Source organism: Vibrio cyclitrophicus, from assembly GCA_023206055.1.
GTDB classification, from domain to species: Bacteria; Pseudomonadota; Gammaproteobacteria; order Enterobacterales; family Vibrionaceae; genus Vibrio; species Vibrio cyclitrophicus_A.
The window spans coordinates 1,038,083-1,499,455 of record CP065367.1 but is presented as its reverse complement, the minus strand read 5'-3'; the positions used below and the strand labels follow the sequence as shown (position 1 = coordinate 1,499,455).

At 44.2% G+C, this 461,373-nt stretch carries 392 protein-coding genes and 8 pseudogenes (2 of these 400 only partly in view); 197 read left to right on the top strand and 203 right to left on the bottom strand.

All coding sequences use genetic code 11. The annotated features are described in order from the left end of the window. From secD to ITG09_22190, 11 genes and pseudogenes are all read right to left on the bottom strand, one after another. A protein-coding gene (gene secD / locus ITG09_22240) for a protein translocase subunit SecD (protein ID UPR54100.1) crosses the window boundary here: on the bottom strand, positions 1-1,383 show its 5' portion. 417 nt of this gene lie to the left of the window's left edge; 1,383 of the gene's 1,800 nt are visible here — the first part of the coding sequence; the start codon lies at positions 1,381-1,383; its stop codon lies off the left edge, out of view. A gap of 331 nt (positions 1,384-1,714) precedes the next feature. Beyond that, complete coding sequence (locus ITG09_22235; protein ID UPR55237.1) at positions 1,715-2,197, bottom strand: hypothetical protein; 483 nt, start codon at positions 2,195-2,197, stop codon at positions 1,715-1,717. Positions 2,198-2,415: 218 nt separating this feature from the next. Then, positions 2,416-5,190, bottom strand: coding sequence for an insulinase family protein (locus tag ITG09_22230; protein ID UPR54099.1), 2,775 nt, complete (start codon positions 5,188-5,190; stop codon positions 2,416-2,418). 382 nt (positions 5,191-5,572) lie between these two features. Further along, positions 5,573-8,335 (bottom strand): annotated as a pseudogene (locus tag ITG09_22225) (insulinase family protein). A gap of 175 nt (positions 8,336-8,510) precedes the next feature. Continuing rightward, positions 8,511-9,353, bottom strand: a complete 843-nt coding sequence (locus ITG09_22220) for a response regulator transcription factor (protein UPR54098.1) — start codon at positions 9,351-9,353, stop codon at positions 8,511-8,513. An 85-nt stretch (positions 9,354-9,438) separates the two neighbouring features. Further along, positions 9,439-10,497 (bottom strand): histidine kinase, encoded by a 1,059-nt coding sequence (locus ITG09_22215; GenBank protein UPR54097.1) that lies wholly within the window; start codon positions 10,495-10,497, stop codon positions 9,439-9,441. Beyond that, positions 10,497-11,789, bottom strand: coding sequence for a hypothetical protein (locus ITG09_22210; GenBank protein UPR54096.1), 1,293 nt, complete (start codon positions 11,787-11,789; stop codon positions 10,497-10,499). The genes ITG09_22215 and ITG09_22210 overlap by 1 nt, the downstream gene beginning before the upstream one ends. A gap of 9 nt (positions 11,790-11,798) precedes the next feature. Then, complete coding sequence (locus ITG09_22205; GenBank protein ID UPR54095.1) at positions 11,799-12,584, bottom strand: outer membrane lipoprotein-sorting protein; 786 nt, start codon at positions 12,582-12,584, stop codon at positions 11,799-11,801. Beyond that, the gene (locus ITG09_22200) at positions 12,577-13,875 is read right to left on the bottom strand and encodes an ABC transporter permease (protein UPR54094.1); all 1,299 of its coding nucleotides are present in this window, start codon (positions 13,873-13,875) and stop codon (positions 12,577-12,579) included. Before ITG09_22200 ends, ITG09_22205 begins: the two co-directional genes overlap by 8 nt. Then, a complete protein-coding gene (locus ITG09_22195) occupies positions 13,863-14,561 on the bottom strand; it encodes an ABC transporter ATP-binding protein (protein UPR54093.1) in 699 nt (232 codons plus the stop codon). The genes ITG09_22200 and ITG09_22195 overlap by 13 nt, the downstream gene beginning before the upstream one ends. A gap of 70 nt (positions 14,562-14,631) precedes the next feature. Continuing rightward, positions 14,632-15,306, bottom strand: coding sequence for a hypothetical protein (locus ITG09_22190; protein ID UPR54092.1), 675 nt, complete (start codon positions 15,304-15,306; stop codon positions 14,632-14,634). A gap of 365 nt (positions 15,307-15,671) precedes the next feature. Between ITG09_22190 and ITG09_22185 the strand changes: the two genes are divergently transcribed. Next, the gene (locus ITG09_22185) at positions 15,672-16,577 is read left to right on the top strand and encodes a LysR family transcriptional regulator (protein ID UPR54091.1); all 906 of its coding nucleotides are present in this window, start codon (positions 15,672-15,674) and stop codon (positions 16,575-16,577) included. A gap of 67 nt (positions 16,578-16,644) precedes the next feature. Here ITG09_22185 and ITG09_22180 read toward each other — a convergent pair whose 3' ends face one another. From ITG09_22180 to ITG09_22140, 9 genes are all read right to left on the bottom strand, one after another. Next, positions 16,645-17,457, bottom strand: a complete 813-nt coding sequence (locus ITG09_22180) for a phosphodiesterase (GenBank protein UPR54090.1) — start codon at positions 17,455-17,457, stop codon at positions 16,645-16,647. 2 nt (positions 17,458-17,459) lie between these two features. Then, positions 17,460-18,089 (bottom strand): HAD family hydrolase, encoded by a 630-nt coding sequence (locus tag ITG09_22175; protein ID UPR54089.1) that lies wholly within the window; start codon positions 18,087-18,089, stop codon positions 17,460-17,462. A gap of 60 nt (positions 18,090-18,149) precedes the next feature. Next, complete coding sequence (locus tag ITG09_22170) at positions 18,150-19,388, bottom strand: ABC transporter substrate-binding protein (GenBank protein ID UPR54088.1); 1,239 nt, start codon at positions 19,386-19,388, stop codon at positions 18,150-18,152. A gap of 123 nt (positions 19,389-19,511) precedes the next feature. After that, a complete protein-coding gene (locus ITG09_22165; GenBank protein ID UPR54087.1) occupies positions 19,512-20,339 on the bottom strand; it encodes a carbohydrate ABC transporter permease in 828 nt (275 codons plus the stop codon). Continuing rightward, on the bottom strand, positions 20,339-21,268 hold the full coding sequence (locus ITG09_22160) for a sugar ABC transporter permease (GenBank protein UPR54086.1): 930 nt from the start codon (positions 21,266-21,268) through the stop codon (positions 20,339-20,341). The genes ITG09_22165 and ITG09_22160 overlap by 1 nt, the downstream gene beginning before the upstream one ends. A gap of 1 nt (position 21,269) precedes the next feature. Then, a complete protein-coding gene (locus ITG09_22155; GenBank protein ID UPR54085.1) occupies positions 21,270-22,415 on the bottom strand; it encodes an ABC transporter ATP-binding protein in 1,146 nt (381 codons plus the stop codon). 26 nt (positions 22,416-22,441) lie between these two features. Beyond that, positions 22,442-23,257 (bottom strand): phosphonoacetaldehyde hydrolase, encoded by an 816-nt coding sequence (locus ITG09_22150; protein ID UPR54084.1) that lies wholly within the window; start codon positions 23,255-23,257, stop codon positions 22,442-22,444. A gap of 14 nt (positions 23,258-23,271) precedes the next feature. Continuing rightward, the gene (locus tag ITG09_22145; GenBank protein UPR54083.1) at positions 23,272-24,372 is read right to left on the bottom strand and encodes a phosphonoacetaldehyde reductase; all 1,101 of its coding nucleotides are present in this window, start codon (positions 24,370-24,372) and stop codon (positions 23,272-23,274) included. Between the two features lie 697 nt (positions 24,373-25,069). Then, the gene (locus tag ITG09_22140) at positions 25,070-26,047 is read right to left on the bottom strand and encodes a DUF1254 domain-containing protein (GenBank protein UPR54082.1); all 978 of its coding nucleotides are present in this window, start codon (positions 26,045-26,047) and stop codon (positions 25,070-25,072) included. A gap of 116 nt (positions 26,048-26,163) precedes the next feature. Here ITG09_22140 and ITG09_22135 point away from each other — a divergent pair, with 116 nt between their 5' ends. Beyond that, positions 26,164-27,045 carry a LysR family transcriptional regulator gene (locus ITG09_22135; GenBank protein ID UPR54081.1) on the top strand — a complete coding sequence of 294 codons (882 nt, stop codon included), beginning with the start codon at positions 26,164-26,166 and terminating at the stop codon, positions 27,043-27,045. A 58-nt stretch (positions 27,046-27,103) separates the two neighbouring features. Here the strand turns inward: ITG09_22135 and ITG09_22130 are convergent, their stop codons facing one another. After that, the gene (locus ITG09_22130; protein UPR54080.1) at positions 27,104-27,958 is read right to left on the bottom strand and encodes a LysR family transcriptional regulator; all 855 of its coding nucleotides are present in this window, start codon (positions 27,956-27,958) and stop codon (positions 27,104-27,106) included. A gap of 94 nt (positions 27,959-28,052) precedes the next feature. Here ITG09_22130 and ITG09_22125 point away from each other — a divergent pair, with 94 nt between their 5' ends. Continuing rightward, on the top strand, positions 28,053-28,223 hold the full coding sequence (locus ITG09_22125; protein UPR54079.1) for a hypothetical protein: 171 nt from the start codon (positions 28,053-28,055) through the stop codon (positions 28,221-28,223). Positions 28,224-28,441: 218 nt separating this feature from the next. Here the strand turns inward: ITG09_22125 and ITG09_22120 are convergent, their stop codons facing one another. Together ITG09_22120 and ITG09_22115 are read right to left on the bottom strand one after the other, a co-directional pair. Continuing rightward, complete coding sequence (locus tag ITG09_22120; protein UPR54078.1) at positions 28,442-29,317, bottom strand: NAD(P)-dependent oxidoreductase; 876 nt, start codon at positions 29,315-29,317, stop codon at positions 28,442-28,444. A 12-nt stretch (positions 29,318-29,329) separates the two neighbouring features. After that, positions 29,330-30,232 carry a LysR family transcriptional regulator gene (locus ITG09_22115; protein ID UPR54077.1) on the bottom strand — a complete coding sequence of 301 codons (903 nt, stop codon included), beginning with the start codon at positions 30,230-30,232 and terminating at the stop codon, positions 29,330-29,332. 85 nt (positions 30,233-30,317) lie between these two features. On the opposite strand from ITG09_22115, the gene ITG09_22110 reads away from it, so the two are divergent. Beyond that, positions 30,318-30,584 (top strand): DUF2798 domain-containing protein, encoded by a 267-nt coding sequence (locus ITG09_22110; protein UPR54076.1) that lies wholly within the window; start codon positions 30,318-30,320, stop codon positions 30,582-30,584. Between the two features lie 277 nt (positions 30,585-30,861). On the opposite strand, the gene ITG09_22105 is transcribed toward ITG09_22110, so the two are convergent. From ITG09_22105 to ITG09_22090, 4 genes are all read right to left on the bottom strand, one after another. Then, a complete protein-coding gene (locus ITG09_22105) occupies positions 30,862-31,578 on the bottom strand; it encodes a YebC/PmpR family DNA-binding transcriptional regulator (GenBank protein UPR54075.1) in 717 nt (238 codons plus the stop codon). Between the two features lie 96 nt (positions 31,579-31,674). Further along, positions 31,675-31,884 carry a DUF3283 family protein gene (locus ITG09_22100; GenBank protein UPR54074.1) on the bottom strand — a complete coding sequence of 70 codons (210 nt, stop codon included), beginning with the start codon at positions 31,882-31,884 and terminating at the stop codon, positions 31,675-31,677. Positions 31,885-32,133: 249 nt separating this feature from the next. Next, on the bottom strand, positions 32,134-32,472 hold the full coding sequence (locus ITG09_22095; GenBank protein ID UPR54073.1) for a 4a-hydroxytetrahydrobiopterin dehydratase: 339 nt from the start codon (positions 32,470-32,472) through the stop codon (positions 32,134-32,136). After that, complete coding sequence (locus ITG09_22090) at positions 32,462-33,256, bottom strand: phenylalanine 4-monooxygenase (GenBank protein UPR54072.1); 795 nt, start codon at positions 33,254-33,256, stop codon at positions 32,462-32,464. Before ITG09_22090 ends, ITG09_22095 begins: the two co-directional genes overlap by 11 nt. Before the next feature lie 199 nt (positions 33,257-33,455). On the opposite strand from ITG09_22090, the gene ITG09_22085 reads away from it, so the two are divergent. Then, positions 33,456-35,462, top strand: coding sequence for an acetoacetate--CoA ligase (locus ITG09_22085; protein UPR54071.1), 2,007 nt, complete (start codon positions 33,456-33,458; stop codon positions 35,460-35,462). A 462-nt stretch (positions 35,463-35,924) separates the two neighbouring features. Here the strand turns inward: ITG09_22085 and ITG09_22080 are convergent, their stop codons facing one another. After that, positions 35,925-36,842 (bottom strand): LysR family transcriptional regulator, encoded by a 918-nt coding sequence (locus ITG09_22080; GenBank protein UPR54070.1) that lies wholly within the window; start codon positions 36,840-36,842, stop codon positions 35,925-35,927. 117 nt (positions 36,843-36,959) lie between these two features. Between ITG09_22080 and ITG09_22075 the strand changes: the two genes are divergently transcribed. Genes ITG09_22075 through ITG09_22065 form a run of 3 tightly spaced genes read left to right on the top strand, consistent with a single transcriptional unit; the run spans position 36,960 to position 38,903 of the window. Next, positions 36,960-37,901, top strand: coding sequence for an NADP-dependent oxidoreductase (locus ITG09_22075; protein ID UPR54069.1), 942 nt, complete (start codon positions 36,960-36,962; stop codon positions 37,899-37,901). Between the two features lie 51 nt (positions 37,902-37,952). Next, positions 37,953-38,579, top strand: coding sequence for an antibiotic biosynthesis monooxygenase (locus ITG09_22070; protein ID UPR54068.1), 627 nt, complete (start codon positions 37,953-37,955; stop codon positions 38,577-38,579). Positions 38,580-38,591: 12 nt separating this feature from the next. After that, entirely contained in the window at positions 38,592-38,903 is a 312-nt protein-coding gene (locus ITG09_22065; GenBank protein ID UPR54067.1) for a DUF1330 domain-containing protein, read from the top strand. Positions 38,904-39,168: 265 nt separating this feature from the next. Here ITG09_22065 and ITG09_22060 read toward each other — a convergent pair whose 3' ends face one another. From ITG09_22060 to ITG09_22035, 6 genes are all read right to left on the bottom strand, one after another. After that, positions 39,169-39,855, bottom strand: coding sequence for an SGNH/GDSL hydrolase family protein (locus ITG09_22060; GenBank protein UPR55236.1), 687 nt, complete (start codon positions 39,853-39,855; stop codon positions 39,169-39,171). 84 nt (positions 39,856-39,939) lie between these two features. After that, positions 39,940-40,644 carry a maleylacetoacetate isomerase gene (gene maiA / locus ITG09_22055; GenBank protein UPR54066.1) on the bottom strand — a complete coding sequence of 235 codons (705 nt, stop codon included), beginning with the start codon at positions 40,642-40,644 and terminating at the stop codon, positions 39,940-39,942. A 21-nt stretch (positions 40,645-40,665) separates the two neighbouring features. Beyond that, positions 40,666-41,703, bottom strand: coding sequence for a fumarylacetoacetate hydrolase family protein (locus ITG09_22050; GenBank protein ID UPR54065.1), 1,038 nt, complete (start codon positions 41,701-41,703; stop codon positions 40,666-40,668). A gap of 12 nt (positions 41,704-41,715) precedes the next feature. Further along, positions 41,716-42,846: a homogentisate 1,2-dioxygenase gene (locus ITG09_22045; GenBank protein ID UPR54064.1), complete on the bottom strand. Its 1,131-nt coding sequence runs from the start codon at positions 42,844-42,846 to the stop codon at positions 41,716-41,718. Beyond that, the gene (gene hppD / locus ITG09_22040) at positions 42,839-43,912 is read right to left on the bottom strand and encodes a 4-hydroxyphenylpyruvate dioxygenase (protein ID UPR54063.1); all 1,074 of its coding nucleotides are present in this window, start codon (positions 43,910-43,912) and stop codon (positions 42,839-42,841) included. The genes ITG09_22045 and hppD overlap by 8 nt, the downstream gene beginning before the upstream one ends. Before the next feature lie 351 nt (positions 43,913-44,263). Next, entirely contained in the window at positions 44,264-46,303 is a 2,040-nt protein-coding gene (locus ITG09_22035) for a DUF3466 family protein (protein ID UPR54062.1), read from the bottom strand. Between the two features lie 301 nt (positions 46,304-46,604). On the opposite strand from ITG09_22035, the gene ITG09_22030 reads away from it, so the two are divergent. The 3 genes from ITG09_22030 to ITG09_22020 all read left to right on the top strand — a co-directional run bounded on the left by ITG09_22030 (position 46,605) and on the right by ITG09_22020 (position 49,169). Further along, positions 46,605-46,850, top strand: a complete 246-nt coding sequence (locus ITG09_22030; GenBank protein UPR54061.1) for a hypothetical protein — start codon at positions 46,605-46,607, stop codon at positions 46,848-46,850. 286 nt (positions 46,851-47,136) lie between these two features. Next, complete coding sequence (locus ITG09_22025) at positions 47,137-48,507, top strand: HAMP domain-containing protein (protein ID UPR55235.1); 1,371 nt, start codon at positions 47,137-47,139, stop codon at positions 48,505-48,507. Further along, entirely contained in the window at positions 48,504-49,169 is a 666-nt protein-coding gene (locus tag ITG09_22020; protein ID UPR54060.1) for a response regulator, read from the top strand. The genes ITG09_22025 and ITG09_22020 overlap by 4 nt, the downstream gene beginning before the upstream one ends. Positions 49,170-49,244: 75 nt before the next feature. Here the strand turns inward: ITG09_22020 and ITG09_22015 are convergent, their stop codons facing one another. The 6 genes from ITG09_22015 to ITG09_21990 all read right to left on the bottom strand — a co-directional run bounded on the left by ITG09_22015 (position 49,245) and on the right by ITG09_21990 (position 54,622). After that, complete coding sequence (locus ITG09_22015; GenBank protein ID UPR54059.1) at positions 49,245-49,904, bottom strand: HAD family hydrolase; 660 nt, start codon at positions 49,902-49,904, stop codon at positions 49,245-49,247. Between the two features lies 1 nt (position 49,905). Then, positions 49,906-50,925 (bottom strand): ABC transporter ATP-binding protein, encoded by a 1,020-nt coding sequence (locus ITG09_22010; GenBank protein UPR54058.1) that lies wholly within the window; start codon positions 50,923-50,925, stop codon positions 49,906-49,908. Then, complete coding sequence (locus tag ITG09_22005; GenBank protein ID UPR54057.1) at positions 50,925-51,710, bottom strand: ABC transporter permease; 786 nt, start codon at positions 51,708-51,710, stop codon at positions 50,925-50,927. Before ITG09_22005 ends, ITG09_22010 begins: the two co-directional genes overlap by 1 nt. Then, positions 51,710-52,603 (bottom strand): ABC transporter permease subunit, encoded by an 894-nt coding sequence (locus ITG09_22000; GenBank protein ID UPR54056.1) that lies wholly within the window; start codon positions 52,601-52,603, stop codon positions 51,710-51,712. Before ITG09_22000 ends, ITG09_22005 begins: the two co-directional genes overlap by 1 nt. After that, positions 52,600-53,478, bottom strand: a complete 879-nt coding sequence (locus ITG09_21995) for an alkaline phosphatase family protein (protein UPR54055.1) — start codon at positions 53,476-53,478, stop codon at positions 52,600-52,602. The genes ITG09_22000 and ITG09_21995 overlap by 4 nt, the downstream gene beginning before the upstream one ends. Before the next feature lie 61 nt (positions 53,479-53,539). Then, positions 53,540-54,622, bottom strand: a complete 1,083-nt coding sequence (locus ITG09_21990; GenBank protein UPR54054.1) for an extracellular solute-binding protein — start codon at positions 54,620-54,622, stop codon at positions 53,540-53,542. 211 nt (positions 54,623-54,833) lie between these two features. On the opposite strand from ITG09_21990, the gene ITG09_21985 reads away from it, so the two are divergent. Then, positions 54,834-55,562: a UTRA domain-containing protein gene (locus tag ITG09_21985; protein UPR54053.1), complete on the top strand. Its 729-nt coding sequence runs from the start codon at positions 54,834-54,836 to the stop codon at positions 55,560-55,562. 108 nt (positions 55,563-55,670) lie between these two features. Here ITG09_21985 and ITG09_21980 read toward each other — a convergent pair whose 3' ends face one another. The 4 genes from ITG09_21980 to ITG09_21965 all read right to left on the bottom strand — a co-directional run bounded on the left by ITG09_21980 (position 55,671) and on the right by ITG09_21965 (position 58,918). Next, positions 55,671-56,417, bottom strand: a complete 747-nt coding sequence (locus tag ITG09_21980; GenBank protein ID UPR55234.1) for an amino acid ABC transporter ATP-binding protein — start codon at positions 56,415-56,417, stop codon at positions 55,671-55,673. A 100-nt stretch (positions 56,418-56,517) separates the two neighbouring features. Next, positions 56,518-57,183 carry an ABC transporter permease subunit gene (locus ITG09_21975; GenBank protein ID UPR54052.1) on the bottom strand — a complete coding sequence of 222 codons (666 nt, stop codon included), beginning with the start codon at positions 57,181-57,183 and terminating at the stop codon, positions 56,518-56,520. Positions 57,184-57,295: 112 nt separating this feature from the next. Further along, the gene (locus tag ITG09_21970; GenBank protein UPR54051.1) at positions 57,296-57,937 is read right to left on the bottom strand and encodes an amino acid ABC transporter permease; all 642 of its coding nucleotides are present in this window, start codon (positions 57,935-57,937) and stop codon (positions 57,296-57,298) included. A gap of 132 nt (positions 57,938-58,069) precedes the next feature. After that, the gene (locus tag ITG09_21965; protein UPR55233.1) at positions 58,070-58,918 is read right to left on the bottom strand and encodes a transporter substrate-binding domain-containing protein; all 849 of its coding nucleotides are present in this window, start codon (positions 58,916-58,918) and stop codon (positions 58,070-58,072) included. Positions 58,919-59,174: 256 nt separating this feature from the next. Between ITG09_21965 and ITG09_21960 the strand changes: the two genes are divergently transcribed. Further along, positions 59,175-60,689: a PLP-dependent aminotransferase family protein gene (locus tag ITG09_21960; protein UPR54050.1), complete on the top strand. Its 1,515-nt coding sequence runs from the start codon at positions 59,175-59,177 to the stop codon at positions 60,687-60,689. Positions 60,690-60,876: 187 nt separating this feature from the next. On the opposite strand, the gene ITG09_21955 is transcribed toward ITG09_21960, so the two are convergent. Then, the gene (locus tag ITG09_21955) at positions 60,877-62,193 is read right to left on the bottom strand and encodes an aspartate aminotransferase family protein (protein ID UPR54049.1); all 1,317 of its coding nucleotides are present in this window, start codon (positions 62,191-62,193) and stop codon (positions 60,877-60,879) included. A gap of 362 nt (positions 62,194-62,555) precedes the next feature. Here ITG09_21955 and ITG09_21950 point away from each other — a divergent pair, with 362 nt between their 5' ends. Beyond that, on the top strand, positions 62,556-63,251 hold the full coding sequence (locus tag ITG09_21950; protein UPR54048.1) for a sulfite exporter TauE/SafE family protein: 696 nt from the start codon (positions 62,556-62,558) through the stop codon (positions 63,249-63,251). 12 nt (positions 63,252-63,263) lie between these two features. Next, on the top strand, positions 63,264-64,016 hold the full coding sequence (locus ITG09_21945; GenBank protein UPR54047.1) for an SDR family NAD(P)-dependent oxidoreductase: 753 nt from the start codon (positions 63,264-63,266) through the stop codon (positions 64,014-64,016). A 173-nt stretch (positions 64,017-64,189) separates the two neighbouring features. Here the strand turns inward: ITG09_21945 and ITG09_21940 are convergent, their stop codons facing one another. After that, positions 64,190-66,622, bottom strand: a complete 2,433-nt coding sequence (locus ITG09_21940; protein UPR54046.1) for a response regulator — start codon at positions 66,620-66,622, stop codon at positions 64,190-64,192. A gap of 88 nt (positions 66,623-66,710) precedes the next feature. On the opposite strand from ITG09_21940, the gene ITG09_21935 reads away from it, so the two are divergent. Beyond that, on the top strand, positions 66,711-67,469 hold the full coding sequence (locus ITG09_21935) for a transporter substrate-binding domain-containing protein (GenBank protein ID UPR54045.1): 759 nt from the start codon (positions 66,711-66,713) through the stop codon (positions 67,467-67,469). 194 nt (positions 67,470-67,663) lie between these two features. Here the strand turns inward: ITG09_21935 and ITG09_21930 are convergent, their stop codons facing one another. Further along, positions 67,664-68,224 carry an NADAR family protein gene (locus tag ITG09_21930; protein UPR54044.1) on the bottom strand — a complete coding sequence of 187 codons (561 nt, stop codon included), beginning with the start codon at positions 68,222-68,224 and terminating at the stop codon, positions 67,664-67,666. A 190-nt stretch (positions 68,225-68,414) separates the two neighbouring features. Next, positions 68,415-68,609, bottom strand: a complete 195-nt coding sequence (locus tag ITG09_21925) for a hypothetical protein (GenBank protein ID UPR54043.1) — start codon at positions 68,607-68,609, stop codon at positions 68,415-68,417. Between the two features lie 362 nt (positions 68,610-68,971). Here ITG09_21925 and ITG09_21920 point away from each other — a divergent pair, with 362 nt between their 5' ends. Genes ITG09_21920 through ITG09_21910 form a run of 3 tightly spaced genes read left to right on the top strand, consistent with a single transcriptional unit; the run spans position 68,972 to position 71,211 of the window. Continuing rightward, positions 68,972-69,796 carry an ABC transporter ATP-binding protein gene (locus ITG09_21920; GenBank protein ID UPR54042.1) on the top strand — a complete coding sequence of 275 codons (825 nt, stop codon included), beginning with the start codon at positions 68,972-68,974 and terminating at the stop codon, positions 69,794-69,796. Positions 69,797-69,805: 9 nt separating this feature from the next. Then, the gene (locus tag ITG09_21915) at positions 69,806-70,732 is read left to right on the top strand and encodes an ABC transporter ATP-binding protein (GenBank protein ID UPR54041.1); all 927 of its coding nucleotides are present in this window, start codon (positions 69,806-69,808) and stop codon (positions 70,730-70,732) included. Next, entirely contained in the window at positions 70,729-71,211 is a 483-nt protein-coding gene (locus ITG09_21910) for a transcriptional regulator (protein UPR54040.1), read from the top strand. Before ITG09_21915 ends, ITG09_21910 begins: the two co-directional genes overlap by 4 nt. Before the next feature lie 379 nt (positions 71,212-71,590). On the opposite strand, the gene ITG09_21905 is transcribed toward ITG09_21910, so the two are convergent. Further along, complete coding sequence (locus ITG09_21905; protein UPR54039.1) at positions 71,591-73,570, bottom strand: DUF3346 domain-containing protein; 1,980 nt, start codon at positions 73,568-73,570, stop codon at positions 71,591-71,593. A 1,258-nt stretch (positions 73,571-74,828) separates the two neighbouring features. On the opposite strand from ITG09_21905, the gene ITG09_21900 reads away from it, so the two are divergent. The 4 genes from ITG09_21900 (at position 74,829) to ITG09_21885 (ending at position 81,297) form a co-directional block, all read left to right on the top strand. After that, entirely contained in the window at positions 74,829-76,046 is a 1,218-nt protein-coding gene (locus tag ITG09_21900; GenBank protein ID UPR54038.1) for an AAA family ATPase, read from the top strand. Positions 76,047-76,051: 5 nt separating this feature from the next. Next, entirely contained in the window at positions 76,052-77,026 is a 975-nt protein-coding gene (locus tag ITG09_21895; GenBank protein ID UPR54037.1) for a ParB/RepB/Spo0J family partition protein, read from the top strand. 92 nt (positions 77,027-77,118) lie between these two features. Further along, positions 77,119-79,218, top strand: coding sequence for a tRNA(Met) cytidine acetyltransferase (locus ITG09_21890; GenBank protein ID UPR54036.1), 2,100 nt, complete (start codon positions 77,119-77,121; stop codon positions 79,216-79,218). A gap of 408 nt (positions 79,219-79,626) precedes the next feature. Beyond that, a complete protein-coding gene (locus tag ITG09_21885) occupies positions 79,627-81,297 on the top strand; it encodes a DUF342 domain-containing protein (protein ID UPR54035.1) in 1,671 nt (556 codons plus the stop codon). Positions 81,298-81,383: 86 nt separating this feature from the next. Here the strand turns inward: ITG09_21885 and ITG09_21880 are convergent. From ITG09_21880 to ITG09_21850, 7 genes are all read right to left on the bottom strand, one after another. Next, positions 81,384-82,588 (bottom strand): IS3 family transposase gene (locus tag ITG09_21880; protein ID UPR54034.1). Its coding sequence is split into 2 segments (ribosomal slippage): positions 81,384-82,201 and positions 82,201-82,588, totalling 1,206 coding nucleotides; the frame shifts between segments, so codons are not numbered across the junction. 130 nt (positions 82,589-82,718) lie between these two features. Then, on the bottom strand, positions 82,719-84,833 hold the full coding sequence (locus tag ITG09_21875) for a type I secretion system permease/ATPase (GenBank protein UPR54033.1): 2,115 nt from the start codon (positions 84,831-84,833) through the stop codon (positions 82,719-82,721). An 18-nt stretch (positions 84,834-84,851) separates the two neighbouring features. After that, positions 84,852-86,762, bottom strand: a complete 1,911-nt coding sequence (locus tag ITG09_21870) for an EAL domain-containing protein (GenBank protein UPR54032.1) — start codon at positions 86,760-86,762, stop codon at positions 84,852-84,854. 5 nt (positions 86,763-86,767) lie between these two features. Then, positions 86,768-87,436 carry a transglutaminase-like cysteine peptidase gene (locus ITG09_21865; GenBank protein ID UPR54031.1) on the bottom strand — a complete coding sequence of 223 codons (669 nt, stop codon included), beginning with the start codon at positions 87,434-87,436 and terminating at the stop codon, positions 86,768-86,770. Positions 87,437-87,495: 59 nt separating this feature from the next. Beyond that, on the bottom strand, positions 87,496-88,887 hold the full coding sequence (locus ITG09_21860) for an HlyD family type I secretion periplasmic adaptor subunit (GenBank protein ID UPR54030.1): 1,392 nt from the start codon (positions 88,885-88,887) through the stop codon (positions 87,496-87,498). 112 nt (positions 88,888-88,999) lie between these two features. Beyond that, positions 89,000-90,295 carry a sigma-54-dependent Fis family transcriptional regulator gene (locus ITG09_21855; protein ID UPR55232.1) on the bottom strand — a complete coding sequence of 432 codons (1,296 nt, stop codon included), beginning with the start codon at positions 90,293-90,295 and terminating at the stop codon, positions 89,000-89,002. Between the two features lie 68 nt (positions 90,296-90,363). After that, entirely contained in the window at positions 90,364-92,286 is a 1,923-nt protein-coding gene (locus tag ITG09_21850) for a sensor histidine kinase (protein UPR54029.1), read from the bottom strand. Between the two features lie 167 nt (positions 92,287-92,453). On the opposite strand from ITG09_21850, the gene pdxH reads away from it, so the two are divergent. After that, positions 92,454-93,089, top strand: a complete 636-nt coding sequence (gene pdxH, locus ITG09_21845) for a pyridoxamine 5'-phosphate oxidase (protein UPR54028.1) — start codon at positions 92,454-92,456, stop codon at positions 93,087-93,089. Positions 93,090-93,191: 102 nt separating this feature from the next. Here the strand turns inward: pdxH and ITG09_21840 are convergent, their stop codons facing one another. Further along, a complete protein-coding gene (locus ITG09_21840; GenBank protein ID UPR54027.1) occupies positions 93,192-93,911 on the bottom strand; it encodes a helix-turn-helix transcriptional regulator in 720 nt (239 codons plus the stop codon). A 737-nt stretch (positions 93,912-94,648) separates the two neighbouring features. Between ITG09_21840 and ITG09_21835 the strand changes: the two genes are divergently transcribed. The 4 genes from ITG09_21835 (at position 94,649) to putP (ending at position 101,169) form a co-directional block, all read left to right on the top strand. After that, on the top strand, positions 94,649-95,473 hold the full coding sequence (locus ITG09_21835) for an AraC family transcriptional regulator (protein ID UPR54026.1): 825 nt from the start codon (positions 94,649-94,651) through the stop codon (positions 95,471-95,473). A 181-nt stretch (positions 95,474-95,654) separates the two neighbouring features. Continuing rightward, the gene (putA, locus tag ITG09_21830) at positions 95,655-98,792 is read left to right on the top strand and encodes a bifunctional proline dehydrogenase/L-glutamate gamma-semialdehyde dehydrogenase PutA (GenBank protein UPR54025.1); all 3,138 of its coding nucleotides are present in this window, start codon (positions 95,655-95,657) and stop codon (positions 98,790-98,792) included. Between the two features lie 11 nt (positions 98,793-98,803). After that, positions 98,804-99,508, top strand: coding sequence for a 1-pyrroline-5-carboxylate dehydrogenase (locus tag ITG09_21825; GenBank protein ID UPR54024.1), 705 nt, complete (start codon positions 98,804-98,806; stop codon positions 99,506-99,508). Positions 99,509-99,642: 134 nt separating this feature from the next. Next, entirely contained in the window at positions 99,643-101,169 is a 1,527-nt protein-coding gene (gene putP, locus ITG09_21820) for a sodium/proline symporter PutP (protein UPR54023.1), read from the top strand. Between the two features lie 82 nt (positions 101,170-101,251). On the opposite strand, the gene ITG09_21815 is transcribed toward putP, so the two are convergent. Next, entirely contained in the window at positions 101,252-101,773 is a 522-nt protein-coding gene (locus ITG09_21815; GenBank protein ID UPR54022.1) for a MerR family transcriptional regulator, read from the bottom strand. A 224-nt stretch (positions 101,774-101,997) separates the two neighbouring features. Between ITG09_21815 and ITG09_21810 the strand changes: the two genes are divergently transcribed. Both ITG09_21810 and ITG09_21805 read left to right on the top strand, forming a co-directional pair. Next, positions 101,998-102,888 (top strand): helix-turn-helix domain-containing protein, encoded by an 891-nt coding sequence (locus ITG09_21810; protein ID UPR54021.1) that lies wholly within the window; start codon positions 101,998-102,000, stop codon positions 102,886-102,888. 120 nt (positions 102,889-103,008) lie between these two features. After that, on the top strand, positions 103,009-103,872 hold the full coding sequence (locus ITG09_21805) for a hypothetical protein (protein ID UPR54020.1): 864 nt from the start codon (positions 103,009-103,011) through the stop codon (positions 103,870-103,872). A gap of 615 nt (positions 103,873-104,487) precedes the next feature. On the opposite strand, the gene ITG09_21800 is transcribed toward ITG09_21805, so the two are convergent. Then, a complete protein-coding gene (locus ITG09_21800; GenBank protein UPR54019.1) occupies positions 104,488-104,658 on the bottom strand; it encodes a hypothetical protein in 171 nt (56 codons plus the stop codon). A 278-nt stretch (positions 104,659-104,936) separates the two neighbouring features. Here ITG09_21800 and ITG09_21795 point away from each other — a divergent pair, with 278 nt between their 5' ends. Continuing rightward, positions 104,937-105,425 carry an Lrp/AsnC ligand binding domain-containing protein gene (locus ITG09_21795; protein UPR54018.1) on the top strand — a complete coding sequence of 163 codons (489 nt, stop codon included), beginning with the start codon at positions 104,937-104,939 and terminating at the stop codon, positions 105,423-105,425. Between the two features lie 117 nt (positions 105,426-105,542). Here ITG09_21795 and ITG09_21790 read toward each other — a convergent pair whose 3' ends face one another. Together ITG09_21790 and ITG09_21785 are read right to left on the bottom strand one after the other, a co-directional pair. Next, positions 105,543-106,250, bottom strand: coding sequence for a DUF445 domain-containing protein (locus ITG09_21790; protein UPR54017.1), 708 nt, complete (start codon positions 106,248-106,250; stop codon positions 105,543-105,545). Between the two features lie 286 nt (positions 106,251-106,536). Beyond that, positions 106,537-108,387 (bottom strand): ABC transporter ATP-binding protein, encoded by a 1,851-nt coding sequence (locus ITG09_21785; protein UPR54016.1) that lies wholly within the window; start codon positions 108,385-108,387, stop codon positions 106,537-106,539. Between the two features lie 529 nt (positions 108,388-108,916). Between ITG09_21785 and ITG09_21780 the strand changes: the two genes are divergently transcribed. After that, positions 108,917-109,891 (top strand): amidinotransferase, encoded by a 975-nt coding sequence (locus ITG09_21780; GenBank protein ID UPR54015.1) that lies wholly within the window; start codon positions 108,917-108,919, stop codon positions 109,889-109,891. A 177-nt stretch (positions 109,892-110,068) separates the two neighbouring features. Here ITG09_21780 and ITG09_21775 read toward each other — a convergent pair whose 3' ends face one another. From ITG09_21775 to ITG09_21755, 5 genes are all read right to left on the bottom strand, one after another. Next, the gene (locus ITG09_21775) at positions 110,069-110,701 is read right to left on the bottom strand and encodes an acetyltransferase (GenBank protein ID UPR54014.1); all 633 of its coding nucleotides are present in this window, start codon (positions 110,699-110,701) and stop codon (positions 110,069-110,071) included. A 133-nt stretch (positions 110,702-110,834) separates the two neighbouring features. Further along, positions 110,835-111,674, bottom strand: a complete 840-nt coding sequence (locus ITG09_21770) for an AraC family transcriptional regulator (GenBank protein ID UPR54013.1) — start codon at positions 111,672-111,674, stop codon at positions 110,835-110,837. A gap of 187 nt (positions 111,675-111,861) precedes the next feature. Then, the gene (locus ITG09_21765) at positions 111,862-112,689 is read right to left on the bottom strand and encodes a GNAT family N-acetyltransferase (GenBank protein ID UPR54012.1); all 828 of its coding nucleotides are present in this window, start codon (positions 112,687-112,689) and stop codon (positions 111,862-111,864) included. Between the two features lie 204 nt (positions 112,690-112,893). Then, entirely contained in the window at positions 112,894-114,516 is a 1,623-nt protein-coding gene (locus ITG09_21760; protein UPR54011.1) for a phosphoethanolamine--lipid A transferase, read from the bottom strand. Between the two features lie 233 nt (positions 114,517-114,749). After that, complete coding sequence (locus tag ITG09_21755; protein UPR54010.1) at positions 114,750-115,334, bottom strand: porin family protein; 585 nt, start codon at positions 115,332-115,334, stop codon at positions 114,750-114,752. A gap of 192 nt (positions 115,335-115,526) precedes the next feature. Between ITG09_21755 and ITG09_21750 the strand changes: the two genes are divergently transcribed. After that, positions 115,527-116,066, top strand: coding sequence for a hydrolase (locus tag ITG09_21750; GenBank protein ID UPR54009.1), 540 nt, complete (start codon positions 115,527-115,529; stop codon positions 116,064-116,066). Between the two features lie 67 nt (positions 116,067-116,133). Beyond that, positions 116,134-116,676, top strand: a complete 543-nt coding sequence (locus ITG09_21745) for an AAA family ATPase (protein UPR54008.1) — start codon at positions 116,134-116,136, stop codon at positions 116,674-116,676. Between the two features lie 122 nt (positions 116,677-116,798). Here ITG09_21745 and ITG09_21740 read toward each other — a convergent pair whose 3' ends face one another. Together ITG09_21740 and ITG09_21735 are read right to left on the bottom strand one after the other, a co-directional pair. Then, positions 116,799-117,662 (bottom strand): MurR/RpiR family transcriptional regulator, encoded by an 864-nt coding sequence (locus ITG09_21740; protein ID UPR54007.1) that lies wholly within the window; start codon positions 117,660-117,662, stop codon positions 116,799-116,801. Between the two features lie 117 nt (positions 117,663-117,779). Continuing rightward, positions 117,780-119,054: an amino acid deaminase gene (locus tag ITG09_21735; GenBank protein ID UPR54006.1), complete on the bottom strand. Its 1,275-nt coding sequence runs from the start codon at positions 119,052-119,054 to the stop codon at positions 117,780-117,782. Positions 119,055-119,230: 176 nt separating this feature from the next. On the opposite strand from ITG09_21735, the gene ITG09_21730 reads away from it, so the two are divergent. The 6 genes and pseudogenes from ITG09_21730 to ITG09_21705 all read left to right on the top strand — a co-directional run bounded on the left by ITG09_21730 (position 119,231) and on the right by ITG09_21705 (position 127,198). Then, a complete protein-coding gene (locus tag ITG09_21730) occupies positions 119,231-120,664 on the top strand; it encodes a D-aminoacylase (GenBank protein UPR54005.1) in 1,434 nt (477 codons plus the stop codon). Between the two features lie 121 nt (positions 120,665-120,785). After that, positions 120,786-121,178 (top strand): RidA family protein, encoded by a 393-nt coding sequence (locus ITG09_21725; GenBank protein UPR54004.1) that lies wholly within the window; start codon positions 120,786-120,788, stop codon positions 121,176-121,178. 205 nt (positions 121,179-121,383) lie between these two features. Further along, the gene (locus ITG09_21720) at positions 121,384-122,898 is read left to right on the top strand and encodes a sodium:solute symporter family protein (GenBank protein UPR54003.1); all 1,515 of its coding nucleotides are present in this window, start codon (positions 121,384-121,386) and stop codon (positions 122,896-122,898) included. Positions 122,899-122,990: 92 nt separating this feature from the next. Further along, positions 122,991-123,959, top strand: a pseudogene (locus tag ITG09_21715) (sugar kinase). 19 nt (positions 123,960-123,978) lie between these two features. Beyond that, positions 123,979-124,608, top strand: a complete 630-nt coding sequence (locus ITG09_21710) for a bifunctional 4-hydroxy-2-oxoglutarate aldolase/2-dehydro-3-deoxy-phosphogluconate aldolase (GenBank protein UPR54002.1) — start codon at positions 123,979-123,981, stop codon at positions 124,606-124,608. A gap of 139 nt (positions 124,609-124,747) precedes the next feature. Further along, a complete protein-coding gene (locus ITG09_21705) occupies positions 124,748-127,198 on the top strand; it encodes a beta-N-acetylhexosaminidase (GenBank protein UPR54001.1) in 2,451 nt (816 codons plus the stop codon). Between the two features lie 121 nt (positions 127,199-127,319). On the opposite strand, the gene ITG09_21700 is transcribed toward ITG09_21705, so the two are convergent. Beyond that, a complete protein-coding gene (locus ITG09_21700) occupies positions 127,320-129,383 on the bottom strand; it encodes a sensor histidine kinase (GenBank protein UPR54000.1) in 2,064 nt (687 codons plus the stop codon). A 208-nt stretch (positions 129,384-129,591) separates the two neighbouring features. Between ITG09_21700 and ITG09_21695 the strand changes: the two genes are divergently transcribed. The 4 genes from ITG09_21695 to lhgO all read left to right on the top strand — a co-directional run bounded on the left by ITG09_21695 (position 129,592) and on the right by lhgO (position 135,898). Next, positions 129,592-130,935, top strand: a complete 1,344-nt coding sequence (locus tag ITG09_21695) for a sigma-54-dependent Fis family transcriptional regulator (protein UPR53999.1) — start codon at positions 129,592-129,594, stop codon at positions 130,933-130,935. 318 nt (positions 130,936-131,253) lie between these two features. Further along, the gene (locus ITG09_21690) at positions 131,254-132,267 is read left to right on the top strand and encodes a TAXI family TRAP transporter solute-binding subunit (protein UPR53998.1); all 1,014 of its coding nucleotides are present in this window, start codon (positions 131,254-131,256) and stop codon (positions 132,265-132,267) included. A 213-nt stretch (positions 132,268-132,480) separates the two neighbouring features. Then, a complete protein-coding gene (locus ITG09_21685; protein UPR53997.1) occupies positions 132,481-134,658 on the top strand; it encodes a TRAP transporter permease in 2,178 nt (725 codons plus the stop codon). Positions 134,659-134,683: 25 nt separating this feature from the next. Beyond that, positions 134,684-135,898 (top strand): L-2-hydroxyglutarate oxidase, encoded by a 1,215-nt coding sequence (gene lhgO, locus ITG09_21680; protein UPR53996.1) that lies wholly within the window; start codon positions 134,684-134,686, stop codon positions 135,896-135,898. A 173-nt stretch (positions 135,899-136,071) separates the two neighbouring features. Here lhgO and ITG09_21675 read toward each other — a convergent pair whose 3' ends face one another. The 5 genes from ITG09_21675 to ITG09_21655 all read right to left on the bottom strand — a co-directional run bounded on the left by ITG09_21675 (position 136,072) and on the right by ITG09_21655 (position 143,161). Beyond that, entirely contained in the window at positions 136,072-137,628 is a 1,557-nt protein-coding gene (locus ITG09_21675; GenBank protein UPR53995.1) for a M20/M25/M40 family metallo-hydrolase, read from the bottom strand. 143 nt (positions 137,629-137,771) lie between these two features. Continuing rightward, complete coding sequence (locus tag ITG09_21670) at positions 137,772-140,141, bottom strand: M4 family metallopeptidase (protein ID UPR53994.1); 2,370 nt, start codon at positions 140,139-140,141, stop codon at positions 137,772-137,774. A 548-nt stretch (positions 140,142-140,689) separates the two neighbouring features. Continuing rightward, entirely contained in the window at positions 140,690-140,965 is a 276-nt protein-coding gene (locus tag ITG09_21665) for a hypothetical protein (GenBank protein UPR53993.1), read from the bottom strand. A gap of 135 nt (positions 140,966-141,100) precedes the next feature. Then, positions 141,101-142,420 carry a HAMP domain-containing protein gene (locus ITG09_21660; protein UPR53992.1) on the bottom strand — a complete coding sequence of 440 codons (1,320 nt, stop codon included), beginning with the start codon at positions 142,418-142,420 and terminating at the stop codon, positions 141,101-141,103. A 36-nt stretch (positions 142,421-142,456) separates the two neighbouring features. Beyond that, positions 142,457-143,161, bottom strand: coding sequence for a response regulator (locus ITG09_21655; GenBank protein ID UPR53991.1), 705 nt, complete (start codon positions 143,159-143,161; stop codon positions 142,457-142,459). A 288-nt stretch (positions 143,162-143,449) separates the two neighbouring features. Between ITG09_21655 and ITG09_21650 the strand changes: the two genes are divergently transcribed. The 18 genes from ITG09_21650 (at position 143,450) to ITG09_21565 (ending at position 163,045) form a co-directional block, all read left to right on the top strand. Next, positions 143,450-144,559, top strand: a complete 1,110-nt coding sequence (locus ITG09_21650) for an alpha/beta hydrolase (protein ID UPR53990.1) — start codon at positions 143,450-143,452, stop codon at positions 144,557-144,559. Between the two features lie 291 nt (positions 144,560-144,850). After that, positions 144,851-146,494, top strand: a complete 1,644-nt coding sequence (locus ITG09_21645; protein ID UPR55231.1) for an LruC domain-containing protein — start codon at positions 144,851-144,853, stop codon at positions 146,492-146,494. 9 nt (positions 146,495-146,503) lie between these two features. Further along, positions 146,504-147,010, top strand: a complete 507-nt coding sequence (locus ITG09_21640) for a hypothetical protein (GenBank protein UPR53989.1) — start codon at positions 146,504-146,506, stop codon at positions 147,008-147,010. Between the two features lie 428 nt (positions 147,011-147,438). Further along, the gene (gene betI / locus ITG09_21635; GenBank protein ID UPR53988.1) at positions 147,439-148,041 is read left to right on the top strand and encodes a transcriptional regulator BetI; all 603 of its coding nucleotides are present in this window, start codon (positions 147,439-147,441) and stop codon (positions 148,039-148,041) included. Between the two features lie 96 nt (positions 148,042-148,137). Beyond that, positions 148,138-149,598, top strand: coding sequence for a betaine-aldehyde dehydrogenase (gene betB / locus ITG09_21630; GenBank protein UPR53987.1), 1,461 nt, complete (start codon positions 148,138-148,140; stop codon positions 149,596-149,598). A 72-nt stretch (positions 149,599-149,670) separates the two neighbouring features. Next, positions 149,671-151,383 (top strand): choline dehydrogenase, encoded by a 1,713-nt coding sequence (betA, locus tag ITG09_21625; protein UPR53986.1) that lies wholly within the window; start codon positions 149,671-149,673, stop codon positions 151,381-151,383. Between the two features lie 119 nt (positions 151,384-151,502). Then, entirely contained in the window at positions 151,503-152,480 is a 978-nt protein-coding gene (locus ITG09_21620) for a choline ABC transporter substrate-binding protein (GenBank protein ID UPR53985.1), read from the top strand. Between the two features lie 95 nt (positions 152,481-152,575). Next, the gene (choW, locus tag ITG09_21615; protein UPR53984.1) at positions 152,576-153,418 is read left to right on the top strand and encodes a choline ABC transporter permease subunit; all 843 of its coding nucleotides are present in this window, start codon (positions 152,576-152,578) and stop codon (positions 153,416-153,418) included. Between the two features lie 2 nt (positions 153,419-153,420). Then, positions 153,421-154,632 (top strand): choline ABC transporter ATP-binding protein, encoded by a 1,212-nt coding sequence (gene choV / locus ITG09_21610; GenBank protein ID UPR53983.1) that lies wholly within the window; start codon positions 153,421-153,423, stop codon positions 154,630-154,632. Between the two features lie 363 nt (positions 154,633-154,995). Continuing rightward, on the top strand, positions 154,996-155,478 hold the full coding sequence (locus ITG09_21605) for a MarR family transcriptional regulator (GenBank protein UPR53982.1): 483 nt from the start codon (positions 154,996-154,998) through the stop codon (positions 155,476-155,478). Between the two features lie 368 nt (positions 155,479-155,846). After that, positions 155,847-156,215, top strand: a complete 369-nt coding sequence (locus tag ITG09_21600; protein UPR53981.1) for a sel1 repeat family protein — start codon at positions 155,847-155,849, stop codon at positions 156,213-156,215. Positions 156,216-156,554: 339 nt separating this feature from the next. Next, positions 156,555-157,211, top strand: a complete 657-nt coding sequence (gene qnrS, locus ITG09_21595; protein UPR53980.1) for a QnrS family quinolone resistance pentapeptide repeat protein — start codon at positions 156,555-156,557, stop codon at positions 157,209-157,211. Between the two features lie 543 nt (positions 157,212-157,754). After that, on the top strand, positions 157,755-158,198 hold the full coding sequence (locus tag ITG09_21590) for a PTS sugar transporter subunit IIA (GenBank protein ID UPR53979.1): 444 nt from the start codon (positions 157,755-157,757) through the stop codon (positions 158,196-158,198). A gap of 29 nt (positions 158,199-158,227) precedes the next feature. Continuing rightward, positions 158,228-159,640 (top strand): PTS mannitol transporter subunit IICB, encoded by a 1,413-nt coding sequence (locus ITG09_21585; GenBank protein ID UPR53978.1) that lies wholly within the window; start codon positions 158,228-158,230, stop codon positions 159,638-159,640. A 47-nt stretch (positions 159,641-159,687) separates the two neighbouring features. Further along, on the top strand, positions 159,688-160,959 hold the full coding sequence (locus ITG09_21580) for a zinc-binding dehydrogenase (GenBank protein UPR53977.1): 1,272 nt from the start codon (positions 159,688-159,690) through the stop codon (positions 160,957-160,959). A gap of 57 nt (positions 160,960-161,016) precedes the next feature. After that, complete coding sequence (locus ITG09_21575) at positions 161,017-161,535, top strand: transcriptional regulator (GenBank protein UPR55230.1); 519 nt, start codon at positions 161,017-161,019, stop codon at positions 161,533-161,535. 8 nt (positions 161,536-161,543) lie between these two features. Then, a complete protein-coding gene (locus tag ITG09_21570; protein UPR53976.1) occupies positions 161,544-162,278 on the top strand; it encodes a nucleoside/nucleotide kinase family protein in 735 nt (244 codons plus the stop codon). A gap of 20 nt (positions 162,279-162,298) precedes the next feature. After that, positions 162,299-163,045: a phosphatase gene (locus ITG09_21565; GenBank protein UPR53975.1), complete on the top strand. Its 747-nt coding sequence runs from the start codon at positions 162,299-162,301 to the stop codon at positions 163,043-163,045. Positions 163,046-163,185: 140 nt separating this feature from the next. Here ITG09_21565 and ITG09_21560 read toward each other — a convergent pair whose 3' ends face one another. Continuing rightward, a complete protein-coding gene (locus tag ITG09_21560; protein UPR53974.1) occupies positions 163,186-163,401 on the bottom strand; it encodes a hypothetical protein in 216 nt (71 codons plus the stop codon). A gap of 447 nt (positions 163,402-163,848) precedes the next feature. Here ITG09_21560 and ITG09_21555 point away from each other — a divergent pair, with 447 nt between their 5' ends. From ITG09_21555 to ITG09_21545, 3 genes are all read left to right on the top strand, one after another. Beyond that, on the top strand, positions 163,849-164,109 hold the full coding sequence (locus ITG09_21555; protein UPR53973.1) for a DUF5062 family protein: 261 nt from the start codon (positions 163,849-163,851) through the stop codon (positions 164,107-164,109). Positions 164,110-164,477: 368 nt separating this feature from the next. Then, positions 164,478-164,633, top strand: a complete 156-nt coding sequence (locus ITG09_21550) for a hypothetical protein (GenBank protein UPR53972.1) — start codon at positions 164,478-164,480, stop codon at positions 164,631-164,633. Positions 164,634-164,642: 9 nt separating this feature from the next. After that, on the top strand, positions 164,643-165,194 hold the full coding sequence (locus tag ITG09_21545; GenBank protein UPR53971.1) for a disulfide bond formation protein B: 552 nt from the start codon (positions 164,643-164,645) through the stop codon (positions 165,192-165,194). 203 nt (positions 165,195-165,397) lie between these two features. Here the strand turns inward: ITG09_21545 and ITG09_21540 are convergent, their stop codons facing one another. Then, positions 165,398-166,750, bottom strand: coding sequence for an alpha-glucosidase/alpha-galactosidase (locus ITG09_21540; GenBank protein ID UPR53970.1), 1,353 nt, complete (start codon positions 166,748-166,750; stop codon positions 165,398-165,400). Positions 166,751-167,078: 328 nt separating this feature from the next. Between ITG09_21540 and melR the strand changes: the two genes are divergently transcribed. Continuing rightward, positions 167,079-168,083, top strand: a complete 1,005-nt coding sequence (gene melR, locus ITG09_21535; GenBank protein ID UPR53969.1) for a transcriptional regulator MelR — start codon at positions 167,079-167,081, stop codon at positions 168,081-168,083. 152 nt (positions 168,084-168,235) lie between these two features. Here the strand turns inward: melR and ygjK are convergent. The 3 genes and pseudogenes from ygjK to ITG09_21520 all read right to left on the bottom strand — a co-directional run bounded on the left by ygjK (position 168,236) and on the right by ITG09_21520 (position 173,755). Further along, positions 168,236-170,926 (bottom strand): annotated as a pseudogene (gene ygjK / locus ITG09_21530) (alpha-glucosidase). A 179-nt stretch (positions 170,927-171,105) separates the two neighbouring features. Continuing rightward, positions 171,106-171,873 carry a transcriptional regulator gene (locus ITG09_21525; GenBank protein ID UPR53968.1) on the bottom strand — a complete coding sequence of 256 codons (768 nt, stop codon included), beginning with the start codon at positions 171,871-171,873 and terminating at the stop codon, positions 171,106-171,108. 637 nt (positions 171,874-172,510) lie between these two features. After that, entirely contained in the window at positions 172,511-173,755 is a 1,245-nt protein-coding gene (locus ITG09_21520; GenBank protein UPR53967.1) for a membrane dipeptidase, read from the bottom strand. Between the two features lie 317 nt (positions 173,756-174,072). Between ITG09_21520 and ITG09_21515 the strand changes: the two genes are divergently transcribed. From ITG09_21515 to ITG09_21505, 3 genes are all read left to right on the top strand, one after another. Then, a complete protein-coding gene (locus ITG09_21515; GenBank protein ID UPR53966.1) occupies positions 174,073-175,020 on the top strand; it encodes an AraC family transcriptional regulator in 948 nt (315 codons plus the stop codon). Between the two features lie 222 nt (positions 175,021-175,242). Further along, complete coding sequence (locus ITG09_21510) at positions 175,243-175,866, top strand: HAD family phosphatase (protein ID UPR53965.1); 624 nt, start codon at positions 175,243-175,245, stop codon at positions 175,864-175,866. A gap of 39 nt (positions 175,867-175,905) precedes the next feature. Beyond that, on the top strand, positions 175,906-176,745 hold the full coding sequence (locus tag ITG09_21505) for a hypothetical protein (GenBank protein ID UPR53964.1): 840 nt from the start codon (positions 175,906-175,908) through the stop codon (positions 176,743-176,745). Positions 176,746-176,819: 74 nt separating this feature from the next. On the opposite strand, the gene ITG09_21500 is transcribed toward ITG09_21505, so the two are convergent. Beyond that, the gene (locus ITG09_21500) at positions 176,820-177,395 is read right to left on the bottom strand and encodes a sugar O-acetyltransferase (GenBank protein UPR53963.1); all 576 of its coding nucleotides are present in this window, start codon (positions 177,393-177,395) and stop codon (positions 176,820-176,822) included. Positions 177,396-177,548: 153 nt separating this feature from the next. After that, complete coding sequence (locus tag ITG09_21495) at positions 177,549-178,547, bottom strand: adenosine deaminase (protein ID UPR53962.1); 999 nt, start codon at positions 178,545-178,547, stop codon at positions 177,549-177,551. 126 nt (positions 178,548-178,673) lie between these two features. Between ITG09_21495 and ITG09_21490 the strand changes: the two genes are divergently transcribed. After that, positions 178,674-179,621 (top strand): LysR family transcriptional regulator, encoded by a 948-nt coding sequence (locus ITG09_21490; protein ID UPR53961.1) that lies wholly within the window; start codon positions 178,674-178,676, stop codon positions 179,619-179,621. A gap of 117 nt (positions 179,622-179,738) precedes the next feature. Then, positions 179,739-181,193 (top strand): glutathione synthase, encoded by a 1,455-nt coding sequence (locus tag ITG09_21485; GenBank protein UPR53960.1) that lies wholly within the window; start codon positions 179,739-179,741, stop codon positions 181,191-181,193. Between the two features lie 68 nt (positions 181,194-181,261). On the opposite strand, the gene ITG09_21480 is transcribed toward ITG09_21485, so the two are convergent. Beyond that, the gene (locus ITG09_21480; protein UPR53959.1) at positions 181,262-182,056 is read right to left on the bottom strand and encodes a helix-turn-helix transcriptional regulator; all 795 of its coding nucleotides are present in this window, start codon (positions 182,054-182,056) and stop codon (positions 181,262-181,264) included. A gap of 97 nt (positions 182,057-182,153) precedes the next feature. Here ITG09_21480 and ITG09_21475 point away from each other — a divergent pair, with 97 nt between their 5' ends. The 4 genes from ITG09_21475 (at position 182,154) to ITG09_21460 (ending at position 186,411) form a co-directional block, all read left to right on the top strand. Next, positions 182,154-183,275, top strand: a complete 1,122-nt coding sequence (locus ITG09_21475; GenBank protein ID UPR53958.1) for a multidrug effflux MFS transporter — start codon at positions 182,154-182,156, stop codon at positions 183,273-183,275. Positions 183,276-183,476: 201 nt separating this feature from the next. After that, on the top strand, positions 183,477-183,995 hold the full coding sequence (locus ITG09_21470; GenBank protein ID UPR53957.1) for a TetR/AcrR family transcriptional regulator: 519 nt from the start codon (positions 183,477-183,479) through the stop codon (positions 183,993-183,995). Beyond that, positions 183,992-185,047: an alcohol dehydrogenase family protein gene (locus tag ITG09_21465; GenBank protein UPR53956.1), complete on the top strand. Its 1,056-nt coding sequence runs from the start codon at positions 183,992-183,994 to the stop codon at positions 185,045-185,047. The genes ITG09_21470 and ITG09_21465 overlap by 4 nt, the downstream gene beginning before the upstream one ends. A gap of 233 nt (positions 185,048-185,280) precedes the next feature. Further along, a complete protein-coding gene (locus ITG09_21460) occupies positions 185,281-186,411 on the top strand; it encodes an HDOD domain-containing protein (GenBank protein ID UPR53955.1) in 1,131 nt (376 codons plus the stop codon). Between the two features lie 102 nt (positions 186,412-186,513). Here ITG09_21460 and ITG09_21455 read toward each other — a convergent pair whose 3' ends face one another. From ITG09_21455 to ITG09_21435, 5 genes are all read right to left on the bottom strand, one after another. Next, positions 186,514-186,912, bottom strand: coding sequence for a DUF1090 domain-containing protein (locus tag ITG09_21455; protein ID UPR53954.1), 399 nt, complete (start codon positions 186,910-186,912; stop codon positions 186,514-186,516). A 162-nt stretch (positions 186,913-187,074) separates the two neighbouring features. Further along, entirely contained in the window at positions 187,075-188,601 is a 1,527-nt protein-coding gene (locus tag ITG09_21450) for an SgrR family transcriptional regulator (GenBank protein UPR53953.1), read from the bottom strand. 10 nt (positions 188,602-188,611) lie between these two features. Further along, positions 188,612-189,622 (bottom strand): Gfo/Idh/MocA family oxidoreductase, encoded by a 1,011-nt coding sequence (locus tag ITG09_21445; protein UPR53952.1) that lies wholly within the window; start codon positions 189,620-189,622, stop codon positions 188,612-188,614. Positions 189,623-189,736: 114 nt separating this feature from the next. Further along, positions 189,737-190,636: a homocysteine S-methyltransferase family protein gene (locus tag ITG09_21440; GenBank protein ID UPR53951.1), complete on the bottom strand. Its 900-nt coding sequence runs from the start codon at positions 190,634-190,636 to the stop codon at positions 189,737-189,739. Positions 190,637-190,744: 108 nt separating this feature from the next. Next, positions 190,745-191,701 (bottom strand): integron integrase, encoded by a 957-nt coding sequence (locus tag ITG09_21435; GenBank protein UPR53950.1) that lies wholly within the window; start codon positions 191,699-191,701, stop codon positions 190,745-190,747. Between the two features lie 905 nt (positions 191,702-192,606). On the opposite strand from ITG09_21435, the gene ITG09_21430 reads away from it, so the two are divergent. From ITG09_21430 to ITG09_21380, 11 genes are all read left to right on the top strand, one after another. Further along, positions 192,607-193,680, top strand: coding sequence for a DUF4935 domain-containing protein (locus ITG09_21430; GenBank protein ID UPR53949.1), 1,074 nt, complete (start codon positions 192,607-192,609; stop codon positions 193,678-193,680). A gap of 122 nt (positions 193,681-193,802) precedes the next feature. Beyond that, positions 193,803-194,306, top strand: a complete 504-nt coding sequence (locus ITG09_21425) for a hypothetical protein (GenBank protein UPR53948.1) — start codon at positions 193,803-193,805, stop codon at positions 194,304-194,306. Positions 194,307-194,450: 144 nt separating this feature from the next. After that, positions 194,451-195,524 (top strand): DUF4935 domain-containing protein, encoded by a 1,074-nt coding sequence (locus tag ITG09_21420; GenBank protein UPR53947.1) that lies wholly within the window; start codon positions 194,451-194,453, stop codon positions 195,522-195,524. Between the two features lie 125 nt (positions 195,525-195,649). Next, the gene (locus ITG09_21415) at positions 195,650-196,180 is read left to right on the top strand and encodes a GNAT family N-acetyltransferase (GenBank protein UPR53946.1); all 531 of its coding nucleotides are present in this window, start codon (positions 195,650-195,652) and stop codon (positions 196,178-196,180) included. Between the two features lie 142 nt (positions 196,181-196,322). Then, positions 196,323-196,826: a hypothetical protein gene (locus ITG09_21410; GenBank protein ID UPR53945.1), complete on the top strand. Its 504-nt coding sequence runs from the start codon at positions 196,323-196,325 to the stop codon at positions 196,824-196,826. A 207-nt stretch (positions 196,827-197,033) separates the two neighbouring features. After that, positions 197,034-197,492, top strand: coding sequence for a hypothetical protein (locus ITG09_21405; protein ID UPR53944.1), 459 nt, complete (start codon positions 197,034-197,036; stop codon positions 197,490-197,492). A gap of 76 nt (positions 197,493-197,568) precedes the next feature. Further along, positions 197,569-197,850, top strand: coding sequence for a hypothetical protein (locus ITG09_21400; protein ID UPR53943.1), 282 nt, complete (start codon positions 197,569-197,571; stop codon positions 197,848-197,850). 422 nt (positions 197,851-198,272) lie between these two features. Continuing rightward, positions 198,273-198,779: a YgjV family protein gene (locus tag ITG09_21395; GenBank protein UPR53942.1), complete on the top strand. Its 507-nt coding sequence runs from the start codon at positions 198,273-198,275 to the stop codon at positions 198,777-198,779. Positions 198,780-198,863: 84 nt separating this feature from the next. Further along, positions 198,864-198,941 carry a DUF3265 domain-containing protein gene (locus ITG09_21390; protein ID UPR55229.1) on the top strand — a complete coding sequence of 26 codons (78 nt, stop codon included), beginning with the start codon at positions 198,864-198,866 and terminating at the stop codon, positions 198,939-198,941. Positions 198,942-199,023: 82 nt separating this feature from the next. Beyond that, complete coding sequence (locus tag ITG09_21385; GenBank protein ID UPR53941.1) at positions 199,024-199,278, top strand: type II toxin-antitoxin system Phd/YefM family antitoxin; 255 nt, start codon at positions 199,024-199,026, stop codon at positions 199,276-199,278. Then, positions 199,269-199,583: a type II toxin-antitoxin system RelE/ParE family toxin gene (locus ITG09_21380; GenBank protein ID UPR53940.1), complete on the top strand. Its 315-nt coding sequence runs from the start codon at positions 199,269-199,271 to the stop codon at positions 199,581-199,583. Before ITG09_21385 ends, ITG09_21380 begins: the two co-directional genes overlap by 10 nt. A gap of 87 nt (positions 199,584-199,670) precedes the next feature. On the opposite strand, the gene ITG09_21375 is transcribed toward ITG09_21380, so the two are convergent. Both ITG09_21375 and ITG09_21370 read right to left on the bottom strand, forming a co-directional pair. Then, positions 199,671-200,009, bottom strand: coding sequence for a type II toxin-antitoxin system RelE/ParE family toxin (locus ITG09_21375; GenBank protein UPR53939.1), 339 nt, complete (start codon positions 200,007-200,009; stop codon positions 199,671-199,673). Further along, positions 200,009-200,232: pseudogene (locus tag ITG09_21370) on the bottom strand (damage-inducible protein J). The gene ITG09_21375 and the pseudogene ITG09_21370 overlap by 1 nt, the downstream one beginning before the upstream one ends. Before the next feature lie 241 nt (positions 200,233-200,473). Between ITG09_21370 and ITG09_21365 the strand changes: the two are divergent. The 3 genes from ITG09_21365 (at position 200,474) to ITG09_21355 (ending at position 203,661) form a co-directional block, all read left to right on the top strand. Further along, complete coding sequence (locus tag ITG09_21365; protein ID UPR53938.1) at positions 200,474-201,175, top strand: lipoate--protein ligase; 702 nt, start codon at positions 200,474-200,476, stop codon at positions 201,173-201,175. 144 nt (positions 201,176-201,319) lie between these two features. Further along, positions 201,320-202,327, top strand: coding sequence for a substrate-binding domain-containing protein (locus ITG09_21360; protein UPR53937.1), 1,008 nt, complete (start codon positions 201,320-201,322; stop codon positions 202,325-202,327). Between the two features lie 96 nt (positions 202,328-202,423). After that, a protein-coding gene (locus tag ITG09_21355) for an IS3 family transposase (GenBank protein UPR53936.1) occupies positions 202,424-203,661 on the top strand; the annotation gives its coding sequence in 2 pieces (ribosomal slippage) (positions 202,424-202,796 and positions 202,796-203,661; 1,239 coding nt in all). 54 nt (positions 203,662-203,715) lie between these two features. On the opposite strand, the gene ITG09_21350 is transcribed toward ITG09_21355, so the two are convergent. After that, the gene (locus ITG09_21350; protein UPR53935.1) at positions 203,716-205,512 is read right to left on the bottom strand and encodes a phosphogluconate dehydratase; all 1,797 of its coding nucleotides are present in this window, start codon (positions 205,510-205,512) and stop codon (positions 203,716-203,718) included. Further along, positions 205,509-206,030 carry a gluconokinase gene (locus ITG09_21345; GenBank protein UPR53934.1) on the bottom strand — a complete coding sequence of 174 codons (522 nt, stop codon included), beginning with the start codon at positions 206,028-206,030 and terminating at the stop codon, positions 205,509-205,511. Before ITG09_21345 ends, ITG09_21350 begins: the two co-directional genes overlap by 4 nt. A 242-nt stretch (positions 206,031-206,272) precedes the next feature. On the opposite strand from ITG09_21345, the gene ascF reads away from it, so the two are divergent. After that, positions 206,273-207,751 (top strand): PTS cellobiose/arbutin/salicin transporter subunit IIBC, encoded by a 1,479-nt coding sequence (gene ascF / locus ITG09_21340; protein UPR53933.1) that lies wholly within the window; start codon positions 206,273-206,275, stop codon positions 207,749-207,751. Positions 207,752-207,822: 71 nt separating this feature from the next. Continuing rightward, positions 207,823-209,253 carry a 6-phospho-beta-glucosidase gene (ascB, locus tag ITG09_21335; protein UPR53932.1) on the top strand — a complete coding sequence of 477 codons (1,431 nt, stop codon included), beginning with the start codon at positions 207,823-207,825 and terminating at the stop codon, positions 209,251-209,253. 138 nt (positions 209,254-209,391) lie between these two features. On the opposite strand, the gene ITG09_21330 is transcribed toward ascB, so the two are convergent. The 3 genes from ITG09_21330 to ITG09_21320 all read right to left on the bottom strand — a co-directional run bounded on the left by ITG09_21330 (position 209,392) and on the right by ITG09_21320 (position 212,367). Then, the gene (locus ITG09_21330) at positions 209,392-210,267 is read right to left on the bottom strand and encodes a radical SAM protein (GenBank protein UPR53931.1); all 876 of its coding nucleotides are present in this window, start codon (positions 210,265-210,267) and stop codon (positions 209,392-209,394) included. Between the two features lie 212 nt (positions 210,268-210,479). Continuing rightward, the gene (locus ITG09_21325) at positions 210,480-211,349 is read right to left on the bottom strand and encodes an SDR family NAD(P)-dependent oxidoreductase (protein ID UPR53930.1); all 870 of its coding nucleotides are present in this window, start codon (positions 211,347-211,349) and stop codon (positions 210,480-210,482) included. A gap of 172 nt (positions 211,350-211,521) precedes the next feature. Next, on the bottom strand, positions 211,522-212,367 hold the full coding sequence (locus ITG09_21320; GenBank protein UPR53929.1) for an enoyl-CoA hydratase/isomerase family protein: 846 nt from the start codon (positions 212,365-212,367) through the stop codon (positions 211,522-211,524). 330 nt (positions 212,368-212,697) lie between these two features. On the opposite strand from ITG09_21320, the gene ITG09_21315 reads away from it, so the two are divergent. Both ITG09_21315 and ITG09_21310 read left to right on the top strand, forming a co-directional pair. Beyond that, positions 212,698-214,071, top strand: a complete 1,374-nt coding sequence (locus ITG09_21315) for an MATE family efflux transporter (GenBank protein ID UPR53928.1) — start codon at positions 212,698-212,700, stop codon at positions 214,069-214,071. A 9-nt stretch (positions 214,072-214,080) separates the two neighbouring features. Then, positions 214,081-214,992, top strand: coding sequence for a LysR family transcriptional regulator (locus tag ITG09_21310; protein UPR53927.1), 912 nt, complete (start codon positions 214,081-214,083; stop codon positions 214,990-214,992). Between the two features lie 198 nt (positions 214,993-215,190). Here the strand turns inward: ITG09_21310 and ITG09_21305 are convergent, their stop codons facing one another. Continuing rightward, the gene (locus ITG09_21305; GenBank protein UPR53926.1) at positions 215,191-217,263 is read right to left on the bottom strand and encodes an MBL fold metallo-hydrolase; all 2,073 of its coding nucleotides are present in this window, start codon (positions 217,261-217,263) and stop codon (positions 215,191-215,193) included. 189 nt (positions 217,264-217,452) lie between these two features. Between ITG09_21305 and ITG09_21300 the strand changes: the two genes are divergently transcribed. Then, on the top strand, positions 217,453-218,355 hold the full coding sequence (locus ITG09_21300; protein ID UPR53925.1) for a LysR family transcriptional regulator: 903 nt from the start codon (positions 217,453-217,455) through the stop codon (positions 218,353-218,355). A gap of 111 nt (positions 218,356-218,466) precedes the next feature. Here the strand turns inward: ITG09_21300 and ITG09_21295 are convergent, their stop codons facing one another. Further along, positions 218,467-219,366 (bottom strand): DMT family transporter, encoded by a 900-nt coding sequence (locus ITG09_21295; protein ID UPR53924.1) that lies wholly within the window; start codon positions 219,364-219,366, stop codon positions 218,467-218,469. Positions 219,367-219,562: 196 nt separating this feature from the next. Between ITG09_21295 and ITG09_21290 the strand changes: the two genes are divergently transcribed. Both ITG09_21290 and ITG09_21285 read left to right on the top strand, forming a co-directional pair. Continuing rightward, on the top strand, positions 219,563-219,952 hold the full coding sequence (locus tag ITG09_21290) for a VOC family protein (GenBank protein UPR53923.1): 390 nt from the start codon (positions 219,563-219,565) through the stop codon (positions 219,950-219,952). 51 nt (positions 219,953-220,003) lie between these two features. Further along, positions 220,004-220,531 carry a hypothetical protein gene (locus ITG09_21285; GenBank protein UPR53922.1) on the top strand — a complete coding sequence of 176 codons (528 nt, stop codon included), beginning with the start codon at positions 220,004-220,006 and terminating at the stop codon, positions 220,529-220,531. Positions 220,532-220,597: 66 nt separating this feature from the next. Here the strand turns inward: ITG09_21285 and ITG09_21280 are convergent, their stop codons facing one another. Further along, the gene (locus ITG09_21280) at positions 220,598-221,512 is read right to left on the bottom strand and encodes a DMT family transporter (GenBank protein UPR53921.1); all 915 of its coding nucleotides are present in this window, start codon (positions 221,510-221,512) and stop codon (positions 220,598-220,600) included. Positions 221,513-221,748: 236 nt separating this feature from the next. Here ITG09_21280 and ITG09_21275 point away from each other — a divergent pair, with 236 nt between their 5' ends. The 3 genes from ITG09_21275 (at position 221,749) to ITG09_21265 (ending at position 225,050) form a co-directional block, all read left to right on the top strand. Further along, positions 221,749-223,188 (top strand): 6-phospho-beta-glucosidase, encoded by a 1,440-nt coding sequence (locus tag ITG09_21275; GenBank protein ID UPR53920.1) that lies wholly within the window; start codon positions 221,749-221,751, stop codon positions 223,186-223,188. Between the two features lie 99 nt (positions 223,189-223,287). After that, entirely contained in the window at positions 223,288-224,286 is a 999-nt protein-coding gene (locus ITG09_21270; GenBank protein UPR53919.1) for a LacI family DNA-binding transcriptional regulator, read from the top strand. A gap of 203 nt (positions 224,287-224,489) precedes the next feature. Further along, complete coding sequence (locus ITG09_21265; GenBank protein ID UPR53918.1) at positions 224,490-225,050, top strand: sugar O-acetyltransferase; 561 nt, start codon at positions 224,490-224,492, stop codon at positions 225,048-225,050. A gap of 67 nt (positions 225,051-225,117) precedes the next feature. On the opposite strand, the gene ITG09_21260 is transcribed toward ITG09_21265, so the two are convergent. Next, positions 225,118-226,305 (bottom strand): MFS transporter, encoded by a 1,188-nt coding sequence (locus ITG09_21260; protein ID UPR53917.1) that lies wholly within the window; start codon positions 226,303-226,305, stop codon positions 225,118-225,120. A gap of 281 nt (positions 226,306-226,586) precedes the next feature. Here ITG09_21260 and ITG09_21255 point away from each other — a divergent pair, with 281 nt between their 5' ends. Continuing rightward, positions 226,587-227,468, top strand: a complete 882-nt coding sequence (locus tag ITG09_21255; GenBank protein UPR53916.1) for a LysR family transcriptional regulator — start codon at positions 226,587-226,589, stop codon at positions 227,466-227,468. Between the two features lie 46 nt (positions 227,469-227,514). Here the strand turns inward: ITG09_21255 and ITG09_21250 are convergent, their stop codons facing one another. The 3 genes from ITG09_21250 to ITG09_21240 form a co-directional block, all read right to left on the bottom strand. Continuing rightward, positions 227,515-228,381, bottom strand: a complete 867-nt coding sequence (locus ITG09_21250; GenBank protein ID UPR53915.1) for a LysR family transcriptional regulator — start codon at positions 228,379-228,381, stop codon at positions 227,515-227,517. 211 nt (positions 228,382-228,592) lie between these two features. After that, the gene (locus tag ITG09_21245) at positions 228,593-229,777 is read right to left on the bottom strand and encodes a GGDEF domain-containing protein (GenBank protein ID UPR53914.1); all 1,185 of its coding nucleotides are present in this window, start codon (positions 229,775-229,777) and stop codon (positions 228,593-228,595) included. A gap of 48 nt (positions 229,778-229,825) precedes the next feature. Further along, positions 229,826-230,581 carry a helix-turn-helix transcriptional regulator gene (locus ITG09_21240; protein ID UPR53913.1) on the bottom strand — a complete coding sequence of 252 codons (756 nt, stop codon included), beginning with the start codon at positions 230,579-230,581 and terminating at the stop codon, positions 229,826-229,828. Positions 230,582-230,960: 379 nt separating this feature from the next. On the opposite strand from ITG09_21240, the pseudogene ITG09_21235 reads away from it, so the two are divergent. Next, positions 230,961-231,294: pseudogene (locus ITG09_21235) on the top strand (transposase). 71 nt (positions 231,295-231,365) lie between these two features. On the opposite strand, the gene ITG09_21230 reads toward ITG09_21235, so the two are convergent. Beyond that, the gene (locus ITG09_21230; protein ID UPR53912.1) at positions 231,366-232,223 is read right to left on the bottom strand and encodes a LysR family transcriptional regulator; all 858 of its coding nucleotides are present in this window, start codon (positions 232,221-232,223) and stop codon (positions 231,366-231,368) included. A 392-nt stretch (positions 232,224-232,615) separates the two neighbouring features. Here ITG09_21230 and ITG09_21225 point away from each other — a divergent pair, with 392 nt between their 5' ends. The 14 genes from ITG09_21225 to ITG09_21160 are packed head-to-tail and all read left to right on the top strand — an operon-like array spanning position 232,616 to position 244,477. Next, positions 232,616-232,840, top strand: a complete 225-nt coding sequence (locus ITG09_21225) for a Flp family type IVb pilin (protein ID UPR53911.1) — start codon at positions 232,616-232,618, stop codon at positions 232,838-232,840. A 10-nt stretch (positions 232,841-232,850) separates the two neighbouring features. Continuing rightward, on the top strand, positions 232,851-233,321 hold the full coding sequence (locus ITG09_21220) for a prepilin peptidase (protein ID UPR53910.1): 471 nt from the start codon (positions 232,851-232,853) through the stop codon (positions 233,319-233,321). A 49-nt stretch (positions 233,322-233,370) separates the two neighbouring features. Then, positions 233,371-234,213, top strand: coding sequence for a Flp pilus assembly protein CpaB (gene cpaB, locus ITG09_21215; protein UPR53909.1), 843 nt, complete (start codon positions 233,371-233,373; stop codon positions 234,211-234,213). Between the two features lie 2 nt (positions 234,214-234,215). Continuing rightward, entirely contained in the window at positions 234,216-235,580 is a 1,365-nt protein-coding gene (locus ITG09_21210; protein UPR53908.1) for a pilus assembly protein N-terminal domain-containing protein, read from the top strand. Next, the gene (locus ITG09_21205; GenBank protein UPR53907.1) at positions 235,577-236,062 is read left to right on the top strand and encodes a hypothetical protein; all 486 of its coding nucleotides are present in this window, start codon (positions 235,577-235,579) and stop codon (positions 236,060-236,062) included. Before ITG09_21210 ends, ITG09_21205 begins: the two co-directional genes overlap by 4 nt. After that, positions 236,062-237,306: a chromosome partitioning protein ParA gene (locus ITG09_21200; GenBank protein ID UPR53906.1), complete on the top strand. Its 1,245-nt coding sequence runs from the start codon at positions 236,062-236,064 to the stop codon at positions 237,304-237,306. The genes ITG09_21205 and ITG09_21200 overlap by 1 nt, the downstream gene beginning before the upstream one ends. Continuing rightward, a complete protein-coding gene (locus ITG09_21195) occupies positions 237,303-238,577 on the top strand; it encodes a CpaF family protein (protein ID UPR53905.1) in 1,275 nt (424 codons plus the stop codon). The genes ITG09_21200 and ITG09_21195 overlap by 4 nt, the downstream gene beginning before the upstream one ends. A gap of 2 nt (positions 238,578-238,579) precedes the next feature. Beyond that, entirely contained in the window at positions 238,580-239,485 is a 906-nt protein-coding gene (locus ITG09_21190) for a type II secretion system F family protein (protein UPR55228.1), read from the top strand. Beyond that, on the top strand, positions 239,482-240,333 hold the full coding sequence (locus tag ITG09_21185; protein ID UPR53904.1) for a type II secretion system F family protein: 852 nt from the start codon (positions 239,482-239,484) through the stop codon (positions 240,331-240,333). Before ITG09_21190 ends, ITG09_21185 begins: the two co-directional genes overlap by 4 nt. Next, positions 240,333-241,046 carry a tetratricopeptide repeat protein gene (locus ITG09_21180; GenBank protein ID UPR53903.1) on the top strand — a complete coding sequence of 238 codons (714 nt, stop codon included), beginning with the start codon at positions 240,333-240,335 and terminating at the stop codon, positions 241,044-241,046. The genes ITG09_21185 and ITG09_21180 overlap by 1 nt, the downstream gene beginning before the upstream one ends. A gap of 3 nt (positions 241,047-241,049) precedes the next feature. Then, positions 241,050-241,571: a pilus assembly protein gene (locus ITG09_21175; GenBank protein ID UPR53902.1), complete on the top strand. Its 522-nt coding sequence runs from the start codon at positions 241,050-241,052 to the stop codon at positions 241,569-241,571. After that, positions 241,543-242,142, top strand: a complete 600-nt coding sequence (locus ITG09_21170; protein UPR53901.1) for a membrane associated secretion system protein — start codon at positions 241,543-241,545, stop codon at positions 242,140-242,142. Before ITG09_21175 ends, ITG09_21170 begins: the two co-directional genes overlap by 29 nt. Then, positions 242,142-243,848 (top strand): pilus assembly protein TadG, encoded by a 1,707-nt coding sequence (locus tag ITG09_21165; GenBank protein ID UPR53900.1) that lies wholly within the window; start codon positions 242,142-242,144, stop codon positions 243,846-243,848. The genes ITG09_21170 and ITG09_21165 overlap by 1 nt, the downstream gene beginning before the upstream one ends. Before the next feature lie 8 nt (positions 243,849-243,856). Then, a complete protein-coding gene (locus tag ITG09_21160) occupies positions 243,857-244,477 on the top strand; it encodes an OmpA family protein (GenBank protein UPR53899.1) in 621 nt (206 codons plus the stop codon). Between the two features lie 235 nt (positions 244,478-244,712). Here ITG09_21160 and ITG09_21155 read toward each other — a convergent pair whose 3' ends face one another. The 3 genes from ITG09_21155 to ITG09_21145 all read right to left on the bottom strand — a co-directional run bounded on the left by ITG09_21155 (position 244,713) and on the right by ITG09_21145 (position 246,413). Next, complete coding sequence (locus tag ITG09_21155) at positions 244,713-245,003, bottom strand: antibiotic biosynthesis monooxygenase (GenBank protein ID UPR53898.1); 291 nt, start codon at positions 245,001-245,003, stop codon at positions 244,713-244,715. A gap of 206 nt (positions 245,004-245,209) precedes the next feature. Further along, positions 245,210-245,707 carry a hypothetical protein gene (locus tag ITG09_21150; GenBank protein ID UPR53897.1) on the bottom strand — a complete coding sequence of 166 codons (498 nt, stop codon included), beginning with the start codon at positions 245,705-245,707 and terminating at the stop codon, positions 245,210-245,212. Between the two features lie 139 nt (positions 245,708-245,846). Beyond that, entirely contained in the window at positions 245,847-246,413 is a 567-nt protein-coding gene (locus ITG09_21145) for a dihydrofolate reductase (GenBank protein UPR53896.1), read from the bottom strand. Between the two features lie 60 nt (positions 246,414-246,473). On the opposite strand from ITG09_21145, the gene ITG09_21140 reads away from it, so the two are divergent. Beyond that, entirely contained in the window at positions 246,474-247,043 is a 570-nt protein-coding gene (locus tag ITG09_21140; GenBank protein ID UPR53895.1) for a TetR/AcrR family transcriptional regulator, read from the top strand. 195 nt (positions 247,044-247,238) lie between these two features. After that, positions 247,239-248,771 (top strand): phospholipase D family protein, encoded by a 1,533-nt coding sequence (locus ITG09_21135; protein UPR53894.1) that lies wholly within the window; start codon positions 247,239-247,241, stop codon positions 248,769-248,771. Positions 248,772-248,861: 90 nt separating this feature from the next. On the opposite strand, the gene nfsA is transcribed toward ITG09_21135, so the two are convergent. After that, on the bottom strand, positions 248,862-249,584 hold the full coding sequence (gene nfsA, locus ITG09_21130; protein UPR53893.1) for an oxygen-insensitive NADPH nitroreductase: 723 nt from the start codon (positions 249,582-249,584) through the stop codon (positions 248,862-248,864). Positions 249,585-249,865: 281 nt separating this feature from the next. Here nfsA and ITG09_21125 point away from each other — a divergent pair, with 281 nt between their 5' ends. From ITG09_21125 to ITG09_21105, 5 genes are all read left to right on the top strand, one after another. After that, a complete protein-coding gene (locus ITG09_21125; protein ID UPR53892.1) occupies positions 249,866-251,110 on the top strand; it encodes an NADH:flavin oxidoreductase/NADH oxidase family protein in 1,245 nt (414 codons plus the stop codon). 243 nt (positions 251,111-251,353) lie between these two features. After that, a complete protein-coding gene (locus ITG09_21120; GenBank protein ID UPR53891.1) occupies positions 251,354-252,337 on the top strand; it encodes a haloacid dehalogenase-like hydrolase in 984 nt (327 codons plus the stop codon). Between the two features lie 158 nt (positions 252,338-252,495). Continuing rightward, complete coding sequence (locus tag ITG09_21115) at positions 252,496-253,191, top strand: aspartate/glutamate racemase family protein (GenBank protein ID UPR53890.1); 696 nt, start codon at positions 252,496-252,498, stop codon at positions 253,189-253,191. A 613-nt stretch (positions 253,192-253,804) separates the two neighbouring features. Next, positions 253,805-254,041: a YdcH family protein gene (locus ITG09_21110; protein ID UPR53889.1), complete on the top strand. Its 237-nt coding sequence runs from the start codon at positions 253,805-253,807 to the stop codon at positions 254,039-254,041. 192 nt (positions 254,042-254,233) lie between these two features. Beyond that, positions 254,234-255,130: a LysR family transcriptional regulator gene (locus ITG09_21105; GenBank protein ID UPR53888.1), complete on the top strand. Its 897-nt coding sequence runs from the start codon at positions 254,234-254,236 to the stop codon at positions 255,128-255,130. Between the two features lie 103 nt (positions 255,131-255,233). Here the strand turns inward: ITG09_21105 and ITG09_21100 are convergent, their stop codons facing one another. The 6 genes from ITG09_21100 to ITG09_21075 all read right to left on the bottom strand — a co-directional run bounded on the left by ITG09_21100 (position 255,234) and on the right by ITG09_21075 (position 262,567). Continuing rightward, on the bottom strand, positions 255,234-256,043 hold the full coding sequence (locus ITG09_21100) for an SDR family NAD(P)-dependent oxidoreductase (GenBank protein ID UPR53887.1): 810 nt from the start codon (positions 256,041-256,043) through the stop codon (positions 255,234-255,236). Between the two features lie 255 nt (positions 256,044-256,298). After that, the gene (gene glpD, locus ITG09_21095; protein ID UPR53886.1) at positions 256,299-257,858 is read right to left on the bottom strand and encodes a glycerol-3-phosphate dehydrogenase; all 1,560 of its coding nucleotides are present in this window, start codon (positions 257,856-257,858) and stop codon (positions 256,299-256,301) included. 329 nt (positions 257,859-258,187) lie between these two features. Further along, positions 258,188-258,979 (bottom strand): DeoR/GlpR family transcriptional regulator, encoded by a 792-nt coding sequence (locus ITG09_21090; protein UPR53885.1) that lies wholly within the window; start codon positions 258,977-258,979, stop codon positions 258,188-258,190. Positions 258,980-259,254: 275 nt separating this feature from the next. After that, positions 259,255-260,775, bottom strand: coding sequence for a glycerol kinase GlpK (glpK, locus tag ITG09_21085; protein UPR53884.1), 1,521 nt, complete (start codon positions 260,773-260,775; stop codon positions 259,255-259,257). Positions 260,776-260,834: 59 nt separating this feature from the next. Further along, positions 260,835-261,689: an aquaporin gene (locus tag ITG09_21080; protein UPR53883.1), complete on the bottom strand. Its 855-nt coding sequence runs from the start codon at positions 261,687-261,689 to the stop codon at positions 260,835-260,837. 446 nt (positions 261,690-262,135) lie between these two features. Next, complete coding sequence (locus tag ITG09_21075; protein UPR53882.1) at positions 262,136-262,567, bottom strand: PACE efflux transporter; 432 nt, start codon at positions 262,565-262,567, stop codon at positions 262,136-262,138. A gap of 128 nt (positions 262,568-262,695) precedes the next feature. Here ITG09_21075 and ITG09_21070 point away from each other — a divergent pair, with 128 nt between their 5' ends. After that, complete coding sequence (locus ITG09_21070) at positions 262,696-263,583, top strand: LysR family transcriptional regulator (GenBank protein ID UPR53881.1); 888 nt, start codon at positions 262,696-262,698, stop codon at positions 263,581-263,583. Positions 263,584-263,688: 105 nt separating this feature from the next. Here the strand turns inward: ITG09_21070 and arsB are convergent, their stop codons facing one another. From arsB to ITG09_21045, 5 genes are all read right to left on the bottom strand, one after another. Then, positions 263,689-264,744, bottom strand: coding sequence for an ACR3 family arsenite efflux transporter (gene arsB / locus ITG09_21065; GenBank protein ID UPR53880.1), 1,056 nt, complete (start codon positions 264,742-264,744; stop codon positions 263,689-263,691). Positions 264,745-264,849: 105 nt separating this feature from the next. After that, positions 264,850-265,191 carry a winged helix-turn-helix transcriptional regulator gene (locus ITG09_21060; GenBank protein ID UPR53879.1) on the bottom strand — a complete coding sequence of 114 codons (342 nt, stop codon included), beginning with the start codon at positions 265,189-265,191 and terminating at the stop codon, positions 264,850-264,852. A gap of 195 nt (positions 265,192-265,386) precedes the next feature. Next, positions 265,387-265,818 (bottom strand): glycine zipper family protein, encoded by a 432-nt coding sequence (locus ITG09_21055; GenBank protein ID UPR53878.1) that lies wholly within the window; start codon positions 265,816-265,818, stop codon positions 265,387-265,389. Between the two features lie 7 nt (positions 265,819-265,825). Continuing rightward, complete coding sequence (locus tag ITG09_21050; GenBank protein ID UPR53877.1) at positions 265,826-266,488, bottom strand: START domain-containing protein; 663 nt, start codon at positions 266,486-266,488, stop codon at positions 265,826-265,828. Beyond that, positions 266,485-267,648: a glycosyltransferase gene (locus tag ITG09_21045; protein UPR53876.1), complete on the bottom strand. Its 1,164-nt coding sequence runs from the start codon at positions 267,646-267,648 to the stop codon at positions 266,485-266,487. Before ITG09_21045 ends, ITG09_21050 begins: the two co-directional genes overlap by 4 nt. A 277-nt stretch (positions 267,649-267,925) precedes the next feature. Here ITG09_21045 and ITG09_21040 point away from each other — a divergent pair, with 277 nt between their 5' ends. The 3 genes from ITG09_21040 (at position 267,926) to ITG09_21030 (ending at position 270,779) form a co-directional block, all read left to right on the top strand. Then, positions 267,926-268,723 carry an HAD family hydrolase gene (locus ITG09_21040; protein ID UPR53875.1) on the top strand — a complete coding sequence of 266 codons (798 nt, stop codon included), beginning with the start codon at positions 267,926-267,928 and terminating at the stop codon, positions 268,721-268,723. 180 nt (positions 268,724-268,903) lie between these two features. Further along, the gene (locus ITG09_21035) at positions 268,904-269,551 is read left to right on the top strand and encodes a DsbA family oxidoreductase (protein UPR53874.1); all 648 of its coding nucleotides are present in this window, start codon (positions 268,904-268,906) and stop codon (positions 269,549-269,551) included. A gap of 34 nt (positions 269,552-269,585) precedes the next feature. Next, positions 269,586-270,779 (top strand): YcaQ family DNA glycosylase, encoded by a 1,194-nt coding sequence (locus tag ITG09_21030; GenBank protein ID UPR53873.1) that lies wholly within the window; start codon positions 269,586-269,588, stop codon positions 270,777-270,779. A gap of 63 nt (positions 270,780-270,842) precedes the next feature. On the opposite strand, the gene ITG09_21025 is transcribed toward ITG09_21030, so the two are convergent. After that, complete coding sequence (locus tag ITG09_21025) at positions 270,843-271,700, bottom strand: LysR family transcriptional regulator (GenBank protein ID UPR53872.1); 858 nt, start codon at positions 271,698-271,700, stop codon at positions 270,843-270,845. Positions 271,701-271,806: 106 nt separating this feature from the next. Here ITG09_21025 and ITG09_21020 point away from each other — a divergent pair, with 106 nt between their 5' ends. The 5 genes and pseudogenes from ITG09_21020 to ITG09_21000 all read left to right on the top strand — a co-directional run bounded on the left by ITG09_21020 (position 271,807) and on the right by ITG09_21000 (position 276,670). Then, positions 271,807-272,130, top strand: coding sequence for an antibiotic biosynthesis monooxygenase (locus ITG09_21020; GenBank protein UPR53871.1), 324 nt, complete (start codon positions 271,807-271,809; stop codon positions 272,128-272,130). Between the two features lie 3 nt (positions 272,131-272,133). Beyond that, a complete protein-coding gene (locus ITG09_21015; GenBank protein ID UPR53870.1) occupies positions 272,134-273,108 on the top strand; it encodes a Gfo/Idh/MocA family oxidoreductase in 975 nt (324 codons plus the stop codon). A gap of 199 nt (positions 273,109-273,307) precedes the next feature. After that, positions 273,308-273,646 carry a Fis family transcriptional regulator gene (locus ITG09_21010; GenBank protein UPR53869.1) on the top strand — a complete coding sequence of 113 codons (339 nt, stop codon included), beginning with the start codon at positions 273,308-273,310 and terminating at the stop codon, positions 273,644-273,646. A gap of 50 nt (positions 273,647-273,696) precedes the next feature. After that, positions 273,697-273,882, top strand: a pseudogene (locus ITG09_21005) (hypothetical protein). 556 nt (positions 273,883-274,438) lie between these two features. Next, complete coding sequence (locus ITG09_21000) at positions 274,439-276,670, top strand: hypothetical protein (GenBank protein UPR53868.1); 2,232 nt, start codon at positions 274,439-274,441, stop codon at positions 276,668-276,670. A gap of 13 nt (positions 276,671-276,683) precedes the next feature. On the opposite strand, the gene ITG09_20995 is transcribed toward ITG09_21000, so the two are convergent. From ITG09_20995 to ulaR, 4 genes are all read right to left on the bottom strand, one after another. Further along, positions 276,684-277,145 (bottom strand): hypothetical protein, encoded by a 462-nt coding sequence (locus ITG09_20995; GenBank protein ID UPR53867.1) that lies wholly within the window; start codon positions 277,143-277,145, stop codon positions 276,684-276,686. A gap of 204 nt (positions 277,146-277,349) precedes the next feature. After that, positions 277,350-277,592, bottom strand: coding sequence for a hypothetical protein (locus ITG09_20990; protein UPR53866.1), 243 nt, complete (start codon positions 277,590-277,592; stop codon positions 277,350-277,352). Positions 277,593-277,660: 68 nt separating this feature from the next. Continuing rightward, positions 277,661-278,728, bottom strand: a complete 1,068-nt coding sequence (gene ulaG, locus ITG09_20985; protein UPR53865.1) for an L-ascorbate 6-phosphate lactonase — start codon at positions 278,726-278,728, stop codon at positions 277,661-277,663. Positions 278,729-278,847: 119 nt separating this feature from the next. Beyond that, positions 278,848-279,603, bottom strand: a complete 756-nt coding sequence (gene ulaR / locus ITG09_20980) for an HTH-type transcriptional regulator UlaR (GenBank protein UPR53864.1) — start codon at positions 279,601-279,603, stop codon at positions 278,848-278,850. Between the two features lie 340 nt (positions 279,604-279,943). Here ulaR and ITG09_20975 point away from each other — a divergent pair, with 340 nt between their 5' ends. The 6 genes from ITG09_20975 to ITG09_20950 all read left to right on the top strand — a co-directional run bounded on the left by ITG09_20975 (position 279,944) and on the right by ITG09_20950 (position 285,498). Further along, on the top strand, positions 279,944-281,782 hold the full coding sequence (locus ITG09_20975) for a PTS ascorbate-specific subunit IIBC (protein ID UPR53863.1): 1,839 nt from the start codon (positions 279,944-279,946) through the stop codon (positions 281,780-281,782). A gap of 64 nt (positions 281,783-281,846) precedes the next feature. Next, a complete protein-coding gene (locus tag ITG09_20970) occupies positions 281,847-282,314 on the top strand; it encodes a PTS sugar transporter subunit IIA (GenBank protein UPR53862.1) in 468 nt (155 codons plus the stop codon). 10 nt (positions 282,315-282,324) lie between these two features. After that, a complete protein-coding gene (locus tag ITG09_20965) occupies positions 282,325-283,023 on the top strand; it encodes an L-ribulose-5-phosphate 4-epimerase (GenBank protein ID UPR53861.1) in 699 nt (232 codons plus the stop codon). Positions 283,024-283,134: 111 nt separating this feature from the next. Continuing rightward, entirely contained in the window at positions 283,135-283,956 is an 822-nt protein-coding gene (locus ITG09_20960; protein UPR53860.1) for a pyridoxal phosphatase, read from the top strand. A gap of 4 nt (positions 283,957-283,960) precedes the next feature. Then, entirely contained in the window at positions 283,961-284,608 is a 648-nt protein-coding gene (locus ITG09_20955) for a 3-keto-L-gulonate-6-phosphate decarboxylase UlaD (protein ID UPR53859.1), read from the top strand. Positions 284,609-284,616: 8 nt separating this feature from the next. Continuing rightward, positions 284,617-285,498 carry an L-ribulose-5-phosphate 3-epimerase gene (locus ITG09_20950; GenBank protein UPR53858.1) on the top strand — a complete coding sequence of 294 codons (882 nt, stop codon included), beginning with the start codon at positions 284,617-284,619 and terminating at the stop codon, positions 285,496-285,498. A 166-nt stretch (positions 285,499-285,664) separates the two neighbouring features. Here the strand turns inward: ITG09_20950 and ITG09_20945 are convergent, their stop codons facing one another. Beyond that, the gene (locus ITG09_20945) at positions 285,665-285,874 is read right to left on the bottom strand and encodes a hypothetical protein (GenBank protein ID UPR53857.1); all 210 of its coding nucleotides are present in this window, start codon (positions 285,872-285,874) and stop codon (positions 285,665-285,667) included. 246 nt (positions 285,875-286,120) lie between these two features. Between ITG09_20945 and ITG09_20940 the strand changes: the two genes are divergently transcribed. From ITG09_20940 to ITG09_20930, 3 genes are all read left to right on the top strand, one after another. Beyond that, positions 286,121-286,720 (top strand): beta-phosphoglucomutase family hydrolase, encoded by a 600-nt coding sequence (locus ITG09_20940; protein ID UPR53856.1) that lies wholly within the window; start codon positions 286,121-286,123, stop codon positions 286,718-286,720. A 36-nt stretch (positions 286,721-286,756) separates the two neighbouring features. Further along, positions 286,757-287,428 carry a ribulose-phosphate 3-epimerase gene (locus tag ITG09_20935; GenBank protein ID UPR53855.1) on the top strand — a complete coding sequence of 224 codons (672 nt, stop codon included), beginning with the start codon at positions 286,757-286,759 and terminating at the stop codon, positions 287,426-287,428. A 249-nt stretch (positions 287,429-287,677) separates the two neighbouring features. Then, complete coding sequence (locus ITG09_20930) at positions 287,678-287,815, top strand: hypothetical protein (protein UPR53854.1); 138 nt, start codon at positions 287,678-287,680, stop codon at positions 287,813-287,815. A 199-nt stretch (positions 287,816-288,014) separates the two neighbouring features. On the opposite strand, the gene ITG09_20925 is transcribed toward ITG09_20930, so the two are convergent. The 13 genes from ITG09_20925 to yiaK form a co-directional block, all read right to left on the bottom strand. Beyond that, positions 288,015-289,214, bottom strand: coding sequence for an MFS transporter (locus tag ITG09_20925; GenBank protein ID UPR53853.1), 1,200 nt, complete (start codon positions 289,212-289,214; stop codon positions 288,015-288,017). Positions 289,215-289,303: 89 nt separating this feature from the next. After that, complete coding sequence (locus ITG09_20920; protein UPR53852.1) at positions 289,304-289,627, bottom strand: hypothetical protein; 324 nt, start codon at positions 289,625-289,627, stop codon at positions 289,304-289,306. 10 nt (positions 289,628-289,637) lie between these two features. Continuing rightward, positions 289,638-290,507, bottom strand: a complete 870-nt coding sequence (locus ITG09_20915; protein ID UPR53851.1) for an L-ribulose-5-phosphate 3-epimerase — start codon at positions 290,505-290,507, stop codon at positions 289,638-289,640. Positions 290,508-290,516: 9 nt separating this feature from the next. After that, entirely contained in the window at positions 290,517-291,275 is a 759-nt protein-coding gene (locus ITG09_20910) for an IclR family transcriptional regulator (GenBank protein ID UPR53850.1), read from the bottom strand. 7 nt (positions 291,276-291,282) lie between these two features. After that, positions 291,283-291,927 (bottom strand): 3-keto-L-gulonate-6-phosphate decarboxylase UlaD, encoded by a 645-nt coding sequence (locus ITG09_20905; GenBank protein UPR53849.1) that lies wholly within the window; start codon positions 291,925-291,927, stop codon positions 291,283-291,285. After that, positions 291,920-293,413: a carbohydrate kinase gene (locus ITG09_20900; protein ID UPR53848.1), complete on the bottom strand. Its 1,494-nt coding sequence runs from the start codon at positions 293,411-293,413 to the stop codon at positions 291,920-291,922. The genes ITG09_20905 and ITG09_20900 overlap by 8 nt, the downstream gene beginning before the upstream one ends. After that, complete coding sequence (locus ITG09_20895) at positions 293,413-293,901, bottom strand: YhcH/YjgK/YiaL family protein (GenBank protein UPR53847.1); 489 nt, start codon at positions 293,899-293,901, stop codon at positions 293,413-293,415. Before ITG09_20895 ends, ITG09_20900 begins: the two co-directional genes overlap by 1 nt. Before the next feature lie 43 nt (positions 293,902-293,944). Beyond that, on the bottom strand, positions 293,945-294,802 hold the full coding sequence (locus ITG09_20890) for a Cof-type HAD-IIB family hydrolase (GenBank protein ID UPR53846.1): 858 nt from the start codon (positions 294,800-294,802) through the stop codon (positions 293,945-293,947). A gap of 10 nt (positions 294,803-294,812) precedes the next feature. Continuing rightward, entirely contained in the window at positions 294,813-295,523 is a 711-nt protein-coding gene (locus tag ITG09_20885) for an L-ribulose-5-phosphate 4-epimerase (protein ID UPR53845.1), read from the bottom strand. Between the two features lie 94 nt (positions 295,524-295,617). Then, complete coding sequence (locus tag ITG09_20880; protein UPR53844.1) at positions 295,618-296,592, bottom strand: DctP family TRAP transporter solute-binding subunit; 975 nt, start codon at positions 296,590-296,592, stop codon at positions 295,618-295,620. 21 nt (positions 296,593-296,613) lie between these two features. Then, the gene (locus ITG09_20875) at positions 296,614-297,894 is read right to left on the bottom strand and encodes a TRAP transporter large permease subunit (GenBank protein ID UPR53843.1); all 1,281 of its coding nucleotides are present in this window, start codon (positions 297,892-297,894) and stop codon (positions 296,614-296,616) included. Beyond that, positions 297,894-298,382, bottom strand: a complete 489-nt coding sequence (locus ITG09_20870; GenBank protein UPR53842.1) for a TRAP transporter small permease — start codon at positions 298,380-298,382, stop codon at positions 297,894-297,896. Before ITG09_20870 ends, ITG09_20875 begins: the two co-directional genes overlap by 1 nt. Positions 298,383-298,406: 24 nt before the next feature. Then, positions 298,407-299,408 carry a 3-dehydro-L-gulonate 2-dehydrogenase gene (gene yiaK / locus ITG09_20865; protein UPR53841.1) on the bottom strand — a complete coding sequence of 334 codons (1,002 nt, stop codon included), beginning with the start codon at positions 299,406-299,408 and terminating at the stop codon, positions 298,407-298,409. A 426-nt stretch (positions 299,409-299,834) separates the two neighbouring features. Between yiaK and ITG09_20860 the strand changes: the two genes are divergently transcribed. From ITG09_20860 to ITG09_20850, 3 genes are all read left to right on the top strand, one after another. Continuing rightward, positions 299,835-301,007, top strand: coding sequence for a glycerate kinase (locus tag ITG09_20860; GenBank protein ID UPR53840.1), 1,173 nt, complete (start codon positions 299,835-299,837; stop codon positions 301,005-301,007). A gap of 288 nt (positions 301,008-301,295) precedes the next feature. After that, positions 301,296-302,747, top strand: coding sequence for a catalase (locus ITG09_20855; protein ID UPR53839.1), 1,452 nt, complete (start codon positions 301,296-301,298; stop codon positions 302,745-302,747). 217 nt (positions 302,748-302,964) lie between these two features. Then, on the top strand, positions 302,965-303,837 hold the full coding sequence (locus ITG09_20850; protein UPR53838.1) for a patatin family protein: 873 nt from the start codon (positions 302,965-302,967) through the stop codon (positions 303,835-303,837). Between the two features lie 120 nt (positions 303,838-303,957). Here the strand turns inward: ITG09_20850 and ITG09_20845 are convergent, their stop codons facing one another. The 3 genes from ITG09_20845 to ITG09_20835 all read right to left on the bottom strand — a co-directional run bounded on the left by ITG09_20845 (position 303,958) and on the right by ITG09_20835 (position 306,371). After that, positions 303,958-304,950 (bottom strand): 2-hydroxyacid dehydrogenase, encoded by a 993-nt coding sequence (locus ITG09_20845; GenBank protein UPR53837.1) that lies wholly within the window; start codon positions 304,948-304,950, stop codon positions 303,958-303,960. 222 nt (positions 304,951-305,172) lie between these two features. Then, the gene (locus ITG09_20840) at positions 305,173-305,505 is read right to left on the bottom strand and encodes a DUF1971 domain-containing protein (GenBank protein UPR53836.1); all 333 of its coding nucleotides are present in this window, start codon (positions 305,503-305,505) and stop codon (positions 305,173-305,175) included. 62 nt (positions 305,506-305,567) lie between these two features. Next, complete coding sequence (locus ITG09_20835; GenBank protein UPR53835.1) at positions 305,568-306,371, bottom strand: ferredoxin--NADP reductase; 804 nt, start codon at positions 306,369-306,371, stop codon at positions 305,568-305,570. A 339-nt stretch (positions 306,372-306,710) separates the two neighbouring features. Between ITG09_20835 and ITG09_20830 the strand changes: the two genes are divergently transcribed. After that, the gene (locus ITG09_20830) at positions 306,711-307,655 is read left to right on the top strand and encodes an acyltransferase (GenBank protein UPR53834.1); all 945 of its coding nucleotides are present in this window, start codon (positions 306,711-306,713) and stop codon (positions 307,653-307,655) included. 112 nt (positions 307,656-307,767) lie between these two features. On the opposite strand, the gene ITG09_20825 is transcribed toward ITG09_20830, so the two are convergent. From ITG09_20825 to glgX, 3 genes and pseudogenes are all read right to left on the bottom strand, one after another. After that, positions 307,768-308,490 carry a tRNA (adenine(22)-N(1))-methyltransferase TrmK gene (locus ITG09_20825; GenBank protein ID UPR53833.1) on the bottom strand — a complete coding sequence of 241 codons (723 nt, stop codon included), beginning with the start codon at positions 308,488-308,490 and terminating at the stop codon, positions 307,768-307,770. 151 nt (positions 308,491-308,641) lie between these two features. Then, a pseudogene (locus ITG09_20820) lies at positions 308,642-310,391 on the bottom strand (diguanylate cyclase). A gap of 230 nt (positions 310,392-310,621) precedes the next feature. After that, positions 310,622-312,616, bottom strand: a complete 1,995-nt coding sequence (gene glgX, locus ITG09_20815) for a glycogen debranching protein GlgX (GenBank protein UPR53832.1) — start codon at positions 312,614-312,616, stop codon at positions 310,622-310,624. 434 nt (positions 312,617-313,050) lie between these two features. Between glgX and lamB the strand changes: the two genes are divergently transcribed. Beyond that, entirely contained in the window at positions 313,051-314,274 is a 1,224-nt protein-coding gene (gene lamB, locus ITG09_20810) for a maltoporin LamB (protein ID UPR53831.1), read from the top strand. Positions 314,275-314,437: 163 nt separating this feature from the next. Further along, positions 314,438-315,268, top strand: coding sequence for a transcriptional regulator (locus tag ITG09_20805; GenBank protein ID UPR53830.1), 831 nt, complete (start codon positions 314,438-314,440; stop codon positions 315,266-315,268). A gap of 576 nt (positions 315,269-315,844) precedes the next feature. Here the strand turns inward: ITG09_20805 and pulA are convergent. Both pulA and ITG09_20795 read right to left on the bottom strand, forming a co-directional pair. Beyond that, positions 315,845-319,483 carry a pullulanase-type alpha-1,6-glucosidase gene (pulA, locus tag ITG09_20800; protein UPR55227.1) on the bottom strand — a complete coding sequence of 1,213 codons (3,639 nt, stop codon included), beginning with the start codon at positions 319,481-319,483 and terminating at the stop codon, positions 315,845-315,847. A gap of 403 nt (positions 319,484-319,886) precedes the next feature. Beyond that, positions 319,887-321,659 carry an alpha-amylase gene (locus ITG09_20795; GenBank protein UPR53829.1) on the bottom strand — a complete coding sequence of 591 codons (1,773 nt, stop codon included), beginning with the start codon at positions 321,657-321,659 and terminating at the stop codon, positions 319,887-319,889. A gap of 157 nt (positions 321,660-321,816) precedes the next feature. Between ITG09_20795 and ITG09_20790 the strand changes: the two genes are divergently transcribed. Next, positions 321,817-322,206: a DUF1294 domain-containing protein gene (locus tag ITG09_20790; protein ID UPR53828.1), complete on the top strand. Its 390-nt coding sequence runs from the start codon at positions 321,817-321,819 to the stop codon at positions 322,204-322,206. 56 nt (positions 322,207-322,262) lie between these two features. Here the strand turns inward: ITG09_20790 and ITG09_20785 are convergent, their stop codons facing one another. Beyond that, positions 322,263-322,847 carry a LysE family translocator gene (locus ITG09_20785; protein ID UPR53827.1) on the bottom strand — a complete coding sequence of 195 codons (585 nt, stop codon included), beginning with the start codon at positions 322,845-322,847 and terminating at the stop codon, positions 322,263-322,265. A 141-nt stretch (positions 322,848-322,988) separates the two neighbouring features. On the opposite strand from ITG09_20785, the gene ITG09_20780 reads away from it, so the two are divergent. After that, positions 322,989-323,429 (top strand): Lrp/AsnC family transcriptional regulator, encoded by a 441-nt coding sequence (locus ITG09_20780; protein ID UPR53826.1) that lies wholly within the window; start codon positions 322,989-322,991, stop codon positions 323,427-323,429. Between the two features lie 26 nt (positions 323,430-323,455). After that, complete coding sequence (locus ITG09_20775) at positions 323,456-324,385, top strand: LysR family transcriptional regulator (protein ID UPR53825.1); 930 nt, start codon at positions 323,456-323,458, stop codon at positions 324,383-324,385. A 140-nt stretch (positions 324,386-324,525) separates the two neighbouring features. Here the strand turns inward: ITG09_20775 and ITG09_20770 are convergent, their stop codons facing one another. The 5 genes from ITG09_20770 to ITG09_20750 all read right to left on the bottom strand — a co-directional run bounded on the left by ITG09_20770 (position 324,526) and on the right by ITG09_20750 (position 331,748). Continuing rightward, positions 324,526-325,587, bottom strand: a complete 1,062-nt coding sequence (locus ITG09_20770; GenBank protein UPR53824.1) for a c-type cytochrome — start codon at positions 325,585-325,587, stop codon at positions 324,526-324,528. A 9-nt stretch (positions 325,588-325,596) separates the two neighbouring features. Then, a complete protein-coding gene (locus ITG09_20765) occupies positions 325,597-326,238 on the bottom strand; it encodes a c-type cytochrome (protein ID UPR53823.1) in 642 nt (213 codons plus the stop codon). A 412-nt stretch (positions 326,239-326,650) separates the two neighbouring features. Next, entirely contained in the window at positions 326,651-329,743 is a 3,093-nt protein-coding gene (gene ttrA / locus ITG09_20760) for a tetrathionate reductase subunit TtrA (protein ID UPR53822.1), read from the bottom strand. 14 nt (positions 329,744-329,757) lie between these two features. Next, entirely contained in the window at positions 329,758-330,915 is a 1,158-nt protein-coding gene (gene nrfD, locus ITG09_20755) for a polysulfide reductase NrfD (protein UPR53821.1), read from the bottom strand. Continuing rightward, positions 330,912-331,748 carry a 4Fe-4S binding protein gene (locus ITG09_20750; protein ID UPR53820.1) on the bottom strand — a complete coding sequence of 279 codons (837 nt, stop codon included), beginning with the start codon at positions 331,746-331,748 and terminating at the stop codon, positions 330,912-330,914. Before ITG09_20750 ends, nrfD begins: the two co-directional genes overlap by 4 nt. 258 nt (positions 331,749-332,006) lie before the next feature. Here ITG09_20750 and ITG09_20745 point away from each other — a divergent pair, with 258 nt between their 5' ends. The 3 genes from ITG09_20745 (at position 332,007) to ITG09_20735 (ending at position 336,027) form a co-directional block, all read left to right on the top strand. Next, on the top strand, positions 332,007-333,896 hold the full coding sequence (locus ITG09_20745; protein ID UPR53819.1) for a sensor histidine kinase: 1,890 nt from the start codon (positions 332,007-332,009) through the stop codon (positions 333,894-333,896). An 11-nt stretch (positions 333,897-333,907) separates the two neighbouring features. After that, positions 333,908-334,510 (top strand): response regulator transcription factor, encoded by a 603-nt coding sequence (locus ITG09_20740; protein ID UPR53818.1) that lies wholly within the window; start codon positions 333,908-333,910, stop codon positions 334,508-334,510. A 296-nt stretch (positions 334,511-334,806) separates the two neighbouring features. After that, a complete protein-coding gene (locus ITG09_20735) occupies positions 334,807-336,027 on the top strand; it encodes a sel1 repeat family protein (protein UPR53817.1) in 1,221 nt (406 codons plus the stop codon). A 163-nt stretch (positions 336,028-336,190) separates the two neighbouring features. Here ITG09_20735 and sstT read toward each other — a convergent pair whose 3' ends face one another. From sstT to malT, 7 genes are all read right to left on the bottom strand, one after another. After that, positions 336,191-337,405, bottom strand: coding sequence for a serine/threonine transporter SstT (sstT, locus tag ITG09_20730; protein UPR53816.1), 1,215 nt, complete (start codon positions 337,403-337,405; stop codon positions 336,191-336,193). 393 nt (positions 337,406-337,798) lie between these two features. Further along, a complete protein-coding gene (gene rsgA, locus ITG09_20725) occupies positions 337,799-338,860 on the bottom strand; it encodes a ribosome small subunit-dependent GTPase A (GenBank protein ID UPR53815.1) in 1,062 nt (353 codons plus the stop codon). Between the two features lie 485 nt (positions 338,861-339,345). Further along, on the bottom strand, positions 339,346-339,804 hold the full coding sequence (locus ITG09_20720; GenBank protein UPR53814.1) for a copper chaperone PCu(A)C: 459 nt from the start codon (positions 339,802-339,804) through the stop codon (positions 339,346-339,348). 83 nt (positions 339,805-339,887) lie between these two features. Continuing rightward, on the bottom strand, positions 339,888-340,484 hold the full coding sequence (locus tag ITG09_20715; GenBank protein ID UPR53813.1) for an SCO family protein: 597 nt from the start codon (positions 340,482-340,484) through the stop codon (positions 339,888-339,890). Further along, positions 340,481-340,921 carry a hypothetical protein gene (locus tag ITG09_20710; GenBank protein ID UPR53812.1) on the bottom strand — a complete coding sequence of 147 codons (441 nt, stop codon included), beginning with the start codon at positions 340,919-340,921 and terminating at the stop codon, positions 340,481-340,483. Before ITG09_20710 ends, ITG09_20715 begins: the two co-directional genes overlap by 4 nt. A gap of 197 nt (positions 340,922-341,118) precedes the next feature. Then, positions 341,119-342,039 carry a DUF368 domain-containing protein gene (locus ITG09_20705; protein ID UPR53811.1) on the bottom strand — a complete coding sequence of 307 codons (921 nt, stop codon included), beginning with the start codon at positions 342,037-342,039 and terminating at the stop codon, positions 341,119-341,121. A gap of 580 nt (positions 342,040-342,619) precedes the next feature. Then, positions 342,620-345,328, bottom strand: a complete 2,709-nt coding sequence (gene malT, locus ITG09_20700; GenBank protein ID UPR53810.1) for an HTH-type transcriptional regulator MalT — start codon at positions 345,326-345,328, stop codon at positions 342,620-342,622. Between the two features lie 567 nt (positions 345,329-345,895). On the opposite strand from malT, the gene ITG09_20695 reads away from it, so the two are divergent. The 3 genes from ITG09_20695 to glgB all read left to right on the top strand — a co-directional run bounded on the left by ITG09_20695 (position 345,896) and on the right by glgB (position 353,074). Further along, complete coding sequence (locus ITG09_20695; GenBank protein ID UPR53809.1) at positions 345,896-348,349, top strand: glycogen/starch/alpha-glucan phosphorylase; 2,454 nt, start codon at positions 345,896-345,898, stop codon at positions 348,347-348,349. A gap of 188 nt (positions 348,350-348,537) precedes the next feature. Then, positions 348,538-350,718, top strand: a complete 2,181-nt coding sequence (gene malQ, locus ITG09_20690; protein ID UPR53808.1) for a 4-alpha-glucanotransferase — start codon at positions 348,538-348,540, stop codon at positions 350,716-350,718. A gap of 175 nt (positions 350,719-350,893) precedes the next feature. Next, positions 350,894-353,074, top strand: coding sequence for a 1,4-alpha-glucan branching protein GlgB (glgB, locus tag ITG09_20685; GenBank protein UPR53807.1), 2,181 nt, complete (start codon positions 350,894-350,896; stop codon positions 353,072-353,074). A 69-nt stretch (positions 353,075-353,143) separates the two neighbouring features. Here the strand turns inward: glgB and ITG09_20680 are convergent, their stop codons facing one another. From ITG09_20680 to ITG09_20655, 6 genes are all read right to left on the bottom strand, one after another. Then, positions 353,144-353,614: a TetR/AcrR family transcriptional regulator gene (locus tag ITG09_20680; protein UPR53806.1), complete on the bottom strand. Its 471-nt coding sequence runs from the start codon at positions 353,612-353,614 to the stop codon at positions 353,144-353,146. A gap of 216 nt (positions 353,615-353,830) precedes the next feature. Next, entirely contained in the window at positions 353,831-354,670 is an 840-nt protein-coding gene (locus ITG09_20675) for an energy-coupling factor transporter transmembrane protein EcfT (GenBank protein ID UPR53805.1), read from the bottom strand. Continuing rightward, on the bottom strand, positions 354,667-356,361 hold the full coding sequence (locus ITG09_20670) for an ABC transporter ATP-binding protein (protein UPR53804.1): 1,695 nt from the start codon (positions 356,359-356,361) through the stop codon (positions 354,667-354,669). Before ITG09_20670 ends, ITG09_20675 begins: the two co-directional genes overlap by 4 nt. A 6-nt stretch (positions 356,362-356,367) precedes the next feature. Beyond that, a complete protein-coding gene (locus tag ITG09_20665; protein ID UPR53803.1) occupies positions 356,368-356,916 on the bottom strand; it encodes an ECF-type riboflavin transporter substrate-binding protein in 549 nt (182 codons plus the stop codon). A gap of 302 nt (positions 356,917-357,218) precedes the next feature. After that, positions 357,219-358,349, bottom strand: a complete 1,131-nt coding sequence (locus ITG09_20660; protein ID UPR53802.1) for an HlyD family secretion protein — start codon at positions 358,347-358,349, stop codon at positions 357,219-357,221. Beyond that, complete coding sequence (locus tag ITG09_20655) at positions 358,349-358,744, bottom strand: DUF3302 domain-containing protein (protein ID UPR53801.1); 396 nt, start codon at positions 358,742-358,744, stop codon at positions 358,349-358,351. The genes ITG09_20660 and ITG09_20655 overlap by 1 nt, the downstream gene beginning before the upstream one ends. Before the next feature lie 250 nt (positions 358,745-358,994). On the opposite strand from ITG09_20655, the gene ITG09_20650 reads away from it, so the two are divergent. Continuing rightward, positions 358,995-359,903, top strand: coding sequence for a DMT family transporter (locus ITG09_20650; protein UPR53800.1), 909 nt, complete (start codon positions 358,995-358,997; stop codon positions 359,901-359,903). 11 nt (positions 359,904-359,914) lie between these two features. On the opposite strand, the gene ITG09_20645 is transcribed toward ITG09_20650, so the two are convergent. The 4 genes from ITG09_20645 to deoD all read right to left on the bottom strand — a co-directional run bounded on the left by ITG09_20645 (position 359,915) and on the right by deoD (position 365,413). Then, positions 359,915-361,495: a GGDEF domain-containing protein gene (locus ITG09_20645; protein ID UPR53799.1), complete on the bottom strand. Its 1,581-nt coding sequence runs from the start codon at positions 361,493-361,495 to the stop codon at positions 359,915-359,917. After that, positions 361,495-362,964, bottom strand: coding sequence for a hypothetical protein (locus tag ITG09_20640; GenBank protein UPR53798.1), 1,470 nt, complete (start codon positions 362,962-362,964; stop codon positions 361,495-361,497). Before ITG09_20640 ends, ITG09_20645 begins: the two co-directional genes overlap by 1 nt. A gap of 186 nt (positions 362,965-363,150) precedes the next feature. Then, a complete protein-coding gene (locus tag ITG09_20635; protein UPR53797.1) occupies positions 363,151-364,620 on the bottom strand; it encodes an IS1 family transposase in 1,470 nt (489 codons plus the stop codon). A gap of 82 nt (positions 364,621-364,702) precedes the next feature. Next, a complete protein-coding gene (deoD, locus tag ITG09_20630; GenBank protein ID UPR53796.1) occupies positions 364,703-365,413 on the bottom strand; it encodes a purine-nucleoside phosphorylase in 711 nt (236 codons plus the stop codon). A 346-nt stretch (positions 365,414-365,759) separates the two neighbouring features. Between deoD and ITG09_20625 the strand changes: the two genes are divergently transcribed. Continuing rightward, complete coding sequence (locus ITG09_20625; protein ID UPR53795.1) at positions 365,760-366,734, top strand: L,D-transpeptidase family protein; 975 nt, start codon at positions 365,760-365,762, stop codon at positions 366,732-366,734. A gap of 175 nt (positions 366,735-366,909) precedes the next feature. On the opposite strand, the gene ITG09_20620 is transcribed toward ITG09_20625, so the two are convergent. Continuing rightward, the gene (locus ITG09_20620; protein ID UPR53794.1) at positions 366,910-367,176 is read right to left on the bottom strand and encodes a hypothetical protein; all 267 of its coding nucleotides are present in this window, start codon (positions 367,174-367,176) and stop codon (positions 366,910-366,912) included. A 360-nt stretch (positions 367,177-367,536) separates the two neighbouring features. Between ITG09_20620 and ITG09_20615 the strand changes: the two genes are divergently transcribed. Next, the gene (locus ITG09_20615) at positions 367,537-368,868 is read left to right on the top strand and encodes a DEAD/DEAH box helicase (protein ID UPR53793.1); all 1,332 of its coding nucleotides are present in this window, start codon (positions 367,537-367,539) and stop codon (positions 368,866-368,868) included. Positions 368,869-369,021: 153 nt separating this feature from the next. Here the strand turns inward: ITG09_20615 and ITG09_20610 are convergent, their stop codons facing one another. Further along, complete coding sequence (locus tag ITG09_20610; GenBank protein ID UPR53792.1) at positions 369,022-370,272, bottom strand: SGNH/GDSL hydrolase family protein; 1,251 nt, start codon at positions 370,270-370,272, stop codon at positions 369,022-369,024. Between the two features lie 577 nt (positions 370,273-370,849). On the opposite strand from ITG09_20610, the gene ITG09_20605 reads away from it, so the two are divergent. Continuing rightward, positions 370,850-371,677, top strand: a complete 828-nt coding sequence (locus ITG09_20605; protein UPR55226.1) for a triacylglycerol lipase — start codon at positions 370,850-370,852, stop codon at positions 371,675-371,677. 39 nt (positions 371,678-371,716) lie between these two features. After that, positions 371,717-372,610, top strand: coding sequence for a lipase secretion chaperone (locus ITG09_20600; GenBank protein UPR53791.1), 894 nt, complete (start codon positions 371,717-371,719; stop codon positions 372,608-372,610). Between the two features lie 106 nt (positions 372,611-372,716). On the opposite strand, the gene ITG09_20595 is transcribed toward ITG09_20600, so the two are convergent. After that, positions 372,717-374,360, bottom strand: a complete 1,644-nt coding sequence (locus tag ITG09_20595; GenBank protein UPR53790.1) for a methyl-accepting chemotaxis protein — start codon at positions 374,358-374,360, stop codon at positions 372,717-372,719. Between the two features lie 466 nt (positions 374,361-374,826). Between ITG09_20595 and ITG09_20590 the strand changes: the two genes are divergently transcribed. The 5 genes from ITG09_20590 (at position 374,827) to ITG09_20570 (ending at position 380,889) form a co-directional block, all read left to right on the top strand. Further along, the gene (locus ITG09_20590) at positions 374,827-375,648 is read left to right on the top strand and encodes a phosphate ABC transporter substrate-binding protein (protein UPR53789.1); all 822 of its coding nucleotides are present in this window, start codon (positions 374,827-374,829) and stop codon (positions 375,646-375,648) included. A gap of 111 nt (positions 375,649-375,759) precedes the next feature. Beyond that, the gene (gene pstC / locus ITG09_20585; GenBank protein ID UPR53788.1) at positions 375,760-376,689 is read left to right on the top strand and encodes a phosphate ABC transporter permease subunit PstC; all 930 of its coding nucleotides are present in this window, start codon (positions 375,760-375,762) and stop codon (positions 376,687-376,689) included. Between the two features lie 15 nt (positions 376,690-376,704). After that, entirely contained in the window at positions 376,705-377,568 is an 864-nt protein-coding gene (gene pstA / locus ITG09_20580; protein UPR53787.1) for a phosphate ABC transporter permease PstA, read from the top strand. A 90-nt stretch (positions 377,569-377,658) separates the two neighbouring features. Beyond that, a complete protein-coding gene (locus tag ITG09_20575; protein ID UPR53786.1) occupies positions 377,659-378,408 on the top strand; it encodes a phosphate ABC transporter ATP-binding protein in 750 nt (249 codons plus the stop codon). 336 nt (positions 378,409-378,744) lie between these two features. Continuing rightward, positions 378,745-380,889 (top strand): GGDEF domain-containing protein, encoded by a 2,145-nt coding sequence (locus ITG09_20570; GenBank protein ID UPR53785.1) that lies wholly within the window; start codon positions 378,745-378,747, stop codon positions 380,887-380,889. 134 nt (positions 380,890-381,023) lie between these two features. Here the strand turns inward: ITG09_20570 and ITG09_20565 are convergent, their stop codons facing one another. Genes ITG09_20565 through ITG09_20540 form a run of 6 tightly spaced genes read right to left on the bottom strand, consistent with a single transcriptional unit; the run spans position 381,024 to position 387,948 of the window. Beyond that, the gene (locus tag ITG09_20565) at positions 381,024-382,706 is read right to left on the bottom strand and encodes a BatD family protein (protein UPR53784.1); all 1,683 of its coding nucleotides are present in this window, start codon (positions 382,704-382,706) and stop codon (positions 381,024-381,026) included. Positions 382,707-382,708: 2 nt separating this feature from the next. After that, on the bottom strand, positions 382,709-384,595 hold the full coding sequence (locus ITG09_20560) for a VWA domain-containing protein (protein UPR53783.1): 1,887 nt from the start codon (positions 384,593-384,595) through the stop codon (positions 382,709-382,711). Continuing rightward, complete coding sequence (locus ITG09_20555) at positions 384,588-385,580, bottom strand: VWA domain-containing protein (GenBank protein UPR53782.1); 993 nt, start codon at positions 385,578-385,580, stop codon at positions 384,588-384,590. Before ITG09_20555 ends, ITG09_20560 begins: the two co-directional genes overlap by 8 nt. Next, positions 385,573-386,058, bottom strand: coding sequence for a DUF4381 domain-containing protein (locus tag ITG09_20550; GenBank protein ID UPR53781.1), 486 nt, complete (start codon positions 386,056-386,058; stop codon positions 385,573-385,575). The genes ITG09_20555 and ITG09_20550 overlap by 8 nt, the downstream gene beginning before the upstream one ends. Beyond that, positions 386,055-386,981 carry a DUF58 domain-containing protein gene (locus ITG09_20545; GenBank protein ID UPR53780.1) on the bottom strand — a complete coding sequence of 309 codons (927 nt, stop codon included), beginning with the start codon at positions 386,979-386,981 and terminating at the stop codon, positions 386,055-386,057. Before ITG09_20545 ends, ITG09_20550 begins: the two co-directional genes overlap by 4 nt. Positions 386,982-386,991: 10 nt before the next feature. After that, positions 386,992-387,948: a MoxR family ATPase gene (locus tag ITG09_20540; protein ID UPR53779.1), complete on the bottom strand. Its 957-nt coding sequence runs from the start codon at positions 387,946-387,948 to the stop codon at positions 386,992-386,994. A 453-nt stretch (positions 387,949-388,401) separates the two neighbouring features. Here ITG09_20540 and ITG09_20535 point away from each other — a divergent pair, with 453 nt between their 5' ends. The 3 genes from ITG09_20535 (at position 388,402) to ITG09_20525 (ending at position 392,212) form a co-directional block, all read left to right on the top strand. After that, positions 388,402-390,318: a methyl-accepting chemotaxis protein gene (locus ITG09_20535; protein UPR53778.1), complete on the top strand. Its 1,917-nt coding sequence runs from the start codon at positions 388,402-388,404 to the stop codon at positions 390,316-390,318. A 193-nt stretch (positions 390,319-390,511) separates the two neighbouring features. Next, a complete protein-coding gene (locus ITG09_20530) occupies positions 390,512-390,712 on the top strand; it encodes a restriction endonuclease subunit S (GenBank protein UPR53777.1) in 201 nt (66 codons plus the stop codon). A gap of 177 nt (positions 390,713-390,889) precedes the next feature. Then, positions 390,890-392,212 (top strand): IS4 family transposase, encoded by a 1,323-nt coding sequence (locus ITG09_20525; GenBank protein UPR53776.1) that lies wholly within the window; start codon positions 390,890-390,892, stop codon positions 392,210-392,212. A 185-nt stretch (positions 392,213-392,397) separates the two neighbouring features. Here the strand turns inward: ITG09_20525 and malK are convergent, their stop codons facing one another. Further along, positions 392,398-393,510, bottom strand: coding sequence for a maltose/maltodextrin ABC transporter ATP-binding protein MalK (gene malK / locus ITG09_20520; GenBank protein UPR53775.1), 1,113 nt, complete (start codon positions 393,508-393,510; stop codon positions 392,398-392,400). A 666-nt stretch (positions 393,511-394,176) separates the two neighbouring features. Between malK and malE the strand changes: the two genes are divergently transcribed. The 3 genes from malE to malG all read left to right on the top strand — a co-directional run bounded on the left by malE (position 394,177) and on the right by malG (position 397,916). Beyond that, positions 394,177-395,361, top strand: a complete 1,185-nt coding sequence (gene malE / locus ITG09_20515; GenBank protein UPR53774.1) for a maltose/maltodextrin ABC transporter substrate-binding protein MalE — start codon at positions 394,177-394,179, stop codon at positions 395,359-395,361. Between the two features lie 81 nt (positions 395,362-395,442). After that, the gene (gene malF, locus ITG09_20510; protein ID UPR53773.1) at positions 395,443-397,014 is read left to right on the top strand and encodes a maltose ABC transporter permease MalF; all 1,572 of its coding nucleotides are present in this window, start codon (positions 395,443-395,445) and stop codon (positions 397,012-397,014) included. Between the two features lie 11 nt (positions 397,015-397,025). Further along, positions 397,026-397,916 (top strand): maltose ABC transporter permease MalG, encoded by an 891-nt coding sequence (malG, locus tag ITG09_20505; GenBank protein ID UPR53772.1) that lies wholly within the window; start codon positions 397,026-397,028, stop codon positions 397,914-397,916. Positions 397,917-398,493: 577 nt separating this feature from the next. On the opposite strand, the gene ITG09_20500 is transcribed toward malG, so the two are convergent. The 4 genes and pseudogenes from ITG09_20500 to ITG09_20485 form a co-directional block, all read right to left on the bottom strand. Next, entirely contained in the window at positions 398,494-398,739 is a 246-nt protein-coding gene (locus ITG09_20500; protein ID UPR53771.1) for a hypothetical protein, read from the bottom strand. Positions 398,740-399,002: 263 nt separating this feature from the next. Continuing rightward, entirely contained in the window at positions 399,003-399,506 is a 504-nt protein-coding gene (locus tag ITG09_20495; protein UPR53770.1) for an acyl-CoA thioesterase, read from the bottom strand. 410 nt (positions 399,507-399,916) lie between these two features. Then, a pseudogene (locus ITG09_20490) lies at positions 399,917-400,543 on the bottom strand (peptide ABC transporter substrate-binding protein). Positions 400,544-400,663: 120 nt separating this feature from the next. Next, entirely contained in the window at positions 400,664-401,557 is an 894-nt protein-coding gene (locus tag ITG09_20485) for a DMT family transporter (protein ID UPR53769.1), read from the bottom strand. 98 nt (positions 401,558-401,655) lie between these two features. On the opposite strand from ITG09_20485, the gene ITG09_20480 reads away from it, so the two are divergent. From ITG09_20480 to ITG09_20450, 7 genes are all read left to right on the top strand, one after another. Further along, complete coding sequence (locus ITG09_20480; protein ID UPR53768.1) at positions 401,656-402,444, top strand: helix-turn-helix transcriptional regulator; 789 nt, start codon at positions 401,656-401,658, stop codon at positions 402,442-402,444. 606 nt (positions 402,445-403,050) lie between these two features. Beyond that, complete coding sequence (locus tag ITG09_20475; GenBank protein UPR53767.1) at positions 403,051-404,184, top strand: outer membrane protein transport protein; 1,134 nt, start codon at positions 403,051-403,053, stop codon at positions 404,182-404,184. 297 nt (positions 404,185-404,481) lie between these two features. Further along, the gene (locus tag ITG09_20470; protein UPR53766.1) at positions 404,482-405,807 is read left to right on the top strand and encodes an anaerobic sulfatase maturase; all 1,326 of its coding nucleotides are present in this window, start codon (positions 404,482-404,484) and stop codon (positions 405,805-405,807) included. A 3-nt stretch (positions 405,808-405,810) separates the two neighbouring features. Then, complete coding sequence (locus ITG09_20465) at positions 405,811-406,656, top strand: LysR family transcriptional regulator (protein UPR53765.1); 846 nt, start codon at positions 405,811-405,813, stop codon at positions 406,654-406,656. 230 nt (positions 406,657-406,886) lie between these two features. Then, positions 406,887-409,241, top strand: coding sequence for an arylsulfatase (locus ITG09_20460; GenBank protein UPR53764.1), 2,355 nt, complete (start codon positions 406,887-406,889; stop codon positions 409,239-409,241). Positions 409,242-409,437: 196 nt separating this feature from the next. Further along, positions 409,438-409,749 (top strand): Mg2+ and Co2+ transporter, encoded by a 312-nt coding sequence (locus ITG09_20455; protein UPR53763.1) that lies wholly within the window; start codon positions 409,438-409,440, stop codon positions 409,747-409,749. Beyond that, positions 409,746-410,777: an efflux RND transporter periplasmic adaptor subunit gene (locus tag ITG09_20450; protein UPR53762.1), complete on the top strand. Its 1,032-nt coding sequence runs from the start codon at positions 409,746-409,748 to the stop codon at positions 410,775-410,777. Before ITG09_20455 ends, ITG09_20450 begins: the two co-directional genes overlap by 4 nt. A 76-nt stretch (positions 410,778-410,853) precedes the next feature. On the opposite strand, the gene ITG09_20445 is transcribed toward ITG09_20450, so the two are convergent. The 5 genes from ITG09_20445 to ITG09_20425 form a co-directional block, all read right to left on the bottom strand. Then, a complete protein-coding gene (locus ITG09_20445) occupies positions 410,854-412,011 on the bottom strand; it encodes a carotenoid 1,2-hydratase (GenBank protein UPR53761.1) in 1,158 nt (385 codons plus the stop codon). After that, positions 412,011-414,533, bottom strand: a complete 2,523-nt coding sequence (locus ITG09_20440) for an ABC transporter permease (GenBank protein UPR55225.1) — start codon at positions 414,531-414,533, stop codon at positions 412,011-412,013. The genes ITG09_20445 and ITG09_20440 overlap by 1 nt, the downstream gene beginning before the upstream one ends. Before the next feature lie 4 nt (positions 414,534-414,537). Next, positions 414,538-415,245: an ABC transporter ATP-binding protein gene (locus tag ITG09_20435; protein ID UPR53760.1), complete on the bottom strand. Its 708-nt coding sequence runs from the start codon at positions 415,243-415,245 to the stop codon at positions 414,538-414,540. 288 nt (positions 415,246-415,533) lie between these two features. Beyond that, positions 415,534-417,123, bottom strand: a complete 1,590-nt coding sequence (locus ITG09_20430) for an MFS transporter (GenBank protein UPR53759.1) — start codon at positions 417,121-417,123, stop codon at positions 415,534-415,536. Positions 417,124-417,254: 131 nt separating this feature from the next. After that, positions 417,255-418,067, bottom strand: a complete 813-nt coding sequence (locus tag ITG09_20425; GenBank protein UPR53758.1) for a hypothetical protein — start codon at positions 418,065-418,067, stop codon at positions 417,255-417,257. Between the two features lie 236 nt (positions 418,068-418,303). On the opposite strand from ITG09_20425, the gene ITG09_20420 reads away from it, so the two are divergent. Continuing rightward, positions 418,304-419,338: a linear amide C-N hydrolase gene (locus ITG09_20420; GenBank protein UPR53757.1), complete on the top strand. Its 1,035-nt coding sequence runs from the start codon at positions 418,304-418,306 to the stop codon at positions 419,336-419,338. A gap of 82 nt (positions 419,339-419,420) precedes the next feature. On the opposite strand, the gene ITG09_20415 is transcribed toward ITG09_20420, so the two are convergent. Further along, positions 419,421-420,323 (bottom strand): LysR family transcriptional regulator, encoded by a 903-nt coding sequence (locus ITG09_20415; GenBank protein UPR53756.1) that lies wholly within the window; start codon positions 420,321-420,323, stop codon positions 419,421-419,423. Positions 420,324-420,473: 150 nt separating this feature from the next. On the opposite strand from ITG09_20415, the gene ITG09_20410 reads away from it, so the two are divergent. Continuing rightward, positions 420,474-422,135, top strand: a complete 1,662-nt coding sequence (locus ITG09_20410; protein ID UPR53755.1) for an MFS transporter — start codon at positions 420,474-420,476, stop codon at positions 422,133-422,135. Positions 422,136-422,405: 270 nt separating this feature from the next. Here the strand turns inward: ITG09_20410 and ITG09_20405 are convergent, their stop codons facing one another. Both ITG09_20405 and ITG09_20400 read right to left on the bottom strand, forming a co-directional pair. After that, entirely contained in the window at positions 422,406-422,747 is a 342-nt protein-coding gene (locus ITG09_20405) for a hypothetical protein (GenBank protein ID UPR53754.1), read from the bottom strand. Between the two features lie 127 nt (positions 422,748-422,874). Then, positions 422,875-423,660, bottom strand: a complete 786-nt coding sequence (locus tag ITG09_20400) for a phytanoyl-CoA dioxygenase family protein (protein UPR53753.1) — start codon at positions 423,658-423,660, stop codon at positions 422,875-422,877. Between the two features lie 304 nt (positions 423,661-423,964). On the opposite strand from ITG09_20400, the gene ITG09_20395 reads away from it, so the two are divergent. Beyond that, on the top strand, positions 423,965-425,173 hold the full coding sequence (locus ITG09_20395; protein UPR53752.1) for a GGDEF domain-containing protein: 1,209 nt from the start codon (positions 423,965-423,967) through the stop codon (positions 425,171-425,173). Here ITG09_20395 and ITG09_20390 read toward each other — a convergent pair. From ITG09_20390 to kdgR, 3 genes are all read right to left on the bottom strand, one after another. Then, a complete protein-coding gene (locus tag ITG09_20390; protein UPR53751.1) occupies positions 425,142-426,023 on the bottom strand; it encodes a DMT family transporter in 882 nt (293 codons plus the stop codon). The two genes, ITG09_20395 and ITG09_20390, sit on opposite strands and share 32 nt — an antisense overlap. 123 nt (positions 426,024-426,146) lie before the next feature. After that, positions 426,147-427,478, bottom strand: a complete 1,332-nt coding sequence (locus ITG09_20385; GenBank protein ID UPR55224.1) for an MFS transporter — start codon at positions 427,476-427,478, stop codon at positions 426,147-426,149. A 288-nt stretch (positions 427,479-427,766) separates the two neighbouring features. After that, entirely contained in the window at positions 427,767-428,552 is a 786-nt protein-coding gene (gene kdgR / locus ITG09_20380; GenBank protein ID UPR53750.1) for a DNA-binding transcriptional regulator KdgR, read from the bottom strand. A 246-nt stretch (positions 428,553-428,798) separates the two neighbouring features. Here kdgR and kduD point away from each other — a divergent pair, with 246 nt between their 5' ends. From kduD to ITG09_20345, 7 genes are all read left to right on the top strand, one after another. Then, entirely contained in the window at positions 428,799-429,560 is a 762-nt protein-coding gene (gene kduD / locus ITG09_20375; protein ID UPR53749.1) for a 2-dehydro-3-deoxy-D-gluconate 5-dehydrogenase KduD, read from the top strand. Positions 429,561-429,578: 18 nt separating this feature from the next. Then, entirely contained in the window at positions 429,579-430,103 is a 525-nt protein-coding gene (locus tag ITG09_20370; GenBank protein ID UPR53748.1) for a YgjV family protein, read from the top strand. 7 nt (positions 430,104-430,110) lie between these two features. After that, positions 430,111-430,431, top strand: a complete 321-nt coding sequence (locus ITG09_20365) for a cupin domain-containing protein (GenBank protein UPR53747.1) — start codon at positions 430,111-430,113, stop codon at positions 430,429-430,431. Between the two features lie 71 nt (positions 430,432-430,502). Beyond that, positions 430,503-431,141, top strand: coding sequence for an RpiB/LacA/LacB family sugar-phosphate isomerase (locus tag ITG09_20360; protein ID UPR53746.1), 639 nt, complete (start codon positions 430,503-430,505; stop codon positions 431,139-431,141). A 406-nt stretch (positions 431,142-431,547) separates the two neighbouring features. After that, positions 431,548-433,314 carry a transporter gene (locus ITG09_20355; protein ID UPR53745.1) on the top strand — a complete coding sequence of 589 codons (1,767 nt, stop codon included), beginning with the start codon at positions 431,548-431,550 and terminating at the stop codon, positions 433,312-433,314. A 160-nt stretch (positions 433,315-433,474) separates the two neighbouring features. Next, positions 433,475-434,899, top strand: coding sequence for a glucuronate isomerase (gene uxaC / locus ITG09_20350; GenBank protein UPR53744.1), 1,425 nt, complete (start codon positions 433,475-433,477; stop codon positions 434,897-434,899). A 9-nt stretch (positions 434,900-434,908) separates the two neighbouring features. Further along, positions 434,909-436,909: a heparinase II/III family protein gene (locus tag ITG09_20345; GenBank protein UPR53743.1), complete on the top strand. Its 2,001-nt coding sequence runs from the start codon at positions 434,909-434,911 to the stop codon at positions 436,907-436,909. A 150-nt stretch (positions 436,910-437,059) separates the two neighbouring features. Here ITG09_20345 and ITG09_20340 read toward each other — a convergent pair whose 3' ends face one another. Next, entirely contained in the window at positions 437,060-437,200 is a 141-nt protein-coding gene (locus tag ITG09_20340; GenBank protein UPR53742.1) for a hypothetical protein, read from the bottom strand. Positions 437,201-437,537: 337 nt separating this feature from the next. Between ITG09_20340 and ITG09_20335 the strand changes: the two genes are divergently transcribed. Together ITG09_20335 and ITG09_20330 are read left to right on the top strand one after the other, a co-directional pair. Continuing rightward, positions 437,538-438,386 carry an HlyD family secretion protein gene (locus ITG09_20335; protein ID UPR53741.1) on the top strand — a complete coding sequence of 283 codons (849 nt, stop codon included), beginning with the start codon at positions 437,538-437,540 and terminating at the stop codon, positions 438,384-438,386. Positions 438,387-438,389: 3 nt separating this feature from the next. After that, positions 438,390-439,859 carry an FUSC family protein gene (locus ITG09_20330; protein ID UPR53740.1) on the top strand — a complete coding sequence of 490 codons (1,470 nt, stop codon included), beginning with the start codon at positions 438,390-438,392 and terminating at the stop codon, positions 439,857-439,859. A gap of 97 nt (positions 439,860-439,956) precedes the next feature. Here ITG09_20330 and ITG09_20325 read toward each other — a convergent pair whose 3' ends face one another. Together ITG09_20325 and ITG09_20320 are read right to left on the bottom strand one after the other, a co-directional pair. Next, positions 439,957-441,642 (bottom strand): alpha-keto acid decarboxylase family protein, encoded by a 1,686-nt coding sequence (locus tag ITG09_20325; protein ID UPR53739.1) that lies wholly within the window; start codon positions 441,640-441,642, stop codon positions 439,957-439,959. A 138-nt stretch (positions 441,643-441,780) separates the two neighbouring features. Further along, on the bottom strand, positions 441,781-442,662 hold the full coding sequence (locus ITG09_20320; GenBank protein ID UPR53738.1) for a LysR family transcriptional regulator: 882 nt from the start codon (positions 442,660-442,662) through the stop codon (positions 441,781-441,783). A 250-nt stretch (positions 442,663-442,912) separates the two neighbouring features. On the opposite strand from ITG09_20320, the gene ITG09_20315 reads away from it, so the two are divergent. Then, positions 442,913-443,533, top strand: coding sequence for a MarC family protein (locus ITG09_20315; protein ID UPR53737.1), 621 nt, complete (start codon positions 442,913-442,915; stop codon positions 443,531-443,533). Positions 443,534-443,906: 373 nt separating this feature from the next. Then, positions 443,907-444,989, top strand: a complete 1,083-nt coding sequence (locus tag ITG09_20310) for a porin (protein ID UPR53736.1) — start codon at positions 443,907-443,909, stop codon at positions 444,987-444,989. A 174-nt stretch (positions 444,990-445,163) separates the two neighbouring features. Here the strand turns inward: ITG09_20310 and ITG09_20305 are convergent, their stop codons facing one another. The 4 genes from ITG09_20305 to ITG09_20290 all read right to left on the bottom strand — a co-directional run bounded on the left by ITG09_20305 (position 445,164) and on the right by ITG09_20290 (position 449,851). Further along, positions 445,164-445,313 (bottom strand): hypothetical protein, encoded by a 150-nt coding sequence (locus tag ITG09_20305; GenBank protein ID UPR53735.1) that lies wholly within the window; start codon positions 445,311-445,313, stop codon positions 445,164-445,166. 223 nt (positions 445,314-445,536) lie between these two features. Beyond that, positions 445,537-445,686 carry a hypothetical protein gene (locus ITG09_20300; protein UPR53734.1) on the bottom strand — a complete coding sequence of 50 codons (150 nt, stop codon included), beginning with the start codon at positions 445,684-445,686 and terminating at the stop codon, positions 445,537-445,539. A gap of 336 nt (positions 445,687-446,022) precedes the next feature. Beyond that, positions 446,023-448,629: a hybrid sensor histidine kinase/response regulator gene (locus tag ITG09_20295; protein ID UPR53733.1), complete on the bottom strand. Its 2,607-nt coding sequence runs from the start codon at positions 448,627-448,629 to the stop codon at positions 446,023-446,025. Beyond that, positions 448,622-449,851: an acyl-homoserine-lactone synthase gene (locus ITG09_20290; protein ID UPR53732.1), complete on the bottom strand. Its 1,230-nt coding sequence runs from the start codon at positions 449,849-449,851 to the stop codon at positions 448,622-448,624. Before ITG09_20290 ends, ITG09_20295 begins: the two co-directional genes overlap by 8 nt. Before the next feature lie 668 nt (positions 449,852-450,519). Here ITG09_20290 and ITG09_20285 point away from each other — a divergent pair. Further along, entirely contained in the window at positions 450,520-450,912 is a 393-nt protein-coding gene (locus ITG09_20285; GenBank protein ID UPR53731.1) for a 2-oxoglutarate dehydrogenase, read from the top strand. Between the two features lie 91 nt (positions 450,913-451,003). Here the strand turns inward: ITG09_20285 and ITG09_20280 are convergent, their stop codons facing one another. Together ITG09_20280 and ITG09_20275 are read right to left on the bottom strand one after the other, a co-directional pair. Continuing rightward, entirely contained in the window at positions 451,004-451,582 is a 579-nt protein-coding gene (locus ITG09_20280; GenBank protein ID UPR53730.1) for a hypothetical protein, read from the bottom strand. Positions 451,583-451,813: 231 nt separating this feature from the next. Next, positions 451,814-453,412: an isocitrate lyase gene (locus ITG09_20275; protein UPR53729.1), complete on the bottom strand. Its 1,599-nt coding sequence runs from the start codon at positions 453,410-453,412 to the stop codon at positions 451,814-451,816. 130 nt (positions 453,413-453,542) lie between these two features. Here ITG09_20275 and ITG09_20270 point away from each other — a divergent pair, with 130 nt between their 5' ends. Continuing rightward, a complete protein-coding gene (locus ITG09_20270; protein ID UPR53728.1) occupies positions 453,543-454,496 on the top strand; it encodes a LysR family transcriptional regulator in 954 nt (317 codons plus the stop codon). Between the two features lie 155 nt (positions 454,497-454,651). After that, positions 454,652-456,838 carry a malate synthase G gene (locus ITG09_20265; GenBank protein UPR53727.1) on the top strand — a complete coding sequence of 729 codons (2,187 nt, stop codon included), beginning with the start codon at positions 454,652-454,654 and terminating at the stop codon, positions 456,836-456,838. A gap of 186 nt (positions 456,839-457,024) precedes the next feature. Here the strand turns inward: ITG09_20265 and ITG09_20260 are convergent, their stop codons facing one another. Together ITG09_20260 and ITG09_20255 are read right to left on the bottom strand one after the other, a co-directional pair. Further along, positions 457,025-458,452 carry an NAD-dependent succinate-semialdehyde dehydrogenase gene (locus tag ITG09_20260; GenBank protein ID UPR53726.1) on the bottom strand — a complete coding sequence of 476 codons (1,428 nt, stop codon included), beginning with the start codon at positions 458,450-458,452 and terminating at the stop codon, positions 457,025-457,027. A gap of 147 nt (positions 458,453-458,599) precedes the next feature. After that, positions 458,600-459,382, bottom strand: a complete 783-nt coding sequence (locus ITG09_20255; protein ID UPR53725.1) for an IclR family transcriptional regulator — start codon at positions 459,380-459,382, stop codon at positions 458,600-458,602. 153 nt (positions 459,383-459,535) lie between these two features. Between ITG09_20255 and pta the strand changes: the two genes are divergently transcribed. Together pta and ITG09_20245 are read left to right on the top strand one after the other, a co-directional pair. Beyond that, a complete protein-coding gene (gene pta / locus ITG09_20250; GenBank protein ID UPR53724.1) occupies positions 459,536-460,609 on the top strand; it encodes a phosphate acetyltransferase in 1,074 nt (357 codons plus the stop codon). 67 nt (positions 460,610-460,676) lie between these two features. Then, positions 460,677-461,373 carry the 5' portion of a sulfite exporter TauE/SafE family protein gene (locus ITG09_20245; GenBank protein UPR53723.1) on the top strand. It continues 71 nt past the right edge of the window, so only the first 697 of its 768 coding nucleotides appear in the window; its start codon is at positions 460,677-460,679; its stop codon lies off the right edge, out of view.

Genomic DNA, 461,373 nt, shown 5'->3' with positions numbered 1-461,373 from the left:
CCAACCAAGACGGCGGTACCATAGCGCCATAAACGTTAGAGTAAGACCAAGGCCAAGCGCCAAAGCAGCAAAGCCATTGGTTACGTTTTCTGCACCCAAAGATGGGCCAATGGTACGCTCTTCAATGATAGTAACAGGCGCGGTTAATGAACCTGCACGTAGCAGTAGAGCAAGCTCTTGTGCGTCTGCCATGCTGCCTGCACCAGTGATTCTGAAGCGGCTACCCAGTTGAGATTGAATGTTTGCAACACTGATCACTTCACTGTCTTGTTTGCTGTTGCCTGCTCTATCACGACTGTATTCGCTGTACACCGTTGCCATTGGCTTACCAATGTTATGGCGAGAAAACTCAGACATTTTCTTACCACCAGAAGAATCCAGCGTGATGTTTACTTCTGCACTGCCCATCTCACCAATACCACTGCGAGCATCGATAATATGTTCACCGCTCAGTACTGCTTTGCGAGCAACCACTACACGATTACCATCTGAATCTTTCAGAGTTTGAGTATTGCGTGTTGGGTTGTCGTACACAGAGTAGAACGCTAATGAAGCCGTAGCACCAATCACGTCTTTCGCGGCTGCAGGGTCTTGTACACCCGGCAATTCGATACGGATACGGCTTTCACCTTGGCGTTGAATCGATGCTTCAGTGATGCCTAGTTCTTCAATACGGCTGCGCATGATTTGCAGGTTTTGCTGAACCGTTAGGTTGCGTAGCGTTCTTTGCTCTTCTTCAGACTGAGTTAACGTTAGTGATTTATCTGAACGATCACGTTGCCATTGTGGGAACTCTTCACGAATCAGTTTTTGTGCTTTCTCGAAATCGGCGTCGGTACGGAAATCAAACTGAACTTGGTTATTCACCACTTTACCGCGTGCATAACGTATTTGGCTGGTGATCTCGTCGACCACAGATTGCGCTTGTGCGTGATAAACCGGTTCCATGTCCACTTCAAGCAGGAACTGCACACCACCACGTAAATCAAGACCTAGCTGAATCGGTGCAAAGCCCATATCAGTCAGCCATTTAGGTGCAGCAGGCTCCATAGCAAGCGCAACGGTAGCGTTGTCCAATAGGCGCTCATTAAGCACTTCTTTGGCTTTCGCTTGTTGCTCGGCATCTTCTAGGATAACCACTAAACGTTGGTCTTTTTGAAAGGCTGATTTGGCTTGGATGCCCTCGCTCGCAAGGTATTGAGTTACCTGAGTAGCGTCGATAGTTTGCTCAGAACGGTTACTGATCTGAACCGAAGCATTCTCGCCATACCAAGAAGGTAGAGCACTTAGAACCATGATGATGATGGTGGCGATAAGCACCACGTATTTCCACTTTGCGTAGTGGTTGATTTGTTTTCTTGGAATGCGCTTTTTCACAGTCAAGATCTCTTATTTTTACCAATCACGGTGAATAAATGATCGACACTAGCGCAGGAAAAAGGCTTGAGAACAAGGCAGGATTTTTCGATAAGTAGCTATTCTACAATCAAAAATTCTAACGCAGTTATCGAGCATTTTAACCAGCTAGGGTGTCCATTTATTTACTACGATTGGTATGTCTAATGTTTTGCGAACACGAGCGACCACTAGCGGCAACCAGAACAAGCTGATTGAACGATAGTGAGGCTAAAATTATGTGTCGCTATATTTGATTAACTGGCGAGTTCAACGGGCACAAGTGGACCATCGATACGACCAATTTGGGGTCAAACGATTAGCTAAGAAGATCTCGAAAATGGGAATATTGTATGTTGCCCTCTTTCCACCCAGAAAGCCGGGAAGACGGAGAGCTCACAATACTGGTCCAGTGCTGTTTTTGATCCAACAGAGGTGTGTTGACCAACAGAGAGGCCAGCAAAGAAGGAGGAGAAAAGTCGATAAGCAGATGATAAGAAGGCTCTAAATCGGCCCCGCTTTCTTGCTCATTGGTTAATATACGTCGGTAAGTGGTCGCTTGAAGGCTCGATTCAGTATCGTGGTAGTTGGAACTGTCACCGACAGTCGCGGCGCCCAACTGAACTTTATCGCACTCTAAATAGGCTGATGGATCATCAACCGCAGCCTGCTTACATTGTTTTTCCGAAGAAGATTGTTTATTAGCTAAAGACTGCTGTTGAGCAGAGTCGATTTGAAACGGCTTAGAAGGAAACGAATAGCCGTTAGAATTCACTAAGCCAAAGCTCAGTAAAAACAACATTAAGACTAATCGGGTACCCAGTTTAAGCAATCTAATATCCAAACAACATTCTCGTAGATCGTCAATCTACAATACAAATGAAACGCTGTCTTGATTTAAAACATTTTTTTAGAAAATGATACGATGCAACCGATTAAGCGTCATCGTTCTAAAGAAAAGAAAAAGCCAAGCAACAAGGCTTGGCTTTAAACAATGCATTCATTAAGCGATTGTATTAATTACACTTTAGGTCGCATGATATTCTTAACTTTGCGGCTATTGTCACCAAAGATGCGTTGCACTAGCGCATTCATATCTTCCGCAGTGATCGACCTCGCCACTCGCTCAACTTGAGACAAAGCTTCGATGTCGTAACCATGAAGTAGATAACGAGACACATACCACGCTTGGTCGATAGAGCTCATCTCAAGCGGTGTGAAGTCTGCTTCAAACTGTTTCACAACCGCTCGCATTTCTTCCTCAGAGACACCTTGTAGAAGGTCAGCAATCACCTTATCGATCGCCACTTCCACCTTATCAACGTTCTCTGGCGCTATCATCGCACCGATGACCCACTCATGACTCAGCTCGCCGTCTGCAGACGCTGAATACGTATAAGGCGAGTAATCTAAGCTCAACTCTTCACGAATATAAGTATCTAAACGAGTCGCCAACAATCGTTCCAGCAAGCTTTCCGTGAAGATATCTTTTGCCGTTGCGCCTTGACCGGCTTCGGTTGCTGGCTCTGAGATGACTCGTAAGACGTACTCTGCGCTGTTCACATTGTTGATGGCGAGATCAATGCGTGATTCTGATGGCTGCTTGTAAGCCACCTTAAAGTCCGGCACAGCCGCTTGTTCCAATGGAATCGAAGCTAGATATTTCTGAACTAAAGGCTTCAACACACTAGGGTCGATGTCACCCACGACCACCAATTGGTTATGTCTCATTTGACCAAACAACTGCTGATGAAGATTAGCGATGTCTTCCACAGAAACCGCTTCAACACGCTCTTTATCAACAAACAGGTGGCCACTGTCCTGACCATAGATGTTCTGGTTTATTGCGCGTTCAAACTGACCAACAGGACTGTCCAAGAAAGATTCTTGCCCCTGTGCAAACTCCTGCTTCACCGCGTCTAATTGCTCAGGGTTAATTTTAGGAGCCATGATGAAGGTATAAAGCGCAGCAAACGTGTCTTCAAGGCCGTCTTTGGTGATATTAAATTCAATACCATGACGAGTATTGCCAATGAAGGAATCAGCACGAATATTTTCACGATCCAAGTACGCTAAAAGCTCAGACCCCGTAAATTCACCAACACCGCTTCGAGCGAAAGTGGGTAACGCAACCTCGACCGCTGGGGATAAGTTTGGATCCAAAGCGGCTTTTCCGCCGAGACTCATGTACATCACACCAACATCATCACCTGCCACATAATCACGCAGGTACCACATGTCGATGCCATTGCTTAACATCCACTTTTGGATGTATGGGTCGACGGACATTTGTTCCGCAAGCACAACCTCGCCCTGCGAACTTGGCACAGCAAAAGCACTCGCTGTCGCAATCGCGAGCGGCTGTGCTCCCGTTTCGCTGTAAGTCGCTTTTAGACTATCTAGAGAGTCAATGACCGCCACTCTATCTTCAGAATCGTCCAAGCCGATAACAAGGAAGTAATCATCAGAAAGCAGGTCTTTGATGTTGTCGTTAATCGCCTCAAGGTTTAGGTTCGCAATGAAGGTTTCTAAACTAGCTTGATAGTCTTTCTGAGATTGGACGATTCGATCAGTCACAAGCGCACTGGCTTTGTAGTTCGCGTGATCAACGCTGTCCATTTTGTCCCAGTCATGCTCGATGTCATCCAGCAAGTCTTGGTAGTAGTGCTGCTCGCCAACGATATCCGTTTTCGACACGCCAAAGTCACGCAGTGATGCCAATGTAGAAAGCATCTCTTGTTGGATAACCTCGCGACCGCCTGCTGGGAAGCCAACACTGATTGAAGAATAATTCAGAGAACCCATTCGATAGTTATCGGACGCTACCCATTGCGTCGGTAGCGCGGCATCATTGAATACTGCTTCGAGTCGTTGTTGAATGATTTGTTGTGCGGTTTCATCTAACCAACGTTGATGCTGTTGAGCATGAGTTTCAACTCTATCTAAACCGCGGTTGAACGTCAGAGTGATGCTCGGCGCTTCTCTTCCTGCGTATTCAACATAATCACTTTCATTGAACGAGGTCATTTTCTGCTTTTCTGGTCTCGGGGTGTCGCCACGCTCCCAACTTGAAAACTTCTCTTCAATCAATGGAATCAAGGTTTTGATATCTACATCACCTGAAATCACTAACTCGGCGATTTGAGGTTGATACCAAGTTTGGTAGAAGTCAGCTAAGCCTTGAGGCGTTGCCTCTACAACAGACGCTTTCGAGCCCAACGCATCTTGAGATTCATACGGACCACCTTCAATCAAGTGGTCATAAAAGATCTCTCCGAATGACTTGTCATCAAGGCGAGCCATGCGAAACTCACCAAGAATCACGCCTTTCTCTTTTTCAACTTCTGAGCTTGCGATGTCTAGGCCATCACCCACATCACGCATCCACGTCAAAGCAGACTGCAACTCGATGTTATCGGGCAAATCTAGCTGGTATACCGTCTCTTCATAAGAGGTGTAGGCGTTAATATCCGCACCAAAGCTAGAACCAGCATCTTCAAACAGACGAATCACATCGTTTTGAGAGAAGTTTTTACTGCCATTGAATGCCATGTGCTCGACAAAGTGAGCATAACCTTCCTGTTGAGAAGTCTCTTGAATCGAACCTGCGTGCACGACCAAACGTACAGAGACAGACTCTTCGTGATCAGGATAAACATGATAGGTAAGACCGTTTTCCAGCTGACCTGACTTCCACGCTGGATCCGGTTGGATTAAGCTTTCGGTAGTTTTTGATGTTGAGCTACAGCCAACCAAAGTTAGGCATAATGCCGTCGCTAAATAATATGTTTTCATAACAACCTCTTAATGTCATTCATCGACAATATACAGATTGAGTTAACGATTATTATTTAATATTTAACCGGATGAATATCTTTGTGATCTGGATCTTTGTTTTATAAATTACCGTTCGATATGTAAGATCAGCTGTATTTACTGAAGTAGCACTTCAATAAGAACTTATGAAATCCATTTAAACACGCTTGCTAAATACCTTAAGTGAGCCTCTACATCCCTTTAAACAAAGCTTGCGAGGCTCGGCTAATAAGTGGTTCTACCAAACCTCATAAGATTCAGCGCAATAAAAAAGCCAAATGCTTAAACATTTGGCTTGGAAGTGAATCCATATATAAAGAGTAGAAGTGGCTTTCAAGAAAAACCACTCACCTAACTAGACCTAACCTTGTGGGCTTAACAGATTCTTCAACTGATAGCTGTTATCACCAAAAATTTCTTTCGCATACTCTGTCATGTCTTGACTAGAAATGGAGTCTGCCGTCCCCTGCAGGTCGAACAACGCCTCAAAACCATAATCATGAATCAAATAACGAGAAATAAACCAAGCTTGTTCAGTAGGCTTATATTTAAGTGGAGCAAGGTCCGCTACAAGCTGCTTAGCGGCCGTTCGAGTCTCATCTTCAGAAATCCCTTTTGCCGCTCCAGCAATGACCTTATCAATCGCCTGTTCAATTTTATCTGAGTTTTCTGGAGCCGTTAAAGAGCCGATTAACCAGTCATAACTCGGCTCACTGTCTTGTGCGACCGAGTAAACATAAGGCGCATAATCCAAACCTAACTCTTCACGAACATAAGCCGTTAAACGTTTCGACAACACGCGCTGAAGCATATCGTCCATAAACACATCTTTTGCGGTTTTATCCCGAGCTTGCTGGGAAATCACACGTAACAAATACTGACTGCTGTCTTCATTATTGACGGATATATCCATTCGTTCTTTCGAATCAGGACTATAAGCCACCTGATAATCAGGAGACACAGCGGCTTCTAATGGCAATGAAGCAACGTATTGACGCACAAGAGGCTTAATTTCAGCTGGATTAATATCAGCAACAATAACCAATGTGTTGTCTCTTAACTTTTGGAAGAGTTGATGATGAACATCTAATATATCTTGCGACGTGACAGCCTTAATATCTTCACTTTCAAGCATCATGTGACGGCTGCTTGTTTGATAGCTATTGCGATTAACCATCTGAATAAACTGGCCAACTGGAGTTTCTAAATATGCTGTACGATCTTGAGCAAATTCAGATTTCACAGCCTCAAGCTGATCACTGTCTATTTTGGGTTCGGTTACAATGGTGTGCAGCGCAGCTAAACCTTCGGCAAGCGTCTTTTTCTTGGCACTTATTTCTAAGCCATGATGAGTAAAGTTGATGAAGGGATAAATTTCAATGTCTTCGCGTCTCAAGTGAGCGGTTAACTCCGAACCACTAAATTTACCAACACCACTACGAACCGAAGCGGGCAGCGCAATCTCTACAGCAGGAAACAGCGAAGGATCCAGCGCCGCTTTTCCGCCCTCACTCGCATAGTAAACCCCAACACTATTACCAGCTTCAGAGTTACGGAGATACAAAACTTCAATACCGTTGCTTAATGTCCACTGCTTCAAATTAGGATCGTCACTCACCTGAACTTGTTTTACAATTTCGCCTTGAGACGCAGGCACACTAAACGCCGAGCTTGCAGTAACGAGTAATGGTCTGTTACCTGTCTTTTTATAGGCTTTTCTGACATCTTTTAGCTCGTTATTCATTGCCTGCAAGTCTTCTTTAGACGATAAACCTAATCCCAAAATATAAGGGCTAGAAAGTAAATCATCTAAATTATCATTTACGGCTTCCAGATCCGTACTCGCAAGAAACTCTTTCAAACTCGACTTATAATCAAGCTGTGATTGAACCGTCTGGTCAATCACCAATGCCGTCGACTTACCGTCAGCATGAGCCACTGCGTTCATTCTCTCCCAGTTAGACTTAATGTCATCAAGGTTCGCTTGGTATTGCTATATCACACTCGTAAACTCATATTCGCTCACACCATGATCACGCAATGAGGCAAGAGTAGAAATAAACTGCTGCTGGCTTTGCTCTCGACTATCGACAGGAAAGCCAACCGTAGTAATAGAATACCTTTGGTACTCTAAGAAATAGGGAATCGAAGCAACCCATTGCACTGGCAACGCAGCATCAACAAAATCTGAATTCAACCTTTGTTGGATGAGTTGCTGAGCAATATCATCTAGCCAAAGCTGATGTTGTTGCTCATGGCTGCGTGTCACTCTTTGCCCACGATCAATCACTATCCCGATGCTCGGTGGCTCGACCCCAGATCCATACGCCACAAAATCTTGAGTATTGTAATCCGCTGATGTGTTCTTCACGGGAACCAGTGTTGTGCCTCTTTGCCAGTCAGAGAAGGTTTCTTCAATCAAAGGGATCACTTCTGCCAGTGTAATATCACCAGAGACAATCACCTCGGTTAACTGAGGTTGGTACCAGGTTTGGTAATAGTTTTTTAATTCTTGAACATTCGCATTAGAAACGGATTCTTTATTGCCAATGGGATCGTTGGTTTGGTAATTCGTGCCCTCAATCATATGATCGTAGAACTTAAATGAGAGCGGTTTATCTTCAACTCGTGTGTGTCGAAATTCCCCTAATATCACACCTTTCTCTTTTTCGATTTCATCTCCAGACAGCAGTAAACCATCACCAATATCTCTAAACCAAGCCAACGCTTTATCTAGATTCTCGTTATCGGGCAGATCTAACTTATAGAGGGTTTCTTGATAGGAGGTATAAGCATTTAAGTCGGCGCCAAAACTAGCACCAGATTGCTCAAACAACTCTACTACATCATTCCCTGAAAAATTTTTGCTGCCATTAAACGCCATATGTTCAATAAAATGGGCATAACCTTTTTGTTGTTCGCTCTCTTGGAAAGAGCCGGCATGCACAAGTAAGCGTACCGATACTGGTTGTTCTCGGTCAGGGTAAACGTGATAGGTTAAGCCGTTATCTAATTCACCTGTGACCCAATATGGATCGGATTTCAATAACGTTTGTTGCTGAGGAGTAGAACTGCAACCTAGCAATGTGGAGCTCAATACGACGACTAAATAGTATGCTTTCATAACGATCTCTTTGAAGGGCTTTGCTCCAATATATCCGATCGCCAAAGTGTAATAATTCGCCATTAAATCAAACGACTAAAATTTTAGAGTCACTCGATATAAGTATGAAAGTGTTTGATTTATAAATTACATGAATTAATTATAAAGCCTATATGTATCGCCTTTTGTTCGTTTTCTACATACCTTTAAACAGGGCTTGCGAAGCGCGGCTGATCGGTAGCTTCTCGCCTGACACATACGCAGACATCTGGCCGGAGAGTCCTTTCTTCACCTTATCAATGGCGGAAACCTTCACCACCACAGAACGGTGAATCTGCCAAAACTCATCAGGATTGAGTTGGGCAATCAACTCTTTTAGCGACACTCGAAGAATAAACTCCTCTAATGCACCCTCTTGACCCTTCTTAAATATAGACACGTACTTGTCTTCGGCTTTGAAATACACCACATCATCGACGGCAATCAGGTGGATGTCTTCCCCGATATTGGCTTTGAGCCATGTGAGGTGTTTTTGCTGCGGTCGATAGGGAGGTTGCTGCGAGGTTGACTGGGATAGCTGTTGAAGCTGATTCATTAATGCCGCGATATCAGGCTGTACTGGCGCGCTACCTGATTGCATTTGGTTGCTCGACAAGCGTGTTTGAACCTTCTGACATGTGGCAAGTAAACGCTCTTCATTGATTGGTTTTAGCAAGTAATCCATCGCATTGTGCTCAAAGGCTTTAACCGCGTATTCGTCGTAAGCGGTAATGAAAACCACCAATGGCGGCGAAGCTAACTTGTTCAGTTTTTTCGCCAACGAGATACCATCGAGCTCTGGCATTCGAATATCAAGAAAGACCACATCAGGCTCAAGTTGCTGAATACCCTGCATTGCCTCTAGCCCGTTTTGTGCCTTAGCGACGATCTCTAGCTCAGGCCAAACCTCAGCCAAACTCTTGTCGAGATGGTGCCTTAACAGTGCTTCGTCGTCTGCGATAATCGCCGTGACACTTGGCTTTGATGCTGGGTTATTCATGATTATTCCTTTAAATTCACACTGTAAATCGTCTGTTTTTGTCTCTGTGCTTATTTCGTCACTGTACTTATTTACGTAACAGTGCCTAGAGTGTCAGCTCTGCGTTCTCGGATCTAGTTTCTCTGATGAGCGGTAATAAGATAGTTGATACCACGCCACCTGTAGCCTGCTCAGTAACCGTGAGGCTCGCCTTATCACCGTAAAGGGTTTCGATTCGCTGACGAATGTTACTTAACCCAACACCATGGCCACTATTCACCGAGGGCGTTTTCAGTCCAGCGCCATTATCAGACACTTCAATTTTTAGCTGCTGTGCTTGTTGGGCAATACGGATGTTCACTTGGCCACCTGCGGCTTTTGGCTCAATACCGTGTGTGAGCGCATTCTCCACCAAAGGTTGAATCAAAAATGGCGGAATCACTTGCTGATCGCTAATGTCGTGCGTTTCAATCGAGAAGGCTAAGCGCTCATCTAAGCGTATCTTTTGAATATTAAGATAAGCATCTAGCAAGTCGACCTCTTGTACGATGGTCGATTGCTCAGTGCGGCTGTTTTTAAGAGTCACACGTAACAAGTCAGTCAGCTTTTCGAGCATCAACTTGGCTTTCGCACTGTCGCTCTCAATCAACACATTGATGGTCGCCAGCGTATTAAATAGGAAATGCGGTTCGATTTGGCTTTGCAGTTGTTTAAGCTGACTGAGTACCACCACCTTATCTTGGTCGGCCTGACGGCGCTTGGCCACTTCTAATTCATTGTCGGCACGCAGCTGCTTCTCTCGTGAGTAGAAGTAGTAATAGCAAACCGAGCAGAAGATAACGCCCAACAGCACCACAGATTTAAGATCAGAGATATTGGATCCGAAATACCCGTTTAACCAATAGTGCGCATTCAAAGTACCGAAGGTCATCGCGACCACCATTGAGATGGCCACTTCAAGCCTTCTAGATGTTCTCTTAAACAACTTCACCAAAACGAAAGAGGAACCCACAGCGCTATAACCAAAGCCAAAACTGATTGCCAGGTTAACCGTTAATCCGCCGCCCCAAATCGTATGGGTTGTAATTGCAATAAGAACACAAAATAGCGTGGTGAACGCGAAGCTTTTGATCCATGAAAACCGACTGTTTGAAGAAGTGTTCATTAAAATCGTCCTTTGATATTTATAAGAATCATATGACTATCGGGTAAGTTGACGTAAGCAGAATCACTTTTACCGCCTAGAAAGCGTGCAGCAAGTTCCAATTCCAACGATGAGTCACCATTATCTAATACCTGATAGTTGAGCCACTGAGTCGCAATAAAACCACCGTCTTGTGGGGACAACATCACATCAAATGTCGGCGTGATATCTTCAAGCCAGCCATGTGTCGAATCCAAAGACCAGTGAAACATGATGTTGTGTTGAACCAAATTGGCGTGTTGATAACCTTGCGCATAAGAACCAGCCAGTGATGCAGTCATAGGATTAACCGACAAAGACTCGGCACTTTCTATGGCACTTTGCCATTCAGAATTGCTCCAAGCGCGGCTATCAAACCAGTATTCCAAGACCACATTGTGGCCAGTATCATTGGCCCATGTTAATCCGGCTAACGCTTGATAGGCCTCGCCCTGCTCTTCGAGATACACAGGTTTAAGCATGGAATCAGGCTGGCTGTAGCCAAGGCTTTGTCGCTGATAAATCATCGAACCATGAAACTCCCAAGCGAGGTTTAATACCGAAACCAAGCTCGCTCCAAGCAAGCCGTGGCGTACATCGTCGTAATAAGCGACCCACTGATACTCGTGATCACCTACAAGATTGTAACGACGTAATCCAAATCCTTGTTGCTGATTCTGCTTTTCGAATTCATTCACGTCTTGAGAAGTCCATGATGAATCGCTGTAAAGCAGTGTCCATTCGCCCGTCATATCGAACAGTGACGCCGACGCAACACCCGCGCCCTCTTCTGCGACAATACCCACAGGGTTCTGACGATACGGCTTGATGATGTCTAGCGGTCGATAACCATAACCCACGCCCCAGTCCAAACGAACCTTACCGAGCGTGACATCAAGATAGTGGTCACCGAACGCTGAATTCGACAGCTCAACACCACCTTGCCAGAACAACTCACGGACAATGAATTCAGACTCAAAGCTCGCGTCTTGTTCTTGAGGGCTGTTGCTCAAAATATCATTGGCTTTCACTGCAAACAGACCAAGCCAATTGTTATAACCAGCCTCAAGATCCAACAAACCATTGAGCGACTGACGATTATCAGACGCTAAAGGGCTGAATGGCGACTCTCTCGATTCAACGGCTTCTGCACTGAGTTGCCAATCCCACGCCAAACTCAGATCGTCCGCTTGAATCGTGTTACTCATACAAGAAAAAGCAAGCAAAGTAGCGATTGAAGGCTTTATGTGGAATCGGCAATTGAAAGCTTTCATGACAACCACCTAAAGCCCAGACACGCTATTACGCGACAAGTAAGCAGGGTTATAATACTTGTCTGCCAAGGCTTGCTCGCTCACCTCGCGGTACTCAATCACGGTTTTCTTACTTGGTTGAATCTTATCGAGCAAGGTCATCGACACTACTGTTGGTAAGCCATCTCGCACGCCTTCAGTAAACCACGCTTGCTTGGCTAGCTTTCCTGAACGCAAATACAAATCCGCTTTAACTGGAAATGCGCGATCTGCCGTTAACCACAGATCAATCGATTGATAGCTCGCGCCCTTGGTTTTCGCTAATAGCTTTAGGTGATGGGTATCAAGCTGTTCACCATTCGGAATCTCAACCTGTTGTTCGGCAACCCACTCGCCTTGATAATCCTCACTCCAAGTCAGCGTCGAGATATCGCCAACCGACGCTTCACCTAATAGTTTTTGCATTGGTGTGATACGAATTGGGCGACGAGACTTTGGCATCAACAACCAATAGTTGTCTTCAATCATCAGCATCTTTTGACCAGCCTCTACGGCTGACTTAAAGACCACCAACGACTCTCGGTTTGGCCTTGTGTAGACATTGTATTCTCGCGTTTTATCCAGTTGCTCGTCTTGATATAGCGCCACCAGAGAAACCACTTTAGAGGCTTGTGTGCTGTTCAACCGGTAACTATCCGCCTTGGCGATCATCTCAGTGACTTGTTGTGAATCGACGGCCCAGCTTGGTGTCGATGCTAGAACCAAAACCAATACAGAACCTAAAGCAGTGATAAGCGAACGAGTAAATTTATACATAAACCAGCGCCTCCGTGATTGGCTTATTCACGCCTTTACGAGCAGAGAAATAAGCAGCCAGCAAACATATCGTCAGCACACCTAACGTGGCGTAACCAACCAATTCTAATGAAAAGTAAATGTTGAGTGGGTAACCTTCGGTTCTGCCGGGGGGAGGTGGCATTTGCACATCAATCACCAGTAACAACACCGACACCAAGCCACTCACTAGCGCGCCAATCGCACTGCCAATCAGAGCCAGTAATCCCGCCTCTTTTAAGAACCCTGCGACAATTTCTGAGGGGTAGCTGCCAAGTGCCGACAAGGTGCCGATTTCACGAGTGCGCTCTGTGACTGACATAGTCATGGTGTTAAACAGCGACACGAACACCACTAATGCCATCACTGCACCCATGATGCCGAAGATCCGGTCGTAAAGATCTTTAACCTTGGTGTAAAAAAATGCACGATCTTGCCATGGGGTTATCTCGATCTCTGTACCTTGATCACTTTGGCTCGCGCTGTTTCGATCTAAAGCAGTTTGGATGCGCTGTTGAACGGTCGAGGTTTTGCTTGTTTCAAATAGGAACACCGACAAGGTGCTGACTTTATCTGAGGCCAAAAGCTCTTGAGCGGCAGTGATATGAACATACAGCTGACGCTTATCCAGCTCAGGAACCCCAGTCGAGTAGATGCCCTGCACCTTAAAATCAAAAGCATTCAAAGCGCCATCACTGGTAGTCGCGAGCAGCGTTACCCAATCACCAACCGCAACTTTGAGGTTACGAGCAAGGTCGGTTCCCAGCATCACTTGTGGTTCTTGGCTGTCGTATCTTGGTGATTTCACATCAGAGAGAGTCTGACCACTGCGCACATCAAGAAACGGTCCTTTCATATCGAACTCACGCTCATTCACGCCCGTTCCCATAAAAATGGTCGACTTACTGCCGTTAGACACCAAGCCGCTGAAGTAGACTCGCGGCTGCACACCACGCACATCACTGTCGCCAATGATGCTCTTGGTGAGCGCTTGAACATTATCTAAACCATTGCTCAGCGGCATGTCTTCATCTTGTTCAAAATAACCTGGCGTACTCAAAGTAAGGTGGCCAGTATCACGCGCAGTCGATTCACGCAGAGATTCATAAGTGTAAAGTCCGTAACCACCTGCACTGGTGAGTGCAAATACGGCTATCGCGATAATCAACACTGAAAGCAGACTACGGCGACCATTTCTTAATAGATTAAGCCACGCCAAACGCACCGAGGTTGGAAGTAAAAACGTGCTCATTCTTTGTGTTAGCTTGCCCATGAGTTCGCCTCCGTTGTTGCGGATTGTGGCGCCAGTTGACCGTCGATAAGTTCAATGACTCGGTCACAACGCTGCGCCATTCTTGGGTCGTGCGTTGCGACAATAAAGGTGGTTCCCATTTCATGGCCGAGCTCTTTCATAATGTCGATCACAAGGTTGGCAGTGTGGCTGTCTAGGCTTGCAGTCGGCTCATCGGCAATCACTAAGCTTGGGTTGTGAATCAACGCTCTGGCTATCGCGACACGTTGCTGCTGACCGCCTGAAAGGTTGTCTGGGCGGTGATGAACGTAATCTCCTAGCCCAACACGCTCTAACATCTCTTGCGCTCTGGCCTGTTGTTCTTGTTTCGAACATTGATTCAACATCAATGGATAAGCGACGTTCTCAAGCGCAGTCATTACAGGAACTAGATTGAAGCGCTGAAATACAAAACCCAACGACTGGCGACGAAAACGCGCAGCAGCGATTTGCTCTGTTGGATACGCTTTGCCATCAATATTGATTTGCCCTCGATAGTCCATATCCAACAAACCAAGAATATTCAAAAGTGTGCTTTTCCCTGAACCCGACGGCCCACATAACGCCACCATTTCACCACGTTGGATATGTCCATCGACCCCGTTTAATGCATCAACACGTTGACCGCCAGTCACATAAGCTTTGCCGATACCTTTAAATTCAATCATTCTTTTGTCCTCCGATTACCAATCCATTCTTAAGCGCTCGCTGCTGTTGTTGTTGAGCTTGAGTAAACCGTTATTTAGCTTTCGCTATTAGGGCCTTCGCTGTCATAGTTTCGATGCTGCCAGCATCGGCCGTTTCCATTTGTTCTAACCACGTTTGTGCTTGCTCGAAGTCTTCAGCACGAATCGATGCAGTAATGGCGTAACGGTAAATCCACGAGGTCGCAGCGAAATGCTGTTGCTGAAAAGCATCTTCAGCCAGAAGCGAAAGGAACAGGTCATAACCACGATCGAAATGGTTAAACATGTCGGGTAGAGAGGTGTAAGTCACCGCAGCCATAGCGCGAGTCAGGTAAGAATCTGGCAGCCCTTGAACGCGAGGTTGCTCATGAATTAGTTGGTCTTCGTCTTTCAGCAATACCAATGATTTATCGATGGTCGATAAACCCTTTTCTACATACTTCATCTTGTTCCAAGGCAAGAACGCATCACGCCCCATTAAGGTTTCTGTACTCCCTAGGTAAACCAAAGTCAGTGGTGTCGCGCCGTCTTGTTGCAGCGTGTCGTTAAGGCGTTCATAAGCCACCTCAACCAAGTCTTCATTACCTTGCGCGGCTTGGTTATAGATATCGAGCACGTCTGAACTTGGGTTAGCTAAAGCTAACGTAGGAGCGAAGGAAACAAGCCCAATCAAAAATGAACGCTTAAATAGAGAAGTAAGTGAGTAAGTCGTGTTTGCAGTAGTCATGATTTCCAATCCCTTTCAAATGTTGACGTTGAAAGGTTAACTAGAATTTGTCATGCAGTTTTATCAATGCGACGAATGGTCATTACGAGGAGTGAATGGTTTAGAGAGGGTGTGAGTGGGGAGTGGGGAGTGAAAATAAAAAAGCACCAGCAGGAAAGGACTAGATGAATTTAACAGAAAGCAATCTGACGTTTTTCATTGTCTATTTATATTGGGGGTTTTAACAACGTCTTTGAGTATCAATAATGACTTAGCTTGATATTGTTTTTACATCGTCGTCATTCCTTTGTCTTATTGTCATGCTAAAACATTTCCTTTCCCAATATCAGCAACGAGTTTCCATCAGGGAGTTTTGGATTAGTTAAATGTTAGACAAGAGAATGTCACCGATAACGTTACCACTGCTGAAAGCGTTTTATGAAGTCGGTAGGTACCGGAGTTTTAAGAAAGCTGCGGATAATTTGGGGCTTTCACAACCCACCATTATTAAGCAGGTTGGTGAGTTAGAGACGCTTTACAATGCCAAGCTATTTACACGCGGTCGAGGCAACAATCGGCTGACCGATTTAGGGTTGCAGCTAATGCCTTTGTGTCGCTCCGTTATCAACGGCGTACGCGAAATCGATGAGTTTATGCAATCTCACGGTAAATTGATTCATGGCACATTAACCATTTCTGCGGTGAGTCCTTACCACATCACTCAAGCACTCAAACACTTTGTCACCAAGTATCCAAAAATTAAAATCAAAGTTGTGTATGGCTCTAATGAGAAGGCCCTAAGTCTTCTACAAACTGGAGAAGTCGATGTCGGGTTATTCGTACATAAACAAGCTATTCCAGGTTTCCGAACGTTCTTATGTCAGGAAGATAAGCTCATTGCAATTTTGCCGAAGGACCATCCTTTGTCAGGGAAAGAGTCCTTAGAGTATTCAGATTTTAATAACCAGATTTTGTTACGTCGTGAACAGGGCTCGATGACTCGAGCTATCTTTGAACAAGCTCTTGATGAGCACAGTATACAACTTGCTGGTAACCTCGAAATTGGCAGCCGTGAAGCGATACGTGAAGGGGTCGCTCAGGGGTTAGGTGTCAGTGTTGTCACTGAGCACGAGCATATTGAAGACGCTCGAATTGTTGCAAAATCATTTAAGAACAGCCATTTAGGGATGAAGTATAGTTTTGCTGTGTCTAATGAACGTTTGGGGAGTCGCCTTGTTCAAGCCTTCTTAAAGTGTGCAGAACCGACTCTACACAACCCTCTTCATTTTTAAAACATTGATGGCCTCAACGACAGGTGTCATCGGTAGAGGCCAGCAAAGATGGATGAGGTAACAATACTTATATGTGGGCCTCGACTGGGCTGCCAATATCAAAATGCTCACTTTGGTGCATGTAGTCATGATAATGGATCAAAGTACGGTCATCTTCCATGAGCACAACACAGTATTGTGGCTCTTCAAAGCATCCTTGAATCATATTGTCTCTGTGTAGGTCGAGGCGCACCTGATGGTTCATACCACGCAGCGTTGAAAATGCGATGCCGCGCCATTGTCCGGCGATAGGACGATGGTAATGACCAAAAAACAGGTGTTTAACATTATTGTATTTGTCGAAGAGTTCTCCCAGTCGTTCACCATGTGATTTCTTTAGACTGATTACATCCATTGCAGGGATACCTGTGTCAAAGGGCGCGTGATGCATAAATATATATACGGGAGTGTTGTTCGCTTTCGCCAGTTGTTCTTCAAGCCAAGCAAAACGTGTTTCACAATAGTAGCCTGCGTGTGTGCCTTCAATAACAGTATCGAGAAGGATAAATAGCCCTTTTTCAGTGCTGATTACTTTTTGGGCAAAGCCATTTTCATCCAACTCAAAGTCGTGAAATAGCTCTGAAATCGTTGGTCTGTCGTCATGGTTTCCGATGACTAAATGATAGGGGATAGTTAACTTTTCTAGAATGGACTTGAGGTTTTGATAAGCCTCTGGATGACCTGCATGAGCCAAATCTCCGGTGATCATCAGCATTTCAGCGTCGCTGTGCTCTTGGTTGATACTCTTAATGGCCTTTTCTAAAGCGGGAATAGGGGATCGTTGATAGATTTCTTGACCAGTGTAACCCAGATGAGTGTCTGTTAAGTGAATGATTTTCATGATTAAGCCATTAATTCAGATATGTCGGATAGTTGGTGCACTATTGATGTTAATGCTGAAACGTTTTGTGCGACTGCCGTCGGTTTAGCCTGTTCTAAGTAACTCTGTGATTGCCACCCCCAAGTCACAGCAATGGATAGCGAACTGCTCTCGTGTGCGGCTTTGATATCACTAATGCAATCACCAATCATAATCGCAGGCGTTGAGTGGGTGCGTTTCAGTTCAAGGATTTTCTCACTCTTACTACCAGGTCTATCGCCCCCTAAAATATCTTCAAAATAGGAGTCTAAACCATGCCTCACTAATTGGAGACGCACTGCTTCGCTATTACTGGCACTGACGATGAATAGGCGGTGTGATTGAGATAGTTGTTGGACTACTGCGTCAATGCCGTAGAAGAACGTCGTCTTAGTACTGTTATTGGACACAAACTCACCCACGTCCCTAGCAAATTGTGGCTCATTTAGCCCGAGTTCAGAAGCAAGGGTTTCAAATGTCACTGGGTCTAAGTATCGGAACGGATTAGTTTCAATGAGTATGGGAGAGTGCTGCTTACCAACAGCATATTGGCACGCATTGCGGCACACTTCTAAGCTGTCGCAGATTACCCCATCAAAATCAAAAACAATCATATGTCTCTCTTAATTCAAAGGTCAGCCCCTAAATGCAATGAGGAACTGACCTATTGGTTTCTAGTTCAAAAGTTGATTTACTTTCTTGCTCATTTCTTCGAGTACAGCCTTAGGTTCATCACCCTGAGCTCGCGCACCAGATACTACTGTGTGAAGTTCGTCTGATATCACGTCGGTAATTTTTAAACCATTAGCACCAGGGAAAGAAACCCACGTGTCCATCAAAGGCAGCGACGATACTGCGGTACTATGATTTGGTCGCTCTTGATAAAAAGCGTCTAAAGATTGAGCTGCTATTTGGTTGGGCGGCATATAACCCGTAAAATGTGGGATCTGTTGATTTCCCTCTGGGCCAGTGATGTACTTGATGTATTTCCACGCGGCTTCTTGTTGTTTCTTATCTTTAGCAAGCATAACAACCGCATTACCACCAACTGGCAAAGTGCCACCATCACGTACTTCTGGGAATTGGACGGTCTTCAGTTCAAACTTATCGCCAATAGAGCGTTCGAACATAGCTAAGTTGGATGTCGACGTGACATAAATACCGATGTTACCCGCACCAAACGAACGTTCTGCGCTTCTGCGTTGGTAGTCTGGCATATCGGCTTTGGTGTGCATTTGAGCCAGTTGGCTGATCGCCCATTGCCCTTCCTCTCCGTCAAATGCGACTTTTCCGTCACGTAAAATATCGCCGCCCTGTGACATGACAAGAGATAACCACAGCCAGTTTCCTGTGATGTTCCAGTCGTAGTACATGCCTTTTGGGTTACCTTCGAGCTCGTTGATTTTGGCTGCGACAGAGTAAATATCTTTCCATGAATTTGGCAGTGAAGCGTCGCCCGTTGCCTGTTGTACTAAGTCCGCATTGAAGTAGACAATTGGCATCGATACGGCAAATGGTAAGCCGTAGGTTTGCCCATCAAATTTGCTTGGAGACATCATGGAGTCGTCGTAGCCATTTTGGGTTCTATCTTCATCAGTAATGAACTGATCAAGGGGAACCGCGATGTTACGTTCGTATAACGGCAACACGCGGTTGAGCCCTTGAAAACTAACGTCTGGCAACTGATTCGTGATCGCTTCACGCATGACTTTTTGCGTGGCATCTTCGTAGTTCTCATAGTTTGAGCGGAATTTAACCTTGATATCAGGATTCGCCTGCTCGAAGTCTTGTGCCAATTGCTTATGCAGACCATCAAACAGTTCGCCGTAGGGGTATTGCACAACAATGGTCGTGTCAGCCATTGCTGACGTTGATAAGGCCATTGCGGCAAATGCGATAAACTTACGTGTCATTTTATTCTCCGATACTTCAATTTTATTAGCCCTTTTCCTTCGGACTATTGGTCTAGTTGATTTGAGCATGCCCATGACCTGCGCCATTTTCGGAATGCTCAAAGGTATTTGGGTAAGGCGGATTTACTTCATTCCAGACATCGTAATTCCTTCAATAAAGCGTTTTTGTGCACATAAATAGGCGATGATCAGCGGTGCAACGATGATGGTTGCGGCTGCCATTAACGGCCCATAATTATCACCAGCTTCATCACTCTTAAAAGCGACGACCCCCAGTGGTGGAGTGTAAACATCCTGACTGTTGGCAATAATCAGAGGCCAGAAGTAATCGTTCCAGTGAGCGACGATTGAAAAGATGCCAAAAGCGATTAATGCAGGTATCGCGGTGGGTACCATGATTCGCCAAATGATCCCGAATTCACTGAATCCATCTAAACGAGCGGCTGAAATAAGGTCATCCGGAACCGAGTTAAAGAACTGACGCATTAAGAAGATGCCGAAGACTGAGATAGAAAACGGCGCGATTAAACCTTCATAACTGTTCAACCATCCGAATTTGTACATCAATAGGTACCATGGGATAGATACCGCTTGTGGTGGAATCATTAAGCAAGCAAGAATGGCGATAAACACCACTTGCTTACCTTTAAACTGCAGCTTTGACAGCGCGTATGAGGCAGGGACTGCAACAGCTATCTGACTTAAGAAAATGGCGACGGTGACAATCACGCCATTCAACATAAACTTAAGCAATGGGGTTTCTGACAGTGCTGTGCTGTAGTTTTCATAGCCCGCGAACCGTTCTGGCAGCCAACGTATTTCATTTAAGAAGATCTCACTCTCTGGCTTTATGGAAGTCAGAAACATCCAAATAAAGGGCAGCAGGAAAGCCAAAGCCAAAGCAATGAGTGTGATGTGGCGAAAGAGGCCAAATAAATCGATTCGTTTCATTAGTAGTGAACCTTCTTTTCCATAAAGCGCATTTTTACAACGGTAATCATCAGCACAATGAACAGAAAGATAACGGTGATAGCAGCCGCGTAACTGGTACGGAAAAATTGGAACCCTTCGACGTACATAAGGTGCAGTAATACTTCCGAATTTTTGCTTGGACCGCCTTGAGTGAGGACTTCGACGGTATCGAATACCTGAAAGGCTTTAATTGCAGAAATCACCAGAACGAAGAGTGTGACTGGGCCTAACATCGGCCATGTAATGAGTTTAAAGCGTGACCAACCGTTAGGAACACCATCCATTTCGGCCGCTTCATAGAGGTGCGGGGGGATGGCCATCAACCCTGACATGTACAGAACCATGTTGTAACCAAGCTGATGCCAGATACCGATAGCCGCGAGTACATAAATGACGGTGTCCTTGTCATTAAGCCAATTTTTGCCATCGATACCGAGTTGATCCAATATCATGTTGAGTAGACCGAAATCAGGCTGCAGGATGTATTCCCAAACAATCGACATTGCGATCAACGTTCCCATTACTGGTAGGAAAAATGCAGTTCGATACACACTTTTTCCACTAGGTCTTGCTTCGATTAGAATGGCGATAGCAAGGCCACCGATGACCGAAAATGGCAAAACGATAGCGACATAAAGTAGGGTGTTTTTAAGTGCTTTCCAAAATGTGTCGTCATTGATTAGTTGGACATAGTTATCAATGCCAACCCAAGAGAAGCTAGTCATTCCCAGTTGCCAATCGGTAAATGACAAAGTAATGACCGCAATGATGGGACCGATTAAGAACAACATCATGAGCAGCACTGCGGGCAGTGTCAGAAGCCAAGCACTGCGCTGCTCGCGCTTCTGTCCTAGAGTCAGCTTATTTACCTTTTGGGATGGCAGCGGTATGGCCAATTCTTGAGACATGTTATGCCGCCTCCATCATAATATTGATTTGCTGGATACGGCTGCCATCTCGATTGAAGTACATGAGGTTTTCGATATTCATCTCGAGAAAAATGGTATCGCCTTGTGCTAAGTAGGCAGCTTCTTTGGTTGAAACTTTGATGGCGATTTTGCCTTTTGCCCAGTTGGCTTCAGCAAAAATGATCTTCTCGCCCCCCATGTTTTCAATATGGGTGATAGAGGCCTGCATCTTGCCGTTAGGCACAATTTTCATGTCTTCAGAGCGCACCGCAATGGTAATGGGAGCATCACACTTGGTGGCGTTGAGTTTGACGTTATCCAGTGCTTGGCCGTCAAAGATGATTGAGCCATGATCATCCACCAGAGCTGGAATCGTATTGATCTTAGGGCTACCAATAAACTCGGCAACCTTGAGATGATTCGGGTTGTTATACATATTGGTTGGCGTATCGACCTGAATCAGTTCGCCTTCTACGAGAAGTGCGATGCGATCGGACATGGTCATTGCTTCTACTTGGTCGTGAGTGACGTACACAAAGGTTGTACCGATGTCTCTGTGAATTTGAGTTAACTCACCACGCATGTGAACACGCAGCTTTGCATCTAGGTTGGACAGAGGTTCATCCATCAAAAACGCTGAAGGCTTTCTGACCATGGCACGGCCCAATGCAACGCGCTGACACTGTCCACCGGAAAGTTCACTGGGTTTTCGGTCAAGTAGGTGCTCAATGTGCAGTTGTTCTGCAACGTCCTGAACGCGCTTATCTATCGATTGAGCGGAAGCTTTGCTCTCGTTACTCAATTTGTCGACAAACGGGAGCCGTTGCCAAAGTGGCATGCGCATTCTCAGTGGAACTTGCATGTTCTCACACACGGTTAAATGTGGGTAGAGCGCATAAGATTGGAAAACCATAGCAAGGTCGCGATCTTTAGGGCGCTTGTCCGAAATGTCGGTACCGCCGATGCGAATGTGGCCTTCAGATTGCTCTTCGAGACCTGAGATTATTCGTAAAAGCGTCGATTTCCCACTGCCTGAAGCCCCGACTAATGTTAAAAACTCACCATCCTTTATATCAAGATTGATTCCTTTTAGGATTTCCGTTTGACCAAATGATTTTTTAATATTTGAAAGATGTATATCTGCCATGGTGTCCAATCTTCGAGTTGTTAGTCTTAAGGGCGTTCGCCAGCAGCGATGCGGCGGTTTATATCGGTGATAACAGCAGGTAGGTCTGCGATCGTATCGATGACGTAGTGCGCGTTAGCATCTAGCATTTTTTTACTCGCCAGTTCGCGCGCATTGGCTTTCTGTTCGTCGGTTGCTTCTAAGAATTCGTTGAGCGTGAATCCTGCTTCGTTACCAGAGAGGGAAAGTCCGACGGTCCACATTCCAGCATTCAGCCCTTCATCTATGCCTGGCACTGAGTCATCGACTTTGATGCATCGAGCAACGCTATTCACACCGAGTTCAATGACGTTTTGGAGTGCCATCCAAGGGCCTGGTCGGCTGCCGGCACGAAGATCATCACTCGCCACGACACAATCGGGGCTATAACCATTTGCTGCTGCAGCTGGGATAAGTGCTTCCATCACTGGACGAGGGTAGCCAGAACACGATCCGACTTTGATGTTGTGCTGGGCAAGAAACGCTAATGTTTCAGTAGCACCGGGGATCAGGCTTGAATGTTCAGGTTGCTGAACTTTCTTTATTTGCAATGGCATGAAAGCATTGTAAATGGCGGTGACTTGCTCGTCTGTCATAGGTGCACCGAAACGTTTAATCCAACGTGCCGAGATTGCTTCATCGTTGCCCAACGTACGAATGTGATCCCATTTCCCCATTCCCATTGGGCCACGAGCTTCGCCTAGAGTGATTTCGAAATTGAAGGCTTTTTTAAATGCTTCAACAAAAATTGTGGTGGGAGCAAAAGAACCAAAATCAACCGTGGTTCCTGCCCAATCAAATATAACTGCTTCTACTGTTTTCATTTCATAAATCCAAGTTAATTAAAATTCGCAATAAGTTGATTAATATTTCCTGAGAAATTTCTACCCCTTTGGCCTTGTGACGCTTGCTCTACTAAACTATTCCATTGTTCTTTTGAGTATCCGTAACTGATTGGGTCTGTTTTAATATTGAGCTCGTTAAGAAATCGCTCCATTTTGTTGGCTGCTTGCCCAATGCTTGAGTCAAAAATATCTTCCAAATAGTTGATGAGCTCTTGGTCGTTGGTATCAATAGAACGAATGATTGCGGGTAGCGTAAAGCTGCATGCAATGCCATGTGCTGTGCCTTTTTCTAGTGTGATCGCATAGGACATGTTGTGGGCAATAGAGGTTTTTGTATTCGAGAAAGCGAGGCCAGCCATCAAAGCTGCTTCTTGCATTTTGGTTCTAAGTGTTAAGTTTGTAGGTTGTTTTACCAGTTCCGGCAATATAGTGATGATCGCTTTTGATGCTGTAACAGCAAAAACCGCACTGATCGGATTACGATTTTTATTCCATAAGCTTTCAAGTGCGTGAGATAGTGCATCAAGCCCAGTGCTCACAGTGATAGATACTGGAAGCTTCGCTGTAAACGGTGCATGTACAATGGTGGCTGTAGGGTATAGCCGTGGGTCGGCGAGAGAGTATTTTTTGTCATTTTCTGGGTCCCAAACGGTTCCCCAATGCGTCACTTCACTGCCTGTGCCTGCCGTTGTCGGTATGGCAATGATTTCTTGATAGGTTAATGAGTCCGTATCTACTTTACCTTTCAGGTAATCAGCGATATTGGTGAAGTCACCACTGCTGGCGGCCAATACCTTTGCGGTGTCCATGACTGAACCGCCACCAAGAGCGACAAAAACGTCGGTACTCTCTTTTTGTTTAGCTAATTGTTCACAAAGCAGACTTAAATTATCAAAGTGAGGGTTTTCAACTACACCATCAATAATATGGTTAGGCTGGTGACCAATAGCTTGAATGACTTCTTCTGTATATGTTTTAAATACATCATTGTCATAGGTGACTATTGAATAATTACGCCCATTTATTCTGGAATGTAATTCGCTTAATGCATTATCGCCGCTGATAATTTCAACTGGATTTTGAAAGTGCCACATGATTTTTATTTCTACTTCATCGCTGTATTTGATGACAATGGATATTGAAGTAGAAATATTAAAATTACGTGTAGTTAAACTAGATATAATCTAACTTAACTTAATTCCTCTTTAATTTTCTGTCATATAAATGAAGTGAGAATGAAACGAAATTGCAGTGTTTTACCGCATGTAACGTCGCTGCCACAATCTATGTATTTATTCAGTCACTTTTCTTTCAGCTTGTACGTCAACCTCATCAACATTTTCATAGAATCAAATATCACGAGTATCGACTTTCCGATGCTTCAAACTTTACAGCTATCTACACACCAAGACCTCAGCCTCAACGCAACTACGATTTGAGTCAACACATTCATAGATTTTGTCGATTAGGACTAAGTAAAACAGGTAACCCGTATCAGTTTTGTAGTGCAATTAATCGATTGAGCTTCGGTGTAGTCTGCGATCTTGACTCTATGATAAGCCCCCATGAATGAAGGTAATGTCTGTCACTAAATTAGACATTAACAACACTTCTGATAATCCGTAACTGGCTAATTTCGCAAATACGGTAACTCAAAAATAATCACTTGTGAGTTTAAAACTAACGCTTTCTCTATCGTTGATTTATAAAAAATAGCCACTAATCAGCGGCTATTTTTAATGTTCTAAATGAGACTTCGACTACTTTATTCATCAGAACCAACAACTTAAATCAACCTGCTTTCTTAATCATCGTCGCTGGGTTGTAGCCTTTCTCGCCTTTGCTCACTGGTTCGCTAGGATTGTAGTGGCGCATAAGAACATTAAATTTACCCGTGTTATTACCGTCCATAGTTGGAATGTTGTTTGGCTGACCTTCACATCCGAAACGGAGAGTGTAAGTTCCATCGCTGTTGATCACGGGGGCCATTTCACTCGAAATATTGGCCTTGTCGTTGAACATGCGTCCATCAGCGTTATATACGGTCGCCGACCAGAATGATCCTGCCTTAGGATCTTTGAAAGTCGTCTCGTAACATGCATTCGCATCGAAGTACTGACTGGTTTGATAGATGTTGTCTTCAACCATTGCACCACCCCAACCGCCAGCTGCGCCAACGTAATTCATGTAATCAGTTTGGCCGCTTTCTTTGTTACCAAACGCCTTTGATTGGTCATATCCGTCACTGAAATCGATGTTGCCAGCTTTATCCGTGGCACTGAACGACGCCATATCCCACTCTTTTACTTCAAACGGTTTCTCACTGCCTGTTTCAATTTTCAGGTTACGGCGTGCATCATCTTCAAGAGCACGGACAATGACAAATGCGTGGTCGGTTTTTGCACTGATTTTATGACGACCTGAACCGTAGATCATTGGTTGCGTCTCGTGGTTTTCGTCCACGACTTGCAATGACACATATTGGTCAGTTTCTGGAACCGTCACGTAGACATCATCGTTCGACATATCGATGACAGAAACGGAATAAAAAGTGTCTCGATTCATTCGTACAACGAACTGCTCTTCTGGAACGCTGCTCGGTACTGGCATCTCAAAGAATGTATTGATACCACCAGCTTTCTCTACTACCGCACCGAGACGCATATTGGTGTATGCCTGAGCAAAATTATCTTCCGTGACGATAGTTGGCGCGGCAATAACGCTGGTTGAGAATAAAGCGACAGCAGTAAGGGGAAATAGTGTTTTCATAGTAGCGACCTTTATATTTCAAAGTGAATGTCATTTGGAAGAGTATTATTTGCTCTGCCGATAGTGATCACTTTATACTTCCAAAATGGAAAGCGTGGAAAATAGGACTTGCCAGGATGGAAAGTATAGACTTGAACTTGCTGCGTACCTTTGTATTACTGTGTCAGTCGAATAGCCTAAAAAGGGCTGGGATGAAACTGGGGATCTCAGAGAGCGCCGTCAGCAAGCAAATGACCAAGCTAAGAGAACAATTAGGGCACCCACTTTTCGAACGCACTACGGAAGGGTTAAGACCAACACATTACAGCAAATCTATTTTGCCCAAGATTGAGCAAGCCTTGTCCTTGATGCACTCCGCCACCTCACCAATATCATTCAATCCATCTACCTATGAAGGGCCAATCAACCTTGCTTTCTTCGCCTCCACACTAGAGTTCTCAGGCGTTAGTTTGTTTAGGGAGCTCTCGAAAACGTTTCCCAAAGCGCAAATAGAGTTGAAGACTTGGGCATCAGATACAGAGCAAAAATTAGAACAGGGTGACATTACCCTAGGTGTGCACTTTCTAAATGAAGACCGTAGTACGAATATCTTCCAGAAACGCATCATGGCCGATCAACTGGTGATCGCTGTATCAAAATCATTGGGGCAATTAACATGGGAAGAGGCGTTGCAATTACCTTTTATCAAGATCCGAAGCCAAGGCTGGAATGAAGACCGTTACCGATATTTAGAAATGTTGAAAAGTAGTGGGATTGAGCCGCACATCAGTATCACGGTAGACAATTTTTCAGTGGCGAGGCAAATCCTAGAGCAGGGGGAACACGCCTGCGTATTAAGCGATAGTTGGAAGGACGCTTCGCTTAACACCATAGAGCCACCCAAAGAGCTTAGGATTGATTTAAACCTTGTATCCTGCATGCGTCTTGTCGATCGCCAAAGCCCCCTAAACCTTGCCGTTCATGACGTAATAAAAAGGGTTATGCTTCAATCTAGATAATTAAATCCTCACTGTGTTTCAACTGCTATTAACTAGGTGACTAATTTTAAGGGTCACACTACGTATAGAAGTTTTTACTCTTTTCTATGAACCATTGAATTGCTTTACCTTGCTTTTGGCTAGTGGCACGATCAACTTGCAACAACCAATCTTTTTCTTCACCTACAATTTCTAGTTTTCTTAAGTCACTGTGAAGTCTTATTACGTGATCTGGCAAAAAGCTCCAGTTATGATTGAACCGTATTAGCTCAACGACTCCCTCTAAATTATTCACGATAGAGTCAGACCGTGACAGTGGGGTGTTGTAGTGTAAATGGGAATCTTTCAATAACACTTGGTGGTAATTTTTTACGTTTTCGGATGTAACGCTTGAGCTCGATAGTAAGGGATGTGAGTGGTGAACGGCTATAGAGAATGGAATATAACCAATCGAACCAAGTTCTACATTTGTCGGATGCTCTTGTCCCCACAGCATAAAGCCAATATCTGCTTCGTTTTTTGCAACCATATCAGCGACAAAATGGTTTTCGACGACGTTTAAATTGAGCTGTGTGAAAGGGAAAAGCGTGTAGAACTCTTTTACCGCGTCGTAAAATTCAGGTGTAAGCAACAACGCATTGATAGCGATTGTTAGCTTATCTTCAATACCTGAGCTAAATGCCTGCATCATATTTTCTATTCGGTATGCATTATTCAGTAAACTCACCGAGTGAGAATAAAGGCGCTTGCCCTGTGCAGTTAATCGTGGTGTGCGGGAAGAACGATCAAAGATAATTGTGTCAGTATCAATTTCTAAGTTAGCAATTGCGGTACTGATTGCTGATTGTGCTTTTCCTAACTTTCTTGCAGCAGCAGAGAAAGAACCACATTCTACACATGTAACCAACGTTTCTAGTTGCTGAAGTGTAAACATTACAACCCATCTATATTTCAGATAATAACTAACTACATTGTATCAATTTTATAGATAACAATATCACCTCACAAGATTAGTTAATGGTGTAAACATGAATAGTGCACAACAAAAAGAACAAACGACAACTCAAAAAGAATTAGATGAATTGAGAGCGCGTTTAAATAAACACTCGGAGGCGATGCAAAAAGCATCTAAAAAGGCAGACTCTACGGATGTCATGGCAGGAGTTATTAAGACTATTGGGACTTTTGAGAAAAACTAATACTAAAAACGTATTTGTGAGGATCGGATAATCAACGGCTCAAAAAACGACATACAAGTATTTAAGGTTCTAAGATACTTCTTTTTCCAATAGAGAGTTTCAGAAGCAACGCTTTCACTGCATTCCTAAGTTCACACAAACTAAAATAGCCGCTAATCAGCGGCTATTTTAGTTATCTAAGCAAAGCTTTTACTACTTCTTCGCTGCGACTGTTTCTTCTACTTCTTCGTCTCTTCAACCACGGCTTTCATCAATACTGATGTATCCATGCGGCCTTGTCCTTCGGCAGACAGTGCCTTGTATGCGTTGTTGGTTTTTTCAGTCAATGGAAGTTGGATACCTTGACGCTCTGCTTCATCTAAGCAGAATCCTAAGTCTTTGATCATCCAATCAATTGCGAAGCCGAAATCGAACTTGTCTTGCGCCATTGTGGTGGCGCGGTTTTCCATCTGCCATGAACCTGCTGCGCCGTTTTTAAGGCAATCAACCAGAGTTGGGATGTCCAAACCTGATTTTTCAGCAAGTACCAAGCCTTCAGATAAGCCGTTCAATACACCTGCGATGCAGATCTGATTGACCATTTTCGCGCGTTGGCCTTGACCTACTTTACCCATCAGAACCGACGACTTACCGTAAGCGTCGAACACAGGTTGAAGGTCATTGAAAAGCGCTTGTTCGCCGCCACACATGATGGTTAACACGCCGTTTTCTGCGCCCGCTTGGCCACCAGACACTGGTGCATCCATGAAGCGAACACCTGCTTGCTTCGCAGCGACTTCAAGTTCTTCAGACAGGATTGCTGACGTTGTCGTGTGGTCAACAAGAATCGCGTTTGGCTTCATTGCCGCCAATGCGCCTGTTTCGCTGGTCGTCATGCTGCGTACGTCGTCATCGTTGCCAACACAGACAAGTACAACATCCGCATCTGCTACACATTCAGCTACGCTTTCTGCGGCTTTACCTTGGTGTTTATCAGCCCAGTCTAGCGCTTTACTGTGAGTGCGGTTAAATACCGTTACTTCAAAACCGGCTTTGACTAGGTGGCCTGCCATTGGAAAACCCATAACGCCTAGTCCGATAAAACTTACTTTCATTCCTTTCTCCTTTTATTTGACCAAGTCATCACTATGGAAAGATCGAACACTCTCAATCAATGCATCGATAAGCAGGGTCAAAGCCTTTGGCTGATATTTTCTTTCTTTGTACACTAAATACGCTTGGCGATCACCCCGATGATACTCAGGGAGCACTTGAATCAGATTCATCTCTGGAGATACATGGCGAAAAGGCAGTGAAGCAAGCCCCAACCCCTTCAGCGCTGCGGCGGCCACAGCATTGATGTCATTGACAATAAACTTCGGTTTAATCGTCACCATCTGCTCTAAGCGGTCAGATTTGTAGAGCGGCATATCAAAAACATCATCGACATTAATCCAGTCGTGATGCTCTAGATCACCTGGATTTTTAATCGCACTGTGGGAATCCAAATAATCTGGGCTCGCAAAGAAACCGTGTTTGGCTTTAAACAGTGGCCGAGCAATCATGCCTTCCATGTCGGAAATCTTAAACGTAATCAACAAGTCACGATCAGTTTGAGGAACCACTTGCTGCTGACTCAGAGTTAAATCAAGCTGCACATTGGGATACTCAACAAGATATTGCTCAATGGTCGAACGTAGAAAGCCACTGTAGAAGTTATGAGGCACTGCGAGCTTTATCTTACCTTGAATCGCATCGCGCTCCTCAAGCAAGCTACTGAAGCCTTGATGCAGCGATTCCATACCACTGCTCAACGCAGCAAAGGCCGCCTCGCCATCTTTAGTGGCCACCAACTCACGACCTTTCTTTTCTAAAAGTCGGATACTCAGGCGCTCTTCCAATGCGGTTAATCGACGCGACATGGTCGACACAGGTAATTGCAGACGTTTCGATGCCGAAAGCAAAGAACCCTCTTCAACCACTGCACAGAATAAGAACAGATCATCAATGTTTCCAAATATGGAATTCATACTTCTATATGTGCCTATTTTTCTCATTAATGGATAGATGTAACCTTATCTCATCAACAACAGAAAATCACGGGAGAAACATACAATGAACAATAAACAATTTTGGGTAACGGCTATTTTATCTTCCCTGACCATGGCAATGATTATGTCTGGGGTTATCTCAGGTTACAAAATGGGGTTCAGCCACGAATGGCCGCCTATTTGGCTACAAAGCTTCTTTATTGCTTGGCCTTGCGCATTAACACTCAACCTAACCGTACTGCCATTGATTCGAAAATTAGCAGCGTGGATATGTAAGCCAAGAACTAAAACGATACCTAACCCATTAATTTCACCTGAAACAACTAACTAAGTCGATCATGAGACTAGGCGGATCATGTCGCTACCCACGGAACGATGATCAAGGGAAATTCGATCAGCGGTTCCGAACAGATACTACGAACGGGTACAGTGAATAAAAACAGTAAGCAATCACAGCAGCAGACCAAAGAAAACAGCCAACACTCAGAGGCACACTTTTAAGTTCTTCTATCTCTGAATAAACGGCATAAAAAAACCGAGCACTAGGCTCGGTTTTTTGTATTCTACATTCTACTCACAAGAGCAAAGCTATCAATTATAGATTGATATTACAGCTCAGCGTTGTGATAAACCTGTTGAACGTCATCACAGTCGTCAAGCATGTCTAAGAACTTCTGGAACTTCTCAGAATCTTCTTCAGCTACTGGCGTAGTTGTTTGAGGAACGAAAGTGATTTCCTCAACGTCTAGAGTTAGCTCAGGGAACGCAGTGTGTAGTGCAGTCTTCGTTTTGAAGAACTCAGTCGTTGGAGCGAATACAGTGATAACACCGTCTTCTAGCTCAACGTCAGTCACGTCTACGTCTTCCATCATTAGCGTTTCTAGGATGATCTCGTCATCTTCGCCAGCAAACTGGAATACAGCTTGGTGAGCGAACATGTGAGAAACTGTACCTTCAACACCGATTTTCGCACCAGTCTTAACGAAACATTGGCGAACGTCTTGGAAAGTACGGTTGCCGTTGTCAGTTAGACAGTCAACGATTACGCTTGTGCCACCAGGGCCGAAACCTTCGTAACGAGCTGGTTGGAAGTCTTCACCGCCGCCGCCGTTCGCTTTATCGATCGCTTTGTCGATAACGTGAGCTGGTACTTGGTCTTTCTTAGCTTTAGCAATCAGGTGCTTAAGAGGTAAGTTCATGTCTGGGTCAGAGCTGCCGTTCTTAGCCAGTACGTAAATCTCTTTACCGTATTTAGAATAAACTTTAATTTTTGCGCCTGCAGTTTTCGCCATTGAGGCCTTGCGCACTTCAAAACTTCTTCCCATCGGGATCTTCTCTCTGATTCAATTAACGGAGCAAATTCTAGCAAATTACTGTGTCATTTCAATTCTACAGCTTTGCTGGGTAAGGTTTATCTGCGTTTATGCGACACCCATTACCCGTTTGTATTTTTCTACAGACTGATCAAACCAAGCCTTTTCTTCTGGGTCACCTAGCTTCATTGCTTCTTCAACAATGGCTTCGGGGCCACATTTCGCCTGCTTCAATTTCCATACAAGAAACGATGCCTGCTTATCCAGTTCGATTTTATTTTTCTCACTGGGTGGAAGGAGTGAAAGGTTGATAGACATTATTAGCCTTCGTCTGTAATACGCTTGGCCGAGAAATATATCATAGAGCAGCCTCATAAAACCAATACTATGAGTAACAGAAAGGCTTTATGAGGCAAGAAACCAAGCAAGTCACTGATGCAGGTCAAGCTAGTTTAAGAGAAGTGACGCCCCATGATGCGAAAGTTTCGCTTATTCAACTCATACCATGAGCCGAATAATGAGTTAATCACATCACAAAGGAGAAAGAGTACTTTCTAACCTCCAAAGCTACTCACTCACGGCGAACACATCGCAGCGTGAGGCGCAGATGAAGTCATTCTTGTGCAGGCCTTTGATTGAGTGGCTCCACCAAGTGACGGTGACTTTGCCCCACTCCAATAGGATCGAAGGGTGGTGGAACTCTTCTTCTGCCAACTCTGACACTTTATTGCTGAATGCCCATGCTTGTTTGTAGTTCTTAAACTTAAACACCTTCTCAAGCTGTGGGATACCGTCTCTTTCGATGATCAGCCAGTCTGACAACTCCAACAGTAAAGATTGTTGGTCATCTTTACTTAGGGCAATCGCATCGATACTGCAGGCTTCGCATTTTTGTTCATTCAACATGTGTAGGTTCCTTGGGTTCAAAAAGTGGTGGTAGTAACCCCGCATCGATGGCGAGATCAGCTTGCTGTAATAGGTTTTCCTGACTGATTTTGAAGAGCTCAGACAGCTCGTCGATCACGTAATATTTCGGCTGCATGATGTCGATGCGATAAGGCGTTCTTAAAACCGTTCGTAGATCGAACCGCTCGCGAACGGCCAAGTCCCCTCCCAACGCATACATAGTTTCCGCCGGAGACGAAAGAATACCACCGCCATAGATTTTCAGTTGTTGGCCTTCTTTTACTAAACCGAACTCGACCGTAAACCAATACAAACGGGCAAGATAAGCGCGCTGTTTGGATGTCGCTGCTTGGCCTAGTTTTCCATAATGCTCAGTGAATGCTGCGAAATCAGCATTAGTGAGCATGGCACAGTGACCAAAAATTTCATGAAAGAAATCAGGTTCTTGTAAATAATCGAACTCGTCTCGCGTCCTCAAAAATGTCGCCACTGGGAATTTCTTATTGGCGAGCAAATCAAAGAAACGGTCAAAATCGATTAACGCAGGAACAGGCTGAACCTGCCAACCTGTTGTTTCCTTCAGCACTTTGTTTATCTCAGGAAGCTGAGGAACTCTGTCTAATGGCAGATCCAGCAGGGTCAAACCGTGCAAATAAGCATCGCATGCGCGGTCACTAATGACGTCCAGTTGCCTTTTCACCAAGTCGTGCCAAATGGCATCTTCTTCGAGGCTCCACTCAACCCATCCCTCTTGGCTCACGGGCTTAGAATGATATTGAGTCATTACACACCTCCTTTCGAATGTCTCACTTTAAGCCTATCTTCACTCCTTATAAGCGCCAATTTGCGCGATTTTTCGAAACAGGCGATCGTGTAACATTTTATTTACACAATTCCGCCAGACGCTTATTTTGCTGAACTTTTGACTTTGTAAAACCTAAATACCAGACTGAAAACGTTAACTTTTTGTTAAAGGTAAAGGAATGCACGAAAGCAATAAGCCCATTTGGCAGCCAAGCGAGCAGCGTATAGACGATGCCAACTTAACCCGATTTATCGATAGCCTTGAACAGTCTGGGTTAAACCTGGATAGGGACGTAAAAAGCTACACCGAACTCCATCAATGGTCTGTGGATCAACCGGAATCGTTTTGGCAAAACGTATGGCAGTTTTGTGGAGTAGTCGGCTCGCAAGACTGTATTAACAAGGTAGAAAGCGAGACCATCAAAGCTCAAGGTGAGAGCCGCTGGCAGCAGCCTAAGTCGAATCGTGATGCGGTTTGGTTTCCAAATGCGCAGGTGAACTACGCCGAGAATTTGCTGCGTTTGGCCCACACCATGCCTGATGAGCTTGCGATTTGGTTTGAGAATGAGCGTGGCGAACAACAGAGCTATACATGGAAAACCCTGTGTGAAGCGGTCTCTAGCGTTCAGCAATGGCTTGTTGATAGCGGAGTTCAACAAGGTGATGTAGTTGCTGCATATACGCCCTATCTGCCACAAACTGTAATAGCGATGCTGGCAGCCACCAGCTTGGGCGCAATTTGGACATCGACTTCGCCTGATTTTGGCATCGAGAGTGTGATTGAACGATTTGGTCAAGTGAAACCCAAGGTGCTGTTCACCTGTGATGGCTATACCTTCAATGGCAAAACGTTCAATATGACGGACAAGAACCGTGAAATCATCGAGCACTTAACCGATCTAAAACAGGTGTGTCAGATCGGTTACTTGGCAAGGAATGACTCTGAAAATGATGTGCCGACCCGAAGCTGGCACAGTATCATTAATCACTATCAGCCACAGCCTGTGCGATTTGTGCGTGTCGGCTTCAATGAACCGTTGTTTGTACTCTACTCTTCCGGCACGACAGGCAAGCCTAAGTGTATTGTTCACTCGGTTGGTGGCACCACCATCAACCACCTAAAAGAGCATCAACTTCATTGCGACGTTAAGCCAAACGATCGCGTGTTCTACTACACCACATGTGGTTGGATGATGTGGAACTGGCACGTCTCTGCACTCGCCAGCGGCGCTTGTTTGGTGATCTTTGATGGCAGCCCTATTTACCCGCAACCCAATGTACTGTGGGACTTGGCACTGCGCGCCGATGTGTCGCTATTTGGTACATCTGCCAAGTATCTAGAAGCGATCGAGAAGGCAGAGCTTTCACCTATCGAAAGTCACTCTCTGCCTCACTTAAGAACACTGTGCTCGACGGGTTCTGTGCTCTACCCAGAGCAATTTGATTACGTTTACAAACACATCAAACAAGATCTGCATTTAGCGTCCATTTCTGGCGGTACGGATATTTGTGGCTGCTTTGTGTTGGGTAACCCGATCTCGCCTGTGTATCGCAGTGAGTGCCAACAGGCAGGGCTGGGAGTCGACATCAAGGTGTTCAATTCGTCTGGTGACAAGGTCAATCACGAACGTGGCGAACTCGTGTGTACAAACTCCCTACCCAACTTCCCTGTTGGTTTCTGGAATGACACCGGAGAGCGCTACCACAGCACTTACTGGGACAGGTTTGATAATGTGTGGCATCACGGTGACGAAGTCGCTCAGAGCGAACATGGTGGCTACCTGTTCTACGGGCGAGGCGATACCACTCTCAACCCTGGTGGCGTGCGAATTGGTACCGCCGAGATCTACCAGCAAGTAAACACCATTGAGGGCATCATCGATTCCATCGCCGTCGGTAAAAATGTCGACCGCAACGAACAAATATGGCTGTTCGTTCAACTGCAGCAAGGTGTGAGCTTAGATGATAACTTACTGACAGCCATCAAAAGTAAACTCAAATCCTCTTGCTCACCGAGGCATGTACCAAGCCAGATTTTTGCGATCAGTGACGTGCCAAAAACACGATCAGGTAAATTGGTGGAGTTGGCAGTGAAACAAGTGATCAATGGCAAGAGTGTAGAAAACATCGGAGCAATTGCTAACGCCGAGGTTTTGGAAGAGATAAAGCGCGCTGTTTCGCTGTAGCGCTGAGACCTAGAAGAACATGAGTTAGAAATAAAAAGTCCTCCGTGGAATTTAACGCCGCGGAGTTTTTTTGATCTTCTTATTCGCTTTATTTAGTGGGCTAGTCAGCACGAGCCTGTCATTTTCACTCAAGGTTTAAGTTGTTCCAATCGGGAATATTGGAAGATTCAAATTTAATGGCACGAAAGCTGAAGAACTTGTCGATCATAACTGACTGCTTTTCGAAGAGATGGAGGTAGAACCAATGGGGTTATATACCGTATATCATGAGAACCGACATTTAACTGCAAGAATCAGAGCTTTAATCGATCATCTTGTTGCTCGGTTTAACGACTAAGCGCTAACCAGTATTAGGAATTTAGGTGCCTCGCTTATATCTAGTTCTGGACGAATTCTGACCGGCTCATTTACATTCTAATGAGTCTCAGAAATAGTCTTAGTGTGCTCTAGGTAAGAGCCAAACTACATCAGTAAATCCCCGTATCTCACTTTATTGGTATCTACGATTTTTTTCTCAATAAAGTCTAAGAATACTTTAACTCTAACGGGTAAAACTCTGCCAGGTGGCCGTACCGCCCAAATTTTTGTGTCGTTCACAAGCTTATAATCCGGAAGGATTTGAATCACTCGACCAGATTTTAACGAAGGCCCTGCATGCCAGTAAGAAGCCATACCAACCCCCATACCAGACTCAACAAGATCACTGATCGCATCCCCTAAGTTTAAGGAGATCGGATTTGCTACAGATACCTTGTGTACTTTCCCGTCAGCACTCATAAACGCCCAATCGACAGCATGACCCAAGGGCAAACATCGATGCTTGAGTAAATCTTCTGGGCTTTCAGGTGCACCATATTTTTCAATATAGTCTGGTGAAGCAACTAGCATAATTGGATTGTCAGCCAGTCGCCTCGCTAACAGGTTACTTGAAGACAAGTTACCAATACGGAAGGCTAAGTCGTAGCCATGCTCAATTAAATCCTCGGTTTTATCATTAAAGTCAATTTCCAATTCAAGATTAGGATACAGCTCGAGTAACTCAGGGATAAAGGGAACAATGTAATGTCGACCATATGAAGCTGATACAGCCACTTTTAATCGCCCTTGAACATTGCTTTCGCTACCTTTGAAGACATTTGCCACCTCTTCAACATCGTCAACAATGCGTCTGGCATGAGGTAGAAACATTTCACCATCATGAGTCAATGTGATGGTTCTTGTTGAGCGATGGAACAGTTTTACGCCCAGCTCCGCTTCTAATTGTTGGACTCTTTGGCTGGCATTAGTCGTTGAAAGCCCAAAGTCTTCGCCAGCACGTCCAATTTTTCCTATTTCTACAACTCGTAAGAATAACGCTAAGGTTTTTAGATCAAAGTTCACTTCATCCGCCTCTCTATTAATCCCGAATTTAAGGATAGTCTTTCCTTAATTCGCTAGATGATACCAAATAATGGCACATATATAATCATTTACGAGTTCACCAACGGAGACAAACCAATGAAAGCAATTATTACTCATCAAGCAGGCGGCATTGAAAACCTACAGTTGCACGACGTAGAAAAGCCAACAATTAGAGCCAATGAAGTACTAGTAGAAACTCGAGCCATCAGCATTAATCCTGCTGATACCAAAGTGAAGTATGCAGAAGAAGCGTTACTTGATTTGTATGGCGAAGAGCGTCCTATCATTTTGGGGTGGGACATTGCAGGCACAGTGATTGAAGCTGGTGCAAACGTCACCAATTTCAAAGTGGGTGATAACGTCTTTGGTATGGTGAATTTTCCAGGAAATGGTAAAGCGTATGCGGAGTATGTTGCCTCTCCAGAATCACATCTCGCATTAATACCTGAGGGCGTTAATTTTATCGATGCAGCAGCAACCACACTTGCTGCCATGACGGCCTATCAGGCATTAAACGGTCGGGTAAACCAAGGTGATAAAGTTCTTATTCATGCGGGATCTGGCGGCGTGGGCCACTTTGCCGTTCAAATAGCCAAACAGATGGGCGCTTATGTTTATTCGACAAGTTCGGTTCGAAATAAGGATTTTGTGATGTCACTTGGTGCAGATGAGCACATCGATTACCGTGAGCAAGACTTTGAAAAAGTACTTCATGATATTGATTTAGCGTTCGACACGGTGAGTCCAGAAAACGCTGAAAAGTCGCTACAAGTGCTGCGTTCTGGTGGTCAACTCGTTTCAATTACGATTCGAGAGCCTTCAGATAACATGCAAAAAACTGCGTTTGAATCAAATTTAACGATTACTCCGCTTCTTGTTCAATCTAACGGTGAAGACGCTTCAAAGATTGCTGAAATGCTCGCCAACAACTCGATCAAACCACACGTATCTCAAATTTTCGAGTTTAAAGATTTAGCTCTGGCGCACACTGCTGTCGAAACTGGCCGAACCGTAGGTAAAGTTATCGTAACGGTTTAGTTCCCATAAGTCATTGAAGTTAAAATTAAAAATCTAACAAGGTGTAGAGTCATGATTAACCAAATTGTAAAGTTCACAGTAAAGCCAGAATACGAAGACGAATTTCAACAACAGCTATTGGAGCACCAACTGGCGAGTAGCCAAGAAGCTGGCAATGTGGAGATGCGAATCTATGTTGATAACCAAGATTCGAATCTATTTTTTGCCTACGACCGTTGGGTTAATCAGGAGGCTTTGGATTCACACTTACAGCAGGCACACACTCAAAAACTCATCAAACTGACAGAAACTGCTTTGGTTGAGCCTGCGATGGTTTTGAACCTTAGTGAAACAACCCCTGCGCCTGTGGCCTTGAAGCAAGCAGATAAAGAGGAAGAGAAATTTAATATTTTCTTCATTTTCAAACTAAAAATGGAACATCGTGAAGCGCTAATCGCCCAGTTCGAGGAGCATATTCAACACACTCGCACCGAGGCAGGTAATTTGTTGTTTGATTTGTTTACCATTAATGGCAATGACGACACGTTAGCCGTGTATGAACACTGGAGAAAAGAATCGGATGTTTGGGATATCCACTTTAATCAACCTTACTCGAAAGTGACTGGGGCATTAATGGAGAAAGCCGTGGTAGGTGATATGAACCAGTACATGAACTTTGTCACTCAAATAGCGGGTTGATTGGAGATAATAATGACGGCTTATTATGTAGTTAATTATGATATTGCGGATGAAGAACTTTATGCGCAATACAACCCTGGATTAAATCATGTCACTGCTAACACGGTTGCAAAGCATGGTGGTGAGATTTTGGTCGCAACAAGTGAAGGTCAGACACTGTCGGGGCAATGTTTACAAATGAAAGTAATCATTCAGTTCCCAAGTAGAGAAGCTGCATTAGCATGGGATAATGACATTGAATATCGTGACGCAAAACTCATACGCCTTGCTGCCACTACCAATATAGATTGCTACCTTGTAGACAAATTGGTTGTTCCGTCTTAATACCAAGAATCTTATTTAAGTACAGGTAGTGGAAGGCGTAGCAGATGAGTAAAGTTGATCGTTACTTTTAGGTGATTCGAATACTTTGTAGAAGCAGAGATTATTCGCATCACCTTAGTTCTATTGGCTTCTTAACAAGCTTTTGTCCCGCGGCGTTCAATCTAACCCTCACCATAGTTTGCCAGGACGAAAAATATCAAAGCAAAAGGATGACTAGAAATACCAACATAAGGCTTTCTAACCTCGGAAAAGCCTGCAGCTATAACTAAACAGCGGTTTCCAAGATGGTGGGGATTCGCTTTGCTAGTATCTCAGCAAACTTTTCATGCTGAGATGCTTGCCAATGTATACCTTCTTTTGGGCAAGGTTGGATTTCGGTTGCAGCATCAAAGAAATGACAACCCAGCTCTTGGGAGCGAAGTTTAAAATAGTGTCCTAGCTGCTTTGATTTAGCTTCAGCGTTCGTAAAACCCTCTTTTAATGGATTCACTTCAAGGACATGAGTAGGTGACACTAGCAAGACTTCAGCAGGCTTAGTCATAAAACCGTGTTGATAGGTTTGTATCAGTTGAACGAGTCTTGCAGCCCCTTTAGATATATCACTGGCTGTCAAATTGAAACGAGATTTGAGGTCATTGGTTCCAAGCATCAGTATAACAAGATCGGGGTGATGGCTTTCTATGCACGGTAAAAGGTAATCTAGCCCTTTTTTTCCTGCTTCATAAGGATCATCTAAAACGGTTGTTCTGCTGTTTAAACCCTCTTCAATCACGACATAATTAGGGAGTTTTGATTGAAGTAACATCGTCCAGCGCTCTGCACGGTTATATCTACGCGGTAAGTCTGGGGAACATCCCCAAGTGTTGGAATCGCCAAAACATAGAACTGATTTCATAGCCATTTTATTCGTTGATTTAAAGATATTTAATTGTATTACAAATAAAATAAAAATTGTTAGCACGACGTCAGACACACCTTAGATGCTTGTGGTATATCGTATTGCAGTCGAAATTAGCCGTAAAGTGTTGCTATACGTTTACGTAAGTACATTCGCATCCGCTTGGTTCTCTGGCATCGCCTCAATAAAAGCGGGTAACTGATTACACGCTTCGACAATTGAGTTAATCAGCGGATACGGCGACATATCAACATCAAAGCGCAGCGCGTTATAGGCTTGCGGCACTAAGCAAATATCAACAATACAAGGGGAGTCAGTGAGGCTATACACTGAATCGCCATGTGCTTTTCTGTGCTTCGCCAACTTCTCTTCTAACGCTGAAAACCCTTGGCTCATCCAATAGTGAAGCCAATCCATTTTAGCCTCTTGCCCGCATGACAATTCTCGCTCCAAATACTGCAACACGCGCAGGTTATTAAGAGGATGAATTTCCATCGCAATATCCTGAGCCATCGCCAGTGCTTGATAGCGCAGTGGTGTTTGCTCAGGAATCAGCGAGACTTCCGGGCTACTCACACATAAATAGTGCTCGTCGAGATATTGCAAAATAACTAGTGACTGATTGAGTTGAACGTCACCATCCACCAGCACCGGCACTAATTCACTGGCATTGAGAGCGCGATATTGTGGGTCATGCTGCTCGCCACCATTACGCACCAAATGCACCGATTTAGACTCGTAGTTGAGTTGCTTCAGGTTTAATCCAATACGCACTCGATAGGCAGCAGACGAGCGCCAGTAACCGTAAAGTATAATGTTCTTGTTCACGATGCTCTCGCTCATACAGAAATCCTATTACGTGGATTATACCGCTCGATACTGGCTCACTTTTTGGTCAATCGCACCAAAAATGGAGTCACCCGCTGCATCAAACATCTCAAGCTTGATCGAATCGTCAAACGACATGAATTGAGTCGACGATTTACCATCACGAATAGTCTCAATCATTCGCACTTCGGCAATACATGAATAACCCACACCGCCTTCGGCAATTGAGGTGCCGTGGTCAGTCCCTTGCTTATTAGAAACCGTGCCCGAGCCTATGATTGTGCCTGCAGACAGTGGACGAGTTTTCGCAGCATGGACGATCAGCTCAGCGAAATTGAAGGTCATATCGACGCCAGCATTCGGACAACCAAAAGGCTGGTCGTTGTAGGTCGATATCAGCGGTAAATGCACCTTGCTGCCTTTCCACTGTTCGCCAAGCTCATCGGGTGTCACCGCAACCGGAGAGAACGCCGAAGACGGTTTAGATTGGAAGAAACCAAAGCCCTTAGCGAGCTCTGCCGGAATCAAGCCACGCAGCGACACATCATTCACTAACATCAATAGGCGAATAGAATCATGCGCTTGCTTGGCACTGGCACCCATTGGTACATCTCCGGTGACAACCGCGACTTCACCCTCGAAATCGATACCCCATTCATCACTGGCAAATTCAATATTGTCACGCGGCCCAATAAACGCGTCTGAGCCACCTTGATACATGAGCGGGTCAACCCAGAAGCTTTCTGGCATTTCAGCACCACGCGCTTTGCGTACAAGCTCAACATGGTTTACATAAGCACTGCCATCCGCCCATTGATAAGCGCGTGGCAAAGGTGATTCACAATACTGAGGTGCAAAGACTTCACTGCCAGTCACATGCCCGTTATTTAACGAGGTGTATAACTCTTCTAACTGAGAAGCAACGCTGTCCCAGTTATCCAATGCTACCTGCATGGTTGGCGCCAGATGCATCGCATGGAAGATTTCAGTGGCAGGTACACACTGTTTGAGATCTTTACTCACGACCATCAATAGGCCATCACGAGTACCATTTTTCTTGGTTGCTAATTTCATCCTTGTTGCCCCTTACTTCTCTTGCCAGCTGTAGACATATTCTTTGTTCTCAACGCTATCGAGTTCATCAGAGAACTGCAGCGCGTGGCGAGTATCGATCATCACCGCGACTTCATCGGTAAACTTCTTCTTATGTGCCTGACCCGCTTTGAAAGCCTTTGGGTGAGGCCCATGCGTAAACCCAGCTGGATGGAAAGTCACCATGCCCGCTTCAATGTTATCGCGACTGAAGAAGTCACCTGCGTGATAGAACAGCACTTCGTCGTAATCATCGTTGTTGTGGTAGAACGGCACTTTCAACGCCCCAGGATCGCTCTCAATCGGGCGTGGCACAAAGGTGCACACCACAAAGCCTGCGCCAACAAACGTCGTATGCGCAGAAGGTGGCAAGTGATAGCGATGTGACATCAGCGGTCTAATATCGCGCCAATTCACTTTCACCACAGCTAAGTCGCCATGCCAGCCAATTGCATCCAATGGATTGAACGGATAAGTAATAACGCTGACTTTGTCGTGGCGTTTCACCTGAACCTGAGTCTGGTTTTCTGAATACTGAGCGCGGAATTGATCATTGATAGAAGGGATGTCGAGCACAGCAGGATCAAACACCGCGTGATTACCGACCATACCTTTCTCTGGCAGGGAGTAAGCCGCATCTGTGTTCTCAATCATCAAGATAAACATCGGCTCGCTTGGCTCTAAACGCCAGTTGGTCGAGCGCGGGATCATCACGTAATCCCCTTCACTCACCTCTAAATGGCCATAGTCGCAATAGAGATCAGCACTGCCTTGATGAATGAACAGCAGCTCATCACCGTCGGAATTACGCACCAAGAAATCCATCTTCTCGTCCATGCGCCACACACGAATTTTGCAGTCCGCATTGCGCAAAAGATGAGGCACCGCCCAAGGGGTTATCTGGCTGGCTTTTTCCACCAGCGTAAAATCAAAAGCGCGAGGACGTAAATCGCCCTCCCACTCCGACCAACCTGTTGGGGCATGTTGGTGGTGAAAATGAGCGGCAGGGCCGAAGAATCCACTTCGGCCCGCCTCTCGCTCATAAATTGCCTCTTCGGGGAAGTCGGCATGCGCTTGTTTAGAGCACACACCCTCCCGATGAGGAAACGAGATCCATTTATGCATCGTCTAATACTCCTCGACGAATCTGGTCCTCTTCAATCGATTCAAACAGCGCCTTGAAGTTACCTTCGCCAAAGCCTTCGTTGCCTTTACGCTGAATGATTTCAAAGAACACAGGCCCGATTACCGTCTGCGTGAAAATTTGTAGCAAGATGCCGTCTTTGGTCGGCGCGCCATCAATCAAAACACGCAGGTCACGCAGCAGATCAGTGTCTTCACCGTGGCCTTTCACACGATCGTCAACTTTCTCGTAGTAAGTGTCTGGAGTTGGCATAAAGTCCATGCCGCGATCACGCAGAGTCTTCACGGTTTTGTAGATGTTATCCGTTGCGAGTGCAATGTGTTGGATACCTTCGCCGTTGTATTCGCGAATAAACTCTTCGATTTGTGATTTGTCGTCGGAAGACTCATTGATAGGGATACGGATTTTGCCACACGGTGAGGTCATGGCGCGGCTCACAAGGCCTGTCAACTTGCCTTCAATGTCGAAGTAGCGAATCTCACGGAAGTTACCAAGACGTTCATAGAATCCGGACCACACATCCATATTGCCTTGCTTAACGTTGTGCGTGAGGTGGTCGATTTCATACAAACCAACATTGGCTTCGGCCATGCGCTGTTCCGCATCGTCATAGAATCGGAAGTCGACGTCGTAGATGCTCTGCTTGCCATAACGATCCACAAAATAGAGCAGGCTTTCACCGATGCCGTAAATGGCAGGAATGCTCAGCTCCATCGGCCCTATTTCTGTTTTGTACTCTTCACCACCGCCCTTAAACGCTTGTTCCATTGCAGCGGTTGCTTCGTTGACACGAAACGCCATGCCACACACCGATGGCCCATGCACCTTAGCAAACGCTTCCGCTTGGCTGTGAGGCTGCTCATTGACGATAAAGTTGATGTCACCTTGTCGATACAGCCAAGCCTCTTTTGAGCGGTGCTTGGCTATCTCAGCAAAACCAAGTGACACAAACAGCGCTTTAAGTTGCTCAATTCCCTTGTGGTCAACGGCCGTGTACTCAACAAACTCGAATCCATCCGTGCCAAGCGGGTTGTATGTATCCACCATGAACTTTCTCCTTGTACCTATTGGTTTTGTATTTATTACGTAGTTGTGTGTTTTTATCCTTGATTAAATTTGGTCCACAAGCGGAAAGATTGGAATGGATGGAAGGAAAAGGGCAATTTCGATGAAACCCTGTCAATTTGTAAAATATTTGTTACACACAAACCATCAAGACAAGAAAGTGAGTGCTATCAAGGGATTGAAAGATGGTGGTTTGATTTACAGCAGAGTAAGAGATGTTATTGCATTGTTACACGCATGGGCTTTTAAGCGAAAGGGATAACATCGATTTAGTGCCGCCTTCGATGTTATCGGAAAAAGAAGGCGACTTTTGAACTTCATCAATTTAAAGAGTTACAGACGAGATACTCTTGAACGCATAGAAAGCACGGACATCAAACTGATAAGCACCAATAACCCGGTACCCGCACCACTACGTTCAATATCTTCAGCGCTATCATCACTTCTTTCAGCAATGTCTTCACTTGTTGCTCCAGATATCGGGATAAGTTTCACAGCCACCACCCTCTCGTCACCTACTCCATCATTACAATAAGCAAAGTGCGCGGTTGAATCATAACCCATAGAAGAGGAGCTACTTTCACTCGCAAAACATTGTATTGCCGTCCCTGAGATAACCCCCGCGTCATTAATGTCGGTTGCGTCCAATATTCTAAAGTGGTTGTTGGCATCACTGTCGTCACCACCGTTAGTTAGGTCGTCTAACCACCAAGCTTGATCATTATATCTTGCACGTCTATCAGCATCGGTACCAGTGTCGTTATAAGGGAAAATGAAGCCGCGATGCCTTCTTTCATGGCCGTCTACTTCAGCGTGAGTTTCGGCGTCAACATAACCAACGATTTCATTGTAGCTGTTGATCTCACTTGCTTTTCCCTCTGCACTGTCAAAGAAAATGTCTTCACCTAAACTTGCGAAGAATGTGGCTGTTGGCGTTGTGTCATTCGCATCAGCGACAAACATACGATTGTCAGATACACGATCCGACGGATAATCGCCATCTCGTTTTGCATAACCAATAACCATCATGTTTTCATTAATGTCTGTTGCGACAGAATTACTGTGAATGTATGAATCACTCACTTCTACCGTCGCATTAGCGATAAATGTCGTCGTCCAAGCATTTTCCGAAACGCTGAAATTTGACGTGCTGCTTGGCCTAAACACAGCAGCCTGCATAAGAAAGTTATCAGAATCATCTAGCTCTGTATTGTAACCAACTAAAACAGGATAAGAGCTATATGTCCCTCTAGATGAAATCGTTGCAGCCCTCACACTCGCCTGTGCTGAAGCTTCATCATCGTTGTAAGAGTAATAGGTCGAACTGGTTTCCCAATCGGATACTGAAAAACGGTTTCCATCATCATTAGGGCCATTCGAATCGGTTATATTCCAGACAAAAGCTCGATTAGCAAAAGCAAAGTTCTGACACTCTGGATATAAAGCAGGCTCAATATCTACATCAATACAATTATCTAAATCCTCTGCATCACTGTCGGAGGTATACGGAGAATCATAATCTTTATAGCCATCACTGTAATAAAAAGTCGCAACGGACGCGCTTCCGACCACATAGCTTTCTCCTCCATAACTGAAAGAATCAAAAGCCATCGTTCTTCCCATTTGGGAGATTATATTCGCTTCGCCGTCAGCATCGCTGATCGTAATGCTGGTATCGGCTTCAGGTTGGAGAACCGTAAATTCAGTGCCTGTATCGTAGTAACCACGCTGCCTATACAACTGAATATATTGGTTGTTATAGCTGTAGTAACCACTGCTGGTGTTACCAAGAACAAAACCATTCTCGTCAACTTTAGTGATGACCTTCTCCTCTGTTCCATCAACAAAGGAATAACTATAACGGCTCACATCAGGTGAGTTACTGCCAACATCAGGGATCTCACTTAACGAGTCAGAGTCATAAAAAGCCGTGGAATTCGTCTGATAGCTCAGCTCGTAATATGCATCACGCTCATTTCTCAAGCCTCCAATACCAGCATCCTCATCGCCATACCACAACAAAGAACTCCAAGCTTCACAAGTCGCGTAGCCAAGTTCACTCGTGCAGTAGCTATAGATATCGTCATAATCCAAATCGTAGAACGTGTTATCGATACCTAAAGGGACCTCCTCTTTAAAGGAAAAACCTGGTTCTGCATTTTGAGCTTCACCTGCGAATGCGTAGTCGGTGTCACCACAACTGGTACTAAAGCAATCCGTTGTACCAAGCTCTGGTTCAACTGCGACCCCATACACCGATTCCGTTTCTACTGGTGATTCCTCTAAAACCACCCTATAAAGCGCAGCGTTACTATAAGAAGCAACCAACAACGTAGAAGAGACAACGACTGATTTTTTTACCATTGCCTTCATTCTACGGCTCCTAAAAAATAATCCATTTCAATACCAACGATAGCTTTCTGCCTTTATTGCTAAAGGCATTACATTCATGAGTTCAATAGTGGACTAGGATAAAAATAGAAAATGTGGAAACTATGTAGAAACAATGGAGGTTTAAACAACCTGACTTGATGGGCTGATGACCTGGTGCCCTATTAAAGTTAAACGCTAACTTTCATCTCCTAGATTTATCCATTTTCTCTGCTAATTTGATCGCTAACCTATTTGCGTCAAAGAAATACACTTATATTTGGTTACGAATAGGAATTAAATTATGAAAAAAATCACGACAGCATTACTTTTACTGACATCGACATTCGCGCTTCAAGCGTGTGCTGAAAGTCGTGAAGGTCCAAGAGAAATGCCAAGCTTTGAAGAAATGGATGCAAACGGTGATGGCGAATTACAATTAGAAGAGCTCAGAGGTCCACTCGCCGATGACTTTGACAAACTAGACGCAGATGGAAGCGGTGGTCTATCGGAAGAGGAAGTTCCACCGCCGCCACCAAGACGTCAATAATTGTTAGAGGGTTATCCAAAAATAGTGATAATTCAATGCGAGCTGATGGGGTATAGCACCCTGTCAGCTCGCTATTCGTTTCTAACAAAAAGACGCTTATACATGGCTTAAGATGAATAAAGAAATCAATGTCCACATTTCCCACACGATTGGTGATTAATATTGGTTTAACTCACTTTTGTCTTAATTCATTTTACTGTCCTAATTCACTTTAACGTCTGGAGAGAACGTGCGCATATCAATTTTCACTAAACTGTTTGTTTCAATACTAATGGTATGCGTGACCATGCTCTTTGTACTCACCTATTTTATTAACTCCAGTTTTCAAAGAGGGCTCCAAGATTTCACAAATAACAATGAGATTGCCCTAGCTCAAGAACTCGCCAATAACTTAAAGCAATATTACTCACCTTCCGAAAAGTGGAGGCGGCTAGAACGTGAACCACATTTAATCGCCAGTAGCATTGGTGGCCCCTCACGACCACATGCTCGTGACAGACACCCATCGCCACCACCATTAAGAGAGCCGGAAGCGTCAGGTCTTCAACCTATTTGGCAACGACTCAACATTTTAGATCAAAACGGGCGAGCTATAATTGGGCCTCCTGAAAACCTACATCACCTTGAAGATGGTCAGCATCAAGCACTAGTCGAAATAACACTAGATAATCAAGTAATTGGGTATATCTCCATCGTCCAGATGGATGAAATATCAGGGCCTTTAGCAGAAAGCTTTTTCAAACAACAAACGACGCATGTAAGCACCATCGCATCGATTACCGTGTTGCTTTCATTCCTTATCGCTTTATTTCTTGTTAGGCGATTTTTGAAACCATTGCGTGCTTTGTCGAAAGGCGCCAAATCTATCGAAAATGGCGACCTCGATTTCTACATTGAAAAAAGTGGCAATGATGAGTTATCTGATCTCATCGGAATATTTAACGGTGTAGTCGAAACACTAAGAAAACAAAAAACACTTAGAGAACAGTGGCTATCGGATATTTCACATGAACTTAGAACGCCTATCACCGTGCTAAGAAGTGAACTAGAAGCACTACAAGACGGTATCCGATCTCCTGAGCCAAAATATATCGACTCGTTACATCGACAAATCATCACACTGGGTCAACTCGTTGAGGATCTTCATCAACTCTCCCTGTATGACATCGGATTTAACCTCAATGTTAAAAACAACGTTGATATACATAAACTGATTAATTCAGTGATCGTTCAAAACTCGATCCGTTTAGAACAGAAAAGAATCACATTAACAAAGCACTATGACCATTCAGCCCCACTGTTTACCTCGTGTGATGAAAGATTACTGACACAACTGTTTGTGAATCTGTTGGAAAATAGCGCACGATACACTAGCGATAATGGGCATGTATCGATAGATGTTACCGACATTAGTGATAGTATTATTATCAACGTTGAAGACAGTGATCCAGGTGTACCTGATGCATCACTTCCGCGTTTGTTTGAGAGGCTTTACCGCGTTGATAAATCGCGCAGTCGATCAAGTGGCGGTTCTGGGCTTGGCTTATCTATCTGTAAAAATATCGTTGAAGCGCACCAAGGACACATTACTGCCGACCACTCAGAATTGGGTGGACTACGAATCATCATAGCGTTGCCAAAGGAAATAAAATCGTGATTTTAGTCGTCGAAGATGAGCCTGCATTAGCAAGTGTACTGTGTGAGTACTTAGAGCACTCTGGCCTTGAAAGTCATCATATTATTGATGGTAGTCTTGTCATCGACTGGGTAAAGCAAGCATCGCCTAAACTCATTATTCTCGACCTCATGCTACCCAATCGAGACGGGTTGGATATTTATCGAGAGCTGAGAACGTTCAGTGACATTCCAGTGGTTATGGCGACAGCCAAGGTCGAAGAGATCGATCGACTCGTTGGGCTTGAATTGGGTGCAGATGATTATATATGTAAGCCGTATAGCCCGAGAGAAGTGGTCGTGAGGGTGAAAAATATTTTGCGCCGTTCCAACAAACCCCAAGCCACGTCAGCCACGAACGAAATTGATATTGATGAATTGAGTATGACTGCCGTCCTATGTGGTATTAAGCTAAGTTTAACGCCAGCTGAGTTTCGGCTTTTGCACCTTCTCTATCAAAATGTTGGCCGCATTTATAGTCGCGATCAATTGATTGATAAAATCTACGACGATAGAAGAGTGGTCAGCGATCGCACTATCGATAGCCATATTAAAAACTTACGCAAAAAAATGGTCTCGATAAATGAAAAATGTGACTTCATCAAATCCATTTACGGGATAGGTTACAAACTAGAAATAGAATAATACGAAACAAAAAGCCGCTATAGTCAGCGGCTTGATAAATTCTAGAACGAACCTAATTCGAATATAAAACTCACGTTAATCCCAGTTGAGAATCGACCAATTCGGTTGATCAGCTAACGCTTTCAAACGCGGGCATGGGTTTACCAGATAAGAAAAATCAGCGTGTTCACACAAAGGTAAGTCGTTGATTGAATCCGTATAAAAGTGGATATCTGAGTAGTTAGTTTCTTGATTGTCTAACCACTCTTTCAAACGCGTTACTTTGCCTTCTCGGTAGCTTGGCACACCTGAGATTTGAGAAGTAAAACGGCCTTGGTTTTCAACTAAATCGATTCCGAGTGCGTTTTCGATACCAATCTTACGACCGACCGCTTCTACTAAGAAAGTGACGCTGGCTGAAATGATCAACATGTCGATGTCATCATTCTCTAGCTGCTCAATCAAAGGTTTAGACTGTTTGAACTGCTTAGGTAAAATATGCTGCTCAACACACTCTTCAACCAAAGCACTGACTTGCTCAGTTGGCATGTCAGCCAGTGGCTGCATAGCGAACGTAAGGTAATCTTCCATGTTCAGCTTACCTTCCGAGTACAAACCCATTAAGCGCTGGTCTTCTTCAATAAAGTTCGGCGCTGTAGCAATGCCCTTTTCAACCAAGAATTCATTCCAGAGCATCGCTGCATCGGCATTGATCAGCGTTTCGTCCATATCAAATACATACAAAGGTTTGAACATCTTAGGCTCTCACAGGTTGAATTTCGTTAAGGTTAAACAGGAGTTCAAGTTGGCTGCCATTTGCCAATAGTCGTTCAGAAGAACGGTTTAATAAGTCGACCGTCAGTTCACACTCATCAACGTCCACTTGGTAGCGAATCACGTTGCCCAACAGCTGATGGTTGCGAATGGTACCCATTTTCGGCGCAGAGATATGTTCGCCATATTGTCGACCTTGCTCTTTAACGTAGATAGATTCAGGTCGAATCGCCACTCTCCACTCGGTTTCAATATTAAACAGCTGCTTAGCCTTGTTCGCTTGTACCAAGTTGTAGTGTCCCATAAATCCTGCCACAAACTCATTGGCTGGTTGAGTGTAGATCTCTTCAGGTGTGCCGGCTTGGACGATCTCGCCTTTATTCATCAGGAAGATACGGTCAGACATGATCATCGCTTCTTCTTGATCGTGAGTCACAAAGATCGTGGTCAAGTCCATCTCTTTTTGGATGTCTCGGATCTGCTGGCGCAGATGTTTACGGATCTTCGCATCCAGCGCTGAAAGTGGCTCATCGAGCAATAGAATACGCGGCTTCACCACCAAGGCTCTTGCCAAAGCCACACGCTGACGCTGGCCGCCTGATAACTGATGCGGGTAGAACTTCTCTTTGCCCGTTAAGTCCACCAGCCCAATCACTTTCGCGACTTCGCGCTTAATCTCGTCAGCAGCAAGCTTTTTCATCTTCAGGCCAAACGCAATGTTGCCTTCAACCGTCATGTTCGGGAACAAAGCATAAGATTGAAACACCATACCGATGCCACGCTCTTGCGGCACTTGATGAGTGATCTCCTCACCATTCACCCAAATCTCGCCACCATCAACCGGGTTCAAACCTGCCAAGCTACGCAACAGAGTTGATTTTCCGCAGCCACTCGGGCCAAGCAACGTGATGAATTCACCCTTCTCGATGGAAAATTCAATGTCTTCAAATACCGTGTTGTCACCAAAGCGCTTGGTGAGGTTTTTCGCATTTACATAGCTCATTATTTGGTACCTTGGCTGAAACGACTTGCCAACCAAGTCAGTAAGAAAATAAACAGGAAGTACGTCATCACAAGGGCTGACGTGAAGTGACCACTGGTTTGACGCATGTTGTATAGGTAAATTTGCAGCGTCTCGTAACGTGTACCCACCAAGATGTTGGCGAACACGAACTCACCCAGTAGGAACGAGAACGACAAGAACAGCGACGCCATTAAGCCTTTCTTAAGGTTTGGCAAAATAATCAATAAGAACGCCTTGGTAGTGCTTGCGCCGAGTAGGTGAGCTGCGTCCATCAAGTCGTGCAGGTTGATTGCTTCAAAGCTGTTGGCAATCGCGCGATACATGAATGGCAGCGCGATGGTGAAGTAAGTACCAATCAAAATCCACGGCGTGCCTATCAGTGAGATTTCGCTATCGGCATACAGCTGAAGCAAGCCTACCGAAGACACCACTGGCGGCACTGCGAACGGCAATAAGATCAGGATATTCATCACCTTGTCGAGCTTCGGGAAATAGTAAAACACCACGAAAATCGCAGGCAGAACCAACACCACACTCAGTGACAACGCCGCCACACAGATAAACAGTGAACGGCCAAAGGCTTGTAAGAAGCGAGGATCCGTCAGCAGGTTAATGTACCAATCCAGAGTAAAGCCATCAGGCAAGATCGTCGCGCCCCAACGCGAAGAGATCGAGTAGATGAAGGTCGCCAAGATCGGGATCATCATGATGCCAACGATCGAATAGACCACGGTTTTATGAAAGCGAGTATTTACTGTGTTCATTACTTTCTCTTCCCTGCGTAGCTTTTGCTGATCAGCCATTGGTTAATCACGGTGATAAAGGCCAGCATCGCCATCAGAATCACCGAAATTGCAGCGGCTAGGTTTGGCTCTAGGAACAAGTCGCCCGATACCAAGCTCGCGATCCGAATCGTAATCACGTTGTAGTTGCCCGAGGTCAACGCATACACGCTCGCATAGGCGCCAATCGCATTGGCAATCAAGATGATGAAGGTGCCAAACAAGGCAGGAGATAACACAGGCAGCGCAATTTTGGTCCAGTATTGCCAGGTTTTCGCACCAAGCAGTGCTGAGGCGGCTTGCCAGTCATCACTCAAGGCATCGAACGCTGGATACAACAGCAACACCGCCAATGGGATCTGGAAGTAGATGTAAATCGCCAACAAGCCCCACTTGCCGTACAGGTCGAAATCGCCCAGCAAGCCGTACTGCTTAAGCAATAAGGTAATCGCCCCATTGGTGCCCAAGATGATGATGAAGGCAAACGACAGAGGCACACCAGAGAAGTTGCTGCTCATATTAGTGAAGGCAATCACCGCATCACGGATTTTAGAATCAACGCGGCGCAGTGAAGAGACCAACAGAGTCGCGAGCGCTAAACCAACAATGCTCGACCAAATCGACAACCACAAACTGTTGCCAAAGGCCTGCATCATGAAGGCTGAATCGAATATTTCAGAATAGTTTTCGAGAGAAAGCTCATCGTCGTAGAAGAAACTGTTGATCAGCACCCAAACCATAGGTGCAAGTTGAAACAGATAGAAAAATAGGGCGAAAGGCGCAAGCCACAAAGCGGGCTTGAAGCGTTTGAACCAAGACTTGGTTTGAGGTTTAAGCGCAGAACCGTCGCTCTGCGTGATTACAGAACTGCTCATAGGGCCAACAATTCCTGAGTGTAAGATTTATCGTGTTCAAGGCTGAGTAGCTGACACACGCTGCCGCAGATGTCGGTTTGTTTTACTAAACATTCTTGATGTGTGAACTTATCGCCGATTACGAAGAATGGTACTTCACGCTCTTCAGGCAGAATGCCACCGTGAGACAAGTCATTGTTCATGCCATGGTCACTGGTAATGATCACCTGATAGCCATCATTTACCCATTTCTCTAGGTAGTTCGACAGGTAGATATCCGCGCCACGTGCACTGTTGCGGTATTGGCGAGAATCCAGCCCGTGCTTGTGCCCTATGTCGTCAATGTTCATTGGGTGAATCAGTAAGAAGTCAGGCTGATGAGTGATACGCAGGTGCTCTGCATCCAAGAACAAGGCTTCATCTGGGTAGTGGTCCCAGTGATAAAAACAACCGTGTTGGATGTTCATGGTTTCATCGTTGGTAAAACGGTCACGCACAGCGTCAAACGGCGCGCGGTTATACAACTCGCTCACCCAGTGATAGGCCGCGGCAGCCGTCACTTTGCCCTGAGATTTAGCCAAGCTAAAGATCGACTCGTGATTCGACAAGCGCACGATTTGGTTGTTAACAATGCCACTCTCAACAGGGCGAACTCCGGTTAAAATGCATTCATACAAAGGGCGTGACATAGACGGTAGTTCACACTGCATTGGGTAAAGTGTGGCGCGCAGCTTGTTTTTTTGCGTGCCCTGCGAAGTGCTCTGTTTACTGTACGAATCGCCCTGTTTTTCATGAAGATCTTTAAGTTCTAGAAGACCGTTCAGGTAGCCCATGCAATCACGGGCTACCTGATAATTCAGTCCATCTAGAACAACAAGGATAACCTTATTGCTCATGGTCTATTCTCTATTGCTTGTTTCTATAAGCCACCCGTTACAGGTGGCATGTTAAGCGGGGTTATTGCTGGTGAATCAATACGCTTTCTTGCCATTGACGTGGCAAACGACGGGCTGACTTTTCCCATGCTGAGAAGTCAGATACTGGGTGAACGTTGCTGTATTGCTCGTTCGAGATCAGCTTGTCTTGTACTGATTGAGGTAGCGTAACGCTGCTACGGATTGGACGCGCGTAACCTTCTGCTAGGTTAATTTGGCCTTGGTCACTGAAGATGTATTCACGAGCCAACTTCGCCGCGTTCGGGTTTTTCGCGTATTTATTGATGATGGTGGTGTAACCAGAGATTACTGAGCCATCTTGTGGAATGTTTACCGTAAAGCGCTCACGGTCGATCGTGTCACGGTAGTTCAATGCGTTGAAATCCCACATGATCGCCACTTCCACTTCGCCTTTTTCAAGGTTTGCGATGCTTGGATCCGTGTAAGACAGACGGCCTTGTTTCGCTAGCTCACCAAAGAATTTAATCGCTGGTTTTAGGTTTGACTCGTCACCGCCGTTAGCAAATGCCGCCGCTAGAATCGCGTTGTTTGCTTGCGCGGCTACGCCTACATCACCGACTGTGACTTTGTAGTCACCTTCTAGTAGGTCACTCCAAGATTTTGGTGCATCTTCAACAAGGTTGTTGTTTGAAATGAACGAAATAGTACCAGTGTAAGCCAGAGCCCAGTGACCATCTTTGTCTTTCGCCCAATCTGGAATGTCATCCCAAGTCGTTGGCTTGTATGGCTGCGTTACGTCTTTCTGCACAGCGACACGTGCAAAGGCGAAACCAACGTCACCGATATCTGCGGTTGCGTTTCTTTTCTCTGCTTCAAATTTCGAGATCTCTTGTGCCGAGCTCATGTCTGTATCCTGATGCTTCAAACCGTAGTTTGCTTTCAGATCAGTCCATGTGCCTTTCCAGTTTGCCCAACTGTCTGGCATGCCCACACTGTAAACCGCACCCTCTTTTTGAGCGGCTTCAATCAGTGACTCAAGATCAGCACCCTTCGCCATCGCTGGCATTGAAAGTGTTGCCGTTATTAGCGTTGCGCCAATCAGTTTAGCTGGCGATACAGTTGAACGGCTAAGCAAAGTTTTCATTGTCTCTATCCCTCTGGACTAGGTCAGTAAGTTCGTTTTGTATGCTATCGCCGGAGTGTGACGCTTTCGCGCAACTTATTTGACAGTTCAGATGCATTTCTGTGGCAGTTACATTTCACTCATATGACAGTAAGCCTTTGTTTACTGTCACATTCCTGTTAACTCCGTGGTTTACCTTATTGAGCACACGAACTTATGGACTAGATCAGTAATGAGAACATTGGGTACAGGGCAATCAGGGACACAGCTAGGCAGGATTAAGACAAGCATTAGAGAACAGCTTCGATCAGGCATCTTCACCGAGGGGCAAAAACTGCCATCTGAAAGAGAACTCAGCGAGCTGTTTTCCACCACACGAATCACGCTCAAAGATGCGTTGGTGTCGTTAGAAACCGAAGGCCTGATATACAGAGAAGAGCGCCGAGGTTGGTATGTGTCACCCGAACGTATCCGCTACAACCCGCTGTCACGCTCTCACTTTCATCAAATGATTCGCGAACAGCATCGTATTGCTGAAACACAACTGCTGAGTACCCGTACAGAGATGGCGGCAGGCGATTACGCCAAGACATTAGAGATAGAACAGATAACCCCGATACACGTGATTGAGCGATTACGATTTATTGATGGCAGAGCGGTGCTGTTTGTTGAAAACGTCTTAAAAGCGCCGTTGTTTGAAAAAGTGCTGTCGGAAAACCTCACCATGTCACTGACAGGTATCTACCGAGAAAAATATGGCTACGAGACCCAACGCTCGCGCTTTGATGTGATTCCCACTTCTGCACCTGCCCATGTCGCTAAGGCGCTGAATTTAGCCGAAGGCCAGCCCGTTTTGAAGATCTGCCGAGTGAACTACAAACAGGACGGTGAATTAATGGATTGCGAATTGGAGTACTGGCGACCCGATTCTGTAGTGATTCATATTGATAGCATTGGGTAATGCTGTGCCTGCTTGAGAGAAGAACCCCACACATACAAAAACTCCGACTGATTAGGTCGGAGTTTTAGATTTAGCAATCAAACATTAAGGTGATGTGAATCATCTAGTTCACGAATCAAGCTTGAGGAACTGCCTAACCCTTGGTGAATCTGGGTTAGTGAAGAACTTCTCTGGGTTGGATTTCTCAATCAATATCCCCTTCTCAAGGAATACCACTTGATCCGACACCTGACGCGCGAATTCCATCTCATGAGTCACCACTACCATGGTGTAACCCTCTTGTGATAGCTTCTTCATTACCAGTAACACCTCTTCGACCAATTCAGGGTCTAGCGCCGAGGTTGGCTCATCAAACAGTAAAACATCCGGTTCCATCGCGAGTGCTCTGGCAATCGCGACACGTTGCTTTTGCCCACCCGATAACATGCTTGGGTAGTTCTCTAGTTTGTGTGACATCCCAACCTTGTCGAGTTGCTTACGAGCCATCTCCTCAGCGTCTGATTTCGCTATCTTCTTAACGTGAACGAGCGCTTCCATTACGTTTTGCAACACAGTTAGATGTGGCCACAAATTGAAGCTTTGGAAAACCATACCAAGGCGCTCTCTAAGTTTCGCCAGCTCTTTATATTTGAGAGGTTTACCCGTTTCAGAGTTGATCCCAATGCGTTCATCACCCATAAAAATCGTGCCGCGCTCTGGCTGCTCTAGCCAATTCATGCAGCGCAATAGTGTTGACTTACCCGAACCTGACGAGCCGAGAATACTCACCACATCGCCTTTTTTTATAGTCAGGTTGATGTCTCGCAGTACTTCGATTCCATCAAACTGCTTCGACAAGTTTTCAACGCTGATGATCGTCTCTCGTTCTTCCAATAGTGGCTCACACTCAATCACTTCCAAACTCACGCTCGAAGAGGGGTTAATCGGTGCTTCTGTTTCAATAATCTCTGATTGTTTAAGCATGGCTAAGCCCTCTAAGTTCAACTTTGGTTTGGATTCGTTTGGTGATGGTTTCAAGTGCAATACTCACAGCCCAGTAGAGCGCGATAGCAATGATGAACGCATTCAATGGGATAAAATATGTGGATTGAATACTGTTAGCTGCCGCCGTAATTTCAGCGACCGTAATAATGCTGAGAAATGCGGTGTCTTTTAAGCAGATGATAAGTTGGTTAGTGATCAGAGGAACCGACTTAAATAACACGTTGGGCGTGATGACTCGGGTGAAGGTTTTCAGCTTAGAAAAGCCATAAGCGTGCGCTGCTTCGATGTAACCAGGCTCTAACCCTTTACGCACACCGCGGAAAATCTCACAGAAATACGTACCATGATAGAGACTGAGCGCTATGATTCCCGCTGTCACTGCGTCCAATCGAATGCCAACCTGAGGCAAACCGTAATAGAGCAGGTAGGCTAAGATCAGAAACGGTAAGGTACGCATCATGCCGATCAAACTGTTGATGGTGTACTTAACACCGAATCTCGAGTTTTCGAGACAGTACAACAAACCAATACCTATGACGAAACTCAAGATTGAAGACGAAACAAAAAGATAAAAAGTGGTCACAAAACCAGAAGCAAACAGCTCTTTTTGTTGCCAGATAATATTCCATTCTTCCATATTTACTCCTTATATTTACCCACTCAATGACGCTTCACAAGCAGGTAAATGGTGTTGCTGACCAAGTAGTTATGACGGCCAAACTGTTGCTGCTGATAGCAGTAGCATGCACTTATTGCTGCAGATAAGTGGCTCGGTTTTCAGCCACAGCTTGCAATTTCACCAACACGCCAATAATCAACATGTAGATGGCACCCGCACACAGAATTGGCCCGAGTGGCTCATAGGTAACCGCTGCAATTCGGTTGGTGACACGGGTTAGATCCACGATACCGATCACGGCAATCGCTGGGCTGCCTTTGATTAAGAACGACATTTCATTAACCAGTGCAGGTAAGCTCATGATTACCATTTGTGGGAACATGATTCGGCGGAAGTAAGTTATGCGTCTCATACCAATGGCTTCAGCCGCTTCCATTTGCCCTTTTGAAAAGTTGAGAAAAGCATTGCGCCAAATTTCCGCATTGAATGCCGATGTGTTGAGCGTGAGTGCTAAAATGGCAGAAACGTGTTTGTCTAAATTGATGCCAAATGAGGGAAACGAAAGAAAGATAAACAGAGCCAGAGTCACCAGAGGTGTTGCTCTTGCCCAACTGACATAAATGCCCAGTATTTGATCGACAAACGGGATTTTCATCATTCGAATTAAGGCAATCGCTAGACCAATCACCACACCCAATACAATCGATACTGCCGATATCCATGCTGTAGCCCACGCGCCCTGTAGCAGCTGTTCCCAAGCGTAATAATCCATAAACGACCTCTTTAAAAAGCGACTTCTTGCAATAGGCTTTTGCGCGAATGACAAATGGGTAAAATCGCTCTGGCCCTTTTGTCATCGGCACAAACAGCGGTTAACTGTTTGTGCCAGCGCGTGCTTACTGATCTACTGGACCGCTGTTAGCTTGTGATACTGCTCTACTGAAGTGATGGCTTCCGAAGGAAGATGCTCGAACGATTCACCGAACCACTTCTTCTGCAACTCTGCCATTTTTCCTGTTTGTTCTAGGTGAATGAAAAACTCAGTGAGATAAGCCAATAGCTCAGGGCTTTCTTTTGGAACAGGCCAGCTTACGAAACCAGGGCCAGATACCGCCTCACCTTTTTTAAAGATGTTAGACTTAGATTTCACTACCTCGTTAACCGAAACCACACTGTTGATGACGTAGTCGATTCGGCCAATAGCTAAATCTGAATATGCTTCTGGGTAAGATTGATACTGAACAACTTTGCCCAAAGACTTGCCTTGTGCTTCGAGCATCACTTCTAGCTCTGGAAGTCGCTCTAGCAAAGCACTGCCCGCTTGTAAGCCCACGGTTTTGCCATCCAAATCTGCTACCGTATTAATGTCTTCCGCATCAGCTCTGGTTAAGAAGTAGTGCTGCGCTGAAGCGATAGGTGGTGTGAAGTCAAAGGCCTTCAAGCGAGCATCGGTAATGATCGCGCCAGTTAACGCCACATCATATTGACCAGCTGATACCGAAGCGAGTAGTCCTGTCCAAGGTAAGATCTCTTGTTCAATATCGAACTTCGAGTATTCACGCAGTTCATCAAGCAGATCTTTATTAATCCCAGCCGGGTTACCACGATCGATGTAGTTAAATGGCGAATAGTTATCTTCTGTCGCCACTTTCATAAAACCTTGCTTTTCGATGGCTGCAAGCTCGGATGCTTGTGCGATACCAAAACAACCCAGTACGACTGTTGCTGCCGCTGTTGAAACCCATGCCTTCATAGTCATTCCCTGTTTCATACGCTTTCCTTATCGAGATTATTTGCCTGCCTTTACTTTATGAACGGAATGCCTCGAAGACGTAGAGCCAATTTAATTTTCAGGTTGGGACAGAGCTATTTTTAGGTTAGAGCTGAGCAACTTTCCCATTAGTCATCGCCCAAAAGCCAGCCCTTAAACATCTATATAAACTCTGGCGCACTTCTTGCTGTTTTATACACATAGGATCGAGGTTTACTGAGAATAAGGACTGTATCTCATGGCGATAAATCACAATTGTTTCATCGAGTTTGATTCCAAAAGAAGCCTGCAAGAACAAGTACGTAGCTATTTGGTGACGGCGATATTGAATGGTATTTTTCCTGCGAAACAAGCGCTCCCGTCTTGTCGCAAGCTCTCTAGCCAATTAGGTGTTTCACGCAATACGGTCTCGCTGGTGTACGACAGTTTGCTCGATGATGGCTATCTCATCAGTAAGCCTCGCAGTGGTTATTACCTGTCAGAAAAGTATCAAAATCCGAGCGAAGAGATAGACGCGAACTTGGATCATTTTGAATCAACAAACAACGACAATGCACCGGATTGGAGCAAGCGAGTAAAACTGCAATTGAGCCAATACCCTCGCATCGTCAAACCGTCGCACTGGAGTTGCTATCAATACCCATTTATTTTTGGCCAGCCTTCAATCAATGACTTTCCATTAGCTCAATGGCGAGAAGCAACAAGAAAAGTGACCTCAGATCCTCATGACCACCGCTGGTTGTGCGACAAAGTTGATAAAGACGTCGATATGCTGGTGGAACAAATACGCACACGGGTACTACCACAACGAGGCATCCACGCTCAAAGTGATGAAATCCTAATTACGTTGGGCTCGCAGAATGCGCTCTACCTTCTTTCTACTTTACTAATGAATGCTCAAAGCCGAGTCGGCGTCGAAAACCCCGGCTATAAAGAAGCAAACCACATTTTTAATCTCTCAGGTGCGCAGTTACACCCTCATCAAGTGGATGAGCAGGGGTTAAAGCTCAATGAACACTCTTCGCTGTGTGACCACTTCTACGTCACTCCGAGCCATCAAGCGCCAACTGGGGTTACCATGAGTGACGAACGTCGAACTCAGTTGCTTGAGATGGCAAAGGCCAATGATGCCATCATTATCGAAGATGACTACGATGCCGAGTGCAACGTTGAGTGGAATCCCAAACCGGCACTTAAAGCCAATGATAAAGATGGCCGAGTCATTTACGTCAGCAGCTTTTCCAAACTATTGGCACCCGGCTTGAGATTAGGCTACATCGTGGCACCCGAAGAGCTGATTTATGACTTAAGAATCTTACGCCGGTTAATGTATCGACACGCACCAAGCCGTATTCAAATGGAAGTCGCGCATTTTATTGAACAAGGCTATTACGACAGTTTTGTAAGACGCTTCAGAGAGAACACGCGTCAGCGTTGGAAACTGCTCAATGATGCCGTCTTAAAGTATTTACCTGATTGCAAACGACTCGCACAAAGCGAGCAAGCCAACTCATTATGGCTACAAACACCGAGCCACATTAACAGCCAACGACTGGCTTCACGAGCCGCACAGAAAGGGATACTGATTGAAACTGGGTATTCACACTTTATGACTAATACCGAAACGGAATCGGGTTATGAATCATTGTCAGAATATGATCCCAACTCTTATTTCCGATTAGGGTTTCACGCCATCGATAAAGATCTGATCGCTCCCGGCATCAAAGAACTGTCTGAAGTAATGAAGATTTAGCATCACTTAGGGCTGTTTACCGACACTCTCCATAAGCATGAATTAAAAAGAGAATGACGTAAAAAAGAGCATCAATTGATGCTCTTTTTAGGATCGACATAACAATCTAAAAGCCAGACACTTAAACAAGAATGGGGAGTCCTTATCAAAGTGCCTTGGTTTCGTTACTGGTTATCCGATTGAAAAATTAAGATGCAAGCTCACACAAAACGTCGTCAATGATCTTAACGCCTTTCTTTATCTCGCTTGGTTGAATAACCAAAGGAGGAGCTACATGAATACGATTATTAACAATAAAGGTTAGCAGGCCTCGTTTCGTTAGCTCCGCTTTCAATTGACCCATTTTCTCATTGCTCAATGGCGTTTTACTTTCTCGATCTTCGACCAATTCAAGCGCCCAGAACATCCCTTTACCACGCACATCACCAATCATAGGATGCAGCTCTTGAAGACTAAGCAGAAGCGGCCCAAGAACGCTGTTTCCGACATTATCAGCATGCGTAACAATGCCCTCTTGCTCCATCACATCGAGCGTTGCAACGATCGAAGCCATCGCTAGAGGGTGACCAGAATACGTTAAGCCACCCATAAAGAAGTTCGACTTAAAGTACTCAACGATCGGTTCGCTGACCACCACACCACCAGCTGGAACATAACCCGAGTTAACCCCTTTCGCGAAAGTAATAAGATCCGGCACGACATTAAAGTGCTCAAACGCAAACCACTTACCCGTTCGACCAAAACCGACCATGACTTCATCAAAGATCAATTGAATGCCGTATTTAGTTGCAAGCTCACGCACACCAATAAGGTAATCTTTTGGCGGAATGAGGAAGCCCGCTGTTCCCGGAATGGTCTCTAGAATAATAGCCGCAATCGCCGTTGGCCCTTCGCATTCAATCACTCGCTCTAAATGCTGCAGGGCACGTTCACTCTCTTCTGCCTCAGTCGCCGCGTTGAACTCGCTTCGATAGAGAAATGGATTGAAGAAGTGAACGTGCCCACGGCTATACTCGTTTGGAATACGGCGAAAATCGCCCGTCGCCGCAATCGCTGTACCGGTATTTCCGTGGTAAGAGCGATAAGCAGAAAGCACCTTATCGCGTCCTGTGAACTGTCTTGCCATACGAATTGCATTTTCGTTGGCATCTGCGCCTGCGTTGGTAAAGAACACCTTCTTAAACGTGCTTGGTGCTTTAGACAAAATACGTTTAGCGGCCAAACCACGAGTGAGGTTTGCTGTCGCAGGGGCAACGGTCACCAATGAATCAGCCTGATCTTTAATCGCTTTAATCACTTGTGGATGCTGATGACCAATGTTGGTGTTAACCAGTTGGCTACTAAAATCAAGGTACTCTTTACCTTCGTAGTCCCACATTTTGCACCCTTGCCCACCAGCAATGGCGATAGGCTCAGCCGCTTCTTGAATCGACCAAGAATGAAATACGCTCTTGTCGAGGTCGATAATATCTTGGTTTACAAGCTGTTCTGTTGATACTTCCATTTCATCGTCTCCATAAACAACACTAGATTCACAACCGCTCGAGCTTGACTCGTCTTCGAGAATAAAAGACGCGAAGCACGAGATTGAAAAGGTTGCGCTATCGGATGCAATAATCTTCGTCCCAAACAGGGCGAAGCTCATAGTGTCAGTTTCAACAAAATCTTGGGCCAGTGAATCAGCTCAAATCTCGTCCCCGATCCAAACAACAGCCTGACCCAATCCAATCGTCGATCTGGCTCTATTCAAAATTCTTAGGTGTGAATAGATTGAAAGGCAGACGAGACAAGTCTCATCGAACGCTAATTAACGCAGCAGCAATATCAAAAGCAAAGAGGTGAGCAAGAGTGGAAATGGGGTTGGCGATGACAATGATTCTGTTTGCTGGAGTAATTCGAGGTTATTCCGGGTTTGGGTTTGCGATTATCGCAGCACTCTCTCTCAGCTTTATTGTTTCACCATTGCAAGCCGTAACCATCGCTATCCTGTTGGATTTTTTAAGTACCTTTCCTCTGCTCAAGCGAAGTAAAACCACCATTAATATCCGGCTTATTGCGCCGCTGTGTATAGGTATGTTGGTTGCAGTGCCTTTCTCGCTGTATTTCATTAGCGTGATATCGGAATCAGGTTTGAAGGCCTTTATCGCGATGATGTCTTTGGTCGCTGGTACGCTGATTATTTTGGACTTACGCCTCACTTGGTTACACCAACGACACGCGTTTTGGGCGGGAGCAATTTCGGGGTTTAGCATGACCACCGCCTCTTCAGGTGGGCCGCCATTAGTGACGTATTTGATGAATCTAACCATTAAAACCAGTGAACAGAGATCCACCGCGATTGTATTTTTTCTGTTGAGTTCAGCGATTTCACTGATCGGCTTCATGTGGATTGGCGCATTTAACCAAGGATCGTTCATCACAGGTTTATGGCTATTACCGGCAGCTTTGATTGGCAATGTACTGGGGCAAAAGCTTTATCTATCAGTACCGAACTTGTCGGCAAAAACAACGACCGCGCCGATTTTGATCGGCATGGCACTACTTATGTTAATTTCAAATTAGAAGGATGTATTTATGGATAAGATAGCGTTCATTACGGGGGCAACCTCAGGTTTCGGCAAAGCGGCGGCAAAACGTTTTGCAGAAGATAACTGGTCGTTAGTGTTGTCTGGCCGTCGAATCGAAAGGCTACTCGACCTAAAGGAAGAATTGACGGTGCCTGTACATGTGATTCAACTCGACGTTCGAGACGCAGACGCCGTAAAAAAAGCAGTTGATTCGCTACCCTCTGAGTTTTCGTCGATTACAGCGCTGGTTAACAATGCAGGCTTAGCCTTGGCACCGGAAGGCGCACCTGATGTGGACTTAAAAGATTGGCACACTATGATCGACACCAATGTCACTGGATTAGTCAATGTCACGCATGCTCTGCTTCCGAAGTTAATTGAAAGCGGTGCGGGCAGCTCAATCATCAACGTAGGCTCAATTGCTGGGCAATGGCCGTATCCAGGAAGCCATGTGTATGGCGCAAGCAAAGCGTTTGTAAAACAGTTTAGTTACAACCTACGTTGCGACCTACAAGGCACAGGGGTACGAGTGACTGACCTCTCCCCAGGCATCGCAGAAACGGAATTTACTCTAGTAAGAACCAAAGGCAACCAAACGGCTTCAGACAATCTTTACCAAGGCACCACACCGTTGTCAGCAGAGGATATCGCCGAGCAGATGTTTTATATCGCAACGCTGCCTGATCACATCAACATCAACCGCGTTGAAGTGATGCCGACTCGTCAAGCATGGTCGCCGTTTGCGATCGACAGAGACTAAGTTTAAACAGACAGAGACTAGGTTCAAATCTACACAAACAAAAAAGGTGGTCTTTTCAGACCACCTTTGCCATTTTATTTCACACGATACTTAAAACAAAACCAACGGCATAAAAGACGATGTCTCACTCACCTCACCACTCTTTTAAAGAAAGTAAGCTTAGAAATACTCAACTAAACTATTTTTTGCTCATGCTCCTTGCCCGATTCAGTCTCTTTCGATAAGAAACTGGCAACAATCTCTCTCAGTTTCCCTTGGTTAACAGGCTTGGGTAAAAACTCATCCATGCCTACATCGAAGCACAAATGCTTGTCTCGCTGCACGACGTTGGCCGTCAGAGCAACGATTGGAATGTGTTTTGAAGAACCCTCTTCAAGGGCTCGGATCTGCTTGGTTGCCTCGAAACCATCGAGAACTGGCATCTGACAGTCCATAAAGATCATCTCGTATTCGTTGGCCTGAAATTTCTCGACACCAATTTCACCGTTGTCGGCAATATCAACCTCAAAGCCAAGCTTCTTGAGCATCATTTTTGCGACTTGTTGGTTTACTCGAGAGTCTTCAACGACCAGTACCGTACCACTAAATTCTCCTGCAACCGCGATAGGTTTTGACTCTGCTTGAATAGGCGCTTGTTTATCAGCTTGTGTGGCGTTATCAGAGCCAGTAAGTGTTTCTTGTACAACCGCTGCAGGTTTGGTTAACGGAACGAGTTCAGTGTCTTTAAACGCGACCTCTCCCCTGTTCGGATAGGTAAAGACGGCAGTATCAGCGGCTCTCGCGAGCACCTCACTGATGGTCCATTTAAGCTGATTATCTTGATAAGGGCGTGCAATGTAGGCAACAAAACCCACTTGTTTGGCGCGAGCTTCATCTTGCTTTCTAGGATCAGCTGAGATCATCACTAACTTAGGACATTCGTTACCAAAGCGTTCAACTAAGCTTCTCGCCAGTTGAAAGCCATCAACGGACGGCATCACTTTATCTATCAGCACGAGGTCGTATGGCGATGACTTGGCCACAGACTCTGAAACCAGCTCTAACGCTTGGTTTGCCGTTTCACAGCACTCAGACTTAACGCCAAAAGATTGAAGCTGTGCAGACGTTATACGCATGTTCAGTTGGCTGTCATCCACTAGCAGAACCGAAACCTTATTGAAATCGATATTGCGTTCGTCCACTTCTAAACACGGATCAAAATCAGCAGTGAAATAGAATGTACTGCCCTTGCCTTCGACACTGGTTAGTTCAAGCTTGCTGCCCATCAATGTCACGATCTTCTCGCATATCGTGAGACCAAGCCCTGTGCCTCCGTAAATACGCGTGGTACTACCGTCCGCTTGTTGAAACTTATCGAATACCGATTTCTGTTTGTCTTCCGCAATACCGATACCACTATCGACAACCTCAAATTTGACTCTGAGCTTTTGCTCAGGCTCAATCACACCATCCAAACGAAGAGAGAGTGTGACGTGCCCATGCTCGGTAAATTTGATGGCGTTACCTACTAAGTTGTTTAGAACTTGTCTAAGTTGAGTAGCGTCGCCAATCACCATGGTTGGAATCTTAGGATCTATCGCTAATTGGAATCGAAGCCCTTTCTGTTCAGCTTTCACTCGGAAGGTCGATTCAACATCGGCCGCAATGCCCATCATTTTCATCGGCTCTTGCTGAAGCTCTAGTCGTCCCGCTTCGATCTTCGAGTAGTCGAGAATGTCATTAATTAAGTCGAGCAGCGTAAGCGAAGAGGTATTGAGCATGTTGATATACTCTTTTTGCTCTTTCGGCATGTCCATTTCAGAAAGGAGAGACGACAACCCGATAATCCCGTTCATTGGGGTACGAATTTCGTGGCTCATATTGGCAAGGAATTCACTTTTATTGCGGTTAGCAATCTCTGCAACATCTTTAGCTTTTTCCAGTTCTTGGTATTGTTGACGAATACGTTCAATGGACTGGTTATAACTGCTCTCTAGTGTCGAGATCTCATCTTTGTAATCAGAATCGGTGGGTATTAAAAAGCGCGGTTTATTATCTTCGACCTGCTGCAGATTGATCTGAGAAGACATGATCATTAAGCGTTTCACCACGAGACGATAGACGATTGTTAAACATACCAAAGACAACAAGAATATTTTGACGGCTTCAAAGGCGAGCAACAGTAACACTCGTTCTTCAAAATCATTAAGAATCATACTTAAATCAGATTGCACCGTGAGCGTCGCTAACGGGAAATCGGTGCCCCCCATCTGATGTACCATTTCCCAAGACTGGGAATAAGATCGGCCTTCAGTCTTTTGTCCTAACTCTAGAATTTTTTCATCGGGACTTTCAATCAAGAGGTAACTCACAGACGGCAAACGAAAGATGCCCTCTGCTTGAACAAAAAGCTGAGCACGGTCTTCGACCCACAAGCTGGACGTTAAACCGGACAGATAACCGGCCTTAACCTGTTCGACCTGAGAGCTGATAAAAGAAACTCGACTTTGGTACTCCACATACAACCCTAGACCTGTCACTATAACTGTAAATAAGGTGCTGATTGCGATGATTACCCCGATCAACTGTCGGGAGAGTCCAATATAGCGTTTTCCTTTTGTCACCATACAAAAATTACCATTATTGTTATCCTAGCAAACTACAATTACTCAACTAGTATAATAGTAGTCATTCATCAAATAACTAGGGAAGGTTATGAAAAAACATCTTATCTTTGCATCCATAGTCAGTTTGTTTTCAAGCAGTTATGCTTTTGCAAGCGAACCTCTTCACTACTACATTATTGCGAGCCAAGCGCAACCTTTTCAGATCGAAACTGACGGGTCATCTCACAGAGGAATCGTTTCAGATATTGTGGAAGCCGTGTTTGATGACAGCCAATATGAAATCAACTATCACACCTACCCTTTTAATCGAATGATCGACAAGCTCGATGCGAGAGAAAACCCAAACTGGGTTACCTATGGAAGCCCTAGTTGGGGAAACATCCAATCTGTGAACCTATCTGAAGACCCGATTTACAATGTAAAACACGTGTTGCTGAGTAGTGGTAAAAAGCCATTTGAGTTCAATACAATCAATGATCTAGACGGGAAAGCAGTAGTATTGCTGGTGGGGTTTGAGTATCCGAACTTGGAACCTTATATCCAACAGGGCAAGCTCAACGAGATTCGAGTAAAAGATTACACGGCTGCATTTCGAGTCCTGAACCGTGCCCCCGGTGACACCGTGTTTGTGGAAATGGAATCTCGAATCAAATACAACCTAAACGAGCAAAAACTGAATATTGATGATTACCAGATGCAAGAGTTTGGTTCTGTAATCAATAACTATCCTATCCATTTAGCGTTTGACCCTGAGATGGATCCTAAGCTGCAAAGCTTCATCAACCAACGCCTAGACCAAATGAAAGACGATGGACAACTCGACGACATCGTACAGAGTTACTTGTAACACCAGCGTAACGTCGAACTTAGCAACGGATAGCTTGTAACGAATAGCTTGGTAACACACTTTAACTATCGTTGATGCCTAACTCTCTAAAACCTAAAAGGCCGTCCTGCTAAATATTGAATAGCAGGACGGCCTTTTAAATACGTCTGTAGGGACAAGCAACCATAAATATGCCCGCTATCTGAATCGACGAGTCAATGCGACGCAATTAAATGCTGTTGCTGAGTGAGAAGCTGTTGACGCACTGCCATCAGAATCTTACCTAAATGGTTCTCGCCAGTTCCATCGCCGCCATCGCCCCAGAAATGGTCTTTATGCGAATGTTCTTTGATCATCGAATCTCCAGTGTTGGTAAGAAACAGCGCAAACTGTGGATTCTGTCTGAACTTCTCAGTCACAATAAACTGCATCACTTCAACACGAATGTCATACCAATCTTCGCGAACTTGGTCTTCATAGTCACGACTTAAAGAGAACGCTTCAGCAGGTGTACTGGCTTCCAAAATAGTATTGCGTAGCGCTTCGGAGATAAACTTCATTGCTTGGTAATAATGCTCGCTGGTTGCCCAAACTTGATCACCCACCTTGATAGGACAAGCCGCAAAATTTGACAGGTATCCATTCGGATCTTCGGGTTCGTAAAACAGCACTTCTTTAGCTTGAGCCACAGAATTAGACATAACCTTCTCCTTACCAACGACATCGCATATTTTTGCGTTAACTTTAAAATTAGTGGCGCTGAATATTACTGTCAAACAACTTGGTTCAAGAGTATGCCATGTGCGTGTTTTTCATCTACAAAGCGTAATGTCAAAAAGGGATAGGTTAAGCGGAACAGCGAGCTAAAGAAACAAAGGGCTGATTTAATCAAGATAAGAATTATGAAAAAGTATTTATAAATCAAAGGGTGGCGTTGTGCCACCCTTCTAAATGCAATGGGAATTATTAGTGAATAAGACCTAGCTCCCTCGCTTCTTCCAGACTCAAACCGCTTTCTCTAATTTCTCTTAGAGTCTCGATACGACGACGAGCTTCAGCAGACTTCATTTTCTTTTCTGGTTTGAAAGATACTTCTTCTTCAGCATCCCACTTGTTTGCAATATTTGTCATTTCATCATGGTTGATAGAATTAATGGACATGTTTTCCTCCGAAAAGCACCATGTAATGGACAGGTAATCTGTAGCAAATGCTTTTTCGCTTGTTAAGAAATTCTGTACTGAAATGTGATGATTCCGACGCTTCACAAAGCTAATTAATAAATGCCTCATTTAAACTTTGCCAAAGCCATTTTCTGCAATTACATTTAGAAGATTCCCCATAAGAAATGTGGTTTGATCCAACTCTCATTTTCCCCGCTTTCAATGCTTCTTTTCTACTGAAAATTCGTGAAATAACCCAATTTAAATTTCGAGGCACTTCATCCTTTTCGTGCTCGTCGCTTCCACTAAATCCAATGCATGTTAATGATAATGGTTATCAATATCATAATTGGGTACTTATCATGTCTGTGAAAAATTCAGATAAACCACTTCTCGAAGTGAAGAATCTATGTGTCGACTACATCACCGATGACGGTGATTTCAATGCGGTCAAATCCGTTAGTTTTAGCATAGGCCGAGGCGAGATTTTCGGCTTAGCCGGAGAATCAGGTTGTGGCAAAAGCACCATCGCATTTGCCATTAACCGCCTGCATAAGCCGCCAGCGTTCATATCCGGAGGCCAGATATTGTTTGGTGGGCAAGATCTGCTGAGCTTATCAGACAGCCACTTGAATACATTGCGCTGGAGCGAGATTGCTATGGTGTTCCAAAGCGCGATGAATTCACTCAACCCAGTATTAACCATCGAAGAGCAGTTTGCTGATGTATTACGCCACCACAAAGGCATGACCAACGAACAGGCTAAAGATCGCGCCGAGAAGCTCCTTGACCTTGTGAATATTCCACGCCACCGCCTAACAGAATACCCGCATCAGTTCAGTGGCGGCATGCGTCAGCGTTTGGTGATTGCCATTGCTCTGGCCCTCAACCCGAAGCTGATCATTATGGACGAACCAACTACGGCACTGGATGTGGTTGTGCAACGCGAGATATTGCAGCAGATACACCAACTCAGAGAGGAGTTTGGCTTCTCGATACTCTTCATTACCCATGACCTCGCACTGATGAGCCAGCTGTGTGATCGCATTGCCATCATGCGCCACGGCAAGATAGTTGAGGTCAACAAAGCCCATGAAATTCGTAACAACCCACAACACTCCTACACCCAAAAACTATGGAGTTCTTTCCCTAATATTCATGAACATGCTCACGCGACGGCGTGCTAGGAGAGCTCTATGTCACAACCTATTTTTCAAGTAAAAAACCTCGTTAAAGAGTTCACTGTTGGTGGTGGATTTGGCAAAGAAGAGATGTTTAGAGCACTGCATGGAGTGAGTTTTGACTTACATGCAGGCAAAACACTGGCACTGGTTGGCGAATCTGGCTGCGGGAAGAGCACCTGCGCACGATTGATGACCAAGGTTCACCCAGCGACAGAGGGAGAGATACTGTTCAAAGGCAGAGACATCTCTACGCTGAAAAGCCGTAAAGATATTTTGGATTATCGCAGCCGTGTTCAAATGATATTTCAAGACCCATTCGGCTCATTGAATCCCACTCATACCATTGAGCACCATTTAACACGCCCACTTAAGATCCATAAGCAGGTAGCGACTAAACAGGCTTTCACAGAGCGCCTCAAAGAGTTATTAACGCTGGTGGAGTTACCCGTCGAAACGCTCGCGAAATACCCTCACGAGCTCAGTGGAGGCCAAAGACAGCGGGTTAACCTAGCCAGAGCGCTTGCGGTTGGGGCTGAAGTCATTCTTGCCGATGAACCGACCTCGATGCTGGATGTTTCAATTCGACTTGGCGTACTCAATCTCATGCAAAAAATGAAGAAAGAGCTTGGGATAGGCTTCTTATACATTACTCACGACCTTGCTACCGCTCATTACATCGCAGAAGAGACCGCGGTGATGTACAAAGGACAGATCGTTGAATGGGGATCAACTCAGTCGATCTTAACCAATCCGCAGCACCCATATACCAAGCTGTTGATCTCTGCCGATCCCGATCTACCATTTGGCGAACTCGTAAAAAATGAGCCAAACTATTCCATAGACGCAGATCGTATTCGAGAGCAGAGCAGCGAAATACAGCATGAAATTAAGCAAGTCTCTGATAATCACTTTGTAAAACAGTGGGATAACGTTGCATGAATGAACTAGACACTTGGTTAGAGCGAATCGGAGATTGGTACAAAGACCGAAAGCATGATCAAGTGGAACGGTTGGAACCTTTGATCTTAACGCCTCCAGATGCACTCTGGGGGCCTTTGATCACGGATGAACAAAGCAAAGGCATCGCATGTTGGTTAGACGGGTGCCTGCGTATCTTTACTTTCTACCGAAATTCAGACCAAAACTCACATCATCAAGAAAAGGCGTATCAATACCTGATGTTTGCCTACAGCAAGCTGCAAGCCGTGTCATGTAACCCAAAATCAGAAGCAGGCTTGCAAGAGTGGTGCACACAACGGCTACAACATTTGTGTGTATTGGCTTTGGAGTTTACGAGCCAACAGCAAGAACCACATTGGCAAGCAGAATCAGAGAAATTGATCGAATCGCATGTACATTTTATGGCAACCCATCCCCGAAACGATGATCAAGGTAGCATTCAACATCATCTCCACTGATCAAGCCCTTCTCGATCAAACATCAAATCAGAATATCATTAAAGTTAGATCCATGGAAAGCATGATCTAGCCTTGATCATGCTTCGGCATTTAATTATTTAAGCCATTGAATTTTAATGATTCTCTGAATTTCAGGCAAAAAAAAGCGAGTCCCTTAGGAACTCGCAAAAATCTATTCAGTATGATGTAACAAAATATGAGCCAATCTATTAATCATAAGAAAGGACAAAGGTTGTCTATTCGGGATAAATGATAATCAACTAGATGCGTTATATTGTCATCGCTTTGTCAGCGTTAGGTGCGATTTTAATCAGCAACTAATGTGTTCAAAACTATTCATTCAGCGACTATAAAACAGGCTTATCGCTATCGGAAATAACTAATGGCCAATCGCCATTTCATCGAGCGCAAGGAACACATTTTCGTCAAGGTGACCTTCGTGAACCTGTTTACACACTTTGCGACGCACAGCTAAACCAGAGATCAAACGCTCAATGGATAAATGTCGATTGCTGGTGCTATCACGGTCGTTGTAAAGCTCAATCAAGCGACTCAGTGTCTCGTATGGGATAACGTCCTCCCCTACTCTCAACCAATCAAGCTTCTCAATGAGCTCTGAGCACTCTTCTTTGATAGAGGCATGTGAGTGCCCTGTCATAGCAGACAAAGCCGTTATACTGCGTTCTAGAGCCTCTGCAGAGGTATATTTAGAGAGAGTAATCATGATCTCGTCAGCGTTGATCTCAACAGAGTGTTTACGCTGCTTAACTCGACGTCCCAATTTGCCTCGTGGCGAAGGTGCTTTGCGCTGAATTGGCTCAAACTCACCGTCGATAATCTCAGACAGCTCTTCCAGCTTCTGCTTAGACACCATTTCGTTACGAAGCGGGTTCGGCAGCGTTGGTGCCATATTACGCTTGCCTGCGTTGGTGGTACGTGCTCTTGAGTAACGTAGTACTTCTTCCACATTACATTTGATATCTACCTGATAATCAGCCGTTTTGCCTTTTTCGATCAACGCGGTGATCGTTAAGTGATAACCCCAAAGATTAACTAGGAAGGTATCTTCTTGCTCCCCGACTTCACCTAGCTTTCTGAGCTCGCGGATCAGATCCATAGAGAAACGACGCCAATCGATGTTACGCGCCAATTTCTGGTTGAGCTCACTGAGCAACATGCAATCTGAATGGCGACGTGCCATGCGGCTTCTGAAGTACGAATACATCTGGAAGACCAAGGTATGTTGCTTCAGGATTTCTGGCGGAAATAGGAAGAAATAATCACGCGTCAGCAGCTCTTCGTAGAACGAAGGTTCCCAAACTAGGATGTATAGGTTCGGTTTAATGCGAATTTCGCCGTCAGAGCCCTCTGTAGGCGCTTCTTCCGATGCGGTAATGGTTCTAGCTAAGAATCGAAAACGATCACTCTTAAAGCCTTCTGGCATGTTCTCACTAAGCCAACGGCCTGTAAGCTCGTGCAGTTGGAAATCCGTGAATTCGATACGATCAATACTGTCGCGGATCGAATCACGTGCAGGGCCACTGTCTTTCTTGCCACGCAAAGACAAAATGTCCGTGATGTAGAGTGGTGTTTTGTTCGGCGTGTGTTTCGCGTCTAGATGGTAATCATCTTGGTGATGATCATGATATTGAACGGTGAGTGTGAATAACGCGAATAGCGTCATCAGATCGTCAACAGTCATAATATTTTTAGAAGATCGAGTTTCGATCACAGCACGAGTGCCAGAGATCGAAACCATGGATTTCTGGTAGCTCTTGCGAGTTCTAGGTGGCGCTAACGCTTGATCAATAATCCCCGCCCAATTGGTTGGCGAAACAATGAATTGATCCGCCTCATCTTTCATCGTCGGTGGGGTATTCAGTCCATGTTCATTCAGTAAACGCTTATTTACTTTAGTTTGAGCTAAGGCTTTAGAGCGCTTTTGCTTTTCATTTTGCTTTACGCTTTCGGTCACTAAACTGGTGGCACCCAGTACCGATATCAATTGGTTTGGGTTCACAAAGCGATGCAACATGGTTTTACCAGCAAGGCCTTCTTCAAAGCGAACGGGGATTTGTTTGAACAACCCAATATTGACGGCTGCTCTCAGCCTTTGTTGTAAGGCTGCACGAGTAACTTGACCATCAGTTGATTCAATAATCTCAGTGGTAGAAACGTACCCATCTTTGCTGCTAAACCCACGAAGTGAAATTAGGTTAAGAAGTTCAACTATGCTTTTGGTGACACCTTTGAAGTGTTGATATTGCTCTATCCATTCAACGGCTGTTTCAGATACCTCAAATAAATGACCATCTTTGTGGCTTCGTGCCTTAATTAACAATTTCTCTTCTGGTTTCATTTTTGATCCGTATCACACTAACCGTAATTTCACTATAGTTCCTGAATGATAAAGAAAGAATGATCATAAATAAAGAGAATTTATTGGCTTTTAAATAACTGATCTTTTTGATTAATATGATCTTAAATGATTAAGTGATCTAATGATCTGGACGTAAGCTTTCTTTTAAGTTGTTGAATCTAAAGTATTAAAAAAAACCAACTTGGAAAGCATGATCATAAAGGTACCGAAACTATGATCATTAAACTTGAGAAAGCATGATCACAGAACATCAGAACGATGATCATTAAGTCGTTGTAAGCATGATCATTACTGACTCGAAAGCATGATCATTATACTTATACAGCTTATCCACAGACCGGAATCAAGCATCGGTTTCTAATTCGCTTTTGACTTGTCAGTGTGGGCATATTTGGTGGCCAACCTTTCGGAACAATGATCAAGAGAGCGTACTTTTTTATCTTTCCTACCCTATAGAGTGCAAAATTTGGTCTTTATTCGCTGAAAATGGATTGCTTTGATGTATTTAGCGCTAGCGGGTGCTAATTAGGAAGCATGATCATGAAATTGTCATGTTTCTGCATTTCCATTCTGTGTCGATTGAATTTCTAACTAATGAGGCCTTATAGAGCTTGAATCCCCATTGCAAAAGCATTTGTCCGTAAGTTAGGTCTAAATTTATATGCTTCCGGAACGATATTTACTTGATCATTTTTCCGGAAGTTGATCATTTCGAACGAGCATTCATGCGGATCAATATTGATGAGTTTACACCTTGATCATGCTTCATAATATGGACTTATCAATTTTCTTACGAGTTATTTATCCCATGATCATTCTTCCGGTTGAGGCTCAGTTCTCTTTTGTTTAGTCACGTCTCATCTTCGTTTTTTTTTATCTACCAAGCTATTTTTTAGGTTTTACTCTTTGTTGGTTGAAAATCTGTCAATTTCGAATGCAAATCACACGAACCGTAATCTATGCTTGTGTTTCAATCGTTCCGAAGGTTTATCGTTGGAATTCTATTTACATTGTAAATAAGTGATGCTGTAACATTTTAAATGTAAGGCAGAAATAGAACGGTTATACATGACAAAAAAGGTCATTTTTGTGTTCGTCTTAGTCGTTGTTTCATCAAACTGTAAAAATACAGTCTATTTTATGTGATTTTACTCATAAATGTATGTTCATGTTTTTGTTGTGTTTGTTGTTAATCGCTGTACAATTTGTACTTAGTTAATCATTACGGAAACTGGCAATGAAAAGAGAACAAACGATTGATAAGCTCTATCAGCTGGCCGAACAAACTCAACAAGTTCAGGCTGACCGAATTGAGATTATTCTGGAAGAGCGAAGTGATGAGCATTTCCCTCCAATGTCTAAAGCTATGATGGAGACTCGTTCAGGCTTAACTCGTCGAAAATTGGATGAGGCAATCAACAAGCTTGAAGCGGATGGTCATCAGTTTACAAAGAACAACGCCAATCATTACTCGATTTCATTGACCGAAGCTCACATGCTGATGGACGCGGCTGAAGTGCCAAAGTTCCACCAACGTAAGCAGCATGTCGATAACAAACCATGGGTTATCAACGTACAGAACCAAAAGGGTGGTACGGGTAAATCAATGACAGCGGTTCATCTAGCGGCTTGTTTGTCTCTGAATTTAGATAAGCGCTACCGTATCTGCTTGATTGATTTGGATCCACAAGGTTCTTTGCGTCTGTTCTTAAACCCACAAATCAGTGGTGCAGAGCACGACAGCATCTATTCAGCTGTCGATATTATGTTGGACAACGTGCCTGAAGGCCAAGATGTTGACCTTGAATTCCTTCGCAAGAACGTACTATTGCCAACACAATATCCGAATCTAAAGACGATTTCGGCGTTCCCAGAAGACGCGATGTTTAACGCTGAAGCGTGGCAAAGCCTGTCTCAAGATCAGTCTCTTGATATTGTTCGTCTTCTTAAAGAGAAGCTTATCGACAAAATCGCCGATGATTTTGATGTGATTATGATTGATACCGGTCCGCACGTTGACCCGCTAGTGTGGAACGCGATGTACGCATCGAACGCACTTCTGATCCCATGTGCTGCAAAGCGTTTGGACTGGGCTTCAACGGTTAACTTCTTCCAACACTTACCAACCGTGTACGAGATGTTCCCAGATGATTGGAAAGGGCTTGAGTTTGTTCGCCTGATGCCAACCATGTTTGAAGACGATAACAAGAAGCAGGTATCAGTATTAACTGAGATGAACTACCTGTTGAATGACCAAGTAATGATGGCAACCATTCCAAGAAGCCGTGCTTTTGAAACTTGTGCAGATACTTACAGCACGGTTTTCGACCTGACGGTTAGCGACTTTGAGGGCGGTAAGAAAACCCTAGCGGTAGCTCAAGACGCGGTACAAAAAAGTGCTCTAGAATTAGAGCGAGTATTACATAGCAACTGGCCTTCACTTAATCAGGGATAACAAAAATGGCAATTAAAACATCTGACTTAAATGCAAAGCTATTTGGTAAAGCAAATAAACGCCGCGTAGCAACACCACAAGAAGCGCAAACGGCAGCAAAAGAACAGGCTCAAGTGATTGAGCTTTCTGTTGCGGGTGAAGAGCTGGTTTCATTTGAATTGGTTCGAATTCCTGCGGCTGATGTTGCAACTCGAACGGTTGTTTTTGAAGATAATGCTCGTGAGCAATCTTTCTTAAATGAACACGCTCTTTCTGATGTTCTGACTACGTTAAAAGAACGCGGTCAGCAATATCCAGCGGTCGGCCGTAAGAATAAAGACGGCAAGATTGAAGTTCTTGATGGTAGCCGTCGTCGTATGTCATGTATTTTAGCGGACAAAGAGTTCCTAATTTACGTAGCGGAAAACATTAACGGCGAACATGCTAAGTTCCTATCAGACGTTGCTAACGCTCATAAGCCACTTTCTCTTTATGAGAAGGGTAAAGAGATGCAAGCGAAACTGGATAAAGGCGAAGCTGAAGACCAGAAAGCACTAGCAAAAATGTTCCAGTGCAGTGAAGCTTTGGTGAGTGGTGCATTGAAAGCGGCCGCTTTACCACTTGAATTGCTACAAGCTTACCCAAATGTTAGCGACCTTGGTCGTCCAACCATCGTTAAGCTACACAAACAATTTGGTGGCCTTACTAGCGAGCAACAACAAACATTACTGACTAAGTGTGATGCTTCTGAAGGTTTTGTATGGCAGCGTAGTGAAGCGCAAGGTGTAACGCGTTTAACGAAAGACGTGACCGAAACTTTGGAAGGTTGGATTCTTGAAATGGCTCCTGCGCCAGCGAAGAAAGGTTCTCCAAAAGTTGAGCTTATCAAAGGTCGTGCGTCTTATAGCCGTAAAGGTTCAAACCTAGCTTTGAATCTTAAAAAAGTGGATGATGCGACGATGCAAGAAATCTTAAACTTCGTTCAATCAAAACTCGATTAAGTTTTCAAACTATCGAATGACTCTAAAGCCGCTTTATGCGGCTTTTTATTTGGCTGTGATAAACTGTGTTTAGATGAATCTGGACGCTAATTATGACGAACCCAACAAACACCTTTCTAAATACTCTTTCCCAAACTGCAGAGCATAACCAGCACCGTTACGGTGTTGCCTTTTCTGGTGATAGTGATTGGCAAGACGCCACGATTCAAAGTTTTCTTGATGTCTCTTCAGCACAAAAAATTTTCCAGATTGGTGGTTCACCTTTTCAATCGGTAATACATGTTCCGGTTAAAAAGGGACAACAACTCTTAGGTCGAGAATGCCAACTTCTTGTTTGTGATTTTAGAGAGCAGTTTGATGCCAACAGTTTTAGTGCGGCACTGGGGGCGTTAGTCGGTGGCGGTTTGTTGTTGGTTATCCCGCCCAAATCAGATAAATCTGAAGAGGGTTTGAATTCTACTTTTGGAAAACGTTGGTTAGCGTCCAACTTCGCCAAACTGTTTTCTGTTTCACAAGACGATGAACAGCTAACACAACTCTATACTCGTAATTCTTTGCCTGATGAATTAACCCAACCTACTTGTTTTGATAGATTTGAACAACAAAAGACAGCAATTGAGTTAGTTAAGAAAGTCGTCTCTGGACATCGAAAGCGTCCTTTGATTCTTAAGGCAGACAGAGGCCGTGGAAAAAGCTCGACCTTAGGTATCGCAGCAGCGGATCTTTTGGTTGAACGGCACGGGCTTAATATCATTGTTACCGCACCTTCTGTTAAAGCGGTTGAGCCGGTATTTGCTCACGCAAGGCAGCGTTTACAACCTTGTGAAGTTATCAATGCTACTCACATTTTTCATCAAGGCGGTAGCCTAAGATTTGTCGCACCAGATGATTTACTTAAATCCAAGCCAGATTGCGATTTGTTATTAGTTGATGAAGCGGCTGCAATTCCCATTCCAATGCTCAAATCCATGGTCGATATCTATCACCGTATGGTTTTTTCAACCACGGTACACGGCTACGAAGGCAGCGGACGAGGGTTCGGTATTAAGTTTGAGTCTTGGCTTTCTGAGCATCGTCCGGGGTGGAAAGGAATTAAGCTCGAACAACCGATTCGTTGGAATAACAACGATCCGCTAGAGGCTTGGTTGTTTGATTGCTTTTTACTTGGTAATGACGCATCACTCAGTGAATTGGCGGTTCGTGAACTCGATGGCTGTTCCGGTGAAGTAATCAACCAATTAAACTTGGTCGAGTTATCAAAAGTAGAATGCTTGGCTAATCCTGCGCAGCTACAACAATGTTTCTCTCTTCTTGTGGACGCGCACTATCAGACATCGCCAAATGACTTAATGCAGTTTCTCAACAATCCAGCAATCCGTTTGTATGGAGCTTGGCATAAAGACGAATGCTTAGGTTGTATGTTGGTAACGGAAGAGGGTGGTTTGGATAGCGAGTTGATTGCTCAAATTCAACTTGGGAAACGTAGGCCTCAAGGTCATCTTGCTCCTGTATTACTGGCTAACCAATTTGGCTGTACTCAGGCGGCGACCAGTCGTTGCCTTCGAGTTATGCGCATTGCTGTTTCAACGCGTCATCAAGGTTTGGGTATTGGCCGTTGGATGTTGGGGCAGTTATCAAAGCAAACTGGCCAAGCAGATTATTTAGCGACAAGCTTTGGCGCGACCAGCGAATTGATTTCTTTTTGGCGTGGTAGCGAATTCGAGGCTGTGCACATAGGCCACCAGCGCGACCAGGCAAGTGGCTGTCACTCGGTTCTGATGGTTAAGGCGCTTAATTCAAACTCTCAAAGCTGGATAAACCAAGTTCAAAATCACTTCGAGCGCAGCTACTGTTTTCTTGTTTCAGGTTCTTTGGTTTCACTTGAAACCGATATGGTGCGAGCACTGCTGCCAAAGAGTGTTCAAACGGTTAGCGAGTTTGAAGCTCAGTTAGTTAGAAATTACGTGAGCGGTGGAAACAGTTATGATGCGATTAGCTTCACTGTATTGAACTTGATTCTATTCAGTAATGATCGAGACATAGGTATTTCTGACTTACTCATCGCAAAGGTCGTGCAGCAGAAAGAATGGGGGACTTGTATCGAACAGTTTAATCTTGTTGGTCGAAAACAAGCAGAGATTCAGTTTCGTAAAGATATCGATGCTTTGCTAACAAATTTACAGTGTAAATAGACAGGCCATCATTAAAATAGACCGACCGCTACAAATTAGATTTACAGTGTAAATTAGAATCTTGGATTTACACTGTAAACTGAAGCTCCATATCGATATCTGTTTTCTCCCTGATTATCAGCTTTATCACTTCTATTATCTCTCTCCACGACAGTCTTTGATCTTTTAAAGTACTAATTTGTCCTAACATCGAATCAACATTCAATCGCACGAAATATATTGAAAAAATCATCTATGTATTTGTAAAGGCGAAGCAGATGATAAAATGTGTGAGTCTTATTTATGAGTCATGTTTGCAGAATCGAAAGTAAGTGATGTGACGCTGATTATTCTAATAATGTGATACTCAGCGCAGAATGAATTATATAGACTGAATAACAACTGAGTCATTAGGGATACTCAATTCGAATGTGGGATAACATCGTTACATTGTCGGAAGACAAGCAACAAGTAATGGCATGTCTGCCAACCGGGACTGTGGTTGATGCAAGCTTTGATAACAAGACGCTGCCACCAACCTTGGAAGCTTTGAATGCATCAAACTATTTTCTTTTCGAAGAAGAGGTTTTGCGTTTCGTTACTCTTGCTAAAGAAGGTAAGGGTGAAGCTTATGAAGGAATCTTGATTGCCGAAGTTCGAAATGCCAGTGTTGCGGTCGAACTGTCTGATGATGAGATGTTGGCGAGTCTCGTGGTCACTGGTCCACATAATGGACACCCACTGCGTGGCAGCGACATCATCCAGTGTTTATCTCAAGCTCAAATAACAAAAGGAATAAATAAGTTAGCGCTCAGAAAGGTTCTGATGATGAGTAGTAAACTTAAGCCTGGCGAAAAGTTTACTCAGCCCGTCGCTAAAGGGACACAACCAATAAAAGGTAAAGATGCTAAGTTTGCCGCTTTGGTTGAAGATATTACACGCCAAGTCTTGAAGCCTCGCAGCAAAGACGAAGGCAAGATTGATATGCGAGACTTGGGACAAACCATCACTGTTGGTCAAAATGATCACTTAATGAAACGTACTCCAGCAACCAAAGGCATCGCTGGCTTTACCGTCCAAGGCCGAATTATCCCACCGCTTCCAGGACAAGATAGTTTAATTAAGCCTGGAAAGGGCACCTACATCTCTCCTGAAGATCCAAATTTATTACTCGCCTCATACCCGGGATTGCCCATCATTAAAGACCGAACCATTGAAGTAGATGACGCCTTATGTGTAAGCAACGTTGATGTCTCAACTGGGCACGTTAAATTCAAAGGTAATGTTTTTGTCTCTGGCAACATCGAGCCGGGGATGATTGTGAAAGCGACTGGCAGTATTACGGTGGGTGGTTTTATTGAATCGGCCGAAGTGCAGGCTCAAGGTGACATTAAAGTCGCGAAAGGTATTATCGGCCACACCACCAAAGAGGGTGAGGCGAAAAGCTGTAAGGTATTCAGTAAAGGTTCAATTACTGCGAGCTACGCTCAGAATGCAGAACTGCAAACCGCCGGTGACATTCGACTTGGCGTGCATAGCATGAGTAACGACATTCGCTGTGGAAACAATCTTGTCGTAATGGATAGTTTGAAAAAGCATGGCACGCTCAGCGGTGGTGAAGCCAAAGTCGGCGGAAAAGTAGAATGCGTCTTCTTAGGTGTTGAGGGAGACACTGCAACCAAGGTACATGGTTTTGCACGCTACAATGGCTACCGACAAAAGATAGCGGAGTTGAAGGAAACTTATAAACACACTCAAGAGCAAACCATGGGTGTGATTCGCCAAGAGTTAGAATTTAAGAAGCGCCCGAAAGCAGAGAGAAGCGAAGAGCAAGCGTTGGAGATAGAACAACAACGAGAAAAGAACAACTTCGCTATTGAAAACACCAAATCACAATTAGATACGCTAGAGGCGGAGTTTGAAACCAACCTCGCCGAGTGCATTGTTGAGGCGCACGAAAAAGTGTATACCCGAGTGACGATTCAATTTGGTGATGAAACGGTGACAACCAAACGAACCCACGGCGGAAGCGTTTTCTCGTTCAACCAATATGAGATTCAGTGTTCGTTTAAGATGGAACAAGAAGACATTGCTTTGTAGTTTGTCTTGATAAGATAAAGCGATGCATGGCCTAAATGCCAAGACTGACAAATGACCCGTCCTGATATGGGTTGACACTTGATTGACTAAAACGCTCGATGTATTTCATCGGGCGTTTTGTATTTTAGAGCTGTGTGAGGCCTATATTCATTATAGATTTTTACTGATTCGGCGACCATTTTCTTTGCTTCATCTAAATCATTCGGTTTATTCAACAGATACTCCATCTTCAATATTCCGTTGATCCTCTCTGCCAACGCATTCTGATAACAGTCATAGCCATCAGTCATTGAGCAAGATACACCATACTGTCGATGCAACTCTTGGTATTCCACAGAGCAATATTGAACACCTCGATCTGAGTGATGGACAAGCTCACCTGTATTCTTCCGCTCTTTCAACGCGTTAAAAAAGGCCAGCTTGACCGTGCGAGCTTTCATATCATTACCTATGTGATAGCCCACGATTTTTCTTGAGTAAGCGTCCGTCACTAAACTGAGATAAGTACTACCACACCGCGTTGCTAGATAAGTAATATCGGCAACCCATAATTGCTCTGGTCTTTCCGGTATTAAGCCTTCTTTGATTCGATTTGGATGGCAGTAAAAGCGATGATTACTGTTGGTGGTTCGATGATAAGCCCTTCGATTCTGCACTAATAATCGATTCATTCTCAGCAGAGAGAATAAGCGGTCTCGCCCGATTTCAATATCGTTCTGAGCAAGTAAGTACTTGAGCTTACGAGTTCCTATACGAGGGTGCATCATCCTTTGCTCCTTCACAAAACCGAGTACGGATTCATCTTTCTTTGCCTGATGAATTTCTGCAACACAGCGTTTGTAGAAAGCTTGTCGTGTAATACCTATGAAGTGACAAGCTTTAGTGACGGTCAACTTTCTAACCGTTTTTTCCTTAATAACTCGGCCTTGCGCTTCTTTGAGATTCGGACTCCGAAATCTCGATCCATGACTTTTACAACCGCTTCAAAGAACTCAGCTTTGAGCTGAGTCTCTTCTAATTGCTGCTCGAGTTCTTTGATTCGTTGCTCTGGGGTTTGAGTTGAGGAAGAGTTTGACATAGTCGCTCCTAACGCTCTCGATTGTTCTATTCCTTTAGACCAATCTAGTTGACCATGTTTGCGAAGCCAAACTAAAACGGTAGAGCGACCTTGGATCCCATAACGTTCTTGAGCTTGCTTATAAGTCATTTCGCCTTTTTCAACTTGGCTTACGACTGACAATTTAAAGGCAAGAGAATAATCTCGCTGAGTACGTCTACTTGTTGTTTTCATGACACTCTCCAATTTCATGTTGGAAATGTGTCAACCATATTTAGGACGGTACAAAATAAAAAAAAAGGGGAGCTGATGCTCCCCCTTTTTGGTTTCTATGATTTTTGCTGTTTTGAGCCAGTGTTTTAAGTTAGCTCACCGCTCTTACTTTACCTTGTTTGAGGTCTGAAAGAACCTGTGCTTTAGGACCGTCGGCAATGATGCAGCCTTTCTCCATCACAATCACTCGATCGACAATGTCCAACATCGACGTTTTGTGTGTGATCAGAATTAACGTCTCGCTTGGAAGCAATTGGTTAAGCTGGTGCTTGATGTGCATCTCTGAACGGTTATCCATAGCACTGGTCGGTTCATCCATCAATAGCACTGGCGGACGGCCTAGGAAGGCTCTGGCAATGGCAATTGACTGGCGTTGACCACCAGACAGCAAAGCACCACCTTCACCCACTTGGCGTTCTAAACCTGCCGGATCTTGCTGAGTAAACGCGGTAACGCCAGCACGGTTAGCTGCATCCATCACATCACGGTCGTCCACCAAAGGGCGACCTAAAGTAATGTTGTCTCTTACCGAACCGTAGAACAGGTTACTGTCTTGCGGCACACAGCCTATATTGCGTCGTACGTCGACATGATGCAGTTGTTCCATATCGGTGTCATCAATGCGTACGTGGCCTTCTGTGGGCTTGTACAGGCCCATAATCAGGCGCTCTAGAGTCGTTTTACCTGAACCAATTCGGCCGATGATCGCCACCTTTTCACCAGGTTTAATATGCAGCGTTAAGTCTCTGATAGAAGCGACTGGTGAATCAGGGTAGTGGAACGTCACTTTATCTAGCGCGATATGACCTTGAATAATCGGACGGTGGATGTAGCGCTTACCTTCTTCCTGTTCATCCGGCATCGACATGACTTGCTCAATCAACGTCATCGATGATTTTGCTTGGTTGTAACGAGTCGAAAGTAGCGACAGCTGAACAAGAGGACCAATAGCTCGGCCACTCAACATGGTCGCAGCGATCAAGCCACCCATCGTCAGTTCACCTTCCGCAATTAAGTACACACCAAAAATGATCATACCTACGTTAGTACTTTGCTGAACAAAGCCGGCGGTGTTTTGGATGCTGTCTGTGATGCGTCGGCTTTTGATATTCCAATTCGCCATGTGAGCAACGGCTTCTTCCCAACGGAATTGGAATTGGCTTTGCGCGCTGAACAGTTTAACGGTTTCTAACCCAGCCAAACTCTCGATCAAGTTTGCGTATTTTTGAGATGCAAGGCGAGAGCCTTCTTCAATAGCACGGCGCAGTGGACCTTGGATTAATAATGCATAGATGATCAGAACGACCACGCCAGCAATGGGAACGAACACAAGGTTTCCGGCCATTAACCAAATTAGCGCTAAGAACATCAGTGCGAAGGGTAAGTCGATCAGCGAGCCAATGGTTGCAGAGGTAAAGAATTCTCGAATGGATTCGAACTCTTGCAAGTTTTTAGCGAAAGCACCGACCGAAGCTGGTTTTGCTTCCATACGAATACCTAGCACTTTACTGAACAGCTTAGAGGAAATGAGAATATCGGATTTCTTACCGGCAACGTCAATGAAGTAGCTTCGCATCAGCTTTAACAACAGATCGAAGAGGAAGACGACAAAGATACCACTCGCCAATACCCATAAGGTTTCAAATGCAAGGTTAGGGACGACTTTGTCGTAAACCAAGCGAGTGAACATGGGCGCGGCAATTGCGAATATGTTGATCAGAATGGAGGCAATCAACACATCTCGGTAAATGTTTTTAGATTCCCAAATGGTGCTCCAAAACCAATGACCTTTGCGTGTTTTTAGAACCTCTGGTGAACGTTCATCATAGCGGAACTGTTTCTTTACCAAGAAGTAGCGGCCAATAAACTGTTCTTTCAGTTCATCGACGGGAATGACAATTGGTACCATTCCGCTTTCCGCAGTGATGATCTCGGCTTCTTGTTTTTCTAAATCGATACTATTAAGAACACATGCCTCGCCTTGTTTAAGCAGTAAAACCGCAGGCAGAATAAGGTGAGGGATGCTTTCTAGGTCGGAACGGTTTTCTTTCGCCACTAACCCCGCTCGTTCAGCGGAACGAGGGAATAGGAAAGGGGTTAGCTTTCCATCGGATAGTGGTAGCCCATTGATCAACGCTTCGGGCGAGTTAGCTAACCCGTAATACCGGCTAACGTAGATCAGTGAGTTCAATAGTGGATCTTGCATGTGATATAACCCTTACAACTATTTATCAACAATGAAGCCTTGGAACACTTCTACGTAGTTATCAGACAGGATATCTAGCTGAGTCTGTGTTTCTATTCGAGACGCAATGGTGGTTACGCCTAGGTTGTGAGCGGTTCTAGAGATCGACGTTAAGGTGAATTTCTGTTTTTCGTCATCAAGGTTATGTGTGAATAGGTAATCTAGCTTCACATAACTTGGACGGTATTCGTTAATGTAATCCAACGATTGGAAGTTACGCCCATAGTTATCGACACCAAACACCGCTTCAGCGTTGCGAATAGTGTTACACAAGAGTGCTGTGTAGTGTGGAACGTTGATGAAGCAGTTTTCTGGAATCTCAAAGTGCAACTGATGAGCGATTGAAGCATTTTGTTCAAGCGTCTTACCGATCCAACGGATGAAGCTTGGTTGAGAAATACTGCTTGGTGAAATATTGATAGCGACAGGGCTGGTTACTTCTTTTGCATTAAGCTTTTCTATCATTTTCTCGATAACGTATTGGTCGAGAATGTGGCTCATTTCAAGCTGCTCTAGCGCGTATAGGTATTGGTTAGCACCGTAACGCACACCGTCTTTCTCAATCGCAGAGAACACCTCTTGGTGGTATGTTTTACCGAAGGCGTTGTTTGCAGCTTGCAAACGGAAGGTGACTAGGTCGTTGATGATCGCTTCTTCAACCAACATACGCCATTGCTGCTTACCCATTACCGCACCGTGGTCGTCAGCGGTTACGTAGCCGTAAGCAAGCTCGCGGTTCGCTTTAGCACTTGAAAGTGCGTTATCCACCAACGACATGATTTCGGTACTGGTTTTACGCGTGTTGCTGTAGGTCACACCCAGTGCAATGTGTGGGTTCGCCATACCTGTTGGGTCTGAACCTAGGCTCTGGATACAGTTCACGATGCTGCTTGCGACAAGTTTCAGTTCGCTCTCATCAATGTTTGGCATGATGAAACCGAACTCGTCACTAGAAATACGAGCGATGGTGATATCTGGTGATGAGATTGAAGCTTGCAGCTGTTCTGCCAGTTGATGAACCAAGGCATCACCTTCTTGGTAGCCTTTTTCATCGTACTCTTCACTAATAAACTCGGCTTTAAGTACCGCTAAACCACCCAAGCTCGACTCTTCTAACCATTGAGTTAACTGAGACATGTAGTAAGCACGGTTACCTAGCTGAGATACAGGGTCGATATATGCTCTTTCCCGTAACTTCTGAGCTTCTTTCGCTTGGTTCTTAAATGCCAGCTCAACTTGAGTCGACATGTGGTTGATACCATCGACAACTAAGGTCAGATCTTTTGTCTTTGGACGAGCCAGTGGTTCGCCAAACTGATTCTTGGCGATCTGATCCATCTTTGTAATGATCAACGTGAGAGGGCGTAAAGCGCGCTTAAGGATCCAAGAGATAGACACCAAACCGAGTAAGAAGATCGTGCCAAAGATACTCAGTAAGCGGATGAATGCTTGCCAAAGTTGATCGTAGGCAGGACCTGGGTGACTTACGATCTCTACTTCAGCCAGTTGCATCCAGCCACTGGTGATTACACGGCGGTCATGAACAGGCTCGAACAGGTTTAGGTTGGTAAACCACTCTGGTACTCCAGTTGGCTTTACAGGGTATGAGCGGAGAATGTCTTCACCGTTGTCGAGAAATATTAATCGCACGACGGAGTAAGAACTGCCATCAAACAGGGCGTTGATAACAGACTCCACTGCCACCTTGTCCTTTTCTTCTAGGTAAGGGGCGAGAGCCAGTCCAACAGTATTAATGGTATTACTTACCTCAGAGCGTTGCTGCTCCTCTAAGTATCCACGGGTGGTATTGAATTCGATCATAAAAACTGACGTCATCAGCAGTATGAACACTGCAACCATCCCGACCACAAGCTGTTTATATAAAGTCATTGTACCTACTCATCGTAATTGATAATGGGTTTGTTTAATTTTAGAGAGCGCTCACGTGAACGTAAGTCGTTCCATAAGCTCAATCTTGAAGATTTTCCTGCTAACTTGCCGCTGCCTGCTGCTGACTTGATCAACCAAAGGTTTTTACCGTTGAAACTGTAAATTGGTCGTAGATCTGGGCGTTTGGAACCGCGTTTAATTTCAGGTTTTAAGTTGTCCAAAATTAATGGATCTGCACTCGGTGTTGAGTAGTACGCCAACACCATGTGGAACTGGTTTAACTCAAGTGCTTTTACGTACACTAATCGTAATTTCTTATCTGGGACGCCCAGTTCAAGCAAAGAGAAGTATTTTGCGATAGTGAAGTCTTCACAATCACCGGCGTTGCTGCCTAAAAATTCCAGTGGTGTTGCCCAGTAGTCATTCTTTCCCCACAGTATGTTGTCATCGACAAAGTACATCTGGTTGAAGAACTGGTTCACCGACCTGAGCTTCTCTTTTTCACTTAATCCGTCGTATGACGTCATATTTGAGCGCCACGTTGCCACGCGCTTTCCGGCTCTATCGCCGTAGGTTTTGGTTACCGCATCTATCCACCGTTGGTCGCTCTTGTTGAGCGCCCCAGAGGTAAAAGAGGCGAGGACCAGCAGCAATAGCGAAATCCGAGACTTCATAGCCTCTGCTCTTGTCTATTTGCTGTGTATTGAAAGGCGTTATCAAACATCAAACGTCCTTACTCTTTTAGTGCGTTGTTTTGAGCGCTTAATAGTGGCTTCAACATGTACTCAAGCACGGTTCTTTTGCCCGTGATGATATCGACAGAGGCCGTCATACCTGGAATGATCGGCAGCTCTTCGTTCTGTCCAAAATTGTGCTTTTCGGTACGCACACGCACGATGTAGAAGCTGTTGCCTTCTTCATCTTGAGTGGTATCGGCACTGATGTGCTCAAGCACGCCTTCGAGACCACCGTATTTAGTGAAGTCATAGGCACTGAATTTAACGATGGCAGTCAATTCTGGGCGTAGGAAAGCGATATCTTGCGGGGCGATTTTCGCTTCGACCAATAGAGAGTCTTCAGTCGGTACAATCTCAACGATGTCCATACCCGGTTGGATAACGCCACCAACAGTATTAATGCCGAGTGTTTTAACGGTGCCGGTTACGGGAGAAACCACCACGGTACGGTTTACTCGGTCTTCAAGGCCAACGGCCGATTCGGTCATTGCAGAGAGCTTGTCTTGTGCTTGATTGAGTTTTTCTTGTTGTTCGGAACGGAAGTTCAGTGCGGCATCAATACGACTGAGCATAGATTCTTTGATGGCAGAACGTAGAAGGGGGACTTTGAGCTCGCTTGAGGTCATTTCTCGGCGAGTGTCGTTCACTTGTCTTTGCAGTTTAAGTAATTCAATTCGTGGTACCACCCCTTCATCGGCGAGGGGTTTGGTGATATCCAGTTCTTGGCGAGCAAACTGGTAGCTCTGTTTTAGGTTACGAACACGCGCTTTAATCTCAACTAGATCTTGTTGTTTCTGTTCAACTTGTTGATCAAAAACGGAAAGTTGGTTTCTTAGATTGTTGAGATCTTGACGATATTCTGCTTTTTGACGATTAACCAGTCGAGGTTGAAGTTCATAGAACTTAGGTGGAAAGGCAAGCTTGCCATAATCGAGAGTGACACTTTTCTTCCACTCCTTTTCAGAGAATTCTTCGTCGATGATGACACTGGTCAGGGAAGCGGAAAGCATTAACACGTTGGCGGTTAAGTTCGCGACTTGTTGTTCACGTTCGCGGAAGTCAGAACGGAATCGAGTGTCATCGATTAACAGTAGTTGTTGGCCTTTTTGAACGCGTTGGCCTTCTTTCACCAAGATCTCTTTCACCAAGCCACCTTCAAGGTTTTGCACCACTTGGATCTGAGAAGAAGGGATCACTTTGCCTTGGCCAACGGTAACTTTGTCGATCTCTGCCCAAGCAGACCATGCAATAGCAGCAATAAAAAACAGAACGATCACCCACAACATAATACGCGCACTGGTGGGCGTGTTGAGGAGCAGTGCCGCTGTTTTATCATCGACATACTCAAGCTCGGTCTCGTTCAATTTGCTGAAATTTTTCTGACTCATAACAGTCCTTGTTCGCTAAATAAAAGTGCAAGCCTATTGAGTGTATTCTTACTTCTGATAAATGTTAAGATTTTGTTCCTTTAAATCTTTGAATTTATATATTTTTTAAGACTCATCGATTCTTGAAATCCGTTTTATCGAGTTGGTGCTTTCTGAGTTTGTCATACAACGTTTTTCGCGACACCTGAAGCTCATGTTGTACTTCTTTTAAACGACCTTGGTGTCGATGTAGCGCCTCAATCAAGATAATTTGTTCAAAGCTATCGGTACGTTGGTTTAACGACTGTTGCTGCTCTTCAATGCTCATATCGAGTTCATTGTCGTCATTTTTCTCGTTAGTATCGCTGTCGAGCGACGGTTGCTTAATTTGAGTCAGCACTCTGAGTTCGGCATGTTGGCGAAGCTGGCGAATGTTCTCAGTCCAATGCGTTGCAATGAGTCGTTGAATCTCTTTTTCTGTAATAACGGGCGGCGGTAGCTGATAGCGACTTGCTGCGCCGCGAGCAAAGTGTTTGAACAAGGAGCCAATATCTTCTGTTCTTTGCGCCAAGGGTAATAAATTAAATCGGCGCAGTTCACCTATAATTGTAGTAGGAACTACTGTAGTTGCGACAATGATACAAGTTGTATTGGTCTTGCATGAGTTTTCACGAAGTAGAGTGGGTTTTAGAGCGGCTAACCATAGCCATTGTTGCGAAGTTAACGCTTCTGTTTCATGGATATAGATCGTTCCACCCTGATGCTTCAAGAACAGTTGCAAAACAAACTGATGGAATGTCGCTTCGTCACTGCGTGGCAAATTAAACGCTGCGACAGGGCAAAGCTCCGCGGTTTGATGACTGTGTAAATCATGGGTGTATTGTGCTGTGACCCTTTTCCCCGTCCCTAAATCACCAACAAATAATAGAAGTGGGTTGGTTTTGGTATCTAGGGTGATCAATTCTCGGCGTAATGCCTGCATCGATGGTGATTGCCCAATCAGTTTTGGGCCAACCTGATTCTGCATTGCCAACTCTTTACGCAGTAGGTTGTTCTCTTCAACCAGTGCGAGTTTATCTGCGGCTTTTTTTACGGCAGTGAGTAGGGCATCGACCACAAATGGTTTTTCCAGAAAATCGTAGGCGCCGGCTTTCATCGCAGATACCGCTGTTTGCACATCACCATGCCCAGTCAGCACGATGATTTGAAAGTTGGGATTCTGGCCCAACAACTTTTGCGTTAATTGAATGCCGTCCATTACAGGCATGTGGATATCGGTAATCACGATACCTGCTTGTGCGACGTCTATTTTTTTAAGCGCTTCAACGGCATTTGGGAAGCAGATAATATCGATGCCTTCAATGAGCATGGCTTGTTCTACGGAGTCTCGGATGGCGGGTTCATCGTCGACAAAATAGAGTTTAGGCATAGAGTGCAAAAGTCGAGTCCTTAGCAGTATGTGAGATTCGTTTTCTAATCAACGATAACAACGGCGTGTTAGCCCTTATGGTTATATAACGGGATGTTTAGCGAGAATACCATGCCTGAAGGCTCTAATTGGTTCGCTCTGATCGTGCCGTGATACGCTTCAATAATCCGTTTCGATATTGAAAGCCCTAGCCCTAAGCCTTCCGGTTTGGTGGTAAAAAATGGGTCGAATAGCTGTTCTAGTTTGTCATCGGGTATGCCAATTCCGTTATCCCAAATGACCAACTGACAAGAGTCATGATGCAGTTGCCATTCGATGCCTATCTGTGGGCTGACCTGTTGGTCTACGTTTTCCAGATTTTGTTGCTCCTGCAAGATTTTCTGTTCAAGCGCTTGCTGCTGAAGTGCCTGAGTCGCGTTGTGAATCAGGTTCACCAATACTTGCTCGAGTTCGGTTGGATGAATCGCAATGTTAATGTCGTCTGGCACTGTGCTTAGCCTTAGCGTGATGCCTCTCTTGATCATCACTGCGCTCAGAATACTGGTCGCGTTGTTAATCGATTGATGCAGGTTTGCCACGTGATGTTCTTGCTTGGTGACCTTGCGAGTGAAAACTTTAAGACGCGCGATGATGTCGGTAATGGTGTTATTGAGGCCAATCATTTTCTCCAGATTGCTTTTCACCAAATCGGTTCGTTCCATTTCAAGTAGCTTTAAGCTGTTTTCACTGTAGGTTCGAAGAGCAGCAAGCGGTTGGTTGATTTCGTGGTTAATGCTGGCTGACAGCTCTCCTAGTACCGCTAGTTTCGCAGTTTGGGTGAGCTCTTGTTCTGTCTGTTTCAACTTCAACTGGGACTCTTGGTATTGAAAGATGGTTTGCTGCAGTTGTTGATTGGATTGCTTCAAGTAGTGGGTACGTTTATCAACGGTTTGCTCCAGGTTTTGGTTGAGTCGGGTCAACGCCACTTTCGCGAGATAAGTCTGGCGCCACGACCAAGCGATGAGCATCACCAAGCTGTAAATCACAACGAAGATGGCATCGATCTGCAAGACTTTAATAAGCTCAGCTTTGGTCTCTTTTAGTGCGACCACTTGGTAATGATTGTTACTGACGGTTGCTGGGTAGAGATTGAAAGCCCCGAGTTTAAATAATTGGTTAGCTGTGAGCTCCTTTTGCACTCTATTTGGTTGAATATCGTTAGGATGCTCGGCGCTATTAACCTCTTGTTTAGAGTTGAAAGAGCGAAAGGCTTCAATGATCGAAATTTCGCTCTGACCGTATTGGCGTTGAAGTGCGATATCGGTCTGCTGTTGCTGAGTTAATGGCAACAAGGAATGATAAAGCCAAGGTGCTTGGCTTGAAAGAAACACCACTTGGTTCGAGTCGAGTACTACGATCTCAAAGTCGTCGCTAGTTATGATGTTTTCGAGGTTTTCTAAACTCACTTTAACGGTAATGACGCCAACAATGTCATTCTCAACATACAGCGGTGAAGATAAAAAATAACCTCGGACATTCGAGCGGGCGCCTAGGGCAACATATTGTGTGTTTTTGCCTTGAATGGCAGATGCAAAGTAGGGACGAAACCAGAAGTTCTCGCCTACAAAGGTGCGAGGATTTTGGTAATTACTGGAAGCGACCACAGTACCGCTCGGGTCATGAATATAGATAGTGTCGGCTTGGCTTTGATTCGACCATTCAAATAGTAATTGATTGAGCTGCTCAGCGGAGATCTTGTCTGTTTGTGGTGATGAGTCAAAATAAGAAAGCAGACGTGGGTCATGACTGAGTAAATCTGGGATCTGTTTGAATTTGTCCAATTCAGAGTCGATTTGTAGATTGGCTTTATTAGCCACTTCATCGAGTTGCTGAGTGACGATTTTTTCTTGGAATTGCACTGCCATAAAGTGGGTTGCGGTCAGCCCTGCAGCTCCCAATAACAATGAGAATAAAACAAAGGGCGTCATTAGGTTAGGCCGTATTTTAGTCACTCGGATCTCAGCTTGTAATCGGTTTGTATAAAGATTATCAATATGATGGATAGAGTACCGAGATCTTGTTAACACAGAGAACCTTCTGTGAGACAAAACCATGGCTTAGACTTGTGTTTCAAAGGATTACAGCGCAAAATCACAAAAAAATTGAAAGGAGCAACCAAATGGAACTGACAGATATTCGTCGCGAATACGCTAAGGGTGGATTGAGACGTAAAGACTTGGCCGCAGACCCGATTGAGCAATTCAATCTATGGCTAGAGCAAGCCATTGAAGCTAAGTTGACGGACCCTACTGCCATGACAGTTGCTACGGTTGATGAAAACGGTCAACCATTCCAACGCATTGTTCTGCTGAAGAATGTTGATAAAGACGGGTTAGTTTTTTACACCAACTTAGGTAGCCGTAAAGCGCACCAACTTGAGCACAACAGCAAAATCAGTTTGCACTTCCCTTGGCACCCACTTGAGCGACAAGTTCATATTACGGGCACGGCTGAAAAGCTGACCGCTATGGAAAATATGAAGTACTTCTCGTCACGTCCAAAAGAGAGCCAATTAGCCGCGATTGCAAGTAAGCAGAGTAGCCGCATCTCAGCTCGTGGGATTTTAGAAGGTAAGTATCTAGAGCTTAAACAGAAGTTTGCTAAAGGAGAGATTCCTGTGCCTTCTTTCTGGGGTGGTTTCCGTGTGCGTGTGGATAGCATTGAGTTTTGGCAGGGTGGTGAACACCGCTTGCACGACCGTTTCTTGTTCTCTCGCCAAGACAACAGCTGGGATATTGATCGCCTAGCGCCTTAGGCTGCTTGATCGCTTAGCTGCTTAATAGATCCAAAAATGCCGTTGATTAGACTTATGAAATCAACGGCATTTTTTTGTCTGCATTTTCAGTTGAACAGTCAATCAGTCACTGTGCAGAACAACAGAAATCTGTTTTTTGAGCAGAGTTTCGGGGATCACTGAGCCTAATCCTGAATCTAATGCATACTCTATTAACTGGCTCTTACTGCGTGCATCGAACTTCTGCTTCAACCTTGCGACATGTCCTTCGACGGTCTTGATTGAAATATTCAACGTCAACGCAATGTACTGAGGTTTCTTACCGAAAAGCAGTAAGAACAGCACCTCTGATTCTCTCGAAGTCAGCCGCTTTTTCAGTTTAGACACACGCGGCTCTGACCCCGCAAGCGATGCCTGATTGCCTTTTGTTCCGGTGGCCTGACAAACCCAATGACCAACCTCTAAGATCGCGGTGTCGGTAAGCTCTTGGCCATAAAAAATCGTGCCTTGCACCTTGTCGTCATCATCAAGCCAAGGGGTTTTGGTAAAGATATGGGCGTGCCAGCGTCCGTCTGGATAAGGGTGAATATCGAGGATCTTAAGGGTACTGCGTGTATCCATCACATGTTTGTCTTGAGCCCTGAAGTCTTTCGCACATTCGGTTGTTTGGCTCGGCATATCGAAATCGGTTAAGCCAGTGCAACTTTCACCCGGCATCAACCCAATTAATTGGTTGTAAGCGAGATTTGCGTATACAAAAACCGAGTCAGTATCTTTACAACCCCAGCAGCCTGGAAGTTGTTTGAACAAAGAATGATGTATGGAGTTGAGTTGATCTGGCAAAGTTTTATCTCGTAATTATAAGTATAACGATGATATCAGTTTATTATAGCGCTGCAATGGTAATTAGAGACCGAAATCGACACCAAAAATTGGGGTTGAATATTAGTTAAACGGATTACTGACGAACTGCTTCAATCACGCGGGATAGATAAACGAAAAGGGTGATAAACAGACAAAAAAAAGCCAGCCTGAAGAGGGGCTGGCCAAAGACAAGATATGCCTTGTCGACATGTAGAAGATTTTCAGTTTAATTCACGAGGGTCATGCAAATTAAACCGAGGCATCAGTTAGATACCCAGAGTGACTTACTACTCTGTCGATGAATCTACTCCTAGGAGTGCTTATGCATAAGGGGGGAATTCCCCTATAAACGCCGCTCAATGTGAGAATTGAGAACCTAGAGTAAATATTTTAAAACTTCAGCAAGTAATCGAACGCTTATAGCTCTCGCAATACTCGGAATCTTAGATAGTTCGCTGCGGTTGAAGGTGCTCCCATGACGCAGTTAAATTTCCGGATGACTGCTTATGAATCCCCCTAAACTCACCGGAACGATTGGTTTTACAATGGCCGTAGTTTGTGCACTCTTGATCATCTTTCCGGAGGCATGATCAAGAGGATCGTAATGATGATCATGCCTCTAGGGTAGGAAATAGCTCGGATGATCATTTACAAATTCATCTTATGAAGATTTCAGAGTATTATTCTTAGTATGTCGACCTGAATATTTTGCTGTCATGCCAAAACCTTTACCTTTTCCAAATCTAGACTTGTCCCCGCTAGGCCTTACTGGCCCTCGCCCTGCAGAGATCATTACACTGCCATCGCATATGGATTGTCATGAACACCACTATTCTCAGGTGGTGATAGGTTTAAAAGGTCAGGCGGAATTTGAAGTCAGTGGTAAAGGCAATCTGGTTGGGCCTGGACAGGGTTGTGTGGTTACCGCTAGCTCTGATCATGCTTTCGGTGGAGTCGTGGGTCAGTCGGATATCTTGGTGCTCAATATGCCAATGCCGAGTGATGATGACCCTTTGATGTTAGAGAAGATAAACCAACTGGCATCATCCAACATCTATTTCCAATTAGATGCGCAAATTCAAAAGCTTATTCACATGTTAGTGCAGGAGATGCAGGCGAGCCCTGATGATTTGTTATTGAGCCGCGCGTGCAATGACACGGTGGTTGCGCTGTTACAGAGACACATCTCGGCATTTGAAACCTCGATTAAAGATTCGCGTTTCGATCTAGAAGCGTTGGATCGCTATATCGAGCAACATTTAGCAAACAAAATCTCTGTGGCGCAATTGGCGGGCAGTGTGTTCTTGGGTGAAAGCCAGTTCCACATGCTCTTCAAAGATCAAATGGGCATTACCCCACACCAATATGTTTTAGGTAAGCGTATCGACCGCTCTCGACGCCTTATTGAACAAGGGAATCTTAGCCTTGGTCAGGTCGCTGAGTTGGCTGGTTTCTCCGGTCAATCTTCCTTTACTCACACCTTTTCTCGCCTTCAAGGCATGTCACCATCTCAATACAAAAAGCAAATTTCTGTTAAATAAAAAAACAAAACGGCATATTATTTTAAAGTTTCATATGTGACCTTGTGTTTGTTTTGTTAATAAAGCGAGTTTTTAGCAAAAAACTCGGAGTTTTTGACAAGTAATCCTTATATACTCTAAATACACTGCAGCCATTGTAGAGATCCCGGGCTAATTCCGGGTGTGAGATTAAGGAAAACGCATGTTTACAGCTACTGATGTGTTAAAGCCAGAATTCAACGAGCAGTCGCTTGCTGATCTTTGGACGCTTATCTCACCATTATATATGGTGGATGAAACCCAATGGCTAGAGCAACTTCTGCCGCTAGCTACCCCTTCTGAGTCAGAAAAGCAGCAAATTTCAGAGAAAACGACCTCGTTGATCGAAGCTATCCGTGCGGATAAGACTTCTATCCAGATGATCGATGCACTGTTGCTTGAATATAGCTTAGATACTCAAGAGGGCATCTTGCTGATGTGTCTGGCGGAAGCCTTGATGCGTATTCCTGATTCAGCAACGGCTGATGCACTGATTCGCGACAAACTCAGCGTTGCGGATTGGAAATCTCACCTAAAGAATTCTGACTCAGTGTTTGTTAACGCATCCACTTGGGGATTAATGCTAACAGGTAAGGTGGTTGGGCTTTCATCTAACGAGCAGAGTGCAGGTCAAGCGGTAAACCGTTTAGTGAACAAGCTTTCTGAGCCGGTGATTCGCAAAGCGATGCACCAAGCAATGAAGGTGATGGGTCACCAATTCGTTCTTGGCCGCAGCATTGCTGAAGCGCAAAAGAACGGTAAGTCTATGCGTGACAAAGGTTTTACCTACTCATACGACATGCTAGGTGAAGCCGCACTGACCACGGCAGACGCAAACAAATACTTCAAAGATTACCTAATGGCGATTGAAGCCGTAGGTCGAGACACATACGTATCTTCAAAATCGAGCCCTGCACCGTCTGTTTCTATCAAGCTTTCTGCGCTTCATCCACGTTACGAAGTAGCGAATGAAGAACGTGTATTGACGGAACTTTGCGACACGCTAGAGCAGCTATTGCGCCGAGCAGTAGAGCTCGATGTTGCGATTACGATTGATGCTGAAGAAGCGGATCGCCTTGAGCTATCTCTTAAACTATTCGAAAAACTGTACCGCACTGACCTTGTAAAAGGTTGGGGTAAATTTGGTCTGGTTATTCAAGCTTACTCAAAACGTGCGCTTCCGGTTCTAGTATGGCTAAACCGTCTAGCAAAAGAGCAGGGTGATTTAATCCCGCTTCGCTTGGTGAAAGGCGCGTACTGGGACAGCGAGATCAAATGGTCACAACAAGCTGGCTTTACTGATTACCCAGTTTACACACGCAAAGAAGCGACAGACGTAGCTTACCTTGCTTGTGCGCGTTACCTATTGAGTCCAAGTGTTCGTGGCAATATCTTCCCGCAGTTTGCGAGCCATAATGCTCACACCGTTTCTGCAATTGCAGTAATGACTGACCATAAAGACTTTGAATTCCAACGCTTACACGGCATGGGTGATTCTCTTTACAACCATGCAATGGAAGCTTACCAACAGTCGGTACGTATCTACGCACCTGTTGGAAGCCATAAAGACCTACTGCCATACCTAGTACGTCGCTTGCTAGAAAACGGTGCAAACAGCTCGTTTGTACACCGTCTGGTTGACGCGCGTTGCCCTGTGGCAGAGCTGACTCAACACCCTGTCGATATGCTTCTGGCATTCGATACATTGCACAACACTAAGATTCCTTTGCCACCGGCCGTATTCCCTGAGCGTAAAAACTCTTACGGTGTGAATATTGATATCGAGAGTGAAGCGCATCAGTTTGAAGCACAGGTAAAAACATTCCTTAATAATCAATGGACTGCTGGCCCTGTGATCAACGGTGAATCTTTTGCCGAAAGCATGATCAAGGCTGATCAGAACGTTGAGCAAGTAACCGCACCTTACGATCGTCGTATTCATGTGGGCAAGGTGGCTTTCGCTAACCTTGATCATGTTTCCGCAGCGATCACTGGCGCAGACGCAGCATTCGCTGATTGGAACGCAACTTCGGTTGAAACCAAAGCGGCTGCACTTAATAAGCTGGCTGACCTGATGGAAGACAACCTGGCTGAGCTGGTGGCGATTTGTCATCAAGAAGCGGGTAAGACAATTCACGATAGTGTTGATGAAGTACGTGAAGCGGTCGACTTCTGTCGTTACTACGCAAAACAAGCTGACAACCTACAAGGTTTCGAACTAAAAGGTTTTGACGGCCAAACACGAATCGCTTCTCGACAAGGTCGTGGCGTGTTCGTTTGTATCAGCCCTTGGAACTTCCCTCTGGCTATCTTCCTTGGCCAAATTACAGCAGCTTTGGTTGCAGGTAACACGGTTGTGGCGAAGCCTGCCGAGCAAACAAGCTTAATTGCTGCTCGTGCGGTTGAACTGATGAATGAAGCAGGCTTCCCTGCTGGCACGATTCAGTTACTACCAGGTCGTGGTGCTGAGATCGGCAGTGCGTTAACTAGCCATGATGCGATTGCAGGTGTTGCCTTTACGGGTTCAACACCAACGGCGCAACGTATCAACGTGTCACTGGCAAGTCGCAATGCTAAACCTGTTCCGTTTATCGCGGAAACGGGTGGTCAGAACGCAATGATCGTCGACAGTACCGCACTGCCTGAACAAGTGGTTCGTGATGTGATTCGTTCTGCGTTTGCTTCTGCAGGCCAACGTTGTTCTGCACTGCGTGTGCTTTACATCCAAGAAGACATTGCAGACCGCGTGGTTGGATTGATTCACGGTGCAATGGACGAACTGAGTGTTGGTATCCCACATCTTCATAAAACGGATGTTGGTCCGGTTATCGATCAAAATGCGAAACAGAAGTTGTTGGCTCACTTAGAAAACATGACTAATACCCAGAAGAAGGTGGCGCAACTTTCTTTAGGTTCTGATTGTAAACATGGTGACTTTGTTCCACCAAGTGCTTTTGAAATTGATGACATCAGCTGTTTGACAGAAGAACAGTTTGGCCCTGTGCTACACATCGTTCGCTTCAAGGCAAGTGAGTTAGCGCAAGTCGTAGACCAAATTAACCAAACCGGTTTTGGCTTAACCATGGGCATCCACAGCCGTAACGAAACAACTTACCGTTGGATAGAAAAACACGTTCGAGTGGGTAACTGCTACATCAACCGTGACCAAGTAGGCGCTGTTGTTGGTGTGCAACCATTTGGTGGTCAAGGTTTGTCAGGTACAGGTCCTAAAGCGGGTGGTCCTCACTACCTATATCGCTTTACTGATGTTCAGTTTTCTCAATCACAAGACAAGGCATAAGGAGCAGTATCATGGTTCATCAAGTGACAGGTTTTTCTGATGCTTTGCTAGCGTGGGAACAATGGAATCTTACCGACTTTGATCATAAGAGTGCTCAGGTACTTTCATTTAAATCAGAGATCGAAAGTCAATCTGCGCCTTTGGCAGCAGTCGCGACTTACCATCTAGAGCAAGCGTCTGCACTGCTTTCTGAACATCACCTTATGGCGGGTCTTACGGGCGAAACCAACGAGCTATATGCTGCAGGTCGTGGCGTGGCTTTGGTGATTGTTGATGATTGCGAAGAGAAAGTGCCAGCGCTGCAAACAGCAACGGCAATGATTACTGCTGCACTGTTGGCTGGTAACAGCGTTCAATTGTGCAGTGATGACGTGCAGTTCAACACCTTAATTGCTGACGCCGCGAAACAAGCGAATCTACCAACCAACCTAGTACAGGTTGCCTCGTATGACGCTGCTCAACAGCTGCTGTCTTGCGATGTACGAAGTGCGGGTTACGTGGGTAACTCACAAACAGCTCAAGCTATCAATTTACAACTTGCTAAGCGTGACGGTGCAATCGTCGGTTTAGTAGCTGAAACGGATCTAACGGCAATGAATGTTGCTAACGATCCACACCTATCGCTGCGCTTCATTACCGAGCGTACGCGAACTATAAATATAACAGCCGTGGGCGGTAACGCGACCTTGCTCGAACTTGGAAGCGAAGCTCACTAACCTTCAGTAATACTGGCTCTAAACACTTTTGGTTTTTTCCATCTTTGGATTTAACTCATAGTGCTTTGGAGCCTGAATACCTAACTCAATGCACTTGCTTGCCTTTACGGTGAGTGCTTTGCATTGAATTAGGCATGGAAGGCTTTCTACAAAATGAGGACTATCAAATGATAGAAAACAGTTTTGCAATAACGACGACGTTCATTGCGTATCTAATTATGATGCTGGCAATCGGTGTTATTGCTTACAAACGTACATCTAACTCAACTGACTACTTCCTAGGTGGTCGTTCGTTAGGTCCATGGCCTGCTGCACTTTCTGCTGGTGCATCAGACATGAGTGGTTGGTTGCTACTTGGCCTACCAGGTTACGCTTACGCTGCTGGCTTTGAAGCATTCTGGCTTGCTGGTGGCCTACTTGTGGGTACTTGGGCTAACTGGTTAATCAGTGCTAAGCGTCTGCGTACTTACAGTATTACAACTGAATCACTGACGTTGCCTGAGTTCCTATCTCGTCGCTTCAATGATAACTCTAAGCTGATCCAAACAATTTCTGCTTTCTTTATCCTTTTATTCTTCCTTTTCTACACAAGTTCAGGCTTGGTAGCAGGTGGTAAATTGTTTGAAACTGTATTTGGCCTAGATTACACAACAGCGGTAATTATCGGCACAGTATGTGTTGTTTCGTACACCCTGTTTGGTGGTTTCCTTGCGGTATCTTGGACTGACTTGGTTCAAGGTCTGTTGATGTCTGCTGCGCTATTGATTGTACCAATCGCAGCAATGAACGGTGGCCTTGGCCAACTGTCTACTGACCTACACAACATCAACCCAGAGCTACTAACGCTATGGAATGATGCGAAAGGTGAGCCGCTTTCTGCTATCGCGATCATCTCGCTAGCGGCATGGGGTCTAGGTTACTTCGGTCAGCCACACATCCTTGCTCGTTTTAAAGCAACACGTACCAATAAAGACCTAACAACAGCGCGTCGCATCGCGGTGGTATGGACTGCACTGTCTATGGTTGGTGCAATGCTGGTTGGTCTGGTTGGTCTTATCTACGTAACTAACTCTGGTGCGCCTAAGTTAGACGATGGTGAGAAGATCTTCATGCTTCTCGTGAACGCGATGTTCCACCCGGTAATTGCAGGTATCTTACTGGCTGCAATCCTAGCGGCAATCATGAGTACTGCGGATTCACAACTTCTTGTTTCTTCATCTGCAATGGCAGAAGATCTGTACAAGCAAGTTCTGAAGAAAGACGCAACGTCAGAAGAGATTGTTCGTGTAGGCCGCTTCGCGGTTATCCTAATCTCTCTTGTTGCACTTGTACTAGCGATGACGCCGGACAGTTCTGTTCTTGGCCTTGTATCTTACGCATGGGCTGGTTTTGGTGCTGCGTTTGGCCCAGCTATCGTATTGAGCCTGTACTGGTCTCGTATGAACCGTAACGGCGCTCTAGCGGGTATCGTGGTTGGTGGTGTGACTATCGTACTTTGGAAGCAGTTCACGGGTGGTTGGTTCGATGTTTACGAAATCGTACCTGGAATCATCTTATCGACTCTTTCTATCGTTATCGTGAGCCTAATCACTGGCGAGCCAGAAGACGAAGTTAAGAAGCAACACGCTGAGTTCGAGAAGAACCTTGTTGAGCTAGACTAATTTACATTGTAAAACAGATGTGAATTAGCAAAAAACATCAGTGAAAATAATTGCAAAAAGTAATAGAGTCACTTCGGTGGCTCTATTTTTTTGACCACTCCCGAATGCTCTTGACCTCTTCTTGGTCGATATTCAAAGACTCCAAAAACTCTTGGTGAGCGGTTGGCTCCATCTTCTCAAACTGCTTGTGCCAGTTCTTCATGTCTTCTTTATTGAACCCAGCGTTCTCCATCACACGTACCCAGCGGTCTTTTGTTAGCAGTTTCTGTTCTAACAGTTCTGGTTGTTCCAACAGCATCACAATCGCTTTTTGTTGTTGGCGAAGGTTCTGAATTTCTTTCTCTAGTGCATTGAATTGATTGACTAAGGTTTGTTCTTGTTTCACATCGTCTTTGCGATCAAGCAGCGCTGTGATCTCTTGGATAGATAAACCAAAAGAGCGGTAGGAAATGATGCTCTCCAAACGAGCCTGTTCCTTTTCACCATACCAACGGTAACCATTGTCTGAACGGCTGTGAGGCAGAAGCAACCCTGCACGTTCATAATAGAGGATGGTGGTGCGAGAGATATTGTAGGCCTTGGCAATTTGAGTGACAGTGAGCATGTTCAACCTCATTGGTCGTCTTAGATGAATAGAAACATCAAGGAGTCGCGTATTCTAATCGCGCCTAGTTAAGGTGTATAGCACGTAATTTGGTTGAGGTTGATACCATCCTCTAACTCCTGAACGCTCTCGATTCACGTTTCTGGCACTGAGAGCATATCAGTTTCTGTTGAGATACATTACAGTGATAAATGGCGATGTAGGAAGCGAAAAGGAATATCGAAGTGCCACAAGCGATCCCCAATGTTGGATTTAATCATGAAAAAACGGCACAGGCTGAGTTAGAGCTGATTCCACTGTCTCGGCTCTATTCTGATGGCAATATCAATCACGATCCTCAATTGCCACATCGTGTTAGCTTCTTCTTGATTCTGTTTATTGAGCGAGGCTCTGGTACGCACATGGTCGACTTCCAAGACTATCCTTTCAGCCAAGGGAGTGTGTTGTTCATTCAAAGAGAGCAAGTACACGCCTTTGATTTTAGTAATAAGCCGCAAGGAACGGCGGTTATTTTTACTCAAGCATTTCTCGACAGCGTTCACGCTAATATGAAGCTGCCGAACTACACACCAACCCACTTGAACAAGGCACACTCGGCATTACTGCCATTAGACGAACTTCATCAAGATCGCACGCAGAGCCTGTTGCAACAAATTACACTGGAACTGAATCAACCAGAACCCGATCCCTTGATTGTGATGTATCTGTTCTCGGCATTGGCGCTGATTCTTCATCGCCTACGACCAGAAGTGAAGCAAGATGCCTTGAGTTTGCAGCAGAACATTAAGTTTGCCCGCTACTTCGAATTGCTTCAAAACAACTACCTGCGCGTTCGTGATGCAAACTGGTACGCCAATCAAATTAGTACCACCTACAAGACACTGAATCAGGTGTGCAAGGTTGCAACAGGGCTAACAGCAAAGCAGATCATTGATTCTTTTACTGTGTTAGAGATGAAGCGCCAGTTGGTGGTGAGCAACATTACCTCACAAAAGATGGCATTGGATTTTGGGTTTGAAGACGCGAGTAATTTCGTTAAATACTTTAAAAATCATACCCAAATGACACCGAGTGAGTTTCAAAAGAAATACTCAAAGCCGTCTCTTACTGAATAGCTGCGATTGAACATGGATACGTTAAGGTTCGATATCTACCATTTTTCTGCCTAAATACACTCTGCCGTGAACTTCTCTCGTTGACTAATATAGTCTCCAAGCCAACGAGAGGACTTAATAATGAAAACAATAACCAACACATTCAAATCAACACTACTAACTGCTGGCGTACTCGCTGCTTCTGTGGTTACCGGTTCTGTGGCTGCTCAGGAGCTGTCTATTCAAGAGAAAGGTGTCGCGGTCATTTCAAGTATTGAAACGGGCGATGCAAAAGCGGTGAGCTACATCAACCCAGAGAAATACATCCAACATAATCTTGCGGTCGGCGATGGCTTAGCTGGTTTTGGTGAAGTATTGCAAATGCTGCCTGAAGGCTCTGCAAAGGCACAAGTTAAGCGCTCATTTCAAGACGGTGATTTCGTAGTAACACACACTGAATACAACTTCTTCGGCCCTAAAGTCGGCTTCGATGTATTCCGTTTTGAAGATGGACTGATTGTTGAGCACTGGGATAACTTGCAAGAGATCGCTAAGCCAAACGCAAGTGGTCGCACTCAATTCGACGGTACGACTAAAGTCGTAGATCTCGAGAAAACGGATCAAAATAAACAGCTTGTCGGTGGCTTTGTCAAAGACATCTTGATTGGCGGTGACATGTCGAAGATTAATCAGTACATCGATAACGAAGACAGCGCTTACCTTCAGCACAACCCAGGTGTGGCCGATGGTCTAAGCGGTTTGGGCGAGGCTTTAGGTGCGTTAGCAGAAGCAGGAATGCCAATGGTTTATACCGCTAACCACAAGATCTTAGGCCAAGGTAACTTTGTGCTGTCGATCAGCGAAGGCCAGTTTATGAATAACCACGTAGCATTTTATGATCTATTCCGTGTTGATAATGGCAAGATTGTGGAGCACTGGGACACTATTGAAACCATTCCTGCGCGTTCAGAGTGGAAAAATGACAACGGTAAATTTGGCTTCTAAGTTTGAGTTAAATTGAACCAGAAATGACGTTATAAAGCGGTGCTTTCATTGTGGAGGTGCCGCTTTTTTTGCGTGGAAGTTTACTGGTGGATCGAGCTGAAGAGGTGTCTTTATGGGGTTTTACAATGTAAATCGACAGCGAAGGATCTTGATCGAGAAATGAAAGATCTGCCTTGTTGATGGCGTTTGATGTCAAAAAATAAAATAGAAAAGTGGCTATTTTTTGAACTTGGCGCTCACTTTTGTCATTAGCTCGGTGAATTGTGGAACCGAATTGGACATGATGTGTCAATTGTCAGTAACCACTAAAGACCTATAGGACAAAGGTATGCCTGATCTCTATTGCAAAGGATGTAAAAAAACAACACTACATAAGTCTATAATGAAACGTTGTGAATCAGAGCCCGAGACAGCGTCTGGCCGTATGATGCAATGGACGTCAAAGCTATTTAGTGGAAACCTGTACTACGATATGGAAACTCAGCACTTCTGCCGCACGTGCAATTGCCGTTGCGAAACCGGAAGTACTGTTCCCCAAGTTGGCTTAGCCTAACTCATAGTAAGTGCTTACTAACTTGATTCAAAAAACCTCCGTGTTAGGAGGTTTTTGCGTTTCTATGCGGCTTTGAGTGCTAGCTCAGCGTCAATGGCGTCGCCATCAATCTTCACTTCCCATCCATAGTTTGAGTATTCACTTGCTAGTGCCTGAGCAACATCTTTTGATACCGTTACGTGTGTCCATGAACCAATACCGTAAGGTTTATATGCGAGTTCTTGCGTTTTCATAATAGAGTCATCCTTTCTCTTTGATAATTATATTATTCACTTTGGCCTATATGCTTTCTTTCGTTTCCGGCTCAACTTATTTGTTAATCGGGTCATTTCTATAATAATTTGTTAATAACCAGAGTTTGATTTATAAGGGTTCTTATCTATTTGTATGTATTTATATTTGGTGTGAATGTCATCCGTGTATTTAGTTTTTAAATGTGTGAGCGAGGTTTTCTTCGATTGCACTTGGTATGGAATATACTGAGCGGAATTTAGAATGTTTAAGGAATGTTATGTCTCAGCATCAACTCGATCGTATCGATAAAGAGATACTAAGAATTCTGCACATGAAAGGGCGTTTACCCGTGGTTGAGTTGGCCAAGCAGGTTAACCTAACGACATCCCCTTGCTCTGATAGACTCAAGCGATTGGAAAAAGAGGGCTACATAACGGGCTACCATGCTGAGCTGTGTTCAGAAAAGTTGGGACTCGATGTTCAAGTCTTTATCCACATTCGTCTCGATCAGACCAGCTTTTCGATTTTTGATAAGTTTGCCCAAGCCGTTGAGATGATGCCCGAGGTGGAAGAGTGTTATTCGCTGTCGGGAGACTTCGACACCATGATCAAGGTTCGAGTGAAAGACATGAAGGCATACCAAGCGTTTATGGCTACCAAGCTGGGTACTCTACCTGGTGTGATTCAGACGCGCAGTGAAGTGGTCATTGAGGAACACAAGAAGGGCTTTGGTGTTAACCCTGAGTTGTTGGCAACCTTAAAATAGGGCACGGGTTCTACTTCAAGCGTATTTGTTTAGATATAAAAAATGGAAGCTAATGAGCTTCCATTTTTTGTTGAGTGCCGAGAAAGGCAATCGGATAAAGTGGTGTTGGTAAACCGATTACAGCGTAATTGCCGCTGAGATTAAGCCAATCACACCACCGAATACACCGCCCCAAACCACAAGCCAGCCAAGGTGCTTCTTGATCATGGTTTGAACCATCTCTTTCACAAGCTTTGGTGTCAGTTCATTCAAACGTTGATCGATGATCGCTTCAATGTTCTCTTTGATTTCGTCCATCATCGCCGGAGATTCTAGCTCTTCTTTGATGGCATTCTTCACTGAGTCGCTCTTGCTGATTTCAATCACAGATTCTTGCATCTTTTCAACAAATGGCGCTTTCATTGGCTCTAGCGCTTCTGTGCCGCCAAACATTGCCAACATGCCACCAAATTGAGAGTTCTCGATAACGTGAACCAGTGAATCGAATGCAGGGTTAAAATCGATCTTCTTAATCACAGGCTCTAGGTTCAGTGATTGGCCGCCAGACATCTCGCTGCTTAGGAAGCGGTCGATGTTACTTTCAGTAAAGAATTGTTCCATCATCAATTGCTTGATGGCTGCTTTGAACTCTTCAAAGCGTGCTGGAATAACGCCTGAACCGTATAGGCCGGGTACTTTCTCGAACAACATGTGAATCGCAAGCCAGTTGGTGATGGCACCAGAAAAGGCGAATAGGCCTGCATAAAGCAAGTATTGGTTTGCTGTCGCATAGCCGCCAGCAAGCAGCGCTAACGCGATAACGTTAGTTAAGACACTTTTGTTCATGGTTGATCTCTAGAAAGAATACTGCGCGCATTTTAAGAAAAAAACGCCAAGAAAAAAACAAAAGGATCGATGAAGTTTACGTAACAGGTGGGAAATATTGCTGATCTAGGGGCATAAGAAAGGCTAGCCTCCCCCCGAAGTCTAGCCTTATTCCAGAACGCGCAAGCGAGGCGTCTTTGGTGTTAATGTCATTATATAATTACGACATAACATTCTGCTACGTGTAATTTACCGTTAATTAACAAATTGGTGTGAATTACGCCGCACTTTTAAAATAGCATAAAAATTAAGCGTTCGTTGCTTGCTCAAGATCATCCGCAATGAAGCCACCAGTCTGGTGATTCCAAAGCTGTGCGTAGATACCATTCTGGTTAATTAGCTCTTGGTGCGTACCTTCTTCGACGATATTGCCCTCATCAAGCACGATCAGGCGGTCCATCGCAGCAATGGTCGACAGACGGTGCGCAATCGCGATAACCGTTTTGCCTTCCATTAGCTCAATCAAGCTCTCTTGGATTGCCGCTTCTACCTCAGAATCGAGTGCAGACGTCGCTTCATCCAGAACCAATAGTGGCGCATTTTTCAAAAGAACACGCGAGATAGCGACACGTTGACGCTGACCACCAGAAAGCTTAACGCCACGTTCACCCACTTGAGCATCGTAACCAATGTTGCCAAATGGGTCGGTTAGGGTTTCGATAAACTCATGTGCGTGTGCCTGTTTGGTTGCGGCATACACTTCTTCATCTGATGCATCAGGACGACCGTAAAGAATGTTGTCTTTGATTGAACGGTGCAGCAGTGAGGTATCTTGGGTCACCATACCGATGTTGCTGCGCAGCGAGTCTTGCGTCACTGTTGAGATCTCTTGATCGTCAATCAGGATGCGACCGCTTTCTACATCATGGAAGCGCAGCAGCAGGTTAACCAAGGTTGACTTTCCCGCACCTGAACGGCCGACTAAGCCCACTTTTTCACCCGGCTTAATGTTGAGATTAAGGTTGTTGATCACGCCCTTGTTCTCGCCGTAGTTAAAGCTTACGTTGTCGAAGTTGATGCCGCCTTGTGGAACCTTAAGTGGCTCGGCGTCTTTCTTGTCTTCGATAGCGATTGGCTTAGACAGCGTTTTAATGCCATCAATTACAGTGCCTAGGTTTTCAAACAGACCACCGATTTCCCACATGATCCATTTCGACATGCCGTTAATACGCAGAGCCAAGCTCACTGCAATCGCAATTGCCCCCACGGTGATTGCGCTATCTAACCATAGGTAGATAGAGATACCAGCAATGCTGAACACCAATAGATAGTTAGCGAACTCTACACAGATGTTGAAGCCAGTTACCAAGCGCATTTGGCGGTGCACAGTATCAAGGAAGCCTTCCATGCCTTCTTCGGCGTATTCGGTTTCTCTTTTACTGTGTGAGAACAGTTTCACCGTCGCGATGTTGGTGTAGCTATCGACAATACGACCTGTCATTAACGAGCGCGCATCGGCTTGTTCGGAAGAAACATCTTTTAATTTAGGGACAAAGTGCAGTTGGATACCGACGTAAATGAATAGCCAAATTAACATTGGAGCCATTAAGCGCCAATCCGATTCGGCTAGCATGAATAGCATCGCCGTAAAGTAAACCGTCACGTAGACGAATACATCGACCATTTTAGTTACGGTTTCACGCACTGCGAGCGATGTTTGCATTACTTTAGTGGCAACACGTCCGGCAAAATCATCTTGATAGAACGACAAGCTCTGCTTCAAAAGATAACGGTGCGCCAACCAACGAATAGACATTGGGTAGTTGCCCAGTAAGGTTTGGTGAAGCAAGAGCGAGTAAACACTGATCAAGATCGGCATCACGACCAGTAACAGAACACCAAGCCCCATCAATGTGGATTGGTTATCTGCTAAGAAGGTTTCTGGGTTGCTGGTTGATAGCCAATCAACCAGTTGGCCCATATAACCGAACAGCGCGACTTCGATGATCGCGATGGTCATGCTCATTAGGCCGAGCAAGATTAAAGGTTTTTCAAAACCTCGAGTGTAATGGCGGCAGAATGCCAGTATTCCAGTAGGAGGTTGTATCGGCTCTCCCTTTGGAAAGGCTTCAGTAAAGCCTTCAAATTTTTTGTACATAGATTTCCCTTTACAACTAATGCATCTATTAGCAACTGCATCGTCGTGTAGCTTGTTTTTATAAATTTGGTTTGAAATTTTATAAGTGCTAATGAGTTCTTATCAGTATGACCTCATCAGATAGATTTTCGTTGTTAGTTCTTTTTAAGTGACGAAGGAAAGGTCCAAAGCGTGTCTTTCATGACGTGTATTTTAGATTGAATCGGACAGGAAAAGTTAAGCTTATTTCAAACGTAATTGATTGTTATGCAACGGTGATAATCCTAACGCTAAATGGATTAAATTGTAACCTAAACCCGCAGCAAGCTAGAGAATGAAGCTCGGATATTTATTCAGCAAATTATGTATCTCATATGCAAACTGTTGGTTCTTTCTGATGTGCTGTTATCTTGCAGTAAAAATTACCGAATAAACTGAGTTTTGCAGGAATTGTTTGGGATAAATATTCAAATCATTATTCTTTTCAGTGAATCTTGTCGTAACAAGTTGTTTACAATTCTGAGGTAAATAAAAGATAGGGACGGTTGAGATGTTAAACCTACACAAAAAATCACTTCACATTACTAATGTTCAAAACGCCAATTGCGTTGTTATGGTGCCGCCAAAAGAATTTAAATTTAATGAAGAAACGGCACAAGATAATGAGTTTCAGAACAGAGTTAATCTGACCGAAGCTGAAGTAAAATTAGAAACCATGGCCGAATTTAAGGCGATGGTCGCTTCGTTGCGTAAAGAAGGTGTGCAAGTTGTAGAGTTTGATTACCCAGAACTTGGTGTGGAAACCCCAGATGCGGTATTCCCTAATAACTGGTTTAGCACCTGTGGTGACGGCAGCTTATTTACCTTCCCTATGGCGTGTGAAAACCGTCAAAATGAAGTGAAGCCAAATGCCCTTATTGAAGCACTTGAAGCGTCTGGTCGCATTGTTAACCACAGTGAATCTCTAGAGTCTTACATCGCGCAGGGTTCTTATCTAGAGAGCACGGGCGTGATGGTTATCGACCATATCAACAAGACCATCTATGCCGCGCTTTCTCAACGTTGTGACCGTGAAGTGTTAGAAGATTACGCAAAGCGCATTGGCTATTCTCGCGTGGTCTCTTTCCAAACGGCATTACCGTCTGGCCAACCGATTTACCATACCAATGTGATGATGGCGATTGGCGATAACTTCTGCGTGATCTGTGATGAAGTGATTCCTGAATTTGAACGCCGTTTTGTGGTCAAGTCGCTTGCTAAAGATAAGCAGGTTATCTCTATCTCAATTGATCAGATGAACCGATTCTGCGGCAACATTCTGCAACTGCAGACGGTGAATGGCGATAAGGTGATTGCGATGTCTCAATCGGCTTACGATGCGTTTTCTCCAGCTCAACTCGCGCAACTTGCGACACACGGTAAGCTGCTATCATTTAACGTGAAAACGATTGAAGATATTGGTGGTGGTTCGGTGCGATGCATGTTGGGTGAGGTGTTCTTACCAACACGAGTAAATCGCTTATAACAAGCCGTGCATTTACAGTCATGAATCTTTGAATACCACTCTTATCGCAGAGTGGTATTTTTGTATTGGCCTATGTTTGAGTTGACCTATTTGAAGTAAGAAGACAGCAGTAAGAAAGCCATAGCTAGATACAAGAGTTAACGTACAAAAGCTAACGGAAAACAGCTTACGCAAAATCTATGAAGCGTTCTTGAAAGCTCTGTGCTCGATAAATTGCGCAGATAACGCAACCACTTCCTTAGAGTACACAAGCGCTGTGTGATTGAGCTTGAGGGCGCAGGTGTCTGTTGCGCCTCGCAGGCTCGCATCTTCAAGTGTAACCGTGCCATCTCCTGGGTTTCTACCCAATACAATGCGACCTACACCTGCGTCGTAGGTGCCGGTAATCACGCCAATCGGCACATCAATATCATAATCACCCAAGCCATCACTTAAGATCATCTTGCTCGAACCAAAGATAAATCCGAGGCCATGATTCGACAGCGTTTTAGCGATAGTCGCGCCATTGTGTGGAGTCCCCGCCGTAATGATGCAGGTGTCGGCAAAGTCGGGTTGGTAAAACTTAAAGTAGTGACGAATCAGCAAGCCACCGAGTGAGTGACCAAAGAAGTAGACTTCATCGTGCTCATCAAAGCGTGCATTCACGAAGCGATTGAGGCGTTTAGCAGCAGAAGGGAAGCGCAGCGAGTTGTAAGCGAACTTGTGGGTTTGAAAGCCGCGCTTTTTGAAGTTTCTATCCAGATATTGCATGATCAACGCAGGCATATATAGACCATGAATTAAAACTATATGTTTGTTTTTATTATTCATTTTTGTCCTCCGTCTGATGGTGTTTCCAGTATATGGAGTCGCAATTCCAAACTCAATAAAACTTGCGGCTAATGGGACACAACAGACAGAGTATTCACTGTAGAAATAATGTGCGTTATAGATAAAAAATGAGTTATTCCGATCTCACTCCACCATACACATCTATGGTTAAGCCACCTTCTTTGGCATAGGTGTTGGGCGTTAGGCCAATGGTTTTCTTAAGGTAGCGAATCAGGTGTGGCTGGTCGCTAAATCCAAACTGATAGGCGACATCTATCCAATCAATATCATCAAAATTTCGCTTATAAAGGTATTCGAGCATAGCTTCGAGTTTGTTCATCGACTGACACTGTTTCAACGTTAGTCCGGTCACCTTGTTGAAGCTTCTTTCTAAGGTGCGCTGCGAGCAAAACAGTTTGTCGCCAAGCTCTGCAATGGGTGTTGTACCTAGTAGTTCTAACACCTTCCGGGTGAGTTCGCTGTGCCTGTCCTTTTTACCTGTCGATAACCAAGACAGCAGCAATTCATCCAATTGCTGACAACAGGCCTCAAAGTCGGTTTGAGCGAGGTTTATTAGCGACATGGCATCGGCATTTGGGTTGCTTAATAAACTAACGAGATCGATAGGGTTAACGCGATCTAGGCTCGGGTGTGGGCAGTCTGGAATATTCAACGCGTACAAGGCTCCGACATGGAACTTGATGCCCAAATGAACAAACGGCTTTGAGTGGTCCAGTTCAATCGCTTTATGGTGTGGCAGCAGTAAATGACAGCCAACACCTTGATCGACCTGTTGCTCTATCGTGTAGTGATAAAGCTGGTCGTTTGGAGACAGAATCAAATGCGCCGAAGGGTCAGGGTTAAGCTTAGGAAATTGATGGGTTTGGGCGTCGGGCGTCTTCTCGATCAGCCAGTAGCAATCGATGTATTGGGCAACAACTGAGGATTTCGGAGACTGTAACCAATTGATCATTCGACATTCTATTTGAGGTTAGCGTTGTAATAACTATATGTGTCTATCGCTGAGGAAGATAGTCTTGTCTTTGCAATCGATAGCCACCAAAAACTGAGCCCATAACCGCTGGATGTATAGAGTCACGGATATGGGCTTAATTTAATTGGCTTCGCTTGGGCTGTGAGTAATTTGTTAAAGTAGAACCCTAATCAAAATCGAACTGTAGGATTCGATTTTTCGATGATAACCCAGCACGAGTAATCGCTTTCTGCGCGCCAATATTGCTACCTTCTGTTGAACACATCGCTTCCAAACCTTGGCGGTTGGCGTGCTGTGTGAGAAAGTTCAGCACACGTGTTGCTAAGCCTTTGCCACGTTCTGCTTGTTCGACAATCATGCCCAAGTCTGCAAACTGCGTTTGGTGCTCATCGAACTTGCGGCACTCTCCAGTTGCAAGAACGCTTTCATTTTCCCAGTAACCCCACAGCTCTTGGCGAGCAATTAAATTGCTGTAGTAGCCAGTTAGCCACTCTTTCGGTGCGCCAATCGCTGATGAAGCAAATTCCACAAGCTTATCGAGTTGCTCTTCCGTCGCGAGCGTCATTTTAATGTCTTCAATACGACCTGAATGACGGCTAGCGTCGCTTTCTTGGTTCTGGCGGTACATCATCGCATTCACTTTGAATGACTCAGTATTGTCCATACACAGCGACAGGTATTGTGGCTCTGCGGTGCTAACGAATGCGCCTTTCACTTCACCAATCACAGAGCTGTTGTTTTCGATGATTAAGGTGAACAAGTCGGCAATGTTCGCGTTTGCGGTTGGTGCTAGGTAAAACTGAAGTAAGTAGCCTTCACCATTTAACACGCAGTAACCCACAAGTATGTCGTTTTCGTAAAAGCCGTAATGGTCTGACATTGGCACAAAGCCAAAGTGCCACATGCCATCGAGTGGGGCGGTTGATTCTGCAAAGTAAGCCATTTTAAGTTCACTTAAGTCGCTCAGTGTTTTAATTTTTTTGATGTCTAACATCGCTTGTATTCCTGCTGTTTCGATTCGGTAAAGTGCGTGGTAGACATCGTACTTTTACTTGATGTGCCACGTTTCAATGCCAGCAAGTGTAGGTGAACACTGTAGGTAGGTATTGAACAAAAACGACAGTTTTAGGTAGGTCAAAAAAGGGGACTCATAAACGAGTCCCCTTAAAATCAAGCATGTGCGCCTAATGCGTTGCAGTTAACGACACGGTGCGAAGATGTCTTGGTTTTCTCGGTATTCTTGGGTTTGAACGTCCATTAAACCAAGCAAAGAGTCGAACAGGTTATCGTGTGAGAAGCTCTGCTCTTTTCCTGCTTTACGTAAGCACGTGTCATTGATGCCTTTCTCGGCAGCGAAGCCATCCGACATCCAAAAGATCAGTGGGACGTGGGTTTGTTCCTTTGGTGCTAAAGAGTAAGGCATACCGTGTAAGTAGACGCCATTTTCTCCCAGAGACTCGCCGTGATCGGATACGTACATCAACGCTACATTGTATTTGTCAGTGAGTTTCTCAAGCTTTTGCATCGCCTGTGATAGGAAGAAATCCGTGTACAAGATGGTGTTGTCGTAGGTGTTAACCACTTCCTCTTTGGTACAGTTTTCAATATCGGCGCGAGCGCAATCTGGCGTGAATTTCTTATGTTCTTCTGGATAGCGCTCAAAGTAAGTAGGGCCATGAGATCCGGCGATATGATAGAAGATGATGCTATTTTGCGTAAGATCTTGAGTATCTTGATCGAAGTTCTCTAGCATCGCCGTGTCGTAGCACACATCGTTATTACACAAAGGGTCACTGTCTTTGGCCACGAGTGTCATCTCTTTGATTCGGTGTGCAACGGCCTTGTCTCCACCATCATGCTCTCGCCAGATAGAGTGAATGCCCGCGCGGTTCATGATGTCGACCACGTTATCTTGGTTGTAAGCTTTGTCGCGGTCGTAGTTACTGCGGTTCATGTTAGAGAACATACACGGCACAGAAACCGCAGTGGCGGTGCCGCACGACTGAACATCAGAGAAAAATATCGGGTTGTAAGGTTTGGTATGAGCATTGGTTTCACGCTCATAGCCATGATATTGGTAGTTGTACACACGCGCGGTTTCACCAAGTACAAACACCAGTAAGGTCGGTTTGGTTGTCGCTTTGTCTTGTGCTGCTTGCTTCGCATCTAACCCTAACTCTTGGTAAGGGATAGGCTCTTTAATGTAGGTGTTATTGACGTATTTAACCGTTGATGCCACATATTCGGTTGGAATGATCATCTTTTTGATGTGCGAGTTATTGCGACCAATCGAAACGTAATCTTTGTAAAATAGCCCTGCAATAATGGCGATGACGATCAAAGAAGAGATCAGCCCAATTGACTTCCAGACAAAGAAATCTTTCCATGACTCTCGCTTAAGCTTGGTAAACAGTAGGATCAGTGACGGGATAATCCCCATCGCGAATAACCACAAGATAGAGTGGGCACTTACATAGCTTGCTGCTTCGCCACTATTGGTTTCGAATACATTTTCTATCATCCCGTAGTCTACATAGATGCCGTAATTGAACATGCTGTAGCTGACGAGTGTTGAGGTTATCAGCAACAAAATAAAAAACGGCTTGGAAAATATCGGCCAATTAAAGACTTGGAAGATAAAATTGAAGGCAGCAAGGAAGAAGATCGGGATGGATATAAGAAACGCGACACTTTCAGACTTTGATGCCTGAACAATACTAAGAAGTTCTAGGGAGAGAGGGATATTGATGACAAGCAGATAATACACAGCCAACACAAAGGGCAGTTTGTTTATCGACATGTTTAAGCTTGGAAGGTTCATAGGTTTTGTTTTCCTGCGTCTCTGATTCCTTTATTTTAGTCTCGCTACCAAGAAAGCTCTAATATCAACGCATAAAGCTCAATAAGTGATGGTGAGTGATAAACTGGCTAAAGTGAAATGACGCGATAGGGCGTGTAGATACAAAAAATTCACTTTACTGAGTGACCTTCATGACAAGGTGGAACAGCAAAGTGAATTAGTATGTTCAGCTTATTCTTTGTGGTTCAATCACATTAGAAGTTGTATGAACCACCGAAGCTAATGCTGTTGAAGGCAAGTGTTTTGTCTTCAGTTTTCAATGAACTGTTGTTGCCAATGTAGTAGTTCTCAACACTAACAGCGTCTGCTTGTGAGATTAGGCGCAGTGTTAGATGTTCGATTGGTGAGTATTCAACGCCCACACCAAAATGGAAACCCGTACCGCTATCATCATTGTAACCAGCACTCTTGTTTGCATTTAGATCAACAGAGCTTAAACCAGCCAATACGAATGGGCGGATTGTGTTGTCGAATGTGTAACCAAGATTTGCTGACAAAGAAATAGACGCTGGAGACATTTTTGCAGCGCCTTTTTTGTAGTCTGCGTAATCGTTGTAGCCAAGTTCCACACCTACGATACGGTTGAATTGGTAGCCGCCGTATAAGTTGTAGCCCATGCCGTCTGAATCTAGATTACCTTGACCATCTGTATCAGAATCTTGGTACACGCTAAGGCCGCCACCAATGTATGCACCGCCGTCAGTGCCTGCTGCTAAAGCTGGAAGAGAAACTGCGCTGATTAAACCCAATGCTAATGCTGATTTCGTTATCTTGTTCATTTTTCTTACTCACTCTTTAATGTCATGTCAGTATCAATTATTTTTGTTTTGCGACCTTTCGACCGTTGATGACCATTATTCCGTAGTCTTTTATGTATTACTGTATGGCTTTGTAAGCTGAATCATTACATAGTAGAAAACATACACATCAGATTGCGTAATTAATCAGGCTGCCCAAAACAAGGAGTAAACATGCTAACGAAACAAAACACAGGCTTGGTGGTTGTGGATGTTCAGGGCAAGCTCGCACGCCTTGTTGATGAGAGCGAGACACTGATTGCTAACTGTGGAAAGCTGATTGAGGGAGCGCAGGTTTTAGGCCTTCCTATTGTGAGTTTGGAGCAGAACCCAGAGAAGTTGGGGGCAACCGTTAGTGAGCTGAATGACCTATTGAGTGATGTTAAGCCGATACCGAAATTCACGTTCAACGCGTGTAACGAGCCCAAGTTTGTTGAGGCAGTGCAAGTTAAAGATGTGGATACGTGGTTGGTGTGTGGTATTGAGGCTCACATATGTGTCTATCAAACCGCATTGGGGTTGTTGGATCTTGGGTACAAGGTTCAGGTCGTTGGTGATTGCATTAGTTCACGAACAGCACTGAATAAGAAATTGGCCATCAGCCGATTGCGGGACGCTGGTGTCCAGATTACGGGATTAGAAATGAGCTTATACGAGCTTGTGAAAGATTGCCGCGCACCAGAATTTAAGTCCATTCTGTCCTTGATTCGTTAACTTGGGTTTCATGAACTAGGTTTTCGTTAAGGTCCGATTCGTTATTTTCCCCTTTGAAGAGGTTCATTTGAATAACCTAATTGTATTTACAGGTGGGCCGGGCTCAGGCAAAACCTCGGTCATCGACGCTTTGAAAAGCCAGGGCTATCGCTGCGCACCAGAGGTTGGGCGTAAAGTGATTCAGCACCAAGTCGAACAGCAAGGTCACGCCTTACCATGGTTAGATAAAGTGGCTTTTCGTGACGAAATGGTGCGAGAAGAGTTAGCCAATTACCAAGCATTTGAGACAAGTGAGCAACTCGTTTTCTTTGATAGAAGCATCGTAGATTCATACGGTTACAGTTTGTTAGAGACGTTGCCTATTCCAGAATCCTTGCTGAATAGCTGTAATGAGCTCGCATACAACGCCAAGGTATTTATCTTCCCGCCATGGGATTCGATTTTCATCAATGACCAAGAGCGTAAACAAGACTTTGAAGAAGCGGTCGCCACCTATGAAAAGATGGTGGCAGCCTATACCCAGTTTGGTTATCAGCTGGTGGAAGTGCCTAAGTTATCTGTTGAGGGACGAGTCGAGTTCATTTTAACTGCGATTAACTTAGACGAGTGACTTCCGACAAAACAACAATTTAAAAAGCCCCGCAGTATCGACTCGAACGAGTGAATACTGCGGGGCTTTTTAATTCAGATTCTATTTTGATTTAGCTGCAAGAAGCTTGGTTTCGGTAACGATTAATCACCGAGAGGTTGTCGGTCGCCGCCACCTCGGTAGGAGTCTAAAGCAACTTTTAAGCGGCGCAGTTTATCGCGCGAGCGGTTCTTATGATTGACCGCCATACCCATTGAAAGCACATCCACCAATGCCAGCATTGCGTAGCGAGACGCTGATGGTTTGTAGATGAAGTCGGTTTCCATGTGTTTGATTGGCAAAACAATATTCGCAATCTTTGCCAGTGGCGTGTCTTGCGGGGTAATCGCGATGATCTTAAGCCCATATTGCTTCGCTAGTTCGGCGGTTTCGGTGATCACTGGCGTAAAGCCTGTCGCGGAAATCATCACCATCACATCATTGGCATCTGCCGTGGCTGCAACCATGCGTGACATCAAACCATCGTTGTATGACACCACTGGGTAACCCAAACGAAACAGTCTGTGTTGCAGCTCTTGAGAGGCGATGGTTGAGCCGCCACCCATGCCGATCGCAATGATCTGTCTGGCGTTGTGCAGCCAACTCACTGCAGTTTCAACGTCTTGCTCTTTGAACAAGGTGCGGTTGATGTCTAGGCTCTGCTTGATCGATTCGTAGATACCTTGATAGCCCGTTTGGTTAACCGGTTCAAGAATAAAGCGCTGGCCCACCGTTAAGGTTTGAGCAAGCTTGATCTTCATATCACGCACGTTGTTACAGCCGATCGCCTTCGCAAAACGCGTAATAGTGGCTTCACTGACTTGAGCGCCTTCGGCCAGCTCTGTGATGCTGGCATTGGCTGCAAAATCAATGTCGTCCATGATCAGCTTAGCGACTTTTTTCTCTGCATCACGAAGAGCGGGAAAACGCTCGGTTATCTGTGAAATGATATCTACTTCTAAACTCAAGAATCCTGATCCTTTGTTGATGGGGCTATTTGCTAATACCTAGTCATTGGTCGCTAAAGCTTAGCCCCGTTAGTATATCTTATTGTTTCGTTGATTCTAGCTTATTGAAAAATCGACCTAGAAACAGGTTTCCACCCAGTTTGTTACCTGATGGTCGTCATCGCTGATGGCAATGTAGCGCCATTTGTCGAAGGTTAAGCACGGATGTGAGGTCGAGAAAGCAATCATGTCGCCCACTTCAATTTCAGAAGAACCATCGGTTTCAACAAAGGTATGTTGATCCATCACCGCAGTAGAGGTTAAGCCTTTCACTGAGATTGCTTCGCCGTTGCGATAGCCACGCTCGGCAATCGGTAAACCTGCATCAAAGGCCACATCACGCTTGCCTAGTCCAACCACTAACTTTGTTGGCTCCGGACGAGAGATTACATACGCCCATACCTCAAGTGCCGATTCCAGATCTCCACCCAATTCGCACGCGTAACCTTGGTTTGCTTGGGCACGTTGTAGCACTTTGCTTTGAGCGTCTAGGTAGATACCTGTGTCGTGAATCGCGTAACAGCCCGGGCGGATGATCGCCAAGTAATCGGTTAGGTTCGCTAAACATTCTGCCACCACGTCATACCAAGCAGAGCCTGCGCCAGTGATAATAGGTTGCCCTGCAATTAGGCCATCTGATGTCAGGCTTTCGACCGAAGTGAGCGCCTGATTTAAGAAGGTGCGAATGTCTTGCTCGGCATTGTCGCCATGAATCACACCCTCGTATACCTCAATACCCGCTAGCGAAAGCGCAGGCGTATCTTGGATAGTTTGCGCCAGCTCTAGAACTTCTTGAGGTGAACGACAACCACAGCGACCGCCCGGTACACCAAATTCGATCAGTACTTTTAGCGTCTGCTGTGTATTAGCGAAATATTGGCTAAGTTGCTGCACGTTTACCGATGAATCCACACAACAGTAGAAATCGACATCAAACTCGCGAATCAGTTGTTCGATGATCGCCATGTTGGTTTTGCCCACCAATTGGTTAGCCATGATGATGCGTTTTGCACCTGCCATTGCTGCAATTTCTGCTTGTGCAGGTGTCGCAACGGTAATTCCCCAAGCGCCATTTTCTAGCTGTTGACGGAAGAAATCAGGTGTCATCGATGTTTTGCCGTGTGGCGACAATTTAACCTGGTGATGATCGGCGAATGATTGCATCCAATTCAGGTTATTGGTTAAGGCTGATTGCTTGATAACCGCAACCGGGAGCGAAACATCTTCATCAATCAGTCGATAAACACCGTTCTCAGATTGTGATACCGCTCTCCCTTTTTGGCCTTTTTCAGTCAAGATAAAACCTTCTTTTTGATACTTTCTAACATTTTCGAGTGCAGGGTTATTTTTCATTGCTGATTCCTAACATGATGTAAGTTGTTGTTTTATTATATCTAAATCTATCATTGTTATTGTTTGTGATAGAAACTATCACGCAATTTAAAATATTATGTGTGTTTTGTCACTGAAAACAATCGGCCAAATTTTTAAGATAGCTTCATCAACACAGTGGATTGAGAGAGTGAAAAATGTTGTTCGATACGATAATTAAAAATGTAGAGGTGTTTGATGGCACCGGCGAACAATCGTTTTGTGCCGATGTAGCAATCCGAGATGGAAAAATCGCCGAAATTGGCAAAATCGATCATGAAGATTGTAGTCAGTTGGTTGAGGGAGCTGGCTTAGCATTGGCTCCTGGATTCATCGATGTACACACACACGACGATACCAATGTAATTCGTTACCCAGACTGCCTGCCTAAGATCAGCCAAGGTGTCACAACCGTGATTGTTGGTAACTGTGGTATCAGCGCATCGCCAACGGTTTTGGCTGGCGATCCACCTGACCCAATGAATCTGTTAGGCGCACAAGCTGACTTTAAATACCCAACTTTCGCCGCGTATGCACAAGCAGTAGAGCAAGCTCAACCGGCAGTAAACGTCGCAGCGTTAGTTGGCCATACGACATTGCGTAACCAAGTGATGGACGACCTACAACGCACCGCAAGCGAAGATGAAATCGCAGCGATGCAAACCAACCTTGATTTGGCGATGGCGCAAGGCGCATTAGGTTTGAGCTCGGGTTTGGCTTACGCAAGCGCTAAACAAGCGAATGCCAACGAAGTGATGCAGTTAGCAAAGGTGCTTTCTAGTCACGGCGGCATCTATACCACGCATATGCGTACCGAATTTGAAGAGATCTTAAGCGCGATGGAAGAGGCGTTTGAGACAGGACAATACGCGAAAGTGCCTGTTGTTATTTCACACCTTAAATGTGCAGGTGCGGGTAACTGGGGTAGAACCGTTGAAGTTCTTGATTTGATGGACAAGGTTTCTGAGCATCAAGATGTGTCTTGCGATTGCTACCCATACTCAGCGAGCTCTTCGACATTAGATTTGAAACAAGTGACTGACGATTTCGACATCTTCATCACTTGGTCTGAAGCAAAACCAGAACACGCAGGCAAAACGCTGAAGCAGATTGCTGATGAAATGAACCTACCCCTGATGGGCGCAGCAAAAGCGCTTCAACCAGCAGGTGCGGTTTATCACTGTATGGATGAGAACGACGTAAAGCGCGTTTTGAAATACAAGTTAACCATGGTCGGTTCAGACGGTTTACCTAATGACCCGCATCCACACCCAAGGTTGTGGGGCACCTTCCCGAAAGTATTGGGTCACTACTGCCGAGATGAAAAACTGTTCTCGTTACCAGAAGCTATTCACAAAATGACCGGAATGTCGGCTCAGCGTTACAACTTAGCGGGCCGAGGCGAAGTTCGCTGCGGTGCATTTGCCGATTTAGTTTTATTTGATCCAAAGAATATTAAAGATACAGCAACATTTGAAAATCCTATTTCAGTTGCTGAAGGAATAGAAAGTGTATTTGTAAATGGTGAGCTAACTTACCAGCAAGGAAAAGTAAGAAATAATCGTTCAGGCGTTTTTATTTACCGAAACTAGAATTTAAATTATTTATCAAATTCAGGTGATTATAAAAACGGCGAATTAATTTAAATATATTGGAATAGAAACTGTTTTATCTATAAAGCCAATATTATCTATAAATAAGTGGAGTTAAAAAATGACTATTAAACGTTACGGTGTTGAAGGCGGTACAGGTACAGGCGGACAACATTTACCATTTGCACGCGCAACTGAAGCGGGTGGTTTCCTGTACGTTTCTGGCCAGACACCGATGACAGATGGTGAAGTGGTTGAGGGTGGCATTGTTGACCAGTCTCGCCTAGCGATCCAAAACTGTGTCGATATCATGACTGAAGCGGGCTACGGCCTAGAAGACGTAATGCACGTAAAGGTTGTGCTAACGGATTCTCGTTACTTCCAATCTTTTAATAAGGTATTCAAAGAGTTCTTCGGTGCTAACCCACCGGCTCGTATCTGTATGGTTTGCGACTTAGTTGTAGACGTGAAGGTTGAAGTAGATGTGACTTGCTACCGCGCCGATCGCGGATAGTAATAACCTAATCACAATTACCTACTTAGAGAGTATTAGGGGTTAGTCATCCCTGTTATTATCCTTTAATACTCTCACCCTACATTTATAAAAATTACTTTAATTAAAAAAGATAAAATCAATAAAGTAATTATATGAAATATAAAATGAATGAATCATAAATAAAGTTCAGGAATGAACTCAATATTTCACTGAGAGGTGTCAAATGAACAGCACACTTTTTCTTACAGGCTTCGGCGTGTACGTATGTTTTTTAATTTGGTTAGGCTGGTTTGTCTCGCGTAATCAAAAATCTGGCGAAGATTTCTTATTAGGTGGCCGTGGCCTACCTATGTTCTTAGTACTTGGTACAACAGTAGCGACGATGGTTGGTACGGGTTCAAGTATGGGGGCGGTTGGCTTCGGCTACGCAAATGGCTGGGCAGGAGCTCTGTACGGTATTGGTGGTGCGATAGGCATCCTATTACTTGCACTTTGGTTTGCTCCGGTTCGTAAACTGAACTTCATGACCATGAGTGAAGAACTGGCTTACTATGTTGGCGCTAACCGCATCGTGAAAAACGTTGTAGGTGTACTGATCTTTGTTGCCTCAATTGGTTGGTTAGGCGCTCACATTCTAGGTGGCGGCATGTACTTAGCGTGGATTGCAGACATCGACCTCAACCTAGCGAAAATCATTATTGCTGCAGCATTCACTATTTACGTGGTGATCGGTGGTTACACGGCGGTTGTGTGGACCGATACCATTCAAGCTATCATCCTTTTTGCTGGCTTCATCTTGATGGCGGTAATGTCAGTCGATTACATCGGCGGCATGGATAACCTTTACGCTGCGATGGACCCTTCTGCTACAAGCTTTTTAGCAATCGATAAACTGGGTCTTCTGCCTGCTGTTTCTCTGGCTGTGGTTATTGGTGTGGGTGTTCTTGCGACGCCTTCATTCCGTCAACGTATCTACTCGGGTAAAGACGTATCAACCGTTCGTCGCTCATTTGTTGCATCGGGTGTGTTGTACCTTTTCTTCTCAATCATCCCTGCAATCATTGGTATGGCAGCACATGCGATTGACCCATCATTGGATAACGCGAACTACTCGTTCCCTTATGTTGCTGCAACGGTTCTTCCGGTTGGCGTTGGCATGATTGTTCTTATCGCGGGTCTTTCTGCAACCATGTCGAGCGCAAGTTCAGATGCGATAGCAGGTGTTTCTATCCTACTTCGTGATGTTTACGTGATGTTCACTGGCCGCGTACCAAACAAAGAGTCAATGGTGAACTACTCTCGCTTGGCACTGATTGTGGTGATTGGTTTTGCACTGTTGTTCGCACTAACGTCAAACGACATCATTGGCTACATCACGAAAATGATTTCAACCGTAATGTCGGGCATGTTTGTGTGCGGTATGTTGGGTCGATTCTGGAAACGTTACAACTGGCAGGGTGCTCTTGCTACGCTAGCGGGTGCATCTGTGGCTTCATTTGTTGTAATGCTAAACGCAGACTACACGGCTTTCTGGGGGAACCCTGTGATTCCTTCTTGTCTAGTGGCTCTAACGGCTGGTGTGCTGGTAAGCCTATGTACTCCGGCTAATCAAGTGACACCAGAAATGGCAAAAGCAATTCTTGATGACGAGCGCGCTCTGATGGAAATGGAATTGTCAGACTCAGGTGTGCTTGAAGAAGAAGCGGCACCTCAACGTCCTGCAAATCAAACAAGCTAAACCTAGTCTTCACAACTGGTTTGCTTAATTCAGGCCCTGCTTAACGGTAGGGCCTTTTCTAAGGTCAATTATCTCTATTTTTAGGATCGGCTATGCCTGCATCTTCTAACTTCAATATTGCTTTCTTTGGTGAGTGCATGGTCGAAATCAGCGGCTCTCCATTAACCAAAAAATTCGGCGGTGACACGCTCAATACCGCGCTTTACCTTTCTCGCTTAACCCAACATCAAAACCTCTAAGTGCACTACGCGACAGGTCTTGGCAGTGATGAACTGTCTCAAAATATGATTGATAGCTGGCAGTTCGAAGGTATTCAAACCAATTTCGTTGAACGCATCGCGAACAAGCTTCCTGGACTCTACATGGTCGAAACCGACGAGACTGGCGAGCGACACTTTCACTACTGGCGCAACGACGCAGCAGTAAAATCTTACTTTCAAATTGATAACTTAAACAAGCAAACCGACAACCTGAATAAGCTTGAAATCGCCCTGACCGAGAAACAAGTCGACGCGGTTTACATCAGCGGTATCAGTATCGCGATTTTGGATGACGCCTCTCGTGCGTGTTTATTCAAAGCCATTGGCGTGTTCTCAAACCAAGGCGGCAAGGTGATTTTTGATAACAACTATCGCCCGCAGCTTTGGAGCACCGAGCAAGCTCAGCGCTGGTACGCCAAGTTACTGCCATTGGTCGACATCGCACTGATTACCGAAGACGACGACTTGCTGGTTTGGGGTAATTCCGAGAGCGTTCAACAACGCTGCCTTCGCTTGGGTTGCCAAGAGATCGTCATCAAACGTGGCTGTGAGCCATGCAAGATTGTTCAAGTTGAACAAGGCGATGTTGTTGAGAGCTATGTATCCGCGAATCGTGTTTCTAACGTGGTTGATACTTGTGCTGCGGGCGACTCATTCGCTGCGGGTTATTTAGCCGCGCGCCTTACAGGTGAGAGCGCCACCGACGCAGCCGAACTTGGCCACCAACTGGCCTCCATCGTTATTCAATACTCAGGCGCAATCATCCCCGTGAGCGCTATGAGTCAACTGATTAAAAAATAAAATATAAAGCGGAATTATTATGTCTCAAGAAATGCTCAACAAACTTAAGCAATTCAAAGTTATCCCTGTTATCCAAATCAACAAGGTGGAGCATGCGATTCCACTAGCAAAAGTGTTAGTAGAAAACGGCCTGCCCGTGGCAGAAGTGACGTTCCGTACCGAAGCAGCAGCAGATTCGATTCGTGCGATGCGCGATGCCTATCCAGAGATGTGTATCGGTGCAGGTACAGTATTAACACCAGAGCAGATCGACCTTGCGAAAGAGGCGGGAAGTGAGTTCATCGTGGCGCCGGGCCTAAACCCAAACACGGTTAAGCGTTGCCAAGAGATCGGTATGCCAATCGTTCCTGGCGTAAATAACCCAAGCCAAGTAGAGCAAGCGTTGGAGCTTGGCCTTAACTTCTTGAAGTTCTTCCCTGCTGAAGCGTCTGGTGGCATCAATATGGTGAAATCTTTGCTCGCGCCTTACGTTGATGTGTCGCTAATGCCAACGGGCGGTATCGGCAAACACAACGTCAATGATTACCTAGCGATCGATCGCGTAGTCTGTTGCGGTGGCACGTGGATGGTTTCTCCAAAGATGATCGAGAACGAACAGTGGGATGAGATCGCGGTGTTGGTTCGTGAAGCCGTTGAATTGGTTAGCTAGTCATAAGTTTGTGAGCTCATTCGTTTTAACAGGCGATAGGCTTTGAGCTCTCGATAAACAACAGCAGTGGCTGAAGGTTTTGTTTTGTGAATTGCCTCCGATAAACAAAACAGAACCCCGTTATATAGGAAAACTAATAATGAAAAAAACTATATTGTCTCTATTGATTTCAGGTTCAGTAGTGTCCCCAATGGCGTTAGCAATGGCTCCGAATACCGATCTAAATTTAATGCCGTATCCACAAACAGTCGAGCTGCAAGCTGGGCAAGTTAAGGTTGACGGTAACTTCAAGGTTTACATCAAAGGCTTTAACTCTGATCGCGTTGAGTACACCGCAAAACGCTTTATCGACCGCCTAGAGCGTCAAACAGGTGTGCCGATTTTAAACTGGCAGGTTGATAGCGCGGACGAAGCGAACCTGATCATAGATATCGACGCAGCACCAAAGTCTGAAGTACAGAACATCGACTCTGTAGAGTCCTACAAGATTACCACTCAGGGTGAGCAAATCACGCTGAGCGCACCGAGCCCATATGGGGCGATTCACGGCATCGAAACCCTTTTACAGCTCGTTGAAACCACAGCGACTGGCTACCATATTCCTGCTGTAACCATTGTTGATGAGCCTCGTTTCCGTTGGCGTGGTGTCTCTTACGATACCTCGCGTCACTTTATTGAATTTGATGTGTTGATTCGTCAGTTAGATGCGATGGCTTCTGCCAAAATGAACGTATTCCATTGGCACTTCTGGGACGACCAAGGTATCCGTATTCAAACGGAATCTTGGCCGCGCCTGTGGTCTGAAACCGCTGATGGTAATTACTACACCAAAGACCAAGTCCGTTACTTAGTGGAATACGCGCGTAATCTTGGTATTCGTGTGATTCCAGAGGTATCTCTTCCGGGTCACTCTTCTGCGGTTGCTCACGCTTACCCACGCTTGATGTCTGGCGGTGAAGGGCAAAACTACGAGCAAGAAAGAGGGTGGGGTGTGTTTGAACCGCTCATGGATCCACTGAACCCAGAAGTCTATGAGATGCTGGGCGACGTGTTTGATGAAGTGACCGAGCTGTTCCCAGATGAGTACTTCCATATTGGTGGCGATGAGCCGAACTATGCACAGTGGAAAAACAGCGAAAAGCATCAAAAGTTCATTGAAGAGAACGATATCGATGGCGAACGCGGCTTGCAGTCTTACCTCAATGTAAAAGTTGAGAAGATGCTCGAAGAGCGCGGTAAGAAGATGACCGGTTGGGATGAGATTTGGCATAAAGATCTGCCGACTTCCATCGTGATTCAAAGCTGGCAAGGGCATGACAGCATTGGTCGTGCGGCGAAAGAGGGTTACCCAGGTATCCTTTCTACGGGTTACTACCTAGACCAGCCTCAGCCGACTAGCTACCACTATCGCAATGACCCAATGCCAACTGGCATCACGGTTGACGATAAGCTGCACAGCGGCGAAAAGTTCGTGACGTATCAATGGCAGAAGCCACGTTCAAAAGGCGGCCCACGTAAGGGAACACTGACCATCATTGAAGCGAAAGATGGTACTTTCCGTGCCTTCAGTGATTACAACGGTAAGTCTCGCGAAGAGATCTTTATCCTTGATTATGTGCCGGGCAAAACCTTTGTTGGCCACTTCGATAACTTCATGTCGTACACCGAGTTCAACTTAAACCTAAATCTAAAGGGTTTTGCAGAAGGCAGTTACCAACTGGTGGGTAACGTGCGTTGGCCAACCACAGGTGAAGTGATTGCGAGCAGTGATGTTGAAGGCAGCGTGATTCCTGAGCCAAATGGTGGCTACCCTGCGGAGCTGACCGACAAAGAAAAAGAGCTGATTTTAGGCGGTGAGATCACCATGTGGCTAGAGAACAAAGACAGCCTTACGGTTGAAAACTACCTATGGCCGCGCAGCTACGCGATTGCAGAGCGCTTCTGGTCTAATGCGGAATTGACTGACGAACGCAGTATGTACAAGCGTATGAAGGCGATGGATACATGGTCTGAAGTGTCGGTTGGGCTACGTCATCATGCGGATGCTGACATGTTGTTAAAACGTATTGCGAAAGGGCAGGATATCCACGACCTGCGCGTGCTTGCGAAATACACAGAACCAGCGCAGTACTATGCGCGCAACTGGGAGAAGTGGAACTCAACTGAACCTAAGGGGACTTTATACAGCCAGTACGAGCGTCTAAATCGCTTTGTTGATGCACTGCCAGTGGAAAGTTACGCTGTGTACGAGATGCAAGATTTGGTCAATGAAGTCGCGACGGGTAATCAACAAGCGCTTGAGCAACTTGCAGAGCATTATCAACAAGCAAAAGCGGCGGCACTCGCTGCTGAGACTGTCTTCGCTGGTAATGTGTCTTCGTTAGAGACTGTGGTTGTCGCAGAGAAAACTGCGGAAGTAGCAGACTTGGCGTTAACCTTGATTGCCAAAGCACAAGCGGGTGAAAAAGTTCGAGCATCAGATGCGAACGCCTACCAAGCGATATTGTCTGATTCAGCGAAGATCTATGATGAATCGATCATCGCGATTGTTCGCCCTACAGAGCTACTGTTGAAGCAGCTAGCTGAGTAAGTCTCTAACTGATTAGCTGATAAGTCACACGCCAATAAGTGAATCAAAACCGCCCTCATGTGGGCGGTTTTTTAGTTTTAGTCTCTCAATAGAGTGTGATTTCTAAACTCTATGTAAGCGATTACTCACTATCACTATTCTGTAGCGTTAACGTGAATGTCATGCCTTGATCTGGGTTGTTCTTCGCTATCAAGGTGCCTTGCATATCCCGCACATTGTTTGCTGTGATGGCCAAGCCGAGACCCAAACCTTCGCCCATTTTTTTGTTGGTATGGAAGGGTTCAAAAATGGTTTCGAGTTGGTCTTCTGATACGCCACAGCCATTATCTTGCACTTTGATGATCACGCGTTGTTGATCGGTATGTGCGCTGATAACAATGGTCGCGGGTGTTTGATTTTGAGTGGCGTCTATTGCGTTTCGAATCAGGTTTCCAAGAACTTGGCTTAGCCTGGCTTCTTCACCCATCACCATCGAAATATTAGAAGCAACACGCACGCGAATATCGATTTTGTCTAATTCGGCTTGGTGAATTCGTAGGGTTTCTTGCAGTGCGTCAGTCAGTGAAACTGGATAGGGCTTCTCAAGTCTTTTAAATGCGAACGACTTCAATTGACTGGTCATGTTGGCCATTCTGTCGATGAGGCTCATCACTAAGTCCATGTTCGCTTTCAACATCTTGGTCTCGCCTCTTTCCATCAGTAGTTGATTACTTGAAAGCAGGGTTTTTAGACCAGTAAGCGGTTGATTGAGCTCATGAGTGATCGCACTCGACATCCGCCCTAGTGCGGCAAGTTTGCTTGATTCAACCAGTTCTTGTTGTGCGTCTTTGAGGTCTTGTGTTCGCTCTTCTACACGTAGTTGAAGCGTTTTATTAGCGTTTTGCACTGCAATTTCTGCTTTTTTGCGCTTACTAATATCGATCACGGTACACAGATAATAAGTGGTCGCATGCCAAGGAAAGGCACTTATAGAAAACAGTACCGGAAAGTAGCTACCATCGCTGCGCCTTGCCATGGTTTCGACGCTGGTTATTTCGGCCAGTTCTTGGTGTTGCTCTAGGTTCTGAAGTAACTGCAAGGTGGTTGAATTTGGATTGCCTGCCTCAAATAACTGCCAAGCTTTGATGTTACTGATCATTGAATCGGATAGTGAGAAGTAGTTCTTGGCCATGAGGTTAATATCATGGATATGACCATGTTTGTCGATCAGCACTAGCCCAACGTGCGTTTTATTGATCATCCCAGACAGACGCTTTTCCGACTCTTCGATGAGTTTTTGTATTCGTAAATTGCTGAGCTTTTTCTGACGTCTTTGATAAAGAATAACCAGCAATAACAGAATGAACAGACAACCTACTGCGACGCTCCAACTTATCCAACTTGTGGTTTGGTTTAGACTGGTTAACGGCGTTAGGTAGGTTAAGCGCCAATTCAGGTCGTCTAACTTTATGGATTGAATAAGGTAATCTTTATCTTTCAGTCGCCATACTCGAATGTGGGTTTGGTCATATAGCTCACGCTTTGTAGCGAGCGGTTGTGAAGTGAAATTTTCATTGAACCAATCTGCATTTAATCGGTGATCACTCGATAGAAAAAACTGATCGCGAGGGTTTTGAAACAAGATGGCTTCACCATCGGCAAACCATTGGTCGATCAGTAATGATAAATCAATTTGTACTGCAACAATGCCTACCACATCGGATGCTCGATAAACGGGTGCAGCAATAAAATAATCGGGTGTGACGCCTTTATTTTTGGTTACTAGGGAGATCGCACCGCCTTGCTGGTGGATCTTGGACACAATAGTGCTGGCGCTTTTTTTACTGAGTTTGTTCCTTTCTACGCTAGAAACAAGCAAATCACCGTTTGCGGAAAGTAGATACCATCCTTTGGTGTTAGCCGCTTTGTCTAACTGAATCAGCTGTTTTTTAATGTGTTTTTGGAGGCGAATGTCACCATCAATAAAACGCACGCTGGTTTCATCGTTCGTCACGAGATAAGGCAAATAGTAAAAACGTTTGAGCGTGCGTCTTGCTTCGGCAATGTATCCAAGGAAGCGCTGTTCTGCGTAACGCTGAGCTTGTTCTAGCTTCCATTGGCTTATGCCACTTTTGGTGGTTACCTGAACTAAACCAATCAATAAACAGGCAAACAGGAACAACCAATATCGATTTTTGTTAACCATTCTTGATTAAATCCTTTTTAAATTATTGAGTTGAAAAGCTGCGTTTTATTACCACATGGAAGGTTGAATCTGGAACAAATTGAAGCTAGCAAACATTATAAAACTGTTAAAGGAGTGTTATTCAAAGTGGGAGCTAGCTCCTTTTAGTCTGCGGCTTTTTTACATACCGTGGTCGATATTATTTAGGTGTAAGCGATGGGAAGAGATCATGCAACGTATTGCTTTGATTGAAGATGACGCAATTGTGCGTCAAGCAACCAGCCAATGGTTGCAGTTGGCAGGCTTCGATGTCACCGCATTTGAGGTTGGACAAGACGCGTTAGATGCGGTCGTGGAAGGTGATTTTCAGACCATCATTAGCGATGTGCGCTTACCTGATATTGATGGTGTTGAACTGTTAAGTCGCTTTAAAGATTTGGTGCCAGAAGTACCTGTTATCTTGATCACCGGACATGGTGATGTCGATATGGCCGTTAAGGCATTACAGCAAGGCGCGTATGATTTTATTGAAAAGCCATTCGATCCAGAGCGTTTGTCTCAAACGGTATCGGAAGCGGTAGATAAACATCAAAGTGGTCAAGATAGGATAAATCGTCAAAGCTATTTGGATAACCTGAAGGGCATTGAACAAGTTCTGATTGGCCGCAGCAGAGTGATGTGTGCATTACGAGAACAAATACAAAAGGTCGCTTCAATTGATACCAACGTGATCATTTATGGTGAAACTGGCTGTGGGAAAGAGCTCGTTGCCTCTTGTTTACATAAATTTAGTCAGCGTAAACCTCATCCTTTTGTGCCGCTAAACTGTGGCGCGATTCCAGAAAACCTCTTTGAAAGCGAGCTGTTTGGACACGAAGCCGGGGCATTTACTGGTGCGGCCAAGCGACGTATTGGTAAGCTTGAATTTGCAGACAAAGGCACGGTGTTTCTCGATGAAATAGAGAGCATGCCACTGTCGATGCAGGTCAAAGTGCTGCGTACCTTGCAAGATAATGTTGTCGAACGCGTGGGTGGGAATCAGCAACAACATGTTGATCTACGAGTGGTCTCTGCCTCGAAAAGCGATTTACTGAATCATCCCGATTTTCGCCAAGATCTTTTCTATCGTTTGAACGTTGCTCAACTGCATTTACCTCCCCTTAGTGAACGAGAAGACGATGCTCTTATCCTTTTTGAACACTTCACTCAAGAAGCGAACAGCGAAACCCGAGCGGCCAGTGAAGCCGATCGCTATGCCTTGTTGTCGTATGCATGGCCGGGCAATGTGCGTGAACTGCGTAATGTTGCGATTCGTTTTGCGCTGGATGAAAGCCTGACCGTTGGTGATATTTTGGCGTGTCGTCCTAATTCTGTCACAGAGTCCACAACGGCAGGCATCCCGTTGGCGGTTCAAGTGCAGAGCTTTGAACGGAAAGTGATTCATGATGCGCTAGTGCGTTATCAGGGACGCATCAATGATGTTATGCAAGACTTGGATTTACCTCGTCGAACATTGAACCAAAAGATGGTGCGTTATGGGTTGAATCGAAGTGACTACGTCGATTCTCAATGATCGGTTTGACAGTCGCGTTTATTGGATATTGATGAGCAATAAATGGCTCATCGTATATTTATCACTTTACAAACATTGATCACATAAATATAACATGATGTGACCTGACCACCTTTAAGGGGATGTTAACTGCGGCTTTGGATAAGCAAAAAATAGCTTACTCATTAGTAGTGAAATAAGCAGAAAATGGCTTACTTTAGGTGGCCTTTAAAATAAATCATAATAAAAACAGTAGTTTAAAAATTGGCATTGTGCTTGCTATCTAGTGATTGTTGTTAACAAAAATATAACGTGAATAACCCTACATGGAGAGTAACAATGAAATACAACAAGCTAGTTAAAACTTTAGCGATAGCAATGGCTTCTCTTGGCCTTATCAGTAATGCGTCAGCTGAAGAAGATCGCAGCTATATTTTAGCGACGGCCTCAACGGGTGGTACTTACTATCCGGTAGGTGTGGCCTTAGCGACATTGAGTAAAGTTAAGCTTGCGCCTAAGCAGCACTTTTCTTTAGCGGCTATCAGCTCTGCGGGCTCGGGTGAGAACGTAAAGTTGTTGAATGAGAACGAAGCTCAGTTCGCCATTCTACAAGGTTTGTATGGTGCTTGGGCTTGGCAGGGTTTGGGGCCATATGAGAAATCTGGCAGACAAACTCAACTGCGTTCAGTTTCCATGTTATGGCAAAACGTAGAACACTTTATTGTGCGTTCAGATCTAGCAAAAACAGGTACGGTAAGCGATCTAGAGAACCTAAACGGTAAGAAATTCTCTATCGGTAAGAAGAACTCTGGGACTGAAAACTCAGGTCGTCAAATCATGCAAGGCCTATCCGTGGACCCAGAACAATTTAAACTCGCCTTTATGGGTTACGGTGGCAGTGCGAGCGCATTACAAAATGGCACAATTGATGGTATGAACACGCCTGCTGGTGTTCCTGTTGGTGCGGTGACGCAAGCCTTTGCAGCACTGGGTGAAGATATTCAAATCTTGTCGTTTACCGATGCACAAATCAAACAAGCGAATGGTGATTATAATATCTGGACCAAGTATGAGATCCCAGCAAACACTTATCCAGGTGTCGATAAACCAATTACTACGATTGCCCAACCTAACTTCCTAGCGGTTCGTGAAGACATTTCTGAAGAAGATGTGTATCAACTGACCAAAGCTATCTATGAAAACCTACCTTTCCTACAAGGTATCCACAAAGCAACCAAAGCAATGGCACTTGAGAAAGGGATCGCAGGCCTTCCTGTTCCGCTTCACCCTGGTGCTGCTCGTTACTATAAAGAAGTGGGTATAGAAATCCCTTCTGAGTTGATCGTCGACTAACTCTTTGTCTTCGATTAGCCATTTATCTTTAACTCGCTATTTGGCGTGAACTGAATATTCGCGTTAATTAATTGCTTGGTGCGTTTTCATCTGTTTCGGCTACTTTGTCTGATTTGACCGTCTCCGACTCGTTCGATTATTTGAAGTGAAAACGCACCACCTTACTTTATGGATTTTCTCTGCGCGTTTGGCTGTGGAGAGCAGGAGTTTTCTATGAGCGATTCGCTGCAGCAGGAACTGAAAAAATTCGAATTGCCTACCCGAACAGATTTCCCTTGGGTAGGCAAAGCAATAACGACAATGGGAGTGATACTCTCCCTCCTACATATTTGGTTTAATACCTTATCTACCTTGCCAGAGCTTTGGATTTCGGCGACGCATTTCGCTGGTTTCGCAATCATTTGCGCACTTTGGTATCCCGCCCATGTATCGCTTAAAAAAAGCAAAATAGCATTAACTATCGATATTGGGATTGCCTTGGCTGCTTTAGCTTGCCTTATCTACATTCCCTTTGCCGAAGATGCGTTGTATGACCGAGGCGTAAAATTTATCGCCAGTGATTGGTTTTTCTCTATCTTGGCGATTGCCATCGTCATTGAGCTGATTAGACGCACTATGGGCTGGTTCATTCCTGTGCTTATCTTAGTGTGCTTAAGTTATGTAGTGCTTTGGGGACAATGGACCAGCGGTATTTTTCATTTTCCGGGTTTAAGCCTAGAGACGTTACTTTATCGAAGCTTTTATTCATCAGAAGGGATGTTTGGTTCGATCTCAAGAATCAGTTGGACCTTCGTGTTCATGTTCATCCTATTTGGCGCATTTTTAGTTCGATCTGGTGTCGGCGACTACATTATTGATGTATCCCGTGCCGCGGCGGGCAAAGTGATTGGTGGCCCTGGTTTCATTGCCGTTATTGGCTCCGGCTTGATGGGCTCTGTCTCTGGGTCGAGCGTAGCAAATACCGTATCGACGGGCGTGATCAGTATTCCCTTGATGCAAAAGGCAGGTTTCCCTTCGCGTTTCGCGGCAGGTGTTGAAGCGGCTGCATCTACTGGCGGGCAGCTGATGCCACCTGTGATGGGGGCGGGCGCATTCATCATGGCCTCTTACACGCAGATCCCTTATGTCGATATTATTGCGGTTTCCTTTGTTCCTGCGCTTATCTACTTTTTGTCTGTGGCCTTTTTCGTGCGTATTGAAGCGAAGCGTAGTGGTGTACAAAAGGTGACCTCTGGCTGTGAACCTTTGTTAAAGGTATTGCTGTCGGGTTGGCACAACCTGATCCCATTGGCCGTGTTAGTGACTTTGCTCGTTCAAGGCTTTACGCCGACTTACGCTGCGGGTATTTCGATTCTTTCTGTGGTGGTGGCATCATGGTTCTCTAAAAATCACAAAATGGGACCGAAAGCGATCATTGAAGCTTTGTCTCAAGGCGCAAAAAACATGGCGACAACGGCTGTGTTATTAGTTGGTATTGGTCTAGTTGTTAATGTCATTAGCACTACGGGAATTGGTAACACCTTCTCTTTGATGATCAACAGCTGGGCGAATGGCGAGTTACTGGTGATGATTGCGTTGATCGCACTGGCGTCTTTGATTCTGGGTATGGGGTTACCAGTAACGGCGGCTTATATTGTGTTGGGAACATTGTCTGCTCCTGCCTTGTATAAATTGATTGCTGAAAGTCAGCTGCTCGACTTGTTGGTGTCAGGGCAGCTTCCTGAGCAAGCTAAAGCCATCTTTATGTTGGCTGCGCCAGATAAGCTTGATCTATTGAACGCACCGATGGCGTTGGAAACGGCGAAAGAGATGATTGCGTTGGTTCCTGCTGATTTTGTGGAAACTCTGCTTGAACAGAGCCTTGGCTTAGAAGCAATCAGCCTCGCACTGCTTTCGGCTCACTTAATTATTTTCTGGTTATCGCAAGACAGCAACGTGACTCCGCCTGTTTGTTTAACTGCATTTGCGGCTGCAACCATTGCTAAAACACCCCCGATGAGAACGGGCTTAATGGCATGGAAGATCGCCAAAGGCTTGTATTTAGTACCATTGTTGATTGCCTACACTAACTTGGTAAGTTGGGATGTGGCCTCCGTGTTAGTCACGGGTGGCTTTGCTGTTATTGGTACTTACGCGTTTATCGCGGCGATTGAAGGTTATTTAGAGAGCGAAGTTAATATTATTACTCGAGTAGTGTTGGTTGCGATAGGTGTAGCTCTAGTATGGCCTGATGTTTCAGTCGTGATCCGTTTGGTATGTGTTGCCATTTTTGTTGGTATCTTCATCTACAGCGGTCGTAAATACGATGCAAATCAAGTGAAAAAGGAATCAGAAAGTGAGGAAAAAAAGTTACCTCAAACCGGATCTAACACTGTCGCGTCTTCCCTATAATTAAAGGATTGAATGTAGGAATATTATGAACTCAACATACGACTATATTATCGTTGGTGGTGGCATTGTTGGTGTGTCGACGGCATGGCAATTACAGCAAGTTCACCCTGATAAAAGTATCCTTTTAGTCGAAAAGGAGCGTGGCTTCGCGCAGCACCAAACTGGCCATAACAGTGGTGTGATTCACGCTGGCGTTTACTACGCTCCAGGCAGTTTAAAGGCCGATTTTTGTAAGCGTGGCGTAGAGCGCACCATCGCCTTTTGCAGCCATCACGATATCCCTGTCGAAAACTGCGGTAAGCTGTTGGTCGCGACCAATGAGCAGGAAGTCGAGCGCATGAATGCGCTCTATCAACGTTGTCATGATAACGACATTGATGTCGATTTGTTGGACCAAGCGCAACTGAAACTTGCCGAGCCTAACATCACGGGCTTGGGCGCGATTTATGTCAAAACCACCAGCATCGTCGACTACAAAAAAGTCACCGAAGTAATGGCTCAAGAGTTTGTTGAGGCGGGCGGCAAGCTCAGTCTCGGCACAGAAGTGATCATGGCGGATGAGCAAGAAGATGAAGTGCAGTTAACGTGCAAAGTCGATGGTCAAACTCTACAACTGAACAGCCGATTCTTGATCACTTGTTCTGGTTTGATGGCCGACAGAATGACCAGCATGCTTGGCATTGAAACCGACTTCCAAATCGTCCCTTATCGCGGTGAGTATTATCAGTTGGACGCGAAACACAACCAGGTGGTGAATCACCTTATCTATCCGATCCCTGACCCAGAACTGCCTTTCTTGGGTGTGCACTTAACACGTATGATCGATGGCTCGGTAACGGTAGGGCCAAATGCAGTTCAAGGTTGGAAGAGAGAAGGCTATGGCAAGCTGAACTTTAGTTTTAAGGACACTTGGCAGATGCTGAGCTTTTCGGGCTTTTGGAAAGTGACTGCGAATAATCTGAAAACCGGTTTGATCGAGCTTAAGAACTCGTGGTGGAAGCCGGGCTATCTAAAATTGGTCAACAAATATTGCCCGAGCATTACGGTGTCAGATTTCAAACCTTACCCAGCAGGCATACGCGCTCAAGCGGTGCTCAAAGATGGCACTTTGGTTCATGATTTTCTGTTTGCCGAAAGCCCAAGAAGCTTGCATGTATGTAACGCGCCATCGCCGGCAGCGACTTCGGCAATGCCGATTGGTGAGTATATTTGTGGCAAGGTGATGAAAAAAACGTCTTAACTGTGAATTGAATTGAACTAATGGCTTGTTTGTTCGAACAGGGCTGTTCATAGCAAGTGAAGAACGTAGACAATAAAAAATCCGCAAGCTCCAATCTATTTATGATCGTGGGCTTGCGGATTTTTAGTTTTAGCCATGTTTACTCGGTTTAACTGTTAGTCAATTAACTAATCTTACAGCCAATCAGGCACGAAGTTAGCGACAATGGTGACATCGTTAAAGTTACGGTAGCCGCGCACCATGATGTTGAATTCACCCGCTGGTTTGTTCAATACACACTGTTCGTTGCTGCTGTTCTGGTATGGACGACAATCGTAGCTTGCTTTCGATACGGTACCATTATGTTTCACGTAAAGGTCGGCATCGCCACTACGAGGGCCTGCTAATGTCACCGTTAACTGACCTGCACTTTCAGTTATAAATGTGAAGAACTGCTCTTCACCATACCCTGCAGTAAGTCCTTCAACAGGCACGTTATTTTGCAGCTCTTTAGGGCCTGCAACTGGCGAATCAAGGCTGGTTTCGACAAGGTAAGCAATGGCCAGTTTGGCGAACTTGGTCGCGTGTGTCGCTGTTGGATCGGAGTTCTCAAGCGTGTCGTGCTGAGTATGAATATTTGGGTTGTAATCATTGAACATGCTCTCGAATGGCATGGCGGCTGGGTAGCCAACATTGTGCCAAGAGGCGTGGTCAGAACAGGCATAGCCACAATCATCGAAACCGTAACTGATGTCACTAGCATAAGTGTCGATCAGCTCGCTCAGGTAGGCGGTGAGGTTACTGTCGGTATAGTCTGTGATGAAGGTGATATCGTGCGCCGAACCGTTGTAGTTGGTCATGTCTAATTGCAATACTGATACAACGTTTGCTTGCTCGTCTCTTAAAGCGTTAGCGACATCTTGTGAACCGCGCAGCCCTACTTCTTCTGCTGCATAGCCATAGAACTTAATGGTTTTGTCTGGTTGAATGCCACTGGCGATCATCAGGCGAAGCGACTCTGTTACCGTTGCAATACCAGACGCATCATCATCGGCTCCCGGTGAGATGGTGCCTTCGCTTGTCCAAGATCCAACGGTCGAATCAAGGTGTCCACCAACAACGACGATTTCTTCAGGATATTTAGCGCCAAGCAGTGTCACTTCAACGGATTTCTGTGGGTATTCGGCATGCGTGATCTGGCGTGCAGACGCATACGGCACATCTTTAATCTCGGTTTCCCAACGTTCTAAAAGCCAATCTGAAGCAGCGACACCAGTAGAAGTAGTATAAAAACGGTTGGTGAAGTTGGTTAGATTTTCAATGGTCGTGACCATGTTGTTCGGCTCGACCTGAGCGAGTAGATCGTTCACTGTGTCTTGATGGCTGACCACCGGCTTTTCGAAGGTGTTCATTGTCAATGGCATCGCTGCGGCTTTGAGTGCACTTGCTTTGTCTTCATGCACCATGTAGCCACCACAACGGTGAGTTTCTTCATGCATGTGGCTGGATAGTTTCTCCAGTTCTTTCTGGTTGATTTTAGCGACGATGGAATGCTTGTTTCCCGTCACGCTTGGGTAAACCGTTGCGCCATGTTGAGTCATTATATGCTGTGCGTCAGCATCGGTGGTGATCCAAACTTCTTCGTTCGCTGGTGGTGTGATGCCTAGGGATGCGTAAGCCGAAGTACTGTTGATTAAGGCTAAAGAACCTCCGAGTACAGCCAAAGCTAGCATGCTTTTTTGAATAGCCATTTGTCGTCCTTTTTATGGTGAGTATTGTTATGTTGATGGGGGTGATTTTTGTGTAATACGTGGATGTTTTTGTGTAGATGTTTCATTTTCTGAACAGTTAACCGCGAAAAGGGCCCCTTTCGGAGCCCTGAATTTGCTATTGATTACTGTGCTTTAATGAAACGGTAGTGCTTGGTTTCTGAACAGATATCGCTTGAGGTACACACTTGGTACTCGACATCTACTGTGCCGTTGTGACGGAACTTGTCGACGTATGAGTTGAAGTCTGTCGCACCAACATTCTTGCCGTTACGCTTAATCACGAAGTAGTCGTTGGTGTCGTAATCCCATGCCAGCTTAACGCGAGCCTTGCCGTTCGGGTTTTTGTTACCAAACTTCAGTTTTAGTGGGAAGCCTTCCGCTGAATCACCTTCAATCATGATCGACTTGCTTGTTGATGTTGCAACACCTGTATCGTCAGTCACGGTTAGGGTAACCACGTAGTCGCCAGCTTCAGCATAGGTATAACGAGTGACTTCACCGGTTTGCGTGTTGCCATCGCCTAGGTTCCATTGGTAAGAAACGATCTGGCCATCGCTATCCGAACTTGTGCTGCGCAGCTCTACTTCTTTGCCTACAACCGTGTGTTCGAAAGAAGAAACTGGCGGTACGTTAGCGTTGCCTGATTCGTACGATGCTTTTAGATTTGCACCTGCGTAATCTGAGTAGCCTAGAATGTTCACTGTGTAGCGACCTGAGGTTGGGTTCTCAATCACACACACTTCGTCAGTCACGCTTTCACTCTTGCAGATGTTGTCTTGCGGGCTTGGTGCGTAATCTAGGCCGACATACATATCTGGGTCACCCGTAGAAACAGCAAGATCAATCGTTAGTTTGTCTTGGCCTTCTGGTACTTCGATATCGAAGTAAGTTTTTGAACCTGTTTCACCAGCAACTGCAGCTTCAACACCATTTTCAAGACGTTGATATTCCGGTTCTGGCGGAAGTGGTGGCTCGCCACAAGGTGATACACCGACTAAGTTGAACGCAGAAACAACGTCATCGGTACTGTAGCCAAGATCGGTTGCTGAGTTCTTCACGCCACAAGCGCCCTGCCAGAAATCACTGTTTTCAGACCAGTAGATTTGGTTGGCTAACACGAACAGTTCGAACGCTTTCTTGGTGTCCCAACCTTGTGTGGTTGCTAGGTGGTAGAACGCTTTGTTGAATACGCCCGAGCTGTAGTGCACGTTCAAGCCATCGTAGTATTCGGATGCGTTGTTGATTGAAGAGCCATCGCGTGATGGATCGTCCATGTAACGCAGAGCGCCTTCGCCTTTGAAGATATTGCGTCCGACCATCCAGTCGTTGGTGCCCTTCATGTAGTATTCAGCCGCTTCACCAGCCATGTCAGAGAAAGCCTCGTTCATGCCGCCCGATTGGTTTGCGTAGATCAAACCTGAGTTTTGCTCAGTGAAACCGTGGCTCACTTCATGGGCGGATACATCCAGGCTAACAAGCGGGTAAAAGAAGCTTTCACCATCGCCAAAGGTCATTGCCTTGCCGTCCCAAAATGCATTCTCGTAGTTTTCACCGTAGTGAACACGCATCATGAGTTTGAAAGAGAGTGGTGCGGTGTCGAACCAGTTTTTATACATGTCGAACACAATGTTACCGAAGTAGTGTGCGTCGTTCAGTGGCGAGAATGCGCCGTTCACAGACTTGTATTCGTTACGAGGACATTCATAGCTGTAAACGGTGTCGCCGTCTGTCGCGCCATTTAGGTTAACCGTGACAACATTTTCCGACTCCATAACACACTCTGTGCCATTTTCTTGGACATCAAGGTAGTGGTAGTCGGTACCGTACTCGTACATGCCTGTTTTTTCGTTACCACCTGGGCCTGTGCCGATCTGAGCGTGTGCAATACCTTCCCAGCGGTCGATCACTTCGCCCGTATGCGCATCGAGCATGGTGAATGGTCGAGTCGGGTGCTCACTGCCTTCGACAAGGTAAGAGACAACGTACACAAGGCGTGTTTTGTCCGCGCCTTGTGTGCCTATGCTTTGTGTCGATTTGCCCTGATAAATAAACAAGTCATGCTGGACATTGTCTAGAGATTGGCTGGTTAAGCCTTGAGTCTTAAGATCTTTACTCGCCAGTTCAATCGCTTGAGCGCTGTTGATGGAGGGTTTAACAAAAGAACGCTCTAGGGTTGTTGTCTTAAGGTAGCGGCCTTGAACGGACTTCAGCGCACCACCTTGAACACTTTGGGTTGCATTTAGATAGTGCCCCCATACTGGCGTTCCCCAGATGTTTTGCTGGATCTTCACTTTGTAGATGCCACGCTTTTTCAGGTTCACTTCTTTAACCATCTTGAAGCTAGAAGCATTGCTAACACCTAGCTGGGTGTTTAACCCAGAAAAGTTAGTAAAGTTGATCGGTTGATCAATCTGAACCGATTCATTTGCATGCACTGACAAAGACATAGCACTGGCTATAGCAACGGCAACTAAACGCTTTCTTATTTTCATTGTTATTTTCTCTTTCCATGTAAAATCAAAGAAAACGTAACAAAATTCTCACAGTGAATTTACATTATTCGATCTGATTAATTAGTAGCATGGCAATGATCTATTTTATTCATGAAACTTATATTTATCGTATTTACAGATAGTTATCGTTTCTGTTTATTTTTGAACGCACTCATAGGTTTTATTTATAAAATCATGACGCTTTTATTAAGTGTTAATTTTTTTTGGAAATTAAGATTTTTGTGCAAATTGATCTGTGCCTCAATTAACGAGTTTCGGGTTGATAGAAGGAACAACGATTTGGGAGTGTCAGTTTGAGCGAGAGGCTATTAAGCGAATTTAAGAGACATTTTGATGATAAATCGAAGATTTTCTGGCTTATTTTTCGAATTGTTAGTTATAACAGGGCAGGGTAATTAAGAAGTTCTTTGGCACAGAGCACAAAACCGGTTGGATGAAAAAAGCCAGCGACGAGGTCACTGGCTTAGATGAACTTAGTTTGTACAGGCTAGCGTTTAAAGGCACGCAAGCTGCTGTTTTTTGAAGAATTACTGCTTCTTACCGCCAACTTGAACGTAGTCGATACCGATAATACGGTTGATGATACCCAGAACAGAGCTTGTGTCAGAGTTTGTAGAGCGAATAGTCTCAACCGTCGCGCCTTCAGGTACCAATTCCATTGCACGATCTTGTGTGTTACCAGGAACTTGGAAACCTACGATGTTGAAGCTCTCAGCGTGCGCTGTGTAAACTTCTTCGTTGTGGCTGATACCTGAACAACCTGCTAGAGAAACAATGCCTAAAACAACTAATAACTTTTTCATAAAAATACCCTAAGAATGATTGGAACCTAGATGGCAAGGCACAAAGGCAGTGGCATGATTATCTAGATTTAATAAGTTCATGGGAGACAGTATCTCCCGACCGATGTTGAACATTATTCCAGAGGTGTTTTGTAGTTACTGTATGGGTTTGTCAGCTGAATCATTACATAGCTGAATGGTTATGGTGAATACTGCACCCTTTAAGGTTTGGCTCTGACCCACTTCCACGGTTGCGTTGTGTTGAGCACAGATCTTCTCGACGATAGACAACCCTAAACCATGGCCGCTCTTGACTTTGTTACGTGCTTTATCGCCAACGTAAAATGGTTCAAACAAGCGAGCCTGATGCTCTTGAGTCACACCATCACCATCATCATGTACAGCTATCTGCAGTTGCTCTTGATGCGCGCTGGCTTCAATTAACACTTGAGAGCGTGCGAATTTCATGGCGTTGCGTACGAGGTTATCTAAGGCGCGGTTCAGCAGTATTTCATCCGCAAGAATCTCGTATGGTTGCTCTGGCAGTGATAGGTTGATGTCGAGTTCTGTATCTTTAATCCAGCGCGTCATCGCGTGATCGAGAAAGTCATTTATCTCCAAAGGCTGCTGCAAATTTTCGAGGTCGCAGCTATCCAACTTGGCGTAATACAATAGCTCGTCGACCATCTTCTCCATCTCTTCGGTATCTTCCACAATGCTATCTACAGTCTCTTGCTGAGATTCGTTGAGCGGCGTGTCTTTGAGCATTTCAGCTTGCCATTGGATACGGAATATTGGCGTGCGCAGCTCATGAGCGACCGCATTGGTGAGCGAGCGATTACTCTCAATCAGTCGGTGAATGCGATCTGCCATTAGGTTGAAAGACTTGTTGAGTGAGCCGATTGCAACGCCGCTTGAGGTCTCGGCTCGCGAGGAAAGATCTCCTTCAGCAAAGGCTAGCGTCGCCGATTCAAGCTTTTTAACTCGGCGGAAGATAATAAATAGATGACATAAGCCATATAATATAAAGCTTGCTAAGAAGAACAACCAAATGAGGTCATCTTCCAATTCTATCTTTTGTCTAACGAACGCTTCACTGTTAGGGAGGTAGTGATAGGTATTGTCACTGCTTGCCAAGCGAAACCATAGGTCTCGCTCATCATCGTGAAAAACAAAGGTATTCGGGTTAGTGCTGAAGAACTCTGAAACGGGGCTTGGTATTTTATCGTCTGGGCTGAATGTAACCAATTTATTTCGTGTGGTTTCTACAAACTGGTTCATGGCTTGTTGAGCCGCGTCAAGTCCCTGATTTTTCGAAATGTTTTCTATGAGTTGCTGGTGGGCAGCCGCTTCGTAATCTTCCAGTACATATTCGTAGTCGGTATTGAGCTGGTAGACGCTAATCTCGTAGGCGATCAGGCCGGCCATAAAGCAAACTAACAGCCCTATTAAGGATTCCAAAAAGATACGTCGCATAATCGCTCTCTTTCATTACGCTCGTACTGAGCGAAGTTAATGCCAGGCGGTTGAAACAAACAAGTAGCCTTTACCGCGAATGGTCTGAATTTTCTCTGCTGGTGTGTGGTCGTCGCCCAGTATCTTTCTTAGACGCACGACTTTGTTATCTATTGTTCGATCGATCCCATCGTACTCAATGCCGCGCAGTGTTTGCGTCAAATAGTCTCGTGATAATGGTGTATCTGGGTTGCTTGCCAATAACCAAAGTAGGTCAAATTCACTGTCAGTGAGCGATAAAACGGCACCTGAAAGTTCGCACTTCTTATAGGTGTTTTTCAGAACGAGTTGATCAAACTGAAGGTTGTCTGAATCATCGATTGAAGCCGTATTGGCGTCTTGGCGGCGTAATAGCGAACGAACTCTGGCCAGCAGAACTCTTGGTTTGATTGGCTTGGTGACATAGTCATCAGCCCCTGTCTCTAAACCAGCGACGTGATCAAAGTCGTCATCGCTAGCGGTGAGCATTAAGATTTTACCTTTATAGTGCGTACGCGTCTGTCGGCAGATTGTAAGCCCATCAGTTACAGGAAGCATCAAATCCAGTAGTACGATTTCAGGTTGCTCCGCGAGGATGGTGTGTGCGGCATCGCTGCCATCGTCCAACACCGTGACATCAAAATCTTGCGCGACAAAGTAGTCCTGCAACATTTTCTGAAGTTTCAAATCGTCTTCCACGATGATCATTTTAGGTTTTGTCATTCCATTATCAGCCTTGTCGTGCGTTTCACTTATTGAGATTAGGTGAGCGAGTATTCTTCGTGATGAGCCATGACCAAAGTGCTTTGTTGCATATTAGGTTCACATGCTTCACCAAATACCTAAAGTGAATGATTAAACACTTTATAAGTTAGTTCAATGATGAATTGGCACTTATAGGAAAATAAAAAACATTGTTCAAATAGGTTCTACATTCTCATACATTCCCGCGACAGATAAATTCAGCGCCAAATAATAGAATTTTCCCATCAAACATTTTGGGAATGACACATGAATAACTATAGAAAAACGCTACTGGCACTGCCTTTGATTATTTTAGCTGGCTGTAACTCAAGTTCTAACTCAGGTTCAAGTTCTGGTAACGCAGCGACTAAAGCACAAGTGAAACCTAAGGCGGATTACGTATTTTCGTCAGTGAAATTAGGCAAGTTGTACCAAGAACGAGAAGAGCTTCAAGAGTCTATGAAACTGACCTATGACGGTGTGCAGTATGACCAAATTCAATTTGCTGAAGACATCAGTGATAAGCAAAAAGTAGTTAGGCTTGCGAGCCGTTTAGGTCAAAGTGTTGACCTGTATTTTCCTGATGCAGGGCTTGATAGTTGCGGTATCTACACAGAGAGCAAGGGTTTGGACGTGTTTGAGTGCAGCGCCGCGCTACGCTCTGTTTCTAATGAGACCACGTTAATTCAAACAAAAGCGAACAGTGCAAAAGCAGTTGAACTTGAGTACCAAAATGAGTTGTCGCAATACGTGACGAGCTTGGGTTCGACGATTCTGAGTAAGACCAAAAATGGTAACAAAGTCACCATCACCACTTCGTTTGCTTTTAATGCTTTTTACCGTGATGTGCTCAACGAGACTGGCGCTGTTGAGCGAGTTCAATCGACTTTAGGTGCATCCACCTATTCTCAGCTATTTGATATCGTGAAATTGTATCAAGGCAGCGAAATGACATTGAAGTTTAACAACCATATTGGTGGCAGCGCTGACGACGATATTAATATGTACACCGGGCGCATGATCCACAGTAACAACATGACGACGATCGTAACACCTGCGGGTTCGGTGTTCTCTGGCGGCACGGATTTGTTCGCTGCGGGTAACCCACGGGTTTTGCAACGAGCAGATACCACCAAAGCCATTGAGCTTAATAAACAGGTTGGTGTGCACAGTTGGGCTGAGGATGATAAAACAGCCAAAGATTTCCCATACACTGACGAAAGCCATCGCAAGCAAGCGACCTACTTTAAAAAGGTCATGGGAGACAAAGGGATCGACTTCTATATATTCACTTTAGATTCTGCCCCCGCTTCCGGTGAGCACTGGGTGACTAAGGCCGATTCTGACAAGTATGGGTTCATTACTCGTATTGAGTAGTCAAAGAAAGTAGCTATAACGAATCCGCAAAGGTTGGCCATGGCTCTGTCATTACCAGCCTTTTTTGTGCCTGATTTGCTGAAGTTTGCCGCGGTGATTTCGGATGTCTCCGCTTCACATCAACTTCATTCTCAAAATGAGAAAATTTAAACCTACAATCATAACTACCTGTTAAATATAATTTTATTTTTCGGCATTATACTTGCTCCATTCCTCTTTACACGTTTATGGCTAGCAGAAAGAGGGAACATAATGAGAAATTGGAATTCAGTCATACTGCCCAGTTGTTTAATGCCGTGTTTTGCGATGGCGCTGACCACTGCGGATCTTACCTATGAATCTGGGGCGGATGCGTCAAACTATTCGGCAAAAGGTAAACCTAATAATACGTATTCGATAGCGGATTCACTCCCACAAGATGTTTTAACTAACGTTTATTCGATGCTGCCTGAAGGTAGTACGGTCAATAGTGCATTCATTGCTCCTGAGCGATATTCAAGTATTGATATTGACGATGAACTAAATGGCGCGGAATACGCCACTGTATCTTTGACGTTCCTCAACGAAGGGGCGGGCTATCGAAATACACTCGGTTATTTTGTTTTTGATACCGACAACCCACCTGCAACTAAAGATGACATCAACGCACACGTTGTTGTGTTTCCTAATACATCCGTTGCTGATGTTGGGGAAATGCAAGAAGGAGATACCATCGATCTCAATGTCCAACTCACCGCGGGTCAAACATTGGCCTTCTTTATCATTTCGAATGGTTGGGGCTGGGAAGGATTTTATAACAACATTCCTTGGCTTGGTGGTTGGGGAACGCCTTTTTACAGCTATCCTGCTTTGAACCCAGAGGCGACCGCTGAAAATAGAAGACACAATGTTGCTTTCCTTGATACCGAGAATGAGTTCTTGGTGCTTGGTTTTGAAGATATCTACCGACCTAGCGGAGACAATGATTTCAACGACTTGATCTTCACGGTTGATGTTACCCCATTTGCCGCGGTTGATGGCGTTAATGAAGATGGTACGACCGATTCTAAATACGAAGTACTTGTCCAAGAGAACAATGAAGACCTGACAGTTACATCGGTTTACCCAAGCTCGAACAGCTACGCAACGATTGCCTTTGAGGATAACTGGCCCTTGAAAGGGGATTATGATTTTAATGATGTGGTGTGGCGTTACCGAGTGACAGAGCAGCTCAACGGACAACGAGAACTTAAAAATCTAACCATAGATTATACGCTTCAGGCGATGGGCGCAGGCTACTCAAATGGTTATGCGTTGAAGTTGCCGAACGTTCTGCCTGCTAACGTGGCATCTACAACGTTGACTCGAAATGGTGTTGCCGTTGGCCATACCATTCTCAAAGAGGGAAGCAGCGAAACGATTCTGATGGTGTCTGAAGATCTGAGAGTGGAGCTAGAAAACCTAGGCGAACTCACCGAAGGTTGCGTCTTCTACCGAACACAAAGCGCATGTTCTGAACAGCAAAATGCAGATGCTCTCAACTATCAATTGTACGTTGAGTTTACCTCGCCAGTATCGCGTGATGATGTCGGCTATCCTCCTTATGACTCATTCATTTTTGCCGCTGAAGATATGTACCACGGTGATTTTGTTGGCACTCCTCCAGGTATGACATGGCAAACTCACCTCAAAGCGTTTTCTGGCACCAGCGATATGAATAATGCCTTGTTCAATACTCACGATGACCGTTCTTCTGGTTCGGAATCGTTTAAGACCAGCAACAATATGCCTTGGGTGATTAACATCCGTGATGAATGGGACCACCCTATCGAGTACATTGACATCAGTGAAGCTTACACGTCGTTCCCTGAATGGGTAACAAGTAGTGGTGAGACCGATGGTGAGTGGTACAAGGCATCCACCACAAATAAAGTTATTTCAGCGACGGACGAGTAGGAGAGCACCATGAATTATACAATTAAACTATTCACCATCAGTTCTTTGCCTTTGTTAGTCGCAGCCTGTGGCGGTGGAGGTGGTGGCGGAAGCTCAAGTGCTGCGCCAGCCCAAACACCATCGACCACGCCAACACCGGTTCAGACGCCCGCTTCCCCTGCTCAGCCAGGCGTTGCAACGATAACCGACACTTCGGAGATTGTTGCACAAGCAGGGTTTTCGTTTGATGTCGGTGAGAAGATCAGTTTGTCGATGGATTACACGGGAGCCACTTCGGGAGCGCTGCACTTGTATTCCGAATCGGCATTTGTCATGAGTAACGGTGATATTGTCGCTGACCCATTGTCTAGAATCACAACGGTATACCCAACTCAAATCGATGTTGTGGAATTGGAAGTGAATGGGAACTGGGAACAAATTTACGCTCGTTGGGTGCCGATGAGCAGCAGTGAACAAGAGCAAAGTTGGGTGATTTCACTGGATCAACCGAGCAATAGTTATCACTTGGCTTTTTAGTTGAACTAACCACGCTTTATTACCTCAATATTTGTGGGAAAAATGAGAGCACCTAACTGGTTTATGGTGCTCTCTTGGTATCTGATTTCCATTCATCCTATTCATCAATCACGCCATCGATTATCCCTTCTTAACCACAAATAACGATACTTATCCGCTGTGTATCATCCTGTCTGGCACAGAAGATAAATGGTTAAGTTTTGTTCTTATTGAGCGAAAACATTTGACCATTAACTATCACACCTCAAATCTTTAATTGAATTCATTAGTGCCCTAAATGATATTTAATTGATTGTTTTTAATTGGTTTGTTGGTTTTTGAATGCTGTGTTGTTGCGAGTTTGTTTTAAATAATCATTTGAACCCTAACTAAATTTCTGTCATTTTATATTTAACTGAACGTTCAATATAAAATAAAAGGACTGAGAAATGCCGAAGGTTGGGATGCCTGATATACGTAAACCACAGCTTGTTCAAGCCACCATGACGGTGATTGATCGAGTGGGTTTGCATGCCGCGAGTATTGCGTTGATCAGCAAAGAAGCGGGAGTCTCCACTGGCATTATTAATCACTATTTTGGTGGAAAGCACGGTCTGCTTGAAGAGACCATGCGTGAAATCCTTCGCCAACTTTCCAATACCATCACCACGTCACTAAAAGCGCTTCCTGTTGATGCTCACCAACAGAGAATAAACGCGATCATCGATGGTAACTTCGAAGGTTACCAAGCCGAAAATAAGGTCGCGAAGGCGTGGTTGGCATTTTGGTCATATTCAATGCATGACGAGCAGTTGAAAAGACTGCAGCGTGTGAATGAAAAACGTTTGATTTCACACTTACGTCTTGAGTTGAAAGGTATTTTGAATCATGAACAAGCGGATCTCGTTGCTCACGGGATTGCTTCTCTGATTGATGGTTTGTGGCTGAGAGGCACACTAAACCCAGGTGGTATCGATGCTCAAAAGGCGCGTGCCATCATCAATGATTATCTTGATAAACAACTGACGTTTTACTCGTGTAACACCGCATAGAACGTGGTCGTCGCATTGCAATCATAGTACTTGAACGATAAATACTCACACATAGACCAGCAGAGTCTAATAACAATAATTAAGTCAGAATCTCAAATGGAAATGAACTCGTTATACATCGATGGCGCAGCGGTTAAAGCTACGTCTGGTGAAACCTTTGATAGTATCAACCCGGCAAACGGCGAACCTATCGCAACGTTAGGCCACGCCTCTTCAGCGGACGTGGATAGCGCTATTGAATCTGCGAAACGTGGATTTGCGGTATGGTCAGCAATGACGGCCATGGAACGCAGTCGTATTCTTTTGAAAGCGGTAGCGATACTTAGAGCTCGAAATGATGACCTTGCAAACCTTGAGGTTGTTGACACGGGTAAGCCACTGCAAGAAGCGATTGAAGTAGATGTAGCGTCTGGTGCCGATGTGATTGAATACTTCGCAGGCCTCGCTCCTACACTTCAAGGCGATCAACAACCCCTTAGTGAATCTCAATTTTTCTACACTCGTCGTGAACCGCTTGGCATCTGTGCCGGTATTGGCGCGTGGAACTACCCAATTCAAATCGCGATGTGGAAATCGGCTCCGGCATTGGCTGCGGGTAATGCGATGATTTTCAAACCTTCCGAAGAAACCCCGCTAACGGCACTTAAGCTTGCTGAGATATTTACCGAAGCAGGCCTTCCAGATGGTGTATTTAACGTGGTTCAGGGTGACTACCGTGTCGGCCAAATGCTAACGGCTCATCCAGACATCTCTAAAGTGTCTTTCACAGGTGAAACCGGCACTGGTAAGGCTGTGATGGCGGATAGCGCTAAGACGCTTAAATCGGTGACCATGGAACTTGGTGGCAAATCTCCAATGATCGTGTTTGATGATGCGAAATTGGATGATGCGGTTTCCGCTTCTATGGTCGCAAACTTTTACACCCAAGGTGAAGTGTGTACCAATGGTACTCGTGTTTATGTACACGAAAACATCTACAACGATTTTATCGACCAACTTAAGACACGCACTGAAAAACTGATCATTGGTGATCCAATGGACATGGAGACTCAAATTGGTGCGTTGATTTCTAAAGAGCACCTTTCAAAAGTTCTTGAAGCGATTGAGCTAGCAAAACAGTCTGGCGCAACATTGCTGACTGGCGGTTATCAAGTGACTGACAACGGGCTAGCGAACGGCAACTTTGTTGTCCCAACCGTGTTTGTGGACTGCGAAGATAACATGCCACACGTCCAACAAGAGATCTTTGGCCCTGTAATGTCGGTGTTGAAGTTCACTGATGAAGACGATGTGATTCGTCGTGCTAACGATACTAAGTACGGCCTGGCTGCTGGCGTGTTCACGCAAAACCTTTCTCGTGCTCACCGTGTTATTCATCAAATGCAGGCAGGTATTTGTTGGGTTAATACGTGGGGTGACTCACCTGCAGAAATGCCTGTTGGTGGCTACAAGCTTTCGGGTGTTGGTCGTGAAAATGGCCCAGAAACTCTACTCCACTATACGCAAACGAAGAGCATTCTTATTGAGCTAGGCGATTACGCCAGCCCTTATGCCTAACGCGTAAAACTTAATTCAACAGGCTAGCTTAAAAGAGCTAGCCTCACTGACTCATCTCAGGGAACTTAAAATATGGAACAACGCTACGATTATATTATCGTCGGCGCGGGTTCGGCCGGCTGTGTGTTAGCGGATAGGCTAACGGAAAGCGGTGAACATAGCGTTTTATTACTGGAAGCGGGTGGTACGGATAAGAGCATTTTTATCCAAATGCCAACAGCGCTTTCCTACCCGATGAATACTGAAAAATATGCATGGCAGTTTGAGACTCAACAAGAGCCAGGCCTTGATGGACGTGAACTGCACTGCCCACGCGGCAAAGTGTTAGGTGGTAGCTCATCAATCAATGGCATGGTTTACGTGCGTGGTCATGCTTGTGACTTCGACCAGTGGGAAGAAGAGGGTGCTGCCGGTTGGAATTACCAAGCGTGTTTGCCTTATTTTCGCCGTGCTGAATCATGGAACAAAGGTGGCGATCAATACCGTGGCGACAATGGCCCAGTAGGCACTTGTAACGGTAACGATATGGATCTGAACCCGCTTTACCAAGCATTCATTGATGCAGGTAAAGACGCTGGTTACCCGGAAACACAAGACTATAACGGCTACCAGCAAGAAGGCTTCGGCACCATGCATATGACGGTAGACAAGGGAGTGAGAGCCTCAACCTCTAACGCTTATCTGCGCCGTGCATTGAAGCGTTCAAACCTGACCTTGAAGAAAGGCATCGTGGCGCGCCGTTTCTTACTTGAAGCACAAGACTCAACTGGCCAATCAGGTCTGAAAGCAGTCGGTGTCGAGTTTGAAAAGTCAGGCAATACTCAAGTCGCGGTCGCGAACAAAGAAGTGATCTCTTCTGCCGGTTCTATCGGTTCTGTTCAACTGCTGCAACTTTCTGGTATCGGCCCGAAAGCCGTGCTTGAAAAGGCTGGTGTAGAGCTGAAACACGAACTCAGTGGCGTCGGTGAAAACCTACAAGACCACCTAGAAGTGTACTTCCAATACCACTGTAACGAACCCATCACGCTTAACAGTAAGCTTGGTTTAGTTAGCAAAGGCATGATTGGCGCGGAATGGATTCTGACTCGTAAAGGTTTGGGTGCTACTAACCACTTTGAATCATGTGCGTTTATTCGTTCTCGCAAAGGGTTGAAGTGGCCAAATATTCAATACCATTTCCTACCAGCAGCAATGCGTTACGACGGCCAAGCGGCCTTTGATGGTCACGGTTTCCAAGTACACGTTGGACCTAATAAGCCAGAAAGTCGCGGTACGGTTGCGATCACTTCGGCTGATCCGCATGCCAAGCCAGAGATCATTTTCAACTACATCTCGACTGAGCAAGACCGCCAAGATTGGCGCGATTGTATTCGTCTGACGCGTGAGATTTTGTCTCAACCTGCGATGGATGTGTACCGAGGTGAAGAGATTCAGCCGGGTCTAAGTGTGACTTCTGATGAAGCAATCGACGAATGGGTTAAGCAGAACGTTGAAAGTGCGTATCACCCTTCATGTGGCTGCAAAATGGGCGCTGATGATGATCCCATGGCAGTGCTTGATGAAGAGTGTCGCGTTCGCGGCATTGACAATTTGCGCGTTGTTGACTCATCTGTTTTCCCTGTTATTCCAAACGGAAACTTGAACGCCCCGACCATTATGGTTGCCGAGCGTGCTTCCGATTTGATTTTGGGTAAGCCAACGCTCAAAGAGCAGGACGTTCCAGTGTGGATTGCACCTGAGTGGCAAGAGAAGCAAAGAATCAATAAACCAGTAAGAGAAGCTTAAGTATCTGTTATTGATATAAAAATAATAAAAAAGTAACAACCAAAATTAGTCAAAAGTCAGAAAACTGCCCCGATTAGTATGAGTTAGGGCAGAAAAAGGAAAGATAAAAAGGAATCATTATGACGACTCAACATAAACAAACCGCTACAAAAAAGGCGCTCGTAACGCTAGCCATCAGTTCATTCGCGTTCAGTGCTTACGCTAACGCTTCTATTGAACCGCAGCAATGTGAAAACGTTCGCTTCGCTGATGTAGGCTGGACTGACATTACCGCAACAACCGCCGTTACTTCTGAACTATTAAAAGGTCTTGGTTACAAAACCAAAACCGACCTACTTTCAGTACCGGTGACTTACTCTTCAATGGCGAACGGCGATATTGATGTATTCCTAGGTAACTGGATGCCAACCATGGAAGGCGATATTGCTAAGTACCGTGAAGCGGGCACGGTTGAAACCGTTCGTGCCAACCTTGAAGGCGCAAAATACACGCTAGCTGTACCAAAATATGTGTACGACTCTGGCGTAAAAAGCTTCGCAGACCTAGCAAAACATGCCGACAAATTTAAAGACCGCATCTACGGTATCGAACCGGGCAATGACGGTAACCGCTTAATCCAATCAATGATTGATTCTGACGCGTTTGGCTTGAAAGATTTCAGCCTAGTTGAATCAAGTGAAGCGGGCATGGTATCGCAAGTATCTCGCGCTGCTCGTCGTAGCCAGTGGATCGTTTACCTTGGTTGGGCACCGCACCCAATGAACAGCAATGTTGAGATGGAATACCTATCAGGTGGTGACGACTTCTTTGGCCCGAACTACGGTGGCGCGAATGTTTACACTAACGTTCGTTCAAACTACCTGTCTGAGTGTGCAAACGTCGGTCAACTTCTACAAAACCTAGAATTCACTCTAGAGATGGAAAACCAGTTGATGGAAGAGATTCTTAACCAAAAAGTGAAGCCAGAAAAAGCGGCGCAACAATGGTTGAACAAGAACCCTCAACAAGTGGAAGCTTGGTTAGACAATGTAAAAACGCATAAAGGTGAATCAGCGACTCAAGCCGTCACTGAATACCTAAAACAAGTTAAAGCTTAGTTCTACCTATCTCAACAGCTACATAAATAATAAAGGTGGGCTGACCAATTTATCGATTGGTTTGAAGTAGCCCACCCATAATAAAAGGCAATATTGTGAATTTTATTACGGAAAACAAAATCCCTGTCGGACAATGGATGGAAGCGGGTGTTGACTGGTTAACTATCAACGCAGCGGGCTTTTTTGATGCTATTTCTATCTTTTTAGAAACCGTTATTCTGTTTTTAGTCGATGTATTTAAGTGGATGCCACCGGCTTTACCAATCGTTATTACTGCGGCGATTGCATGGTACTTACACCGTAAACCCTCGCTTGTGATTTTCGTGGTTGCAGCCTTGCTGACCATTTTAAACCTCGGCTACTGGCAAGAAATGCTGGAAACCTTTGTCCTCGTGTTTGCAGCGACAACGATTTCCGTATTAATTGGCGTTCCAGTTGGCATTATGGCCGCGCATCGCCCTTGGTTATATACGGTGCTTAGACCCATCCTTGATTTAATGCAGACGGTTCCGACGTTTGTGTATCTGATTCCGACTTTAGTTCTATTCGGCTTGGGCATCGTCCCTGGCTTAATCTCGACCATTATTTTCGCGATAGCTGCACCGATTCGCTTGACCTACTTAGGGGTAACGAAAGTCCCTGAAGAGTTGATCGAAGCGGGGAAAGCCTTTGGTGCAAGTCGCATGAAGTTACTGCTCAAAGTTGAATTACCTGCCGCTCTGCCAAGCATCATGGCGGGTGTCACCCAATGTATTATGTTGTCGCTTTCGATGGTGGTTATCGCCGCTCTTGTCGGTGCTGACGGGCTTGGTAAACCGGTAGTTCGTGCACTGAACACAGTGAACATCTCACAAGGTTTTGAAGCCGGACTGGCGATCGTATTAGTCGCTATCATTCTTGATCGTTTGTGCAAAACTCCCAATCAGAAGGAGGCTTAATCATGTCTAGCTCTCAGGAAAAAAAGACAATGGACGCGATTACCATTAAAAACCTTGATGTTGTTTTTGGTGATAAGTCGAAGCAAGCGCTTGAGCTACTCGACGAAGGTAAAACTCGCCAAGAGATCATTGATGAGACTGGCCAAGTCGTGGGTGTAGATAATGTGTCTCTGACGGTTGAAGAAGGTGAGATCTGCGTGCTGATGGGCTTATCGGGTTCTGGTAAATCATCTTTGCTTCGTGCAGTTAACGGCTTGAATGAGATCAGCCGTGGTTCACTGACAATCAAAGACGGTGACCAACAAGTCGATTTAGCACAGTGTGATGAAGCGACTCTGCGTCATCTTCGTACTCACCGTGTATCCATGGTTTTTCAAAAATTTGCTTTGATGCCATGGCTTAACGTATTAGACAACGTGGCGTTTGGTCTTGAAATGCAAGGTGTCGCCAAAGATGTTCGTCGTGCTAAGGCGCGTGAACAGCTTGAAATGGTTGGCCTAGCCGAATGGGAAACGAAATTCCCACATGAGCTTTCTGGTGGTATGCAGCAACGTGTTGGTTTGGCGCGTGCGTTCGCAATGGACACCGATATTCTATTAATGGATGAACCGTTCTCGGCGCTTGATCCACTGATTCGTGCTCAGCTGCAAGATGAATTGATCACGCTGCAAAACAAACTCAACAAAACGATTCTGTTCGTGAGTCACGACCTAGATGAAGCACTAAAGATTGGTAACAACATCGCGATCATGGAGTCTGGCAAACTGATTCAACACGGTAAGCCTGAAGAGATCGTACTGACGCCAAAAACGGAATACGTGAAAGATTTTGTCGCACACACTAACCCGTTGAACGTACTCAAAGGTCGTTCGTTGATGCAGCCTCTGGATTCTTTGAAACAAGAAGAAGAAAGCTGGAAGATCTGTGACTCTAAAGACTTATGGATTGAGCATAGTGAAGGTACTTTGTCTGTAAAAGGTGAATCGACTTTAGCGCTTGTTGAGTGGAACGAATCTGACGACTTAACGGCAATCAGTGCGTCGAGTGTGGTAGTGGCAAGCCCAGAGATCGGTATGCGCGATGCGATTAAACTGAAACAGCTAAGTAATCACCCGATCTTACTTGTCGAAGACAATCAATTGGTTGGGATCTTGGATAACAGTGAGTTTTATAATGCACTTACTGGTAACTTTCAGATGAATACAGCCGCGTAAAATTTCGTTTTTCAGCTTAGCTATTGGGGCTGGTTTTTTATTGGGTGGAGAGGGTTAAGTCTCTCTACCTCTATGATTATTAAAATATATTATTCTTTTAGTTTGTATTCTCTGACTCATTATTTTTGTCTTCATTGAAGCTTTGATTCCCCCTTCATTAGGCAAAAGTGCCGTACCACGCAAGTTTAGTGGTATAGAAAAGATTGAGAATAGTATGAACATCAGTACAATGCGGAAAAATCAATGAAGTAAATTATCAATTTACAGTGTAATTCGAGCGCACCTGACTCAATCTTTCAGGACATTTCATTGCTTAGACACTGTAAAGCCACTCACAATATAATTAGTACAAAGGTCTGCATCTTGGACAAACATGACGAAATCCTGGTCGCTATTCGCCAAATTATTCGCGCTATCGATTTACATTCGAAAAAGCTGAGTAAAGAGTATGGTTTGACTGGCCCTCAATTAATCTTAATGAGAGCAATCCAAGAGATGGGCAATGTGACGATCAAAGAGTTGTCTAACCAAACTAATGTGAGTCAAGCAACCACGACTACAATAATCGACCGTTTAGAATTGAACGGCTATGTACAACGAGTACGTAGTGAATCAGATCGACGTAAAGTACACGCAAACCTGACTGAAAAGGGTCAAGAGTTGCTGAGCAATGCGCCACCGCCGCTACAAGATAATTTCGTGAAAAAGTTCCAAAACCTAGAGCCGTGGGAGCAAAGTTTACTGCTTTCTTCGATGCAACGTGTGTCTGCAATGATGAATGCAGAAGACATCGACGCCGCTCCAGTTCTACAGCTTGAAGGCATTGCCAACGTTGCTAAGAGCTAGTCTGGAAACTGATTTAATTCTTTAAAAACAATATAAGAATATTTGATGGTCGCTTTAAGCGGCCATTTTCGATCTACCCTTTATCTCATTTCTATCTATCAACCGACTAAGCCATTTTTTGATTTGCTTGATTAAGTTTTGATATCTCATCTATTGACATACCTTTGACAGAGATCCCATGGACCGACCGGTTTGTTTTTGGTATTGTTTACTCATCCCATTTAGTCCTTCTTTCACATAAATTAGAGATTTTATTATGAAAATTGAAAACGTATTGCTATCGAGTTTATTCATCATTATTCCGTTTCTATTTTTTATCTAACTTATTCAACAGGGACGTTGAGGTTTTAATTCCTTAGGGGGGGTAAATGATCAATAAACGTTTAAGTATCATTGTGTTAGTTGGTATTCTGAGTGCGATATTTTGGACAAACCAAAGCAACGGCCATCAAAGTAGCTTGGTTCAATCTGTAGAGCATGAAGGTGTTGTACATTTATTAAATGAAGCCTACAACGGGGACTTGGAAGCCCAACTTTCGGTGGCATACTCCTATTTGAGTGGCGACGGCATTGAAGAAAATGTTGAGAAATCAGCAGAGTGGTTTGAAATCGCTGCCAAGAACGGTAGCCCTCAAGCTCAGATGCAGCTTGGACTGATGTATTTTTCTGGGAGTGGAGTTAAGGCGGATCAAGAAGAAGCTTTTGCGTGGGTGGGTAAGGCTGCGGCGCAAGAATAAGACCCTGCGTTCGAGTTATTAGATTGGATGTCTAAGCTTACCTATTGAAACTCTCGAACACTAGGGGGAGTGTTTTCATGGTCGATGTGACTGTATAGTCATGTCGATATCTTATCGTTTTCCTATTTTATCTATCGCCCCATAATTCTCCCTAACGCTTAAAACTATTTTCAGCATAAACGCGTTCTATAAAACGAAAACAATACCCTTTAAGTGCTTGTTTGATGCCTTAAAATGGCTAAATTCGGGTGTTTTAAGTTGCTGTTTTTGTTAGTTTTTAATTTAGTGTTTTCTTAAGATCGCAGTGGTAGTCTTAGCTTAATTTCTGTAGGGGGCTAAATGGACACCAATAACAGCACGTATCATCACCATAGTTTTGCTCAGCAAGATCTGTCTGAAATGACATTTACATCATGCACTTTTATCCGATGTGACTTTAGGCGTTCGAATTTACGCGATGCAACGTTTATCAATTGTAAGTTCATCGAGCAAGGCGATATAGAGGGTTGCCGCTTCGATGTTGCAGATTTGCGTGATGCAAGTTTTCAGAATTGTCAGCTCGCCATGGCGAATTTTAGTAACGCAAATTGCTATGGTATTGAGCTACGTGATTGCGACTTGAAAGGGGCGAACTTCACTCGCACCAATTTCGCTAACCAAGTCAGCAACCGGATGTATTTTTGCTCGGCGTATATCACGGGCTGTAACCTGTCTTATGCCAACTTGGAGCAAGCTTGCTTAGAGAAGTGCGAGCTGTTTGAAAACCGCTGGATAGGCACTTACCTTGCCGGTGCATCACTGAAAGAGTCTGATCTTAGCCGTGGTGTGTTCTCGGAAGATGTATGGGGGCAGTTCAGCATGCAAGGCGCGAACTTGTGCCATGCTGAGTTAGACGGTTTAGATCCTCGTAAGGTCGATACATCTGGAATTAAAATTGTGGCTTGGCAGCAAGAGCAACTACTTGAAAGCATGGGTATTGTTGTAATGCCTGATTGATTCGTATCACTCGGTTGTAATCAACCACAGTTGCTAGAAGAAAAGCCCAAAGCTAATAACTTTGGGCTTTTCTGTATTTGGTGCTTCGTCTTACTTTTTTATTCAAGTCGTTTGTATATCGTGAGGTTGGATGAGTGAGTTAGCAGCTTGCTATGTCGTAAACTTTCAGGTTAATGGTGCTTCGATTTCATACGCGATCTCGGTCACTGATTTTAACGTGTTACATTCCTTGTTTTACGAATGTAAACATAACCATCATCACATTTAACTTATGGTCAACTGGCTAATCTGAACTCACATCTCATTTTGTTGTTTTTAATTAACTTTATTAATTGGGTCTATTGTCAAACTTAAACTGTTGACTTGTTTTTAATTGTAAATTTGTCATTTAATTACGGTTTGAATTTGAGGGGTGGCGCAGAAATATCCGATTGACAGCTATTTATGGGTGATTAAAGTCACATTTCTTTGCCGTTTCTCGATTCGACAACTTCCACTGATAATAATCCCAACAACAACGAACAAGAATAACTGGGATATATTATGCTTTATGACCTTATTGACCACGACTTAATTGATGTCATTAACCACTCTGAATATAAGTGGGAAGATGCAGTTAAAGAAACAACTCGTTATTTGCAAGATAAAGGTTACGTTACCGATAACTACGCAGACGCGATCATTCAGTCAACGCATGATAATGGACCTTACTATGTTCTTTGTCCAGGCATTGCTATGCCTCATGCCCGTCCAGAAGCAGGTGTACTAAAGACTGGGTTGGGTATCCACGTTTTTTCAACCCCAGTTGATTTCGGTTCAGAAATGGGACCAGCGAATGTCTTATTAACATTAGCTGCAAAGGATTCAGATACACACATTGAGGTTATTCAAGCACTTAGTGAAATGTTAGTTGATGAAGAAAATATTGCCAAGCTGGCGGCTTCATCTTCAAAAGCTGACGTACTTGAAATTATTAAAAGTTACTAAGAATAACCTTTGAAAATAAGGAATATACCGTGTCTACAAATATAAGAGCAAAAGTGCAATCTTTTGGTGGTCATCTGACCGCGATGGTATTGCCAAATATTGGAGCTTTCATCGCATGGGGCTTTATTACAGCATTATTTATTCCAACAGGTTGGATGCCTAACGAATATTTTGGTGAATTAGTGGGCCCGATGATCACTTATTTACTTCCTCTGCTTATTGGTTATACCGGTGGACAAATTGTCGGGGATAAGCGTGGTGCAGTTGCTGGTGCGATAGGTACCATGGGTGTTATCGCTGGCGCTGAGATTCCAATGTTTGTTGGCGCAATGATCATGGGTCCATTGAGTGGCTGGGTGATCGTTCAAATTGATAAACGCTTACAAGACAAGATCCCTTCAGGTTTTGAGATGGTGGTAAACAACTTCTCGCTAGGCATCTTCGGCATGTTGATGTGTCTATTTGCTTACGCGATTGTTGGTCCTGCTGTGACTGCTGCGAACCTATTCGTTAAATCGGGTATCGAAGCGCTTGTAGCAACTGGTTTTCTACCGTTACTTGCCATTATTAATGAACCAGCAAAAGTACTGTTCCTAAACAATGCTATCGACCAAGGTATTTACTACCCATTAGGTCTGCAAGCGGCGGCGGAAACGGGCAAATCGATCTTCTTTATGGTGGCGTCAAACCCAGGTCCTGGCCTAGGTATGCTTTTGGCTTACGCGAAATTTGGTCAAGGTCTAAGTAAGAAATCAGCACCAAGTGCAATCATCATTCACTTCTTCGGTGGTATCCATGAGCTGTACTTCCCATACGTGCTAATGAAGCCAATCATGATTGTTGCGATGATTGCTGGTGCGGCGACAGGTATTGCCACGTTCAACCTACTTGATGGTGGTCTGGTTGCTGGCCCTAGTCCTGGCTCGATTTTCTCTTACTTAGCACTAACACCAAAAGGTAGCTTCTTCGCAACCATCGCAGGTGTGGCTTCAGCAACGGTTGTGTCTTTCCTTGTCGCAAGTGCGATCCTGAAAGTGAGCAAGAAAGAACAATCAGAAGACGAGTTTGAACAGTCGATAACCGACATGAAAGATATGAAAGCAGAAGGTGTGGTAGCAAAAGCATCAGCTCAGGCTTCAACAGAACAGCCAAAAGAAGCAAAGAACATCAAATTTATTGCCTTTGCATGTGATGCGGGAATGGGCTCAAGCGCCATGGGAGCATCGACTTTCAAACGTAAACTAGAAAAAGCTGGCTACGATGTTCAAGTTAAAAACTTTGCCATCGAAAAAGTCCCAACTGATGCCGATGTGGTGGTTACTCACGAGAGCCTAGAGAATAGAGCGATTAAAGCAACGGGCTTACCAGTCGTCACTATCAAGAACTTCTTACATGACCCTGCATTAGACAACCTAATGAACACCATTGGTCAACAAGCTTAATTTAAATTTTGGGGCCACTCAGTGGTCCCACTTTCGGAGAGAAAATCATGACTCAAACTACTGCTGCTGTTATCTGTGGTGAGAAAGATGTTCGACTTAGAACGTTCGATCTACCAGCAATTTCTGATGATGAACTTTTGGTAAAGAACATCTCGAACAGCATCTGCCTTTCTACTTACAAAGCGGCGTTACTAGGAAGTAATCATAAGCGTGTACCTGAAGATATAGCAGACGTGCCAGTGATGACAGGTCACGAATATGCCGGTGTAATCATAGAAGTGGGTGCTAACTTACAAGACCGCTTTAAGCCAGGTGAACCATTTGTGCTACAGCCAGCAATGGGGCTACCAACTGGTTATTCTGCGGGCTACAGTTATGAAACTTTTGGTGGTAATGCCACATACTCAGTTATTCCTAAAATCGCTATCGACTTAGATTGTGTTCTTCCATACAACAGTTCTTATTATGCTAACGCGTCTTTGGCTGAGCCAATGTCGTGCATTATTGGGGCATTCCACGCGAGCTACCACACAACGCCTTATATGTATGAGCATCAAATGGGTATCAAAGAGGGCGGTTCGTTGGCTCTTCTTGCTTGTGCTGGCCCGATGGGTATCGGCGCGATTGACTACGCAATTAACGGTCCTGTTAAACCAAGCCGAATTGTCGTTACCGACATCGACGAAGCGCGTTTAGAACGAGCTGAAAGCTTAATTCCTGTATCAAAAGCAGCAGAGAACGGTATTGAACTCTTCTATGTGAATACGGCAAAGTTAGATGATCCCGTCGCTCACCTTAAGCAGTTGAACGGCGGTAATGGTTATGATGATGTGATGGTATATGCAGCTGTCGCTCAAGTACTTGAACAAGCAGATGAATTACTAGGTAATGATGGTTGTTTAAACTTCTTTGCAGGTCCGACAGATAAGCAATTCAAAGTGCTCTTTAACTTTTACAATGTTCACTATGAAGCAACTCACATCGTGGGAACTTCGGGTGGCTCTACGGGTGACATGGTCGAATCTATTGAGCTTTCAGAAGCGAATAAGATTAACCCTTCGTTTATGCTTACCCATGTTGGTGGCCTTGAAGCTGCTCCACATACGATATTAAACCAGCTAGATATTCCTGGTGGTAAGAAGATGATTTATCCACATATCAACTTACCGCTGACAGCGATTGACCAATTCCATACCTTGGCTGATCAATCTCCGTTTTTCTTGGAATTAGATGAAATTGTAAAAGCCAACAATTACGTCTGGAATGAGCAAGCAGAAAAAGCACTATTGGAATTTTATGATGTGAGCCTAACCGTTTAATATGGTTCACCTATTGTGGTGGCTCAATTGCCACCACAACGTCATGAGGTAATTGATATTTTATTGCAAGATGAATTATTAGATGTATTGGAAGAGTGCGAAAACGCAACCAGCCTGATTGAAGTATCTAATAAGCTAATAAACAAAAAAATTAAAAAGCTATTACCGAAAGTGTTCGTTCAAGACGCTTTGGTCATGGAGTACGCCGTCGTGCCTCTTTTAAAAGAAGATGGGCCTCTTGTGACAACCGACGTCGCCTCTAAATTGATGTTTGCGATGGGTAAGATCTCTTTGGAAACCTACGCAGATATTGGCTTATTCGACCAAATGTATGAATACACTAGTAAGCAATCGCAAGTGCTGACATTTGGCGATGACATGGTTTACGACTTCATCAGTAATCAATCAAACCTCTCGAAAGGCAAAGATAGCTTCTACTTAGATTCAATTAACCAATTAAAATTCTCGTCATTCGATTCATTCACTCAAACACGTTATGAATCGCTGATTAAAACAGTGCTGAAACTCTGTTGCGAGAATTTGTTAGAAAGTATTGAGAAAGAGATATTAGGATAAGGTTGAACATGAAAGTTTCCCTAAATGTCAGTGGTTTTGAAACCGAAGCTACATTTCCAGATCAAGATATTGATCAAATTCACAAGCCGCTCGTAGAAAGGTTCACGAGACTTTTCAAACAAAAGGATGAACGTACGATCATCTTTCTGTGTGCACCTCCTGGCAGTGGAAAGTCAACGTTAGCCGCTTTTTGGGAACACCTATCGCAGCAAGAAAGTGGGGTTGAGCCTCTTCAAGTGCTTCCTTTTGATGGCTTTCACTATCCGAATGAAATCTTAGATTCAAATTACATTGAGCGCGGTGATGAAAAAATCGAACTCCGCACGATTAAAGGTTCTCATGAGACTTTCAATTTAACCTCGTTGATCGATAAGTTGAAACAGCTGAAAGTAAAAAATCCTACGTGGCCATACTACGATAGAAACCTTCATGATCCTGTGGATGACGCAATTTCGGTAGACAAGGACATTGTCGTAATTGAAGGCAACTGGTTGTTACTGAATGAGCCGGTTTGGAATGGGTTACATGAGTTGGCTGATTTTACCATATTCATCGACACCGACGCTAAGTTCCTCGAAGAGCGTTTAGTAAACCGCAAGGTGCGAGGTGGTACCAGATTAGAAGAGGCGGTCGAGTTCTATAAAAATTCAGACTCAAAAAACGTCGATAAAGTGTTAGATCATTCTATCCCTGCAGACCTAACACTCTTCATGAATCAAGACGGTTCGTTTCAAATCAATTAAACAATTTAGGAGGTCAGACAATGGAGATTGTTGTCGACAGCCATACTCATACATTGGCAAGTGGCCATGCCTATAGCACCATTATCGAAAATGCTCTGGCATCGAAAAATAAGGGGCTAAAACTCCTTTGTACAACGGATCATGCTCCTGAAATGCCGGGAGCCCCCCACTACTGGTTTTTCAATAACCAAAGGATTTTGCCCCGCTTTCTGCACGATGTAGGTATCTTGCGTGGTGTGGAAGCCAACACACTGAACACTGCTGGAGAGTTGGATCTTCCTCCCTCTTCTTACCAACACTTAGACTGGGTGATTGCGAGCTTGCATGAGCCAGTTATCAAGCCATCGACGGAACAAGAACATACACAGGCGTTAATGAACGTCATTAAGAGTGGCAAAGTTGATGTGCTAGGGCACTTAGGGAACCCAAACTACAAGTTCGATATGGAAGCGGTTCTGCTGTGCGCAAAGGAGCACAATGTTGCGATTGAAGTGAACAATACGTCATTGACAGGCAAGAGCCGAAAAGGAAGCGATGTGCGATGCTCAAAAATTGTCGAGATCGGCAAGCGAGTTGGCGTTTACTTTACTACTGGTTCTGATGCGCATTTCTGTGAAGAGATCGCTCATTTGGGTCTTGTAAAAGCATTACTTGAAAAGCACGGTGTGGAAGAAGACAAAATAATCACTACCTCAACATCCCGATTTTTGAACTTTTTATTATTGCGCGGTAAGAGTCAAATCGAAGAATTTGCACACTTATATTAAGCGTGTTGCTAAGTTAATGATTACTGGTATCAAAAAGCCCAAAGCTAATAACTTTGGGCTTTTCTGTATCCGGTAACCAGCATTTTATAATGAGTTTTAGAAAAAGAGAATGCTTTGTGAATAGAGGGTAGATTAGCTGATTAATGCATACCTGAACGCATTTTGTCGCTGAGTGCAAAGAATGCGAATAGCACAAAGCACACCAAAGCCACGCTCAGGGATACTAAGATTGTTGTCGCATCTTTTGAAATCAATGGTACGACAATAGAAGCTAACGCTATTAACATAACAAGAATATGAACGATTCGTCCGGGAATAGGATTTTTATGACAGAATGAAGCCCATAAGTAACGCATTTTTAACACCAGTATAATATTAGTGGGTTTATTCTATTTTCTTATTGAGTGCTTTGTAAATAGTGGTTTATAAAAGGCTTTAGTAAATATGAACTAAGTCAAACTACTATAAAACTAATTAAATAACATGAGCTTATTGATTTTTTTGAAAGTGCATAAAATTTTAATGGAAATCATAGTATTCGGTATGTTTTAAAATCGTAAGTCAAATATTGTTCGATTCTCAGTTTTTGACTTAAGATCTCATTTATTGAGTGTTTTATTAAGAGCTCGTTTGCGTATAGTTGTTGATGTCGTAAATATCAGTCGAATTAGAATCAGCTTAGAGCGTGTTGTCCGTTTTATGTTATTTATCAAATCGACTCCTCAAATTGAGAGCGAAGTGATCTTGTGAATTTTTCGGTTTGATATACTCAGTATTCACTCGATAAAAATGATGGAGATGATATGTCGAAAACCGCGAAGATCATTAATGAAGATAAGCTGGTAAAAAAAGCAGTTGAAGTCGGTTTTAAGATGGCAAAGCTACAAGGTTTTGATTTGCCAAATTCATCCCAACCGATAAAGGTTAAAGCGGTGTACTTGTTTCTGGTTGAAGTCAATCAGATCACTCCGTTACCTGACGATAAGCTTGATGGCGCGAACATTAAGAAGCGTTTAGCACTATGGCTTCATAAAGCACTGCCGGACAATGACCCGCTGAAGTAAGCTTGTATTACATCACTTTTTATATTTCAAACCTAGCGACCTTTCGCTGGGTTTTTTGCTGTTTAGAGCAGTGACAAATAACCTCCTGATATCTCCTAAGCTTAACTTCATTCACATATTTGCCAACCTTACCTGTCATCAATATCAACGGGGTTCATCGGTTGGTTAGTTGCCTTGATGTGCTGGTGCGCACTTAGTGTGTGACCTTAAACTTGACAGCTCGGTTCTTACTAACAACTATTAAGTTGATGATTTTCAATTCGTAATCCATAGATTTACCGAAGTTGAATGATTAATAGCATCGGTGTGGATATTCATTATGACGTTTAGTCTGACTGAACAGGATAAATAGAAAGGAAATGCCTCTTATGATGTCTTTACTGTTTTTGTTGTTATTTGTGGCAATGCTATGCGCCTTTTTCGATAAGAAGACCGCTGCTTATGGCTTTTTTGCTAGCTCAGTGATTCTTGGTTTGTATTGGTTTAACCATCATGCCACCGACCCGCTATCGATCTTATTGTAAGGAGCTAGCATGAATCGAAATCAATTAACGCTCTTGAATACACTTGGCTTGCTAGGTATGACAGCCGTTTTGTTGATCGGCTTTATTCTTCAGTTTGTTCTTAATGAGTTGCCTTGTCCGTTATGCTTATTACAACGTATTGGCTTTGTAATGGTGGCGTTTGGCTTCATGTTGAATGTGGTTTATGGACCTCAATCTCGCCACTATGGCATCGTTCTAATTGGCGCTTTGTACGGCGTAGCAACGTCGCTCAGACAAGTCTCTTTACACGTAATCCCTGGAACTCCGGGTTACGGAAGTCCTATTTTGGGAATGCACTATTACACATGGGCATTTGTTTTGTTCATCGCCACTATCTTTGCGGTTGCTGTGATCTTGATTCTAACGAATAAGACACAGACTCAAGAAGCTTACAAGATGAGTAACTTGGGGCGTGTGGCGTGCTTGTTAGCAATCGTTGTGGTTGCTCTGAATGCCATTGCTACGTTCGTTGAGTGTGGGCCTTATCAATGCCCTGATAACCCCGTGAGTTATTGGTTGTTTAATCAGGGTACTGGTTAGAGCTGTTAGCCTACACGAGAAGCAGATACCGCAGTAGAAAGGATTTACAAACGCTGTCCAAAAGGGTTCGGCTAAAAGCGTTTTACTCTTTGTTGAGAGGATTTTGCTTAGAATGACTAAGCGGCAAGCCTCTTGCAGCGATTAAAACGCTTTTATCTCGATCAAAATTTAACCGTGAAAGGCCAGCACGCCCTTGCATGAAATTACTTGTTAACCCACTCTGGTAACCAACCTTCATGAGCCTCAATTAAGTCATCAACCAGCGCGTATATCTCTTCTATTCCAAGTACAACGGCAGTATGAGGGTCCAGCATTGCAGCATGATAAATACGGTCGCGGTTTTCAGTGAGAATGGCTTCCGTTAATAGAGTTTGAACATTGATGTTGGTCTGCATTAATGCGGCTAAGTGGTTAGGTAGGCGACCAGCTTTGATCGGTTGCACACCATTCGCATCAACTAAACAAGCGACCTCAACACAGCAGCCTTGCGGTAAGTTGTCGATCAAGGCTTCATTTTTCACATTGCCGTAAATGACGCTCGGAGTGCCTGTCCAGATAGAATTCATGATGGTGCTGGCGTATTCGTGAGACTCATCAACGGTGATCTTGTCAGCTGTTTTGAGTTCTTGAAGGTCACGTTTCCAATCGGCAATTTGCTCGACACAGCGCTTTGGGTATTCATCAAGTGGCACTTTATAACGTTCGATTAAATCTGGACGATTTGGCTTGATAAAGTAGGGGGTGTATTCCGAAAAATGTTCAGAAGACTCTGTCACAAAGTAGCCCAATTTTTTGAACATCTCGTAGCGAACCAGATTTGTGCAGCGACCATTGTGATAAATACCCGGTTTAGGCGCTTTGCCACTCTCAAAGGCTTTAAGTAGGTCTGGATAAATGTCGACGTACTCACCACTTTCTGTTTTCTTCTCGAGGGTCAGGTAGTAAGCCATGTGGTTGATGCCTGCGCAGGTATAGCGAAGATCTGCGTAATCTAAGTTTAGGTCGCGTGCTAATTCTTCTGCTGTACCTTGTACTGAGTGACACAAACCGACTTGTTTAATGTGCGGATACTTCTCGTACATTGCCCATGTGTTCATTGCCATTGGGTTGACGTAGTTGAGCATGGTCGCGTTCGGACAAACCTCGGTCATATCTTCACAGACACTCCAAAGATGCGGGACTGTGCGTAACGAACGCATAATACCGCCTGGGCCTAGTGTGTCTGCGATGGTTTGTTCCAGGCCATGGCGTTTACACACCTCGAAATCCGTGACCGTACAAGGTTCATAACCGCCGATTTGGAAAGCGATGACGACAAAATCTGCGTCTTGTAGTGCTTCTTTCTGATTTAAGTGACATGAAATAGAGCCAGTAGCGCCTGATGATTCAATCAACTTGCTGACGACAAGGTGAGACTCTTCTAATCGGGTCTCATCGATATCCATCAATGCGACATGAGCGTTTTGTAATGCTGAACGGTGGAAAACGTCGCCAAGAATGTTCTTAACAAAAATGGTTGAGCCAGCACCGATGAATGTGATCTTAGGGCTTTGCATAGTGGAATCCTTTATCTCTCAGAGTTCTTTTGTTGATGCAGATAAGTTACACCTAGAGCCCATGTCGATTCGTCTCAGATAACTGGAGAACTCTCCCGTTTTCTAATATTTTCAAATCACCAAATGGAAATCTTAGGAAATGGGATAACTTGCTGGCTTTTAAGGAGAAGGGTTATGCAATGAAGCGAGTTTTTCACTTAAGATGCTGACTCTAATCACATCGCGATGATCTTATGAATTGGGGTAAGTCGGCTCTATGATCGCGTTCAGAGTTTTATTATCGAGGAACTGCTAAAAGTCAGATATACGATTACCTAAGGAGCGAGATATGCCGCAATCAGCCCCAGATACGGTGAGAATTATCACTTTAGATAAGTACTCAACCGAGACTGTGTCGGTAAGCCCGCTTTCTCTCTATTCTTCTTATGAGAAAATTGATATCGAACTCAGAGCTCCTCACTCCATGCCGGGTTATCATTGGCATGGTCAAGTTGAGGTGAACATTCCCTTTGGGGATGATGTGGAGTACATCATTAACGGCAGCCCAATCGTGGTTAAGAGTGGATCGATTGGCTTGTTTTGGGCATCGGTACCTCATCGACTCACCAATCCCGGCCAAAGCCATAATATGGGGATCATCAACATACCGATTCACCATTTTATGTCCTGGGCTCTCAGTCGTGATTTTGTCAATCAGATAACTCACGGAAGTGTATTGCAATCGAACTCCTGTTCGTTGATCAGTGAGTTTGAAATATCCCGTTGGGCACAAGAGATAAAACATTCGTCAGAAAGTCGCCAGCAGTTGGCTATGGATGAAATTGGCTTAATGCTTAAACGAATCTGCCTTGATGGTTGGCAACAACTGCTGGTAAATCGACAGGATAAGTCGACCAAGAAAGGGGTATCGAAACACTCCCAATTCTATGTCAGCCAGATGTTGGAATACATTGCGACTCACCATAATCAGCCATTAACCGTTAAAGGTATCGCTGAACATGTCGGGTTACACAGCAACTACGCGATGAACGTATTTCAGAGAATGATGCAGATGACCATTAAGCAGTACATTACTGCGATGCGCATCAACCACGCTCGTGCTTTGTTGAGTGATACGGATAGAACCATTCTCGATATCTCACTCACGGTGGGCTTCAATTCAAGTAGCCGATTCTATGAAACCTTCCAGACATACATTGGCTTCACGCCGACTCAATATAAAAAACTGGCTAGGGAAGACCACCGATGGAGTAACCATGGAGCCAGCCCGCTATACGACCTTAAGAAAGGGGCGTGTGATGGGAAGCGGCCATTAACGACGACGGACAGTTAGCGGTATTGATTCAAACCGATAAAACAGAAGCCACAGCGTCTGTTGTGGCTTTGTTGTCAGGGATATGGAGTGTGTTAAACAATTGCAGATGGTTAGGTGGACCATTTACAACGCTTAATGCTTGACTCCGTTAATGACGGAACAACGAGTGTTTATTTGCCTACAAAACCGTTGTACAACATGTAAAGGTGCGCTGCACTCCAAGAGAAGTTATTCGCGCCCTGAACCTCACCCGTTTCTGGGTTGTAGTTTTCCTGAATCGGGGTAGATTCTGTTAGGCCTTGCGCATTTTGGAATAGCTTGTCGACCATTTGACGCGCTTCTACACCGTATCCATAGTTGTCCATACCGCGAACACCAAAGTAGAACTGATCGAGCCACACGCGACCACGCCAGTAAATGTCTGGGCCGTAAGCCGGGTTGTCCATTGATGCCGTACCTAGCGGAATCTTAGGTGAGTTAAACTTGCTGGTATTCAGCATGTTCTCTACTACTTTGTCCGCGTGTTCTTGCGTCGCAGCATTGTTGAATAGTGGTGACCAACCTTCAGGGCCCATACCGCGTTTCACCAATACAGGACCTGCACATTGGTTAGGGAGGCCATTTGGCACCACTTCGATATCGTAGTAGAAGCCTGTTGACTCATCGTACATACAACGGTTGATGTACTCTTTGGTATTGGCTGCTTTTTCTGCAAACTCAGCGGCTTTGTCTGCTTTACCCAGCACGTCGGCGATTTGAGATAGGTATAGGTTGTCTGAGTACCAGTAAGACGCTTGGTCTACCGACTCTTGCATCAATGAGTAACCAGATAAGCTGTCTGAATCATCCGTATTTTCGTTGAACTTCACCTCCCAGTCTTTCTTCGCCAGAGCCAGTTTGTCCATGTTCTCAACTGAATCATCATGGTAAGTCACTACTGAGCCGTCCGAGCCCATAGCCATGTCATACGTATTGTCGAAACCATTAGTGTCATGCGCGTAACGACCCATTTGGTCTATGACTTCCGCTTCATTTTGCGTTGGTTGCTCGGCCATACCTTGCAGGTTGTCGATAGTGTCGATAAAACCAAACACGCCAGCGTTATCACGGCCTGATTCCCAACCCGCTGCGACTTTGGCAGGGATACTCATTGCTGTGTAATCGCCAGAAGTTAGTAATTCATTGTATTTCTCGATACTCGTTTCTTTGATCCAGTTGTCACCGTTCGCTTCGTCTTTGTATTGGAACTTCATATCGTCAACAGACGCATCTGATCCCCAAGAACCGTCATTCACGTCACCTGCAAAAACCGTGTGGATTGGATCTTTCGCTGCGCCGTATTCTGGAATGCCGTTCTTGTTCGTATCACGAGCGCGTAACCACCAATCGTGGAACGCAACTAGTTTCGGATACATTTCTTCTAGCCACTTCTGTGCTTCTTCGGGGCGGTTATGTTCGTCTTTCAGAGCAGTATACACTTCCCATACCGCCCATGCTGCCAGTGATGGTTTGGTATTTCGCTCATTCCAGTTCAGGCCATCGGTCGCTTGAGGGAACACTTTTTTGTATTCCGTAGACATACCGTCCCAACGCTCAGTTGGCAGGTTGTAAGTCACAACATCAAGCAGGTAACCTTCATCCCAAGGGCGGACTGGATCATCAGATTACACTTGGTATTGGAATACGGTGCGAATGTTTTCCATCGCTACATCTGGGTTGAAGTGCGACATTGCGTAAGCTTGTTTCCACGTATCCCACGGCCATGTCATGTTGCCCGAGAAGTAAGGGGCGGTAACGGAAGGTGTAACGGTGTCATGATCAATCGCACCCGCAGCACCACGCCAGTTCGCGTTCAATGTTTCCATTGCTTTTACTGCAACAAACTCATGCTCTTTTGACGCCGCATTGTTGGTGAGACCGTTTTCTAGGTATTCTTCCCAACGCATAGCTGAATCGTGCATGTAACCTTTTGGATCGGCCATCACTTTATTCAGTTTTCCAAACTCAGATGCTTGTTCTTTGGTGTTTTGAACGTGAGTGTAAGCCGTGTATAACGTGATCTCTTCGCCATCACCTAGAGAGGCCGTTTGCACGAAACCTTTCTTATCATCATTGATGGTAGAAGTGTCTGGTTTGATAGAACGCGTTACTTCGAACTTTGAATCGCCAGATGTCAACAATGACCATGAATCACGAACTGCGCCAAAAGAGACTTCTACACCACTGTCTGTCGCTGTAATTTCACGGGAGTAAGTTGGGTAAGCTTCTTCAACACTACGGACTGTGCTGTCTTCATTCTTGTATGCCGTGCCATCATCCGCACGATAGTTTTGCATCAACTCACCATCCCATTCGCCTTGAATATCTTGCTTATTTGGGTTTTTGATGGTGGTTTTTACAAGAGAAGTACGATTAGTCACAAAACGCATTTCTAGCTCGGCTTCGATACCGTTATCGCCTGTATACGTTTGGATCAACGCACCTGGTTGTGAGTATGCGTTTGTCAGTTCTAGCGGCATTGGCTGGCCGTCGACAGTCAGAGCTAAACGGTCGAAACGTGCAGCCATGAATGATACGTATTCTTCGGTCAATAGCGCTGTACCACCTAGCGTAATTTCACCACCTTTGGTGTCTAACGTGTGGCCATGCCATGAGCCGTTATCGAACATTGGAATGTAGCGCAGGTGGCCACCGTGCAAATCACGCAATGCCACAGGTACACCTGCACGATCGATGGTGTTGTGGAATTCGGTCGCTTTAAGTGGAGCATCCACATTTGAGCTATTATCACTACTGTTGCATCCGCTTAGTGTTAGAGCAACCCCGACAGCAATTGCGCATAAAGACGTCTTAAAGTGCATGTTATATCCCTCATTTATTGGTTTTTGAACCTGATCAGGCGAAAAAAGGTCGAGACAATCCCTGCCGAGTTTCGTGATGAAGATTCAGCCTTATTTATTTCACTTATTGGTATAAGAAAAGAACGCTTATTTACGTCTATTCTTTATTTATTCAACTTGCTTAAATAACAAGTAATTAATTATTGTTCATTAGCTATCGATATAGACTTTAATAATTCGCCATCAATATTAGGAATCGTATCTGAAAGAAATATCTGATTGCCCGGAGTGTAGGTCATCAACACATTTCTGAGCCGTTCACCGCCTTCTCCATTTTTGTTTTGTACATCAAACTCAATTAACTTGTTGTAAACTTCGTTTGCCAGTTTCTCTTCTTGTTCTTCAGTAATAGCAATACGCCCTATACAGATTGGGGGCCGTACATCATGGCTGAACACTTCATCTCGAAAACGTTTAGCGAATAAAGTATCCAGTTTGGAGCCTTCTTCAAAAATAAAACGACCTTGATCTTTAAATCTGTATTGGTCATCGCCTTTTAATTCAACGTAATCCATCATTTCTAATGCACGAAAATATATGGCCATAGAGGTATGACTTAGTTGATATTTATTGGCAATATCTTGTGGTGACCAACTTTTTCGTCGTAATAGGTACAAAAAATCAAACAAGTATGGATATTGGTAAAATATGTCACTGTTTATATCGGTGATAAACTGCTCGTTCTCTTGTTGCAGCTGTTTGCCACGCATAGATAGCTCTACTAAATCAGTATCTAAATGAGAGGCATACGAGAGTATTTTGTCCAATCCTAAAGACGTATTGTGCAATTGTCTTTTAATGGTTGAGAGAGGAATTGCCATCCCAGCAGAGAGATCGGAATAACAAACTCCTTTCTCTTTAATTTTTTCTCGTAAAGCCGCAAGTAAATACGTTGCAGAATTATTCATCTAACAATGCCTATTTTATTTTTGTCAGCATCCCTGATAATAAATTCAAGAGAATCCTACTCTTGTGATTTTGGTTCCAAATATTTTCAATGTTAACTATGAGTTGAGTTTTGCAAATTTTACTTGTTGTTGATTGAACAAGTTTACTCAATATTACTAACGTTTAACTCATTATCAGTATGGGGGTGAGTATAATTGTTTTGATGCGTAAAATTAAGTTTATGATGGTTTTTAGTAAAAATTTTCTTGCGAGAGATTAATTTGTTGGGTGGGCAGTATCAATAAGTTGTACTTAGGAATTTAGTCTAGCTTGATATCACAAAGTATTCGTGATTGGCTGGTATTTTATTGAGGAGGTGACCAGTAAAAATATTGTTATAAGGAGTAAGGAGGTTAGTTAAATAGGGAGTGTAATTATTGAAGCGTAATCATATTATATAGTTATTTCTTAAATTTCCTATATATTTGTCCTATTTATTACTCGATCTTTAATTTACTTGGTATCTCACCTTGCTCTCTCTTGGCTTGATAGGAGGAAGGGTGGAAGGGTGGAAGGGTGAGATTGTCTGCAAGCCGAGAATAAAAAAGCACGCCGAATAGGACGTGCTTTGAGTGTTTGAGCTTTCTTAGTCGCGAGCTACATGGCTAAGTTTTCATTTCTCAACTTAGTGAGTGCTTTTAGACGTTTTGTATACTCTTTTTGGAACTCGTCAGGGTCAGCACCCTCAGATACTTGAGCATAAACTCGCATCTTGTTGCCGCCGTAGATCTTAGCTAGATCATCGTTGCTGTAACCGCGTTTCCAAAGTTCGTCTGTGATGGCAGCAAGGATCTTCGACAGTTCACCATTACCGGTAGCGCCTTTGTTGAACGCCTCAATCATGTAGCCGCCATCGTCATACATTTTCGCGTTCTTGGTGGCGAAGTCCACAACCATTGCTGTAGAAAACATATCGTCTGTCGCGATGCCTACGTGGTCGACGCCTACTAATTTCACGTAGTAGTCGATCATATCCGCGGCCTGAACAGGGGATATATCTTCAGGCCACACACCATCCATCATCCACTCGGTAAAGGTTGGAGCAACGTAGCCACCTGATTTAGCAGCGCGTATCGCTTCATCATCTGGTATGGCACGGTAACAACCTTGTGGCGTAGCATCTGGTTCACTCTTATAAAGCCCAGCAGGCACCGAGTGTGTATAAACAAATGGAGTTCCAGGATACTTCTCTTCCATGTAATCCATCGCGTCATTTGCTGTTTTTGAGCCTGTGTGGCTGAGATCGAGAATGACCTGATATTCGACCATCGAATCAATTACAGATTCTCCCCAAGGTGTTAGGCCAATGTCTCTACCGTTAAATGCGGCTAATTGTCCTGAACCTGTTCTGAAAATGTCGTTATACGCCAAGATTATGCTTTTTAAGCCCATGTCTTTTAGAATCGCCATTTTAGTCACATCTTCTTCTAAGATGGTTGCAGTTTGGCTGTTCCAAAGCACGGCGGTTTTGCCTTCGGTGTGCGCTTTTTCAATGTCATTATTTGAATGCGCGATGATGAAATTGTCAGGTTGTTTTGCCATCGCAGAGCGGTGTTTATGATGGTGAAACAAGAAGTCATCAAAGTTATGATCAGCAGCGGTAATCGTGTATTCATGCCCTGTAATACCTGCATCACGAGCATCTTGGAAATAATCCAATAGTTGTTGGTCATCCTTCCAACCTGCACCATAAGGGCTCGCGAGCATACCAATGACAATGGTGTCTTGAACAAATGTTTTAGCCTTATCTGATGCAGGCCAGGTCTTACTCTCAACACTTGCCTGTGCAACACCAACACTCATTACAATGCTTGCCGCTACTAACGTTATCTTTTTAAACATGAAAACCTCTCAATTACTGGCTTAAGTCCATTTATATTTATGCCTAGATTTAATAGTAGACCCTGACGGTATCGTTGAGTTATTTAAAATTGATAACCCTGTCATACTCTGTAATCAAAGCGTTACGTCCTAAACTGTTATTTCGCCTTAATGCTAAAAACTTAAAGCGCCTCTTGTTAACTTGAGGTAATAGTAGCTAAGCTAAAAAAGTAAAATGTGCATTTTGTGCCACTGAGCTTAGACCTAGTATTGATGCCGATATCGGGTTGAGTTGTGGATTTAACCTGTTTTGAACAAGACAAAGGAATCGTGAACTGATGCTTGAATTACCATTGATTGCGAAGAGTGTTGTGAGTCATTTCCAGCAGTGCGTGCGAGAAGATAAGTTATTAGCTCCATATCATGCCGCGATAGAAGTGCTCGCAGTTCAAGTGAGCGTGCCGTTCTCAATGGATACTTCAGTTGCTCAATATGTCTCGTTTAATGTGTTTACTCATTTCTTAGAGGGTTTGAGGACGGTATTACCATCTGAGGTGTTTGTTTCTGCGTTATTAGGCAATGCTGAACGAGCCGCTCTCGAACTCAATTTTTCCAACCTTTCAGCTCACGCTTTTCTGTCCCTTTTTCCGTTTGAAAAATGGTCAGTCGAATCGTCTTCACAGTCATTGAAGCTTTCGTTTCAAGTATCTAGTAACTCGCTCAATGGTATTGAAGCTGAGCTGTTTTTGATCGTATATAGCCACTCCTATTTTAAAGCTCAGCAGGCTGATATAGATAAGCCGATTCGTTACGACTTAGTTTCAGTGTCGGCTAGTGCGTTAAGTGATTTGAGAATACAAACGGAAACGCCACAGTACTTAGGTCGAACTGAGACGTGCATTTCGTACAACCCCTTAGATCATCGAGATTGTTCAACCAAATTGGAGGCAGCTACCGTTACTTCTGTCTTCAAGGTGACACAATCATTACTTCCTTATATCGGTCGATTAGATGTAGATTTGGTCACGTTTGGTCAGATAAATCGAATTGGTAAGCGCACAATTCAAAGGGCGCTTAGTGAAGAGGGTACGACCTTTCGAAGCATCAAAGAGGCTCTGTCTTTTGAATTCGCCAAGCGCGTTATGACTGAGCAAGATTATTCGATCTCAGATATTGCGCTTCACTTGGGATATGCAGATGCTTCCCAATTTATAAGAGCGTTTAAGCGATCGAACGGAATAACACCGCTTCAATGGAAAAAGAACAATAAAGGTATAGGCGTATAGCGTTTCTAAAGCACCAACCATACTCTCGTCAGAAGTCGATTTGTGTTAGTTATTTCTTAGCTTATTGATATTGAGAACGCCGTCGTAATGATGGCCTTTTTTGTGTTCTATTGATTGTATATTCTACTCGAGGCTTTTAATTTATAAACGTTTATCATGAATCTTGATGCGCGGTACTTTATGTCTTGTTGCATCAATAACATGGCGTTCACAGGAGTGTGTATGAGTTCTAATGAAATCAAAAATGTTGTGTTTGATGTGGGTAATGTCATTGTGCGTTGGACACCTCTGGAAATTGCCCGTCTTACTTTTGGTGATACTGAAGACTTGGAGTCTCGAGCTCGTTCTATTTTTCAAAGTGCTATTTGGTTGGATTTGAACAAAGGTTTCTTGACTGAAAATGAGGCTAAACTTCGTTATCAACAAGAACTCAATTTATCTCCATTAGAGTGTGATCGTCTGTTCTATTACGTTAAACAAACGCAGATCTTACTGCATGGTTCTGTCGATCTCATCGAGCGTGTAAAGCGTGCTGGTTATGGTGTGTATGCACTTACCGACAACGTGGTCGAGATTGTTGAATACCTAAAATCAACCTACCAATTTTGGCCGCTGTTTGATGGCGCGGCGGTATCCGCTGAATTGGGCATGCTTAAACCGCAGCCTGAGATTTACCAAGCGCTGCTGTCTAATAATGGTCTTGAAGCTTCAGAAACCGTCTTCATTGATGACATGCCTTATAACGTTGAAGGGGCAAAGGCTGTAGGCATGGCTGGTATTCAATTTATCGACGCAGTGCAGTGTGAAAATAGCTTACAAGCCCTGGGTGTCAATTTGATACAGTGACACTCAATAGAATCATGTCTTCGTTTGAGGATATAGAAGATGAAAAAGTACCCATCTAAGTCAATCGTCACGTTCTCGATTTTAGCAATATCGATACTGGTATTGGTGGTGGCTGTTGCGCTTCAAATTCGTGATGTTCAAGCATGTGATGATTGCTACGAATCAGACAAAGGACAGTTCAAGTATGTGCTTTACGATGGAACGTCGCCCTCCGTTATCCCAAGCATTCATAATACCTTATTGATTAACCGCACTCCCTTAATGAAAACGTTCGAGCTTGATTCTATGCCGGCAGTCACCGTTAGGGTGTGGCGAAACCAAAAGGCCTATTTAGACGAGCAAGAAAGAAGCATTGGGTATCGATATGCGTTCTCTACTGGGTATATCGAGCCTAAGAGTAATGAGATTAGGTTGCTCTATTTTGGTGGTGAAATTCATAAAACCGCTCTACATGAGTTTGTGCACTTGCTGACTCTGCAAGTGAATCCGAATTTTGCAAACAATCCACGATGGCTGTGGGAAGCGATCGCTATCTATAAGTCTGAAGATTATTGGTTCCACATGAGTAATAGACATGCCATCAGCCGCCGCTTCGATGATCTGGTTCAGGACTTATACAACAAGCCGAATAGCACCTCGGCGGTTTATGAGCTTGGCTATACGGTCGGTGAGTTTATTGAACGTTCATGGGGAGAAGAGGCGTTTGTTGATCTCATTAAGAGCAATGGGGATCCCTCACAGCTTACCGATCAGCCAATAGAATCGCTGTTTTATGATTGGGAAAAATTCGTCAAAACTACGTATTTTAGTGGCCCGAAAAGTGAGTATGAAAAAGCCATGGAACGAAGCCCATTTGATAGAAGAGACAAGGTAAACTAATCAAAAAAGAGGTGATGTTTAATTAAAAACATCACCTCTTTTAGTATTCATTGTTGTTTCGTATTGCTACCTGTTTATTCGCCGTCATCTCTTGGCTGTTCAGTGTTCAAGTATCGAATCAACTTGGCTGGTGTGCCACCGTATAGACAGTCTGGCGGTACGTCGCTGTTGACCACAGAGTTAGCCGCGATAACAGAGCGTGCACCAATAGTGACATCTTGGTTGATAACTGAGTTTCCGCCAATCCATACATCGTCTTCAACGATAATTGGAAAGCAGAAGGTTTCCCATTTACGACGACTTAGATGGTCTAGAGAGTGAGAAGCCGTATAAAACTGAACGCTTGGCCCAACCAAAACATTGTTACCAATCTTGATGTTCGCGCCATCAAGCATCACCACGTTCATGTTAATAAAGGTATCGTTACCAATCTCGATGGTTTTACCAAACTCACAATGGAAAGGAGGGCGCACAACACTGCTGCCGATTTTGCCAAATAGATTGGCTTGAAAGTTCGGCTGTTGAGTGTCGTCGGAACATTGATTGAAATCTGACAGAGCTTTACTTGCATGAGTGCGCATTTGGTCAATCTCATGATCGGCACCGTCAAAAACTTCGCCAGACAGCATTTTTTCGAGTTCTGTTTTCATTGTTTATATCTTCCGAATCAATATCGGTATTAGCATACGGATATACAGACATAAAAAAAGAGAAAAGCCTAAGCCTTTCTCTTCCTGTTTTGTGCCTTTAAGCACTAATGTTAAATGAGCCTAGCTATTCAGCAAAAGTCACGCTTTACCAAATTAGATTTGCTCAACGAAACCCATTAGGTGCTGTTTCACTTCGTCTGAAGCAAATGCGCTCTCTACAGAGTACTTGTAGATCTCTGCGTAGTCTTCTTTTGTTAGGCCGAACGTTTCACACACACGCTTCACTTCGTTAGTCATGGTTGTGTTCGACACAGTGCGGTTGTCTGTGCTGATCGTTACAACGATGCCGTCTTTCTTGAATGCAGCAATTGGGTGGTCGCTGAATTTGTGAATGCATTTAGTTTGCACGTTACTTGTTGGGCAAGTTTCAAGTGCAACTTGCTTCTCTTTCACGATGTTGTACGCATCTTCGTTGCCTTGGATGTGAACACCGTGGCCGATACGTTCAGCATCAAGCAGTGTTACGGCATCGTAAACGTTTTGACCATGCCATTGCTCACCAGCGTGCACGGTAATGCGGTAGCCTTTTTCAAGAGCGTATTGTGTGTACTCAGGGAATTCAGCGCAGAAACCTGGCTTTTCGCCACCTGCGATATCAAACGCCACAACACCTTTACCTAGGTAAGGTTGGCCTGCGTCGATCACGTCTTTGATAGAGTCTTTAGGGAACATACGAAGCACAGACATGATGTAGTTGCCTTTGATGTCGTATTTCTCTTCAGCACGTTTCATGCCTTTAACCGCACTTGCGATGATCGCATCAAGAGATAAGCCCTTGTTTACGTGAAGAATCGGTGCAAAACGAACTTCTAGGTATTTAACGTTCTCTAGTGCTGCGTCTTCGTAAAGCTCAAAAGAAATACGCTCAATCGCTTCTTCCGTTTGCATTACTTGCAGTGGCAGGCTGAAGCAAGCTAGGTACTCATCAAGGTTTTTGCAATCTTCAGGCACTGTTAGAGACTTTACTACCGCTTCACGGCCTTCTGGAAGTTCGATTCCGTATTGTTTCGCCAGATCAATAATCGTATCTGGACGAACACTTCCGTCTAGGTGGCAGTGCAGATCAATCTTAGGGAGTGCTAGAAAGTTCATGAGTATTCCTTAGGTCTATTATTTTTTGAGTTATTAACTCATAGGTTACATGGGCTTAAATTAACAAGTTTGTGATATGATTTAAAGTGACATAAAGTCATCATTAATCTGAATCTAAGGAATATCATGGTAGATGTTAAAAGCTTACTCAAATGTGATATGAATTTACTGCTGTGTTTACACGTGTTGCTTGAAGAGCGCAGCGTGAGCAAAACGGCAGAGCGATTATTCCTTAGTCAGTCAGCGGTGAGTAAGCAACTCACCAAGCTGCGATCTTTGTTTGATGACCCGCTGTTCGAACGTGAATCAAAAGGTCTGTTTCCAACTCCGAAAGCGACTTCTCTTGCGCCTAAGGTTCATCAAATTCTTTTGCAAGTTGAACAGCTAACCGTGCCGGATATTTTTGAGCCTAAAGACAGCGAACGCACTTTTAATATCGACCTTGTTGAAACCGCATATACCGCTATTTACCCTAAATTTATGCCTAACGCGTTGGCAGATGCGCCGAACATTACAGTAAATAGCACTACTTGGAGTAGCGAAACCTTTAAGCGCTTACTAAAGCGTGAGGTCGATTTTGGGATTGGAATTTTTGAACTCGATGAAAGGGCGAGTACCCACATTCAAAACATTCCTGCCGAGTTGAACCATGTCGAATTACTGCAAGACTACTCTGTGTGTTTGATGCGCAATGATCACCCAGTGCTTCAAGAAGATTGGAATCTGCAAGCCTTCCTTAAATACCGTCATATTCAGTTAGTGACCGGTGGCGTTGGCGATTGGTTGTTACTGGAAATCTTGCAGGCCAAACAGCTTCAAATTAACAAAGCCGCCAACGTGTCGGACATCACCAGCGCAGTAAAGCTGTGCAAACAAAGCGATTTGTTAATGTGTTATCCGTATAACTCGGTTCGTGACTATATTGAGAGTGGCGAATTGGTGATGAAGCCGATTCCCATTGAGTTAGTTCCCGGTGGTTTGTTTCTGCTTTGGCATCGTTACTTTGACTCTGAACCAAGCCACAAATGGCTTCGCGACCTCATAGTCAATAAGACTCAAGAACCTCAGCTGTAAACCGCGAACTACGATGCTCAAAATGGTGCAATAACCTTTTTAAAGTTATTTCGTCTTTTTAGAATGAGCATCGTCTTACTACTGTTGCCTAATGCCCGCCAAGAATGAGATATCTAAATGAATCCAATGCCATCGATTCCACAACAAATAATTGAAGATGCCTGTGAATGGGCGATCATGCATGGCGTTGCGTTCCGCCAGTCAGATGATACCGCTAGGCATTGTCCTTTCAGTATTGCGCCAATGACAATGGAACGTGAGGTTTATGAACACCTGCGCCGCGTCACTCCGCTTATCACTAAGTTAATCAGTAATGTGTCGGAAGACCATGACTTCTTGCAATCATCATTGAGCGATATGGCTCAAGCCGATCCGTTCTTTGGTCGCTTGATGGAGTTGCATCAACAAGCTCACGGCAGTAAAGATAAGCGTTTGAACCCCGCTCGTCAGCCATTGCTATTGATGCGTACTGATTTTATGGATGACCGCCAACATGGCGCCAAAGTCATTGAGTTCAATGGCATTGCTGCTGGCATGGCACCGTTTGGCCAACGCGCAACAGAATTCCACTCGTTCATGCAAAATCAATGGCCAGAAACGTACAAAAATTGGTTGGAAGACCAGTCGGCAACACCTGCAGAGAACCAAGGCTTAACGCAGTTGGCTTATGGTATTTCAACGACCGCAAAGCAAGTTAAAGCCGACTTCAATGAGCAAGGCAAACCGGTTTTCTTGATGGTGGTACAGAAGAACGAAGACAATGTTTATGACCAGCATCTACTTGAAGTTGAACTACAAAAACAGGGCGTTCGCACGGTTCGCCGTACCTTTGAACAACTAACCTGTCAGCTTTCAACGGGCGATAACCAACGTCTGTTATTGCAAGATGTTGGCGCTGTTGATGTTGTGTATCTAAGAGCGGGTTACCAGTATTCAGACTACTGGGCGCCTGAGCTTAATGAATCAGTTTGCTGCCACACGCTCAGTCAGACGCGTTTGTTCATCGAACAACACCATGTCGCTGTGAATGCCACATTCAGCCAACAGCTCGCAACCAGTAAAACCATGCAAATGCTGCTGACCATGATGCCTGCATCAGAATACGCACGCTGGGGTTTAACGCTAGAAGAAGCAGAACTGGTGAAAAGTGTATTGGCCGATATGAAGCCAATCACCAGTGAATCGATTGAATGGTTTAACACGCAAGCGAATAAGCAAGAATGGGTGCTAAAAAACCAAGGTGAGGGCGGTGGTCATTGTGTATTCGGTGATGATATCAGCGAACAACTGAGCCAACTCAAGTCAGAAGAGTACGATGCATGGGCACTCATGCAGCGTTTGTATCCACATGAGCGAGACGTGCCAACTATTGCAGTGCGTGATACTCAGCAAACACTCGTAACAGACTTAGTCAGCGAAGTCGGCTTATTCACTGCTTACTATCAAGGTAAGCCAGTAACTGAACTGGACGGTTATGCGGGCTACTTAATCCGCAGCAAGCCAGCCAGCGAAAACGAAGGTGGAATACACAGTGGGAAAGGGATCCTTGATTCGTTGGTGTTGATTGATTAGTTGATTTGATAAATTTTAAAAAACCAGAACACATGTTCTGGTTTTTTTGTATCTGAGCTCAGTAAAACCTAAGAGTTTGGATTACTACAATCACGTCCTAACTTGGTAAACGTCAACGGAGTTTGTCCGGTTTGTTGTTTGAAAAAGGCAATGAAAGCGCTGTTCGAAGAGAACTCTAAATAGTGCGCTGTGTCGGTAACAGTTCGGTTTTGAGCAAGTAGCTCGATCGCTTTGATCAACCGCCATTGTTGACGCCAATCTTGATAGGTCATGCCTGCTTCGGCTTTAAATAGATGAGAGATGGTTTTGCTACTCGCTCCAACGGATGATGCCAATACATTCAACGGAGGGACGATAAAATCGGCTTTGTTGACTTGTGTGCAGAAACGCGCCAATCGTCGGTCTGTTGGGAGTGGAAGCATTAAGGTTTGGTGTGTTAATGAATGAAACTCTTCCCAAAAAAGCGCAGACGTATTGTGTGTCTTGTGCTCCGCGATATCCCATTCCCATAATGCGATCTTATTGATCAGAGCTTTCAGTAAATCGTTAACTTTAATCGTTGTGATCTCCTCTGGGCACTCAAACACATCTGTATCAAAATACAGAGAACGATACGCGACCACGTTGGTCATTTGTGCTCGGTGTGGGACATGTGGCGGGATCCACACAGCCTTAGTCGGAGGCAGAATACACAAAGCATTATCCAGTGTTAAGGTAATGCACCCTTGCGGCGCGTAAAGTAATTGCCCTTTGCGATGCTGATGAATACCTGAATCATGCTGTCCTAGCTCTGCCGCTATTCCCACTACGCTTACTTCAATGCTATCGGCATCAAAAGCACAGCTGTCATCGATAAATGCCATTTGTCCCAATCTTGTTGTTTTTGGTTTTAATGTTGTTAACGAGCCAAGGTTAGTTTCCTCTAGACTTCCCGTCAAGTTCACTGGTCTTGGAAAAATGATGAAAACAAAACCTTCTTTATGGCAAATGGTGCTGCTGTTGATGTTCCCTCAAATCGCAGAAACCATCTATAGCCCGACTCTGGATTCAATATCGAAATCCTTTGATGTTAGTTACACACAAGCGGCACAAACCCTCTCGATCTACTTCTCTGCATTTGCGTTGGGTGTGGTGGTATGGGGTGTGTTAGCGGATAAATGGGGACGCCGGCCAACCATGTTATTGGGGATGGGATTATTCGCTTGTTCAGCACTCATTGCCATGCAAACCGACAGTTTTACGTGGTTGATGATAGCAAGAGCCATGGGCGCTTTCGGGCTTGCGGTGGGCTCGGTTGTGACACAAACTATGTTGCGAGATGCCTTTAGCGGCGCTGAACTGGCCAAGGTGTTTGGTTACATGGGCATGGGGCTGTCGATTAGCCCAATCATCGGGCTGCTTCTTGGCGGTCAATTAAGCCAAGCGGGCGGGCATCGATATGTATTTATTGCCTTATTTATTATGGTATTAGCGTTGCTGGTACATAGCTTATGGTCGCTGCCTGAAACACAACAATCTAAGCAACCGTTGCAGTTAAAATCGCTCAGTATTCACATGATTAAAGACGGGGGTATTTGGGTATCGGCACTGCTTGTCGCATCGTTCAATATTGCGCTGTTTTCGTATTATCAACTAGGTTCATTCACCTTCTTACAGCTTGGGTTCAGTATTGAGCAGTTTGGCTACAGCGGCATTGTACTTGGGTTCGGGACTCTGTTGGGAAGCTTGGTTAACAAAGCACTATTGAAACGACAAGTTTCATCTACCTCTTTGATTAGCTTAGCGGTAGGGCTTCAAACGGTAGGCGCGGTGGGTGTCTATTTTTCACAACACTCAATATGGTTTTTACTTCCGATGATGTTGGTGGTTATGGCGTTTGGCATTGCGATCCCTAATGTATTGAGCCGTGCGTTGGTGCGCTATCAATCTCAAGCAGGAAGTGCAGGTGCATTGTTTGGTTTGATGTATTACACCTTGATTGGCTCAGGGCTCGCTTTAGCGGGAATGATTCAAGATTTAGGGGTGGTGTTGGTACTTTGTGGCGCTTTGTCTGTGTTGGTGACGATACGCAGCCGACTCTAGTTTAAACGCTAAGTCTCTCATCTGTATTGATAAGTTCCGTGCCCTATTTGACGCGGAATTTATCATTTCTTGGTTTGTAAATTTGGATATTGACAGGAGTAGAGTGATCGTTCTACCCTATAGGTAGAACAATCATTCTACCCATTATTATGCCAATCACAGTTATTTACTACGATTGGTATTCGGTATTAAGAGAGCACTATGTTGAGAGAACAGATTGCAGCAAGCCTTGAAGTAGCGTTCAGCCAACAAGGTTTTGCTGAGCCGAGCGTTGCACAGCTGAAAACCGCGTGCGGCGTGAGCTTGAGAACCCTGTATAAACACTTCCCTTCAAAAGAAGCGATGATTGTTGGCGCATTGGAATACCGACACCAACGCTATCTCGATTTCTTATTGGAGGAGTCGCCAGAGGCTGGATTGGAATCTGTCACTCATATCTTCAATAAGCTTCAACAATGGTTAGAAGAGTATGCGCCACATGGGTGCATGTCGATGAATGCGATGGCCGCGTTTCCTGATAATGCGCTTATCAGCCAAGCGGTTACACAGCACAAAGAACAAGTACGTTTGTTGATAGGCAAGCAGAGCCAGCGAGAGGATCTCGCGACACCGCTGTTTTTACTTCATGAAGGCGTATCAAGCGCGTGGCCAGTTTTGGGCGAAGAAGCAGTGGCATCGGCACAGAATATGGTGACAAAATTACTCAAGGAAACAGTATGAATTTCGAGATACCAAAAACAATGAAAGGCGCAGAGATGCTAGGACACGGCGGAGCAGAAATGCTTGGCTACCGTGAAGATATCGCTGTACCTCAAATCGAACCTAATGAAGTGCTGATCAAAGTGATGGCAGCAGGCGTTAACAATACAGATATCAACACACGAATCGGTTGGTACTCTAAAAGTGATGACTCAGACGACGCAAGTTGGTCGGGTGAAGCGTTGAAGTTCCCTCGTATCCAAGGTGCTGACGTGTGTGGTTTCATCGTAGCAGTGGGTAATGAAGTCTCTGCTGATCGTATTGGTGAGCGTGTTCTTATCGAACCTTGTTTAACCGAAGTGTACGGACGAGATCTGCCACAGCCGTGGTATTTCGGTTCTGAGTGCGATGGTGGTTTTGCTGAATACACCAAAGTGGCTGCGAAACACGCTTATGCGGTGAACAGTTCTATGTCGGATGTTGAGCTAGCGTCTTTCCCATGCTCTTACTCAACGGCAGAAAATATGCTGACTCGCGCTAATGTGGCTGACGGTGATCGCGTACTTATCTCTGGCGCATCGGGCGGCGTGGGTTCGGCGGCAATTCAATTGGCGAAAGCGCGCGGTGCTTACGTGATTGCAATTACTAGCCCAAGTAAGAACCAACAGCTACTTGAATTGGGTGCTGATGAGGTGATTGCTCGTGATGCTGAATTGGTTGAGGCATTAGGTGCAAACAGTGTGCATGTGGTTATCGATTTGGTTGCAGGTGACAAGTGGCCTGAGTTCCTTGAAGTCCTAAAACCGCATGGTCGTTATGCTGTGTCTGGTGCGATTGGCGGTGCGATGGTTGAGCTTGATGTTCGTACTCTGTACCTGAAAGACCTTAGCTTTTTTGGTTGCACAGTTTTAGAACCGCAAGTATTTCAAAACTTGGTTAATCGCATTGAGAAGCAGCAGATCGGCGCCATCGTTGCAGAGTCTTATCCGCTAGCCGATATCCATAAAGCGCAAGATGAATTCTTAAAGAAAAAGCACGTCGGTAAGATCGTGTTGGAAGTCGCTCAGAGCTAACTTTAGACAGTCACACATCTAATCTATGTAAGAGCGAGCAAGTGTTATGTGCTCGCTTTTTTGTTTCTGGCGAATGCTGGAGGGCTTAGTCTCAAAGCCCGTTGAGTAACAGATCCTATACAACAGGAAAATTAATGATTCATTTATCATTGTATGGTTTATGAATTGCCTGTGCGATAATCACCGCTGTTATATATCCCGATCTATTTTGTACTCATCTAGGAGCCGTATTGATGTTTAAAAGGGTATTACAGGCACTATTTTCCCCTTTCGTTACTAATCAAAGTAAGCAAAGTCATTCTTCAGAAAGTGTCTCCCAACAAGCTATCTCCCAACAAGCGACCTCTGAAAAGGAAAACGTCAAAGCAGAGCATGTCACTCCTCGCTCTTCAATCTTTGTTTCGCCGTCGTCCGCTCAGCCATCATCATTAATCGTCGATAAGACGTTTAGCCTTCACGATGGTGAGTTCCTTGATTATTTGTTTGGAGAGTCTCGTCTTCGAACTGAGTCTGACCCATTTAGTGATTTTGTTGCTTGTCAGATCGAACGTTTGATTCGCTCTCCAAAAGCCTTGCTTAATGAACTGCCAGTGATGCCAGCCTCTGTGACCACGTTAATGGCAGAATTACAGAGCGATGAGTTTGATGTTAATGCATTGTTAAGAGTGATTGAGCGTGAGCCGAGTATGGCTGCCGATGTGATTAAACTGGCTAATAGTGCTTTCTATAAGCGCGGTGAAAAACAAGTTACTGACCTAAAAACAGCATTCTTAAATATGGGTTCTCAAGGGCTTGTTGAAGGGGTGGTGAATAGCTACATGAAGAACTTCACACCGGGGAACAATATTTACTGGCGTCACTTCGGTGAGAAAATTTGGAATCACAGTGTTCAAACCGCGTCGTTTTCTAAGGAGTTGATGAAAGACTCTTCATTACAAGAAGAACAAGCGGCGGCGTATTTTGTTGGGTTAATTCGCAACTTAGGCAAGATGATCATTTTCCAAATGATGGTAGAAGCCTTCAAGCATATTGATCCTTCTGTTCCACCTAACTCATTAGCATTGAAGCGCCTGATGAACAGCTATTCAATTCGCCTGACTTACACCATTGCTAAGTTCTGGGAGCTGCCAGAATCAGTGTTGACCGCAATTGGCTACCAAGAGTCGAGCCGATACGAATGCACACCACTTGGTCAAGCTGTGTTTGAAGCTAACTACTTGAGTGAGTTGTATTATTTACTGGAAGAACAAACGATTGAAGTCGAGCAGTTTAAGCACAGATGCAAAGAGACACTAACGTCACCTGCGGCATACAAAGTGGCTAACCGGATTTATAAAGAGTCTGAATTGGCACTGGTGGGATAATAACAGCTGGCGTTGGCTAGGTTGGTTCTTGAGGTCGTCAAAAAGCGGTATTTTTTCAATGGTCTTACTAAGCAGTAAGACCATTTTTGTTTAAATTATCGATTAAGGAATCTGAGCCAGTTCTTGTTTCAATTCATCGATTTTACCCAGTTCTTTTTCGATCTTACCCTCATATTTTCGAATCTTATCCGCTCTATCGTCTTGTTTTGCTTCTTCTAAGTCGGCTTGGTATTCAGCTAAATCTTGTTCATTGGATTCAATCTTCTCCCGCAGATCATCCTTCAAACCTTCATTGGTGCAGTTCTCTTTCGCCGCTTTCAACGCTGTGGTTAATCGCTCCACTTTGTACTGATTGTCGTACTGTTCCGCTTTCTTTATCTGATATTCAATCTCACAGAACTTCTTTTCACAGCCTATAAGCGCATCGCATTGGGTGCTCGCCATGCTGTTAAAAGAGAGTGCGCAAAGAAACAGTAATGAGCCTGTTAGGTGTCGAGTCATGGTTTACCTTCTTATTGGGGCTATTTAGTTTGTGCTTATATTTGTGGAGTCTCACTTCGAGAGTACATTAGCACCCGCTCACTTCGCTATTGGCAGGGGAGTGTTAAAGATAAGTACCTGTGCCTAATGACTTATTTTGAACATCGCTAGATTTACAAATGGCTAGAATGACAAATGGCTAATCCACAGCTTGTCGAGCTCACACCAACCAAAACCATTCACTTGCGCGCCGTGTATCTTTTCAGAAACCTCTAAGTTGAACGCCTCTTGCTTGAGCTCAATCACAACCCCAGAGTTATTCAACCAATGCCGAAGCTTCATCAGTGCATTCATCGCTAACTCCAAGTTTGGCTGGTTTCTTATTGAGGCTAAGCCTTGTTCGATTGTCTCTAGTATCTCAGCAGGCAACGCTAAGTCCTCAAACGGGAAGCGAGTGAAAAAGCTTAACCACGAAGTGAAGGTGTCGTTCTCATCAATAATGCTGCACAGCGCGACGTCTTTGGTAGTTAGGTAGTTAGTTAGGTAGTGTCCATATTCGACGCTGGTTTTGTGGTCGCCAGACACAGACAATAGCTCGAAAAGGGTTTGGCATTCAGAGGTGTCTTCAACGGTGAACTCTCGAACGGTTTTCGACAACGTTGGATTTTGAATTTTGAAAAACGTTGAGCCGAAATCCGGTTGGGAAGACTGGTCATCGCCACGCGCGGTGGTCGTCTTTTCGGGCAGTTTCACGCACACCTGATTTTGAGCGCAAGCTTTGCTCTGTGCCCATTCCGGATAGACCCACAACTCGACTCGATTGAGGATTGGAGTGCTGTGTGAATACGCACTATTACGGCTTAATCTCAACATCTTGCTTGAGAAAATGTCTAATGAGAACGCGCCAGATCCAAGCAGCCTATCTGCCGGTGATGAGTGATCAAATACAGAGGCTTCAACTCTGGCAAGTAGGCGTGGTAAATGCCAATCAGGTTGATTCAATTTCACGACAATCACATTGCCTGCTGAGACAGAGACCTCATCAATATGCTGATAACAGCGCTGCCATGTTTTGCTTTGAATTAGCGAGTTAAGATTGCGTGCTATGTCTTGAGGTTCGAGTGTTCTGCCGTTATGGAACTGAACGCCATTGCGAATTTGAAAGTGCCATTGCGTAGCGTCTTGATTAGGTTGCCAATGATACGCCAAATCGCCGCTGAGTTGACCTCGTTGAACGGTGATTAGGCGTTGGCAAACCTGCATCACTAAGAAACGCTCGGTGCGCCTAAGTACACGTTGAGGATGAAGAGCTTCGAGTTCTCGGTGAAAGGGGATGTACGCGACGTTCTGCGCCGACGGATTGGTGCTGCTTAGAAAGGCTTGCAGTTCTGCGCCTGCATTGCGGCCGTTGAAGCTTAAGGTGCTAAACACTTGTTCTATGTTGCCCGCATCGGCTTGGGCTTGTGCGTATTGATAACACGCTTCAATGGGCTCAACCAGACACGTCAGTTGTGCTTTCTTGCTGCGACCTGAGCTGGCTTGCCACTCAATCCAGCCTTGCTCCGTCATCGCTTTGAGTAAGGTCTGAACATGACGTTCACTCACGTGCAGCAGTGTGGCCAGTTGGTTGACCTGACAATGTGATACTCCAGGCCCAAAAGCCTGAAATATCTTTTCATACCGTTCAAGCTTGCGCTTAAGGTTGCCCAATTTGCTTTTCCTAACGACGAGGTTGAGTTAAATGTGGATAGCCAGAGTCAATGAGTGCGTTTTCCATCGTATCGAGCACTTGAGAGGTTATCTCTGAGCTTAGGATATCCGATTCAGTTTTGCCTTGAAGGACCAACTCTGAAAAATGGTCGATTTCAAACTCGAACCCATTGCCCATAACTCGGTTGTTGATGGTCGACTTCTGCCCTTGATGTTCAATCTCAATAAAAGCCGGATTCCACCATTTTTCGTGAATGGTGATCTTGGTATCAGGCCCACTCAAATGTGCTGTTCGGGGAAGATTTTGCACTGTTGATGCCGATATCTTACCGTTCATATCACCAGAGAATGCAAAGCACGCATCGGTATCAACATTCGCCCCCTCATACAGACATGATATCTTTACCTGAGGTTTTGAAGGGGTCACACCTAGCGTTCGGCATAGATCGTAGAAAAACCAAAGTCCATAGACCCCAACATCGAGCGTTGCTCCACCTGACAAATCCGGATTGAAGATAAACAAATCGGGCTCATAGTCGTGATGGTTACCAAAGCTGGCTTCGATGGAATCTATCTGAATGTTGTTATCGACCAAGAATGATTGGAGCTCACGATACGCGGGAAACACCACGGTTTTCATCGCTTCTAACAGCATCACGTCATTTAGTTTCGCAAGGGCTTTCATCTCAAGCCAATCACCAAGATTGGTGAAAGCTGGCTTCTCGACCAATACGTGCTTGTTATTCTTCAGAAACAGTTCAGCAAGTGGCTGGTGGTATGGGTGAACCGTAGCGATGTAAACCGCTTCAACACTTGGATCATTCGCCATGGCTTCGTAAGAGCCATAAGCCTTGTCGCAACCAAACTTATTCGCGAACGTGGCTGCGCGTGTATGGTCTCTCGCGGCAACGGCATACAATTCACCATGCAGACAGTGCTTTGTGACTGCAGTCGCGAATCGATTGGCGATATTGCCTAGCCCTGCGATACCCCATTTTATTTTGCGTTGCGTGTCGCTCATCAGTTTCTCCAAATCGTTGTTTTGTATAAGTGTACTCAGAGACGCCACATACAAATAGAGAACAGATTTCTCAACCTGTTCTCTATTTATTTTTATTCTAGTTGAAGCTCTGGATCAGCTCTGTGTGGAGCGTTTCCAATCGGCTAGGGCTTGAATGTGTTTTGGCCCAATGCCACAACAGCCACCGATAATATTTGCGCCCAGTGCGTGCCAGCGTTTAGCGTAAGTTAAGTAACCTTGGCCATCCAGTTCACGCACCTCTTGAAGCATATCATTTGCTTCATGTTCGCTACTGATCGGTGCAAAATTGTTGGCGTAGACACCAATGTCTAAATCACTACCTAGCTCGTCGATCACTTTCTTAGCATCGATAATGGCTTGATCCATCACTTCAGGCACAGAGCAGTTAAACATAATGCCTGTCGCGTTTGATTGGCAGGCAAGTTTGACCGCGTCTGTTACGCTCTCACCAGAACGAATGTAGGCAGAATCAGCCTTGGTATCTTCCAAACTAAAAGCGTAGTGACACGGCTTATTAGATTGCTTAAGAACCGCATGGATTGATTTGAATTCTTGCAGGCTACAAATCGTTTCCGCTATCCAAAGGTCGATGTTTGGATCTTGAGCATCGTAAAGCGTTTGGATGATTGGTGCGGCTTCTTCTACCTTAAACAAGTCTGGTCGGTAGCTACCAAATGGTGGTGGAATCGCGCCCGCGACTTTTACAGCGTGAGGGGCATTGTCAGCAACCGCTTTAGCCAGTTCGCCAGATAGCTTAGCGAGTTCAAAGCCTCGTTGCTCGAACAGCTCTTCACCCAAGTGAAAAGGCACACAGGCGTAGCTATTGGTGATTAGGATTTCAGCACCTGCATCGACAAAGTTTTGATGCGCTTGGCTTACAAATTCGGGTGCTTCAATCAGCGCTTGAGCACTCCAAAGCGGTTGAGAAAATGGCGCGCCAATTTCTTTGAGTTCTCGGCCCATGCCGCCATCAAGTATGGTTAGTGTTTTCATATTCAATACTGTCTAAACAATTGCTGAAGTTCTGCCGCCACCATATCAGACAACCTTGTCAGACAGAAGCTATCAAGACAAGGTTCAACTGTCGATGAGGGAGTTTCGTTACAGGTGGTCTAGCGGGCTAGTCGTGCCGCTAAAGTGTTGCCCAATAACGTGAGTGTATATCTGAGTTGTCTTAACATCATTGTGTCCCAGTAGCTCTTGAACGGTTCTGATATCGGATCCTGACTTTAGAAGTTGCGTAGCAAAACTGTGCCTGAAAGTATGACAACTAATTCGTTTGTGGCGCAATTTATTAAAGTTAGTCGCCTTCTTCAGCGTTTTTCGGAGCACCGAATCATGTAGGTGGTGTCGGCATACGATCCCCGACTCTGGGTGTTGAGTAACGGATTTTGATGGGAAAAGGTACATCCAAGCAAGTTGTCGATAGGCACTCGGGTATTTTTTGCCTAATCGGTGAGGCAATGATGGCCCAAACCCATTCAAGTTATCTTTAGCGAGCAGATCTGCAACTTGTGAAATTTTGTCTTGTATAGCTTCAGTGAGTGAAAAACTTAAAATTGTCACTCGGTCTTTATTTCCTTTCCCATCGTGAACAGTGAGAGACCCTTGTTTTAGGTCTATATCTTGTACTCGAAGCCTCAGGCATTCCGATACTCTCAAACCTGAACCATACAACAAGCGAAAAAACAGTTGATATTTAGGGTCTATTTCATTGATCACCGAGATAGCTTCCGCATGATTGAGTACGCTAGGAATTTTTCGAGACCGAGTCGCGTAACTGAACCCCAAGTCTCCTAGAGGTTGCTTAATAAATTGATTGTATAGATAGGCTAGAGCATTGAGAGCAACTTTTTGAGTATTGATGGCTACTTTTTGTTGATTAGCTAAATGAGAAAGAAAGGACACAACCTCAGTTGCATGCATCTGTTCAGGGTGTTTAAGCCTATGAAAATGAATGTAGTACTTAATCCAATAACAGTAGGCTTTGATTGTCCTGCGACTATAGCCCCGCATCGTCATATGTTCGCAAATTGCCTGCATGAATTGACTCGCCATATATCCCCCTCACAAAAACTGTATATACAGACAGTTTATTGATTGTTGAATAATTAATGACTTAAAAAAGAGTGGTTTTTAACTCTGATTGAGCACGAATTTAGCGAGAGGCTGATTTTAAGTTATTGATTAATAGTTGGATTGATGGGTGGTAAGAATGATAACGAGCGTTATCTACGCGGCAATGTGTGCTTGCACGTTTTTACACTTAATGTTTAGACCCATTTTATATTAAATACATAGCATTCAGTTGGTTATGAGATATCTTTTTGATATGTTAAGCGGATGGATTCATGCTTGCATGATATTAAAATGTTATACGAACTCTGAGAATGCAGTTTTTTGGTTCAGTCCAGCGATTGAACCATTAGCTTTTTAGGTGTGAAAGTAGGGTGGTTTATCTTTTTCTTTATTGCCTTTTGGTGTTCGTTTTATCAGGTTCGGCATTGAACTATTATTGTCCCAAATTCAGGCGTTTCAGCGGCTAGTTTACGCTTCAATTGTTCTTTGGTTATGCCTCAATTTAGTCTGCATCAGTGTTTTGCTCTCAGCATTTTCAATCCCAATTGTGGTTAGGATATTTGGTTTATCAGCTCAAAACTGGCTGAAACCAAATCGTTCAAATGGTGTAAGAAAAAGGGATTGTTTCGTTTCACAGTTATTGTCGTTGATTGGATATTTTGCTCGCTTAATTGAGTCAGTCTAATTAAAATCATTTTACAGCAAATCTTGGTAAATCAGTTCTTTACCAAGTTTATCGGAGCGAAAGCAAGGCTCGTATAACAAAGCAATCAACACGATGCTATTACACTCGGCATTCGCGGTTTAGAGTATAATTGGTTTGGTAAGTAAGTCGTTCGCACGTGTTATTGCGGCGTTAAATTTCAAATTGACATAGGTGTAAAATGTTAGAAACAAGAATCTTGTTTATCGATACACAATACTTTGTGAAGAATAACTTTAATTTTTCTTCGCGTCCTTTTGTGACATTAAAAGATCTATGTCAACAAGGGGAACTACGCTACTTATTGACAAGCGTAGTAGAACAGGAAGTTGATGGGAAAATTGAAGACTCTATTCGAGAAGCCTTAAGCTCTCTTCAATCATTCAAAAAGAAAGCTCGTGTTTTGGCGACTATTGAAGATGAACATCTCTCATCACTTTTCTCTGATGTTAATGACCCCGAGGTATATCGGAAAGCAAGTCAGGTATTTCAGCAATATAATGCAGATTGCAATTATGAGTATGTCGAAGCTGATGCAGTAGATCCGGAGCATTTGTTAGAGTTGTACTTTGAGCAAAAGCCACCTTTCGGGGCTGGTAAGAAGAAAGCAGAATTTCCAGATGCAATTTCTCTCCTCTCATTGGAAAGTTATCTTGAAGAGAATGAAAAAATTTATATCATCTCCGATGACAAAGATTTGAAGACATATTGTGAAGGCAATGAACGTTTAATTACATTAGATAGTTTGGAAAAGCTTCTGGATGTTTATAACCAACATACAAATGCTAGAACTGAAAAAGTAAAAGAGTACCTTGTGGCAGAAAATGAACAGATCCAACGCATGTTCAGAGATTATGTCGAAGATTGTGATATTTACAATAGTTCAACTTGGGAAGATGCAGAAGTTGAAGAGTATGAGGTTGAAAATGTCGGTGACTTTGAAATTAATGTTATCGACATTGATGATGAAGAGAGCCAAATAACAATTGAAGCTAGCGTTGACCTTTATGTTGAAGTGGTTGGTCCAGATTTTACCAACGGAAGATACGACAAAGAGGATGGTTGCATTTATACGTTTGGTTCAACGAGAAGAGAAGAAACTTTTACGTTGGAACTTAAAGCTGAATTAGATTTGCAATATACATTTGAGAATGGCGAGCTTCATGAGCCCCACATTTCAACGTTTACAATTCCTTCATTGCGTGGAAGTGTTGAAGTTAGTGTAGAAGAGCAACCTGAACCAGATTGGTACTAATTGAAATTTAACAAAGCATTTAAGAGTGATTCGCAACGCTTGCGGTTTCGCTTCGCTCAAGTATAGCCAAGCGCCGCTCACACCTTAATGCGGCGTTATAGCGATTCAAAAGGAAACTATACATGGAACTAGTCGGAAGGTTATTGGGTTATGAATTTTTTGTACCTTTTTTAATAACATGCGCGATCTATGGTGTACTCTTTGCCTTGATATATTTTATTTATAAAACATTACGTTCATTTATTGTTAAGTTCTATATCTCACATAGCTTGAAGCCAGATACCAATTATAAAATTCAAAAGATTATTGCTATAACAAAAACCATCAATGTTCCTGGTGAATTACCGGATAACTACCAATCTTTATGGAATTCAATATACAAGAATAAAAACAACTATGAGAGTATGAAGAGTTCTATTGGTTTTTTTGAATTAGCAATGTGTAACTATAAAAAATCAGATACCGATTCAGCTGACTTACTAGAAATCATCGATTTACTTGATAACTTTAAAGAGCAGGTACTTCGTCAGAGTAAGTATTTTTATGAGACTCGTGAAGCTATAAATATTTCGCTTTCATATGTGTTGGTTTCAAAGCACTTTCTGGTGTCAAGTGATTCGCTATAACAAAGCGTTTAAAACAGATTCCCAACGCTCGGCACTTTCAGTTTGCGTCAGCTTTAGTGTTTAAGGCGGCAAGGTTTTAGGTAGGGTGGTGGCGTTGCTCACTACTTAACGCGGCGTTAAATTTCAAATTGACATAGGTGTAAAATGTTAGAAACAAGAATCTTGTTTATCGATACACAATACTTTGTGAAGAATAACTTTAATTTTTCTTCGCGTCCTTTTGTGACATTAAAAGATCTATGTCAACAAGGGGAACTACGCTACTTATTGACAAGCGTAGTAGAACAGGAAGTTGATGGGAAAATTGAAGACTCTATTCGAGAAGCCTTAAGCTCTCTTCAATCATTCAAAAAGAAAGCTCGTGTTTTGGCGACTATTGAAGATGAACATCTCTCATCACTTTTCTCTGATGTTAATGACCCCGAGGTATATCGGAAAGCAAGTCAGGTATTTCAGCAATATAATGCAGATTGCAATTATGAGTATGTCGAAGCTGATGCAGTAGATCCGGAGCATTTGTTAGAGTTGTACTTTGAGCAAAAGCCACCTTTCGGGGCTGGTAAGAAGAAAGCAGAATTTCCAGATGCAATTTCTCTCCTCTCATTGGAAAGTTATCTTGAAGAGAATGAAAAAATTTATATCATCTCCGATGACAAAGATTTGAAGACATATTGTGAAGGCAATGAACGTTTAATTACATTAGATAGTTTGGAAAAGCTTCTGGATGTTTATAACCAACATACAAATGCTAGAACTGAAAAAGTAAAAGAGTACCTTGTGGCAGAAAATGAACAGATCCAACGCATGTTCAGAGATTATGTCGAAGATTGTGATATTTACAATAGTTCAACTTGGGAAGATGCAGAAGTTGAAGAGTATGAGGTTGAAAATGTCGGTGACTTTGAAATTAATGTTATCGACATTGATGATGAAGAGAGCCAAATAACAATTGAAGCTAGCGTTGACCTTTATGTTGAAGTGGTTGGTCCAGATTTTACCAACGGAAGATACGACAAAGAGGATGGTTGCATTTATACGTTTGGTTCAACGAGAAGAGAAGAAACTTTTACGTTGGAACTTAAAGCTGAATTAGATTTGCAATATACATTTGAGAATGGCGAGCTTCATGAGCCCCACATTTCAACGTTTACAATTCCTTCATTGCGTGGAAGTGTTGAAGTTAGTGTAGAAGAGCAACCTGAACCAGATTGGTACTAATTGAAATTTAACAAAGCATTTAAGAGTCATTCGCAACGCTTGCGGTTTCGCTTCGCTCAAGTATAGCCAAGCGCCGCTCACACCTTAATGCGGCGTTATAAGCACAGTCAAAATAGGGTACTCATATGGAAAATGAGAGAATAAAATTAGTCCCACCATCTTTGAAATATGCGGGTTCAATGCTGACAGTTATTAATGAAAGTCGGGCTGAATTATCCCAATTTTTGCCTTGGGTTTCTGAGTCACTAACAGAGAATGAACTCAAGCATAATATCAAAGAGGCTCTAGCTAATTTTACCAATTTCACTGGTGAGTTTTGGTTTAATATCATCGAAAAAGAAACTGGTGTATTTATCGGTGTTATCGGGTTTATTGTTCGAGATAAATCTGTTCCTTATTTTGAAATTGGCTATTGGTTACAAACGTCGAAAGTAGGTAAGGGTTATATAACAGAAGCTGTAAATATTATTGAAAAATATGCCTTCACTGATAATCACGCTCAACGATTAGAAATTAAAATGGCTAGCTCAAACTTAAAAAGTCAGGCTGTAGCAAAGCGTTGTGGTTTCCAATTTGAAGCTCAATTAATGAATGCTCGACGTTTACCATCGGGTGAATTGGATAATACTTTGGTTTACGCCAAGATGTGCTTATAACAAATGCATCAACACGATTTGCTACACTCGGCGTTGTCAGTTTGTCTTTAGTTTCAGTGATTAAGGCAGTAAAATTCAGGTAAGTCTGTATCGTAGCAAACGTGTTATGCAGGTGTTATAGCGATTCAAAAGGAAACTATACATGGAACTAGTCGGAAGGTTATTGGGTTATGAATTTTTTGTACCTTTTTTAATAACATGCGCGATCTATGGTGTACTCTTTGCCTTGATATATTTTATTTATAAAACATTACGTTCATTTATTGTTAAGTTCTATATCTCACATAGCTTGAAGCCAGATACCAATTATAAAATTCAAAAGATTATTGCTATAACAAAAACCATCAATGTTCCTGGTGAATTACCGGATAACTACCAATCTTTATGGAATTCAATATACAAGAATAAAAACAACTATGAGAGTATGAAGAGTTCTATTGGTTTTTTTGAATTAGCAATGTGTAACTATAAAAAATCAGATACCGATTCAGCTGACTTACTAGAAATCATCGATTTACTTGATAACTTTAAAGAGCAGGTACTTCGTCAGAGTAAGTATTTTTATGAGACTCGTGAAGCTATAAATATTTCGCTTTCATATGTGTTGGTTTCAAAGCACTTTCTGGTGTCAAGTGATTCGCTATAACAAAGCGTTTAAAACAGATTCCCAACGCTCGGCACTTTCAGTTTGCGTCAGCTTTAGTGTTTAAGGCGGCAAGGTTTTAGGTAGGGTGGTGGCGTTGCTCACTACTTAACGCGGCGTTAGCTAACATGAGTCACACAAACAGAATGCTATACCTTTATTCTGTATTTTGATATTCTCTGACAAATAATTTTTTATCAGGGTGTAGCAATGCGAGATTTTATTAATGGAGTTTTTTGGCTTACCTCCATTGTTTATGGTATTACCATATTCACCGTACCTTATGTGGGGGTGTATCTCACATATGTAGCTGTCCCAGTTATTGTTATATCTGGGTTGATTCTGTGGTTGAGTAGAGAAAAAGAGACCACGATTTCAATTAACGATAAGCGCATAAAAGATGCCAATGCAACGGTAAATCTTTTAGAGCGAAAAATTGACCGTTTAGAAAGAGAAAATGCCAAACTAAATACCATTCATAAGCAAATTCGTAACTCCTTAGTAGAAATGCATTCTCTAAATGAAAGGTTGGCAGTGGAACTAATTGCTTTTGTGAATGATGTGCGTTCTAAGGGCTATGAAGTACCTGAAACAATGATGGATGAAATGAGAGAAGTCCAAGAGTATTTATCTAATCATAAAGTACTTACACGGAGTTATGATGAGTAGCATTATGAAAAATGATGGCTCTTGGTATGCTAAACCATAAGGGTTAAAAAAAGGTAACCTAAATGCTTGGCGTGAAATGATGTTCAAAGCTATACAAACCCCTGAAGTAGACGACATCGTTATTGATCAAACAACATCCGGAGAGATTATTGGCTACTTATGTACCGTTGCAAAGGGTTATGACTCATATTGGAAGCGGGTTGCCAAACCTCTGGATAAGTTAAACACAACCCCAGATACCGTTGCTTTTGACGATAGCCTTCCTTTAAAACCAGGTATCTTATATTCAGAGCCAGCTTCTAATGTCTATTACACAGATAGGGCAAAAGGGCTAAAAGGTAATGACATACCATTCTGATAGTTGTTAGCTAACAAACAATTTAAGAGTGATTCCCCACGCTTGGCATTTTTGGTTTGGGTCAAGTTCAGTGGTTACGGCGCTCCAGTTTAATGCCGTGGTAGCGTGGTTCACACCTTAAGTGGGCGTTATATTTCTTTTCAGCTATTGTCATAATCCATAAGATCAATGGGTTATGTCGAATGGTAACGAAAGGTGACATTACCTTTTTTCTTCGACACTTTCCTGTAGAATCGCGTTCATTATTAGCAGCGCCGACGGGGGAAATACAATATGAATATATTTAATGTTGATATTTCCTCTATCTGTTTGACTCAAGCTGTCGCGATATACGTCCCCTGCAATTTATAACCTAAATTATGTGTTCAGTGTTCTGAGCTACTAGAACGTTTTTCTATTACTTGGTTATTATTGGAGGGGTTATGTCCCTTTTTCTTGCCTCCCAAATATTGGTTGGTTTAGCTGCGTTATTCGATATCGCATCGTTTCAGTTTAAAAATCGTACGCTACTTTTGTCCGCATTAAGCATATCGGCATTATTGATTGCCGCGCATTTCGCTCTACTTAATGAGTGGACTGCGGCATGTTTGCTGGTAATAGGAGCATGCCGATACTTAGCCGGCATCTTCATTTCAAACCCTAAAATAAAGTGGTTGTTCTATTTCGTTACTTTGTTAGGTACGGTTTTAACTTTCAGTGGTTTAACGAGCATTCTGAGTTGTACAGCGTCGTTATTGCATACGAAAGCTTCGTTTAGTAGCAACGACAAGCTAATGCGTTGGCTGATGGTTATTGGGACAGGAGTGTGGGGTGTACATGATGTTATCGTTGGCTCACCAGTAGCGGTATTAATAGACGTTTTGTTTATCGCAAGCAGTGTCATTGGTTTCTACAGAATACATGTCAGAAATCCATGTGTTGAGAATTAAGTGATTTTTTTCATGTGATTATGTTAGAAATTGGCGTGACGAAAACAGAAATATAACAAAGCACTTAAGACAGATTCCCAACGCATGGCATTTTTGGTATGCGTTGATTTCAGTGTTGAAGTGCTATGCAGCGGCTTGGTCATTGCGTGCTTCACCCCTTAACTGTGCGTTAAATGAACTGTCTCAATGGTCAATTAAGTGATACAATAGTGATACTTTATTCTTTCAATAATGGAAACTGAATATGAAAGTTGAGCTAGTTACTACATTAAAACGTCAAGCAACCAAGATTCTTTCTGAGCTTCATGCTTCAAAAGAACCAGTGTTAATTACAGAGCACGGCCAACCGTCTGCTTATTTGTTAGATGTTGATGATTACGAGTTTATGCAAAAACGTATTGCTATTCTTGAAGGTATTGCTCGCGGTGAAAAAGCAATTTCAGATAATCGTGTAGTTTCTCATGAAGTCGCAAAAGAGAAGATGAATAAATGGCTGTAATTAATTGGACTGAATCAGCATTATTAGATTTGGACGAAATTGCAGAATATATCGCTATTAATAATATTTTAGCGGCTAAGGCTTTAGTTCAATCAGTTTTCCATCGTGTTGAGCGTTTAGAGGATTTTCCATTATCAGGCCGTAGTGCTCCTGAGCTTCCTCATTTAGATTATCGTGAAATTGTATTACCGCCATGCCGTATTTTTTACAAAGTAACCAACGATGATATTGTATATATTCTTTATGTCATGAGGGAAGAGCGCGAGTTACGCCAATTTGTTCTCAATGACCGTGGTTTGCAGTAAGAGTTCATTTAACAATCGCATCAACACGATTTACTACATTCGGCGTTGTCGGTTTGCCTTTAGTTTCAGTGATTAAGGCAGTAAAATTCAGCTAAGTCTATATCGTAGCAAACGTGTTATGCCAGCGTTAGTTCCCCAGAGGAAGTGATCAATCGGTAGGGAATTTTTTTTCTGGTGGAGTACACGCATAACTCGGATGATATCGCCCTCGACCCAGTAAGATCCGGTCATTGAAATCTCAGGAATTATAAGTAAGCGTCCACAAATGCCGTCTCTCTGCACACCTATTAAAGGTTGTTCAAGCAAGTTTTCTACTTTTGCTTCAATGAAGTTGTCGGTTTTTTCTGCCGCATCAGGGTTGAAGTCATAGAGAAACTCGAAGATCTTTTCACGATCATTAAGTGACTCTTCTTCCCATAAAATCATTACTTACCTCGATTACGGATTCTGGCTTTGCGCTCTTCCATTCGAGATTTAGCCGTTTGGTGCTCAACGAAAACGGACTTCCTGAGTCAAACTTCTCAAATGCTAGGTTTACTTGTTCAGTTAGCCATGCATCGTGAGATAATGCTTTGCGTTGTTGTTCAGCGAGTTGCTCAGTAAGCTCCTGGCATGCGTCACTCAGAGTGCGACCTTGGCTCTCAGCCATTTGTTGAGCTGGGCGTTTTGTTTCCTCATCAACACGAAATTGAATTCTAGTGTCCTTGATATATTCCTTTGTTGGTGTGTGTACAAATGTTAGAACTAGGCTTTGAGATGGGCAATTGACAAGCAACTATGACATCAATAACTAACTTTTGGTGTTGTTTCTATCTTATATAGCCCTATCTATCATCAACCATTGTGGAATGTTAAATGGTCGGTCACCACAATCTGTAGAGGAAAGTGCATTGAAGTTAACGAATAAACTCGTACGTTACCCGCACATTGATGTTGATCGTGCGTTTGAAAAAGAAGATGCGTTATTGCAGCAAATACAGTTGGGTGAGATTGGACAAGCCTTAATGCTGTGGCAACCAAAAACGCCAACACTTGTTTTGCCCGCAGGTAAAAAGTGGCCGGTGACCGTAGAGTCTAGAAAGCAACTCGCGGCACAAGGTTGGCAACTCACCTCACGAAAAACAGGTGGGGCTCCCGTTCCCCAGCTGCCGGGGATCATTAACCTATCGCACATTTACCATTGGCCTCGTGATGAAGCTTACAACATCCAAAAAGCGTATCGACATTTATGCGATGTCTTAACCCTGTTTTTTAAAGATCTGGGCATTGATGTGGATGTACACGCAACTCCCGGTTCTTATTGTGATGGTGACTACAACCTTAATATCAATAAACAAAAAATAGTGGGCACTGCGCAGCGTGTATTGCTTAAACAAGGGGGCGGCCAAATCGTACTTTCGCAAGCTTGTATCTTGTTGGATACGGACTTAGAACACATCGTTACGCCCGTGAATTTTTATAATGAAGTTTGTGGGAATCCAATCGTTGTAGACCCGCAGGTTCATACTCCGTTGTCCGCGCATCTGACCTCCCTACCTAACGTAGACTCACTCTTTCAGCAGTTAAGCCAAGCCTTTATTAAGCACGCATAGTGCGAGTCTACTTTAAACTCTATACGAACTAGTTGGGGGACGAAAAATTCCAAAACTATGTGTCGATGAGAACGAATGGGTTGAACTCGAGGGGGTGAGAACTTTATAATGTTACTTGTAACATAATAAAGAGTTCAAATAGTTATGACAGAGCAGCACAAGAAAACTCGAACCACACTTCAAGATGTGGCAGACAAAGTAGGCGTCACCAAGATGACCGTCTCTCGTTACATGCGTAATCCCGATTCAGTTGCAGCCAAAACTCGCGTGAAAATTGCAGCGGTTATTGAAGAGATGGGATACATCGAAAACAAAGCGCCAGCCATGCTCTCGAAGTCGTCAAGTAAAGCGATCGGTATCTTGCTCCCTTCTTTATCAAACCAAATCTTTGCCGCGTTTGTTCAAGGTATCGAAACGGTTACTAAAGAGAATGGCTACGAGACGTTGCTCGCTCACTTTAGCTATGATGCTGTGGAAGAAGAGGAAAAAATTGCTTCGCTGCTTTCGTATCAGGTTGATGGGTTGATATTAACGGAAAGCCACCACACCCCGCGCACGTTACAGATGATCAAGAATTCAGGTGTTTCTGTTGTTGAAACGATGGAACTACCAACCAATCCGATCGACATGGTTGTTGGTTTGGACCATATTGATGCTTCTTACCATGTCGTGAAGCGAATGATTGAAGCGGGTAAACGCTCTATTGCTTACTTTGGTGCTCGACTGGATGCGCGAACTAAGCTGCGTTTGCAAGGCTATGACAAAGCGATGCATGAGGCTGGATTAGAGCCTAAGCACGTGTTGACGGAACAGCACTCTAACTTCTCTTTGGCTGAAGATCTGCTTGATCGTGCTCTTGCGGATTACCCAGATCTCGATGGTGTGTTCTGCACCAATGATGACATCGCGATAGGTACCTTGCTCATTGCCCAGCAACGTGGAATCCAAGTACCGCAACAGTTATCTGTGGTGGGCTATAACGCGTTAGATATCGGTCAAACCATACGCCCAAAACTGACTAGCGTGGATACGCCACGTTATGAAATAGGTAAGAAAAGTGCCGAGCTACTGCTTGCCCGATTGAAAGGTGAGTCAGTCACGGAAACGATAGTGGATATGGGCTATCGCATCACTGATGGCGAAAGCGTTTAGCCAAGTATTGCGGAAACTGAAAGGGGCATCGAAATGATGCCCCTTTTGCTTTTACATGTCCCGTCCTGAAATGTGTTTACACATTGAGGACGAATTATGACTACTTCAAATAATACCTACGTTAAGCGCACTCAGCGTGATTACACACTAGGCTTTAAATTACAGGTCGTCGCCGCTGTAGAAAGAGGCGATATGACATATAAACAAGCCCAAACCATTTATGGTATCCAAGGCCGCTCAACCGTTTTAACCTGGCTTCGAAAGCACGGTAAGATGAATTGGGCGCAAAATCCAAGGATCAATGCCATGCACAAATCACCTAAACCTGAAGAATCACCTGCACAGAAAATAAAACGTCTTGAGAAAGAGTTAGAAGACGAAAAAATCAAGAATCTCTTTTTAAATAGAGTAGTTGATATTCTTGATGCTGAGCACGGAACCAGTCTCAGAAAAAAGTATCTAGCCAAGGAGCAAGAAGCCTTCAAAAGCAGGAAGGACTAAGTTTAGTTCGAGTATGTAAGCTATGCGGGATAACGAGACAAAGCGTTTATCAACGAGAAAAGCGAGCTGTTAATCGCCAGTTGGAACTTAAACCCATCAAACAAATGGTGTTGGATATTAGACGTTATATGCCTCGGGTAGGTACTAGAAAACTCTACTTTTTACTAAAGCCAAAGTTGCAAGCACAGGGTATAAAGCTAGGTCGAGATGCGCTTTTCAAATACTTAAGAGATGAACGATTATTGGTAAGACCTAAACGTAGTTTTACAAAAACGACCAACAGTAGACATTGGATGAAGAAACACCCGAACTTATTAAAGGATTACCAACCATGTAGTCCAGAGAGTGTGTTGGTGAGTGATATAACCTATGTCCAATCAGATGAAGGAGTTCACTATCTCTCATTGGTAACTGATGCGTTTAGTCGGAAAATTATGGGCTACGAGCTGAGCAACGAAATGAAGGCGACGGATGTTGTGAAAGCGCTAGATATGGCTGTTAAGGGACGTCAATATCATTGTTCGTGTATCCATCACTCTGATCGTGGTCTCCAGTACTGCTCAGGTGTTTATCAAGATAAGTTGAAAAGTAGCGGCATAATCCCCTCGATGACAGACGGTTATGACTGCTACCAAAATGCATTAGCAGAGAGAGTAAATGGAATACTGAAACAAGAGTTCTTACTTGATAAGTGTAGAAACCTCGGAGAGCTTAAACAACTAGTAAAAGAGTCTATAAGTACCTATAACAACATGAGGCCGCACCTTAGCCTTAGGATGAAAACTCCAAATGAGGTGCATGAAAAAAGCCAACAGCTGGCGCTATTGGCTTAGTAGAAATACTGTCAACGTATTTTAGGACGAGACAACATTTAAGCGATAAAACAGTTAGACGATAAAACTCGCCCCTTGTTCTGCACTCGAAACGCTTTGGCGCATAACACTAAATAGGTTGCGCCCCATGGTTTGCTGGTTGGTCTCTGCCTCAAACACTCTCGCTTGGCGAGACTGCATGTCGTTGAGGTTATTGAGTTCACCACTCGCGCAATCTAAGCTCAGAATATCGCCTTCGCGAACAAGCCCAATAGTTCCGCCTCGAATCGCCTCTGGTGAGACATGAATCGCGGATGGGATCTTTCCTGAGGCTCCGGAAAGGCGACCATCGGTAACCAGGGCCACTTTGAAACCTTGCTTTTGTATATTTCCTAGAATCGGCATGAGTTTGTGCAGTTCAGGCATACCGTTTGCTGCAGGGCCATTGTTAATCACCACAACGATACAATCTTTGTTGAGTTCACCTCTTTGGTAGGCAGCTTCCACCTTGTGTTGGCAATCGAACACCACTGCAGGCGCTTCTATTACACGCTGTTCTTCAGCGACTGCTGATACTTTAATGACCGCATTGCCAAGGTTCCCTGAAAGGACTCGCGTTCCGCCTGTGCTTTGGAATACTTGTTCTGGACCTGCAATTACCTCTGCGTCTGCCGACTGCTCGCACTTTTTCCACGTTAGCTTGCCATTTTCCAGCTCTGGAATACTCATTTGATCTTCAAACGAGCCAAAGGTAGGTGTGACATCTCGGTGCAGTAAGTTGGCTTGATCTAAACGGCGTAATAGGGCTGGAACACCTCCCGCCGCTTGGAACGCATTCATATCTGCTGGGCCGTTGGGATAAACCCGAGCAAGTAACGGCACCACATCGGATAGATCGCTGATGTCTTGCCAAGTCAGAATAAACCCTGCTGCGCGTGCCACCGCGACCATGTGAATACTGTGGTTAGTGCTGCCACCCGATGCGAGCAGGGCAACAATGCCATTGATGAGACTTTTTTCTGTAAAAACTTCAGAAAGTGGGCGGAAGTTTGCTGAGGCTTGCGTCATTGAAGCAATTTCAATAGCTGCATGTTGAGTTAATGATGCTCTAAGTGCAGAGTCTGGGTGAATAAAGGCAGAGCCTGGCAGCATTAAACCCATAGCTTCAAATACCAACTGATTGGTATTTGCTGTACCGTAGAAAGTGCATGTTCCAGCTGAGTGGTAAGCATTGCATTCCATTTCCAATAAGGCACTCTTTCCGACTTTACCTGCTGCATGTTCTTGGCGAACGTGTACTTTCTCATCATTGCTGATGCCCGTTGCCATTAATCCCGCCGGAACGAATGCGGTGGGAAGGTGCGCAAAAGAGAGCGCGCCCATCAGTTGTCCTGGAGCTATCTTGTCACAAATACCAAGTAACAGGGTCGAATCAAACACGTTATGGCTAAGTGACAGTGCCGTCGATTGAGCAATCAAATCCCTTGAAAACAAAGACATATCCATACCTGGTTGTCCCTGAGTCACACCATCGCACATTGCAGGAACACAACCCGCAACTTGAGAGGTGTGACCGGACTTAGCTAACGCCTTTTTGATCTGATCAGGATAGTGTTGATAAGGCTGATGGGCACTTAACATATCGTTGTAAGAGCTGACTAATGCCACGTTAGATTTGGTTAGGTCAAGAATGGATTGTTTTTCATCCGAACAAGATGCCGCAACAGCGTGAGCCAAGTTACCGCAAGAGAGCCCTTTCCCTCCTTTGCCTGCAGCAGCTTGGTGTTGGGTTCTTTTGAGGAATTCTTTACGAGCAGCTTGGCTTCGCTCTAGCATTCTTTGAGTAACCGCTTGGATAATCGGGTGGGTCATACAATTGCCTCATCGCTCATCGAAAGTACAATGGCAGCACAATCAACGACCTTATCTATATCGCCGTCAATATTAATCACTACGGTATTGGGTTCATGGTCTGGTCTTTCTAGCGTTTCAAACTGGCTTTTAATCATGTTCTCTTTCATGAAATGACCTTGACGCTGACGCATGCGCTGTAAAATTAGGTCAATATCACCATCGAGAAATAGAAAAGTGATGTTCTTGTTTCCTTCACGAATTTGGTCGCGGTATTTTTTCTTCAATGCAGAACATACGATAATGCCGTGCTCGTTTTTACTCTCTAAGCTGTAAGCCGCATCACGAATTCGTTCTAGCCATGGAATGCGATCATCATCATTAAGAGGTTGGCCAGACGCCATTTTTTGAATGTTTGATCGAGGATGAAGATCGTCACCATCAATAAACTTACGTCCAAGTCTTTTTGCTAAATGCTCGCCTATTGTGCTTTTTCCGCAAGCACTGACTCCCATGACGATGACACTACTACCAGCCATAACTCAATCCTCTTAACAAATTTGCGCGTGATCTCAATTTTGAACATCGCTTGTAAATATGGCTTTATCTTATAAGTGTTATCGGTAACATGTTACCGGTAACTTAAGAAAGTGTGATGAAGAACACAAAACAACAATTCGCAACCTCTGTGATTGTTTTTTGCGGCGAATTGACTCAAACATGGTCGCATCTCACTATATTTCGCGTTTAAATATCACTAGAAAGAGCTTTGGGGGATAACATGGCCAACGATTACCGCGCAATTGCGAAATCTGTTGTTGAGCATCTGGGGGGCAAGGCAAATGTCGCTGCGCTAACACACTGTATGACTCGATTACGATTCGTTTTACACAGCCAAGATGGCGTCGACATCAGCAAACTGAAAACATTAAAAGGTGTGATGGGTGTTGTTGATAATGGAGACAAAGTACAAGTTATCATTGGCAACGAGGTATCGTATGCGTACAAAGAAGTGATGGCTATTTGTGAGTTATCTTCAGATTCTGAGCCAGAGACTCCTGCTAAAAAAGAGAAACTGACGGCTAAAGCGATTGGTGCGAAAATGTTGGATGCATTGGTTGGTACCATGTCTCCTCTTATCCCAGCAATCATTGGCGCTTCAATGGTCAAACTGCTCGCCATGGTACTTGAGATGCTGGGCTGGGTTGAACCAAATGCGCCTACCTTGATTATCTTGAAAGCGATTGGTGATGGCGCCTTCTTCTTCCTACCGGTTATGGTTGCCGCTTCTGCATCGATCAAATTCAAGACCAACATGTCTCTTTCCATTGCGATTGCCGGTGTCTTAATCCACCCGAGTTTCATGGAATTAATGGAGCAAGCTGCGCAAGGCAAGCACGTTGATTTCTTCGGTATCCCAATCACGTCAGTAAAATACACCTACACGGTTATTCCTGTACTTGTGATGACTTGGGCTCTTTCTTACATAGAGCGTTGGGTAGATAGCATTACCCCTGCTGTAACTAAAAACTTCCTCAAACCTATGTTGATCGTGTTGATTGCAGCTCCGGTTGCTATCGTACTTATCGGTCCATTTGGTATTTGGGTAGGTACTGCACTTTCAGCGCTTGTTTATACAATTCATGACACATTAGGTTGGTTGTCGGTTGCTATCATGGGTGCGTTGTGGCCTCTACTTGTACTGACTGGTATGCACCGTGTATTTACTCCAACGATTATTCAAACCATTGCTGAGACTGGTCGTGAAGGTATGGTTATGCCTTCAGAAATCGGTGCCAACCTTGGTATGGGTGGCGCGTGTCTGGCTGTTGCTTACAAAACCAAAAACAGTGCGCTGAAACAAACATCATTAGCGGCGGGCGCATCAGCAATTTTTGCGGGTATCTCTGAGCCTGCATTGTACGGCGTGCTTGTTCGTCTGAAACGTCCACTTATCGCAACAATGATTACTGGTTTCATCGTTGGTGCATTAGCGGGCATGGGTGGCCTTGCGAGTCACTCGATGGCAGCACCAAGCTTGTTTACGAGCGTTCAGTTCTTCGATGTGAATGACCCGATGAGTATCGTTTGGGTGTTCGGCCTAATCGCATTGTCTATTGTTCTGTCATTTGTTCTAACCCTAGTTTTAGGTTTTGAAGATGTTCCAGAAGATGATGCGGATGAGAAAGCAACGTCAGAGCCAGCAAACAAAGAAGCTGTTAAGGCAGAAGATAAGGCCACAGTGGCGTCTGCTTCTTAATTAGAGTTAATTAATTTATTCAGTCACCTTACTCGATCGTAAGGTGACTTTTATTGTTTCAGAGGTATCCGATGTCAAACATTCAATTTCCTGAAGATTTCTTATGGGGCGGCGCCATCGCTGCCAACCAATCTGAAGGCGCTCACTTGGCCGGTGGTAAAGGCCTAACAACCGTAGATATGATCCCTTACGGTGAAAACCGTATGCCAATTAAGCTTGGTCAGGTTGATACGGTGACGCTCAGCGAAGACGAGTTCTACCCAAGCCATAACGCGATAGACTTTTATCATCGTTACAAAGAAGACATCGCCTTGTTGGCTGAGATGGGTTTCAAAGTCTTCCGCGTATCCATCGCTTGGAGCCGAATCTTTCCAAAAGGTGATGAGCTAGAGCCGAACCAAGCTGGTTTAGACTTTTACCGTGATGTTTTTGAAGAGTGTAAGAAGTACGGTATTGAGCCGCTCGTTACCTTGTGCCATTTCGATGTGCCAATGCACTTGGTGAACGAGTATGGTTCGTGGCGTAATCGTAAGATGATTGAGTTCTTTAGCCGTTACGCGAGAACCTGTTTCGAGAACTACAAAGGCTTGGTGAAATACTGGCTAACCTTCAATGAAATCAATATTTTACTAGCGAGCCCGTTTTCAGGCGCTGGATTGTTGTTTCAGGAAGGCGAAAATCACGATCAAGTGAAGTACCAAGCAGCTCACCATGAGCTAGTAGCAAGCGCTTTGGTAACCAAGATTGCCCATGAAGTTGATGATCAAAACCAAGTGGGTTGTATGCTGGCGGGCGGTAACTTCTATCCATATTCATGTAAGCCAGAAGATGTGCTGATGGCGATGGAAAAAGATCGCGAGAACCTGTTCTTTATTGATGTTCAATCACGTGGTTACTATCCATCCTATGCTCAAAAGGTATTTGATAACAAAGGTGTCGTGCTTGAAACACAAGAAGAAGATTTCGAGATTCTGAAGAATACCGTCGATTTCATCTCATTCAGTTACTACGCTTCACGCTGTGCTTCTGCCGATATGAATGCGGGTAACACCAGCGCGGCGAATGTTGTTAAGTCCATCAAAAACCCTCATCTGCCCGCAAGTGATTGGGGCTGGGTGATCGATCCTACTGGCCTTCGTATCACGATGAATACCTTATACGATCGTTACCAGAAACCACTTTTCTTAGTTGAGAATGGCTTAGGTGCTCGTGATACCTTGGATGGCAATGGTGAAGTGAACGATGATTACCGCATTGATTACCTTCGTCAGCACATTGTTGCGATGCATGAAGCAATGGAAGACGGTGTACCACTGATGGGTTACACACCTTGGGGTTGTATCGATCTTGTCGCGGCATCGACCGGAGAGATGAGTAAGCGCTATGGGTTTATCTATGTGGATAGGGACAACCTAGGCAATGGCACTTTAAATCGTATTCCTAAAAAGTCATTCCATTGGTACAAAAAAGTGATCGCAAGCAACGGTAGCGACTTGGCTTAGTTTGTTTGGTAACGCGAGGCTAAGAGAGATTTACATCGTTCCAGTTAGTTCTATAGAGAGCGACTTAGCTAGAAAATGAAAGGGCCAGCTGATGCTGGCCCTCTTTGTGGCTGCTTCAAACGATGTAGAGGTTACTCGTTACCAAGCAAAGGTTTTAATTACGTTTTGCTTAGTGATTGGGTTGTGAGCTATGTCTTGATTGATCTTATCAAGAAACGGCTTGCGAGCCTGAGGCAACATGCCACGCATCGGCGAGATATTGTTCCCGTGATCGCCCCAGTAGTAACAGTCGAAGTCCTCTAGGTTTTCGAGCAAGTATTTCTCTTCTTCAAGAATCTGCAATGGCGTTGGTAAAACAAACTCGCCACGGTTTACTTCTTTTTCTAACACTGAACCCGGTTGAACCGCCAAAGCCATGGGTGCAATCGCATCCGGCTGCATGATGTTCAGCAAGCTAGTGGTATTAATTGCATGCTCGACAGAACGCTCTTTGCCGCCAAGACCAAAGATGAAAGAAGCCAGTACTTTAATGTCGGCTTCACGGGCTAAATTCATACCTTCAATAGCGTGCTCACGTGTCATGCGTTTTTGAATACGATCCAGAACAATAGGGTCACCGGACTCCAAGCCTGAATAGGCCATACTTAAACCTGCCGACTTAATCTCTTTTAATTCAGATAAGCTCTTACGACGGAAATCGTTGAACCCTGAATACAGAGAAATGTTCTTGATCTCTGGGAAGGTGGTTTTGATGTAATCCAGAATCGAAATCAGCATCTCGGTTCTAATCGCCATCACGTTACCATCGACTAAAAAGATAGATTCAACATGCGGGTAGATCTTTCTCGCCGCATCAATATCTTCAAAGATGTCTTTAATATCTCTTACTTTGAAACGCTTATCATCAAACATAGTGCAGAAGGTACATTGGTTGTTACTGCACCCCAATGTTGTCTGGATGAGTACGCTCTCTGCTTCCATCCAAGGACGATAAACTTTACCTTCAAAACGCATAAATGCTCCTCGGCCGTAGCCTGTGTTGTTTCGACGAGGGCAAGTTTAACAATCTGCACCTTGGGTGATAATTGGGCAAAGCGGGGAATCAGTATTAAAGAAATTTTAATAATCGAAAGAGCGCGCAGTTCTTTGTCAGTATGGATAGAACTGCGGCTTGGATTTTTTTTGAGGGGGGAGTGTTAGTGATCGTTTAATTGACTAATTAACGATCAGTGCGCAACGCACAGCTTTTCTTCGAGCAATTGATCAAGCACTGTCACCAGCTTGTGGTTCTTGGTGTTGTCTAAAGCGTCGGCGTGCGGGTCTTTGAATAACCCGGAATCATTATCAAAATATTGACCTGAAGCGTTGGCAAACTCATCACTGAGCGCAGCACGACAGAGGATATCCGCACCAATCGCCAGATCGTTACCATCAACGCCATAAGCATCTTTCACCAATTTACTGCCAAGGAAAGAGGCTGGGTTTACAGGGATAACGGCGGGGCCATTTTTTGATCCGGAGCTTGTTTGGTTATTTGCTTGGGAGCTTGTCTGGCTAGCTGATAGAGAATTGGCTAATTCGATAGACCACATCGTCAGTGCCAGCTTACTTTGTGCGTAAACCGGGCCATCAAGTTCGCCAGCATTGGGGCTAATTAATGCCTCTAGATCTACGGGTGCTTGGGCTGCTGAAGATAGGTTGACGATACGACCTGTCGCATTAAAAAGAGGGAGCAACTTTTGTGTCAGTAGATAAGGCGCAATGGTGTTTACGACAAAACGCACATCAAGATTGTCTGGGGTGGTGATGTCCGACACCTTATACACGCCTGCGTTGTTAATGAGTATATCGAGTCGTTTGTGATCGCTTTTTATTTGGGTTGCAAGCGCCTCAACTTCAGAGAGCCTCGATAGGTCTGCGATGTAGCTTTCGATGATTGCATTCTTAGACAGGCGAGACAGAGCGGTCACGACTTTATTGACCTTAGCTGGGTTACGTCCATGAATCAGAACATGGTGCCCTTGCTGCGTCAGTGCTTTTGCGGTCTCTAAACCGATGCCATCTGTGGCTCCTGTGATCAGAATTATTTTTTGCATTTTTGGTCCTTCAAAAAATAGTTTGAACAACGTTATAACAAAGATTAATGACACATAGTTGCATTTGGCTCACAAGCTGAAGACTCAAATGTGAGTCTGTGGGACAAAAAACGGCTAATTTAAAGATAAATGGGTCAGTTGTGGCTGACCCAAATTAAGAGATGTGACCGAACTATTTGATGTCTTGAACGTTCATAACCAGAGTTTCCCAGTTACGCTGGTTTTCCATATCGTGCTCTAAGCCTTGTTCATCGGCAATTTGGAAGCGCTTAACCGCAGGGGTTTTGCTGGTGGCTTGATACAACCAGTAAGCTTCCGCTTTGAGTGCTTCGTCGATCGGTTTATCGATAGATTCGTACACCGCTTGCTTACATGCATTGATCGATTCTGCAGGGAATTGAGCGATTCGTTTGGCAAGAGTATCGACGTATTCGCCAATTTCATCCGGTTCTAGTGCTTTGTTGATGGTGCCGTATGCTTCGGCTTCGTCAGCATCAAAGTCTCGTGCACTTAGGACGATTTCGAGTGCGCGACCTAAGCCAACTTGGCGCGCCATACGTGATGCTCCGCCACCACAAGGCAGGATGCCCATGCCGACTTCCATTTGCATGAATTTGTATTTACCACGAGCCGCGAATCGCATGTCACACGCCAGTGCAAATTCGTGGCCTCCACCTCGAGCGAAGCCTTCAAGTTTGGCAATGGTAGCTTGTGGCAACTTGCTGATTCTTTCTAGTACCACTTGCAGGTCGAGTAACTTCGCTTCTTCACGAGAAACCGCTTCTGTCGACATGTCTTTTAATAGATTGGTGTCGTAGTGACAGACCCAAATTTCAGGGTTGGCTGATTGAAAAACCACAACCTTGATGTCACGATCGCGCTCTAGTCTCATTGCTAAACCATTGAGGTCGGCAAGCATCTCTTGCCCTTGAACATTCACAGTACCGAAGTCAAAAGTGACGGTAAGAATCCCATCCTCGGCTTGAGCTTTAAACGTTGTATAACCTTGATATGCCATTTCCATATTCCTTCTGAGAGATTTCATTTCAGCCTATTCAGTGTGAATGCGACCTAAATTCAGGCTAGCGAGGAATGTTCGAACCAACAATTAACCATTAAGCGAAACACTATTAACGAATTGTTAAGAGTGTTGGCGCGTTTGATAACTACAATTTATTCAGTGTCTTAGTGGGATATTTTAACGTTGAATGTATCTTGCCAATTTGATTGTCAACGAAATCTAAAAACTCATTCCTTGTTTGGTGCTCTTATCCTTTTTATTTAGCTTCGTATACTGCTCAGCTAGGCAGTTAGTGCCTCAAAGAACAGATTAAGAGTGAACCGACCTATGCAGATGAGATCCGCGACTTTGAAAACCATTATTGAGAAAACACTGCCACTGACGCTGGGTGTGTTTGCGATCATGATGGTGCAATTAGTCGATTCGATCTTTATCGGTCAGCTTGGCGTGAATGAGCTCGCGGTTCACGGTATCACTTTGCCATTTCAGGCGGCGTTTACCGGTGTTCAAGTGGGCATAGGTGTGGCGGCAACGTCCATTATTTCTCAAGCGGTAGGGGCAAAAGAGCAACGTAAATCTACTTCAATTGCCACGCTGTCTGTCGGATTTGGTGTCTTGGTGATTGCTTTGATCTGCTTAGGGCTAATTGTTTTTAGCGATTCTGTTTTTGCGTCGTTTGTGAACGATGTCTCCGACGTTCAATACCAATCCATGCTGTCGACTTTTAATGTGTACTGGCCGCTGTGGCTGTTCAGTGCATTGATGGTTGCGGTGCTTTATCTGGCAACCTGCGTTTATCGTGCTAATGGCGATACCAAAACAACCGGTAGCATGTTTTTGGCTGCCAGCGTGATCAACCTAATTCTCGATCCTATTCTGATATTTGGATTGGATATGGGCATTGCAGGGGCGGCGATCGCATCGAGCATTGGCTACGCATTTGGTGCCATTTACATGTTAATCAAGTCTCGCGGCAAAGGTTGGTTTGGCTTCAATGGCGCGTGCCGTAACCAAATCAAAGGTTACAGTTTTGAGTTATTCAAGACGGTAATGCCAACCACTGCGAATCAGATATTACCGGCGGTCAGCGCATTCTTCTCAATGCTTTTGATTGCGAGAATCGGAACCGATGAGATGGCTTTTTGGGGCTTACTCGCCCGAGTTGAAAGTTTTATGTTGGTGTTTTCTCTTGCTCTCACGATGTCCATTCCACCTATGATTGGGCGTTATCTAGGGGCGCAGCAGCGATGTAAAATCCCTGAATTGTTGAATACCACCGCAAAATTTCTATTGGTTTTCCACACTGCGATGGCAGCATTGCTGGCTCTGTTTAGTGGCTGGATTATTCCTGTTATCTCGGAAGAACAAAGCATACGCAGTTGGTTTGAAGTGACCTTGTTATTTATACCGTTCAGCTATGGGCCGCTAGGGCTGTGTATGCTGGTTGCTTCAGTATTTAATGCCTTGGGTGTGCCTCGTAAAGCTTTGAATGTCTCTTTCTTACGCTTGTTTGTTTTCTACATTCCAGCGTTATGGCTCGGCTCGATAACTGGAGATATGATCTATGCGGTTATTGCCGCGACAGTCGCCAATGTTTTAGCGGGCGCTTTTGCATGGTTTAAGCTTAATGCCTATATTAAAACTCACATTATTCCTCGTGCCGCTGCGGCCAATAAGCAGCGTGTACTCAGCGCAGGCTAATAAATATTGATGAATATTGAACATCTAAAATTGTTTGTGCGACTCGCGTCTACGCACAATATCAGTCAAGCAGGACAAGAGCTTGGGTTGTCGCCCCCGGTAGCCAGTATTCATATCGGCAAGCTAGAAGAGAGCCTAGGTGCTCGTCTTGTGCATCGCACCACGAGAAAGGTTTCCCTGACTGAAGAAGGTATGGCATTTCTTCCTCATGCAAAGCAAATCCTTTTGAGTGTCGAAGCGGGCGTGGCCTCTGTCGGAACTGGTAATGAATTACCAAAAGGGGTGTTGCGAATATCTGCACCTTCTTCGTTTGGTCGCATACATGTTATGCCTGCTCTGAAAGGGTTTTTGGCTAAGTATCCTGATTTATCGGTCGATATTTCATTGAGTGATTCAATTGTCGACTTGGTTGATGGCGGCTTTGATGTGGCGATTCGTAATGCGGAGCTACAAAACTCAAGCCTGATCGCTCGTAAGCTCTCTACTGATAAACGTATTTTGTGTGCGTCGCCAGAATATCTGGCAGTTCATGGCTATCCGAAAACACCAGAAGACCTCAAGCAACATCAATGCATCAATCAAACCGGCTTAGAAGGGTGGACGTTCGATACACCAGAAGGCGATGTCACCATCAAGAAAAAAGGTGCTATCCGTGTTGATCACGGTGAAGCGGTAAGGGATGTATGTGTCGATGGATTGGGTATTGCCATGTGCGCGACTTGGATAGCATACAAGCAGCTCGCGGAAGGCTCGCTGGTTGAGGTGTTGCCGGGTTACCCTTTAAAAGATGAGGCGGCTATCTGGGCGGTATACCCGAGTGCCCAGTTGCTTGCACCTAAGGTGCGCGTATTTATTGATTACTTTGTTCAGTATTATGGTTCACCCTCGTACTGGGACTGCGAAGTAAACGATCAAACTTAGTAAGTGTTCAGTTTCGGCTGGTTATCAGTTTCAGCAAGTTATCAGCTTCAGTAAGAGAGCAAACGTAGTAGCGTCCAAGGAGCACTCATTGAGAACAAATAAGAAAGCCCCGACCAAAAGGTTGGGGCTTGTTTTATGTTCTTTATAGAACGTTTTTTCTAGCTAACTGCTGTTGTTTTTATTTAGTGTATCCGGCGTTTAATGAGCGTGCACAGCTGAATCTTTGTATAGCTCGGCATCAACTTCTTCGCCTTTATTCGGGCGCGGTACAATCTCAAAAGAGGCGTCGGCTTCAGTCAGAGAATTCAGCAGTTTATTAAGCGATGTCTTATCACCTTTTACTCCTGCTTGTCCGTCTTCTAACAGTTTTCCAAGGCTCGTTTTCTTAAGCACGATATCAGACACATCAGACTTATTGATGATCAGTGTCGTATCCGCATCTTGTAGCTCTGATACTTGAATGTTGTTCAGGTTACCGTTAGACATTTCTACGTAGTAGAACTCTTTCACATCAGGTAATTGAATGTTCATTGTAAATGGTGTGTTTTGCGCTTTTAGAGAATCCACTTTTACCGCTAAGTAATCGAGTAGGTTTTCAATCGTCATGTTTGCTAACACATCCGGAGATGCAGTCTTTGGTGCGCCCGGTTGTGTGCCAATGCGAAGCTCTTGAGCGCCGGTTAGGTAGATGTTTCTCCAACCTGCACCTTCTGATAGATAACCCAATTGCTCGTAAGTATCTGCCAGTAAGCCACGTGCGACTTTGTTTTCCGGTTCTGCTTGAATAACCTTATTCAGTGCAGTTGCAACGAAGCGGTATTCACCTTCTTGGAAATCTTGTTGCGCTTTTTCAATCACAGCGTCGCTGCCGCCCATGTACTCAACAAACTTCACTGACTCTGGTTCGATTGGTAATGGGTTTAGGTTAGCTGGGTTCATGTCGAAGTAACCAAGGTACATGTTGTACACAGCGCGAGCGTTGTGCGAGTAAGTACCGTGGTAACCGTTGGTGTGCCAAGACTGTTGAATGCTGTCCGGCATGACCTTGTAAATCTCGTCACCGATGTCTTGTAGAACTACACCGTTATTGGCTAAGCGAAGCGTTTGGTTATGAGTAAAACCGTAAGCGTCACGCTGCATTTTTAGGTAATCAGAGATCTCTTGTTCGCCCCAAATTGGCGATGAGTGAGACGCAAACAGCACCTCAGTATCTTCACCCCAAGTGACGAGCATCTCGTTGATCTTTTTAGACCACTTCAAACCGTCACGTACTTTAGCGCCACGAAGCGTGTACAGGTTATGCATGCCTTGGTAGGTCAGTTCGCCAGTCCAAAGTGCTTTCATGCTTGGAATATACGTCACCATTTCTGATGCTGCTTCGGTACCTGAAGCATCCATGAATTGCATTTCTAGGCCGTCGATAACCAGAGTTTCAATCTCTTCGCTGTGGTTCAGCTCGTAGTCAGGCAGTACGTAAGTAATGCTACCCGTCGATAATCCTTTCGACAGTGCCGCATCAACAATACCGTGTTCGTGTCGGTTCAGGGTTGCGCCATATTGATAAGCAGTACGACGAGACATTGCATTACCCGCCAATACGTTTTCGTCGACGATCTCTTTAGTAATGTTTTTCGAACCGTACACTTTTACATCTGGGTACGCGTCTTTGATTGCTCTTGCGCCACCAAAGTGATCAGCGTGCGAGTGAGAGTAAATCATGGCAACGACGGGCAGTTCACCGCCATCAGGCACATTATTCTTGAAGAATTTGAGTGATTTAGCGGCTGCCTCTTTGGTGAGAAGAACGTCGTAGGCGATCCAACCGTTGTCACTACGAATGAAAGAGATAGACGCTAAATCTGCCCCTCGAACTTGGTAAACTTTACCCGGAACAACCTCATATAAACCTTCTGCCGCTTGGTTCAATACCGCTTGGCGCCAAAGTGAAGGGTTAACCGAATCAGGTGCTTGGTCTGCATTCGTTACACTCGGGTCGATGAAGTTAAAGCTATTACGAATGATGTCGCCCGTCTCTTGATCAAAGCTAGCAATCAGACCTTTGTTGTTATTGTCGAAAGCTCGAGTGTCGGCAAAGTTGAGTGTTTTTGCGAACTCTTGGTTTGCTTTGGTGGTCATCTCGGTTGCGCTTTTGCCACCTTGGTCGCCAATTTCACTGAAGTGTGCGTGGTCATGGTTAGCAGCAACGGCTGGAAATGCGAGCGAGATAGCTAGGAATAGTGATGCGTTTTTGAACGGGCGTGAAGTCGTCATAAGAGCCTCTTCATTTCAGAATTTTGTTTCGTTGAGGCGATTATAGGAATAAGACATATAGTAAAAAATAAAGTAAGCTTTATTTAACACATCACGAACTGTTATGTGTTGTATGCTTAAAAGTAGCAGATTGAAGCGCAAAGCTTGTCGTATATGTAACGCGAGTGCACCTAAACATGGAGAGTGACCGTGAGTGATGTTGAAAAGTTAGATCTAAATTTACTGAGCGTATTTTTGGAAGTGTATCGACTGCAGTCGATCACCTTAGCATCAGAATCGCTTGGTATGACTCAGCCTGGGGTGAGTGGAGCATTAAAGCGACTGCAATCTCAGCTTGATACTGATCTGTTTATTCGTGAAGGACGTGGGATTATTCCAACTAACGCTGCCGTGCAATTAGCAAACCGAGTGGAGCCTGCCCTTGAAGGCATAACCAGCGCAGTCAGCACCTTAAAACAGTTCGATAATCAGCAACATCATGTGTTTCGAATTCTGGTTAATGAGATCGGTTTAACCAAGCTTCAACCTCTTGCAGAGCAAGATGAAACGTTGGGAAATATCTCAATTGAGTTCAGTATGGTACCGAACAACGAAGAAGAGCTTCTTCAAAGCTTAAGCATGCAGCAAGCCGATTTAGCCATTGATATCCATTACCCTCAAGTTCATGGGTATATGAAGCAGCTTATGATTGAGGATGAGCTGGTGCTGATAGCTCGAAAGGGGCATTCGAGAATTGCTGGTTCGGTAACTGAAGAGCAATATTACAATGAAAAGCATATCACTTTTAGGATGCGTCGAACTCGTCTACATACAGCAGATTATTTTACCAAGTCGCCACTAAAACAAAGGAAAGTCAGTGCAGAGTGCGACTCATTGATGACCATGTGTGTGCTGGTATCGGGCTCAGATTGTGTCGGCAGCACGTCGCGTGATTTTGCCAATCAATTTGCCGAAGCCTTTCAGCTTCAAGTGTTGGATCAGCCGTTTGAAATATTACCTATGCAGCAATACATGATCTGGCATAAACGGACCGATTCAAACCCAGCTCATCAGTGGTTGAGAAACAAGATTCAACAATACATGGCTGATTAAAGGCTTCTCCAGGTTAACCGTCAGTTGGTTAACTTTTTAAAGCCATTCAGCATGCATTGCTGAGGTTCTATGTGTTCATTGCTGATGTGCTAAGAGCTTATAGGAATCTGATTAACGAGCCGCTCTTGCCGCTCGTTTTTGTTTGGCGCTTTCTATCATCTTAGAAGGCGTCATACCGGTCACTAACATGGTGCCGGTAATAACAAGAACCGATCCGAAAATGGTGTTAAGACCAATCGCTTCGCCTAGGAAAAGGTTGCCCCACAAGATACCAAACACTGGAATCAGAAAGGTAACAGACAGAGCCGAAGGCGCTCCCAATTCAGATACGAGATTGAAGTAAAGCAAGTAAGCAAGCCCTGTACATACGGCACCTAATAAGATCACCGATGTGGTGATGGTCAGATCCGGAGCCTCTCTCATCGGCATGAAAAAGACAAACGGCAACACGATTAATACCGCCGCCCACATGCTGCCATGAGCATTATTGAATGCCTCAATTTTAGGTGCTTGTTTGGTATAGTTTGACGCGATTCCGTAACTAAAGGCAGCCATCACCGCCGCAAAGATAGGAAGCACAGCCTCACGACCAATGTTCATCGCATCCCAACCGACTAGCACGCCAACCCCCGTAACCCCAATCCCAAGCCCTAACAGAACCCTCGCCTCGAGTGTTGTTTTGGTCCATATTGCACCAATGATTGCGGCCCAAATTGGCGCAGTCGAGTTCAAGATAGCGAGTGTCGAGGCATTGAGAGTCTGTGCGGCATAAGCGAAAAGTAAAAAGGGAACCGCAGTGTTGAACAATCCAAGAATAAAGAAGTGCTTCGCATGGGCATTAAAAGAAAGCTTCCTTTTCAGATAAAAAGAAACCAACAGTAGAGTGACGGCAGCAAACAGCACTCGAGCTTCAATCAATACCGCTGGGCCCAATGGATTAGCGGCAATTCTCATGAACAGAAACGAACCGCCCCATATCGCAGCGAGAGTTATTAATTTTAGAAAGTTCACGGCGTATATCTCAGAATGTGTAAAACCCAACTATGGAGGAAAGATAACTATTACACAAACATAGACGCCAATACTGTGCAGTTATGGACATAAGTTTGAGTCCTTAAACAGGAACAGCTTCGATGAATTTCGTTCTGTTTATCCTTCCTGATTTGGCGGGTAATCTAGTGTCAGACATAAACATTAGGTGAACAAAATGAAGATTGAACACATCGCAATTTGGACTAAACAACTCGAAGTACTTAAACGCTTTTATGAAGATTACTTTGGCGCAACGTCTAACCAGAAATATCACAACCCAAGCAAAGGCTTCTCTTCCTACTTCTTGTCTTTTGAGAGTGGTAGCCGCTTAGAGATTATGGAAATGGATTCGGTTCCTGAATCGAAAGATGACATCTATGATCAATTCACCGGCTTCATTCATATGGCGATTTCGCTAGGATCTGAAGAGGCGGTCGATGCACTCACAAGTCGCTTAGTTGAAGAGGGTTATGAGCGCTTAGATGGGCCAAGAAGAACAGGTGATGGCTATTATGAGAGCTGTGTACTCGATCCTGATGGTAATCGCTTGGAACTTACCGTTTAATGTAAAGACTTAATGGAGTTAATCATCTATGAACGGAACTGAGGTATTACTATGATGAAGCGTGCTGTGACTTTTCTTTTTAGTCTTGGGCTTATGGGATGTGCTACCTCAGAGCTGGTGCATGAACAAGAAACTGGCTCGAAGCCTGAGCAACCATCACAGCCCATTGGATACCTTGGCTTTAAGGCTCACCAAGAGTGGGCGATTCAATTCAACGACTGCACCGTTTATGATTTAACGGGCGCACAGCCTTACCAATGGTTCGACCGCACTTCAGAGTCTGTCAGTTGTTATACGTTTAAGCCAACCGATGCTATCGAGCCTCTGCTGGTTTACTCCAATGCTGACTTCAACAGCAATAAACTCACCCCGATTAATCGCTTCCAAGAACTGCAAGTATCAGAGTCAGGCTGGGGCAGCTTTCCTATCGTCTATGAGACAAGCGGCACCAATTGGTTGAGAGTCAAAGAGGGTTGGATTCACCTCACTTTAGCCGATCAAACGCTCGTACAGTACTACTCTGGAACTCAAGACCACTCTGGTAAATCACAACATGACCAGTATTTGGAGCAGCATTAAGAACAAGCTTTAGTTCAGGAAAAACAATGCCCCTATCAAGTTGGTAGGGACAAATGGAATTGTGAATTACTGGCTTCTCTTTAGCTGGATTATAAAAGGCATAACAGCACTCAAAATAATCACTGCGGCACCAATCAAAGCTAAGTTGTTTGGTAATTCCGCGAACAACAGGTACCCAAGAATCATTGAGTAGATCATCTGTGAATATTCGACATTCGATACCACGTTCGCTTCTCCCCACTTGTAAGCTGTGACACCAAACCATTGGCCGATGGAAGAGATAGAGCCAACCAACACCAGTAAAGCCAGTTCAGACCAAGTCGGCCATTGCCATTCGATAATCGCGGGAATCAGAGCAACAACCCCCACGAATATAGCTTGGTAGGCTAGCACCACAACCTTGGATTCCACATTCGCCATTTTCCTCACACAAATCACGGCAACCGCTGCCCCTAATGCGGCTACTAAGCCTGTTCCAACATAGAACAGAGACTCGCTTTCGAGAGTGGGTTGCACGACCAAGATCACCCCAGTAAACCCTACCAATATGGTCGTCATTCTTGCCCAGCCTACGTTTTCTTGCAGGAACTGGCGGGAAATGATTGCCACAAATAATACCTTCATAAATCCTAACGCCGTTGCGTCGGCAAACGGAATATTACTCACCGTTAAGAAGCTAAAGTAGAGCGCGATGAACGCTCCCGTGACACGCCACACATGCATCGAGACCATTTTAGGATTGAGCATCGCGTCCATGTTACTGACGATCGAGGGCATTAATAAAGTGACAAAAACCAGTTGTCGAAATAGCAATATCTGGAAAATATCGATGGTTTGGCTGAGCTCTCGCACAATCACGCCGACTAAAATAAATAAAGCGTTCGAGATTAAAGCGAGCGTAATACCTTTTATGGGATTAGATAATCCATTGAAAAAAGAAAGCAATGGTTGAGGTACAACAAAGGAACGATGGGTAGACATATAACACCTCGTGATGAATAGGTGCTGAGCATAAAGCCTACACTGGTAGACGGGTCAAACGAGAAGTTGAAGTTAATTCAATAGCGCTGGTCCACCGCTGATCAAAAAAAGATCGAAAACACATTGCTGAAACCGGTTTCAGTCTGTATCTTGGATTTTATTGAAATCGATTTCAGAGTTGCAATTGGCTCTTTAATCCTGATCTTTTTCACGAACAACTTGTAGCGAGCAGTGGTATGAACAACGAATTTCCGAACGATTTTTTATGGGGTGGTGCAGTAGCAGCACATCAACTAGAAGGTGGCTGGGATGCGAATGGTAAAGGTGTCAGTGTTGTTGATGTATTAACAGCTGGCGCTCATGGCGTGCAACGTCGAATCACCGATGGTGTGATTGATGGCGAAAACTATCCAAACCAAGTCGCAGTGGACTTCTACCATCGTTACAAAGAAGACATTAAGTTATTCGCTGAGATGGGTTTTAAGTGTTTCAGAACTAGTATTGCGTGGACACGCATTTTCCCAAATGGCGATGAATCAGAACCCTGTGAAGCGGGTTTAGCGTTTTACGATGATCTGTTTGATGAACTACTGAAATACGGCATTCAGCCAGTGGTAACACTGAGCCATTTTGAAATGCCTTACCACCTAGCCAAAGAATATGGCGGTTGGATGAATCGTAAAGTGATCGATTTCTTTGTTAAGTACTCGACCACCGTGATGGAACGTTATCAGCACAAAGTGAAGTACTGGATGACGTTTAACGAGATCAATAATCAGATGAACACCTCAGCAGACATCTTCGGTTGGTTGTGTTCTGGCGTGAAGTTCCCGCAATGCGAAAAGCCGCAAGAAGCCATGTATCAAGCGGTTCACCACCAGTTTGTAGCCAGTGCTTTGGTGGTGAAGAAAGGTCACGAGATCAACCCAGACCTTCAGATCGGTGCTATGTGTGCGATGGTGCCTTTCTACCCTCGTTCTTCAAAGCCCGAGGACATCATGGTGGCGCAGCAAGCGATGCGTGATCGCTACTTCTTCTCGGATGTGATGGTTCGCGGCCACTACCCAAGCTACGCCAAGCGTGATTGGGCAATTAAAGGCTTCAACATTGAAATGCATCCAGAAGATGAGCAGATCCTAAAAGAAGGCAAGGCTGATTACTTAGGCTTTAGCTACTACATGTCAAATACCTTGGATTCTTCTTCGCATCAATCTACAGAAGAAACAATGGACGGCGGTCATGAAAACTCGGTCGATAACCCGTTCATCCAGTCTAGCGATTGGGGCTGGCCAATTGATCCAACGGGTTTGCGTTTCTGTTTAGCGTCTCTGTATGAACGTTATGAAGTACCGCTGTTCATCGTTGAAAACGGTTTTGGCGCTGTTGATACCATTGAAGAAGATGGCAGCATTAATGACGACTATCGCATTGCTTACCTTGGCGATCACATCAAAGAGATGAAAAAAGCCGTTGCGATTGATGGTGTTGACTTGATGGGTTATACCCCTTGGGGCTGTATCGATTTGGTGTCGTTCACCACCGGTGAGATGAAAAAACGCTACGGATTTATTTATGTAGACAAGCACAACGATCAGTCCGGTACTTTAGATCGCAAACGTAAGAAGTCGTTCGAGTGGTACAAAGGCGTGATTGCATCTAACGGTGCCACTATTTAGAATGCATTTCCTAGCGCAGTTATGAGAACTGTGAGCTGTCATTTTGCAATGAATTAGTCGGCTTATGTCGGCTAATTTTTTATAAAGGAAAAGAAGCGAATGGTAACCATGCTTGATGTTGCGAACCGTGCAGGCGTATCTAAGTCGACGGTTTCTCGTGTCTTAAATGGCAAGAACATCGTGCGTCCAGATGTGGTGAAAAAGGTATTTGATGCGATTCAAGAAACAGGTTATCGACCAAACCTGTTAGCTCAACAATTGGCGACCAAGAAGACCAACTTCATCGGTTTCGTGATCACCAATGAGTTGTTCAATGGCCCTTACTTCTCTTCCTTGATGTATCACGCGGCTTCTTACAGCGAAAAGTCGAATCATCAACTGGTGATCACCGATGGTAAACACAGCGCCGAAGACGAAAGAAAGGCGATTAATTTCCTGCTGGATATGAAGTGCGCGGGCATCATCATTTATCCGCAATGTTTAACGGAAAGCGAGATTGCTCAGATCATCGAAAGCACAGATACACCGATTTTGGTGCTCAACCGAGAAATGCCGTCGAAGCCCAATCACGCCATTACCACCGACCATTATCAGAGCGCTTGCTTGATGGTTGAACACATCATCGAGCAGGGTCATACCGATATTGCCGTGATTCGTGGTAAAGCCGGTTCTTCGACCGATGAGCTACGCTACCAAGCCTATCAAGATGTGTTAACTAAACATGGTATTACATTGGATAAGTCCAAAGTGGTTCAAGGTGATTGGACGATGGAGAGCGGTTATCACGCGGCTCAGGCTCTGGTAAAAAGTAAAACCATATCCACTGCTATCTTGTCGGAAAACGATGACATGGCGATTGGTGCGATTAAGGCTTTAACGGAGCTAGGTTATTCATTACCTCAAGACATCTCTATTGTAGGATTTGATAACAGTAAAGTCGGTGCGTTTCTAACGCCAAGCTTAACCTCTGTCAGCGTGCCATTAGAGCAAATGACGCAAAAGGCGATCCTGCAAATTGTCGGTGAAACAGAGCAAGCGACCACCATCAATACCACCGGTAGTTTGGTGTTGCGTGATTCTATAGCGAAGCTAAATTAGCACGGTTCGAATTTCATATTTCACCTACAAAAAGTGACGAGCTGCGCATCTCTTAAATCAGGCACAAACACTCCTTATTCACTGTTATTTAGATGTGCGATATTGCGTTTTTTGGTCGATGAATTGACCACCATTAGTTAAGTAATGTGAAACGAGATAAGTAATATGAAAATAGCTAAGTGATACGAGAACAGGTAAGTAACGTGAAAACAGAAAAACAAAAAATGCTAGCAGGCGAACCTTATCAGGCTTGGGATAAAGAGCTTTATGCTGCTCGTATCGAATGTCGTAAGGTGCTTCAAAAACTCAATAACAGTATTCCAGACACACCCGACTGGGAAGAGGCAACTCAAGAGCTCATTCCGGGCTGTGAGAACGCGCACTTAGAGCCGCCGTTCCGTTGTGATTACGGCTCGAACATCAAACTGGGTAAGAACTTCTACGCTAACTTTAACTGCGTGATTTTGGATGTGGCTGAAGTGACTATTGGCGACAATGTGCTGCTTGGCCCGAACGTTCAAATTCTTACCGCAGGCCACCCACTAGATGTGAAAGGCCGTGTTGAAGAAGGCGTCGAGTTTGGCACACCGATTAACGTCGGCGACAATGTTTGGCTTGGCGGCGGTGTGATCATCTGCCCCGGTGTCACCATTGGCGAAAACAGCGTGATAGGTGCGGGCAGTGTGGTAACTAAAGACATCCCAGCTAATGTGGTTGCGGTGGGTAACCCATGTAAAGTTCTCAAGCAGATTGATAACGAATAGTCATCTGATTCAAATGACAAAGCCCGAACTTAGATTCGGGCTTTGTTTTTTCAATTCCTGCTAGATGCTAGATGCTAGATGGAACAGCCTGTTGAGTTTGCTTCTTATCCAATGCACCACTGAATCGAGTCAGAACTAGAGCGATCAAAACAATCACAGCACCGACCCAAGGGGTGTTCATTAATCCAGAATTCGCGACAATCAAACCACCACCCCATGAGCCTAATGCGATACCGACGTTGAAGGCTGCAATGTTCAATCCAGAAGCGACATCGACTGCGTCAGGTGTGTATTTCTCTGCCAGTTTCACTACATACACTTGTAGCCCAGGAACATTGCCGAACGCGAAGGCACCCCACACCAAAATGGTAGCAACAGCTGCGTAAGGGTTTACTGCGGTAAAGTTGAATACTACCAGTACAGCGGCCAAACCAGAGAAGATAATGGTCAGTGCTTTAATCGGCCCCATCTTGTCGGCCATTTTCCCGCCCCAGATGTTACCTACTGCCACTGACACACCATAAACGAGCATGATTAGACTGATTGAGCTTGAATCAAACCCTGATACGTTTTCAAGTATTGGAGCAAGGAACGTAAACGCTGTGAACGTGCCGCCATAACCTAGTGCTGTGATGGCGTAAACCAACAGTAAGCGTGGTTGAGTTAGAACCTTTAGTTGTGCCGAAATCTTCGCCGCTGGTGGTTGCTTAAGGTTGCTTGGAACCAAGGTAGCGCTACCGATAAGAGCAATAAGACCAAGCAGAGCAACGATCAAGAAGGTTGCTTGCCAGCCAAATGTTTGGCCGATGTAAGTACCCAGTGGTACGCCGGTTACCAATGCAACCGTTAAACCCGTAAACATGATCGCAATGGCACTCGCTGCTTTGTCTTTGGAGACCAATCCTGTCGCGATGGTTGAGCCGATCGAGAAGAATACACCATGGGCAAGGCCAGTCAAAATTCGTGCGGCGATCAGCGTGTTATAGCCTGGAGCCTGCCATGCCAGTAAGTTACCAACCACAAACAAAGACATCACGGTTAACAGCACTATTTTACGATTCCATTTTCCCGTTAACGCAGTGAGTACTGGCGCACCAATCGCAACGCCTAGAGCGTACAAGCTCACTAATAATCCCGCTGATGGCAGTGATACATTCAGGTCGGTCGCCATAGTTGGTATCAAACCAACAATAACAAACTCTGTGGTTCCGATGGCAAAGGCGCTGAGCGTCAGTGCGAGTAATGCTAAGGGCATAATCATCTCTCTTACTATTCTGTGTTAAGTATCGAGCGCGATAAAGTGGGGCAGTTTATGGCTGCAATAAGAGCGCTTCGTTTGATGGCGAGGATTATCTAGCAAAATATATTTGTGAAAAATGCCATCATTAACAAATAACCTTTGTGCTATTTGCAATAATTGGAGAGTTAGCCGATCATTGGATTAAGCTGATGAGATCGAAAAGACATAGATGATTTGAGCTCTGATGAGCACAAGCGAGATGACATTAAACAAAATGAAGATAGCGAAGGAGCCTCATGGTAACCCGTTCAGATGATTTAGAAATGGTACTTACCGTTGTCGATGCTGGTGGTTTTTCTGCGGCGGCAGAGGCACTGGATGTGCAGGTCGCCAAGGTGTCTCGTTCGGTGAGTAAGGTAGAGTCGCAACTCGGCGTCTCGATATTCAACCGAACAACGAGACGCGTGGAATTGACGGAGGAAGGACGGCAATTTGTCGATTCTGTGAGGCTGGGTTTGCAAATGATTCAAAGCGCGGAAGAAGAAATCGTGTCGCGCGGTGAGTTGCCAAAAGGTCGTTTAAGAGTCGATGCCGCCAGTCCATTTGTATTCCATCAGCTAGTGCCTTTGGTGCAATCATTCAAAGAGGCTTACCCAGACATTGAGTTGGAACTCACTTCCAACGAAGGCTTCGTTGATCTTCTGGAAAAGAGAACTGATGTTGCGATTCGAATCGGTAAGCTGTCCGATTCAACACTGCACGCTCGCCCGTTAGGAAAAAGTTTACTCCATATTGTAGCGTCACCTGATTATCTCGCTAAGCGTGGGCTACCCACTAAACCTGAAGATTTGAGTTCACATCAAATTGTGGGTTTTGCAGGGAACAAAGTGCTTAACAATTGGCCTTTACCAAACCAAAGTTATGTCGCGCCTACCGTGACAGCCAGCAACGGTGAAACCGTGCGTCAACTAGCACTAGCTGGAAATGGGATAGCTTGTTTATCGGGGTTTATGGTGAAGGAAGATATGGCAGCAGGGCGTCTAATCCCTATTTTGGAACAAGACAAACTTGCCAATACAGACCGAGAACGAGTGAATGCCGTTTACTATAAGTCGTCTTCTGTCTCTAAACGTATCTCGGCGTTTATTGATTTTATTCAGCCAAGGTTGAGTTTGTAATCCGAGGCTCGATTCTCAATAGACTAAGCTTTGAGAGCTTGTTTAACTAGATACGAAAGCTGGCGTCCGACACTAAATGTCTTAGCCATCGATGTCCGACGTCATTGTGCCGTGCTGGATGCCAAAACATAGCGATTTTTACGTTCTCTGTAATGAAGTTACAAGGGATGTGCTTTAAGTCTGAATCTTTTAGATATTTATTGAGCAATCGTTTAGGGAACAAACTAATATGGTGGCTATTTTCAACGATATTCATCATTTCGATTACAGTGTCCGCACCCCATACTATATCCCGTTTTTTAAGCACATGTTCATAACTTAGTCCTTTGTTACGCAGATAACATTGCTTTTGACCTGATGTTGTATGTATGACGTGCTTTTCAGATAAAAACTGCTCAATTGTTACTACTGGGGTCGTTAGACGAGGATGGTCTGTTCGACACAAAACATATACTTCCTCATGCAACAACTCTTGAGATTTAAGCCCTGGGTATTGTCCGTAATCAACATCAATAGACAAGTCATACTGGTTCCTAAGTAATGATATCATATCTGTGTGGGCCAAATTTGAATCCGCTTTAATCGTGACGTTAGGGGCTTGTGTAAATATAAGATTGGAAACGTTAGGAAGTATGCTAATTCCAATTACCGATACAGTGGATATCAAAAACTCTCTTGAACTGGTTTCTGCATCAAAATTTGAAAGAGGTGGGGCCGCGAGTCTGATTTGTTGAACAGCTTTGGAAAGCTGAGGGTAAATACTTTCTGCAAGCTTACTAGATGAGACACCGTGGCTTTCGCGAAAGAAAAGAGGGTCGTCAAATAGTATTCTAAGCCTGTTAATACTTTGACTTACGGCGGATTGGCTCATGTTTAAGCGCTGAGCAGCTTTACTGATGCTCCGCTCTTCCATAACGGTAACGAAAATGGGAATTAGATTGAAATCGGAGTGCTTCATAAATCAATTTAAATTGAGGCTCTGAAGTGGCGGCGATTACCAAGAGCGTAAATTTGAGTCTAGTTGAGATAACGTACAGCCGAGAGTATTACACTCTAGGTGTTGTTTTATTGACTTTGCAGTCATTTATACAAAGCGAAGAATCTATGTTTATAAGCAGCTAGATCTAAATGTAGCTCTGTACTAGGTTCCGCCCTTGTTTCTTAGCTCGGTAAAGCATCTCATCTGCGATGGAAACAACTTCTTCAACGGGTTGGTTTGGTAGCAATACTGCTAGACCTAATGACGCTGAAATCCCTCCCATCGATATAATCCGAAGCTTTTCATCTTTAGCGATTCTTTCCCTCAACCTCTCTGCCAGTTTTTTGGTGTCAGAGAGAGTATGAGACTTAACGATGACGATGAACTCGTCTCCTCCAATACGGTAGCATTCATCATTACAGCGTACATTATCAGATAGAATTTCTGCCACTCTGATGAGGATATCGTCTCCGGTAGGATGCCCATATTGATCATTGATATCTTTAAAATGGTCAAGATCTATAACAATCACAGAGATACACGCATGCTTTACGTGTTCATGCTTGAGTCTTACGTTCGCTGATTGTAGATAGGTTCGATTCTTCAAACCGGTTAGGGTGTCAGAAGTTAACTTGATATTCGTGTTGTGTTGATAGTGTGCAAAAGTTGCTAAGAGGATATAGCTCGCAAGAAGAAGCAATAGGATCTCTACAAGGCTTTGCAGTTCATTTTTCAGCTCGATGGCTGAACTTGTCATATCATCGAAGATGAGTACATTTCCATTGAAAACTGGTAACTGTACTTTAATCAGATGAAAGTACCGATTTTTCTGCGAGTCTAATTGGTATAAATCGAGTGAAAGCAGGGATAAAGGTGTTACTTTGAGGTATATTTTTTCTGAATCAGGCGACAAGGAAGAGGAAAAAGTAACGTGAATGGGGCTTCCTGAAAGTAGAAAATATCGATTATTTTGGTCTTGAAGTATGATGTTTTGTACTTCAGAAGGGGGCATTTTTTCAAAGTAATGATTTAAGTTGAAGTGACTTTCCGAATCTTGAAAAATATCTTTAGTTATACTCCCTGCGACCAATTCTTTATTTAATAAAGCTGAGGCAGTCTCAAGTTTAGTGATAAAATCCCTTAAAAGAGAGAGGTTGTAATCAATATTATTTCTAATTATATTTGAAATTAGAACTTCCCTTTTTTCTCTTTCAATTTCTATTGAACTCACTAAGCTATGAATACTGTTATAGTGGATTAATAATATTGTAAGGATTAATCCAGACGTCAGTATATTCCTTTTTGTAATAAGAAAGTCAAGAATTCTCATAATGGCTTATCCTTCTACATTAAGTCAATTCAACACCGTTTTATGACCTCAAGAATACAATCCTCGGTGGAGAGAATTTATTGCCCATTGAACTTGACTGAATCTCGAAATCAATTGGTTTTGGCTATGACAATGGGTTTTATGAAGAATACTCTTGATTTGAGTCCGCACGGTTTCCTTTGATACATTCCTAATGCTAGATATCTCTGGTCCAGTGAAACCCTTTGTCAATAACTCCAAAACGTTGAACTCTGACTTTGTTAGTGTTGACGTAATATCTATGTTTTTAGGCTCTGAGTACTTTTTCCAATAGTGCAACATAGTATTATTGGCAACCCATGAGTTAGACCAAGCTGTTATGATATTGACTATAAGTTGTAGATGCTTAGTTTGATGTTCAGATAATGATTCAATGCTGTGAAAGATCACGACCATTTTGTGGTCATAGCTTAGAGGGGAAAATGAAGAATACTTACTCAAATTATTAGTGATTATAGATAGTTTTTCGTGATCAAATATTCGATCATCTAAAACATTATCATAGGTAAAGTGCAAAATATTTTTCTCATGGCACATGACTGCGTCAATATAACTTTCAATACTCTCAGATATTCTTTTGCTAATAGATATTCTTTTAGAGAGACTTTCTAAACTTTCAAAAACGATACTCATATCTTCAGAGAGTATGATAAGGCTTGCATGTTCAATCCCAATTTTTTTTAGTCCTTCACGAACCTCATTTTCCAGTTCACTTGGGAAATTGGGAACAATTGGACTTGTAAACTCGTTATTATTTATATCCATATAAAAGCCAATACTTGTCTTGTTTATTATTGATATCAGACATCTTGTATATTTATTCATTTTACTTAGTTGTTATCATCACCCAACTGGGTGAAATCTCAACGAAAGTCTATAAAGTGATGAATTAAATGATTAAGATCAAATTGCATGTGATTTTATTTGTTTTTATGATCATCTATAAATGAGGTTTATTCAACAGTGTATTCCTAATATCAGATATAAGTTGGTATTTAAATTAACCTTGGATTCATAAATACAGAATATTAATCTGGTTAATATATTGTAGGTTCTGAATCAGAAAGAATCAGCTGTTGTAAAAAAGGACGGAGGATGATGGGTAGCGATCTGATCAGCTACGTCCACTCTCTCTCGTAGCCCTATGCCTAAACCTCGTGACAAAACAACCAACTGGAAGCAATACAATCAATCACTCATTAGCCGTGGTTCTCTGACTTTTTGGATTGATGAAGAGGCAATAAGCGGTTGGGCGCAAAGCAAACAGAGTAAGCTCGGGAGGCCACGTCAGTTCAGTGATTTAGCTATCACGACAGCGCTCATTGTCAGAAACAGCGATGTATCGAGTTAAACGGTTGCTAGGAGGGCAACTGAGCTTAAGAAATTACAATGCACAGGTGGGTGAAACTTACGCGATGATAAAAGCGTTGAACAAGCTTACTGGGTTAGGTATGCCTGAAACTTGTCGTATTGACTAAGAAACACACGAAATGGGGTAGCTCTATATCTAAATTTAATTACGCAACAAAGCCAGTATTTGGCTTTCGTATTACACAATCCTAATAACTTTTCTTGGTGCCAGTTGTTCACAGAACCATTGATGGTATCGGCTCTGACATTCATTCGCTTGGCTGACGATAGCCGTTGTCACTTTTCGGCCAAATAAATAAGGGTGATTATTTACCTTTACAAGATGATCATTATTCAATGCTTCGATGATAAAATCGGGAAGTAGAGCGATGCCTGATTGTTGGCAGCAAAGGTTCACAATGGTATTGAGGTCTTCACACTGCCAGATGTGATGTTGTTTCATAATTGATGCATTATTAATTTCTTTGCAACCTTCAAGTAGTAATAATCTTGCATCCTGATCACAGATTAATGCTTTATGAGCAACCCACCAAAAGTTGATGTTAAAAAGCTCAGTAAATCTAAATTCATAGATATTTTTATGGTAGGGATTGGCAATCGCGAGGTCGAGTTCCCCATGGGCAAGCATCTCACCTAATACTGAACTAGGTCTAGTTACGAGTTTGAGGTTTGTGTCCGGAAAAGCTTTGGAAAACTCGTGTACTCCATGACGAACGGTATGGTTAGAAAGTAGGGGATCAATACCTACACGATATACGACTTGATCTGATTCATTCATTGTCGTTATAGTCTGCAGCAACGCCTGATATTCAGTGATAAGGGGGGCTGTCATTTCATAAAAGCGCGCCCCTTTGTGCGTTAAGAGCGCCTTCCTCTGCTCCCTCTTAAACAAGGGAAAACCTATGTTTAACTCTAGATGTTGAATCGCTGTACTGATGGTAGGTTGACTTTTATGTAACTTACGGGCTGCTCCACGAAACGAACCCTCATCGACAATAGTGACGAACGATAATAACTGCTCAAAACTGAGATGCATAATATATCCTTATATTGATACATGAGGGAAGGCTGACAGTTGTTCTCTTCTTAGACTACTTAAAAAGTCGCACATTTGTCTTCACCCATATTGGTGATAGATTCACTTTTATTTATGCCTTAATTTTTTAAAATAGCGATAAATTTGTGATCTATTTCACATAAGTTATTTTATGTTTATTTGATGTTATTTTGATTTTTATCAAACATTTAATTTATATAGGCTGAGTTATGATTATATTTATCGTTAAACTTTTATGGTGCATAATTTTATTAGATGGCTGATAGATAAAATTTATCATAGTGAAAATATTAATATTTTCATTTCGGTATACAGTTATTGCAACAGATTTAATTATTAATAATAAAGTTCCACCACAAGGAGTACACATTATGTTGACTAACTTATATTTCAAAGTATGCACTTACCTAACCACCTTTAATAATGATGAACGCGGTGTCACCGCGATTGAGTATGGCTTGATTGCTGCGGCTATGGCAGCTGTGTTAGTAACTGCCATGTATAGCGGTGGTTTAGAAACTAGTTTAGAGGGTATTTTTGATACTATCTCTAATACGCTTGTCACTGCTAAATCTGGTCTGACACCGAAAACATAGTGATTGATATATGACTCATTCCCTATATCTATATTGTTTACTTGCATTTTTGATCTTTATAACTATGCAAGATGTTAGATGTAGAAAAATGAAAAATAATTCCCTATTGTCGCTGTTAATTTTTCAGTTGGTGTGTACATTAGCTTTGATGAATCCATGTATTCTGTCAGCGTCAATAGTGTTAACTTTAGGGATGGTAATTTATTCATACAACGTTATTGGTGCTGGTGATATTAAATATGCAGCAGTCCTGTCACTGAGCCTACCTGTGGAGTTATTACTAAACGCAGTGTTATTAACCATGTTAACTGGTGGAGTCTTGGCAACCTTTTATATGCTGCTTAATCTTGCTCGGAGGATAAAAGCCAACGTTTACGGAGAAATAGACCAAAGCCAATATAACACTGGTATCCCTTATGGGGTCGCAATCAGTGTTGGGTTTTATGTGATGATATTTAGCCATTGGGTGAACTATATATGATTTAGCACTGTCACCCATATCTCGAAATGATGTTGAATGGAGGCGACTTATGAGATCGCGGATTGTCCTTTTTATTGCGTTGCTTGCCTTTGGTTTCGGTTGTTATGGTTTAATTGACATGATGACAAAGAATCAACAAGCGTCTCCTATAACTGCTGAACAACCGGTACCAGTCGCTGAGCAATTCATCGCTGTTTGGTCACTCGATCGTTCCTTGTCTCGTGGTGAGCCTATTTCTACCTCGGACGTCACCAAGCAACAACTGGAGTTACAAGACGCACTTTCTTACGGCATCAAAGAAGATACCGTCATTGATTTCTCGCCTTCTACTTTACTCAATCGCGACCTGAGCAAAGGCGAGATTATCCTTCCTGAATATCAAACTCCGCAAGGAGGGGCTGGTTATATTGACTTGTTGATCTCTGAGGATATGACCATCTATCCGCTGCAAGTCAGCGCAACCAATTTAGTTGATGACTATATTCGCCCTGGCGTGTTTGTCGATGTTCTCACAGTAAGCTCACCTTCCAGTAATTTAGCCGACAATGCCGACCATCCATCGGAGTTTCATGGCGTTAAAGCTTCACTATTTTTAAAACACGTCAAGGTACTAGCAATTGACTATATCGATCCTGAAAGTAAAACCTCAAGCGCTAAGGTCATTAAGCCGAGTCAAGAAGCGAAAGCCGGTTATAGCACAGTGGTGATTGAGATTTACCCAGAGCAGTTGGCGAACATTGCTCTGGCGCAGCGCACCATGCATATGGAAGTGTATCGCAGTCAAACTTATAAAAAGCCAATGTATGCCGAGGTGCGTAATGTGATTACCAATTATACCGGTATTGAAGAGTATCGCGGAACAAACAAAACAGCGAACACAGAAGGATTCTAGTTATGGAAAACAGAGTAATCACAAGGGCGAGCTCTTCCATGTTAACGTTGCTGTTTGCTTTATTATTTAGCGTTAATGCGTGGAGTGGCGATCGATATATCACGCTGAACGATGCAAGTCACATCCGGTTAAACGAGGCCATTGGCAAAGTGTTCATCAGTAACCCTGATGTGGCTGATTATAAGGTCATGAACGACAACACAGTGGTGGTGTTCGCCAATAGCATTGGTCAGGCTCGATTGCTTGTGTATGGCGTGTCTGAGAACGTGCTGTTATCTGAGCGAATAGTCGTGGATTTGAACTTAACCCAAGTGCGTCGTCAGATCGATTTTTACTATCCAAACCTGGATATCAAGTTGGAGTCAGTCGGGTCGCAAGTAGCAGTCAGCGGTATGGTTGAGTCTGAGGAGCAGCGTGATGATATCTATCGCATGGTTGCCACACTTTTGGGGCGTGAAAAGGTTGAGCGTTGGAATGAAATACAAACGCTAGAGTTTGAGTCAGACACGTTATCCGTGTCAGAGCCGGAGAGCATGATCTTTGCGCGCAATATGACTTGGGAAGGGATTATTGAGCGTTTAGAGGTGGCTGGTACACGACAGGTAAACGTAAAAGTTTCGATTGCTCAAGTTACCGAATCGTTTGGTGAAACCATCGGTGTGGATTGGAGTTCGGTGGGTTCTAATGTGGGTGAGTTCGTCTTCAATCAGTTTGAGGCGGAAGACCTTGTTAGCGTTATCTCGGCTATTGGCAACGACTCAGTCGCTCAGGTTCTGGCTGAACCTAATCTCAGCGTGATGTCCGGAGAATCCGCCAGTTTCCTTGTTGGTGGTGAAGTACCTGTCATTGTTTCAACCAATAGCAATGTCAATATTACCTTTAAAGAGTTTGGTATTCGCCTCGACTTGACCGCAAAAGTAGAGAGTGATGATCGTATTCGCATGCAGCTCTTTCCGGAAGTGAGCGAGATTGATGGTTATGTGACCGCTGCTGGTATTGAAGTCCCTAAATTAGCCTCAAGACGAGCTATGACCACGGTAGAGCTAGGAGATGGTGATAGCTTTATTCTGGGTGGATTGATGAGCAGTGCGGACTATGAAGAGATGCAAAAAACGCCACTAATTGGTGACATTCCGATTATTGGCGCGGCATTTCGTAAGGCCATCACCGAAAGGCGTAAGACAGAGCTCATTATTGTTGCGACGGTTAACCTGGTTAAACCGATTCGTTCCACTGAAATCCAAATGCCTTATATCCACAAAACCAACACACTGACTCGCTGGTTAAATATTGAGTTGGATGACCATAAGGCTCCGCAGTCTGATGCGACGATTCGTTTGCTATCTGAAGGAGGATTCATCCAATGAGAAATTATCTAATATGCAGTTTGATGCTTTTGTTGGTTAACCTTAGTGGTTGCTCTGCAGAACGTTACTATACCGGTAATGGTGCAGAAGCCGTGGTGTACGAAGAGTGGCATTCGTTTGATATTGATTTGCGTGGACATGAAGATCAAGAAAAAGTGATTGCGAGATTAATTGAGAAAATTTACCAGCAAGATCCATATGCCCAATACACGGTGTTGCACCGAAATAACAATAGCAAACAAGTGTTTTCTGCGGCTACGCAAGGATTGACTGAGTTATCGAGCGCGACGAAGCGTGTTCATTACATTTACTCGCCAGACAATATTGCTGACCTCACGATTAGAGCAAAGGTGTTAGCTGCCCATACCGAGTTGTGTCAGGCCATAGAGTTGTTTAAGAAAACAGGGCAGATCAATTGTTTCGTAGAATCTGCACGCATTAAGCAAGTCGCGAATAAACAGCGGTTGATAGGAGGTCAATAATGTTTGATTTATCTAAGGCGCTAAGTAGTAAATCGCAACCAGCGACTCTCCGAGCAAAAGTGGATAATAGTGGTATTCATTGCACCTTTATCTACCAAACTCAGGAGTGTTTAGGTCTTGTTCAAGAGGTGTTTCGCTTCGAAGGATGGGATGAACCCAAGTTACTTCGTTTTAACCTCGCTCATATAGATGAACAAGAAGAAGATGAAATTATTCTTTTTGAGCTCAGTGAATCTAATGATGTCGTTGAAGATGCTAAACGCTTTGCTAGCAAGCTCCCTACTCACAAAGGGATCATTGTTATTGGTAAAGAAGACTCGATCTCTACCGTACGGGCGCTTCGTGATATTGGATTTTATTACATGCTTTGGCCTTTTAGTAAATCCGATTTGGCTGACTTCTTAATGCACGTAGAGAGCAACTTAAAATCGTTTGCCGGGGTGAGCGAACACCGCAAAGCGAAGCGTGTTGCTGTTGTTGGTGCAAAAGGTGGGCTTGGGGTGTCGTTCATTTGTTGTGAGTTGGCGTCGTACTTATCCATTCGAAGCAGTGACACTATCGTTGTTGATCACCACGGTAATCATAGCAATATGGATGTTTTGCTCTCCTTGGATGATTTTTCTCGCCAAAACATCGACGAGTTTACCGCACCCATTCATGAGTTGGACGAAGAGGGCGCTTTAAGTTATCTCATCCGAGTGCGTCAGAACTTACGCTTGTTGGCCTTGGATAGCGAAAAGAAACAAGAAGATGTTCTGCAATATACCAATACCTTGTATGAACTGCTTTCTCGCTCGACCAACTTTGTCATTGAAGATTTCTCGGGCAGTGTTGATTTTGAGGTTATCCCTCAAGAACTTATCGATAACTACGATGTGGTCGTGGTCGTCAGCGACGCGTCGGTTTCTTCTGTACGTAATGCGAGAGTCTTGCTAGAGAAACTGCAAAACGCACGTATTTCTCAATCTCGTAAAACGCGCTTGCTTACCGTTGTGAACCATCATCGACCTCATAAAGCCTTTGTGCTGCATTCTAAAGAACTAGAGAACTATTTGGGAACACCTGTTGATTTGCTGTTCGACTATTGTAGCAACCTTTCACACATCATTGTCGATGGTAAGAGTGCACATAAGCATGACCGACATATTCGAGATTCAATTTGTAGCCTTGCTAGTTTGATCCAAGGGCAACCTGTAGAGCATGGTTTGTTCTCACATTGGTTAACAAAGAAGGCACGTAAATGAGTTCAAATAAAGAGTTGTACCTCGCATTTCGCAGCCAAATTTTTGAAGCCATGGATGTGGAAGCGGCTCAGCAGATGAGTCAAGACGAGCTAGAAAGCCAGATTCGTAATGCGGTTGAGATGCTAGTGTCGAACTATGGCCGACCTATTACGGGCTTGATGAAAGCGGGCTTGGTGAAAAGTTTGATCGATGAGATATTTGGGCTTGGTCCGCTACAACCCTTAGTCGAAGATCAGTCCATCACCGATATCATGGTCAATGGACCTGAGCGTATTTTCTATGAACGAAATGGGCGAATCCAAAAGTCTGATATCACCTTCGTTAATGAAGACCAGGTGCTAGCAATAGCCAAGCGTATCGCCTCGCGTGTCGGCCGCCGAGTCGATGAATTATCGCCTACCGTGGATGCGCGCTTGGAAGACGGTAGTCGTGTAAATATCGTTATCCCTCCAATTGTGCTTGATGGCACATCCATCTCTATTCGTAAGTTCAGGGAACAGAATATCGGTTTTGAAGACTTGGTGAATTACGGAAGCATGTCATCAGATATGGCTCGAGTATTGATGATAGCGGCTCGATGCCGAATGAATGTGCTGATATCCGGAGGAACAGGTTCAGGTAAAACAACTTTGCTCAACGCATTATCTCATTACGTTGCGGATGATGAACGCATCGTGACCATTGAGGATGCGGCTGAATTGCGACTCCATCAAATGAACTTAGTGCGTATGGAAACTCGTGCTGAAAGTGTGGAGCGAACAGGTGCAGTCACTCAGCGAGACCTTGTTATTAATGCTCTGCGTATGCGACCTGATCGGATCATCTTGGGTGAGTGTCGTAGTGGTGAAGCGTTTGAAATGCTCCAAGCCATGAACACAGGCCATGATGGCTCAATGTCGACACTTCATGCCAATTCACCGCGTGATGCAATTGCTCGTGTTGAGTCTATGGTGATGATGGCGAACCTGAACCAACCCCTTGATGCGATTCGCCGTTCGATCGTTAGTGCGGTCCAACTTATTATTCAAATAAACCGCTTGAGAGACGGTTCGCGAAAAATCACCAGCATCTGTGAGGTTGTTGGATTAGAGGGAGACAACGTCGTATTAGAAGAAATTTACCGATTTGATTTCAATGATAGTGAATATCGCGACACCGTCACCGGTGATTTTGTCACTAGCGGTATCATGCAACGCTCAGAGTTGGTGAAAAAAGCCCACTTTTACGGTTTGTATGATGAGCTAATGCAGTCATTCAAAGGGGAGAGATAATGATGCTTTGGGTTGCGTTGATATTAGGCTCCATCGCTATTTTGATGATGAGAGGCGACAAGAAAAAGAAAATTAACCAGTATTTCGATTTCGAAGACAGTGGGGATTTGGCGAACTTGCATGCTATTAATATTAACGAACTCACGAATCGAAAGCGTTGGCAGAGTTTGATGTCGGATGCCCGATTGGTTGCCGATGTTTTAGGTCCAAGATCGGCACTTTACATCACCTTATATACTTTAGGTACGGCGTTCATGTTGTGGTATGTGATGACAGAAATTGCTCGATTTGGCTCGCTTTGGATGTTTGTCGTCATGTGGTTGGCGCTGCTATTTATCGGTTATCGATACTTGGTCAATCGTCGTCGCAAGCTGTTTACCAATAGCTTTCCTGATGTGCTGAATATGCTGATGAGTGCCGTCACTGCGGGTGACAGCTTAATGCATGCGATTGGTTACGTTGGCGAGAAAATCGATACCACCATCGGCCATGAGTTTAAGCTCATGAGTGAGCGCTTGAAAATGGGGGAGGCACCAGAAGTGGTATTAGATCGCGCCTGTCGTCATTACCCTTACCCAGAGTTTGTGTTCTTCACACTTGCGCTTAAAGCCAACCTTGCCCGAGGTGGGCAACTTAAGAACGTGCTTGCTCGATTGATTCGAGTACTGGTTGATACGAGGACTCTAGAGAAGAAAAAAATGTCGATGACTTCGGAAGCGCGAGTGTCTGCAAAGATCGTTGCCGCCATTCCTCTTGGTTTCACCATATTGATCAGCCAAATCGCGCCACACAACTTAGAGATTCTGATGGAAGATCCTATTGGTAATTGGGTGATTATCTATGTGATTGGCAGTGAGTTATTGGGGTTGTTTATCGTTTGGTTGCTTGTGAAAGGAGTCAGCTTATGAATAGCACCATTACGATACTTCTTTTTTTGGGCGCCGTATTGTGGGGAATCTTTGAGCTGTATTTCCAACAACAACGTCGAGAACGAGTAGGGAAATACGTCCAAGGTTCACATCGAACCATGGGTTCTGTCATTGGTGATTATTTCATCAGTTTCGGACAGCATTATCGCAGCGAGATAGAGGTCAAATTGGTTGAAGCTGGCCTTTATCATCGCGACTACGCCAAGTACTACTTTCCGTTGAAAGTCGCAGTTGCGCTAGTCGTTATCGCAATACTGTTTATTGTCGAGCTTTCAGCTCAGGTGCGAATGATGGCGGTGCCAATGATGTTGGTGTTGACCATCATTGTGCCAGATATCCTACTTAATATGCGCAAAGCCTTGTTGATCAAAAAGATCTCAGGAAAGCTACCTTATTTGCTGGATATGATGGCAGTTTGCGTGCAAACCGGGATGACAATCGAAGCCTCGTTAGATTATTTGGGACAAGAGTTTGAGGCGTTCGATAAGGATCTCTGCTACCAAGTTAAACGTACGTCAGACTCGGCGAAACTGATTGGCCTTGAGCGTGCGCTGAATGACTTCTCTGAGAGAGTGCCTACCAATATCGTGCAAAGCTTTGTGCTGACAATATTACAAAACCTGAACTACGGCACCTCTATTGCACAAGTGCTGGGGGACTTGGCAGAAGACATGCGCAAGATGCAAGTACTCACGATTGAAGAGAAGGTTGGCAAGCTCTCTTCAAAAATGAGTGTCCCACTTATTTTGCTTATTCTGATGCCGATTGTGGCTCTGATTTTAGCTCCGGGCATTATTCAAGTTATGGACGCAATGGGAGGCCAGTAATGAATCAATTATTCCGTATATTGGCACTCCAATTGTTATTTGCCTCTCTTGTCGGTTGCCAATCTACTCCTGATGAACAAGCTAGCTCAATGCAAAACATGCTGAATATTGGTAACTATCAAGGGGTAATTGCACATTATCGACAACGCTTGGAAACGGATCCCGATGATTATGAAGCTATGGATGCGATTGCGCATGCCTATTATCAAATTGGTGATGTTGAATCTGCGAGTTTCTATACCCGTTATCTCAGTGAACATGGTTATTCTAATGAAAAAATGGCGCTTTTGATGGGACAAGTGGCGGCTGATATGGGGAATGATGAAGAGGCGTTATCCTATTATTTTGATTCGTTAGAGCTCGGTAATAATGGGGCTCAAGTACACAACTTGATAGGTATCTCTTACTCACGATTAGAGCACTTTGAACCAGCAACAACGGCTTTTAATCGAGCGAGAGTGCAGGGCTACGATGAGGCGACGATTAAGAATAATCTCGCCGTGGTCTATTTGGCTAAGTCCGATTACCGCTCGGTGGTAGCAATATTAGCTCCGCTTATTGAACGGCAGCCGCAAAACAAAACGGTTAATGCGAATCTGGCATTAGCACTATCTAAGCTAGGGCGTTATGAGGATGCTCGCTCCTTATTGGAGGCGGATTATAGTGATGAGGATATTCACCACATTCTTTACCAAGTAGGACGTGAGGAGTGATGTATGAACGTGAATCTTCGGAAGCGCCAAAAGGGTGTCATAGCAGTAGAGTTTGCGCTCGGGGCCTTAGTTTTAATTCTATCGACTGTGATTATTTTTGAGAGCAGTTATCAGGTATATATCACTAACTTAGTGGACTACTCACTACGAGAAACAATAAGAAATACCAAGATTAAACTGCATGAAAGCAAAGAGCCAAGTGATATACACGAGTTCTATCAAGATCAGTTTGACGTATTGATCAAACAAAGCGGTGAACTGTGGAGCTTTTTGGTTACACCAGACAAGTTTTCAATTACCGGTGTTTATTATGACGATTATACCGCGTTTGTAGCGGGTACCACGTCCATCAGCTTTGGCGGTGAAAGCAGTGAGGTTGAGAGCTTTGATTACAGTCTTGCAGAGTTGACGGTAAGTTACGATTTTTCACCGATGACTCACTTGTTTACATCGAGCAGCATGCCTATCTCTCGAACTATGGTGTTGAACCTCGAACATGAGGAGTGGCCAGATGAAAACGAATAGCCGACTTTTACAAACGGGTTCTTTTACTGTCGAGCTTGCTTTAGTGCTGATGGTCTTGTGTTTGATTTATCTTTTTTCGACAGATTTAAGCCACAAACTACTTATGCAATCTGCGCTAGACCGCACCTCATTTGCGCTGGTGAACATCCTTAAAGAGCGGACTCGCTATTACGACGGTGATGTTCAAGATGGAACAAACCTAAACGTTCAACAACAGCAGCTGGAAGATATGCAAAAGCTGGCCGCAAGGCTACTTGGTCAAGAAGCGGATTCAGTGATGATTAACATTCAATCTCTAGTTAATAAAACTACACCAGTGAGTATCGATAGTGACAGCCTTGAAGATAACAATGAACCTGAAAGTCCCGAAGAAGTAGATAAGTCGGTGAATTGCAATGTACCTGAGATTGAAAGTGAAGCGTTTAAGGTATTGGTTCCAACAGAGGATGGAGTGGATTTTCCACTCTATAGCGTGACAGTATGTGAAACCTATCCATCTTGGTTTGGCGTCTTCACCAACTCATCTGAGACCTTAACACTATCTTCGACATCGGTGATGCCGGGGAGGTAATGATGAAAACAAATTTGAGTTTGAGACAGAAGCAACAAGGTGTCGCAGCCATTTGGCTCGCTTTGGCCTTGGTTCCAGTTATGGGCTTTACTTTCTTATCCGTAGAAGGAACAAGATACATCCAAACATCGGCACGCTTGAATGATTCATTAGAAGCGGCAGCTATCGCTGTCACTATTGCTGACTATCGAGATGAGAATGAGACCAACAAGTTAGCAACAGGTTATGTTAAGGCCTATGTTCGCGGAGCAAAGGGTATTGGTATAACTTCGGAGTGGGAACATCAAGAGTGGATAGAAGCAACGGAAACACCAGAGCACATTCAGTATCGCGTTGCTGCAAGTACAACACATCAATCCTGGTTTGCCAGTCAATTCATACCATCGTTTGATGAAACACAAGTCATTACGGGTCAATCAGTAGCGAAGAAATACCCGATGTTTCTTGGTGATAACAATATTGACCTCATGCTGGTTTCAGATTTCTCTGGATCGATGAATTGGGAGTGGGGCAAGGTTGAATTTTGTTCAAATTATCGGAATTATGAAAAGGATGAATGTGTGTGTGATGATGGCGACTGTAAGCTTTGGGACTTGAAAGATGCTGTCAGGGAACTTGCTGAAACCGCACTGTGCCACAAAATAAAAAAAGGTGAGTGCAATGTTAAGGTGAAACAAGCTAACGGTAAGTATGAATGGGAAACCATACCAGATAGGTTAGACAACAGAATTGGTGTTGTGCCGTTTAATATAAGGACACGGGAAGTGGTAAGTGGTCATACGGTTGCGGCGTCGCAATTAGTATATTCACGTTCAAAAGAAGTAAACGATATTGATTCTGATGATGGTTACTATGATATCGATTGGGATGGCTTACGTTCCAATAGCCGTAACTATGATGAATGTGTTAACGCTATTGATCCCAACACTTGCAAATCTGACTTGGAGGACAATCGCACCCGTAACTACATGAATCAATGGAATACAAGTTGGTGGAGAGGAAAGGGAAGCACATGTGATCATGATTGTGTTAAACGTCTCAATGACATTCTTATATCACATGATGATTGGTATCCCGATAATCCGGACTATGTTGACTACGCAGATAGCGTCAATAGGTTACTTGAAAACAAAGTGATTAATGATAGTACTTTCTATCGCGTTAAGGATGTTAGCTTATATCAAGGATATGGGAGTAGTAATGAATCCCAGTTCCAGAACGTAGAGTTAACTAATGATCTGATCACTTTATTAGGTGAAAAGTACAACGGAAAAGAGCATGAAGCTTTCGGTGTTTACGATATGTGGGCAAATGGCAGCACTGCAGCATTCCAAGGAATGTTGCGTGGATTTCAGTTACTTGCTGCTGGTAAACCAGAGACGAATGACCCGGATGAGGTCGAGGCTTATGACAATAAGTTAAAAATGTTGTTTGTCTTAACTGATGGCCAAGAAAGTCCTAACAACGGCATTCTTGGTAACTTAGTTGAAGCTGGTATGTGCAACAAAGCCAGAGAGCTGATTCCTGGTTTGTTTATTGGCGTTATTGGCATTGATTTCCAGGCTTCTCAACAGAGTGGTTATCAAGATTGTGTTCTAGACCCAAAAGACATCATTGACGTGACGAACCTCGATCAACTGAAAGAAAGTATTGAAGAGCTTATTCGCCGTGGGGCGAAAAGTAACGGTGTGACTCAACTTTATTAGGAGTGCTTATGAACAGGAATTCGACATTGAGCCTTGCAACTGCGTTGGTGCTCACCGCATTTTCGGCGCAATCGGAGCCTCAACAATATTACTGCGATACCGGTGTGATTGAGTTTCAGCATGCAGTGGATATTGGGGCTGTGACCGGCATAGGTACGCACCGACAAGGCTATTTGGCTGTGAAGGCTCGTCCAGATGGGAATCACGTACAGCAAGCATTACTGGACAAGGCTATGCAGAATCGTCGTTTAGGTGATTGCAACAGCTTTGTTGCATCGCCTTCGATGCTCAATGACCAGTCACCTGTCGTGATGCGCGTGAACTTCGCCTTTGATAGTGACGCTATCACTCCAATGGCTCAACGAGCATTGGAACACTTTAGCTTGGGGTTTGCCGAAGCGGAGCAGAAGTTGGTAGTTGAAGGCCATACCGATGCTATTGGTACTGAAGAATACAACCAAGGCCTAGGGTTCAGAAGAGCTGACCAAACCGCGAAAGTACTCAAAGAAGAAGGCGTACCTAGCCAGAACCTGACAATAAAAAGCTTGGGGGAAACCCAACCTATCGCTTCAAATCATAACAAACAAGGTCGTGCATTGAATCGCCGAGCAGATGTGGTTATTGAGTGATGTTAGGTGAGCTATACGAACTAGAGTTGTGTTTTTCAATAACTCCATTCGAACCCATATACACAAAGGCTGCGTTTGCAGCCTTTGTGTATATGGGGGATTTCGTTTATTGATTTCATTCAGCCTCGTTTAAAACTGTAATTGAGATATGTAAGCCTAGGCGGGAAAATATTGAAACGAAAAAGCCCCGCTGATATTCAGCAGGGACTTCAAATTAAGATCTTGGAATAAAGACTTAAGCGATTTTCGTCATCTCGTTAAGTGTAAATGACGCAACACTGCCTTCCGTTGCAGCCATGTACTCAGCAAGGTGAGTATTCCCCATGTGTGTTTGCCAAAGTTCGCGAGACGTCCAGTTTTCGTAGAAAGTGAAGTGAGCTGGGTTTTCATTGTCTTGGTGAAGGTCGTAGTTGATGCAGCCTTCTTCAGCGCGAGTAATATCAATCAGTTTTAGCAGCTCTGCTTTAACTAATTCAATTTTGCCTTCGTTAGCGACGATGTTTGCGATGATAGTCAGTTGAGTCATGTTCGTACCTATATTATTTTTCACCGAAATGGTGATTTGTCTGTGTTTACAGCGCTACTCTTGTTCATTGAACTGCAGTCTGTGTCGATTGATAAATAATAGTAGGAATATTTGAAACGATAAACAGCGCTACATTTGAATTATTATCAAAAATTAATTGATAATAACATGGGAATTATGTGCTACTAGGCGTAGTTAAAGAGTGTTTAAAAACCGCCCGCCCACGAATCAAAGTCGTCAATGTTGTCGAGCTCTTTTTTAGTTCTAGGGGCTGGGTAATAAGGCAGAGCTAATCTTTGAGCGGAAGGTTGCAGTTCCCAATCGGGCGTAATCTTAAGTCTGGTTAACCCATTGTGTAGGCGCACAAACATGTAGTAGCCATCGCTATGAGTATTGGCGTAACTTGCGACTGTGGCGATGTCACCAGAAGGCAATTTGACATCTCGGCCGAGCGGGTAGAGCTGGTGTAGCGCAAAGCTAACTTTAGGATCTTGCAGCTTGCCTTGCTTAAAGCGTTCTAGGCCAATGGCAGTTGAGGTCGTGCGAGGCTTCCAACCTGTGAGGAACAAACCACTCAAGCTATCTTGGAATGGCTTACCCTTTCGATTGCCTTCATTGCTAATGAATTGAACCGTCAGATTGTCTCCCGACTCTTTCAGAATTTCTAAAAACTGTTCACCAGTGCGATCGACTAAAAGCTTCATAAGACCCAGATACCATTAAGAATGAGATACGATAAATGGTACTACTTTAGGGGAGGTTTGTGTAGGGACGATAAAGGTTATGCTGCGTGAACACTGTTTTCAGTGTTGATCGTTACATTCCCTTTATATGAACAATAGTCTAACGCTTACGCAAGTAGTGAGTTTGTACAATCTCATCTAAGTAAGTTTTGACGCCTTTCAGTGTAAAGTCGAGAGGAGAGACTAAGTCACCAAACAAAGGAGAGCCACCACCAAGAACGACGGGAATCGTCGAGATGATCAGCTCGTCAATCAGGTCTTCTTTCATGAAGTTTTGAATGGTGACGCCGCCATCAATGTAAAGGTTGTTCATGCCTTTGCTGTTCAGATCCTCGATGATCTGAGTTAACTCGCCCTTTATTAAAAAAACTTTACCTTCCAGTTCCTTAGGCATTTCCGTCAAGGTGTTACTCAGCACATATACCGGTTTGCTGTAAGGCCAATCAATACCGAAGCTCAACACCATATCCATCGTGTTGCGGCCCATGACCAAAGCATCAATGCGATCAGTATGGGCGTTGTAACCCATGTCATCACCCTCTGGATTTGGAATTGCTTGCAGCCAATCTAAGCCGCCTTGCTTGTCTGCAATGTAACCGTCAAGGCTAGTTGCGATAAATACAATATTTGACATTTTTAACTCCGATATCGATGAGAAACTTGGCATTTACACCGTAATAAATTAAAATATTCTACAGTGTAGAAATAAAGTTTAAAAGGTGACGGTATGACTGTCAAGGATCAAAAACGAGGTCGCCCAAAAAGTGGATCAAGCCAACTGAGTGCCGAAAAGATCTTAGATACGGCAAAAAGCATGATGCGAGACACTGGAAAAGTACCGAGCATTCGAGGGTTGGCGACAGAGCTCGGTGTCGATGCGATGGCGATTTACCACTATTTCAAGAATAAAAACGATCTCTTAGAATCGATCACTGTCTCTTTGGTTGGAGAAGTTGCTCAGCCTCAACAAAATCAAGTGTGGCAAGAGAACCTTTATCAACTCAGCGTGAGTTACCTGTCGATGTTGAATGACTATCGTGGGTTGCTCGAAACCCTGCTGACAATGAAATCTCTTGGGCCAGTTGAGGTGTTTAGCGAGCGCTTTGAAGCGGTGATGAACCCACTTAATCTCACATCAGAGCAAACCGAAAATGCCCTTCATTTACTGGTGGACTATCTGCATGGTTATGCGCTTGCCTTGAACTGCAACCCAGATAAAACAGAGATTACGGTCGAGATGGTGAAAAAACCTTTAGGTCTATACTGCTTGGGTATCGAACAGTTGAAATTTTCATGATTTCTCCGCAAAAATTTTAATGAGAGGGAGGGCGTTGCCAACGATGAATTACTGATGTTTCATTTATAGTGGATAATTACCTATAAATTTCAGTCTTTAGCAGTAATAATCAATGAATAGACCTGAACAGCTTGTGAGTCGCAAAGCTGTCGGGACAGTTTCTAAAGACGTCATCGTGAAAAGGAAGTCAGACACATGCCTGTGCTCCAACGCATCAGTTTAACCTTAATTTTGGTCGCTATTTTGGGCGGCTGTTCTTCTTTACCAGAAGGCATCGATCACCAAGCAGAACCGTACACCTCCTATGGACCAAGCACTTTGTCGGTTTTAGCGAATGAATATCAACCTCAAACATCAGAGCAGTCGACGACCGCCGTTCGTTTACAAGAGTCCGGTTGGGATGCATTAGCAGAGCGTTTGGCGTTGGTTGAAAGTGCAGAACACACCATTGATATTCAATATTACATCTGGAACTCTGACGTATCGGGTAGGTACCTAGCGAGTCGTTTATTAGCAGCCGCTGACCGTGGTGTTAAAGTTCGAGTAATGTTGGATGACATCAACCTCAACGAGCGCGAAGGGTTGTTATCAGCACTCGACGCACACTCGAACGTCGAGATCCGAATCTTCAACCCAACGCCAACACGTCGTGGTTTCAGTAAGTGGTTGAGCTTCCTTGGTGATTTCTCTCGCTTAAACCGCCGTATGCACAACAAGTCATTTACCGTAGACGGCACCTTGTCTGTAGTGGGTGGACGTAATATTGGTGATGAATACTTTGACCTTTCTGATGAAATCAACTTCCGAGATCGTGATGTATTGGTGATGGGTACAGTCGTTACCACTATCCAAACCAGCTTTATTGAATATTGGGACAGTCGTTGGTCTTACCCTGTCGATATGTTGGGTGACGACGAACAACCGGATCTTTCAAAGATTGACGATATAACCGTTCCGCAATACAAAAATTACCCAGCGTTACCATTAAATCGTGAAGCGGCAGGTATCTTGCTGAAAGAGGCGCTTGATGAGATGACTTGGGTGAATGCGCGTTTTGCTTACGATCGCCCTGTGCCTGTCGATTCAGACAATACCGATCAACCGAAAGAAACGGCAATCTTACTAGGGCAGTTAGCAAGCGAATCGAAACAAGAGATCTTGCTTGAATCAGCTTACTTGGTATTCGATGACGGCCAGCTAGGTGAGTGGCAAAATTTGAACAATGAGGGCGTTGAGATAAAAGCACTGACCAACTCAATGGCCTCTAATGATCTGGTGACTAATCATTCTGCTTACGCGGGTCGACGCTACGACATGCTAGAACATGGCATCGATTTGTTTGAGTTAAAACCAGATTCCAAGTTGTGTGAAGCATCTACCCAAGACGTATCTAAGTGCGCACCTGAGACTGCTTATGGCTTACATGCTAAATCTGTCGTGTTTGACCGCAGTATCGCGAGTATTGGCTCATTTAACTTTAACCTGCGTTCGACCTACCTAAACACTGAATCAGTGTTAATCATCGAGAACAAAGCGATTGCTGAAACGCTAGCTGAAACTATTGAGCAGGCGATGAGCGAAGACAATAGCTGGCGCTTGGAGCTTGAAGACGGTGACGTGTATTGGTATTCAGGTGAACAAAGCTGGGACAGCGAACCAGAAACCGGCAAGTGGGAACGGATGCAATCAGGTTTCTTACAACTGCTACCGATTGAGAAATACTTGTAAAAGAGTTAGCACCGTAGAAATGAAAAATATCAGCGCATAATACGCTGACATTTTTGTTTGTGCTGCTGTTTGCTGAAATCGTTTAACGGTCTATCGCTTAGTCAACTGCTTACTGTTCAAGTAAGGCAGGATATGTGGGCGAGATTCGCCAGACAGCTTTTGAGTGATCTGTTGTGACCAACTGCTCTGCTTTTGGTTGCTTGAACGGTTTGCGTAGTAGCTCTGCATTGAATCATCGTAGCTGGCAATGTCATCTAGGCTCAGCGGTTGGTATTGGTTTTCGTGCATCACCACGTGTGCAGGAAGGCGAGGTTTAACCTCTGGTTGTTGTGCCGGGTGACCTAAGCACATCCCGAATAACACGGCGGTGTGTTGTGGAAGTTCTAACAGTTCATCGACTTGTTGCGCGCTGTTACGCAGGCCACCAATGTACACGCCACCTAAGCCTAGTGACTCAGCAGCCAACATGCAATTTTGCGCCATGATGCCAGAATCTACCGCGCCAATCAGGGTAAGCTCGGTAAAGTCGGTTTTCACTTCAGGGTTAATCTGAGCGTGGCGTTGATAGTCGATACAGAACACCAAAAACTCGGCCGCATTTTCAACGTAAGCTTGGTTACCTGCGTATTCGGCTAGCAGCTTACGCTTCTCTTTGTCCGTGATTCTGATAATGGAAACAGCTTGCAGTAAGCTCGATGATGACGCGGCAAGGCCTGCCTGAACAATTAAATCGAGGTGCTGTTGCTCTATTGGTTGATCTGTATATTGACGAATGGAGCGGTGCCCCAGAATAGTTTCAATCGTGCTGTTCATAACTCTCAGCCAGTCCTTGTGATGATGACGTAGAAAATTACAATAACGACAATTACCATGAGCGTAAAGGGGAGGGTGAGCCTTTCTTGTCAGCGTGACCTCGCAGTGCCAGCTCCGATTTTTGAAATTCTGTTTATAATCGATTAATGCCAACTGTTATGCAGCTGGCATTTATTATTGAGCAAAACTTGCTTCGATATAGACGTTAAATGCTCAGAATTGTCGGATAAAATAGGGCATACTGAACCCAACTTATAGAACAAAAGAAAGTAACCGCGCGCATGAATCCGATCTCCCTCAATGTCCCTTTCTCTCTTCCTAATGGCCAAGTAATCAAAAATCGCCTGTTCAAATCGGCAATGAGTGAGCAGCTAGGTGATAAACACCATAACCCTAAGCAAGGTTTAGTCACGCTTTACCAGCGTTGGGCTCGAGGGGGAATTGGTCTATCCATGACGGGCAACGTGATGGTCGACAGAGGTGCACTTGGTGAACCTAAAAACGTTGTGTTGGATGAGCACAGTGATTTAACCATATTTCGTGAGTGGGCGAAGGCTGGAACACAGAATGGTTCGCAAATATGGATGCAATTGAATCATCCCGGTAAGCAAATCCCTAAATTCTTATGTGATAGCCCCGTAGCTCCTTCGGCTATCTCTTTAGAGCGTGGATTAGAAAAAGGCTTCAATACGCCACGAGCTCTGACTGAGACGGAAATAATCGCAATCATTGATAAGTTCGCGCTGAGCGCAAAGCTTGCAAAACAAGCCGGTTTTACTGGCGTGCAGATTCACGGTGCTCATGGTTATCTTGTGAGTCAGTTTTTGTCTTCGAGACACAATCAACGTCAAGACAAATGGGGTGGCTCACTCGAAAACAGACTTCGTTTCGTACTTGAGGTTTATCGCGCGATTCGAAGAGAGGTTGATGACGATTTCCCTGTCGGAATTAAGCTCAACAGCGCCGACTTTATGAAAGGAGGCTTCACTGAAGAAGAATCGATGCAGGTTGTGCAAACACTGAGTGATAACGGTATCGATCTGATTGAGATCTCCGGCGGCACCTATGAAAGCCCATTAATGATGGGCTCAAAAAACAAAGCCGAGCCATTGAAGACCAGTACAGTAAAGCGTGAAGCCTATTTTATGGATTACATGGTTAAGGCGAGAAAGCTTGTGAGCACGCCGCTGGTGGTCACGGGAGGTTTTCGAACCGCGCAAGCAATGAATGAAGCATTAAACTCCTCGGCGACCGATTTTATTGGTATTGCGCGCACAATGGCGGTTGATCCTGATTTCCCTAACAAGTTAATTGAAAACCCTAGCCACGGCATGCCGTTAACGGTGCCAACCACAGGAAAGCCCGCTTTAGACAAAGTGGCGATGGTCGGGCTGGTTTGGTATGAACATCAGATGTGGCGCATTGCCTCTGGCAAGAATGCCGACCCTAAACTAAGCGCATTAGGTGTGGTGTTAAAAACAATTCTCAGCGCTGGCTGGCACGCTTTCAAAAAGCGCAGAGCGTAAGCCGTAACGAATTAAAAAAGCAGAACTTTGAGAAATTGAAGTTCTGCTTTTTGTTATTTGTTCTCTTTTCAAATTTAAATTATCGATAAATACATCGCAGGGCACCCAGCCAGTCTTCGTTGTGGCACTAATCTAATACCAACATGAACATTGGTTATAGTGTCCATAAGTGGAAAATCAGAGTAGACCAACTAGGATGAATTACATTAAACCCGGTAATTAATTCAACAACATGGTAGTGCTATGAAGAAAATAACCCTTTTGTCAGTCGCGATTTTATCCAGTCTCTCTTTCTCATCTTTTGCTAAAGATTGTGACCCCAATTTGCTGCCTTCTTGGAAGGACAGCGAGAGTAAAACAGCTATCGTCGACTTTGTTGGGCAAGCCACCAAAGCTGAGTCTGATACGTTTGTGGCAATTGAAAATCGCATCGCCGTATTTGATAACGACGGTACGCTTTGGTCAGAAAAGCCTTACTACTTCCAATTGGCGTTTGCGTTGGACCGTGTAAAAGAGATGGCGCCAGAGCACCCTGAATGGAAAACGGAAGCACCGTTTAAGTTTGTACTTGAAGGGGATATTGAGAGCGTTCTTGGCAGCGGTGAAGAAGGGTTATTGAAAATCATCATGGCGACACATTCTGGTATGACAGTTGAACAATACCAGCAAGACGTTAAGCAATGGTTAGCGGTAGCAAAAGACGAGCGCTTCAATAAAGCGTACACAGATCTGACTTATCAGCCAATGAAAGAGATGCTGACCTACCTGCAAGATCATGATTTTAAAACTTACATTGTGTCGGGTGGTGGCGTTGACTTCATGCGAGCGTGGGCTCCGCAAGCTTATAACATCCCGCCAGAGCAGATTATTGGTAGCGCGCTTAAATACAACTACAGCTACAACGATGGTAATCCGACGGTGACCAAAGATTCGTCCATTTTGACCATCGATGACAAAGCCGGAAAGGTCACTAACATTCAGCATATTATCGGTAAGAAGCCTATTTTAGCCGTAGGTAACTCAGACGGTGACCAAGCGATGATGCAGTGGGCAACGAGCCAACCGAACTCAATGGCTATGATTGTTCACCATACCGATGCCGAGCGTGAGTGGCAGTACGATCGTAAGTCTCATGTTGGTAAGTTGGATAAAGCACTCGATGAAGCGAACTCTAGAGATGATTGGACGTTGATCGACATGAAAGCCGATTGGTGTGAGGTGTACTAACGCCAAGGTTTCCTTTGATAAAAGCACAAAGGCTCGGATTTTTGATTCGAGCCTTTTTTGTGAACGGAGGTTTAGGCTCGCTTTAAGCAAGAACGTACTATAAATTTTCAACGCATGACGCTTTAATCGGGATAGTCAGAAATTAAAGGAATAGAAAAATGAAAACGATCGGATTGCTTGGCGGCATGAGTTGGGAATCGACAATGAGCTACTATAAATCCATTAACGAGGGTGTAAAAGCCGCGCTTGGCGGGCTCAATTCTGCAAAGGTTTGTATGTATAGCGTGAACTTCGATGAGATAGGAAAGCTGCAACACCAAGGTCGTTGGGCAGAGACAGCAGATATATTATCGGACGCGGCTTTATCGGTAGAGAAGGGCGGGGCGGACTTCATCTTGATCTGTACTAATACCATGCATAAGGTCGTTCCTGAGATCGAAGAGAAGATCACGATTCCTATCTTGCACATCGCTGATACCACGGCGCAGAAGTTGCTTGAGCAGGGCGTGAAGAAAGTCGGATTACTCGGTACCGCTTTCACAATGGAGCAAGATTTCTACAAAGGGCGCCTGAGCAATCAATTTGGAATCGATGTCGTCATTCCTGATGAGAGTGACCGAAAGCAAGTCCACAACATCATTTATCAAGAGTTGTGTCGAGGTGAAGTAAAAGAAGAATCTCGAGATGTATATCGTCAAATCATTGAGAAGCTAAGCCAACAAGGGGCTGAGGCTGTGATTCTAGGATGTACTGAAATCGCGCTACTGATTCAACAGCAACACACCGATGTGCCACTGTTTGATACCACTGCCATCCATGCAGAAGCGGCAGTGCGTTTGGCAACGAGTGACTAGCTTATAGCGACTCATTTTTAAAATCCTCGTCATGGCTCCACAGCTATTCTTCTTTTACTTTGTGCGATTTTTATTCAGTTGAGTGAAAGTTTTTTGTACAAAAGCAGGTCGTTAATTAATGAAGCGATGCTTTGTTCATTAACCAAGGCTTTATCGGCAGGTAAGGCTTTAGTTAATGGCTGAGGTATCCGCGCTTTTAAGCACTATGCTTTAGTCATGACCAAAAGAGGATTTATTATGAAATGGCTTATCTTATCTGTGACGTTATTGTTTGTGGCGGGATGCCAATCGACAGGGTCTCAAGAAGCACAAGTCGGTGACGACATGAACCGAGTTCATACTCAAGGGTGTAGTAGTTAACTCAACCTTGCCTGTGAGTATTTAATCGAGCTCTGTAGTTTTACAGAGCTTTTTTATTGCTTAAATGGTGATGTGATGTGATGTGATGTGATGTGATGTGATGTGATGTGATGTTCATGTGCTTGTGAATATTAGGTTGGTTGTTTTATGTTCTATGCTGTGTACTGGATCTCATTTGTTATTTGAGTCCCTTGCTAAGGTAAATAATGAATATGTTTAATACCAATCACTTTACTCAACTTAAGAGGTTTCTATGCTAGGTGAAAATCATTCTCTTGTTCACGAATTTCCTGAAATGAAAGATAAAATTGCTGAGCTTGTTAAAACTGACGATGGCTTTGCTGCAGACATGAAGACATACGACAACCTTGATAAAGAGATTCGTAAGCTTGAGCTGAAAGATTCACCCATTGATGACGGCTCGATGCACCAACTGAAACACGATCGTTCTGTACTGAAAGATGCACTGCATGCACGTTTAACTGGCTAGTGAGCGGGTAGTTTTGTTGATTAGCTAAATGGCGAATTGCAGACTTAGACCAAAAACTCCTTCGGGAGTTTTTTTCGTTTTGGTTCAATAAGATCTTCACAATTCAACTGAGTTAACACGTTGTATTGTTATGTGAATGACGCATAATGAGGGTTACTAGTACACGATTTTTAATATTTTATTGGTAATCACATGAATATTGAACACCTCAAGTTGTTTGTTCGTTTAGCTTCCACACATAACATCAGCATGGCTGGGCAAGAGCTTGGTTTATCTCCTGCTGTTGCAAGCTCGCACATCAGTAAATTGGAAGACAATTTAGGCGTTCGCTTGGTCCACCGCACCACTCGTAAGGTGTCTTTAACAGAGGAGGGAGAAGCATTCTTACCTCACGCTGAAGAGGTGTTATCGAGTGTCGATGCTGCCAAATCGGCGGTCGGTGTGGGCTGTGATTCACCAACCGGAACGTTGCGCGTTACGGCATCTGCGTCTTTTGGGCGTTTGCATCTTGTTCCGGCATTGCCTGGCTTTCTTGAGCGTTACCCGGGTTTGAAAGTTGATTTCAGATTGTCAGACTCTATGGTTGATCTTGTAGAAGGCGGCTTCGATATCGCAATTCGAATCTCTGAACTGAAAGATTCGACACTTATTGCTCGTAAGCTCGCGACAGACAAACGTGTTGTGTGTGCATCGCCTGATTATCTAATCAAATACGGCAAGCCAGCCACCCCTCAAGATCTTAATGACCACCAGTGTATTAGTTTGATTGGCTTAGAAAGCTGGACTTTTCACACTGAAAACGGACCTAAAACGATCAAGGCTTCAGGATCTTTTAGAGCGGATAACGGCGAAGCACTGCGTGATGCTACTATTGGTGGGTTGGGTATCACGGTGACGTCGAATTGGTGTGCGTATGAGCAACTGAAAAGTGGTCAACTGATTCAAATATTAGAAGATTACCCATTAACCTCAGAGCCCGCGATTTGGGCGGTGTACCCTAGCACAAGGTTACTTGCACCCAAGGTGAGAGCCTTCATTGACTACTTCTCTGAATACTATGGCAACCCGCCGTATTGGGAGCAAAAGTAGAGGTAAACCGATTTAACGAAAAAGCCCTCCGCTTCTAAGTGAATATATTAGAAGCGGAGGGCGTTTTTCTTGGAATCAGAAAATCAATTGAGCGTAGCTGTCATTAAGAAAGCGTTGCTGCGATGATCTCATCAATTTTAGCGATAACTTGCTGCGACTTGTCACCGTAAATTGCATCTGGGTGCGGGTTAGCAAAAGTATTGTTGTCGTTATCAAAGTATTTGCCACCCGCTTGTGCGAACTCATCAGACAATGATGCGCGAACTAGAATATCAGAACCGATGCTCAGGTCACCACCGGCAATGCCGTAAGCGTCTTTCACCATCTTACTGCCTAGTAACGAAGCTGGATTTACTGCAACCACCATTGGACCTGTAGAACCTAATTCTTTTGCCATTTCACGAGTCCACATAGTGATCGCCAGTTTGCTTTGTGCGTAAGCGTCGCCATCAGAAAGCGGTTTTTTACCTTCTAGCGCTTCGATGCTCACTGCGGCTTGCGCAGCTGAAGACAGGTTAACCACGCGGCTAGATGAGCCTAGCACCGGCAGCAGGCGCTTGGTTAGGTGATACGGCGACACCGTGTTTACAGCAAAACGAACATCCAAACCATCTTTAGTGATTGGATTCGGAGTGTTGAACACGCCTGCGTTGTTAATCAGTACGTCAATTTTCTCGTGCTCAGCAATCACTTCGTCAGCCAACGCATCCACATCAGCCAAAACAGACAAGTCTGCCACGTAGCTTTGGATTTTTGCTTCAGTAGAGAGAGTTACAAGCTGCTGCTCAACATCTTTTAGTTTGCTTGGGTTACGTCCATGCAATAAAACGTGGTGACCTTGTTGAACGAGTACTTTTGCCGTTTCGAAGCCGATACCATCGGTAGAGCCAGTGATCAGGATAACTTTTTGCATGGAATAGATTCCTTATTAAAGCGCTGACATCGCGAGCGTTTTTGAATGTGTTGTTTCGTTGAGATAAAGAATAGCAACCTTTTGTGAAGTTGATAATCAAGCAGATTAATAAAACACTATTTAGATTTTGTTGAAAATGGAAGTGCGAACAAAGTCTCACTCAGAGCGAAATAGCAGACAATAAAAAAGCTTAGCGCGGGGGACGCTAAGCTTCGTGATAATCAGGTTCTTGAACCGTATTGTTGGCTGGTGGAATTAGCCGACTTGAGAAAAGCTCACGACTTTGCTTTGTAGCTTCTCTTTCAAGTAATCAGTCACCGTTTGCTGCTCTGATTCGCTCATGTAAAGGCCTAGCTTGGTTCTGCGCCACAAAATATCTTCGTCAGTCATCGCCATCTCTTCATTGATCAAGTAATCGATTTCAACTTGATAAACGCCATGTGCCTCGCTTGAGAACTGGATGCCAAGGTCAGCTTCGCTATTCGCACCTTCCAGTAGTTTCCACGTGTAAGTACCGAATTGAGTCACGTAGCGAAGCAATAACGCTTCAGATGCCCAAGGGTATTTAGTGTGGATCATGGTCGCCAGTTGCTCTCTGCTACAGCTGAAGTTACCGCCTGGAAGCGTGTTGTTGGCTGTCCAAGGCGCACCCATGTTGGTTAGGTGTGGTTCTAACTTCTTAAGTGCTGCTTCGCCTAGTTTACGGTAAGTGGTTAGTTTGCCGCCGAAGATCGAAAGCAGTGGTGCTTGATCTAGCTCTGCGTCTAATTCCAATGTGTAGTCACGAGTGATCGCTTGCGGTGAATCAGATTCGTCGTCACAAAGCGGTCTTACGCCACTGTATGTCCAAACCACATCTTCACGGCCAAGCTGTTTAACAAAGTGTTGGTTAACAATATCAATCAAGTAATCCACTTCGACATCATCAATTGCGACGTTACGTGGATCGCCTTTGTATTCAAGGTCGGTAGTACCGATGATCGAGAACTTATCTAGGTAAGGGATCATGAACACAATACGATTATCTTTGTTTTGTAGAATGTACGCTTGTGGTTCGTCATGAATGCGTGGCACAACAATGTGTGAACCTTTGATCAAACGAATATTACGAGGCGAAGCCTGCTCTAATCCATCATCAAAGAATTGCTTAACCCAAGGGCCTGCTGCATTCACTAGCGCTTTTGCTTTACGTTCAAAGCGTTGGTTTGTCATCACATCAAGGATCGTCACATGCCAGATACCGCCTTCACGGTGCGCTTTTTCAACACGGCAGTAGTTACGTATTTCAGCGTTGTTCTCTTTCGCCGCTAACACGTTGAGCAATACCATGCGCGCATCATCTACCCAGCAATCTGAGTATTCGAAACCTGTTTTCATTTCTGGCTTCAGTAAACCTGATTTCGCTAGGTTTACCGTTTTACTTCCGGGAAGTGTGGTGCGTTTACCCAAGTTATCGTAAAGGAATAGGCCACAGCGGATCATCCAAGCTGGGCGTAAAAATGGTCGATGAGGTAAACGGAAACGCATTGGCTGAGCAACATGAGGTGCTTTTCTTAACAATACTTCGCGTTCTGCAAGCGCTTCCGAAACCAAACGAAACTCGTAATGTTCAAGGTAACGTAAACCACCGTGGATCAGTTTTGAACTTGCAGATGAAGTAGCAGAAGCAAAGTCATTTGCTTCGTATAAGCCAACGTTGAGACCACGACCTGCTGCATCTGCCGCGATGCCTGCACCATTGATGCCGCCGCCAATCACGATCAAGTCTAAAGTGGAAGATGTACTGTTGTTTGAATTATTTTGTTGAGCACTCATGATTTTGACCTCTTGCTGAGCGAACGAGCATTTTAGAACATAAGTGAATCCTATCTTAACTTTCGTTTGCGGTCATTTATTATTTTCGTTTATGCGCGTTTTATGTGATTTGAGCATAAAAAAACCTCTGCTTATGAAAGCAGAGGTTCAAATAAAACTTATTCGAGCATAGAAGTGACACGAACAGGGATCAAGTATTGTTGGTTCAGTTACTAAAAAAGCCAGCTATCGATAAAGTGTTTTATCAATAGATCTGGCTTTGATTGCTCAATGAATGAGAGAGCTTTACTTAATTTAGCTCAACTTAATCTAGCTTGGATTAGCAGAGGCTATTCGCCTGAAGTTGAAGGCTGAGCAGTATCGATAATTTCTAACGGAATTGCTGAATCTTTAAGGATGTTCAGAATCTCTTCTGGTGGCTGTTTGTTGGTAAACACCATATGCGCCTGGGAGATATTGCCGAGTTTAACCATCGCATTGCGGCCAAACTTTGTGTGGTCAACGGCTAAGAAGATGCTGCGGCTGTTCTCGATGATGGCTTGTTTCACTCGAACTTCGTGATAGTCAAAATCGAGCAGTGAGCCATCAAAGTCGATACCACTGATCCCCAATATGCCGAAATCAAGACGGAATTGCTTTACGAAATCGAGTGTCGCTTCACCGACAATACCGCCGTCGCGGTTTCTTACTTCGCCACCCGCCAAGATAACCTTTATCTCAGGATTCGGCAGAAGGATGCTCGCCACGTTAATGTTGTTGGTGACGACTCTTAACTGTTTGTGATTTTTGTTGAGTGCACGTGCAACTGATTCTGGTGTGGTACCGATATCAACAAACAAAGTCGCACCATCTGGGATGTGCTTAACCAGTTCGTCGGCGATCACGTCTTTTTCGTTGAAATTAAGCGCTTTACGCGTGTTATACGAGGTGTTTTCTGAGCTTAAAGGAATCGTAGCACCACCATGATAGCGACGGATTTTGTTGCCATCGGCCAGTTCGTTGAGGTCTCGTCTTATGGTTTGTGGGCTGACATCGAACTTTTCAACGAGCTCATCGGTACTCACATATCCTTGTGTTTTAACCAGGTCTACAATCTGCTGGTGTCTTGGTATCTGCTTCACTTAACTTACCACTCCCTGCACGCCAAAGGCTCTAGCGTGTCAAAATCGAAAATATAAACTCGCGCTATTGTGCTCGAATTGACGAAGAGAGAGAAGTAATGATGGTAAGGAATCATGTCTAAACCGCAAAAACGGTGCTCGTAACGTAAGATTTGAGCCTGAAACGCAAAAAAGAGCACAAAATAGTGCTCTTTTTAGTTTCGTTTACTGAGGTTCGAACAATCTAATCAACTATGAAGGGATTATTCGAGCTCCTCTGTTAACTCACGCTTAGATTACTCTTCGTCGTCATCGTGCAGTTCAGACCAAACCTGTGCACACTTGATAGCACGCTTCCAGCCTTTGTAACGGCGGTTACGCTTCTCTTCGTCGTGGTGTGGCATGAAGGTACGGTCTAGAACGGCTTTGTCTTGAAGCTCGTCGATGCTGTCCCAGAAACCAACCGCTAGGCCGGCAAGGTAAGCAGCACCCAGAGCGGTTACTTCCGTTACTTCAGGGCGGTGAACTTCAGTATCAAGTACGTCTGATTGGAACTGCATTAGGAAATTATTCGCTACTGCGCCACCATCAACACGTAGTTTTGCTAGCTTGATACCAGAGTCAGCTTGCATTGCGTCAAGTACGTCACGAGTTTGGTAAGCAATACCTTCCAGCGTTGCACGGATGATGTGGTTAGAGTTAACGCCACGAGTCAGACCAACAATCGTACCACGAGCATAAGCATCCCAGTATGGTGCGCCTAGGCCAGTAAACGCAGGAACTACGTAAACGCCGTTTGAAGAATCCACTTTCGTTGCAAAGTACTCAGAGTCTTCTGCGCCAGCCAGCAGCTTCATTTCATCACGTAGCCATTGGATTGATGCACCGCCCATGAATACCGCACCTTCCAGTGCGTAAGCTGGTTCGCCTTTAGGGCCGCATGCCAGTGTTGTTAACAGGCCGTTTTTCGAGGTTACTTTTTCTTGGCCTGTGTTCATTAGAAGGAAACAACCCGTGCCGTAAGTATTCTTCGCTTGGCCAGCTTCTACACACATTTGACCGTAAAGTGCTGCTTGTTGGTCACCTGCAATACCCGCGATTGGGATACGCGTACCGCCTTTACCACCAAGGTTCGTTTGACCGTATACTTCTGAAGAGCGTTTTACTTCTGGCATCATGACTGCTGGAATGCCCATTTCATCAAGCAGCTTCTGGTCCCAGCACAGGTCGTTGATGTTAAATAACATAGTACGAGACGCGTTAGTGTAATCCGTAACGTGTACACGTCCTTGAGTCATCTTCCAAACCAACCAAGTATCAACCGTACCGAATAGCAATTTGCCTGCTTCAGCGTCTTCGCGAGCACTTTCAACGTTGTCTAGAATCCATTTTACTTTTGTACCTGAGAAATACGGGTCAAGGACTAAGCCAGTATTGTCACGTACGTAGTCTTCTAGGCCACGTGCTTTTAGGTCTTCACAGATGTCTGCTGTACGGCGACACTGCCATACGATTGCGTTGTAAACCGGCTTGCCTGTTTCTTTGTTCCAAACAATGGTGGTTTCACGTTGGTTAGTGATACCAATACCCGCTAGTTCGTCGCTGCGAATGCCTGCTTTAGCAAGTGCTTCAACCAATGTAGAGCTTTGAGTTGCCCAGATTTCCATTGGATCATGCTCAACCCAGCCCGCTTTCGGGTAGATTTGAGTAAATTCTCGTTGAGAAGAGCTTACGATGTTTGCATCGTGGTCGAGGATTACAGCGCGAGAGCTTGTGGTGCCTTGGTCTAGGGCAACAATGTATTTTTGCTCGGTCATGGTAAGAATCCTTTTTCTTTTGTTATTTATATTTTAGTAAATGTAGGGTCGCTTAGGGATTAAGCTTGAGCTTGTTCAGCTTCTTCTGTTGTTTCACATTGGTTTGGAATTGTGCAGCCTTGGCCTTCTACTGGTAGGTAAGCACCGATAACGCGTGGGTACAACCAACCACCAAAACACGCACCAGCAATTGGAGCAAGAATTGGAACGATGAAGTAAGGAATATCACGAGCACCGCTCAATGCGAAATCCCAACCCGCAAAGTAAGCGAAAAGTTTTGGTCCGAAGTCACGAGCAGGGTTCATTGCGAAGCCAGTTAGTGGACCTAAAGAACCACCAATTACCGCGATAAGAATACCGATCAGCAGTGGGTTCATCGCGCCGCGAGATGCGCCGTTGTTCTCATCACCTAACGCTAAAATGGCAAACATCAACACTGCAGTAATCACGAATTCCACAGCAAAAGCGCCGAAGAAAGAGAGTGAAGCATGTGGGTAAGTCGAGAAGATACCAGCAGTTGATAGTGCGTCTTGGCTGCTACGAACGAAGTTATGTGCGATTTCGTAGTCAGTGAATAGGTTGCTGTACAGGCTGTAAACCAAAGCAGCAGAGCAGAATGCACCAAGTAGCTGAGAAATAATGTAAGGCACTACTTTCGCCTTATCAAAGCCATGGAACATTGCCAGTGCGATGGTCACTGCCGGGTTAATGTGTGCGCCAGAAACACCAGCAGTACAGTAAATCGCGATAGCAACACCGAAGCCCCAGATGATGCTGATTTCCCATTGTCCGAATGTTGCACCGGTTAATACCAGTGCTGCCACACAGCCAACGCCAAAAAATATGAGCAACCCTGTGCCGATAAATTCGGCTAAGCATTGCCCAAATAAAGAAGGGTGTTTATTTGTTGTCATGTTCGAGTCCTTTTTAGTTTTGCTTATCTAGCACGTGTATTGTGCATAAATTTGCGAACTCGAAAATAAACGAACATTAAAAGTGAGCGTTTGAGCATAAAATTGTTAATTAAAGTCACTTGAAATGTTAATCCGAACACTTTTGTTCGAAAAAGAAGCTCGCATGAACGTCATTGCTCGAATTGATGTGTTTCGAGGCCGCTAAAATTACCTGTATGTAAACGGATGCACAACTGGTACGAGGAGTTTCTGTTTAGATTTGTGATGCTACTTCGTGAGTGGTTGATTATTAGACTTAATTAGGACGGGTTGTGTGATGTTTTTGCTATGTAACAAGGGCGTTAATCAATGAACTTATATGCATAAATGAATAAACTGCCAACTAAGTTGTAGTTTGGCAGTTTCAATTTAGTGTTTGTTCTAGTTACATGCTACGGACTGGAGCTCTATACCAAAGCTGCAACTTTTCCTGTCGCAACCAACTGAGCTCGGATCGAGTCATACACCCAGTTGAACGCAATTGCGTAAAGCACGAAGAAGATAACAATCCCGATATCCATCATTAATACTGTCCAGAAATCGAGTTGAAGTACCCACATCAGTAGTGGGAATGACACCAACATCAAACCCAGTTCGAAACCTAAGCCGTGCAGAATACGTGTTTTTTTGGTTCGTTTGCTGCGGTCAGCACCGTAAATTTTATCGTAGCCGTAGTTGTAGACGTAGTTCCACGTCATCGCAATCAGCGATAAAGACAGCGCCAAGCCTGCCATTTTTACTGCTCCGCCACCGACAATATAAGTTGCCGCCATGGCCATCAAAATCAAAGCTGCTAATTCAAATAGCACCATGTGTAACATGCGTTCTTTATGTGACATCTTTTTACTCTCTTTATGTTTTTCTAGCCTCTATGGGCTAATGACTTGGCTAGATAATATCTATTTAAGTGATAATATAAAGATAGTTAGCATCACATATGATGATAGTAAGTGTTGGGAGACACCGAATGTACAACATTGAACAGCTAAAAATGTTTGTGTATGCCGTTGAATTAGGGTCATTTTCTGCCAGTGCTCGTCACCTGGGCAAAGTGCAATCGGCGGTGAGCCAAGGTATCAGTAATCTTGAAATAGATTTTAATGTTGAGCTTTTTGATCGTTCGACTCGAAAGCCTTCACTAACCAAAGCGGGCGAGCAGTTATTTAAACAGGTGAAAGCGATCGTACTTCAGGTTGAAGATCTGAATGTGACGGTTAATGCGATGGGTAGCGGTGAAGAAGGGCTCATCAAAATTGCATTAGATGATTCATTATTGGTCCCGAACCTATCTAAAATCCTGAGTGAGTTCAGTCAACAATTCCCTGCGACCGAAGTCGAACTGGTTGCGTGTACCACGACAGAGGTCAATCCGTTAATTGTAGAAGAGAGGGCCGACATTGGATTGATGTTTACCAATTTGGCTTTTGATGTCGGTTCTGAGCCATGCTTTATCGGTCACTTACCGTTTATTGCTGTGTGCCATCCTAATCATGTGCTCGCAAAAACAGGTGTTGCGAAGCTTTCTGATTTACTCCCGCATCGTCAGTTAATGTTGAGGGGAGACAAAGGCAAGGTGATGGATCAGTTTCCACTGATTGCCGGAAAGGTATGGTGGTCAAACAGCTTTATTGTTATCAAAGAGGTGGTGCTCGGCAGTGATATTGGTTGGGCATATTTACCTAAACATCTTGTCGAAGAGGAGTTGGATAAGCAACGTTTAGTGGAGATTAATGTCTCATTCGATCACAAAACATGGTCGCCTCCGGTTGATTTGGTTTTATCTAAAACACGCTCGAAAGGACCAGCATTGCTATGGCTTGAACAAGCATTGAAAGGCCTATTAGACGAAACATAAGCTGGATGAGACTTAAATTGGATGCACTAGAATAAATAAAAGGCTCACCGTTTAACGTGTGAGCCTTTCTATTTCAAGTGATGCCACTTTTTGTTCGCTGTAGCTCTAGATGCTAGGCTTTACGGTTTGACCGTTGTAGTACTTGTCTTTCATCTTAAGCGCAACATTCACTAGGTAAATCAACACTGGCACTTCAATCAGTGGGCCGATCACGCCTGCAAACGCTTGGTCTGAGTTGATACCGAATACAGAGATTGCTACGGCAATAGCCAACTCAAAGTTGTTACCTGTCGCTGTGAAGGCAATAGATGCGTTCTTGTCGTATTCAATGCCCATCTTTTTACCAATGAAGAAGCTGATGAAGAACATCGCTGTGAAGTAGATAGTCAGTGGAACAGCGATCAACAATACGTCCATTGGTAGTTCAACAATCATCTCGCCTTTTAAGCTGAACATCAGAACGATAGTCGCCAGTAGAGCTATCAGTGTAATTGGTGAGATGCGTGGAATGAACACATCGTTGTACCACTGCTCGCCTTTCATCGACACTAGGATCTTACGGCTTAGGAAGCCCGCTAGGAATGGGATACCTAGGTAGATAAGAACACTGTGTGCAATATCTATCATTGAGATATCAACCATCATGCCTTCATAACCAAATACTGGTGGAAGAACGCTGATGAATAGCCACGCCATAAAGCTGTAGCTCACTACTTGGAATGCACTATTTAGAGCAACCAATGCCGCACCGTACTCTTTGTTACCGCCACCGATGTCGTTCCAAACCAGAACCATTGCCACACAACGAGCAAGACCAATCAGAATCACACCGACCATGTAACCTGGGTGATCACCCAAGAATGTAAGCGCTAATACGAACATTAGGATAGGGCCAACCAACCAGTTCATGATCAGAGACAGTTTGATGGCTTTCTTATCTTTTACCACAGTACCCAATAGGCTGTAGTTAACCTTAGCCAAAGGCGGGTACATCATTAAGATAAGGCCAATTGCCAGTGGAATGTTGGTTGTGCCAACAGACATTGATTCGTTCCACTGTTCGATTTGTGGGAACAAGGTGCCAAGTAATACACCAAGCCCCATCGCAATAAAGATCCACAGTGTTAAGTAGCGATCTAGAAAACCTAACTTTGGTTTCATGATATTTTCTCTTTAGTTGATATCGTCAATCGTCGAAAAACGATATTAAAGAATAAAAAAATACGCTTAGTTTATCCTGTATTCGACAAACTAAGCGCGATGAATCTATTTCAAAATGGTGTCGATTAGCGTCTCAAATTGCTGAATATTATCTCGATTAATGCGGTAGCACATTTTCGGTGGTATCGATTCAGCAGTGATAAAACCAGAGGTTTTCAAGATTCTTAGGTGCTCTGATACTGTTGATTGCGCCAAACCTAATTCGCTAACCAAGTCGCTGTTCAAGCAGCCCCCCGATTTTTCTAAAGCGGACAAGATACTAAGTATGCGAATTCTCGCTGGATGAGCGAGTGCTTTTGCTAACGCAGCCATCTCTTTTTCTGCTTGAGTATTACTCGGCGGAAGAGGTAGAGAACAGCTATCTGTTGCTTGGCATGTTGTAGTCATACTTAAGTGGCTCACTTTAAGATAATCGTTAAAAGACGATTAATAGTAAGCCCATTTTATGTAAGGGTCAATGCCCGCTGTCTATTTGAACGAACTTTAAGGTGACGATTCAGCAACTATGGTTGAACTCAGCCTTGAGTCCGCCAAGCAAAATGACGTGAACATCGATTAAACGCCATTTTGCTTGGTTATCCGCTAGTTAAGAACGGTATAGCCTCTGCTGATCATACAGTTACGATTCACTTGAAACTTCTGCTGCTCAGATAGCTCGGCGGAATGTCTTTTTTGAGCGCCGTGCTTTAAAGCGCCGCTGATAATACCGATGCCAGCGCCAATTTTTGCACCATCATGGCCACTTCCGCCAGAGACGCCTCCACCAACCGCGCCCAGCGCTGCGCCCTTAGCGGTTGAACCGACAATATCGCTGCCAAAAGAATCGACCTCTTCAGGCTTAACTTGTTGAGCGTATTGCTCACATTCATACAGATCGGCGTGATACCTTGTTTCATCAACACCTTTAGTATCGACAATGATTTGATTCGCAAATACTGAACTTGATGTTACAAGTAATATTGCTGCGAGAGGAGAGAATGGAAATTTCACAATATGGACCTCTAAAATATTCATTGTATTGTTAAAGTGACGTGTAGTTCTCGATGAAATCAAGGCGACGAGCGGTGTACTCCTCAGAATCCAACATCTCAGACAGACCAAGAAGCGTCTTGTAAGGTTGAGATACCGCAACCATATTAATTAACCAAGATGGAATCGATCCTCCTGGGTCACTCAACACTTGATAAGAAATATGAGTGGTATTGTTGTCCAGTGGTGTGAGAATCCATCGCGACTCTAAATGAGCCACTCTGACGATGCGTTTGTTGTCATTTGGTTGATAATTGGGTCTGCCGTGTTGGGTAATCATCACGGTTAATGTGTTTGGATCTTGCTCGATATAGTTCTCGACAATGGCTTCGCGATCCGAGACGGGCCAAGGCGCTTTTGTATAAGTTTTAGTAACCGTGTGTACTTCGCTAAAGTGTTCTATCTCTTCCATTTCATCAATGTTCTCTACCCATTGAGTGCCTACTGAAGTATCCGTAAACAAAGCGATGATTGAAGTAAGGTTGGCTTTGATATCAGCTTCTGCACGAAATTCTTTAAAGTCGTTACCTTCAATTTTTCGGTTGTAGACTTCGATGCCTTTTTTATCGCGTACGAGCTTCCACTCATTGGCATCCGACGCTAAAGCTGAAAAGGACGTCACTATGATTATGAAAGTTAGAATCTTACTGATCATGACAGTGATCGCCCTTTCCAAGTGACTTTATTGTTCTTTGATAAACGATAGCTGTTAAGAATCAACAAGCTTTGCAACGAAATCCCCAAAGGTACGGTTAGCGCATAACGAGCTGGTATAAAGAGCTCTTTAACCAAAATAAGATAAGTGACAACGGAAGCGAGCAACATCAGAGCATTGATCGCTAAGGAATAGGTGTTGAATGATGACGGGTCGCCGATGAAATGCTGAGTTGATACAAGCAACATCACCGGGACTGCCCATGCAATGACATTTGTTTTTATGAATGCGCAAAGTACTCCGAATCTTGATTGGCAATTTACAATAAGATTCATGTTTTTGGAGAAGCCCGCCCAAATCGAACCAAAGTCGGAATACATATGAGTACTCATGAGATCGTCCGCAAAAGCCCAAAACGTTTTTAGTCCGCACATCTTCATTAGTTTTGCAAAAGCGATGTCTTCGGATATCTCGCTGGCTACCGCAGTATGTCCACCTACCGCATCGTATGACTTTCGTGTAAAAAGCATGGCTTGGCCGTTAGCAATAGCTTCTGCTTTTGACTTGTCGTTTGCGTTCTTGAAGTTCATATAAGACGCGATTGAAAGAAATATGCCGGGTAGGGTGATTTTCTCAACGGTTGATGTGAATGCTTGTCTAGGGTTGAACGACAGCAAATCCGTTTTGTGTCTTGAGGCGAAATGGATAACGCTCTGTAGCATCAAGGGTTCAGACTTGGTATCAGCATCGATAAAATACAAATACTCACCGGTTGCTTGCAGTGAGCCCACCATGCAGGCGTTGCTTTTCCCTAGCCAATTGGGCGGTAACTTTCTTCCTGATATACAACGAACGTTAACACTCGACGCGTCGATTAGCCTATCAACAATAGTTCTTGTCGAATCAGTAGAAAAATCATCAACCACGATGATTTCAAACCTGTCTCTTGGGTAGTTTTGCTTCATTAGCGAACTGAGGCTGGTCTCAATATTATCTTCTTCATTTCTCGCAGGGATAATAATGGACACGGTTGGCCACTTGGTTCGGTTCAACGAAATTTTAGGCGTAATGTGAACGCGATGGCGCGCTAAATTGGCAAGTGTGATTAAAAACTTGATGGTAACGATGCAAAACAAGGTCGAAGTGATAGCTAGAATCATGATTACAGTGGTCAAAAACAGAGTGATAGAGATCTAAGGAGCGTATAGCCTTGAGGGGTTTTGTTCATCTCAGGTATGTAGGACTCAATCATTCAAAGCGACATGTCGGTTAGCTCAACTTGCGTTTGAACCACATTTGAAGCGATTTATTAGAGCTCAGAAATAAGCATTGCATTCATTGGCTACTCTAGCGATATAATCGAACGCAGAACCGTTACACAAGATAACGAAAAATCATAATTTACACTTTAATTTTTACTTATAGGTAAGCCCTGAAATGCCACAACAGAACATCAAATTTATCGCTGCTGATATGGACGGCACTCTGCTTAATGAACACGGAAAATTAGACCCGGAATTTTTCAATCTTTATGAGCGCTTAGAAGCTCAAGACATTATTTTTGCCGCGGCATCGGGGCGTCAGTACTACAGCCTGATGGAAACCTTTGCTCCACTTAAAGATCGCATGATGTTCGTTGCTGAAAACGGCACATTGGTGATGCACAAAGGCCAAGAACTTTATAGCTGCTTGCTGGATACAGATGCCATCAAAGAGATCATTAAAGAAGCGCGTGCTATTGAAGGTGCACATGTGGTGCTGTGTGGTAAGAAGTCGGCATACATCGAAACCAAAGACGAGCGTGCTTTAGAAGAGATCTCTAAGTACTACCATCGCCGTGAGCAAGTAGAAGATTTACTGGCGGTAGAAGATGAATTCATCAAAGTTGCTATCTGCCATTTCGACGGCTCACAAGAAAAAGTAAACCCAAGCATCAATGCCAAGTTTGGTGACAATTACCAAGTGGTTGTGAGTGCAAAAATTTGGTTGGATGTGATGAATGCTGAAGCGTCGAAAGGGGCGGCAATTAAACATCTCCAGAACACATTAGGTTTCACTTTCGAACAGACCATGAGTTTTGGTGATTACCTGAATGACTATGAAATGCTTAAAGAGAGCTACCACTCTTACGCAATGGAAAACGCACACCCTAAGCTGAAAGAGATCGCACGCTTTGGCGCGCCAAGTAACGTCGATGCAGGTGTGTTCCAAGTGCTTGAGAAGCTGCTAGCGTAACGCGGTTAAGCTCCATCCGATTTTTATCAAAGCCGACTCACTAACATGAGTCGGCTTTTTTGTTCGCTAATGATGTATAGAGTTAAATTTGAACGAGTGTTCAGTTTGTTGTAGTCTGATCAGAAATATGGGTGTCAATTTCGAATTGGATACTCCTAATCAACGATATTTGGAATGACGATGACCAAGAAACTTCAACTCGATATTATTTCTGACGTAATGTGCCCTTGGTGCGTGGTCGGCTACAAAAACTTAGAGCAAGCCATTTCAGAACTTGCCTTAGAACAACAGATTGAACTTAAATGGCAGCCGTTTGAACTGAACCCTGATATGCCACAAGAGGGTGAAAACCTGCGTGACCATATCATGAGAAAATACGGTTCTAGTGCAGAAGAGAGCCAAAGTTCACGCGAACAACTTGCTGCTCGTGGCCAAGCGGTTGGTTTCGATTTCAATTTCTATGACAGCATGAGAATGGTCAATTCACGTCACCTGCATGTGCTGCTCGATTTCGCGTTGGCGCATGGCAAACAGACTGAGTTAAAGCTACGCTTCTTTACTGCGCATTTTTCAGAGCAGAAAGATTTGTCTGATCTTGAGGTTATCGCGCAAGAACTTGAAGCGGTTGGCTTAGACTCAACCAAGGCACTGAAACGCCTAAAGAACATCGATAACTTGAAGCAAATTGAAGCGCAAGAGTTTGAATGGCAACGTATGGGGATCTCTGCGGTTCCTACCGTGGTATTCAACCGTAAGAGTGCAGTCACTGGTGCGCAGACGGTAGAAACATACAAGCAAATCCTTCAAGAGCTTATTGCTGAATCATAAGCCGATCATTGGTATCAATTAGAGTCTGAATTACATGGAATCATTGTCACTCGCTCAAGCGCAAAAAATTGTACTGCTTTCGCAAAAATTGCCACCTAAAAAGCAACGCAATAGAATCACTTTGGCAAACACGCTGTCTGCGATTGAAAACCTTGGCTATGTGCAAATTGATACCATCTCTGTGATCCAGCGAGCTCATCATCATACGCTGTGGAATCGAAATCAAGACTACCAACTGAATCATCTGGATAAGCTGTTAGAGCGTCGAGAAGTGTTTGAGTATTGGTCGCACGCCGCCGCGTATTTACCCATGCGCGACTACCGCTTCAGCCTACATCGCAAGAATGGATTCGCAAGCGGTAAGCTTAAGCATTGGTATAAAAAAGACGATGCCCTGATGGCGCATGTTCTCAAACGTATTGAGAGCGAAGGGCCGTTGATGGCGAAAGACTTTGAAGGGGATAGGCCAAACCCCGGTGGGTGGGGCGGTAAACCGGCCAAGCAAGCATTGGAAACCTTGTTCATGCAAGGCGATTTAATGGTGCCAAGCCGAGTGAACTTTCATAAAGTGTATGACTTAACCGAGCGAGTTTTACCGAGCGGAATTGATACCTCTGAACCGACTGAACAAGAGTATATCGAGCATCTGATCACGCGTTATTTAGAAGCGAACGGTGTGGGAATCGCATCGGAGATGAGCTATCTACTCAAGAACACTAAACCACTGATACAGAAGACACTCCAACAGATGCTTGAAGACAAACAAGTCATGAAGGTGGATGTTCAAGGTATTGATTATTATGTGTTGCCTAATGCATTTGAACTGCTGAGCCAGCCTCTTTCCCGAACTAAGTTAAAGATACTGTCTCCGTTCGATAATCTGTTGATTCAGCGTAAGCGAATGCAATCACTGTTTAACTTTGATTACCTTCTTGAGTGTTATGTTCCTGAAGCCAAGCGCCAGTTTGGTTACTTTAGTTTGCCGATACTGTGGCAAGGTGAGCTGGTGGCACGAATGGATTGTAAGGTTGATAGAAAGAGTCGCTTACTCAATATCCGCAACTTGGTTATGGAAGAGCGAATCAAAAAACATGAATCATTCGTTCATGCCTTATGCGATGAGCTTAAACACTTCATGGTGTTCAACCAATGTGATGAGATGGTCGTCCATAACACTACGCCTTCTGGCCTTGGTAAGCACTTGATGAGTCATTGGCAAATGGTTTAGCGTTCATCGTTGCTTTAAAGCCATTAGTAACGCAGCCCACCTTAGTTACTCAGATCACTCTAGTTATTTAGAAAGCTCGGCTAACAAGAATTCGACAAAGGTTCTGTTCTTCAAAGAGAGTTGCTTGGTTTTGTAGAGTAAGTGAATCGGCTTTGGTAACGGCGCCATGCCGGGTAGGATTTCCAATAACGCGCCATGCTCAATCTCTTCTGCCACTAAAATCGCTGGCTGCAATAACACACCGACGCCTTGCAGGGCGGCATATCGCAATACATCTCCATTATTCGACATCAAGCGCACACGCTCTTTATTCGGTGTGGCGTGAGGGGCTTGGCTGCTATAGCTGAACCCAAGCGATGGGTGTCGCGCCAAGTCTTCTAATACTCTGATCTCAGCATGTTGGTTTAGGTAATCGGGCGCCGCGCAATAACACATCTCATAGTCCCCCAAATACCTTGCTACCAAGCTTGAATCGGATAGGTCACCAATCCGCACAATCAGATCAATGTCGGATGAGTAAGGATCAACAAGGTCATTATTCAACATTAGCTCAACGTTAATGGTTGGGTGATGTGAAAGAAATTTGGCCACGATAGGGGCAAGTACCTTGTTTCCATAGGTGACAGGGCAGTTTATTTTTACCGTGCCTTGTGGTTGATTTTCCAAGGTTTGAATTAGGTTTTCAGCATTGCTGATGTCTTCGAGAATCCGTTTACATTCTCGATAATAAAGCTGACCGGAATCGGTTAAAGACTGCTTACGCGTGGTGCGATGAATCAGTTGAGAGTTGAGGCTCGTTTCAAGGTGGTGGACATGTTTACTGATCATGGTCGCCGACAAGTTGAAGTGGTTGGCGGCACTGCGAAAGCTGCCTTGTTCCACCACGTAAATGAAGACCTTCATGCTGGTTAACTTATCCATTAAACACTCTTGGTTGATAAATAATAAACAAAACGTGAGTTTATCAATTATTAGGGGTTAATTATATTAATGGCAAACCGATAATTAACTAAAATAAGAGCGTGAAATGCCTCAAACGAATGAAACCATCTTTGTCACAGCCGAACTTAAGATCAAAACCAACATAGAGCGAACTGCTGCGATCGAAGCTATCGAACAGTTTTGCTTAGACATGCAGAGTGAACCTGGCTGCCTACAAGCGATTGCAACCTATGATCAAAGCCAAAGCGATCGTGTGATCCTCCTTGAACAATACGCAAACCGCGAGGCTATTAATCAGCACTTTGTGATGCCTCATACCCAAGCGTTTATTGAGCGTGATATTACGGAATTAGTACAAGCATTTGAAACGCAGAGTGAACTTATCAAAACACAAGAGCAGGAGAGCTAAGCCATGAAATGGGGAATACTAGGAACCAGCTTTATCTCAGGCGTAATGGCCGATGCGATTAAAGGCGATGCTCAAAGTGAACTGTATGCGGTCGCTGGACGCACAGAGAAAACACTCAATGAGTTTGCGGAGCAGTACCAACCAACACGAACCTTCAACAGCTATGAAGCTTTGATTGAAGATGAGTCAGTCGACATTATCTACATCGCTCTACCTAACCACGTTCACCACGAATACGTGATTAAAGCGGCTCAAAAAGGCAAAGCGATTCTGTGTGAAAAGTCGTTGTCGGTTGATATGGAAAAAACCGAACAAGCCCTGCAAGCGGTGAAAGTATCTGGTGTGTTCTTCGCTGAAGGTCTGATGTACCTAAACCACCCATTGATTACCAAGCTTCATCAAGAGTTGGCTACAGGTGAGATTGGCGAAGTGCGCTCGATTCAAGGGTCTTATGTTGCGGCGATTGACCAGTTCGTGAACCCTGCGAGTAAAGGCGCACTGTACAACTTGGGGTGTTATCCAATGTCGTTGATTCACTCTGTTGCGCAGCAGCAATTTGGTGAGAGTGTGTTTGATGATGTGCAGATCTCAGCAATCGGTCGACGAGGCCAAGATGGCAATATCTGTGAATCGTCGGCGATGATGCGCTTCAATGACAGTTTTACCGCGCAAATCCATACCGCAGAAGATCACGGCTTAAAGCACGGCTTCACGATTTTAGGCAGCAAAGGCTGTATCACGCTCGACACAAATCCATGGTTACCGACCGAAGAGAACTCATTCACGGTTGAGATCTATGAAACGTCGACACGTGAAGTGAAAGTCGAAGCGCAAGGCGACGGTTTCCACTATCAAGTGCGTAATATTCGCCAAGCAGTTGAGCGAGGTCACACACAACTTGCTGCACCGATGGCGACTCATCAAGACTCTCGCGTAATCATGAAGCTATTGACCGGTTGGGAACAAGCGGCAAGCTAGTGTCTTAGTTAATTTATATTCGCCTCATGTTTGATTGCCTCGTCAGTGATCATGCAGGAGGCGCTTCCTCTATATCTTCTAGCCGACTCTTCCCCAATAAATACTTTGCATTTGAAACCGCCACAGTGTCCAATGTCGGTTAAGAAAAAAGTGACTGAAAAACCTTATTTTTTAAGGTGTTAAATAGGACCTTTGCTGCATGCGCAAATCAGATAAGAAGATCGATAATCAAATCAGAGACGTGTTAAATGATGTTTGTGAAGACACGCTGAAAGGCTTCGATGGTTTTTTGTGGGTGACTCACTCGGTCAACTTCTCTTCATTCCCACAAAGTTTGAAAATTGTCTGTGTATTCGATACCAACCAAGATAGAACGAACTTCTTAAATGGCGAAGGTCAACAGAGTGTCTCTGCGGCAATCCAACAAGCGTTCAATCAGGTTGGAATTCAACTGAAGAATATCGATAAGCATGTTAGCTACGATACGCAGGAAAATTGCGACCGTGACCATCAAGGGAAGTGGAACAAGAGGCTTTAGGACTCTTGCTTATTCAGGTCTCCCCCTGTGTTGTGATAAAAGGTCGTGAAATGAAAAAAGCTCAAATATCGCTTAACAAGAACACACTGCTAGGTGTGTTCGAGCAACTTTTAATACCCGCATTATGGCTGCTCGCAGGAAGTGTTGTTTGGTTTGTTTGGTTTGTGTGGGGGATTAACGTTGTCCCCTTTGACGATCCTTACCTCTCTGATACTGAGTATCAGCGTCTAATTAAGCAAGAAACTCAGTTGATCAATATCGGCCTATGGGTAGGTAAGCTCTATGTCGCGTGTGTGGTGATGTTTTTTATTGTACGCGTTAGTAAAGTGATTCGATCCTCAAGCGATTGATGCAATCAGCAAGTGTTTCGCTTTGAACTGCCTTAACCGTTAGATGGAAATGGTAAGGCAACATTTAGCTTACCTCCAGTTTGTATTCCACTCATTTTGATTGTCATGGTCCAAATCCGTTTGGGCTATGACATTACTGGTGTCTACTAGTATTTATTCTCATTTTGAGGAAGTCTAAACCTATTTTTCGTCATTCTGAGAAACTTGGTTTCCAAATAAAATTAAAATCATAAAAATTTATCTTTTCCTTAATGCATTAATTTTGAATCGGCATTTGTTCATTTCTCTTTCTTCCGCTGAAACAATACCGACTAGCACTTGAACAATGTTGCCATGTAGTCGATACTTTTTTCGTATTTTGATTCCTAAATTGACACGTAAGTTGGCTGACTTTTCGTCTTGTGATTTAAGGCATGACAGTATCGATTAGGAAATTTTAATCATGAAAACCTACATTTCTGGGCTGTTCGCACTCATACCGTCATGTTTAATCGCTGGCTATGCTTTTGCTGTTGGTACAGCAGTTGTGCTGCCAGGGCAGCATGAAGCTGGTGTTGATCTTTCGGGCTCCCCACTATCTGCGAATGCTGTCATTGATTGGGAAATTACCAACAGTGATATTGTCTTCGGAGCTTATGCCGACAAAGCCGACAATGAGCGGGCCACGACAATTGGTTATATGTACAACCAAGTCATGGCGATGAACTCAGGTTGGTTGGAGAACGATCTCCGTAACCAAGCTGAGTTAGAAGGCCTCAATTTCGAAGACTATTTCCTGCATTTTTCTGAAGATACTGTCATTGCCGAAGTGGATAAAACTCACGGCGAAAAGACCCTTTTAAACCGAAAGCCTATGATCTTGGGCTATACAGCCAGTGAAGACCATGCTGGTTTTTGGCTGTATCAAGAGCCTCCTTGGGATGCGGATGTGTTTGAGAATTTCGAACAAGGCGGGGCTTTGTATGTCTATCATTCTGAGCAGTTCGAACGGCTAACCTTTAAATTCTCACAGTTTGCTGGCAGCGGCGAATTCTGGATTGAATACCCAACGGCTATCGATTCTCACGGAAGGGTTTCCCAGTGGTCGAGGCTCGACGTAAAGAAAGATAAGACGCTCAATATGACCAAAAACCAGTCTGTGATTTGGAACCTTCCTAATGATTGGGTAAGAGCCACAACTCATGATGGGAGCGGTGCGAGTTATGGCGGTGGTCAGTATTTTGGTTCCACCTTTTTGAGAGATGGTGGGCGCTTGTACGTTGTAAGAGTTCGTTGGCAAAGTGAAAACGCCGACGACAGGCCGCGTTTAAAAGAAGTTAAACTCAAGAACAGTTTTCCAACCGTCAAATTAACCGACGCTCCGACGACAACGCCGGACGGCAATACTATCAGTCAATGGAGACAAATCCGCGGCTTTGATTTGTCTGCAGACTTAGATGGCGATAACTACTTGTCGCCAAGCGAGTATCGAAATCGAACCAATAAGAACGCGACAGCGCGTTTTCGTTGGGAATCAAGAGTGGTGCCATTTGGTCGAATGTGGAGCGCGAATTCATCTTGGTCGTTAACGAACGTTGCAAACGCCGATTATTTATCTGCCATTCATCGCTACTACAAGCAAAGTTGGGCAAGCCAAGGTTTGAATGGTGCATACAACGACGACACAAATAAGCTAATTGGTGCGAACCAGTTTTATGTTCATTCTGGCGGATATGTTCAAGAATTAGGAGCAGTTGCGGGTTCGAATCAAGCGGATGATCTCTACAAACATCAATTTTCAGCGTTTCTCAAAAATCTATCTGCTTTAGAAAGTGATGCGTCGATTGGGTTGAACATCGGAACCGCGAACTTGCTGGGTCGAAATGGACAGGCCCACCTTAGCGAGGCTGGGTCTTTGTACCTAAGGGAGCACTACATTTTTCCATCTACTGGGTTTAGTGGTTACTCGGGGATCTCTAAATTCTGGGATAATTCTGCGCTTGCCTATAATGGACAAAGTGTTATTTTTCAGGCGACAACGCGTTATGGGCGAGTTCAGTATCTTGGAAATAGTGAAGAAAACTGGAAACAAGACCAATACTCGACCCTAGCGATTTACCACCTTAATCGACATGCTCAACATAGCTATTTTAATCAGTGGAACAATGGTTACGTCTATGGGAGTGGCAATACGACAGCTGACACTTTCTGGCAAAGTGGCGTCCCTAAAAATATTGCTTATCAACCAAGTTCGTTGCTGACCGTTGATTTGGGAGAGCCGAGTCATCAGATCCCACAAGGCTTTAAGCCTATCCCTTTGATGCTATCGACAACGACACCTCAGCCTGCTGACTACACCATCGTGGGTGATTCCTCGATGAACGAAATGGTGCATGCTGATCTGCCCGATGGCATGACTCACGTTCTACCGACGTTCACGTACTTTATGTATCAATCTGAAAATCAGGTGGTCGCTGGTGGTCCTGAGGACATGGTGTTAGCGAGAGAGTTCAGCAATGGTCGTGTGTTGTATCGCACGGATTTCCACGGTAAAAACCCGAGCTTTTATGACGCGGTAAAACTCACTATCACACTGGATGTCCCAATGAAACCGGTCGATGTAAATGGCAACGTTGGTGAATATGTGACTGAAATTGAAATTGGCGGTTATGAAGGGCGGTTCTTGCTGTATTAATTCAAGATAGCGCTTAAGCCCTGGAGAGTAATTTGTTGCTTTTGCATTGCTTGAACTCTTTGGCTATCCATGATTGTTCGTTTAACCCATTGTCTACCAAAGCATACAAGTAACCATCGACTTTGCTCGAAGCTGAAGGGTATTCTTGAAAGTCATGTTTGGGATAGCCTGGATAATCCGTTTCGTATTTGGTGTCTAACTGCCTACCTAGCTGTCGCCATTTCACGAATAATTCAGAAGAGGATGTCTCAATTTTATACTGCCCCAATATACGATGATGGTGGGCTAATGCCACTTTCGCACAGTGGTTGGTTTGAACGACTTTTTGTATCAATTTGACCTGGGTTTCGGTCATGGTTTTCGCAAGTGCATTTTCTTGTTCGATGCGTTCCATTCGCTCACCAAACGTTTCGGCGTGCGCGGCAAATGCAAAAGTAACGGGTAAAACCAATGCCAAAAGGCGCTTGAAAAACATAACCTAACTCGTTGAATGGATTCATGACTATTATGCCGCCCAGCGACAATATTATTAATGAATAAACACGCTTAATTGTAAGAATTATTTTTATCGAGTGGATAAATAAATGTTCTTGTAATGAGGTTATTCAGGCTCTGAATGTTTGGTTGTTCTACGAAGCTACACCGATTACCGAATCAACCAAATATCTGACCATTGTGATCATAAATGTTGGATATCAATCGAGTGGTAGGAAAAACCGATCGCTTTAGCTGCGTTCAACAAAGCTTGTTGAGTCTTGAATACTCTAGGTTGCATTTTTCTGTCGGATTCAAGAAAACTGTTTACTCCCCACTTATGACTTTTCACCATTAAGTAATAGCCATTGACGCCGGGCGACACAACACCAATTGCTGCTTTCAGATCGCCACGACTGAAATGTTTTTTGAACTCACGTAATACCATATCAATATCCTTATTCGATGATAAAAAAAGGGAGCGTATTGCTCCCTAGTTAGTGCTTTTCTTAATGTTTATAAGAATGCGCGATATGGTAGTTCTGGGTCATTTGTGAAGATGTCAGCAAAGCCACGGAAGTGCTGGTAGTGCATGCGGCCTTTATCTGTTGGGTATGTGTATTTACCACCAACTTGCCAGAAGAAAGGTGCGAAGCCGTATTGAAGACGTTCTTTCTTCATGTTCCACAGCATTTCGATTTCACGCGGGTCATTTTGGAAGTTAGCCCAAATGTCGTGGTGGAACGGAACCACGACTTCACAGTTCAAAGACTCAGCAGCACGAAGAATATCTGAAGATGTCATTTTGTCTGTTACGCCACGTGGGTTCTCACCGTAAGAAAGCAGTGCAACGTCGATCTTGTGGTCATTACCGTGTTTAGCGTAGTAGTTTGAATAGTGAGAATCACCGGAGTGGTAAACTGAACCGCCTGTTGTTTCTACTAGGTAGTTCACTGCTCGGTCGTCCATTCCGTCTAGAATTTCTTTGTCTAGGGAAGACGTTCCTTCAGGAAGTGTCACTAGAGCAGTACGATCGAATGCGTCAAGAACCTTGATGTTGACGTCTTTGATCTTAATTTCGTCGCCAACTTTCGCGATAACACAACGATCTTCTGGTACACCCCATTTCATCCATAGATCAACACATGCTTTAGGACCGATAAACTTAACGTGCTCGCCACAGTTTTGTAGAACGGCTGCTGCAACATTGATGTCAATGTGGTCGCCGTGATCGTGAGATGCCATTACTGCATCAATCTCTTTAATAGCGAAAGGGTCCAGTGGGAAGATTGCTGTGCGTAAGTTTGGTTGAAGTGCTTCAACGCCACCCATACGCATCATCTGGTGCTGGTTTTTCATTTTTTGAACAGCTTGTGTTTTTTTACCAGTACCACACCAGAAGTCCATTGATAGGTTTGCACCACCTTCTGATTTTAGCCAAATACCTGTACAGCCAAGCCACCACATAGAAAATGTATTCGGTTGCACGACAGTTTGCTCGATCTCTTCATTTAACCATGTGCCCCACTCAGGGAATGTATTTAGGATCCAAGACTCGCGAGTGATTTCGTTTACGTTGCTCATGATAATACCTTTATTTCAATAATTTGATTAATTTTGGATGTAGGGAGCCGAGCGCCTTAATTTTGATTAAGGCACTTAGCTTAATTTATTATTATTTGTGGGCTAGTCTGCCCTGAGATTTAAACTAGGATGACTTGCGTCCCTTGAGCTTCAATCCGCTTGACGACTTCGGGATTGGCATCTTTACCGGTGATGACGATGTCTATTTGCTTGGTGCTGCAAAAGAGCATTCCGGTACGTTGTCCAACTTTTGAACTATCGACCACTACGACAAGCTTATCGACCTGTTCTAGCATTTGTTGTTCGGCTACGGCCGTTAACATGTCGGCCTTGTATAGCCCGGCATCCGTTAAGCCTTTACCTGAGGTGAACATCCAGTTTCCCGCATAGCCGCCTAATGAATTAGGGGCAGGGTTTAGAAAGATGTTCTGCGCTTTGTTGTATTGACCACCAATGATGATGACATCGTCATGATCTTCGTTGATCAAGTAGCTTGCGAGTGGAAAGTAGTTCGTTACGATCTGAACATCTTCCCCACATAATTGCTGACCGAGTAGGAAAGCCGTCGAACCACAGTTGATCACGACTGTATCGCCAGCCTGACAAAGCCCGGCAGCTGCTTGAGCAATCTCTGATTTCTCTTCATAAAACTCAGTGCTGTTGATATTCAGTGGTGACCACTTTCTCTTCTGAGTTTCTACTCGTTCCGCACCATTTCGAATTTTTCTAAGTCGGCCAACTTCATCTAACTTAGCGATATCACGTCTAGCAGTAGCAGGAGAAACGCTAAATTTATCAATAATATGAGAGACGTTAATTGTCTGCATATCTTCTAACAGCGATACGATGCCGTTATGTCTTTGTACTTCATTCATATTTATCACTCTTTATGTCGTTGTGACAATTTGATGATTACTTTTGATTTGTTTTGATTCTAATAATCACCATCGTGATTGTCAAACCACATCGCTACAAAAATCAGACTTTAATCACAATGATTTATAAGTAGTTGATTTTATTGAATTTTGTGTTTTTGTGTGTGATCCCAAGCTCAATTAGACACATTCTGGGTGTGGTTAATTGATATAAATCAAAGTAATCACAAGTGAGCATTGAATGATTACTTTTGATTGGTAAAGTCTAGTTCGTGAGCAAAACTAGACATCATCACATCCTACATACCATTAAAATTAAAAATTAATCAGGGGTAAAGATATGGAATTCTTATATGATATTTTCTATATTTTTTACAGTCAGGTAATGACTAAAGCACCGTTGCTACTCGGTCTTGTTACTTGTCTGGGTTACATTCTACTCAAGCGTGACGCAACAACTATTATCTCCGGTTCTATCAAAACCATCGTTGGTTTTATGATAGTGCAGGTAGGTGCAGGAACATTGGTAGCGGGTTTTAAACCGGTTATCGAGAAAATGAGTGAAATACATGGATTGACAGGGTCGGTGATTGATCCGTACACCTCCATGATGTCCACCATGGAAACCATGGGTGACAATTACTCTTGGGTTGGTTATGCAGTATTATTGGCACTTGGGCTGAACATTCTTCTTGTTGCCTTCCGTCGTATCACTGGTATCAGAACCATCATGCTGACTGGTCATATCATGTTCCAGCAAGCTGGCCTAATTGCTGTTTTCTACTTTGTACTTGGTGCAGGTATGTGGGAAACCATCATTTATTCAGCAATATTGATGGCGTTGTACTGGGGTATTTCGTCAAACATCATGTTCAAGCCGACTCAAGAAGTGACTGGCGGGGCAGGTTTCTCTATTGGTCACCAGCAACAGTTTGCATCATGGGTTGCGACCAAAGTTGCACCGAAGCTTGGCGACAAGAATGACAGTGTTGACCACATCAAACTGCCTAAGTGGTTACACATTTTCCACGACAGCATCGCCGCAACAACATTAGTGATGACTGGTTTCTTCGGCATTATTCTTCTTTCGTTCGGTCTTGATAACCTTCAAGACATGGCAGGCAAGACTCACTGGCTTATCTACATTTTTGAAACGGGTTTGAAATTCGCAGTCGCGATTCAAGTTATCGTCACCGGCGTTCGTATGTTCGTAGCTGAATTGTCTGAGGCCTTTAACGGTATTTCTCAACGCCTTATTCCAAACGCTGTTTTAGCAATCGATTGTGCGGCTATTTATGCCTACTCACCAAACGCAATGGTATTTGGTTTCATGTGGGGCGCAGTGGGTCAATTCACTGCTGTTCTTGCAATGCTAGCGTTTGACGCGCCAATCATGATCATTCCTGGTTTTATCCCTATGTTTTTCTCGAACGCAACCATCGGCGTGTTTGCTAACCACTTTGGTGGTTGGAAAGCGGTGATGAAGATCTGTTTCGTGATGGGCATCATCGAAGTGGTTGGTTCGGCTTGGGCAATTCATATCTTTGCTCAATCTGGTACTGAGTTTAACGGCTGGATGGGTATGGCTGACTGGGCTCTGGTATTCCCACCTATCATGCAAGGCATCTCAAGCTCTAGCATGTTCTTCTTTGTGATTTTGGCTCTGGCTGGTGTCTACATGTTCTTCGCTTCTAAGCAACTACGAGCTGAAGAAGACGCAGAAGCTGCCGCTGAAACAATGACCGCAGTAACACCTGAAGGCATTGAGGTTGAAGTCGCTGTACCACAACAATCGACAGCAACAGCTCAAGCTCCTTCAGCTTCTACAATGGCAGCTTCTACAACGTCAGAAACTCACGTCTCACCAGCAGCTGACCAGAAACCGGTTCGTGTCTTAGTGTGCTGTGGTTCAGGGCAAGGTTCTTCAATGATGTGCTCTAAGAAAATCAAAGAGTACTTGGACAAGAAAGGCATCCCAAGCTCGACCTTTAACAGCGCTATCACCGATTACAAATCGCACCTTGGTTCATTCGACATCATCGTTACTTCGGTTGCTCTTGCAGCGAAGATCACGGGGTTGCCAGAAGGTAAGCAACAGTTAGCGGTTAAGAACATGATTATGGTGAAAACTTTCGGCGACGAACTTGTTTCCATCATCGAGAACAACTTCCACAAATAATGATAAACGGCTCAGTGGTATCGCACTGCTGAGCCAATAAAAAATTATATAAGTGAGCAATAACATGAACTTAAAAGAATCTCTTATCAAGAACAACTCTATCCTACTGAATGCAAAAGCTGCTGACTGGAAAGCGGCAATCAAGCTAGGTACTGACGCATTGGTTAAAGCCGGTGTTGCTGAAGAGCGTTACTACGATGCGATTACCAAAGCGATTGGTGAAGAAGGCCCTTATATCTGTATTCACGATGCGTTCGCTCTGCCTCATTGCCGCCCTGAAGATGGTGTGATTAGTACCGGTTTTGCGTTAACCGTGCTGGAAACCCCGATTACTTTTGAAGGTGTTGATGAGCCTGTTGATGTACTGATCACGCTAGCGGGCAAAGATTCAGAAGAGCACATCGAAGGCACCATGCAAGTGGCGAACTTGATTGAATTTGATGAAGACTTCTCAAAACTTCGCGCATGCAAAAGCCCAGAAGAAGTGGCGCGTTTAATTGATGCTGCATTACTGCAAGCGGAAGCAGCGTAAGGAGACAATTATGTCTAAATATAGCCAACTGAAACAACGCGTCTTGGAAGCCAATTTGCAGCTTCCGAAGTACGGTTTGGTGACATTCACTTGGGGAAATGTCTCTGAGTTTGACCGTACTAATGGCGTGATAGCGATTAAGCCATCAGGTGTCGAATACTGTGACATGACAGCTGAAGACATGGTGGTCGTCGATCTAGAAGGCAACATTGTTGAAGGGAAACTTAATCCTTCAAGTGATACCGCAACTCACTTAGAGCTGTACAAAGCTTTCCCTGAGGTCAGTGGCATTGTTCACACGCATTCACGCAGTGCCACTATTTGGGCGCAAGCCGGCATCGATATTCCAGCATTGGGCACTACTCATGCTGACTATTTCTATGGTGACATCCCATGTACACGTCGATTGTCTCACTCTGAAATTGCTGAAGAGTACGAGAAAAATACCGGCTTGGTGATCATTGAAGAGTTCAAGCAACGTCGTATTGATCCAATGGCAGTTCCAAGCGTGATAGTTGCAGGACATGCGCCTTTCTCTTGGGGCAAAGATGCCAACGATGCGGTTCACAACGCGGTGGTATTAGAAGAAGTTTCTGCAATGGCGTTGGCAACGCGCACTTTGAACAGCGGCATCAAAATTCAGCCAGAGCTATCAGATAAACACTACCTGCGTAAGCACGGTGAAAATGCTTATTACGGCCAACAGTAAATAGGCTGTTCGTTTAAGTAGGCTTTTTAAGTAAGCCGTTTAACGAGCTTCGATTCTAAGTAGTTTCAATATTAATTAGGCCTGATTTCAGGGAATAAGTGAGAGGACTCTATGTATAAAGTGTTGGCGTTAGATCTCGATGGAACCGTGTTAAAGGATGATCACACGATTCATCCAGACGTGAAAAAGGCGATTCAAGAAGCCAAACAAAGTTGCCATGTCGTGATTGTGACTGGTCGACACCACACAGCTGCACGACCTTATTACTACGAATTGGGGTTAGATACGCCAATCATTTGCTGTAACGGCACTTATGTTTATGACTATCAAACTGAAACGGTACTGACTCAAAACGCGATAGATAAAGACAACGCGTTGACCTTCATCGATATGGCAGACGAGTTTCAGCTCAAAATGGTCATGTACATCACACATGCCATGACGTACTCACACTACAACCCATTTGCCTACATGTTGGCATTGGAAAGTTGGGCGGAAACGGCACCAGAGCAGCATCGCCCTCAAATTTACCAAGTGGAATCATTCATTGAAACGGCTCAGCAAGCCGAACACGTTTGGAAGTTTGTGGTGGAAGGTAGTCAAGACTCAGTAGACCGTTTAATGCAACACCCATGGATAGAAGAGAACTTCAACGGTGAGCGTTCTTGGTCAAACCGAATCGACTTTGCTGCGAAAGGTAACAGTAAGGGCCTACGCCTTGCTGAATACATTGCAGAGCTCGGTTATCAAGCCGACGACGTCATAGCTGTCGGTGATAACCACAACGACATATCCATGCTCAAGTACGCCGGATTAGGTGTAGCGATGCTCAATGCTGATGACATCGTCAAGTCACACGTTCAATGCGTGTGCTCAACAGATAACAACCATGATGGCTTAGCCCGTCTAATACGTGAACAAATTAAAGGATAACAACATGACTAAACCAATGATTCAGATCGCCCTAGACCAAACTAATCTTCCTGCTGCCATTGAAGTGGCAAACAACGTTGAAAGCTTTGTTGATGTGATTGAAGTAGGCACTATTTTGGCTTTTGCAGAAGGGATGACGGCGGTTTCTACGCTTCGTAAAAATCACCCAGACCATATTCTTGTGTGCGATATGAAAACAACAGATGGTGGCGCTATTTTGGCTCGCATGGCATTCGAAGCCGGTGCTGATTGGATTACTGTTTCTGCTGCTGCACACATCGCGACTATTGGTGCATGTAAGAAAGTAGCCGATGAATTTAACGGTGAAATCCAAATCGAAATTTACGGTAATTGGACAATGGACGACGCTCAATCTTGGGTAGACCTAGGTATTTCACAAGCGATTTACCACCGTTCTCGTGACGCTGAATTAGCCGGTGTGGGTTGGACAGAAGAAGATCTAGTGAAGATGCGTGCATTGTCTGAAATGGGCATCGAGCTTTCTATCACAGGTGGCATCGTGCCTGAAGACCTTTACCTATTTGAAGGCATTAAAGCGAAAACCTTTATCGCAGGCCGTGCACTTGCGGGTGACAAAGGTAAAGAAACAGCAGAAGCACTAAAAGCTCAGATCGATCGCTACTGGAACTAGGAGGCGTTATGTATCAAAACTTGTTACGCCACCGTGTAGGGCTTTATGAAAAGGCCCTACCTAACGAACTTAGCTGGGAAGATAAGCTGGCAACAACCAAAGAACTCGGCTTTGATTTTCTTGAGATATCGGTAGATGAATCAGACGGGCGCCGTAGCCGTTTGGATTGGAATGACGAGGAAATATATGCCTTACGTCGCCTGTGTGAAAAGCACGGCGTACCTCTGCAATCCATGTGTTTAAGCGCGCATCGTAAGTTCCCATTTGGTTCAGCAGATCCGGCGATTCGTGAACAAGCGGTCATTCATATGGAGAAGGCTATCTCGTTGGCTTACAAATTGGGTATTCGCACCATACAACTGGCTGGCTATGACGTCTACTACGAACCTGCTGATAAAGTGACTCACCAGAGGTTCATTGAAGGAATGAAGCTTTCGGCGCAGTTGGCTGAAAGGTCGGGCGTAATGCTTGCTGTGGAAATCATGGATACCGATTACTTGAACTCCTTGAGCAAATTTGAAGTGCTGAGTCGTGAAGTCAATTCACCGTATTTCACGGCGTATCCGGATGTGGGTAATATCTCTGGTTGGAATTACGACATAGTGACTGAGCTAAAACTGAGTAAGCCTCATATCACTCAGATCCACCTCAAAGACACATATAAAGTGACTGACGAGTACAAAGGGCAGTTTCGAGACTTAGTGATTGGTGATGGTGAAGTTGACTTCAATGCTATTTTTGAAACGTTGAAAGAGACTGAGTGCGTTGTACCACTCGTGATCGAGATGTGGGCTCAAGATGAACGCTGGAAAGAGAATATACTGACGGCACAAAAACGTTTGAATGAAGTTTGTGTTCAAACGGGTGTTCCGATGTTGTTTGACCACTAACTCTACCTAGAATGATTAACGGGTTTCTCTTTGCGTTCTCGATGCTCCTAACGAAAAGAGAAAATGCAGCATATTGCCCCCAATATGCTGCATTTTTATATCAACTCGGCACTTTAAGCTATTTAAAGCAGCTGAGGTTATGTCAATTTCGAAATAGTGGCTGAGCTTAAACAGCGATCGTTACATGATCACGGCCCACTTCAGCCATCTGAATCAGGTAGTCCGTGTGGTATTTCTTCTTGATGACGATTTGGCTACCGATTTCTGCAACAATCTTTACCACTTCCAACGCATCAGAAGGATGCAATGAAGAGTCTTTTGAAATTTCGATATTAACGCCTAAATTTGCCAATTTGATGATGTCGCTAGAATGCATGGTCGTGTCCAAGGTATTTGATTTTCGTGGACTATATCATCTTCAATTTATGCAACTCTACTTGGTTTAAGTAAAAATGGGTGAGATGTGCTCAAAATATGATTTCAATAGTAAAACAACGGCTTTTATTGCATCAATTCGTTTAATTGTCGGATTGTTGAATAAGATCATATTAAGACGATCATGAATAGGTTTTATGTATGGTGATTAGTAGTATGAGTCTCAAAACAATATGAGAGATTGACGATGCCAAAGTTAGATAAATATAAAGGAATTATTTTTGATCTCGATGGGACTCTGGTCAATTCTATGGTGGCACATGCTCATGCGTGGGAACAAACTTGTCAGAAGTTTGGTATTCCCTACGACAAAGAGTGGCTCGATCAACTTGGTGGGATGCCATCGCGAAAAGTGACTCAAGAGATCCTTAAGCGTTACGATCTAACTCTTGATGCTCAACAAATTACTTCGGACAAAATCGCTAACTTTGAGGCTATTGAGCACAAAGGGGATGTTATTCCAGAGACATACGCACTCTTACAGCAACAGTATCAGTTAAAAAAGATAGGTATCGGCACTGGTGCTCAAGCCAAGCATGCAAGGGCGATTTTAAAGACGACCGATATCCCATCAATGATACGTACGATTGTGACTTCAGATGACGTAGAAAATCACAAACCTAACCCGGATACTTTTCTGAAAGTCGCTAGCCAGTTAGAGCTTGAACCGAACGATTGTGTGGTATTTGAAGATACGATTATAGGCCAGCACGCAGCGACATCGGCAGGCATGGATTGCTACATGGTTGAAAACGGGCAGATAACTAAATTTGTTCCAGCGAGCTAAATAGAATTTAACGATACAAAAATAACTAGGAAAAAAATGAAACAATATCTTATCGCACCTTCGATTCTTTCTGCTGATTTGGCGCGTCTTGGTGAGGATGTAGAACGCGTTCTTGTTGCTGGAGCTGATGTTATTCATTTTGATGTTATGGATAACCACTATGTACCCAACCTGACTTTTGGTGCGCCAGTATTAAAAGCACTACGAGATTATGGAATTACAGCGCCGATTGACGTGCATTTAATGGCGAAGCCTGTTGATCAACTGGTCCCTCAATTTGCAGAGGCGGGTGCGACGATGATTACGTTTCATGTAGAAGCCTCTGAGCATGTTGACCGTACTTTACAGTTAATCAAAGAGCACGGTTGCCAAGCCGGAGTGGTATTAAACCCTGCAACGCCATTGAGTAATCTTGATTACATCATGGATAAAGTCGACCTGATATTAGTGATGTCGGTGAACCCTGGCTTCGGCGGTCAATCTTTCATCCCAACTACGCTTGATAAGCTACGTTCCATCAGATTACGCATTAATGAATCTGGGCGTGATATTCGCTTAGAAGTTGATGGCGGTGTGAAAGTTAACAACATAAAAGAGATTGCTGAAGCAGGTGCGGATATGTTTGTCGCTGGCTCGGCTATTTTTGATAGTGAAGATTATGGACAAGTTATCGATTCAATGCGCTCGGAGTTAGCTCAATTGAATTAAGTTGTGTATCTATTGCTATACAAAGGCTCGAAGTGTTCTGTGTATCAGGCTTCGGGCTTTTTTTGTATCTAACGGATGTTGATTGAATGAAAAATCACGTGGAGTAAGCAGAGGTTTCGAGGCGTTGTTTGGTTGGTGTGCTCTTCAGTTGGAGTTTTGATTTTGTGTAATAAAACTACAGTTATTATTGACTTTGGTCACATAACGGCGCAAAATTGACCTCAGATCACACAACGATGAGAACACAGTATGAACGCTACAGTAATCACAAATGAAAACAACGCATCACTAGCAAAACCTTCAGTAATGAATGAAGTTCTATTTTTTGCTAAGTCTACCGTTATCATGGGTGCAATTATCCTACTTGTTGCTTCTGCTTGGGTTTAATTTCTTAAATAAACCCGCGTTAAGTGTGATCAGTGGTGGTGATTAGCCACTCACTGACACAAATTAACATCAGAAGCACTACATCCATTCTCTGTATCTTTTTTCTCACCTCTAGGCCAATCAGGCCGAATGTCTCGCTATCGATTACCCCTAAACTTCTTTACTTCTTCAAGCCAAGCGACGTATCTAAACCGATGGTTCAAATACGATATTTTAAGCTCGACCAATACAAAACCACCATCAATAGATACGCTAATGTAGGCGTAATATAACTCGTGCTCAGCGATATCTCATCGATCAAGCTCGCCTGTGCGAATGGCAAAATAACCCCTCCAATTGAACACATGATTAGAATCGCTGCCCCTTGTGAGCTTTGCTTACCGGACGCATGTAGCGCTTGTGCGTAAATGATAGGGTAGAGGGCTGAATTACACAGTCCGATGAAAAGCATCAAATAGCCTATCCAAACATGATTTTGATACATCGCAATGGCACTAATCAAAGCCGCTATCACGCAAGACAGTGAGAATAGATAATGTTTGTTTACTGTGTTGCCGAACTTTGCGAATAGTACTCTGCCAACAAACATGAATATCCAATAAAGAGCGATGATCTGTGTTGCGGATACCAAACCAAGGCCGCCATATTGCTGGTCGGCAAGGTATGTAATAGTAAAGGTTCCAAAACTGACCTCTACACCTATGTACAGCAAGAGTACCAACGCTAACTTCATAAACTGCTGATTTTTAATTAGATGCGTTAATCCTCGCCAAAAGCCAGTCATCTGTTTTGGTTTGATATCTGGAAGCGTCATTTTACTAAAAAATACCAGCAAGCCGAAAAAGAACAGGGCGATGAGTAAGAACAGATACGAAACTTGATGAGCGGTGTTGTCAACGTTAAAACTTGTCGCTACGAGGATCACTGCGGTAAGTACCAACGGGCCAAGCACAGTGCCAACCGAGTTCGATGCTGTCGCCACACTTTGACGTATAACGCTCTTATCAGGTGTCGAGAGTAGTGATACATAAGGTGAACTCACAACTTGAATGGCCGATACTCCTGAGGCCATCAACAAGATACCAAGCAGGGTTGAAAGCAGTTGTTCTCCTCGGACCAAATATGCCATGGCTAGGCAGCCGAAAAGGCACCACATTAAACAGAACTTCAATGTACTTCTATAACCCACTTTCGCCATCACAAATGACGTAGGAAGCGATACGGTTATTCGCGTAATAAAAAAGGCCATGGGAAAGAGCATCGCCATTTTATAATCGAGAGAGAAAGCTTCTTTGTAATAGGGAATTAGGGAGTTACTTGAAACGGTAATGAGTCCCCAGATAAAAAAGATCAAAGACAGTAAGACCAGTGGGACGTCTTTTAACGGGAATACTCTCATAGTGATTCCTTATCAATAGCGATAAAAAAAGCAGAAGATGATCTTCTGCTTTTCGATTGAGACTTTACGGTGTATTGCCTATTCAGCCGTTAATCACGTACAAAATTGATGTGATGAACATGAATGTTGTATTTCTCAATAATCACTTTGGTCGCATGCATACTTTTGATTCGTTGCTCAGAATCTAAAGCAGCAGCCATTGCTGACTCGTTTTCGTAACTGTGTTGCATCATAAGCAGCAGGTTTTTATGGCTTTCAGCTTCAATCGCTTCAGGCTTATTCAGCGTTAACCCTTGGTTATTCGGAAATGTGCGAATAATAGGCGCGACCTCGTTTTCCATGTATTGGTAGAAGTCTTGTTTTTGTTCTTCAGTTAAATCAGCTTCGAAAAAAGCGGTGCGAAAAATTGTCATGGTCGTTTCCTTACAGTTCAAAGCCAGATTGGTTAGCGATAGATTTCAACGTTGCTTTTGCTTGTTTGATATCGTCTAACCAGTTGTCATTTTGAGCCCACATTTCAATCACTAATGGTGCGCTGTAATCAATTTCAGCGAGTGTTTTGAAAATAGCAGGGAAGTCGACTTGGCCTTCACCAATCACCAGATCTCTGAACTGACCTTTACAGGTTTCTGAAACTCGTAGCGTGTCTTTAAGGTGGACTTGTACTAGGTGATCGCGGCTCAATTTTAGCTCGGTACACACGTCGTAGTTCCAACCAGAAATATTACCTACGTCTGGGTAAGCCATGAAGTAAGGTGATGGGATTTCACGCTTAAGTACTTCAAATTTGCTCAGAGAGTTAAGGTACGGGGTATCCATGATCTCCACACCTAACATGATACCTGCACGCTCCGCCATTTTGGTGGCTTGTTGCATGCCTTCAATGAAGCGAGCGTGAGTTGTAGCCGATTGTGGCTCGTAATACACGTCGTAGCCCGCCATTTGAATACAACGAATACCCAGTTTGTATGCTAATGAAATCGCTTTCTCCATAATGATCAGCGATTCAGTGCGAATAGCTTCATCCATAGAGCCAAACGGGAATTTACGATGCGCGCTTAAACACATCGATTGGAAAGGCATTTGGTGCTTTTCACAAAGGCGACGAAGCTCGTAAATTTCTTCATCAGACCAATCCAAACGAGCACGTCGCTCATCGGTCTCATCGACAGAAATTTCTACAAAATCGAAGCCCGCTTCTTTCGCATGAATCAAACGCTCTTCCCATGTCAGGGAAGTTGGCATCGCTTTTTCGTAAATACCTAATCTGAATTTGTTTTTAGAATCAAACATTCTTTTTCCTTAAAAGAGTTGTTGTTCTATACGCGTTGTAATGTCTTGAATTCTGCTAGCAATTTCTTCGTAGCCGAGTGCTTTCATTTTGGGCGTAAGCGACGAGACACTTACCGCGTATACAGGAGATTTGTTCTTGTCAAAAATAGGAACAGCAACACAAGAGATACCCGCTTCGTTCTCTTCATCATCGAGCGCATAACCACGCGCTTTGATTTTATCGAGAACATCAAAAAACTGAGACTTATCGAGAATCGTATTCTCAGTTAACGGTTTCATCGTGCTGACATTGCGTTGCCAGTAGGTTTCTCGAACGCTCTCTGAGCTGAATGCGAGGTAACATTTACCTGCAGCAGAGCAGTACATTGGTGAATGTAGCCCTACGTAGGTTCGAGTTCTAAAGGCAGAGTTAACAGGTTCGAACTTATCTTTAAAAATGATGTTGTCAGCATCAAAAGAGAGAAAGTTTACCGTTTCATTCACATCGTCGAGCAGTTCAGATAGATATGGCTTAACCGTGCCAGTGACATCAGAGTTGATAGCAGCATGTCCTAGCTGAACCAACTTCATTGTTAAGCGATATTCTTTACCTGAACACATTTGAGCAACATAACCAGAGGCTTCAAACGTCGCTAAAATACGGTGGACAGAAGACTTGTTGAAGCCTGTCCCTTCAGACACTTTTTGTAGAGAAACGCCATTCGGGTAGTTCCCAAGGAATTCCAATACGGTCAGTGCTTTAGACAACGATTTAATTTGCTCACTCATATATGTGCTACCAGTGTTTACCTATTTCAGTATGGAAGTTTTCTGCGATGTCACGGCCATTGCTACCGGCTAATGCACGACCAGCAATAAATGACTTTGCAGACAGATTCTTAAACAAATGCAGATCGTCTGGCACAATACCACCAGTTATGGATAGTTCAATTCCAATATCCGATAATTTCTGCATTTTTATCAAATCTTCTTCGGTCCAGCTCACTCCTGCGAGCTCGGCATCACGTGAGCGGTGATAAATTGCTTGTTTAATACCCATGTCGACCCATGCTCTTGCGTCGTCTAGAGTCCAGTGTCCATAGAGCTCAATTTGTACTTCGCCACCAAATTCGTCAGTCACTTTTTTGGCTGAACGTATTGTTTCGATATGAGCCGCTGCACTCACGGTTACCCAGTTGGCACCCGCTTCCATTGCTAGACGCGTTAAAATAGCGCTGGCATCGGTGATTTTCATATCACACACAATGATGTGGCTTGGGTATTTTTCTCGTAGGATTCTTACGCTATCTACGCCGTGGGCGAAGGCTAAAATCGTCCCGATTTCAATCACATCTAACTTATCTGCAACATGCTCTATTGAGGCTAATGCAGTGTCGATATCAGTGGCATCAAGTGCCATTTGTAATAAGGGCTTAGACATTCATTTCATCCTCAAATTGTTTGAACAACTGCACCAGTCTTTGATAGTGCTTATATTTTGTTTGGTATAGGTCGTAATGTTCAGGGTTTGGTTCAACACGTGATGCAGAATTGGTAATGGCTTGCGTGCATTCTTCTAGTGATGTGAATTCGCCAGCTCCCACCATCGCCATCATGGCTGCGCCTAATGAGCCCGTTTCATCAACGTCTGATATTTCAACCGTCATACCGGTTAGGTCAGCCAGCATTTGCATCCATACCGAGCTAGACGCTGGGCCGCCGGTCACTTTCAATACGTTTGCTTTCGGAAAACGCTGACGCATACGTTCAAGGTGTATGTTGTGACAGAACAAAATACCTTCCCAAATGGCTTGAATCAGGTGACCTTTTGTATGGTGCGATTGCAGCCCGTAGAAGCCTGACTTCAAGCCGAGACCTTGGTTAGAACCGTAAAGAAATGGCACGAAATAGAGGCTGCTTGATGCCGTGTCTAATGCTTCAACTAATGCTTGGTTTTGCTGGTGGTCGAGTTGACCATTGTCACCAAGGTAATCGGCGAACCATTCATAATTGCCTGCAGAGGTAGGGCTTGCTTCATGAATGATGTATTCACCATCGACAGCGTAATGGCCATAGACAAAGTTGTGCGCTTCTTGAGTCACTTGCTTTGAGATTCCAGATGTGACCGCCCAAGTGCCCATTACGTAATTCAGTGTGTCTTCAGAAGAGTTGATTCCAGAACAGATCGCGGTTGATACCACATCAAACAACCCGCCAAATACAGGTGTTCCAAGTGCAAGGCCTGTCTCTTTTGATACTGCTGCTGTGATTTTCCCTGCTTGTTGCTGAGGTTTCACTACCGGAGGGAGCGAATCCCAAATTTCTTCGATACCAAATGTTTTTAGAAGGGCTTTGTCATACTTACTAGTAATGGCGTTGAAAAAGTTACTTTCTGAAATATTGGTCAGTTCTGCGGCCACTTCGCCCGTTAAACGATAGCGAAGATAGTCGTGAGACATCATCACTGCGCCAATGTTGTTATAACGCTCTGCATCGTTGTCTTTGATCCAACGAATGATAGAAACCGGGTGACCTGTCCAAAGTGTTTGCAGTGTGGTTGGGTAGATCTCTTGTGCTTTACCTTGCTCTAGCCACTCTTTAACAATGGGCAGCGAACGCGAGTCTGAAGACATAATGCCATGACCAAGGTTTTGTCCCTTTTTATCAAGCAGGTAAACGCCTTTGCCTTGGGCTGAAATGCTTAAACCTTTGATGTCTAATGGATCGACTTTTGTGGTATCTAGAAGCTGTTTAATGACGTCGACCGCGTTTCCCCATAAGGCATCGAGGTCACGCTCTACCCAGCCTTGCTTCTCGTTAATGACGCTCGCCGATACGCGAGCAAGGCCTTGTTGCTCACCTTTTGCGTTAAACAACGCGGCTTTCATAAAAGTGCCGCCAGAATCAATTCCGATGTAGTAATTCATTATTTGGCTTCCAGTAAATCGTTGTGAATCTTCACCACCAGTTTTCTTACTGGTTGGCTGTCATCATTTTCAATATTGGTGATGTGTACAATATTTGGCGTGAACAAATAAAATTGATTGCGTTTTGCATGGATGAAGCTCAGTTCAATTCCCGGATATTCGTAGAATTGAAGATCACGTTCTTGGTTGTAAGGCTGTGCGTTGCTGTGTTCGCCTGTATCGACTGCCCAAGCCATCACTTCAGAACCTTCCAGAACGATCTGCAGGTCAGAATGGTATTTATGGACTTCAGGTTGGAAGTTACCTAGTGGCTCTTTGTCGTATTCCAGTACAACATACCATGCTTGTTTTGAATCAAAACCTGGCAGCTCATGGCGACCTAGAGCGAGTTGTTCTTTGTCGATGCTGTTCAAGTATTCAAGCACGTTTTGAATAACGACAGGATACGATTTGCTGATTTGAGTAAGTTGAGTATTTCCGACTAACATAAAATTCTCTTATAAAATAAACGGCTATCAAGAAACGCGCAGGTTAGGTAAATAAGCGGTGTAAGAGTTCCGCGAGCCCTGTCTCATCATCGTTATTTTTTTGTGTGATCAGGTTGGCAGCACCCTTTACCGTATCGTCGGCATTTTGCATCGCAACGCCGAGACCAACGGCCTTAAGCATTGAGATATCGTTATGGTTGTCTCCTACGGCGATGCACTCGTCTAGATTGATGCCTAGAGGTTCGATGTAGCAAGTCAACGCATTGCCTTTGCTGTTTCCTTTCGCTGCGAAATCGACGCGATCGATCCAAGATCGTTCGCCGTTGAAGTTCTCTTTCACAAAAGGCATCTCTGCGAATGTGTTTACTTCACCTTCAACGACAAACTTCCACACATACTCTGAAATTTGTGCTTCATGTTGGAAGTCGTCGACCTTTTGAATGTTTGGTCGCTGGCTTTCTGGAAAGGTTTGAGACCACGTCAGTAGCGCTTCCATGTATTCAATAGGGCGTGCTCTCGAGTAGAGCATTGCATCACGCACATACATCACCATCTTCAGATCATGAGCTTGAGATAGGGTGATAAACTCAGCCGCAATTTCTTTGTCGATTGCGTTTTCTTGAATGACCGTATCGTTCTGGTAATCAAAGATGTAAGTGCCATTGCAACAAATTATTGGAGTCGATAAACCAAGCTGATCGTAATAAGGTTTTGCCGCGACATGATGGCGACCCGTAACGATAACCACATGAGTGTGTTGAGCGACTTGCTTGATGGCTTCGACTAACTCTTGGCTAATAGTGTGCTGCGAGTTGAGCACCGTCCCATCGAGATCTAACGCCAATAGCTTGTGCTTATCCAATTTATGTTTATAGGACTTATGCGGTGATGACTTATGCATGTGCGAGGCCTTACTTCTGTCCGTAGTATGAGTTCTTGCCGTGTTTACGGTTGTAGTGTTTATCTAGCAGCTCAGGTTGGATCGCTACTTCTGGACTGATAGCGCGAGTGGCTGTTGCCATGGCTGCAATCTCTTCCATTACCACTGCATTGTGCACGGCATCTGAACCATCCTTGCCCCATGTAAATGGTGCGTGGCCTGCGATGATGACACCTGGCATTGCTTGCGGGTCGATATCACGTTGGTTGAATTCTTCGATGATCACTAAGCCTGTGTTTTTCTCATAATCCGACTCAATCTCAGCTTTTGTTAGCAGGCGAGTACAAGGTACATCACCGTAGAAGTAATCGGCGTGTGTGGTTCCAAGCGCTGGAATGTCTCGGCCGGCTTGTGCCCAGATTGTTGCATTACGAGAGTGTGTGTGAACGATGCCGCCAATGGTTGGGAAGGCTTTGTAAAGCTCAATGTGCGTAGCCGTGTCGCTTGAAGGGTTCAGCTTGCCTTCAAGGCGGTTGCCTTCTAAATCGAGAACAACGATGTCATCTGCCGTCATTACATCGTATTCCACACCAGATGGTTTGATGGCAATAACGCCGCGTTCGCGGTCAATCTCAGAGACATTGCCCCATGTGAAAGTAACTAAGCCATATTTAGGAAGTTGTAAGTTTGCTGCGAACACTCGTTCTTTTAATTCTTGATACGTGTTTGTTTCTTGAGACATGGTATTTGCCTATGTTGTATTGAGGTGAAGTACGAGTTGATTGCCTAGCTAAATTCTTAGCCAAAAACGCGCTAGGCAATCGCACTCAATCGCGTTACTTAGTGGCTAGCTTGATCTTGTTAATCATGACATCGCCATTTTTCTCGATGTAAGCGCTCCATACTGGCTGAATCGCCTGTTGGAAAGCCGCACCATCAACGTCGCGGTTTACTTGCATACCGTTTGCTTCTAGTTGAGCAATCATCTTGTCTTCTTTCTGGATGCTTAGCTCTCGCTGCATTGCCACGGCTTCAGCAGAAACCTCTTCGATGATTTTTTGCTCTTCCTCAGTTAGCTTGTCGAACTTACGTAGGTTCATAGTAAGAACCAGAGGCGAGTAAGCGTGTTGTGTAAGGCTTAGGTACTTTTGTACTTCATCAAACTTGAAAGACAGCGTTACAGAAATTGGGTGGTCTTGAGAGTCAACAACGCCTGTTTCAAGTGCAGTATAAAGTTCAGATACTGGAAGTTGCTGGGGGTTAGCTCCTAGCTCATTGAACATGTCATTTAGCGCTTTCGAGCCGTTAACACGCATTTGTAGGCCTTTGACATCTGAAGGTAGACGAATTGGTTTCTCGTTGTTGGTCATGTTGCGGTAACCATTTTCTGGGAAACCAAGACCTTTAAGACCGAATTTCTCGAAGTTCGCTAGCACTTCTTTACCCGGCTCGCCGTCTAGTACTTTGTACGCTGTTTGACGATCTGGAAACATGAATGGCAGTGTGAATGCTGCTGATTCAGGCATTAAACCGTTGTAGTTGTTTAGGCCAACCATCGCTAAATCAACGATGCCTGCGCGTGAACCGTCGATCATCTGCTTATCACTGCCCAGTTGACCTTGTGGGTATACGTTTACTTTGATTTCGCCGTTTGAACGAGCTTCTACTTCTTTCTTAAAGAACAAAGATAGGTCTTGTTGCAAATCTGACTCTGGTGCAGCGTGCGCCAGTTTTAGAGTGGTTGTTGCAAGCGCGTTTGAGCTCAATGCAATCGTTGAAGCAAGTAACGTAAGTTTTAGTAGGGTTTTCATTATTATTTTCTCCGTCGAGGATTAACCAATGACAAACGACATTGGCACAGTGATAATGCTTGGGAAGATGACAAACAGTGTGAGCAGAGCCATGTACGCAGCGATGAATGGCAATACACCTTTCACAGCCGTAGACATAGGAACTCTAGCTACACCACACACTACGTTCAGTACGGTGCCTACAGGAGGCGTAATCAGACCAATTGAACAGTTAATAACGAACAACAGTCCGAAGTACGTTGGGTCAATCCCAGCCATCTTGATGACAGGCATTAATAGAGGTACAAGAATCAGAATTGTTGGGCTCAAGTCCATAACCATGCCAACACACAGCACAAGCAACATAATCACTGCCATGAGTAGACGAGGGCTATCCACTAGTGGACCTAACATTTCTGCGAGTTGTTGAGGAAGTTGAGCAACAGTAATTAGCCAAGCTGCAACCATTGCACAACCTACTAAGAACATTACCATTGCGGTCGAACGACCTGCGTTCAGTACGATGTGATAGAACTTCTTAATGGTGAGTTCTTTGTACACAAACGTAGAGATAAAGATTGCGTATGCCGCCGCAACGACTGCCGCTTCTGTTGGGGTGAAAATACCAAAGCGAATACCAACAATGATGATGACTGGCAGCATCAATGCCCAAACACCATCTTTCAGTGCTGCGCGCTTTTCTGCTTTTGTCGCTTTTTCTGAGGTCGCTAGATTTTCTTTACGAACCGTCCAACGCCAAACAAACATCAATGTCATACCCATCAACAGGCCTGGAACAATACCGCCTAGGAATAGGTTTTTAATTGAGATACCGCCAGCAACACCAACCAAAATCAGAGGGATTGAAGGTGGAATAACAGGTGCGATGATACCGCCGGATGCCAATAGACCCATTGAAGGTGCTTCTGGGTATTTGGCTGCTTTCATCATTGGGTAAAGAATACTTACCAAGGCTGCGGCATCTGCTACCGCTGAGCCTGAAAGGCCTGCAAGTAATACCGAAGTCATGATGGCTACGTAACCCAAACCACCTTGGCGGTGACCGACATACGTAGTCGCTAGTCGAACAATACGCTGTGACAAACCTCCCGATGCCATTACTTCACCTGCAATAAGGAAGAATGGGATGGCAAGCAGAGTGAAGCTGTCGACACCATTAATTAAAGACTGCGCAAGAATGTCTGCACTAAAGAAGTCCATATGAAGCATCAACGCCATTGAAGATAACAACAGTGCAAATGCGACAGGAAGACCAAGTAAGATTGAGACAATCAATACCGATAAGAAAATGGCTAACGTCATTATTCTTTCTCCTCTTCTAAGCTATCTAGCTGCCAGTCTGGTTTGAAGATTCGCACAAAGGCAATCACACCCATTAACACGCCTGACACCACGCCAGCTAAGTAAAATAACGCTGAAGGAAGCCCTGTTAGTTGAGAAATATCTGACCAATTCGACATCATTTGACGGTATGAACCGACGTAAAGCATGCCGACTGATATCAATACAATTACCCAACAAATACGTCTTAGTACGGGTACTGCTTTAGGGAATAGTCGTTCAGAAAATTCCGAAACCGCGAGGTGTTCACCTCGGCGCAGCACAACGGCTGCACCGAGCATGACAATCCATACAAGACCAAGGCGAGATAGTTCTACAGAGGGACGAAGACCAGAAGAAAAGCCGTAGCGTAAAACTACGTTTGTAAATACCAGTACAATCATACAAGTCAGAATGACCGCCATGATGACATCGATACTTTTCCAAATACTCTTAAATACACTTTGCATAAAGCTTTCCCTACCTTTGGCTAATTACAGAGACGTAATCTGTTCCCAAATTCCATCGTTGATTTCAATGCCGCCAGCTGCTTCGTGTTTCTTGATGAAGTTTTCAATTTCAGAACCAGCAATCATCACTGAGCCCGTTTCTGCAGGCTCTGATTCAAGTACGTAGTCACGAATGCGCTTCATTTCTTGTGCGTAAGTGCTTTCGTCCATTGTCTTGCTTAGGTCGATAGCGATAAGGAATTGAGATACACCAAACTCACCACCCATATCTTCAGTTAGTGCAGGTACTGAGTGACCGCCAGTGATGGCTGTTAGCATCATGTCTAGCACGATTGCCATTGATGACCCTTTCCAAAAGCCCATTGGAAGTAGACGTTTGTTCTCCCAAAGTACATGTGGGTCTTTGGTTAGTTCACCGTTGTCATCAAAGCCACCTACGACAGGCAGTTCTTTGTCAGCAAGGACGAAATTTTGAAGTTGGCCGTAAGAGAATTGAGTCATTGAGCAATCAACAACAACAGGTGGATCGCCAGCTACTGCCATGATTAGAGGGTTCGAACCAACACGGTGATCTTTACCACCCCAAGCTGGCATTACTGCGATTGAGTTTGTTGATGCAATCCCTGCGAAACCTTCACGAGCCATTTTTAATACGTAAGCTCCGCCGCGCATCCAGTGGTTTGAATTACGCATGCCGACCATACCAATGCCGTAGTCACGCGCTAATTCCATTGCGCGTTCTGCACAGATAAGACCATTAAGTACGCCAGGTCCGTAGTTGCAATCCCACTGCTCTAATGCACCCATGCTGTTAACGCATTCTGGTTCAGCATTTAATTTGATTTGGCCTTTGTCTACTTGGTCAATGAATACCGGAAAACGGTTGATGCCATGTGAGTAAGTGCCTTCGTTTGCCATTTCAACAAAACCCGCTGCAAGCTTGGTTGCCATCTCTGGTTTCATGTCGCGAGCCAAAAGGATTCGTTCATATTCTTGTTGTAGTTTTTCTGTAGATACTAAAGGCATCAGTGCTCTCCGATAAGTTAAATTCCATAATACGGAATGAATTATTATTGGTATTCCGAAAATATTCTGTGAGCAAAGTTGCGAAATATTTCCTTATTAAGTTTTTCTCTAATAAGTGTTAAGCGGTTAAAAAACGGGATAAAAAGATTTTGTAATTCCGCAATGCGAAACAAAAAGCGTGTTTAGGATCTGGTTTCTAAGACTAAATCGAATGAAATTCGATAATTTCGCGGGAATAAATTTGTCAAATTATGAAATTCGAGCAAACAGTAACTTTACTGAATATAAAATAGTGGTGCTGAAATCTGAGGGAGTGGTCAAATTCAGAGAGCGAAATACGCACAGTTGAGCTGTCTTCTATATAGTGGTTTTGTTGTTTTTGAATTATTTCTTGGTAGATCTCGTTAAGTTTTGGAGCCAACTTCTATGAAAATTGTTATTGCACCAGACTCGTTTAAAGAATCTTTATCGGCGGTATCGGTGGCGGCGTGTATTGAAAAGGGCTTTCGTGAAATCTTCCCTGACGCTGCCTATGTGACCTTGCCTTTAGCCGATGGCGGTGAAGGTACTGTCGATGTGTTGCTGCAAGGTTTAGTGGGGCAGAAGCGAACCCACCAAGTAGAAGGGCCACTGGGTGAACTTGTAAATGCAGAGTGGGCAATGCTTGAACCGTCAGACCGTAATCCAAATAAAACCGCACTGATTGAGATTGCTGCTGCATCTGGATTGGATCTACTGACTCCAGTCCAGCGAGATCCTTTAGTTACTTCTTCTTTCGGTACTGGGCAACTGATATTAGAAGCGATAGAGCAGGGCGCTCAAACCATTATTCTTGGGTTAGGCGGCAGTGCGATCAATGATGGTGGAGCGGGTATTGTGCAAGCGTTAGGTGGAGCACTATTAGATAATACAGGGCAAGATCTTAATCGAGGTGGTGTTGCGCTAGCGGAGTTAGCATTTATTGATCTTTCCGATCTAGATTCACGTTGTGCTGATATCGAATTGATTGTCGCGTGCGATGTCGATAATCCGCTGTGTGGTGAAAATGGTGCTAGCCATATATTCGGCCCACAAAAAGGGGCAAGCCCAGAACAAGTTGTGAGGCTGGATAAAGCACTTGCGAACTTTGCTCAAGTCGCTGAGATGCAGGGTTGTGTTAGTGGCGATGAACCCGTTCATAAGCGCACTGGTTATGGCGCGGCTGGTGGTACGCCGATGGGGCTAGGTTTGCTATTCAATATGCAGATTAAACCCGGCATTGAGATGGTGCTCGATGTTCTACAAGCCGATGAAGTGTTGAAAGGCGCAGACCTTGTGATTACCGGTGAAGGGCAAATGGACAACCAAACTCTGCAAGGAAAAACGCCTTATGGGATTGCTAAACGTGCGAGCTTACAAGGTATTCCGACTATAGGGATTGCCGGGTCATTAGGCACTGAAGTCGAAGCACTTTACGGTGAAATGAGCAGCTTGTTCGGAACGGTAAGATCGCCACAAATTTTAGAAAAAGTATTACAAGAGGCAGAGCTTAACTTAACGAGAACGGCAAGAAATATCGCTGCGACTTTACGGTTAGGTCACAAAATATCGCAAAATTAGTGAGTTATTATGGGAAAGGGAGAACCTTGGAACTAGTTCATGGAGTCATGTAAGTTCATGATTATTATATTCTAAATATTATTATCAATATTGAATGATTATGATTTAGATCATTAATTCGATAGGTTTTATCCATGATAACGATAATTACAAACGATTATATTTTACTTTGAGTCAGGCTTATTCTATATCCTTAATTGCTGCGTGGTTTTGTGTGATGAATAACCACCATACAGAAGTGAAGGTGCAGCAAAGATGCTGTACCTAAATGGTAATAAGGAATTGATGATGAGTAAAAAACTAACTACAGCTGCGGGTTGTCCTGTTGCTCATAACCAGAATGTTCAAACTGCGGGTAAACGTGGCCCACAACTTCTTCAAGATGTTTGGTTTTTGGAGAAATTGGCCCACTTTGACCGCGAAGTGATTCCAGAGCGTCGTATGCACGCGAAAGGCTCAGGTGCTTATGGCACATTTACCGTTACACACGACATCACAAAGTACACCAAGGCAAAACTGTTTTCTGAAGTGGGTAAAAAAACCGACTTGTTTGCACGTTTTACAACAGTAGCTGGCGAGCGTGGCGCGGCTGATGCAGAGCGTGATATTCGTGGTTTTGCATTGAAGTTCTATACCGAAGAAGGTAACTGGGACATGGTGGGTAACAACACGCCTGTGTTTTTCTTACGTGACCCTCTTAAATTCCCAGATCTAAACCATGCGGTGAAACGCGACCCACGCACTAACATGCGCAGCGCGAAGAACAACTGGGATTTCTGGACCTCTCTACCTGAAGCGCTTCACCAAATCACTATTGTGATGAGTGATCGTGGTATCCCTGCGACTTACCGTCACATGCACGGCTTTGGTAGTCACACATTCAGCTTTATTAACGCAGACAACGAACGTTTCTGGGTTAAGTTCCACTTCAAATCTCAGCAAGGTATTAAGAACTTGTCTGATGCAGAAGCGGCACAAGTGATCGGCGATGACCGCGAAAGTCACCAACGTGACCTGCTAGACAGCATTGATAACCAAGACTTCCCTAAATGGACACTGAAAGTACAAGTGATGCCAGAAGCGGACGCGGCGAAAGTACCATACAACCCATTCGATCTAACTAAGATCTGGCCACACGCAGATTACCCATTGATTGAAGTGGGTGAGTTTGAATTGAACCGTAACCCGCAAAACTTCTTCGCTGAAGTTGAACAGTCTGCATTCAACCCTGCAAACGTGGTTCCGGGTATCAGCTTCTCACCAGACAAGATGTTGCAAGGTCGATTGTTTGCTTACGGTGATGCGCAGCGTTACCGTTTGGGTGTTAACCATCAGCATATCCCAGTGAACGCACCTCGTTGCCCTGTACACAGCTACCACCGCGATGGTGCAATGCGTGTTGATGGTAACTTTGGTAGCACATTAGGCTATGAGCCGAACAATGAAGGTCAGTGGGCAGAGCAACCAGATTTCGCTGAACCAGCATTGAACCTCGATGGCGCAGCAGCACATTGGGATCACCGTGAAGATGAAGATTACTTCTCGCAACCGGGTGACTTGTTCCGCCTAATGACACCAGAGAAGCAAGCGATTCTGTTTGATAACACTGCTCGTAACCTAGGCGGCGTACCTAAAGAAATTCAATTGCGTCACCTAAGACACTGTTACAAAGCCGACCCTGCATACGGTGAAGGCATTGGTAAACTGCTTGAAATCGATGTGAGCGAATTTAAGTCGTAATTAATCATCTTGATTAGTTAATCGAAAGGCCGTTGAGTGAATCACTCGATGGCCTTTTTTGATCTCGCTGTTCATCAAGTAATGCTAGCTCATTGAGAAATTGAACTATCTATATTGATAGTTTTTACCTATCGAATTGATAAACATATCCCATTATCTTTATAAGATGGATGGGATTATCCTGCAGCTATCAGTTTATAAAGTAATAGAGTTTGAGATGAGTAAAAGCGCATTAATCGTTGAAGGTGGGGCAATGAGAGGCATCTTCGCTGCCGGAGTTTTGGACGCCTTTATGCAAGACGATTTCCGTCCTTATGATTTTACCATTGGCGTGTCTGCAGGTGTGTCCAATTTGGTTGGTTACTTATCTCAAGCACCAAAACGCAGCTACAACGTGATCACTACGATGGCGACCGACAAAACCTTCTTCAACCCGGCTCGTTTTGCCAAGGGTGGTAACTTGGTGGACGTGAAGTGGTTGTGGAATGAATCAAACCAACGCTATCCACTCGATTGTGGTGAGATGTTTTCAAGTATCCCACTGATTGCCGCTGTGACTAATGTGGATACAGGCAGTGCCGATTACTATCATATTAAGCCAGAAAACCTTTCTAACGTGGTTGAAGCAACAACGGCTCTACCTATCGCTTATCGTGAAACACCGTGCTTCTCTGGTGGTTGCTATACCGATGGTGGTGTGGCTGATTCGATTCCGGTTCGCGAAGCATACCGTCGTGGTGCACGCGATATTACGGTGATTCTTTCTCATCCTTTGAGTTACCGAATGAAGCCTCAAAAGCACCAATGGATGCTGAAAAAATTACTAAAGAAATTTCCAAATATTGCTGAGTCGATGGCGGTCCGTGCCGACAACTACAATCAGTCTCTGGAGTTCATTCGTAACCCACCCAAAGATGCGACCATTAAAGTGATAGCGCCGCCAGAAGCCTTCGCAGTGAAGCGTTTAACTATGGATAAAAGCACTCTTAATGCAGGTTATGAGATGGGCGTAAAAGCTGGTGAAGAGCACCTTGCGATTCGAAAAGGCGTGTATGGTTTAGACACCGAAGATTGTCATTTCTGCGTCTAGGGACGGTTTTAGAGTACTGGATAAACGACAAAGCCACGCTGTTCACTTCAGAATAGCGTGGCTTTGTATTTGTAGAGTTAGTTTGTTTTTAACTCAGTCTGCTATTAACTAAGTCTACTATTAAACGAGTTCGTTGCCGCTGGTGTTGCCAGCAAAGAAGGCATCAACACTGGTGAGCGTTGTATTGGCGATGTTGAACAGAGCATCTTTAGTCAAGAAGGCTTGGTGACCGGTGAACAGCACGTTATGACAAGCAGATAGACGACGGAATACATCATCGACAATCACATCGTTAGACTTGTCTTGGAAGAAAAGCTCTTTCTCGTTGTCGTAAACATCAAGGCCAAGTGCACCGATCTTGCTCTGTTTCAGCGCTTCAATTGCTGCGGTTGAATCCAGCAGTTCACCACGACTGGTGTTAACGATCATCACGCCATCTTTCATTTTCTCAAATGCAGTCGCATCTAACAGGTGGTAGTTCTCTTTACTCATAGGGCAGTGCAGAGAAATCACGTCAGACTCTTGATAAAGCTCATCCAGTTCAACGTATTTAGCACCTAGTTCAACGGCTAATGGGTTTGGATATGGGTCGTAGCATAGGATGTTCATGCCCAAACCTTTCAGAATGCGCATTGTTGCTAAGCCAATCTTACCTGAACCAATCACACCAACGGTTTTACCGTGGAAGTTAAAGCCTACCAAGCCTTCAAGGGAGAAGTTCGCATCACGAGTGCGTTGGTATGCTTTGTGTAGTTTTCGGTTCAAACACATCATCATGCCGACTGTGTGTTCTGCTACCGATTCTGGTGAATAAGCCGGAACGCGCACCACTTGCAGGCCAAACTCTTTGGCTGCGTCTAGGTCGACTTTATCAAAACCCGCACAGCGCATTGCAATCAGTTTGGTGCCGCCTTGTGCAAGAATTTCTAGCACGTCTCGCGATAGGTCGTCGTTTACAAATGCACACACCACTTCGTTGTCGTGTGCCATTTTCGCTGTGGTTGTAGTGAGGCGAAAATCATGGAAATGAAACTCAGCGTTGAGTTCGCCTTTTGCAAGGTTGAATGATTTTTCGTCGTATGATTTTGAGCTAAAAAAAGCAATGTTGAGCATGGCTTCCTCTCTTACCTAAAAAATGGAAACCCCAATTATGTTTATTTGATAAGGGGTTAAAACTAATAACTCTGTTCAGTGTGCTAGAGTTTTTTTCTCTTGTCTATCACCATTAGTCATTGTAATTACTATGGTTATTGGGTCCGTTATCTTCACTTATTGAACATTAAAAATCACATTACGAAGTAGCTTGCTTATAAGTTCATCAATATCGAATGGATCTTACTTTCGAGTGTTGAACATCTTCTTGGTCTCTTTCTCTGACCAGAAGTTAATGTTGAATTGTGCGTCGTCACTCAGCTCTACTCGATGCCAATATTGAGGTGGACTAGTGGCGAATTGCCCTGCTTCTATCGTGATAACATTTTCTGGTTCTGTTGCTTCTGCATCAGCAAAACCATAGAAGGTCACTGTGCCTTCCATTACACAGATCTGACCAAACACGCCTTCCGCGGTATTGTGATGGTTAAGCAGCGCTACCGGTATATTGTCTTTAGTGAAAAACGGTGTTGAACGTTGAATTTTCCAGTGTGATGGAATACGTAAATGACTCATATAAAACCTATTATCTGACTGTTCTTTGAAATGGGTACTTCTATGTCGTAGGTGAGCAATCTTTACCAATAGTTCTCACTACTGAATTGACCAGGCTTTCTACGTAAGTGCTTTTCAAAACCTAAGCTGGTTAGTGCTTCACTTGTGTCACGAACCATTTGCGGATTGCCGCAAAGGTAGAAGAAACTGTGGGTTTGATTGAAAGCGACAGACGCGGCTTGCTCAAGGTCGCCTCCAAGTAACAAGCTTGGGATTCGTCCGCGCAAAGTTCCGGTGACTGATTCTCTAGAAATAATTGGCACATATTTAAGTTTTCCTTGAAAGTGATCGACGAGTTGAGTAATACGGTCTCGATAAGTCAGGTCTTGTTCTGTTCTTACGGCATGAACCAATACAAGGTTGTTGAATGAGGAGGCTTTTTCAGATTCAGAGCCGTTTTGCTCCTGTATCTGCATACTTTCGAGCATTGAGATAAATGGGCCCACCGCAGTTCCAGTTGAAAGCATCCATAGATCGTCTGCGATCTCTGGGATCTCATCCAATGTCATAAATCCACTAGGGTCTTTGCCGACAAAGATGTCGTCGCCTGCCTTCAATTCATGAAGCTGAGGAGAGAGCTGACCGTTTTGATCCTTAATAATTAAAAACTCTAGATGCTGATGACCTTGCTCATGTTCCGGCGCATTCACCATGGAATAAGCACGTCTCACAAACTCATCCTCACTATTGAGTAAGCCGAGCTTAGTAAACTGACCCGCCTGATAAGGGGAGACAGGAGCACTGACTTGGAGTGAGAACAATTGATCTGTCCACTCTGTCTTGTGTAGGACTTTTCCGGTTACCAAACCATGAGGAATATCTGTCATATCATCACCTTTAAGAAGAGAAGTTATCTCATTAAGGATACTCAACTATTTACACTTTGGAGTTGCATGTAGCATGCCAATAATGAGAATGCTTATCAATACTAGATCTACGGATGAAATTAACTGCTATTGTGTCAAAAAGACCACCTCTTTATTTGGTCTAAATGACTCGTATGTGTGCTTGTTGTTGGCGTGGTGCGTTGTTTTGGGGGATCTAGAGCCGAGCTTTAGCAAAGGCAGCAGAGTGGTTTGACCCCTGAAGTATTGCACTAATAACTAAAGAGAATAATTTACAGATGCGTATAATGGCGGCTTTCGATCTCAATATAGCCGTGTTTTATGCTTGATAATCTTCGTATGGCCTTGAACGTCTTGTTCGTGACCATCAATACCGCAATGACTGCGTTTACCGTGAGCTTCTTTGGCCTCATCAAACTGATCCTGCCAATCTCTGTTGTGCAAAAGTCGTGTACTCGTTTAGCTAACTTCACATTCTGGTGTTGGGCGTCGCTCAATCTTTGGATGTTGAACGTGAATAATGACATCGAGTGGCAAGTGGAAGGCGGGGAAGATATCTCGACTAAGCAGTGGTATTTGATGATGTCGAACCACCTGAGCTGGGCGGATATTGTGATTTTGTCTTCTATCTTGAAAGATAAGATGCCGATGACTAAGTTCTTCCTTAAGCACGAACTGTTGTACGTGCCTTTTGTTGGCTTAGCCTGCTGGGGCTTAGATATGCCGTTCATGCGACGTCACTCCCGCGAGTTTTTGTTACGCAACCCAGAGCGCCGTAATGATGATTTCGATGCCATCAACAAGGCGTGTACCAAGTTCAAGCTAGCGCCGACAACATTGGTTAACTTTGTGGAAGGAACGCGTGCTAACCACGACAAACTGGCGACAGCGAAAACCCCTTACCGACACCTATTGAAGCCAAAAACTGGCGGTGTGGCGTTTGCTCTATCTGCAATGGGCCCAATCTTAGATGGTATTGTTGATGTGACTCTGGCTTACCCTGAAAACCAAGTATCTCCGTTTGAAGATATGCTAAAAGGCAAAATGACCAAGGTGGTGGTGCGTATTAAATTGCACCCGATGGACGAGAACGTAAACGGTAATTACTTTGAAGATAAAGCATTTAAACGTCGCTTCCACAGTTGGTTAAACAACACGTGGAAAGAGAAAGACGAATATCTTGATACGGTTTACGGGGTTGATACACCCTCTGAGGTTGAAACGATTGAGCAGCCTGATGCGGTTCATAAGAAACAAGAGCAGTAAGCTCAAACCAAAATGACAACATTAAAAAAAAGCCGATAGCTCATTGAACTATCGGCTTTTTTATTGAATTAGGTTTTTCAGAAGTAAGCGAAATAGTTAGTGCTTACTACTGTTAAATGGCTTGGTACGCATCGATGATGTGTTTAACTTCACTAGGCTTACCTTGCTTCTCTTGGCCTTGATGAATACGTAAGTAGTGCTGCAGCGTTTTGGCTTTGTACTGCTGAGATACCTTCATTTTTTCATCACAACTCGGCGTCCAGATCTTGTCACCCACGTTTGATATCTCACTAACCAATCGGCTCTTTTCAGCTTCGCCTGAGTTATTACTCACCAATAAAATCTCGTAATAACGACGGTTCTCTTCAATCAACACTTCATCAATGAGACCAAAATTGAGCGCCTTTAAATGACTTCTCAACTCGAATTGTTGATGTACCGGACAAAGCAAGAAATCGATCGCTTTGTCTGGGTGTTGACGATGAATATCATCAACGAGCTTTTGAGTAAGATCACCACCGACGCCCGCAATAATAACTAGGTGTTTACCAGTATGTTTCTCAAGAGGGATAGCGGCGACATCCATACAATAGACTTGCCATTGGCTGGTAACCGTTTGTTCGGCTTTATTATCTTGTGGAAAGTAGCGCGCTAGCTTGCCTTCAAGCTCACACATTAGAGACGGGACAATATCGACAAAGTGAATTTGAGGCGATTTGTTATCCGACAGTAATTGAACACCCAAAAAGCCGTGATCACAGCAACAGTCCCAAATATGTTGGTAGTCATTGCTGACAAGGGAATGGAGAGTTTGCAGTCGGTTACTTAGCTTCATAAGGCTCGTGTCGTTAGAAAAGGGGTATCGTCGTGTTGAACGCGCATTGTAATGACTTTCCATAAAAACAAAAGCACCTAGAGTATGAATCCTAGGTGCTTTGTTGTTATTGGTATCGCACCAATTACGATACGAGTGTGTTAGCTCATGTCTATGACGCTTTAGCGAAAGCTCTGATATGGCCTTCCACTCGGTTCTTACCAAGTTGTTGCGCGATAAGCTTTGCCTGTTCCGCCAGCGCTAAAGCTGAGTCTGTTTCGCCTTCTATTTGTGAGTACCCCACGCTAACCCCTAGTGACAAGGTGATATCTGGAGTGACGATGGCTTTCTCCGCGATTGCTATTCGGCACTGGTCTAGTTGGAATTTGGCATCTTTCACGTCATTGGCCTTGAACAATACAGCGAACTCTTTTCCTCCAACACGCGCCAAGCAAAGACCTTTCGGCTTAGGGAAGTAAGAACGCAGTGATTCTGCAGTCAGCTTGATCATCTGATCTCCCACCGCTTCACCGTAGGCACGGTTTACATGGTCGAAGTTATCGATATCAATCAGTGAGACGTAGGTGTCGGGCTCGCTCGCGTAGTTTTCGATGGCGATACTGAAACTGCTCTTATTGTCTAACTGCGTCATCAGGTCTTTGCTGCTCAATTGATGTTGAAGCAGTAAGTTAGACAAAGAGACCTCAGTGTAATCACGGATCATTCGTAAAATACTCTGACTGATCGGCAAGTTGGCGTTGAGGTAGATCACTGCTATCAACTGTTTGCGAGAATACATAGGAATACAGTAATGACGTTGGTGTATTTTGAGTTTACGAGCCAATGGATCGGCGTATTTCCCGTTTCTGTAAGCCATGGAGTCCGGGACAAAGCGTTCCGCTAAGAGATCGTCACAATGTACTGTTGATTTGTTTCCGTGGTAGTCGATGGTGCTGAATGAGTGGCTCTCAGGCTGATACAGACAGAATTGGATACCTTTATGATAGGTAAAGCTATTCAAGATGGATTTCAATTTGCGCTTAAAGCTAGCAAGGTCTTCAACTTTGTTCAGTTCAGACAAAGATACGTTTAAGCGGTAAGCCAGATAGTTTGCGCTAATCCACAACAGAAGCAGTGAGCCAAGCACCACGCCCGTTAATGTAAATTGGTGCGAACTGGTTAGGATGTCATGGCGATCAGTGCCTGCGATGAACACCCAGTTCAAACTGTTATCTGCGTCAAATACCGATATTTTGAAGTTATCTTGATAGTAGTATTCGTGCTTACCAACAGTTTCACCTTGTGAGAGTTGATGGCTGATACCAGCATGATAGCTGACAGATTTAGAGCCGATACGTTTTGGATCTGGGTGAAAGACCAGTCGTTCTGTTGCTCGGTCAACTACAAATACATAGCCGTGATTAAGCGTTTTTAAGTCTCTTAATCCTTGTGTAGTGTGTAGTGTGTAGAAGGTCAAACTCAATCCATATTTCTTCATTCAATCTTTCCGCCGTGTGTTTAACTGCGAATACCCAACGACCATCTGCTTTTTGGTAAATCGAAGAAATGTAGAAATCTTCAACCACACTGTCTATTGAGTTCCATCTTATGGAATCGATTTGTTCATGGGAAAGAGGTAATCCACGACTTGATATATATTGTTGGGACTGTGGTTGGTATCGAACGATATCGGAGAAGTTTGGCGTTCTTTTTAGAATATTATCGCTCAACTCTCTGAATTTTTTATCACCGAATGGAGCCGTTTTAGGTAAGCCTAGACTGGTTTCTAAAAAATAGAGTTTGCCGAATGTGGCTTCGATGTTGGAACGAATAGTGGAGCTTGCGATACGAATGTTTGATGATGATTGTTCAGTTGCTGCTGTTTCTACTTTTTCAAGCTGAGCCACAGCAAGGTAGAGCATCCCTCCGGTTAATAAAATAATGTATGGTTTGAAAAGCCGAATAAGTGTTTTAGGTAAAGCCATGATATCCAAGACGTTATAGATTCATTTTTATAGTACGGCAATACTAAACAGTTTTATTAACCACATCAATGCAAATGATTCCATATGCGTGAATGAGTTTTGTGATATTCAGCTAACAAAAAAGCCAGTCATAAATATAACTGGCCTCTATGGTTTCCGGTGTTTTATTAAGCTGGCTTAGCTTTTACTTCAATCAAATCAGTCTTATCTGGCGAGTAGTGCAAAATTGCCATCGAAGTTGGCGATAACAGCATTTCACTTTCTGCATGGCCAGGTTTTACGTTTCGCGAGTTGGTATCACAAATGGTGACCCAGTTTTGATCGCGATCCGTCGGTAATGAGAAGCGAGCGGGTGCGTTGGTTTGGTTTATCAGATAAATCAATTCGTCACCGTCTTTGCCAATACCCAAGTGCAGCGCAACAGAGCTTAAACGATTCCAATCATCATGTTCCATGAGTGTGCCATCGACACGACTCCAGAAGATGCGGTTAGAGTTGCGTTTTTCTCCACTGAACGCCTTAATAAAAGGCACCATGTATTGCTGACGTGCGGATATCATTTCAGCTAACCAACTCTTGAAATAAGCTTTTCGCTCAGAATCTTCCCAGTTAATCCAGCTAATTACACTGTCTTGACAGTAAGCGTTGTTGTTGCCTTTTTGAGTATGAGATAACACATCAGCTGTCATGATGTGCGGAATACCAAAAGCAAACAATAGACTCGCCATGAAGTTACGTTTCTGTTTTTCACGTGTGGCAACGACTAACAGGTTTTCGGTTTCCCCTTCAACACCGTAGTTATCAGAGCGATTATCACCGTGTCCATCTCGGTTGTTCTCACCGTTATCTTCATTGTGCTTGTGCTTGTAAGAGACAAGATCTTGCATCGTAAAGCCGTCGTGATACGTGATGTAGTTTACGGTTAGTCTGTATGGCCAGTGGGCTGCGCTGTAGATATCACGAGACCCCATTAAGCGCGTCGCAAACTCTTTTAGATAGCCTTGATCACCGCGCCAGAAGCTACGTGTGATATCGCGCAGTTTGTCGTTACATTCATTCCAGCCTAGTGGGAAGTTACCTACTTGATAACCGTTAGGGCCAATATCCCACGGTTCTGCAATTAATTTGGTCTCTTTGAGCACAGGATCTTGAGCAACGGCTTTGAAAAAAGCCGCTTCAGGGTTGTAATTATCGCCTTCGCGTCCCAGTGTCGCGGCCAAATCAAAACGGAAGCCGTCGACTTTGAATTCACTCACCCAGTAACGAAGCGTATCCATGACCAAGTTTAGTGCTGGTTGGTGAGTCAGGTCGACGGTATTACCGCAGCCTGTGAAGTTCGCATAATGACAACCATGCTTAATGTAGTAGCGGCTATCGAGTGCTTTTAGGTTGAAGGTTGTACCACCTTCCCCGCCTTCTGCTGTGTGGTTGTACACCACGTCTAGAATGACCTCGATGCCATTACGGTGCAGTTCGCGAATCGTAGTCTTTAACTCATTTACGGCATCTTTCTCTGCGTAGCGAGGGTCTGGCACCATGAACAAATATGGGTTGTAGCCCCAATAGTTCACTTTCCCCATATCCAATAGATGAGGTTCGTGCATACATGCCGCAATAGGTAAAAGTTGTAGAGAGTTGATATTTTGTTGTTTGTAGAACGCAAGCATTTCAGGGCTAACCAACCCTAAATAACGCCCCTTGGTGTTGGTCTCTACTTCTGGATGAAGTTGAGATAAGCCTTTTACATGGGTTTCAAATAGAACGGTCTCTTCGCGGCTAATACGTGGCTTCTCTACGTCTTGCCAATCAAAGGCGTCATCGACAACAACACATTTTGCCATCGAGAAGCTTTTTTCATTGGTATATGGAGTGACGTAATCGAGCGGTTCGCTGATTGCTTTCGCATAGGGGTCGGACAGCAGGATCGGGCCTTCATCAGTTTCAGCAATGAAGCCGTATTTTTGTCCAGCTTTAATGCCTTCGATAAACACATATCTGATATCGGCGTATTCATCTTCCAACGTGTAAGTGGTGAATTCATCGTTCTCATCAAAGAGCGCGAGAGATAGAGATTTACAGTCAGGAGAAAAAATAGAGAAGTTACAGCCAGTGTTACCTAGCGTTGCGCCTAGCGGATAAGGGCGAGCGAGCGTTCTAGTCATTGCTTGATTTCTTGTTCGTTTATCGACATCAGTGAACTATAAGTAAAAAGCTTTGTCACAATAAGGTCAAGCAACTTCACAGATTAATTACTGTTAAAAAAATAATTCATCGATGAAGTTCAAATTATATATTTGAACTAGATCTCACTTATGCTGAATAATTAGATCTGTGTGCTGTCTACTCCTCCTAGATTAAGTGATCTACCTCTTTAAAACACCGTTCTGTATATTTCCTACTCCCTTCTCATCCCCCTTAATTTAGTTCAGGGCGGAGGAAGTCAAACTTGTCATCCCCTCTTAATATTGACCCCGTTGAAACGAATCAGGGGAAACCCTAAACCTCTCTATCTTACGACTACCATTACTGCCTTTGGTTGCCGCAAGAGAGCAAAAATATAAAAACCTAAAATAAATCGTCCTTAATGGAGTTAAGAATGAAAAAAGTAAGTTTGATTGCTGCTGCAGTGGCAACTACATTAGCTGCTGGCTCTGCGTTCGCTGTAGATTTTAATGGCTACATGCGTGCTGGTACTGGTATTAGCGGAAATGATGGTGGTGACGTTTCATTCATGAAGAGTGGTATTGGCCGTCTAGGTAATGAAAACGACAACTATTCTGAGTTTGGTCTGGCTGAAGAACTAAAAACTGGTGAGCAAACTTGGCGTTTAGAGTCAATGATTGCTTCTGGTGCTGATGGCGCAAATGGTTGGGAAGACGGTGACTTTAACGTTGCTCAGTTTGCTGTTAAAGCAACTGGCGTCTTATCTTTTGATGAAGAAGCGACACTTTGGGCTGGTAAAACATACTACCAACGTAAAGATATTCACATCACTGACTTCTACTTTCTAAATACATCAGGTACTGGTGGTGGTATTGAAAATATTTCAGTTGGTAATCAAAAACTTTCTCTAGCAATTATTCAAGATGGCGAAGATGAGAACGGTGCTGGTTACATGGCTGATGCTCGCCTAGCGAATATCGGTCTATGGGAAGATGCTAGCTTAGAGCTTGGAGTTGTATACAACTTCGGTACTGAAAACAAGAATGGCAAATACGATGGCGATGACGGCCTACTTGCTACAGGTATCATCCACCAAGGTATGAGCAATGGCTTTAACCAAACGGTCGTTCAATTAGGTACGGCTGGTTACGGTGTTCAAATGGCTAATTTGTGGGGCTCTGGTGCTTATTATGACCGCTCTGGAGATCAGGATGATGGCTTCGGTTACCGAATCCTTAACTGGGGTGTAATGAACCTTGGCGAGTCTTGGGAAATGGGTCACCAACTTGCCTACTTAGCTGGTTCTGATATCGGTGCTTCAAAGCAAGACATCAACCAATATTCTGTAGTTGTTCGTCCAATGTACAAGTGGAACAACACTATGCGTACTATTTTTGAAGCTGGCTACAATGCGGGTGAGCAGATTAATCAAGCTGGCACTGGTGTAGAAGATTTTGGTGGCGCTAAATTTACTGTTGCTCAAGCATGGGCAATGGGTGACAGCTTCTGGGCTCGTCCTGAAATCCGCGTATACGGTAGCTACCTGATGGATCTAGAAAACGATTCATTCGGTGAAGTTAAAGAAAATGGTGTTGTAAAGGCTAAAGGTGCTGACAACGATTTCGTTGTTGGTATTCAAGTTGAAGCTTGGTGGTAAGCCACTTAGCTTAAAATCCTAAACTGTCCTAATTCATAGCCGGCGTACGTCGGCTATTTTTTTAAGGAATGTACGATTAGTAAAAAGGTTTCCTACGTTAATTATTTTCGTTATGGTAATTGACTAAGTAAATTTCTTAAAAAAATAAAAATAAGGAAGAACTATGTATTTTCGCGCTCTGATGTTGAGTGGTTGCGTTGCATTGGCTGGTTGCCAATCTGCACAAGTAGTCGAGCAAGTGCAAGTCGCACAAGCTGAACAAGTTAACTCGATTGCTGGTCTTCAATTTGCTCCTATGAAGCTACCAAGCTCGGCAATTTTTGATGTGACACCAAATAGCCAAGTATTAAACTATCAAGGCATAAACAGCCCTGTAGTAGCGATTGAATTGCCTGCAGACCGCGGTGAGTATTCGATTAATATCACGAGCATTATCGGCGACACAGCGTTTGTTCCAAATGCGGTCATCTATGACGAAAATGGTCGTGAGCTAGAGCGTTATGGTAAAGATAGCTTCGAATACGCAAAACCAAGGTTACATTTGGGCAACCGTTTAGTCGCTGAGAACGATTTTTACCCCCCAACAACGGCTAAGTCGGTTTACTTAGTTATCTACACAGACCAAAGTGATTTGGGCGGTTTTACTGATGTGATCCATCCTGCTCGTTTAGATGCGGAAGGTCGCGGTAACTATTTACCTGAAGTGAAAGATATCCCGATTCCAAATGCTAACGTTGGTAAGATAGAAGTAACAATCGATAAAGCGAGCTTCTTCTCTATTGGTTCATCAAGCAGTGAATCTAACGCTAAGCCAGCCGCTGCGACTAAGATCGATACCATTCAACCTGAAACGCAAACCTACTATCACAATGCGATTCAAACGGCTGTAGCTGAAGATAATATTCCGAAAGCTCTGAGCTTATTAGATGAAGCAAAAGCACTCGGTATTGAAGGCGCGCAAGAAGTGTTTGTAAAAGCCGTCAATAAAAAGTAATCAAACAGTTTGTAAATACTAAATGATATGAAAAGAAGGGCTCCTAGTTAGGGGCCTTTTTATTACCGGAAATAAGTGAGGAAAGTAATATTTATATTCTGTGAAACTTGGGTTTTAAATAACTACTGACTTACACGCAATAATCAATGGCTAATATAAATGGACGTTCTTGGCTATTTATGGTCTTGATTTACTCACTGTTAATTAAAACACTCTCGTCTATTTTACTCCCCTCAAACAGCTGAATACGAACTCTATTGACGAATCGCCATTTCATTTACCAACCAAAACTCGGGTTCCTAAATTCCACATACACTTAAATTAGGCGCTTACACGAAGTCGTTATGCTTTCTACTAAGAACTAAGAACTAAGAACTAAGAACTAAGAACTAAGAACTAAGAATTCAGGCGGTTCGTTACCTCTTACCATTGATGGTTGGTTAATGAAGGCAAGATAATAATGTGGTTTATTGGGATTGGTGTTTATTGAGCACAAAAAAAGGGAGACTGACGTCTCCCAAAAGGCTAGCTTGCGCTGGTTTTATTATCTGTTTGTATAATTCTAAGCTTTAAGGCTTAATTCTTGGTTACTGAAACGACCGCTTTTTCTACATTGTCATCTAGCTCATGAATCGCATTCAGAGTGAATGTGTAGTCGCCAGCTTCTATTACGCTTAATTGGCAGTTCCCATCAGTACCAAGGTCGATTGAACCATCAGCAAGTTCAACGGAGTCACAACCGAAGTTAGGTGTTTTCCAGTCAGCATCGGCAAACTTGAAGCCATAGTCTCCCGCTTCCAAAGTACCTGTTACAGAGTAAATCCCATTAGCCACAAAGCTCATCGCCCAACTATCAGCTGCGCCCCATCCATTCATGTCACCACGAACGTAAACCGTTGTTTGGCCGTATGGAGGAATGCTAGACACATCTTTATCAGAGTTATCAACTGGCAGACCGACACCTTGTGCATCACCTTGAACTTGTACAAACACAGCGGTGGTTAATGCAGGTACTGTGAAGGTTTCAGCGGTAAAGGTTGCGTTTTTCACTGTGTCGTCAGCTGAGTTTTGTTGAACTGTGTGAAGTGTAAAGTCTGTCGCTCCTGTGATTTTGAACGATTGAGTTTCATTGGTTGAGTTTACAACCGCGACAATCGCATCGTTCTCTGGATCGAGGTCTGTACCTGCAGACACACCATCATCGATAGACATGACAATCAGGCCTTCGACTTGATCTTCGCCAACGTTACGGAAGTCGACTCGCTTCATAACTTCGTCTGCTGTGTCTAAGCGGAACAGCTCACTTGAGCTACGGATTTTAAGTAGTTCTAGGAATTGCTGTTTAGTCAGCGCAATGTCTTCTTCTTCTGGTTTAGTGGTGCTGTCAGCAATGATGGTTTTGATCAAATCCCAGTTAGCACCATCTTTATCTTCACGTGGTAAGCCAACATTCCAGTTGTTGTCAGTACCATCAAACATGACGCGGTTGTACCAGTCACCTGAATCGTAAGAATCACGCTGCATAGACTTAGAGCGAAGTAGTTCAGAACCCATATGGATGAATGGTATGCCTTGGCCTAACATCACGGTAGAAAGCGATACAGACTGCATGCGAGCACGCTCTGCAGAACTAGTACCAGTGGCGATTTTGTATGCGTTGTTATCCCAAAGCGTTTGGTTATCGTGTTTTGAAACGTAAGAGATGTTCTCTGAAGGCATCTTGGTGTAGCCAGCGGGCGCACCGTTGTAATCAACGTTTTTGCCCAGCTTGGTATCGCCTTTGTAATCAAGCAATACGTATTCCGCGAGGTTACCTGCCATACCTAAGCGAACAAGGTCTTGGTTATGCAAACGACCATTGATTGAATCTTGATCAACTTTGGTTTCTTCGTTGGCAATCGCTGCGTTACCAAAGCCTTGGTTAAAGCGAAGCGGGTGGTTGCCTTCTGAATCGACGCCACCATCAAATGGGCTGCCGCCTCGTACTGCATCACGTAAACGATCCGAGAAGGTACCGATTTCTGTGCCTGCCATGTTGATTTGGTTTGCTTGGTCGAAGCGTGCATTGTTTGCTACTTCGCCAAAGTCCCAACCTTCTCCATAGAACAAGGTATTCGGATCGATCTTACGCACTTCTTCCAATGCTTCGACCATCACGTCTTTTGGCTGGTGGCCCATTAAGTCAAAACGGAAACCATCCACTTTATAGTCGTCAGCCCATACTTTAAGTGAGTCGACCATTAATTTACCCATCATCAGGTTTTCGGTCGCGGTGTTATCACAACAGGTTGAGTTTTCTACGCCACCTGTGTTCACGTTAAGACGGTGGTAGTACCCAGGGACAATCTTATCTAGCACTGACTTATCGTTTACGCCAGATGCATTAGTATGGTTGTATACCACGTCCATGATCAGCTTAAGATCCATGTCGTGCGTGGCTTTTACCATTTGACGGAATTCGAGAATACGCTGTGAACCATTAGGATCGGTCGCGTAGCTGCCCTCTGGGACCGTGTAATGGAATGGGTCGTAGCCCCAGTTGAAGCTATCAAGCATGCGAAGGTCATTCATTAATGCTTGTGCGTCACCCGTTGAAGGGTCATAGCCATCGAGTACATCTTCAATGGTTTTGTTTTCGTCTTCGTTACCACACAAAGTGGCAGCAGGTTTTACATCACACAGTTTACCGACCGTATCCGTAATATCGACACGGTTCGCTTCATCTTCATCAACGGTAGCGATATCAAATGCTGGTAAGATATGCAGCGTGGTTAAGCCCGCATCTTTCAATTCTTGTAGATGTTTGACTGACTCACGCTCTCCTTCTGTGAGCGCGAGGTATTTTCCATTTAGGTTCGTTGTACCTAACTTATCGCTGAAGCTGAAGTCACGAAGGTGAGATTCGTAAAGTACATGATCTTCGTCTTTCTCTACGGTTGGTCGTTCATAGTCGTCCCAGTTCGCAGGTTTCAAGGTTGAATCATTCAGGTCAATCACTTGAGAGTATGCTGAGTTCTTTGACAAACTGAGAGAGTATGGGTCGGTTACTAGGCGAGTTTCAATGTTACCTGTGGTTGGATGGTAAACCTTCACTTGGTAACGATAATAACTGTTGACTGCATTAGACACAGCATCAGTCGTCCAAATGCCCGTCTCAGTGCTTTCCGTCATTGGGAACACTTGTGAACTTTGCAGATCCTCGCTGTACAGAACAAGTTCAACATCTTGTGCAGTAGGAGCCCACAGTTTGAAGGTCGCTGCACTGCCTTCAACAATAGCGCCAAGTTCTTCAGCCATCGCATTACCAGCATCTTCACTTGCAAATACCGCATCAAGCACACCCGGTTTTTGAACCTCAGTTGAAGAGGTAACGTCGCCATTAGTATTGTAGGCAACAAGAATTATCTGAGATTTTAAGATAGTGCGAAGTGTGCTGTCGTCAACGTCGATAGCCAGGGCAGGTAAGCTTGCAAGGTGGCGGAAACGCTCTTTTAATTCAGAGGATAGCTCGCCATCTTTTGTTAGTTCAACGGCAGTGCCACCAACGATCTCTTTGTCGTTCATGGTGATGCTGTTATCGAGTGCATAGAACAATTTCATAGAATCGGCGCTGCTTGCGGCTTCCCAAGCGATAGTCTCTGCGTCTAACCAATGTGCTTTTTGGCCATCAATATTAACTGGGCGATCTGAAATCGGATCATAATATAACTCGCTGCTACCATGAAAACCGAATACGCCTTGTGAATCGCCAAGTGCAATGAGCTCTACTTTCGAATTTGCACTACCAAACGCTTTTTCGTCGCCATTGTGTAAGATGAAATTCATGCATTTATGTGGGTCAGCAGCATCAGGGTCAACTTTCAATACATAGTAAGCGCCGTAGGTATCACTAATACCGTCAAATTCGTAAGGTGCTTCCCAGTTAGTACCGCTTTCGCTGAGACCCATCGCGATTAAGTCTGTGCTAGTACAGCCTTCGCCATTCCATAGGTGAAGCCCCCAGCCGTCGTAAGTAGAGCCTGAAGTGCTTGCGGCTGCAACATCACGTTTGTAATAAACAACAACTTCGTTTTCGCCAGCTTTGTATAGGCCAGTGTCGCCAGCGTCGGTGCCATTGTCGCTATCACTGCCACAACCTGCGATCAAAGTAGCGGTGAATAGAGGCCAAATTGCTTTGGCCAAAGTAGAACGCTTAAAGCTTCTCTTTTTTGTAATGTCGAAGGTGCGTTGTAGAGTGATGTTCTTATTAATATTTATGTTGTTCACGTTTGATATCCATATTTCACTTTTTATGAAGATGAATATCCTAGTCTGAATGATGGCCAACTATTTGTGATGGCTATATGTAAAGTTATTTTTAATACGTAAAAATAGGAAACCTAGAGTCAGTATCACGCTTTGTATTTGGTTTAAGTTAAATTAATTGGACCAATAGCTCATATGTTCGATATTAATAGCCTAAGGCGTAGAAGCTAGGAGTAGATAATAAGGATGAGAGCTCATCCTTATTAATGTGAGGAAGGTATCGAATTGAGAGACTGTTAATTTAACTTAGGAATTAAGTTAATTATCAATAGGGATGATAATGGTTGTTCGGTCACTAATATTGATCGATAGATTATTCATCTAGCGATAATACCCAAACCAAAGATGCGAGCGGTTTTAATTCGATATTAAAATTGCCGATGCTATTTTCAACAGTGAACACTTGTTGGCGAACGCCCTCAATATATTCATTGAGCAAGTAATTGCCATCCGCTATTTTGAGTTTTTGGATGACATCACTTGGAACCTTCAAGTGAATACTCTCTGTGATGTGCTGGCTGAAATTTGCGGCAACAATGGTGAGCTCTTGGTGGTCAAAGCGCAGAAATGCGTAGACTGAATCACTCAAGTTATTGCACTGGTGTAAGTCTTGGTAATCACCTGTTATCGACGAGTGCTCAAGCGAAAAATTCAATACTTTTTGATAGAAGTGACGTAGTTGCTTTTCGTTATCGTCTAGTAACTCGCCATCGAACGCGCCATTGTTCATCCATTTTTGGTGTTGTGGGACTCCGATGTAATCGAATATAGAGGTACGTGAGGGTTGTCCAAAGCCTGCATCTTCAGCTCCCGGTTCGCCAACTTCTTGTCCAAAATAGATCATGGTTGGTGAACTGCTTAATAACGCGCTGACGATCATTGCAGGCTTAGCAATATTAGGATTACCAACAAACTCGGGAGAAGCGATGCGTTGCTCATCATGGTTATCCAAGAAGTGCAGCATGTGGTGTTCAATATCCATCATTTGATGTTGGATCTTGGGGATGATAGCCGTTAATGCCTTGCCTTGCATGATGTCTTTTAGACCGTCATAAAGATCAACCTTATCGTACAGGTAGTCCATTTTTCCTACGTGAATATAGTCGCGGTACAAGTGAGGTTGGTACACCTCAGCCATTAAAAAGGCATCTTGGTCTTTCATCTTTATCGATGAGTTGAGGTAACTCCAGAACTCGACAGGCACCATTTCAGCCATATCGTAGCGGAACCCATCAACGCCTTTGTCTAACCAGAACAAGGCGATATCTCGGAACTTAACCCAAGAGTTAGGCACATCGATAGACTCCCAGAAATGGTAGTGGTCATGGTAGTCGCGTTGGGCATAGTCACTTGGTAACTTAGGGAAGTCTTTTGAACCGTCTGGACGCACGCCGTAATTGATCTTCAAGGTTTCATACCAATCGTCGAAATCAGGCTTAGCCAAGCGTGAGCCGTTACCTGTCCATTTGGCTGGTATCTCGATATACGGTGAGCGTAGGTTAGGGTGTTGTTCACCATCAAGCGGGGTAAAGGTGGGCTCTATGTCTGGCAATTCAAAGGCGCTGTTGGGAATGTAGTAGAAGTTATTGTCTCGGTGATATTCAAGCGTAGCGTCATCGTGAGCGCCAAAGTCACTGACTCCCTCTGGGTTGTTTAAGCCTTTATAATGGCGTGCAACATGGTTAGGGACGATATCGATGATCACCTTTAAGCTGTTGTCGTGGCTTCTTTTGATTAATGCCTCAAATTCTTCCTGCCGGCGCTCGGGGCTGTCGGCGAGATCTGGGTTTACTGAGTAATAATCTTTGACGGCATAAGGTGAGCCTGCACGGCCTTTTACCACGCTCGGGTGATCGTCTGAAATACCAAGGTGTTTGTAATCATTGATGAGTGCATGATGTGGCACTCCGGTATACCAAATGTGAGTTATTCCGAGTTTACGAATTTCCGACAGCGCTTTATCTGTAAAATCACTGAACTTGCCGACGCCGTTTTGTTCGATTGTGCCCCATGGAACATGTTGAGTGTTTTTATTACCAAATAAACGCGTAAAAACTTGGTAGATGGCGTACTTTTGGTTGTACATATTTATAATTCCTTTAACTTCCATCATGTTATGTAGGGATGAAAGGGCTTGTTTGTTATTTAGCAGGCTAACTGAATTACAATATGCCTTACTCATCCTTATCAAAACTTACAGGGCGTAATTGCTACAGTATGTGAGCTGTTACCCAAAAGGAGTCATGTTGTCTTCATCTATTCAAATCGTTATCACCTATCTGGTTCTGGTGGCGGTATCTGTGTTGTTTGCGGAAAGTTCTAAAGCGCTGTTGGTGTGGTATTTGGTTGTCGGATTGGTGACGTTTTTTGTGTACGCGAAAGACAAGCGAGCAGCGATCAATGGCAATTGGCGTGTGCCTGAGAAAACCCTGCACATTTTGTCTGTTGCTGGTGGTTGGCTAGGGGCGTTAATCGCTCAAGATAAGCTGCGCCACAAAACGCAAAAGCAGCCGTTTAGAGCGATTTATTGGTTCACAGTGGTAATCAATGTAGCAGTGTTTTTATGGACGTTAACACCGAGCGGGCAGGCGACATTTGGGCATTGGCTTAGCGAGATTATTGGGTATCTTTAATGAGAATGATGGCTAGTACTCGTGTACTAACCATCACAATATAGGACGTTATTTGATTAGAGCATCGGAATTGTCGATGCGAGAAGTAAGCCTGCCATACCGTAGTTGAAGCTTTTGATGCGAATTGGCGTTGTTAGCCAGTGTTGCAGTTGCTTACCTGCTGCTGTCCAGAATGTCACAGATGGTAAGTTGGCCAGAGTGAATATCGCCGCGATGATCGCAAGTTCCCACCATGAACTGCCGCTGCTGTACACTGAAATCGCAGTCAGTGCCATTGACCAACCTTTAGGGTTTACCCACTGAAAACTTGCCGCGCCAATGAAGGTCATTGGTTTATAAGCCTCGGTACTTTTGGCTTTGCCGCTCAATGCTATCTTAATTGCTAGATACACAAGGTAAGTCAGGCTTAGATATTTCAATATTTGGTGAGAGACAGGGTAAGCGTTGAAAATGCCCATTAAGCCGAAGCCAACCAACAACAACATCGCGGCAAACCCTAGAGCTATCCCAAGCATGTGCGGAATAGTACGGGCAAAGCCAACATTGGCACCTGATGTCATGAGCATTATGTTATTTGGACCCGGCGTGAAGGTCGAGACAAACGCAAACAAGGCAAGTGCGCTAAGTTGTTCTAAAGGCATAATGGTTCTCCAGCAATAAAATGAACGAAGTGACTGACCGGTCATGACTTTCACGTGTTGAGAAACATAGTAGGTGGAAAGTGAGGCAATTATGTGCTTTTATTTCAATTATTATCACTAAATGCACAATAATAAGTACCTATGGATAGATTTGACGAAAGGATATTGCAAGAGCTTAAATTGGACGGCAGAATCTCCAACATTGAGCTTTCAGAACGAATTGGTTTGTCGGCTTCAGCGACCCTAAGGCGAGTGCAAGATCTCGAGCGTAAAGGGGTCATTCAAGGTTACCGCGCAGTTCTGGATAATAACCTGATGGGGGTCGGCTTTATTGCTTATGTTTCGATTGGTTTATCGAGCCACAGCAAATCGGCTCAGCTAGAATTTGAACAGCATGTCAGCATGGAAAAAGAGGTGGTGGAATGCCACAACATTACCGGTGCTAACGAGTATTTGCTGAGAGTAGAAACTAAAGATCTGCCGGGCTATAAGAAGTTTCATGCCGATGTGCTTGGGGAGTGCGCTCAGGTTCAATCAATAACGACCATGGTTGTGATGGATACCCCCAAAGATGAACGCTAGTCGAGTTTTATTTCAGGAGAGGCGCAGTGCCAAATACTAATCAGTTATTATTGTTCTTAGATGTGGTTCAACAAGGGTCGTTCACCAAAGCGGCAACCTTGCATGATATGGACAATTCATCACTCTCTAAACAGATAAAAAAGCTTGAGCAAGACTTAGGTGTTCAGCTACTCAATCGTTCTACGCGTTCGTTTTCTTTGACGTCGGCAGGGGAAGATATTTTAGCGCAAACCTATGTGCTGAAAGATACTATTAATCAGATCCAAGGCATTGCAGATTCATACCAGTCTGAACCCAAAGGTGTACTACGAATTACGTCGCCGATCTATTTTGGTCAGCAATACTTGCAACCTATCATTACTCAGTTCATGAGAAAGTACCCAGATGTTCAGATTGTGCTGTCATTGGACGACAAGATCGCCAATATTATCGCAGGGCAGTTTGATATCGCGTTTCGCTTCAGTAAGCTCGTTGAATCGAATTTGATTGCCAAGAAGATTGCCGACAGTAACTTTATGTTGGTCGCGTCTAACGACTTTGTGAAAGAGCATGGTGAACCTAAAACGCCACAAGATTTGCTCGCGTTACCCGCTGTGATTTATACCAATGGTGATATGACGGTCGATCATCTGAGAATCAGTGAAGAGCCGGGAGGAAATACTTTCCAGAGCCTAACTATTCGTGGGAACTATAAGGTGAGTGATGTTCGCACCATGGTCTCTTGCGTAAAAGACGGCTTGGGCTATGGCTTCCTTGATCAATCAAACCTGTATGCATCAATGAAAGAACTTGGCTTGGTTACTTTGCTTCCGGATTACCCGATTTCTACAATTGATACCGCGATCTATGCTGTCTATCCGCACCGAAAGCAGACCAAGCTGGTGAAAGAATTCATTACGACGGTTCAAGATTATATTGGCTCACCGACCATTTGGGAGAAGATGCAGCAAGGTTAGTTGTTTCTCTGTCATATCAAATCAAAAAAGGAGCCAGATCGCCATACGATCTGGCTCCTTTTTACTTTCCGGTAGTCACTAATTTACAATGTAAAGCTTAGCTATAGCTGGTGTGAGTGGCTCATATTCATTAATTCCTATCAATGCTCATGAATTACTTCTTTGCCACTCGGGTAAGCTTTTGTACCTAGCACGTGGCCATCAACTTCTTTGCCGTAGTAGCCTTGATGGTTGTGGTAGCGCTCGGCATTAGCAGCCACATCGCCTTTGTATCTCGGATCTTGTGGACGCTCATGACTGTTGACAAAAGCGGCCACATCCCATGCATCTTGAATCGAAAGCTGCTGGCTCTTTCCAAGAGGCATGTTTTCATAGATAAAGTAGGCAGCGGTGTTCACCCGGTGCATACCCGCACCCCAGTTATACGCGTTTTCGCCCCACAGTGGTGGGAAGTATGATCGGCCGTCAGTTCCTTTGATGCCTTCACCATTTTGACCATGACAGGTTTGGCAGCTGGTTTGGTAAACCTTTTCACCACGCGCTATTGACGGCTCTTGTTCAGGGTTATCAATCTTAGGGTAGCCACGCCCTGCCAACGTACTGCGATCATCGATCGGGTACTTGCTTAACAGCTCTTCAGGGAGAGGGAAGCTTTCAGCTTTACCACCGACTTGTAAGTCAGCATCGCTAATCTCAGGAACGGGCGTGTCTTGCATGCCGTTCTTGTCTAAGATGCCGCCCATCGCCAGCCAGTATGAATACGCCGTCAGTGCGACCATCTCTTTTGAACCCTCAGCTGGTGGCAGACCATTCATTGAATAGGTGAAGCAGCCTTGGATACGTTCTGCGTAGCTGTTTACTTTGTCATTCTTAGATCGATACGCAGGGTAGGCCATATACGCTCCCCAAAGAGGCGCCGCATTCGCTTTCATGCCCGCTTGCATGTGACAGTTGACACAGTTTTGCTCATTGCCAACGAACGTACCACGCATCTGTTGTGAATCGACAAACAGTGAATAGCCCAGTTTAACTTTGTCGCCAAACTCCCCTGCAGGAATATCGACTAAGTCTCGTGGCACCAGATATTTGTTATCTTGTGGCTTCTCAACAGCTGGCAATTCGGTTTGGCGATCGGGCAACTCAGCTTCGGCATAAGCGATTCCAGAGGCAAGGGTTGCGGTAATTAAAAGTAATGTTTTCATGCGAGCCCTTTAGTATCGGAAAGATGCGAAGTAGTAAGACAGGTTTTTGATTTCATCGTCGGTCAACTTACCGGCGATATTGCCCATCATGTTCAAATCATCACCCTTACGAGTGCCGTTTTTCCAAGCGTTGAGCTGAGTTTGAATGTAGTCGGCGTGCTGGCTCGCTAGGCGTGGGAACTTGTCTACGCCCATACCACTTGGCCCATGACAAGTCGCACAAGCTGGAATGTTGCGGTCCCAATCGCCTTGGAATACCAGCTTACGATACGGATTATCAATATCAGCCTGTGAGCCGCGCTGCTCTAAATCAGTGAATTCATAAGAAGGCAGTGAAGCGAAGTATTCTGCAACTTCACGACGAATCGCAGGATCAGACACGCCATCCGCCATGCCCTTCATGATCGCGCTTTGACGCTCGCCACTTGAGAATAAGACCAGTTGATGTTCGAGATAGTCAGCATTGAGCCCTGCAAGCATAGGGGCGATGTTGGGTATGCCTTTCCCGTCAGCTTGGTGGCAACCGCTACAGGTTTCTGCGGCTTCTGGCATTGGGTTAGGCGCTGCTTGTGCAAAACCGGATAAAGAAAGGCTTCCCAGAGCAGCGATGCAAAGCGTTAGAGTTTGAGTTTTAATTTTCAGCTTAATCATGAGGCGTCGCTATTGGTTGTAATGCACGCATTTTCGACATAATTGGATGTTCGCGCTATTGTGGATTTCCACATTAATTCACTTGGAACTTGAGGTAAGTCTCACATTAATAACCTCAATTACCATAATGGTATTGATGTGAACTTCGATAGGCTGATCCAACTGCCGTTAACGAAATGCAAGGGAACTGCCATGTTCGCCTCGGTGTAACTGCTTGTTAAGGCTCTTTTATGGCACCGATTGTATAAGCATAGACGCTTGATGAAGTTAGGTAAGAAACTCGTAGAGAAGTGATGTGAAGAATTGATGATTTGGCGTTGAGTAGGTTAGAAAAAGAAGAGCAACCTCGAATTAAGAAGTTGCTCTACTGTGCTCAGTCTTTAATTGACTGAAATAGCTGAGCTTGTAACGCCTAGACTTTGTAGATCTTAGCTGGAAGTGCTTGTCTTGCCGCTGCGCCCACAACCCAATCTAACATGACGCCTTTGCCTTCTCTCGTCGGGTCAATCAAGCCTATATCATTGATGTTAACGCCATCGTTCGACTTCATCTTCACTGGTTGTTGTGTGTCACCAATCAAGTGTGCACGTTCACCGAGCTCTTTGTGTCCAAAGCCGTGTTCAAAGCCTAATGTGCCTTGTTTGATGCCATCTATCACCATCGCCAACGCGTGTGTGGTTGAACTCGGTGTTTCAATGGCGAATACGTCGCCTGTTTTGATGCCAGCAGAAGAGGCGTCTTGCGGGTGAATGTAAACTGGGTTCACGCCTTTGATCGATTCCAAACGTGGTGACAAGTTAGACACCGCGCTGTGAATGTTGGATTTAAAGTTGGTCAGAGTAAATGGCCAATCTTTGGTTGGGAACTGCTCTGCCAAAGGTGTGCCGTCTGCCAGCTTCTGTGGATACCATGTCGGGCAACCTATGTACTGTTCGCCACTGATGGTGTTACGAGAGGTCCCCAGCTTTTCATTCCAGATAGCCAAAGGTTTGGTCCATTTGTATTTCATGATTTCATTGGTGTAGGCATTGGTTGCGTCTTCGAAACGACCGCCACGCGCAAAGATATACGCCACTTTGAGCATCTCTTCTGGCTTAAGCGTTTTGTTCATCACTGGCACTAGGCGCTCTAGACCAGACCAAACGATATCTTCGGCATCTACATTCGGCACTCCTCCTTTAACGAACGCTAGATTAGCCGCAGAGCGTAGGTAGAAATCTTCCGCACTATGAATACCGTGCCAGTTACCTTGATTGTCTTTGATTGCATTTTCACCGAAGCCACCGAGATCAAGCGTTTTTGCCAGATCAATAAAGAAGTTCTCTAAGTTGATGGCGCGTCCGTCTTGAGTGCGTGAGGTTTTAGGCTCAACTATCGGCCAACGAGCGGTGATCGCTTTGGTCGCAACGCCATGCCATGGAGTTGCCATGCCCCAACTTTCGTAGGTCACTGTGTCTGGCACGAGGTAATCCGATAACGCTGTGGTCTCATTGATGAAGGCATCGATAGACACGATCAAGCCAAGCTGTTTAGGATCTTTAAGCTTTTCGCCTAGTAAGTTATCTAAGCCTGGAACGCCATAAAGTGGATTCGCCATGTGGTTGATCCACGCTTTTGCGCGGTAAGGGTAGCCATCAATTGCTGCTGATAAATGCTCGGTTAAAAGCGGTGCAGAGATTGGGTACCAAGGAGCGCGTGTTGGGTAAGGTGATTCACCGGCCGCAACACGACGTTTGTATTCGCTGGTCTTGTGATACGGGAACTTGCTACGAGACAAGAACACACCTTGCGGCTTAGTCTTGCCTTTGAACTTGGTAAAGTCATAACGTGGGCCTGCAACCGAAGTTGGGTAGCCACCTGCTTTCGCCATCGCACCGCCTTTTGCATTGATGTTACCGATCAGCGCGTTCAGCATTAGGATAGAGAACGAGTTGTAGAAGCCGTTGGTGTGCATGTTGCCACCGTGAGTATCAACAACTGCTTTTGTCCCGTAGCTGGTGAAGCGTTTCGCTAGTGCAATAATTTGGTCTTGCGGGATTTCACACTGTTCGCTGTAGTAAGCAAGGTCATATTTGAAGGCTTCTTCCTTCAATCTTTGTAGAGAAGACTTCACACGAACGGTTTGACCATCAATTTCTACGTCTTGATCGACGAACAGAGCCGCTTCATTCACCTGAATATGCGATGATAATAGTGACGTTGTCACATCCAGTGCGATAAATCCATCATCGTCAGACATCGGTTCGCCTGTTTCTAGCAAACCCACATCCGATGCGCGAAGCATACGCCCGTTTTGTGGGTGTGCTTCGTCACTGATCACAAGGTGTGAAGCATTACACCAATGCGTGGTGCCTGCTTTTTGCATCGCTTGCGCACTTGGGCGAGACAAGAAGTCGTGATTGTAGCGTTGGTTCTCGATGATCCATTGGATCATGCCCAGTACTAATGCTGAATCGGTGCCCGGTTTGATCGGTAGCCAGTTGTTGCGATCGCCCGCAGCAAGGCTTGAAGATCCTGCAGGAAGGCTTGGTGTCACTATGGTGTAGCTCAGTTTTCCGTTGGTACGAGCCTCAGCCAGTTGTCTTGCTTGGCGCTTAAACGGGTTACCCGCTTGAGCCGGAGACATACCGATGAAAAGAATGAACTCTGCGTTATTGAAGTCAGGCTTTAAGTGCGAGAATTTGTCTAGATCATTCATGATCGCACCTGAACCTGCGCGGAACGCGTAGCCACAGTAAGAACCGTGGTGACCAAAGTTGCGAGTGCCGTAGCTGTTAAATGCAAAGCGCTTCAAGATATCGTCACGCCCTTCATTACCGGCATTGGTCACAAGCAGTTGGTTGGCTTTTGGTCCGTACTCAGGATTGCTCGGATCAAGTGGTGTTTCGATGTCGCGAATCGATCGTAAGCCTTCAACTTCACCTTCACCGAATAAGTCACCACCCTCGGTGATCTCAGAGATGAGTTGTTCGTAGCTGATCGGCTCCCATTTACCTTCACCACGCTTACCTACACGTTTGAGCGGTTGAGTGATTCGGTACGGGCTGTTTTGAATTTCTAACATGCCGTTACCGCGGGCGCAGGCTGTCGAGCGGTTATTGATACCTGATTCACCAGACAAGCCAATGTAGGCGTCTTTTACGGGCGTTTTGAACGGGATTTGTTGGTCGCTTGATAGCGGGTGGTACGGGTTACCCGAGATACGCAAGATCTCGTCATTGCGATTATCGATACGTACACGCAGGCCACACAATGTCCAGCAACCAAAACACATTGATGGTGCAACGCGTTGGTTTGGATTCGGCGAGATCTTACCTTGTTCATCGACACTGTATTCCGTCTCTAACGAATTACCGTGATGGATGTGATTGGTTTTCTTACCAGCGGTACCATCGATAGCACCGTGAACCATGTGTTTTGTGGTTGTCGCATAACCTGCAGCAAAAGCTCCAACACCACCGGCAGCAAGGCCTGTTTTCAAAAATTGACGACGTTTGTTATCCATGATGATTCCTCAGACTACAAGCTATGTGGGCGGTTAAGTGGTGACGATGTATTTTGGTTAGGCTTTGATGTTGTCTTTGGCGCAGAGCCAGTTGTTCGTGTAGATACAATAGTTCGAGTCGACACGATTTCAGAGGCGAACAACGCAAGTGCTAACCAAAGGCCACACATACCAACAATGCCAAGTAAACCAGCGCTACCCATTGGCAGTTCATAGGGGAATGGGCCTACATCAAAACGTGGAATGGTTTGAACCTCCATCATGGTCACCCAACGCACCGCCCATGCTGAAACGATGGTAGCAAGCGCAACACAGATAATTCCTAGTTTGCTTTGCGATAGATGCTGCAGCGGAAGAACCAAGATCATGCAAAGTAAAATACTAGTAGTCATGATGCCTAAATTAATGCCCCAAGCGTCGTTCTCATACAAATTGAAGTGACCATGGTTAGATGCCCAAATCGACGTAAGAATAATGGCAAGGCCGCCCGTTAACGTAATGGTTCTTTGCACTATAGCGAGATCTGTTGGTTTTAAACTTGGCTTGCTTGAAGGCAGTAGAGCCCAAATCAACAACGTTAAGCTCGTTGCAGCAAAGAAGGCTGTTGTGAACCAAAGCAGCGGGGAAGCCGGTTGATGCCAAAGCGGGCGGCTCGCCAAAATCGCAATCTCTGCGCCTGTGTAAAGCGCGATACTTAAGCCAGAAATAGCCGTCGCAGCAGCGAGTGCAATCATCAGCTTTGTCGATATTTGCCATTGGCCGAGGGTCAGCCAAGCTAGTCGTTTTAGCAGTGGATTATCGTTTTCTTTAAGCTGCGCGATGTCATCACGTAGGTAAACCCAAGCAGTCGCGACAGCTAGCCCAGAGAACAGAGGCAAAAACAGAGAGCCTAATGACATCCATGACCAAGGCGTGATGTGGGCATAGAAATGCCACGCACGTCCTGGTTGGTGTAAGTCACCTGTTAGTGCTAGTGGCCCAACAATTGCGCCGATGGCCATCACAAGCACAAGCGCTGAACGGAATTGGTGGCTGGTTGAGTTCTTGAATATCAGAGCAATCAAAAACAGAATAGCGGCCGCGTAAGCCGAACCAATGTAGAAGAAATATTGAACCGCCCACGGTAGCCAAGCGATCTCTTGAGCGGGAACTAACACCTCAGTGATATTCATGCTGTCTCTCCTTGTTTGCCTTGTGTCGCGATTGCCAATTCTTGTTTGCTAGAGGATGAGTTATCGATGGAGGCTGGATCATAAATCGCAGGTTGGCCTTCAATGTGGCTAACGAATCGCTCGTTCATGCCGATATAGAAAACATGGGGGTTGGTATTCTGCTCTGGCTTGAGCACCTTGATGTCGTCTTGGTTTTCATTAAGCAGACGGTTGATCTCGCTGTTTGGATCTTTAAGGTCACCGATGACACGCGCGCCACCGACACAAGTTTCTACACAAGCGGGCAGTAAGCCGTCTTCAAGGCGGTGTGCACAGAAGGTACATTTATCAGCGGTAAGGGTGTCGTTATTGATGAAGCGAGCATCGTAAGGGCAAGCTTGAACACAGTAGGCACAGGCTACGCAGCGCTCGTTATCCACCATCACAATGCCGTCTTCACGCTGGAAGGTCGCTTGAACAGGACAAACCTTGATGCAGGGAGCATCGTCGCAGTGATTGCAAAGGCGAGGCAACATGAATGATTTCACCTCTTGTTGAGCCGTCGAGCCATCATCAAGGGAGACTTCATACTGTTTTACGGTGGTTCTGAACTGGCCAATCGGCGCTTGGTTTTCAACGCTGCAGCCAACAGTACATGCCTGACAGCCAACGCATTTGCGTAAATCGATCGCCATTGCGTAGCGTTTACCTACTTCGCCTTTGCGGTCAGGTTGGTTGTTATTGCGAATGGCTGTGCTCGCGACTGCGGTGTTGATTCCGGTAATGGGAATGAGCGCAGCACCGGCGGAAACTTTACCGAATTGGCTGAGAAACCGTCTTTTCAATGAGTCCATATTGGTACCTATAAATGGGTATTCGTTCTGTTGGGCTCATTGTCAGATTTTGGCCGTACACGGGATATTGTGGATTTCCACATACCCAGATTAAAGTTGATCTAGAACAAATGCGGTTTTAGCAATCTAGCTGTTATGCTTTGTTTCAGAGGATTATTTAAGGCGACCTAAAGCATAAGCTCAGTGTGGAGTATGTCGCTAACCTAAAATGAAGCCAGAATAAATTGGAAAACAGTCCGTTTGGAGAAAGAGATTTCAGTGACCGTTCAAAAACTAATGACCCTTGTCAGCCTTTGTTGGTTGAGCCTAGCCGCAGGTGTGTGTGTCGCTGCTCAATCTGAACAAGCGATAGCAGCTCCAAGCACAAGCACAAGCCAAAACACAGATGAACCCGAACAAATTATCGAGGTTGGTGTGTTGGCGACTCGAGGTAAGCTTTCGGCGCAGCAACGCTGGCAGCCAACAATGGATTGGTTGTCTGAACGCATTTCGGGTAAGCACTTTGTTCTAAAGCCTTTTAATTTGGAAGAAATGGCGGAAGCGGTGAAAGATGTCACGGTCGATTTTGTTGTCACGAATCCCGGTCAAGCAGTTCGCTTAGGGCGTCAATACGCGCTCTCTTGGATGGCAACCATGACTAGTCACAATTACGACGATCAAGGTGTAAGCAGCACGCGCAGTATAGGTTCTGCATTGGTGGTCAGAAGAATGTCACCGTATATCTCGTTTGAACAACTGAGCGGAAAGCCAATTGCTGCGGTTTCTGAAAATGCGTTTGGCGGCTACCTGACTATGCGTTACCAAGTCATGCAAGAGGGACTCAATCCCAATCACTTTTTCTCTAATACTCATTTCTTGGGCTTCCCGATTGATGCCAGTCTGTATCAACTTCGAGAAGGTCACATTGAAGCGGCAGTAGTCCCTGCCTGCTTGGTTGAAAACATGATTAGCGAAGGTTTGTTGGTGGCTGGGCAATATCGAATCATCGGTAATCAAGCGCCAGAGGGCTTCCGGTGCCAAGTGTCTACACCTCTGTATTCCAACTGGTCGTTTGCTAAAACAGAACGAGCCTCTTCAGCACTGGCTAAACAAATGAGTCAGGTGCTGTTTTCAATGCCAAAGAGCAGTGCGCCAGCGATTGCGGCCAATGCTTCGGGTTGGACGTCACCAACTAGTCTGCTCTCCATCGACAAGCTGTATCAGCAGCTCGACATGCACCCACTGCAACAGCCATGGTGGAAGGAAGCGTTAATCTGGCTTAAGTACAATCAGCAATGGGCATGGGCGTTCTTCATTCTTGTGGTGTTACTGAATGCTTACCACTTCTGGTTGGAATACAAATTCAGCCGTAGCAAAAAACAGTTAGAAGCCACATTGCACAAGCTAAAAAGCAAGAGTGAGCAACTTGAGCACTCTCAACGTATCGCAGTAGTTGGTGAGTTAGGAAGCAGTTTGGCGCACGAGATCAATCAGCCTTTGGCGGCCATTCGTAACTACAGCGAAGGTGGTTTACTGCGGATTTCGAAGAACAAACCACTGACTGACATAGAGCCTGTATTTGAGAAGATCCAGTCGCAAGTGGATCGTGCTGACGCAATCATCCAGCGCTTGAGAAACATGATCAAAAAACGCTCATCAGAGAAGTCTCAGACCGATATAGAACAGTTGCTTACAGACACCATTGAACTACTGCAATTCCGATTACAGAAGCACAAGATAACCATTGAGCGCCACGCCGTTGGTAAGCCTATTGAAATGCATGTTGATTCGGTGGGGCTACAACAAGTGATTGTAAACCTGATCAATAATGCGACCGATGCCTGTAATGCACAACAGCATCGCCAACAAAGCGCTCCGTCTGATATTGATAACAAAAACAGTGAACCTGCGACAATTAAAGTGATTACCGAGTATCAACCGGATAAAATGATGTTGTCGGTTATCGATAACGGTACGGGCTTAGATTTTACTGAGCAGCAAGTCACTCAAGCCTTTGTGAGTAGCAAAGAAAACGGTTTGGGTTTAGGGCTTGCGATTTGCCAAGACGTGATTGAAGACCACAGCGGCCAAATGACCATCAAATCACTGACTCCTCACGGCTGTCACGTCGCAGTGACGTTACCTTTTTCTCTTTCAAATGATTCATAAGGAATCTTGTTATGTCTGAACTTCATCAAACGTTGCCGGTCTATGTGGTTGATGACGATGAGTCGATGCGTGACTCATTGGTGTTCTTATTGGAAGAGCATGATTTTACGGTGTCAGCCTATGAAGATGGCCCGAGCTTTCTGGATTCAGTGGATTTGAGTGCGCCAGGTTGCGTGGTGTTAGACAGCCGAATGCCTGAAATGAGAGGGCAACAAGTTCATGAGTTAATGGTGAAAGCGCAGAGCCCACTGTCGGTGATCTATTTGACAGGGCATGGCGACGTGCCAATGGCGGTAGAAGCTTTACAAGCCGGCGCGGTGAATTTCTTCCAAAAGCCAGTGAAAGGCAATGAGTTAGCTGAGGCAATCAAACAAGGTTTGGAGGCTTCCGAAAAGCACTTACACATGAATGTGTATCGCCAAGCGTATGCATCATTGACTGAACGCGAAATCGACATTCTTAAGCAGATCATCGACGGAAAACGCAACCAAAAAATTGCCGATGAATTATGTATCGCAATGAGAACTGTGGAAGTCCACAGAGCGAGTTTGATGAAGAAGTTTTCTGCGAAAACGGTCGCTGAGTTGGCATACATTTATGGGCAGCTTACCTAACCATAAATGTAAGAGATAAAGAGTGGAAAATCATTCCCTTTACTAGTGATTTTCTAATGAAAGGTGGTCTTCATAAGTAATCGATATTGAAGCAAGATCACACCATTTATGGCATGCATACGGATAGGTCTAAGTAGACTTTTTATCGTTATGTATTCCTGAGATACTGAACTGAGTTCATTTTAGGGCAGAACGTTATAATAACGGCGCTTTTCCCTGTAATTCGAAACATTCGCTATAGGTTGATGACTCCTCGACACCGAGATTTGTATCAGCCGAGTTAGGTTAAATATTTTATGAGTACAATGGGAATCGCAATTGGTGCGACGGCTCTTTCGTTAATACTTGTCGCTGTGTGGCTGATTTCTTTATCGCTAAGAAAGCAGCGCTTGGAACAAGAACGCAAAGCTCGTGCGGTCGCTTACCGAAAAGCGATTGAAAAAGCGCGCATCCAAGAGCAAAAAGAGCGCCATTTCAAAGCAGAAACTGGACATGTTCCGTCGATTCTGTATTTAGCGAAAGAGGCCGAACGTAACAATATTAAGGAAGCTTTGTATTGGTACGATAAAGCCGCGCATTTAGATAATATAAATGGCATGTACGGTATTGTGCGCCTAAGCATGAAGCGTAAAGAAGACCTGATTTTAAGAGAGAAAGCCAACTTTTGGCAGCTGGCAATCTCTGCTTTAGACAATGACGTATCAGCGAAATTCGAGATGGGTAAAGCGCTCGTCTTTGGTCGTGGAACCGATAAAAACATCCCTAAGGGTTATACCTATATTGAAGAGTCAGCGGCTGGTGGTAATACCGAAGCGATGCTGTTTATCGGTGACTGGTGTCTAGACAAAGAAAACCCAGATTATTCCGCCGAAAGCTCGTTTGAGTGGTACCACAAGGCAGCTGAAAAAAATAACCTAGACGGCAAGATCAAACTCGGTATGAGCTATTTGAACGGTGTTGGTGTCGAGCCTAACCATGGTGAGGCGGTTTATTGGTTTGAGACGGCCGCAGAAAAGAACAGTGCAGAAGCGATGTTTAGAGCGGGTGAGGCTTGGATCGACCATGGCGAGCACGGCAATGCCATTGCTTATATCTGGCTATTTCTATCGGCTCATTTTGGTTACTCAGAAGCCAAGCATTTGAGGGATAAAGTAGGCGGGGAGCTTGGTGTGGATGCAGTCGTGGGCTTACAGGCCCTAACTAAACCGATAATGACTAAGCTGACCCAAGAAGCAATCACTAAGCATTCAATCATTAAAGCGCTTAACAAGCTCTACAAACGCAATATACCTGTTCCTAAGAAAGTAAAAGAAGTGCTCGATGAAGAAGGTAATGAGTTGAATGTAGATGAGAGCCACATAGCGACTCAAGCGCCGAATGCTCAAGATACTAATGTTGATTACAGCCAGCAACCTAACACCGAACAAGCTTCAACAGAGAGACAAGCGACACCAAATAGTGACCCTCTAGATTTCAGTCAGTCTGCTGTTGAGTCTAACTGGAATAGAAGCCAGTAAGTTGCACTCATTGTGGTTGATAGGTCGTTTTAGTTCTAATCGAGAAACTCAAGACAACAAAAAGGGAAGCTGATGCTTCCCTTTTTATTTGCGTGCTTTTTGCTTTAAGAACTAAGAACTAAGAACTAAGAACTAAGAACTAAGAACTAAAACCAAAAGCTTATTAAGCTTTGTTTTGCTCAGCTATACATACAGCCGCAGTGAACACTACGTCAGTTGAGCTGTTAAGTGCTGTTTCAGCCGAATCTTGAATCACACCGATAATGAAACCTACCGCTACAACCTGCATCGCTACATCGTTAGAAATACCGAATAGGCCACAAGCTAGTGGGATAAGCAGTAGTGAACCACCAGCAACACCCGATGCGCCACATGCTGAAATTGCAGCAACAAGGCTTAGTAGAATCGCAGTGAAGATATCAATCTCAATACCCATTGTGTGTACAGCAGCAAGTGTTAACACAGTGATAGTGATTGCAGCACCCGCCATGTTGATCGTTGCACCTAGAGGAATAGATACAGAGTAAGTATCTTCGTCTAGGTTTAGCTTCTTACAAAGGTTCATGTTCACTGGGATGTTTGCAGCACTTGAACGAGTGAAGAACGCCGTTACACCAGATTCACGAATACATTGCAGCACAAGTGGGTATGGGTTCTGTTTTGTTTTTGCAAATACAAGCAGTGGGTTAACCACAAGTGCAATGATCAGCATTGAGCTAAGTAGAACTGCTAGCAGTTGACCGTAGCTTGCTAGAGCATCGAAGCCCGTTGTTGCGAATGTCGTTGAAACAAGACCAAAGATACCAAATGGCGCAAGACGGATAATGAAGCGAACAATGTGTGAAACACTGTGGCTGAGGTCTTCGAAAACCGCTTTGGTTGTTGCAGATGCGTGGTGCAGTGCAAGACCAAGACCGATTGCCCAAGCAAGAATGCCGATGTAGTTCGCGTTCATTAGCGCGCTAACTGGGTTATCTACAAGCTTGAATAGAAGGGTATGAAGAACTTCCGCGATACCTTGAGGAGGGTTAGCACCTTCAGCGCCAGCAACCAGTGTCAAAGTGGTTGGGAACATGAAGCTCAGTACTACAGCTGTCAGTGCAGCAGAGAACGTACCAATCAGGTAAAGCACAATGATTGGACGCATATGAGTATGCTGACCTTTCTTTTGGTTTGCGATAGAAGCTGCAACAAGAATGAATACTAAAATTGGGGCAACAGCTTTCAGAGCACCAACAAACAGACTACCTAGTAGGCCTGCGTCTTGAGCTGCTGAAGGAGAAACCATGGCGAGAACGACACCGAAAACAATACCAGCAAGGATCTGTAGGACAAGGTTCCCACGAGCGATGCGGGCGAGCATGTTGTGATTTTGCATAAAATACCTGCAATTGTTAAATTATTATAGTGATGTATCTTTTATAAAGTTGTACCAAATCCAACTATACACTAGTGGAATGGGCGGTCATATTAGCGGGATCTTAGAGGGTGTCTAGGAATAGTTTACTTTTAGGGTGATTGTTTGCGCTACGTGGTGTTTTTAGAGCTAAATGTTAAATAATTGTATTTTGATTGGGCTATAAATCTGCGGAACTACATTTATTAGACCTAATGCACTGTAAGTTTAGAAATGTAAATGCTCATAGGTAAGAACATTGTGTGCATAAATAGTCGCTTTGCTACCAAATTGAAACAAAAAGCCCCACGTGTTTAACACGGTGGGGCTTCGTCGTTTTAATAAAGCGTATTGTGATTAACTTGATTGGTTTAGTCAGTCGATTTTTTTTATGTTTCGGCTTTCTGACTGTACGGTTTTGTACATCTTGGAAAGTTGTTTGCTGTTCGCGCGTTGCTCTGCCAATGAGGCGCCATTTCTGGCTTGCTCTCTCAATAACTTTTGATAGTTAGTAAATCGTCTTTCAGACAAATCACCATCCTCAATGGCTTTGCGTATCTTGCATCCCGGCTCGGATTCATGATGACAATCAGAGAAACGACAATGCATGGCTAACTCTTCGACATCAGAAAAGGTTTCACTCACGCCTTCAGCACAGTCAGCAAGTTGTAGCTCTCGCATTCCTGGAGTATCGAGCAGTAAACCACCCGATGTTAGCAAGTGGAGCGATCGTGATGTGGTTGTATGACGACCTTTACTGTCGTCTTCGCGAATGCCACCCGTCGCTTGCTGAGTTTCACCGAGCAATGAGTTTACTAGCGTAGATTTGCCCACACCAGATGAGCCCATCAAAGCGACGGTTTTGCCTGTTTTACACCAAGGTGACAATACTTGAGTTGATTCTTGGTCAAGGCTGTTCACTGCTTCGATCATCAGCATAGAATCTAAGCTTTGCACTTGCTGTACTTTGTCTTGGTGGTCGTCACACAAGTCTTTCTTAGTCAGTACTATAACGGCTTCAACTTGAGCTTCATTGGCGAGTGCGAGATAACGCTCGATGCGGCTCAGATTAAAGTCATTGTTTAACGAGACCACGATAAAAACGGTGTCGATATTGGCTGAAATATATTGTTCTGCGACGCGACTGCCCGCTGCTTTACGGCTGAAGAGCGATTGACGCTCTAGCAAACGGTCGAATTGAAGCTCAGAGCTCAAGATTACCCAGTCGCCAACCGTCATTGCGGGTTGGTTTTGATGGATAGGCAGAACGATTTCGCCCTGTTCTGACGCTAGTGTATAGCGGCTGCAATGATGTGCGACGATACGAGCAATGACGGAATGATCATAGTCTTCGAGTGTCAGTTGTTGTTGGAATACAGGTTGCCATCCAAGTTGTTGAAGTGACATTGGATGAGAAAATGCGTTTTGTGAATTCATGTTTATTTACCCAGACGTGCGAGCTTTCTTTTCTTATGAGTGCATTAAAGTCTTATGAGAGCATTAACATCTTGTGAGATCTCAGTTTGTTGAGGAGATCAAAAAGTGTTGATGAGATAAAAGCATCGAGACGTCAAAAATGTTTTGAGCTTGGGTCGAATTCAAATAGATAGGACCCCGGATTTAGTCATGCATTGCTGAGCATGCAGGTATTGATCACTTACAGATCAATAGTAAACCGGGTAAAAGTGTGCGGTAGCCAGTCGATGGTTTAAGTTGGTCGTTCGAGATTAAAGTTTGCTTAACCAAACAAATTAACGCGTTACTTTTACTGCCAGTTTTAGTGTTTTCATTACAATCATCTTCTATTCTCCTTGGTTATTAATGTGGTCAGGCTTTGAATAAAAAGCGAGCTCAGTTTAGCAAAAAGCCACGATGGCGAGAAGTCATCGTGGCTTAATTTGTTTCATTGATTGTGAATCCGATTAGTGATGATCGTGATTCATCTTTTTCATGCCGCTCATTACTTTCTTAACTGGCGCTTCAAAGGTTTGCGTTTCACCGTTAGCGAAAGTCAGAGTCATCTCGATCTGCTCACCTTCTTTTAGACCCTCTTTTAGGTCGAACAACATAATGTGCAGGCTGCCAGGTTTAAGTACCGCTTCACCATTCGCAGGAATTGTGATCTCTTGAACTTGGCGCATCTTCATTACGTCGCCATCAACGATAACATCATGAAGCTCTACCTTGCCTGCAGCAGGTGTCGTTGCAGAAACAATAGCGCGATCTTTATCGCTGTGGTTCATCAGAGTCGTGAATACTGCGCTGTTCACTGCTGAAGGTGGTGTTGCGCGAGCGTACGCGTCGTAAACCATAATGTCGCTATTCGCGTGAGCAAAGGGAGTGAGCAATAAGCCTGCTAGAGCAAGTGCTTTTAACTTCATGTTGTTGTCCTTATTTTTATGTTTTGGTCTGGGATCTGACTTTATGTTTGAACTTTATTGGTTAAGTTCTTTGTTGTTACGTCTTACTGCGTCAGCTTGTTGATAGCCTCAACAATTGGCGCTGGCGTTAACGTGTGCGGTACTTTAGTTATCAAGGTACCGTCGGGCTTTAAAAAATAAAAATATGAGCTGTGGTCAAGGGTATATTCCAATTCTGAACCTTCAAGCTTGGTCTTTCTGAAAATAACACCGTAGTTATGTGCAAGCGTGGTTGTCACGTCTAACGGGCCACTTAATCCTTCCATCATTGGGTGGAAGTATTGTGCGTATTCGTAAGAAGCTTCTGCGGCATCGCGCTCAGGATCAAGAGAGACAAACATTGGGCGAATCTTTGCTTTTGCTTCGTCAGAGACTTGGTTAAGTGCTCCAGCTAACATTGCTAGTGAGGTAGGGCATACATCTGGGCAACGTGTGAAACCGAAGTAAACGATACGAATTCTGTCGTCGGTTTCGTCAAAGATTTCCGTTGGCTGATTATCTTTACCAAAAAGGGTTGTTGCGGAGAACTCTTGCTTTACAGCGTGCTGTTCTTGAGCTTCGTTTTGCCCATCAAGGTAGCTTTTGACACCAAAGCCAAGTACAAACGCTACCACTAATGCTAACGACCAATTCTTACTCATCTTGCCATCCTTATTGCAGGGTTTACGGTTTCAACACCATCGGTGAGTTCGCCAAGCCAAGTCATTTTATCCATGGTACACACAGGTAAAATTACATCACCTTCATAGGTATTGTTGCCAATATTCTTTAATTGAAAACGTGCTGATCCCATTTCCATTTCTAAGCCCGTGAGTGACAGCATTAATGTGTCAGATGCTGCGCCTTCCCAGACTACTTTGATTTTACTTGGAACGAGTGGCTGAGCCGTCTCACTATCGAGTGTCATCGCCACCGCATTTTGCTCACACGATGCGGTTGAAAGCATGCAGTAATCATCCAAGTTGACGTCGGCAGTTGAGTGCTCCATCGCTGATTTAAACTGCTGAATTGCTTGTGGCCCATAAAAGCCTGCCACAAGAGCGATCCCAAGAGCAGCAACCTTTAATGCAGAGTGCATGTCGTGTTCTCATCTAATTTTATAAGAGCCGCGATGTTATCATACCCCTCAATACGTGCTTGTATCAAAAAGCAATTTTGTGCGTATGGTAGATATAAAAAAGCGAAGCCATAAGCTTCGCTTTGATTCATTCCACAAGGTGCATCGCTATCTGAGCTCGGCACCCTACATGCTAATTTAAGCACGTTTGTTAGATATTAGTCAGCATTACGCTCTGCAAACTTTTCTAAACCTAGCACTAGCGCGATAGCCACCAACATCATGATCACCGATAAAGTGAGCTGAGAAGGCTGAGAGGTTACGGCTTCAAAATCAAACGGTGATAGGTTTTCTTGAATCAGAGGCACTTGTTCACCTTTTGAGTTTGTGCGCCAGCTGATGGTCTCTTTCCACGGCCAGATCTTAGGCAGCGTACCGATCATCAAACCGGTTAAGAATACCAATGTGAAATCGCGGAATGAGCGCAGTAACCAAGAAAGTACGTGCGAGAAGGTCAGTAGGCCGATCACACAGCCACCAAGGAATAGGGCAAGTACATCGATTTGAAACGATTTAACAGCGCCAAGCACTGGGCCATACATACCAATCAGAAGCAGAATAAAGCTGCCTGAAATTCCCGGTAGAATCATCGCGCAGATCGCAATCGCACCCGCAATGAGAACGTTGATGCTGGTCGGTTCCATTTGTAGCGGCTTAAGCACGGTAATGCTGTAAGCGAAAGCAACGCCAAGCAGCAAAAACACGAATCGAATCATATCGCGCTTCTCTACTTGCTTAAGAATATGGAAAACCGACACCAAGATCAGGCCGAAAAAGAAAGACCACAGCGGAACAGGGTGGGTGACCAATAACCAAGAAATCAGTTTTGCAAATGTCGCAATGCTGGTGAATACGCCTGCGAACAGTGAAATTAGGAAGAAACCATTGATGTGATTAAACGCGGCTTTGAAGCCTTCGCGTTTCCATAAGCCAAGTACGCTAGGGTTAATTCTTCGAATGCTTTCTAGCAGCGTATCGTAGATACCAGTGATGAATGCGATGGTTCCGCCCGACACGCCAGGGACAACATCGGCTGCGCCCATTGCCATGCCTTTGAAAAAAGTACTTAAGTAGTTCATTGCTTCATAGAGTTGAGGATGATTTTGTGCAGTATACAAACTTTAGTGTAAAAAAAGTATGAATATGCTTTTGGGGAAGGGCTTTTATTACTCTATTAATTGTAAGGCAATAAGTTGAAGTGAATATTTGCCTAACATTTAGATAACAACCACTTAGTGATTTATCATTAAGAACAGAGATGAAACTGATCTCTTATCAATATTGCATCTTAGTTGCATTATGCAAATGCACTTTGCAATTCGCATGATGGATTAACGGTTTTTATGCGATGCAGGGCTTATAAAACGTCGAATAAAAGTTGGCACGCTAACTGCATTATATACATTGACCCTTCTTAAGCCGAGGGTCACCTAGCCAACTGACGTTGTTAGTGAACTTATAATTTGTTCACAAATATATAGAGCCAATCGCGATTATTGCGGTTGGCTATTTTTTTGCCTGTCGTTTGGTGATTGTCTTTTTTCTTTTCCCGTTCTTACATTTTTAGGCTCTAAACTTCAGATGAAAAAAAAGCCAGCCACCATCGGTGACTAGCTTAAGCTTTTCTCGAATCAATCTCGAATCAATCTCGAATCCGTTTTAGTACCCCATTAACTGCAGTAAGTTCTCCGCCGTGCTGATTGCTTCTTTACGGTTAGCAATATTGAGCTTTTGGTAAAGGTTACGGATGTGAGTCTTGATCGTGGTACCCGCTACATCGAGTTCTTGAGCGATCTGCTCATTACTGAACCCTGAATAAATCAGACCAAGTACCTGCCATTCACGTTGGGTAAGTGGGCTAGTGCGCACAAGTTCAGGAATGTTCGGGTGATTAACCAAGTTCTCAACAAAGTCTTCGTCGAAATGAACCGAACGGCTGCGTTGCGTAGTTGAGATGTCCTTCATGATCTGCTGAGCACGGTGGCGTTCTAAATCGCCCAGACCTGGTTTGTTGCTCAACTTATCTAGGATATGTCCGATAGTGCCACCGTCGACTAAGAAGTTACCGACCATACCGGTTTGGTTCGTCATATGAAGCGCTTCTTCAAGCAGTACACGTGCGCTGTCTTCATCGTTAATTTGTGTACGTAACACGGCTTCAACGATCAAGTTGCGGTTGGTGTCTGTAATTAGGTGTGAACGTTGGGCTTCACTCTTAAGGAAAGTCAGCGCTTCTTCTGCGTCTTCATATTGCTCAAGGATGATGTGAGCACGAACGATGTTTCGCCACTGAAGTTGGCAGAAGTGGTTGCTTGCCGATTCAGGTCGAACAGCCACACTCAGCCAATCACGAATGGCTTCTTTATCGCCTTTTACTTGCCAGAATAGAATCAAAGAAAGAGAAGCATTTGCCGTCCAATCTACGTGGTACGTTGATTGACGCAGTAGGTGTTGGATTTGATCGATAAACTTAGATGCTTTATCAATTTCACCACGGCTAAGCGAGATACGAGCCAGCATCGAATAGCTGTGTAGGTGCTTACTTGGTGAGTGGTGGCCAAGGATATCTAAGCCTTTGTAGCAACACTCTTCCGCTTCATCTAGTCGGTTCCAACACCAGAAGATCTGAGCGCGAACACGCAGCAAAAATTCATGCAGAGGCACGTATTGGAGCTGATGCTCTTCAATCAATTTGAACGCACTGTCTTGTAGTTCAAATGCAGCTTGAACATAACCTTGAGCAATCAAGATCTCGCTCTGTTGCAGAATAGCCCATAGAGCCTGATGGTAAACCTGATACTGACGTGCAAGTTTTTCTGTTTGTTGCATCATCGGTAGCGCACGGCTTAGGTTACCCATTACGTGATTCACTTCGCCCACAACCGAGGTTGCGACAATGCGGCTACGATAAACGGTGGTGTTCAGTTGGCTCAACGAAAGCTCAGCCAGTTCTAATGCTTTTTCAGGTTCATTGCTGTTAATGGCAACTTGTGCACGTAAGGCGTTGTATTGGCCTTGCTGCTGAGTATCGAGTTCAATGTTTCGAGCTTGATATTGAGTCTCAGCCTCTTCCAACAAAGTACCCACTTGATCATAACGGTGCTGACTTTGTGCAAGCCATGCACGCAACATGGACAGTTTAGGCTCACTGTAAAGTTGATCGGTAGTCAGCTGTTTGATCGCCATCTCTAGTGATGAAAGCTCACCTTGGTTGAACATCGGCCACCCGTGTTCAGTCAGGATTTGAATGATCAGTTCTGGATCTTCAGCGCGTTGCGCATGTCGTAAAGCTTGGTGTGGTGTGTTCTGTTTTATCCACGCTTTCGCGGCACTTCGGTGCAACTCGGCTTCTTGTTGCGGAATTCGAGCTTGGCGCTCATGGGCAAGAAATTCACCGAATAGATTGTGGAATCGGTACCAGTTTTTCTCGCCTTCAAGCGGGTAGATGAATAAGCCAAATCGGTTGAGTGATTCGATCATACCCAGTGCGTCTTCACGTTGTGTAAGTGCACATACAAGCTCATCGTTGAAGTGATCAAGCACAGAACATTGCATCAAGAACTGTCGGGTTTCTTTGTCTAGCAGGTCGAATACTTCTTCAACCAAGTAGTCCCAAAGATGGGCGTGGTTAAAGTGAGAGAACGACTCTGCGGACTGTGCAAGGGTGCGTTTTTGGTGCTGTGCTTGTAGCGCGATAAGTTGCAATGCAGAAGGCCAACCCTCTACATAACTACAGATGCTATCTGCCGTGGTGTCATCAATGCCATCCGCTACGCGTTGGTTGAAAAAGCGTGTGGTTTCTTCGGTATCAAACGCCAACGAGTCATTACCTAATTCGATCATTAAGTCACGAACGCGTAGGTTTGCTGTACCAAGCGGTGGCGTACCTCTACTGGTGACAACCAAGGTTAGGTTGTCGGGCATGTGTTTGAGGAAGAAGCGCATGGCTTCGTGGATGTCGTCATTGTTGACCAAGTGATAGTCATCCAAAACCAGAAAACACTCGTGATGGAATTCCGACATCTCGGCGAACACTTCACTCAATAAAGAAAGCAGTGATGAAAACTGTCGTTTTTCTGCCAGTTTCTGGGCATTAGGACAGGCATTTTGAGTCGCTTTATTAAGTGATTGAAGTAGGTAGTTGATAAAGCGGAAGGCATCGTTGTCACTATCATCAATGCTGTACCAACCCACATTGGGTTTATCTATCAACCATTGTGCAGCCATGGTGGTTTTGCCGTAGCCCGCAGGAGAGCGGAATAACACAAGCTTATAGCAATCTGCATTGTGAAGCAGATCGAGAACCCTAGGTCGTAGGATTGCATTATGTAAGCGGCCGGGACGAGTCAGTTTCGAAGGGATCCACATATCGAAGTTTTACACCTATTCCGTGGCTATGTTCTGGAATATCCCAATCTATCGTTGAGTGCACTCCAATGACATTAGCCTAATTACTTAAGTCTTTACTCATACTACGTGAAGCAAAACGTTACCGACTATGATCCTCCTCAGAAACCTTGCGCTCCTGCATGTTTTTGGGTGTCTACGCCCTTTATTTGAGACCTTGCTCACGTTACGGGTTGGTTTGGGAATGTGACTTCGTTCGTCTCTACACGGAAATCTATGCAAAAGATGAGAGCTAGAAATTATTTTCGTGATCTGAATATCAGATTTGACAATGACTTTCATTTGGTTAAATAAAAGTCACATCAATTGAAGTTAAGTTATCGAACGGGAGCTTGTGATCTTAGTCACTTCAAGTTTTTGTTCGAAGTCAGAACATGAGAGTCAGATCACTAACCCTAAGTCGGTACGCCCCCTACGCCCTCCCATCTACTCCTAGTCAGTTGCGTTAGCGGGAGGATGTTTAGTTTATGGTGACCATGCACGATATGTCACAGATGAATTAGAACTATTAAAAGCGAGATTTCTGAAATGAAACCAACTCAGCAAAAAACTTTCGATAAAGTGTCATTCCAAGAGAGTGTTAAGAAACATTTATCTGCAACCTACGCAACAACCGTTGAAACAGCAGACAGCCGTTCATGGTATCTAGCAATGGGTCGTGCTCTTGCAGAGCTAACGACTTTTGACCTGTTAGAAACTGAAAATGATGAAAAAATTAAGAACGCGAAGAGCGTTAACTACCTATCACTAGAGTTTTTGATTGGTCGTCTAACAGGTAACAACCTGATCAGCATGGGTCTATACGAACAGATCACTCATGCCATGGAAGAGCTAGGTCAAAATCTAACTGACCTTCTAGAAGAAGAACGTGACCCATCACTAGGTAATGGTGGTCTTGGACGTCTAGCTGCTTGTTTTATGGATTCTTGTGCCGCTCAAGAATACCCAACAGTAGGCTACGGTCTTCACTACGAGTACGGTCTATTCAAGCAATCTTTCCAAGATGGTCGTCAACAAGAAGCACCTGACGCATGGCGTGGTGTTGAAGGTTATCCATGGGAAGTCGCTCGTCCAGAACTAGCACAGCACATTGGTTTCTACGGTCACGTTGAAGTTGAATATATCGACGGTAAAGAAGTACGTACTTGGGTTCCAGGTATGGAAGTGAAAGCAATGCCTTGGGATCTACCTATCGTAGGTTACGAGTCAAACACGGTTTACCCGCTGCGTCTTTGGGAATGTCAGGCAATTGCACCATTCTCACTAGCAAGCTTTAACAACGGTGATTACTTCGAAGCGCAACACTCGCTAATCGATGCAGGTAATATTACTAAAGTACTTTACCCGAACGACAACCACGAGAAAGGTAAGACTCTGCGTTTAATGCAGCAGTACTTCCATTCAGCGGCGTCTGTTCGCGATATTCTACGTCGCCACGAAGCAGCAGGTTTCTCTCTAGAAGATCTGCCTAAGCAAGAAACAATTCAGCTAAACGATACGCACCCAACGATCGCTATCCCTGAATTGATGCGCATCCTGATTGATGAGAAAGGTTTAACTTGGGACCAAGCTTGGGAAATCAGTGCTCATACGTTCGCATACACGAACCACACACTGCTTCCAGAAGCGCTAGAGACTTGGTCTGAATCTCTGATCAACCGTCTTCTTCCACGTCACATGGAAATCATCTTTGAAATCAACCACCGTTTCATGCAAGAAGTTCGTAAGATGTGGCCTGGTGACGGTGAGAAGCAAGCGAAGCTTTCTATCATCCAAGAAGGTTTCCACCGTATGGTTCGCATGGCAAACCTATGTGTGATTGGTTCTTACAAAGTAAACGGTGTAGCTGCACTTCACTCTCAATTGGTTAAGAAAGACTTGTTCCCTGAGTTCAACGAAATCTTCCCAGGCAAATTGACTAACGTAACGAACGGCATCACGCCACGTCGTTGGTTGAAGTTCTGTAACCCAGGTCTATCTACGCTAATCACTGGCAAGATCGGTACTGAGTGGCCTGCAAAACTTGAGCAGCTTGAAGGCATCGCTAAGTTTGCAACAGACGCGAAATTCCAAAAAGAATTCATGGCTGTTAAGAAAGAAAACAAACAGCGCCTTGCTGATTGGGTTCAAGAGAACATGGGTATCGAGCTAGATACTAACGCTATCTTCGACGTGCAAATTAAACGTCTACACGAATACAAGCGTCAACACCTAGATTTGCTACACATTCTATCTCTGTACCACCGCATTCTTAACGAACCTGGTTTCGAGTGTGAGCCACGCGTATGTTTCTTCGCAGCGAAAGCAGCACCGGGTTACCACCTAGCAAAAGAAATCATCTTCGCGGTTAACAAGATTGCAGAGAAGATCAACAACGATCCTCGCATCGGTAACAAGCTTAAAGTGGTATTCATCCCTGACTATCGTGTAAGCATGGCTGAAATCATCATCCCTGCAGCAGACGTTTCTCAGCAAATCTCACTGGCTGGTAAAGAAGCATCGGGTACGGGCAACATGAAGATGGCTCTAAACGGCGCTCTAACTATCGGTACGATGGATGGTGCAAACGTTGAGATCCGTGAAGAAGTTGGCGATGAAAACATCTACATCTTCGGCTTAGACGTTGATGGTGTTGTTGCATTGAAAGCTCAGGGTTACAACCCATACGATTACTACAATGCAGACCCGCTACTGAAAGCATCTCTAGACCTATTGACTGGCGATGAGTTCTCTCCAGGTCAACCAGGCCTTCTACGTGCAACGTTTGACAGCCTGCTAGACGGCGGTGACCCTTACCTATGTCTAGCAGACTTCGCTTCTTACGTGAAAGCGCACGAAGACATGGGCACGCAATACAAAGACCAAGCAGGTTGGGCTAAGAAAGCGATTCTTAACACAGCATTGGTTGGTAAGTTCACATCAGATCGCTCAATCCGCGACTACGTGAACAACATCTGGAAGCTAGAAGCGGTTAACCGTTAATACATCCAAAGTAGCCAAGGCAGTTTCTGCCTTGGCTCAATTAGCTTGTGAGCAAACGAAAGGCTTAAAGGTTTGTCGTTTATAAACAAGCTGCTTACAAACCGATTGTCACAAGCTAATTGATTAGTAAAAATTTAAATTAACAACCCTACAAAATAGAAAGCGTCAGAACGTTTTCGGAGAGAGCGATGAAAGAACAGACCGTATTAAAACAAGTCGCAGAAATGGCAAACATTGCCGACAGTTACGTTAGTGCGTGGGGCGATGAAGCACAAGTATCAGACGAGACGATCACGTCTCTATTGGCTTCGTTGGGCTACGATACAAGCAGCGATGATGCACTGCTTAAGTCAGCAGAAAGAAAACACAAAAAAGATGTACTAGACCCAGTTCTTGTCTTGCGTGACGGTGAGCCAGTAGAAGTGGCGCTTAATCTAGGTGTAAGTGCTCGTGAAAGTGAGTTCAGCTGGCGCTTAGAAACCGAGCAAGGAGAGGTACTTGAAGGCTATCTTCAATCTCAAGTCGTTCGTGACGAGCGCGCCGAGGGTGGCCCTTTAGTGTTTGCATTGCCAAGTGATTTGGCATGGGGTTACCACAAGCTCATTGTGAGCCGTAAGCGCCGTAAGAAGCCTTACGAGATGACACTGATTATTACGCCAAAAGCGTGTTTCAAGCAGTCGCCAATCGAGCAAGGCAAAAAGCTTTGGGGACCAAGCGTTCAACTTTACACACTAAGAACTCAGCACAACTGGGGTATTGGTGATTTCGGTGACCTAAAACAGCTTGTTGCGGATATCGCATCTCGCGGTGGTGATTTCGTTGGTCTAAACCCAATTCACTCATTATTCCCTGCGAACCCTGAAGGTGCGAGCCCATACAGCCCGTCTTCTCGTCGCTGGTTGAACATTCTATACATTGATGTGAGTTCAGTTCCTGAATTTGCGTTAAGTGCAGAAGCACAACAAACCGTAGGCAGCGCTGAATTCCAACAGCGCCTACAGAAAGCTCGTGAAGCACATTGGGTAAACTACACCGAAGTGTCTGAGCTTAAGATGAGTATCTTGCCTCTGTTATTCGCAGAATTTAAGACTCGTCATTTAGACAAAAACAGCGATCGTGCACAAGCGTTCTTAGCCTTCGTTGAAGAGGGAGGTGAAAGCCTGATGCATCAAGCGGCGTTTGATGCTCTGCATGGCGAACTGCACGCAGAAGACTCTGGCATGTGGGGATGGCCGGTATTCCCTGAGAAGTACCGTACATTCGACAGCCCAGCGACACAGAAATACATCAAAGAGAACCTAGAAAACGTTCATCTGTATATGTATCTACAATGGCTAGCAGATTGCCAGATCAACGATGCACAGTCTCTTGCAGAAGAGAAAGGCATGGCGGTTGGCCTGTATCGTGATTTAGCGGTAGGCGTTGCGGATTCAGGTAGCGAAACATGGGCTGATGAAGGCAACCTAGTGATGGATGCGAGCATTGGTGCTCCACCGGATATTCTTGGTCCTCTAGGTCAGAACTGGGGTCTGCCACCACTTAACCCTGAAGTCCTATTGGAAACTAGCTACGACGCGTACATTAAATTGCTTCGTGCCAACATGAAGCACTGTGGTGCACTGCGTATTGACCACGTTTTAGGTCTACTGCGTTTGTGGTGGATTCCAAAGGGTGAGAACGCAACTAAGGGCGCGTACATCTACTACCCAGTGCAAGATATGCTGTCGATTCTGGCGCTTGAATCTCACCGTTACCAATGCAGCGTTATCGGTGAAGACTTAGGCACCGTGCCAGACGAAATCGTTGATATCCTAGCGGATGCGGGCGTACATTCTTACAAAGTATTCTTCTTCGAAACATCGGAAGACGATGGTGGTTTCATTTCACCGAAACACTACGCACCACAATCGATGGCAGCATTATGTACTCACGATATGCCAACGCTACGCGGTTTCTGGCACTGTGATGATTTGAAGGTGGGTCAAGAGATTGGTTTATACCCAGATGCAGAACAGCTAGAAACCCTATTCGATGACCGTCTGGAGTGCAAACAAGGTATCTTAGATTCAGTGGCATGGCATGGCTTCTTACCTGAGGGTGTTGGCCGCGATGCAAGCCAAGTACCGATGGATTCTTATCTTGCTGAAGCACTTCAACTGCACGTTGCGGCTGGTGGTTCAACATTATTGAGTGTTCAGTTGGAAGATTGGTTAGAGATGGACAAGCCAGTAAACATTCCTGGCACTGTAGATGAATACCCTAACTGGCGTCGTAAACTATCCATGAACTTGGACGAAATTTTCGCTCATGAAGGCGTCAATCGTATCGCTTCTAAGCTGACTGACGTTCGAGAAAAAGCAGGTAAGTAATGACGTTGAGTGACTTGAAAATAAGTGGTTTTTTGCTTACGGCGTACGAAACTACAACCTCGGTCACTCAATAATGAATGCTCATCTGGTAGAATAAATTGTTGTTATATTGCCCGCACTAATAGCGGGCATTTTTGTATTATATTTTTTGGATGTTTGGTTAGGGAGAAACGTTTTGGAACTAAGTTCGATTTCAAAGCAAAAACAAATATATACCCAACTATCACAGGCTTGTTTCACTGACCCGTTTGCGTTTTTAGGGCCGTACTTACCTTCAGATCAAGGTGCATTAAGAGTATGGATTCCAGGGGCAGATAAAGTAGAGTTGATCGTTGGAAAGGAACCTCGTATTGAGTTAGCGCGAGAGGGTGAAAGTGGCTTCATCCTAAAGCAAAAAAGAGACCTACGTTTCACTCACTATAAGCTTGCGGTTGATTGGGCTGGGGTAGAGCAGATCATCGATGATCCATACCAGTACCACGATCTGTACGCGAGTTATGAAGATCTTCATACACCTAAAGATATGTATCATCACATGGGAGCTCAGTTTATTACGCTAGAGCGTGATGGACAGACGATTTCAGGTACGCGTTTCTTGGTGTACGCACCGCATGCAACTGCGGCAAGCTTGGTGGGTAACTTCAACGCTTGGGATGGCCGTCGCCACCCAATGCAACGCCTAGATTACGGTATGTGGGGTCTATTCATTCCTGAACTGGAAGAAGGTGCTCAATACAAGTTTGAATTAAAAGGACCAAATGGCGAAGGCTTACCACACAAAGCTGACCCATGGGGTTTCTACTCTGAGCAATACCCTTCGTTCTCGTCTGTGACTTACGATCACGCTCGTTACGAGTGGCAAGATGCTAAGTGGCAGAATCGCCCTGTAACGCAAAAGCGTAAAGAAGCGCTTTCGTTCTACGAGCTGCACGCCGGTTCTTGGAAGCGTAACGCTGAAGGTGAATTCTTAAATTATCGCGAGCTTGCGGCTGAGCTGATCCCATACCTAACTGATCTTGGTTACACGCACGTTGAGCTAATGCCAGTTTCAGAGCACCCATTCTACGGTTCGTGGGGCTATCAACCTGTTGGTCTATTTGCACCGACTAGTCGTTTTGGTTCTCCAGATGATTTCAAATACTTTGTAGACCAATGTCACCAAGCGGGTCTTGGTGTAGTACTTGATTGGGTTCCTGCTCACTTCCCAAGTGATGATCATGGCCTAGCAAACTTCGATGGTACGCCATTGTTCCATGATCCGGACCCGCGTCGTGGTTGGCATCAAGATTGGAACTCGTACATTTACGATTTAGGTAAAGAGCATGTTCGTCGTTTCTTAGTTTCTAATGCACTTTACTGGTTCGAACAATTCCATATCGATGGCATCCGTGTTGATGCGGTTGCTTCGATGTTGTACCTCGATTATTCGCGTAGCCATGACCAATGGATCCCGAACGTAGACGGCGGCAACGAAAACTACGACGCTATCGCAACTCTTAAATGGATGAACGAAGAAGTGTACAAGCACTTCCCGAATGCGATGACGATTGCCGAAGAATCGACGGCTTTCCCAGGTGTTTCAGCACCGACTTTTATGGGCGGCTTAGGCTTTGGCTTTAAGTGGAACATGGGTTGGATGCACGACAGCTTGTCTTACATTCAAGAAGACCCAATCAATCGTAAATATCACCACGATACAATTACTTTCCCACTGGTTTACGCACACAGTGAGAACTACGTCTTGTCTCTGTCTCACGATGAAGTAGTTTACGGTAAGGGCTCTATCCACGACAAGATGCCTGGTGATGAATGGCAACAAACGGCCAACTTACGTGCTTATATGGGTTACATGTATGCGCAACCAGGTAAGAAGCTGAACTTCATGGGCGCTGAGTTTGGCCAGACGGCTGAATGGAATCACGATGATCAACTACAATGGTTCTTGCTGGATTACAAACGTCATCAAGGCGTTCAGTGCTTAACCAGAGATCTGAACAATCTATACCGCTCTGAAGCTGCAATGCATGATCTCGATTTTGACCCGAAAGGTTTTGAATGGCGTTTACAGGATTCTGCAGAAGCGAGCATCTTAGCGCACGAACGTATTAGTGAGTCTGGTGAGCGTGTATTAATTGTCTCTAACTTTACGCCTGTTCCTCACGAGCATTTCCGCTTAGGTGTTCCATCAAAAGGTGAGTACTCACTGCTGTTGAATACAGACTCTGTGGATTATGCAGGTAGTGGTTTTGAAGTGAAGCAGACAGCTGAGATTGAATCAGTAGAAAGCGAAGGGCTAGATACATCGATTGAGCTGCGTTTACCGCCGTTATCGACCGTTTTTTACAAGCTAAATTAGGTCGATAAACAAACTGAGAATATGAAAAAGGGAGCCTGAAGGCTCCCTTTTTGTTTCTATCTGTTTTGCTTAATGCTTTTTGAAATTCGTTAGGTAGAACATTGAACGTCCTATTACCGTTTCAAGGATTCGAACCGAGTCGGTCCCGAAGCTATTCAGCATTTTTTCACGAAACAGACCATCTGAACTGACATTGAATGCTTCTGGACTTTTGACCTGTGAGGCATGAAAAAACATCAGTTTGATAACGTATCGGAATTGTTCATTGTCTAAAGCATTTTGCCATGATTGAAGAAATACCTCTTCCGAAGCGAAATCTAGGTTCTCTATAACAATCGATAACATGTGCTTGTGAAGCACTGTTCGGATAGCACGTGTCGATGGATAATAGCCCTGAAGCGTTGTTAAACTAATGCCAATTTCTTGGGCAATCCTTGCATAAGTTAGAGCTTCATGTCCTTCAGCCAGAAAAAGGTTTAATACGATTTCATCGTAGTTTTTTTGGTTTTCTAGTTTCTGTACTTGAGTTATTCGAGCCATTATAAATCCCACATTAGGTGTGACATTCTGTATAGAAATTACGGATTGAGGATGTTAACAAAATATTCCGTAATAGACCTTAAAAAACAAAAAATTACGCATAAAAAGATATAATTAATCGATAATTTATACATAAACTACTGTTTAGTGTTAAAAAAGGCCACTTAACTAAGTGGCCTTTGATTCTTTAACAGTGTTGTCTATGACTTTGCTAGGCTAGAAAGGGTACCAGAACAGTTGGTCTTCAAGTACTCGCTTTGTGATGGCGAGTATCACGACTAATGCGATAACGGCTAAACAAATAAAGTCGACACGCTTCAAAGGTGCATAACTGTACCAAGTGCGTGCTTTGTGTCGTCCAAAACCTCGCAACGTCATTGCATTCGATATCTCGTCTGCGCGGTCCAAGCTAGAGAAAATAAGCGGGCCTAGAACCTTAGCCACATTTTTGATACGAGTAATTAAGGGCGCTTTCTTTGAGAGTTCCACACCACGAGCCTGCTGAGCATGCATGATATTGATGAAGTCTTTCTTAACTTCTGGCAAGTAACGCAGTGTTAAGCTCACCGCGTAGGCGATCTTGTAAGGAACACCGATACGGTTGAGGCTCGCTGCGAATTCAGTCGGATGTGTTGTGAAGACAAAAATCAACGCTATCGGGAACATGCTCATGTACTTGAGCGTGACAGTGATTAAGTAAAACAGAGTCTCTTGGCTCAACGAGTAGTTACCCGGCAATGTAAGCAATAAGGTTTCGCTGCCGATGAGCTCAGTACCTTGCTGTGGAGCAAGCAAATACATGAACAAAGCATTTAGGCTTAATACACTCGCCGTACCCAATAACAAAGGCTTATACACGCATACAGGCACATTGGTAAGCTTCAGCAGGTATAAACCAGTCACAATAAGCAGCGTAATCAACCTTAGGTCAAACGTAGTTAACACCACGGTTACCCAAGCTAAGAAGAGTGCAAATTTGGTAATGCCGTTGAGTGCATGAAGCGGTGATTTTGTATCAATGTAATTGATGCCGAATTTTACTTTTGATGAGTTCATTGAGCACTTCTCTCGTAGTCGATGAAGTACTGCATGAACGCATTAGTATCGTCGATTTTCATCATAGTCGCGAGTTCATAAATGCTGGTGGTACAAAGGTTTGCACGTTCTAGAAGTGATGGCTGACTAAATACTTCCGTCATCGCGGCATTGGCAATCAGCTTGCTATCGGCAATCACGATTGAGCGTGTGGTGTACTCAAGAACGAGATGCATGTCGTGTGAAATGATCACAACGGTAATACCCAAATCACGGTTTAGTTTTTGGATGAAGGCCAGCATGGATGTGTAGTTGCGGTAATCTTGACCTGCAGTCGGTTCATCCAAGATAAGAAGCTCAGGCTCCAACACTAAGATAGATGCGATGGTTACACGTTTTTTCTGACCGTAGCTTAGTGCTTCGATCGGCCAGTGGCGGAACTTGCTCAGCCCACACAGCTCGAGAACATGCTCTACTTTTTTTGTGATCAGTTCTTCTGCAATGTTGCGGTTACGCAGACCAAAAGCAATCTCGTCGAAAATCATATGATGCGAGATCATATGATTTGGGTTCTGCATCACGACACCGACTTTCTGACTTCTTTCAAAGATAGAAAGCTCAGATAGGTCTTCACCATTTAGATAGGAAGAGCCTGAATCGGCATCGATCACACCCATGATGAGTTTAGTGATGGTAGATTTACCCGAACCGTTTTTGCCCAGAATCGAAACAAACTCACCTTTACCAATCTTGAAGCTGACATCTTCGAGTGCGTTTTTCTCGCCGTCATAAGAATAAGTCAGACCATGAACTTCAAGTAAAGGAGTATATTGCTTATCTGCTACTGGGGCAGGGCGCTCTGCAAACCAAGCTTGAACAGCAGGGCGGAACCTTTTGTAGTCTAAAGTTTTGAGGTTTGACAGTTTGTCTTCGCTGGTTAGTGGGGCTTTCGCCGCCTTAAGCGCCGACAAGTAAAGCGGTTCACGAATACCGTGTGTATCAAGCAGTTCAGAAGCTAAGATTTCATCGGGTGTCGTGTCAGCGACGATTTCACCACGTTCCATTAAGATCACGCGGTCGATATCGCGATGTAGGACATCCTCAAGGCGGTGCTCGATAATCACGATGGTCTTGTTGGTTTCTTTATGCAGCTGGTCGATGATCTCAATCGTTGCCTTACCTGTTTTAGGGTCAAGGCTTGCTAGAGGCTCATCGAACAGCAAGATATCAACGTCATCAACTAAGATACCCGCTAATGATACTCGCTGTTTTTGACCACCTGAAAGGTCATGAGGTGAACGTTCAAGCATGTCCGCTAGATCGACCATTTTTGCAGTCGACTTAACTAGCGGGTACATGTCAATGTTCGACATCAACTGGTTTTCGAGTGCGAAAGCGATGTCTTCACCGATACTCAAACCCACAAACTGGCTGTCAGTATCTTGTAATACTGTGCCTACTTGCTCGGTGTAGTTGTGCATCGAAAACTCAGAGATATCCTTGCTGTTTATCTCTAAAGAGCCCGTTACTTCACCTTTGATTGCATGAGGTATCAGACCGTTAAGACACTGACCTAGGGTGGATTTACCACTACCACTTGGTCCAATAATGACGATTTTCTCTCCTTTCTCTATCCTTAGATTGATATTTTTTAGCGTCGGTTTATCCAGCGACTCATATCTAAAAGAGAAGTTCGAAAATGCTATAGTCATTATCGCTTATGCCTCAGTCAGGTTGCGGCTTTGTTTGTTGCGCTTAGCGACTGATTTTAGGATCAGGAAGCCTACAACAGCGATCAGAACGGTGTTACCCGCTGCGATGATAGACAGTTGAGTGAACACTTTAGTAAACGGTTCTGCATATAGGATGGTGTCTAGGAACGCAGAGCAGCCATAGCCTACAACGTTACCTGCAAGGGCCAGTATCACGAACAATACAAAATCTTTAATTGGCAGCTCGCCTTCTTGAAGACGGTTCTTAGTCATCATAGGGAACAAGCCGATAACCATGCCTACGATACCTGAGCCTAAAACCCAAGTTAACCACACGCCCCAGCCTGCGAACAGATCCGTTACCCAGTGACCGATAAAGCCAACTAAGAAGCCAACAATTGGGCCGAACAAAACAGAAAACAGTGCTAAGACTGCCATGGCTGGTTTCAATGTCGTGTTCGCAAACACTGGGACACCAAACATAGGTAAACCACCAATGCCGTACAGCGCCGCGCCAATGGCGATAACGACCACTGTTTTAGCTGAAAAGTTCATAGATAACCTCAAATACTGAAAGATAAAGCTTAATAAAGAACGAATATTCACCATTATTAATATGCGTCTCAATGAGAACGTTTTTTGGGCAAATATAAAAAATAAGGCGCGCATTATACAGTAGAACCCTTCCATAAGGGAAGGTAAGTGTCTAGATGTCTAAAATTCCATCTGAACACCTAAATATCGTGTAAAAAGCGCAATTTTACGGTTAATCAAACAACAAAAAAGCCAGAACGGGTCTGGCTTTTTCATTCGTCTTAACAATGTGTTGAGCGGGCTCGTCACATATCTACGTCCGTTTAGTGGTCTAGGTATAGATAGTTTTGCCAACTCTTCATGCGAATAAGGACCTTACGCATGATAGATACGTGAGTGAAGCTGTCAGAATAAACGGCAACTTCAACCGCGGTACCCATAGGCAAATGGTAATCCGACAGATCATCAGTGATGCTCAATTTAACAAACACACGACCACTGGTACGCAATGCATCAGTACCTAGAAGTGCCCCTCGAGCTTGGAATTGGCTCTCACCAATAGCTGGAATTACTTCATCAATGCGCCCTTTGAATACTTCTCCTGGTAGTGCTCTAAACAAAAATTCCGCTTCGTAACCGGGTTGTAGGCGTTGTAATGAGTTTTGTCTGAACGCAGCGGTATAGAACTGCTCCTCAGTGTGCACAAACGTCATCACCGGAGCTAAAGGAAGCGGCACTGCCATTACACCTGGGCGCAATGCTAACTGCGTAACGTATCCGTCAGTTGGAGCTCGAACAACAGTTTGTTCTAAATCAAACTGAGCTTTGCGTAATTCAGCTAGTAAGCTCAAAACTGCAGTATTCTCGCCACCGATTTCAGAATCTAAGGCGATTTTTGCTTGTTCTAGATTCGCATCTGCTACTTTCACGGCGGCTTCTGATGCCTTATAAGCTTGTCTGCGAGTGTCTAATTGTTGCTCGGTAAAGGCCCCGCTGTCATAACCGCGCTTGTAACGAGAAAATTCACGCTGTGCTTTATCTCTTTCTGCAATGGCTTTGATTTTCGCAGCCTCTGCTTCAGCCACTTCAGATTCCATCCCAAGAGCACCTTGGCTTGCTTCTTTTACTTTCGCCTCTAATCGTGCGACTTCAGCTTCAAATGGGATAGGGTCGATCTTGAAAAGGATATCCCCTTGTTTGAGGGGTTTGTTTGCCTCTACAGGCACTTCGATAACTTTACCTCTTACGCCTGAAACGACCGGCGTTGTTGAGTAAACTTGGTTACCAATTTGAGTAAAAGGATGGTTATAGTTCATCAATAGGATCAATGTACCTATTATGATAACGCCACCAAGAACGGCGGTTGGCACTGTCCATTTGTTAAGCGGGATATTAAACACTTTGAAAATAGTGATGCAAAGTGCCGCGTAGGTCATTATCAGCAGTAAATCCATTACTTAACCTCCTGATCTTGGACGTTGTTTTGAACTTTATCCGTATCCACTTTTACGGACTTTTCTTGTTTGAGTTGAGCAATTTCTTCCTGAAGCGCGCTAACCTGATCGATTAAAATATCAACACGATGATGAATGTCGTGTTGCTCTTCTTCCAATTTAGCGAAGCCCCAACCACGATCTTTACGCCATAGCGTTGCCCAGATCCAAAGGAAGGGCCAAATAGCGTGTAAGGTGAATAGGCTAACCCAACCTGAGACGTGAATAGCATCTTGATGAGGGTGGTTGCGTTCTTTCGCAATTTCATAGGGAATATCGTGAATAACGATGATGCCGTAAAAGATTACTAATGCTACGAAAATCAGTAAGCCGAGTGCAAAGTAGTCTAAAAACATAACAGATCCTTGTAATGTTAGATATTAGTTATAAATATACTACGCTATCATCCAAGTAATTGTTATAAAAATGATTTACCAAGTTGAAAATAATGTGTTGTCGCTTCTAATGCGGATAAAAGCATTGATGGATATTATAAAATCTCATTGCATTTGAAGAGGCTATTTCAGCTTTCTTGTTGGTGTTTCCGTTGAAACGATGACAATTACGATTCTAAATGACGTGCATAACCACAAGGGATAAATACGGATGTATATAGGTGAATTGGCCGCTATTGGCGCTGCGATTGTGTGGGCGTGTGCGACATGGATCTATGGGCAATTTGGACATCGCTTCTCTGCGATGCAATTGAACATTGTTAAGGGGGTAGTGGCGTCTGGGATGATGTTGCTGGTGATGCCTCTTATTCCAATGCCGGAGTTTGAACTGAGTGCGAATCACTTTTGGATACTGGCCATTTCTGGTGTTATTGGTATCGCGATTGGAGATAGCGCGTATTTTGCGGCATTAAAAAGAATTGGCGCGAATAAAACTTTGTTGCTTGAGTCTTTGGCTCCACCTCTTTCTGGTGTATTGGCATTAATGTTTTTAGGTGCTGCATTGACGTTGCAAAGCTGGCTCGGTGTTGTCATCACGACTTTAGCCGTGACATTTGTCGTTTTTCAGCCGTCTCAGTTTGTGAATGGTGAGGACGGTTCTAAAAACAAAGCACAATGGAGTGGTATTGGATTTGGACTTGTGGCGAGTGTTTGTCAGGCTTCCGGAGTGGTGATTTCCCATTATGCTTTGGTGGCTGGTGATATTCCCCCATTGTTAGGGGCGCTGATTCGGCTCACGATAGGTGTGTTTGCCGTGATGCTGATTATCCCTTTTGTTGAGAGTAAGCCTTACTCGTCTATGAAAAGAGATTTATGGGAGATGACCAAATTCGACAAGCTTTGGCTTTTAGGGGCAATATTTGTCGGAACATTTTTGGCGCTGTGGCTTCAGCAGGTTGCGTTGAAAAATGCTAACCCTGCGATTGCACAAACGTTGATAGCGACCAGTCCGGTCTTTATTTTGGTGATTTATGCACTGAATGGAGAAAAGATATCGAAGCAAAGTGTCATAGGGACACTTACTGCGTTAGGTGGAATCTCTCTTTTTTTCTATCAATAGTTTCGCTTCAATTATTCGGTACAAATCTGGTTACGACCGTTAGCTTTAGCTCGGTACAACGCTTTGTCTGCTCGGTAGAAGGTACGTTGAGTATTTTCTCCGTCACGATGCAAAGTGATACCAATACTCACGGTCAAACCGCGCTCCCCAAGTATCTCATGCCAACCGAATTGGAAGATGCGCTCTCGATAATTTTCAGAGTGCATTTCTGCTTTAGGAAGATCAGTGTTCTCAAGAATGACGAGGAACTCTTCTCCACCAAACCTGACACACGACGCGCCCCTAAACTTAAAGTATGAGCGCAGTTCTTGAGACACACTAACAATCGCTTTATCACCCACTAAGTGACTCAATTCATCGTTGATGGACTTGAAGTGGTCAATATCGATAACCATGAGTGCAAAAGAGGTATCGTGCAGCAGCATGTCTTTCAGTTTCACATCTAACCAGCGACGGTTGTGTAGCCCTGTTAATGGATCGGTGAATACGTCTTGTTGAAGCTGAGCAACCGCATTCTTGTGTTGCTCAGTCGTCTCTTTCAGCTCTTTGTTCTCTTGTTCAGAGAGAATGAGTTTGAGCTGTAATTCAAAACGGGACAGGCGGCGTAGCTGGCTTGCACCGAGTTCACTGATCGGGATCCGCTTCATCAGATCGGTTTCAATTCGGTAGCCTTTTTTCTCATAGCTTAGTGCTTCTTGAAAGCGCCCTTGATTCATACATACTTCACTCAGAGAGTCGCAGAACCGTTTCGCAAGCACTGGCGACGAGTAGGCTTTCATTCGTTTGTCTGTACTCGACAAAATCATACTTGCGTAGTCTTGCTTGCCGGTTGCACTTAGGCAATGTGCTAGCTCTAGACGAGTCATGGTCGCAAGCCAACTTGCTTGAGTGCTGTTGGCTGGGTATTGAACTTTAGACAGACAACGTAGCGCTTCATGGTATTTTTTCTTAGCGCGCAGCACCTTCGCTTGGTAAAGCAATATTTGAGCTGTGAGCAACTTGTCACTCACCAAAATACTCAGTTCTTCGCACTCATTTAGTAAATCGCTAGCCGCAGTAATACGGTTGAGCAGAAGCAAGCTGGCTACCATATGCAGCTTGAACTTGAGGCGAAGTGAGCGGCTGCTTATCGCATGGTCTATGCTGCTAATTTTTTGATAGTAGCGAAGGGCTTTGTTGTGGTCGCCATAGGAATCACATAGGTTCCCCATGCCTAAAATGGCTAGCACATACTCATCGATATGGCCGTGTTCAACCGCGATTGTCGATGAACTGACGAATTCGTTGAGTGCTGACGTGTAATCACCAATTTCAACTAAGCGGTCACTTAAGCTGGTTTTGACTGTCAGAATGTCTTCGATATCGGCAGGAAGGTGGAGCAGGTCGAGTGCAAGTCTCAACTCTTCGATGCTGGTTTGATTTTGTTGTAACTCGGCGCGATATTCAGAGCTGATGATATAGCAGTGCGCTTGTTCTGTTTGCGTTGTCGACACATGCTGACGAATGTGGTTCCAGAAGATGATCGCTTCTTCACCTGATACTGATGAAGGGTCTAAACCGGCGTCTGTGATCTTGCTTAATAGAGTTTCCATTATTCTATGACCTCAGCATCGTCTTTTTCTAGTTGTTCAAGCGTGAACGGGAACGTCAAAATATCATTGAGGCTGACGGTCGGTTTGGAACCCTTTAATCCTTTTCTATGCCATGGATAGATATCGAGCATGGTGCTAAGCGTTTGGAAGGTTTGCTCTGCGGCTTCGCCTTTTTCGGAAAGCATAAGGGCCACACGTTCAGAACTTAGCCTTGCGATGAAGTCATTCTGGTTACATAAAGCATGAGCAATCTCAGTACAGACATCTAAGTAATCAGTATCGACATGATGGAACATGATAATGCTGTGGTTCGAGCGTTTAAGCTCTGTCTTGAACAGCACCAGTTTTTCCCACCAAAAGGTTTCAGAGACCACATAAGAGAGGTGCTTTTCAGGATCGTACTCGTGCTGACCACGAATACGGTTAATCAGTTTTCGTGCTCTCTGTTCAAGCTGGCGCTTGGAGCTACGCGCTTTATCTAACCCAACACGTGTCGTTTGCTCTTTGAGCATTCCGGTAGAATATTTACGGTACTTTTTAAAGGCGACGAGTGCGGCTTGGAAATCTTGGTTTTCTTCCGCCACTAAGGATTGTTGGTAACAGATTTGGCTCAGTAATTCGCCATTATCGAACTCGTTTGCGGATTGTTCCGCGAGCCTTAGTAACTCCGCCGCTTGTTCTGGTCTTTTTCTCAGGAGCTCCAATCGCGCTCGGCTGATGTATGAGTGCGCCTTCATCCAAACTAGGTTGTGTTCAACTGCTAGATTGTGCGCTTTGGCCGTGGCTCGCTCTGCATCATCTAAGCGTTCAAGGCCAAGTAGAGCAAGGCCTCTAAAGTCCCACACCTCAGCATGCCAAGTGTTATCTTTATGGTCTTTTAATGCTTCTTCTGCTCCGTCCAATACCGACAGCATTTCAACATAGTTGTTGAGCAGGTAGTAATCCCACGCGAGCAGTATTCTGGCTTTGCCCTCTAACCAACCAATGCGACTATTGTTAGCCACTTTAACGGCAAGCTGGTGGGTAGATCGTGCAAGTTTATATTCGTGGGTCATTCGCCAAATATTGCCAAGGCCAATGAGGCATTCAATTTGAATTTCGACTTCATCAACCAACGCGGACTGCTCTAAGGCATTGATCCAGAACTGTTGGGCGGAGTAATACTTGGCTTGTCCCCAAAACTGGAGCGCGTGTAAATGGAGGATTTCAGGGAGAAAAAGGTCGGTATCTAATCGGTTTTGGCGCTTGTAGGCTTCCTTGATGTACTTTAAACCTTTTTGGTAATCCATCAGGTTCCAGCTACACTTTGCCATTAACATCAATGACTGTATGGCACCCTCTTCAAACAGAACTTGCTCTGATCGGACTAGGCATTGTTGCGCAATCTCTAGGATCACCGATGGCTCAGAGTCGACACGAGTTTTGAGTTTTTCTAATTCTGTTTCAAGAAGGTACTGATTTTTGTCCAAGACTTAGATCCATGATTATCGAACATATTGATAACACAATCATTATAAGAGTGTAATTTGAGATAAGCACCAATTATCTTTCTTAGAGCGTCAAAGGAACATCGATCTTTTCTAATTATGGGTGTTACCTCATGTTGTTGCTTTAAAATCAATGAGTTCCCGAATAATTACCTAGAGACTTTGTTGCTATGAAAGTAGTTGCTTTAGAGTTAATGGTCGCTCTGCTACGCCTAAGCGTTGTGCTGCCGTGAGCCCTTGCTTATCTTGATAGCACAGATTGTGCCAAGCTCTAAATATGTCGAGCAATGGAAGAATGCCCCCAGGACGAAGCTTACGTCTGGGCTCATTAATAAAACTATCAAATAACAGCTGAAAGCGTTGTTGATAGAACTTAGTTTGTTGAATTGAGGCCGTGTTAAGCCACTGTTTTGGTTCCGGATTGTTACCTGTTAGGTAGCAGATACCTTTCTGGTTATCACCTTGATTCGCAATAGCCCAACGATCTCGCCACCAACTCATGTGAACGATGTCGATTTTTTCAAAACTTTGATCGTCTTGCCAGCCCGAATCTTCTTCTACATACATAAGGTCAATATTTTGACTCTGAATGCGCGGTAAACATACGCTTAAAGCGGCAGATCTTAGTAATGGATCTTGTGGCATATAGATGGTGACATGCTTGTCTTCGTTACACATATCCAACACATGTAGAAAGTGAGCATAAGAGGTATATGGCGGTCGAATTAATGCGCCTTTTGAAGGATAGTTAAATGTGGTGAGGTTACCCATAGGGTCCTCAACGTTACCTCTCGCAAGAATCACTTGGTACTGCTGTTCAATGCGCTCTTTTAGTTTGTCAGAGGGTTGAGGCAGTTCGAGATTCGCTTCTGAAGAGTGGTCTTTGGATACAAAGCGAGCCACATCATCATAAGGGTTGTGGTCAACGTTCCCCGATGGTTCTTCATTTTGAGAGTAGTTAACGTGTTGGCAAAGGATATAGCCAGAATGCGCTTCGCCCGTCGCTATCCAGACAACACCGTTATTACTTTGTGGTTGCAGACGCTGGTAGTGAGATGCGAATTCGTAATCTTTAGCATGGTTAACCCATCGTGCATCGATCATCGCTAATTTACGACGACAACGGCTCGCGATATGGTCAACATGATCATAGAAAGTCTTTGGGTTGATCTCTAATTTTCGGCAGATTTCACGTACGGAATAGCCCATGAACAGTAAGCCCATGAGGTTCTCTTGAAATTGGAGTTTTTTATTGGATCCAGACCATTTATCAACGAAGGTTGATTGGCAGTCTTTGCATCGATAACGCTGCCTGTCGCCACTGTAGCCGAAGGCATGATAAAGATGTTTATGGGTATGAACCGATAAGCCAAAGTTATCGCAATCATCATTACGACAAGCGGGGAGCCCATCGCTGTGAAGTTGTCTTAGGCGATGAAGTTCGCTTAACACTTCACGATTGTTAAGTAAGGGGGGGAAAGCTCCACATTCACGACAAACCATCGCTGGACGCTTAGGGTTCGCGTGTTGCAAAACATACCGTTTTGCATCGCTCAAGCCAAAGTTGTCACACGCCAATGTTTTACAAAAGTTGAGTTGCAAACCATCCGCATCTTTTGGCAGCTTGTCGTTAGACACGATCTCCCCCTCGGGATTATTTGAGCAGCCAAGCGAGCCTGGCTGCGGGGTAACGCTTTTCAATGTATCTTTTATCAAACTATTAGATGTTGATTGCTGTCTCTAGAGCTACTTTCATCATGTCGTTGAAAGACTTTTGACGCTCTTCAGAACTTAGTTTTTCACCACGGATGATGTGGTCAGATACTGTTAAGATAGTTAGCGCTTTAGCACCAAGGTCTGCAGCAACACCGTAGATACCAGCCGCTTCCATATCAACACCCAGGATGCCTAGTTTTTCCATTTTTTCGAAAAGGTCAGCTTCTGGAGTGTAGAAAAGGTCTGCAGAGAATACGTTACCAACTTTAACTGGCACTTCTTGTGCACGTGCTTGGTTTACTGCTTCTTCTAGAAGACCGAAATCAGCGATAGCAGCGAAGTCATGGTTGTTGAAACGAATACGGTTTACTTTTGAGTCAGTAGAAGCACCCATACCGATAACAACGTCCATTAGTTTAACGTCGTCACGTACTGCACCACAGCTACCTACACGAATAACGTTTTTCACGCCGAATTCAGCGATAAGCTCGTGTACGTAGATGCAGCATGATGGTATACCCATACCGTGGCCCATTACAGAAACTTTCTTACCTTTGTAAGTGCCTGTGTAACCAAACATGTTGCGAACGTCACAAACTTGCTTCACGTCATCAAGGAATGTTTCTGCAATGTATTTTGCGCGAAGCGGGTCGCCCGGCATAAGTACTGTTTCTGCGAAATCACCAGCTTGAGCATTAATATGAGGTGTAGCCATGGTCGTTCTCCAAAGTTTAAACAGTAATTGTAGGAACAGGATTTAATCAATTACCGATTCTGTTGAATTGAATTCGTTTTGTTGCGGCAATATTAGCGAGTTAGAACGTAACTCCATGAGACTTTAGTCACAAAACAGGTCTGCCATTATAGTTTTATTAATATTGATAACCAAATCTGTTGAAAGCTTAAAGGCAATCGATTTTGTTTGGTAAGATCGTTGTATATAAAGAGAAGAACGCGCTGATTAGCTCAAAACAGGTTGGCTTTTAGTTGTAACTAACCGTTGTAGAGACATTTGATCAGCGATAATCTAAACTTTGATTAAAGACAAACCAAGGATTTGTATGTCGTATTGCGCTAACTCGACGCCTTTGCCGTCAATAAAAACACGACTACACAGGCTTGCGTCGCTTGTTGTAAGAACTACTTTGCTTGCCAGTGGGATAGCTTCATCGTGGGTGTCTGCGGCGACCTTTGAACTGCCTCCAGCGGAAAGTCGTATTGTGGGCAGAATACAACACCATGAAGTGGCAGCGGGTGAAACCTTGGCTATCATTGCCAAGCAGTACGATATTGGCTTTCTCTCTTTAATGGCGGCCAACAAAGGGGTCGATCCTTTTCTTCCAGCTGAAGGTTATGTGCTAAGTATTCCTAGCCGTTTCATTTTGCCTGACACCTCAAGAGAAGGGATTGTCATCAATCTTGCTGAATTAAGGTTGTACTATTTTGAACCCGAGAAAAACCAGGTGCATGTATTTCCTGTCGGCATCGGTCGAGTGGGCCGCGATACTCCCGAGATGATCACTAAGATAAGCCAAAAAAGACCAAATCCAACATGGACGCCACCAAATTCAATCCGCAAAGAGTATCTTGAAAAGGGTATTGAATTACCGAGAGTAGTTCCCTCAGGGCCGGAAAACCCATTGGGTGAGTTTGCTTTGAGGCTTGCTTATGGCGCAGGTGATTATTTAATACACGGTACCAATAAGGATTTCGGAATAGGTTTGCGAGTGAGTGCTGGCTGTATCCGAATGGAACCTAAAGATATTGCGTGGCTTTTTGAGCAAGTGAACCGTGGTGAACAGGTAACCATTATCAATGAGCCGATCAAGGTGTCATTAGAACCAGACAGAAGCGTGTTTGTTGAAGCGCACGAACCATTAACCCGAAGTGATGGTTCAAAGAAATCATTACAGATTCCGTTGGAATTAAAATGGTGGCTTGAAGAGGCAGAACTGCCTAATTCAAAAGCGAAAGCGGTTATTTTTGCTCAAAATGGTGTACCTGTAGAAATTGCACCACCGATTATTGAGTTCTAATTCGATTGCCTCTTCTACAATAGGGGCGTTTTTCTCTTCTTTACTCGAATTAATACCTTCTACTCGAATTAGTATCGCCCAAAAAAAGCACCACATCCTTTAAGAAGTGGTGCTGTCTATATACTGCTTTTTGCGACTTATTTAATCTAAAGCTTAATCGCGATTAGATATCAAACTACTTAGTGTAAGACTCAGCGATGTTGTCGATACGTTCGTTAGCACGATCCGCTTCTTCTTTCGCTGCCATAGCGGCTGCTTCTGCTTCTTGAGCCTTCATTTCTGCGGCTGCTTTGTCACTCTTAAGAGCTTCTACTTCGCTACTTAACTCAGCAACTTGATTAGTTAGTTGATCCATTTCTGATACTGCAGCTTCTTCTGGCTCTGAAGAACAACCGGCTAGAATGAAAACTGAGGCTGCAGCTGCGATTAACGTCTTATTCATAAGAACTCCTTGCTTATTTATCATCAAAAGATGCGCTATACATTCTTTATCATATAGTCGCTTCATTAATGATTGTAGCGACTAATTTTTTAACTGCAAAAACAATAACTAAAGAAATTGCTAAATTTTTGAGGGAATTAGCTAAGCATCACGTTCTGTCTCACTTATGAGATGAAGAATTTAGATACAACTTTGATGTGTTTTTGGAGGGGCATCCTTTTACTAGCAATGCATACGATGTTCTAGCTAAAGATAGATTAAGGGATAAATTTACTGTGATCTATATCCTATAAAGTACTTTCGCGGTATCATGTCACGTTAAATTAATTTTATTCAATACCATCATGACTGGAGAGTCCTTTGCACTTTAAAGATTTAGGCTTAGATAACCGCTTACTGAAGAACTTAAAACATTACGACTTCAAGAAGGCGACAGAGATCCAATCAAAAGCGATCCCTGTTGCTATTGCTGGTAAGGATCTATTGGCTTCATCAAAAACGGGATCAGGTAAAACATTGGCGTTTGTGTTGCCGATGATACATAAAGCATTAAAAACAAAAGCGTTTTCTGCTAAAGATCCTCGTGGTGTAATTTTGGCTCCTACTCGTGAGCTAGCAAAACAAGTTTACGGCGAGCTGCGTAGCATGCTTGGCGGTCTGTCTTACGAAGCGACACTTATCTTGGGTGGCGAAAACTTTAACGATCAAGTTAAAGCTCTGCGTAAGTACCCTCGTTTTATTGTTGCGACTCCAGGCCGTCTTGCCGATCACCTTGAGCACCGCTCACTGTTTTTAGATGGTGTTGAAACGCTAATTCTTGATGAAGCTGACCGTATGTTGGATTTAGGTTTCGCACCTGAATTGCGTCGCATTGCGAATGCAGCTAAACACCGTCGTCGTCAAACGTTGATGTTCTCTGCGACGCTTGACCACGCGGAAGTGAATGGCATTGCAAATGAAATGCTAGACGCACCTAAGCGTATCTCTGTTGGTGTTTCTAACGAACAGCACCTTGATATCACTCAGAAGTTCTACCTGTGTGACCATCTAGATCATAAAGAAGCGATTTTAGATCGTGTGATTGAAGAAGCTGAATACCGTCAGGTAATGATCTTCACTGCAACTCGTGCCGATACAGACCGTTTAACGGATAAGCTGAACGAGAAGAAACTTAAAGCGGTAGCACTGAGTGGCAACCTAAACCAAACGCAGCGTAATGCGATCATGAGTCAGTTCGAGCGTGCGGTTTACAAGATTTTGGTAACAACCGATGTTGCTTCACGTGGTATCGATATTCCAAACGTAAGCCACGTTATTAACTTTGATATGCCGAAGCACACCGAAGAGTACGTTCACCGTGTTGGTCGTACTGGCCGTGCAGGTAACAAAGGTGATGCAATCTCTTTGGTTGGTCCAAAAGACTGGGATAGCTTTAAGCGTGTTGAGCTTTACCTTCAACAAGATCTTACTTTCTCAGTACTTGAAGGCCTAAAAGGTAAGTTCAAAGGTATTAAGCCTCGTAAACCTGCGTTTGCTAAAGGTGGCCCTGCGAAGAAGAAAACCAACACTCAAGCTAAGAAAACGCCGAAGAAACCAGTTAAGCGCGATAAGAGCTTCCACCAGAATGTGGCAGTAGGTGATACAGTATTTATCCCTAAGAAGAAAGTTGCGCCAAAAGTGGACGACGAGTAATCAACTTGCGTGACCTAAAAGCTTAGCTTTGAAAGGTTGATGTAAATAAAAAACCGCCGATGATGGCGGTTTTTTTGTATCTGTACTTTGTGTAAGCCTTAGCTTGCGGTATTTACAGGTAGTATTTGATGATACTCGATGAGCTCTTCCTAGCTAGAAATTGAACGTCGAGAACGAATACGCCAAGATGTGGTCGGCAATGTATTTATGAGTAGCAGTCGTTGGGTGTGTCACGCCCCAGAATACATAGCTGTCTGAACCATAGGTGGCACAGTCATTGGTTAAGCTGTGGCTTCGCAAATAATCAGCGGCTGAGCTTCTATTAATATCAAGACAGGCATCATTCGCGTTTCGAAACCCATGTTGCTCTGGGTTATCGGTAATGCTGGCGAACAGCGCACTTGCATCGAACAACACCACGTTTTTCCCTTTAGTTTGGTAATACTCGGCTTTAGCTTTGATGAACTGGTTGAATTCTAAGATCTTGCCACGAACTTTTATGATCTCTTGTTCGGTCGAGTATTTGAATTGCGGCGCTTTGGTCGCATCGGGCAATGTGAACAGTAGGATATTACTCGCACCAGATTCTGTTAATCGGATCAGAGCGCTGCCGAAATCAGCTTTAACATCGGCGACTTCTCGGTCGTAATTCATAAAGTCATTGAGGCCAAACTCTAGAGTAAACAAAGAGTTTTCTGGGCGATAGTTTTTAGCGACTTTCATGTAGGTTAGATAAGAGGTGACTTGATCATAGACGCCAGTCAGTGCGACGTATTGATTGGTACCTGCTGCGCCACCCACGGCCCAGTTATAAAGAGGAACGTCTTTCGCTTTTGCTAAGTACTCAGTCCAGACTAAACCATTCGAAAAGTGCCCTAAAAACCATGAATTCGCATTGGGGAAAACCCATTGAGAGCCATTAAATAGGTTACCAGTGTCAGAGAGGCTATCACCAAAAGTGACAATGCGATTAATGGTACTGGCTTGAACCGCGTTATCGTTGGTCCAGATGGAGTGATTGTAAGAGAAGCGATTGTCTGCGGCAAAGTAGGTGATGTCTGCGACTTCATGTTGTATGTCGAGCGTCTGTTCACAACGTTGCTTGATTTCAGATTGTGGAACATCGCTGTAGAACATATTTTTGAAGGAAACAGAAGACCACCAATATCCATTGATCGTGTAGTAATCACCATTCTCTTTCTTTGCCCACTTCCAGTCGGTGGCTGAGGAGTCATGAGACGCATCGGTTCGATACCAACATCTAACATATGAATAGGTCTCTGAGCCTTGTGTACTCAGTACTTGTGCGGATGTCATCGATTCTGGTGTCGGTATTGAGTCTTCAGCGGCATAAGCGCCAAAAGGCAGGGCTAACGTGAGTATCAAAGCCATATTTTTCATCATTGTGTTCTCTTTTTTATTCTGAGGTGAGCTAATGGAAACGTTGTTGCTTGTTGATAAGTGAATAACTAAATGACTGGCATGACCTATAGAGAAAATTAATAATCAACGTCAATATATTCAGGTTTATAGTGTGTCGCTAATGGCATAAGCATCAAGTTTTCAACGAGTTTATGGCTGAAAATACCTGTTTCTAAACGGTTATTTGTCGACAAACTTTGGATTATTGCGAATGCTGAATTGATATTTTAGTCAGAATATTGAAAGAACTATCTCATTAATCTTAACTAAACGTTATTTTAATCAATTACTTATGATTTTTTAGTTTTCGTTCGCCTGATGTTCATCGCAACTGTTTAATTCAAGTTCACCATCACAAATATCAAGTCGTTACTTTTTGTTTTATAAAATCATCATCTACGGTTCTTTTACTCATCAGAGGTCTGATCTATTTAAGGAAAGAGCATTGAAAAAGATATTAATTTGGACGATAGCCTGCCTATCCAGTTTTGGTGTCTATGCCGGAACGAGCGCATCGGCGTTAGAAGCCAGCGGATACACGGAAACGAAATATCCCATTATGTTGGTACATGGTTTGTTTGGTTTCGATACATTAGCGGGTGTCGACTATTTCTATGGCGTACCTGAATCCCTAACCAAAGATGGTGCGAGTGTCTATGTCGCTCAGGTATCAGCGACCAACAGCTCTGAAGTGCGTGGCGAGCAATTGCTAGCTCAAGTTGAAACACTGTTAGCCGCGACAGGGGCAAGTAAGGTGAATCTGGTCGGTCACAGCCACGGCGGACCGACAGCGCGTTATGTAGCATCAGTTCGTCCTGATCTGGTTGCTTCGGTGACAAGTATTGGCGGCGTTCATAAAGGCTCTAAAGTCGCTGATCTCGTGCGTGGAAGCGTATCAGAAGGTTCAGCTGCGGAAGGTATTGCGGTTAAGTTGGCTGGTGGATTGACGACGCTCATCAACTTGTTATCTGGCGGAACGGATCTTGAGCAAGATGGCCTTGCTTCCCTTGAAGCGTTGACCACTGAAGGTTCGCTTGCATTCAATCAGTTTTACCCTGAAGGCGTTCCAACATCTGAGTGCGGTGAGGGTGAATGGCAAGCCAATAACGGTGTTTATTACTATTCATGGACAGGGTCATCCACTTTTACCAACCTTCTTGATCCTACCGACGGAGCGATGACAATCCTTGGTCTAGCCTTCAATGAACCGAATGACGGGCTAGTAGGGGCGTGCAGCGCACACTTGGGTAAAGTGATTGGTGATGATTACAAAATGAACCACCTAGACGAGATTAATGGCTTGTTGGGTATCCATCATCTCTTTGAGACCGATCCCGTGACGTTATATCGCCAACACGCGAATCGATTGAAGTTGGCTGGCCTGTAGGTCGCACTGCCCAAAAGTTAAGATCATAAGGAAAATATAATGAAAAAGACCGCCATTTTGTCGATAACCACGATAGCCCTGATGAGCACAGCGGCGGTCTTTTTATATCTAAATAATCAAGATACAAATACACATAATGACGACGAACAACGCGTCTCCTCATTGAAAATTACCTCTCAGCAAGATACCGACATCGATAACGCATCAGCCAAAGACATGATGGAATACTTCGTGTCAGGCAATACCGAACTAACACTTGAAGATATCCGTAACTATGTGGCAAAACACCATGAGCAATCACAAGCTACGATTGTCGATGAAGTACTGTTTGCCAAATATCTTGAATATAAGTTGGCACTGACATCGTTGGACGTGCAGTTCGACACCACATCCATTTCCGCTGATGATCTACGTGCACTCAATCAAGCGCTCCTTAACCTCCAAGTTCAGTTTTTCAGTGAGAGCGAGATAAGTATTCTGTTTACCCATGACAATCGCATGAGAGAAATTGCTTTAGAAAAGTTATTGCTGAAACAAGAGGGCTTAGGTGAGCAAGACTATCAACAAAGGATGGATTCTTTGATGTCTGAACAGCCTGATTACGTTCAAACGAGCCATCAGAATCAGGTCTTGCTGCAACAACTATCAAGCTCTGAGGGGCTTGATCAGCAAGATAAATACTTAAAGCGAAATGAACTTGTCGGCGAAGAAGCTGCGCAAAGGCTTGAAGCGCTCGACCAACAAAGAGCTGAGTTTGAAGATGCCTTGGAAGTTTATCAAGTAGAGCGAAATGACATTCTCAACGATGCTGCGCTTTCGCAGTTAGAACAACAAGAGACGATTGCTGATCTTAGGGTCGCACACTTTCCTTCAAAGCAGATTCGAAGAGTAGAAGCGATAGAAAGGATCTGGGACAAAGATCTTGGCGAGTAGGTTTGCTGAGCCAATAACGTCTCTATTGAAAATAAAAAACCAGTCACGAATGACTGGTTTTTGTCTGTATAAGGTGAGTTACACTTTAAGGTCTAAACCTTGAAGCTTACACCTTAAAGTAGTCCAACTGCTGCTTCTGTTGCTCAGCTAGGTTAGATAGCTCGTGGCTTGCTGCTGCGGCTTGAGTGATACCGGTTACGTTTTGGCTTACCAAGCTGTAGATGTTTGAGATATTACGGTTGATGTCTGACGTCACTTGGCTTTGCTCTTCTGCGGCTGAGGCTACCTGAGTGTTAATCTCCGTCATGTCTGTTACCGAGTTAGCAATGCCTGAAAGGGCCGTGCTTACTTCCGCTGCCAATGTTTGGTTGTGCTCTAGCATTGCTAGTGAGCTGCTCATGCTCTCGTTAGCGTTGCCAGATTGAACTTGCAAACCTTCAATAATGGTTTGGATCTCTTTGGTTGAGTCTTGAGTACGTGCTGCCAGCATTCGAACTTCATCAGCAACAACAGCGAAACCACGGCCACTTTCACCTGCACGCGCCGCTTCAATCGCCGCGTTAAGCGCAAGCAGGTTGGTCTGTTCAGAGATGCTTTGAATCACCTCAATTACTTTACCAATTTGCTCTGAGTGTTCTTTCAGGGTGCCGACAACGTTAGCCGCTTCGCTGAGTTGAACCGCCATTTGCTCGTTAGCTTGGTTGCTCTCATTAAACAAGCTCATGCTGTGTGTCGCCATTTCATCAGCTTGCTTAGACGCTGAATCAGCTTGTACTGCGTTCTCGTTCACGTTTGCTGCTGTGCTTTCTAACTGGTTCACGGCAGAAGCGACTTGTTCCACTTCTTGCTTCTCTTGGTCTGAGTTAGCGCTTGATTGTGTCATTACTGCAGCTAGTTCTGTCGATGCAGAAGCGACTTCGATACTGATTCGAGACAACGAACTTACCGTGTCACGCAGTTGCTCAACGGACTTGTTTACGTCTTGTGCAAGGCGTGAAATCTCGTTATCGCCATACTCTTCCGCTTTAACCAGTAGGTTACCTTTGGCTACTTCGCGCATGGTTTCTTGAATATTGCTCAGAGGCTTAACAATGATGCCTGCAAGCGTCCAACTGATAACTAATGCGATAGAAAGGATCACGAGTAGGGCAATGGTCGCCGTATTCAGTGTGCTGGTGTGTTGCTGACCATTGATGTCGACTTCTTGAGTCGCAAGCAGGTTCAGCTTTTTAGACAGCGTGTTGATTGCTTGCACCATGTCATTACCCGCGTGACGGTATTGATCGATAGCAACTTGGTAGCGAGCCTCAAAATCAGAAGATAGCGCAGTATCGCCATGCTTTGCTTTTAATAGAGGAAGCATAGTAGTTCGAGAAAAGTCGACATAGTGATTCATCGCTTTGCTCATTTCGGCTACTTCATCTTGCATGCCTGGCACTGTGTCTAATGAATTCAGTAAACGAGTATTCTGGTCACGCTTTTCATTGAGCGTTGCAACCAGTGTCTTCACATCATCAGCATTGAATAGGCTGTAGATCGCTTTGATGCGCATGCCATAGCTGTTGTCGACGATTTCGCTGAGTTCTTCTTTATGTAGGATGAGTTGGTCGGTTGCTGTTGATACATCTTTAAAAGCGTTTTCCAGTTTGTCACCACCGATGATGACACCCGTCAAAAGTAGTACGACAGAAAAGAGTACTGGAATAAGAATTTGTATTTTTATCGATAAGCCACTGAGAAGTTGGCGCATGTATTGTCCCTCTTTGAATAAGTAAATGAGCAGAAGCAATTGTTATTATTGTAATTAGCAGGTGATTCTAACTTCTGAGAATGACAATTCAATCAGTAATAGATTCGATTTTGATATATGCGATAGGCATTTGATAAATATTGAATATTTATTGTACAAACAAGGCTTTGCCCTTAAATAAAGAGGGGTATTTAATACAGGTAAGAGGCTGGTAGTCAGTAATGACAAGGGGTGGTGAGATATTAAGCGTTTTGGTTTGAAGACGTTGCAATTAATATTTTTCGCCTATGAATTCACTCGTTCTATTAGCTCAATGCTATTTAGTAAGGGGAAACCAAGAAAATAAATTGCAGTTGTCATATAGGCTTCAATTTAGTGAAACACAACTGTCACATTCGGATTCTAAAGTAGGCCTCGTTCAAGCAAAACAACATTACGGCAATAACGCCACTAAAGGAAATTTGTGATGAAAAAGACAGTTATCGGTGCAATCGCACTACTAGGCGCTCTAACAGTGAATACAGCTTCAGCTAAAGAAACTATCTCTGTAGTTGGCTCTAACAGTGCTTCTCCACTGGTTGAAGTTTTTGCAGAAACCTACATGAATAAAGGCGAACCAGTGTTCATCGAAATTCAAGCACCAGGTTCTTCTGCAGGCATCAAAGCAGCAAAAAATGGAAGTGCTGACCTTGGTATCTCTTCTCGTGACCTTAAAGAAGAAGAGAAAACAGCTGACCTGAAAGAGCTCGTTATCGCTCGTGACGGTATCGCAGTTGTTGTTAACCCGAGCAACGAAGTATCTGCACTTACTGCAGACCAAATCACTTCAATCTACAAAGGCGACATCACTAACTGGAAAGATGTTGGCGGTGCTGACAAGCCAATCGTAGCAATCACTCGTGATACTGCTTCTGGTACACGTGGCGCATTCGAAGACATCATGAGCCTTAAGAAGACAATTGGCGAACAGAAAGTATCGGCTATCTCTCAACGTGCACAAGTTGCAAACGGTAACGGCGCACTTAAAGTTTCTGTAGCAAGCAACCCATACGCTATCGGCTTTATCTCTCTAGGTACAGTTGACGAATCTGTTCAAGCTCTAACTATCGACGGCGCTGCTGCGACTGTAGACAACGTTAAGAACGGTTCTTACAAAGTTGCTCGTCCTTTCCTAGTACTTTACAAAGATGGCGCTCCATCAGCTGAAACTCAGCAATTCCTAGACTGGATGGTTGCAGACGAAGCTCAAGCTATCTCAGCTAAAAAAGGCTACATCACAGTTAACTAATCTTAACTGATTCAATCTTAATTATTGCTCAGCCTGCTTTAGGCTGAGCCTTTTCTTTCAACTTTGTTTATTTCGAGCTCTTATTGAGCCGCAAAGTTTGAGATTTTATATATGACCATCGCAAATAGTGAAAAGCTTATGAATACTGAAGCGACTCAAATCAACAAGCCAAGTCTACGTGCTAAGAAACGTATCGACTGGAGAGAAAGAATCTTCCACGGCTTGTTCTTATCGAGTGCTGTAATCGGCATCGTATCACTAGCCGTTATCGCTTACTTTATCGTTGCAGAGAGTATCCCTGCATTCCAAGAGGCCGGTGTTTCTGGCATCGTTCTGGGTGTTGACTGGTTACCGCCAGCTCTATTCGGTGTTGCAACAATGATTGTTGCATCGATTGTTTCGACACTTGGAGCTGTAGTTGTTGGTGTACCAGTTGGTGTATTAACCGCTATTTTTATTGCTGAGATTGCTCCAAAGCGTCTTGCAGATATTATTCGACCAGCAGTTGAGCTTCTAGCGGGTATCCCGTCGGTAGTTTACGGCTTCTTCGGTCTAGTAATCATCGTTCCAATGATTCAGAACGTTTTCCAAGTGCCAGCGGGTAACACTATCCTGGCAGGTATCATTGTTCTGGGTATTATGATTCTTCCTACCGTTATTACGGTTTCTGAAACTTCGATCCGTGCTGTACCTCGTACATACAAAGAAGGTTCACTTGCGCTGGGTGCTTCGAAAATCTACACGATTTTTAAGCTACTCGTTCCTGCTGCACGTTCAGGCATTATGACTGGTGTGATTTTGGGTATCGGTCGCGCACTGGGCGAAACGATGGCAATCATTATGGTGATGGGTAATGCGCCAGCAATGCCAGAAGGCATTTTGGACTCAGCTCGTACGCTAACAGCAAACATTGCTATTGAAATGTCTTACGCAAGTGGTATCCACGCGAGTGCACTGTACGCAACCGGCGTTGTGCTTCTGGTATTCATCATGATGTTAAATGGTGCTCTGCTTTATCTTAATCGTGAAAAAACGAAGTAGGCGAGGAGAAGTAATATGGATCGCGTAAAACTCAAACAAGCACGTCAAACCAAAGATAATATCTTGAAAGGTTTTATCTGGGCGGCAGCAGCAGTCACTGTTGGTTTCTTATTCTGGATCATTTGGTACATCCTATCGAATGGCTTGCAATACGTAGACTGGAACTTCATCACTGACGACTACACTCGTACTGGTGAAGAACGTGGTATTTTCCCAATGATCATTGCCACGATCTATATGGTAATCGCATCAATTGCTGTGGCAGCGCCGCTCGGTATTATGACGGCGATATACCTAACCGAATACGCTAAAGTTGGCAGTAAACTGGTTAAGGTGATTCGTTTCTGTACCGAATCTTTAGCGGGTATTCCATCGATTATCTTTGGTCTGTTCGGTATGACCTTCTTTGTTTCGATTCTTGGCCTTGGCTTCTCGATTTTGTCGGGTGCATTAACGCTGAGTATTCTAATTCTTCCTGTAATCATTCGTACTACAGAAGAAGCATTGATGGCAGTACCACAAACTTATCGTGAAGGCTCATACGGCCTTGGCGCTTCAAAAATCTACACTATCTGGCGTTTGATCTTACCAAGCGCAATGCCAGGTATCTTAACTTCGGTCATTCTTAGTATTGGTCGTGTAATTGGCGAATCAGCACCTGTATTCTTAACCGCAGGTATGGTGGCACGTGTTCCTGAGTCGGTATTCGATTCTGGCCGTACACTAACGGTTCACCTATATAAGCTGACAACAGAGCTATTTACTATCGATGAGTGGAACCAAGCCTACGGCACGGCGACAGTCCTAATTGTATTGGTTCTCTTGATCAACATGGTTACAAAACTGATTGCGAGACGCTTCAACACGGCAACTTACTAAGCACATTAGTTGGCTCATCAATAAAGATAGCCCCCGTGATAAAGAAAGCATCAAGTTAGACACGAATTTAAGAATTTAGAGATTACGAACATGAACAAATTTGATATTGAGAACCTAGATCTGTTTTACGGCGACAACCAAGCGCTTAAATCTATCAACCTGCCAATTCCAACTCGTCAGGTTACGGCACTGATTGGCCCATCAGGTTGTGGTAAGTCAACGCTATTACGTTGCTTGAACCGCATGAATGACCTAATTGAAGGCGTTACTATTAAAGGTAAGCTGGATATGGATGGTACAAACATCTACGGCAATATTGATGTGGCTGACCTGCGTATTCGCGTAGGCATGGTATTCCAAAAGCCAAACCCTTTCCCAATGAGCATCTACGAGAATGTAGCTTACGGCTTGCGTGCTCAAGGTATCAAAGACAAGAAGCACATTGATGAAGTAGTAGAAAGCTCACTGCGCAGTGCAGCTCTTTGGGACGAAGTAAAAGATCGTCTTAAAGCACACGCATTTGGCTTGTCTGGTGGTCAGCAACAACGTCTATGTATCGCTCGTACAATTGCAATGGAACCGGATGTAATCCTGATGGATGAACCGACATCGGCTCTTGACCCAATCGCGACGCACAAGATTGAAGAATTGATGGAAGACCTGAAGAAAGACTTCACTATCGTTATCGTAACGCACTCAATGCAGCAAGCGCGTCGTATCTCAGACCGTACTGCTTTCTTCTTAATGGGAGAGCTTGTAGAGCACAACGAAACGAGTGTTATCTTCAGCGAACCAAAAGATGATCGTACTAAAGGTTACGTAAACGGTGACTTTGGTTAATTGATTATTTAAGTGCTGTGTTTGGCCTTTTAGCAAAACCAGCACGCTAACTGAAACGCAGGTTAGATAATCGAATAGATCGACAGAATTATCACTATAACTATAAGCGATGGAAGTTTTGCCCCACTTTAGGTGGGGCTTTTTTATGCCTTTAACAAAGTCCCAATGTCGATGAAATTTTGGGCAGGAAATCCCATTTTTGTAGTCGTTCTCATGCTTGTGATAATGTAAAAAGTGAAATTGCGACCCGCTTAACATCTCATTTTTAGTTATATTGATTGCATATCAAGGCTTCTGTATTTTTGCTGTATTCTCAATAGCCAATGGACGGAAACTGTGCCTGTAAAAGCCTTTGCAAAACAAATATCTGCTACGCGCGATCACCGTTTGTTGGCAGGGTATCTTTTCGACTACTTGGCTAAGATACTTGATCCTAAAGGGGTTGGGATATTCGCTGAGCCAATACCGGAAAGCGATTCGTTACCCTTGTTTTGTCATGGCGAATTAACCTCTCTTGAGAATTACCCCTCTACATTTTGGCCATGGGTTTCACAGTTTGATACTGCAGACGGTGTGTTACCTATGGCAATCAATACCTGTAATTGGGAACACATGAAAGTGCTGGGTGGAGAGTCGTTCATCATGATGCTCGACAACGCGCCTGCCTGTAGAACTTATTTAATCGTTCAAAATTGCAATGCTGAGAAGGTCAATCAAACCTTCGATCAAGATCTTGATGTCTTACAGCTCGCGGCTGCTCGTTGGCAATGTATTCGTGCCGAAAAAAATGCAGCGCTTGAGATAAAGCATCGAGACACACGTGAAGCGCAGTACCTAGATGAGATAAAGCTGCGGGAACTGTTTGTCGAGAACATGAAACTGGTTCATCAAGTCGCGTTAGAGCTTTCTAACCCTGAATCACTTGATGCCTTGTATAAGGCTTCGATTGAAGCAGTTCGCGACCGTTTAGGTTTTGATCGTGCGATCTTTATGTTGCTCGATATGAAAAAGCGTTGTTTCAGCGGCACCTATGGCACTGACGAAGCGGGCAAGACAAACAGCGAACATCATACTCAATACGATCTGCATCAGCTTGAAGCCGAATACATTGAGGCACTGTCTAACAATCACACCAATCTCGTCATTATAGAGAACGCGCCCCTATACACAGAAGGGAACGTCGTTGGGCAAGGTTGGAACGGTATGCTTATCTTGCGTGAAGGGGAGAAACCTGTCGGCTGGATCGCCATGGATAACTACATTCATCGTTCACCCATTACCAATTATCAAAAGCAGATGCTTGAGTCGTTTGGCTCTCTGCTCTCTCAGATCTACATCCGTAAGCGTCAAGAGCAGAACATACGTATGCTGCACTCGAGTATGGTTGAGCTGTCTCGCTGCGACAGCGTCAGTGAAGTATGTAAGTCCGCCGTCAGTTTTGCGATTCAGCACTTAGGCATTGACCGATTAGCGGTTTTCCTCACTGATAAAAACTGTAGCTACATGCAAGGTACTTGGGGCACCGACATTAAAGGCGGTATTGTCGATGAGTCTTATTATCGCTCTGAGCTGGTGGAACGTGACATCGTAGCCGCAGCTCGCGCTTGCCCCAATCAAGTCGCCTTTGAAGAATCAGTGCCTATCTATCACGATTTCAATATTGTGGGAGTCGGTTGGACGGCAATGACTATGCTCACCACAAACACGGGTGAGCCAATTGCGTTTATCGCAGCCGATAACCTGTTAACTCGCAGCCCTTTAACCTCACAGCTTCGTGAAGTGATACGTATCTTCGCTTCTAGTTTAGCTGAGGTGTTACAGAGAACCATGGCGCAAGAGGAGCTCAAAAAGCTTAATGAAACCCTCGAACAAGAGGTTAGTAAGCGCACTCAAGAGCTTGAACGAGCAAATGAGCAGCTGGATATCATCTCTAAATTAGACCCGCTGACACGTCTTGGAAATCGTCGTATGTTGTCGCAGGTGTTAGAAGATCTAAATTGTGACGATCAAGGGGTGTTTGCCACACAGCATGAAGTCACATTTGGATTGATCCTCGTCGACCTCGATCACTTTGGTTTGTACAACAGCGTCTATGGTCATACTGAAGGAGACGCAGCTCTGCGAACCATCGGCAAGATACTTAATGCCCATGTTCATAGTGATAAGGAAACCTTCTGTCGTATTGGGGGAGAAGAGTTTATGTTGTTGATGATCGGCACTAATCACTCTGAAACGAAGCAGCGTGCCGAGTCGATTAGAAAGTGCATTGAAGAGGCGAAGATCCTTCATTGTGAAAGCAGCACCAGTCAGTATTTAACCGCATCCGTCGGCTATGCCTCGATAACCTCAGACCAGCATCAATTCGATTTTGATCTGCTGTATGGCAAGGCAGACAAAGCTTTATATCAAGCCAAAGACTCAGGGCGAAATAGAATTGTTTCTGCTTTAAAACGGAGAAAGGTTGCGACGCCACTGACTTAGTGTGGCATTTAATTTTTCCGTTTTAAAAAACGAATGAAGCCGTGATGATCACAATGTGGTCATCACGGCTTCGTTCTTTTTTTACTTAGATTTTCTGATCAACTAGCTTTCTGCTTACTTAGACCGCTGGTTAATCAAAGCCTTTCTAATGTGCTCTTGCGTGTATTGTTCGACATGCGCTTTGGTTTCTTAACCGTTTTGATTGCCTCAGAAGGATCCCATGATGGGTTTGTCGAGCTAGTTTCACCATAAAGGCTTTGGTTTAGCTTACTTAGTTCGGCTTCAACGGCTTCTAACGTTTCATCGCTTAGATCTGAATTTTCAGATTTCCACTGTTCAAACAAGGTTCTGGTCATCACGCCATCTTTTGCTTTCAGCGCGGTAATTAGCGCTTCTGCTGTAGCTGATTGACGTTCAACAGTGTGTGTTGGTTTTGTCGTTACACCACGGCGTGACCAGAAGTAGAAAGCCATCACAGAGCTAATCAACCATAAGACAGCGAACAGCGCGGTTAGGTAAGGCCATATTCCAGGGTTATCAACGGTAACAATCGTCGGGTTGGCTTGTTTGGTGGGTGTTTCTACCACTGGAGGTGGCGTGCTTGAGGTCGCACGGTCACTTGCTTTTACCGCTAACTCTAGCCCTTGCGCTTTGCTGGTTTGTTCTGATTGCAAATCGGTGTTAAACCAAGATTGAGACACATCAGGAAGCGAGATATTTCCAGCTTCTTTCGGGATCAAGACCTGCTTGTAAACTACTACTGCATCGCCTGACTGTGTGGTACCAAATTGCGGCTTCTCTTCATAAACACGAACCGATTTAGGGTAGGTGACATTCAGTTTTGGCAGTTGGTGCTGGGTTAAATTGCTAGCCGTCATAGTAATGGTACGAGTTAACGAATCACCCGCTTCCATTTCAATGGTTTTGTTGTCGCCTTCCAAACCATTGTTATTAGTTAGCTCGTTACCTAGGCTATCTGACCATTTTTGTATCAGTTTGAAGTTTGATGTTGGTAACCATTCACCTTGGTAGCCTTTTGGCACCTCTTTGACGGTTACATCTAGGGTGTCAACGGGAGTGTCGAGTTGGAACAAGCGCGTTGTACTGGAGTTGTTGGTCGAGTAGACAACGGCTCCAGTCAGCTTCGGCCCATTCAGCTTAAACTGTCCGGCCTTTTGAGAAGAGATACGGAAAGACTGTTGAACAACCGTCACTTCTTGTCCATTGAGGACATCTTGAAATTGCTTCGATTCACCAATAGGTTCCACATCTAAGCCCGGCGAGCTCGGTGGCGTTATTTTAGGATCTTGCAGTCTTCTTGGGTCAGCTTTAATGATGAGTTTTACATCAAGCTCAGCGACTTCTTGTGGGTATAGCGAGTCTTTACTCAGATTAAGCTGGAACTCAGCCATATCATGTTGAGTGGGTGCAGCTTTATTAACGGCAACATTGATGGTGATTGGCTTGGTTTTTGCCCCTTCAATATCGAAGCTAGGAATCTGAACCTTACCCAAACGCAGTGGAGCAAGGCTGATGTTCCATTCACTTGACACCGAGCGGCTACCATTGACGATTCGCATCGACGAGCCAAAGCTTGGTGTGCCGACATAGAAATCTTGCTGGAGCGCCGTTAGATCTAGAGCATCAGAAGAGACCTTTTCATCGGTTGAGACTCTAAGTAGGAATACTTGATCTTTGGTGACACTGTTTTGTGAAACGCTCGCTACGGCAGTCGCCGCCAATGCCGAAAAGGACGAGAAAGCTCCTAACAGCAGCGTTAGGAGTATGGATAAAAATGGCTTGTTAAGAAATCGCATGGTTACCACTTTTTGTTCTGGTTGTTAGGAGCACTTTTTTGTCGTGCTTGTAAAATCATTTGCGCTTTAAGCAGTTGGCTCGGGTCACGGGCGCTTTCTACTTGCTCAAGTTTTCGCATATCTGGGTCACTTGATAGCGGCTGCCCTGAGGTTTGTGCTACAGCTTGTTGAGCATCGTCTTCACCTTGTTCGCTTGAAGCTTGCTGTGCACTCGCACTTTGAGGTGTTGATTCATCTTGGTCTTCTGACTGCTCGGCTTTATTTGGTTGCTTAGACGGAGCTGCTTGTTCACCTGCATTTGCATCCGTTTGGTCTTTAGATTGCTCTTGGTTCTCACTTTCAGTTTGATCGTTTGTTGGGTTCTGTGATTTTTCAACGCTTGCAGAGCTTTGCTGTTGATTCGACGAGTCTTGCGAAGAATCACTTTGCTGACTTTGCTGACTTTGCTGACTTTGCTGACCTTGCTGACCTTGCTGACCTTGCTGATTCTGCTGGTCTTGGTCTTTTTGGTCTTTGGATTCAGAATCGCCTTGCTGTTGCTGTTGCTGTTGCTGTTGCTGTTGGGCTTGTTTGACGATCTCTAGATTCTTCTTGGCATATGCGTGCTCAGGGTTGTTGTCTAGAATGTGTTGATACTCTTCTATCGCTTGATCGTACTTGCCTTGTTGCGCTTGTGCATTCGCAAGGTTGTAGCGAGCATTTTCGCCATTCAAACCTTGTAGTGTCTGCTCTGCAGCTTCGAAGTCTCCCGCTTTGTATTGTGCGATGCCTTTCCACTCTTGTTGTTGGAACTGCTCTGCAGCTTGTTGGAAGTCTTCATCTTGATAAAGCTGATAACCCACCTGGTCGTCGGTTTTCCAAGGATTAGCAAACGCAGTATTCGGTTGGCTGAACGACAAAACCACAGCTAATCCGCACCAAATAACACCCTTCCGAAACAGCCCAAGAGCAGGGAGTAATAGGAATGGTAGTAGCCAAAAGCCATTGTTGACTCTGGTGTTGAGTGAGTTATTGGTCTTGGTCACTTCAGAGGTTGTTGCAACTCGGTCGAGATAACTCGCGATGTGTTCAACATCTGAGTTATCAAATTGAACTTCAGTGAATGTGCCACCATAACTGTGAGTCAGGTCACGCATGTTCTCTAAGTGGGTTCTTGCGACCACTGTTTGCCCTGAGTCGGTTTGCAGCATTGAGCCTGTTGGCAAAGAGATTGGCGCGCCACTTTCAGTACCCACCGCTAAAATAGATATCGTCCAATTGTTGCCAGAGAGCAGGGCGTCAATTTTTCTCTTCTCTTGGTCATCAATATCATCAGCAATCAATACCAAATCACCTTGATAGATCTTCGCGCGAGTCATCATCTCAATCGCAAGCTTAACCGCAGCGGGGGCGTTACTGCCTTGGTAAGGCATGATATCCGGAGACAAGTTTGGCACTTGGCTCTTGATGGTGTTGATGTCGGACGTTAGCGGGCTAATGGTGTAAGCATCGCCAGCGTACGCCACCATTCCGGTTAAGCCTTCTTTCCACAACGAGAGCAGATCAAGAGCTTTGTATCGCGCTTGAGTCAGGCGATTTGGTTTTATGTCGGTAGCGTATAGAGACATCGACATGTCCATCATCACAACTCGCGCCTGCGTTTTTTCAAAGCTCGGCTGTTCATTGTTTTGAAAGCTGGGGCCGGCTAGTGCAACAACACCGACCATCCACCAGATACCAAAGTAAGTGCTGCGGTTTTTTGATGGCTTGCTTGATTCAGGCGCCAAGTATCGAGCGATATGAGAAGCCAATAACCCTTGCTTAGATTGCTTCTTGCTAAGCCACCAAATCGCGGGCAACGCGGCAAGCGCCAAGAACCAATATGGGTAGATAAAAGTAAAGTTAGACATTGTTTCTCCTAATGGCTAACAGCATAAATGCGAAGAACATTGCCGCAGACAAAGGCCATACGAACCACTCTTGTTGTGGTCGCCAAACCTTGGTGGCATTCGTCACGGGTTCTAACTGGTTGATGGTGTCGTAAATGGTCGCCAGCTCTTTACTGTCACGAGCTCGGAAGTATTGACCGCCTGTGCGTTTAGCAATTTCCATAAGCGTGCGTTCATCCAAATCTTGAGCCGTGTTTACTTTGCGAGTCATGAATAACTCTTTAACCATCATTTCGCCTGCGCCAACACCGACGGTGTAAATGGTCGCGTTGTATTTCTTGGCAATGTCAGCAGCCTCTAATGGGTCTAACACCCCTGCAGTATTACTGCCGTCACTGAGTAGTACCATCACACGTTGTGAGGCATCACTATCAACAAAGGTTTTGGTCGCAAGGCCAATGCCATCGCCAATCGCAGTTTGATTACCGATTAGTCTCAGTACCGCTTGATTGAGCTGTTGTGACAGTGTGTCTCGGTCTAGAGTCAAAGGCGTTTGTAGGTAGGCATGATCGGCAAAGAGCACCAACCCGACTCGGTCGCCTTTGCGTCGTTCAATAAAGTCACTCAACACATGTTTGACTGCCGATAATCGGTCGATGTATTCACCATTGAACTGCATGTCTTCCTGGCTCATCGAGTAGGAGAGGTCGACAACCAGCATCAAGTCTCGGTGTTTTGGTTGAAACTCAACCGGTTCACCGTACCAAACTGGGCGTGCGAGTGCAGTCACCAATAAAAGCCAGACAATGACGGACAACGCCTTTGGCAAGCGAGTGCTTGGCGTTTTGGTATTGCTGTCCTCTGGCAGAAATGGAAGTTTAAGAGCGCTGTTTGATTCCGCTTTAGGTGAGAACAAGTAAACGAGCAACGGCAGTGGCGCGAGGAAAAACATCCACCACCAAACGAATTCGATGTTAAGTAAGCTCGTGTTTAAAAGATTAGTCATAACGACCTCGCTTTGGAGGAAGGGCTTTACGAAGCCAAGTTTCGCAATCATTAACCAATTGCTGTTGATCCATTTTCTGCTCGTCGTTTATTAAAGCTGAATCTTGGTAGAGCGCTTGTTGCCATTGCGATTGCTTTGCGGCGAACAACGGTTTTGCCAATTGCGCATCTAAGAACGCCAACCAATCATCACCAGATAAGCCTGCCACTTTTTCACGTGGGAAATAGCTCAATGCGGCTTGGCGAAGGATGCGTTGTGCTTCGCAAGGTGATAAGCACTTTGAAGGCTGATTATTGCTGAAGTAAGACAGCGCTTCTTGCTTCGCCTGTTGATTGTTTTTTCTGCGTTTTACAACAAAAAACACCAAAGCAATCAGGATAATGGCCGCGATAATTAAGGCCCACCAACCCCACGCCAAAGGCCACCATGTTGGTGCGTCTGGCGCAATAACAGGGCTTAAATCTAAGGGCTGATTCATGACTGAGCTCCTGATATCTGGCTCATCAATGGCTGCGCACTCGACAGCGAGCTGTAGGGTATCGCGAGAGATAATCCCATCTGTTGTAGCTGTTGCTGCTTGGCCGAGAAGGCATGGTTGAGCTTTTCCTTTTCTTTATTAGAGGAGAAGTTGAACCACTGTGTTTTGCTGCCATCGGTGACTTGTTTCGAGCCTTTATAGGCCGTTTGACCTTGCTCTAGAGGGTCGTAAAAATGTATCAGACGTACTCTGTTGTGCCGGCGAATTTGGCTGATAAGTGAGTAGTCACTTTCTTGGTAACGCACAAAGTCGCTGAGCATAATAATATCGCTGCCTTTCGGGCAAAGCTGATGAAGAGACTTCAATCCATGCTCTAAGGTTGTTTCGCTGGGATTGTTTTGGTTGGTTAGCGCTGCGTTATTGATTTCTATGACTTTTTGTAAAATACGCAGCGGAGCATGGTTGCTAGCACTGGGTTTAATCTCAATGATCTCTTGGCCAGTATCTATCACTGCGCCAATTCGGTCTTTTTGAGCCACAGTGAGCCAGCACAGTTGACTGGCAAAGTGCGCGAGTTGAACCGACTTTAGCAACAAGGTTGAGCCGAAAATCATGCTGCTTGATAGGTCCAAGAACAAAATGACAGGCTGCTCTCGTTCTTCAGAGAACAATTTGGTATGCGCCTTGCCTGTTCTCGCCGTCACACGCCAATCAATGCTTCGGATATCATCTCCTGCTTGGTACTGACGAACTTCAGAGAAGTTCATCCCACGACCTTTGCGGTTGCTCTCGTGTTGACCGTTAAGCTGAGACCAAAGGCTCTTGGCTGGAGGCAACCAGCGAACAGAGTGCGCTTTGTATTGCAGCAGTTCGTTCAGGTTTAACGTGACACCGTCACTATGGTTGGGTAGTTGATTATTCATGCGCGTATCCCTATGCGCTGCCAACCAATGAAATAAGGTGTGCGATCACTTGGTTTGCAGTGACCCCTTCAGCTTGTGCGTGGTAGCTACGGAGCAGGCGGTGGCGTAACACAGGGAATGCCATCGCTTGAACGTCTTGTGGCGTTACATAATCGCGGCCAGCAAGCCATGCGTGAGCACGCGCGCAGCGATCCAAAGCAATAGTTGCGCGTGGGCTGACACCCATATCTAACCATTGATCGAGTTGATCGCTGTATTGCTTGGGTTGGCGAGTCGCCATAACCAGTCTGATGATGTATTGCTCAATGGTGTCTGCCATATGAATGTTGAGCACTTCTTGGCGCGCTTCAAAGATAGTTTGTTGAGAAATAGGCTCTGGTTGAACAGGTTGATTGCCTTGAGCTTCGCCTCTGTTTAGGCGCAAGATTTCCAGCTCACTTTCCATGTCTGGATAAGCCACTTCTAAATGCAGCAAGAAACGGTCTAATTGAGCTTCCGGCAGCGGGTAAGTACCTTCTTGCTCAACCGGGTTTTGCGTTGCCATCACCAAAAACAGATCAGGCAGAGCATAGGTTTTTCGACCGGCAGTCACTTGTTTCTCTGCCATCGCTTCCAGCATTGCTGCTTGAACTTTCGCCGGGGCACGGTTGATCTCATCCGCTAGAATAAGCGAGTTGAAAATCGGGCCTGATTGGAAGGTAAATTCCCCAGTTTCTGGTCGGAAAATATCGGTACCAGTCAAGTCCGCAGGCAGTAAGTCAGGCGTAAATTGAATGCGGTGGAAATCCCCCTCAACGCAATCAGCCAGTGATTTTACGGCGCGAGTTTTTGCTAAACCGGGAGGCCCTTCAACGAGGATATGACCATCTGCTAAAAGGGCGATCATCAGTTGCTTAACGAGCTCTTTTTGACCAATGATTTGAGACTCTAGATAGTTTTGAAGGACTTCGAAATTTGTTTTGTGCATTTTGGACTCTCTGGGTATCCATTTGATTTTTATTTTGAGTATTGGTCACTGATTTGTAGCAAAAAGTTCCAGTACATTTGCGTAATTTATTTTTTCAAAATTGGAAAGATTTACAAGTGGTTAACTAAAAACATCGTTAGGTTGTGATTATTACTATATCAATTGGTTTTTATATACAAAAGCTCGCGGTGGGGAGTTGTTTGAGTTCAGTTAGATCTAAGGACTGATAGCTAAAGCCGACTCTCGACAGTACGATATTGCCTTGGTTGACTCATATTTAATTTGGATGATTTTGGTTGTTACATCGCGTTTGCAATTTTTTGAGAGAAAAGTCTCCAGTTTTATTGGTTGCGGCCGATACATCACTCAGATTGTGCATTGCTTGTTGAAGTGCACTGAAAAGTCCTGTTCAGGGTATACCAATAACGAGCGATTCTTTTTAAAGGTCCAAATATGTTTAAAACTAACTCTCTGAGTATCAAGCAAAAAGTTGTACTTGGCATTACCTTTGCGGTTCTTGCATCGACAGTAATTGTCGGCGCGATGGCACAACAACAAGCAAGAGATGTATTAAGTCATCGATTGATCGACATTGAACTTCCAGGAATGCTAGAGCGAATCAATGGTGAGATTGATCGTGAAGTGTCTCAGCTGTTATTAGCAGCGGAGCAAATTGCTTCAAATGAATTTATTTCTGATGCTATCGAATCGACCGATCGCGATCCGGCACTAGAAAACAAGCTGGTTAAACAACTGAATAACGTTCGTAACCAATATCAGTTGAACGATGCCTCAGTGGCGAACCGTCAAACGGCTTACTACTGGAATCAAAATGGTTTCCTACGTCAGTTAAACCAACAACAAGATGGTTGGTTCTTTGGCTTTACACAATCTGGACAGCCGACCATGGTGAGCATGTTCCAAGAAGCCAATGGCGAAGTGAAAATGTTCGCTAACTACCAACAGCCTTCTGGTTTAGCTATGTCAGGTCTATCAAAATCGATGGATGACATGGTTAACCTGCTGAACGGTTTCAAGATAGAAAATACTGGCTTTGTATTTCTGACTGATAGCCAAGGTGATGTTCAAATTTACCGTGAGCGTTCTCGTAGTGACTCTTCACTGCAACAACTTTACGGCCCTCAATCAAGCCAGCTGTTGAACAAATCGGGCTTCAACCTGATCACCACTGAAAGCCAAGGACAAGAGCTATTTGTCGCGAGCCTTTATGTGTCATCAATGGACTGGTTCGTTATTGGTGTGGTTCCAACCGATGAAGTGTTTGCTGAGCTAGATGAGACGGCACAAAAGATGCTGATAATGACTGCGGTTGTAGCGCTAGTGTTTATCCTAATGGGCGTAGTACTAGCAAACAGCATTACTCAGCCGATTAAACTACTGGCTAAACGCTTTGGTGACCTAGGCGAAGGTGATGGTGACCTTGCGCAGCGTATTGAAGTTAAAGGCAACGATGAAATCGCACAGCTTTCTAAGGGCTTTAACGGATTCATTGAGAAGATTCACGAGTCGATGAAAGAAGTATGCTCGACAAGCCAAGCGCTGCAAGTGGCGGCAGAGAGCGTTTCTAATAAAGCACATATCACCCATGACAACAGCCAAGAGCAACGTGATCAAACCCTTCAAGTGGTTGCTGCCATTAATGAAATGGGTATGACCATCAGCGAGATTGCATCGAACGCGGCAACAGCAGCAGAAACGGCAACGCAAGCTTCAGGTAATACGGAAGTAGGTCGCTCTGTGGTGAATAAAGCAAAAGACGCAATCAGCCGTTTGGCGCAAGATATTGAAAGCACGGGTCAGGTAGTAGAGCAACTGGCTTCTACAACTCAAGACATAGGTTCTATTCTGGGTGTTATCCGTGATATTTCAGATCAAACCAACTTACTCGCATTGAACGCAGCGATTGAAGCAGCCCGTGCCGGCGAGCAAGGTCGTGGTTTTGCGGTTGTAGCAGATGAAGTACGTAACTTAGCAAGCCGCACAGCAGATTCTACGGAAGAGATTCAGAAGATGATCAACCAACTGCAAAGCGATGCTAAAGATGCGGTAACGGCAATGAGTGCGGGTAAGGTGATCACGCTTGAAGGTGTATCGGCGTCGGATGAAGCGGTAGACGTTCTGAGTGGTATTTCAGACCGTATTGTGGATATTACAGACCGTAACACTCAAGTGGCGACAGCAACGGAAGAGCAATCAACCGTAGTTCATACAATCAACCAGAACATTGAAGAGATCAACGCAATCAACGAAGTGACAACGGGCACGGCTGAGCAGCTTGCAGAAGCGAGCCAAGAGCTTCGTGACCTGTCTTCTCGCCTCGATAAGATGGTTGGCTCGTTTAAGTTGTAATACTGCTTGAGCTAGCGACGTTGACAGAGAGCTGGCTTCATTTAATCGTGAATCCAGTTCTTTTTAATTTCGCTCCAGTCCTGTTTAAACTGACGTTCGCTTGATCTGGTTTCGGGCTTTGCACTCAATCGCTCTAGCATCACAGAGCGTAAATGAGTAAAATCTGATTAGGTTTAATATTTAGGTAACTATCATGAGCGATTTTGAAAAAGAACTAGAGCAGATGACTCAAGAGATGGGCGATGAGCCAGAAGTACAACTGCCATCAATTGAAGAGCAAAAAGCGATCGTTGCTGAATTTAAGCGACTAGAAGCGGAAGGCAAGCTAACACCAGAAGTGTTAGAAAAGCATTTTGGCCAGTTCAACAAAACAAGTGATACGCCAATCCACTAAGTTCTAAGCTTAAGGCAATTTCATCTTGTCTAAGATAGAGTGGAATGAGTAGTTGGGCTTAGCCTGACTACACAAATCAAGGTCTAGCCATTGCTATAATGCCGATCGTTTAAGAAGACTTGAACGATCCTGCAGTTAGAAGATAATCCTCATCAACAATGTTGATGGGGATTTTTTATGCTTGAACAAGAATTAGCAATGGCACACGAGACCATTGAAGATGCCGACAATTATGAATCTGTCGTCGACGCCATTCAGATTGAGTGGATAGAACAAGCTCTTCTTGAAACCAATAAAGCGAGCATAAGACGACGCCGACTTCCCGCTCAGCAAGCTGTCTGGTTAGTTATTTGGATGGGACTGCAACGCAACATGTCTATCAAAGAGGTATGCAGTTCATTAGACATCGCACTTCAGCCTAAACCTGAAGATAGTTGGTCTCGTGTTGCACCCAGTGTCCTAACTGATTCACGCCGACGTCTAGATGAGAGTCCGTTAGCGGCTCTGTTTCACACAACGGTAAAGGCTTGGCGCGAAGATATCCTTCAACAAGACAAAGACTTAGGGCTTAATGTTCTTGCTGTCGATGGGACAACATTTAGGTGTCAAGATTCCACAGAGAACGCTGAAGAATTTGGGTTCATCTCTAAAAAATTGAAACCTTACCCTCAACTTCGTTTAGTCGCTTTGATGTCAACAGAAACACGAATGATTATGGGGGCAGCTTTTGATGGTTGTCATGTCGGTGAAACGACCCTAGCCAAGCGCCTATTCAATGATATCCCCGCACACTCATTGACCTTATTTGATCGTTGTTATTTCTCGGCAGACCTTTTGTTGTCGTGGCAAGAGAGTGCGGAAAATGCTCACTGGTTAATGCCTGCAAAACGTAAGCTACGCTATGAAGTGTTGGAGAAATATGCTGAGAACGATATGCTCATTTCAATGCCTATCTCTCCTCAAGCTCAACGGCAGAACCCAAATTTACCCGCACGTTGGGAGGCCAGATTAGTCTTATATCAAGAGCCAAAAGGTGAGATAAAAGGTTTTATTACTTCACTTACAGACCCTAGTAAATACTCGCTAGAAAGCTTGCTGCGTATTTATTGGCAACGCTGGGAGATTGAAGAGGGTTATGGTGAAATAAAACAGACTCAACTGCAAAGCCACGTCACTTTACGAAGTCGTTTTTCTGCCGGTGTGAAGCAAGAGCTTTGGGGCGTATTACTCGCCTATAACTTAGTGCGATTAGAGATGGTTAAGATAGCTTCAGAAGCCGGGGTTCGAGCAACTAGGGTAAGCTTTACTGCTGCAATTAACCTTATAGATGCTCAGTTACGTTGGTTAGCTTTAAGTCCAGACGGAACCCTACCAGTCAAACTTAAAAGGATGAGAGAAAGTCTGAGTCACTTCATTCTTCCAGATAAAAGAAAGGACCGAACGTTTCCACGTTCAGTCCTCTTTGTTCCAGCCAAATATCCGTTTAGGTTCAAGCAGTAATGCTTATCCGAACGGCATTATAGCCATTGCTAGGCCTTTTTTATTGCTGCGCGATAAGTTAACTGAGCTGTGCCCAAAGTTAAACAATCAAAGCGAAAGTAGTTGGCGCCTTTAAACAAAAAAATCCCCCTTACTTGGTAAGAGGGATTTGATATGGACAAGTTACATCCTAAAAGGCTAAGCGATTAGTCTGTGCCGTATTCTTTGTATAGGCGACGACATGCGCGACCGTCACTGTGGAACAAGTGACAACGGTGTGCAGGAATACCAATCGCTAGCTTGTCACCAGATTCGATTGTCAACGTATCTGGCTGGCGATAGATAACGTCAGCATCGGCACTTTCAAGGTTTAGGTAAACCTGAGTTTCGTTACCTAGCTTCTCTACCATCATCACTTCAGCTTCAATCGTCGCATCACCTGTTTCAGCAGACAACAAATGTTCAGGACGAACGCCCAGAGACATACGGTCACCTGCATTGACAGTCGTACCATCGACTGGGATCCAGAAAGTCATGCCGTTAGATAGTTGTACCAATACGCGTTCCGCTTCAGCTTGCTCGATGTGAACCGACATAAAGTTCATCTTCGGCGAGCCAATAAAGCCAGCAACGAAACGGTTCTGAGGGTAGTGGTAAAGATCAAGCGGCTTACCGACTTGAGATACGTAACCGCCATCAAGAACAACAATTTTATCGGCCATTGTCATCGCTTCCACCTGGTCGTGGGTAACGTAGATCATGGTGCAGCCAAGTTGACGCTGTAGCTTAGTGATTTGCGAACGCATTTGAACACGCAAAGCAGCATCAAGGTTAGATAGCGGCTCATCAAGTAGGAATACGTTTGGTTGAGAAACCAGAGTACGACCGATAGCAACACGCTGACGTTGACCACCCGATAGGGCTTTAGGCTGACGCTCAAGAAGGTGACCAAGCTGAAGGATTTCTGCAGCATGTTCAACACGCTTATCAATTTCAGCTTTGTTAGCGTTCGCTAGCTTCAGGCCGAAAGACATGTTGTCGTAAAGGTTAAGGTGAGGGTAAAGCGCGTAAGATTGGAATACCATACCTACGCCACGCTTTGAAGGCTCAACGTCATTCATGCGTTGGTCGCCAATGTACAAATCACCAGACGTAATGTCTTCTAGACCTGCGATACAGCGTAATAGCGTCGATTTACCACAACCTGATGGTCCAACGAATACTACGAACTCACCTTCGTTGATGTCTAAGGTTACGTCCTTAGAAATCTGTACATCACCATATGATTTATAAACGTTTTTTAACGTGACACTCGCCATCTAGCTAGTCCTCGATCGATCAAATTTTAAGTTTTACTGCTTATCATTATAAGAAATTTTTGGGTCAGCAGTAACTGTAGGAATTGGTAAGTATTGAATGAGTAAGAAAAAAAAGTGGGTGAGACTTGGATTCTTTAACCAAGCCCACCCGTCATAGCCAAACTGATGCCCATTTCCCCCACATCCAGCTAAACCTCCCCCGTGATTCAATCACAGATTTAGCTCGATGCTAATATAAGACACCAGCGGGCAGTGAAGCCAACTAAATGAATAATGCGTCAACGCATAACACTTGCTGGTAAAGGGTTCTTACTATCCACTCTTGGATGAATGCAGTTTCGGTGAATTGGCGTAAGGGTACATCCTCCTAACGCAAAATTAACTAGGGGGAGTAGGAGGGGAGGAGTAGATATAGGGGGTTAATAATAATTGGCGATCCAGTTCAAATAAATCCACCACGTAACGGTGATGTTGATCACGATGAGTATGTGTTTTGTGATTGTAGTCTCTAATCTGACCGGATGGCGATCACGAATTTAAGCCATAATAGCTAGGGCGTAGTGGCTAGGATGATGAGCTAGGGTCTGTTTTCTCAGATCATAACCTCCGAAAACTGGCTCGTCTTGGTAGATGTGCCCTACGTATAAATATAAAAAGGATATTCACATGAAAAACGCTCTAAGCGCTGTAGCTCTAGGTACAATAGTTGCTCTGGGTTCTTTTGGTGCAAATGCTGCTATCGAAGAAGGACAACTAACAATCTGGGTAGGTGGTGACAAAGCTTATGAAGGCATGGCTGAAGTAGGTAAACGCTTCGAAGAAGATACTGGTGTTAAAGTAACAGTCGCTTTCCCTGACAAGCTAGAAGAGAAATTCCCTCAAGTAGCAGCAGCTGGTGATGGCCCAGACATGATCTTCTACGCACACGACCGTTTTGGTGGCTATGCAGAAGCAGGGCTTCTTGTTGATATCAAACCTTCTAAAGAAACTAAAGAAGGTATCGTAGACTTCGCATGGGACGCTGTTTCTTACGAAGGTAAAACAATCGCATACCCAGTAGCGGTTGAGTCAGTTTCTCTAATTTACAACAAAGCACTTGTGCCTAACCCACCTAAGTCTTGGGAAGAAATCCCAGCACTTAACGCTGAACTTCAAAAAGACGGTAAGAAAGCAATCATGTGGCCTCTACGTGGCGGCGCTTACTTCACATGGCCTCTACTTGCAGCTGATGGCGGTTACGCATTCAAACAGACTGCTGAAGGCTACGACATTAAAGATGCGGGTGTAGCGACTGAAGGTGTTCAGAAGTCTCTAGGTTTCATCGAGAAGATGGTACAAGACAAAGTTATCTCTGCAGACATGGATTACTCAGTAGCTGAGTCTGAATTCGTTGCAGGTAACGTTGCAATGACAATCAACGGCCCTTGGGGTTGGGAAAACATCAAGAAAGCTGGCGTAGACTACGGCGTAACAACTTTACCTAAGTTCAACGGTAAAGCGTCTAAACCTTTCGTTGGTGTTTGGGCTGGTGGTATCAGCACTGCGTCTCCAAACCGCGACCTAGCTGTTGAGTTCATGGAAAACTACCTACTAACAGATGAAGGTATGAAGAGCCTGAACGACGACAAGCCACTAGGCGCTGTTGCTCTTAACTCTTTCCAACGTCAACTAGACAGCGATACTCGTATTGCAGCAACAATGGACAACGCGATGAATGGCGAAATCATGCCTAACATCCCTCAGTTCACAACATTCTGGTACAGCATGGAAGAAGCGATCGGCAACGTAGTTGACGGCCGTCAATCAGTAGACCAAGCACTAAAAGCTGCTGAAGGTCGAATGACTAAGTAACAACCAAGCACTACCTTTTAAGGAGAGGGTAACCTCTCCTTACTTTTCTATTTTTTATCTATATCGCTAGCAGGTTCCTCTATGCAGTCAGTTCAAGGTACAGATGCTATCCCAGCACCATCAAGCCTTCCAGGCAGTAAAAGCGTCTTCATCAAATGGGGGTTGCTTGGTAGCGTTGGCTTAATAAACGGCTACGCTACAATTCTAATGTATTCTCGCGGTGAGCTCGCTTTTGCGCTGCTTACAGTGATCTTAACGGCTTTGGCACTTTACATTTTTGGTAGTAAAAAAACTTACGCCCACCGTTATATTTACCCAGGTATTGCCGGAATGATCTTGTTCATTCTTTTCCCATTGGCATACACCGTAGGGCTTGCGTTTACTAACTACAGCGCAAAAAACCAGCTTTCTCTAGAGCGTACTCAAACCGTTCTTTTAGACCGTTCTTTCCAAAGCGGTGAGAGCTACCCATTTACTTTGTACAAGACAGATGACGGTCACCAAATCGTCGTAAAAGATGGCGATCAACTGTTAGCGACTGACGTATTTTCTCTAGACAATATGACAGAAACAGAGATGGACCTATCTGTCATCGAGTCTGCGCAAGGTGAAAAAGAGAAGATCAAAGCGATCATCCAAAACCGAGCTGCGATCAATGGTGTTGATTTCAATCTACCGGACGGTGGTGATATCCGCATGAGTGGCTTACGTAAGTTTGCTTCTGTTGCTCCGCTTTACACGCTACAAGACGATGAAGAAACGTTAGTCAACAATGAAACGGGTGAAGTTCTCAAGCCAAATATGGATGTGGGTTTCTACCAACCTGTTGATGCCAATGGTGAATTTACCGGTAACACGATTTCTCCGGGCTTCGTTGTTAGCATAGGGACACATAACTTTGAACGTGTGTGGAAAGATGACGGCATTAAAGAACCGTTCATCAGCATCTTTATTTGGACGGTAATCTTCTCGGTATGTACCGTAGTGTTCACACTTGTCATCGGTCTTGTACTGGCAAACATTGTGCAATGGGAAGAGTTGAAAGGCCGCTCTATTTATCGTGTTCTACTGATTCTGCCTTACGCCGTACCAGCGTTTATCTCGATTCTTATCTTTAAGGGTCTATTCAACCAGAGCTTTGGTGAGATCAACATGGTGCTTGAGAATATCTTCGGCTTAAGCCCGAACTGGTTCTCAGACCCTATCTTAGCGAAAACCATGGTGCTGATGGTTAACACGTGGCTAGGTTTCCCTTACATGATGATTCTATGTATGGGTCTGCTTAAAGCGATTCCTGATGATTTATACGAAGCATCAGCGATTGATGGTGCGAACTTCCTTGATAACTTCAAGCGCATTACGTTCCCATTGATGATTAAACCACTTACACCGCTATTGATTGCAGCGTTTGCCTTTAACTTCAACAACTTCGTAATGATTCAACTATTGACGAACGGTGGCCCGAACATGATTGGTACTTCTGAGCCAGCGGGTTACACAGACTTGCTTGTAAGCTACACGTACCGAATTGCATTCGAAGGCGGCGGCGGTCAAGACTTCGGTCTAGCAAGTGCTATCGCAACGCTTATCTTCCTATTGGTTGGTGCACTAGCGTTACTAAACCTTCGTTTCACTAAACTGTCTCAAGATTAAGGAGCACGACAATGGCTATGGTACAAGGTAAAGGCCTTAAATACCGAGTGTGGGCAACGCATGCAGTGTTGTGGTGCTTCTTGGCAATGATAATCTTCCCACTACTGATGATCATCGCGATCTCGTTCCGTGAAGGTAACTTCGCAACCGGTAGTTTGATTCCAGATAACCCATCATTGGAACACTGGAAGTTAGCATTAGGTATTTCAGTGACGAACGCAGATGGCTCGGTAACGGCACCTCCGTTCCCTGTACTGACTTGGTTGTGGAACTCGATTAAAGTGGCAGGTGTTACATCGATTTTAATCGTGGCACTGTCAACGACATCGGCTTACGCATTTGCTCGTATGCGCTTCAAAGGTAAAGAAACTATCCTTAAAGCGATGATGATTTTCCAAATGTTCCCAGCAGTACTGGCTCTTGTGGCTATCTACGCGCTGTTTGACAAGCTTGGTCAATACATTCCGTTCTTAGGCTTGAACACACACGGTGGTCTGATCTTCTCTTACCTAGGCGGTATCGCACTGCACGTTTGGACGATTAAAGGCTACTTTGAGACGATTGATAACTCTTTGGAAGAGGCTGCAGCACTGGATGGTGCAACGCCTTGGCAAGCATTCAGACTGGTTCTACTGCCATTGTCTGTGCCAATTCTAGCGGTTGTGTTTATTCTTTCGTTCATCGCAACAGTAGGTGAAGTACCAGTAGCGTCTATCCTGCTTACTGATGTGAATTCTTATACGCTAGCAGTAGGTATGCAGCAATACCTATATCCGCAAAACTACCTATGGGGCGACTTTGCGGCAGCTGCTGTACTTTCGGCACTTCCGATTACTATCGTGTTCTTACTTGCTCAACGTTGGTTAGTTGGCGGTTTGACGGCAGGTGGTGTAAAAGGATAAGCTGTATCTCATAAGAAAGAAAAAGAGCGACCTTCTTGGTCGCTCTATATTGGCATTTTTATTACATCATTTGGTTTGGCCGCCGATCAGTAATAAAAATAACCCTCAGGTTACGCATAGCTGGCTACTAATCAGGTTCCTTACGCTATTAATGATTAGTGGTTTTTGTAACTCTAACCCAAGTACTTACTTGGGTTTTTTTATGCCTGCTACTTTTTGCTTTTTCTTTGTGTCTGCTTTACTCGTCAACTCTTGTACCTATCACTGTTTCTGTGCTGATAACCGCTTTAATGTTTAAAGCTTCGAGTCACTTCTCTCCTACACCTTTCTTGACTCATTCCTCTTACTTGAAGGCATGAACGAGTCTCACAAATCAGACACTCAGTATAAGTGGCTGTTGTACTATTGATATGTTGCTAATATTCCAATGCGTGATACTTCAATGATTTGTATGCAACAAAACCTGAAATTACACTGAAAATGTATAGGGAAACCAGAGGTGGTTGCAGAGTCTTTAACAAGCATCTGTAAGGTTTATGTAAGTGGCTTTATTTATATGCCTGATTTTTGGTGGGAGTTAGAACTCTTTGCTCGAAGGAGCGCAGCCTAAGTGTTGCAACAACACATAGATGCTTTCTTGGTCGAGTGCCACGCGACGAAACAGATCCGCAAACGTAGGGTCGCCGCCAAAGCACGTCTGGATGTAGTGATTAATTTCATTACTGTCGTAGCCCTCGACGTACAAGGTTCTAACCCATTGATACTCAACAGCCTTCAAATTGTTCAGTGTAGATTCGCTAAGAGTGGGGCGTGTAACGCTCAAGTGTGGCTCCGGGAAATTCAAATACATCCATTATGATTGGCGGTATTTAATCAGAGCAAAATGACGACTTTATTACAATCAAAGTAAATCAGTGAACAAGTGCCGATTCATTTCAACCTTTGGCTGGGTATCACGCTATTATTGTCTGTAGTGGGTGCGCAGCGGATTTGGCGGTGTAGAACGCGAAGGTATCAAATAGATCAATGCCAAGCAGGTGCTTGGCATTGTAATAAGGTTTTGTAGGGTAGCGTTGCTGGTTAACCTTACTTAAGGTACTTCACGTGAGCTTCCATCTCTTCACCAATCTGTTTTCGCATGTTCATTAGGCGAATAGCTGAGTCTCGTAATTCGATGTCTTCTGGTGTCTCTGGTATCCACTCTGGCACTTTAGTTGGGTTACCATTTTCATCGACAGCGACCATAATAACGATGCAATGAGTCGTTAGGCGGTTGTTGAGTTCTTTGGGGTCGCTAGCTTGGACGTCTATTGCAATGTGCATGGACGATGAGCCGGTATAGATTACCTTCGCACTTACCTCGACAAGGTTTCCAACATGTATGGGTGCTACGAATCGAATACCACCTGCATAGGCGGTGATGCAGTATTTGCCACTCCAACCTGCAGAACAAGCATAGGCTGCTAAATCGACCCACTTCATTACTGCTCCACCATGAACTTTACCACCAAAGTTCACATCTCCGGGTTCAGCTAAAAAACGCAGAGTAACGTCTCGTTTACCATCTTGTCGGCTGTTGTTACTGCTCATCTATCTTCCTTCATTATTATTTTGCTGCATAACATGCTCGTTACTTGCTAATAACAATATACTTAAGATGACATTAATTAAAGTGGATAATCTCACTGTTGAGATTATTTTTTCAAACGGATGACGAACCTATGAATATTGGTGTTTAAAGGTGTATGAGGCGAGTGACAAACACAGGTGAAGTGATTGCAAGTAAGAAAATAGAAATGTTGTTTAAGTTTCTAGAAAGGTCGATTTCAAAAAAAAAACACCTAGCGCAATACTAGGTGCTTCTAAGCCGTGTGGTACTCATGTCGGTACCTTTTTTTTGTGTTAGCCAACTAACCGTTGTTGATTCGGTTTAGTTAAAGTGACTGTATCTCAATTACCATCAAAGTGGTAGTTATAGTTGTTTTCTTATCAGCTCACTTTTACTGTTTTAAAAAGTATAGATCCTTCGCGTAGATATTTCCTTTCGGATTATTGTTAGGGAAGCCTTTTAGCGTATTTCGCACTAATCGTGTGTGATTGTAATGATATAAAGGCATAACTGCTGCAGAATCGTTAATTAACAACTCAGCCTGCTGATGTAAAGTAAAGAGTTTAGACTGATCTTCCATTTTACTTGCTTGCTGTAAGAGCTCATCGTAATCGGGATTGCAGTAGCCACTTTCATTTGCCGTGTGACCACAAGTGAACGCCTCTAACAGTGCAGAAGGCTCTGGGTAGTCACCAAATGCCCATGAGCGAGCTAGCTGATAGTCGCCACTTCCCTTCGCTGCAACATAGGCTTTCCACTCCATGTTCTCTAACTCAACTTTTACGCCAAGTGGCTTCCACATCGATGCAATCGCAATAGCTATCTTTTTGTGATTCTCACTGGTGTTATAAGTCAGTGTGAATTTGAGTGGGTTGCTCTCGTTGTATCCAGCGTCAGCAAGTAGTGTTTTGGCTTTTGATAAACGTTGCGCGTTGTCTAAAGAATTGAACTCAGACAAAGGCGCTGTGTAGTCAGGAATATTATTCGGCGTCACGCTGTATGCTTCAGGCTCACCTTGACGCGTATTAAAAGCATTTGAAAGGCTTGTGAATAAAATAACAGTGCCTACTTCGGGAGTAGGCACTGTGAGAAAAATAAGTTTGAATATTTACCCTAATGCGAGCGTTGGGTAATGCGTTTAGCTTTGTTGAGGAAGGGGAGCTTCAAGCCTTGGTTTTCTTTTGATTTGTGCAAGGATGACACCCGAAATCACCATTACACCACCAATAATGTGGAACTGATTAATCTCTTCGCCTAGCCAAGTGGAAGCTAATACAATTGCGATAACTGGCATCAAGTTCATAAACATCGCACTTGAGTCCGCACCAATGGTATCAATCGCTTTCACCCACATCCAAGGCGCTAAAATTGAAGCGGCAACCGCGGCGTAAGCTATCAATGGGAGCGCTTGTTGCGGTGGTAAAAGCTGTTCGCTGGTAAGCCAAAGTGGCGTAAGCATCGCGACAGCAAACAGTCCCTGAATGTAAATCACCACCCAGCTACTGATTGGCATTTTCCAGCGTTTCAGTAGCACACAGTACGAAGCATAAACAAAGGCCGCAATTAGCATATAGCCATCGCCCTGAGTCAATTCTTGATGCATGAAGAACAAAGGATCGCCTTTACCTAACATCAGAGCTAAGCCTGACAGTGACAACACGCCACCCACAATACTCAAACTAGAAATGGACTTGTGCAATAAGGGAACGCTTAGAAACACACTGATCAACGGGACTAAAGACGTGATCAATGCCATGTTGGAAGCGGTTGTGGTTAAGCCTGCGTAGTAACCTAGAGATTGGTTCAACACCATACCCAAAAAGCCGAGGAACGCTAATTTCGATAGGTTTGGCTTAATGACAGCCCATTGTTTCATGACTGGGCGAATACAGAAAGGCGTGAGAATTAACATCGCAAAAAACCAGCGGTAAAAACTCATTGCGCTAGGTTCTATGGTGCTTGCAGCAAGCTTGTTGACGATTGCATTGGCGCCCCAGATACAGACTGTAAAAAATGGTAAGAGATAATGCATGTGAATTCCGTCGCAAATGAGTTGATGCGGCTAGTTTGACAGGTCGTTATACTTACAAGTATCTTTAGAAAGACATCAGGCGCGATAGGAAGACAAGTTTGAAAAAACAGTCCAGAAACCTTCATCCATCCTTATCAATTGATAAGGCACCATCCAACGTATTTATGAATTTTGAAGCGTTTCTTTCGAACACTGAAACTCGAGTTCATAGCCACTCATGGGGACAGGTTCAATTGATCAGTGGCGGTATATTAGAGATGGAAGCGGAAAGCACCCGATTTCTAGCGCCACCGCATTTGGCAATTTGGGTACCGGCCGGAGTGATGCATTGCAGTTATAACCGTAAGCCTTTGGACTACTGTTCGCTAAATATCGCCCCAGAGCTAACGCAACACCTTCCAGATAAAACTAGCCTTATAAAGATCACGCCGATTGTGTCTTCGATTATTGATGATTTTCGCGATCGTGGGATCAATGTTGCGGAAACAGAACAAGATCAAAGGCTTGTTCAGGTACTACTCGACCAACTTGCACAGCGTGAAGTTGAACACCACTTCTTGCCTTCAACTGACAATAAGTACCTAGCGCCTATACTGGCTTCTGTTGAAGAAAACCCAACCGATGAAGTGACACTGAAAGATTGGGCTGAGCGTGTCCACACCACGGAAAGAACCCTTTCTCGCCACTGCCAGGCCGAGCTTGGGATGAGCTTTACAGAGTGGCGACTGCGAGTGCGGTACCTCTATTCAATGGACTTGTTGAGAAACGGCCAATCGGTTAAAGAGGTCGCTCTGACATTGGGTTACAACCAAGCAAGCCCTTTTATCACCATGTTCAAACGTTACGCGAACCAAACGCCAGAACAGTATAAGAACCGTTTGTTGTAACCCGAGCTGATCTCGCATGGTGAGCAACTAGCATGACAAGATCTTCTGATATAGCTATCAAGTCGTCAAAGTCGCGTACCTGCTACCTAAAAGCGTACGCTTAATATCACACTAAATATAAATCGTATAAAGACGATGCCGTAAGGTTTAACTATAAACCCCGTTTATAGCAAATGTAATCCCCACCAACTATTTAGACCAAAACTGAACCTATAGAATAGTGGAACACACTTATATGGACCGTTTTCATTAATGGCCAGGTCGACGGGTTCTGTTTGTCATTTTGGTTGCAACTCCCTTTTCTATTTCGAAACACACCAACTCTGTCCTGGACACCCAATCAATTGTTAAGTGAGTGATGACACGTTAAATGCGGATATGAATCGGGGCATCGAAAATCTACAAGTGAAATTGGTCTAAGTTAAACGAAATCCAAGACAATATTGAGTTTGTGGCTGAGTTGAATGACAAGAAAGGTTCGGGCGCCACTTAATTACTAATTACTTGAACGCTCTAGCTTTTATTGCGAATGGTTCAAGTGTGGGCTTGTTGCATGTGTGCAATACGCCGAAAAATTCTCTCGAAACATCCTAAGGAATCTATAAAATGAAGATGACGCAAGTCGCTCTCAATGTTGTGGTTGCATGTGCCACTCTTACCCCCTTTTGGGTCAATAGTGCTGGCTTAAGCATGTCTCAAATAGCGACAACCAAAAGCGTTGCAACAGCAGGGGCCGCCAACGTTACAAACAGTTCTGACTCTTCTGCAACAATCTCAAATGCTGCTGCACTTTCTGGCATTGAAGATCGCTCGTATGTTTCGGGCGCTCAGTATATCAATGTATTCAACCAGTTCACTCGTGATGATTCAGGAGAGAGCACTGAAGCCTCAAAGGGATTAATCGCACCTCACGCCTCTTATGCTAAAAGAGTGAATAAGAAAGCGGTACTTGGAATTAGTCTTCATTCCGCGGGTGGCTTAGGTGCTGAATATAGCAATGGTGTCGGCGCTAATCCAATCAATGTCATTTCAGAGAACGCTATTACTGTCGTCGATATTACAACTGGTGTTTCATATCAAGTTACAGACAAGCTCTCCCTTGGCGGTTCTTTGATTCTTCAATACATGAAAATAGACGTCGTTGGTGGCGTGAACACTCAATTGGAAGAACTTGCTACCGGTAACAGTGTTGCTCCTTCTTTTGCTCTGAGCTCGCACTACACGTTGAGCGACAATATACACTTGGGTCTGCAATATCGCCATAAAACAGACCATGAAATTGATATTGAAACGTCGCTAGATGTGAATCCAACCGCGAATTTATCTTGGGTTACTAGTATCGACTTGGGGCTTAAGCATGCTCTTTCCAAACAAACCGATTTAATGGTTAACGCTAAGTTTGAAAACTGGGAAGATTATGACGACAAATATACATGGACCTATTCTGTAGGCGTTGGCGCAGCGCATAAGATGGATAAGTTTACGATTTATGGTGGCGCTAGCTACGACTCTTCTCCAGTGAACGAGAATGAGCGAGACGTACTACTGCCCGTTGACCAGCAATGGCGCATTGGGTTTGGTAGTGAGTATGAGCTTGAATCTGGCAACAAGTTAGGTTTAGCGTATCAATATCAAAATAATGGAACCGCGGATATCACAGCCGACAACGTGACGCTCCAGCCTACAGGAAGTTATGAAGATAACCGTATTCACTTTGTGACTCTTTCTTATCGTCACTGATTCGTTTAACAAGCCTAGATGCCGAGTTATACACTTTAAACTCACCCAGAACCAAAGCAGAAGAATATAAGAGTAGAGAGCAGAAGAAGGCTTTGGTTAATCACTAAAATGTGTCGATATTTGTCGGTGGTCGTGGATTTTAGCTATTCAGAGGCATGAACTATAAATCCTGTTTATAGTAAATGTAACCACCACCGACTATTTAGCCAGAAACTGAACCTATAGAATGGTGATACACGCTTATGGACGCTTCTCACTAATTAGCCACAATGGATGGGCTGACTATAAGGTTCACTCATGCAAGCACCTCACAATTGTCACGTAATGGCCAAGCCGACCGGCTCTGTCTGTAATCTTGATTGCAGTTACTGTTTCTATCTTGAAAAACACCAACTCTATCCTGAACGTCAAACAAACTGGCGAATGAGTGATGACACGCTAAGTTCCTATATAAAGCAGACCATTGAAGCTCAAAGCAACAACCATGTTCAATTTACTTGGCAGGGCGGTGAGCCAACAATGATGGGGCTCGCGTTTTTTGAAAAAGCCATGCAGTTATGTGAACAGTACGGAAAGGGAAAAAAACTTGAACACACCTTTCAAACCAACGGCATTTTGCTTAACGATGCTTGGTGTGAGTTTTTCAAAAAACATCACTTTTTAGTCGGTGTGTCCATTGATGGGCCACAAGATCTACACGATGCTTACCGAGTCACCCGCTCGGGTAAACAAACACATGCTCAAGTTATGCAAGGTATCGAATTGTTAAAAAAGCATGGTGTTGAGTTTAATACGCTTACCGTCGTCAATAATGAAAATGTGAAACATCCAAAGCGGGTGTATCAGCATTTGAAAGAGATTGGTTCAACGTATATTCAGTTTATTCCGTTGGTCGAGCGAACGAAGCAAACATGTTCTCAAACGGATTTAAAACTTGTCTTACCCGATGAGCCTTTAGCGGAAGTGACGTCATGGTCGGTGCCTTCGTTAGCCTATGGCGAATTTCTTTGTGACATTTTTGATGTATGGGTACGCAAAGATGTGGGATCCATTTTTGTGAATATGTTTGATAGTACGTTAAGTGCTTGGTGCGGACAGCAGTCTGGAATGTGTCATTTTACTGAACGTTGTGGTCATGCTTTTGCTCTTGAGGCGAACGGGGACTTATACAATTGCGACCATTATGTATACCCTGAACATCGTTTGGGCAATATTCATCATAAATCGATTTCTGAATGCAATAACAGCCAGCAAGCCATTGAATTCGGTCTACAAAAACAAACAACATTGACTCCCGACTGTAAAAAATGCCCATTTCAGTTTGCCTGCAATGGAGGGTGTCCAAAACATCGTTTTGAACGTAGTTCAAGCGGACATCCAGGGCATAACTATTTTTGCCAAGGCTATAAAAAATTCTTCGAGTACAGTGCTCAATACATGAAAGAAATGCGTAGGCTATTATCTGTAGGTCGTTTTGCTGATGAAATCATGTGGGCATTGGCTTATCAAGATGTGAAGCTGACAGCAGTTGTAAGCAAAAGCTCGGTGACCATTGGTCGTAATCAATCTTGCTCTTGTGGAAGTGGTATAAAATACAAACATTGCTGCGGAGTAAGAAGGTAAACCATGGATTTTGATCTGAATTTGATAAAAGTATTCTTAGAAGTTTACCAGTATCACTCTTATACCAAAGCCTCTGAAACCATAGGTATCACGCAACCAGCGGTGAGTGCATCTATAAAGCGAATGGAACAAGAGATTGGTGAGCCCCTGTTTTATCGAGAGGGGCGGACAATGAAACCGACCGCGATGGCCATTCGTTTAGCCACTCGATTTCGCGTTGGGTTTGATGAAATACAAAATGCCTTGAGTGAGCGTTTTACTTATTCGGTTTATGTGAACGAGGCGCTGGCATTGGATTTGCCCGTTCTACCGTCAATGATGATAGAACATACTCCATTAGATCAGGAAATACTGCTGCACCAACTTAAATCGTTATCTGTCGATTTAGCCGTGGGTATATTTATGGTCAAAGACCACTCCATTGTCACTGAGCCGTTATTCAGCGAGTCAACAGTTGTTGTGTGTCGTCGTGACCATCCAAGAATTCATGATCATATTTCACGGAATCAATTCTATGAAGAGGGGCATGTCGCATTAGCCACCCAATGGAAAGGAATGGATGGATTCGAACATATTCGCTTGGAAAGTCCAAAAAGTAGGAATATCCAATGCAAGACCCATTCAATTTCAGCGATGCTGCTTGATGTCACCATCAGCGATAGAGTTGCGATCGTACCTCGACATCTTGCACTCAATTGGCAAGAGCGTTTAAATTTTCAAGTACTGGAAAACCCGATAGAGCATAAGCCATTGGAATACTGTCTGGCTTACCATCGACGCTATCAAAAAACAGAAAACCACATAAAAGTTAGAGAAACTATTCGAGCACACCTAGGATGCGCGGATTAGTACTATAAACCCCACTTATTGCTGATATAAACGCCACGCTCTACCTGCATATCCCCCTTTTGAATAACCTTAGCACTGAAAAACTACATTGGTGCTGAGGCTATTTTCTTTGACCCCTCGCCATTGAGTTTTACATCTCTGATCTATTTTGCTTCGCTAAATGACGGTATACGGATGTCTTTAGCACAACAGGTAGACCGGAGTTAATTCCTGTTCTCAAAGGTGTCCGAATGAAAAAGCTTAGTGCCATCATGATGTCTTGTTTTGCTGCGGGTTCTGTCGCACAAGAGGTCTTACCGTTTCCTAGTCAGCCATCGACCTCGGTGGCCAAACATACTCTTGCTGAATCTACTCATAACAAGCGTCCTATTTCCAACCATTTACCTGAAGATGCTCCTAATATCGTCATCGTGATGATCGATGATGTAGGTCCTGGCCAAACGTCGACTTACGGCGGTCCAATCGATACGCCTACATTAGATGAAATCTCTGGTGAAGGTATTTCCTACAACCGTTTCCACTCGACAGCGATGTGTTCGCCTACACGAGCTTCATTGCTTACTGGTCGAAACCATCACCGTGTTGGAGCAGGTGTTATTGCGGAATATGCTAACGATTGGGATGGTTACGCAGGGGTGATCCCGAAAACCAGTGCGACCTTTCCTGAAGTACTTAAAAACTACGGTTATTCAACCTCTGCTTTTGGTAAATGGCACAACACTCACCCGTTAGATTCCACAGCTGCGGGGCCTTTTGATAATTGGCCTACGGGTTATGGTTTTGAATATTTCTATGGGTTTGTTGGTGCTGGTGCATCTCAATATGAACCGACTATGGTGGAAAACACCACGTTTGTTGATCCAGAAAAAATCCACCGCGAAGGCTATCACATGAGTGAAGATCTTGCGGATCAAGCGATCAAATGGATGCGTCAGCACAAGTCTTTGCAGCCTGACAAACCTTTCATGATGTATTGGTCTAGTGGTGCGGCACACGGCCCTCACCATGTAACCAAAGAATGGGCTGATAAGTACAAGGGCAAATTCGACGCTGGTTGGGATGAATACAGAAAAGACGTATACGAAAAAGCCAAGAAAATGGGCTGGATTCCTGAAAACGCGCAGCTAACACCAAGGCCAGAAAGTATGCCTGCGTGGGACGATGTACCTGAAGATGAAAAAGCATTCCAAGCACGTTTAATGGAAGTGTACGCCGGCTTCATTGAGCATACCGACGCTCAGGTTGGTCGTTTGGTCGATGAAATCGATGAGCTTGGCTACAAAGACAACACTGTCTTCTTCTACTTGTGGGGTGACAATGGCGCGTCATCGGAAGGGCAAAACGGCACGCTTGCTGAATTGCTCGCTCAAAACGCCATTCCAACCACGACAAAGCAACAAATTGAAGCGATGAACAAGGTCGGTTCAATTGATGAGTTAGGCGGTCCTAAATTTGAAAACATGGCGCATGCAGCATGGGCTTGGGCAGGCAGCTCACCTTATAAATCAACCAAGTTAGTTGCGGCTCATTTTGGTGGGACACGTCAACCTCTTGCGGTGCGTTGGCCAGCGAAAATTGAACCCGATGCGACGCCACGCTCGCAATTCCATCACGTTAACGACATCGCGCCTACTATCTACGACATTTTAGACATTACACCACCTAAAGTGGTCAACGGTCATGTTCAAGATGAAATCGATGGTAAAAGCATGACTTATTCGTTTGACGATGCGGATGTGAAAGGGCAGAAGAAAACCCAATACTTTGAGATCTTAGGTAGTCGCGGTATCTATCATGATGGTTGGTTTGCGAGTGCGTTTAGGCCAAGAGCTCCTTGGGTCCAAGGTATGCCCGAAGGTTTTAGAGAGTGGAGTCCTGAGACGGATAAATGGGAGCTATACCACATTGATGAGGACTGGTCTCAAGCGGTTGATCTGGCTGATAAGTACCCTGAAAAACTGGAAGAAATGAAGGCGATTTTCAAGCAAGAAGCGCAGGATAACAAAGCCTTCCCGATTGGTGGATCATTATGGTCTACTGCAGCACACAGCCCGCAAGATGCGCCAGAGAGTAAATATACGCAATGGACGTATCCTGATGAAATCACCAGAATCCCTGAAATTGCAGCACCAAAAGTCGGCAACCGTTCTACGCTCGTCGAGTTTGATGCGGTGGTTACTCCTGATACGAATGGTGTGCTCTACGCGGTCGGTGCATTCTCAGGTGGTATGACGGTGTACGTGAAAGACGGAAAGCTTAACTATGAGTACAACCTGTTTTTGATGGAACACACACATATCCAATCTGAGAAAGTGTTACCAGAAGGTGAAGTGACGATAGAAGTTGAATCTAAAGCCACTAAGCCGGGGCCGTTTACGCCTTTCGATATCACCATCAAGGTGAATGGTGAAACGTTCGCCTCTGGTGTGGTTCCAAAAACAGCGCCTTCGTTCTTCTCATTCAATGATGGGTTTGATATTGGCTCTGATTTAGGCTCGCCAGTATCACAAGCTTATTATGATGAGATGCCGTTCAAATTTGACGGCAAAATCAAAGAAGTTCGTGTTAAGTACCTAGAACAATAAAGTGTATGCCGTCTATTGATACCGATGACAATGGGTATTGATAGGCGGCTTTTTTCGTTCACTCCGGGCTCAGCGCTTAAGTGCGTAAGTGCTTAAGTGCGTAAATATATAAGTACATAAGTACATAAGTGCTTAAGTGATTGGAATAGTCCCAATGGCTTTGCCTTAGAGGCGGGATGATAATTTAGGAAATCGTATGAAGATTCATCCAACTACCTTAGTTTACGATGCGTATCCTTCGGTCTACAACATTCTAGAATCGACATTGTTCATGTGGTTCATTGTGGCAGTCACGTTGGGCATCCTTGTATGGACATTGAGCAAGCTATGGTATGTCCATTCTATTCCCAAACATCTTGCTAAAGAGCGTGGTTTGGCTCAGGCCAAGTTGATTTTTTGGCTGTGCATATTGGGCATGTTTTACAAACCGCTCTGGATTATTGCGGTGCTCGCGATTGTGACGGACTGGGATAAATTACAACAGTGGATTAGAGGCGCTTCGCAATGAAAGAGATCATGCTCCCCTACATATTAGTGGTTTGGTTGTTATTCAAATTTAATGTACTCAAACGAACCCCTAAGAATTACTTTGTGTCTGTTGTGATTGGCTTGCTGTTACTGGTGAGTTTGTTTGTCGGCCATCGTTTCTATTCGCCGATTGATTTGACCAATTCAACCACTGTCAAAGCCCCCCATGCTGTGATGTCTCCAACGCTTGGTCAACACATCGACAAAATATACGTTGATCATAATAGCGATGTGAAAAAAGGCGAAGTACTTTACACTCTCAAAGATGATCTGATCTCTGCGTCGATTTCTGAGGTTGATTCTGGTCTGATTGAAATTGATAGAACCATTGAAGCTCAAGAAGTGAAAGTGGCCCAAGCTAAGCGAAACCTATCGCGTAACCAGAACTTAGAGCAACATGTTAGCCTTAAAGAGTTAGAAGAAACTCAAGACAACGTTGAGTTTTTTATGGCTGAGTTGAACGTGTTGCATGCCAAGAAAGATGGTTTGCTCGCTAAGAAACAAAGCTTGATGTTTGACCTTGACCGCCTTACGGTTCGAGCGCCATTTGATGGCATGATCACCCATGTTTTTATTGCTGATGGATCTCGAGTTGGTTCTCTGCATGTGTGGGATACATCGAAGAAGTTTGTCGAAATGCGTATCCCTGATCAAGCGTTTGCCAATATCGAAAAAGGTCAGTTTAGCGAGTTCTTTATTGATACTTTTCCAGGGCAAATTTTCCGATCTCGAGTTCACAGTAAAGTAAAAGCAACCGGTGAGGCTCAAGGAAATTTACTACCACAAGAGCAGCGAGTTTCGGCACACATTCAAAGGGGCTCTCCAGCAATTGGTCGAACCGTTATTTTAGAAATTGATGAAGAAACGATGAAAAAAATACCGATTGGCGCGACAGGCTCAGCATGGATCAGTGCGTCTAAGCCTTACCCTATACTCGGTTTTATAGACATCATTGGTGGGGCAACTTTACGTCTTGCGTCTGTTAAATCGTATCTATTGGCGATTTAATCTCTTTCATTTGTTAACTTTGAATAGAGTGATGAAGCAGCATAAAGGTGGATAGCTCTTTACGCTGCTTTTTTGATTAATACCCAGTCAACTCCATGTAGCCTGTACCAGAGTGAGCACCTTCAATTAAGACCGGGCCTTCCCAATAGGGAACTGACAGCGGCATTTTGGCATTTGGATTGAGAGCTGAAACGGTCAGTTCGATTTGTTGAGTTGGAATTGAAACTTGCCATTTTGTTGGGTAGTTACTTCCATCGATTTCTGTTTGCTTGATGGCGGTTAAATTGATGTCTTGCTGACCAATCGCGATGCCAGAGCCACCTTGCTGCATTAACCTTGCATGGGAATAACTGGCTTCACCTGTTGTTGAGTTTCGAAGTTGAAATACCACCAAGCTGGTTTCATCACTCAGCCTTAGCGCAAACCAATCCCAGCCTTGTTGCGAGTCGAGTAAAAACTGCGAGCTCCATTCTCGGTCTATCCAAGCTTTGCCAGAAACTTGATGCGTGACTCCATCGATGATGACCTCGCCCGATACATTAATGAATGGTTGGCTGTAGTAATAGGAAGCTACTTTGCCATCGCTACTTTTGGTGCTGTAGCCTTGTTCGCCTTGCTTTTGATAAGGCGCGTTGTTGGTTAACTTAAGCGAGTAGCCAAACTGACCGGAATTAGCGTTCAAGGTTGCGGGGAACAGATCATCACTTGACGATGTCCATTGCCAGTCATCGAGATAGACCCTAAATGGGGAAGCATCGACGCCTGCTAGCTCAGCTTGGTCACGAGACCACTTTTCATCGGCATAGTGTTTGTCTTTGGTGGTGACGGCGCTGTGTGCCATGTAGATTTGCTGACTTTGCCACGTCGTTTGCTTAGCGCTATTCGAACTGTCCTTTGGTGCAGCCGCGAAGCGGAATTGTGTCCACTGCACGCCTAGAGCATTACCGTCTTCATCAATGAGGTTGGCGGTTAGATACCACCATTCATGACGAAAATCAGGGTGTGCTTGATGGTCGGCAGGGAAGGTGATCTCGACGCCTTTTACTACCGGGGTGAATTGCTCAGCCTCTTTTTGTTTTTCATTCTCGGTTTGTATTCCAGTGCCGAGTATCGAACCCATATTTTTAGCTGACTGTTTTGTTGATAGTTTTGTTGAGTGCTGTCTAGGCTCCTCGCATCCTAAAAGGAGCAAGATGCCAATTGTGAGAACGAAAACTTTTATTGGTCGATTCATCACAACACCTCACTTTGCAAACTGGATACCACGGGTTTACTGACCAAACGCCACAGTGGAATCAAGGTCGCAAACACAGCCACTAAAATGGTGATCGTTGCGATGCTGAGTGCGTCACTCCAATTCCATACATAATTTAAACTCCAACCAAAGGCGCGCAGGGTAACGATGTCCGTCAACACATAACCGACCATAGCGCCGAGTGGTAAAGCAATAACCAGAGTGAAGGCGACCAGAACAACGATTTGCCCGACCATTATCGCCATCAATTTTCGCTGACTAACACCGAGCGCATACAACCTTGCAATAGCGGCTTTACGTGCATCGAGCAACATGAAACAGGCGCAGAACAACCCTATTACCGCGACCATTAAAGTAACGCCATTAAGCGCCCGAGTGATGGCAAAGGTTTGTGAGAAGATATCTAAAGCGATCGATTTGATCTGTGCTTGATCGTAAAGCTGACTTGGATGCAGATTGAGTTGTTGGCGTAGCTGTTTATAAACCACTTGTGGATCACCAGATACTTTGATTCCCAAACTGGTGGGTAAGTCAGTAAATCCGCTTTCGAGCCATAAATCAGGTGCAAGTAACACTTCGCCATTCGGTGAGCCGTAATCATGAAAAATCGCGCCGACGATGAGTGTTTTGCCTTGGAACGCATCAAGTTCAAGTTTGCTATTCAATGATAATCCGAGCTTCACCGCGGTAGGCTCGCTGATCGCCACTAATTCACCTTGGTAAAAGCGTGACCAGAAGTCATCAACGTGAGATTGGAACACCATGGTTTGCTCAAGTGTGTCTTTGTCTTTGGTGCCGAGTAACGTGGGTAGGCCCTGCAAGTTATCGTCGACATAGTACTGCTTATAAACGGTTTCAACGTTCTCAAACTGCTCTAACGCACGTTCCACATTGGCGATGTCACCTTGGGCAGGGCTAACGTAAATATCGGCATGTAAGCGCTGTTCAAGCCATTGCTTTAACGTGGATTCAAAGCTGCCGACTAAGGTGTTCATCCCCACATTGGCGGTGACGGCGAGGAGCAACGCCATCATGGCAAGGGAGAGCGGGGAGATAAGTTCACGCAGCTCAGCGAACAGATATTGTATTAACCCCGATTGGGTACGTTTTTCGCTCCAGTTCGCTAGCACGCTGAGCGTTTTGGGGAGATACAAGGGAACCGACACCACTAACACACCGAGCCATGCCATGGTGAAGCGATGGTGTTCGCTCAGCCATAACCCTGCTAACGCGACAATGGTTAATACTGACCCTATAACAAACAGCTGATTTTCGTTAGACGTTTCCGGCGCCTGATAAAAACCGCCATGGGAAGAGAGTGGTTGTCGCACTCGCTGTTTAAAGTGCTGCCAACACGCGACAAGCGTTGCGGCCAGCGTGAGTAGCAGTGCCTGCACTAACCATTGCCACTGCCATGTGCCGGGAAGCAATGTTGCACCATAAAGTTGCTCAAGCGTTATCGCGACGGTTGGATGTAGCCAATGGCTGAGTTGAATGCCGAGAATGAAACCAAGCGACGCGCCCAGTGTGACTAAAACAGTGAGCTCGACTAGTAGAGCTGAAAATACGATGCTTGGCGCAATCCCTGCTTGTTGAATTTGCACCAACAGCCGATTACGTTTCAGCAAGCTGTACTTCACGCCGTTGTAAGCGATGAACAGGCCAACCAAAAACGCCAACAAACTCATGGCGGTGAGATTGAGGTGAAAGCTATCGGTAATTGAACCGAGATCCGTGCTTTGGTTGTTGGATATCCATTGCCCTTGCTCGCCAATAAGGTTTTGCCATTTATCCTGAGTATTGCTCTTAGTGTCAAAAATAGCGATATAGCTCAGTTGCCCTTGCTTGTTAAGCAGCTGCTGAGCGAATCCAATGTCCATCAACATTCTGCTACCGAGCTGCCATTCATCTGGTAGCACTACCACTTGAGTGAGTACTTCATCCAAAGTGAGTGTGTCTACTTCGTCCAAACTCTGGTGCTGAGATTGGCTCATCATCACAATGTGTTCACCCGCCAAGAGTTGCGGTAAAGGTAAGGCATTGTCGAACAGGGAAATGTTTGGCTCTTTGGTTTGAGTATTGCTTTTATCGTCGACGCGAGAGTGACGAGTTCTTGAAGTGAGGGCGGCGATCAACTCACTGCCTTGAACTGACCAACGTCGACCTTGTTCGTCTCTTACTCGCCCTTCTATAACGGGTAGCGCTGCGCTTAACCCACTTTGTCTTAAGTTGAAGTAGAGCGATTCTGGCAAATAGTTTTGCCCTGCTGGTGGAATGATAAGGTTTTGTGCTTGGGCGCTAAGTTGCTCGGTCGACTCAGCGTAGCTGCGCTTGGCATTGAGGTTGATGGCTTGCACTGCGACAAACAAGGTGACCGCTAGCACAATGCCGATCAGAATCGCTGCGGCTTGCAATGGTGATTGACGATAGTGCGCCGAGAATAGATTCAACGTCAGTTTAGTATGGGTGATCTGGCTCTGTGCGAAGCCAGTTTGCTTCATTGGATTACTCACAACGTTGCTGCTCTTTGGCTTGGGTTCGATCTACGTTCTTTAAACAACCATCATCTAACACCAATTTTGTCTGCATAAAGCTGGCGCATTCTGGGCTGTGGGTAACCAAAAGCACCGCAGTGTTGCCTTGTGTGGTGATTTCACTCAGCAGCTTCATTACCTCAATGCCAGCCTTGTGGTCGAGGTTGCCTGTGGGTTCGTCGGCAAGCAATAGTTTGGGTTTATGGGCTAGCGCACGTGCAATAGCGACTCGTTGTTGCTGACCGCCAGAGAGTGCGGATACGTGTCTTTCGAGTAGCTCGCTGATACCCAATGCGTTAACTAAATAATCGCACCAGTCTCCCCATTTTTGTTGATTCAAATGTAACGGGAACGCGATGTTTTGTTTTACGTTGAGTGGGGTTAACAAGTTGAACTGCTGAAAGATAACGCCCAGTTTTTGATGGCGGAATCGGCTCCATTGTGGATCTTTCCAATCTAATGTGTTCTCGCCATCGAGCCACAACTTACCCTCTGAAAGCGGTTCAAAGCCCGCGATTAGGTTGAGTAGAGTACTTTTCCCGCTGCCACTTGCTCCTGTCAAAGCCACGCTTGCCCCTGTCACCAAAGCGAAATCGACACTGTCCAAAACGTGATGGGTATCGTTGCCATCAACAAAGCTTTTGCTGGCCTGAGTGAGTGTGACAATTGGGTTTTCCATTACCTCTCCTTATAACCAAAACTTACCATCAAAAGGTATCGTTACCTGTGGCAATTACTGAAGCGACAAGCTCTATAAAACTGTAGACAACAATTTGAAAAAGAAAGCGATTTACATCGAACTATTAATAACTTGTACTTCGACGAAGGGGAAATAGATCAGTTGCAGGAATAAGTCAGGCATTAACTAGAGATTTGAATCTATACAGAGGTCTTGCAATAAAAAACGCCCGATGGAGTACATTAGGCGCTTGAAGTTATAAGTTTCGATTATGACCAGAACGGTTATTTATTCGGCGTGTTCAACAGCTTGTGGGCTCTTTCCTGGCACCATTAAAGCCATTCCTTGACTAAGCAAAATCAAAAATACAAATGCACCCAAAGTTGAACGCATCGCATCTAAGCGGCCAAATATCGCGATGGATGCAATGACTTTCTGCTCATCTTCATCGATTTGACGCTCTTCCAAGACATTGAGTACCGTTTGCTGATGGGTGAATGGAATACTTTGCTCTGCAACAATCATTTGTTGTGTTCCTACAGACAGTGAAGCATCTTCAAGGGTATTCATTTTAAATGAAGAAGAATGAGCAAACGTTAGAATCGTGCCCATAACAGCGAGGCCCATTGCTTTGCCAAAGTTACGGGATGTAGCTTGAATACCACTTGATTGTTCTGCATCAGACTGAGCCACGGATGTGGTGATAATCAATGGGCTGTGAGCTGCAAAGATGCCGCACCCTAGGCCAAAGATGACGTTAGCATAATAGATAAAGTAGCTGACGCCTCCAACCTCGTATGCCATCAACATCATCATAACTCCAATGATGCACAACATATTGGCACAAGTCATAATGAGTTTTGTTGAGCGTCCGTACAAAAGAATTGGAGTAAGGATTGACCCCGTGACCATGCCAAACGCGTTTAGTCCGACAATAGTTCCAGATTGAAGGGCAGAAAATTCATTACTGAATTGCAGGTAAGTGACGGTTATAAAAGCCATTGTTGGATAAAGAGCATACGTCATTGCGCAGAAAAACATCCCAAACCAGACTCTTTTATTACTACGTAAGCTGGCAGGAAAAAGCGTTCGTTCACCTCGCTTATCTAGTGTCGATTCCCAATGGAAAAACCACTTAAAGGCTATGAAGCCTAACAGGAAAAGAAACGGAACTGGGGAATAACCGAAGATATTTATATCTCCTTTTGCTTCAATAAATCCTAACCTTTCAATATTCAGCAATGCAATGATGGTAGAAAGAAGAGCAAGCGAGGCGATGACCATTCCTTTTGCATCAAATTTGAGGTTTCGGTCTCTTGTCCCTTTTTTTAATATAAATGAAGAGCCAATAGCAATTAGTGAGAACAAAGCGATCAATGCGTAAACCGCTCTAAAGCTGTAAGTATCTAAGATCCCGCCTAACATTATCGGAGAAAGCATCCCAAAAGCAATTGCTTGTTGCTTTCCCTTGTAGAATGCAGTGCAGTACCCAAAAACCGCTGGTATCAATAGGCTGCCACCAATACCTGCTAATATGCGAGCACCATAAGTAAACTCATACGTAGTGGTAGCAAACGTAGCCCATAGTGAACTTAACACTAGGATAGACATTCCTATCTGAATTTGACACCGCCAACCTATAATCAAGCCAAGCATACCGCCTGCAATCATAAATGTTGCGCCAATCATGGGATAAATAGTATTGGTGACTTGCAGTTGAGAAAGGGTAAAAGAGAGTTCAGTGACGAGGGAGTCTGCGGACAGCATTAAGGTAACATTGTCTAAAACAATGATGGTTTGAGCAAGAATAAGAGTAATGAGCCCGAACCAATTCTTACGAGATTCAGTTAGTAATGGTCTCACGATGTCTACGTTCATAGAATACAATCTCAAATAGAAACACTTAACATCCATCTTGTTTCAGTATTTCTAACGGTACACCTACACGATCTGTTCCTTACGTGCATGTAGAGCTATTGCGATAGCTACTTAATGATATTCATTAGTGATCAAAAGAAGTAATTGTACGTAAGTAGCAGTTCAGCTTGGTCGCTTTGATGCTCAAATGATTCCGTTGCGTCGTCAAAGTACTGGTTATACGTTAATTGAAGCCAGTGCTTTCTGTTCTGTGTAATCGGAGACTGAATTGAATACTCAATCATTAAGCTATTTACTGTGCCTAAGTCACCGCCGAAATCTAGGCTCGTAAAGTAAGGGTTGAATTGAAAGTTCGCACCATTCTTGTTTAAATAGAAAGTATTTAAAATGTTAGCTTGGACACCCCAACCATTCTTGTCTGCAAAACCTGGATAAGCGTAACTGTCATCATTTTGAGCGTAAACGGCCATAACGTATGGGAAGACTAACCAGTTATCAAGTGGTGTCACTACTCTTGTTACTGCACCAAGTGCAAACATACGTTCGGTAACATCATCTTGCATACCGCGTTCAATGTAATCAAGGCTGACGCCTGCAACAGGAAATCTATCTGATTTGGTGTTTGCTAGTTGAAAGTACCTAGTTCTAAATTCAGTAATTTCAAAATCACTATCGCCCTGAGCATTGTAAATTACGTCGTCGGCTTTTAGTTCTGCTTTACCCAAGAAGTAGTGCCCATTGTCGTATTGGCCTGATTGCTGTATCGCGACTTGAACGTGGTTCAAGTTGTCATGATTTACACCTTTTACTCCGTAAGTAGCCTCAAACATATTTGAAACTTTAGAGTGGTCACCTGGATCGGGTGATTCTGGGTTTAAATTTTCGTCACTGTAAACAGAGAAAGAGATTAATAAGGTACTTAAAGAGATAATAGTTTTTTTCATCACTAAACCTTGGTTGTTTTAATTGGAATTATGTTGGCGGTGATAATAACTCAAACAGTTATACAAAGAGGGTAATAGTAGTCATTAGGATTAAGTAATAGGCTTATAATGACATTAGAAATAAATAATAATAGTTATTATCTCTTGTCCATATCTAAGGGATACGCAGGTATATATATTTAACTCACAAACAAAAGAGGCACCGACTTAATTTATTAAATAATATAGAGGTATTTATGTGCACTACATTTCAAGTAAGAACTGAAGACCAGCAATATTTCCACGTTATGAACATGGAACTATTTACAGCGGCAGGCTCGAGAATGCTTGTTGCCCCAAGAGGTCATCAATATCAGTCTGAGGGGCCAGAAGGCCTAGAAGCAATGAGTTGGATAGGGAAGTATGGTGTTGTTGGTAATTCTCTCGGCCCAACCGAGCGTTTCCATGGTGCTATGAATGAAAAAGGCTTATCTGTTACTGGGTTGTACTTACCTGATTTTACTGAGTATATGACAGTATCTGAAGACGATAATGGCAACTTTATTACCTACGTTCATCTTATTGATTTTGTTTCTTCACAATTTGAATATGTTGAAGAAGTCAAAGCTGCACTTGCCAAAATTAAAGTCTGTGACCAAAAAATTCCGGAATTTGGCAATGTTTCCCAACCTATTCACTTTGCAGTTTATGACAAACTGGGATATTGCCTTGTGATTGAGTTTGTCGGTGGCGAAATGAAGCTATATGACAACCCATACGGTACTTTAGCCAATGCTCCAACGTTCGACTGGCATTTGGCCAATCTTCGTAACTATACCAATATCAGCAACACTGGTTACTTAACCACTGAGTTTAGAAAGGGTGAAACAATTCTACCTCTAGGAGCTGGCAGCGGTACATTAGGTTTACCTGGTGATGACACTGCGGCAGGTCGTTTTGTTCGCGCTGCATTTTACTCAAACCAAGTAACGCCAAAAAATTGGAATGAAGGCATGGTTGAAGCCATCCAGTTATCAAATAAAGCAACAGTAACGAGTGGCTCTATCAAATACAACGGTAAAGGGTTTGGTATTGATGCCGACGTTTCCAACGTCTGTGCTTGGCGTCATATCGCCTCTAACTCAACGGGCGTATTTTTCCAAAGCCATTATGGAACAAACTCTTGGTTGAAGTTCGATACAAAAGAGATCGATTTTGATACTCCTGGTATCCGTTCTATGACTTATTTAGATACGACTCTCGAATTTAAAGACTTGAGTAACGAAATCTAACTCTTCATGCTTTGAACAAAAACACCGTGGTCAAGATATTGAACGCGGTGTTTTCTTTTATGTTTAAGCGCAGGTTCTTCAACTAATCAAGCTTAGAAATCTTATATATCTCTTCTCTCATCCAGCTATGTTCGGGATCATTTTGCATCCTTGGGTGCCAATATAAGCAAATATCAACCATGAATGAAAAGCTATCGTCCACACTGTATATACCGTCGTGCGTATCATAGATTTCAGGCAAAAAACCAAGCAAATCATGGTCAATAATACCGTCTTTAACTTGATCCAACGTTAGTGCTCTAAACGCGACATTTCGTTTAAGGTTTAAAGAAGTAAAGAGATTTTCCGCCAACTTTTCTGCGTGGCCGATCCCCGATAACGTAATGAAGTTTTTTTGTGCTAACACTGTCATATCGTTCTCGCGTTTTTTTATGATAGGGTTTGCCGTGCTGTCGTACAGTTTATAACGAATACTACGAAGTTTACGCACGTGAAAATCTTGAGGGACGTCTGAAAGGTTTCCGAGCACAAAATCCACTTGTCCGGCAGAAAGCTCTTCAAATACATGACGAGTTCTTGGAACCAGTTCAACTTCATATTGGTTGATATGTGAGCTTGTCCACGTGACAAAATGTTTTCCTAAATAACCATTCATTTCACTAGCTGCGACGATAAACTTCCTCTTTATCTCTCCCGGAGTGAAATCTTTAATATGATAAATATTATCTATGGCTGAAAATATTATTTCTAGCTCAGGTAAGATCTTCTCTGCAGCAGGTGTTAGTACCATTTCGTTGCCACTTCTAACTAATATCTTGTCTTGAAACGATTTTCTTATTTTTGCTAGGTATTGACTCATACTAGATTGACTAATATTGAGACGATTTGCTGCATTCGTAACATGACATTCTTGTAATAAAATATATAAAGGAATTAACAATCCAATATCATTAGACATACAAGAACGTATTAATTTATCATTCATAATGAGCCTATCGTTTAAAAATAATATTTGTAATCTACGCTCATTATAAAATGATCATACCTACTATAAGCAATACATTATTTCTCAAACTATGAAGTGGGAATACAATTCCTTTGTAAATTTTATAATTAACTACCTCTGGAAATAATTATGACAAAAATAAACACCTCTACAGGTGACCAAACTTCTGGCAAAGCCAAGTGGCTGGTATTGCTTGTTCTTTGTGCTGCGCAGGTAGGTACCAGCGGAGACAATGCTGTTGTTGGTATCGCAGCAAGCGAGCTCATCAATGGTCTTGGGGCTAGCATGAGTGATGTTCAGCTTAGTAACGCTATGTTCAGTCTAATGACTGGTGCGTTTATGATTGCGGGTGGCTTACTTGGCTTAGTTTTTGGCTGGGTAAGATCTTTCCGTATCGGTATCTGTCTCCTTATTGGCGCTGAAATTTGTGGCGCTTTTGCACCAAACATCGAAACATTCATATTTGGTGCTAGGGTTATGGCTGGTCTCGGTGCCAGTCTCGCTATTCCAGCGGTACTCGGTATTATCGCTGGTACGTATAACGGGAAAGATCAAGCTATAGCCTTTGGTGGTGTAGCCGCTGCAAGTGGTATCGCTTCAGCTGCAATGCCTTTAATGGCAGGTATCTTAATTGATTCGTTTGGCTTGAGTGCTGCAATGCTTGCTATGGCAGTTTATTTTTCTGGTGTCCTAGCAGCTTCGTTTAAACTCAAAGAGCTTGAAATTACTCATAAACCGAAAATCGACATCTTTGGTATCGTTCTGTGTGGTATCGGCTTAGTTCTCTTTATCATTGGGGCACTTAAAATTCCTGAGCTAGGGCTTTGGGCTCCGATTACTGACGTCAATGTCTTTGGTATCAGCCCTGCACCGTTGATGATTGCTCTTGGTTTGGTTGTTCTATCTGGTCTATACGTCTGGGAAGGCAAGTTTGAAGCTACCTACGGTAATTGTTTGTTGCCTAGAGCTATCGTAAAGAATAAGCAAGTGATTGTTGGCCTGATTCTAGGTGGCGCTTTCTGGATCGGTTTTGCAACTCCGGCTGTCGTGTTAGTCCCTCATATGCAAATCATTGGCGGCTCAGGAGCAATGGCAGGTGCCATCATTGGAGTATCGTTGGCGATTGGTACGGTTATCACATCTATTGTTGTTCCACAGCGCCTTAATCACCTAACAACACGATTTGTATGTACGTTGGGTCTATCTTTGGGTGCAGTTGCAGCAATCATATTGTCACTAGGTTTATATAGTGATGGGTACTCATTAGCATTCCTTGTTCCAGGTGCAGTTTTGATGGGTGTAGCTTGTGGTTTAATGGCGACGCAATGTTCAATTATTGTTACTGATGCCTTGAATGAAAAAGACGCACAGCAGTCTGGTGGTATTCAAGCGGCAGCACGAAATGTAGGTTACTCTATTGGTATCGCTATCATGGGTGTAACTATGCTTCTAACGATGTCTAACGGCTTCAAATCTGAAGTAAGCGATTCAAGTGTTATCACCAATGAAACGAAGCAAATTATCGAACAAATGCCGAGCATTAATTTCTTAGGTGATGATGCCTTTGAGGTCTTGATGAGTGATAAGGTGGCTGCGGAAGATATGGTTGAGTTACATGAAATCAACGCGACTTCTCGAGTGGAATCTAATCGTGCGGCGCTTTATTCAGTTGCGGTATCATTCCTACTAATGCTATTCGCAACTCGTTTTCTTCCTAATCGTTCGCTTATGATTAACAAAGAAGAGACTGAAAATAATGAGGAACTGGCTGCGGAAAAGGTTTCTGCTTAGTCTAAGCTTCATATCTCTTTATGAATTGTAATGACATTTATTTCTGGTAAATAGCCACTCTATAAAAAGGCTGCTTATCGTTTAAGTCGTGATAATTTGCAGATACTTTAATAGGCCTCAACATTGTTGAGGCCTATTTTTATGTCTGAACGGTCTAAAATATTACGCGTTACTGAAAAGAGAGTGGTACCATTATGAGTGGGTATTCTGACAAGTGATCTTGTATAGATATCGTTCTGGGTGATTAAATCTCAGGGTTAAACCCCGCGATCAAAAGCCATAGCTTTGTTTTATTGGGTCGCAAATTAGTTTATATTTCTCGTCCGCAGCTTCTTTGCCAGCAAATTCTAACATCGCTTCTGAATAACCCATTGCAGTACCGAATTCTTCCATTATATAAGGGTCTTCTTTGACACTCACAGTGCGACCTTTCGATAGTTCGACAATAAATTTGGCGTAGTCTTGATCTTTATCTAGGCCTGCTGCCCAACCAAAGCAGTGCGCAGCATCTTGCTTAGGGAATTCATTAAAATCCTCACCATTTACTTCTGCTAAAGCAGTACCCGCAACAAGTGCCGTAAGTAGTGAAATGCTAGTAACTAACTTTGTCATATTGATTGCCTCAAATATTTAATATGAAGCTATCTTATTACTAGTCTTATGAATTAAGTATGAACACATTTGTTATTTTTATTGTTGTCAAATCACCGACCTTTGATGCAATTGTTTGAATCGTTTACTAACACGACATCGATTTTAAGTGTAGCGTATTCATAAACAATCTTGGGTCGGTAATATTGCTCAACATAGCGGGTGTTGGTAAGCAATCGTCATCAACGTAGTCGACATAGTCTGCCGCAGAATCGAAGATCAAAATATCCAAAGCCAAACGATCCAACCCATATCGACCTCGGTGGATCATATCCGCTGAAAACACCAATAAGTCCCCAGCAGCTAATGGTATTTTCTTACCGCCAGAGATGTCATCGCTGCTCACTTTGCCGTTTTCTTCTTGGCGAACATTGTACTCTTCTTCATTATCCCAGCGCTTGTGTGTGCCAGGGATAAGCTCCATACCAGGCTCATCAAAAAGAGGCACTCGCAGATGCAGTACTTGGGTTTCCATGATGACTTTCATCTGGTCATCAATGTCATAGTCGTATTGGCAGTCACGATGCCAGAAGTCTTTTTGTTGCGGGTTTACTGGGTTGAAGAACAGTTGCGTATTCATGAATGCTGGTTTGTTCGGAATTACCGCATCAACCACTTCCATCACTTGTTTTGAGCTTATAAAGTCAAAAAGTACGCTTCTATCGTCGGCAGGTAAATACTCGCTTCCCGTAATTAAAGATGAGTTAAATGCCTCTTCTTGATAGAACTCTTCGTTGTCTGCTTTCCATGATTCATGGAATTTCAGTACGACTTTTCTTAGCGATGCAATCTGAGCTTCATCGAAATAATTTCTGATAACAAAGTAACCATGCTCGTCGTATTGGCTACTTAATTGTTGGCTATTTTCTACCACTGACTACCTTCGTTTATTTATTGTCGTGCAATCACCACAGATTTCTTGGGCGCATAATGCCAGACAGTCGTCATTCAACCAAGTAACGAGTAAAGAAGCTTATAGATTTAGTGATGCTATGAAGCCATATGTGGGCGAATTTTACATGCCTATCTATGTCATAGATTCATGCGAGACAGATCTCCGCATATGTGACTTATCTCTTATTTTATAAAATAAAAACATTCATAAGGTGAATGTTTTTATGGTTTGTATGATTATCAACCATGTTGTAACTTGGTTTGAGTATGGAAGATAGAAAATCATGGATGGTTTTTCGCTGGATATGAGAACACTTAATTTTATTATTATTTTGTTCTCTTTCACTTACTGTATTGGCTTATTGCTGTTCCAATTTACCCAGCAGTCCATTAAAGGGCTTTCAATTTTTTCCATTTCAATATTTGTTATCGGAACTGGGCCGTTGATGTTGAGCCTAAGAGGGGAGCTCCCTGATTGGATCACTGTTATTGGCGCCAACATGGTTATTGCGCTTGGCTTTCATCTCGCTTTGTATAGCTTATGCCTGTTCCGAGAATATTCCCTAAAATGCACCTACCTCAGCAGTCTGATGATGTTGGCTCTTTTGCCATGTTTTATTTATTTCACGTACTACGAACCTTCTATCAAGGCTCGAATTATCCTCATTAGTTTCTATTTGGCCTTTGTAACTGTTTGTACTGCCTTTGCGGTGTTAAAGGGTCAACGTGATGACTTGAACTTAGCAACTTTGATGATGGCCTTGTCATTTTTGATATATGGCGGGTTTATGGTTTTCCGAGTCATGGTGACGCTATTTTCAGCTGAGCTGCAAGATTTCATGGCGGCCGCGCTCATCCATCAACTTGCCTTTTTAATGAGTATTGTTCTTATCGTGTCGATGAGCTTTACAATGCTCTGGTTGATTAATGCAAGATTGCTTAGGTCTATTCATGATCTGTCCTACAGTGACCCTTTAACGGCACTTGGAAACCGCAGGGCACTAGATGAAATGGTTCCAGTCATCATGAAGCAGGCAGGGACTACGCCTGTCAGTGCCATTATGATGGATATTGATAACTTTAAGTCGATCAATGACCAACACGGACACATTGTGGGTGATCTCGTCATCAAGTCTTTTGCTGAAATGGTTCAAAGTGCGATAAAAACATCACCAACAGCCAGTGCGTTCCGTTTTGGCGGAGACGAGATAATGATTTTATTGCCCAATGTTAATTTCCTACAAGCACAGGCTATTGCCTGCAAGTTGCGATTGTCTATTTCAGAGATCTCAGCATTGCAAGGAAATGAGATGTTTCTGACGTCGAGTTTCGGTGTCGCTCAGCTTCACCCACATGAGAATTGGGATGGGTTTATTGGTCGAGCCGATAAAGCGTTATATCAAGCGAAAACAAACGGTCGAAATATGACTTCAATTTGTCCTAGTCATATTAACGATCTCGTCACTGCCACATCACCAATACCGCTGCGATAGAGAGTAAGATGAGTGCAGCAATGTCTTTGCGTGCGATGCTTTGCCCTAACCAAAAGTAGGATATCAACACCATGAAGATCACTTCGACTTGACCGAGTGTCTTTACGTACGGCACGGCTTGAAGTGACATTGCACTAAACCAACCTAGAGAACCGATAACACTCGCTAGGCTTGTCATCACGACCAGTTTAGATTTCTTGAATATCTGTCGCAGCGTGTCTCGCTCTCTGAAAAAGAGATACGTACAGATAATGCATGTCTGAAGAGTAATCACCAGAAACAGCACCCAAGCAGCGCTATGAGGGAAGGGAAGCCCTATGCTCAAGCTTGCTTCACGTACCCAAAGAGACGTTAAAGCAAAAGCGGTACTACACGCCATACCTAACAAAAATACTTTCGGAGACAAGCTTCGCCAACCAGAAGAACTACTCATGATTAGTACGCCTAACGTGCCAATAAGCACGCCGACCCAACCTGTTAGTGTCAAAGCTGTACCAAAAAACAGCACGGATAATACCGCTGAAACTGGGGCTTCACATTTGGCGAGCCCAGCTCCAATCGCATAGTTCTCTAGCTTAAACAGCATCACCATCAAGCCGGTCGCTAGGATCTGCATAATCGCAGCAGCAACAATGTAGAAAACAAACTCACCGGAAAAATTAGGCACGGAGACTGGTTGCCATTGGTACAGCGAATAGAGATAAATAAGCGCGATTGGCCCTGCCCAAATAAAGCGAGCTAACGTCACGCCAGCCACACTCATTGTGCCGGCTAGCTTGCTTTGAAAGGCATTGCGCCAAGATTGGCTGAAGGCAGCAAGCAGGGTAAAGGCGATCCAACTAAAAGACATGACGCTTCCATGAGTGATGTAATTTGATGATAATACTAACAAAAAATCACATGATAAGAAGTGTCATGATCTGTTTATAGCCACAGGCTCACTTTTACTCTCTATTCAGTATTAGAACGCTCTTCAGAAGATCGGCTGTTTCTTGTTTTTGAAATAGAACAACGCGCTAATCAAAACGAACAATAAAGCGAAGTAGTAGCAGAACGAAGATAGCGATGCTAGGAAGGCGAGGTTCTGTTCTATCTCTTGCTCGGTGTAATTATTAGAGACCAACTTGTAGTAGTAAGCATACAAAATACCGATCAGCCCGTATCCGAGATTAAACATCAAACCTTTAAAGCTGAGAACGGTCGCTCGGTTGTGTGATTCCGTCTTTTTGTTCAAGTGGTAACTGATGAATATGTTCATCGTCATGATGATAAAGATCAGCACCAGTGCAGGAATTACTCCATAAATTGACCACCCTAAACTGATCCAATAATAGGTCGCGATATTTGCTAACCCCATGACAATAATAAAGGTTTTAGGCTCGATGCTTTCTGCCAATCTACGGCTTTGTCCCGCCAATATGATTTTGAGCAAACTGATCCCCGCGCCAATAAAACCGAAGTAGATAATAGGAATATCGATAGCGAGATAGTATTGGCTGTTCATGGTTAAGAACATGCGTGAAGTGTGTTCGAACAGGCTGTAGTACAGCAAAATGAAAAGCACGTAAGGCGTAGCAAGTACCCACTTACCTGTGTCAGCTGTTAATTTAAGGCTGGCGATGGTGGTTGCTAATTTGGTTTGGTCGCTTGGCATCACCTTTTTCTCTTCGCGCATGTTAACCGCGGCATAAATGGCGATCATCGCGACAAACAGGGTTGCGAAAACAGGGATGCGCATCAGGTCTTTGGTGCTTTCTGGCTCGGCTAATCCGAGGGCATGAAAGATGTTCGTCATAAAGTTCACATCGTACATCGCCGCACCAATTAGAGTGACAAAGATACCGACAGTTGAGGCGACACGAAGCTGGATTTGCAGCACTCGCGGCCACAACTCTTCATTACCTTGTTCTTTTAAGGTGTCGTAAGCCAATGCCTCGTCGGCGCCGCTGGCCAGCGCCATCGCTAAGCCACTGAGAATCCGGTTAATCAGAAAGACAATGAAGACCAAGTTGGGGTTTCCGGTGGGAACTAAGGCGATCATCGCGATCTCAACAAACATCACGATCGAAGACAGTACCACCAATTTCTTACGGCCCAAAGTATCGGCGAATGCCCCTGACGGCACTTCAGCGAGTACGATGGTCGCTGCCCAAACTACGTTAAGCATCGCGAATTGAGGAAGGGTTAGCCCGTAATCTAGATAAAGTAGGGTAAAAATAGGGTAGTAAAAACGCGCAAAGTAGCTGCTTCTGAACATCAAGAAGTAGCGGACATTGGGAATTTTAAGGATCTCTTTGAGCGTCATGATAATTTCAGTCATTTAGATAACACATTATTATGTATAACCCTTTTACTCTTTTAAATCATGGAATTGTTGCCAAATCCTTAAAATACCTGGTTTAGATGACTTTTAACTTATGGTTGGCAGTGGGTTACAGGTTTGATGACCTTCGCATAACTTGAATTGGGCGTGCTGCTTATCTGAGTCATATGTTGCCCGCTGTGCGCGCGGCATGCTCTATCGGTGATTCTTGATCTGGTAACTGATGGGACAACTCGCAATAAAAAAGGCAGCAATAATTGCTGCCTTTCACTATTTGATTGGGTAATCATTAAACCCTAATTGCTTGGATATATTTCTGCCTGCGTTGTGCAGTAACTTCACGTAGTGGGCTTTCTTCTCTTCATCAAATCGTATGGTAGGAAATGAAATTGAGACACCAGCAATTACGGTACCAAAACGGTCGTAAATAGGAGCTGCGATACAACGTAAGCCAGGCTCTTGTTCTTCATTATCTTCGCCAAAGTGCTGTAGCTTAACCGTTTTAAGTTCATCGACAAGTTGGTCGACGTTTTCGAGGGTATTTTTTGTGCTTTTGACAAACTCGGCGTCTGCCAGTTGAGTGCGAACGAATTCTTCGTCACGTTCTGCCAATAACACCTTACCGATTGCAGTCGTATGCAGCGGATTTCTTCGACCAACACGAGAATGCATGCGTAGGGCGAAGCTAGAATCGATTTTGTGTATGTAGATGATAGAGCCATGATCCAAAGCACCTAAGTGAATGGTTTCATTGGTCTCTTCTGAAATCACACGCATCTCTTTCTCTGCAATTGTGATCATATCTACCCACTCGAGTGATTTTGAACCGAGTTCGAACATCTTTAATGTGAGTGAGTATCTGTCAGCTTCGCCTTGTTGAGATACATAGCCAAGCATTTTCATTGTTTGTAGAAAGCGGTAGGTAGTGGCCTTAGACATCATTAGACGTTGTGAAAGGTCTGATACGCCTATTTCCTTCTGTTCCCCCAGAGATTCAAGAATATTAAAAACTTTCAATACCGATGAAACGGCTTCTGGCTGGGTGGACTTCTCCATTTTTCTTCCTTTGAGCTATCTAATATCAAGACAAAATACCACTTTTCGTAATTTCTAAAAAGCCTTTTCAAAAAAATATAAAACGAGAACGATCAACTTCAAACTTTTAAGTTAATCGTAAATTATTTTTGAAATGTCGTTTCAAAAATAATTGTCAGCAACGAATTTATGTTTTATTGTATGACTAAATCGAGTGGGCGACATTACATAAATGCCACAACACTAAACGTAATTGAGGAAGCAAACATGATGTTAGAGTCATTCAATCTGGAAGGTAAAGTAGCGATAGTGACGGGTTGTGATACTGGCCTTGGTCAAGGTATGGCAATTGGTCTGGCTGAAGCTGGATGTAAAGTGGTTGGCGTTAATCGTGTCGAGCCGTCAGAGACCATTGAAAAAATGAATGCGGCGGGTCATACGTTTTTAGACGTACGTGCTGACCTTCTAAAGCAAGAAGATATTCCTGGAATCATCGATAAAGCACTGACTGAGTTTGGTCACATCGACATCCTTGTTAACAATGCCGGCATCATTCGTCGTGAAGACGCTATTGAGTTTTCTGAGCAAAACTGGGATGACGTAATGAACATCAATACTAAGACTGTTTTCTTTATGTCTCAGTCGGTTGCGAAGCAGTTTAAAGCGCAAGGCACTGGCGGCAAGATCATCAATATTGCATCAATGCTCTCTTTCCAAGGTGGTATTCGTGTTCCTTCGTATACTGCGTCTAAGAGTGCTGTAATGGGCATCACCCGTGCAATGGCGAACGAATGGGCGAGCGATAACATTAATGTTAATGCGATTGCTCCTGGATATATGGCAACTAACAATACTCAAGCACTGCGTGAAGATGCTGACCGTAACCAAGCTATCCTTGAGCGCATTCCTGCTGATCGCTGGGGGACGCCTAAAGATGTCGCTGGCCCATGTGTATTCTTAGCATCACCTGCGTCGGATTACATTAATGGCTATACCATTGCTGTTGATGGTGGATGGTTAGCACGCTAACTAAATTTGTAATATAAGATGGTTAACGAGATCGTTGCACAAGCTGTAGGGCTATTAAGTTTTCTTCTGGGCCTTTCGACCTTTTACCAGAAGGACGACAAAAAGCTCAAAGTGGTTATGTTGATGTTGAACGTTAACCATCTTATTCACTTTTTATTATTGGGTTCCATTACATCGGCAATCGGTGCTTTTATTTCAGCCCTCAGAACTGGCACCGCTATGTATACCAAATCGCTGTGGGCTGCAGGGTTATTTATTGCCCTTGCGGTTGGCAGTGGAATCGGTTTTGCTGAGCATTGGTATCAACTTCTGCCCTTAGCCGGAACGATTATTGGAACGTACTCAATATTTAGATTGAATGGTATTGCACTTAGAGTCGGCTTTTTATTAGGGGCCATATGTTGGTTAACTAATAATCTAATTATTGGTTCAATTGGTGGCTCGCTGATGGAAATATCAGTGATTGGGATTAACCTCGTCACCATTTTTCGTCTATACCAAGATAACGCCAAGTGCAAAATTACGCTGCAACAACAGGAATAAGAACGACATGTTTGTGTATAACGAAGACGTGAAAATGGAAGATCTTGGTGCGGGAGTTTCTCGCAAGGTGCTTGCTCATAGCGAGAACGTGATGGCTGTAGAAGTTCATTTCGAAACAGGCGCTGTTGGTGCGCTGCATACCCATCCTCATGAGCAGCTCACATACGTTTTGTCGGGAGCTTTTGAGTTCACTATTGGCGATGTAACGAAAGTGGTGCGCGCGGGCGATACTATGTACAAAGAGCCGGGTATCGAACATGGCTGTGTTTGCCTAGAAGCCGGCGTATTAATTGATAACTTTACGCCAATGCGTAAAGACTTTGTTTAAGCTCTAAATTTTTAGAACGAACATTTGAGCACTAATTTTTAAATTTGCAGCAATGCTGCGGGAGATAGTAAATGAAAATCGCATTAATGATGGAAAACAGCCAAGCAGGCAAAAATGCAATGGTATCAGCTGAACTAGAATCAGTTGCTGGTGGCTTTGGTCACGATGTTTTCAACCTAGGAATGACTGACGAGAACGATCACCACCTAACGTATATTCACCTGGGCATTATGGCGAGCATTCTGATCAACTCAAAGGCTGTTGACTTTGTTGTGACAGGGTGTGGCACTGGCCAAGGTGCTTTAATGTCACTGAACTTACATCCAGGCGTGGTTTGTGGTTACTGTTTAGAGCCTTCTGATGCGTTCCTGTTTAACCAAATCAACAATGGTAATGCTATAGCGCTCGCTTTTGCGAAAGGTTTTGGTTGGGCTGGTGAACTGAACGTTCGTTACATCTTTGAAAAAGCCTTCACGGGTGAGCGTGGTCAAGGTTACCCATTAGAGCGAGCTGAGCCACAACAGCGCAATGCTGCACTTCTTAATGAGGTGAAAGCGGCAGTGGTGAAGGATAACTTTATTGATTCACTGCGCGCAATCGACCAAGATCTTGTGAAGACTGCTGTGGGTAGCCCTCGCTTCCAACAGTGTTTCTTTGACAACTGCCAAAATCAAGACATTGCTGATTATGTTCGTTCACTTCTGGACTAATTCTACCGCTTGATTTGAGAGAGCCAGCCCTATGAGGCTGGCTTTTTTTTATCAGGTGTTTGGCTAATTCGTGGCTGATGTTTGGCAAACGCCAAAGTATTAGACGCACGAATAATAGCTTTGTACGCCCATCTAGACTCGTATTTTTGTCGCCTTAACTTAAGGTTTCGGGATCAATTTGTGGTTGCTTGATCCACGATGTATCCAAATATTGATTAGTGATCTCTAGAACACAAAAAACGTCGTTCTCGATAATTCAAACTCGATCTAATTTGTATGACTTTTACATTGTTTAGATCACAAAAACCATAGAACACCCTTAAATAAAATGTCGTTAATGTAATAATGAAACAGTATTTTAAAAATTAAATCATTCAAACGGAACAATAATGAAAAGGGGTTCGTAATGAATATCGACATGCTCGTTGTTGGTGTCTACTTTATCTTTATGATAGCGATTGGCGTCATCTTTAAACGTTTTGCAGGCAACTCTACCAGTGACTACTTTCGTGGAGGGGGCAAGATGTTGTGGTGGATGGTTGGCTCTACCGCGTTCATGACGCAGTTTAGTGCTTGGACATTTACTGGTGCTGCGGGCAAAGCTTTTACCGATGGGTTTCCGATCATGGTTATCTTTATGGCGAACGCATTTGGCTTTCTACTTTCGTGGCTGTTCTTTTCGTACCGCTTTCGTCAAATGCGTGTTGTTACACCTATTGAAGGTGTTCGCCGTCGTTTCGGTGCAACGAATGAACAAGTGTTTACATGGGCAACAATGCCGACAAGCGTGGTTTACACCGGTATTTGGCTAAACGGTCTCGCACTCTTCGTTAGTGCTGTGTTTAAAGTTGATATCGAAACAACGATTGTTGTTACAGGTTTGATTGTTCTCTTTATTTCAGTACTGGGCGGAGCATGGGGGGTCGTTGCCTCAGACTTTGTGCAAATGGTTGTGATCATGGCGGTGACGGTGGTTTGTGCTGTGGCTGCGTTGGCAAAAATTGGCGGTCCAGCGAATCTGATCGAGCAGTTCCCTGCCGATAGTGTCATGGGCTCTGATATGAACTACCCATTGTTGTTCGTATCTTGGTTTATCTTCATGTTCGTTAAGCAACTGCAAAATATCAACAACATGCAAGATTCATATCGTTTCTTGACGGCAAAAGATTCCGTTAATGCACGTAAAGCAGCACTCCTAGCATTTGCATTGATGTTGATCGGACCTGCGATTTGGTTCTTACCACCTTGGGTAACGGCAATTATTTATCCTGAAGCTGCAACTGTGCACGCGGCTGAACTTGGCAATAAAGCGGCGGATGCGGTTTACCTAGTGTTTGTCGAAAACGTCATGCCGGTTGGTATGGTGGGGCTGCTGATGTCGGCTGTATTTGCGGCAACCATGTCTTCAATGGATTCAGGTTTGAACCGAAATTCAGGTGTATTTGTGCGTAACTTTTATGCACCAATCATGGACAAAAATGCGGATGACAAGAAGCTGATGCGAGTGAGTCAATTCATGACCATGGTCTTTGGCATATTGATCATCATGGTGGCTCTGTTCATTAACTCTCTTCGAGGTCTGAGCCTTTTCGATGCAATGATGTACGTAAGTACGCTGTTACAAATGCCAATTCTAGTGCCTTTATTTTTCGGTATGTTTATTAAGAAAACTCCCGACTGGGCTGCTTGGGCGACATTGGCAGTGGGTATGTTGGTGTCTTACGTCGTGAGTTTTGTGCTTACAGCAGAAGTCGTTGCCAACCTATTAAACCTAGAGGTTCCGTTCACTGGACGTGAAGCGAGTGACCTAAAAGTTCTGCTTGGGGTTATTGGTCACCTTGTGATTACGGGTGGTTTCTTCTGTCTAACAACCAAGTTCTACAAAGAGCCAGTGGGCGAAAGAAACACAGAACTTAAAGAGTTTTGGAGTGATGTTGCAACCCCTGTAATCGAATCTGAAGGACAAGATGAGATGGATCGTCAGCAACGTGACATGTTAGGCAAGCTCATTCTGGTTTTCGGTGCTCTTGTCACGGCAATGGTACTCATTCCGAACCCATTCTGGGGGCGTATGGCCTTTGTGTTCTGTGGTGCGGTAATTGTAACTGTGGGTTCTCTATTATTAAAGAGTGCTAGAAAAACACCTCGGTTAGAAATGTCTACATCCAAGTAATCAGCAGCAACTAGTTAGGTAAAAGTAATACGAGTATAGGTCAGAGAGAGTGTCTCTCTGGCCTATATGAACTAACTCGTAGAGGGGCTTTAGGAAACAATTTCATGACTGAGTTTTTCCCTAAAGTTTATCAATACAGTTTTTTACAAGAGTTTGAATTATGTCTTCATACATGCATAAAGATTTTCTATTGCAGGGGGATACCGCTAAGCGTTTATATCACGAATACGCGGCAGGGCTTCCCATTATTGACTATCACAATCATCTAGATGCCAAAGAAATTTATGACAACCATCAATACGACAATATTGCTCAGGCTTGGTTGAGTTGCGATCACTACCTGTGGCGTGCGTTACGCAGTAACGGAGTCGATGAACATTACATCACGGGTGACGCGAGTGATTATGAAAAGTTTCAAAAGTGGTGTGAAACCATGCCGTATCTTATCGGCAATCCGCTGTATCACTGGTGTCACTTAGAGCTCAAGAAATACTTCGACCTCGATTTGTTACTCAACCCAGAGAACTGCGATGTTATTTGGCAACGTTGCAATCAAAAACTCAATCAAGAGTCTCACCGATTTCAAGCTCTCCTCAAAGACAGTCGAGTGGATACCTTGTGCACCACTGATGATCCACTGAGTGATCTGAACTATCACGATAAACTCAATCGTTCAGGGTTTGCTGTAACAGTCTTACCGACATTCCGTGCTGACGGCCTGATTGAAATCGAGAATCAAAATAGCTTTTTAAAGACGCTCAATTCACTGGCATCGATCACCGATATTGATGTGGTCGATTTTGCGACTTACGCTCAAGCAATTACTTCGCGCGTGGATTATTTTGCACAGCACAACTGTCGATTATCTGATTTGGGGTTAAAAATTGTGGAATTTTCACACTATCATCCCGACGTACTTGACCAAGCTATAACTAAGGTCAAACGTGGTGATACGCTGAATAGTGAAGAGGTTTCTCAGTTTAAGACCGCCGTTTTTGAAGTGCTTGGTAAGGCTTATCATAAGCATGGTTGGTCGATGCAAGTTCACATTGGCGTGTTAACTAATGTGAATAAGCGCCGCTTTGATGATCTAGGTGGCGGTACGGGTTTCAGTGTAATCAGTGACAACCCAATTGCAGAAAACCTGAGTCATTTATTGAGTTTGTTAGATCAAGACCGCCAACTCCCTCAGACCATCGTATATAGCCTTAACCCGAAAGATAGCCCAGTGCTTGGGTCAATCATAGGCGCCTTTCAAGACAGTGATGCGCAGCCAGGTAAAGTCCAGCTTGGTTCTGCGTGGTGGTTTAACGATCATAAGGCGGGTATGGAAAAACAACTTCAAGATCTAGCAAATTTAGGGGCTCTAGGACGCTTTGTAGGAATGTTAACCGACTCTCGCAGCGTCTTGTCACTCTCTCGTCATGACTATTTTCGTCGTATTCTATGTAACTTACTTGGTAGGTGGGTTGATGAAGGAGAGTTACCGAATGATGAGCCTTTGCTTAAACAGACTGTCGAGAACATCTGTTATCAAAATGCCAAACAATACTTCAATTTTCATCCATTTAAAGATTTAGTATAGGTATCCATTATGTTGCAGTTTACCTCTCAAGAAATGGCGGTTATTCGTCAAAATGCCAGTCTAGAGATCATCGAACAAATTATTCAAGATAATCAGGTCGTGCTTACTTCAGACACTCTCGTGCCACCTGATGCCCGCGCAACATGGAATCTATATTACTTTTGCCCTAAGCATGGAGTTCGCTTAAGTTGGGATAGAGAAAGACCTACTGAGCATGTGTGCCCTGTTGATGGCGAGGTGTTTACTGGAGAACCCTATGACGGTGCATGGTGGCGTTGGCTGAATGGTCTTAATTCGAAAGCGTGTAATGACTTAGGCTTACTTTGGCAGATTACTCAAGACCGTAAATACTTAGAAAAAGTTCGTGAGATCTTATTAGGTTATGCCGAACACTATCCGAATTATGAAGAGCACGGCGGTATTCCATATAACGGCCCAGGCAAAGCAAACGCGCAGACCCTCTGTGAAGCGAATTGCAATATTGATTTTGCCCGAGGCTATGATTTCGTTAAAGAGCATTTGAATAGCGAAGAGCAATTGTTTATTGAGCAGCGCTTGTTACGCGAAGGCGCTGAGTTCTTGATGCAACATCGAGCTGATCAATTGCACAACCATGAAATGAAGATTTCTGCGACTATTGGTGTGATCGGTTTGATTCTTGGCGAGCGAAAATTCATCGACTTCTCGGTGAACACTCCTTATGGCTTGAAGTATCAGTTAGAGCATGGTGTAAAAGGAGAGGGCTTATGGTTTGAAGGTTCAATCCATTATCATTACTACGCTTTACAAGCGCTTCTGAATTTCGAAAAAATGGCATGTAAAACAGAGTACTCACTACAATCGGTGCCAAACTTCCATACCATGTTGGCATTCCCGCTTAAGCTACTGATCAATACGGGTGACTTTCCACGCCTTAATGATTGTATTGCGGGTCAAGAGAAGTTAACTCATAGCCACCTGTTTGAATTCGGCTACCGCGAGTTTCGCGACCCTTTGTTCGCATCGGCGTTGCAGAATATCTATCAAGATAAGCCTCGCAACAATATCGACGCGCTACTGTACGGCGTAGATGTATTGCCTGCCGCGAAGTCGCTTACATGCCAATCTATTCATGCAGAACAATCGGGCATCACGATCATGCACGATCGAGAGTTCGATAACATGCTACTCATTAAGCATTCTCCGTATGGTGGTGAGCACGATCATTATGACCGTTTAGGAATGATCATTACTCGAAACGGTAAAGAAATTTTGCCTGACTTAGGAACAACAGGGTATGGGGCTGAGCTGCATTATGGGTATTATAAAAATACGGTGACGCACAACACCTTGGCGGTGAATCAGAAGAACCAACCGCCAGCTAATCCGCAAGTAAACACGTTTGTAAAAGAACCGTCCTACACATGGTTAGACACACAAACTGATTGGTGTGGCGAGTTACCGACCGTCGACAGTCATATTATTGTTCAGTGGGATTTAGCTGCGTACAAAGATGTGGTGTTTCGTCGCCAAGTTCTATGGCTAGGGGATGTCGCGATTGAGTTCAATACAGTGGAAAACCCTCACCACCAACAACTGGATTTGGTTTGGCATGTTAGAGGGCTACACCGTTCTTTGGCTCTGGCGCAAGCTTGCGACAATCCGTTAGATGGGCCTTTATCAAGGATGACGAGTTGCCATGAGGCGACACTTGAAGAGTCTATTGATTTACGTTATTCGATTGATGGGCAAACTGAGTTTAATCAGCAGATTATAACGGAGTGCTCAGCGATATTGTTGATGGGGTATGCGCCAGACAACCCTGCAACCAGCGATTTAGCTTACACGATTTTGCGTAGCCAAGAAGCGGTTCTTAAAGTTGCTACTATACATAACTTGACGCAAAACGATGAGGTTCGAGTTTCTGATATCGAGTGGCGATCAGATGTTATCAATTTAAGATTGGTAAGAAATGGAGTGACGCAATCTATTTCCATTAACCAAGAAACCGGTGTTACTTTGTTCGTTTAATCGAACAACAATATTAAAGAGTAATAACTGTCTGATTTTAAAGAGTTAACCATAACTAAAACCCCCTTCAAGAGCCTTTCTTGAAGGGGTTTTTATCAGCCGTGGCTTAACGTATTAGCCATTAGCCATTAGTCATTAGAGATTAGTTATTTACTCTTCACTTTCGGCTTCTTTAGAAGCATCCGATACCCAGCCTTTCTCAAGCCAGTTGTCGAGCACGTGTTGCAGTGCGTTCAAAGAGGTTGGTTTCTCTAAGCGACCATCCATTAAGATCTTATTGACCTTGTGCATTTTGACCAGTTCACGGCATTCTCACTGTTTTGGAATTGGCACCCCAGTTTTACTCGTTTTTTCTTAGAGTTATTGAAAGTTCTCGTAAGATGGTCCATCTTAACGTTAAGTATCATATTCACGGATGGCATATGAACGATTTAATTTTGTTTGATACATATTATTTACCCCCCTTAGTCACTTTTCTCACCCTAGCTATATTGCTATTTCTATTGGTTAGAGAGCCTATACGAAGTCTCTCTAATCTAATAAGTATTAAATACGCAGCACAGATTCAGTTGTGCTTTTTTTCATTAATTTTGAGTTTCATCATATTGTTCAACAAGGGGTCGTTCATATGAAAAAAATCTTTGGGTCTGTACTCCCAGTATTAGTTGTTGTTGCCACTTATTTTGTGGGTAATTTGGCATGGAACGCTTATATGGACACACCATGGACGCGTGATGGACGAATTCAAGTTGAAGTGTTGAATGTAACACCTGAGGTTTCGGGTAAGATTAAGACCCTATTAGTGAAGGATAACCAAGAAGTTAAAGAAGGTGATTTACTGATTGAAATTGATGATACCGATTACGCGCTAGCAGTCGATAAAGCTAAGTTGAAGGTCCAATCTTTGTCAGTTGAAGTAGACTCAGCGGTTGATAGTTACCAACGTAATAAGACGGCAAAGAAATATGTGACAAAGAAGCAGTTGGTTGAAGATCAATTTAAGATTAAAAAATTAAAGCTGGATTTAGCGCAAGCTGAGGTAGAAGCAAGCAATGCTGAGTTGGATCTGAAGCGCACAAAGATCTACGCGTTTGCTAATGGTTATGTGACAAACTTGAATTTGCGAGAAGGTAATTATGTTTCTCTGGGACAATCATTATTTGCTCTTGTTGAAAGCGAAACATTTTACCTTGTAGGCTACTTCCCTGAAACACTCGTGGGAGATATCGAACTAGGGCAAAAAGCGAAAGCAAAACTGATGATAAAAGACCAAGAAGTCAATCTTGTAGTTGACGGTATTGGACGCGCCATTGCGGATAAGAGTGCCGATAGCTCAGGGCTGATTGCTAATGTAAACCCGACAGTTCCTTGGGTACGTTTAAACCAGCGAGTTCCTGTTCGGTTTGAGATTACAGATGACTTAGCCACACTCCGATTAGCTGCCGGCGGTACGGCAACGATTGAAGTGTCGGAATAAAGCATGATGACTCAGGTGTCTATTGGGCAGATGACCTTTTCTGTACCTCATGTAAAAAAAGCATTCTTGGTAGCTCTAGCTATGGTCGCGACTTGGCTAATTTGTATTCAACAAGGTACAGGCTACAGCTCAGCCGGAATTATGTCAGCCATGTTATTCATGACTGAGAGGCATTCAGGGGCGCAACTTACCCGTTTTATGTTTCGTACTATTGCTACGTTGTTAGGTGGTTCCGTTACCTTTATGGTTGCTCAGTACCATCTGTCGGACACGCTCGTCTTTAGCGCTATAGCGGCATCCGCTGTCGTAGCCTTTACGTTGTTCGCTTCGTTTCACCGAATGATCAATCCGAATATTGCGTACATCTTTTCAATTGCTGGCCTTACGGTATGTTTTACTGCTTTCCCTACCACTTATAACCCGTCAATTGAAACCCTAAATGATGTCGTTATTGCTCGTGTCGTTGGTATGTTAGTCGCGATTGTTGTTTGCAGTGTGATCAGTTCTGCTTTTTATTCGCCGAAAACCGACGCGCAAGTTCAAGGAGAACTAAAACAGTACAAAAAAGGTGTCATGCAGCAAATCCGAACCCCATTGATCTCGGGAAGTGAAAGCGATGCACTAGAACGCTTAAAAAATTCAGGTGAATCATTACTACGTCAGTATACCGAAGTGATGGTCTTGAATATATTCAACTTCAAATCGCAAGATAGGGTTACAAGCCATGAGTTAAGGCATTCTTTGTTGTTACTTAATCAGTTATCTCAACTAAACCAAGTTGCGACACGAGAGTTATCTGAAGAACAACGGTTGGAACTAAACAAACTCTTTGCGACGGAAGATATTGGGTGTTTAGACTTACAAAACCGGGTGAGTCAATATTGTGATATGTCCGATGAAATACTAGATAAACTCTCAGAGTTTATCGTCTCTAGACAGATGATAATAAGTGGAGATATACCCAGTTCGACGACCGTCATATATAAAGCTAATTGGCGTATCGCATGGAGAAACACAACTTGTTGTACTCTGGGTTTAAGCCTTGTATTGGCGTTTTGGTATGTCAGTGGGTGGGATAAAGGTGCAAATAGCATGATGATTGCTGGAACCTTATATGTGATGTTTGCCAGCTTACCAATACCACCAAAGATGGGGGCTCTGATTTTTCTGGTTGGTCATCTTATTTGTGCCACATTTTCATACATTATTCTGTTTGTTGTGATGCCTTCTGTTACTCATCCAAGTGTCCTATTTATCACCATAGGTGTCTTTTTATGGGTTTTCGCTTACAAACATATTACGTCACCTATGCCAATGGCTGTCATCTACATGTTTGTTATTATGTTTTGGCCAGCTTATTTGGATTTGGCCAACATACCACTGTTTGATGAAGTGAGCTTTATTAATGGTGCAATTGCTAACCTGTTAGCGGGTGTATTTGTGAGGTTCAGCTACTTACTGGTCGATATTTAACAAGAGCAGAGGGAAGAGGATAAAAATGCCATCCTTGGCTAGGACATCAAAATTCGCAGGTCAGGCAACCTGCGAACCATGAACTCTGTGAAACGTTTTAGTGTTGTAGCAATTGGCTAAAGCGCAAGTTGAATGTAGCTGAGTCGTTCGGATCTAACATGATACGTACGATGTTTACTCCCTTAGGCTCTTTCAGCTTTTCGAAAATCTCAGCAATATCTTTTTCAGTGTTAGCAACATAACTGCGAACGTCTACACCTTCAGTACCGCCAAGCGCTTCCCCAAGCTTTTCATATTTCCATACTGCAATATCGTTATAAGAACGTTCTTTGCCTGGGTGAATAGCACGTTCAGCGCCATAGCCTGCGTTGTCTAGAATGAAAAGAGCAAGGTCTTTCTTATGTTCGATAAGCGTTGCCAAGTCTTGAGCACTCATTGTGAATGCACCTTCACCTTGAATTGAAACAGAACGCTTGTTTGTCGATTCGTTGGCGAAGTTAGCACCAACATACATTCCAAAGCCTGCGCCTAGTGAGCCCCAGTTACCACAGCCGTGCATAACTACGTCGGCCGGGAATTCAGCTTGTGAGCTATTGATGAAACCACCTGTATCACCATATAACATGTCTCCCGCTTCAAGGTAATTTGAGAACTGGACAAACAGTCGGTCAATTGTTAAAGCGTTATCTGTTGGTACAAAAGCGTCACGTTGTTCGAATGCAAACTTACGACGAGGCTGCAATGGTAATTGCCCTAGATTTATGTCTTTAGCCGCCCCACGAAGTGCTGGTAAGAAATCGCGTAGGTAAACTTGATCGTAACGTTTGCCATTGATCTCAACATAGTCTTTTCGAATCCAAATCACGTCTTGGTTTTGGCCTAACTTGGTCGAGAAAACACCAGTGTCGAATTCATTCAGAGTGACACCGAGAGCAATAGCAATATCTGCGCCGTCCATCATCTCTTTTGTATAATCTTCGCTTACCTCACCCATGTAAATCCCAACACTGTTCGGATGTGCTTCAAAGTCGCCCATTTTACAGGTGAAAGTTGTCGCTACGGCTGCATTGAGTTGACTTACCAACTCTACACCCTGATCAATCATATCTTCGCGTTGTAATAAATGTCCGGTAAGTACACTTCGAGTTTTAGATTTACGAATCAGTTCTATTGCTTCCTGGAGCGCGACTTCAAGGTTTGTCGTTGATGATTGCTGCATCATTAGGTCTAGTGGCCTAATTGGTACATCAACCTCCATCGTTTGAAGGTCATAAGGAACCTCAAGATATACAGGCTTTTTGCTTTGCATCGATTTGCGAAGCATTTGGTCGATTTCAAATGGCGCGGTACGAATATCTTCTACGCGGTGGCTTACACATGTTATGTGTTTGAAGATATTGATATTCGTATTGAAGTCATTTTCAATAACATGATGGTAACGTCGCTCAGTTGGTTTCGATAACACGTCAACAGTAGGAGTACCTGCGATAACCATAATTGGTGTGTCGTCAGCGTAAGCACCCGCAACGGCATTCACACAACTTAATGAGCCCACTCCGAAGGTAACGGCCATCGCACCAAAGCCATTCAATTTCGCGTATCCGTCTGCAGCATATGTGCCGTTCAATTCATTTCGTGGCATAACGTGTTTGACATTGTGTTCGCCATCGAGCATTTCATCGAAAAACGGAAGAACATAATCACCAGGAATACCAAAGATGTGGTTAGTGTTTAGCTCTTTTAGACGCATAAGGATATAAGTTGATAGAGTAACTTTTTTCATAATGTGACCTCATTGAATGTTGTGTTTATCTTATTATTCACGCCGCAGATTTTTGCGTTGAGGTCATATTATGTATATTTGTAATTTGAATATATATCGAGTTTCGGGTTTGCAAATCCCACTAATGGAATTACTAAATTATTTATTAAATGCTTCCATTATTTTATCAATTACAACTCGTTGCGCTGCTGATTGTAAATTCTTATTTCGATATAGGAGGCTAAAGGTTACTGGGTCTAATTGGTAATCGGGAAGGATTTCTATTAAGGAATGGGTTTCTTCTATCTCTTCATACATATAAGGAGGGAGTATTGCATAGCCAATAGAATCTACTGTTGCTTTTACAACCATTTCCAAGTCCATCACGACAAGCTTTTTGTCAGGTTGGAGTTTAAATTTTTCCCCTGTTTTTTTGTTTAATACAGGGAGTGAAGGGTGAGAAAACGTTGATACATAAGGAAGCTTACTAAATTCCCCATTTTGAATTTCAGATTGATAGGTTTCTACAAACTCTTGCGTTGCGACAAATGTAAGGGGGACGTCGGTTAGCTTCCTCGCTATTAGATTACTTTCTGGCAGCTCACCATTAGCTATAGCAATGTCTACGTCCTCGGTTAACTCTGTTGCGCTATGAGAGTTTTTTAGCTCGATGGACAAGTCGGGATTCTCTTTTAATAAGGTTTTCAAGAAAGGGTGGAGGAATCGTAGGTAAAAAATCTTTGTTGTTGAAAGAACGACATTGCCGTGCAGTGTCCCTGAGTCTTCATGAAGTTCTTCTAGTGCGATACGAAGTTTTTCTAAGTGAATGTTCAACGCAGAATAATAGCGCTCACCTTCGTTTGATAGTGTTAGTTTGTTCTTACTGCGAATGAATAATTGAACTCCTAACCCTTCCTCTAGCGCTACCACTCGGCGGCTGACTGTTGACAAAGGCAATCTAATTTTCTCGCTTGCTTTTTTCATACTTCCAAATTTTGCAACTTGACAAAACACGTAGTAGTCATCAATCTGATTCTTCATCTTCTTGTTATTCCTTTGATTTTTAACCAATATATAGAGCATAGCACAACATTTTGTAGGTTTGGCGTACTAAAACTCACTCATTTTTATGGTAAATATCATTTATGGAATTGGCGCTCTCAATATATGGTCTATGATTGTTTTTCTAGGGTTTGTATTCTTTCTCTGGTCAGCACAACTACATTCGTAAATTTAAACAATAGATGCGGCGTTACTTAAGCAAAGCCAGCAAAATGAGAGGGCATCAAATATGACTATGGGTACTTTAGATATCGTTACATTGCTACTAGCAACGATGGGGCCAATGAAGATCTCGATCGTTTTTTCTAAGTATGCACTTCAGATGACAAAGGCGGAGCAACGAGAAATCGCGATAAAAACAACAATGATTGCAACGAGTATCTGTGCATTCTTTGTCTTTGGCGGTAGTGTATTGTTGAGCTTATTCCATATAGACACAGCCTCCCTAAATATTGCCGGTGGAATCATCCTATTTCTATATGCTATTCAGATGGTTATGGGAGAGGATAAGAAAAGTGAATCAAGCCTCGTTGGGCCTGTAAGCAAAAGTATTGCAATCTCTCCACTTGCTATGCCTTTCTTTGCAACTCCGCAAGCTTTGGTCGCAATTACAACAATGGCTGCAGATGCACAAACGATAACTGGAGAGCTTTTGTTGTTAGCGATTATCTTAGGTATTGCAGCAATCAACTTACTTATCATGTTGAATATCAAAAAAGTTATGGACTTTCTTGGTGTGGAAATTATTCAAATCGTCGGAAAAATCGCAGGTATACTGTTAACAGCACTTGCAATGCAGATGATTATCTCTGGTATTGCCGATGGTCTAAAAATTCTAGATGTAATCTAACGTACACCTAACAAGTAACAATACGACAAACCCTACTAATCAGCTAGTAGGGTTTTTTATTGCTTGTCGCCCAGAAATTTTGGAAAAGCATGCTTTTATCCTCACCATTATATTTAGTTAATTCGTTATCATAAAATTAAACTATTGCTTACTCCCTTTGCACTGCTCACGATAAGAAACAGTGTTCAATTGCTTTCCGTTATTGAGATTTTCAGTCTCAAAACAACCTATATTCGATTATCTACAACAGATTTATAGTCACAGCTCAAGCTAAAAACTCACATGCCCAATTTATATAGATGTTGGGCTTTTTATAAATTCCACTGAATGGAAATTTATCTCTTTAAATGGATTTTTGCGTGAAGGTTAAACTATGAATAAAAATCTAATCAGCATCTCGATTGCTTCAGCACTACTTTCTACAGCGGCAGCAGCGTCAGAAGTCTATTCTGATGAAGACACAACGATAAAAGTCGATGGGCGAGTGGAAGTTAGAGCCAATTTTTCTGATGCAAATAAATCAGATGAAAGTGACAACACTTATAAAGATGCTTCGCGTATTCGAATTAATGTGGAAGGTGAAGAGAAAGTAAATAATGATGTATCACTGATTGCACGTGCGGAGTTTGAAATAGCTGAAAAAGAAGGGGGACAATATGATTCGAATCATATGAACACTCGTCACTTGTACGCTGGTGCTGACACTAATTACGGCCGTATTACTTACGGTCACCAAAACAATGCGGTCACTATGCTCACTGACTGGAGTGACTTGTCTGAGGTCTACTCTGGTTACGTCAATGAATATTCTGTTTCATCTGGCGATCGTGCAAACAACGTTTTAGCTTATAGCTTAAACTTTGGTGAAGGCTTTTCACTTGCAACGTCTCTAAATTTAAACTCTGAAAGCCAAAATAGCTCGATTGAAAATGAACACACGGGTTTCGGTATTGCAGGTAGTTACGATGTAACCGACTCTCTAAGCCTAGGTCTAGGTTACAACCAGTCTGAGTCTGTAGATAGCAATGATGATACGAGTTCAAGTGCAGTATTAATGGCTGCAAAATACTTAAAAGGTGGCTTCAACATTGCTGCTACTTACCATATCGGTGAACTAACGGCAGATCAGTACGTCAGTACAAAAGGTGAGGCTCACGGCACATACAATCAGGGAGCGTCGTACCTATCAGGTAATACAGACTTCACTGCTGCTGACTTATACGCTGGTTATACTTTTGGTGACAACAACGTAAATATGACATACAGCTCGTTTGAAGTTGATAACAAGAATTTGGATGCACTAGACGCAAACTTTATTGCGGTGGAATATGCTCGATACATCAACAATTCATCTCTTTACGTAGCATACAAAAAAAACCTGCTGGATGAGGGCCAAGGCGGTATCCTCGATAACGATGAAGATGAAGTTCAAATCGGTTTCCGCTATATGTTTTGATGAGATTAATCGTCTCATTCAACAGCCCATAATATCGCTATTTAATAACCTAAAACCAGTCACTTTTGACTGGTTTTTTTCATCCGTAGATTTTGTAACTATCCCATAAAGTAATTATTTTTGATCCAAAAAAAGCCCCGTAAATATACGAGGCTTTTCATTTCTAGATAGGTATTACAGTGTCTTAGTATTCGTTGGGCAACTTTCGAGGTGAGTTCGGATAACTTCACCCTTTTCAGTTAGACATCGAGTGCCAGGACCGTCGTTTGCGAATGCAGAAGCAGAAACAGCAAGAGTAGCGAATAGAAGTGTTAATGTTTTCATGATGTTCACCTTATATGTTTTTGTTTTCACTTATACCTAAGCGATGTGGGTATAATATTGAATAATCAGATAGCTATATATACTGAATTTTGGTTTCGTCATTCTCATATTTGGTATCAAAATTAACTGTGTCACCTTTCTATAATCTATGAGGTCAATTTAATTTATTTAGGGTATAAAAAAGCCCCGTAAATATACGAGGCTTTTCATTTCTAGATAGGTATTACAGTGTCTTAGTATTCGTTGGGCAACTTTCGAGGTGAGTTCGGATAACTTCACCCTTTTCAGTTAGACATCGAGTGCCAGGGCCATCGTTTGCGAATGCAGAAGCAGAAACAGCAAGAGTAGCGAATAAAAGTGTTAATGTTTTCATGATGTTCACCTGTATATTTTAGTAAGTGTTCTATGCTTGTTCTCAAGCGTTGGATACATGTTATTGAATACCTAAAAACTTATATATATTGAATTGTGGTTTTCAAAATCCCATATTTGGAATTACACGTCGAAGTGGTAGGTATGTCTTCCAATCTCAAATTGATTGGACAGGGGGCTTTTGAAGACAAAGAGCAAGTTCCAAGAGATTAGTATTCTCAAGTTAAAAAAACGGCGCAAAGATATTTGCGCCGTTATGCGTTTATATAAATGATATTTTGATATTGAATTAAGTTCACGATTATCGAGAATAAAAAATTGGTTCTTAACTCATTAACTATTCACTTTCTGCTTCTTTAGAAGCATCCGACGCCCAGTCTTTCTCAAGCCAGTTGTCGAGCACGTGTTGCAGTGCATTCAAAGAGGTTGGTTTCTCTAGGCGACCATCCATCAACTGGCTGATCATATCTAACTCGTTCTGTCCTGATTCGCCGGACAAAGCAATGATTGGCGTTTGAGGAGAGCGTGCCTTGATGATTTGGCTTGCGTCAAAACCATTCATTATCGGCATTTGTACGTCCATTAAGATCAAATCGACCTTGTGTGTTTTGAATAGCTCAACGGCGTTCTCACCGTTTTTGGCTTGTAAGCTATTTACACCAAGTCGACTCAGGTACATTTGAACAAGCGTGCGTTGTACTTCTTTATCATCGACGATAAGCACGGTTGGAGCCAAATGGTTTTCAGGGGTTACTGTACTTGTTGGTTCTGAATGTTGCGTTTCCGCTTGCTTATCTGGCTTAACTTCGGTGTTGGTTTTGTTTTCAGTTGCGGTTTGATTACTTTTCCAATCATTGAAGTAAGGCGTACGAAGCGCATCTGCTTTGGGTGCATTGGGTACCACCGGGAAGTACAAGTGGAACTCAGTAAACTCCCCAAGTTTAGAGTGACATTCTACTCGGCCGCCAAATGATCGCATCACACGTTGGCAATAGCCAAGCCCTAGGCCGCTACCGCCGCTTTTCTGGTAAGAGAAGAAGTCATCAAAGATCTTATGCGCAATGGCTTCGTCAATGCCAGGGCCAGTATCCCGGAATATCAGAACGTTCTCGTAAGGTCCTGTGTTGGTGCTGATCTCAATTTGGCTTTCTGGATAAGAATCAAAGTAATAGATAGCATTGCGTATCAGGTTGAAAATGACGAAGTTGAATAAGGTTTCATTCAGCTTTGCTACAAAATCTGCTTGTTGTGGTAAACGAATGCGTTCAATGCTCTTTTCATTCTCAAAACCATAGTGGCTTACGGCTTGATCTACGGCTTTGTGGATAGAGGTCATGGTCACAGGGCCGTGTTCAGGCGTATTGTCACTGACTTCGCGCAGGATGATATCGATCAGTTGTCGCCCGCGTTGAATCGCCGCTTGGCCATTCTCAATATCCTTTAGGATTTGTTTGGCTGGGGCTTGATTATCAATGTGCTGCTTTAATACCTCAAAATGCAGCTGCACTTGAGCAAGAGGGTTACGCATCTCGTGTGCGATTGAATTAGCAAGAGCGCGACTTTGGCGGATGCGTCTATCGGCTTCAATGGTGCTTTGTACACGAGTTAACAAGGTTTGTAGGGCTGCGATCTCTTCGTTAGAGAACATCTTATCGTTGCTCTTGTGTGACGAGACCAATAAGTGCGTGACCGATTTTCCCTGACCAAATAAAGGCATCACTAAGGCGGTGTCGTTTGAACTCATCTTGTCATACAGGGCTTTTATCGAGCGCTTGGTTGGCGCGGTGTAATCAAGATCCTGAGACAGCTCATCGAACACTAAGACGGACTTGTTGGTAGACAGATAATCTTCGTAGAAGGTTTCGTTGTAGTTGCTGTTCACCAGACGCAGCTTGTCTTCGGGAATCTGCAGTAGGCTACCTAGTCGACGCATTGCATCATCAATCGACAGCTTGAAATCGTCTTCTAGTGAGAGGATCTGTTGTACTGGTGTTTTCTTGTTTCCGTAGACAAAGAATGAGGCGTAATGGCTTACGCGCTTGTAGAGAACATGCCAAGTGATGCCTATCAGCGCACAGATAGGAATGGCTACTAGCCACTGATTGTCATCGGTCAGTGGGATGAAGATTGCACCGAAAGGTATCACTAGAATTGCGCAGACTAACAGAGCGTTGAGACTCATATAAGCGAGGTATTTAACACTGTAGAAGCGTGATGTTAGCAGGGCATAACCAACGAACATCATTTCACTAATAGATAACGCTGGTGGTAACCAGGTCAGTGAGAAATCACGCATGAAGTAGGTCATGCCAAGGTGAATGGTCGCAGTTGAAAGCATGAAAACTAAGATGCCCGCAATCATGTAATTTGTCTTGGCGAGTATTAGTTTGCTGCTATTGGATCGCATAGCGACAAGGTTGGTTAAGGTTAGGACAACAAAGCTCACCAGTCCGATAAAGAAGTATGGCGTATGAGGGCCAAATTCAATCACGAATTGGCTTGGGCCGGTAATATCGACGTGTTCAACGGTTAATCCTGGACTTAAATTAATAAACAGGGAGTAGACCGATGAGCAGACGAAAATGGCTTGTTGCCACACATGAACTTTACCATTACGTTGTTCGGCGGCGAGTTGACACGAGAAGTAGTAGGCGAAGGCAAACGCAAAGAAAGAGGCGAGGTTGGCAAACTTTGCCGCGAACACGGCGGCCGAGGCCCCAAGTTCCGGTAATAAGTCAGTATGGAAATAAGCGTTACTGCTGATCCACGCAACAATGCAGATCGAATACGCGATGTAAGGGGCATGGTGTGTCCCTGCGATCACTTCGTTTTTTTGTTTCAGGCGATAGCAGTAATAGAACAACCACATGACAACCACTGCCACGGTTGCAAGCAGTGTGATTGCTTTTGCATAGATGATCGCCTCGAGGCCGAAATCAAACATGTTCATCCTTTTTTACCGAGCTAGTTTTTCCTGCCGAGCGCGACTTTTCTAATGGCTTTCTGCCCTCTCGCGCTGCGCGTTTGTAGCTCCGGAAATCGACATTATTGAATGCTTTTACCATCATCTCGAAATTCCAAAACCCACGATAAATTGTTGTGCCATCATCATTTAATTCGCAATACCCAGAATGGAAGTATGCATTGGAATCAATGGCTTGATAAAAATGAAGCATGAAAGGTTGCTCGATAATCGTGAAGCCGACTTTGTACTCTGTTTGATGTAAGGCATTCATCAACTCTTTCTGAGCAAGGTAGAGAAAATAGAGTTTTTGTTGAGTATTGCCACTTACTGTCAAGCGCAACACTTCACACACAGCGCTTTTGTCAGACAATTGTAACTGGAAGTGATTATCAAATTCTACGAGAGAATGACATTTCGGCAATTTTGGTGGTGTGAAAAGTTGTACCCCTTCGAGCTCATCGTAGCCGTAATCGGGTAAACAGTATTGCCAGTGCTCATTGCTGAACGTTGGTGTGTAACTTAGCCAAGTGTCGTTCTTAGACCAGTCTTGAATCAGCGCAGAGGAAACCAGTGTCGGAACGGCTTCATCGATTGGGTGTTTGAGCAGAATAAAATGCTCACCTGCCTGAGAAAGGTGTAATAAAGGCAGCATCTCAAACCATTTCTCACCCTTGATGAACACCTCAAGATTGCTTAAAGCAATGGCATCGTTAATTGGCATTCCTTGTGGGTGACTCGGTGTTTGTACCAAAAGTGGCTCATGTTCTATCTGTTCGATGATCGCACCGTAATAAGCACTGTCATTGATAGGGAGGTCGACATGAGTAATGGATCTTGAATTTAATGGTGATTTTGCTTTGATCGCAGCAATTTCACACTCACACCAGAAATCTAGCCAATGCATATAGCACTGCCCTACGACCTGCTCTAGAAGAGCAATCTCTGCAGATAGTGTATTTGGATAGCGCAGAATCAGATCGCGGTAGTCCATCACCTCAAACAATACAGAGTCGCTTTTGTTTTGATGCTCTGGGAAAAGCAATTCTAATTGGCTTTTACGATATTCAGTCACGTTTTGAAAAAACTCAGCGCGCTCATGTAGCTGAAAAGTGCTGATGACGAGCTCTGTCAGCGCTCGCTGTTTTGTTTCGATAGACAGACTGCTAGCCAACAGTGAGCCTAAAGACGACGTTAATTTCATGTTTAACCTAGCCTAGGTTTATATAATTATTTTTATTTGATCTGTACTATCTATAGGACACTGATTTTAGGTATGTGTTTGAAGTTACGTTACTTTGAGAGAGTTAATCGTAACTTGACTTGTGTCCATGGTGTGAGAAGTAAGTTGCACAATCTGGCGAGATTTTACTACTTGCGCTCACCCTTAACAATAAAGATTTACCATATCTGAATGAATTTACAGATGAATAAAATACACTGTTATCAACAACTTGTAGGGTATGTGTCACAGTTGAAAATCAGACATGATTAAGCCGAGCATAAACTTTTGAATTTATAAAATAACCTCAAATATCTATTTTTTGAACCAATATCATAATCCACATCAAGATAAGCTCATCTTATTAATCGTGATAGGAATACCTTGATCTTAAAGTATATAATTAAGTGATGAATTGTATCTGTCTTATACTTGCTTCTTCTCTCGCTACCCATTTAAATGATTTAAATATCTGATACATAAAAGCAGGACTCCAGTGCTCAGCTTTGTTTTTCTGACAATCTTCTGTGTTTATAGAGTATTTACGCCATAATCTCTGATTAAGTGATGACATTCGAGGTTTAAGCTTGCCTACATATGAAACATTATTGCGAGTGAACCCTCGTGAATGATTGAGTTAGAGAGAATTTATGAAGAAAGTACGATTAACATCATTACTTGGAATAGTAACCTTGTTTAGCGTTGTGGCGTTGGTTGGGTGTAGTCAAAAATCTGAGGTTCCAACTCAACCACAAGAGAATACTAACCCTATCTGCAGCACTCAAAGTCTGACTGGTGGTTGGTCGCAAAGCGAGATTACACCAGAAGCTAAGCAAGCTTTAAACGCAGTTCTTGGCCAAATGAACACTTCAGCTGAACTCAAACAGATCTTGAGTGTTCGAACTCAGGTTGTCGCGGGTTTGAATTATGCTATTGAGTTTGAAATGGATAATGGTGAAGTCTGGAACACCATCGTTTATCGTTCTCTACAAGGTGACATCGAAATGACGCAACCTGCACAGAAAGGCCTTCTGTGCTCATAGTCTAGATGTGCCTGTCGGCTGATAGCAAATAAAAATGGCTCCGTATTGGGAGCCATTTTTGTTTTTAAGAAGACTGAACCATTGAACGTTTTTAATTGACCAGCTCGGGCTCAGCTAACTCTTGCACACAAGCGCGGCTGACGTCTTCATCAATGTAGGCCATACCGAGTTTATTGAGGTAGTCCATACGATCGGCAGTGCGAAGATCAATGTCTAGGCCTGCGATGTTATTCTCTTGATATATCTCAGTTAAGTGAGCCATGAATTGCTCGCCAACACTCATCATCAATAGGCTCATTGCGCCAACGTCCGGTCTTACTTTGGCACGTTGTTTTTCAGATAGGTTTACCGCTAAGACGATAGGCTGCTCTTCACCTTCGAAGCGAACACCTCGTTCGCGAACAGTTTGTTGAGCCCAGTAATATGCTAGCTCCTTACTTTGAGTCAGGAACACAGGTTCAACCGACTCGGTGTAGTTATTGCCAATCGTCGCCATGGTTTTTGAAGCGGCTTCATTGAGTGCTTTGTCTCCAGAACGTTTCAGACCTTGGCCTTTAATTGAAGCGAGCAAGGCTGAAGATGTGCCGTGATACCAAGTATCACCCGTTGCGAAACCATTTTCTGATAGCAGTGTTTTTGCATCTTGTAGGTGTTTAGGTATTGAAGTCATAGGCACTCTCAATCAAAAGAAATATCAACAAACAGGAATCTTAACAACATAAATATAGTTAGCTTAAACAGAAGTTGCTTAGCTGACCGTGGTGTAGAACACAATTCTCAGACTTTGAGATAAAGCCGGCAGTACAAGCTTTATCTCAAAGCCTGCCCCCGGATCTTACCTAAGTAAGAGAGAAGGGCGGGGGAGGCTTTAGTTTTAGCGGTTAATCAAAAGTGCTAGCGATTAATCAAATTGATTAGACGTATTCGCTTCGCCTGCTGCTTTCAGTGCATTCTCACCAGCGAAGTACTCTTTGTGGTCATCACCCATGTCTGAACCAGACATGTTTTGGTGTTTAACACATGCGATACCTTGGCGAATCTCTTTGCGTTGAACATTCGCAACGTAGCCCAGCATGCCTTGGTCACCGAAGTACTCTTTCGCAAGGTTGTCAGTAGAAAGCGCCGCAGTGTGGTAAGTCGGCAGAGTAATCAAGTGGTGGAAGATACCTGCTTCGCGAGATGCGTCCGCTTGGAATGTACGAATCTTCTCGTCAGCGCTTGCAGACAGTTCAGTTTCATCGTATTCCGCACTCATTAGGCTTGCACGGTCGTAAGCTGACACATCTTTACCTGCTGCTGCCATTGCATCGTATGCTTGTTGACGGAAGTTTAGCGTCCAGTTGAATGATGGAGAGTTGTTGTAAACCAGTTTCGCATTAGGGTGTACTTCACGTACGCCGTCCATCATCTCTTTGATTTGACCGATGTGTGGTTTCTCAGTCTCAATCCACAGAAGATCAGCACCCGCGTTGATTGCTTCGATACAGTCAAATACACAGCGGTCTTCACCAGTACCTTCACGGAATTGGTACAAGCCAGATGGTAGACGCTTAGGACGAACTAGCTTGCCGTCGCGGTTGAAGCAAACATCACCTTCAGCCATATCAGCAACATCAATCTCTTCAACATCTAGATATGAGTTGTAGATGTCACCTTGGTCGCCCGGCTCTTTCACTACTGCGATTTCTTTTGTCAGACCAGCGCCTTGTGAATCGGTACGAGCAACAATGATGCCGTTGTCGATACCTAGCTCAAGGAATGCGTAACGAAGTGCGCGAAGTTTTGCGTGGAAGTCAGCGTGTGGAACCGTTACTTTACCGTCTTGGTGACCACATTGTTTCTCATCGGCTACTTGGTTTTCGATTTGTAGACAACATGCACCAGCTTCAATCATCTGCTTAGCCATTAGGTAAGTCGCTTCTGCGTTACCGAAACCTGCATCGATATCTGCAATGATTGGCACCACGTGTGTTACGTGATTGTCGATTTTGTCTTGGATAAGGTCTTGTTGGTTAACGTCGCCCGCTTCACGTGCTGCGTCTAGCTCACGGAATAAACCACCCAGTTCACGTGCATCAGCTTGGCGCAAGAATGTGTATAGTTCTTCTACTAGGCCTGCAACCGATGTTTTCTCATGCATTGATTGGTCTGGAAGTGGACCAAAGTCTGAGCGAAGTGCTGCAACCATCCAACCTGATAGGTATAGGTAGCGTCGGTCTGTTTTACCATCAAAGTGCTTCTTAATAGAAATCAGCTTTTGTTGGCCGATGAAACCATGCCAGCAACCCAGAGACTGAGTGTATTGAGAGCTGTCTTCGTCGTAAGCCGCCATATCCGCACGCATGATATCTGCTGTGTATTGCGCGATATCTAGACCTGTTTTGAATTTGTTTTGAGCTCGCATACGAGCAGCAGATTCAGGGTTAATTGCATCCCATGGTGCACCTGCAGCGCTTTTTGCAACTTCTATCATTTCGATATCTTGTGTAATTTGCGACATAACTATTCCTTAGTTTCACGTGGGGTATGGTTGCCAAATTGGCTTGGATTAAAACTTTGCTATGGACAAAGAATAACCATGCATGTGATAATTTTGTTAATTTATAGTTATTATATTCGGTATTTTTCTTATGAATATTGCTCGTATAGACCTTAATTTACTTGTGTATTTAGACATGTTGCTACGTGAAAGAAACGTAACACGAGCTGCAAATCAATTAGGAATAACTCAGCCAGCTATGAGTAATGGCCTGCGCCGATTGCGCGATCTGTTTGAAGATCCGCTGTTGGTGAGAACCAGTGAAGGGATGATACCGACCGAGCGAGCACACAAACTGCAGCCACTGATTCGAAACATCCTGGCGAATGTAGAAAAGACATTGCAGCCGACCACGGAGTTTAATGCTGAAGACAGTGAGCGTGTGTTTCGTATCATGGCGAGTGACTATGCTGAGTCCACTATTATTCAGCCGCTATTGAAAAAGTTGAGCGAGATAGCACCGAAAATACGACTGGATATCATGACGCCAAGTGACGTGAGTTATCAGGATGTGGAGCAAGGCACTGTTGATATTATCATCAACCGTTTTGACGACATTCCACAGTCGTTCCACCAGATGAGCCTTTGGCACGACGGGTTCTCTTGCTTATTTAGCTGTGATAACCCGATAGCCGACAACTTCGATATTTTGTCTTATCTAAAGGCGCAACATATTTGGGTAAGTAAGACGGGTATGGGGACAGGTGTCGGGATCAACCCAAGCGAAGCTCAAAAGCTTGGGTGGATTGATGAAGCATTAATGCGCATTGGTAAAACACGTAATATCACGGTGTTCACACGACACTATTTGTCGGCGATTCTTTTCGCTCAACAGAAGAACCTGATCCTGACCATCCCAACCAAAGCCGCGCAATTACAGCGCAATAACCCTAGGTTGTTAATCAAACCTGCGCCATTCGCTATTGAACCCTTTGAGGTGAAAATGGCGTGGAGTCCATTGTTACAAACCAATCCTGACCATCAGTGGATGCGTCGATTGATTAAAAGTGTCGCTAATGAAATAGAAAGTGGTGTGACGGAGTAACACAGTTTGTAGGGTATTTTTTATATGAATATCCAGTATAACTGGCATAAATTAGCTAAATTTACGCCCGTTAAGTAAGTTTAAACTAGTTATTTAAATTTAAGTCAGTTAAGTAAATATATTGAGTAGTCATCAGTTAGCTTGAGAGAGATTTTATGAGCAGTCGTATTCAACAGGGAAGCTTGAACATTGATAGCACCCTCTACCAATTAATTAATGATCAGGTCATTCCTGGAACAGGCATTGTCGCTGAAGACTTTTGGCAATCATTTGCAACCATCCTTGAAGACTTGGCTCCAAAGAACCGCGCATTGCTTATTAAGCGCGACGATCTTCAACATCAAATTGACGTTTGGCACCAAGAGCGTGCTGGACAAACGCTAGATGCGGCAGAGTACAAACAGTTCTTGCAACAGATTGGCTACTTAGTGCCTGAGGGCGAAGACTTTCAAGTAACCACCGCAAGCGTAGAGCCTGAAATTGCAACACAAGCGGGCCCGCAGCTTGTTGTACCTATTATGAATGCACGTTTTGCACTTAACGCGGCTAATGCGCGTTGGGGCAGTTTATACGATGCGCTCTACGGAACCGATGTCATCAGCGAAAGTGATGGTGCAGAAAAAGGTGGCAGCTTTAACCCTGTTCGTGGCGCTAAAGTAGTGAGCTACGCTCGAGGTTTCCTTGATGATGCTGCACCTCTCAACGGTGTCTCCCATAAAGATGTGACCAAATATAGCATCAGCAACGTCAACATTGGCAATACACTAACAGCGACCTTAGACAACGGTGAAGAAGTCACTCTCATTGATCGCAACCAGTTCATTGGTTACCAAGGTGATGCAAGTGCGCCTTCAAGCATTTTGCTTAAGCACAATAATCTCCATATCGAAATTCAAATTGACCCGAGCGCGCCAATTGGCAGCGTTGATGTGGCTGGTATTAAAGATGTGCTAGTGGAATCGGCACTGACTACTATTATGGATTGCGAAGACTCGGTAGCTGCGGTTGATGGTGAGGACAAAGCACTGGCTTACCGTAACTGGTTAGGCTTGATGAAAGGTGACTTACAAGAGTCGCTAGAGAAAAACGGCAAAACCATCGTTCGTAACCTCAATCCAGATCGCCAATACACCAGCGTGACGGGAGGCGAGATCTCGCTGAAAGGCCGCAGCATGTTGTTTATTCGCAACGTGGGCCACCTCATGACCAACCCTGCCATTATTGATGCTCAAGGTAATGAAGTGCCTGAAGGCATTATGGATGGCATGATCACTTCGCTAATCGCGATGCATGATTTAAAAGGTAATAGCGCGTACCAAAACTCGACCGCGAACAGCATCAATATTGTTAAACCTAAGATGCATGGCCCTGAAGAAGTCGCCTTTACCAATGAACTGTTTGGTCGCATTGAAGATGCATTAGGCTTGGACCGATTCACGATCAAAGTCGGCATCATGGACGAGGAACGTCGTACCTCTGTGAACTTGAAAGAGTGTATTCGCGCAGCTAAAGACCGTGTCGTGTTCATCAATACTGGCTTCTTAGACCGAACCGGTGATGAAATTCACACTAGCATGGAAGCTGGCCCATTTGCGCCGAAAACACAGCTGAAAACCATGACTTGGATTGGCGCTTACGAAGATCAAAACGTCGATCTTGGCTTGGCATGTGGCCTGCAAGGTAAAGCCCAGATCGGTAAAGGCATGTGGCCAGAGCCGGACAACATGGCGAAGATGATGGACGCGAAAATCGGACACCCACAAGCGGGAGCAAATACCGCTTGGGTTCCATCGCCAACTGCCGCGACTTTGCATGCTCTTCATTATCACAAGGTGAGTGTACCAAGCCGTCAGAAAGAGCTTCGCGAGCGTGTGAGAGCGAACGTTGACGATATTCTGACTATCCCGCTGTTAGGTAATCAAAAGCTGACTGCGAAAGATATCCAAAATGAATTGGACAACAATACTCAAGGTATTCTTGGCTACGTAGTTCGTTGGATTGACCAAGGTGTTGGTTGTTCGAAGGTGCCAGATATTAACGATGTAGGCCTAATGGAAGACCGCGCGACATTGCGTATTTCGAGCCAACACATCGCTAACTGGTTACGCCATGGCATTTGCGATGAAGCCCAAGTAATGAAAACCATGAAACGTATGGCGGCAGTGGTTGATGGACAGAATGCAGGTGATTCTAGCTACCGCAATATGGCGCCAGATTTTGAAAATAGCATTGCTTTCTCAGCGGCTTGCCAGCTGGTATTCGAAGGCTGCGCTCAGCCAAGTGGTTACACTGAGCCTGTGTTGCATGCTATGCGACTGAAGCTGAAAGGAACCGCACAATAAATAATAAAAAAAGAAGTACCCCTATTTGAACCGAGCCCAAGGTGCCGCGCTAATTTAGCGCGGTTTTTTTTTGGTGTGTGTGGGCGAAGCTCAGAAGAGAGGTGTTGGCAGGGCTATTCGATGTTTAAGCTTGTCGATGTTTAAGAGTTAGGCTTAGTTGCGACCAAGCCTAACTACTTCCGAGACCTAGTTACTACCAAAGCACAGGTACTTGATATCCATATACTCATCGATGCCTTCTTTAGCGCCTTCACGGCCAATCCCTGACTGCTTAACCCCACCAAAAGGTGCAACCTCAGTTGAGATCATGCCGTCATTAATGCCAACCATACCGTATTCAAGTGCTTCTGCTACCTGCCATACGCGGTGGATATTTTGGCTGTAGAAGTAAGATGCCAAACCATAAATAGTATCGTTGGCCATTTCGATAAGTTCTTCATCGGTTTCGAATTTCATCACAGGCGCGACTGGGCCAAAGATCTCTTGTTGAACGATGTCCATGCTGTGTTTTACATCCTTAAGAACCACAGGCTGAATGAACAGTCCATTAAAGGCTTGAGTTGGGGTTACAGGCTGCGCACCTTGTTCAATGGCGCGGTCAATCAAACCTTGAATGTTTTGCTTCGCTCTTTCACTGATCACGGGGCCAATAGTGACGCCGTCATCTAATCCGTTACCCATTTTGAGCTGCTGAACGGCTTGGTCGAATTTTGCTACAAACTCGTCATGCACCTTGCTATGAACATAGAAACGGTTTGCACAAACACAGGTTTGGCCTGCATTACGGAATTTTGAAGCCATTGCGCCTTGAACGGCCGCGTCGATATCCGCATCGTCAAACACGATAAACGGTGCGTTGCCGCCCAGTTCCATTGAGGTGCGCTTAATGCCTTTCGCCGCTTGAGCCATCAAGATACTGCCGACTCGAGTCGATCCAGTAAAAGAGATCTTTTTGATCAATGGATGTGATGTGAAAAGCTCACCGATCTGTTCTGGGCTATCACCTAGCACCACTTGAAGTAGATCTTTAGGAATGCCCGCTTGATATGCCAGTTCAACCACAGCAAATGCAGAAAGGGGCGTCTCGTCTGAGGGCTTCACAATAAAACTACAGCCAGCAGCAAGGGCAGGGGCGGCCTTACGAGTGATCATTGCAATCGGAAAGTTCCACGGCGTAATGGCACACGCGACCCCAATCGGCTGCTTGATTGTTACTAAGCGTTTGCCAGCGACTGTGCTAGGAATAGAGTCACCGTAAGTGCGCTTGGCTTCTTCGGCGAACCACTCAATGAAACTCGCGCCATACACTACTTCGCCCGTCGCTTCTGCTAACGGCTTACCTTGTTCGATGGTCATTAGGCGAGCAAGATCTTCTTTGTTTTCAAGGATCAGTTGATGCCAACCACTTAGCAATGCAGCACGGGATTTAGCGGGAATTTTTGCCCACTCTTTCTGCGCAACATGAGCGCGTTCGATAGCGCTCTCTAACTCTGCCTCAGATGAGATTGGTGCATGCCCAATAAGCTCACCCGTTGCTGGGTTTGTGACTGCAACTGCGTTGTTCGCTTCTGTCACCATAAAAGAGAGTAAGTGCTGGTTGTTAATGTTTAGCATCGTGTTTCCTTTGTTGTGATTACTTTAGACGTGTTGCTTATGTGCGGGTTGGCGAGTGTTCAAATGACTTCGACCAAATGTTCATTGGTCGAAGGGTATGGGTGTTAATTCGCTAATCTTGGCTATTCTCTGAGATAAATCTTCTATCTAGCCCCAGTTATCAGACTCTATCTTCGCGAGCGCTTTGGCTGCTTTTTGAAGAGGTGGCAGAAACTTGATCGCTTCGTCTGGTTTTACTCGAATCACTGGTGCTTGTATTGCTAAGCCAAGATTGGATTGGCCAGTAGAAGACGGTATCAATACGGCGATACAGACTAGCCCTGGTAAGAACTCTTCATCATCAATAGCAAAGCCTTGGATCTTCGCTTCTTCGATGTCTTTCTCTAGCGTCGAATAGTCGGTAATGGTTTTCACTGTGTATTGAGTGAGTGGCACACTTTCGATCAGTCTTCTGCGTTGTGATTTTGACATGTGCGCCAAAAACAGTTTGCCTGTGGCTGAGCAATGCACGGGTACGCGAGAGCCTGGCTGTAGATGGAAGCGCAGCGGGGCTTCGGTTTCTGCGCGATCAAGATAGATGATTTCACCGCTCGACAGTGCCGTTAGGTTGCAGCTCTCGCCGACTTCTGCTCTAAGGTTTTCAAGAATAGTGCGTCGTGCACTGTGCATGGTGCTATTGAACAGCAGATTTTCAGCAAGCTTTCTGAGTCGAATGCCAGAGCTGTAATGCTTTTCGTCACCATCTCTTTGAATGATGCCCGCAGCTTCTAATTGTTGCAGCATGCGGTGCAGAGTTGGTTTCGGTAGTCCGGTTTCTTCGACGAGCCCTTGAAGAGAAATAAACTCATCTTTTTGCGCTATCACCTCTAATAGTGCAAAAAGTCGGAGAGTGGGCGTATCTCCTTGAACTTGTGGTGTTTCTGTTTGCATACAGTGATTCATCCTTGCGATATGTCTATGTATAAGAGTGTACATACCAAATTAAAAATCTTCAATTATCTGAATAAAATTTGACCTTTTTTATTATTTCAATTATATAAATATAAATTATGGAACAATTAATCTCAATAAATGGAATTTAAGATGAAGGCGATTGAACGGATTATTGATAAGGCTCACTTAGATCGCAAGCGAGTGGTTTTGAGTGAAGCAGAAGACCCTCGTGTACTCAAAGCGGCGCGATTGGCGATAGATAAACAGCTCGCTTACATCACTCTAGTCGGCGATGAAAAAGCGATTATCGAAGCGGCGCAGTTGAACCACATTAATCTCGCGGGCATTCACATTGTTTCACCACAAACGTCAGCACTCAAAGCTGTGTTGGCTGAACGGCTCTATGAGCTAAGAAAAGCCAAAGGCATGACTTATGAAGATGCATTGGAGAAGGTCAAAGACCCACTGATTTTTGCCAACTTGATGGTACGAGAAGGACTGGTTGACGGCACAGTTAATGGCGCGGTTTACACCACGTCTGATGTAGTACGAGCGGCGCTGCAGATTATTGGGCCAGCGCCAGACAGTGAATTGGTGTCGAGCTTCTTTCTGATGATGCTGTGCGAGCCTTTCCATAATCTCAAAGGTGGCATGATTTTCAGTGACTGTGGTTTGGTGATTAACCCCAATGAAACCGAGCTGGCATCGATTGCCGTAGCGGCATCAAACAGTGCTCAAACGCTGTTGATGGAAGAACCGAAAGTGGCAATGCTGTCGTTTTCTACCAACGGCAGTGCGAAACACGAATCGGTCGATAAGGTTCGTAATGCCGCTCAGTTAGTGAAACAACGTTGTCCCGGAATAGCTGTCGATCAGGACGTTCAACTCGATGCCGCGATTGTCACTGAAATAGCCGCGAAAAAGCTGCCCGATTCAGAAGTGAAAGGCCAATCTAATGTATTGATTTTCCCCAATTTAGAAGCGGGGAACATAGGCTATAAGCTCGCAGAAAGGTTAGGTGGCGCGGTCGCTATTGGCCCGTTACTGCAAGGATTGAATCAGCCTGCCAATGACTTATCCAGAGGGTGTAGCGCGGAAGATATCTTCAATGTAATTGCGGTTACTGCTGTACAAGCACAGCAAGGGAAAGTGTCTGACTCTAAGGTTGATACTGAAGTTGATGTTGAAGACAAAGAAGAGTCGGCATTTGAGTTCCGGTATTAACATCTAGCTCACGAATCTAGTACTCAAATTCGCACTTACATTCAAATCAACCTAATTAGGATTGCTAATGGAGTTACCTGTTTTACTCGCCATTCTTGCCACTATTGCGGTAGGTACCTACTTCCAAACGGTTACGGGTTTTGGCCTCGGTATCATCGTGATTGGTTTAACGGTCAGCCTTAATTTGGTTTCCTTACCCGTTATAGCCGCTGTGGTCAGTATTGTGACCTTGTTCAATTGCTTGGTCGCGTTGATGGGTAAGCCTTTACTTGGTGAACTCAAGATTCTGGTGGTGTTAGTCATCGGTATTATCCCCGGCGTGTCGATGGGGGTGTTCTTGCTAGACGAGTTGAGCGATTCGGCCACGAATATTCTCCGAGGACTATTGGGGGCGATGGTGCTATTCGCAGGTTTGAGTTTTATGTTCAAACCTAAAACCAGAAAGGACCGTTCGGCAACGGTATCTTTCTTGTTATCTGGTTTTAGTTCTGGGCTCGCGGGTGGGTTATTCGGTATGGCAGGCCCACCGATTGTTTACCATCTCTATCGACAACCTTTTACGCTCGATCTGGTGCGAAGCACACTGCTGATGGTGTTCGCTTGTACGTCGATGTCACGTACTGTCAATGTTTACGCTGCAGGCGACATGGAACCGAGCATACTTTGGTTATCAGCGATCGCTGTTCCCTTGGTGGCGCTTGTTACGATGTTTGCTCGACGTTTCCCACCACCGTTGTCGAATGATCAACTGAGAAAACTGGTGT

What these genes read in the sequence shown, in the direction of transcription:
- ITG09_22235 (UPR55237.1), bottom strand. Translation starts at nt 2,197, where the DNA reads ATGTTGTTTTTACTGAGCTTTGGCTTAGTGAATTCTAACGGCTATTCG.
- ITG09_22230 (UPR54099.1), bottom strand. Translation starts at nt 5,190, where the DNA reads ATGAAAACATATTATTTAGCGACGGCATTATGCCTAACTTTGGTTGGC.
- ITG09_22220 (UPR54098.1), bottom strand. Translation starts at nt 9,353, where the DNA reads ATGAATAACCCAGCATCAAAGCCAAGTGTCACGGCGATTATCGCAGAC.
- ITG09_22215 (UPR54097.1), bottom strand. Translation starts at nt 10,497, where the DNA reads ATGAACACTTCTTCAAACAGTCGGTTTTCATGGATCAAAAGCTTCGCG.
- ITG09_22210 (UPR54096.1), bottom strand. Translation starts at nt 11,789, where the DNA reads ATGAAAGCTTTCAATTGCCGATTCCACATAAAGCCTTCAATCGCTACT.
- ITG09_22205 (UPR54095.1), bottom strand. Translation starts at nt 12,584, where the DNA reads ATGTATAAATTTACTCGTTCGCTTATCACTGCTTTAGGTTCTGTATTG.
- ITG09_22200 (UPR54094.1), bottom strand. Translation starts at nt 13,875, where the DNA reads ATGGGCAAGCTAACACAAAGAATGAGCACGTTTTTACTTCCAACCTCG.
- ITG09_22195 (UPR54093.1), bottom strand. Translation starts at nt 14,561, where the DNA reads ATGATTGAATTTAAAGGTATCGGCAAAGCTTATGTGACTGGCGGTCAA.
- ITG09_22190 (UPR54092.1), bottom strand. Translation starts at nt 15,306, where the DNA reads ATGACTACTGCAAACACGACTTACTCACTTACTTCTCTATTTAAGCGT.
- ITG09_22185 (UPR54091.1), top strand. Translation starts at nt 15,672, where the DNA reads ATGTTAGACAAGAGAATGTCACCGATAACGTTACCACTGCTGAAAGCG.
- ITG09_22180 (UPR54090.1), bottom strand. Translation starts at nt 17,457, where the DNA reads ATGAAAATCATTCACTTAACAGACACTCATCTGGGTTACACTGGTCAA.
- ITG09_22175 (UPR54089.1), bottom strand. Translation starts at nt 18,089, where the DNA reads ATGATTGTTTTTGATTTTGATGGGGTAATCTGCGACAGCTTAGAAGTG.
- ITG09_22170 (UPR54088.1), bottom strand. Translation starts at nt 19,388, where the DNA reads ATGACACGTAAGTTTATCGCATTTGCCGCAATGGCCTTATCAACGTCA.
- ITG09_22165 (UPR54087.1), bottom strand. Translation starts at nt 20,339, where the DNA reads ATGAAACGAATCGATTTATTTGGCCTCTTTCGCCACATCACACTCATT.
- ITG09_22160 (UPR54086.1), bottom strand. Translation starts at nt 21,268, where the DNA reads ATGTCTCAAGAATTGGCCATACCGCTGCCATCCCAAAAGGTAAATAAG.
- ITG09_22155 (UPR54085.1), bottom strand. Translation starts at nt 22,415, where the DNA reads ATGGCAGATATACATCTTTCAAATATTAAAAAATCATTTGGTCAAACG.
- ITG09_22150 (UPR54084.1), bottom strand. Translation starts at nt 23,257, where the DNA reads ATGAAAACAGTAGAAGCAGTTATATTTGATTGGGCAGGAACCACGGTT.
- ITG09_22145 (UPR54083.1), bottom strand. Translation starts at nt 24,372, where the DNA reads ATGTGGCACTTTCAAAATCCAGTTGAAATTATCAGCGGCGATAATGCA.
- ITG09_22140 (UPR54082.1), bottom strand. Translation starts at nt 26,047, where the DNA reads ATGAAAACACTATTTCCCCTTACTGCTGTCGCTTTATTCTCAACCAGC.
- ITG09_22135 (UPR54081.1), top strand. Translation starts at nt 26,164, where the DNA reads ATGGAAAGTATAGACTTGAACTTGCTGCGTACCTTTGTATTACTGTGT.
- ITG09_22130 (UPR54080.1), bottom strand. Translation starts at nt 27,958, where the DNA reads ATGTTTACACTTCAGCAACTAGAAACGTTGGTTACATGTGTAGAATGT.
- ITG09_22125 (UPR54079.1), top strand. Translation starts at nt 28,053, where the DNA reads ATGAATAGTGCACAACAAAAAGAACAAACGACAACTCAAAAAGAATTA.
- ITG09_22120 (UPR54078.1), bottom strand. Translation starts at nt 29,317, where the DNA reads ATGAAAGTAAGTTTTATCGGACTAGGCGTTATGGGTTTTCCAATGGCA.
- ITG09_22115 (UPR54077.1), bottom strand. Translation starts at nt 30,232, where the DNA reads ATGAATTCCATATTTGGAAACATTGATGATCTGTTCTTATTCTGTGCA.
- ITG09_22110 (UPR54076.1), top strand. Translation starts at nt 30,318, where the DNA reads ATGAACAATAAACAATTTTGGGTAACGGCTATTTTATCTTCCCTGACC.
- ITG09_22105 (UPR54075.1), bottom strand. Translation starts at nt 31,578, where the DNA reads ATGGGAAGAAGTTTTGAAGTGCGCAAGGCCTCAATGGCGAAAACTGCA.
- ITG09_22100 (UPR54074.1), bottom strand. Translation starts at nt 31,884, where the DNA reads ATGTCTATCAACCTTTCACTCCTTCCACCCAGTGAGAAAAATAAAATC.
- ITG09_22095 (UPR54073.1), bottom strand. Translation starts at nt 32,472, where the DNA reads ATGTTGAATGAACAAAAATGCGAAGCCTGCAGTATCGATGCGATTGCC.
- ITG09_22090 (UPR54072.1), bottom strand. Translation starts at nt 33,256, where the DNA reads ATGACTCAATATCATTCTAAGCCCGTGAGCCAAGAGGGATGGGTTGAG.
- ITG09_22085 (UPR54071.1), top strand. Translation starts at nt 33,456, where the DNA reads ATGCACGAAAGCAATAAGCCCATTTGGCAGCCAAGCGAGCAGCGTATA.
- ITG09_22075 (UPR54069.1), top strand. Translation starts at nt 36,960, where the DNA reads ATGAAAGCAATTATTACTCATCAAGCAGGCGGCATTGAAAACCTACAG.
- ITG09_22070 (UPR54068.1), top strand. Translation starts at nt 37,953, where the DNA reads ATGATTAACCAAATTGTAAAGTTCACAGTAAAGCCAGAATACGAAGAC.
- ITG09_22065 (UPR54067.1), top strand. Translation starts at nt 38,592, where the DNA reads ATGACGGCTTATTATGTAGTTAATTATGATATTGCGGATGAAGAACTT.
- maiA (UPR54066.1), bottom strand. Translation starts at nt 40,644, where the DNA reads ATGAGCGAGAGCATCGTGAACAAGAACATTATACTTTACGGTTACTGG.
- ITG09_22050 (UPR54065.1), bottom strand. Translation starts at nt 41,703, where the DNA reads ATGAAATTAGCAACCAAGAAAAATGGTACTCGTGATGGCCTATTGATG.
- ITG09_22045 (UPR54064.1), bottom strand. Translation starts at nt 42,846, where the DNA reads ATGCATAAATGGATCTCGTTTCCTCATCGGGAGGGTGTGTGCTCTAAA.
- hppD (UPR54063.1), bottom strand. Translation starts at nt 43,912, where the DNA reads ATGGTGGATACATACAACCCGCTTGGCACGGATGGATTCGAGTTTGTT.
- ITG09_22035 (UPR54062.1), bottom strand. Translation starts at nt 46,303, where the DNA reads ATGAAGGCAATGGTAAAAAAATCAGTCGTTGTCTCTTCTACGTTGTTG.
- ITG09_22030 (UPR54061.1), top strand. Translation starts at nt 46,605, where the DNA reads ATGAAAAAAATCACGACAGCATTACTTTTACTGACATCGACATTCGCG.
- ITG09_22025 (UPR55235.1), top strand. Translation starts at nt 47,137, where the DNA reads ATGCTCTTTGTACTCACCTATTTTATTAACTCCAGTTTTCAAAGAGGG.
- ITG09_22015 (UPR54059.1), bottom strand. Translation starts at nt 49,904, where the DNA reads ATGTTCAAACCTTTGTATGTATTTGATATGGACGAAACGCTGATCAAT.
- ITG09_22010 (UPR54058.1), bottom strand. Translation starts at nt 50,925, where the DNA reads ATGAGCTATGTAAATGCGAAAAACCTCACCAAGCGCTTTGGTGACAAC.
- ITG09_22005 (UPR54057.1), bottom strand. Translation starts at nt 51,710, where the DNA reads ATGAACACAGTAAATACTCGCTTTCATAAAACCGTGGTCTATTCGATC.
- ITG09_22000 (UPR54056.1), bottom strand. Translation starts at nt 52,603, where the DNA reads ATGAGCAGTTCTGTAATCACGCAGAGCGACGGTTCTGCGCTTAAACCT.
- ITG09_21995 (UPR54055.1), bottom strand. Translation starts at nt 53,478, where the DNA reads ATGAGCAATAAGGTTATCCTTGTTGTTCTAGATGGACTGAATTATCAG.
- ITG09_21990 (UPR54054.1), bottom strand. Translation starts at nt 54,622, where the DNA reads ATGAAAACTTTGCTTAGCCGTTCAACTGTATCGCCAGCTAAACTGATT.
- ITG09_21985 (UPR54053.1), top strand. Translation starts at nt 54,834, where the DNA reads ATGAGAACATTGGGTACAGGGCAATCAGGGACACAGCTAGGCAGGATT.
- ITG09_21975 (UPR54052.1), bottom strand. Translation starts at nt 57,183, where the DNA reads ATGGAAGAATGGAATATTATCTGGCAACAAAAAGAGCTGTTTGCTTCT.
- ITG09_21970 (UPR54051.1), bottom strand. Translation starts at nt 57,937, where the DNA reads ATGGATTATTACGCTTGGGAACAGCTGCTACAGGGCGCGTGGGCTACA.
- ITG09_21965 (UPR55233.1), bottom strand. Translation starts at nt 58,918, where the DNA reads ATGAAGGCATGGGTTTCAACAGCGGCAGCAACAGTCGTACTGGGTTGT.
- ITG09_21960 (UPR54050.1), top strand. Translation starts at nt 59,175, where the DNA reads ATGGCGATAAATCACAATTGTTTCATCGAGTTTGATTCCAAAAGAAGC.
- ITG09_21955 (UPR54049.1), bottom strand. Translation starts at nt 62,193, where the DNA reads ATGGAAGTATCAACAGAACAGCTTGTAAACCAAGATATTATCGACCTC.
- ITG09_21950 (UPR54048.1), top strand. Translation starts at nt 62,556, where the DNA reads ATGACAATGATTCTGTTTGCTGGAGTAATTCGAGGTTATTCCGGGTTT.
- ITG09_21945 (UPR54047.1), top strand. Translation starts at nt 63,264, where the DNA reads ATGGATAAGATAGCGTTCATTACGGGGGCAACCTCAGGTTTCGGCAAA.
- ITG09_21940 (UPR54046.1), bottom strand. Translation starts at nt 66,622, where the DNA reads ATGGTGACAAAAGGAAAACGCTATATTGGACTCTCCCGACAGTTGATC.
- ITG09_21935 (UPR54045.1), top strand. Translation starts at nt 66,711, where the DNA reads ATGAAAAAACATCTTATCTTTGCATCCATAGTCAGTTTGTTTTCAAGC.
- ITG09_21925 (UPR54043.1), bottom strand. Translation starts at nt 68,609, where the DNA reads ATGTCCATTAATTCTATCAACCATGATGAAATGACAAATATTGCAAAC.
- ITG09_21920 (UPR54042.1), top strand. Translation starts at nt 68,972, where the DNA reads ATGTCTGTGAAAAATTCAGATAAACCACTTCTCGAAGTGAAGAATCTA.
- ITG09_21915 (UPR54041.1), top strand. Translation starts at nt 69,806, where the DNA reads ATGTCACAACCTATTTTTCAAGTAAAAAACCTCGTTAAAGAGTTCACT.
- ITG09_21910 (UPR54040.1), top strand. Translation starts at nt 70,729, where the DNA reads ATGAATGAACTAGACACTTGGTTAGAGCGAATCGGAGATTGGTACAAA.
- ITG09_21905 (UPR54039.1), bottom strand. Translation starts at nt 73,570, where the DNA reads ATGAAACCAGAAGAGAAATTGTTAATTAAGGCACGAAGCCACAAAGAT.
- ITG09_21900 (UPR54038.1), top strand. Translation starts at nt 74,829, where the DNA reads ATGAAAAGAGAACAAACGATTGATAAGCTCTATCAGCTGGCCGAACAA.
- ITG09_21895 (UPR54037.1), top strand. Translation starts at nt 76,052, where the DNA reads ATGGCAATTAAAACATCTGACTTAAATGCAAAGCTATTTGGTAAAGCA.
- ITG09_21890 (UPR54036.1), top strand. Translation starts at nt 77,119, where the DNA reads ATGACGAACCCAACAAACACCTTTCTAAATACTCTTTCCCAAACTGCA.
- ITG09_21885 (UPR54035.1), top strand. Translation starts at nt 79,627, where the DNA reads ATGTGGGATAACATCGTTACATTGTCGGAAGACAAGCAACAAGTAATG.
- ITG09_21875 (UPR54033.1), bottom strand. Translation starts at nt 84,833, where the DNA reads ATGCAAGATCCACTATTGAACTCACTGATCTACGTTAGCCGGTATTAC.
- ITG09_21870 (UPR54032.1), bottom strand. Translation starts at nt 86,762, where the DNA reads ATGACTTTATATAAACAGCTTGTGGTCGGGATGGTTGCAGTGTTCATA.
- ITG09_21865 (UPR54031.1), bottom strand. Translation starts at nt 87,436, where the DNA reads ATGAAGTCTCGGATTTCGCTATTGCTGCTGGTCCTCGCCTCTTTTACC.
- ITG09_21860 (UPR54030.1), bottom strand. Translation starts at nt 88,887, where the DNA reads ATGAGTCAGAAAAATTTCAGCAAATTGAACGAGACCGAGCTTGAGTAT.
- ITG09_21855 (UPR55232.1), bottom strand. Translation starts at nt 90,295, where the DNA reads ATGCCTAAACTCTATTTTGTCGACGATGAACCCGCCATCCGAGACTCC.
- pdxH (UPR54028.1), top strand. Translation starts at nt 92,454, where the DNA reads ATGGAACTGACAGATATTCGTCGCGAATACGCTAAGGGTGGATTGAGA.
- ITG09_21835 (UPR54026.1), top strand. Translation starts at nt 94,649, where the DNA reads ATGCCAAAACCTTTACCTTTTCCAAATCTAGACTTGTCCCCGCTAGGC.
- putA (UPR54025.1), top strand. Translation starts at nt 95,655, where the DNA reads ATGTTTACAGCTACTGATGTGTTAAAGCCAGAATTCAACGAGCAGTCG.
- ITG09_21825 (UPR54024.1), top strand. Translation starts at nt 98,804, where the DNA reads ATGGTTCATCAAGTGACAGGTTTTTCTGATGCTTTGCTAGCGTGGGAA.
- putP (UPR54023.1), top strand. Translation starts at nt 99,643, where the DNA reads ATGGAAGGCTTTCTACAAAATGAGGACTATCAAATGATAGAAAACAGT.
- ITG09_21815 (UPR54022.1), bottom strand. Translation starts at nt 101,773, where the DNA reads ATGCTCACTGTCACTCAAATTGCCAAGGCCTACAATATCTCTCGCACC.
- ITG09_21805 (UPR54020.1), top strand. Translation starts at nt 103,009, where the DNA reads ATGAAAACAATAACCAACACATTCAAATCAACACTACTAACTGCTGGC.
- ITG09_21800 (UPR54019.1), bottom strand. Translation starts at nt 104,658, where the DNA reads ATGAAAACGCAAGAACTCGCATATAAACCTTACGGTATTGGTTCATGG.
- ITG09_21795 (UPR54018.1), top strand. Translation starts at nt 104,937, where the DNA reads ATGTCTCAGCATCAACTCGATCGTATCGATAAAGAGATACTAAGAATT.
- ITG09_21790 (UPR54017.1), bottom strand. Translation starts at nt 106,250, where the DNA reads ATGAACAAAAGTGTCTTAACTAACGTTATCGCGTTAGCGCTGCTTGCT.
- ITG09_21785 (UPR54016.1), bottom strand. Translation starts at nt 108,387, where the DNA reads ATGTACAAAAAATTTGAAGGCTTTACTGAAGCCTTTCCAAAGGGAGAG.
- ITG09_21780 (UPR54015.1), top strand. Translation starts at nt 108,917, where the DNA reads ATGTTAAACCTACACAAAAAATCACTTCACATTACTAATGTTCAAAAC.
- ITG09_21775 (UPR54014.1), bottom strand. Translation starts at nt 110,701, where the DNA reads ATGAATAATAAAAACAAACATATAGTTTTAATTCATGGTCTATATATG.
- ITG09_21770 (UPR54013.1), bottom strand. Translation starts at nt 111,674, where the DNA reads ATGATCAATTGGTTACAGTCTCCGAAATCCTCAGTTGTTGCCCAATAC.
- ITG09_21765 (UPR54012.1), bottom strand. Translation starts at nt 112,689, where the DNA reads ATGTTAGACATCAAAAAAATTAAAACACTGAGCGACTTAAGTGAACTT.
- ITG09_21760 (UPR54011.1), bottom strand. Translation starts at nt 114,516, where the DNA reads ATGAACCTTCCAAGCTTAAACATGTCGATAAACAAACTGCCCTTTGTG.
- ITG09_21755 (UPR54010.1), bottom strand. Translation starts at nt 115,334, where the DNA reads ATGAACAAGATAACGAAATCAGCATTAGCATTGGGTTTAATCAGCGCA.
- ITG09_21750 (UPR54009.1), top strand. Translation starts at nt 115,527, where the DNA reads ATGCTAACGAAACAAAACACAGGCTTGGTGGTTGTGGATGTTCAGGGC.
- ITG09_21735 (UPR54006.1), bottom strand. Translation starts at nt 119,054, where the DNA reads ATGAAAAATAACCCTGCACTCGAAAATGTTAGAAAGTATCAAAAAGAA.
- ITG09_21730 (UPR54005.1), top strand. Translation starts at nt 119,231, where the DNA reads ATGTTGTTCGATACGATAATTAAAAATGTAGAGGTGTTTGATGGCACC.
- ITG09_21725 (UPR54004.1), top strand. Translation starts at nt 120,786, where the DNA reads ATGACTATTAAACGTTACGGTGTTGAAGGCGGTACAGGTACAGGCGGA.
- ITG09_21720 (UPR54003.1), top strand. Translation starts at nt 121,384, where the DNA reads ATGAACAGCACACTTTTTCTTACAGGCTTCGGCGTGTACGTATGTTTT.
- ITG09_21710 (UPR54002.1), top strand. Translation starts at nt 123,979, where the DNA reads ATGTCTCAAGAAATGCTCAACAAACTTAAGCAATTCAAAGTTATCCCT.
- ITG09_21705 (UPR54001.1), top strand. Translation starts at nt 124,748, where the DNA reads ATGAAAAAAACTATATTGTCTCTATTGATTTCAGGTTCAGTAGTGTCC.
- ITG09_21700 (UPR54000.1), bottom strand. Translation starts at nt 129,383, where the DNA reads ATGGTTAACAAAAATCGATATTGGTTGTTCCTGTTTGCCTGTTTATTG.
- ITG09_21695 (UPR53999.1), top strand. Translation starts at nt 129,592, where the DNA reads ATGCAACGTATTGCTTTGATTGAAGATGACGCAATTGTGCGTCAAGCA.
- ITG09_21690 (UPR53998.1), top strand. Translation starts at nt 131,254, where the DNA reads ATGAAATACAACAAGCTAGTTAAAACTTTAGCGATAGCAATGGCTTCT.
- ITG09_21685 (UPR53997.1), top strand. Translation starts at nt 132,481, where the DNA reads ATGAGCGATTCGCTGCAGCAGGAACTGAAAAAATTCGAATTGCCTACC.
- lhgO (UPR53996.1), top strand. Translation starts at nt 134,684, where the DNA reads ATGAACTCAACATACGACTATATTATCGTTGGTGGTGGCATTGTTGGT.
- ITG09_21675 (UPR53995.1), bottom strand. Translation starts at nt 137,628, where the DNA reads ATGGCTATTCAAAAAAGCATGCTAGCTTTGGCTGTACTCGGAGGTTCT.
- ITG09_21670 (UPR53994.1), bottom strand. Translation starts at nt 140,141, where the DNA reads ATGAAAATAAGAAAGCGTTTAGTTGCCGTTGCTATAGCCAGTGCTATG.
- ITG09_21665 (UPR53993.1), bottom strand. Translation starts at nt 140,965, where the DNA reads ATGAAAAAGTTATTAGTTGTTTTAGGCATTGTTTCTCTAGCAGGTTGT.
- ITG09_21660 (UPR53992.1), bottom strand. Translation starts at nt 142,420, where the DNA reads ATGCGACGTATCTTTTTGGAATCCTTAATAGGGCTGTTAGTTTGCTTT.
- ITG09_21655 (UPR53991.1), bottom strand. Translation starts at nt 143,161, where the DNA reads ATGACAAAACCTAAAATGATCATCGTGGAAGACGATTTGAAACTTCAG.
- ITG09_21650 (UPR53990.1), top strand. Translation starts at nt 143,450, where the DNA reads ATGAATAACTATAGAAAAACGCTACTGGCACTGCCTTTGATTATTTTA.
- ITG09_21645 (UPR55231.1), top strand. Translation starts at nt 144,851, where the DNA reads ATGCCGTGTTTTGCGATGGCGCTGACCACTGCGGATCTTACCTATGAA.
- ITG09_21640 (UPR53989.1), top strand. Translation starts at nt 146,504, where the DNA reads ATGAATTATACAATTAAACTATTCACCATCAGTTCTTTGCCTTTGTTA.
- betI (UPR53988.1), top strand. Translation starts at nt 147,439, where the DNA reads ATGCCGAAGGTTGGGATGCCTGATATACGTAAACCACAGCTTGTTCAA.
- betB (UPR53987.1), top strand. Translation starts at nt 148,138, where the DNA reads ATGGAAATGAACTCGTTATACATCGATGGCGCAGCGGTTAAAGCTACG.
- betA (UPR53986.1), top strand. Translation starts at nt 149,671, where the DNA reads ATGGAACAACGCTACGATTATATTATCGTCGGCGCGGGTTCGGCCGGC.
- ITG09_21620 (UPR53985.1), top strand. Translation starts at nt 151,503, where the DNA reads ATGACGACTCAACATAAACAAACCGCTACAAAAAAGGCGCTCGTAACG.
- choV (UPR53983.1), top strand. Translation starts at nt 153,421, where the DNA reads ATGTCTAGCTCTCAGGAAAAAAAGACAATGGACGCGATTACCATTAAA.
- ITG09_21600 (UPR53981.1), top strand. Translation starts at nt 155,847, where the DNA reads ATGATCAATAAACGTTTAAGTATCATTGTGTTAGTTGGTATTCTGAGT.
- qnrS (UPR53980.1), top strand. Translation starts at nt 156,555, where the DNA reads ATGGACACCAATAACAGCACGTATCATCACCATAGTTTTGCTCAGCAA.
- ITG09_21590 (UPR53979.1), top strand. Translation starts at nt 157,755, where the DNA reads ATGCTTTATGACCTTATTGACCACGACTTAATTGATGTCATTAACCAC.
- ITG09_21580 (UPR53977.1), top strand. Translation starts at nt 159,688, where the DNA reads ATGACTCAAACTACTGCTGCTGTTATCTGTGGTGAGAAAGATGTTCGA.
- ITG09_21570 (UPR53976.1), top strand. Translation starts at nt 161,544, where the DNA reads ATGAAAGTTTCCCTAAATGTCAGTGGTTTTGAAACCGAAGCTACATTT.
- ITG09_21565 (UPR53975.1), top strand. Translation starts at nt 162,299, where the DNA reads ATGGAGATTGTTGTCGACAGCCATACTCATACATTGGCAAGTGGCCAT.
- ITG09_21560 (UPR53974.1), bottom strand. Translation starts at nt 163,401, where the DNA reads ATGCGTTACTTATGGGCTTCATTCTGTCATAAAAATCCTATTCCCGGA.
- ITG09_21555 (UPR53973.1), top strand. Translation starts at nt 163,849, where the DNA reads ATGTCGAAAACCGCGAAGATCATTAATGAAGATAAGCTGGTAAAAAAA.
- ITG09_21550 (UPR53972.1), top strand. Translation starts at nt 164,478, where the DNA reads ATGATGTCTTTACTGTTTTTGTTGTTATTTGTGGCAATGCTATGCGCC.
- ITG09_21545 (UPR53971.1), top strand. Translation starts at nt 164,643, where the DNA reads ATGAATCGAAATCAATTAACGCTCTTGAATACACTTGGCTTGCTAGGT.
- ITG09_21540 (UPR53970.1), bottom strand. Translation starts at nt 166,750, where the DNA reads ATGCAAAGCCCTAAGATCACATTCATCGGTGCTGGCTCAACCATTTTT.
- melR (UPR53969.1), top strand. Translation starts at nt 167,079, where the DNA reads ATGCCGCAATCAGCCCCAGATACGGTGAGAATTATCACTTTAGATAAG.
- ITG09_21525 (UPR53968.1), bottom strand. Translation starts at nt 171,873, where the DNA reads ATGAATAATTCTGCAACGTATTTACTTGCGGCTTTACGAGAAAAAATT.
- ITG09_21520 (UPR53967.1), bottom strand. Translation starts at nt 173,755, where the DNA reads ATGTTTAAAAAGATAACGTTAGTAGCGGCAAGCATTGTAATGAGTGTT.
- ITG09_21515 (UPR53966.1), top strand. Translation starts at nt 174,073, where the DNA reads ATGCTTGAATTACCATTGATTGCGAAGAGTGTTGTGAGTCATTTCCAG.
- ITG09_21510 (UPR53965.1), top strand. Translation starts at nt 175,243, where the DNA reads ATGAGTTCTAATGAAATCAAAAATGTTGTGTTTGATGTGGGTAATGTC.
- ITG09_21505 (UPR53964.1), top strand. Translation starts at nt 175,906, where the DNA reads ATGAAAAAGTACCCATCTAAGTCAATCGTCACGTTCTCGATTTTAGCA.
- ITG09_21500 (UPR53963.1), bottom strand. Translation starts at nt 177,395, where the DNA reads ATGAAAACAGAACTCGAAAAAATGCTGTCTGGCGAAGTTTTTGACGGT.
- ITG09_21495 (UPR53962.1), bottom strand. Translation starts at nt 178,547, where the DNA reads ATGAACTTTCTAGCACTCCCTAAGATTGATCTGCACTGCCACCTAGAC.
- ITG09_21490 (UPR53961.1), top strand. Translation starts at nt 178,674, where the DNA reads ATGGTAGATGTTAAAAGCTTACTCAAATGTGATATGAATTTACTGCTG.
- ITG09_21485 (UPR53960.1), top strand. Translation starts at nt 179,739, where the DNA reads ATGAATCCAATGCCATCGATTCCACAACAAATAATTGAAGATGCCTGT.
- ITG09_21480 (UPR53959.1), bottom strand. Translation starts at nt 182,056, where the DNA reads ATGGCATTTATCGATGACAGCTGTGCTTTTGATGCCGATAGCATTGAA.
- ITG09_21475 (UPR53958.1), top strand. Translation starts at nt 182,154, where the DNA reads ATGAAAACAAAACCTTCTTTATGGCAAATGGTGCTGCTGTTGATGTTC.
- ITG09_21470 (UPR53957.1), top strand. Translation starts at nt 183,477, where the DNA reads ATGTTGAGAGAACAGATTGCAGCAAGCCTTGAAGTAGCGTTCAGCCAA.
- ITG09_21465 (UPR53956.1), top strand. Translation starts at nt 183,992, where the DNA reads ATGAATTTCGAGATACCAAAAACAATGAAAGGCGCAGAGATGCTAGGA.
- ITG09_21460 (UPR53955.1), top strand. Translation starts at nt 185,281, where the DNA reads ATGTTTAAAAGGGTATTACAGGCACTATTTTCCCCTTTCGTTACTAAT.
- ITG09_21455 (UPR53954.1), bottom strand. Translation starts at nt 186,912, where the DNA reads ATGACTCGACACCTAACAGGCTCATTACTGTTTCTTTGCGCACTCTCT.
- ITG09_21445 (UPR53952.1), bottom strand. Translation starts at nt 189,622, where the DNA reads ATGAGCGACACGCAACGCAAAATAAAATGGGGTATCGCAGGGCTAGGC.
- ITG09_21440 (UPR53951.1), bottom strand. Translation starts at nt 190,636, where the DNA reads ATGAAAACACTAACCATACTTGATGGCGGCATGGGCCGAGAACTCAAA.
- ITG09_21435 (UPR53950.1), bottom strand. Translation starts at nt 191,701, where the DNA reads ATGGCGAGTCAATTCATGCAGGCAATTTGCGAACATATGACGATGCGG.
- ITG09_21430 (UPR53949.1), top strand. Translation starts at nt 192,607, where the DNA reads ATGTTAGAAACAAGAATCTTGTTTATCGATACACAATACTTTGTGAAG.
- ITG09_21425 (UPR53948.1), top strand. Translation starts at nt 193,803, where the DNA reads ATGGAACTAGTCGGAAGGTTATTGGGTTATGAATTTTTTGTACCTTTT.
- ITG09_21420 (UPR53947.1), top strand. Translation starts at nt 194,451, where the DNA reads ATGTTAGAAACAAGAATCTTGTTTATCGATACACAATACTTTGTGAAG.
- ITG09_21415 (UPR53946.1), top strand. Translation starts at nt 195,650, where the DNA reads ATGGAAAATGAGAGAATAAAATTAGTCCCACCATCTTTGAAATATGCG.
- ITG09_21410 (UPR53945.1), top strand. Translation starts at nt 196,323, where the DNA reads ATGGAACTAGTCGGAAGGTTATTGGGTTATGAATTTTTTGTACCTTTT.
- ITG09_21405 (UPR53944.1), top strand. Translation starts at nt 197,034, where the DNA reads ATGCGAGATTTTATTAATGGAGTTTTTTGGCTTACCTCCATTGTTTAT.
- ITG09_21400 (UPR53943.1), top strand. Translation starts at nt 197,569, where the DNA reads ATGATGTTCAAAGCTATACAAACCCCTGAAGTAGACGACATCGTTATT.
- ITG09_21395 (UPR53942.1), top strand. Translation starts at nt 198,273, where the DNA reads ATGTCCCTTTTTCTTGCCTCCCAAATATTGGTTGGTTTAGCTGCGTTA.
- ITG09_21390 (UPR55229.1), top strand. Translation starts at nt 198,864, where the DNA reads ATGGCATTTTTGGTATGCGTTGATTTCAGTGTTGAAGTGCTATGCAGC.
- ITG09_21385 (UPR53941.1), top strand. Translation starts at nt 199,024, where the DNA reads ATGAAAGTTGAGCTAGTTACTACATTAAAACGTCAAGCAACCAAGATT.
- ITG09_21380 (UPR53940.1), top strand. Translation starts at nt 199,269, where the DNA reads ATGGCTGTAATTAATTGGACTGAATCAGCATTATTAGATTTGGACGAA.
- ITG09_21375 (UPR53939.1), bottom strand. Translation starts at nt 200,009, where the DNA reads ATGATTTTATGGGAAGAAGAGTCACTTAATGATCGTGAAAAGATCTTC.
- ITG09_21360 (UPR53937.1), top strand. Translation starts at nt 201,320, where the DNA reads ATGACAGAGCAGCACAAGAAAACTCGAACCACACTTCAAGATGTGGCA.
- ITG09_21350 (UPR53935.1), bottom strand. Translation starts at nt 205,512, where the DNA reads ATGACCCACCCGATTATCCAAGCGGTTACTCAAAGAATGCTAGAGCGA.
- ITG09_21345 (UPR53934.1), bottom strand. Translation starts at nt 206,030, where the DNA reads ATGGCTGGTAGTAGTGTCATCGTCATGGGAGTCAGTGCTTGCGGAAAA.
- ascF (UPR53933.1), top strand. Translation starts at nt 206,273, where the DNA reads ATGGCCAACGATTACCGCGCAATTGCGAAATCTGTTGTTGAGCATCTG.
- ascB (UPR53932.1), top strand. Translation starts at nt 207,823, where the DNA reads ATGTCAAACATTCAATTTCCTGAAGATTTCTTATGGGGCGGCGCCATC.
- ITG09_21330 (UPR53931.1), bottom strand. Translation starts at nt 210,267, where the DNA reads ATGCGTTTTGAAGGTAAAGTTTATCGTCCTTGGATGGAAGCAGAGAGC.
- ITG09_21325 (UPR53930.1), bottom strand. Translation starts at nt 211,349, where the DNA reads ATGCAAAAAATAATTCTGATCACAGGAGCCACAGATGGCATCGGTTTA.
- ITG09_21320 (UPR53929.1), bottom strand. Translation starts at nt 212,367, where the DNA reads ATGGCATATCAAGGTTATACAACGTTTAAAGCTCAAGCCGAGGATGGG.
- ITG09_21315 (UPR53928.1), top strand. Translation starts at nt 212,698, where the DNA reads ATGCAGATGAGATCCGCGACTTTGAAAACCATTATTGAGAAAACACTG.
- ITG09_21310 (UPR53927.1), top strand. Translation starts at nt 214,081, where the DNA reads ATGAATATTGAACATCTAAAATTGTTTGTGCGACTCGCGTCTACGCAC.
- ITG09_21305 (UPR53926.1), bottom strand. Translation starts at nt 217,263, where the DNA reads ATGACGACTTCACGCCCGTTCAAAAACGCATCACTATTCCTAGCTATC.
- ITG09_21290 (UPR53923.1), top strand. Translation starts at nt 219,563, where the DNA reads ATGAAGATTGAACACATCGCAATTTGGACTAAACAACTCGAAGTACTT.
- ITG09_21285 (UPR53922.1), top strand. Translation starts at nt 220,004, where the DNA reads ATGATGAAGCGTGCTGTGACTTTTCTTTTTAGTCTTGGGCTTATGGGA.
- ITG09_21280 (UPR53921.1), bottom strand. Translation starts at nt 221,512, where the DNA reads ATGTCTACCCATCGTTCCTTTGTTGTACCTCAACCATTGCTTTCTTTT.
- ITG09_21275 (UPR53920.1), top strand. Translation starts at nt 221,749, where the DNA reads ATGAACAACGAATTTCCGAACGATTTTTTATGGGGTGGTGCAGTAGCA.
- ITG09_21270 (UPR53919.1), top strand. Translation starts at nt 223,288, where the DNA reads ATGGTAACCATGCTTGATGTTGCGAACCGTGCAGGCGTATCTAAGTCG.
- ITG09_21260 (UPR53917.1), bottom strand. Translation starts at nt 226,305, where the DNA reads ATGCCCTTAGCATTACTCGCACTGACGCTCAGCGCCTTTGCCATCGGA.
- ITG09_21255 (UPR53916.1), top strand. Translation starts at nt 226,587, where the DNA reads ATGGTAACCCGTTCAGATGATTTAGAAATGGTACTTACCGTTGTCGAT.
- ITG09_21250 (UPR53915.1), bottom strand. Translation starts at nt 228,381, where the DNA reads ATGGAAGAGCGGAGCATCAGTAAAGCTGCTCAGCGCTTAAACATGAGC.
- ITG09_21245 (UPR53914.1), bottom strand. Translation starts at nt 229,777, where the DNA reads ATGAGAATTCTTGACTTTCTTATTACAAAAAGGAATATACTGACGTCT.
- ITG09_21240 (UPR53913.1), bottom strand. Translation starts at nt 230,581, where the DNA reads ATGGATATAAATAATAACGAGTTTACAAGTCCAATTGTTCCCAATTTC.
- ITG09_21230 (UPR53912.1), bottom strand. Translation starts at nt 232,223, where the DNA reads ATGCATCTCAGTTTTGAGCAGTTATTATCGTTCGTCACTATTGTCGAT.
- ITG09_21225 (UPR53911.1), top strand. Translation starts at nt 232,616, where the DNA reads ATGTTGACTAACTTATATTTCAAAGTATGCACTTACCTAACCACCTTT.
- ITG09_21220 (UPR53910.1), top strand. Translation starts at nt 232,851, where the DNA reads ATGACTCATTCCCTATATCTATATTGTTTACTTGCATTTTTGATCTTT.
- cpaB (UPR53909.1), top strand. Translation starts at nt 233,371, where the DNA reads ATGAGATCGCGGATTGTCCTTTTTATTGCGTTGCTTGCCTTTGGTTTC.
- ITG09_21210 (UPR53908.1), top strand. Translation starts at nt 234,216, where the DNA reads ATGGAAAACAGAGTAATCACAAGGGCGAGCTCTTCCATGTTAACGTTG.
- ITG09_21205 (UPR53907.1), top strand. Translation starts at nt 235,577, where the DNA reads ATGAGAAATTATCTAATATGCAGTTTGATGCTTTTGTTGGTTAACCTT.
- ITG09_21200 (UPR53906.1), top strand. Translation starts at nt 236,062, where the DNA reads ATGTTTGATTTATCTAAGGCGCTAAGTAGTAAATCGCAACCAGCGACT.
- ITG09_21195 (UPR53905.1), top strand. Translation starts at nt 237,303, where the DNA reads ATGAGTTCAAATAAAGAGTTGTACCTCGCATTTCGCAGCCAAATTTTT.
- ITG09_21190 (UPR55228.1), top strand. Translation starts at nt 238,580, where the DNA reads ATGCTTTGGGTTGCGTTGATATTAGGCTCCATCGCTATTTTGATGATG.
- ITG09_21185 (UPR53904.1), top strand. Translation starts at nt 239,482, where the DNA reads ATGAATAGCACCATTACGATACTTCTTTTTTTGGGCGCCGTATTGTGG.
- ITG09_21180 (UPR53903.1), top strand. Translation starts at nt 240,333, where the DNA reads ATGAATCAATTATTCCGTATATTGGCACTCCAATTGTTATTTGCCTCT.
- ITG09_21175 (UPR53902.1), top strand. Translation starts at nt 241,050, where the DNA reads ATGAACGTGAATCTTCGGAAGCGCCAAAAGGGTGTCATAGCAGTAGAG.
- ITG09_21170 (UPR53901.1), top strand. Translation starts at nt 241,543, where the DNA reads ATGAGGAGTGGCCAGATGAAAACGAATAGCCGACTTTTACAAACGGGT.
- ITG09_21165 (UPR53900.1), top strand. Translation starts at nt 242,142, where the DNA reads ATGATGAAAACAAATTTGAGTTTGAGACAGAAGCAACAAGGTGTCGCA.
- ITG09_21160 (UPR53899.1), top strand. Translation starts at nt 243,857, where the DNA reads ATGAACAGGAATTCGACATTGAGCCTTGCAACTGCGTTGGTGCTCACC.
- ITG09_21155 (UPR53898.1), bottom strand. Translation starts at nt 245,003, where the DNA reads ATGACTCAACTGACTATCATCGCAAACATCGTCGCTAACGAAGGCAAA.
- ITG09_21150 (UPR53897.1), bottom strand. Translation starts at nt 245,707, where the DNA reads ATGAAGCTTTTAGTCGATCGCACTGGTGAACAGTTTTTAGAAATTCTG.
- ITG09_21145 (UPR53896.1), bottom strand. Translation starts at nt 246,413, where the DNA reads ATGCCAAGTTTCTCATCGATATCGGAGTTAAAAATGTCAAATATTGTA.
- ITG09_21140 (UPR53895.1), top strand. Translation starts at nt 246,474, where the DNA reads ATGACTGTCAAGGATCAAAAACGAGGTCGCCCAAAAAGTGGATCAAGC.
- ITG09_21135 (UPR53894.1), top strand. Translation starts at nt 247,239, where the DNA reads ATGCCTGTGCTCCAACGCATCAGTTTAACCTTAATTTTGGTCGCTATT.
- nfsA (UPR53893.1), bottom strand. Translation starts at nt 249,584, where the DNA reads ATGAACAGCACGATTGAAACTATTCTGGGGCACCGCTCCATTCGTCAA.
- ITG09_21125 (UPR53892.1), top strand. Translation starts at nt 249,866, where the DNA reads ATGAATCCGATCTCCCTCAATGTCCCTTTCTCTCTTCCTAATGGCCAA.
- ITG09_21120 (UPR53891.1), top strand. Translation starts at nt 251,354, where the DNA reads ATGAAGAAAATAACCCTTTTGTCAGTCGCGATTTTATCCAGTCTCTCT.
- ITG09_21115 (UPR53890.1), top strand. Translation starts at nt 252,496, where the DNA reads ATGAAAACGATCGGATTGCTTGGCGGCATGAGTTGGGAATCGACAATG.
- ITG09_21110 (UPR53889.1), top strand. Translation starts at nt 253,805, where the DNA reads ATGCTAGGTGAAAATCATTCTCTTGTTCACGAATTTCCTGAAATGAAA.
- ITG09_21105 (UPR53888.1), top strand. Translation starts at nt 254,234, where the DNA reads ATGAATATTGAACACCTCAAGTTGTTTGTTCGTTTAGCTTCCACACAT.
- ITG09_21100 (UPR53887.1), bottom strand. Translation starts at nt 256,043, where the DNA reads ATGCAAAAAGTTATCCTGATCACTGGCTCTACCGATGGTATCGGCTTC.
- glpD (UPR53886.1), bottom strand. Translation starts at nt 257,858, where the DNA reads ATGAGTGCTCAACAAAATAATTCAAACAACAGTACATCTTCCACTTTA.
- glpK (UPR53884.1), bottom strand. Translation starts at nt 260,775, where the DNA reads ATGACCGAGCAAAAATACATTGTTGCCCTAGACCAAGGCACCACAAGC.
- ITG09_21080 (UPR53883.1), bottom strand. Translation starts at nt 261,689, where the DNA reads ATGACAACAAATAAACACCCTTCTTTATTTGGGCAATGCTTAGCCGAA.
- ITG09_21075 (UPR53882.1), bottom strand. Translation starts at nt 262,567, where the DNA reads ATGTCACATAAAGAACGCATGTTACACATGGTGCTATTTGAATTAGCA.
- ITG09_21070 (UPR53881.1), top strand. Translation starts at nt 262,696, where the DNA reads ATGTACAACATTGAACAGCTAAAAATGTTTGTGTATGCCGTTGAATTA.
- arsB (UPR53880.1), bottom strand. Translation starts at nt 264,744, where the DNA reads ATGAAACCAAAGTTAGGTTTTCTAGATCGCTACTTAACACTGTGGATC.
- ITG09_21060 (UPR53879.1), bottom strand. Translation starts at nt 265,191, where the DNA reads ATGACTACAACATGCCAAGCAACAGATAGCTGTTCTCTACCTCTTCCG.
- ITG09_21055 (UPR53878.1), bottom strand. Translation starts at nt 265,818, where the DNA reads ATGAATATTTTAGAGGTCCATATTGTGAAATTTCCATTCTCTCCTCTC.
- ITG09_21050 (UPR53877.1), bottom strand. Translation starts at nt 266,488, where the DNA reads ATGATCAGTAAGATTCTAACTTTCATAATCATAGTGACGTCCTTTTCA.
- ITG09_21045 (UPR53876.1), bottom strand. Translation starts at nt 267,648, where the DNA reads ATGATTCTAGCTATCACTTCGACCTTGTTTTGCATCGTTACCATCAAG.
- ITG09_21040 (UPR53875.1), top strand. Translation starts at nt 267,926, where the DNA reads ATGCCACAACAGAACATCAAATTTATCGCTGCTGATATGGACGGCACT.
- ITG09_21035 (UPR53874.1), top strand. Translation starts at nt 268,904, where the DNA reads ATGACCAAGAAACTTCAACTCGATATTATTTCTGACGTAATGTGCCCT.
- ITG09_21030 (UPR53873.1), top strand. Translation starts at nt 269,586, where the DNA reads ATGGAATCATTGTCACTCGCTCAAGCGCAAAAAATTGTACTGCTTTCG.
- ITG09_21025 (UPR53872.1), bottom strand. Translation starts at nt 271,700, where the DNA reads ATGGATAAGTTAACCAGCATGAAGGTCTTCATTTACGTGGTGGAACAA.
- ITG09_21020 (UPR53871.1), top strand. Translation starts at nt 271,807, where the DNA reads ATGCCTCAAACGAATGAAACCATCTTTGTCACAGCCGAACTTAAGATC.
- ITG09_21015 (UPR53870.1), top strand. Translation starts at nt 272,134, where the DNA reads ATGAAATGGGGAATACTAGGAACCAGCTTTATCTCAGGCGTAATGGCC.
- ITG09_21010 (UPR53869.1), top strand. Translation starts at nt 273,308, where the DNA reads ATGCGCAAATCAGATAAGAAGATCGATAATCAAATCAGAGACGTGTTA.
- ITG09_21000 (UPR53868.1), top strand. Translation starts at nt 274,439, where the DNA reads ATGAAAACCTACATTTCTGGGCTGTTCGCACTCATACCGTCATGTTTA.
- ITG09_20995 (UPR53867.1), bottom strand. Translation starts at nt 277,145, where the DNA reads ATGTTTTTCAAGCGCCTTTTGGCATTGGTTTTACCCGTTACTTTTGCA.
- ITG09_20990 (UPR53866.1), bottom strand. Translation starts at nt 277,592, where the DNA reads ATGGTATTACGTGAGTTCAAAAAACATTTCAGTCGTGGCGATCTGAAA.
- ulaG (UPR53865.1), bottom strand. Translation starts at nt 278,728, where the DNA reads ATGAGCAACGTAAACGAAATCACTCGCGAGTCTTGGATCCTAAATACA.
- ulaR (UPR53864.1), bottom strand. Translation starts at nt 279,603, where the DNA reads ATGAATGAAGTACAAAGACATAACGGCATCGTATCGCTGTTAGAAGAT.
- ITG09_20975 (UPR53863.1), top strand. Translation starts at nt 279,944, where the DNA reads ATGGAATTCTTATATGATATTTTCTATATTTTTTACAGTCAGGTAATG.
- ITG09_20970 (UPR53862.1), top strand. Translation starts at nt 281,847, where the DNA reads ATGAACTTAAAAGAATCTCTTATCAAGAACAACTCTATCCTACTGAAT.
- ITG09_20965 (UPR53861.1), top strand. Translation starts at nt 282,325, where the DNA reads ATGTCTAAATATAGCCAACTGAAACAACGCGTCTTGGAAGCCAATTTG.
- ITG09_20960 (UPR53860.1), top strand. Translation starts at nt 283,135, where the DNA reads ATGTATAAAGTGTTGGCGTTAGATCTCGATGGAACCGTGTTAAAGGAT.
- ITG09_20955 (UPR53859.1), top strand. Translation starts at nt 283,961, where the DNA reads ATGACTAAACCAATGATTCAGATCGCCCTAGACCAAACTAATCTTCCT.
- ITG09_20950 (UPR53858.1), top strand. Translation starts at nt 284,617, where the DNA reads ATGTATCAAAACTTGTTACGCCACCGTGTAGGGCTTTATGAAAAGGCC.
- ITG09_20945 (UPR53857.1), bottom strand. Translation starts at nt 285,874, where the DNA reads ATGCATTCTAGCGACATCATCAAATTGGCAAATTTAGGCGTTAATATC.
- ITG09_20940 (UPR53856.1), top strand. Translation starts at nt 286,121, where the DNA reads ATGCCAAAGTTAGATAAATATAAAGGAATTATTTTTGATCTCGATGGG.
- ITG09_20935 (UPR53855.1), top strand. Translation starts at nt 286,757, where the DNA reads ATGAAACAATATCTTATCGCACCTTCGATTCTTTCTGCTGATTTGGCG.
- ITG09_20930 (UPR53854.1), top strand. Translation starts at nt 287,678, where the DNA reads ATGAACGCTACAGTAATCACAAATGAAAACAACGCATCACTAGCAAAA.
- ITG09_20925 (UPR53853.1), bottom strand. Translation starts at nt 289,214, where the DNA reads ATGAGAGTATTCCCGTTAAAAGACGTCCCACTGGTCTTACTGTCTTTG.
- ITG09_20920 (UPR53852.1), bottom strand. Translation starts at nt 289,627, where the DNA reads ATGACAATTTTTCGCACCGCTTTTTTCGAAGCTGATTTAACTGAAGAA.
- ITG09_20915 (UPR53851.1), bottom strand. Translation starts at nt 290,507, where the DNA reads ATGTTTGATTCTAAAAACAAATTCAGATTAGGTATTTACGAAAAAGCG.
- ITG09_20910 (UPR53850.1), bottom strand. Translation starts at nt 291,275, where the DNA reads ATGAGTGAGCAAATTAAATCGTTGTCTAAAGCACTGACCGTATTGGAA.
- ITG09_20905 (UPR53849.1), bottom strand. Translation starts at nt 291,927, where the DNA reads ATGTCTAAGCCCTTATTACAAATGGCACTTGATGCCACTGATATCGAC.
- ITG09_20900 (UPR53848.1), bottom strand. Translation starts at nt 293,413, where the DNA reads ATGAATTACTACATCGGAATTGATTCTGGCGGCACTTTTATGAAAGCC.
- ITG09_20895 (UPR53847.1), bottom strand. Translation starts at nt 293,901, where the DNA reads ATGTTAGTCGGAAATACTCAACTTACTCAAATCAGCAAATCGTATCCT.
- ITG09_20890 (UPR53846.1), bottom strand. Translation starts at nt 294,802, where the DNA reads ATGCATAAGTCATCACCGCATAAGTCCTATAAACATAAATTGGATAAG.
- ITG09_20885 (UPR53845.1), bottom strand. Translation starts at nt 295,523, where the DNA reads ATGTCTCAAGAAACAAACACGTATCAAGAATTAAAAGAACGAGTGTTC.
- ITG09_20880 (UPR53844.1), bottom strand. Translation starts at nt 296,592, where the DNA reads ATGAAAACCCTACTAAAACTTACGTTACTTGCTTCAACGATTGCATTG.
- ITG09_20875 (UPR53843.1), bottom strand. Translation starts at nt 297,894, where the DNA reads ATGACGTTAGCCATTTTCTTATCGGTATTGATTGTCTCAATCTTACTT.
- ITG09_20870 (UPR53842.1), bottom strand. Translation starts at nt 298,382, where the DNA reads ATGCAAAGTGTATTTAAGAGTATTTGGAAAAGTATCGATGTCATCATG.
- yiaK (UPR53841.1), bottom strand. Translation starts at nt 299,408, where the DNA reads ATGCCTTTAGTATCTACAGAAAAACTACAACAAGAATATGAACGAATC.
- ITG09_20860 (UPR53840.1), top strand. Translation starts at nt 299,835, where the DNA reads ATGAAAATTGTTATTGCACCAGACTCGTTTAAAGAATCTTTATCGGCG.
- ITG09_20855 (UPR53839.1), top strand. Translation starts at nt 301,296, where the DNA reads ATGAGTAAAAAACTAACTACAGCTGCGGGTTGTCCTGTTGCTCATAAC.
- ITG09_20850 (UPR53838.1), top strand. Translation starts at nt 302,965, where the DNA reads ATGAGTAAAAGCGCATTAATCGTTGAAGGTGGGGCAATGAGAGGCATC.
- ITG09_20845 (UPR53837.1), bottom strand. Translation starts at nt 304,950, where the DNA reads ATGCTCAACATTGCTTTTTTTAGCTCAAAATCATACGACGAAAAATCA.
- ITG09_20840 (UPR53836.1), bottom strand. Translation starts at nt 305,505, where the DNA reads ATGAGTCATTTACGTATTCCATCACACTGGAAAATTCAACGTTCAACA.
- ITG09_20835 (UPR53835.1), bottom strand. Translation starts at nt 306,371, where the DNA reads ATGACAGATATTCCTCATGGTTTGGTAACCGGAAAAGTCCTACACAAG.
- ITG09_20830 (UPR53834.1), top strand. Translation starts at nt 306,711, where the DNA reads ATGCTTGATAATCTTCGTATGGCCTTGAACGTCTTGTTCGTGACCATC.
- ITG09_20825 (UPR53833.1), bottom strand. Translation starts at nt 308,490, where the DNA reads ATGAAGCTAAGTAACCGACTGCAAACTCTCCATTCCCTTGTCAGCAAT.
- glgX (UPR53832.1), bottom strand. Translation starts at nt 312,616, where the DNA reads ATGACTAGAACGCTCGCTCGCCCTTATCCGCTAGGCGCAACGCTAGGT.
- lamB (UPR53831.1), top strand. Translation starts at nt 313,051, where the DNA reads ATGAAAAAAGTAAGTTTGATTGCTGCTGCAGTGGCAACTACATTAGCT.
- ITG09_20805 (UPR53830.1), top strand. Translation starts at nt 314,438, where the DNA reads ATGTATTTTCGCGCTCTGATGTTGAGTGGTTGCGTTGCATTGGCTGGT.
- ITG09_20795 (UPR53829.1), bottom strand. Translation starts at nt 321,659, where the DNA reads ATGTACAACCAAAAGTACGCCATCTACCAAGTTTTTACGCGTTTATTT.
- ITG09_20790 (UPR53828.1), top strand. Translation starts at nt 321,817, where the DNA reads ATGTTGTCTTCATCTATTCAAATCGTTATCACCTATCTGGTTCTGGTG.
- ITG09_20785 (UPR53827.1), bottom strand. Translation starts at nt 322,847, where the DNA reads ATGCCTTTAGAACAACTTAGCGCACTTGCCTTGTTTGCGTTTGTCTCG.
- ITG09_20780 (UPR53826.1), top strand. Translation starts at nt 322,989, where the DNA reads ATGGATAGATTTGACGAAAGGATATTGCAAGAGCTTAAATTGGACGGC.
- ITG09_20770 (UPR53824.1), bottom strand. Translation starts at nt 325,587, where the DNA reads ATGAAAACATTACTTTTAATTACCGCAACCCTTGCCTCTGGAATCGCT.
- ITG09_20765 (UPR53823.1), bottom strand. Translation starts at nt 326,238, where the DNA reads ATGATTAAGCTGAAAATTAAAACTCAAACTCTAACGCTTTGCATCGCT.
- ttrA (UPR53822.1), bottom strand. Translation starts at nt 329,743, where the DNA reads ATGGATAACAAACGTCGTCAATTTTTGAAAACAGGCCTTGCTGCCGGT.
- nrfD (UPR53821.1), bottom strand. Translation starts at nt 330,915, where the DNA reads ATGAATATCACTGAGGTGTTAGTTCCCGCTCAAGAGATCGCTTGGCTA.
- ITG09_20750 (UPR53820.1), bottom strand. Translation starts at nt 331,748, where the DNA reads ATGGACTCATTGAAAAGACGGTTTCTCAGCCAATTCGGTAAAGTTTCC.
- ITG09_20740 (UPR53818.1), top strand. Translation starts at nt 333,908, where the DNA reads ATGTCTGAACTTCATCAAACGTTGCCGGTCTATGTGGTTGATGACGAT.
- ITG09_20735 (UPR53817.1), top strand. Translation starts at nt 334,807, where the DNA reads ATGAGTACAATGGGAATCGCAATTGGTGCGACGGCTCTTTCGTTAATA.
- sstT (UPR53816.1), bottom strand. Translation starts at nt 337,405, where the DNA reads ATGCAAAATCACAACATGCTCGCCCGCATCGCTCGTGGGAACCTTGTC.
- rsgA (UPR53815.1), bottom strand. Translation starts at nt 338,860, where the DNA reads ATGAATTCACAAAACGCATTTTCTCATCCAATGTCACTTCAACAACTT.
- ITG09_20720 (UPR53814.1), bottom strand. Translation starts at nt 339,804, where the DNA reads ATGAAGTTAAAAGCACTTGCTCTAGCAGGCTTATTGCTCACTCCCTTT.
- ITG09_20715 (UPR53813.1), bottom strand. Translation starts at nt 340,484, where the DNA reads ATGAGTAAGAATTGGTCGTTAGCATTAGTGGTAGCGTTTGTACTTGGC.
- ITG09_20710 (UPR53812.1), bottom strand. Translation starts at nt 340,921, where the DNA reads ATGCACTCTGCATTAAAGGTTGCTGCTCTTGGGATCGCTCTTGTGGCA.
- ITG09_20705 (UPR53811.1), bottom strand. Translation starts at nt 342,039, where the DNA reads ATGAACTACTTAAGTACTTTTTTCAAAGGCATGGCAATGGGCGCAGCC.
- malT (UPR53810.1), bottom strand. Translation starts at nt 345,328, where the DNA reads ATGTGGATCCCTTCGAAACTGACTCGTCCCGGCCGCTTACATAATGCA.
- ITG09_20695 (UPR53809.1), top strand. Translation starts at nt 345,896, where the DNA reads ATGAAACCAACTCAGCAAAAAACTTTCGATAAAGTGTCATTCCAAGAG.
- malQ (UPR53808.1), top strand. Translation starts at nt 348,538, where the DNA reads ATGAAAGAACAGACCGTATTAAAACAAGTCGCAGAAATGGCAAACATT.
- ITG09_20680 (UPR53806.1), bottom strand. Translation starts at nt 353,614, where the DNA reads ATGGCTCGAATAACTCAAGTACAGAAACTAGAAAACCAAAAAAACTAC.
- ITG09_20675 (UPR53805.1), bottom strand. Translation starts at nt 354,670, where the DNA reads ATGAACTCATCAAAAGTAAAATTCGGCATCAATTACATTGATACAAAA.
- ITG09_20670 (UPR53804.1), bottom strand. Translation starts at nt 356,361, where the DNA reads ATGACTATAGCATTTTCGAACTTCTCTTTTAGATATGAGTCGCTGGAT.
- ITG09_20665 (UPR53803.1), bottom strand. Translation starts at nt 356,916, where the DNA reads ATGAACTTTTCAGCTAAAACAGTGGTCGTTATCGCCATTGGCGCGGCG.
- ITG09_20660 (UPR53802.1), bottom strand. Translation starts at nt 358,349, where the DNA reads ATGGATTTACTGCTGATAATGACCTACGCGGCACTTTGCATCACTATT.
- ITG09_20655 (UPR53801.1), bottom strand. Translation starts at nt 358,744, where the DNA reads ATGTTTTTAGACTACTTTGCACTCGGCTTACTGATTTTCGTAGCATTA.
- ITG09_20650 (UPR53800.1), top strand. Translation starts at nt 358,995, where the DNA reads ATGTATATAGGTGAATTGGCCGCTATTGGCGCTGCGATTGTGTGGGCG.
- ITG09_20645 (UPR53799.1), bottom strand. Translation starts at nt 361,495, where the DNA reads ATGGAAACTCTATTAAGCAAGATCACAGACGCCGGTTTAGACCCTTCA.
- deoD (UPR53796.1), bottom strand. Translation starts at nt 365,413, where the DNA reads ATGGCTACACCTCATATTAATGCTCAAGCTGGTGATTTCGCAGAAACA.
- ITG09_20625 (UPR53795.1), top strand. Translation starts at nt 365,760, where the DNA reads ATGTCGTATTGCGCTAACTCGACGCCTTTGCCGTCAATAAAAACACGA.
- ITG09_20620 (UPR53794.1), bottom strand. Translation starts at nt 367,176, where the DNA reads ATGAATAAGACGTTAATCGCAGCTGCAGCCTCAGTTTTCATTCTAGCC.
- ITG09_20610 (UPR53792.1), bottom strand. Translation starts at nt 370,272, where the DNA reads ATGATGAAAAATATGGCTTTGATACTCACGTTAGCCCTGCCTTTTGGC.
- ITG09_20605 (UPR55226.1), top strand. Translation starts at nt 370,850, where the DNA reads ATGTTGGTACATGGTTTGTTTGGTTTCGATACATTAGCGGGTGTCGAC.
- ITG09_20600 (UPR53791.1), top strand. Translation starts at nt 371,717, where the DNA reads ATGAAAAAGACCGCCATTTTGTCGATAACCACGATAGCCCTGATGAGC.
- ITG09_20595 (UPR53790.1), bottom strand. Translation starts at nt 374,360, where the DNA reads ATGCGCCAACTTCTCAGTGGCTTATCGATAAAAATACAAATTCTTATT.
- ITG09_20590 (UPR53789.1), top strand. Translation starts at nt 374,827, where the DNA reads ATGAAAAAGACAGTTATCGGTGCAATCGCACTACTAGGCGCTCTAACA.
- pstC (UPR53788.1), top strand. Translation starts at nt 375,760, where the DNA reads ATGACCATCGCAAATAGTGAAAAGCTTATGAATACTGAAGCGACTCAA.
- pstA (UPR53787.1), top strand. Translation starts at nt 376,705, where the DNA reads ATGGATCGCGTAAAACTCAAACAAGCACGTCAAACCAAAGATAATATC.
- ITG09_20575 (UPR53786.1), top strand. Translation starts at nt 377,659, where the DNA reads ATGAACAAATTTGATATTGAGAACCTAGATCTGTTTTACGGCGACAAC.
- ITG09_20565 (UPR53784.1), bottom strand. Translation starts at nt 382,706, where the DNA reads ATGCGATTTCTTAACAAGCCATTTTTATCCATACTCCTAACGCTGCTG.
- ITG09_20560 (UPR53783.1), bottom strand. Translation starts at nt 384,595, where the DNA reads ATGTCTAACTTTACTTTTATCTACCCATATTGGTTCTTGGCGCTTGCC.
- ITG09_20555 (UPR53782.1), bottom strand. Translation starts at nt 385,580, where the DNA reads ATGACTAATCTTTTAAACACGAGCTTACTTAACATCGAATTCGTTTGG.
- ITG09_20550 (UPR53781.1), bottom strand. Translation starts at nt 386,058, where the DNA reads ATGAATCAGCCCTTAGATTTAAGCCCTGTTATTGCGCCAGACGCACCA.
- ITG09_20545 (UPR53780.1), bottom strand. Translation starts at nt 386,981, where the DNA reads ATGAATAATCAACTACCCAACCATAGTGACGGTGTCACGTTAAACCTG.
- ITG09_20540 (UPR53779.1), bottom strand. Translation starts at nt 387,948, where the DNA reads ATGCACAAAACAAATTTCGAAGTCCTTCAAAACTATCTAGAGTCTCAA.
- ITG09_20535 (UPR53778.1), top strand. Translation starts at nt 388,402, where the DNA reads ATGTTTAAAACTAACTCTCTGAGTATCAAGCAAAAAGTTGTACTTGGC.
- ITG09_20530 (UPR53777.1), top strand. Translation starts at nt 390,512, where the DNA reads ATGAGCGATTTTGAAAAAGAACTAGAGCAGATGACTCAAGAGATGGGC.
- ITG09_20525 (UPR53776.1), top strand. Translation starts at nt 390,890, where the DNA reads ATGCTTGAACAAGAATTAGCAATGGCACACGAGACCATTGAAGATGCC.
- malK (UPR53775.1), bottom strand. Translation starts at nt 393,510, where the DNA reads ATGGCGAGTGTCACGTTAAAAAACGTTTATAAATCATATGGTGATGTA.
- malE (UPR53774.1), top strand. Translation starts at nt 394,177, where the DNA reads ATGAAAAACGCTCTAAGCGCTGTAGCTCTAGGTACAATAGTTGCTCTG.
- malF (UPR53773.1), top strand. Translation starts at nt 395,443, where the DNA reads ATGCAGTCAGTTCAAGGTACAGATGCTATCCCAGCACCATCAAGCCTT.
- malG (UPR53772.1), top strand. Translation starts at nt 397,026, where the DNA reads ATGGCTATGGTACAAGGTAAAGGCCTTAAATACCGAGTGTGGGCAACG.
- ITG09_20495 (UPR53770.1), bottom strand. Translation starts at nt 399,506, where the DNA reads ATGAGCAGTAACAACAGCCGACAAGATGGTAAACGAGACGTTACTCTG.
- ITG09_20485 (UPR53769.1), bottom strand. Translation starts at nt 401,557, where the DNA reads ATGCATTATCTCTTACCATTTTTTACAGTCTGTATCTGGGGCGCCAAT.
- ITG09_20475 (UPR53767.1), top strand. Translation starts at nt 403,051, where the DNA reads ATGAAGATGACGCAAGTCGCTCTCAATGTTGTGGTTGCATGTGCCACT.
- ITG09_20470 (UPR53766.1), top strand. Translation starts at nt 404,482, where the DNA reads ATGCAAGCACCTCACAATTGTCACGTAATGGCCAAGCCGACCGGCTCT.
- ITG09_20465 (UPR53765.1), top strand. Translation starts at nt 405,811, where the DNA reads ATGGATTTTGATCTGAATTTGATAAAAGTATTCTTAGAAGTTTACCAG.
- ITG09_20460 (UPR53764.1), top strand. Translation starts at nt 406,887, where the DNA reads ATGAAAAAGCTTAGTGCCATCATGATGTCTTGTTTTGCTGCGGGTTCT.
- ITG09_20455 (UPR53763.1), top strand. Translation starts at nt 409,438, where the DNA reads ATGAAGATTCATCCAACTACCTTAGTTTACGATGCGTATCCTTCGGTC.
- ITG09_20450 (UPR53762.1), top strand. Translation starts at nt 409,746, where the DNA reads ATGAAAGAGATCATGCTCCCCTACATATTAGTGGTTTGGTTGTTATTC.
- ITG09_20445 (UPR53761.1), bottom strand. Translation starts at nt 412,011, where the DNA reads ATGAATCGACCAATAAAAGTTTTCGTTCTCACAATTGGCATCTTGCTC.
- ITG09_20440 (UPR55225.1), bottom strand. Translation starts at nt 414,533, where the DNA reads ATGAAGCAAACTGGCTTCGCACAGAGCCAGATCACCCATACTAAACTG.
- ITG09_20435 (UPR53760.1), bottom strand. Translation starts at nt 415,245, where the DNA reads ATGGAAAACCCAATTGTCACACTCACTCAGGCCAGCAAAAGCTTTGTT.
- ITG09_20430 (UPR53759.1), bottom strand. Translation starts at nt 417,123, where the DNA reads ATGAACGTAGACATCGTGAGACCATTACTAACTGAATCTCGTAAGAAT.
- ITG09_20425 (UPR53758.1), bottom strand. Translation starts at nt 418,067, where the DNA reads ATGAAAAAAACTATTATCTCTTTAAGTACCTTATTAATCTCTTTCTCT.
- ITG09_20420 (UPR53757.1), top strand. Translation starts at nt 418,304, where the DNA reads ATGTGCACTACATTTCAAGTAAGAACTGAAGACCAGCAATATTTCCAC.
- ITG09_20415 (UPR53756.1), bottom strand. Translation starts at nt 420,323, where the DNA reads ATGAATGATAAATTAATACGTTCTTGTATGTCTAATGATATTGGATTG.
- ITG09_20410 (UPR53755.1), top strand. Translation starts at nt 420,474, where the DNA reads ATGACAAAAATAAACACCTCTACAGGTGACCAAACTTCTGGCAAAGCC.
- ITG09_20405 (UPR53754.1), bottom strand. Translation starts at nt 422,747, where the DNA reads ATGACAAAGTTAGTTACTAGCATTTCACTACTTACGGCACTTGTTGCG.
- ITG09_20395 (UPR53752.1), top strand. Translation starts at nt 423,965, where the DNA reads ATGGATGGTTTTTCGCTGGATATGAGAACACTTAATTTTATTATTATT.
- ITG09_20390 (UPR53751.1), bottom strand. Translation starts at nt 426,023, where the DNA reads ATGTCTTTTAGTTGGATCGCCTTTACCCTGCTTGCTGCCTTCAGCCAA.
- ITG09_20385 (UPR55224.1), bottom strand. Translation starts at nt 427,478, where the DNA reads ATGACGCTCAAAGAGATCCTTAAAATTCCCAATGTCCGCTACTTCTTG.
- kdgR (UPR53750.1), bottom strand. Translation starts at nt 428,552, where the DNA reads ATGGAGAAGTCCACCCAGCCAGAAGCCGTTTCATCGGTATTGAAAGTT.
- kduD (UPR53749.1), top strand. Translation starts at nt 428,799, where the DNA reads ATGATGTTAGAGTCATTCAATCTGGAAGGTAAAGTAGCGATAGTGACG.
- ITG09_20370 (UPR53748.1), top strand. Translation starts at nt 429,579, where the DNA reads ATGGTTAACGAGATCGTTGCACAAGCTGTAGGGCTATTAAGTTTTCTT.
- ITG09_20365 (UPR53747.1), top strand. Translation starts at nt 430,111, where the DNA reads ATGTTTGTGTATAACGAAGACGTGAAAATGGAAGATCTTGGTGCGGGA.
- ITG09_20360 (UPR53746.1), top strand. Translation starts at nt 430,503, where the DNA reads ATGAAAATCGCATTAATGATGGAAAACAGCCAAGCAGGCAAAAATGCA.
- ITG09_20355 (UPR53745.1), top strand. Translation starts at nt 431,548, where the DNA reads ATGAATATCGACATGCTCGTTGTTGGTGTCTACTTTATCTTTATGATA.
- uxaC (UPR53744.1), top strand. Translation starts at nt 433,475, where the DNA reads ATGTCTTCATACATGCATAAAGATTTTCTATTGCAGGGGGATACCGCT.
- ITG09_20345 (UPR53743.1), top strand. Translation starts at nt 434,909, where the DNA reads ATGTTGCAGTTTACCTCTCAAGAAATGGCGGTTATTCGTCAAAATGCC.
- ITG09_20340 (UPR53742.1), bottom strand. Translation starts at nt 437,200, where the DNA reads ATGCACAAGGTCAATAAGATCTTAATGGATGGTCGCTTAGAGAAACCA.
- ITG09_20335 (UPR53741.1), top strand. Translation starts at nt 437,538, where the DNA reads ATGAAAAAAATCTTTGGGTCTGTACTCCCAGTATTAGTTGTTGTTGCC.
- ITG09_20330 (UPR53740.1), top strand. Translation starts at nt 438,390, where the DNA reads ATGATGACTCAGGTGTCTATTGGGCAGATGACCTTTTCTGTACCTCAT.
- ITG09_20325 (UPR53739.1), bottom strand. Translation starts at nt 441,642, where the DNA reads ATGAAAAAAGTTACTCTATCAACTTATATCCTTATGCGTCTAAAAGAG.
- ITG09_20320 (UPR53738.1), bottom strand. Translation starts at nt 442,662, where the DNA reads ATGAAGAATCAGATTGATGACTACTACGTGTTTTGTCAAGTTGCAAAA.
- ITG09_20315 (UPR53737.1), top strand. Translation starts at nt 442,913, where the DNA reads ATGACTATGGGTACTTTAGATATCGTTACATTGCTACTAGCAACGATG.
- ITG09_20310 (UPR53736.1), top strand. Translation starts at nt 443,907, where the DNA reads ATGAATAAAAATCTAATCAGCATCTCGATTGCTTCAGCACTACTTTCT.
- ITG09_20305 (UPR53735.1), bottom strand. Translation starts at nt 445,313, where the DNA reads ATGAAAACATTAACACTTCTATTCGCTACTCTTGCTGTTTCTGCTTCT.
- ITG09_20300 (UPR53734.1), bottom strand. Translation starts at nt 445,686, where the DNA reads ATGAAAACATTAACACTTTTATTCGCTACTCTTGCTGTTTCTGCTTCT.
- ITG09_20295 (UPR53733.1), bottom strand. Translation starts at nt 448,629, where the DNA reads ATGTTTGATTTCGGCCTCGAGGCGATCATCTATGCAAAAGCAATCACA.
- ITG09_20290 (UPR53732.1), bottom strand. Translation starts at nt 449,851, where the DNA reads ATGAAATTAACGTCGTCTTTAGGCTCACTGTTGGCTAGCAGTCTGTCT.
- ITG09_20285 (UPR53731.1), top strand. Translation starts at nt 450,520, where the DNA reads ATGAAGAAAGTACGATTAACATCATTACTTGGAATAGTAACCTTGTTT.
- ITG09_20280 (UPR53730.1), bottom strand. Translation starts at nt 451,582, where the DNA reads ATGACTTCAATACCTAAACACCTACAAGATGCAAAAACACTGCTATCA.
- ITG09_20275 (UPR53729.1), bottom strand. Translation starts at nt 453,412, where the DNA reads ATGTCGCAAATTACACAAGATATCGAAATGATAGAAGTTGCAAAAAGC.
- ITG09_20270 (UPR53728.1), top strand. Translation starts at nt 453,543, where the DNA reads ATGAATATTGCTCGTATAGACCTTAATTTACTTGTGTATTTAGACATG.
- ITG09_20265 (UPR53727.1), top strand. Translation starts at nt 454,652, where the DNA reads ATGAGCAGTCGTATTCAACAGGGAAGCTTGAACATTGATAGCACCCTC.
- ITG09_20260 (UPR53726.1), bottom strand. Translation starts at nt 458,452, where the DNA reads ATGCTAAACATTAACAACCAGCACTTACTCTCTTTTATGGTGACAGAA.
- ITG09_20255 (UPR53725.1), bottom strand. Translation starts at nt 459,382, where the DNA reads ATGCAAACAGAAACACCACAAGTTCAAGGAGATACGCCCACTCTCCGA.
- pta (UPR53724.1), top strand. Translation starts at nt 459,536, where the DNA reads ATGAAGGCGATTGAACGGATTATTGATAAGGCTCACTTAGATCGCAAG.